This is a genomic window from Rhodococcus sp. 06-418-5, assembly GCF_002258285.1.
In the GTDB taxonomy this organism is placed as follows: Bacteria; Actinomycetota; Actinomycetes; order Mycobacteriales; family Mycobacteriaceae; genus Rhodococcoides.
In genome coordinates this window covers 1-454,316 of sequence record NZ_NOYE01000014.1, presented here as the reverse complement: position 1 = coordinate 454,316, position 454,316 = coordinate 1, and the positions used below count along the sequence as shown (strand labels likewise).

Genomic DNA, 454,316 nt, shown 5'->3' with positions numbered 1-454,316 from the left:
CAAGTGGAGCGTGTTCGAGCGCAACGACTTCACCGGCCGCGGCGAGAACAAGCGCGAGGAACTCGCCGCGTTCCTCGAAGACCTCGAGCGTCAGGCCACGAAGTTCGAGGAGATGCGTGATCGTTCCTTCGCCCGCGAACGTGCGAAGGCCGAAGCACGCGCGTCGTAGTGCCTGCGGCAGTGGTGCGGTTATGTGCCCTCAGCGGCACATAACCGCACCACTGCGGCGAAGCCGCATACTTGGGTGTGAACGAATTCTGGGACCGCATCTCCGCGGTGAGTCCTGATCCACCGGTATGGATCGTCCAAGTTGCTGCTGTGATTGCACTCGTCATCGTCGTGTTGCCGCAAACGTGGCGGATCGCGCGCAACGTGGTGACCATCGCGCACGAGGGCGCGCATCTGTTCGTCGCACTGATCACCGGTCGTCAGCTGATGGGCCTGCGCTTGCATTCGGACACCTCGGGCGTCGCGATCTCCAAGGGCAAGCCGACCGGCCTCGGCGTCATCGCCATGACCTTCGCGGGCTACGTGGGGCCGTCGCTACTCGGTCTCGGTGCCGCGTTCGTGCTCGGGACTCAGCATGCGTCCGCGGTGCTGTGGATCGGTATCGTCTCGATCGCGTTGATGCTGTTGATGATTCGCAACATCTACGGATTGCTCTCCCTGGTCACCGTCGGGGCCGCCCTGTTCGTCGTGTCCTGGTGGGGCACCGGAGAGCAACAGGTCGCCGCGGCGTACTTCATCACGTTCTTCCTGCTGATCGCCGGTCCGCGTCCCGTGCTCGAACTGCAGAAATCGCGCAGCGCAGGACGGGCGCGGGACTCCGACGCCGATCAGCTGGCTCGATTGACCTTCCTACCCGGCATCGTCTGGGTCGGGCTGTTCCTGCTCGTCACCGTCGGCTCATTGGCACTGGGCGCGTGGCGAATTCTGATGCCGGTGCAGTGATGCTCGTCTAGGTTCGAGTCGTGAACCTCACCGAGGTATGGACGGCATACATGGCGACGCTTCGTGAACGCGCGCCGATCACCGCTGCGTCGATTCGGCCGCCAAGGTCTGTGAGTGAGCGCGAGGCCGCTGAACGCGCGACGACGCCGTGGACGGAGGAGTTGCGCGAGTTCTACGGGTTGCACGACGGGCAGCACGAAACCTACGGCGAGGAGTATGTGCCGGCCGGATCCGTATTGCCGGACTTCACTCTGTACTCGCTCGACCGAGCGGTGGATCGGCACAGGTTCAGTCTCGAAAATCCGCATCCGATCGACGATCTGGGTGAGGACTGGCCGGCCGAAGTCCTTGCCCAGGAGGCAGGTGAGACGGCGGAGATGTTCGTCCCGGCGTATGTTCCGTTCGCCGAAGACGGTTCGGGCGGAACACTTTACATCGACACACGCCCGGGTGCCCGGCGAGGTTGTATTCGCAGCTTCTCATACGACTCCGCTGACCAGGGTGCGCCATGGTTCGACTCGTTGGCCGAATTCATTGCAGCGTTGCACCGCAGCGTCGAGACGGGATCGGCGATCTACGACGACGTGACGCCCTCGTTCGTGGACGGCGTGCTCGAATGGGGCGACCCCGCGTTCTCGGAGGGGTCGATGGCCTACGCCACTACTCTTCCCGTCGTTCGAGTACCATTCCCGCTCATCGATTTTCGGCCATCCCAGCTGTCGGACGACGACGATCTGATCGATCTGGACCACGTGCGCCGCACCGTCATCGATGCCGCTCGGAGGCTGCACCCGAGTGCCGTGGTCGAGGACGCCCGAGCGGTCTATCGTCAGGTGCCGCGCCTGCGGGGTGCGAACATGAATTGGTGGGTGTGGATGGATGGAGCGGAAACGGTCTTCACAGCATTCGTCACCGGAGAGGGACACGACGTCATCGTCCTCGAGCTTCCGCCAGGGGGATGCGTGCTCGAGGCCGACGAGTGAACTGAACAGCACGGGCATTTGCTTGCGCGTCCTCCGCACCTGTGTAGGACGGTCAGGGTCCGCAATCGGCACGAAACGGCGGTCGCATGTGCTCGACCATCCGCCTGCTGTATCGACTGCGGTGGACCCGAATCCACAGCTGGGACCCGTCTACGAACTGTCGGTCAGCAGCTTCACAAGTCGGGCGACTCGGGCCGCTCGGGTCTGCTCGCGCGCCGCGTTGTCGATCGGCATCAACAACTGACGTCGCTCGCTCGGCCGCTTCCGCTCCCAGGCCGCTGTGCACTGCGCGTTCCTCATCGCCTCCTCGAGGTCCTTCGGAACCGGCACCAGATCGGGGTCGGCCGGCTCGAACTTGCACGAGACCAGGTCACCGGGGCGAATGCCCAACCGGCGTTGAAGACCTGCACCGATGTAGACGAAGGACCCGGGCATCACATTCGAATCTGCCTTGTTGAGACCGAGATTGAGACTCGTGCCCTCGATCGAACCGTCGATCCGGCGAGTCGGCCACCGTTCCGCCGCCTCGACCAAGCGAGTCGGTACACGAATGATGGTGTACGTGTTCTTACCCCACGTCATCGGCTCGAGCACTCCGTCGAACCGGATGCGGTCACTCACCGATGCCTCGCGCCGTCGACACAACACCGAAGGGAATGTCGCCCACGATCGCAGCATAATCGAGTGCAAAGTCTTCGAGCCGGTGACGGACCTTCAAGACAGTGAGGGAAGGGATACCCATGGCCGTCATGGACGACGCACCGAGAGTGCATGCCGAGACACGTGCGCAGTGGCGGACATGGCTGACCGAACATCACGCGACGGTGCAATCTGCGTGGCTGGTGTCGTGGAAGAAGGCCACCGGAAAGCCGGCGATCAGCTACGACGACGCCGTGTCGGAAGCCCTTGCGGTGGGGTGGGTCGACAGTCGACCCCGCAAGCTCGACGACGAGCGAACCATGTTGTATTTCTCGCCCCGGAAACCCGCGAGCGCGTGGTCCCGTCCGAACAAGATTCGCGTCGAAGCCCTCCGTGAAGCAGGTTTGATGCTCCCGGCGGGGGAGCGCGCCGTCGAGGCTGCCGTGGCCAACGGATCGTGGACCGTACTCGACGAGGTCGAGGATCTGATCGTTCCCGACGACCTTGCGGCTGCATTCTCCGAATGCGTTGATGCGGAGAACAATTGGAACCAATTCCCTCCGTCCGCGCGTCGCGGCATTCTGGAGTGGATCGCCACAGCCAAGCGGCCGGAGACCCGCGCCGCTCGAGTTCACGAGACTGCGTGGCTCGCATCGATCGGCGAACGCGCAGCTCGTTGGCAACCCAAGCGCGATCGACAGTGACGGAGCGCGCCGCCGATGAGTGGGCCGAGTGTCGATCATCGGGTCACGTCTCGCCCCGCTAGAACACCACCCACAGCAGCGACGCGAGTGCGAAGATCGCCAATCCGAGCGTGGTTTCCATGACGGTCCAGGTCTTGAGGGTCGTCTTCTCGTCCATACCGAAGAAGCGGCTGACGAGCCAGAAGCCGGAGTCGTTGACGTGAGAGAGGACGGTTGCTCCGGCGGCCAGTGCGAACACCAACAGTGCGATCTTGAAGTTGCTCAGATCCAGCTCGGCCACCTGCACCGAGATCAGCCCGGCGGTGGTGGTCAGTGCCACGGTCGCCGAACCCTGCGCGACGCGTAGTGCGGTGGCGATCAGGAAGGCCTGCAGCAGAATCGGCAACCCGATGTCGGACAACGAGGCGGTGAGGGATTGCCCGATGCCACTGGCGCGCAGTACTCCACCGAACATGCCGCCGGCACCGGTGATCAGGATGATCGAGCAGATGGGTCCGAGAGCCTGGTCCATGTACTTGGCACCGTCGGCTACGGGGAAGCGTCCCGGCGCGAGGATGAACAGGGCCAGCAGCAAGGTGATGAGCAGTGCTATCGGGGTCTGGCCGATGAGCGTCAGCGCCGCGGCCCAGGTCTCGTCCCCGGTCAGTACGCCTGAAGTGGTCAGTGTGTTGACCACGGTATTGAGCGAGATCAGCACCAGCGGCGTCAGCAGGATGAACAGCACCGCACCGAACTTCGGGGCGGGGTCTCGGAGGCCGGCCATTTCCTTGTCGTGTTCGTCGGTGTCGGCTGCGCCGTCGGAGAAGAGGTCGGCGGGCAGGGTGTGGAACCGCTTACCGAGCTGCGTGCCGACGAGGTAGGAGCCGACGAACCAGGAGACGACGGCGACGGGGACGCCGACCAGCAGTACCGATCCGATGTCGCCGCCGAGAAGTTCGGTGGCTGCGACGGGACCGGGGTGCGGGGGAACGATGGCGTGCATCGCGGCGAAAGCGCCTGCCGTCGGGAGGGCGTACAGCAGCACGGATCCGCCGAACCGTCTGGCGACGGTGAAGATGATCGGCAGGAAGACGACCAGGCCGGCGTCGAAGAAGATGGGGAAGCCGAAGATCAGTGCGGCGACACCCAGGGCGAGAGGGGCGCGCTTGGCCCCGAATCGGTTGATCAGGGTGTCGGCCAATACCTGTGCGCCACCGGTGATTTCGAGCAGTCTGCCGACCATCACACCCAAGGCGACGAGTAGGGCAACAGATCCGAGTGTGGAACTGAAGCCCGAGAGCAGGGCCGACGGCACGTCCGCCAGCGGAATTCCCGCCGCGACAGCGGTGACCGCGCTGACCAGGACGAGTGAGACGAAGGCGTGCAGCTTCACCTTCATGATGAGGAACAGCAAGATTGCTACAGCTGCGGCTGCGATCAGCAGCAAGACAGTCGTTCCGTATGCCGGTTCGATCGGATCCATGGGGGTTACCTCGTTCGTTCGGCTCGAATTTCGACCATATCGGACAGTCTGCAAGCCGCGTGGGGTTACGAGCTCCGGTCGTCGGTCGACTCGGGTGCTGTGGAGTACGGTGCGAGTATGAGTGATGGGGATCACGTAACGGGTGGGGACGGCACCGGAGACTCGACCGGGGAGCCGACGAAGGAGCAGTTGCGCGAGCAAGCGCAGCGGTACGCCGCCGCTGCGCGGATGAAGATGAAGGAGCGACGGGCGAACTCGTCCGGTGGTCTCGGAGCCGTTGTTGCCGAACGTGCAGGCGGCTGGGACCTCGACGATCAGAACACCGTCGCGATGGACCGTCAGCAGCGGCTGTGGAACGGAGTGATGGATCGGTACTTCCGAATGGAGATCGACGGTTGGGAGACCATCCCCGAGTCGCCGGTGCTGGTCGTGGGGGTGCACTCGGGTGCGCCGTTCGTGTGGGACGCGTGGACGGTCGGCGCGCAATGGTGGCGACACTTCGGCGAGAAGCGGATTCTGCACGGCACCGCGCACGATGCACTGATGGCGTTCCCGTTGATCGGCAAAGTCTTTCGATCCATGGGCGTGCTGCCCGCGGCACCGGACTCGATGTCGACGGCGTTGGCCGAGGGCCGGGACGTCATCGTGTGGCCGGGCGGTGAGGTCGATTCGTTGCGGCCCTGGAGCAAGCGAGACGAGGCGACGCTGGGCGGCCGAACCGGCTTCATCAAGCTCGCCATTCGGACGGGTGTACCCATCGTGCCGGTGGCGACCGTGGGTGGGGCCGACGCGATGCCGGTGCTGATCCGCGGTGACAAGCTGGCGAAGGTGCTCAAGCTGGACAAGATCGCACGGTTGAAGGTGTTCCCGATCGCGATCTCTCTTCCGTGGATCATCGCGCCCGCCGCGCTGCCGCAGATTCCGTTGCCCGCGAAGATTCGTACGCGTTTCATGCCGCCGGTGGAACTGGACCACGACCCGGCTCGGTGCGAGGACGAGGCGTACGTCGACGCCAAGTACGACGAGGTACGTGCGAGCATCCAGTCCGGGATGGACGCCCTCGCCAGCAAGCGAAAGTTTCCCGTCTTCAGTTGATTTCTCGTCGGCCCGGCAACACGGACCGAACCTGACCGCGATCGTTTCTAGCCTCTCCGTCGTAGGGATTCACCGCTACGACGAGGGGCGTCACACATGATCGAAACATCGGGACTGACCAAGACTTTCCGGCAAGGCAAGAAGACCGTGGAGGCGGTGCGCGGCATCGATCTGGCGATCGGTGAGGGAGAACTGGTGGCGCTGCTCGGACCCAACGGGGCCGGCAAGTCGACCACGCTGCGCATGCTGACCACCCTGTTGTCACCGACTTCGGGCTCGGCGCGAATCGCCGGATTCGACGTGACGAAGGATCGAGATCGCGTCCGGCGCAGCCTCGGCTACGTGGGACAGGGCAACGGCGCGGGCCACAATCAACGCGTCCGCGACGAGCTCGTCGTGCAGGGCCTGTGCTATGGCATGACACGTCCCCGATCACGCAGTCGCGCAGACGAATTGATCGAGGCGCTCGAGCTCGGCGAGCTCGCTGCCCGTACGGTCTCGACCCTTTCCGGCGGGCAGCGTCGCCGGCTCGACATCGCACTGGGTCTGGTGCATCGACCGCCCCTGTTGTTCCTCGACGAGCCGACCACCGGAATGGATCCGCAGAGCCGAGCGAACCTGTGGGACCACATTCTCCGGCTCAGACGCGAGATGGGTACCACCATCGTGCTCACCACGCACTATCTCGACGAGGCCGATTCCATGGCCGAGCGGGTGATCGTCGTCGACCGTGGCACCGTCATCGCCGATGACACCGCCACGGCGCTCAAGTCCGAACTGGCAGGCGACCTCGTGGTCCTCACCGTGTCCGACGCGTCGGCGCTGGCTGCGTTGATCGGCGGTGTGGCCGGAGTCAGAGACGTGACGGTTGCGGGTTCGCGGTTGAACATCCGAGTCGAGCGCGCCGAGGTGGTTCTGCCGCAGATAGTGCGTCTGAGTCAATCCCACGGTATCGAAGTACTGACCGCCGACATGACGCGGCCGACCCTCGACGACGTGTTCCTCGGTCTCACCGGGCGCAGCCTTCGCGAGAGCGCTGCGGCGGCCACGCCTTCACTCGAAAGCGCCGGCACGGCAGGAGAACTCCGATGAACGTACTCTCCGGAAGCACGTTGGTGATGGGCCGCGAACTGCGGCCGATGGTTCGCGATCCGTTCACCGTCATCTTCAGTCTCGTCCAACCGCTGATTCTCCTGGCATTGTTCGGCCCGCTGCTCACCGATGTTCCCGGTCTCGGGGCCGGAAGTGTGTGGGACTGGTTCGTTCCCGGTGTGCTTGCGATGATCACCATCTTCGGAACGTCCATGACGGGCTCGAATCTGTTGGCCGAATTGCAGCAGGGGTCTCACGAACGAATGTTGGTGACACCGTTGCCGCGATCGGCGCTGCTGGTCGGGCGCGCGTTCAAGGAAATGGTGCCGCTGGCCGCTCAGGCCGTGCTGATCGTTCTGGTGGCATTGCCGCTCGGCCTGTCCGTGAATCCGATCGGTGCCGCCGTCGGAATCGTGCTGCTCGGTGTGTTCGGCGTCGGACTCGGCGCTCTGTCCTATGCATTGGCTTTGGCTGTGCGCGGACAGGATTGGGTGTTCTGGTCCATCCAGCAGACACTGATGTTCCCACTGCTCATACTGTCGGGCACGATGCTGCCGCTGACGGCCGCGCCGGGGTGGATGCAGTTCCTGGTCGACATCAACCCTCTCGGATATCTCGTGGACGCCGAACGTGCTCTGTTCGCCGGCGACTTCGCGAGTTCGACGGTGACGGCAGGTGTCGTCGCGGCCGCGGCCACTGCGGTGGTCGGACTTGCCGTCGGGATCCGGGCTATGGGTTCGAAGCGGGAGTGAGGCTAAGCTCGCGTCATGGATCGGCCTGCGGTAATTCTCGAAAACGATGTGACCGTGTACGACTTCTACCTGCGCCACCAGCAGAATCGTCAGGTCGCGAGGTTGGCCTATGCCACCCTTGCCCGACGCTTCCGCCCGCGGGTGTCGTATCCCGACGGTGCCCGTGAGGAGCTGCGTCGTCTCGTCTACGACAACACGCGTCTGCTCATCGCGGTCAATCATCTGACCGAGAACGATCCGTACACGCTCGCAGCGGCGGCATGGTCGTCGCCGCTGCGTCCGGTCATCGGCCGCACTCGGGTACTGGCCAAGGACGAGCTGTTCCAGGAACCCAAGCAGCGCAAGCGAATCGACATGATGGGTGGAATCCCTGTCTTCCGCGGCAAGAATCACGGAATGCGCGCGGTCAGCGCTGCGGGCAGCCGCATGATGGATGTCAGCGCAGAGCGCATGAAGCGGGGCGACGACCTCGCAGTGTTCCCCGAGGGAACCTGCAACCTCGAGGATCCGAAGACGGTGCAACACGTCGGCAGCGGTATCGGACACATCGCGATGCGGGCGCGCAAGCTCGGGGTCGAGCCGGTGCTGATCTGCATCGGTCTGAGCTACGGCCCCGGTGCGCCGAGAGTGAAGCGGGCGAGCGTCTACATCGACACGCCCATCACCGAACTGCCCGAGAAGCCGATCGACATCACGCGGGTGGTGGCGCAAGGAATGCAGAAGGCGCTCGACGGTGCGGTGGCTGCGTACTGACTGCGCCGGCGGGGTTGGTAGAAACAGATGACAGGTAATTCGATTCGGCGTTCGTCAGGAGATATTCGTGAGCGATCAGATCAAGACGGCCATTGTCACCGGTAGTGCGCGTGGAATCGGCGCCGCGGTGGCGAAGCGGCTGGCCAAGGATGGTTTCGGAGTCGCCGTGGTGGACCTCGACGAGGCCGCGTGCAGCGACACCGTCGGCGCGATCCAGGCTGCCGGTGGGCAGGCAGTGGCCATCGGTGCCAATGTCGCCGACGAAGAATCGGTCCAGACTGCGGTCGATCGCATCGCGAGCGAGTTCGGTGCGCCGACCGTACTGATCAACAACGCAGGCATCACCCGCGACAACCTGCTGTTCAAGATGACGGTGCAGGACTGGGATTCCGTTCTCGGCGTACACCTGCGTGGATCGTTCCTGATGACCCGCGCGGTCCAGAAGCACATGATCGACGCCAAATGGGGTCGCATCGTCAACCTGTCGAGCACGTCCGCCCTCGGCAACCGCGGCCAGGCCAACTACTCCGCCGCCAAGGCCGGAATGCAGGGCTTCACCAAGACCCTCGCCATCGAACTCGGCAAGTTCGGTGTCACCGCCAACGCCATCGCCCCCGGGTTCATCGAGACGGAGATGACGGCGGCCACCGCAGAACGTGTCGGCATGCCGTTCGAGGACTTCAAAGCTGCTGCGGCGTCACAGATTCCGGTCAATCGCGTCGGTCACCCCGACGACATCGCGCACCTGGCATCGTTCTTCGTCAGCGAGGGCGCCGGCTTCATCTCGGGTCAGGTCGTCTACGCCGCCGGTGGGCCGAAGGACTGACCTCTCCAGATGCGTGAATGGACCATTCACGAGCCCAGACGGGTGTGAATGGTCCATTCACGCAGAACGGCTGTCGACTACGGCGTCGGCATGCCACCGTTGACGTTCAACGTCTCGCCGGAGACGTAGCCCGATTCGGCCGAAGACAGGTAGACGTAGGCACCGGCGATCTCGGCGGGCTGCCCGGCGCGTCCCAGCGGTGTTTCCTTGCCGAAGTCCGGCAGTGCCGAGGTCGGCTGCCCGCCGGCGGCCTGCAGTGGTGTCCAGAACGGTCCCGGCGCAACGACATTGACGCGAATTCCCTTGGGTGCCAACTGCTGCGCGAGCGCCTTGCTGATGGTGTTGATGGCCATCTTCGTGGTCGCGTAATCCACCAGACCGGGTGAGGGTGTGTACGCCTGGATCGAACTGGTGTTGACGATGGTGGAGCCGGCGGGCATGTGGGGCACCGCTTCCTGGATGATCCAGAACAGTGCGTAGACGTTGGTTTTGAACGTCTGATCGAATTGCTCGGACGTCAGGTCGGCCAGGTCTTCGACGAACTGCTGCTTACCGGCCACGTTGATCAGCAGGTCGAGCCCACCGAGCTCGTCGACGGTGGTGCGCACGATTCCGCGCGCGGCCTGTTCGTCGGTGATATCTGCCGGTGCCAGGACCGCGGTTCGGCCGGCGTCGCGGATCGACTGCGCAACTTCCTGCGCGTCTTTTTCCTCCGACGGCAGGTAGTTGAGCACCACGTCGGCACCCTCGCGTGCGACGGCAATCGCTGCTGCACGTCCGATTCCGGAATCGGCACCGGTGATCAGGGCCTTGCGGCCGGTCAGTCGGCCGGATCCACGGTACGTTTGCTCACCGTGGTCGGCGAGGGGCCGAAGATCTGTCGCGAGACCGGGCGGATCCTGGTGCTGTTCCGGGAAGCCGTCCTGACTGTACTGCGTGACGGGGTTGGTGAAGGTGTACTGATCGCTCACTGGGGAATCGTCCTTCGAGTGCAACGTACTGCGTGAGGAACCTCTGCTCGATTCCGTGTGCTCGACGGATGCCCCGATGCGGTCGGCCACAAACTGTGACCGACCGGACAGGGTTCGGAGGGTGAGCGTGTCCGGTCTCAGGGCAGGATCGAGTCGACGTAGCCGCCGTCGACGCGCAGTGCGCCACCTGTGGTTGCGGAAGCCTGTTCCGAGCTCAGATACACGATCATGTTGCCAATTTCCTTCGGCTCGATCAGGCGTCCGATGAGCGATTGGGGCCGGTGTTCCTTCATGAATTGCGCCTGTGCCTCGTCCCAGGGCAGTTCGTCACCGACGAGTTCGCCGACGAACTTCTCGACACCCTCGGTGTGGGTGGGTCCGACTATGACGGAATTGACCGTAACGCCGGTTCCTGCAGCAGCTTTCGCGAATCCACGGGTCACCGCGAGCAGGGCGGTCTTGGTCATTCCGTAATGGATCATCTCCTCGGGAATGACGACCGCGGAATCGCTGCAGATGTTCTGAATTCGGCCCCAGCCTGCCTCGGTCATCGCAGGCAGATACGTGCGGATGAGTCGAATGGCCGAGAGCACATTGACCTCGAAATAACGTCGCCATTCGTCGTCGTCGATGTCGAGGGCGGGTTTGGCTCCGAAGATGCCGAGGTTGTTCACCAGAATGTCGACGACGGGGACCTTTTCGACCAGCGTCTCCACTCCGTCGGCCGTCGCCAGATCGGCAGGCACGACGATCACCCGCGCACCGGGCACGTCCTTCAGCAACTGTTCCTCGGCCGAATCGAGCGCCGACGCGCTGCGGCCGTTGAGGACGACGCGTGCACCTGCGCGGGCCAATTCGGTGGCAATGGCCAGACCGATGCCTTGGCTGGAGCCGGAGATCAATGCGGTCCGGCCGTCGAGATCGATGTTCATGGAGCCTCCCAGTGTCGTGGAACGACTCCAGTGTGCGCCTTTCGGAAGACGTGAATGGTCCATTCACCGGCCCTGACGGGGGTGAATGGACCATTCACGCAGACGCGGGGGCCTACTACGAATACGTGTAGAAACCCTTACCGGTCTTGCGACCCAGCATTCCGGCGTCCACCATGCGCTGCAGCAGCGGCGGCGGAGCGTAGTGCGGCTCGCGGAATTCCGCGTAGAGCGACTCGGCGACCGCGAGGGTGACGTCGAGGCCGACGGTGTCCGTCAGGCGCAACGGGCCCATGGGGTGTGCACAACCGTTGACCATGCCCTCGTCGATGTCCTCGGCACTGGCGAAGCCGGACTCGAGCATGCGGATGGCCGAGACCATGTACGGGATGAGCAAGGCGTTGACGATGAATCCGGCGCGATCGCCTGCGCGAATCGTCTTCTTGCCTAACGTGTTGCCCGCGTAATCCGTCACCGCGGACACTGTCTCTTCGCTGGTGAGCAGGCTGACGACGATCTCGACCAACGGCAGTACCGGCACCGGGTTGAAGAAGTGCACTCCGACGACCTTGTCGGGACGCTTGGTCGCGTTGGCCATCTTGATGACCGGGATCGACGAGGTGTTGGTCGCCAGGATTCCCTCGGGCTTGACGATGGAATCGAGCTTGCCGAACAGATCGAGCTTGAGCGATTCGATCTCCGGTGCTGCCTCCACCACGAGGTCGCGGTCGGCGAAGTCGTTTATGTCGAGTGTCAACGTGATTGCGGCCCGGGCCTTCTCGGCTGCGTCGGCTTCGATGCGACCGGATTTGACGGCGCGGGCGAAGGACTTGTCGAGGCGGGCTTCGGCGGCGTCGGCCGTCGCCTGGCTCGTCTCCAGAATCAGTACCGAACTGCCGGAGCGAGCGCACATCTCGGCGATGCCGGCTCCCATGGTGCCGCCGCCGATGACGCCTACGAGGTCGATGTCGCTCATTTGAGCAGCGCCCGCGACATGACGACACGCTGAATCTGGTTGGTGCCCTCGTAGATCTGGGTGATCTTGGCGTCGCGCATCATGCGCTCGACCGGGAAGTCGGTGGTGTAACCGGCACCGCCGAAGAGCTGCACGGCGTCGGTGGTGACCTCCATGGCCACGTCCGAGGCAAAGCACTTCGCTGCCGCGGAGATGAACCCGAGGTTCTTCTCGCCGCGCTCGGCGCGGGCTGCGGAGCTGTAGACCATCAGTCGAGCCGCTTCGACCTTCATCGCCATGTCGGCGAGCATGAACTGCACTGCCTGGAAGCTCGAGATCGAGGTACCGAACTGCTTGCGGTCCTTGGTGTATGCGATGGCTGCGTCGAGGGCGCCCTGTGCCAGGCCGACGGCCTGCGCGCCGATGGTGGGGCGAGTGTGGTCGAGCGTTTCCAGCGCGGTCTTGAAGCCGGTACCTGGCTCGCCGATGATGCGATCGCCGGGAATCTTGCAGTTCTCGAAGTACAGCTCGGCGGTGGGTGAGCCCTTGATGCCGAGCTTCTTCTCCTTGGGTCCGACGACAAATCCCTCGTCGTCTTTGTGCACGATGAACGACGAGATGCCGTTGGCACCCTTGTCGGGATCGGTCACGGCCATCACGGTGTACCACTCGGACTTGCCGCCGTTGGTGATCCAACACTTGGAGCCGTTGAGGATCCAGTCGTCACCGTCGGCCTTGGCGCGGGTGCGCATGCTGGCCGCGTCGGATCCCGCTTCGCGCTCGGACAGGGCGTACGACGCCATCGCGCCGCCGGCCAGGGACGGCAGAACCTGCTTCTTGAGTTCCTCGGAGCCCTTGAGGATCAGCCCCATCGTGCCGAGCTTGTTGACCGCGGGGATCAGTGAGGACGAGCCGCAGACGCGGGCGACCTCTTCGATGACGATGCAGGCGGCGACGGAATCGGCACCCTGGCCGTCGTATTCCTCGGGAACGTGGATGGCGTTGAAGCCCGAGGCGTTCAGCGCTTTGAGTGCTTCCTCGGGGAAGCGGGAGTCCTCGTCGACCTCTTTGGCGTACGGAGCGATCTCCTTCTCCGAGAGGGCCCGAATGGCCGCGCGCAGTTCGTCGTGCTCTTCGGGCGATTGATACAGATCGAAGTCGGGATTTCCGGCCATGTCGGCCACGCTCCTCGGTGTGTCGGGGGTAGCACTGCCCGGAGGGGGCACTCAGTGCCAAGGATTACCCCAGTGTACGACCGAATACGGACCTGATCAAGGCCGGGTCTTCGACATCCGGCACTCAGTGCCATTCGGTCCGGATCGATCAGGCGCTTGTGTGATCGGCCAACGCGTCGACGACTTTGGTGACGGACGTGCCTCGGGGGAACGACGCGACGACGATCTCACCGGAGAACTGCGCGCGTACCTGCGCGAGTGCCGAACGCAGATCCTCGACCGACGTCGGCAGGCCGTCGCGAATCATCCGACGAAGGATGTAGTTGTGCGTTGCGGTCACCGTGGCCGAGAACTGCAGGATTTCCAGGTGCGGGTGATCGGGCAGAACGCGCTGCAGATATTCGACGAAGAGTCTGTCGTAGCGAAACACGGTGACGATTTCTCGGTCACGCAGAGCGGGGATCTTGTGGACCACCTGGTAACGCAGGCGCGACATGTCCCGCCACTCGGAAAACCGCTCGTACACCAACTGCGCTGCATCGCACACGGCCCGCCACGGATCGCCCTCGTTCGATTCGAGAAACGCACCGGCCTGCTCGAGCAGAATTTCGTGGTCGGCGAAGACGACGTCTTCCTTGGCGCGGAACTGGCGAAAGAATGTCCGACGCGAGATTCCGGCGGCACCGGCTATGTCGTCCACCGTCGTCGACTCGTAGCCCTTGACGGAGAACAGGTCGAGGGCCGCGGTGGCCACGGTGAGCCTGAAGTCGGTGGATTCTTCGGGTTCTCCGCTCATGGGAGAGAAGGTAGCCGAGTTTCGGGACGAGCAGGGAGGACGTTCTCTTCCGTGCGTTGGTTGCTAGTGTTCGCAAGTAGCCTGCTGCGCGGCGGCGGGTGCCACGGGAGGACTTCATGGCCACGGAATCGAGCCGGCCGCTGTACAGAATGAAAGCCGACTTCTTCAAGACATTGGCGCATCCTGCGCGCATTCGGGTACTGGAGTTGCTGAGCGAGCGCGAGCATGCCGTCTCCGAGCTGCTTCCGGAAATCGGCATCGAGCCGGCCAATCTGTCTCAGCAGTTGTCCATCCTGCGGCGCGCCGGTCTCATCGAAGGCACTCGGGAAGGCCTGTCGGTGTCCTACACGCTGACGTCGCCCAAGGTGGCCGACCTGTTGCTCGTTGCGCGGGAGATACTCACGGGAGTGGTGGCCAATCAGGCCGAGTTGCTGGAGGGCGAGTCCGGAGCACGCACCTGACCCGACGGTCTCGGATGGTCTGGCTCACGTTGCTGTTCACCTGATTCATTACTTGCTAAACTTAGCAATCAACTGGACCAGGATCGATGAGTTCTCAGAGAGCGTCACATGTCCGAACCGACGAAATCCGACCGTAAGACCGACGCCTCCAGGGCTCTGACGGCCCTCTTGCCCAGATGGAGCGAGTGGAAACCCGCCTTCCGCGCGCCCGGTGCGGATCTGCTGGCGGGTCTGATCGTGGCCCTGGTCGCGCTGCCCCTTGCCCTCGGCTTCGGCGTCAGTACCGGGCTGGGGGCCGCGGCCGGCCTGACCACGGCGATCATCGCGGGAGTCGTCGCCGCGGTGTTCGGCGGATCCCGGTTCCAGGTGTCCGGACCGACCGGTGCCATGACGGTGGTGCTCGTCCCGATCGTCGCCGAGTACGGTCCGACCGGCGTACTCGCCGTCGGGCTGATGGCCGGGGTCATCCTGCTCGTGCTCGCCGCGGCCGGCGTCGGTCGAGCCGTCCGGTACATGCCGGCACCCGTCATCGAAGGGTTCACCGCAGGCATCGCCGTCGTCATTGCGCTGCAACAGGTTCCGTCGGCCCTCGGTATCACCGACGCCGAGGGTGAGAAGGTGTGGCAATCGGCGTTCGACGCGGTGCGCTCGTTCGTCTCGCACGCGAGCGTCCTGACACCCGCCGTGGCCGTCACCGTCGCGATCGTCATGCTCGTCGGAGGCCGACTGGCTCCGAAGATCCCGTTCTCTCTGGTCGCGGTCGCCGGAGCAACGGTCGTCACCCGACTGTTCGACCTCGACATCGCCCGCATCGGCACCATCCCGTCGTCGCTGTCCGCTCCGAACCTGAGCTTCTTCCACCTCGGTGACGTGACGGCGTTGTTGGCTCCGGCGCTGGCCGTCGCAGCGCTGGCGGCCCTGGAATCGCTGCTGTCCGCGACCGCGGCGGACTCGATGGGCGTCGGTGCCCGGCACAACCCGGACCGTGAACTGTTCGGGCAAGGCCTGGCGAACATCGCCGCGCCGTTGTTCGGCGGGATCCCGGCCACCGGTGCCATCGCCCGCACCGCCGTCAACGTCCGATCCGGAGCGCGCACCAGGCTCGCCGCGCTCACTCACGCCGTGATTCTCGCCGCGATCATGTACTCCGCCGCGGGATTGGTGGCCGACATTCCACTCGCGGCTCTGGCCGGGGTGCTCCTGGCGACGACGGTACGCATGGTCGAAACTGCCTCCATCCGAGCAATTTCCCGCGCCGGTCGTGGGGACACCGTGGTGATGGCGTCGACCTTTCTCGTCACGGTCGTCTTCGACCTGGTGACGGCCGTGGCGGTCGGCGTCGGGTTCGCTGCGGTGCTCGCACTGCGCGCGGTCGCGCGATCGGCCACGGTGGAGCAGGTGCCTCTGGATGCACTCGACGCGGTCTCGGAGGAAGAAGGCAATCTGCTTCGCGAACACATCGTCGCCTACCGAATCGACGGCGCGTTGTTCTTCGGAGCCGCGCACAGCTTTCTGCTCGAGCTCGCCGACGTGTCGGACGTGAAAGTGGTGATCCTGCGTATGTCACGAGTGACCACGATCGATGCCACCGGAGCCATCGTGCTCAAGGACACGATCACCGAACTCGAACACCGCCACATCACCGTCCTGATCTCCGCGGCCAAACCCGAACACCTGCGACCGCTGACTGCGCTTGGTGTGTTCACCACCAAGGACGACGAGGCGCGCCGTGTTTTCGAGACCACCCCGCAGGCCATCGCCTATGCACGCACCGTCGTGACCGAGGCAGCCGAACACCGCGGGTAGGGTCCAAGTCACACTTGCGTAGGAAAGGACCGCTCATCGTGGCTCTCGTTGCAGGAATCGACTCCTCCACCCAATCGTGCAAAGTATTCGTTCGTGATGCCGAATCGGGAGAGTTGGTGCGCCAGGGGCGAGCCTCCCATCCCGACGGCACCGAGATCGACCCGCAGCGCTGGAAGGATGCGCTCGACGAGGCGGTGGCGGCAGCAGGCGGACTCGACGATGTGGACGCAGTATCGGTCGGTGCGCAGCAACACGGCATGGTGTGTCTCGACGAGACGGGAACTGTTGTCCGTAACGCTCTGCTGTGGAACGACACTCGGTCGGCGCAGGCCGCAACCGACTTGGTGTCGGAGTTGGGGAAGGAGACCGGCGTCGACGGCGGGCAGGCGTGGGCCGACGCCGTCGGAGTGGTTCCGTTGGCCTCGATCACCGTCGCCAAGCTGCGATGGCTCGCCGACCACGAGCCGGAGAACGCCGATCGCACTGCGGCCGTGTGTCTTCCGCACGATTGGCTCAGCTGGCAGCTCGGCGGCGCATCCGGGCTCGATTCCCTGGCCACGGATCGGGGCGACGCCAGCGGCACCGGGTACTTCTCCGCCGCCTCGAACGAGTATCGAACCGATCTGTTGCAGTTGGGTTTTCGTGGGCGCAACCCGCAGCTTCCGCGGGTCGCGGCACCGAACGAGACCATCGGCCGACTCCGCAGCGGTGCACTGATCGGACCGGGTACCGGAGACAACGCCGCCGCGGCCCTCGCCCTCGATGCCCAGCCCGGTGACGTGGTGGTCTCGGTGGGCACTTCCGGTGTCGTATCGGCCGTGACATCGGTTGCGGCAGCAGATGGTTCGGGTCTGGTCGCGGGATTCGCCGACGCCACCGGCCGGCAGTTGCCGTTGGTGTGCACCCTCAACGCTGCCCGGGTGCTCGATGCGACGGCGCGTCTACTGGGCGTCGACCACGACGAACTGTCTCGGTTGGCGCTGTCGACGACCAGCGATGGCCTGGTGTTGGTGCCGTACCTCGAGGGTGAGCGCACCCCCAACCGTCCCGATGCATCCGGCGCGATTCACGGCCTGCGACTGAACAATTCGACGCCCGGCCACCTGGCGCGCGCGGCAATCGAGGGACTGCTGTGCGGTTTGGCCGACGGTATCGACCACCTGCGTGCGCAGGGTGTGGAGACGAAACGGGTGCTACTCATCGGCGGCGGCGCGAAGTCCGCCGCGTTGCGGGCATTGGCTCCGGCGATTCTCGGAGTTCCGGTGACCGTGCCCGAGCCGGGTGAATACGTCGCCGACGGTGCCGCGCGTCAGGCCGCGTGGACGCTTGCCGGTACCAGTGCGCCGCCGACCTGGGCTCAGGCACCGTCGCAGACCTACGAGGCCGACCCGACCCCGGCGGTGCGGGAGCGCTACGCCGAGTATGCGGCGGAGCCGCAGTGGCGCGGTTGAGTGCCGCAGAGGGCACTTAACCGCACCACTGCCGCAGGCACTCAGGGAATCAGGCGCGCATCTCGGTAACGCTGGATCACCGAGGCGATGGCATCCGGGGTGGATCGGAAGCCCAGGAATCCTGCCTTCTTGGACTTGTTCATGTCGGTCAGGCATTCCATGTCGCGGCCGAGGTCACCGTCGGTGTGCCACCACGACGCCAACCGGGAGACGTCGCTTTCGGCCAGATCGTGCTTGTCGGCGATGCGCTTCCACGCGGCGGCCGCGTCGGACATGCGGGGTTCGAGGGGGCGCGGCTCGGTGTCGAAGCCCTCGGGCTCGACGCCGAAGTGCGCGGCGAACTGCGGCCACAGCCAGCGCCAGCGGAAGACGTCACCGTTGGCGATGTTGAACGCCTCGTTGTGTCCGTTGTCGTCGGTTGCGGCCCACACCATCTGCTCGGCGAGCAGGTCGGCATCGGTGAGGTCGGTCAGCCCGTTCCACTGTGTCTCGGAGCCGGGGAACACGAACTTCTCGCCGAGTTCCTTGCAGATCGACGCGTACACGGACAGCGTCAGCATCATGTTCATCGCGTTGCCGACGGCGAAGCCGGAGATGGTGTGGGCGCGGTGCACACTCCAGCCGAATCCGAACTTCTCGGCACCGGCGAACAGTTCGTCCTCCTGCGCGTAGTAGAAGTTGGGGGTGTCGAGTCGATCCTCGGTCTCGTGGAACGGGGTCTCGGCCATCACGGACTCGCCGTAGGCGTCGAACGGTCCGAGGTAGTGCTTGAGTCCGGTCATCAACGCGACGTGCTTCACCGAGTCGAGGGGGCCGAGCACGTTCAGCACATTGCGCAGAGTTGCCGAGTTGACCTCGATGTTCTCCTGCTCCGAGTCCTTCTTCATCCAGGCGGTGAAGAACACGACCTCGGGGCGGACGTCCTTCAGTGCCTCCTCGAGCGAGGCCGGGTCGAGCAGATCGGCCGCCACGGGGACGACGCCGTCGATGGGGACACTGCCGCTGCGGCTCAGTCCGTAGGTGGTCCAGCCTGCATCGAGTGCGGCGCGGCACAGGGCCTGCCCGGAAATGCCGGTGGCACCGACGATCAGCGCGCGCGTGTTGTTCGTAGTCATCCGTGCTGTCTACCCAATGGAACCGGAGCGACACGTGACACGGCACTCACATCAGGGCGAGTACCTGTTGAACGACGAGCACGAGCGCCCCGACGGCGGAGACAGTGATCGCGACGATCCGCAGGCGTCGGCGATCGAGAACTCGATTGACCACCCGCGACAGCAGAAAGCCGAGAACAGTCGCCGGGGCCAGGAACACGAACAGCGTCGCAGTGTGGACATCCACTGCTCCGGCCACTGCCAGCACCGCCAGCGAGATGAGTGAGCCGACGAGGAAGAAGCAGCTCATGGTGCTGCGCAGTTCGGCTCCGGTGTTGCGTTGCCACACCAGCGCCATCGGCGGCCCGCCGATGGAGGTGGCCGTTCCCAGAATTCCCGACGCGGCCCCGGCCACCATCAGATTTCGTCTGTGCGGCAGGGGGACCCAGCCGAACGACGTCAGTGCGACACCGCCCAGCACCACCAGTGCCAGCAGAATCGCCAGTCCGCGTTCGGGCAGCAGGACGAGCAACAATGCGCCCACCGCCGAACCGGGGAGGCGACCGGCGAGCGCCCACCCGGCACCCGAGAGGTCGAGGGAGGTGCGATCGCGAACCAGCACGAGCACACTGACGACGACGGCGAGCATGATCAGGGTTGCCGGGATGAGGCCGGGGTCGACGATCGCCACGATCGGCGCGGCGAGCATGCCCATGCCGAATCCGATCGACGCCTGCATCGCCGATGCGAAAAAGATCGCCAGCGCGACGACGACGAAGCCGGTGATGCTCAGCTGCGTCGACATCACGTCCCGGCAGCGACGAGGCCGAGATTGCCTGCTGCGAGCGGGTAATGGCATTCGGCGATGTGATCGGCCTCGTCGGCGTCGAGCGCCACCGGGGGTGCCTCACTGGCGCACAACTCGGTCGCCTTCCAGCAGCGCGTGCGGAATCGGCATCCCGACGGCGGGTTCAGCGGCGACGGTACCTCGCCCTTCAGCAGGATCTTCGTCCCGCGCGTCGACGCGTCGAGTGTGGGTGCCGCCGACATCAATGCTGCGGTGTACGGGTGAGCCGGACGGTCGAACACTGCTTCGGTGGCCCCGGATTCGACGATGCGGCCGAGGTACATCACCGCGACGCGGTCGGCGACGTGTCGGACGACCGACAGGTCGTGCGAGATGAACACGTACGAGATGCCGAGTTGCTTCTGCAGGTCGTTGAGCAGGTTGAGCACCTGCGCCTGTACCGAAAGGTCGAGTGCGGAGACCGGCTCGTCGCAGATGAGCACGTCGGGATTCAGTGCCAGAGCGCGCGCGATGCCGAGGCGTTGGCGTTGACCGCCGGAGAATTCCTGCGGGAAGCGGTTCTCGTCGCTCGGCCGAAGACCCACCAGATGCAGCAGCTCGCGTACGCGCGCGGAGCGGTCGCGTCGAGTCCTGTACAGGCTCTTGTGGGTTCGCCATGGCTCGCCGATGATGTCCCCGGCGGTCATTCGCGAGTTGAGTGAACCGTACGGGTCCTGGAAGACCATCTGTACCCGCCGACGCCACGCGAGCAGTTCCTTTCCGCGCAGCGCGAACGGATCCGTGCCGTCGAACGCGACGGTGCCCGAGTCGGGTCGTTCGAGCATCATCAGGGTGCGCGCGAGAGTGGACTTGCCGCAGCCGGATTCGCCGACGAGGCCGAGGGTTTCACCGCGTCGCAGGTCCAGGTCGATGGCGTCGAGGGCGCGGAGCTTGCCGCGGCCGACGTCGAAGGTCTTGTTCAGGCCGCGGACGGTCAACAGTTGCTCAGACATGGCTGGATACCTCGTTCGGGAAGTGGCATGCCGACATCCGGCCGCTGCCGACGGATTCGAGCGGGGGACGAGTACTGATGCAGATCTCGCGGGCCAACGGGCAGCGGGCCTGATAGACGCACCCGTCGGGAATGGAGTGCAGGTCCGGTGGGGTGCCGCCGATCGACTTCAGATCCTCACCGCGGACTGCGTGGACGGGTACCGAGTCCAGTAGGCCCTTGGTGTACGGGTGCCGCGGTGCGCCGAACACCTCGGACACCGGTCCGGTCTCGACGACGTTGCCCGCGTACATGATCGCGACCCGATCGGCCTCCTCGGCCACCAGGGCGAGATCGTGGGTGATGAGTACGACGGCCATGTCGTGTTCGGTGCGTAGTTCCTTGAGCAGCGCCATGATCTGGGCCTGCACCGTCACGTCGAGGGCGGTGGTCGGTTCGTCGGCGAGCAGTACCGACGGACTCAGTGCGACGGCCATCGCGATCAGCAGGCGTTGACGCATGCCGCCGGAGAACTGGTGGGGATAGGAGTCGGCACGGGATTCGGGCTCGGGGATACCCACTCGGGCCATCAGCGCGATGGCCTCCGCTCGTGCCTGCTTGCCGGACATGCCGCGATGGATCCGAAACGGTTCGGCCAGTTGGGTTCCCACGGTGTAGACCGGATTGAGGGCGGTCAGTGCGTCCTGGAAGACGATGGCCAGTTCGGTGGCCGCGACCGTGCGTCGCACCTTGGTCTTGGCCGTCACCAGGTCGATCTCGCCCATCTCGACCGAACCGCCGGTGATGTCTGCGATCGGTTCGAGCAACCCGACGATGGCCTGTGCCGTCATGGACTTGCCGCAGCCGGATTCACCCAGCAGGGCCAGGGTTTCGCCGCGGCGGGCGGTGAAGGTGACGTCGTCCACGGCGCGGATGACGCCGGACGGGGTCCGCAGATCGACGGTCAGTCCGCGCACGTCCAGGGCCACGCTGCCGGTATCGGCGCGTCGAGGTGCGGTTGCCGGTGCGCTCATGAGACGACCTTTCGTACGGGGAGCAGGCGAGATCGCTTGGAGCGGGGCACATTGAGTCGCCAGCGCTGCGCTGGATCGGTGGCGATGCGCGCCCACGCGGCGAGCACGGTGGCCGAGACGGTGGTCAGGACAATGGCCAGACCGGGGAAGAACGAGAGCCACCACGCGGTCTGCAGGTAGGTGCGGCCCTGCGAGACCATCAGGCCCCACGAGACGTCCGGCGGCTGAATGCCGATGCCGAGGAAGCTCAGTGACGACTCGGCGAGAATGACGAAGCAGAAGTCCAGGGTCGCGACGGTGAGCAGGGTCGGTAGCAGGATGGGGGCCACGTGGCGTCTGATCACCGATCCGCTCTTCGCGCCGAATGTTCGTGCGGCATCGACGAACAACCGACTCTGCAGCTCGGCCGACTCCGCGCGGGCCGTGCGCAGGTAGATCGGGATGCGGGTGACCGTCAGGACCAGAACGATGTTGGCGGCGCTGGGGGAGAACACGTAGAGCACGACGACCGCCATCAGCAGGGACGGGAAGCTCAGGATCACGTCGGCAACGCGCATCGCTGCGGTCTCGCGCCAGCCTCGATGGAAGCCGGCCCACATACCGATGAACGAGCCGATGATCGCCGAGAGGATGACGGCCGGAACGGCAACCGAGAGTGTGGTTCTACTGGCCACGATCAACCGGGCGAGCATGCTGCGGCCCAGTGGATCGGTGCCGAGGATGTTCATCCACCCGGTGTCGAGGGTGAACGGTGGCAGGTTGGAGCGGTCGAGGTCCTGATCGGTCGCCGAGTCGCCGACCAGCATCGGACCGAAGACCGCGGTGAGGAAGACCAGCACCAGGATCGCGGCGGCCACGGTGGCGACCCTGTCGCGTAGCAGCAGCTTCCACAGCGGGGCCGACGCCTTGCGGGCTTCCACCGGACTCTGGGGTGGAACATCCTCGGGCTCGGACGTTTTCGGTGCTTCGAAGTCGAGTGACATCAGTTTCTCCTAGACCTTCACCTTGTCGCGAACCCGGGCGTCGAGCAGTGCATAGCAGGCGTCGATGACGATGTTGAGCACGAAGATGGACACCGCCGTCAACAGCACGGCCGCCTGGAGAACTGCGAAGTCGCGCTGCAGGATGGCGTCGATCATCAGTTTTCCGATGCCCGGCCAGCCGAAGATGGCCTCGACGACCACCGCTCCGTTGACGAGACCCACCATCAGGTCGCCTGCGACCGTGAGCGCCGGTGCGGCTGCGTTACGCAGGGCGTGGTGGGTGACGACCCGGAGATCGCCTGCCCCTTTGCTTCTCGCGAGTCGCACGTACGGTGCCGACAGTGCCGAGACCATTGCGCCGCGCACCACCTGGGTGAGGACTCCGAGGGGACGAATGAGCAGAGTCGCGATCGGCAGTATCCAGGAGAGCATTCCGTTGTCGACACCGGAGGTGGGCAGCCAGCCGAACAGGATGGCGAAGACGTAGACGCCCATGATGGCGAACCAGAAATCGGGAATGCTGGCTGCGGTCATCGACAGCAGGCTCGAGATGCGATCGGCCAGCGAGTTGGGCCGGTACGCGGCCCAGCAGCCGATGATCACGGCGCCGAGGATCGCGAGGAACATCGTCGCGAACGCCAGCTGCAGTGTCGCCGGGAATGCGCGCAGTGCCATCGCCGACGCGTCCTCGCCGGTACGGAGCGACTGCCCGAAGTCGAGTTGCACGACGCCCTTGAAGTAGTCCAGCAGCTGCGTCAGCACCGGCTGATCGAAGCCGTTGGTGGCGCGGAACGCCTCGCGCTGGGCCTGAGTTGCCGACTCGGGTAGGTACAGGCTGGTGGGGTCGCCGGTGAGCCGAGCGAGGAAGAACACGCCGAGCAGGACGACGAACAGCGGAACGAGGCTGGTGTAGATCCGTCTGCGGAGAAATCTGAACATGTCAGGGCCTCTCGGTATCGGCGCGAGTCATCGCGGCGAGATGCATTTCGTCGACCGTGGCCGAGTTGGGGGTGTAGTCGACCGAGGACGCCTTGGCGAGCACACCGTTCATGTGCGCGATGTAGGCCATCTGCATGATGTTTTTCGGTTCGTCGGCGAACACCTGCGCGTACGCGTCCTGCCTGTCCTCTCCGGTCAGTGCGCCCGCCGCGGCGATCTCTTTGTCGAATTTCGCTGTGCCGTAGGCGCTCTGGAATCCGTCGCTGGTGAAGTACTGGTCGACGGTGAAGGCCGAGTCGCCGGCCTGGTTACCGTGCTGAATGACCAGCAGGTAGGGCCCGACGTCCGGAAACGGGCGTTCCTGATATTCGGCAGTGCCGGCGGCGTCCATCATTTCGATCTTGACGTTCATGCCGATCTTGGACAGCGAGTTCTGGATCACCTCGACTGTTTCGTTGATCTTGGGGAACTGTCCGGTGCGCCCGATGAGTCGAATCTCGGTGTCCACGGGTACGCCGTCGGCGCGGGCCTCGTCGATCAGCGTGCGGGCCCGGTCCATGTCGTAGGGCCACGGCGTCAAGTCCTCGTTGAATCCCACGACGCCCTCGGAGATGAGTTGTGCTGCAGGCGAGCCGAGTCCGCGGAACAGTGCTTTGACGATGCCGCCGCGGTTGATCGCGTAGTTGATCGCCTGCCGCACCCGCATGTCGTCCAGCGGCGGTTGCGCTGCCTGGATGCGGAGCGCCGTGGTCTCGTTGTTGGGGTAAGCGACTCCCAGGTCACCTGCCCCGTCCTCCGGGCCGACCGATGTTGCGATCTCGGCCTCGCCGTTGGTCACCATCGAGGCGCGGACGCTTCCCTCGCTGCGCCATTGATATTCGGCCCTGGCGTATTCGGGCTTCGGACCCCAGTAGGTCTCGTTGCGAACGAGCGAGAGCTTCTGGCCGTAGTCCCAGCGTTCGATCGCGAACGGTCCCGTTCCGATCGGTTCACGCACGCGCTCGGTGTAGCTGGCTGTGCGCGGGACCATCTCGACGAACGACAGACGTAGCGGCAGGATGGGGTCGGGTTCCGGGGACTGCACAGTCAGTGTCATCGGATCGACTGCGTTCACCACCAGGTTCGCGTCACCGAACACATAACCTTCGACGTTGCAGCCCAGTTCCGAATTGACGGTGCGGTCGATGGAGAACGCGGCGTCCTCGGCTTCGAAGGGACTGCCGTCGCTGAAGGTCACGCCGGGGTGGATCGTGAACGTCCACTCCGTGTCGGAGGTCTGTTCCCACGAGTCGGCGAGCTTGGGCTCGAGATCGCCGGTGCTGGGGTTGCGTTCCATGAGGGGCTCGGTGATGTTCGAGCGGGTGACGACCCCGACCGACGTGAGCGAGACATCGCACGCCTCGAGGGTCGGCGGTTCCTGCGGCAGAACGATGCGCAGGGTGTCGGCGCGAGCGGCTCCACCGTTGTTGGAGTTGGCGACGGTGCAGCCGCTCACGATCAATGAAAGTGACAGTGCGCCAACGGCTGATGCGATGACGCGATGGTTCCGTCCCTGCTGCACGAAGAGTGCAGGGCTCATGGTGGCCTCCAGTGGGAAAAAGGATCCGCGTCTGCATGTCGCAGCCGAATCTGTGACGGTAGACACACGGTAGGAGCGTGCGATCTTCATCGTCAACCGGACGAAAACCGGTTTTCGAGCAGTTTCGTGGGTCACACCGGACGCTTCGATGGGGTTTGGGTCACAGGCATGGGCGACTGACCAGGCCCGATGCAGGTCGGGGTGGTCGAGGCGGCATCGGCAATGGGTCGTTCATGCCGTTTGGGTATCGGTCCATGTTATTTCCGTGTTGGACAGGTATCCGAGAAGCGGCATACCGTACAGGAAACGCGCACGTTCCACCATCTCGCGAGGAGAACAATGGTCACCGTCAGCTCAGAGAAAACCTCTGTGTCGCAGAAGGATTCGCAACAGGGCGGTCGAGTGCTCCGAGTGGGACCACTCAAACCGTCGTTGATGGACACCTTGGTTTCCGAGTACGACGCGCTGGTTCTTCCAGAGGGCGGCGAGCGCGAGGACTTTCTGGCCGCACACGGCAGTTCGATCACCGCGGTCGTCACCTCCGGCCGGACCGGAGTCGATGCTGCGCTGATGGACCGGTTGCCCCAGCTCGGAGCCGTCGTCAACTTCGGTGTCGGCTACGACACCACCGACGTCGACGCCGCAGCCGAACGCGGAATCAGCGTGAGCAACACCCCCGACGTGCTGACCGATTGCGTGGCGGACCTGGCTGTCGGCTTGCTGATCGATACCGTGCGCGGGCTCTCGTCCGCCGAGCGATTCGTGCGTGCCGGCCGCTGGCCCGCCGAGGGCAACACGCCACTGACGCGTCAGGTCACCGGCACGCGCGTCGGAATCATCGGACTCGGCCGCATCGGTTCGGCAATTGCCGATCGGCTCAGAGGGTTTCGCTGCGAGATCTCGTACCACAATCGTAACGAGATCGACGGTTCGCCGTATGTCTACGCTGCCGGCCCGAGAGCGCTCGCAGAGAACGTCGACGTGCTGATCATCGCCGCGTCCGGCGGCTCGGGAACTGCGCATCTGGTCGACCGAGCTGTGCTCGAAGCGCTGGGGCCGCAGGGTTATTTGATCAACGTGGCGCGCGGAAGCGTCGTCGACGAGGAAGCGCTGATCGAGTTGCTTGCAGCGGGGCAGCTCGCCGGTGCCGGCCTGGACGTCTTTGCCCACGAACCGAACGTGCCCGACGCTCTGGTGGCGATGGACAACGTGGTGCTGCTGCCGCACGTGGGTAGCGCAACGGTGGAGACCCGCGCCGCGATGGAAGCGCTCACGCTCGAGAACCTCGATCGCTTCCTGGCCGACGGCACCCTCGTCACTCCGGTGACACGATGACCGTCGTCGTCGGCTACTCGCCGACCACCGAAGGAAAAGGCGCACTGCCCTTCGCGTTTCGTGAGGCACTCATGCGCGAAACGGACTTGCTCATCGTGGCCGAGAACGACAGCGCAGGGGAGGCGGACTTCGCTGCCACCGTCGAATCGGCTCGCGAGGAGGCGTCGGCGCTCGGTGTCACGACGAAGATCCACGACAACGAAGCAGGCCGCTCGCATGCCGACAATCTGATCGACCTCTCGTTCGACGAGCAGGCTCAGCTCGTCGTCATCGGCATCCGGCGTCGATCACCCGTCGGAAAATTGTTCATGGGCAGCATCTCTCAGCGTGTACTGCTCGAGGCACACTGCCCGGTGACGGCCGTCAAGCCGCCGGTGGGGTTGCCGCGCTGAGTGCGCGTCATCGGCGGGTCCTGCCGTGTCGAATCACATCGATCACGCAAACGGGGACCTCACACCGCTTTTATCGACTGCGCGCCCCCGCTATGACCTGATCGGGGGCGCGCAGTCGGTGAAAAGGGCGCTCACTTGCGGTTTCGGGCACGCTCGGCAACTCGATCAGCGGCGCATCACGACCACTCCCGCGTCGGCAGCACATCGGTCATGAAACGGTGCAACGCCGGGTTGTCGTTGTCCGGCCGCCAGGCTGCGTCGAGCTCGACAGGCCGTTCCTTGACGGTCCGAACCGGCCGAAACACAACACCTTTCGGACGCATGGTCGACGCGGACTCCGGCACCAGTGCCAATCCGATGCCCGAGCGGACGAGGACCAGCATGGTGTGGACCTGGGTCACGTACTGCACGTAGCGCGGGGTGACGCCGACGATGGTGAACGTGCTGATCAGCAGTTCGTGGAAGTACCGCGCATCGACGGGTGAGTACATGATGATCGGCTGCTCGTCGAAGTCCTCCACCGTCAGTTCGGCCTTCTCGGCAAGAGGGTGGTCGTGGGGCATGGCGGCGATCAACGACTCGTGCAGCACCGGCCGCGATGCGATACCCGGCCGCTTGAGTGGTGGCCTGGCCAATCCGAGATCCAGATCGCCGACGGCCAAGGATTCCATCTGCACCGACGAGACCATCTCGCGCAGGACAAGTTTCACGTCGGGAAGTTTGTCGCGTGCGGCGTCGAGCAACTGCGGCAGCACCGCGTGCGCCGATGCGCCGGTGAATCCGACGACCACGGTCCCCAAGTCTCCGGTGGGCACACGTCGCACCGTCAGCAATGCGCCCTCGGCGAGGTCGAGGATGCGTCGAGCCTCGGGAAGGAACGCCAGGCCCGCGGCGGTCAGGGTGACCGACCGGCTCGTGCGGTCGATGAGCTGCACTCCCACTTCGCTCTCGAGCTGTTGAATCTGCCTGCTCAGCGGCGGTTGTGTCATGTGCAGCCGCTCGGCAGCCCGGCCGAAGTGCAACTCCTCGGCGACAGCGATGAAGCAGGACAGCCTGTTGAGCGAGAACATCCATTCATTCCTTGCATCGCGCTGGGGAGTTTCGGCGTGTTTCTCGTATGAATCTAGCGCACCTCGTCGAAACCCCGACGATTGACAACCTTCTCTCCGGTAAGAGTAGAGTTGCCGGCGGAGCGGACGCCGAACCTGTCGCAGTCCCTCGCACCCACCGAACGGAGTTGTCGTGTCTCGAGCTGCCCAGGTGCCTGCCACCGCCGTCGAAGACGTCTCGGTGCTGGGTGCGTTGCGCTCACCGAGGCGACTGAAAACCGAGGTTCTCGCTGGGCTGGTGGTGGCGCTGGCCTTGATCCCGGAAGCCATTTCGTTCTCGATCATCGCCGGTGTCGATCCCCGCGTCGGGCTGTTCGCGTCGTTCACGATGGCCGTCACCATCTCCATCGTCGGTGGCCGACCGGCGATGATCTCTGCGGCCACCGGAGCGATCGCCCTGGTTGTCGCCCCGTTGGCCCGTGAATACGGCCTCGACTACCTCATCGCCGCGGTGATTCTCGGCGGCGTCCTGCAGATCGTGTTGAGCGTCCTCGGTGTTGCCAAACTCATGCGGTTCATCCCGCGCAGCGTCATGGTCGGATTCGTCAACGCGCTGGCGATCCTGATCTTCACCTCGCAAGTGCCGTACCTGATCGGGGTGCCGTGGTTGGTGTACCCGATGGTCGCGGCCGGACTGCTCGTCATGTTCTTCCTACCGAAGCTCACCTCCGTCGTGCCTGCACCTCTGATCGCGATCGTGATACTCACCGCCGTCACTCTCGTCTTCGCACTGGCCGTCCCGGACGTGGGCGACGAGGGCGAGCTGCCGTCCTCGCTGCCGTCGTTCCTGATACCGGACGTGCCGTTCACGTTCGACACGCTGTCGATCATCGCGCCGTTCGCACTGGCCATCGCCCTTGTCGGTCTGCTCGAATCGCTGATGACGGCCAAGCTCGTCGACGACATCACCGATTCGCACTCCGACAAGACTCGTGAGGGATGGGGTCAGGGTGTGGCGAATCTGGTCACCGGGTTCACCGGCGGTATGGGCGGCTGCGCGATGATCGGCCAGACCATGATCAACGTCAAGGTCTCCGGTGCTCGAACCCGTATCTCGACGTTCCTCGCCGGCGCCTTCCTGCTGATCCTGGTGGTCGGGCTCGGTGACATCGTCGCGCTCATTCCGATGGCCGCGCTGGTCGCCGTGATGATCATGGTGTCGGTCGGCACCTTCGACTGGCACAGCATTCACCCGAAGACGTTGCGGCGCATGCCCAAGAGCGAAACTCTCGTCATGGTTGTCACGGTCGCTGTCACCGTGGTCACCCACAACCTGGCCTACGGCGTCGTCGTCGGTGTCGTCACCGCGATGGTGCTGTTCGCCAGGAGGGTTGCGCACCTGACCGAGGTGGTCGATGTGGCTCATCCGGACGAGGACACGCGCGTCTACGCGGTGAAGGGCGAGCTGTTCTTCGCGTCGAGCAACGATCTGATCTATCAGTTCGACTACGTCGGAGATCCGAAGAACGTCGTCATCGACATGTCCGAGTCGCACATCTGGGACGCCTCGACCGTGGCGACTCTCGACGCCATCACCACCAAGTACGCGGCGAAGGGCAAGACGGTGGAGATCGTCGGTATGAACGCGCCGTCGGTCGAGCGGCACGATCGTCTCAGTGGAAACCTGGGCGGCGAGCACTGACTAGGGTGGACGCTCGGGCGAGGAGAGGCGGCACATGGCAGACGACGGCACACACATGCAGATCGGACAGGTGGCTCAACGCACCGAGCTGTCCATCCGCACGGTTCGTCATTACGACGACGTCGGCCTGGTCACCCCCTCTGCCCGCTCGGCCGGTGGTTTTCGGCTGTACACCGAGACCGACGTCGAGCGTCTGCTCGTCATCCGCCGGATGAAGCCGCTCGACTTCACCCTGGCCGAGATGAAACAGCTCCTGGAATCCCTCGACATCCTCGGAGACGAGAACGCGGCCGACGATGCGAGGTCGTCGGCCGCGGCCTTCGTTCGTGAATGTCATACCAAGGCCGAGGACAGCTGCCGCACGCTGCGGCGGCAGCTCGCCTACGCCGAGGAGCTGACCGAGGTGCTGTCGACTCGCGGAGCAGCAGTGCGGAGCGAGTAGGTTCGGCTCTAGCGGCCGAAGCTACTGCATCCGGGTCGAACCGGAATTCCCGCGAGGCGGTCGTCCAACCACGCGAACGCAGCGGGAGCTCCGGTGCCGGCCACGATGCTGTGTTCACCCAGGTATTCCTCGAGGCGGACGTCGGCTCCGCGTGAACACCACTTGTCGAACACGGCCTCCGGACCTTCCTTCGGAATCCAGAACTCCTGCTGTCCGTGATATATGAACACCGGTGCCGTCGGAGTTCCGCCGTCTCCCAATCGATTCCGATCGGCAATCGCGAGCGCCAGCGGCGAATTGAACGCATCGGGAGTGATGGACAGTGACTCGATACGGATCGGAGCAACGATTCCGAACGGAGCGATCCCGACGATGCACAGGTCCTTCGACGCCTGTGCGAGCCGCCACCCGTCGTCGTTGTAGAGCGAGAGCATCTCGGGGTACTCGCGCGCAACGCCCATCGCTGCCGCGAGGAACACCGCCGACGCGGCGTTGCCGTTCATGGACTGACGGAGCAGCGCGAAGTCGGTGGGCGTTCCGCCGAACGCTGCGCCGACGATGTTCAGTTCGGGGGCGTAGGCCGGAGCCTCCTGCACGGCCCAGCCCGATGCGATCGCCCCGCCCGAATAGCCCGTGATGCCCAGGGGCGCAGTCGGATCGAGGCCGATCGCGGCGGTCGTGACCGCTCCGCGCAGACCGTCGAGTACGGCATGTGCCGCCATCGGTCCGACGGCGTACGCATGGCGCGGCCCCTGATGGTCGGTGACGACGACGGCGTAGCCCCGCGCCAGAAGCAGCTGCACGGGTGCCAATTCCGGAGCGATGCCGCGTTGCATGGTCCACGATGGCTCGCACGTGGCACCGAGCGAATCGATGGCCATGTTGTAGGCGACAACAGGGCGCGGACCGGGCGAGGTCCAGGGCGCGGTCGGGACGATGACGCTGGTGACGATGGCAGCGGGGCGGTCCTTCGCGTCGGTCGAGGCGACCAGCAGTTGGGTGGTGGTGACCGGGGTGACAAGTGGTCCGACGGTGACGCTGCGGGTCCGTAGAACTGTTCCGGGAGCGGCTGTTTCGTATCCGGGCGGCGGAACGACCCACGGGTCGTCGAGTGGTGTCGCGGCGATCGATTCGGCGGTGCGCGGCGGATTCTGGAAATCGCCGAGTGGATCGGCAGCCGCCGACCATTGCCCGCCCGACACCACCAGTGACACCGCAGCGACCACCGCCGCATACCGACGGCCGAACTTCGCGTACTTCCCCATCGAGACCCCCCCCGGTCGACGTTCCGGATCGTTACCGGAGCTATTCACACGACTCTAGGGGCCGGAACCATCCACAGGGGCCGAACGCACAATTTGCTCGGATCGGGCGGGGACCGGCGACCCGGCACGACAAGCCGGCCTCCGCGTACCGGGCAGCAGCCGTTCCACGCGCGGCTTTCCTGTGGTCACTCACCTCGCCACCGAGAAGACGTGCTCTAGCCGTCGACGACGACGGGAACGATGAGGGGCTGACGGCCCAGGGTCTGCTTCGCCCAGCGCGCCGACTCCTGCACGATGCGCTTTTCGATGTGCTCGCGGGAGGCCACGTTCACGTCGCTCTCGCGGGTGAGGGTCTTGCCGATCGCCTTGGCCAACGAGTCGAAAGCGTTGGGCTCGTGCGCGAATCCGCGTCCGATGAAGTCGACGTCGTCGACCAGCAGGCCGGTATCGGGATCGACGATGGCGATGACGGTCAGGACGCCCTCGTTGGCGAGCAGCCGGCGCTCGGCCAACGAATCCTCGGTCACCCCACCGACGGCACTGCCGTCGACGTAGATCAGTTCGATGGGGACACTTCCGGTGATCTGAGCGACGCCGTCGAACAGGTCGATGACGCTTCCGTTCTCGGCGATCAGCACACGATCACGCGGTACGCCGGTCCTGATCGCGAGATCGGCATTGGCGCGCAGGTGTCGCGCTTCACCGTGGACGGGAAGCACATTGGCGGGTTCGAGGATGTTGTAGCAGTAGACGAGCTCGCCTGCGCTGGCGTGGCCGGAGACGTGCACCTTGGCATTTCCCTTGTGCACCACGCGTGCACCCTTCTCGACGAGACCGTTGATGACGCGGTAGATCGCGTTCTCGTTACCGGGGATCAAGCTGCTGGCCATCAGTACGGTGTCGCCGTCGCCCACCTTGATCTGGTGTTCGCCCGACGCCATCCGCGAGAGCGCGGCGAGGGGCTCGCCCTGCGATCCGGTGCAGATCAGCGTGATCTTGTGCGCCGGAAGCCGGTTGAGCTTCGGCAGATCGACCACGAGCCCGTCGGGTACGTCGAGGTAGCTCAGATCGGTCGCGATCTTCATGTTGCGCACCATCGATCGCCCCACGAACGCAACCTTGCGGCCCTGCGCATGCGCGGCGTCGAGTACCTGCTGAATGCGGTGGACGTGACTGGCGAAGCTCGAGACGATCACGCGTCCCGACGTTTCGCGGAACACCTTCTCGATGGCCGGGACCAGATCGCGTTCGGAGACCATGAACCCGGGAACCTCGGCGTTGGTCGAGTCGACGAGGAGAAGATCGAGCCCTTCCTCGCCGAGGCGCGCGAAGCTACGCAGGTCGGTGATTCGACCGTCGAGCGGGAACTGATCCATCTTGAAGTCGCCGGTGTGCAGCACCAGGCCTGCGTCGGTACGGATGGCGATGGCGAGGCCGTCGGGGATCGAATGGTTGACGGCGACGAACTCGAGCTCGAACGGACCTTCCTGACGCGTCTGCCCCGCTTCGACCTCGATCAGCGTCGTCGAGACCTTGAACTCGTCGAACTTGGCGGCCAGGAAATGCAGCGTCAGCCGCGACGCGATGACGGGAATGTCACCGCGCTCGCGCAGCAGGTAGGGGACGCCGCCGATGTGGTCCTCGTGCCCGTGCGTCAGGACGATCGCCACGACGTCGTCGAGGCGATCGCGGATGCAACTCCAGTCGGGCAGGATGACGTCGACGCCGGGCTGGTGCTCCTCGGGGAACAACACACCACAGTCGACGATGAGCAGTTTTCCGTCGAACTCGAACACGGTCATGTTCCGGCCGATCTCGCCCAGACCGCCGGTTGCGATCACGCGAAGGTGCCCGGCCTGGAGTGCGGAAGAGGCTCGCTTTCTCGGAGCGGCGGGGGATTTCCGGTTACGTGGTGATCGCGACATGCGTCCAACGCTACGGGTGGGTCTCGACCTGCGTCGACCCCGGTCCGCACACCAACGGTTGCGCACGCGCGGAGGCGCAGTCTTCGACCATTTTCGGGCGATCGTGATTCGGACGTGCGGTTGGGGTGGTAGACGTCGAGCATGCGCTCACTGGTGATCACACAGAACATCACTGTCGACGGAGTCATCGAGGCGACCGACGACTGGTTCGCTCGGGCAGGCGGGGACCCCGAGCTCGACGCGGCGCTGGCCGCGCAGAGAGACGAGTCGGATGGATTCTTGGTGGGGCGCTCGACCTTCGAGAGTATGCGCGACTACTGGGGTCCGAAAACCGATGACACAACCGGTGTGACCGATCACCTGAACCGCGTCGCGAAGTACGTCGTGTCCTCGACGCTGACAGACCCCGGGTGGGTGAACTCGACCGTGCTGTCCGGCCGACTGATCGACGAGGTCACGAGGATCAAGAATTCGAGCGGATCGGACATCGTCTGCACGGGGAGTATCACCCTGTGTCGGGAGTTGATCGCGTTGGACCTCGTGGACGAATACCGGTTGTTCCAGTTCCCTTACGTGCGCGGGCACGGCGAACGATTGTTCGACGGAACTCCGTCGCAGTGGTTGCGCCTCCTGGAGTGCAGAGCATTTCCGTCGGGGGCGTCCCTGGTGCGGTACGCGGCCCGGCGTTGACCTCTGGCGGGTCGACTCGATTCAATTGCGGAATCACGCGTCATCACTTTAAAGTGATGACGCGCGTCATCGGATGCCGCGCCCGTGGGAGGGGTCAGTCGATATGCAGATGCACAGTGTGGTCATCATCGGCAGCGGCTTCGGTGGCCAGTGCGCCGCCAAGGCCTTGCTCGATCGCGGGATCGACGACTTCGTCATTCTCGAGAGGCGTCCTTTCCTCGGCGGCACGTGGAAGCAGAACCGCTACCCGGGCGCAGCCGTCGACGTGCAGAGTCCGCTGTACTCGATCGCCTCCGAGCCGTTCGAGTGGTCGCGCATGTTCGCCGAACGCGAGGAACTGGAGCGATACACCGACCACGTGCTCGAATCGAACGGTCTGCCGGCTCGTACGCATGTCGACACCGACGTCAGGAAGATCGAATGGGCGGGAGACCACTGGACCATCATCACCTCGCGGGGTGACTACGCGGCGAAGTTCGTCGTCAACGCGTCGGGACCACTCAGTACACCCGTCGTACCGCCGTTCCCCGGGAGAGAGAAGTTCCAGGGCACCCAGTTCCACACCAACGACTGGCACACCGAGTACGACCACGCCGGCAAGAGAGTGGCGATCGTAGGCAGCGGTGCCAGCGCCGCACAGGTGATCCCCGCGATCCAACCCGACGTGGAGCAGCTGCACGTCTTTCAGCGCACCCCGCATTGGGTGATGCCGCGCCACGATCGTGAATTCACGGCGATCCAGCGAAAGCTGTTGCGCATCGAACCGATTCGAAGGGCGGTTCGCGCCGGCATCTACTGGACGCTCGAGACCCGAATCATCGGGTTCAAGTACTCGCGGCGAATGCTCAAAGCCGTAGCCCAGCGAACTGCTCTGAAACACATCGAGTCTCAGGTTCCGGATACCGAACTTCGGGCCAAGGTCACCCCGGACTTCACCATCGGTTGCAAGCGAGTGCTGCTGTCCAACACGCTCTATCCGGCACTCGGGAAATCGAACGTCACTCTGCACGACAGGAACGACGGTATCGCCGAGATCACCGAAACCGGAATCGTCACCACCACCGGCGAACACGTCGACGTCGATCTCCTGGTGTGGTCCACGGGATACGACGCCACCGACGGCGTCATCTCGTACCCGGTGATCGGACGCGACGGCCGGGCCCTGTCCGAGGTCTGGGATCCGTACCCGCGCGCCTACCTCGGCACCACGATTCCCGGCTTTCCCAATCTCTTCGTCGTCACCGGACCGAACACCGGTATCGGCCACACCTCCGCCATCTTCCTCATCGAGGCGCAGATGGAGTACATCGTGCGGGCGATCGACGCCGTCAGGCGCAGTGGGGCACTGGCGATCGAGGTCACTGCAGATGCAGAACAGGCCTACACCGACAAGATTCACCGCGAGATGGAGGGCACCGTCTGGAAGGACGGCGGCTGCCACAGCTGGTATCAGTCCAAATCCGGGCACGTCGTGGCGATGTTCCCCGGCTTCAGCTTCACCTTCCGCCGGTGGGCCAAGCGATTTCGTCCGCAGGAACACCACATTCACTTCTCGCCCACCGAGGCGACCGCGAAAGACGAGGTGTCGGCATGAAGGATCACTCGGGCCAGGTAGCGCTGATCACGGGAGCGGCAGGCGGCATCGGTTCCGCCGTTGCGTCGGCGCTGCATCGACGCGGTGCGTCGATCGTCCTCGTCGACATGAAATCGACCGACCTCGAGTCCGTGGCGGCGAAACTTGGCAACCAGCGCGTGGCGATCGCCTACGCCGACGTCACCGTGCGGGAGCAGCTCGACGCGGCCGTCGCCACCGCGATCGAGACCTTCGGCACGCTCGACATCGTGATGGCCAACGCCGGAATCTCCAGCGGTGCACAGGCATCGACCATACGGTCCGTCGAAGACGGAGTTTTCGAGCGCGTCATCGGCGTCAACCTGATCGGCGTGTGGAACACGGTGCGTGCCGCCCTCCCACACATCGTCGAGTCAGGCGGCTACGTATTGATCACCTCGTCCACGTACGCGTACCTCAACGGCCTGGCGAATGCACCGTACGCGGCATCGAAGGCAGCGGTCGAACAGCTCGGGCGTGCTCTGCGCGCGGAACTTGCGGGCACGAAAGCGACAGCGGGAGTGCTGTATCCGGGATGGGTCGCGACGCCGATCGCCGAGGTCGCATTCGGCGGCGACGACGTCGCGACAGCCATGATCGACCGCGCCTTCCCCACGCCGCTACTCCGCCCGATCACCCCGGACAAGCTCGCCCGGGTGGCCGTTCGAGGGATCGGACGAAGAGCTGCGCGCATTGCCGTACCCGGTCGCTGGATTCCGATCTCGATACTGCGCGGCATCGTGAACCCGATCATGGACGCCACGATGGAACGGGACGCCGAATTGATCCGGCTCACTGCCGAACTGGATGCCCGACGGTCATGAGCTCGGTGTCCGAAGCGGCCGGTCGGGCCTACGGCGGCGAGAGTGCCGCCGACCGCGACGACCGACGGCGGCGGCAACTGCTGGATGCCGGACTGCGGGTGTTCGGCAGCGTCGGATACCGAGCGGCCACCGTGCGCGGACTGTGCCGCGAGGCCAAGATCGCCGACCGGCACTTCTATCAGTACTTCGACAGGACCGAGGATCTCCTGCTCGCGGTGTACGCGGAATGCATTGCACACCTGACCGACTCGGTGTCCGACACGATGGCGGAGATCGATTCCGACGGCGACCTCAGAGCCGCCGCCGAACAGTTGCTCGATCCCTTCTTTCGGGTCGTCGAGGACCCACACCTGGCCCGGGTGGTGTGGATGGAGGTGCTCGGGGTCAGTCCTCGTGTGGAGCAGACGTATCTGACGGTGATGCAGCAATTCGGGACGCTGTTGCTCGGTTACCTCCGCACGTTCGCGGGCGACGTGGAGTCGGGGCCCGATGTGGATATCGACCTGCTCGCCACCGCCGCGATCGGCGGAATCAGCCACACCGCGATGACCTGGTATCAAAGCGGCTATGCGGCCGAGCGCCGCGTGGTCGTCGCCACCATCGCGACCATGCTCGCCAATATCGTCGCGCCGTTGACCGTGTCTGTTCCTCGGACTACTTGATGCGCAATGCCATTCGCGGACACAGTCGAACAGCGTCCTGCGCCCGCTGTGGGTCGCTGCCCTCCAGAACGACGGTGCTTCCGGCGCGCCGGGCGAGGGGATAGCCCCACTCGTCTCGGGTGAGAGTCTCCGGAAGCAACTCGGTGCACACTCCTCGGCCGTCGCACAGCGTCCAATCTATGTGCAACGCTGTGCTACGTCGGTCTTCGATGGTCATCGGGTCCCTCCTCGGTGAATCTCGCACGTGCCCAACCGATGCAGATGCACGTCCTGAGCGAACACCGACATCGCCGACCGGACCAATCGGGCAGTTCCGTCGGGGTGATGGCACGCGCCCCGGCCGTCGACCAGTCGGGTGTAGCGCTCGATGTCGCCGATCGCGGTAGCGACGTCCTGGCCGGTGGCCAGCCGCGAGAACGCGTCGGCCAATCGCGGCAGCCCGTTGAGGCAGGGGCCGCACTGGCGGGCACTCTCGTTTGCCAGGTAGCGGACGAAGTCGGCGGTCGCGAGCAGTCCACACGTCTCGGTTCCCAGCACGTGCACGACGCCTGCGCCCGGACGGGAGCCGATGTGGGCCAATGATTCCTGGGACATGGTGTGCCCCAGCAGAGAGCCGCGGTCCACCCAGGTTCCGTGAAAGCCGCCGAGCAGCACTGCCCGAACCGAGCGTAGGTCGACGCCTGCACCGTGGGTGAGCATCTCCTCGATCGCGGTGCCGAGGGGTACTTCGGCAACGCCGGGCCTCCGAACGGCACCCGAGTAGGTGACGAGCATGGTGCCCGGCTCGGACGCCGTTCCCCGCGAACGAAACCATTGCGGCCCCAGTCGCTCGATCAGTGCGATGTGCGCGAGGGTCTCGACGTTGAGCACGAGGGTGGGTCGTCCGCGCACCCCGGCCGCCGACGCGCGAGTCTTCTTGTCGCGCGGCAGAGCCGGACCTCCTTCGATCGCAGAGATGACCGCAGATTTCTCGCCGGAGACGAAACCGGGCGCGGACGCAATCACCTGGACGGCAGTTCGATCCCATCCGGTACGACGGCGGTCGTCGACGAGCCGGCGTACGGCGTCGACTCGGTCCGCGGGTGCGTACAGGTAGCAGTCGCTGGATCGGATGGCCGAGGCCGTTGCGGCAATACCGTCGAGAACCAGATGCGCCGATCGGTCGAGCAGCACAGAGTCCTTGCTGCTCAGCGGTTCTCCCTCTGCAGCATTCGCGATCAGGACCGGCTTGCGACCGGAGATCGACCGCATTTTCGCGCCGGTGGGAAATGCCGCGCCGCCGTGCCCGAGGAGACCCGAGCGGACGACGGCCTCCACCAAGGATTGGTCGGCGGGTGGTCGTGCGCCGTAGAGCTGAGTGTGGCGGCGCAGATCGTTCGTGCTGTCCTGTCCGAGCAGTGAATCGGCGAGCCGTGTCGATGCGGTCATGGGCGTACCTTCACTCGCGTGTGGTGGTGTTCTTGGAAGTTGTGGCGCAATCGCCAGGTAACGGCTGCGAGGACCAGCGCCGTGCATGCGAACGCGGTGGCCAGGAACCATCCACTGCCCGAGTCGGTTCCGTTGCCGAGGGCGTGGGACAGGGCGATCGGCCACAGTGCGTACGAAAGCCAATGCACAGCACGGAAAGTGCGATATCCCATTCGTTGTCGGAGCAGTCCGGTCAGTGTGATCGCGATCAGCAGGTCGAACGCGAGGGTGCCCAGGCCGAGCCAGAACGGCTTGTACGCTCCGGCGAAGGGAATCACGGCGTCGACCACATCGAGTTGTGCGTACGGGTCGAAGAACAGGGACACGATGTGAATGCCCACGAACAACGAGCCGAGAAGCGCAGTGCTGCGGTGGACTTCGACGACGCCGAACCGGGGTAACGACAACAGTGGTCGACCGGACCGAGTGAGGATTCCCGACGCCACCGCGAGGGTCAGCAATACCAGGGCGGCGATGCCCGAGCCACGGCCCAGGGCCCACAGTGCTTCACTCATGATCGGTCCTGTTCGTCGTCGGGCCAGTGTCCGGTGGGCACGACGGTGCCGTCGGCGGCGACCGACCGGGTGGGAAGCCCGATCTGCGCGAGCCAGGCCGTTGCGGCGGCTCCTCGGACGATGCAGGCAGTACTGATCGTGTTGGCCGTGAGGCAATCGTTGGCGATCACTGTCACTGTGCGCCAGTGTGGTTCGGCCGGACGTGCCAATTGCGGAGCGAGTATGTGGTGCAGCATCTGGCCGTCGTGCGTCCAGCGTCGTCGAAGCGTGCTCGATGTTGCAATACCGGTGTCGGATCCGATCTCGACGATGGTGGCGGGCTCGGATTCTCCGTCGCACACTCGAATACGCCATCCCGTGTCGGGGTGAGGACCGCTGGTGGCGATGTCGCCGCCCAGGGACACCAGCACGCCGGTCCCGAGCTCGTCGCGTACAGCGCGGGCACAGCGATCCGCCGCCAATGCTTTTGCTGTCGCGCCCAAGTCGAGAGTGAGTCCGGCGGGAATCGTGACGTGATCGTCGGTGAGAGTGACCATCGTCCAGTGGGCCGCGGTGAAGAAGGTTGCGGTGTGTTCCCCTGTCCCGGTTCGCTGGCTCAGTCGGTCGAAGTCTCGGTCGTACCCCAGATTCACCAGTGCCGACCCGACGGTGGGATCGACGTCTCCGTCGGTCAGTCGAGCAGCGGTGATCGCGGCGTCGAGAAACGTGCGCAGAGTCGGGGTGATTGGCGTGGGTCGACCGCCCGCGTGCGCGAGCATCGACAGTTCCGAATCGGGTCTGAATCTGCTGCAGGCCGCTTCTACCGCGGCGAGCTCCGCACGAACGATCTGTTCCGCGCGGGTGATGCTGCCGGGTTCGGTGACCGTCAGCTCGGCAGCGCAGCCCCACACCGACCAGCTCGACGTCGCAGTGGCCGTCCGTACCGCGACGCCGTTCATGATCCGTGAGTCTGGGCGTGAGTGGAACCGGAGCCCGATGTGCTGTTGGGTGCTGGAACGCTGGGCGCAGTGACGCGGGGTGCAGAACCGAACGAGCCCGCGGTCGCCGAGTCGTCGGACCCCTGTGTCTCTGCCGCAGTCGCAGTCGAGTCGGGTTCGTGAGTGTCGAGGTAGGCGAGTGTCGCGGAGCCACCGAAGACCGTGACACCCAGTGCGGCTATCGCTGCGGTTGCGATGCGGGTGCGGCGGTAGCCCTGCTCGGGTGTGTTCATCGCAGTTCCTCGGTGGAGCGGTGGTGCTGTGGAGTCATGAGGATCAGTGTGTGACGGTGGAGCTGAAGGATCGCTGAAAGGATCTGCGTACAGGGCTGCCGATCTGATGTACTCGTGTTTCTTGCCGCCCAAGTGAATCGAGAGGGCGTTGTGCGCGTACTACTGATCGAGGACGAGAAGCGCCTGGCGGAGACCGTCCGCCGAGGTCTCGACGCCGAGGGCTTCGTCGTGGACGTCGAACACGACGGCCTCAGCGGCTTCCACAGCGCGCTGACCGGCGACTTCGACGCGATCGTGCTCGACATCATGTTGCCGGGCAAGCAGGGGTACGACGTCGTTCGAGACCTACGTAAGCAGGGGGTATGGACGCCGATCCTGATGCTCTCGGCGAAGGACGGCGAGTACGACCTGGCCGATGCGTTCGATCTCGGTGCCGACGACTACCTGGTCAAACCGTTCTCGTTCGTCGTCCTGATCGCCCGGCTGCGCGCCCTCGTTCGGCGGGGCGCTCCGGCGCGCCCTGCCGTACTTGCGGTCGGCGACCTCGAGCTCGACCCTTCTCGTCACCGCGTGACCCGTCAAGGCACGGAGTTGTCACTGACCCCGCGGGAGTACAGCGTGCTCGAGTACCTGATGAGGCGAAACGGGGTGGTGGCGAACAAATCCGAGATCGTTCGCTCGGTGTGGGATGCCCATTACGACGGGGACGACAACATCGTCGAGGTCTACATCGGATACCTGCGCAAGAAGGTCGATCTCCCGTTCGAGACCAGACTGATCGAGACGGTGCGTGGTGCCGGATATCGCATAGCCGCGGGCCACTGACATGGCTCGTTTTCACGGTGATCGGCTTCGACCCCGATCATGGACGGTCCGCGTGCGATCGGCGGTGGCGTCGACGGTCGTCGTGGCCGTCTGTTTGATCGCGGCGGGTGGAGCACTCCTCGGAGTTCTCTACTCGTCGCTCGAGAGCTCGGCCCGTTCAGCGGCCGAGGCCCGTCTCACGCTCATCGCCCAGCAGTGGGGATCCGGCGACCGAGACGACGACAGAAGGCCGCACGTGGAGAACTCTCTGCTTGCTACCGACGGGCAGATAGGGCTGGTGCAGGTCGTCGACTCCTCGGGGACGGTGCTGGCCTCGTCTCGAGGCGATACGAGCGCACCGTTGACGACTCAGCAGATTTCGTCGTCGGCGGTGCAGGATCTCGGTCGAGTCGTCGTGCCAGGCAGCGGTGACTTCTGGGTGTCCGCGATGGGGGTGTCCTCGCCGCGGGGTCAGGCAACCGTTCTCGTCGGAGCGGACCGAGAGCCGGTCGAGAACGTCGTGTCCACGGTTGCTCTCCTGCTTGCCGCTGTCGGTCCCTTCGTCGTCGCCCTCGTGGCCTTCGCCACCTATCGGTTGGTGGGAGCGGCGCTGAGTCCCGTGGAGAACATCCGGTCCAGGGTCGCATCGATCTCGGCCGCTCGGTTGACCGAACGCGTTCCGGTTCCCGACACTCGTGACGAGATCGCCCGCCTCGCACTGACGATGAACCACATGCTCGAGCGCCTCGAGGCCGGCCAACGTGCCCAGCGACGTTTCGTCAGCGATGCCTCCCACGAACTGCGGAGCCCGCTGGCGACGATCACTGCGGCATTGGAACTGGCCGAGGCGCGACCGGAACTTCGCGATGCGGCGCTGGTGGACGACTCGTTGCTTCCCGAAGCCCGAAGGATGCGGCAGCTGATCGAGGACCTGTTGGTGTTGGCACGGTCGGACGAGACCGAAACGGCTGCCATCTCCGGCGATGTGGACCTGGAGGATTTGTTGTACGAGGAGGCGAAACGTGTGCAGGCTACATCCGATGTCCGGACGGAATTGTCCATCGTTCCCGTCCGAGTCAGCGGAGACCCGTACGCTTTGGCCCGGATGGTGCGCAATGTCGTCGACAATGCGGTTCGTCACGCAGATGCTCGAATAGTGTTGTCCTGCTCTTTGTCCGACGATGCCGCCGTCATCGCTGTCGACGATGACGGTCCAGGTGTACCGGCGTCGGAACGGAGGCGAGTGTTCGATCGCTTCGTTCGGCTCGACTCGTCGAGAACCCGGGACGAGGGAGGAGCCGGTCTCGGCCTCGCGATCGTCGCCGATGCCGTTGCCGCGCACGGTGGAAGCGTGCACGTGACCGATTCCGCCCTGGGCGGAGCTCGATTCGAGATTCGACTTCCCCGATGACGTGTACCGGCTAGCCCACCGGCACAACCCTTTTCAGGAACGCGAGCTGCTCGTCGACGATGACCGGAAACAGCGGTTGCACATAGGGATCGAAGTGTCCGCCCTTGTGGATGTGCACGGTGGCGTCGGGAATTCTCGCTGCGACCTTCACGGTGACGTACGCCGGTGTGACCACGTCGTCGGACATGATCTGCAACAGCACCGGGCATCGGATGGACGACGCGGTGCGGCCGGGTGAGTACAGCCCGATGCGCAGGAGTATCCGTGCGGCAACGTTTTCCGGGTAGTCGGCCTCGCTCAGGCCTGATTCGAGGAGGAGTCGGTCGCGTCCGGGAACGGCGTCGGGTGAGGTCATGACAGCCAGGTCACCGGGATTGCCGACCGAGTCCACGTATCGGGGTGATCGTCCGCGCAGTGCGCGGATCCGGTCGATCACCGCTGACGGGGCCAGCTGGAGAGTGCGCCGAAGCCCGGTCGCGCGCACGGCCGCGATTCCGTCCACGTGTGGGATCTGGGCGATGACGGCCGCGAAGTTCTCGCCTGCGCCGGCCCGAGTGAGCACGTGTCCGCCTGCGAAGGAAGTACCCCAACCGACGATGCGATCCGAGTCGACGCCCTCGAGTGTTCGTGCGTAGGCGACGGCGTTGCGCCAGTCGACGAGTTGCTTGCCGATGTCGAGCAGCTGTCGCGGCTCCCCGTCGCTGTCACCGAAGTGCCGGTAGTCGAAGACGAGAACGGTGTAACCGGCGCGGGCGAAGACCTCTGCGTAGGCGAAGAGGCGAATGACGCGTGGGGTGCCGAAGCCGTGGGCCATGACGACGGCAGGGGTATCCCCGCTGGATTCGGCGGGTCGGTACACCGCGACGGCGCAACGGACCCCTTCCGAGTCGAACCATTCGTCGGTTCGGGTGTATCCGGTCTGGTTGTCGGCACTCATGTCGGTCGTCCCTTTTTCGGATTCTTGATCGGCATTCAAGAAGCTAGCAGCCTCTTGAATGCCGATCAAGATAGGATCGCGGAATGCCGCGCAACCGTCGACCCGTCGATCGCGCCGAGAAGCGTTCCGAGATCGTGAACGCAGCTCGGTCGCTGTTCGTCGACGACGGTTACGAGCACACCCCGATGGGGCGGATCGCCACCGCTGCCGGAGTGACGACCAATACGATCTATTGGTACTTCGGTGACAAGGACGAGCTACTGGTCGGCGTGCTGGACCAGATCCATGCCGACGCGCTGAGCCGGTTCGTTGCCCTCGCCGACAAGTCGGTGACCGAGCAGGTTCTCTGGGTCGTGGACGAGCTGGAGAAATATCACCGACTGGTCGACACGGTCCACTCGCGCACCTCGGTCTCGGCCTGTATAGACAAGTGGCACAACGACTTCCATGCGCTGTGGGAGCAGTGGATCGCCGTCGAGCTGCGCAACGACGGGGTCGCCGACACCGACATCGAACCGGCGACCCGCATGATCGTCTTCGTCATCGAGGCCATGTTGACACACCCGCAGGACGAGGCATCGAAACGGACGATGATCGATCTGCTGTTCCGCAAGGTCGGTGCTTCGAGCTGACCTAGTCGTGGACGGTCGTGCGATTTCGGCCGAGGTTCTTCGATTCGTACAGCGCCCGATCGGCTCGGCCGAGAGTGGTGCGGGCGGACTCGGTGCCCTGCCTACCCGCCACTCCCACCGAGATCGTCAGATCCGACGGCAGCTCGGCCCGGACGCAGTCGACGGCGGTGCTCAACTCGGCGACCGAGCCCGACGTGCACAGCACCGTGAACTCGTCGCCGCCGGAGCGGCTGAGCAGGTACTGCCGAGGCAGGCACGTGCGGAGAGCGGACGAGACGAGCTCGAGTGCGTGATCGCCTGCCGCGTGCCCGAAGTCGTCGTTGATCACCTTGAACCGATCGATGTCCACGACAGCGATCGCATCGATTCTCGAACTGCCTCTGGTGCCGGGCCGCGCATCCAGTTCACGGCTGAGCCGTCGCTGATTCGAGAGCCCGGTGAGGTGGTCGATCTCGGAGTTCGACGCCACGCTCTGTACCCACGCCGCAGAAATGGCGATCGCGATCAACACGAGCTCGGCGTTGATCACCAGCGCAGGATCGATCTCTCCCACCACGATGCCCAGATACGCGATGTAGAGCGCATTGAGCACGGTCGTCCGACGTGCGACGCGATGAGGAAGCACGATGAAGGCGGGCGTCACCAGCAGCAGTTGCAGAAAGATTCCGGACAGTGCGACGGTGTGCCCGCCCGCTGCGGTGCAGAACAGCGCGATACTGGTCAGTCCCGACAGGTGCATCATCAGATACAGGCGACGGGAGAGCACCGGTGCCGCGGCGATCATGTACACGCCCAGTCCACACCACGACACCGCAAGGGCGAGCAGGATCGGAGCGGCCCGAGGACCTTCTGTCGCGATCGAGGTGACACCGACAAGGCCGCTGACCAGACAGTTGACGCCGGACGTACGAGCCACCGAGGCAGGGGAATACTGCCAGCCACTGTTCACAGGACGAACCTCTCGCACAGATCCCCACGACCTCGGGCGAGTTTAGCGCTGTGCGGGTGCAGGGACTCGCGTTACCAGCGCGGGCAGGTGTTCTGGAAGCTCGGATCGATGCTCTGCATGTATCCGGTGTCGTCGCGATCCCGGATCCCGCAATCGAGGTACTGCTGATGCAGCGCCGCCAGAGCATCCTCGTCGATCTCGACGCCCAGACCCGGGGCCGTGGGAACGGCCACTGCCCCGTCGACGAAGTTCAGGACACCCGGGACGATGACATCCTCGTCCTTCCACGGCCAGTGAGTGTCGCAGGCGTAGGTGAGGTTGGGCGTTGCCGCGGCGAGGTGCACCATCGCGGCCAGGCTGATGCCGAGGTGGCTGTTGGAGTGCATCGACAAACCCATCTCGAAGGTCTCGCAGATTCCGGCGAGCAGCCTCGAACGCTGCAGACCTCCCCAATAGTGGTGGTCGGACAGCACCACCTGAACCGAGTCCTTCTGTACGGCCGGCTTCAGGTGATCGAAGGCGACGACGCACATGTTGGTCGCCAGTGGCATCTTCGCCTCCCGCGCGACTTCTGCCATACCCTCCAGCCCCGGAGTCGGGTCTTCCAGATATTGGACGATGCCGTCGAGTTCGGCCGCGACGCGGATGGACGTGTCGACCGTCCACGCCGCGTTGGGGTCGAGCCGAAGCGGCAGCTCGGGGAACGCTTCCCGGAGCGCCCTGATTCCGGCTATCTCTTCGTCGGGCGGAAAGACACCACCCTTGACCTTGATGGCCTCGAAGCCGTACTCGTCGATCATCTTTCGCGCTTGCCGAACCAGACCGGCAGGGTCGACGGCCTCACCCCACGAATCCGGTCGTCCACCGGGATGCGCTGCCCACTTGTAGAACAGATACGCACTGAACGGAACCGAATCGCGAACCTTCCCGCCGAGCAGATCCGACACCGGCCGACCGAGCACTTTCCCCTGCACGTCCAGGCAGGCGATCTCGAACGGTGAGAAAACTCGGTCGGTGGTGCTGGCAGTGGTGATCATTCCTGCCACGCCGTCTCCGCCGGTGATCGACAGCGTCCCCAGTACGGTGTCGACAGCGTCTCGAACGGCGTTGAGTGCGAACACATCCAGGCCGGTGATGGCCTGCGCGGCCGCGTCGAGTCGGGCGAGATGCGCAGTGTCGGCGTAGGTCTCACCGAGGCCGACGACACCGGCATCGGTGTCGAGCTGAATGATCGCGCGCAGTGCGTAGGGCTGGTGCACGCCGACGGTGTTGAGCAACGGAGGATCGACGAAGGCGATCGGGGTGATCCGAGCGCCGGTGATCAGGACCGGATCCTGCATCAGTGCACCGCGAGCTCGTCGGCCAACACGGCCCGGCCGGCGGCGACGATCGCGGTCAGTTCCTCGAGGTGCGGGGCACTGATGTCCACCAGTGGCGGACGAACCGGGCCTGCCTCGATCCCTTCCATCGTCACGCCCGCCTTGATGAGAGAGACGGCGTAGCCGGGAACCTTGTCGCGCAGGCGAACCAGCGGGTGGAAGAACTCGCGAAGCAGTGCGGCAGTGAGCTCGTCGTTGCCGCTGTCGAGCGAACGATAGAACGCCAGGGCCAGTTCGGGTGCGAACGCGAACGTCGCAGACGAGTACAGCGTGACCCCGATCGCGCGGTATGCCTGCTGCGAGACCTCCGCGGTGGGCAGACCGTTGAAGAACTGGAAAGACTTGCCCGACGGTTCCAGCGCGTCCAGCACCGCGCGGACTATGCGGCCGACCTGGTCGAGATCTCCTGTGCCGTCCTTGAATCCGACGACAGTAGGCAGCTGCGCCACTTCGACTGCCGAGTCCTCGGTGAAGCGGGCATTGCCGCGGTTGTAGACGATCAAGGGCAGATCCGACGCGGCGGCAACGGCCTTGGTGTAGTTGACCAGGCCGGCCTGCGGCATCGTCACCAGGTAGGGCGGGAGCAGCAGGATGCCGTCAGCACCGTTCGACTTCGCGCTCGCCGCGAATGCCTTTGCCTGGGCGACGGATCCGCCTGCACCGGCGTAGACCGGTACGCGACCCGCGACGACGTCGACTGCGGTGCGCACGATCTTGCCGAACTCCTCGGTTTCGAGGGCGTGGAATTCGCCGGTGCCGCAGGCGATGAACACTCCACCGGGTCCGGCGTCGACACCCTTCGCGATATGAGCGGCCAGCAGGTCGTAATCGACTTCACCGGAAGCGGTGAACGGGGTGACGGGGAAGAACAGGACTCCGTCGAGCATGGGGATCTCCTCGAGAATGTGGGTGGGGTGGATCAGTCTTGGGTGAGCCGGCCGTCGATGCGGCGGAAGATCCCGTCGGGATTGCCGTCGGCAATTGCGCTGGGCAGCAGGGAAGTCGGCACGTCCTGGTAGGAAACAGGACGCAGGAAGCGTTCGATGGCGAGCGATCCGACCGATGTCGTGCGGGAGTTGGACGTGGCGGGGAAGGGGCCGCCGTGCACCATCGCGTGGCCGACCTCGACGCCGGTGGGCCATCCGTCGAACAGGATGCGCCCGGCCTTGAGTTCGAGAACCGAGAGGAGCTTGCCTGCCTCGGCATGATCGGACTCGTCGCCGTGCACGGTCGCGGTCAGCTGGCCTTCGAGCAGCGCGGCGACATCCCGGACCTGCTGTGCATCGGTGCAGCGAACGATGAGGCTCGACGCGCCGAAGACCTCGGCCTGCGCGGCCTCGGAGGTGAGGAACGTGTCGGCGTCGGTGTCGAACAGTGCTGCGCGGCAGGCATTCGGCGCGTCCGTTTCGGTACCACGGGCGATCTCGGTGACCGAACCGGACAGTGTGGCGACACCGTCCGCGTAACTCGACGCGATGTTCGGGGTCAACATCGTGGTGGGAGTCGATTCCTGCACCGCTGTGGTGGCCGCGTCGGTGAAGGACTGCAGGCCTGGGCCGTCGACGGCGATCACGAGGCCGGGGTTGGTGCAGAACTGCCCCGAGCCCATCGTGAGCGATGCGACGAAGGCGCGGCCGAGTTCGGCCCCGCGGGAGGCGAGTGCGCCGTCCATGACGAACACCGGGTTGATGGAACTCATCTCCGCGTACACCGGGATGGGCTCGCGACGACCGGCCGCCGCAGCCACGAGGGCCGTTCCACCCGAACGGGATCCGGTGAATCCGACGGCCTTGATGCGCGGATCGGTCACCAGAGCGGTACCGAGTCCGCGGCCGGAGCCGAACAGGAGTGAGAATGTGCCCGAGGGCATTCCGGTGGAGGCAACAGCGTCGGCGATTGCTCGACCGACCAGCTCGGACGTTCCGGGATGGGCATCGTGGGCCTTGACCACCACGGGGCAGCCTGCCGCGAGCGCAGAAGCGGTGTCGCCGCCGGCGACGGAGAAGGCGAGCGGGAAGTTGCTGGCCCCGAACACCGCAACCGGTCCCAACGGAATCTGCCGCTGGCGGATGTCGGCACGGGGAAGCGGAGTGCGCTCGGGCTGAGCGGGATCGATGCGGGCACCGTTCCAACTGCCCTCGCGCAGAACCGAAGCGAACAGGCGCAGTTGTCCGGTGGTGCGGCCGACCTCGCCGGTGATGCGCGCCAGCGGGAGCCCTGACTCGGCGACCGTGCGCTCGATCAGAGTGTCGCCGAGGGCGGCGATGTTGTCAGCGATGGTCTCGAGGAACTGAGCGCGGGTCTCCGAGGACGTGGCGCGGTAGTCGGCGAACGCCTCGGCTGCTGCGGCACAGGCCTTCTCGACGTCGGCGTCGTTGCCGTGACCGTAGGCGGGTTCGAGATCCTCGCCGGTGCTGGGGTCGACTCCGTGAATCTGCGTGCCGGCACCGAAGACCGGGACGCCGGCGATGATCATCCGGCCGGTGAGGTGGGTGGACTGTGTCGTCGACGCTGTCATGGGGTGACTCCTAGGGCTGTGGTGCGGTACGTGCGCTGACACCAGGGCGTGACCTGGCTCATAGATCACCACGCTAGAAGGCTGATCGATACATGTCCAAGTCGAAAAAAGTCGTATTTGATTCAGTCTCGGTATCGATGTTGCTGCCAGGGCCGATGAGCACCGGCTGGAGTTGCCGATACCTCTACTGCATCGGTCGATGCGCAGATGGTCTTGGACATGCATCGATCCTCGGTCCTACTGTTTCATGTGAGCCCAATCACTGGGCCGATCCATGCCTGTGCCGGTCACACTCGCGCACTGGTCGCGGGAAACCGCTCGAGCTACAGAACGGAGCGATCGATGCCGATCACTCTCCCGCCGACACCGGCCGTCGACTCTGCCGTTGCGAAGATATTTCGTCGAGTCGTCCCGTTGTTCATCATCATGCTGATCTGCAATCAGCTGAACCGATCGAATATCGGATACGCCCGTGAGTATCTGGAAGCCGACGTCGGTATCGGTGCTGCGGCATACGGATTCGGAGCAGGCGTCTTCTTCATCGCGTACGCGCTCTTCGAGCTTCCGAGCAACGTGATGATGGAGAAGTTCGGTGCCAAGATCTGGCTGACCCGCATCATGGTCAGTTGGGGCACCATCTCATTCGCCATGGCCTTCGTCAACGGTCCCGAGATGTTCTACATCCTGCGGTTCCTGCTCGGCGCGGCCGAGGCCGGATTCTTCCCGGCCATCATCTTCTACTTCGCCAAGTGGTTGCCCAACAGCCACCGCGGCCGTGCCACAGCACTGTTCGTCGCCGGATCCTCGGTTGCCGCTGCGATCTCCGGCCCACTGTCGGGTCCGCTGCTCTCGCTCGACGGCCTCTTCGGAGCCCGCGGCTGGCAGTACCTGTTCGGCATCGAAGGTCTGCTGTCCGTGGTGGTCGGCATCATCGCCTATTTCCTCATCGACTCGCACGTCAAGGACGCGAAGTGGCTGACCGATGAAGAGAAGCACGATCTGAACGCTGCCATCGCCGTCGAGGAAGCAGAGAAGGCGCGTACCTCCGGGATGGGCGACGGCCGGTCGCGCTGGAAGATGTTGCTCGATCCCAAGCTGCTGCTCTTCGTCTGGATCTACTTCGCGATCCAGCTGTCGATCTACGCCAACACTTTCTGGCTCCCGTCCATCGTCCGGCGCATCGACGGAACCAACGACATCACCGTCGGCCTACTGTCGTCGCTGCCGTGGATCTGCGCCGTGTTCGCCATGTACTACATGTCCAAGATCGGCGACCGCACCGGAAACCGTCGACCACTGTTGATCATCGCGCTGCTCACCGCGGCTGTGGGTACGTTGGCGGCCGCAGTGGCGTCACCGTGGATTGCGCTGATCTTCCTGTGCATCGCAGCCATGGGATTCAAGAGCGCCAGCCCACTGTTCTGGTCGTTCCCGCAGTCGACTCTGCATCCGATGGTGCTCGCGGCCGCTATCGCCGTCATCAACTCGGTAGGCAACCTCGGCGGCTTCGTCGCACCGTTCGGCTTCGGATTGATCCAGGAAGCAACAGGTTCGGTGACCTGGGGTCTCTATGCGCTGGCCGGCGCGTCTGCTCTCGCCGCGCTGTCCGTTCTGCTCATCGAGAAGCCGCGCGGGGTGGTGGCCATGACCGAGGGCCGGGACGCGCCCGTCACCCTGACCAAATAGCATTCGACATCACCGGCCGAGAGGGTCCGATCATGAACTCCAAGAACAGCACCCCCGTCGTCAGCGAGATGCGCGTGGTACCCATCGCGGGTCACGACGACATGCTGCTCAATCTCAGCGGTGCGCATGCACCGTACTTCACTCGCAATCTGGTGGTGCTCACCGACTCGGACGGGCGCACCGGCGTCGGCGAAGTGCCGGGAGGAGAGGCGATTCGGCAGACTCTCGAGGATGCGCGCGTACTCGTCGAGGGCCAGGGGGTCGGCCGATACAACGCGATTCTCGCCGAGATGCGTCGCGCGTTCGGCGACCGCGATTCCGGAGGTCGCGGGGCGCAGACGTTCGATCTGCGGATCGCGATCCATGCGGTGACCGCAGTGGAATCGGCATTGTTGGATCTGCTCGGCCAACACCTCGGCGTCAGTGTCGCAGCACTGTTGGGGGACGGGCAGCAGCGCGAGAAGGTGCAGGCTCTGGGCTACCTGTTCTTCGTCGCCGACCGGAACAAGACCGACCTCGCCTACCGCGGCGCCGCCGACGAGGCCGCCGGAGCCGACGACTGGATGCGCATCAGGCACGAGGAGGCCATGGATCCCGAGTCGATCGTGCGCCTTGCCGAGGCCGCGCAGGCGCGGTACGGATTCCAGGACTTCAAGCTCAAGGGTGGAGCGCTGCCGGCGGCCGAGGAAGCCGCTGCGGTACGTGCCCTTGCCGAACGGTTCCCGGGGGCGCGAATCACGTTGGATCCCAACGGCGGGTGGTTGCTGAAGGATGCGATCGAGACCTGCCGCGGACTGCGCGATGTGCTCGCCTACGCCGAGGATCCCGTGGGACCCGAGGGCGGCTTCTCCGGACGTGAGGTGATGACGGAGTTCAAGCGCGCCACCGGGCTACAGACAGCGACCAACATGATCGCCACCGACTGGCGCGAGATGGGCCACACCATCCGGTCCGGTGCCGTGGACATTCCGTTGGCCGACCCGCACTTCTGGACGATGGCCGGTTCGGTGCGCGTAGCGCAGCTGTGTGACGCCTGGGGCCTGACGTGGGGTTCGCACTCCAACAATCACTTCGACGTCTCACTGGCCATGTTCACCCATGTCGCCGCAGCCGCTCCTGGCACGATCACCGCCATCGACACTCACTGGATCTGGCAGGACGGGCAACGAGTCACCAAGGAGCCGTTCACCATCGAGGACGGCTACCTCACCGTCCCCGACAAGCCCGGCCTCGGAGTGGAACTCGACTTCGAACGGATCGACGCGGCACACGAGCTGTACCAGAAGGAGGGGCTCGGTGCCCGCGACGACGCCATCGGCATGCAGTACCTGATCGAGGGATGGACGTTCGACAGCAAGCGACCGGCTCTGGTGCGATGAAGATCGTCGTCGGCGATCGCAACGTTCTGCCGCATCGTGAGCAGCTCGAGGCCGGGCTACCCGTCGGCACCGAGGTCGTCTGGTGTGTTCCGTTCGACGAGAGTCGCGTCGTCGAGGAGCTTGCCGATGCGGACGTGTACGTCGGCGGCAAGTTCAGTGCGGCCATGGGTGCCGCTGCGCCGAGGCTGCGGATGGTGCACGTTGCCGGTGCGGGAACGGACAATGTCGACCGCTCCGGATTGAGGCGTGATGTGCAGGTGTGCAACACCTTCCACCACGAGCAGTCGATCGCCGAGTACGTCGTGTCGGCGACGGTGATGCTGCGGCGACAGTTCCTGCAGCAGGACCGCGCACTCCGCTCGGGAGTGTTCGCCACCTCGGTCTACGACCCGAGAATCGCGCAACCACTCTCGCTGAGCGGTGCTCGTATCGGATTCGTCGGTTTCGGGCACATCGGTAGGCGGACGTGGCAGTTGTTCCGGACCTACGGGGCGGTGGGGGCAGCGGTCACCGGTAGTGGACACGCACCGGACGAGGGTCTCGAATGGCACTCCACGACAGATGATCTGGGGAAGCTGGCCGACTTCGCCGATGTCCTCGTGGTCTCTGCACCGCTGAACGAGCACACCCGCGGCATGATCGGTGCCGACGAACTGGGAAGGCTCGGCACCGACGGGGTGCTCGTCAATGTCGGTCGCGGTCCCCTGGTGCAGGAACAGTCGCTGTTCGACGCGTTGTCACGCAAACGGATTGCCGCGGCCGCGATCGACGTCTGGTACCGCTACCCGGGTCCCGACGGGTTGGGAGAGCCGAGCTCGTTGCCCTTCCGCGATCTCGACAACGTGCTGATGACACCCCACTCGTCGGGCGTCACGCATCACACGTTCGTCGGCCGGGTCGGAGATATCGCGTCGAACATCGATGCACTGGCGGCATCGATCCGCCGGTAAACGGTGTTGGACGTGTATTGCGGGTCGAAATAGGCTGTGAAGCAAAGTAATCGACGATTTCAGGAGTTGCAGATGACCGTAGACGTCGAAAAGCCCACCAGCGGACTCTCTGCCCCGAATGCAGCGATCACGGCGCTGGCCCCCGGGGCCGCGAGCATCGACCGCATCGCGGAGGTGACGCTGTCCTCGATCGTGCTACCGCTGAAGAATCCGATCAGCGACGCCAAGGTGCTCACCGGTCGGCAGAAGGCGATGACCGAGGTGGTCTTCCTGTTCGCCGAGATTCGTACCGAACAGGGCCATGAGGGAATCGGTTTCGGATACTCCAAGCGCGCCGGCGGACCCGCCCAGTTCGCACATGCCCAGGAGATCGCCCCGGTTCTCATCGGAGAAGATCCGAACGACATCGGCAAGATCTGGACCAAGTTGGTGTGGGCCGGTGCCTCGGTGGGCCGCAGTGGCGTTGCCACGCAGGCGATTGCCGCGATCGACATCGCGCTGTGGGATCTCAAGGCCAAGCGCGCAGGGTTGCCGCTGGCCAAGCTGATCGGGTCGTCACGAGATTCGGTGCAGACGTACAACACCTCGGGCGGGTTCCTGCACACGCCGATCGAGGAGGTCATGGAGAACGCTGCCATGTCGCTGGCGAACGGCATCGGGGGTATCAAACTGAAGGTGGGACAGCCGGATTGGCGTACCGACATCGCCCGCGTCACTGCGGTGCGTGAGTTTCTCGGCGACGATGTTCCGCTGATGGTCGACGCCAACCAGCAGTGGGATCGGCCGACGGCGCAACGTATGGGGCGAATCCTGGAGCAGTTCGACCTCGTCTGGATCGAGGAGCCCCTCGATGCCTACGACGCCGAGGGGCATGCGCAGCTCGCCCGCAGCCTCGACACCTCGATCGCGACGGGCGAGATGCTGGCCAGCGTCGGCGAGCACGTCCGCCTCATCGAGGCCGGTTCGGTGGACATCCTGCAGCCCGACGCACCCCGCATCGGCGGAATCACTCAGTTCCTGAAATTGGCCTCGCTGGCCGAGCACCACAACCTGCAACTGGCACCGCACTTCGCGATGGAGATCCACCTGCACCTCGCGGCGGTGTACCCCCTGCAGACCTGGGTGGAGCACTTCGACTGGCTCGATCCACTGTTCGACGAGCACCTCGAGACCCGGGACGGACGCATGCATCTGTCCGCACGCCCGGGTCTGGGCTTCACGCTCAGCGAGCAGGGTCGTGCGTGGACCGTCGCGAAGGCAGTGGTTCGCTGACGCGTGGAGCGCTGACGCGCAGGTGAGCGGAAATTCGTAGCCTGCTACGAAGTTTCACTCACATGCGCGAAGCGGCTCTAACGAACTCCCTCTGCCCGCAATTCTCGGGCCCACGCAGCGGCGTGTTCGGTGAGCACCCCCGCGATGCGTTCCAGTTCACCGGGGTAGGAGGCGACCTCGGCGGGCATCGAAACGCTCAGCGCATCGGTAGCGGGGATCCGATACGGCACGACGGTCGCGATGCAGACCACACCCACGGTGCCCTGCTCCTGCTCGAGCGACCAACCGCGCCTGCGCACATGCGCGAGTTCGGCGATGAGAGCATCACGATCGACGATGGTGTTCTCGGTGTACCGCTCGAGCTTTTTCGGAAGCAGCTGCGTCACCTCATCGGTCGTAAGCTCGGCGAGCAGTGCCTGCCCGAGGGCGGTGACGTGGCACGGCAGCTTGCGTCCGACGCGGTGCATGCGGCGCACCTCGAGCTTGGAACCGCGGCTGGCGAGGTAGATGACGCAGTCCTCGTCGCGCCTGGCGAAGTGCACGGTGTGCCGCACATCCGAGCGCAGAGTTTCGAGCACAGCTGCGGCTCGCCCGACGACGGAGTCCTTGTCGAGGTAGGACGTGCCGGTGAGCAGGGCGTGGGTGCCGATGCCGTACCGCGAGCCGGACTCGTCGGCCTCGATCCAGCGCAGGTCCTTGAGCGTCCGGAGCAGGGCGTGCAGACTCGACCGTGGGTACCCACAGGCCTCCTGGAGTTCGCCGAGACTCATGCGCGTGGGGGACGCGGCCAGCGTCTCGAGGATGTGGATCGTGCGTTCGGCCGACTTCACCGGCTGACTATCCGGCCCAGCTGTGGCAGTGACATCGTTCACCATGGAGACAGTGTCCCTCATGATGAACGATGTTTCATACGCGGACACCGATATCGTCGACAGCCACTAGTATTCGGCGATCAGATTGTTCGAGATGTACTCGAGGTCGATGTCCTCGCCCAGGCCCGGACGGGTCGGCATCTGCACCATTCCGTTCGCGTCGATCGGGTCGACGATGGACTTGAGGTGTGGGGGCACCCAGTCGTAGTCCACCAGCGGATGCAGCAGGCCCCGCTCGTACCACTGAATGTTCGGGGCACCGCCGACGAGCGCCAGATTGGGTGCGCCGTTGCCGTGGATCTCGCACTCGAGCCCGAAGCCGTCGGCCATGTGCACGGTCTTCAAGGCAGGCGTGATGCCGCCACCGTTCATCGCACCGACGCGCAGGATGTCGCACGCCTCGTCGGCGATCCAATCCGCCCGCGAGCGATGCCGACCGGGAGTGGTCTCCGGGCCGATCACCGGAGTGTCGATCTGATTCGCCAGCCATTTGTACGAGCGCATCGAGAACTCGTCCATGGGTTCTTCGAACCAGTCGAACTTCAGAGCGTCGAGTTCCCGGCCGAGCTCAAGGGCGTCGGTACGTGAGTACCAGTGGTAGCCGTCGAGCATCAACGAAAACCCGGGTCCGACGGCATCTCGCACCGCGGCGCAGGCCTCGATGTCTCGTGTGAGGCTCGGTGCCCCTTCGAGCGGTGGCATCCAGGTGTGCAGCTTGATTCCCTGGTAGCCCTGATTCTTCAGCGCTACAGCGAAGTCCGCGTACTCCTGCGGGCTCGACAGTCCGCCCTCGATGGTGTCTCCACACATGGTGCTCGCGTACGCCTTGACCTCGCTGCGAGCCCCGCCGAGCAGCTTCCACACCGGGGTGTCGAACCGGTTGCCCGCCAGATCCCACAGTGCCTGATCGAGGTAGCTGCAGGTGTGCTCGGGGAGTTCGACGGCTCTGGTGCGCTGCCGGATCGCGAACTTGCGGTCCATCTCCTCGCGGTGCAACGGGTCGGTACCGATCATGACCGGCCGGAAGTGTTGCTCCACTTGGTCTTCGCGCAGGTAGTTGGTCTTGCCCAGGACGTAGCCGCTGACGCCGTCGGAATCGGTGATGCGTAGCAGTGCCTGGGTGGTCGGGACGGACGGTCCCGGGTGTCGATGACCGTAGGAATCGACGGCGGTGCGAGCCTCGGTCTTGAAGACCTGGACGGCAACCTCGGTGATGACGCTGGACATGGCGATGAATCCCCTATTTGCCCTGTCGGGCATCGTATTTGGCCTTGGAGCGGTCTAGCTTCTCGGCGAAGTCGTCGGCGAAGTCCTGAGCGCTGAGCTGCCCGATGAGGACCTTCTGCCACTGGCCCAGCATCTGAACCTGGACGATCTTGCCGAAATCCGGCAGATAGTCCGGTGGGGTGACCAGCACCGTCTCCGGATCGTCGAGGGCGGCCTGCGCAGCTTGCACCGACGGCATCGCCTGGAAGGCGGGAGCGGAGCGAGCGGCGGCGTTGACCGGAATCTGCCCCACGTTCTCGTTCCAGTACGCCTGCGATTCCGCCGAGGTCATGAACTCGAGGAACTTCCAGGCCGCAGCTTGATGCTTGCTGCTCTTGAACACCGTGTAGGACGGGAACGGGTCCGTCATCACCGTACGGACGCCGTTGTCCGCGCGGGGCAGTGCGACGGCACCGACGTTGTCGCCGAGGGCCTTACGGTGATTGCTCAACGATCCGAGGTTGTGCTGCATCATCGCCACCGAGCCACCACCGAAGCTGGCGACCATCTGTGGGAAGCCGTTGTTGACGTCGGCGGTGGGGGTGTCCACGTCGTACAGGGCGGCGAAACGTTCGATGGCCTGCACCATCTCGGGTCGGTTGACGGTGGATTCGCTGCCGTCGAAGAAGTTGTCGATGCCGGTGGTGGCGAACATGTGTTGCAGCAACGGGTAGATCGAACCGGCACCGCCTCGGATGGTGAACCCGTAGCGGCCCTCGGACTTGTCGGTCAGTTCGTCTGCGGCGTCGTAGAACTCGTCCCACGTCTCGGGCGGCTCGATGCCGGCCTCGTCGAACCAATCCGCCCGGTACCACAGAGTGGCGTTGTTGCTGGTGAACGGCAGACCGTACAGGTTCTCACCGCCACCGGACTCCATCGCCGACTCGATGATCTTCGGGTCGTACTCGTCCTTCTGTGGCGAGGATGCCACGAAGTCGTCGAGCGGAATGACAGCATTCTGCGCGACGAGGGGTGCCAGATATGCGGTGGAGACGATCCCCAGATCGGGAGCCGACCCACCGGCGAGAGCCGTCTGATACTTCTGCTGGGCACTGTCCGAGGGCAGCCCGACGTACTGGATGTCGATGCCGGGATTGACTTCCTCGAAGCGTCGAATCAATTCCTCGTACAACGGGGTTCGGTCCGGTCCGGCATTGTTGTCCCAGAAGGTCAGGGTGCCGCTGTTCGGATCTCCGAGTTCACCGTCGGGCAGTGCGGTCTCGGAACTGCAGGAGGCCAGTACGAGCGTCGCGACCGCGCCCACGAGGGTGGTGCGCAGCAGGGTGCGTCGATTCATGTCGATTCTCTTTCCGTACGTCATGATCAGCCCTTGACCGCGCCGGCGCTGAGCCCCTGGACGAGGTACTTCTGGATGACGGCGAAGACAGCGACCACCGGTACCGCGGCGATCAGTCCGCCGGCCGCGAGGACGCCGAAGTCGACGTTGTAGGAACCGATCGTGTAGCTCAATCCGACTGGGAGGGTGAACTTGTCCTGGCTGCTGATGAACATCAGGCCGAACAGGAAGTTGTTCCAACTGCCGATGAACGCGAAGGAACCGACGGCGATCAGGCCGGGGCGCAGCAGCGGCAGCATGATGATGCGGAAGGCCTTCAGGCGTGAGCAACCGTCGACCATCGCGGCTTCCTCGAGTTCCACGGGAATCTGAGAGATAAAGCCGGCCATCAACATTGCCGCCAGCGGCAGTTGGAAGACAGTGTCGGCGACGATGAGGCCGAACAGGTTGTTCACCAGTCCCATCTCGCGGAACACCTGGAACAGCGGGATGAGCAGCATTGCGCCGGGCACGAACTGGCTGCACAGCAGGGCCATCACCAAGGGAATCTTGGCGCGGAACTTGAAGCGTGCCAACGCATAGCCGGTCGCCAGTGCGACGAAGGTGGTCAGCACGAGAGACAGGCCGGCCACGATGAGGCTGTTCTTGAAGAAGAAGCTGAAACCGAGGGTGTTCCAGACGGTGTCGAAATGGTCGAGCGTGATGGGCCAGGGGAGCATCGAATCGGAACCGGCGGGTCGGAATGCGAAGACGATCATCCAGTAGAACGGGACGAGGGTGAAGAGCAGGTAGACGGCCAACGGGAGTCCGACGCTGAACACGCGGGGCTTGGTGCGATGCACGCGCACCTTCTCGGGGTGGTCCTGCGGCGGAGTGGTCACGACGGGACGGTCTGCGGTAGTGGTCATGGGCGTCAGGCCTTATCGCTGTTGAATTTGCTGAGGCGCAAGTAGAGGATCGAGCAGAACAGCAGGATGACGAAGGCCACGGTGGTCAGGGCCGATCCGTATCCGAAGTCCTGCGCGGTGGTGGCGAGCTGAGAGACGTAGAGCGGCAACGTCGTCGTGACGTCGGCCGGGCCGCCTGCGGTGAGGGTGTACAGAAGATCGACGTTGTTGAACTCCCAGACCCCGCGCAGCAGGGTCGACAGGATGATCACGGCCTTCAGGTGCGGCAGTGTCACGAATCGGAAGCGCTGCCAACGGTTCGCACCGTCCACGTTCGCAGCCTCGTACAGGTCCTTGGGTGCACTCTGCAGTTCGGCGAGGATCAGAATGGCGAAGAACGGAACACCGCGCCAGAGCTCGGCGACGCTGGTGGCCCAGAACGCGGTGTCCGGATCTGCGATCGGTGCGGCGGTGCCGTCGCCGATGCCCATGTCGCCGAGTAGTTTGAACAACCCGGTCGACGGGTTGTAGATCAGCAGCCATATTCCGGTGGTGAGCACACCGGAGACGGCCCAGGGGGAGAACACCAGTGCTCGGGCCAGGCCGCGTCCACGGAAGACCTCGTTGACCAGCAGGGCCAGTCCGAGGCCGAGGATCAGCTGGAAGACGACCTGAACGCCGACCCACTTCGCGGTGACGAGCAGGCTGTTCCAGAACAGGTCGTCGGCGAACATCAGCTTGAAGTTCTCGAGGCCGGCGAAGCCGTTGTCCCACGGCGTCGTCGGGTTGTAGAACTGCAGGCTGTAGTAGAAGACGCTGCCGACCGGGTAGAAGATGAACACGGCGAGCAGGATGACGACCGGTGCGATCAGGATGTACGGGGCCGAGATGCGGCGCTTGCGTTTCGGCCGGACGGGAGGGACGGCCGAGCTCTGCGCACGGGTGCCTCCCGACCGGTGTGGTGCGGTGGTGACCATGGGGACGCTCCGAAGCGTTCGGGGCCGGATCGGGGAGCCGGCGAGTGGGTCTTGCGGTTCTTCCGGCTCCGACGAGCCGGGCTGTGGAAAGTCTGTGCTGTTCACATATATGAACTGCCGTCTGCTATGTGAATTTCTGGACCAACTATGACGGCAGTCACAAGCGCTGTCAAGCATGACCGGTCACACGTGCAGGCTCAGCCAGTTCGCTGCGGCGTCCTGCATCGCCGCCGTGAAACGGTGCGGCTCCGAAAACCATTGAGTGAGAAGCATTGTGGAGTTTCCGTAGTCGCGACGCAACGATGCCTCGGCGTCGCGCATGCCTGTCGGGCCGAAATGCGAGTCCTGCTCGGCGAATTGGACCAGCAGCGGAGTCGGGGCGGCCGAGCCTGCGATCTCCGGCCAGTCGCAGACCGCGGGCAGGCCGGCGGTGATCATCAGCCAGCTCGTGTCGTCCGCATGACCGTCGGCGATGTCGGCGTACGTGCTCATGGAAGCGGTGATCACCCCGGCTCGCAGTCGGTCGCTGCTGGCCAGTAGGTGTGCGACACGGGCTCCGCCGCCGGAGAATCCGGCGGTGGCGATGCGATCGGGGTCCACCTCGGCGCAGGCGCTCAGCACGTGCAGTGCCGTCAGGTCTTCGGTCAGTATCCGGCCGGCCAGCGAAGTACCCCGCAGCGCAGCCACTTTCGCGAGACCGTGCTCGTGCTCGCGGGCGGCCGCCTCGTATTGCTGGAGTCCTTCCAGGTGCGCACCGGCCCGGCGAGCCCGCTCGGGAAGCTGCTCCCACGGCACTCGGCGGGAGCCCCATGGGAACACGTCGTGGACCAGTACTGCGAAACCTGCTGCCACCAGGCCCGCTGCGGGCGCGGTGCCGTCGTACCCGTGCTCGCGCAGTGCGGCGATGCCGGGCGCGACCCCGTCGGGGCCGTCGGCCACTTTCTCCTTGCCGTAGAACTTCACGCCGTCGTGGCCGTGCATGAGCAGGATCGCCGGCAGTGGGTGTATTGCATCCTGGGGCGTCAGCAGCCACGCGGAAGTGTCGTTCCAGGTCAGTTCCACTCCGCGGACGCCGTCACGTATCCACCTGCGGCCGCGTGTCACCTGCCGGGGCGGTGGAATTTCGGCGACTCCGAGGGCCTTCCCGATTGCCGCGCGGCGGGCGAATCGTGGACAGCCGGGCTCGAATTGTGTTCCCATGTGTGAACTCAGTTCTCTCTACCGAACAATTCAGCCATCGAAGGATGACCCCTATGACCGTCGACCGCATCGTCGCGCACGCCTACCCCTGGGACGTACTCGGTGACCCACACTTCGTCGAGCGCGCCCGCAGGCTCGGGGTGGGCGAGGTCTCGCTCGCCGCGACGTATCACTCCACCAGGGCGGCAACTCCGCTGCACCCGCAGCACAAGGTGGTCGACGCTCACCATGCCGCGCTGTATCGCCCGGTGCGTTCCGAGGCCTGGGCCGGGCACGCGATCACCGCGCGCACGGCCGACTGGGGCGGGGCCGAGGACGCGTTCGGCGAGGCGGCGGCAATCCTGATCGACGCCGGATTCCTGGTGAACGCCTGGATCGTGCTGACGCACAGCACAATTCTCGGCCACGCCCATCCCGACGCGACCGTCGTCGACTGTTTCGGAGACGCCTATCGCTATGCGCTCGCTCCGGGGCATCCAGACATCGTTCGTTACTGCGCCACGCTCACCGCCGAAGCGATACGCGGCGTCGAGGTACACGGCGTGTCCGTGGAGGCCTGCGGGCAGCTCGGTTTCGCACACGTCGGACCACACGAGAAGACGGACGGCGCGTTCCCTGGCATCGGCGACACGCTGATGTCCATCAGCTGCACGCAGCGCGAGCTCGACGCGTGGGGCGAGCGAGGCGTCGACTCGGCGAAGGTGACGCAGAAGCTGCGCGACGGCGTCGACGCCCTGGCGGCCGGAACCTTGCCTGCAGGTGCGGCGATCACGGACGTGTTGGACGCCGATGAGATCGACGCGGTGGTGGCGGTCCGTCACGCCGACGCCGATCACCTTCGCACGGAAGTGCTTGCCGCCGTGCGTGAACAAGCACCGTCGACACGCGTGACGTTGCACGGTCACCCCGATCCGTGGAAGACGGGCCCCTCGCCTGCGCTGACCGCTGCCGCACCGGCCGATGTCGACGCGGTACTGGTGTCGGCCTGGCCTGCGACGGCCGAGACGGTGTCGGTGGTCGAAGCCACCCGCGCTGCCGTCGGCGACGGGGTGGATGTGGGTGCCTATGTATCGGTGCTGCCGCCGAAGAAGCTCGACGAGGTGGCCGCGCACGTGGCTGCGACGGTCGACGCCGGGGCGAACGAGCTGCACCTCTACCACCTCGGTCTCGTCAATCGACCACAGCTCGATGCTTTGGGGTCGATCGTCGCAACGTATTCGTAAGAATCTGCAACGGGTGCTCCACTCGACCGGCCTGGGCGCGGAATTCCGCAGTCGCGGTGGTCGAGTGGAGCACAACGTGCGTCACCGCATCCGTTGACCGAGCGGGTGATCGCAGAACGCGCCGCCGACCCGCTGCAGGATCGGGTCGGAGAACGTCCACTCGTGCTCGGCCAGGAACTGCTCGGCGAACTGTTCCGCGTCGTCGCGAGGCAGGTATCCGATCTCCGTACCCTCGTTGCCGGACCACCACGCGCGCGAGTTCTTCGAGATGCCCCACACTGTGTGAAAACCCTTGGCGCTGTCCGACAGTGACGCCTCGATCAGGCGGGCTGTGTCGGCAGGCGACATCCAGGTGGCAAGGCCACGGTAGTTCGGCGGCGCGTCGAAGCTCGAGCCGATACGCAGATTGACGACGTCGATGCCGAAGCGATCGTGGTACATCCGGCCCAGGGCTTCGACCGCTGCCTTGCTCCAGCCGTAGAAGCCGTCGGGTCGCGGAGCGGCGTCCCCGGGAAGCGGTTCGCCGCCTGCCTCGTCGTGAGTCCAGAAGCCGACCGCGTGATTGCTCGACGCCACCACCACGCGGGTGACTCCGTGCGTCACCGCGGCCTCGAACACGGCCTGCGTGCCGTCGACGTTGACCGACAGGATGTTTGCCCACGAGTCCTCGGTGCTCAATCCGCCGAGGTGCACAATCGCGTCGACACCGTCCACTGCAGCAGCCACGGCGGCGCGATCGGTGACCGATCCTTGCACGAATTCCTCTGTAGCAGAATCGATGTCGCTGATCTCCGCGATATCGAACAGGCGCAGCATGCGGCCGGGAGCTGCCAGTAGAGGCCGGAGCATCGCACCCATGTTGCCTGCGGCCCCGGTGATGAGCACTCGCGAAACGGTGTCGGTCATTCTTCTCGAACTCCTTCGATGGAAACCTTGTAATGGGCATCACAGTAGTACATACTTCTAAACGAAGTCAGCATTCTGGCATTCATTCATATATGTGAACCTCACTCGGATCGTCCGGCACGTTCCTGCCGGTGAAGGGACCACCATCATGGCCACCGTGGCATTCCAGGGCGTCACCAAACTCTTTCCCGGCGGCGACAAAGCTGCCGTCGACCAACTCGATCTCGACATCCAGGACGGTGAATTCCTTGTCCTCGTCGGCCCGTCCGGCTGCGGAAAGTCGACATCGCTGCGGATGCTGGCCGGTCTCGAAGAAGTCGACAAGGGAGCCATCACCATCGGCGGCAAGGACGTCACCGACCATCAGCCCAAGGATCGCGACATCGCGATGGTCTTTCAGAACTACGCTCTCTACCCGCACATGACAGTCGGCGAGAACATGGGATTCGGCCTGCGTATCGCGGGTGAGGACAAGGCCGAGATCAAGCGTCGCGTCGAGGATGCCGCCAAGATCCTCGACCTCACCAAATTCCTCGACCGCAAGCCCAAGGCACTCTCCGGTGGCCAGCGTCAGCGAGTTGCCATGGGACGCGCCATCGTTCGCAAACCCCAGGTGTTCCTGATGGACGAGCCGCTGTCCAACCTCGACGCCAAACTTCGGGTGCAGACCCGCGCGCAGATCTCCGCGCTGCAGCGTCGACTCGCCACGACGACAGTCTATGTCACCCACGATCAGGTCGAGGCCATGACCATGGGCGATCGCGTGGCCGTCCTCAAAGACGGTGTACTGCAACAGTGTGACTCGCCGAGGCGCATGTACGAACACCCGAACAACGTGTTCGTCGCCGGCTTCATCGGATCGCCTGCAATGAACCTACTCGAGCTGCCCCTCGTCGACGGCGGCGTTCGCTTCGGCGGTGAGGTGGTACCGGTTCCCCGCTCCGCCATCGCTGGAATAGGCGAGAACACAGTGACACTCGGCGTGCGTCCCGAGGACCTGCAGATCACCACCGGGGCGGGCCTCGAAGTGAGCATCGACGTCGTCGAAGAACTCGGAGCCGACGCGTACGTCTACGGCCAGGCAGATATCAACGGCACGCGTCAGGCCATCGTCGTCCGCGCCGACGGCAGGATCCCACCGCAGCGCGGATCGAAAATCACGCTCTCCTACGCCGCCGAGCGCACCCATCTGTTCTCCACGGTGACCGGCGAGCGTTTGGTCGACTAGCGGCCGATCGGCAGTGGAGCGCTGACGCGCACGTGGGCGGAAATTCGTAGCCTGCTACGAAGTTTCACTCACATGGCGCGAAGCGGCTCGTCCCACCGGTACTGTCTCTCGAGTGACAGACGCTCACCAGGCATCGCGTTGGTCCGCGATCTTCCGGCTCACCCCGGTCCGGGTCATGGCCACGGGATTCGCGCTCGCCATTGTGATAGGTGCAGGCGTGCTGGCGCTACCGGTGGCCACTGTGCCCGGCAGCGAGACCGGGTTTCTGCAGGCGTTGTTCACCTCCACCTCCGCCGTCAGCCTGACGGGTCTGATCGTGGTGGACACCCCGGTGTACTGGACGGGTTTCGGTCAGGGCGCGATCCTCGCCCTGATTCAGATCGGCGGGTTCGGGATCATGACGATCGCGTCCCTGGTCGGATTGTTCCTGGCCGACCGAATAGGGCTTCGCGGCAGGCTCAATGCCGCAGCAGAAGTTCGGACATCAGGGCTGGGCGACGTTCGAAGCGTCGTCATCGGGGTGTTCCGTACCAGTCTGATCATCGAGAGTGTCGTCGCGATCGCCCTGGCGGCGCGCTTCTTTCTCGGATACGACGAGCCCTTCGGTCGCGCCCTCTGGCTGGGGACCTTCCATGCGGTCTCCGCGTTCAACAACGCCGGCTTCGCCCTGTTCAGCGACAACATGATCGGGTTCGCCACCGATCCGTGGATCTGTATCCCACTGTTGATTGCGGTGGTGTTGGGCGGCATCGGATTTCCGGTTCTCTTCGAGATCGCCCGTCGAGTTCGGTCTCGCGCCAAGGGGCGTCGGTCGCCTCAGCGTTGGTCGTTGCACACTCGCCTGACGCTGACCGTCACCGGAATTCTGTTGGTTCTCGGCCCGACGGTCGTGCTGCTGTTCGAGTGGTCCAGAACCCTGGGCGAATTCGGGCTCTGGGACAAGATGCTGGTCGCGACTTTCCAGGGCGTCATGCCTCGCACCGCAGGGTTCAACAGTGTCGACTACGCCGACGTCGACAACGCGACCTTGCTCGTCACCGACGTCCTGATGTTCATCGGCGGTGGCAGCGGCGGCACCGCAGGTGGCATCAAGGTCACCACGTTCGCCCTGCTGCTGTTCGTCATCCTGGCCGAGATCCGCGGTGATCGTGAGGTGACGGTGTTCGACCGTCGGATCGACGCGCGAGTGCAGCGGCAGGCATTGACCGTCGCGCTGATCGGGGTCGCGCTGGTCATGCTCCCGGTCGTGGCACTCCTGGCCGGCACGGACTTCGACCTCGACGTCCTGTTGTTCGAGGTCGTGTCGGCGTTCGCGACGGTAGGCCTGTCCACCGGAATCACCGCACAGTTGCCCGGCTGGGGTCAGGTGATTCTGATCGTCCTGATGTACCTGGGTCGCATCGGTTCCATCACTCTGGTCAGCGCCCTTGCCGCCCGCGACCGCGGCCGGCGATACACGCTCCCCACGGAAAGGCCGTTCATTGGCTAGGAAACCGTCCTCCGATGTCGTCGTCGTCCTCGGTCTCGGCCGCTTCGGCAAGTCCCTGGCACTGGAACTGATGGGCCAGGGCGTCGAGGTCCTCGGCGTCGACAGTGACGACGCCGTTGTACAACGCGTGGCAGACCGTTTGACTCACGCTGTGGTGGCCGATACCACCGACGAGGAGTCTCTTCGGCAGTTGTCGGTGCACGAGTACGACCGTGCCGTCGTGGGCATCGGGTCCAATCTCGAAGCCAGCCTGCTCACCGCATCGGCACTGGTGAATCTGTCGCTGCCGACCATCTGGGCCAAAGCGCTCAGCAACGCGCACGCCAAGATTCTCACCCAGATCGGCGTGCACCATGTGGTCAGGCCCGAGCACGACATGGGCAAGCGTGTCGCCCACCTGGTCCGCGGCCGGATGATGGACTACATCGAATTCGACGACGGTTTCGCCATGATCAAAACCTCTCCGCCCGCCTCCATCATCGGAAAGAAATTGGGCGAAAGCGCAATACGCACCAAGCACCGTGTCACCGTCGTCGCGGTCAAGCGTCAGGGCGAGGGATTCACCTACGCCACGGCAGACACGGTCATCGGGGCAGGCGATACCGTCATCGTCTCCGGTCAGGTTCGAGACGCCGAGCGATTCAGTGAGTCGACCTGAGTCTCCACACCCGGTTGTTGCCCTCAGCGACGCCAGCCCAGCTGCCTAGTCTTCGGCGACGGCGAGTCTGGTTCGCGATGGACTCGCCACGCGATACCGTGATCATCAAGGGCGCACAATTTTCGCCGTGTGTGGATCACCTGTTGGCCTCTAAATGCTCCAAACCTTGTCGAGCGCCTCGGCTGCGAGTAGTTTAGCTCGCGCAGCTATCTGAGTATCACTAGGTACTGCGACACCAGACTTATCCCACTTCTTCAACTCGGAGTCGAAGTAGGACAGGCTCTTCCGAAACGCTTCTGCTTTCACTTTAAAGTCAGAGTCTCCTAGGGTGCTATTTAGTGGACCGGTCAACAAAGCCAGATTTCCTATAGAATAGACAGCATTTGTGAAAGAGGTTCCTCCGAGAGATTGCGGCTTGATGTGTTCGATTGACCAGGACCTTAGATTTTGTCCTGCTGGGATCAAATTGTGATGTTTTGCAAAGTCCATCAAAATATACGCTATGAATATCTTTCTTGCGCGGGCCTTTTGTGCCTGATTTAGTGGTAGCGAGGGTGCGTAGAACAGTCCGCGAAACGCTTTCTCGGATCTGTCCCGTGACGGAAGGCTGATTTTTAGCTTGGAACGAAAATCTGCGATTGCGGCCGCTATCTCCGCGCTGGTACTCGCTTGTTCGAGCCGTACGGCGAATCTGTTATAGCGGCCGCGAGTTCCGCCGGTGGATCCGCTATTGGTCAATGCTGTAAATTGAAAGTGAAAATTCTCAACCATTCGTGCGACCGAAATGAGATGCGATTTCTTAAAGTGGGTACTTTCTTCATATTTTCTCGCAATAGCTAGCATCGTGGAATTGGCGACCGTCACTTTGAAGATCGCTAATGCCCGCACACTGTCGACGAAGTCGGGCACGGAAAACGAATCACGCTTTCCGGGGACTTCTGGTTTCGCCGTTACGTTCTCGTCGGCCAATTTCGCATAAAACTGGGAGTCGATCTCCAGCTCTTTCAGATAGTCTAAATGTTTTACCGAACTTTCCTTTACGATACTACTAATCTCTTTAAATAATTCGGGCTCTTTCACCGCATCACGTCGTGAGTTCCACGACTGCCAGATGAAGCGGTCTACGACGTCAGGGTTAGTCTGTCCCTCCTGTACTCTATCGACAAACCGCTCCCATCGTTCGGCGATGGCTTGGCGATTGGGCTCAGTCGTAGCACCGCCCCTGATCAACAAATTCTTGGCAAGGTCGGATAGACGCAAATCCGCTCCGCGAGTATTGAGCGTCTCAAAGATCAGGAATCCATCCTCCTCGGACGCAAGCTCAACTTGTATTACTCTCGCCTTGAGTACATTTGCGCGGATCGACTTCAGCTTCTCGAGTTGGCTGCTTGGTGAAAGCCCGTTCAGATCCTCTAGAATGCGCCCTTCGAAAAAGTTTCTTGCCTTTCCTATCCGATTCGCACTTCCATTCCATACGCCGCCCGATGGAATTGCATCGGGTTTCTGAATATGTTCGTAGAACATTTTTTCAGATCGAACTAGTACTTGATGTTCCTTGCCATCGTCGTCTGTGGCTATAAGGTACCTTTGAGTGGCTGCGGCCTGGTTTTTCGCAGCAGCCGCCTCGTCTTCGCTGCTACCGTTCTGCTGATCTGCAATTCGAGTAAATGCGTCGCGGATTACAGACAAAATTATCGCGCTTGTCGTAAGTCTCTGTTGGCCATCAATTATGGAGTACGTATCATTAAACAGGTCTCGCTTTTGACTGACCCAGGTTACTGTTGATCCGAAGAAGAAGTCGCCTTGAGCGAGGACTACGTCGTCCCAATAGTCCTCCAATTGTTCTGTCGACCAGCTATATGGGCGCTGGAAGTTCGGGACTTCGTATAGGCATTGCTGGAAGCAAGTCTGAATTGTCCGTGTCTGACTCTCGACTGGTATGAGGTCTAGGCCTGTTGTTGTTGTTACGCTCACGCTTTACCCCTAACTATCGAAAGTTCCCTGCATCGGGCTGCTATGCCTTTTCTATGTAGGCTCGCCGTCCGATGGGCCGGATTTGTGCGCCTGTCGTATGGCTGGTTTTCGGGCACGCTCATTCTATATCCACATATGGGTGACGTACGCTAACTTAGTGCTAAATGAGCATCCGGAGCGTCGCTCGCGCGCCCTGCTCCTGCAGAGACGACAGTTGTTTCGTGTACTCGGCGACGAAGCGCTCGTTGTCGATCAGATCCCCGAACACTGCGCGGTTCGCGATGAAGGCCGTGGGGTTCTCGCGCTGACTCTGCGCGATCGGCACCAGTGAATCCTTCAACTGGTCGACGATCTCGATGGGCTCGCCGGACTCGTCGACGGCCTCGGCGTAGCGAGCCCAACTGGCCACCACCGCGGTGGAGCGGGCGATCTCACCGCCGGTCTCGAGGTTCTTGCGGATGACAGGCAAGAGCCACTTGGGAATTCGGTCCGAGGACTCGGCACACAGGCGCGCGACGGTATCGCGGATCTCGGGATTGGAGAACCGCTCGATCAGCGTCCTCTTGTAGTCGGTCAGATCGATGCCGGGGACCGGCTGCAGCGTCGGGGTTGCCTCCTCGTCCATGTAGGCGAGCAGGAACTCCGAGAACAGCGAATCCTGGCACACGTCGTGGACGAGGCGATAGCCACTGAGGTAACCGAAGTACGCGAGCGCCTGATGACTGGCATTGAGCAACCGCAGCTTCATCAGCTCGTAGGGGGTGACGTCCTCGACCACCTGCACGCCCACGTCTTCCAGCGGCGGACGGCCGAGGGTGAAGTTGTCCTCGAGCACCCACTGCGTGAACGGCTCGCCCGCGACGGGCCATTGGTCGTCGATGGCGTACCGCAGCGAAAGCTGTTCGGTCACTTCCGGTGTCGTGACCGGTGTGATGCGATCGACCATCGAATTGGGGAACGCGCCTTCTGCCCGGATCCAGTCGGCCAACGCCGGATCCTTCAGTCGCGCGAACGTCGTGAACGTCGACTGCGCCATATGGCCGTTGCCCTCGATGTTGTCGCAGGACATGATGGTGAAGGGCGTCATGCCGCGTTCCTTGCGTCGAGCCAACGCCTCGGTGACGAGCCCGAATGTCGTTGCGGGTACAGCGCCCTCGGCAAGATCGGCGACGATCGCCGGATTCTCCGCGTCGAACTCGCCCGTCGTTGCGGAGAAGTTGTAGCCACCCTCGGTGATGGTGAGCGAGACGATCTTGGTCGTTTCGGCGGCCATCTTCTCGATCACGGCCTCGGCGTCGTCCGGCGCGAACAGGTACTCGACGATGGAACCGATGACTCGGGTGTCCCACGTGCCGTCGGAATGCTTGAGCGCCAACGTGTACAGGCAGTCCTGAGCGTGCATGACGTCGTTCATTCGCCGGTCGCCGGGCAGTACCCCGACGCCGCAGATTCCCCAGTCCATCGCCTGCCCCTGCTGGAGCAGACGATCGACGTACATCGCCTGGTGCGCTCGATGGAAGCCGCCGACGCCGAAATGCACGATGCCCACCGTCACCTCGGACCGGTCGTACGTCGGGACGGCGACGTCCTCGATGAAGTCGGCGAGGTTCTGCGAGTTCAACTTCATGCGTTGGTCTCCTTCGAAAGTCCTGGAATCACTACGGCTTTGATGCTTCCGGGTTGCCGGTCGGCGTTCAGTGCATCCTCGACGCCGTCGAGTCCGAACCGCGCCGTCACCATCGCGTCGAGATCAACCATGCCCGACGCCACCAGCGCGCGTGCGATCGGCCATGTGTTGGCGTAGCGAAAGACGCCGGTGAGCAGCAGTTCTCGGTTCTGGATCCGCGAGATCGGCAGCGGATAATCCGACCCGCCCATGCCGACGAGGACGACCGTGCCTGCGGGTCGGACGGCGTGGATGCCGTCGACCACGGCTCGGGCCGCACCGGAGGCGTCGACGAAGGCGTCGACCGTCAGTGCGCGCACGTCCTCGGCGGCTGGGTCGAGTACGCGCGTCGCGCCGAATCTCTCGGCGTTGGCGCGGCGGGAAGCGTCGATATCGGTGACGATCACCTCGGTGGCACCGAACGCGCGCGCGACCTGCGCGGTGACGAGCCCGACGGGACCCGCGCCCGCGATGAGCACGCTCGAGCCTGCGGAGATGCGTGCCTTCTGGGCCGATGCGATGCCGACCGACAGTGGCTCGAAGAGGGCTGCGGCCTCGTCGGAGATGTCGTCGGGGACGTCGTGGGCGAAGGTCGACTGGATCAGCACGTACTCCGCGAGCGCACCGTCGATGGGCGGCGTCGCGAAGAACTCCATGGCCGGGCACAGGTTGTAGCGGCCTGCCCGGGACGGTGCGCTGGTGGGATCGGGGCGCTGCGGCTCGATGGACACGCGCTGCCCGACGCGGGTGTCGGAGACCTCGGAGCCCACGGCCACGATGACACCCGCTGCTTCGTGCCCGAGTACGAGCGGACCGTCGACGACGTAGTCGCCGATGTGCCCTTCGCGGTAGTAGTGCGCGTCGGAACCGCACACTCCGACTGCCGTGACCTGCACGAGGACCTCGTCGTGCGCGGGCGTGGGGACGGGCCGTTCTTCGAGTCGTATCTCCTGCACTCCGGTCAGGACGCTGGCCTGCATGGATTGTGGCACGGGTCGCTGGTGGCGAGGGGGTGTTGTGTAGATCACACCTTAATGTTAGCTTAGTGAGCAGATGAACACGAGTTGAGCATCTGCTCACATTTCAGGGAGGCGGACATGGACGGATCGACGTCCGGCACCGGGGGAGCGAAGCCTTCGCGGTCCGGAGAGGATCTACGCCTGGCTCTGCGCGCCGCAACCATGTACCACCTCGAAGGCGCGACTCAGGCCGAGATCGCCGTCAAGCTCGGCGTCTCGCGCCCGACGGCAGGCCGGCTCGTTGCACGGGCTCGCACCCAGGGTCTGGTGACGATCGAGATCAACGTTCCCGACGATCTCCAGGGCACCGTCCACGCCGAACTCGAACGGGAACTCGAGGCGCAGTTCGGATTGACCGAGGTGCTCGTCGTATCGGACGTCATCGACGGCACCGATGCCGGCTACGGGTCCCTGGGTCGAGCGGCGGCGACGTTGCTCTCGCGTCGCCTCAAGGATCAGGACGTTCTCGGCTTCACCTGGGGACCCGAGACGGTGGCGGTTGCGAGCTCGTTGAAGACGCGATCCACCAAATGTGCTGCGGTGGTGCAACTCGACGGTTCCATCACCTCGGCCGACTACCAGACCGGCGTCGAATACACGCTCGGGCGGTGTGCTGCGTACCTGCAGGCGACACCCATCAGGCTCAATGCGCCGCTGTACGCAGATCAGGCGACGGTTGTTGCGTTGGAGCAGGATTCGGTGATCTCACGCGCCCTCAAGGCCGGGACCGATGCCGATGTGATGATGTACGGCATCGGTCCCGTTTCCACGTCCACCACGTTGTTCGAGGGCAGCTTCATCGACCTCGAGGTGCTCGACGAACTGCGTCGACTCGGTGCGGTCGGTGAGATCGGCGGCCGGTTCTACGACGCCGACGGCAACGACACCGGAGGATCGCTTCCCGGCCGAACCGTCTCGGTGGGACTCGACGCCATCAGGGCCTGCGATCGGGCTGTGCTCGTCACCGGCGGACAGCGCAAACACGAAGCGTTGCTCGGTGCTCTGCGGGGTGGCCTGGCCTCGATCCTGGTCACCGATATCGAAAGTGCACGTTGGCTCGTTGCGCAAGCTCCAGCAACGGCGACCTCCAATGGAAAGGTATTTCAGTGAGGGTATTACCGAAAGTGGTTGTCGCGGGCTCGCTCGCGACGACCTTGGTTCTGTCCGGATGTGCCGGTGCCGGCTCGTTCGGTGGTGACGGTGACGGTACGACGATCACCGTTGCGATCGTCTCGAATTCGCAGATGTCCGACGCCATCTCGCTTGCTCCGGAGTTCGAGGCGGAAAACCCTGGCATCAACCTGAAGTTCGTGTCGCTGTCGGAGAACGAGGCCCGTGCCAAGATCACGGCCTCGGTCGCGACCGGTGGCGGCGAGTTCGACGTGGTGATGATCAGCAACTTCGAGACCCCGCAGTGGGCCGAGAACGGTTGGCTGACCAACCTTTCCGAGTACGCGGACGCCACGCCGGGGTACGACGAGGACGACTTCATCCCGACGTTGAAGGAGTCGCTGTCGTACGAGGGCAGCATGTACTCCGTGCCGTTCTACGGTGAGTCGTCGTTCCTGATGTACCGCAAGGATCTCATGGAGGCCGCAGGCATCACGATGCCGGAGGAGCCGACGTGGCAGCAGGTGGCCGATGCCGCCGCGGCACTCGACAGCCCCGGCCTCTCCGGAATCTGCCTGCGCGGCAAGCCCGGTTGGGGTGAGGTGCTCGCGCCGCTCAACACCGTCATCAACGCGTTCGGCGGCCGCTGGTACGACGAGAACTGGAACGCTCAGTTGAACAGTCCCGAGGTACGAGAAGCCGTGCAGTTCTACGTCGACACCGTGCGTGAGCACGGTCAGGCCGGCGCGGCCACCAGTGGCTTCAGCGAGTGCGGAACGCAACTCTCGCAGGGCAACACCGCAATGTGGTACGACGCCACCTCGGCCGTCTCGGTACTCGAGGACCCGTCGTCGAGCAATGTCGTCGGGCAGATCGGTTACGCCAAGGCCCCGTCGGCGGCCAAGGGCGACAACGGTTGGTTGTACTCCTGGGCCCTCGGAATCCCCAAGACCAGCGAGGCTCCCGACGACGCGTGGAAGTTCGTCTCGTGGATGACCAGCAAGGAGTACCTGAACAAGGTCGGTAACGAACTCGGTTGGGAGCGGGTGCCTCCCGGTAGTCGCCTGTCGACCTACGAGATTCCCGAGTACGCGGAGGCATCGGCGGCCTACGGTCAGCTGACCCTCGACTCCATCGACAGTGCCGACCCGAACAACCCCACCGTGGATCCGGTTCCGTACACCGGAGTCCAATTCCTGACCATTCCGGAGTTCCAGGACCTCGGTACCCGGGTCAGTCAACAGATCAGTGCCGCAGTCGCCGGGCAGATCAGTGTCGACGACGCTCTCGATCAAGCGCAGCAATACGCCGAAGTGGTCGGCAGGACCTACCAGGAGGACCAGGGATGACCACCACCGAAGAACGGACGGCTCCGGCCGGACCGGAGAAGTTCGTACCGAGACCGAGGACGATCTCCAAGGCCGAGGGGTGGCGTCGGCGCGGACCGCTGTTGCCCGCCTTGGTGTTCGCCATCATCGTCACCCAGATTCCGTTCCTGTTCACGCTGTACTACTCGACGCAGTCCTGGAACCTCGTTCGTCCCGGTTCGCGTGAGTTCAACGGTCTGAACAACTACATCGACGTCTTCCGCGACAGTCAGTTCCGCGAGGTCGCGATGAACACCGTGATCATGATCGTCGGAACGGTGATCATCTCGGTGGTGCTCGGTCTGGCCCTGGCGTTGCTGCTCGATCGAAAGTTCATCGGGCGCAGCCTCATTCGCACGCTGCTGATCACCCCGTTCCTCGTCACCCCGGTCGCCGGTGCGCTGATCTGGAAGACGACGATGTTCGATCCCGTCTTCGGTCTGATCAATTTCGCGCTGAGCCCGTTCGGGGTCGGCGAGATCGACTGGGTCTCGCGGTTCCCGCTGGCCGCGGTCATGACGAACCTGGTGTGGCAGTGGACGCCGTTCATGATGCTGCTCATCCTCGCCGGGCTGCAGTCCATGCCCAAGGACATCGCCGAGGCCGCACGCGTCGACGGGGCGGGCCCGTTCAAACTCTTCCGCGAGTTGACGTTGCCGCACCTGCGCCGGTTCATCGAACTGGGCACGGTTCTCGGTGCCATCTACCTCGTCAACACCTTCGACGCCGTCTACATGATGACCTCCGGTGGACCGGGAGTCGCGTCGGCCAACCTGCCGTTCTACATCTACCAACGGGCCTTCCTCGGATTCGACATCGGTCAGGCCGCGGCCATGGGTGTCGTCACCGTGGTGGCGACCATCATCCTCAGCACTCTGGCGCTGAGACTGATCTTCAAGAGCTTCAGCGCAAACGAGGAGGCGGCGTGATGAGCACGGCAACCACGAGCAAGAACAAGGCCGTCACACAGACCTCCGACGGCCAGGAGATCCGCAAGAAGAGCAAGTGGGGCCCGGGCACGGTCTGGTCGTTCGTCGCCTGGGTGGCCGGCATCGCCTTCTTCTTCCCGGTGCTCTGGATGGTCATCACCGGCTTCAAGCAGGAGGCCGACGCCTACTCCAACCCGCCGAAGCTGATCTTCACCCCCACCCTCGATCAGTACCGAGGTGTCCTCGAGAGCGGCATCGGCACCACCCTGCTGAACTCGGCGTTCGCGACGATCGTGTCGACGATTCTGGTTCTGCTGCTGGGTGTTCCAGCGGCGTTTGCGCTGTCGCTGCGGCCGGTCAAGAAGACCCAGGACGTGCTGTTCTTCTTCATCTCCACCAAGATGCTGCCCGTCGTGGCCGTCATCGTTCCGCTGTACGTCATCGTCGGTGACATCGGCATGCTCGACAACATCTGGGCCCTGGTGGTCCTCTACACCGCGATGAATCTTCCGATCGCCGTATGGATGATGCGTTCGTTCTTCATGGAGGTGCCGGCCGAACTGCTCGAGGCCGCCAGCATGGACGGTGCGTCGCTGTGGACCTCGGTACGCGAGGTGATCCTGCCGCTCGTCTCTCCCGGTATCGCGGCGACGTCGTTGATCTGCGTGATCTTCTCGTGGAACGAGTTCTTCTTCGCCGTCAACCTCACTGCCGTTCAGGCTCAGACGATTCCGGTGTACCTCGTCGGATTCATCACCGGCCAGGGCCTGTACTGGGCCCAGCTGTCCGCCGCTGCGACGTTCGCAGCACTCCCCGTCGTCCTTGCCGGATGGTTCGCGCAGAACAAGCTCGTGCGCGGTCTGTCCTTCGGCGCCATCAAATAGGAGAAAGTCTCATGGCTGCAATCAAGTACAAGAAGGCATCCTGCGTCTACGAAGGTGCCGATTCGCTCGCCGTCGATTCCCTCGACCTCGAGATCGAGGACGGCGAGTTCGTCGTCCTGGTCGGACCGTCCGGCTCCGGCAAGTCCACCGCCCTGCGCATGCTCGCCGGTCTCGAAGAGATCGACGGTGGCGCAATCGAAATCGGCGGCAAGAACATGGTGGGCGTTCCGTCCAAGGACCGCGACATCGCCATGGTCTTCCAGAACTACGCGCTCTACCCCAACAAGACCGTCGGGGAGAACATGGGCTTCGCGCTCAAGATGCGCGGAGTGAGCCTCGAGAAGCGTCAGGCACGCGTCGCGGAAGCGGCCCGTCTGCTCGATCTCACCGAGTACCTCGACCGCAAGCCCGGCAAGCTCTCGGGCGGCCAGCGTCAGCGAGTTGCCATGGGCCGCGCAATCGTTCGCGAACCGCAGGTGTTCTGCATGGACGAGCCGCTGTCCAACCTCGACGCCAAGCTACGGGTGCAGACGCGTACGCAGATCGCGGCGCTGCAGCGCAGACTCGGCACCACGACGGTCTACGTCACCCACGATCAGGTCGAGGCCATGACGATGGGCGATCGCGTCGCCGTCCTGCGCGGCGGCAAACTGCAGCAGTTCGCCTCTCCCACAGACCTGTACGACAACCCCGTCAACGCGTTCGTCGCAGGATTCATCGGCTCCCCGGCGATGAACCTGATGACGGTACCCATCGGCTCGGGCGGCGTGCAGATCGGCAAGTTCCTGCTCCCGCTCGAGCGCGACGAACTGACCAAGCTCGCGAGCCTGGGAATCGACGAGGTCACCATCGGAATGCGGCCCGAGAATCTCGGCATCGTGCACGGTGGCGGTGAAGGATTCGAAGGAAAGGTCGATCTCATCGAGGAGTTGGGCAGCGAGTCCTACGTCTACGCACACCTCGACGACCCGAAGGTCAAGGGGCTCGACGGGGGACCGGTGTCGTTGGTGGCGCGTTCGGCAGTACGTGCCCCGGCGAGGATCGGCGAGAGCATCGGCCTGACACGCCTCGACGGTGCGATCCACCTCTTCCACCCCGAGACGGGGGAGCGCATCTAACGCGGCTGGTACGCGGTCTTTCGCGCGAGGATCAGTGCCGTCAGAAGCGCGGCACCCCAGAGCAGGAAGATGCCGTCGAAGAACAAGTGCCCGTACTTGACACTTCGATTCTCGTCCGATGCGATCAAGCCGATCACCGCGCCGACGAACGACGCCCCGCCCCAGAGGATCAGCAGCACCGAGCCGGGCCAGGAGATGCCGAGGATCAACGACGGCATCCTGGTCCGGTTCTGTGCTGCCAGGCGCGGCCGGTTCATGTACGCCAGGGCCGGAAGAATCGCCGCGCCGAGTTCGACCAGCGCGAGCACCAGCAGTGCCGTTCGCGCTGTTGCCGGGTCGCTGTCGACCCACTCCGTGGCGAAGGCACCGACGGTATCGAGCATCCACCGTCCACCTGCGGCCCAATAGCCGGAAAATGCTGCGCGGACTGTCCCCAGTGCACCTGCGATCGCGAAGTATCCGATGGCCACGGTGGTCGAGGCCAGCCGAGTTGCCACCCCCGTTCAGGGGTAGCGAGCAATTGTTCATCTCACCTACCGTGACGGTGATGGGCATCACACGCGCAGGAGGAAACATGGCCGAATCGGCATACACGGCATTCAGGAACGCTCGCGATCTACTGCTCGACGCCTACGGCGAGTACGACCGCGCCGTTGACACTTTCGAGTGGCCGTCGTTCGGTGAGACGTTCAACTGGGCGATCGATTGGTTCGACGCGATCGCACGAGGCAACGACGGCACCGCGCTGTGGATAGTCGAGGAGGACGGCAGCGAGGCCAAGTACAGCTTCGACGACATCGCTCGTCGCTCCGACCAGGTTGCTCGGTGGCTCGAACAGCAGGGAATCGGCCGCGGTGACTCGGTGATCCTGATGCTCGGCAATCAGGTGGAGTTGTGGGAAGCGATGCTCGCGGTCATGAAGTTGGGCGCTGTGTTGATGCCGACCACCACGGCCATCGGATCCTCCGACCTGACCGACCGCGTGGTACGCGGCAATGCGCGAGCAGTGATCGTGAACCCCTCGGACACCGGCAAATTCGACGACGTCCCCGGCGACTACCTGCGTATCGCCACCTCCGCCTCCGACGGTTGGGTCGACTATTCCGGGGCCCGTGATGTCGAAGCTCGATCGTTCGAGTCGGTGACCGCTCCCACCGACCGACTGCTGATGTACTTCACCTCCGGCACCACCAGCAAGCCCAAACTCGTCGAGCACACTCAGATCTCCTATCCCGTAGGGCATCTGAGCACCATGTACTTCCTCGGGCTGCGCCCGGGAGATGTGCACCTGAACATCAGCTCCCCGGGGTGGGCCAAGCACGCGTGGAGTTGCTTCTTCGCCCCGTGGATCGCCGAGGCGACCATCTTCATCTACAACTACGGCAAGTTCGACGCGAAAGCACTGCTCGAGCAGATCCGGCGCGCCGAGGTGACGACGTTCTGCGCACCACCGACCGTGTGGCGCATGCTGATTCAGGCCGATCTCGCCGGCGGCGGCGGCTCGCTCCGCGAGGCGATCGGAGCCGGTGAACCGCTCAATCCCGAGGTGATCTCGCGGGTCCAGCAGGAGTGGGGCCTGAGTATCCGCGACGGGTTCGGGCAGACGGAAACCACTGCACTGGTGGCCAACACGCCTGGTGCGGTACTCAAGTCCGGCTCCATGGGTAGGCCGTTGCCGGGCGTCCCGGTGGTGATCGTCGACCCCACCACCGGCGAACTCGCCGACGAGGGCGAGATCTGCCTCGACCTGGCCCAGCACCCGTTCAACCTGATGACCGGCTACCTCGGTGACCCCGAACGCAATGCCGCCGTCATGGCCGACGGTTACTACCACACCGGCGACGTCGCATCACGGGACTCCGAGGGGTACATCACCTACGTCGGCCGCACCGATGACGTGTTCAAGGCCTCGGATTACAAGATCTCCCCGTTCGAGCTCGAAAGCGTACTCATCGAACACCCCGCCGTTGCCGAGGCAGCAGTGGTGCCCGCCCCCGACGAGACGCGACTGGCCGTTCCCAAGGCATACGTGGCATTGGCGTCGGGCTGGGAACCCAACGAGGACACCGCATTCGAGATCTTGAAATACGCACGCGAGCACCTGGCTCCGTTCCTGCGCGTGCGTCGCATCGAATTCTTCGAGCTACCGAAAACGATCTCCGGCAAGATCCGCCGTGTGGAATTGCGCGCTCGTGAGGATGCGGCCGTGGGTCCGCTGGAGACCGAGTGGCGCGACGACCAGTTTCCTGCGCTGAAGAGGTGATGTGACTGTCCACAATTTGCCTGCGGGAGACGGGATCCCGATTCTCGAGGCGAATTGTGGACGCTCAGGTCACCTGCCCCAGAACCGTTCGAGGACGCCGAGCACTTCTGCGGAGGCCGCCATCGTCGTCGCATGATCGAATCCGCGGATGACATGCAATTCGGAGTTCGGTACCAACGCTGCGGCAGCGCGCGTGTCGTCGAGCCGGGTGCCGTCCTGCGAGCCGACGTAGAACAGCGACGGCTGGGTGAAGTGCTGCAGCGTCTCGTCCGGTAGTCCGGGATCGGCGTCATTGGCTCGGATGTACGCGGCCATTGCCTGAGCGTCGTTGGCGGAGAACACCGCTCGCGTACCGGGATCGATCGGGAACATGCGGTGGTTGTTCCACGCCTCGAGGAACCCGTCCATGCCACTGTGCTCCAACACATCCGCGCATCCCGGGAAGAACAGGCGATCGAACGCTCCGGCCTGAGCGCCGTGACTACCGCCGCCCACGGCCAGTGATCGCACTCGTTCGGGCCTCGCCGCGGTCAACGCCAAGCCCGCCCGGGCCCCGAACGAATAGCCGAGATAGTCGACGGTGTCGACACCCACTGCGTCGAGCACCGCAGTCAGATCGCCGACGATGATGCTCATCGCATACGCGTCGGGAGTATGGGGCTTGTCGCTGCGGCCGTGCCCGCGACTGTCGATCAGAATCAACTGCCGACTGCCGCGCAGCGCCTTCACATACCCGAACGTCCGCCAGATCGTGTGCGTCAGAAAACTGCCGTGCACCATCAACAGTGGTGGGCCTGACCCCACCACCGTGTACGCAATCCGTGTCCCATCGTCTGCATTCGAGGCGTACTCCACCCCGCGATTCTTGCCCACTGCGCCTGTGGGTCGCTCCGCAGGCTCCACTCCGGTCCACTCAACGTGACATTGACCCCCGAAAAGGCCACTGAACGTCACATTGACTCCTCACGGGTGGGCGCTTCTCGGGTGGGCGCTTCTTCGGGTGACTCGACGGTCGGGGTGAGGTCGATGGTGCGGGTCGGGCCGATGGCGTCGAGGAACGGTCGGTCGTGGCTTGCGACGATCAGTGCACCTTCGAATGTCTCGAGTGCGTCGATGAGGTGTTGTCGGCTGGTGATGTCGAGGTTGTTGGTGGGCTCGTCGAGCATCAGTAGTTTCGGAGCGGGCTCTGCCAGCAGAATTCGTGCCAGTGCGGCGCGCAGTCGCTCTCCTCCGGAGAGGGTCGCGACGACGGCGTCGGCGTCGGATCCGCGGAACAGGAAGCGCGCGAGTTGGCCTCGGATTCGTTCGGCGGTGGCCTGTGGCGCGACGTCTGCGACGTTGTCGGCGACGGTGCGAGTCTCGTCGAAGATGTCGAGTCGCTGCGGTAGGTACTTCCACGGAACCTCGGCTCCGGTGGCGTCCAGAGCCCGTAGCAGTGTGGTCTTGCCGCTGCCGTTCGGCCCGACCAGAGCGATGCGTTCGGGACCGACGACAGTGAGCTCGTCGTGGGTCAGAACGACCTGTCCGGGATGGACTTTCGTTGCCGGGAGGTCGACGCGTATCTCGCGGTCGTCGCGCACGAGGTCCTCGGCGGCCGAGAGCGACGATCTGGCGTCGTCGACGCGATCGGTGTGGGTACCGCGTAGCTTTCCGGCCGATTCCTGTGCGGCGCGTTTTCGCGCACCCATGATGATCTTGGGTTCGCGCTTCTGCTCTTCCATCTTCTTGCCGTACCGCAGACGGCGGTCGAGTTTGATTCGGGTGTCGATCAATTCGCGTTCCTGCTTGCGGACGTCGTTCTTCGCGTCGCGGACCGTTGCCCGCGCCGCCTCCTGTTCGGCGTCGATCACCGAGCGATAGTGCCGGTAGTTGCCGCCGAACATGCGCAGCCGCGAGACTCCACTGCGCTCTGCCCGCACCTCGGCGATGGAGTCGACGCGTTCGAGCAGTTCGAGGTCGTGAGTGCACACGATCAGCACACCCGAATACCCGTCGACCGCTGTGTACAACCGTTGTCGCGCAACCCGATCGAGGTTGTTGGTCGGTTCGTCCAGCAGTAGTACGTCGGGCTCGGCCAGTAGCTCCGCGGTGAGAGTGAGCAGCGTGGCCTCGCCGCCCGACAGGGTGCCGATTCGGCGATCCAGGTCGTGGAGGGACTCGACGACGCTGCCGAGGCCGAGCTTGTCCAGCAACGCCAGAGCGCGTTCCTCGATGTCCCAGGCCGACCCGACGACTGCGAAGTCTTCCTCGTCGGCGGAACCGGATTCGATGCGATGCAATGCTTCTCGCACCGAATCGATGGCCAGTACCCGATCCACGGGTAGATCGGGGTCCAGTGTGATGTCCTGTCGCAGGTAGCCCAAGACGCCCGGCATCGTGATGGAACCTCGTTGCGGTACCAATTCCCCGGCGAGCAACCTCAGTAAGGTCGACTTCCCCGCGCCGTTGGAACCGACGAGACCTGTTGTGCCGCTGGTAAAGATGGCCGACAAGGCGTCGAACACGGGGTCGCCGTCGGGCCAGGAGAACGTCAGGTTCGAGACAGAAAGGGAGGATGAATGAGGCATGGGCGCTCCAAAGGTGTGCATGCGGACGATCTGCAGGCGTCTAGAACCTTTGGAAGAGCAATGGCCTCTCCGAATCTGTGGGCAACAGGGCAGGACCCACGCTAACCCCGAACCCCGCGAGCGCGCAATCGAATTAGATCGTCGGGCCCTTCTTGCGCAGATCGTCGACCGTCTCCATGGCGCCGCGGAGCTCGTCCAACCACTCCTGGGTGTGTTCTCCGACCAGCTTGACGGCCCACGCGAGGGCGTCCGCGCGGGAGCGAGCGACGCCGGCGTCGACGAGGGTGTCCAGGACGCGACGCTCGGGCTGACGCAGGCGGGTCATGACCGGTACCGCGAGGTGGGTGAACAGGACCACGTCGGATCCGGTCCTCACACCCCAGGCGACCTTGCGTCCGTATCGCTTCTCGGCCTCGGCGGCGATCTGCATGCGGTCGCCGCGGGTCGTTTCTCGGAACCGTGCGATGCGACCCTCGTTGGTGGCCGGTGAAGTGTCCGGCTCTGCAGGCAATGTTCCGACGACGACGATCTCCTCTCGGTCGACCTCGACCGAGGCGGCACCGTCGAACCAGGTGTCCGGGAGTCGGCCACCGAACCAGTCGGCGGCGTCGGTGGCGTCCGGAATGTCTGCGTGCTGCCAGCCGCCGGGGCGGCCGAACGAGCGTCCGTTGGGTTTCATGAGGACTCCTTCGGTTGTGTTGTAAGACTGATTACATAATTACACCTCCTTTCGAGATCGTGCCACCAGTGTTTCGCGTACGCACTGGGGCATGATCGACCCCGTGCGCACTTCGAGAAGACCCACGACTCTGGCCGCGATCGTGTCCGTACTGGCATTGGTGCTCGCCGCCTGCGGTCAGAGTGGGCCCGATCAGCCGCAGACTGTCGCCGAGCAGTTCGCCGCCGCGGTCAACAGTGCGAACATCGACCAAGCGGCTGCGTTGACCACCGATCCGGCCGGCGCGACGGCAGCCCTCACCGAGCTGTACGACGGGCTTTCGGCAGGCGGAACGGTGACGGCAACTCCCGATTTCGAGGCCACCGACGCCAACGCCGATACCGGCACGTTCACGTTGAATGCCGGTTGGCGCTTCTCGACGACCACCGACGGCACCGCCGAACCCGACGGCGAGCCGAAGGAATGGAACTACACGACCTCGGCGACCGCGGCGGAGACCGAGCAGGGCTGGAAGATCACCTGGGACCCAGCGATGTTGGTGCCGGGCCTGACGGCCGACTCGTCGGTGCGCTTCACACCGACCGACGCGCTCGTCGCGCCGCGCATCTTCGACGGCAACGGCGTCGAGCTGATGTCGCAGCAGGTGGTCACCCTGGTCAACGTCGATGCTACGGCCGATCCCGTGGCTGTCGCGAACCTCGTCGGATCCGTCGTCCCGGGTATCACCGCCGAGTACGTCACCTCGACTGTGGCTGCAGCGCAGGGTAATTCGGCCACCATCGTGTTGCTTCGTCAGGCGGACATCGACCCCATCGGTGCTCAGCTCGCGACCGTCCCCGGAGTCACCCTGGCCCCGCAGACGCGGTTGCTCGCCACCGACCGCAACCTCGTGTCGCCGGTCCTCAACGACCTCACGACGCTGTGGGAGCAGGAGCAGGCGGCCAATCGTGGATGGGCTGTACAGGCTGTTGCAGCGGACGGCACCGTCACTCCGCTGGCGGGACGCGATGCCGGAACCGGCGACGATATTGCGACCACCCTGGATTCGGCACTGCAACTCAAAGCAGAGAATGCCCTTGCTTCGCTGCCGCAGCAGGCGGCCATTGTCGCGCTTCGGCCGTCGACGGGGGCGGTTCTGGCAGTGGCGCAGAATGCCGCCGCCGATGCCGAGGGCCCGATCGCGCTGACCGGCCTGTACCCGCCGGGGTCGACGTTCAAGACGGTGACCACCTCGGCTGCACTGCAGTCCGGTGCCGTCACCCCCGATACCGTGCTGCCGTGCCCGGCGACGGAGAACATCGAAGGCAGGCAGATCCCGAACGACGACAACTTCGATCTCGGCGACGTGCCGCTCCACACCGCCTTCGCCAAGTCCTGCAACACGACGATGGGCCGCCTCGGTGTGGCACTCCCGCCGAACGGACTGACCGACGCGGCCGCGCAGTACGGCCTCGGCGTCGACTACGTCACCCCCGGTCTGACGACCGTCACCGGCTCGGTCCCGTCGGCCGACACCCCGGCGCAGCGCGTGGAGTCCGCCATCGGTCAGGGACAGGTGACCGCGTCGCCGTTCGGAATGGCGCTGGTCGCGTCGTCGATCGCGAACAACGGATTGCTGCCGCCGACGGTCGTCGTCGGAGAGCCGGGCGTGGGCAACATGCAGCCGGCAGCGGTGAACCCGCAGGTCACCGAGCAGATCAAGACCATGATGCGCGAGACGATCACCGGCGGCACAGCGACGGCTCTCAATGACATCCCCGGGTTGCTCGGCAAGACCGGCACCGCGGAGTTCGGTGCCAACAACGAAGGCGCCCACGGTTGGTTCGTCGGGATCTCGGGCGATCTCGCGTTCGCGGTGTTCGTGAACGACGCGGGCAGTTCGGGCCCGGCCATCGAGGCTGCGGGTCGTTTTCTGCGGTGAATCGGCTGCGGCCGAGTCTCAATCGTGACCGGCTCGTATGAATCCCGTGCTTGTTACTCGTGTGACTACAGTGAATATTGTGACTCATGAGTTCTATGAGTCGTGCCCGTCGTGGCCCGCGCAAGGTCCGCGGTCGCTACCTCGTCGCCGTTGCAGCATCGGCGACGTTGACGGTCTCGGCAGTGTTCTGGATGGTCGATCGCCCGCCGAGCGAGGCCGAGGTGCTGGTCTCGAAGTTCGTCGACGCCCTGGACAACCGCGATGTCGCGGCCGCTGCCGCGATGACGACCTACCCGAACGCCGCGACGGCCGCGCTGAACCAGATGTTCGACGGCTTGTCGGCCGGTGGCACGTCCACCGGTGACTTCGACCTGACCCAGTACATGGACCTCTCGGACGAGAGTGGATTCTTCACCCTGGCGTCCGCCTGGAACTTCGGTGAGGGCAAGGACTGGAAGTACAGCGCACAGGGCTCGACCAAGAAGCTCAGCGTGGGTTGGCGCATCGCGTGGGATCCGGCCACCCTCGTCCCCGACCTCACCTCGGGCGGATCGGTCCGCTACACCCGGACCGACGCCGCCCCGCCGCTGATCTTCGACGCCGCGAACAACGTGCTGATGAGCGAGCGCACCATCAACGCCATCTCCCTCGACCCGGCGCAGATGAGCGATCCGGCCACGTCCACGGCGCAACTAGCGGATGTCATCGACGTCGTCGCCCCGCTCATCACCTCCGAATCGATGCTGGCCGAACTGATTTCGGCCGGCGGCGCACCGATCACCGCCGTGACCTTGCGTGACGACGACTTCGCCGTCCTCGAAGACGACCTGCGCGCCGTGCCGGGCGTCGTGGTCTCGCCGCAACCCAAACTGATCGTCGACGATCGTCGGATCACCTCTCCCGTGCTGGATTCGCTGCGCGCCGCATGGCAGGAAGGACGCGACGCCACCGCAGGCTGGGCCGTCGACACCTACACCGTCGACGGAACGGGCGAACGCCGCGTCGGATTCCAAGGACCGGGCGGGCCGGACCTGCACGCGACACTCGATCCGCGCATCCAGTTGGCAGCCGAGAATGCGGTCGTCATGGCGGGATCGTCGGCGTCGATCGTCGCCGTGTCCACCTCGACCGGCGCGATTCTCGCTGCGGCACAGAACAGTTACGCCACCGAGCAGGGCGACGTGGTGTTCGGGGGCTCCTACCCGGCAGGAACCGCGTCTGAGCTCGTGCGGGCCGTGCAGTCCGATCGCGGCGACGACAGTGCCGAAGACGCAGCTGCCGGCTTGGGACTCGGTATCAACTACTCGATGCCGGGACTCGACGCCCACACAGGATCTCCCGCCGCCAGCCGCAGTGCGATCGACGGCATCAGGACCGTGTCCACTGCCTCCGGTGACGAGGCGACCGTGACTCCGTTCGGACTCGCGCAGATGGCAGCCGCGATCTCTCGGGGCAGCGCTCCGACTCCGACGATCGTCGCGGGGCAGACCGCAGTCGCCGATCGAGAGTCCAAGGCAATGGGGTCGGATGCGGTAAACCGGTTGCGCGGCATACTCGCCGACTCGTCGAGCAGTAGCGGTCTCGACACGTTCGACGGTGTGCAGGGATTCGCCGGGGACAGTGGCGACGACCGCTTCGTCCTCGCCACCAGTGGTGACGTCGCATTCGCGGTGTACATCGAGGACGCGGACGGTGGAGACCAGGCAGTGCGGATGACGAGCCGGTTGCTGCAGGAGATGGCGAACCCCGTCGAATGAGCCTGAGGTTCAGGCCAGATAGTTAGGCGCGGTAGTTTCATTCGGTGACTGTGCTCGATTTCGGACTTCTGGTGGTGGCCGGGTTCTTCGCCGGGCTCATCGGGTTCGTCACCGGGCTCGCATCGCTCGTGTCCTACCCTGCTCTGCTCGCAGTGGGTTTGCCTGCGGTATCGGCGAACGTGACGAACACTGTTGCGTTGGTCGCGGCCGGTGTCGGAGCGACGGTGAGCTCCTCGGCCGAGCTGGCCAAGGACGGTAAGCAGTTGGTTCGCTACGCGATCTACTCGGCGCTGGGCGGCACCACGGGTGCGATTCTGCTGCTCAACACGCCGGACGGTTCGTTCGAGGTGGTCGTGCCGTTCCTGGTCGCCATGGCAGCCATCGCGCTACTGCTGCAGCCGAGTATCCGAAAGCTGTCCGGAGGCAGGCAGTTTCCGACGCTCTATCCGCTGGCGCTGTTCGCGGTCGCGATCTACGGGGGCTACTTCGGGGCCGGGGCCGGGGTCATCTTCCTCGCGCTGGCATTGATCTGCACGGCGGATACGTTCTGGCGCGCAAGCGTTCTGAAGAGCTTCTTCCTCGGTATCGCGAACCTGATTGCCGCAATCATCTTTTCGTTCTCCGGTCAGGTGAACTGGTGGGCTGCGCTCGCGCTGGCGATCGGTTGCTTCGCCGGCGGTGCCTGCGGGCCACCGACGGTCAAGGTGATCTCGCCGATCATTCTGCGTATTGCGGTCGGGATTCTGGGGCTCGGTCTCGCCGGGTGGCTGGGGTATCAGGCCTTCGGCTGAAGCCGTAGGTGAGCTGACCGTCCACAATTCCGGCCGGGCGGTGCGATCCCGCTTCCGAAGCGAAACAGTGGACAGTCAGGTCAGTTGTGCCTCGGCTTCTCGGGGCACGCTGCAGCAACCGCCGGTCGACGGGGCGTCGGGCTCGTCGAACAGGCCCGCGCCGCCGCAGACTCCGGTGTCGGGAAGCGTCAGCTCCACTTTCCGCGCGCCCTCGTGGTCACCCGCGAGTTCGGCTGCGATGCTGCGGACCTGCTCGTATCCGGTCATCGCCAGGAATGTCGGTGCACGGCCGTAGCTCTTCATGCCCACCAGATACAGGCCCGGCTCGGGCTGGGTGAGTTCCTCGACGCCGTGCGGTGACACCGATCCACACGAATGCAGGTTCGGATCCACCAACTCGGCGACGAACTTCGGTGCCTGCAGGGTGGGGTCGAGGTCGAGACGAACCTCGGACAGCCAGGACAGATCCGGGCGGAACCCGGTCAGAGCGACGACGCGGTCGACGTTCTCGATGCGCGATCCGGTGTCACCGATCAGAGCGAGCCGATCACCCTCCACTGCAACCGTTTCGGTGCGGAAGCCTGAGACCACGGTGAGGAATCCGTCGTCGACCGCCTTCTTGGCGCGCTGACCGAGAGCGCCGCGAGCGGCCAGTTCGTCCGCGTCCCCGCCGCCGAAGACCTCCGCGGTCACGCCTCGACGCACGGCCCAGGTGAGCGTCGTACCGGGCTCTTCCGCGGCGAGTTCGGCGAAGGTGATGATCGCGGTCAGCGCGGAATGGCCGCTGCCGGCGATGACGATGTGCTTGCCTGCGAACGTGGATCGAGTGGCCGGGTCGGTCAGATCGGGGACCCGGTAGTCGATTCTGTCGGCGGAGAACTTCTCGCCGATGGCCGCAAGCCCCTCGCTACCCAGTGGATTCGGTGATCCCCAGGTGCCCGACGCATCGACGACCGCGCGGGCGAGAACGCGTTCCTCGCTGCCGTCGGAATGCCGGATGTGCACCGACAGCGGCTCGGTGTCGCGGCCGGCGTCGACGACGCGGTCGCGGCCGCGGCGGGCTACGCCGACCACCTCGGAGTCGACCCGGACGGCATCGCCGAGAACGGCGGCCAGGGGCGCGAGGTACTGCTCCACCCATTCGCGTCCGGTGGCGTAGGTGTCGCCGTCCGGCGCGGTCCAGCCGGTGGATTCGAGCAGCCGGACGGCCGCGGGGTCGACGACCTCGGACCACGGGGAGAACAGTCGAACGTGATTCCACTCGGACACTGCCGATCCGGCAAACTTTCCGCGTTCGAGAACGACTACCCGGGAACCGGTTTCGGTCAGATGCGCCGCGGCGGCGAGACCGATGGGCCCTGCGCCGACCACCACTACGGGGTACGTGTTCATGACTGATCCACCTTTCTGCTGTTGACGATGGTGTCCACGGCTGCACGCGCTGTGCGGCCGACACCGATGAGCGTTGCCGACGCCGGGCCGGTCCAGTCGCCGTAGCCGAGAAGAATCAGGCTCGGTTCACCTCGAACATGGTTGCTGTCCAACACGATTCCCGACCCGTCGGCGTGCAGGTGCAGTGGCCGCAGGTGATGCAGAGCAGGGCGGAACCCGGTGCACCAGACGATCGCATCCAGCCGCTCTGTGGTGTGCCCGTCGGTGACACCGTCGGAGGTGAGCGCGGTGAACATCGGCCTGGCATGCAGAACTCCACGATCGCGAGCCTCTCGCACCGGCGGGACCATCACGATGTCTCCCTGACCGGCGACCCCGCCGGAATCCGCTGCGCCCTCGGCAAGAGCGCGAGCTCGATCGCTGGCGACATCGAACAACACTCGGCCGTCCACATCGTCGGGGAGAAACCTCGGCTCGCGGTTGGTGAACCACGTGGTGTCGGCGACAGTGGAGATCTCGGCCAGAATCTGCGCAGCCGAGTTCCCTCCACCGACGATGCCCACGCGCTTGCCTGCGAAGGAATCGGGCACGCGGTAGTCAGCGGCATGCAGCTGGGTCCCGCCGAACTCGCGCATGCCCGGGTAGCTCGGCCAGAACGGTCGTGACCACGTCCCGGTGGCATTGACGATCGTTGTGGCGCAGAAGGAGTCACCGTCGGTATCGACTCGATAGTCGTCGGTCGTACGATGCACCGACTTCACCTCGACGGGCCTGCGCACCGGCAACTCGTACTTCTTCTCGTATGCCCGCAGGTAGTCCACGACGTGCGATGCCGGAGGGAACCCGCTCGTCCACCGAGGCATCGGCCAACCGGGGAGTCGCGAGTACTCGGCAGGCGAGAACAGGTGCAGCGACGGCCAGTAGTCCTGCCAGGACCCTCCGGCATGCGTCTGGTCGTCGAGGATGACGAAGTCGAGCCCGGCTCGTCGCAGGTAGTAGCCGGCGGCCAGTCCTGCCTGACCGCCGCCGATCACCACCACGTCGTACTTCATTCGAGTCAAGCGTCGGTGCCGCGCATGCGAGATGCGAGTTCCTCGACGCGAGCGGCAATGTCGTCACGGACAATACGCATGCGTTCGATGCCGTCGATACCGCGCTCGGACGGCTCGTCGGTGTTCCAGTTCTCGAACGTCGGTCCGTCCACTGGTTCCACGTGTGCCTCGCTGCCGAGGGTGACGACATAGTTCATACGGGCGAGCAGATCGGGATCGATCGGCTTGGGCGCTTCGCCCGACAAGTCGACGCCGACTTCGAGGAGAGACTCGGCCGACAGCGCGTTGACGGCGCCACCCGGTTTCGTGCCGGCCGAGTGCACCTCCACCGAATCGCCCGCCGCCTTGCGCATCAGACCGGCGGCCATCTGAGACTTGCCGCCGTTCTTGACGCAGACGAACAGCACGCTCGGTGTCGTCATGACGCTGATTTCTGTTTCGCTGGAACCAGTTCGGCGATCAGGTCTTCGATGCGGCTCCTGATCTCGTCGCGAATCGGCCGGACCGCGTCGAGGCCTTTGCCTGCCGGGTCGGCCAGTGCCCAATCGCGGTAGCTCACTCCGGGGAACACCGGGCACGCGTCACCGCAGCCCATGGTGATGACGACGTCGGATGTCTCGACGGCCTCGGGGGTCAGAATTTTCGGGGACTGGGACGAGATGTCGATGCCGACTTCGGCCATGGCCTCGACCGCTGCGGAGTTGACGGTGTCCGCGGGAGCGCTTCCGGCGGAACGCACTTCGACGGCGTCGCCGGCGAGATGAGTCAGAAATCCGGCGGCCATCTGAGATCGGCCGGCGTTGTGAACACAGACGAACAGAACGCTGGGGGTGGCGGACATCAGAATTCCTTCGGGGACGTGGTCGTGGACACGGCGGGGGAGAAGCGTTTGCGCAGTGCGAGCGAGACGTAGACGAGGCCGACCAGCACTGGTACCTCGATGAGTGGTCCGACGACTCCGGCGAGGGCTTGCCCGGATGTCGCCCCGTAGGTCGCGATGGCGACGGCGATCGCCAGCTCGAAGTTGTTGCCTGCTGCGGTGAACGCGAGGGTGGTCGTGCGTTCGTAGCCCAGACCCATCGCGGCACCGAGGGCATATCCGCCGCCCCACATCACCGCGAAGTACACGAGCAGTGGCAGCGCGATACGCACCACGTCGAACGGCTGTGACGTGATCTGATCACCCTGCAGCGCAAAGAGAACGACGATGGTGAACAGCAGGCCGTAGAGCGCCCACGGGGCGATCCTGGGGATGAACTTCTCCTCGTACCATTCGCGGCCCTTGGCACGTTCGCCGAAGAAGCGAGACGCGAATCCCGCCATCAACGGGATTCCGAGGAAGATGAGGACCGACTTGGCGATCTGCCACGGCGACGCCTCGATGGTCGTCTGGTCCAGGCCCAGCCAGCCGGGCAGAATCGAGAGGTAGAACCATCCGAGGACCGCGAACATGAACACCTGGAACACCGAGTTGATCGCGACCAGAACCGCGGCGGCTTCTCGGTCGCCGCAGGCGAGGTCGTTCCAGATGATGACCATCGCGATGCATCGAGCGAGGCCGACGATGATCAGGCCGGTTCGGTACTCGGGCAGATCGGGGAGGAAAAGCCATGCGAGAGCGAACATCAGGGCCGGACCGAGGACCCAGTTGAGCACCAACGAGCCGATCAGCAGGCGCTTGTCTCCGGTGACGGTATCGAGGCGGTCGTAGCGAACCTTGGCCAGCACCGGGTACATCATGATCAGCAGTCCGATGGCAATCGGAAGTGACACTCCGTCGATGGAGATGGCCGACAGCGTGTCGTTCAGCCCGGGGATCATGCGTCCCAGGAGCAGACCCACGACCATGGCCACGCCGATCCACACGGGCAGGAACCGGTCGAGGGTGGAGAGCTTGCCGACCACGGCAGTATCGGTTTTCGTACTCATGCCATGACCTCCGTGGACTCTGCAGCGTTCAGCACGGCGGAAAGTTGCTGCAGCGCAGCGGGAATCACCGAGTAGTAGACCCAGGTGCCGCGGCGTTCGCAGTCGAGCAGCCCGGCTTCGCGCAACACCTTGAGGTGGTGCGAGATGGTGGGTTGGGAGAGGTCGAATGCGGGGGAGATGTCGCAGACACATGCTTCGCCGCCTGCATGGCTGGCGACGAGGCTGAGCAGGCGAAGCCGCACGGGATCTCCCAGTGCTTTGAACATGCGGGCGAGATCTCCTGCCCAGTCCGCGGTGAGGGGCTCACGGATAAGCGGCGAGCAGCATTCGCCGTCGACGGGACGGTCTTGATTCGACATCCGTCTATATTGACGTCTACCGAATCAGGCGTCAAGTGAACAGTTGCCGAACCCGAAGAAGGCGGTACCCGACACCGAGCGCGACCACGACGGTTCCGACGACGATGGACGGCATCGGCAACGTGGCGATCAGCACCACGCATCCGATGCTGCCGATGACCTGGAGGGCGCGTGGGTAGCGTCGATGCTCGGCATCCTGGGTGAACGCGCTCAGATTGGCCACCAGGTAGTAGAGCAAGACCCCGAACGACGAGAAGCCGATGGCGTCACGCAGATCCACTGTCAGGACCAGCACGCAGACGATCACAGCCAGGGTGATCTCGGCGCGATGCGGCACCGAGTACCGCGGGTGGACTGCGGCCAGATACGACGGCAGGTCGCGGTGGCGGGCCATCGCCAGGGAGGTGCGGCCGATGCCGGCGATCAACGCGAGCAACGCCCCCAGCGCAGCCAGGCCGGCACCGATCCGCATCACCGGCGACGCCCACGAATGTCCCGACGCCACCGCGAGATCGACCAGTGGGGCAGACGACGAGGCCAGGAGTTCGGGGCCGAGAACCGTCAACAACGTCACCGCAACGAGCGTGTAGACCAGCAATGCGATACCGAGCGCGGAGACGATGGCGCATGGGAAGGTCCGTTCGGGTCGGACGACCTCCTCGCCGAGGGTCGCGATGCGCGCATAGCCCGCGAAGGCGAAGAACAGCAGTCCCGCCGACTGCAGAATGCCGTACCACCCGTTCTCGGTGAACGAGCCGAGTCCGTCGACGGCGGGAACGGACGAGCCGGTGAGGCCGAGGACCACTGCGATGACGAGGACGGTGAGGACGGCGGTGACCAAGATCTTCGTCAGCACGGCCGTGCGGGTGATGCCGAAGTAGTTCACCGTGGTGAGCGCTGTGATGGCAAGTATCGCAACGAGTTCGGTGTAACCGGCAGGTGCGACATAGGCTGCGAACACCAAAGCCATGGCCGCCGAACTCGCGGTCTTACCGATCACGAACGTCCACCCGGCCGCAAAGCCCGGCCACTCGCCGAGCCGCTCACGGCCGTGGACGTACGTGCCGCCCGACGTCGGATACTGCGCGGCCAGCTGGGCCGAGGAGGTGGCGTTGCAGAATGCGACGACCGCAGCGACGGCCAAACCGATGAGCAGGCCCGCCCCTGCGACGGCCGATGCGGGAGCGAACGACGCGAACACCCCGGCCCCGACCATCGAACCGACACCGATGACGACGGCGTCGACGAGACCGAGGCGACGGGCCAGCGGCTGTGTCACGCCCGAAGCCGGTTCTCGCTCACGGCGACAACTGTAGGCGCTGCGAATCGACTCAGCGCAGTTCCTGGAACTCCGACAGCAGCGCGAAGGAGGCCTCGCACAATTCGGTCTGCGTCAGCAGGATGCCGATGGTCCCGTCCGGGTCGACGAAGAAGTCGGTGCCCTGCCCGCCGGACCAGCCGTACCGACCGAGATGGTCACCGTCGGTGACGACCGAGACGCCGAATCCCCACCCCGTTCCCGGCCAGAAGCCGGGGTAGAAACTCTCGTCGGTCTTGATCGACGCAGGCACCTGGTCGTGTGTCATCAGCTCCAGGTGCTCGGTCGACACCGACGTCTCGATCGCACGAAGGAAGCGGTGAAAATCGGTCGCCGTCGACACCAGCTCGCCGTGACTGACGTCGACAGGGGGCGGTCCCGCGTAGGGCCCGCCTGCGGCGGGTTCGGTTTCGATCAAGGACCCGTTCTCCAACCGGTAGGCCGCCGTCAGGCGGTGGTATCGGTCGGTCGGTACCCACAGTCCGGTGTCGGGCATCTCGAGTGGCGTGAACAGGTCGTCGCGGAGGTGGTCCTGCAGAGACCGGCCGACGATGCGAGAGACGAGGATGCCGAGGATCGCGAAGCCGTGGTGGTAGCGCCACCCGGTACCGGGCTGGAACGCCAGAGGAAGTTCGGTCATGCGTGCCAACCACTCGTCCGCGCCGAGCGGAGACGGCGCGGGGCCTGCTTCGGTGCCGTTGTCCCTCATGGCCCGGGCCAGCGGGGTGTCTCCCATCTGAATTCCGTACCCACTGGTGTTGGTCAGCAAGTGCCGCAACGTGATCGGTCCCTCTCGAGGAACGGTGTCGTCGAGTGCAGCGTCGGGGCGGGTGAGCACCGGCAGGCCGGCGAGTTCGGGAAGCCAGGGCACGACATCGTCGTCCAGCGTCAGTCGGCCCGCCTCCACGAGGCGCAGGGCGGCCACGCTGGTGACGATCTTGGTCATCGACTGGATCCGGACGATGGCGTCGACTGCCATCGGTGGGCCGCCGACCGCCGATGACCCGACCGCGACGGGTTCTGCATCAGGGCCACCCAGTAACGCTGTTGCCCCCGGCATCAGCCCGTCCTCGATGTGCCGGGTCAACAGCTCTCGCACGGTTCTGCTCACGGAACTCATCGTGTCACTGGAGCGGTCGGGATTCCAACGGTCGCTACTTCCGGTTCTGGTACACGTCCGGGATGCCGTCGTGGTCGTCGTCGCGGGTTTCTTCGATGTGGAAGTCCCGGTAGGCCTTGTTGCGGCTGCGCAGGATGATGGCGGCCAACGATGCTGCGATGATCGAACCGGTCAGGACGCCGACCTTGACGTGGTCGTCGCGCTCGGTTCCTTCGCCGAAGGCAAGGTCGCCGATCAGCAGCGAGACGGTGAATCCGATACCCGCGAGCATCGAGACGCCCAGGACGTCGAGCCATTTCAGTCCGGCATCCAGTGTGGCCCGAGTGAACCGCGAGACGAGGTAGGTGGTGCCGAAGATGCCGACGGCCTTGCCGATGACGAGGCCGGCGATGATGCCGATGGCGATCGGATCGGTGAGAGCGCTTCGCAGGCCGGAGAATCCGCCGACGGTCACACCGGCCGCACAGAATGCGAACAGGGGAACCGCGATGCCCGCGGAGATGGGCCGGATCTTGTGCTCGAAGTGCTCGGCGAGGCCGGGGCCTGCTTCGGGGCCACCGTTGGCCTTGCTGCGCATGACCGGAACAGCGAAGCCGAGCAGCACGCCCGCGACGGTGGCGTGAACGCCGGACTCGTGCATGAGAACCCACGTCACGACAGCCAGTGGGATCAGTATCCACCAGGAGCGAACGCGCATCTGTACGGCCACGGCGAACAGCGCGAGCGGAATCAGCGTCAGGCCGAGCGCGACGAAGTTGATGTCGTCGGTGTAGAAGATTGCGATGACGCTGACGGCCAGCAGGTCGTCGACCACGGCCAGAGTCAGCAGAAAGGTTCGCAATGCAGTCGGCAGGTGGGTGCTGATCACGGCGAGAACGGCGACGGCGAACGCGATGTCGGTTGCCGTCGGGATGGCCCAGCCGAGCAGAGCTCCGTCTCCGGTGCCGAGGTTGATCAGGACGAAAATGACTGCAGGAACTGCCATTCCGCCGACCGCCGCGGCCACCGGTAACGCGGCGCGTGCCGGATCGCGCAGGTCGCCTGCGACGAATTCTCGCTTGAGCTCGAGTCCGACGACGAAGAAGAAGATGGCCAGCAGCCCGTCCGCGGCCCACGTCGAGAGCGTCAGATCGAGATGGAGCGCCGAGGGGCCGACCCGGGTGCTCATCAGCGAGTCGTATGCCGCGGACCAGGGTGAGTTGGCCCAGATCAGTGCGACGAGGGTGGCGACGAGAAGCAGTGCTCCACCGACGGTCTCCTTGCGAAGGATCTGCGCGACGCGGTCGGCCTCGGACCAGGAGCCGCGGGAGAACAGCGGCAATCGTGTGGGTGGAGTCGATGAATCTGTCACGGTGAGAACGCCTTTCGGTAGCTTCGTCGAGCTGCGAACCGACCGAATGTCAGGCAGTGGGTGCGCAGCACAGAGTTGTTGCCGACCAGACTTCCCGGCGCACCGTGGATCATCCTATCGCGCCGAGGCCGTTCTCGACGAACTCTGCAGTCAACGAACGCTCGGCACGAACTTCGCCAGCGCTCGCCAACCCAGCAGCAGAACTGCGGTGGACAGCGTTGCGACGACGATGAACGATCCGGCTGTTCCCTGCCCGGTCACCGCACGCAACACCATGCCCACCGCGACCGTCATCACCCACACGACGATGCCCGTCGGGACGATGAGGAAAGCGTCGAACTTGTTGCGGTACAAGGCGAACGCGATGATCCAGCCGATGGCGGCACCGACGACGAACGGCCAGGCGGTGTGGAACAGGCCGGACAGTGCAGTGGCCTCGGCGTGACTGCGCCGACCGATCGCGGCGAACAGCACGACCATGAGCAGGTCGATGACGGCAGCAACTACTGGGGAACGAAACTTCACGCGCACCACTGTAGACACCGACAGCGAACGGCCCGCACCGACGAATGCGGTGCGGGCCGTTCGGGGGACCAACCGGTGCGGATCGATGTGGGTGTCAGTCGCGTGGACTGCAACGAAGTCGCATTGATCCGGAAGAGGGGGCGAAGCGAGGCGGACTTACGCCTGCAGTCCGGCCTCGATTTCGAGGTTCAGCGTGATCTTGTCGCCGACGACAGCGCCACCGCCTTCGAGGGGCATGTCGATGCTGATGCCGAAGTCCTTGCGGTTGATGACGGTGCTGGCCTCGAAGCCGGCGACCGGTCCGTTGCCCATGCCTGCGTTGACGCCGTTGAACTCGAGCTTGAGATCGATGGAGTTGGTGACACCGTGGAGGGTGAAGTCGCCCGTGACGACGAAGTCTCCGCCGTCGGCCTTGACCGAGGTGGACTTGAACGTCGCGGTGGGGAACTTCTCGACCTCGAAGAAGTCGGCGGTCTTGAGGTGGCCGTCGCGCTGCTCGTTGTCAGTGGTGATGGACGCGACGTCGATTTCGGCGTCGACCGACGGCGTGCCGTCCTCGGCAACGGTGATGGTGCCGCTGAAGTTCTGGAAACGGCCACGGACCTTGCTGACCACCAGGTGGCGGACGGTGAATCCAACGGTGGAGTGCGCCGGGTCGATGACCCAGGTGCCTGCGGTGAGCTCGGGAAGTGCGATCGCGGTGGTCATGGGGACTCCTAGGGGTTGAAGTTTCAATGCTGATAGTACACAAGCGGACCAGGGTCCGTATATATTCCGAGTGAACAGAAGGTGACGGACAACACAGCTCGTGACGCTACGCGGTCTCCGGATCGCCCTTGGCGTCGCGGATGTCCTCGGTACGTCGCAGCTCGGCGGTCTCCTGCTGCTCGAGTGCGATGTCGAACTCGAGATCGGCGTGCTGGTGCTTGCGGAACAGCACGAGAAACACGATCCACCCGACGATGGCGACGAGGATGAAACTCACGCCGCGGTACACCAGGGCCGAGGCGACGGCCTGCGATGCACTGATCGAGGCAGCGCTGGTGAGGAACGCGATGAGGGTGGCGTCGACGACGACGAGGCCACCGGGTGCGAGGGGAACGGATCCGACGGCTTTGCCCGCCGCGAAAGCGATGAGCAAACCGGACAGTCGCGGATCTGCGCCGACGGCGAAGCACGCGAACGCCAGGCAGGCGACGTCGCCGAGTCGATGCACGGCCGACCACGAGAGGGTGAGCGCCCCGTCGCGTTTGCCGAGCTGAACGGACTGGATCTGGCCGATGATCTTGTCGATCCCCTCGGCACCCGCGTCGAGCTCGTGGTTGCGGAACGCGTTGTATCTCCGCAGTCCCCAGCGCGCGACGGTCTTGATCGACTCGGGGTGATCGGAGATGTAGCGAACGGCGGCGACGATGGCGATGACGCCTGCGATCGGGAGCACCACGGTGAACGTGTTGAACGAGCTGCCGACCACCAGTCCGCCCGCAACGCCGAGCACGGCCAGTCCTGCCGCGGCGATGACGCCGGAGATCGCCAACTGCCAGGACGCAACGACCGGGCTCGCTCCCCAGCGGCGTGTCTCGCGATAGGTGAACGCCGTGGAGAACACCTGGCCTGCGGGAAGGGTGAGCGCCATCGCGGTACTGCCGTAGATGACCGCCACGGACTTGCGCTGACGCACCTTCACTCCGCCTGCGTCGAGCAACTGCTTCTGCACCCTGCCGAAAGCGCTCAGCGACACCGCTTGGGCGACTATGCAGGCCGCCAGCCAACCCCAGTGGATCTCGCGGACGGCTGTCCAGGATTCGTGCAGCCGCGGCCACAGGTAGATCGCCTCGCCGACCAGGAGCGCCACCAGGGCGATTCCGGCGATCCACTTGACCCACCGCAGTCGGTTTCGCGGACGCCGCACTGCGGGTCCGCGGGTGGAGCTGGGGTCGGGCACCTTGTCAGACTAACTGTCGCGCGAGGAGGAATCGGGATAGTCCACCGGCCAGGCCAGGTGGGTGGCCCGTCGTCGACCACGCAGTTGCACCTGGTCTCCCAGCTCCCACTGTTCCTGTTCCTCGTCGTCGGCGAAGTACAGGGCCGAGGTCGACGCCAGGACGCGTCCGGGACGCAGTTTGGCGAGCTCGGTGAGTCGCGAGGCCTCGTTGACCGGGTCTCCGATGACCGTGTACTCGAAGCGCTCCGACGCACCGATGTTTCCGGCGACGGCCAGACCCGCGGATACACCGATGCCGATGTCGAGGCCGGTGATCTCGTCGAGCGCGAATCTGAGTTCGCGCGCGGCGGCGAGCGCGGCGGTCGGGGCGTCGGGACGATCGAGTGGGGCACCGAAGATCGCGAGGGCCGCGTCGCCCATGAATTTGTTGACGAAGCCGTGATGACGTCCCACGACGTCGACGACCACTCGGAAGAATTCGTTGAGCAGCACCACGACCTCGCCCGGTGGGCGCTCGGATGCGGTGGCGGTGGAGCCGACCATGTCGACGAACAGCACTGCGACGAATCGTGTCTCGCCGCCGAGTTCGGTTCCGAACTGCAATGCCCGACGCGCCACGTCCTCACCGACGTGTTGGCCGAACAGCTCTCGCAGGACGCGTCGTTCGGCCGATTCCTCCATCATTCGGTTGAAGCCCACCTGTAGGCGTCCGATCTCGGAGCCGTCGAACACGTCGACCTCGACGTCGGTTTCGCCGCGCTGAACGCGCTCGATGGCGCGGTGCAGCTGGCTGATCGGGTCGGAGATCTGGCTCGCGGTGAGCATGGAGAGCACGAATGCCTGCACGATCGCCAGCACGCTGAGCAGGATGATGGCCACCGCGAGCGCGTTGGGAGAGAACACCAGATCGGTGGTGATCTGCGTGGCGCACAGCAGGATGATGCCGATGACGGGCATCAAGGTGCCCAGTCCCCACGTCATGGCCATGCGGGTGCCGACGCCGGGCGTCATGGTGCGGTCGAATCGGCCCTCGCTCAACGCCAGTGCCGCGACCGGTCGCAGGATCCGTTCGCCGAGCATGTACGTGAATCCGAACGTCACGGTGGCGGCCATACCGACGGTGACGATGACGGCGATGGACAGCGACGGCATCTCCGCGATGGTCAGCAGCACGAAGATGATGCCGCCGATGATCCAGAGGATGAGGTGCACGATCGCCTGACGCAACGGCGCGTGCAGCGTCGTCATCTGTTCCTTGCGGGTGGGTGGGCCGCCGCGGAGCTGCCACCTGATCACCGACCGTAGGAGGAAGTACGCATAGATCAGGCTGACGACCAGGGCCACCAATAGGTACGCCCCGAAGATGTACACGTTGCGCACGCGGTCGGCGACGATCGATTGCGATTCGGGGATGGGCAGGCCGTATCGCACGAAGGCGAACACGAGGACCGCACCGAAGACATTGGCGATGAGCATCGAGAGCATATAGAGCGGCCAGCGACTCTTCAGGGTGAGCGAGACCGCTCGGAAAGATGCCAGCACGGGTTAAATTTAGCGGGTGAGCACCGACGAGTTGCGGGCGCAAGGTACGGGGGCGTCCCCGGGCCCCACTTCGGCTGCGGATTCGGTGCATCCACTGGTGCGGGTCGGCGCGGAATGGACGTGGCGACTGCTTGTCCTGTTTGCCGGATTCATCACGTTCTGCCTGGTCGTGGCCAAGCTCAGCACCGTCGTCATTCCGTTGGGCCTGGCGCTCCTGGCGTCGGCGATGCTCGTTCCCGTCGTCGATTGGATGCACCGACGCGGAGTGCCTCGTGCCGTCGCGGTGATCGTCGTGATCATCGCCAGCATCGGTGTCGTCGCCGGGATCATGACCTTCATCGTCGAGCAGTTCATCGAAGGCCTGCCGCAGGTGGGTGACCAGTTCACCCAGTCCATCAACGGCATCGAAGAATGGCTCAGCAACGGTCCCTTGCACATCAGCGAGGATCAGATCAGGCAGGCCACCGACAGCCTCGTCAAGGTCATTCAGGACAATCAGGAAGCCGTTACGAGCGGAGCCCTGACGACCGCAGCGGTGATCGGTGAAATTCTCACCGGCGCACTGCTGACACTGTTCACCCTCATCTTCTTCCTGTACGGCGGCGATCAGATCTGGCAGTTCGTCACCCGACTGGCGCCGACCGCGGCCCGCAGAAGAATCCGCACCGCCGGCATCCAGGGCTTCGGGTCCCTGGTGGGATACGTCAGGGCGACGGTTGCCGTCGCGGCCGCCGATGCCGTCGGCATCGGTGCCGGTCTGGCCATTCTCGGTGTGCCACTGGCTCTTCCATTGGCCTCGTTGGTGTTCATCGGAGCATTCATCCCGATCATCGGTGCGGTGCTGACCGGATTCGTCGCGGTGTTCATCGCATTGGTCACCAAGGGCCTGATCACCGCGGTGATCACCCTCGGCATAGTGGTGGCCGTCATGCAGCTCGAAGGCCATGTGCTGCAACCACTCCTGCTGGGCCGCGCCGTGCGACTGCACCCGTTGGCGGTGGTCCTGTCCATCACCGTCGGCATTCTGCTCGCGGGCATCGTCGGAGGCCTGCTGGCGGTGCCGATCGTCGCCGTCCTCAACACCGCCGTGCGGTCGCTGCTCGCCGACGACCCGGACGAGGTCTACGAGGAACTCGAGGTGCCCGACCCGCTGTATTCCGCCGAGCCGAGCAATCCGGACACTCCGCCCGGAAGCGACGTGCCTGAGCGGCTTGCCAAGGGAGAGTTGACGACCCCGGATACCGAGGCTGCCGATACCGAGACAGCAGGTCCGAAGACCGATGCGGACGGCTGACCGGGTACGGACCACGCTCACCTCGTCCGATCCCGACACCCCGCTCTGGCGGGCCTCGCAGGCTTTCCGGCTGATCACACTGGTCTACGCGATCAGTTATCAGGCCGCGACCGTGGACAATTACACCAACCCGCGGCTGAGCTGGTTCCTCGTCGCTCTGATGGCCGTGTGGTCCGGGGCATCGGCGCTGATGCTCGCACGCGCATCACTGCCACGCTGGCAGGTGGTGCTCGCCGATCAGGTCATCGTCATCGCGCTGATGGCGTCGACGAGGTTGGTGGCCGATTACGAGTGGTACAGCACCCGCCAGACTCTGCCGACCACCCTGTGGGCCACCAACGCCGTCATCTCTGCCGCAATCTTGTTGGGCCCCAAGGGCGGAATTGCATCGGGGGTGGCGATGTCGGTGGTCAGCGCACTCGTCCGCGACCGCTTCGACTCCGATCTCTGGTCCGATGCCACCGCCCCGGTCCTGCTCTCGGCCGGACTGGCACTGGGATTGGCGTCGAACACCGCCAGGCGCGCTCACGAAGAATTGCGCCGCGCAGCACGATCGGCCGCGATCACCGAGGAGCGGGAGCGGCTGGCCCGGCAGGTGCACGACGGAGTGCTGCAGGTATTGGCCCTGGTACGACGGCGTGGTCTCGAAATAGGCGGGCCGGCAGCAGAACTCGCCGAGCTGGCCGGCGAGCAGGAAGTGGCTCTGCGTGTACTGATCTCGGAACAGGCAGCTCCTCGGGACGACCACACCGGCTCGATCGTCGACGTCAGGGCGCTGCTGCGAACTCAGGCGGGCACATCGATCGCGGTGTCGACGCCCGCCGATCCCGTGCTGGTCGAATCCGACGTCGCCGAGGAACTCGCCGCCGTCGTGGCCACCGCACTGTCCAACGTCGAACTTCACGCGGGAGCCGATGCGAAGGCCTACGTGTTGCTCGAGGACGTCGACGGGGAATTGATCGTCAGTATCCGCGACGACGGCCGCGGAATCCCTGCCGGACGGCTCGCCGCCGCCGAGGCCGAGGGTCGGATGGGCGTCTCGAAATCGATCCTCGGCCGCGTCGAATCTCTCGGCGGTACTGCGATACTCGACACCGACGAGGGTGAGGGAACCGAATGGGAGATCCGCATTCCGCGAGCGAAGGGACCGGAATGACAGAGGAAGCGAATGCCGACATCGCGGTGATGGTCGTCGACGACCACCCGATGTGGCGCGACGGTGTCGCCCGGGATCTCGAGGCCGCCGGATTCAGGGTCGTTGCCACCGCGGACGGCGTCGCCGCTGCGGGGCGTCGCGCCCGAGCGACCACACCCGATGTGGTGCTGATGGATATGCATCTGCCCGACGGCAACGGAGCCGATGCCACCGTCGCCGTCCTGGACGCCTCGCCCGAGACCAAGATCCTGGTGCTCTCGGCCTCCGCCGAACGCAGCGACGTGCTCGACGCGATCAAGGCGGGTGCGACCGGTTACCTGGTCAAGAGCGCATCGGCCGAAGAACTGTTCGACGCGGTCCGTGCCACGTCGGCCGGGCAGGCGGTGTTCACACCTGGTCTCGCGGGCCTGGTACTCGGAGAGTTCCGGCGGATGTCGTCCTCGCCCGAGCCTGCATCCGACACTCGCCCGACGCTGACCGACCGCGAGACCGAAGTGCTGCGCCTGGTCGCAAAGGGATTGAGCGCCAAGCAGATTGCGACCCGACTGACGCTCAGCCATCGCACCATCGAGAATCATGTCCAGGCGACCCTGCGAAAACTGCAGCTGGCCAACCGCGTCGAACTGACCCGATACGTCATCGAAAAAGGGCTGTGAGGGTTTGCGTCGGTAGCCGAGGGGCACTCTGCATTCCATGACCGACAACAAAAATGCAGTGGACACCACCGTCGACCCGGCGAAGCACTCGAAGGGGGTCGACGCCGATCTCGATCAGACCGGTGCCGAGCGCGACGAGGCAATCGACGAGTTCGACGGCCACCTGGACGGGTCGGGCGAGGAGTCCTCGCTACCGACGCCCGAGCCGACCGACGTGGCCGACAAGTCCGAGGAGAAGACCGTCACACGGTCCGAGTAGCGCTACGGACTGCACAACCGGCCGAGCGCGAACTTGGCGATCGGCACGTACGGCAGAACCAGTGGCAGTGGGCCGTCGATCGTCAACCACGCCCTGGTCCCGTTGGGTCGTGAGACGACGCCGTGCGTCAGGTCGACCCCGATGGCCTGATTCTGGAACCAGGCCGACCATGCCCACGTCCACGATCGCTCGTCGACCGAATGCACCCGGAAGTCGATCGGCAGCCCGAGCGGCCCCAGCACTCGGCCGGTGGTGTCGGCGTCCAGGCGTTCACCGCGGTACTCGACGCCCATGATCTGTGGAGCCCAGGTCTTCCAGGCCGTCGGTTCCATGTAGCGTTCCCAGACCTCGGGGGCGGGGGCGGTACCGGTCGATTGCAGTGTCACTCGCATCTGCCTCACCTACCCGTTGGTAGCGATCCCCACACAGAATTACGTGAGGGTTCGGCCACTGTCCATCACCGCGCCGTCGGGCGGACTCTCGGCTGGGGAGACTGGTCGGGTGCGCATCGTGCAGGTGGCCAACTTCTACGGACCGAGGTCCGGCGGCTTGCGGACGGCCGTCGACCAGCTCGGATCGGGATACGTGGCCGGCGGCCACGAGGTGACTCTGATCGTGCCGGGCGATCGACGGAGTGAGACGCTGCTCCCGTCGGGAGTGGTGCGCATCGAGGTGCCGGCACCGCGGATTCCGCTCACCGGTGGGTATCGGGTGGCCGACCCGCGCCGAGTGTCCTCGGTGGCGGCCGGATTGCGGCCCGACGTGATCGAGGTATCGGACCGACTGACACTGCGCGGCATGGGTGCCTGGGCCGCGCGCCGAGACGTGCGCAGCGTGATGATCTCTCACGAACGTCTGGACCGGCTGCTCGCGCAGACGATGCCGATGCGCTGTGCTCGCCCCATCGCGGACCTGGCCAATCGGCGTACGGCCGAGCAGTACGACGCCGTCGTGTGCACCACGGAGTTCGCGCAGCAGGAATTCGAGCGCATCGGAGTGCGCAACGTGCACCGAGTGCCGCTCGGCGTGGACCTCGACCTGTTCCATCCGCGGCGTCGGCACGTGGGCAACCGGTCGGCCTGGTTGGGCGACGCCGATCGCCTGCTGGTGCACTGCGGCCGGCTGTCGGTGGAGAAGCACGTCGAAAGAAGTATCGATTCGCTTGCTGCGCTGTGTGATTCGGGAATGCGGGCGCGGCTGATCATCGCCGGCGACGGCCCCCGCCGAGCCGGCCTCGAACGACGTGCCCGCGGCCTACCCGTCGACTTCCTCGGCTTCGTCGACGGCAGAGCGGCCGTCGCAGCCCTGCTGGCCTCCGCGGACATCGCTCTCGCACCGGGACCACACGAGACGTTCGGTCTCGCTGCCTTGGAATCGCTCGCCGCGGGCACCCCCGTCGTCGTCTCCGAGACCTCGGCGCTGGCGCAGATCGTCACCCCACACTGCGGCGGATCCTCCGAGAACACCGCAGATGGATTCGCCGCCGAGATCGAACGAGTACTCGAACTACCCGTCGACGGCCGCCGCACCGCCGCCAGGTTGCGCGCCGAACAGTTCGGATGGCCGGCGTCGGTGTCCGGAATGCTCTCCGTTCTCGGCGGTCGCGCAGCCTGAGATCTTCGCTACCCTGAACCCATGGAGGCGAGGGATCTGAGAGTGTCCGATGCCGAACGCGAACACGTCGGGCAGCTGCTGCAGCGCGCGGTGGGCCAGGGCATGTTGTCGCTCGGTGAGTTCACCGAGCGAATGGACACCGCATTGGCGTCGAAGACCCGCGGTGAACTCAACTCGGTACTCGCCGACCTGCCCGGAATGCAGATCGCCGAGGAACATCGCCCGGCACCGAAGCCCTTTCCCGCGCCCACCCCGCAACCGACGGCGCGCCGCGTCGTTCACGAGCATTGGGGACACGGCAGCGGCGCGTCGGACACACTGCGCGGCACCATGTCCACCATCACCCGCAAGGGACCGTGGAACGTGCCGCCGAGCATGCGCGTCTCCACCCGCATGTCGACGGTGACACTCGACTTCACCCAGGCGGTCATGTCCACGCAGGTGGTCGAGATCCACGTCGACGACTACTGCAGCACCGTGACACTGATCGTGCCCACCGAAGCGACAGTCGATCTCAACCGCGTCGAGACGGTGGCGGGTAGCGCCACCAACAAGGTCCGCACCGGGCCTCCGTACGGGCCGCTGCATCTCGTGGTCTCGGGGAAGGTTCGCTTGGGTTCGGTGACCGCCAAGCATCCGTTCGGTAGCTCGATTCGTCGTATGTTCGGCTAGCGAGGCGCTTCTACTCGAGCAATCCGAGTAGCACTACTCACGCTTTCCGGCCGCCACGGTCGCAGGATCTAACCCATGACTTCTCCCCAGAGCTCCGGGCTGGATCCGCAACTCGTCGCGCGACTGTCCAGCCGCTTCGATTCCTTGGGCGACCACATGCGCCAGGTGGCCGTCGACCTGCAGAACCTGCAGTCCCAGCTCGGTGCCGCAACGGCTTCCGCTCCCACGCGGCAGGCGTCGGCACCGGAAGCTCCTGCCGTTGCGCCGCCGGTGGCGTCACCACCGCTGCCTCCGCAGCCCTACGGTCAGCCGTTCGGCCACATCGTCCGTCAGCCGGTGGGGCAGCAGACGGTTCGGCCCCAGCCCGCCATGACCTACCCCGCACCACCCAGTGGACCGGTCGTCGTGCCTCGCCCGCCGGCTCCGCCGCGCGAACCGTGGTGGCAGCGTGACGGTGTCATCAGTCGTCTGCTGGCTGTCGCAGGCGCAGGCGTCACCCTCGTCGGTGTCGTGATGCTGCTCGTCCTCGCCGCACAGGCCGGGTGGTTCGGCCCTCCGCTGCGGGTCGCCGCGGGCGCAGTGTTCTCACTCGCGCTGATCGGTGCAGGTGTCCGAGTGTTCGGCCGCTCCGGCGGACGCATCGGCGGAATTGCCCTCGCCGCCACCGGCATCGCGGGCCTGTACCTCGATGTACTCGCGACGTCCGTCCTGTACGGCTGGCTCGATCCCGTACTCGGCCTGATCACCGCATTCGGAATTGCCGCAGCCGGAACGGCACTCGCAGTGCAGTGGACGTCGCAGCCGATGGCGGTGCTGATTCTCGCCGGTGTCGCGGTGTGTGGACCGGTGCTGACCGACGGCCTCACCCTGACCCTGATCGCATTCCTCATCGCCACGTACGTCGCCAGCTTTCCGGCTCAGATCGGCCGCAATTGGCCACTCCTGCAGGTCGTTCGGACCGTACCCCTCGTCGGTGCGGTGCTGGCTGCCATCGCGAGTGTCGATCTGTCCGGATCCACCGGCGACGTCTGGCTGCTCCTGGCCGTCGTGTCGGTGGCCGTCTTCGGGATCGGAACCTCACTGGAGTTGCTGCGCCGCAACGTCTCCGATGTGGTCGCCACCGTCATGATCGCTCTCGCGTCTGTGCCGGTGCTGGTCTCTGCCGACGTTTTCGATCGCGCCGCGACCGTCTCTGTCCAACTGGTTCTTGCTGCTGCAGCTGTGGCGATCGTGATTCTGGTGAGGTGGTTGCCGGGGCACGCTCGCATCGCCGTCGCGGTGATCGGAGCGCTGGCGACGCTGCAGGCCGCAGTCGAGTCGACGACCCTCGAGATTCGCCCGGTGGTGCTGTTCGCCGTCGCGTCGGCCCTGATCGCGGTGGCCCACAGCACCCGCTCGACACTCGCATACTCGATCGGCAGCGGATTCGGTGTGATCGGCGCACTGATGTTCGTCTCGGTCAGTCCGCCGCAGGCGCTGCTGGACTCCGATCACGCAGTGGGCAGCGTCGGTATCGCCATGGGCGGAATCCTGCTCGCTGCAACGGCATTCGCCTTCGCGTACGTGCTTGCCGAACTGAAACCGGTCGACGACGGACTGCGGACCCTCGGCATCGTCTCCGGCGTACTCGCGCTGTACGGCCTGACGGCGGCAACGGTGACTCTCGGCATCGGAATCGGTGGCGAATCAACGGGATTCACTGCAGGCCACACCGCGGCGACCATCGAGTGGATGATCGCAGCCTTCGCACTCCTGGCATTCGGGCTGCGCAGTGTCACCCACGCGCATCTGGCACTGCTGGCCGGACTGTCCTTGACCGCGGCGGCCATCGCAAAACTGTTCCTGTTCGACCTCGTCGCCCTGGACGGACTGTTCCGAGTCATCGCCTTCATCGCAGTGGGACTACTGCTGCTGATCGCGGGCACCCGTTACGCGAAGGTGTTCGCGGACCGAGAGAGTGCGGCAGTGTCTTCCTGACCTCCCCACACCGCGTGAATGGACCACTGCATACGTCTGAGGAGTGCAGTGGTCCATTCACGCGTCCGACCCGAGCCCGGCCACACCGCATGAATGGACCATTGCATACGTCTCGGCGGTGCAGTGGTCCATTGACGCGTTGTGGGGGCGGCGGCGCGTCAGTCGTCTTTCGGAGCCGTGTCGCCCAGTCCGAGTCTGCGTTGCATGCGCTTCATGCCCGCCGGTGCCCACCAGCTCGCGTCGCCGAGCAGTTTCATTGTCGCGGGTACCAGGAACATGCGAATGACGGTGGCGTCGATGATGAGGGCCGCGATCATGCCGTACGCGATGTACTTCATCATCACCAGATCGGAGAACGCGAACGCTCCGGTGACGACAATGAGGATCAATGCTGCCGCGGTGATGATGCGTCCGGTGTGCGAAGTGCCGATATGGATGGCTTCGCTTGTGCTGGAACCATTTTCGCGTGCCTCGACCATACGAGAGAGTAGGAACACCTCGTAGTCGGTGGACAGCCCGAACACGATGGCGGCGATCAACAGCAGAATCATCGCCATGATCGGCCCTGGCGTGAAATTCAGCCACGCCGCGCCGTGGCCGTCGATGAAGATCCACGTCAGAATGCCCATCGTGGCACCGAGCCCGAGGGTCGTCATCAGCACCGCCTTGATCGGCAACACCAAGGATCCGAACGTCAGGAACATCAGTACGGTCACGACGATGACGACCAGTACCGCCATCAGGGGTAGACGATCGACCAGCGCATCGATCGAATCCCGTTCGATCGCAGGCGTTCCCGTCACCTCCATCGAGGTGCCCTCGGGAGTGTCGATGCTGCGCAGGAACTCGATGGCGGGCGCTGCGTCGTTGCGATCGATCAGTCCGGCCTTGAAGACGATGATCCCGTCCTTGCTCGCACCGACCGGGGTGAACTGCTCGACCAGGCCCGGTGCGTTGTTCGCCTGGGTGGTGATGCCGGCCAGGTTCGACCCCTGGGCGTTCTGGATGACCAATTCGATCGGCTCGGTGCGCTGGCCGGGGAACAGTTCGTCGAACCGTTCCTGCGCCACCCGCGTCGGATTGTCCGGTGGCAGATACGTCTCGTTGATGCCGCCGAACGCGAGGTTCCCGATCGGAAGCGTCAACGCCAGCAGTCCGAGCACGATGGTGACGACCACCTTGATGGGGTTGCGCATCACCCAGGTGGTGAGCTTGCCCCACATCCCGTTCTCGATTTCCTCCGACGACTTGGTCTTGCGCATGAACGCCAGGCCGAGGGCATCGACGCGTGGGCCGAGAATCGACAGAATGGCCGGCAGGATGGTGATCGCGTTCAGTGCCGCGAGAGCGACCGTCGCGATCGAACCCAGGGCGACCGACCGCAGGAACCCGTGCGGAAACAGCAACAGACCACCGAGGCACGCGACGATGATGGTCGCCGAGAACGCCACCGTCCGACCGGCCGTCATGACCGATCGACGGACGGCATCAGGCGTCGACCGGCCGTCGCCCAGTTCCTCTCGGAAACGCGACACGATGAACAGTCCGTAATCGATCGCCAAGCCGAGTCCGACCAGCGACACCACCGGCGCAACGAAGGTGTTCACGTCGGTGACGTGGGTGAACAGCTTCACGATGCCGTTGGCGCCGACGACGGTCAGCGCGCCGACGATGAGCGGCAGCGCAGCGGCCACGACGCCGCCGAACACGAAGAACAGCAGCACTGCCACCGCCGGGATGGCAAGGATTTCCATTCGGTGGATGTCGTCGGTCATCGTCGACTGCAGGGCGGCCGCCACGGCCTGTTGGCCGGCGACCTGTACGTCGACGCCGTCGATGTAGAACGCGTTCTGGACGGCCTGGAAGTTCTCGGTCAGCTCGGTGTCGTCGGTACCGACGATGGCGATGCTCGCGATGGCGTGCTGCTTGTCGGTGGTTCCTAGCGCCGCCAGCACCGGGGCTTCGGCAGTTCGGAAGTAGCTGGCGTTGATCTTCGCGATGCGGTCCGGGTGATCGGCCACCAGCGAATCGAGACTGCCGACGACCGCAGAGTCGAACGCCGGGTCGTCGATGGTCGACCCCTCCGGCGCGGTGTACAGGACGATTACATCGCCCTCGGTGTTACGGCCGAACGTCGCCTCGGCAAGGTTGTTCGCAGCCGCGGATTGCGACGTCGGATCGTCGAAGCCGCTCTGGCTCAAGTGGTCGGTGAGATCCCAGCCGTACGCGGCCAGGATCGACAGCCCGGCCACCATGACACCGAGAACGGCGTACCGGAGTCGGTGGACGAACTTTCCCCATCGAACGAACACGTGTGTACTCCCCCTGGATGCACGCGACTACCGCCGCCACGTGAGTGAACCTCGGCTCAGGGAGGTTAGCCGATCACACGAGCGTCAACGTGAACGGTTGCGCTCGCGTGCGAGCAATTCGCTGACGCTGAGCACCTGTCCGTTCTCGCCGCCGCGATGACGACCGCTGTCGCCACCCTCGGTGGTCGGTGCGGATCGGCGGCCCGACGGCTTCTCGGACCGTGGCTCGCTCGACGTGGATCCGTTGCTGCCGTTGCGTTCGGAACCGGTGTGCTCGGTGCCGTTGCGATCGGACCCGTTGGTGCCGTTTCGGTCGGTGCCGTTTCGTTCGGACCCGTTGCTGTGGCCGTTGCGATCGGAACCGTTCTGCGGGGAGCTGGTCTCGTCGCGACCGCCGTGGTTCGTAGCGCTGTGGTTCGATCCGTTGTGATCGGACCCGTTGGCGGTCGAACCGTTGCGCGGTGTGCTCGGGGGTGGTGATGCGCTGGGTGCTCGCAGGTCGGCGAGCCAGCTCTCGATGGAACGGGAATCCGGTTCCTCGGCGCGAGGTGCGCGTGCGGCCCGGGTTCGGCTCGGCGGCGCTGCGGGTGGACGCGGTGCGTTCGGTGCGCGGGGCGGCTCCGCCGACGGGGGAGCTGCCACCGGGTTGACCGGCGGTGCGGGCCGGACGACCTCCGCTGCCTGGGTCGGTTCCGGTTCGACGGTCGGTCGCGGCGCAACCGGCCGGCTCGGGGCAGGCCTGGGAGCCGGTCGTTCCTGCGGAGCGGCCTGGGTCCGAGGGGGAGTCGGGGTAGGTCGAGCAGCCGGTGCCGCGGGCGTGGCGGGAGCCGCACGGGTCGGCTCGGGTGGGGTTGCCGGACGCCCTGTCACACTGCGTCGGGATTCTTCCTTCGCCGCGTGGGTCGCTCGGATCGGGCCCCCGCCGTGCGGTGCGACCACGGGAATGGGTTCGGTGAGCGGCTCGCTGCGGCGCGGTGCCGGACGCATCGGCGGCGCGACCGTACTCGACGGTGCACCGCCTGCGAGAGCGAGCTCGGGCACGTCCGCCATGGGGAGCAGCTCGTCCTCGAGGATGGTCTCGCCGAGTCCGAGCTTCTGCTGAATCCGCTTCATCCACTGCGGGGCCCACCAGCAGTCGTCGCCGAGCAGTTTCATCGTGGCGGGCACGAGGAACATGCGGATGAGGGTGGCGTCGATGATGAGGGCCGCGATCATGCCGTATGCGATGTACTTCATCATCACCAGATCGGAGAACGCGAACGCCCCGGTCACGACGATGAGAATCAGGGCCGCTGCGGTGATGATGCGTCCGGTATGCGAGGTTCCGATACGGATGGCTTCGCTTGTGCTCGCGCCCTTTTCGCGCGCTTCGACCATACGAGAGAGCAGGAACACCTCGTAGTCCGTGGACAAGCCGAACACGATCGAGATGATCAGCACCAGGACCGGAGCCATGATCGGCCCGGGAGTGAAGTTCATCAGCCCCGCACCGTTGCCGTCGATGAATATCCACGTCAGGATGCCCATGGTGGCCCCGAGACCGAGGACGGTCATGAGCACCGCCTTGATCGGCAGCACCAACGATCCGAACGTCAGGAACATCAGCAGGGTCACGATGAACACCACGAGCACGGCCATCAGCGGAAGTTTGTCGATGAGCGCACTGATGGAGTCCTGCTCGATGGCAGGGGTGCCGCCGACGAGAACCGACGCTCCGTCCGGCACGTCGATGCTGCGCAGGAAGTCGATGGCGGGCTTGGAGTCGTTGCGATCGACCAGTCCTGCCTTGAAGACGATGATCCCGTCCTTGCTGGCACCGACCGGAGAGAACTGCTCGACCAGGCCGGGAGCGTTGTTCGCTTGGTTGGTGATCGCGGCGAGGTTGGCACCCTGCGCGTTGCTGATCACCAGCTTGATGGGTTCGGTCCGTTGGCCGGGGAAGAGCGAATCGAACTCGCCCTGCGCTTCGCGGGTGACGTTGTCGGGCGGTAGGTAGGTCTCGTTGATGCCGCCGAACTTGATGTTGCCGACCGGCAGCGTCAGGAGCACCAGGCCGAGCACGATCGGGACGGTGACCTTGACGGGGTTGCGCATCACCCAGCGAGTGAGACGGCCCCACATGCCGTTCTCGATCTCCTCGCTGGACTTGGTCTTGCGCATGAACTTCAGGCCGAGGGCGTCGACGCGGGGTCCCAGGATGGCGAGCATCGCGGGCAGGATCGTGATGGCCGTCAGAGCTGCGAGAGCCACGGTTGCGATGGAGCCGTAGGCCACCGACTTGAGGAAGCCCTGCGGGAACAGCAGCAGACCACCGAGGGACGCGACGATCATCGTCGCGGAGAACACCACGGTGCGACCGGCCGTCATGACGGTGCGGCGCACGGCCTGTGGCGTCGAATAGCCGTCGCCCAGTTCTTCTCGGAATCTCGAAACGATGAACAATCCGTAGTCGATGGCCAGCCCGAGGCCGACGAGTGAGACCACGGGTGCGACGAATGAGTTGACCTCGGTGAAGTTGGTGAACGCCTTCACGATGCCGTTGGCACCGACGACTGTCAGGCCACCGATGATCAGCGGGAGGGCAGCCGCGACGACGCCACCGAAGATGAAGAACAGCAGTACGGCCACTGCCGGGATGGCCAGCAATTCCATCCGGTGGATGTCGCCTGCCATCGTCGACTGCAACGCGCCTGCGACGGCCTGCAAGCCGGTCACCTGCACGTTCACACCGTCGATGTAGAAGACGTCCTTGACGGCCTGGAAGTTGTTGGTCAGCTCGGTGTCGTTGGCACCGGCGATCGCAATGCTGGCAATCGCGTGTTGCTTGTCGGTGGTACCGAGGGCGGCGAGGTTCGGGGCAGTTGCCGTGCGGAAGTAGCTGCCGTTGACCTTCTCGATCTCGTTCGGGTGGTCGGCGGCGAGCGAATCGAGGTTGGCGACGATCTTGGATTGGAACTCGGGATCGTCGATCGTCGAGCCCTCGGGTGCGGTGTAGAGGACGATGACGTCACCCTGCTTGTCGCGACCGAACGTCGTGTCCGCCAGACGGGCAGCCTGGGCCGATTCCGACGTCGGATCGTCCCAACCGCTCTGACTGAGATGGCTGTTGAGATCGAGACCGTAGGCAGCGAAGCCCAGCAGTCCGGCCACCATGACACCGATAACGGTGTACCGCAGGCGGTAGACGATGTCTCCCCATCTGGCGAACACTTAAGAAACTCCTTGGCGCCCGACGAGCAGGGCGGACAGCGGTCGGAAGGGCTGCAGCCACGCACCTTCGTCGGGAAGCGAATCGAGACTCACCCGTGGCAGTGGCTCACGGAAGACGCCCGGAATGTCCTCGAGGTCGAGGAACTCCAGGATGTCCGACGTGACAGCCCAGCTTGCGTGCTCCCGGAAGCCCAGCACCTGCACGGGCACTCCGGTTGCTGCGATGGCCTCCAGTGGACCCTTGAACGCCTGACCGTCGGCGGACGCGACCATGACACCGGCGAGGCCGCCGTCACGGTTGCGGAAGTCGATGTGGTCGAGCATGTCTGCGTCGACGTCACTGTCTTCGTCGACCTTGGGCTTGGCGAACACCGCGAAACCCACGTTACGCAATGCTTCGACCCAGGGTCGGACGACATCTGCGCTGCCGGGGGCGATGTTGGTGAACACCGTGGCCTCGGGTTCGAGCGTCGCGGTGCCGGAGGTGGAGAGCTCGGCAGTGCGGCTGAGCAGCCATCGGCCCAGGGCATCGAAGCGCGGACGGTACGCAGCGGTGGGTCGGCCACCGAGAATTGCGCCGAGTCCCATGTCCAGGTTCGGGGCGTCCCACACCAGCAGGACGCGTTTGCTGTGGCGCGATTCACCGAGTGCGCCGAGTTCTGAGGGGTCGACCACGGTGTCGGGCATGTCCGTACTGACGCTCATGCTGTCTTCTTTCCCCAGATCAATTCCGTCACCGAGCTACCGACCAGCTGTGCCTTGCCCTCGAACTTGGTCACCGGTCGCTCGTGTGTCATGGGCGACTCCCAATCGAGAACGGTCAGACCGGGCTCGGCGTTCCCGGCCTCGGCAATCCACTCAGCGTATTCGGCATGATCGGTTGCCACGTGCAGAACGCCGCCGGGCTTCAACCGATCCGCGATCATCGCGAACGTCGGACCCTGCAGCAGGCGACGCTTGTGGTGTCGAACCTTGGGCCACGGGTCGGGGAAGAAGACGCGGACGCCGGTCAACGATTCCGAGGTCAGCATGTTCTCGAGCACGTCCATCGCGTCACCGCGCAGCAACCGAACGTTTTCGATGCCTTCTCGTTCGATCTGCTGCAGTGTCTGGGCCAGGCCGGGCCGGTAGACCTCGACGGCCATCAGGTTGACGTGTGGCTCGGCCGAGGCCATCGCCGTGGTCGCGGTGCCCGTACCCGAGCCGATCTCGAGAATCGCCGGACCGCTGCGGCCGAACCAGGCGTCGATGTCGATCTGCTCGTCGGCGACGTCGCGGCCGATGCGCGGCCACAGGTTGTCCCAGGTGGTCTGCTGCGCTTCGGTCAGCGCTCCGCGCCGAGAGCGGAAACTCGTCACGCGGGGGTACAGCCGTGAGCCCCGTTCCTGGGTCTTCACGGCATTGTCCTCGGTGTCGACAGAGGGGTCCTGGGGCTCGTTCACCGGTCCATTGTCGCGCATCGACGGGGCGTGTGACAGGTGGGTCTCGAGTTGAAGTTGAGACTTACCGTCCCACCGCTGATCAGCGGTGGGACGAGCCCGGCTAATTACAACGATGCAATTCCCGACGGTCGGCTCGTGAGCGCCCACATGTGCCAGAATCGGTGCCGCAGCAGGGGGCTGTGCGTTGCCTCTCGACGTGGGCGGCGGGTCGTCGGTGGGGGAATCGATCATGGATGTCGCCGAGGTCGGTCTTGGCCTGTTGCGTAACCGCGTTGCGTCGAGCGACGCACGCGAGTCCGTCGACACCGCCGTCCACGATCGCCTACGGCCGATGACCGCACGGGTGACCGGCCGCTCCGGCGTCGGGAAATCCGCGGTTCTCGCCGTTCTCGACGCGGCACCGCTCGATGCCGACGGCCTCGATGTCCGATGGCACGAGGGCAGAGCGGACAGCAGCGAGGGCGAGGTGCTCGTCCACGTGATCGCGGGTGCGGTGTCGCCGGTCGACACTGCACTGCTGAGTTCTCGGCCGAGCGATCCTCCGGACGGGACCGTCGTCGTGCTGACCAAGGCGGACACACTCGACGATCCCGCAGCCGCGGCCGCAGCTGCGTCGGAGCAGCTGGGGCGGACCGTTCTGCCTCTGATGGGAACCACCGCGGCGGGATTGCGGGGAGTGGGCCGCGCCGGCGCACCTCTGGACATGTCCGACGTGCGCGCCGTCGCAGCGGCCGATCTGCGTCCGACCGACCTGATGACCGTCGATCGGTTTCGCGCCGCCGACCTCGCGGTGTCGACGTCTCGAAGAGAAGCGCTGATCGAATGCATCGAACTTCGGGGTCTCGCCCTGCTCGTCGACCTGCTGCGGCAACCAACGGCTGTGTCCGACGGTGATGCCGTACGGATACTCGCCGATGCCACCGGTGCCGACGCCGTCGTCGCCGCGGTCTCCACCGCCGTCTCGGCGGCCGCGGCGGCTCGAGACGTCGAGCTGCATCGCAGACTGCACCGGATCTCCGCCCGGAACCGGCGGGCTCGTGCCGCCGTCGAGTCGTACCTGGCCTCGGACGAGGCGGTAGCTGCCGAGATGCGCCACGCGGCTCTACGTCTCGGGGTGCCGATCGAGACCGGTTCGGAGGAGGTCGCGCTGGAACAGGCGGTGCTGTGGAAGCAGCGTGCGGCTGCTGCCGGGGACCCCGACGTGCGTCGCGCGGCACTCGCGCTGTGCCGAGGACACGTACGAATGCTGCGCCGATGACGCCGCTGTCGGAAGACATGAAAAGCGTTCTTCGACGCTGGAATTCGGGTGCACTCGACGAGATCGAACGGGCAAGGGTCAGTCGACCCGCCGGGGTTCATCTCACCGGGACCCCCGGATCGGGCAAGTCCGAACTGCGCCGGGAGCTGTCCCGACTCGGTGGTTCCACCATCGGCTTCACGGACTCGATGGCCGATGCCGCGGTCGTGATGATCGTCGTCGACGCGTCGGCTCCGGTGGGCCGCGTCGAGGTCGAGCAATGGCGAGCAGCCCTCGAATCCACGCCGGTCCTGTTCCTGGTGAACAAGATCGACGTGCATCGAGACTGGCGTGAGGTGGTCTCCGCCGACAGCGATGTCGTGGCCGAGTGTGTCCCACGGGCGGTGGAGTGCACGTTCCACCCGATCTCGGTTCGGTCGGCGCGGACGGGCCGAGACAGCGGTGACGCCGCGATGTCCGCGGAGTCGGGTCTCGGAGCGGTGGCGGACCGGCTCGGCGCGCTGCTGCTGCAGGCCGCAGCTATCGGATCCCAGCGCAAATACGTTGCGGCAGTGCAGGACTGCGCCGCCGGAGCCAAATCGTCGATCGTGGCGAGAGCGCGCGCGGTGACCGGGGGAGGTGACACGGCCGAACTCCGTGCGCGGCGAGCCGAGCTCGTCGGCGAACGGGACAATCTCGGTGGCGACCGACGGGCATTGCTGCACAATCGAATTCAACGGGTGCGGGTGGAGTCCCTCCATGCTGCCGCCGAAGATTTTCGCGCCCTGCTCGCCGAGTTCAAGCGCACGATAGACGGGTCGGGGCGTGCCGAACTCACTCACCTTCCCGTACATGTCGCCGAGTCCGCGCGCGAAGCCCGCAATCGGGCCGACGCGGCGGTCACAGCGCGATTGCGGGCAGTGGAGACCGATCTCGGGCTCACGCCGGCGCAGGCGGAATCGAATGTCGAGGACTCCCCGCTCGACATCGGGGAGCCGTCCCGGCGGCGGGGGATCGAGGATGCGGTCATGATCGTCGTCGGTGCGTCGGCGGGGGTAGGACTCGGGCGGCTGGTGGTGTCGCCGATGGCGCTGGTGCCGGCCTGGGCAGTCGCCAACACCGTGATTGCACTCGTCCTCGGAGGTGCGCTCGCCTGGTGGATCACGCGGTCACGGGCGCTGGTGGCCGATCGGGCCCGCCTGCGCGGCTGGACACAGGAAAGCCTGGCCCGGGTGAGATCGTCGGTGGAGCAGCACGTGCTCTCGCGGATTCTCGATGCCGAGTCGATGCTCGCGTCCGCCGTCGCGACTGCGGATCGCGATGCTGTGGCCCGCATCGACGTCGCACTCGCCGAGGTGGACGCCGAGCTTCGTCGGCTTGCCGACCATCGATCGGCACTGCTGTCTGCCTGCGATCGCGATCTGTCTGCACTCGAGCGGGGGTTGGAGCGATTCCGCGGGCTCGATCGCGGTGTGTTCGTAGCCCGTGAACCCGTCCATTTCTCTGCGGAGCAGGTGGAACCGTTCGACGAGCCGGTGCGTCGGAGTCAGTAGGTGCAGTATCGGTTCGTTGAGCGAGGTGAGGAGCGTCGATGATCGCGGTGGATGGCTTCGCAGCAGGTGGGTTCCTCGCGGAGGAGGCCGAACCTCACGACGTCGGGGATTCGGGTGAGCCCACGGTCTCGACGGACCTGTTCGATCTCGACGGAGACGGTCACTTCGAGACCACCGTACGCCGTACCGACGCCGGGATGACCGTGGCGACCGACGTCGACGGCGATGGTGTGACCGACAAGTTCACATCGTTCGGACGTGACGGGCAGTACCGATCCTGGGAAATTTTTCGAGAAGCGAACGGTATCGGCCGGGGTGAAATGACCGAATCGGGCGAGCTGTAGTCGGTCCGTCCCGAGTGGACGTCGGTGCTGGTAGACGCCTTCTTGCGCGGATCTTTCCCTATCTGAATCGGTCCTGTGACTAATCGGACAACACCCTGTTTCCGGATTTACGTCGCTCGGCGTTAACCTGAGTACCAGGACACCCGGCGCTCGACGCTCGGCTTGCTGTACCCGTTACGATGGTGTACTGCGGCTCGAACGGTCGAGCAGCGCCCCGCCGAGAGGGGAAAACCGAGATCTGCTCGCGCATGTTTGCCCAACAGTGATCGTGCGAGTACTTCCCGGTTCCGGCTCACCCCAGGAGAGTTAGATGACCTCAGCCACCATTCCCGGTTTGAGCGGCACCGACAACGTGCCGACTCGACACAAAGAACTGCTCGCCTGGGTTGCCCAGGTAGCCGAACTGACCGAACCGGAATCCGTGGTGTTCGCTGACGGATCCGACGCCGAATGGGAGCGCCTGACCACCAAGCTGGTCGAGGCAGGCACCTTCACTCGTCTCAACGACGAGAAGAAGCCCAACTCGTTCCTCGGCAACTCCGATCCGTCGGACGTCGCTCGCGTCGAGTCGCGTACGTACATCTGTTCCAAGGAGGAGATCGACGCCGGTCCCACCAACAACTGGATGGACCCCGCCGAGATGCGGACGCTGATGTCCGATCTCTACCGCGGCTGCATGCGCGGACGCACCATGTACGTGGTGCCGTTCTGCATGGGCCCTCTCGACGCGGCCGACCCCAAGCTGGGCGTCGAGCTCACCGACTCGGAGTACGTCGTCGTCTCGATGCGCGTGATGACCCGCATGGGCCAGGCCGCACTCGACAAGATCGGTGACGACGGGTTCTACGTCAAGGCGCTGCACTCGCTCGGCGCTCCGCTCGCCGAGGGCCAGGCGGATGTGCCGTGGCCGTGCAACGACACCAAATACATCACGCATTTCCCCGAGGATCGCGAGATCTGGAGCTACGGATCCGGCTACGGCGGCAACGCCCTGCTCGGCAAGAAGTGCTACTCGCTGCGCATCGCTTCGGCCATGGCCCACGACGAGGGCTGGCTCGCCGAGCACATGCTGATCCTCAAGCTGATCTCCCCTGAGGACAAGGCGTACTACATCGCAGCGGCGTTCCCGTCCGCGTGCGGCAAGACCAACCTGGCGATGATCCAGCCCACCATCCCGGGCTGGCGTGCCGAGACCATCGGTGACGACATCGCGTGGATGCGTTTCGGTGAGGACGGCCGCCTCTACGCCGTCAATCCCGAATACGGCTTCTTCGGTGTGGCACCGGGTACCAACTGGGATTCCAACCCCAACGCGATGAAGACCATCGATCAGGGCAACTCGGTGTTCACCAACGTCGGCATGACCGACGACGGCGACGTGTGGTGGGAGGGCCTCGAAGGCAAGCCCGATCACCTGATCGACTGGAAGGGCAACGACTGGACCCCCGAGTCCGGAACCGATGCCGCGCACCCGAACTCGCGCTACTGCGTGCCGATGGCGCAGTGCCCGTCGATGGCTCCCGAGTGGGACGACCCCAAGGGTGTCCCGATCTCGGCGATCCTGTTCGGTGGACGCCGCAAGACCACCGTTCCGTTGGTGACCGAGGCTCGCGACTGGCAGCACGGCGTGTTCATGGGAGCCACCGTCGGCTCCGAGCAGACCGCTGCCGCCGAGGGCACCGTCGGAACCGTCCGACGCGACCCGATGGCCATGCTGCCGTTCCTCGGCTACAACGTGGGCGACTACTTCCAGCACTGGATCGACCTGGGCAAGAATGCCGACGAGTCCAAGCTGCCGAAGGTGTTCTACGTCAACTGGTTCCGTCGCGGCGAGGACAAGCGCTTCCTGTGGCCCGGATTCGGTGAGAACTCGCGCGTGCTCAAGTGGATCGTCGAGCGCATCGAGCACAAGGCCGCCGGCATCGAGACGCCGATCGGTGTGGTCCCCACCGCCGAGGCACTCGACATCGACGGACTCGACACCACCGTCGAGGACGTGGCCGAGGCACTCGCGGTGAACTCCGACGAGTGGAAGGCCGAAATCCCGCTGATCCAGGAGTGGTTCGACTTCGTCGGCGAGAAACTGCCCACCGGAATTCAGGACGAATTCGACGCCCTCAAGCAGCGCCTGGGCGCGTAGTATTCACGACACAGAACGGGACTCACCGAGGGGTGGGTCCCGTTCTGGCTGTGTGGATATGACGCTCAGGCAGTGAGCGCGGCCGCCCCGGCCAGGGTGCCGAGGCCACCCAACGCAGCAGGCACCACCTGCAGGCCATCGAGGAACTTCAGGCGTGCGTGCAGCGCGATCGACTCCTGAATCGGATTCCACAGCGGCGGGCCGGCTTGGGCGAAGCCACCACCGATCACCACCATGCGAACGTCCACCAGGGCGACGGCCGACGCGATCGCCTGGCCCAGCGCCACCCCGGCGCGCTGCAACGAGGTGATGGCGATCGGCTCCCCGGCGGCGGCATCGGCGGCCAATTCGGTTCCGCTGCTGCCGGTCCAACCCAGCTCACGCGCCCACCGCACCGCCGAAGGCCCACTCGCGACGGTTTCCACGCAGCCGATTCCGCCGCACGCGCAGGGCGTCGTCGAACCGGGAACGACGATGTGGCCGATGTGGCCCGCGTTGCCGCTGGCACCGGCGACGATCTTCCCGCCCAGCACCAACCCACCGCCGATCCCGGTCGACACCACCAGACTCAGCACATCCGGCACACCGACGGCCGCACCGTAGCGGTGCTCGCCGAGTGCCGCTGCGCTGCCGTCCATCGCGAGGCGGATGTCGGACTCGGGGAAGACCACGGCGATGTGATCGCGCAGACCGAAACCGTTCTTCCACTCGTCGATGTTGATCGGTGCGACCGACCCGGTCTCGAGGTTCACCGGACCGGAGCAGGCGACGCCGATGCGGTCGATGTGCTGTCCGGGAGCCATCTTCCGAAGCAACGAAGCGCACGCCTTCCACACCCCGGACTCGGGAGTCGGCACCGTCACCGGATTCTGTGGCCGCCCGTCGTCGCCGACGAGTGCCGCTGTCATCTTGGTGCCGCCGATGTCGAGCGCGAGTGCCGTCATCGGTCCAGATTATGTGTTCGGTGTCAGGACGAGGACGAGGTTGCTGCCCAGGAACTCTCGGAGAACGGGTACTCGCATCATCCACCAGGCCCAGCGGGGATGGTAGCGCGGGAATGCGGCCAGCAGTGTTGCGTTGGGTGTGCTTCGCGCCCAACGTAATCCGTCTGCCGCACTGATGTCGAACAGTGATTCGCCGAATCGATTCTTCGGTTCGTGACCGGTGGTGCGGGCATAGCGGCGGGCTGCGTATTCGCCGCCGAGGTAGTGCCAGGGTCGGGTCTCGTGGCCGCCGAACGGACCGAACCAGATGGTGTACGAGAGCACGGTCAACCCGCCGGGCTTGGTGACTCGCAGCATTTCCTCGGCCATGGTCCACGGCTCGCGGACGTGTTCGGCGACGTTGGACGAGAAGCAGATGTCGACGCTGTCGTCACGAAACGGCAGCGCCATCCCGGAGCCGCGTACCGAGCCGGGTATCTGCAGTCCCGCTGCGTGCATCTCGGACGCGTCGGGCTCGACGGGCAGGTAGCGCGCGCAGCTCGCACCGAAGACCTCGGCGAAGTATCCGGGTCCACCGCCCACGTCCAGTACGGTCGCCGCGGACATGTCGGTGCCGGTCAGGCCCCGATACAGATCGCCGATCAGCTCCACGGAATCGCGAGCGAGCGCGCCGTAGAAGATGTCGGGAGCACTCTGCTCGTGCCCGAAGTCCTTCAGCAGACTCACCGAGCGGCGCAGTGTCGCGCGAGAGGCGAACAGACGTGTCACGGCGGAAGTCACGAAAACGAACCCTAGCGGTTACTGTGGCAGCGGTAATCGACTGCGGTCGAGACGAGCATGCGGAAATTGGGTGAAGCGAGCTGTGCGCGAGGTTCTGTTGCTGTGCTGGCGCGATACCGGGCACCCGCAGGGCGGCGGCAGCGAGCGTTACCTCGAGCAGGTGGGCGCGGGTCTGGCTCGACGCGGCGTCCGCGTCACGCTGAGGACTGCGTCGTACCCCGGAGCTCCCGCCGAGGAAATCGTCGACGGCATCCGCATCAGTCGCGGCGGTGGACGCCTGTCGGTGTATCCCCGCGCACTGGCCGCCATCGCAGCCGGACGGCTCGGTTTCGGCCCGCTCAAGGGCATCGCACCCGACGCGGTGATCGACACCCAGAACGGCATTCCCTTCTTCTCACGGGCGGCGCTCGGCGTTCCGGTGACGTTGCTGGTGCACCACTGCCACCGCGAGCAGTGGCCGGTCGCGGGGCCGATGATGGCCAAGCTCGGCTGGTGGCTCGAATCGACGGTGTCGCCGAGGGTCCACCGCCGCAATCAGTACCTGACGGTGTCGTTGCCGTCCGCGGACGAACTGGTCGCACTGGGCGTCGACCGCGAGCGCATCGCCGTGGTGCGCAACGGAGCCGACGAGATTCCGCAGTCGGTGCCCGAGGGTGACGAGAGCACCCGCACCGCACATCCGTCGCTGACCGTCCTGTCCCGCTTGGTTCCGCACAAGCAGATCGAGGACGCACTCGACGTCGTCGCCGCGCTGCGCGGTCGCATCCCCGACATCCACCTCGACGTCATCGGTGGCGGCTGGTGGGAACAGAACCTCCGCGACTACGTCGGAGAACTGGGCATCGAGCAGTACGTCACCTTTCACGGACACGTCGACGAGGACCGCAAGCACGCCCTGCTCGGTCGCTCCTGGGTGCACGTCATGCCCTCCCGCAAGGAGGGCTGGGGTCTCGCGGTCGTCGAGGCGGCCCAGCACGGCGTGCCGACCGTCGGCTACCGAAGTTCCAAGGGGCTCACCGATTCCATCATCGACGGCGTCACCGGTGTTCTGGTGGGCGGGCTTTCCGATGCCGAGGAGGACCGGGACGTCTCCGGCCTGACCGCTGCCGTGGCGGAGCTGCTGCAGGACACCGAAGCCCGAACTCGCCTGGGCGAGAAGGCCCGAGTGCGCGCGGCCGAATTCTCCTGGGAGCAGTGCGCGCAGGGTGTCTACTCGGTGCTCGACGCGACGACGCGCGGCACGTGGTCGTCAGGTCTGGTGGGTGCGCAGCACTCGGATTCGGCGCAGCAGTCCTACCGCTAGACCCCCGAGAAGCAGCACTGCCCAGGCGAGGTGGGCAACGACGACGGCCGCTGCCGGCCGGCTCTCGGTCGGCACGGGATCGGGTACCCGATAGAGCGTGAGTTGGTCGTCGGAATACACGACGTCCAGTGCATCCAGTGTTTGCTCGGACCTCCCGAGTTCGCCGGGGGTGGTGTTCTCCACCAGTACCCAGCCGACGCCCAGCTCTGCGATCACGTTCGTGGGTTCACCTGCGAGCAGGGCATTCTGGACCTCCGTCGCGCGCTCCCCCTCGCCCCGCACCGTGCCGCCCGCGACGATGAGCTCGCCGGTCTGCAGTACGTCCAGTGGCAGCATACGCGGCGCGGGATCGAGAACGGGAGCGCTCCCGCTGTAGGGAAAGCGGCGGAACATCCCGGCCGGTAGTACCGCGACATCGCCGTCGCTGCCCTGCAATTCGGCTGCGACCGCCTGCCAGGACGCCGGATACGCCACGGGTCGCATCGAATTCCCGACGCCCCAGCCCAGGTCGGGCAATGCGATCAGCAGGGCCGAGATTGCAACGGCGCTGCCGAATCGGGTGCGCTGGACCGCGGTCAGCGCGGTTGGTTGCACCGGATTCGGTCGATGCCGAGGAGTGAAAGCGGCCGCCGCGGCCAACACGTAGATCGGCACGGCCAGCGCCACCCATTTCTGGGAGTCGCGGAGCAGGCCGGCACCGGGCACCGTCTCGCCGAGCGCCCTGGCCGCTGCCAGACCAGGTCCCGTCGCTGCCAGCGCAGGGGCTGCGATGGCAAGCACGGCAACAACACCGAGCCCTACGATCACCGGATTTCTTCGACGCCTGAGCAACGGACGCACACCGAACGCGACAACGGTCAGCAGTAGCGCCGTACCCACGAACGCGAAAAACCCTGTGCGAGAAGCGGGTACAGCATCGGAATTCCAGATCCCACCGAGACCGGCGAGGCTGCCGAGGGTGCCCAGACCCGGCTCGGCCCGCGCTGCGAACGCCGCCCAACCCGCCGGATCCGCCTGCTCGACGCCACCGCCGGACACCGCCGTCGCCACCAGCCACGGCGCCGACGCCACCGCCGCCAGCCCGACGGCGCCGACCACGCGCAGGCCGCGTCGGGCACCCCCGGGGAGGGCGAGGACCACCAGGGCGATGGTTGCGGCGAGCAACGCGCCGGTGGGGGTGAGCCCGGCCGCGGCGAGACAGGCTGCGAGCGCCCACCAGGAACGGCCCTCTCTGACCGCGAGCGCAGCGACCACGGTCCACGGAAGGGCGGCGTATCCGACGAGCAGGCTCCAGTGTCCCTGCAGCAGCCGCTCGGCGACGTACGGATTCCACACGGCCACCGTCGATGCCACGAGCAGCGCGGGTAGCGGGGCTGTCGGCAGAACTGTTCGGGCCATGACCGCGGCACCCCACCCGGTCAGCCACAGGGCCAGCAGCAGAATGGTCTTGACGACCAGGCCACCGTCGAACACCGTCGACAGCGTGGCGATAACGGCGTCCTGCGGTACTGCCCTCGCGGCCGCGTCGGCGATTCCCCAGGCGGAGTCGGTGAAGTAGGAACGGGGAGTGCTGACGGCGTCGCGCAGCAGGAGATAGCCGGGGCGGAGCAGCGGGCCGACAATCACGACCGCGAGCAGCAGACTGTACAGCGGCGGTGTCCACCTCGACCTCGACCACGCCATGATCGGCACCCTATACCGTGGGCTCATGTCTTTCCGTGCCTCGTCCGAGGCAGAGCACACCGCGGGTGCGTCGGTCGCCGGGATGGGGATGGTGACGGCCGGTTCGATGTTCGCGAACGTTGCGGCGTACCTGCTGCAGGTTCTGGCGAGCCGGATGCTCGGCGTCGAGGGTTACGGAGAATTCGCGAGTCTGCTTGCTGCGCAATTGGTTCTCGCGGTTCCGGCGTTGGCGTTGCAATCCGTCGTCGCGCGTGAGGTGGTGCGCGGGCGCAGTTCTCGTGAACTACGCACGGTGGGGTATCGGTGCGCGGCGGTGGTGGGAGTGCTCGCTCTGGCACTGTCACCCGCACTGTCCGCGGCCATGGACGTCTCGATGGCGGCGACCGTGTCGGCGGTCATCGCTGCGCCGGTGCTGGTGCTGTTGGCCGCCGAACAGGGTTTGCTGCAGGGACGGGGGCGTTTCGGAGCCCTGAGCATCGTGTTGGCCGCCGCCGGGTTCGGCAAGGTGGCTCCGGCCGTGCTGGTGTTGGTGCTCGGCGGTGGTCCTGGTTCGGTTCTTCTCGCCACGGCCGCGGGCATCGGCGTTGTGGCCCTCGGTGCGCGATGGACGGCCGGGGTGCCGGTGAACTCGGCGTCGGAAACCAAGGTCACCGTGCTGGCCGTACTGCAGGCGTCGCAGGTGCAGTTGGTGTTGATCGCGATGTCCGCGCTGGATCTGGTGCTGGCGCGCACGCTGCTCAGCTCCAACGAGGCCGGGCTGTACGCCGTCGGAGCCGTCGCGTCCAAGGCGGCGTTCTGGTTGCCGCAGGCCGTCGGGGTGGTGCTGTACCCACGGATGGCGAACCCTCTGCATTCTGCTGCCGCGGTGCGCTCGGCGCTGGCCGTCGTCGCGGGGCTCGGTACGGTTCTGGTGATCGGCGGTGCACTGGCGTCTCCACTGTTGCCGTTGGTGGTGGGCGATACGTATTCCGGTGTGCAGAACTACGTCTGGCTGTTCGTGCTGCAGGGTGCGTGTCTGGCCGTGCTGCAGAGCGCGTTGTTGTGGGCCATCGCAGGTGAGCGCACCCACCTCGCCGTCGTTGCCTGGATCGCCCTGGCCGCAGAGGTGTTGCTGTTGCTGTTCGTGGCGTCGACTCTCGCGCAATTCGTCACCGTCGCTGCAGCCACTGCCGCGGTGACGATGGTGGTGGTGTGCGGACTCGCCCTGTGGGGAAAGGACATCAGTCGGCGACGGGCCTGATCTCGCTGAGGGTCTCGAAGTCGACCCGGACGACGACAACGAGCAACGGTCTGGGGTCGGTGGCGGACTGTCACGGCATCGTGGTGACGTCGAGGTACATGCCGTGGCCAGTTGTCGGATTCGGCACGTACCCGAACTTCTCGAAACTTCGGTCCGAGAATCGCGACTCGATTGCTCGTGCGCCGGCGTTGGCGAGGGTGTGCGTGATCGAGTGCACGAGCTGCGTTGCCACCGATTGCGGAGTGCCCGACACCACTTCGAGTACGTCGATACGCGCGGTGGTGTCGTCGATCCATCGCGCAGCGGCATGTCCAACGGACGGTCGCGCCTCGCGATTGTCGACATACGCCTGCAGCCAGCACGCGAGCGCACCGGATTCCAATGCTTCTCGGGCGGAGCCGATGTCCAAGCCTGCTCCGGCGAGCCAAGAACCCGAGGTGTCGTGTCGCGGTACCGCTGCCACCCGATGTTGTCGACTGCCGGTCATCTCGGTGATCGGCCACGAGATGTGCACGGCACCGTCGGCCCGCCGTGTGCGTCGCCCCCACACCAGCAAGCCTGTTCGCAGATCCTCCTGCCAGTCCGAAAGGCAGATGGCGACAATGGAATCGGGCGAATCCAGCGGAGGGCCGGAGAACTCGTCCTCGGATCGAGGAAGCCGCAACGTCATCGCGAATGTATTCGGATTCTTCGCCCAACGAAAGTAGACGCGAGCCCGGTCCTGCTCGACATGGACGCGGATGGGGCGAAACCTGCTGTCGACTCGTCCACGAACCCGCACCCTCCGAATCAGATTTCGCGCGGTAGCGGCTGCCGGCGTCGGGAGATTTTCTGTGTCGTCACCGGTGATGTCGAGACGCCACCCGCCGTCGGCCTCTGTGTTCGGATCACGGATGTCTGCGGTCTCGAAGAACGGTCCCACGGCCCTGAGGTGCGCTGCCACAGTGGATGATGTCGGGATGATCTTGCGGGCCGAATCGATCGCGTTCCATACCCGCTGGAAAGCGAAATTGTCGGGCGCAAGTGTCGGCTCGCCGTGGGCATCGAGCAACAGCGCATAGACGCGCTGTGCGAACAACATTCGAGTCGCCGTATTCGTCGGTCGTTTCGGAGTGCGCACCAATTCGTACGCATAGTCGGCCCACCGCTGGCCGAGGAGCGCACGCGTCCAGGCCTCGCTTTCCGGATCGGTCACCGAGTCCACCAGATTGGACCCTGCAGCTTTGCGGTCCTGGTACTCGTCGGAGAACCCTTGGACGTGGATGCGTAGAAGGAGCGGATTCGATTCGGCCGGAAACGATCCCAGATCGGCCGCGTCCTGGTAGCTGTGCCGCACGTGTATGCGCAGACCTGGAACGGTGAGCGAGGGCCCTTCCACCGGGTGGTCGTCGATCGGCCGGCGAGGGTGGGGCGAAGTGCGATCGACGGCAAGGTGCCGCAGCACGTCTTGATAGACGGCGATTTCATCTGCGTACACCGAGGCGATGTGGCCGGTCATGGCGATGATATCGGGCGCACCGTTCGATGGTGCGTCGTCGTACTCAGTGGGCCGAGACATTCTTTCTGCGTGTTGTCAGCATGTCGACACCGTAGACCATCGTCGGCCCCCACATAGACGAGTGGCGTGGTTGTGCGCCCTCACAGGCACTCAACCACGCCACTGCGCGTAGCGCACTTACTCCTTGGACAGGTTCGTCCTCGGGATTTCCTCGGTGCGGTCGGTCGTCCAGTCGCGGTTCGTCGCGGTTCCGCCGCCGGGGGTCGGTCGCGGAGTGTTGTCCGCTCGGGCCGGCTGACGGTGTCCACCGTTGCCACCGCGCAGCAGCAGGAACACTCCGGCGATCAGCGAGATGACACCGAGAATCCCGGCGATGATCGGGACGGTGCGGCCGAAGAGCGAGATCCGGTCCTGGCCGTCCTTTGCCTGCTGGATCTGGTATTCGACCGTGTTCTCGTCGAACGTGATCGGAGCATTGAGGACGTCGACCTCGGGCCGGCCTGCTTCACGTGCGTAGTACTGGTGAATCTGCTCTTCGCCCTTGACGACGACGCCGGTCTCGGGTTCGACCCACAGGGTGCGGGTGTTCTCGTACCAGCGAGTCATCGTCACCGGAGCGGCTCCACCCTCGACACCCCAGGTGTCGGCGGGCAGGGTCACCTTGTTGGTCGGCAGGTTGACCACGGTCGACAGGTCGACCGGGCCGACGGTCTGCTGGTACTGGTACACCGGCGTTCCGTTGATCTCGGTTGCCTCGACGAAGTCGATGTCCTTCGATGCGCGGGCGTTGACGTCGAAGTACGGGTAGCTCTTCTGCTCCGCGTTGAACGGGAACTTGTACTGCAGTCCGGTGTGGGCCACCTCGTCGGCCGGCGCGTTGCCTGCCACCTGGATGGTGCCGATCGGGTTCTCGACGGGCATCGACGTCTTGCGGTCGATGGTGACGCGATCGACGCTCGCCGTCAGCAGCCCGGTATCGGCCTGCTTGTCGCTGCGTCGCAGGGTCTGGCCTGCCTGCAGCGTCATGATGTCGGCGTCGGAGGGATCCTCGACGGTGACGAATCGCTGCGAGACGAGAGGAACGTTCTGGTCGACGACTGCGCGACCGGCCGCGAGCGAGCTCGCATTCAGGACGCTGCCCTCACCGGTGGAGACGGTGGTGACTTCGAGGTCCAACGGCGTCTTCTCGAGCGCCGAGATGGTGTACGTGGGAATGAGGATGGCGGCGACCACCAGAAACGCGCCCAAGCCGATGAGTACGAGGGCAAGTATCCGGCTCGGCCCTGAGCGCTCCGCCATGCTGAATCTCCTTAGTTGACCGCTTCATGGAAGACACCGCGGTCGGGAAAGACGTCAGCCCCGACCCGATGCCCGATTTGATACGACACGTCGCAGGTGACAGTAACAGCAGACAGTGGCACCGGTCTCGTCTGCGCCGGTTCGACACGGCACACTTGAGACCACCATGAGCACTCGAGTCCACTCGCCCTCCGTCGTTCCTCTGCGCGCGTTCGTCCCTGCGCTCGAGGGAATGCGCGCGCTGGCCGCGATCGGCATCGTCGTCACCCACGTCGCATTCCAGACCGGTGCTGCGAATTCCCCGCTCATGGGGCGTATCTGGGGCAGGTTCGATCTGACCGTTGCCATCTTCTTCGCGCTGTCGGGGTTTCTGCTGTGGCGCCCCCATGCCGCGCAGGCCCGCGGACTCGCGCCTGCTCAGCCGGCTCTTCGCTACTTCTGGTCGCGGGCAGTGCGCATCCTGCCCGCCTACTGGGTCGTCGTCGTGCTGGTGCTGCTGTTTCTGCCGAATGCGGGTGGCGACTACCGGGTGTGGTTGGCCAATCTGTCTCTGACGCAGGTGTTCGTGCCCCTGACGTTGACCGAGGGCATGACGCAGATGTGGTCGCTGTCGGTGGAGGTGGCCTTCTACCTGCTGCTACCCGTGTTCGCCTGGCTGATGGTTCGACTGCGTGGGGCCTCGGCCAAGTACCGGATCTCGGTGCTGCTCGGTGCATCTGCGGTGACGCTGTCCTGGGCCTTCGTCCCGATCACGACCGCGGACGCCATCCATCACGACAACTGGCTGCCCGGGTACTTTCCGTGGTTCGCCGCCGGAATGGTGTTGGCCGAGGTGTCCGTGGGCCCACAGACATGGGTGCATCGGTGGGCTCGGCGCAGATGGGTGATGCCGTCGATCGCGGTCGCGGCTTTCGTGCTGTCGGCGACTCCTCTGGCGGGCCCACAGGGACTGGTACGTCCCGAGCCGTGGCAGTTCGAGCTGAAGATCGTGTTCGGTGCCGTGCTCGCGTTCGCGATGCTCTCGCCACTGGTGTTGGCCGACACCGGTCGTCGGCACCGAGTGTTCGAGCATCCGGTGATGCTCACGCTCGGACGGTGGTCGTACGGAATCTTCATCTGGCACCTGGCCGTCCTGGCCGTGGTGTTCCCGGTGTTCGGCATCATCCCGTTCTCGGGTGGGATGTGGTTCGTACTGACGGTGACTCTCGCGCTGTCGATTCCGGTGGCCGCGGCCAGCTACGCGCTGGTCGAAGAACCTGCCCGACGACGCTTCGCACCGAAGAAGCCGATCACGGTTTCCGCATCGCACTGATCGCCAACGCGACGATGCCGATCAGCGCGGCCAGCTGCACTCCGTACGATTCGCCCACGTACCCGTCGGTCGATCGCCACGGCCCGAGCGAGAGCAGCGCCGCGCCCAACAACGCGAATCCGCCTGCCGCGCCGACCAACACGCGTGAGGAGAGCGCGCGACCGTAACGGCGGTCCAGGAACACCGCGCCGAAACCGATCACGGCCACCGTGATCGCACCGGCAATTCCGGCCAACACGATCGTCGCCCCGAGCAGTGCCACCAGGGCAGCCGAAACGCTCCGCCACGGCCGCGGCGAGGGCCCGAGATCGGGCATACTGCGCGGCCGACGCAGCGCTGCGAACAGCAGCGGGATCAGCAGGAGCAGCCCACCGAAGATGCCGAGCCGATACCAGCGGTCGGTGGCGAAATCCAGCGAAATCGTGCCCGACGCCCCGGCCGGAACGATCCAGGCCTGCTGCCACCCGTCGACCACCACCGGGGACAGTTCGACGCCACCGGGAGTGGTTGCGCGCCAACCACTGTTGTTGCTCTCCGGGATGACCAGCAAGCGGTCCTCCGTCGTGGACGTCAGCGTCACCTCGCGGTGATCGGGGCTCCAGGCGGTGGTCCTGGCGGACTGCGGGGCCGATTCCGTCGGCCAGTCGGCCGGAATGGGCATGGTGCGCAATCGAATACCGTCGACGAAGAACGATGCTCCCGGCTCGACCACTACGTCCTGGTGTCCCTCGGGCAGCGAGACCGGGTTGACGAAGTTCTCGTTCACCGGAGTGTCGGCGTCGCACACCGAGGCCTTCAGTGGTTCACCGGATCGGAACTGGTCTGCGGTGGCCGTCACCGACGTGCGCACCGTCTGCCCGGCGATGGAGACGATGGGGCCGTCGAAGCAGTCCACCGTGATCTCGCGATCGCCGTCGTACGGTGCGCCGATCGGTTCACCACCGGACAGTGGTGTCACTTCGGCGAAGCCGGGCGGCTGAGACTGGATGAAACCCAGTGAGTTTCGGTCCAACACCCCGTCCCAGTCCACGATCGACAGGACGATCCTGTCCGTCACCTGCGGTGCCAGCTCGAGGGTCGTCGAGCCGTCGGTGTCGATGTCGCGCACCATCGGCCCGTTGCCGAGGTTGACCGCGACCCGAGTGGGATGGGCCGGGAGTGCACCCAGGCTCGGGCTGAGCTCGAGCCCGTCCACCAGTGTGGGAGTGGGCAATTCGATGGTCAGGGTCGGGTTGGTCCCCGCTCGGTCGGTGATCGACTTCTCCGGCGCTGTCCAGGACGTGCGCGGATCGCCGTCGGTCGCCGCGAACGCCGAGCCGTGCAGGTCCGCGACGTCCGACGCCCCGCTTGCCAACGGCCGCCCCGGTTGCGCGAGCAGCGCTTCGAGTTCGGGGGACTGCCGCGTACGCACCGTCAGATCGGGGATCACCGCGGTGCCCATCGGCACGTCGATCGTGCGTGAGAAGCGCCCGAGTTCCTCGGGTGACTTGGACAGTCCACTGCTGCAACGGATTCGATCCTCGGTGTCGAGGCACCCGGAGCGGCCTGGGAATTCCTGGCCCAGTTCCCAGGCGTCGACGCTCGCCCCGGCGGGAGTCTCGGGCAGCACCGCGCGGTGCACGATCGGTACCTGCTTCGGATTGTCCCGGTCGGAGTAGTCGTCCACCGACACCTCGCTGATGCCGAACTGGCTGCCTCGGGTTCCGTCGACCGTCGACTTCGCGGTGATGCGCAGCCACGGCGTCTCGCCGCCCGGCAGTGACACCGTCATCGGCTCACCCGGCTCGTCGACGCGCGCCGCCGTCGAGCCGTTCGGGGTGGTGATCTCCACCCATTTCACCGGGTCGCCGATCGTCCCGGGGCTGGTGCGCAGGTGCAAGAGCCCGCCGCGCACCGGAGTATCGAAGTCGAGTTGAAGCCATTGCCCCACAGCACGTTCGATGCCGTTGCTGATCCAGCTGGTGGCCAGGTCGCCGTCCACAGCGGCGGCGACACCGCTGCCGGGGGCGCTGCCGCCGATCTGGGTGGCGTCCGACGCCGAGCTCGACGCCGTCAGGGTCGCGCCCTCCCATTCGGCGTCGATGGTCTTCGCCCCGTACACCGGGTAGTCGGGAACCTCGTTGAGCGAACGTCGTGGCTCGTCGGCGGCCCGCAGGGCAGAACTGTGATTGTCGACCTGGCCGAAGTCGGTCTCACGGTTCATCGGGGTGTCGGTCACCGTCACCGAGTCCACGGCAATGCCGGCCGCGGCCGCATCCGAAGCCAGCAGAGAGGGGCCTGACGGCACGGGATTGCGAATCCCGTTGTTCCGCAACTCGTTCGAGCGCAGAACGGACTCCGGTCCACCCTGAACCACCGGGACACGATCGAGATCGACGGTGTAGGGGCCGGACGCGGGAATGCCCGCGGAATCACGCACCGAATAGATCTCCACAGCCGGATACGGCGGTCGAAGATCGCCGTCGAGCACAACGCCGTCGACCTGACCGGGGGCCACGTCCTCACCGAATTCGGCCACCTTCTCGAGTCCCGCGGAACCGTCGAGCACCTGGTGTACCGATGCCGGACGCGTGGACCGGGAGTTCTCGGGATCGAGGTCGTTGCGCACGACGACGTAGCTGATGCCCTGGCCCAGAAGGGTATCGGCCAATCCGGCCGACGGCCGACCGTCGGCGAAGAGTCGTTGCACGGAGTCCAGTGCCCGGATGGCACCCGGCGGGGTGAGGGGTACGGCGTCGCGGACGGCCCAGGGGGTGGTGGCCAGAGCCTGCAGCGGTTCGTCTCGGGTCAATCCCCAGGTCTGCAGAGCGAACGGTGCGCCCGGCACGATCAGGGCCCGCTGCGCGTCGGAACCGTCCGGACTCGATCCCGACGCATTCTCGGTGAGCCAGTCCGCCGCGTCGTGCCAGTACTGCGGAACGGCCTCGTACGCACCGCGGGGCGCGAGCTTGCCCGTCCACGCCAGCGAGGTGGACAGCGTCAAGGCGACGAGCACCAACGCGGTCACCGCCATCATCGGGTGCTTCTCGGGATGCGCGACGGCCGTTTTCCACTGCGATCGCGGCGCGGAACCCGGCAGCGGAACCCGGGCCAACAGATGAGCCAGGCCGAGCACCAACGGAATTCGAATGACCGGCTCTAGTTTGTGGATGTTGCGTAGCGGTGCGCCTGCAGAATCGAGGAACACTCGAACGGCGGCAGCGAACGGGCCGTCCAGATCACCGACGAACCCGGCACCGAGGCCGACAAGACCGACGAACAGCATGATCGTCAACCGGCCGCGGGCGGGCATGGACCGCATCGCCAGTCCCGCGATTCCAGCGGCCGCGATCAAGCCCGTTGCGATGACGGCCGCCGGCTGCGTCACCAGAACGGCACCGGCCACTCGCTCGGGAGAGACGAACGGCGTCCAGCTGCCGGTACCGCGCAGCACTTCCGTCAGTGACGTCCACTGCGTGGTGGTGCCGGAGGATTCGATGTAGTCGAGAAACGGCGGAGAGACCCTGCCCAGCAACAGCAGTGGAACGATCCACCACAGCGTCGCAAGCACCAGAAAGCCCGACCACCAGGCACCGAAGACGAACCACCGCTTGTTCGGCCGATGCGTGAGCATCCAGATCACGGCGACCAGAACGGCGGCGGCGGTGGCGACGGCGTTGACCGCGCCCATCAGGGCCACCGCCAGTGCAGACTGCGCGGCCGAGCGCCGAACCGTCTGTTTCGCATCGTCGCCGGCGAGATACCGCACCATCGGGACCAGCACCCACGGTGCCAGCATCATCGGCATCGTCTCGGAGGAGATCGACGCGAGGGTGGTGATCACTCGCGGAGACAGAACGAAGGCCGTCGCGGCGATCAGACGAGAACTACGGCTGCCGACACCGAGAGCTTCGGCGAGCCGCACGATTCCCCAGAACCCGGCGATGAGCAGCAGCGCCCACCAGATGCGTTGAGTGATCCACGGCGGGATCGACAGCAGATCACCACCGGCGAAGAACGCACCGTGGGGGAAGAAGTAGCCATAGGCCTGGTTCTGCACCTGGCCGAGCGGGGCTGCGCTGTTCCATTGATGGGACGCGCGTTCGAGAAATCCGAGAGGGTTCTGTGCCAGGTCGTACTTGGTGTCGGCAACGGTGAAGCCGGGGACCTGCCGAAAGGTGAGGAGGAACGCCAGGATCGAGACGCCGAGAAGCCACTTGCGGCCGAGCGGCTCGGCCGAGATCACCGATTCACGAGAGCGACCAGCGTCAGCGGCTGCCGTACTCAACCTGGTTCAGCAAGGACGAGTCGGCGTTTCCGGAGCGATCGATATCCGGACGAGAGTTGTCGGCTGCAGCTGCGGTGACTCCGAAGACGACGCCCGCACCCAGTACGGCTCCGACGACGGCGGCAATGACACCCGGGACAGCAAACTTCATCTCGGTTCTCCAGTCAGTCGGCTCAGAACGGTAGCGGGCGAGGTGGACCCCCACGCGGGCATCACGGTATCACCTGCGTCACGGAAAACAGCCGTCGGACGCTCTACTTGCCGGGCGGAACGATCAGGACGGGTCGATGGCTGTGCCGAAGAACGTGCTCGGCCACCGAACTCTGGAGCAGCGCACGTAGACCGGTGGTGCCTCGCGTACCGGTGACGATGATGTCGACGTTCATCTCGTCGGCTTTCTCCACGATCGCGGCCCAGATGGCGGTGGTGCATTCGGTGCACTGACCCTCCACTTTCAGGCCTGCGGCCTCGGCCAGCGCGACGCCTTCGCTGTTGGTCACTTTCGCGTCGGTGAGCGCCACGTCCTCGGCCTCGTCGTCGGGCACCCATTCGGGTTGCATCACACCGGAGAGGCCGGACATGCGCGCGGCCTGACGCACCATCGGCTCCCATGCGGTGACGACGATCGCGCGTGAGGTGGTGAGAAACCGTCCGGCATAGTCGATGGCGCGTTTGGCGTTGTCGGATCCGTCGTAGGCAATGAGTATGAGGTCTGCGGTCACGGTCGATCTCCTCCTCATGTCGCGTTCGTCCAGATTACCCTCACCCCTCGTCGGATCGATGTGGGTTTCGGTCGGTCGGAGTGCAACGAAGGCGCATCGATCCGGACCCCGGGTCGGCAGCGACACCGACGATCTGGGCTACCGTCGTATTCCATGCGACTTCGGTTTTCGGTTCGGTCCGCTGCGGTGATGACCGTCGGTGTCGGCTTGTTGGTCTCGTGCTCCACCGAGTCTGCGCCGGTCGCGTCGACGCAGACGGCACCGGCTGCTCCGACGACGACTGCAGTCGACACGACGGTGCCGCAACCGGTACCGCCCGTCGACGGCTGCGTTGCGTTCGTCGACGGATTGTCGGAGCGGCAGCGGCTGGCTCAGTTGCTCACCGTCGGGGTCACCGGAACTGCGGACGCGGTGCAGATCATGTCCACCGAGCAGGTCGGCGGCATCTTCGTCGGCAGTTGGACCGACGAGTCGATGCTCGGCAATCGAGAAGTACCGCAGGTGTTGGCCGCCTCCGCGGTGGCTCCGATGGTCACGATCGACGAGGAAGGTGGACGGGTCTCGCGGGTCGCGGATCTGCTGGGTGCCGCACCGTCGGCGCGGGAACTGGCGCAGACGGTGTCGGTGGACGAGGCGTATTCGATGGCGTTGACGCGCGGCCAGGGGTTGAAGGATCTCGGTGTCACCGTCGACTTCGCTCCGGTGGTCGACGTGAGTGGTCAGCCCGACGATTCCGTCATCGGCGATCGGTCGTTCTCCGACGATCCGCAGGTCGTCATCGACTACGCGGGGGCGTACGCGCGGGGTCTGGAGGACGCGGGTGTGAAGCCCGTCATCAAGCATTTTCCCGGGCACGGTTCGGGTTCGGGCGACTCGCACACCGGCGCGGTGACGACCCCGTCGCTCGACGAGTTGAAAACCAAGGATCTGTTGCCGTTCGCGGCGCTGAACAACACCGGCGTCGGTGTCATGGTCGGGCATCTCGATGTGCCCGGACTGACCGAGCCGGGGGTGCCGGCGAGTATCAGCCCGGCGGCGATGGCGTTGTTGCGCGATGGCGTCGGATACGGTGCCGCGCCGTTCGACGGCCCCATCTTCACCGACGACCTCAGCGGCATGGCGGCGATCACGGCCAGGCTCGGGATCGTCGACGCGGTCGAGGCGGCGTTGGTCGCGGGAGCCGATGTGGCGCTGTGGCTCACCACCGATCAGGTGCCCGCGGTGTTGGACAATCTCGAGGACGCGGTGGCGACGGGACGTCTGCCGGCAGCTCAGGTGGACGAGGCCGCTGCTACGGTTGCTCGGTTCAAGGGGGCGTGCGGGTCCTGATTGTGCGGTACTGGACCTTACTGTGGAGTAAGGTCTAGTAGTTCGTACGTATTGGAGGATCCATGGCTGGTGGCACGAAGAGATTGCCCCGCGCCGTCCGTGAGCAGCAGATGCTCGACGCGGCGGTGGATGTGTTCTCCGACAACGGTTTTCACGAGACATCGATGGATTCGATCGCCAAGAAGGCGGCCATCTCCAAACCGATGCTCTATCTGTACTACGGGTCCAAGGACGAGTTGTTCGCAGCCTGTATCCACCGCGAGGGCGTCAAGTTCGTCGAGGCCCTGACTCCAGCCGCAGATCCGACGCTGACGCCGCGCGAGCAGTTGCGCAAGGCCCTGATCGGTTTCCTCGGATTCGTCGGCGAGAACCGCAAGTCGTGGATGGTGCTCTACCGTCAGGCCATCGGTCAGCAGGCGTTCGCCTCACAGGTGCAGAGCAGCCGAGATCGGTTGATCGAGTTGACGGCCGGCTTGCTCGCGATGAGTACGAGAGATCCGGAGCAGTCGCAGAATTTCGGACTGATGGCCGTCGCGTTGGTCGGGGCGGGCGAGGCTGTGGCCGACAGAGTGGCAGGCGGCGAAATCGAGGTCGACGCTGCAGCCGACCTCCTGGAAAACCTGGCCTGGCGCGGCTTGGCCGGAAAGAAGACCGCCACCACCTGAGCTCCGCGCCCAACTCGAAGTTGTGGACGGAAATCCGGAGAAATCCGTCCACAACTTCGAGTTCGAGGGTGAGGCGGTTACCGCAGGGTTCCCGTCAGATGCGGGTAGCCCTTCTTCGGGTTCTTCAGCGACAGGTCCCAGCCGGTGCCGACGGCTTCGGCGTAGGCGTTCACCGTCGCGGGCAGGATGATCGGCTTGCCGAAGCGGATGCTGTAGTTCACAGCCTCCGGAATTCGGCCCTCGACGGTCTGCAGCACGGCTGCCGCGCTCCACATTCCGTGCGCGATGGTCTTCGGGAACCCGAATGCCTTTGCGCCCAGCGAGGATACGTGAATCGGGTTGCGGTCTCCGGAGATTGCCGCGTACCGGCTGATGATCCGCTGGTCGACGCGCAGTGTGCGGGTCGGGGGCGGCGGAACCTCGTCGGCCGGCGGTGCCTCGCGGGGGCCACCGGACAGTGACGTCTTCTGCAGGCTCAGGAAGCTCGAGGTCTGCTTCCAGACCAGTTCGCGTCCTACCTTGACCTCACTGATCAGGTCGACGAGCAACCCCTTGCGGTGCTCGCGCAGATTCTCCGCGTGCACTCGCACGTCCAGCGGCTCGGACGCGGAGATGCCACGGTACTGCTCGATGACGTTCTCGGCGTGTACCGATCCGATGGCGGCGAACGGAAAGCCCTTGGACACCATCAGTTTCATCACCGTCGGGAAGACGAGGGTGAAGGGGTAGGTCACCGGGAGCTGGTCGCCGAATCGCAGCCCCGTCGCCCGGCAGTACCCGGCGAGGTTGTCGGGGTCCACTCGCAGACCCTTGAGCTCGTACACCGTGCTGGGAACCGAGGACGACCTGGATCCGAAGAACGGCAGTGCGCCCAGCGCTGCCGAGGTGTAGATGTCGGAGGTCTTCGGCTGCGCGGTGAGCGTGACGGTGCTCATGCGCCGAGAAGGCTCTGGCCGCACACGCGCACGACCTGGCCGGTGACGGCGTTGGATGCGGGAGAAGCGAAGTACGAGACCAACTCTGCGACGTCGACGGTCTCGCCGCCCTGCAGCAGCGAGCTCATGCGTCGTCCGGCCTCGCGGGTGGCGAACGGAATCGCAGCCGTCATCGCGGTCTCGATGAACCCGGGAGCGACGGCGTTGATGGTGATGTTCTTCTTCGCCAGCACCGGTGCGGACGCGTGCACCAGGCCGATGACGCCTGCCTTGGACGTGCCGTAGTTGGTCTGGCCGCGGTTGCCCGCGATGCCGGCGATGGAGGAGACGTCGACGACGCGGCCGCCTTCCTTCAGTGCACCTGACTTGACTAGCTCATCCGTGATGCGCTGCGGCGCAGCGAGATTGACGCCGATGACGGAGTTCCAGCGGCTCTCGTCCATGTTGGCGAGTGTCTTGTCGCGGGTGATGCCTGCGTTGTGCACGATGATGTCTGCGCCGCCGTGACGTTCGAGGAGGTGCTTCGAGAGGACCTCTCCGGCGTCGGGCGAGGTGACGTCGAGCGCGAGCGAGGTGCCGCCCACCTTGTTGGCCGTCTGCGAGAGTGCTTCTCCGGCAGCGGGAATGTCGGCTGCGATGACGGTGGCTCCGTCGCGGGCGAGGACCTCGGCAATGGTGGCACCGATACCGCGTGCGGCTCCGGTGACGACGGCTACCTTGCCTGCGAGCGGCTTGTCCCACGAGGCCGGGGCCTGCGAGTCCGCGTCACCCACGGTGATGACCTGGCCGTCGACGAACGCGGACTTGGCCGAGAGCAGGAAGCGGAGGGTGGATTCGAGTCCGGACAAGCCGGTCGACGCCTTGGGGGAGATGTAGACGAGCTGCGCCGTGGCTCCGCGCTTGACCTCTTTGCCGACGCTGCGGGTGAAGCCTTCGAGAGCGCGCTGAGCGACGTGCTCGTCGACGCTCGAGGTCTCCTCGGGCGTCGTACCGATGACGACGACGCGCGCCGACGGTGCCAGGTTGCGGATGACCGGCTGGAAGAACTGGAACAGCTGCTCCAGCTCGGCGACGTTGCCGATGCCGGTTGCGTCGAACACCAGTCCGCCGTGCTTGTCGTCGTGCGGCTGCGACTGCGGGTAGTCCGAGAGCAGCTCACGCAGGGGCTCGACGAGGCGACCGCTACCGCCGATCAGGACCGGTCCGGCCAGCGGCGGCTCGCCCGCCTTGTAGCGGCGCAGCTTCTCGGGCTGCGGCAAGCCGGCCTGCTTGGCGATGAAGGCTCCCGGCGCGGACGCGAGGAACGTTGAGTAGAGATCTGGGGCTCCCTTGGAGGCTGCCACTGTCGTACCTTTCATTCAGCGCTGCTCGCTCGAGGAGCGAGGCGCACGACCGGGTGTCGACAACCAACTTACTCGCCAGTAAGATGAAACTCCACCAGGGCCTTATTCGACGATGTTTGGAGACGTCAGTGACAAGCAAGCAGCTACGACCGGTCGCAATCGTCGGTGGCAACCGCATTCCGTTCGCGCGCTCGGACAAGAAGTACGCGCTGGCGTCCAACCAGGACATGCTCACCGCGACCATCGACGGGCTGGTCTCGCGATTCGGATTGCAGGGCGAGCGCCTGGGCCTCGTCGCCGCCGGTGCCGTGCTCAAGCACTCCCGCGACTTCAACCTCACTCGCGAGGTCGTACTCGGTAGTGCACTGAGCCCGTACACCCCGGCCTTCGACATCCAGCAGGCCTGCGGCACCGGCCTCCAGTCGATCATCGCCGTCGGCGACGCCATCGCGTCGGGCCGTATCGATGCCGGTATCGGTGGTGGTGTCGACACCACGTCCGATGCTCCGATCGGCGTCAACGACGAACTGCGCGAGTTCCTGCTCTCCCTGAACCGGGCCAAGAGCACCACCGACCGCATCAAGCTGCTCGGCAACGTTCGTCCCGGCATGCTCGGCATCGAGATCCCGCGCAACGGTGAGCCGCGTACCGGCCTGTCGATGGGTGACCACGCCGCCATCACGGCCAAGGAGTTCGGCATCCGCCGCGAGGACCAGGACGAACTGGCCGCAGCGAGCCACCACAACATGGCAGCGGCCTACGATCGCGGCTTCTTCGACGATCTGGTGACGCCGTTCCTCGGCCTGACTCGCGACGACAACCTGCGTCCGGGATCGACCGTGGAGAAGCTCGCGACGCTCAAGCCGGTCTTCGGAACCAAGCTGGGCGACGCCACCATGACGGCAGGCAACTCGACGCCGCTGACCGACGGTGCGTCGGCTGCGCTGCTGTCGAGCGACGAGTGGGCTGCCGAGCGCAACCTGCCGGTGCTGGCGCACCTGGTCGATTCCGAGACCGCCGCCGTCGATTACGTCCACGGCAACGGGTCGTTCAAGGACGGTCTGCTGATGGCGCCGACCTACGCGATTCCGCGTCTGCTCGCACGCAACGGCCTGACGTTGCAGGATTTCGACTACTACGAGATCCACGAGGCGTTCGCCTCGGTGGTGCTCGCAACTCTGCAGGCTTTCGAGAGCGACGCGTACTGCAAGGAGCGTCTCGGCCTCGACGGTGCTCTCGGTTCCATCGACCGCAGCAAGCTCAACGTCAACGGATCCTCGCTCGCGGCGGGCCATCCGTTCGCCGCGACCGGTGGACGCATCGTGGCTTCGCTGGCGAAGATGTTGGCCGAGAAGGGCTCGGGCCGTGGCCTGATCTCGATCTGCGCGGCCGGTGGCCAGGGCGTCACCGCCATCATCGAGCGCTGATCACTGCAGCTTCGGCTGCTCTCCGACCGGGGGTCATAGGGTCGGTGGATCCGGTAATCGAGGGGTTTTCGGATCTGCCGACCACAACGTGGGAAAGGGCACGCAGAGTTCGCTCTGCGTGCCCTTTCACGTGTGATCAGCCCGGTATGCCGCTTTCCGGTGGTGTGGACTCCTCGCCGGTGTATTCCTCCACCGCCGAATCCCCGATGTCGGTCTGCAGCACCGGAGTCAGGTACTCGGGCACACCTCCCTGGATCTGGAAGACACTGGCACCGGAGATTCCGAGGTGGCTCGAATCGGAGTATCGGAACGGGGCCAACTGCGGTCCCTCGAAGTCCATTCCGCCTTCCTGGATGGCTGCGACGATGCCCTCACGGGTGGGATTCTCGCCTGCCGCCTGGAGGGCTTGTACGAAGGCGTATGCCTGGCTCAGTCCGTAGATGCGGTAATTGGTCAACGGGTCACCGGTTCCGTTCTCGGCCCAGACCTTCTGCCACAGTTGGGTCCACGGATTCTCCGGAGAGTCGACGCCCGGGATGTATTCCAGCGAGATCATCCCTTCGAGCGATTGCGCGCCGTCGGTGACCGCGCCCTGAGAGAACCGTCCGAGCAGAGAACCGACGAGGTCGACGTCGGATCCGATGGAGCTGTAGAACCACTCGGGGTCGTAGTTGAGTCGCATGGCTGTCAGCTGGCTCAGTGCGGTGTAGGAGGGGACGTTGAAGCCGAGGACCAGATCCGCTCCGGCACCCTGCAGAGCAGCGATCTGTGGTGCGACGTCGGTGTTGCCCGAGGTGTAGCGCACGACCTCGACGATCTGATCGTCGAGATACTGGCGCACTGCGGCCTCGCTGTCCCGGCCGAGGTCGTCGTCCTGGAGGAAGAGTCCGACCTTGGCGTCGGGCCGGTTCTTGGTCACCCAGTCGCCGATGATCTTGCCCTCGACCTGGTAGTCGGGCTGCCACCCGAAGGTGTTCGGGTACTTCTCCGGATCGTTGCCCCACATGATCGCACCGGAGGATACGAACAGGTCGGGCACACCTTCCTCGTTGAGGAAGTCGATGACGGCGCTGTGGGTCGCGGTGCCGAGTCCGCCGACGACGGCGAACACCTCGTCCTGGAGAACCAGTTCGTTGACGACCTGGGTGGTGGTCGTCGGATCGTAGGAGTCGTCCCGAACCACGTACTCGATCTGTCGGCCGTTGATGCCACCTGCGGCATTGACGTAGTCGAAGTAGGCCTGCGCGCCCGTGGGGATTTCGCTGTATCCGGGCGCTGCGACCCCGGTCAACGGAAAGTGGGCACCGATCTTCACCGAGGTGTCGGTGATGCCGACCGTCGACCCTTCCGAGGATTCCGTCGTCTCTTCTCGGCCACCTGCACCGCACGCCGCGGCCAACGACACGACGGCGACGAGCGCGGTCGTTCTGAAAGCCACCGATCCGAACTTTTTCATTTCATTCCTTTTCTGGTTGTACGTAACTTGCGATACGTGCCCACCAAACCCAGTGGGGCGAACAGGATGACGAGGACGGTGAAGATTCCGGTCACCAGTGGTGCGAGTTCTGCCGATTGCAGACTGCTCAGACCCACATCGAGCCCGAAGTTGGTGACCACCGGCGGGATGTAGGTCAGCAGAACCGCCCCGATCAACGCGCCGGAAAGGGTTCCCAGCCCGCCGATGACGACGGCGGAGAGCAGAGTCAGCGAGAGAGTCAGCGTGAATCCGCTCGGTGCCGCGATTCGTGCCGACATCGCCAGGACTGCACCGCCCGCTCCCGCACAGGCCGCACTGACCACGAACGCGAGAATGCGTGCGCGGCCGAGATCGATTCCGGACAACTCGGCGGCCACTTCGTCGTCCCGGACGGCCCGCCAGCGACGGCCGATTCGGCTCGACGAGACGTTCGCCAACAGGAAGAACACGAGCACCAGCAGTATCCAGCTGACATAGGCGACGAATTTGGTTCCGCTGAGCTCGTTTCCGGTGACGAAGAACATCATGTCGTCGATCAGTTCGGGCACCTTCGGTGCCGGTACGACGAGTCCTTGTTCGCCGCCGAGGTAGTCCGAGAAGTACAGGGCGAGGCCCGGTACCGCGACGGCGAGCGCCAGCGTCGCGCCGGCCAGGTACGGCCCGTGCAGTCGTGCGGCCGCCACACCGACCACGACACCCACCACCGCCGAGATCACGGTGGCGGCGAGCAGGACGAGGGGGACCGACCATCCCGAATCGTTGGCCCGCAACATCAATGCTGCGGTGTACGCACCGACCGCCATGAATGCGCCGTGCCCGAGTGACAGCTGGCCGCTCAGCCCGGTCAGCACCGTCAGGCCGCCGGCCGCGATGGCGAGGTAGGCCACCGAGGTGAGTTGGCTCTGACGGAAGGTGCTCAGGGATTCGAGCGCGAGGACGATGACGACCAGCCCGATGACGGCACCGAGCATGTGGCGTCGAACCGGTGTTGCGGTGAGGCGAGTGAGAGTTGCGTTCATGTCACACCCTCCTGGCCGCGGAGCTGGCGAACAACCCGCTCGGTCGCAACAGAAGAACGACGATCAGGATCACCAATGCTGCGCTGGAGACCAGATCCTGACCGAGATAGCCACTGACGAAACTCAGCCCTACGCCCATCAGCAGGCCACCGACGACTGCGCCGGCCGGGCTGTCCAGTCCGCCGAGAACCGCTGCGACGAAACCGAATACGACGATCGAGTCCATGTAGCCCGGGTGCACCAGCGAGCCGCCTGCGATGAGCAGTCCGGCCAGCGAACCGACCACTGCGGCCAGTGCCCAACCGAGAGTGAGCATTCGACTCACGCGCACGCCGAGGAGTTTGGCGACCTCCTGCTCGAAGGCGCTCGCACGCATCTTCAATCCCAGATCGGTGAACCGGAAGAGCAGGATCAGCAATCCCAGGACCACGAGGACGGCGAGGATCTTGAAGATGTCGTACCCGGTCAACGCCACGTTCACGTCGCCGATCCGCTGGCCGGTGAGGCCGAACGGCGCAGGGAACGAACGGAATTGGTTGCCGAAGACGATGGCGGCCACCGCGTGGATGATGATGAACAACCCGAGCGTGAGAATGACCGGGTTGATGTGCGACGAGCTGTCGACGAATCGGATGACGAGTCGCTCCGTCAAGGCTCCCAGGAGCAGGCCGCACAGGAGCGCGACCCCGAATCCGATCCAGTACGAGTAGCCGGCGTCGATGACGACCAGTGCCACGTACGTGGTGATCATGGCCATCGGGGCCTGTGCGAAGTTGACGATGCGGGTCGATCGCCAGATGAGTACGAGGGCGAGCGCGAACGCGGCGTAGATCATGCCTGTGGTCACGCCGTTGATGAGGATGGTGAGCAGTTGTTGCACTGTGGCTGGCGTCCTTTCGGCTTGCTCTAGAACCCGAGGTAGGCGTGTCGGAGGGCGTCGTCCCCGGCCAAGGTGTCGGCGGGGCCTTCCACCGCGACCTTGCCCAGATCGAGTACGACGGCATGTTCGGCGATCGACAGAGCGCTGCGGGCGTTCTGTTCGACGAGTACGACGGTCATCGACTCGGAGTCGACGAGTCCGCGCAACGTCTCGAATATCTGCGCAGCGACCTTCGGTGCGAGTCCGAGTGACGGCTCGTCGAGCAGAAGTACCGACGGTGTCGCCATCAGCGCCCGGCCGATCACGAGCATCTGTCGCTCGCCGCCGGACAGGGTGTGCGCCGAGGATGTTCGACGACCGGTCAGGGGCGGAAACATGTCGTAGATGCGGTCGAGGGTGACGGCGTCGTGACTTCGGTTGCGTCCCATCGCGCCGAGTCGAAGATTCTCGTCGACGGTCAACTCGGCGATCACGCCCCGACCCTCGGGAACGTGCGCAAGACCTTTGCGGGACATCCGATCCGGTGCAACGCCGACGATGTCGACGCCGGCGAGTTCGATCCTCCCCGATACCGGTTTCAGCAACCCCGAGATGGTGCGCAGCAGGGTCGTCTTCCCTGCTCCGTTCGCGCCGAGGACGGCGGTGACGGCTCCCGCCGTGACGGTCATCGACACCGAGTCGAGGGCGGTGACCGGTCCGTATCGAACGGTCAGATCGGTGATCGTCAGGTGCGCCGCGTCAGTCTTCATGTGCCACTTCGTTTCCGAGATAAGCAGCGAGCACGGCCGGATCCTCGCGAATCTCGTCGGGCGTTCCCTGAGCGATCACCTTGCCGAAATCGAGCACGTAGATCCGGTCGCACACACTCATGACCAGATCCATGTGATGCTCGACGAGCATGACCGATGTTGCGGGTCTTTCCGGTTCGGAGCCGGCGGATGCCGCAGGGGTGGGGCCTGCGGAACGACCCGTCGACGTTGCGAGCGCACGGATCTCGTCGCCGAGTTCGCTCATCTCGTCACTGGACAGTCCCGAGGCGGGTTCGTCGAGCAGGAGCAGTGTCGGTTCGCTCACCAGGGCGCGTGCCAGTGCGACGCGTTTACGCACCGCGTACGGCAGGCTCGGTGGCAATCGGTGCGCGTAGTCGTCGATTCGCAGGCGTTCGAGGGTGGCCATTGCGGTCGAGCGGACCGCGGCATCGTCGGATGCACTCGACGGCAGGCCGAGCAGGCCCGCGAGGATTCCGGTGTGCGCTGTTCGATCTGCACCGACCATGACGTTGTCGAGAACCGTCATCCGATCGAACAGTCCGAGTCCCTGCAGTGTTCGGCTCATACCGAGTCGGGGGAGGTCGTGGGGCCGTAGTCGAGTCAGCGTGTCGCCGTGTCGTCCGAGTGTTCCCGATTGCGGTCGGACGAGTCCGCACGCAACGTTGAACAGCGTCGTCTTGCCTGCGCCGTTGGGTCCGATGACGCCGAGGACTTCGCCGGGTCGCACCTCGAGACTGACTCCGGACAGCGCGACGATTCCGCCGAACGACACTTCGATGTCCGTCATGGTGAGGACCGGGTCCAACGTGTCGAGAGAGTTCAAGTGATCCACCTCACAATCTGTTGCGTTCACTATGGTGCGTTTCGCACAACGGGCGATATGGGCGCTGCGCACAGAATGTTTGGGTCCCTGGGCACCAGTAACGGTCAAATCGACCTGCGATGTGGGCTCAGTGCGCAAAACTGTGCAGGTGGGAGCTCCCGATGGTCGACGCGGATCCGCGCGTTCGGCTGCCCGGGGAGCGGTGACGGACGCAGACCAGGAGCAGATTCGCCGTGCGTGGGCAGCCCTGACGTCACGGGCGGATTCGATCGCGGACTCCATCACGCTCGCATTGATCGAGCAGGAACCCGGCTACCTGGCCAGTTCCACTCCGGACATCGCGGGCGAGATTCGTCGCAGCACTCGCGAGCACATCAACCAGGGGCTCCGCACCCTGTCGGGGCTGACCGCCGCGGGTGACAACGCGCGCGAGGTATGGCGCCGTACCGGCAGAGAGCGTGCGCGCCAGGGGATTCCGATGGAGTTGGTGCTCAAGGCGTACACGCTGGGGAGTCGGACGCTGTGGGAGGAGCTGATGCTCGAGCGCGAGCAGTGCCGCACCAGCATCGACGAGCATCTGCTGCTCGTGGCCGGGCAACAGCTGTGGCGCGCGCTCGACAGCCAGTACGAAACACTCGTCGAGGCATACCGGCAGGAAAGCGCCCGGATGCAGCAGCGCGATCTCGCCAACGTGCTGGTGATACTCGACGGCCTTCGATCGGGGCGGGGCGGTGATCCAGCGTTCGTCATGGAAGCGCGTGCCACCCTTGGCCTTTCGGCATCACAGCAAATTGCGTGTGTCGTCGGTCCGCTCGACGATCAAGGGTCGCCGCCGCTCCCGGCACCGGAAGACGCGATGGATCAGATCGGTGCGGTCTCGCATTGGAACACCAGGGACGGCCACCAGTTCGCGCTCGTCGCACTCGGAACGGGATCGTGGCACTCCGTCGTCGACGCACTCGCTGCTCGGGCCGTCGGGCCCGTGGGGGTCGCGCATTCGCCGGAGGGCCTGTCGTCGTTCGCTGCGGCGTATCGCCTCGCGGCATTGACGGCCGAGACCATCACCGAAGACAGTGGCGTGGCGTTGGCGACGGACCGACTGCCCCGCGTGATCATGGCGGCCGACGATCGATCGTCGGAATTGCTGGTCCGCCATGCTCTGGGAAAGCTGTGGACGCACCCGGAGCCGCATCGAGGAACGCTGCTCGACACCCTGGCGCACATGCTCGCGTCGGACGGCTCGCCCACCAACGCCGCCAAGGCGCTCTACTGCCACCGCAACACCGTGATCTACCGGGTCCACCGAATCGAGGAGTTGACCGGGCAGGATCTGACCGATCCGCGAGATCGGCTTCTCCTCACTCTCGCGCTGGTCAGAACCGGACATTGGGCCCGGGCCGTCGGGCAAGGGGACAGCTCGACGACCCCTGGATCATTCAACCGAATGAAATGACGAGACAATTTCGCGGTCGTTGTAACGGCGTGCCGCAGTCGGCCTATATTCCCAGTGGCTCCGTGCTGCTGCCTGACCCCCGACCCGGCAGCAGCACGGGGCCTTTACTCGTCTCTGTGCCGATGGTCTCCGAAGTGAGCGGCACCGTTCGGTTTGCGTAAGCTCGTGCGAGGGGTACGCCGGGCAGAAGGGCGGAACACAACCAACGGTGGTCCTGGAAGGGTCGAACGTGAGCGAGGGCAACAGTAGGTCGGGTGACGCGCCCAACGGTGCCGAACCGAAACCCGACGTACCGCCGTACGACGCTCCCACCGAGGTCTTCGGTGCGATCCGCGACGAGACCGACGGTCCGAAGCATTCCTCCGAGGCGGAGCAGCCTTCCGGCGCGACATCCGATGTCGTCGATCCGGGGTCGGACGGTGCCGAGTCGGCTGGCGCCGAGTCCGTCGATGCTGAGTCCGTCGATGCTGAGTCCGTCGATGCTGGGTCGGTCGATCCAGGGTCGGTCGATGCAGACACAGTGGCCGCAGATCCGGTCGTCGACGAGGCCGAGTCCACCGAAGCCGACGACGTCGTTCCCGGGGACGCCGCGCCCGACCAGATCCCGGCCCCGCAACCGCCGCCCGCAGCCGACGAGTCGCCGACCGTCGCGCAGCCCGTCGTTCCTGCGCAGCCCGAAGTTCCTGCGCAGCCCGTCGTTCCTGCGCAGCCTGTTGCTGCTGCGGAAGCTGGTGTTCCTCCCGCGACCGTTGTTTCTCCCGAATCGGAGTCGCCGGCCGGATCACCTGTGATTCCGCCGGAGGACGGCTCGCCGCAGGCCGGCGACGGGTCCGGATTCGTACCGCCGTGGCGGAAGATCGCGATCGGGACCGGCGCGGTGGTCGCCGTTCTCACGCTGCTGTACGCGGCGGATTGGATCACCTCCAGCGACCGAGTGCCCCGCGGCGTCACCGTCGCCGGGATCGAGGTCGGCGGCAAGAGTCACCCCGACGCCGAAGCCCTGTTGCGCTCGGAGCTGGGCGCGCGCGCCGAGCAGCCTGTGTCGGTCGACGTCGGCGATCGACAGGTCGAGATACTCCCGGCCGCCGCAGGCCTCGGTGTGGACTGGAACGCGACGCTCGACCGAGCCGGATCGCAGCCGATCAATCCGATCACTCGGCTGACGTCGTTGTTCGGCAGCCGCGAGATCGGCGTCGTGTCGACCACGGACGAGCAAGCGCTCACCGCTGCCGTCGACGGACTGCGCGTCGAGACCGACCGAGATCCTGTCGAGGGCGACGTGGTGTTCGACGGCAGCACACCGATTGCCGTCGCGCCGCTGTCCGGCCGGGTGCTCGACGCCGACGGCACGCGTCGAAACCTGCAGGCCGAATGGGCCTCGGGCGCAACGGAAGCGGCCTACGAAACAACACCCGTCACGGTGACTCAGGACGCCGTGGATCGCGCCTTCGCCGACATCGCCGTTCCTGCGGTCGAGGCACCGGTGACCGTAGCGGGCCGGCAGAACGTCGACGCGATCCTTCCGACGGATCGTGTGGGCGAGGTTCTGCGTTTCGACCCGGACGGCCAGGGCGGACTGACTCCGATCTACGACACCGACGTCGCCACAGGCATTCTCGCGCCGCAACTCGTGCGCACCGAGACGCCGCCGACGGACGCGTCGTTCACTTTCTCCGGTGGTGCCCCGACCGTCGTTCCCGGAGAGATGGGCGAGCTGGTCGAGTGGCGCAAGACTCTCGAACAATTGCCCGCGTTGCTGTCCGCCGACGGACCGCGCACCACCGAGGCGATCTACGAACCGGCCCCGCCCGCTCTCACCACCGAGGCCGCTCAGAACCTCGGGGTGCGAGAAGTGATCGCCGAGTACACCACCGGCGGGTTCGAGTACGCGTCGGGCGTCAATATCGGGCTGACGGCGCAGATCGTGAACGGTGCGCTCGTGAAGCCGAAAGAGACGTTCTCGCTCAACGGGTACACCGGTCCGCGAGGAAGCGCGCAGGGCTTCGTGGAGTCGGGGATCATCGACAACGGTCGACCCGATCGCGCAATCGGCGGCGGCATCAGCCAATTCGCGACGACGCTCTACAACGCGTCGTACTTCGCCGGTATGGAAGACACCGATCACACCGAACACAGCTACTACATCAGCCGATACCCCGAAGCGCGCGAAGCGACGGTTTTCGAAGGTGCCATCGACCTGAAGTTCACCAACCCGAACGACACCGGCGTGGTCATCGAATCGTTCGCCGACTCGTCCAGCGTCACCGTCCGACTGTGGGGAACGAAAACGGTCGACGTCGAATCGATCACCGGCTCGCGAACCAATTTCACCTCACCGAACACGGTGACATTGCCTGCAGGCGCAGGCTGCGTCGCCTCCGGCGGGGGCCAGGGATTCACCGCCAGCGACACCAGGGTGATCAGCGACGCCGCGTCGGGCAGGGAAATTTCACGGAACACCAGAACGGTGAAGTACGACCCGATCCCCATCGTGCGGTGCGTTCAGCCCGATCGCCCGGACCCCGCTCCGGCACCCGCAGCGGACCCCGCTCCGGAACCGGACGAAGACGAGTGATGCCGCACCCGCGCGCCGACGGTTCGAATCATGGCGATTCGGACTGTGGCGTCGCCGCCCGATCGGGTGTTTGCTTGCACTAATTGTTCGCTCGACAGAATTGCGCCCACGCGGGGGTGCACCACAAGATCGGAAGGGGAGCTTCGTCCAATGTCGCTCACACGTACCGTCCTCGATCAGCAGACGCTTCGCGAGGCGTACGCGCAGTTCCCGAGCGGCGTCGTCGCAATCGCCGCGAAGATCGACGGTGTCATGGTGGGCTTGGCGGCCAGCAGCTTCGTCTCGGTGTCCATCGACCCGCCGCTCGTCGCGGTGTGCATCCAGAACACGTCGACGACCTGGCCGAAACTCGAATTGGCACCCAACATCGGCGTCAGCGTTCTCGGCGAGGCACACAACGACGCCGTCCGTACCCTGGCCGCCAAGACCGGTGACCGTTTCGCCGGCCTCGATCTCACCGTCACCGACGGGGGCGCAGCCTTCATCGTCGGTGCCACCGCCTGGCTGGACACCACCATCGAACAGCAAATCCCCGCGGGCGACCACGCAATAGTTTTGCTGCGCATACATTCCCTGGACGTGCAAAGCGAAGTGAATCCAATCGTGTTCCACGGCAGCAAGTTTCGCAAACTGCAGCAATAGTCCTTCGTTTCGCTCGGCCCCGGGGGTTCGGCCTCGCTGTTCTCGCCTCTGCAATTCGCAAACGCGCGCGCATTTGCCGAACGCGCGCGAATTGGTGGCCTGATCGGGGGCTATTGTGCGCGCGTCTGACGAATGCGTGCGCGTTTGTTGTGGTCGGCCCCGCTGGTTCGGCCTTGCTGGCCCTGGGTTGCGTACCTGTTCGCCTCGGGATTTCGCAAACGCGCGCGCGTTTACGAGACGAACGGTCGGGCGAACTGGTACCCCCGTACCTGTATTCATCCACAGGTCCGTACTTGTGCACAGGTGGCTACTTTTCTTCTCGAGACGTCGCGCGCGTAGTCGAAACTCGCAGAATGAAGGATCACCGAATGGTGCGACGCTCGGAGGCGCTCGCCGATGGCCACGCCGATCACGAGTTGCGGGCGCTGTACGAACGCGGGGGCTGGGAGCGTCTGGTGAACGGCGTCTACGTTCCGTCGTCCAGGCTTGCCGGCCTTTCGGAGCAGGGACGGCATCGGCTGTTGATCGACGCCGTACTTCCGACAATTGCCGAGGGCAGCGCCCTCAGTCATCGATCTGCAGCACTGCTGTACGAATTACCCTTACCCGCAGGGGGATTCGACAAGGTGCACGTCACTCGACATCGCCGCGGCGGAGGTCGCGCGAACGCAGCGGTGATCGTGCACTGTGCACCGTGGGTGCCGTACGCGATCTTCGACGGAATTTCCGTGACCTCGCTGGCGCGGACGGTTGTCGACCTTGCTCGTACCGAGCCCCTTGTGTCGGCGGTGATTGCCGGTGACGCGGCTCTGAAGCGCTGCGATCCACAGGAGCTCGACGCGGAGTTGCAGCGTGCTCGGGGATGGAAAGGTGTGGCGCAGGCGCGGCGAGCCGTATCTCTCATGGACGGGCGAAGCGAAAACCCTGGCGAATCTCAGAGTCGAATCATGCTGCGCGAGAACGGATTCTCTGTGGAGTCGCAGGTGGAGATCCTGGATCCGGATGGGCGTGCGCTGGCGCGAATCGACTGGCTGGTCAATGGCGTAGTCGTGTGCGAATTCGATGGTAAAGCCAAGTACACCAAGTACCTACGGGAGGATGAGAACCCCGGCGACGTGGTGTTCAGGGAGAAGGTGCGGGAGGACGCCGTGCGCGATCTCGGCTATCCCGTGGTGCGCTGGACCTGGGCAGACCTGGCGAATCCGGCGGAGGTGGTGGCACGCGTTGCTCGAGCCGTGGAGCGGGCTGCTGCCCTGCCGCCACCGCGAGGGAGCGTGCGGAGCACGCCGCCTGGCCGGCAAACGCGCGCGCTTTTGCTGAACGCGCGCGAAATTGCCTGAGGATCCTGCAGAATTCGCGTGCATCTGACGAATGCGCGCGCGTTTGCGGCAGCCGGGACCCGTAACTCTCGCAACCCTGACAAATGCGCGCGCGTTTGCGGCAACCGGGCCCCACTCCACCATCCCCATCACATGGCAATGGCCGCACCCGAGAACAGGTGCGGCCGTTGACGATGTCAGGGAATCAGAATGCTGCTTCGTCGAGTTCCATGATGTCGTTGTCGATGTTGGTGAGGATTGCTCGGGTGGAGGTGAGCTGCGGGAGGATGTTCTTGGCGAAGAACGAGGCCACGGCGACCTTGCCTTCGTAGAACGCCTTGTCCTTGCCCTCTGCACCGTTGTCGAGTGCGGCGATGGCGATTTCGGACTGACGCAGCAGCAGCCAGCCGATGAGCAGGTCACCGAAGCCCATGAGGAAGCGCACCGATGCCAGGCCGACCTTGTACAGCTCGGTGGGCTGGTCCTGTGCGCCCATGAGGTGCTGGGTCATCGAGGTGACGATGGCCTGTACGTCTTCGAGTGCGGTGGCGAGCAGTGCGCGCTCGGCCTTGAGTCGGCCGTTGCCTGCTTCGCTGTCGATGAACGACTTGATCTGTCCGGCAACGTGAGCCAGCGCCACGCCGCGGTCGCGGGCGATCTTGCGGAAGAAGAAGTCCTGCGCCTGGATGGCGGTGGTTCCCTCGTACAGCGAGTCGATCTTGGCGTCACGGATGTACTGCTCGAGCGGGTAGTCCTGGAGGAAGCCGGAGCCGCCCAGGGTCTGCAGGGACTCCGCGAGTACCTGGTAGGCGATTTCGGAGCCGACGCCCTTGACGATGGGCAGCAGGAGGTCGTTGACGCGGTACGCGATGTCGGTGTCTGCGTCCGAGACCTGCTTGGCGGTGATCGGATCCTGGTGTGCGGCGGTGTAGAGGTACACCGCGCGCAGGCCCTCCGAGTACGCCTTCTGCATCATGAGGCTGCGACGCACGTCGGGGTGGTGGGTGATGGTGACGCGAGGGGCGGTCTTGTCGGTCATCTGCGTCAGGTCAGCGCCCTGGACGCGCTCCTTGGCGTACTCGAGTGCGTTGAGGTAGCCGGTGGAGAGAGTGCCGATTGCCTTGGTGCCGACCATCATTCGAGCGTGCTCGATGACGTCGAACATCTGCGCGATGCCCTTGTGGACCTCGCCGACGAGCCAGCCCTTGGCGGGGACGCCATGGCCACCGAAGGTGAGCTCGCAGGTGGCGGAGGCCTTGAGGCCCATCTTGTGCTCGACGCCGGTGACGAATGCGCCGTTGCGCTCGCCCAGTTCGCCCTTCTCGAAGTCGAAGAGGATGGACGGTACGAAGAACAGGCTCAGGCCCTTGGTGCCCGGTCCGGCACCCTCGGGACGTGCGAGCACGAGGTGGAAGATGTTCTCGAACAGGTCGTCGGAGACAGCCGAGGTGATGAAGCGCTTGACGCCTTCGATGTGCCACGAGCCGTCGTCCTGCTTGATGGCCTTGGTGCGGCCTGCGCCGACGTCGGATCCGGCGTCGGGCTCGGTGAGCACCATCGTGGCACCCCAACCGCGCTCGACGATGACCTTGGCCCATTCCTTCTGCTCATCGGTTCCGTTGTGGAACAGGATGTTCGCGAAGCCGGGGCCTGCGGAGTACATGAACGCTGCGGGCTGCGAGCCGAGAAGCATCTCGTTGATGCCCCACAGGAGGTTGCGAGGGGCTGCCATGCCGCCGACTTCTTCGTCGAGGCCGACACGCCACCACTCACCGTCGTAGAGCGCCTTGAACGACTTCTTGAAGGAGTCGGGCAGCTTCAGGCTGTGGGTTTCGGGGTCGAACACGGGCGGGTTGCGGTCGGCGTCCGCGAAGGACTCGGCCAGCGGTCCCTCGGCCAGGCGAACGACCTCGCGCAGCATGTCGCGGGCAACTTCGCCGTCCATGTCGCCGAAGTTGTCGCCTTCGAGGGTCTCGTCGAGTCCGAAGAGCTCGAAGAGGTTGAACTCGAGGTCCCGAAGGTTGCTCTTGTAATGGCCCATTGCTCGTTCGCTCTCCAGTCGGTGGTGCGGTCTCGTAAGTACCGCCCAAGTTAGCTACTCGTCGGTAACATAGGGGATGTTACCCCCGATCCGCTGTGCTGCCAAGGGGAGACCTACTCGCCAGTAGCAGTGCGTCCACGGCTGTGCCCTCGCTCACGTCGCGGTAGCGGTTCTCGGCAGTGACGATGGTCAATCGCGAGTCGATATCCGCCGTCAAATCCTCAGGCGTATAGAGGATTTCGGATTCCTGTGGTCCACCGGTGCCGGTCTCGATGTTGTCGGTGTGGTGCCCGAGAATCATGAGGATTCCGTCAGGTTTCAGCGCCGAAATTGCGGCGGACACGGCCGTGCGACGTGCCTCCGGGGGCAAGTGGAGGTACAACATGAGAACCAGGTCATAGTTCGGTTCGGTTGACAATTGCGTCACATCGGCGTGCACCCAGGTCAGGCGCTCGCGCACCGACCGAGGTGCCGAGGCGGCGACACGGCTGGCCCTGTCCAGTGCCGTCGAGGAGAAGTCGACGGCGTCGACGGTCCAGCCGCGGGTGGCCAACCAGATGGCGTTTCGGCCCTGACCGGACGCGAGATCGAGTGCCCGACCACGCTTCAGCGTCGTCGCGACTTCCACCAGCGTTGCGTTCGGTGCCTCGCCGTACACGAGTTCTCGGCCTTCGTACTTGCGATCCCAGTCTGCGGCGTCCACCCGGGGAAGCCTAGTGGGGGTTTCTACAGCGTCGCGCGCAGCAGCAGCACGTTGTAGTTCTGGTAGACCGTCGCCAGGAAGTACAGGTCGCGGCCGGTCGAGTAGGGGTGGATGTACGGCGCGTAGATGGAGCTGACCTCGCGGGTGTCGACCAGAACCTCCGGCGCGCTCCACGGCCCGACGGGCGACGGCGAGCGTCGCAGCACGATCGAGTTGGCGTTGTCGGTGGTCAGCATCAGGTACTGACCGAGGGTCGCGTTGTACGCGACGGAGAGTTCGCCGACGCCCCCGACGATGGGTGCGGCTGCCGCCGGGTCGCCCTTCTTCCAGTCCTGGCCGGTCCAGTACTCGTACTCGCCGAGCCTGGCGATGTCCTGCTCCTTGACGCGAGCCACGTGACCGAGATTGAAGCGGCCTGGCGGGGTGCCGTACTGGTAGACGTAGCCGCCGTCCTTCAGGTACGCGCTCTGCTGGAAGTTGCGATCGCCGCCGACGCTCGGCCGCTGGGTCTCGGGTAGCGCTGCCCAGTTCTCCCCGTTGTCGTTCGACACTGCCAGGCCGGAGAAGTTGGTTTCCCAGGTTCCTGCGGGTCCCCAGTTCTTCACCGACATCAGGTTCAGGTACTGGCTGTCGCCGACGGCCACTCCTGCCGTCGGGATTCGACTGATCTCGACGAACGGAATCTTGGGGCTGGGGACGACCTCTTTGGTCTGGCCGATCGGGTCGAGTACGACGCTGTCGAAGTTCATGCCGTCGGCGAGGTTTCGGTCGTTGCTCCGCACGATGGCGTTGCTGCGCCACGACCACAGGCTGCCCTGCAGCAGGTTGGGTACGCCGAGTCCGGCGGTATCGCCGAAAGCCGTCAGTACCTCGCCGCGGCCGTTGTCCCACATGATGCCGAGGTCGGTGCCGATCATGTTGACGTTCTGGGTGTTGTTGGGGCTCGACATCCCGGTCACCTGAGCGACGGCTTGTGTGCGGCCGTTCAGTTGCGGCAGCCCGAACGTGCCGTTGAGGCCGGCGATGGGATTGACCGCGTTGGGATTGGCAAGTGCGTTGGGGCCGGTGACCAGCAGCGATGTGGCCACGGAAATGACGGCAATGGTCAACATTCTCGAACCCACGCGACTCACGACGTTCTCCCCATTTCGATTCTCTCCCCGACAACCGGGAAGAACCATATCAGCGGTTTGTTCGAGAGGTAATAAGACGAGGTATCCGCTGTTTCGGGAAATCGGGCGATTGCACCTCGGTGTCGTAATCTGGACAACGTGAGTGATCTGCCCGATTCCCGGCTGGCGAGGGATTTGTCCGTCAGCGCGATGCGGCTGAATCGGAGACTCCGGCTGCGCCATTCCAGCGACAGATTGCCCGTCGCTCACTTGTCGATTCTGACGACGTTGCTCCGTGAGGGACCGATGACGACGGGCGAGTTGGCGGCGAGGGAGCGGATCAAGCCACCGTCGGTGTCCAGGTCCTCGCACGCCTTGGTCGAGTCGGGGCTGATCTGCCGGGAGCCCCATCCGACGGACGGCAGGCAGGTGGTTCTGCGGCTGACCGATGCCGGGACTGCGACTGCCCGTCAGGAGGTCGCAGCTCGGGAGATCGCGCTCGCAGAGCAACTGGACGAGTTGACGCCGCAGCAGCGGGAGACACTGGCCGCGGCGGCCCGTATTCTGACGGAGATTGTCGAACGGGTCGACTGACCGTCAGTTCTCGTGGTGAACTTCGTGATCGAGAGCGTCGACGTCCCATTCGATGGTGGACCCCAATTCTTCGGAGTCACCCCGGCGCGCGACGCGGCCGAGGACGGTCGCGACGACTGTCGCGATCACCATCCATACGGCTACGCCTATCAACAACCCGGTCATGTCACACTTTCTAGCACCTGTGTCTGTGAAATCGCCGTGAAACGGTGGTTCGGATTTGTTGCGATTCGATATTGGTTGTTTACGGTCCGGCAATTCGGGCAGATCGAACGCGCTGTTCCACAACGGATGTGGAGATTTCGTGAAACCGGCCGAGTTCGGGTGGAAACAGACCTCTCGGAACGGATCGAGACCCGATCAATTACCCATTGCCATGACAGCAATACGGAATCTGCTGTTCGGTGCGCACAATTGTGCCACCGGGTCGAGATCGGACTCGAAGTCGACATCGCGCAATTCGGGGAGCATCGTGATCGACGCTCCTGCGGCGGTCAGAGCATCGAGAGTGTCGGTGCCCGTCGAGGGCGCAGACATGGGCACGTCGAGCAGGGACCGTGCCAGGTCGGGGTCACGCAGGCCCAGCGCCCACCAGCCACCGTCCTCGGCCGAGCCCAGGACGTCACTGCTGCCCAGTCGCGCCGCCGCGTCGGAGAGCAGTCGCGCCGTGACCTGGGGGGTGTCCATACCGATCTGCAGTACGGCACCGGAGGTGGCTGCGTCGGCGTGTGCATTCGCCAGTCGTTCGCCCAACCCGTCGCCGCGCTGCGCAATCACCGTGAACGACGCCAGAGCACGGGTGAGTTCGTTCGCGCGGGCCGCGTCGGCGAGGGAGCCGGTGAGGGCCACGACACGGCGGTCGACGTCGGCGGCCGCGACGGCGTCGAGGGTGTCCAGCAGCGAGGCTGCGGCCAGCTCGGCGGCAGCTTCGTCGCCGATCGTGGCGGCGAGGCGTGTCTTGGCCAGCCCGGGAACGGGGGCTTTGGCGACGACGAGAGCGGTGACGGTCACGAGAGCACCTTCCAGAAATCTCGCACGGCGACGATCGTCCCCTTCACCGAGCCGGAGACCTTGGACGTTCCTGCTGTCCGTGGCCGGTAGACCACGTCGTGTTCGACGACGGTCCAGCCGGCTTCGGCCGCCAGTACGAGCAACTGCAGCGGGTAGCCCGAGCGTCGGTCGGTGACGTCGAGGTCGAGCAGTGCCTGACGACGTACTGCGCGGATCGCTCCCAGGTCGTGCACCGGCAGCTTGTACTTGGTGCGAAGTCGAAGTGCCAGAACGGCATTGCCGATCCTGGCGTGCAGAGGCGAGCTTCCCCTGTCCGGTCGGCGCCGACCGACGGCGAGGTCCGCGTGATCCAGGGCCGCCACGAGGGTCGGCAGGTCGAGTGGATCCATCGAACCGTCACCGTCGAGGACGCAGACGATGTCGGTGTCGGCCGCGACGACGCCTGCATGAACTGCTGCACCGTAACCGGGCACCGATTCGGAGACCACCGTTGCTCCGTGGGCAGCGGCGACGGCGGCGGTGGCGTCGGTCGAGTTGTTGTCCACCACGATCGTCAGGTAGCCCGCCGGGACCGAATCGAGCACTGCCGGAAGCGATTCGGCCTCGTTCATGCAGGGGATGACGACTGTGACGGACTTCGGTTCAGACACGGGGCGGTCCCGTGCCTTCGGCGTCGCGCAGCGGTGCGTCGGCGAAGGCGGTGAGACCGTCCCTCGGCATGATCGTCGCGCGGAATCCCAGGGTCTGTTCGGCCAACGCGGAACTGGCGACGATGTGCCGTACGTCGCCCGCCCTGTAGCGTCCGGTGATCTCGGGCGTCGGCCCGCCGCGTGCGTCGGCGAGGATTGTGGCGACCTCACCGATGGTGATCGGTTGTCCCGAGCAGACATTGAGGGCGGTGAAGCCGTCCAGCTCCGCCTCGATCGATGCGATGTTCGCGGCCGCCACGTCGTGCACGTGCACGAAATCGCGGGCCTGCTTGCCGTCCTCGTAGACCGTCGGGGCCCGACCGAGCTCGAGCGAAGACCGGAACATCGCCGCCACACCGGAGTACGGGGTGTTTCGCGGCATGTGCGGTCCGTACACGTTGTGGTACCGCAGTGCGATCACCGAGCCGCCCGTGGCGACCGCCCATGCGGAGGCGTAGTTCTCTTGTGCCAGCTTGCTCGCGGCGTAGGTACTTCTGGGCTCGAGCGTCGAATCCTCCTCGACCAGAAGCCAATCGAGAGGCTCGCCCGATATCGGGTCGCGATTGTCGAACAGTCCCGCGTCGAGGTCGGCTCGGGTGCGTGGCCGAGGAATCACCGTCTCACCGGACGAGTTGAGATACCGCCCTTCGCCGTAGACGACCATCGACGACGCGAGAACCAGGCGCGAACACCCCGCCTCGTACATCGCAGCGAGCAGAACCGCCGTCCCGTAGTCGTTGTGACTGGCGTAGGCCGGGGCATCTGCGGCATCGACGCCCGCTCCGACGACTGCGGCCTGGTGACACACGACGTCCACCCCGCGCAATACGTCGACGAGTGAGTCCTTGTCGCGCACATCGAGATCGATGATCCCGTCGGCTCGCGCTCCTGGGCCGTGAGCCGACTCCAGCATGGCGTCGACGGCTACGATCTCGAGATCGGAATCGCGGGCGGCGTCGAGAATGTGGCCACCGATGAATCCGGCTGCGCCGGTGAGCAGTACCCGCGTCATGGCAGTTCGATCGGCAGCGTGAGGCCGGTGTGCACTCGACACGTGGGGCAGTCACCGGTGGGAGCGTCGCGGACGGCCGAGCGCACCAGTGCTTTGAGCGGCTCGATGTTCTTCTGGAATTCGGCGAACACGTCCACTGCCTTGACGCCCTGGCCGGACTCGATGCCTGCGTCGAGGTCGGTCACCAATGCGATCGGCGCGTAGCAGAGTTCGAGTTCGCGAGCCAGGACCGCCTCGGGGTGGCCGGTCATGTTCACCAGCGTCCAACCCTGGCGGGCGAACCATTGGCTCTCGGCGCGCGTGGAGAACCGAGGACCTTCGACGACGACCATGACGCCGCCGTCGATCGCCGAGTCCTGGACAGCGGACTTCCTCAACGTGGGGCAGTAGGGGTCTGCGAATTCGACGTGTATTCCGCCTTCGTCGAAGTAGGTCTGCGCACGCCCGGAGGTTCGGTCGACGAGTTGATCGGGGATCACGACTGTCCCCGGACCGTATTCGGACACCAGGGATCCGACCGCGCATGGGGCGAACACTCGGCTCACCCCGAGCATCCGCAGCGCCCACATGTTGGCGCGATACGGCAACGTGTGCGGTGAGTACTCGTGATTCCGGCCGTGTCTGGGCAGAAACGCGACTCGCCGACCTTCGACCTCACCCAACGTGATCGGGGCGCTCGGAGCGCCGTAGGGGGTGTCGAGCACGACCTCCTCGGCATCGTCGGCGAAGAACGAATAGAAGCCGCTGCCGCCGATGACGGCGATCTCGGCCCGTCCCTTCGCGTCGTTGTTCATCTGCTCATCCTCCATCACCGTCGGTCGATATGCTGGTCCGAAGTCGTGGTCGCCTCGAGTCCGCAGGGAGAAAAGACTATCCGTTACTGGAGAGAAGCCGTCGCCGGCACGTTGGCCGTCGTGCTCGTCGTGGTCGCGTTCGTCGTTCCGTACCTGGGCAACGAACTCGTCACTCCCATCATCAACAGAACTCCGCAGCAGGTGCGTGATTTCGCCGATGCGGCACCGCTGTTCGGCTTCCGTGAGATTCACGTGGGATGGGGGACTCCCGTCGCCGTTCTGATCGCCGTGGCCACCGTGTTGTGGGGGCCGACGGTGGCACGTCGACTGTCGTGGACGCGACTGCTGTTCCTCGTGTGGGGTGCGTCGGCGGCCTGGACGATGTCGCTGGCGATGGTGGACGGTTGGAAGCGCGGCTTCGTCGACCGGCTGGCGTCGACGGACGAGTACCTGCACGAGGTGCCCGGTGTCACCGACATTCCGGCCACGCTCCGCGGGTTCTCCGAGCGGATCCTGGACTACCAGGCCGATTCGTGGACGACGCATGTGTCGGGTCATCCACCGGGCGCATTGCTCACCTTCGTGTGGCTCGATCGTCTCGGCCTCGGCGGTGGAGCCTGGGCGGCGACGCTGTGCGTGCTGGTCGGTACGAGTGCCGCCGTCGCGCTGGTGCTGACACTGAAGGTACTCGGTGACGAGAACATCGCGCGGCGTGCAGCACCGTTCGTGGCGATCGCCCCGGCGGCGATCTGGATCGCCGTCTCGGCGGATGCGTTCTATGCCGGTGTTGCCGCGTGGGGCGTTGCGTTGCTGGCGATCTCCACGAAGCGGTACCTGTGGCCGGCGTCGATCGGTGCTGGAGTGCTGCTCGGTTTCGGTATCTACCTCAACTACGGGCTGGTGCTGATGGGCCTGCCTGCGGTCGCGGTGTTGATTGCCGGGCGGAGGATTCTGCCGTTGGTGGGCGCGCTGATCGGTGCACTGATCGTCGCGGGGATCTTCACGGCGTACGGATTCTGGTGGTACGACGGCTACTTGCTGGTGCAGGAGCGCTACTACCAGGGCATCGCGAAGGACCGTCCGTTCGAGTACTGGGGTTGGGCGAATTTCGCGGCGCTGTTCTGTGCGCTGGGTGTTGCTGCGCCCGCGGCGTTCCCACGGATTCTCACCCGGCTCGAACCGATCAATCTGTTGGTGATCGGCGGTGTCGCTGCGGTGGTGATGGCGGATCTGAGTCAGTTGAGCAAGGCCGAGACCGAGAGAATCTGGTTGCCCTTCGCAATGTGGATGCTGATCGCGCCCGCTGTGTTGCCGATCAGGACGCATCGCTTCTGGTTGGCGCTGCAGGTGATCGGTGCATTGGCGATCAATCATCTGCTGTTCACGAACTGGTGAGCGGAGCCAGCGTCATCTGAGCGAACCAGCGCCCGTCGATCGGTGCCACGTCGACCACTCGAAGGCCGGCGGCATTGGCGAGATCCGCTGTGGCGTCGGCGCTGACGCTCGACCAGGCGAACCAATCGCCGACCATGGTGTCGGTTTCCCACCGAACGGTGCGGTGACGAATTCCTGTGTCGCTGGGCGCATCCACTTCCGCGATGACGGCTCCGTGGGGTGCGAGCAGGTCGGCCGCCCGGCGGAGCAGACGCACCGGGTCGCCCCCGATGCCGATGTTGCCGTCCGCGAGGAGGACACACGACCAGTTGCCGGTGTCGGGCAGTGGCTCGAACAGGTCGCGAAGAACGGCGTTGCCGCCGCGCCCGATGGTCAGATCGACTGCTGTTCGGGATGTGTCGACACCGAGTGCCGAGACGCCACGTCGCGCAAGTGCTTCGGTGAGTCGACCCGGCCCGCAGCCGAGATCGATGGTGGGGCCGGTACATCGGCTGAGCATGGCGTGATCCGCGCGGCGATCCTCGGCTGACGAGGCGCTGCCGCCCATCCACCGCGCGGTGGGAAGTTGCTCCCTGCTGCCGTCGGAATCGCCTATCCAGCAGGGTAGTCCGGCTGCTGCGCGGTTGAAGAGTGTATCGGCGGTGACGCTCATGCTCGGCTCCGTACGAGAGTCCATCGGATGAAGTAGGCGGCGGCGCTCACGGTGAACAACACCGCGGTCAGCGCGAGCCAACGTCCGAGAAAGGGTTCCTGGGTCAAACCGGTTGCGGCCCGATAGGATTCCGCACCCTGGGAGAGTATCCCGGGGAAGAACATCAGAAACGTCAGTGCTGTCCCGAGAGCGGGAACGCGAACGTAGTTCACCGGTGACACGGCCAGGTGGCGGCTCGGAATGCTGGTGAGGAGCCGATCGGCCAGTGAGTAGAGCGGGAACAGTACTGCGTCGTGCAGCAGTACCGATCCGAAGAACCACACGAGAACGGATTTCCACCACACGTCGCTGTTCCACAGAGTCTGCGGCCCTGCGAGTGTGACGACGTAGCCGACGAGGGCGAACGAGAGCAGCAGACCGACCGCATGCAGCGGGTGCCCGCCGTAGATCTTCGTGAACGCTCTCATCGGTCGGCTCCTGGTCCTGCGATGCAAACACCCGTGCGCGAGAGCCACCGTCGTCGACGGTGACGCCTCGCGCACGGGGTCAGGAAACTGTTATGCAGCGGTGTTGATGGTGATGGTCGCAACGCCCACGAGCAGTCCCGGGGTCACAGCATCGGTGTTGAAGGTGCTGTTGAGCAGTCCGGCAGCGGTCTCCGAGATCTTCACCTGGGTGCCCTGCAGGATTGCAGTGTTGTCGGGTCCGGTAGCGAGCGGCTGCAGGGTGCGGCCGTCGAGATCGAACAGCACTGCGTCTGCGGCTGCTTCTTCGCCGTTGACCAAGACGTCACCGGTGAGGAGCGACGTGCCCGGGTCGATGTCGAAGTTGGTGAGCTCGACGACGGTCTCGCCTGCGGTCAGCGAAAGGCCGCTGCCGTCGTGGTTGATCTCGCCCTGGACGTAGGGATCGACGGTGCCGGGCTCCCAGTACTTGACGTCTCCGCCGGTGATCGGGAAGCGGATGGATCCGTCTGCGAGAGTGGCGGTTCCGACGACACCGGGCGTGAGGCCCAGGGTGGTCAGTGCACCGGTGAAGCCGGGATCGAGCGCAACTGCGGTGTCGACACCGGTGAGGTTGTCGACCTCGGCTGCGGGCTCGGGGGTGCTCTCCACTGCTTCTGCTGCCGAAGAGGTGGCTGCGTCGACGGTGTCGGACGCTTCCTCGCTGGAGCATGCGGCAAGCGGGACGATGGTGAGTGCACCGATTGCGGTGGCGGCCAAAGCTTTACGAACAGTGAACATGTCGGTCAACCTTCCGTGCTCGTCTCTCGAGCGTTGTGGGTCATTCGGCGCTGCTTGCCGAGCGGATGGGTTCCATCTCGATCCCCTGCAAGGGAGCGTGTCCACCTGTTACCCGACAAACCGGACTGCCAAACCGGAAATTTTCCGAAGGTTCACTCGCGGATCAACGAAGGATCAAGTCCGCTGCTCGTTCGCCGATCACCACCGACGGTGCGTGCGTGTGTCCGCGGATGATGCTCGGCATGATCGACGCGTCGGCGACGCGAAGGCGGTCGACGCCCCGTACCCGCAACTCGGCATCGACGACACTGTCGGCGTCGTTGCCCATACGGGCAGTGCCCACGGGGTGATACAGCGTGTGCGCATTCTGCTCGAGAGCCTCGGTGAGCAGGTCCGCCGGGGAGATGTTCGACGCCACCCTCGGGCGTACGACGTCGCCGAGCAGTCCCTTCAGAGCTGGTGTTTCGGAGATCGCGATGCATGCGCGAAGGCCTTCGATCATCGCCCGGCGGTCGAGGCCCTCCGGATCACCCAGGTAGTGCGGTTCGACGATGGGCTTGGCCGTCGGGTCGGACGACCGGAGGGTGATCTCGCCGCGGCTCTCCGGTTTGAGGAGCACCGTTCCGATGACGGCGGCATGGGAGTCCTGCGCGATGAGTCCCTCGTCGAAGAAGGGTGCCGGGCCGAAGATGACTTCGAGATCGGGCAGGGCGAGGTCCTCGCGGCTCTTGACGAAACCGTAGGCCTCGGCGACGTTGGAGGTCAGCATGCCGCGTCGTCGTGCGAGGTAGTTGACCAGCTCCGGGATCTTCTCGGCGTGGAAGAGCGAGTCGGTTTCGGTCTTCCAGCCGATGAGTGCGGCCAGATGGTCGATCAGGTTCTGTCCGACTCCGGGTGAGTGATGCCGGACGGCGATGCCGTGCGACTTCAGCTGTTCCTGGTCGCCGATGCCCGAGAGCATCAGCAGTTGCGGGGTGTTGATCGCTCCGCCGGACAGTACGACTTCTCTGCGTGCACGAACGGTGTGTACTGCGCCGCCCGAGGTGTATTCGACGCCCACCGCGGCACTGCCCTCGAAGAGGACGCGAGTGGCCTGCGCATCGGTGAGGATGGTGAGGTTCTTGCGCTTCTTCGCCGGTCGTAGGTACGCATCGGCGGTGCTCCACCGTGCGCCGCGCTTCTGGTTGACCATCGTGCGGCTGAAGCCCCTGGGTTCGGGCAGGTTTGCCGTCTCCACCGGATAACCGGCCTCCTCGACGGCGTCGAGGAAGGACGACGTCAGGGCACGGGGACTGCGCTGGTGCGAAACGACGAGCGGGCCGTCCGTACCGGAGTCGAGTTCGGTTGTCCCCTCGATGTTCTCGATCTTGCGGAAGTAGCCGACGAGGTTGCGGAACGACCAGGAGTCGTCGGAGACTGCCGCCCAGTCGTCGTAGTCTGCGGCGAATCCGCGCACCCACATCATGGCATTCATGGACGACGAGCCACCGAGCATCTTGCCGCGCGGCCAGTAGATGCTGCGATCGCGCAGTTCCGGTTGCGGTTCGGTGAGGTAGTCCCAATCGACCTCGCTGCGAAAGAGTTTGGAGAATGCAGCGGGAATGTGGGCGAACTTGTTCTTGTCCTCGGGGCCGGCCTCGAGCAGGATCACCTCGTTGCGTGGGTCTGCGCTGAGGCGATTGGCCACCACCGCGCCTGCCGAACCTGCGCCCACCACGATGTAGTCGGCCGTCGTGCGCTGAGAGCTCATGATTGTCCTTCGATCGTCGTCGACGCTGGGTTCTACCCGCGCAGGGCGGAGGCGAAAATTGCCGGCAGCTTGGACCAGGACGGTGCGCCCGCGAATGCGGTGAGCAGCTTGCCGGTCGATGCTGCGGTCTTGTTGGTGACGAACCACGGTGGCTTCGGCGAGATGGAGAGTTCGCCGTTGACCAGCGAGCGCGGCAGTGGCCGGAAAGGCCCGCGCACCACTGTTCGCTCGGCCCCGTCGATCAGTAATGCGTTGTGCACGACGCCGATTCCGCTCTGCACGTCGTCGACGGTGTGGCCGGGGAATGCGCCCCAGGTGGCCGCTGCGGTGAGGAATCCGATGGCCGTCCAGGCGTTGACGGCGATGGTGCCGTACCGGAGGTCGGCGAGCATGGTGTCGAACTTCTCCCCGAGTCCCTTGATGGTGCCGGGGGTGCCGATGATGTTGATGCCGAGTGTTCCGGTGAATTCCTCGTTCGTGGCCTGTACCGCCTTGGCGGCGAATGCTGCTCCGCTGTAAGGCAATTCGATGATACCCATGACCGGTGCGAAGTACTCGGTCTGCAGCAGCGGTGCGTATTCGCCGGGGTTCAGATCGGTGATGAGCACGCGGCCGCCGCGTTCACCGAGGCGTTCGGCGGACGGGTAGGTGGCGGTGGCGTCGGACACTCGCTTGTCGCTGCCGGGGTAGTAGGGCGTTCGTGCCGGAGCGCGGTCGAGGGCGGCGCGCAGGGCGGCGACGAATTGGTCGCGCTGCTTCCATTCCGAGGACAGTACGACGACCTGCGAAGCGACACAGTTGTATCCACTGTTGTGCAGGCGTTGGGTGGCGATGTGTTCGGCCTGGAACTCGATGTCGGCACGGCTCCACTCACCGGGCAGAACGATGGTGGGCGAGACTCCGCCGAGTTCGCTGGAGATCTCCTTGGTGAGGATCGGGTCGTTGGCTGCCTTGCGCGCAGCTCCGTCCGGGCCGGGACCGAAGACGATCGCGTCGTGCGTGATGGCGCTGCCGGTCATGTGGACGTGGTCGACGGACGAGTGCTGGACCAGGTAGGTGCCCACGTCGGCTCCTCCGGTGAGCAGACGCAGTGCGCCGATGTCGACGAGCGGGGCGAGGATCTTCTCGAACACGGGCAGCAGCGGATCCATGATGGGGTTGAGCTTGAGTGCGACGACCCGGTTGAACGCGATCAGTTCGTACAACGCATCCAGCGGCGCGATCGAGGTGATGTTGCCTGCGCCGAGAACCACTCCGATGCCTGCGGTGCGGGTGGGGTCGAGCTGGGCGAGACCCGCGGTCCGCTGTGCGGTCGCACGGTCGATTCCGGGCTTCAGCCACACCTCGGCGCTGAACCCGTTGAGCAGGAGTCGCTCGAAGATGTTGAGGGGCAGCACCGACACCGTCGTGCGCCCACCGGGTGCCGTCCCGAACTTCGCACCGGCCAGTGGGCTGGTGCCTGCTTCGAGCGCCGCGAGTGTGTGCGCCACGGTGCCGAGTCCGTTGAGGAACGAGTACGGACCCGACAGCCATTCCTCTCCGACGAGGCTGGACGAGGCGTCGAGTCCCTTGATCGACGTTGCCGCCGTCACCCACTCCTGCGCGTGAGCTGTGGTCAGCGCATGCACACGTTCGAGGAGCGCTCGGCGTTCGGCCAGGGTGAGGCGTTCCCAGTTCTTCTCTCCCGCGGACAGATCGGCGAGTGCGGAGTCGACTGCCTCGGTGGGTCCCGTCGTCGGTACGGATTGCAGGTGTGGGGTGACGTCGCTGGTCAACTTCTCGGCTCCACTCGTCGTTCGGGTACACGGCTTCACTGTGATTGTGGTCGCACTCGGGCGCGGGACGCTATGGGCCGGGGGCCTCAATCGGATGCGACAGTTTGTGCCACCGCACAATTTCGCTGTGGCGTGGCTTACACGGGTACGGCTAGAGTTCGGTCATGACCGCGACCGAGTTCGATGTGCATCCGTCACCGACCGATCTGGCCGCGACGATGCTCGACGGCGTCGACGATCTCGCGACCGAGCTGGTGCGACGCATCCTGGGGGCCGAGCACGCCTACCTCGAATCGACGCTGCTCACCACCGAGCAGCTCTACGAGGCGTCGCGGAGCAATCTGGCCTCGATGTTGGGCAAGCTGTCCGGTCGTGCTCCCATGCGGCTCGAGTCGGCGCGGGACGCGGGCCGGCTCAAGGCCGAGCAGGGGGTACCGCTGGCTGCCCTGCTGCACGCCTTTCGGCTGGGCGGCAGGTTGGTCTGGGACGAGTTGATGGAACGCTCGGACGGCCGCGCGAGTCATGCGCTGCTGGACATGGCCGCTCAGGTCTGGGCGTTGGTCGACGTGTACTCCGACGAGGCAGCGGAAGCCTATCGAGAGAGCGCCGACATGCGTGCGCGCGAAAGCGCCGAAGCTCGTGGACGTCTCATCCGTGTGCTCTTCGCCGATCACGGCGCGAATCCGACTGCGGCGGCGGACGCGTTGCGAACGTTCCGCATTCCCGACCACGGCTACTTCGCGGTGGTCTCGCAGGAGCCGTTGACCGCAGCGATGGGGATCGACGGATTGATCGCCCGCCTCCGTACCGCGGGTGCCGAATCGGTGTGGGACGCCGAGGTGGACGGTACCGTCGGGCTCATCTGTGCCGCAACGGAATCGGAGATCGACTCCGCTGTGGTCACGCTGAGCGAGCTGTGTCCGGGGCGGGTCGGGGTGAGCTCGGTGTTCCGGTCGCCGTCGGGTATCGGTGACGCCGTCGGCCAGGCCCGGCTGGCGCGGTCGTGCACCTCGGGCGAGGCATCACCGCCCGCACCGGTGCGCTACGACTCCGTGCCGGTGCCGCTGCTGCTGGTCCGCGATCCGAAATCGGGCCGGATCGCCTCCCGTCAGATACTCGGCGATCTGCTGGCGTTGCCGCGAGCCGAACGGCAGAGCCTGCTCGATACTCTCGACGCCTGGTTCTCCTGCGGCGGTTCCACCCGCGATGCCGCCGAATCGCTGCACTACCACCGGAACACGGTGTTGTATCGGCTACGTCGAATCGCCGAGCTCACCGGTCGCGACTTCCGTGATCCGATCCAGGCCGCCGAACTGTACGTCGGGCTCAGGGCGTATCAGCTCCTGACCTGAGGATCAGTGGCTGGCGAGGACGACGTCGAGGATTCCGGCTCCCAGCGGCACCGGTACGCAGGTCGGGGGACGCGCGTTCGCCGGGTCGAGGGCGTTGAGCGCCAGCCGCAGCGCGGTGGGATCGTAGGTGAACGTGAAGTGCGCTACCTCGGTATCGGGGCACACGTCCTGCACCACGATGTTGTGCGCTCCCGGATCTCGAAGCAGCGCATTGGTGTACGGCTGAATCACTTCGTCGACCCGTGTTGCGATGGAGGTGTACTCCACCCCGGGCACGGTGTCGCCGCCGGCGTTGAGCCGATCGAGAAAGTCGGATCCGGCCATCAGTTGGGCGAGACCAGGACCGAATTCGCTTGCCAGGACACCGGTTGCACCCGGCACCGCCTGCACGACGGGCGCTACTCCGTACATGGTGCCGCCGTACGTCGGTGATGCGATTCCCACCCATCGATCGACGACGTCGGCGCCGCCCAGTCTGTTGACGAAGTATCGAGCCACCGCGGCACCCTGGGAGTAGCCGACCACGTCGACTGCGGCGGCACCGGTTGCCTGGAGAATCGACGACGTCATCGCCTTCAGTTGCGCTGCACTGTCTTCGATGACGCCGTACCCGTTGGATCTGCCGTCCGGCGACGTGCCGTAGTTGATGGCGAAGACACAGAAGCCTGCTGCTTTCAGGATCGGCGCGAAGCCTGCCCAGTCGGCGTACGCGGTGGCATCGGTGCCGTGCACGAGGACGACAGGATTCGGGTGGGCTGCGGTGGGTGTGCAGCTCATGTCGTTGGCTCCGGGCGGGGCGGCGTCGCGGTTCGATGCCGAGTAGCGGATGGCATCGGCGTGGTCGGGTTGCTCGGGGGCGGCGGCGATGGGCATCACGGGCCCGGCGTGTGCGGAAGGCGCAAGGAGTGCGGTGGCAGCGGCGATGACGAGGGTGATCAGACTCCGCCGTGGCCCGCGCATGAACAGACGATATTCCCCTGACTGTGGAATGTCCCTATGACGAGACGGCGTCGCTGAGAAAAGTCACAAGAATTGTTCTGCCGTCGAAACCGTGCCGATCGCGCACACCGCACGGGGCTGAGCCGTGGTGGCTGGGCCCCGTGCGGACAGGAAGTGCTGCTCTGCAGGTCAGAGGCGACTCACGCGTAGCCAGTCGACGCTCATCGTCTGCGGGTACGGCGTGCTGTTCGGTGTCTTGCCGACCCAGTTGTTGCCGACGGCGACGTTGAAGAGGATGTAGTGCGGCCACGAGCCCGAGAACGCTTTCCAGTTGCCGCCCTTCGCCTCGTACTGGGCCTGAGTGAGGGAGAACCGAGCGACTCCGTCGACGAACCAGGTGATGCTGTTGGGCAACCAGTCGATTCGGTATGTGTGGAATCCGTTGTTGACCGGATTCATACTTCCGCCGGTCTTCGTATCTTGATTGGAGTTCCACTTGGAGGGGCCGTGTAAATTGAATGACGGCCCGTACAGCCCGGGAATTTCGACGATGTCCACTTCCCCTTGGCTGGGCCATGAATATTCGCCACCGGGTTGGAGACCGAGGGTCCAGAATGCGGGCAGCAGACCTTGGGCGCTCGGCATTTTGATCGATGCTTCGATGCGCACCGGCGGCGTCACCGATTGCTTGCCCATGCTGACCACGCGGGCGCTGGTGAAGTTGTACGGTGCCCGCTTGCGGTCGGGTGCGTTCTCCCGACGCGCGGTGATGTTCAGTGAGCCGTTGAACTGGTTGGCGTTGTTCCAGGAATCTGTATAGTACTGCTGCTCACCGGAACTCGCGCCCCAACGGCCGGTCTGAAATCCCCATTTGGCGGGGTCGGGTCCACCGTATCCGTTGAATTGATCCTCCCACAGAAGGGTTCCGGCTCCGCCTTGGGTTCTCGGAGGTGTGGCCAGTGACGGGGCAGCGGTCGCCGACGAGACGGCCACGGCCATCGTCGTCAGGGTGACCGCGACAATTGTCGAAAGTGATCGCATGAGGGGGATTCCTGTCAGGTCATTTGTCGGTGAAAAGATGTCGACATTTGATTTCTAGCACGGCGAAGAAGGCGGAAGAAGTTTCTTCGGAAATGCAGGAATTCTTGCGAATACAATGAATGAATTCGCACATGCTACCGGTCGGTAGCAAGGGTATCGACCGAAATTGTGCGGTGGTCGGTTTGTTTCAGGAGTGACCGCAGTGACTGTGCAGCGTCTGTGAGTTCAGCGATACGGACGAGACGGGAGCAAATCGGATGGGCAGGAGTGGAGCCTGCAGGAACGACCGGGATGGGCAGGAGTAGAGCCTGCAGGAACGACCGGTATCGGCAGGAGAGGAGCCCGTAGGAGGACGGCCCGAGGTGGGCGGTCGGTGGAGCCGGTGACGGGAATCGAACCCGCCTCTCAACCTTGGGAAGGTCGCGTTCTACCAATGAACTACACCGGCGTGTGGTGCGGATGTCAGGTTATCAGGATGGTCAGATGTCGATGCGCACGCCGTGGAGGAGTTCGAGTGCGTCGTCGGCCGGCACCGGTTTGGAGAACAGGTATCCCTGAGCGCGGGTGCATCCCAGTTCGATCAGGGTTCTTCTGGCGCTCTGTGTTTCGACGCCTTCGGCGATGATGGTCAGCCCGAAGGCGCGGGCGAGTCCGATGATGGACTGAACGATCGCGAGGTCGCCGGTGTTCTCGTTGCCCAGGTCGGTGACGAAGGCGCGGTCGATCTTGAGTGCGTCGACGGGGAGTTCCTTGAGGTGTGACAGGGAGCTGTATCCGGTGCCGAAGTCGTCTATCGCCACTTGCACGCCGAGTTCGTGGAGTTCGCTCAGTGTCACTCGGGTGCGGGAAAGGTCCTGTACCACTGCCACTTCGGTGATCTCGAGGCACAGGTCGGGCCCGGCTATCGAGAATTCCGTGAGTGCTCTGGCGACGGCACCGACGAATCCGTTGGTGACGAGTTGGACGGGGGAGATGTTGACGCGCATCGCGATGTCGAGGTGGGGGATCTCGCGTTGCCAGTCGGCGAGGGTGCGGCAGGCGTGGTCGAGGACCCAGCGACCGAGTTCACCGGCGAGGTTGGTCTCCTCGGCGACCGGAATGAATGCGGACGGGGGGAGCAGCCCGCGGGTGGGGTGTTGCCATCGGACCAAGGCTTCGACTGCGGTGATGCGTCCGGTCACCAGGTCCACCTCGGGTTGGAAGTGCAGGGTGAGCGAATCGCCCGCGATGGCTTCGCGCAGGTGGATCTCGACGTCGTTGCGGAGTTCGGCGTCGGCGTGCATCTCTTCGGTGAACAGTGCGATGTCGTGGCCGCCTGCGCGTTTGGCCACCAGGGCGGCCTGATCTGCCTGCCGCAGAAGCGACTCGGCGGTGTGCTTGCCGGGCTGGCCGAAGGCGATTCCGATGCTCGCGCTTCTGCTGATGCGTTCGACTCCGAGGGTGACGGGGGCGTTCACGGCTTCGGCGATCATCTCGGCGTGGTGTGTTGCGACGCGGGCCGAGCACGGCCCGGCCAGTACCACCAGGAACTCGTCGCCGCCCAGGCGTGCGACGAGACCGGCCGACCTGCCGACGAAGCTCTGCAGTCGATCGGCGATGGTCTCGAGGTAGTGGTCTCCGGCCAGGTGGCCCAGAAAGTCGTTCAGTGCTTTGAGTCGATCGAGATCGATGTGCATCACGGCGACGGGACCGGGCATGGACGGGTCGAGTCGTTCGCGGAGGTGTTGTGCGAGAGCCGTGCGGTTCGGCAGTTTGGTCAGCGGGTCGTGCAGTGCCGAGAATCGAAGTTGCTCCTCGGCGATCACCCGTGCCTGCAGTTGAGAGAGCAGTGCCGCAATTGCTTTGAGCGCGTTGAGTTCTGCCTCGGACCAACTTCGGTCACCGATCTTGATGAAGCCGAGGATGCCGGTGGTGCGTTCGGAATGCAGCAGTGGCACGACGGCCATCGAGGTCGCGGAGAATCCCGACCCCTGCTCGACGCGTCGACGGTAGTCCTCCTGTTCCGGATCCGGCCGAAACACTGCCGGTTCGGTCAGTGTCTCGGCCAGGCGGAATACCGAGTCTGCGTCGTCGAAGTAGACCACAGCCAGTGGATCCGGATCGGGCACGCTCAGTCGCGGTGGCCATTCCGCGGTGAGTCTGGTGGCCCTGGCCTCGAAGTCGTTGTGTCGGAGGAAGCTGAAGTCGATGCCGAGGTAGTCCACGAGTTGCCGCAGCACGGATTCGTAGGCCTCGCGCACCGTCGCCGCATCGACTCCCATGAGTTCGGTCGCGACGCCGGTGACGAGGACCTCGAGCGTCCGTTTGTGCTCCAGGGCCCTACTCCCGCCTCTCGTAGACTCAGTGCAGGACTGTTCCCCCTGGTCTTCGCCGGAACTCTACCCCGATACAGACGCTGAAACAGGAAGTCTGCGACTATGTATGGCTGTTTTCGGGGCGCAACTGAGCCGCAACACCAGTGCAACGGATTCGGTGCTTTCCATTTCAAGCAGTGCGCGGAACCGAAAACTCAACTGCTGCAGTGCTTCTGCGTGGTGCGTCGACAGTTGCCGATACTCCTCCGCGCTTCGGGCGTAGAGGAACGCAGGGGAAACCGGTTGCACCGCCAATCCACGCAAATGCGCAGTTACCCATACGTTCTCTGTTGCACATCCTCCTCTGATGTAATGTTCCGCGGTCGATCCGGGTACGACGACCACGGCAAGTGCCGAACTCGACAGCACTCGATCCCGCATATCGGTCCCCAGTGCCGCGCCGGCGTCCCAGACTTGGACGAGCTCCATGACGTCCGGCCGCTTGACGATCTCCAGCTTGGACAGGTCTGCGTCGTCGATTCCCAGAGTCGATACCTCGATGCCCCGATCGGGATCGGGATCTCCCGGCCAACGCAACTCGGAGAACATGTCTCGATGCAGGTGCGGTGTGAGGTACCGAATGCGATCCGCGGCGGCGAGGACATCCGCGGCCGCGGCAATGGATTCGGGTGTCGTCAGCAGCACTGCCCGTCCACCTTCTGCGGCCGCTGCAGCGGCGATGTCGGCGGCGATGTCCGCGTCCAACGGCGCGCCGGTGCCCAACTCCCGGTTGGTGCACCGCTCGAGAACGCCGTCGAGCTGGCGTCGATCGGTGATGGGTTGTGGGTCGCCCGCGCCCAGCGTGATCTCGACTCCGTTCGCGCCGACGTCGGTGCGGTCGAGCCTGCCCTGCGCGGTGGCCACCACTCGGGCGTTGAAAGCGGCAGCACCGACGGCGACGCAACTGCCGCGGAAGGCGATGTCGAGCGTCGAGGTTCGTGAACGATCGACCTCGATCCGCACGGTGCGTCCGTCGCGGGTGAAGGTCCACGGCTGACTGTTTCCACCGGACGGCGCTCGACGGGCAGCCTCGAGAACGAGCGCGTCGGGATCGACGCAGGCCCGTCGGGCGTCGGCGGCGGTATCGACCGAGGGCTCCTGCACCCGACGCGTCGGGTTCGGGGGCACGAGCGCATCGAGATGGGTGTCGAGGTCGATGCGGATTCGTCCGGACGGTAGGTGCGCTCCGGTGCCGAGGCGTCGAACGGCTGCGGCGATGGTGGCACCGCCGAGTTGAACGTCGCCCCCCAGTTGCGGCCAGGTCTCGATGGTTTCGCTCACTTCCACCATCGAAGCGGCCATGCGCGCCGAGAGCAGCGAGGCGTCGAGCTGATCGAGAACGATCGGGATCTTGTCGCGCGTGCCGAGCCCTCGCAGACTCGCAGAGTCGATCTCGCCGAGCACGCCGTGGAACACCGGGCGTTCGGGCTCGAGGTCGAAGCGTTCGACGTCGAGAAGCCCTCGGTCGGAGGTTTCCATCAGTACCGGGATGCGTCGCGACCGGGCCGCCTCGCGGGCCCGGACTTTGACATCGAGGGAGTCGCATTCCTCGACGAGGAGGTCCAGTCCGTCGAAGAACTCGTCGATGGTGTTCTCGGTGATGCCGTCCTCGGCGATTTCGACGCGTAGGTACGGGTCGATTTCGGCAATGCGTCGGGCAGCGACGACCGCTTTGTTGACGCCGAGATCGAGGATGGATGCGGGAATTCTATTGAGGTTGGAAAGTTCGATCTCGTCGAAATCGGCGAGGCGAAGCGTCCCGCAGATTCCTTCGAGTGCGAGGGTGTGGGCAATGGCGTGTCCGACGCTGAGCCCGATGATTCCTATCGTGAGATCTCCTAAAGAATTCTGTTCCGCGAGAGTTATCTTGTTTCGGTTTCTGTCGAGCCTCAGGTGTCGGAACGAGTTCGGTCCGAGTACCGCGACGACGGTTTTCCGCCATGGAAAGAAGACCCACCTGTCGTTTTCGTCGAGAAGGCTCTGCTCAGGGCCGGGAAGAAGTGAGAGGAGGCCTTTTCTCTGCGTCTTCCTCTCGTCCAGAAATGTGAGGGTCGGATCGCGTCTGAGTTCGTCGAGAGCGGCGCGCTGTGTGGCGTCCGTCTCGTCGAATATCACAGGCTTCCAGTGGTGGCCGGGTAGGTTTCGATCGTTCATGATGCGACTGCTTCCGGGAGTTCGGCGGCTGCGCGGCGGTGCGCGAGCAGGGTGACGGTGTTCTGCCGCATCCGGCGCCAGGTGGCCAGATCGGCGTTGAATGCGAGTGTGGTTCTGTCCCACCAGAACACCTCGGTTCGATAGCGCTCGTCGGGGTAGGGGATCGGCGCGATCTGGGTGGCGATGACCGCTCCGGTGTCGAGCCATGCGGCGCGGACGTGGGATGCCGCGGTGGCCAACGCGTAGCGCGCGCCGAGAAGCGCGGTGCTGTAGGCGGGTGATTCCGCGATCATCGCGGTGACGGCCCGGCCGTGGGGTGCGCCCTGAGCGACCCACGCAGATTTGAGTTCGACGACTCCGTGGCCGATGCGTTCGTCGAGCATGGTGTGCACGCGCCGGAGCCCGTCGGGGTACTCGGCGAATTCGATCAGTGCGTGAGATTGATCGACCGAGGAATACGGTCCTTGCACTCGTACTCCACCGACTATTTGCCCGGTTCGGTCGAGTGCGGCGAAGAACAGTGAGGTGGTGCTGCCGTCGCGAATGGTCGACATTTCGAGTGCGGTGGTCACACCGTGTCGCATATAGCTTTCCTCTGCGCCGTCCAGGAATTGTTCCCACAAGGTCGGATTCTCGGCGGGAGTGGTGGCCAGAACGAGGCATTGTGATCTGTCGTCCCAGTACGAGGGGACGTCGAACGGAATTGTCATTTCACTCTTCCTGATAGGAGTTGCCCGAATGTGAATGGTCGTGCCGCTCGATTGTCCGGCTTTTCCTTTGTGGAGCTACGTATCGTGATCGGGGTTCGGGTGTGTCGCGGGGGACCGCCCAGGACCAGTAGCCTGCAGAGGTGCTGCTCTCCGACCGTGACATCCGTGCCGAAGTGACCTTGGGAAACCTCGCGATCGAACCGTTCGACCCGTCGATGGTTCAGCCGTCGAGTGTCGATGTGCGGCTCGACAAGCTTTTCCGGGTGTTCAACAACACCCGCTATACCCACATCGACCCGTCGCTACAGCAGGACGAATTGACGACGCTGGTCGAACCTGCCGCAGGTGAGCCGTTCGTTCTTCATCCGGGGGAGTTCGTTCTCGGCTCCACGCTGGAATTGACGACGCTGCCGGACTACTTGGCCGGTCGGCTCGAGGGGAAGAGTTCGCTCGGGCGGCTGGGTCTGCTCACGCACTCGACCGCAGGCTTCATCGATCCGGGCTTCAGTGGCCACATCACGCTGGAGTTGTCCAACGTCGCAAACCTGCCGATCACGTTGTGGCCGGGCATGAAGATCGGGCAGCTGTGTCTCTTCCGGCTGTCTTCGCCGTCCGAGAATCCGTACGGCAGCGCCGCGGTGGGGTCGAAGTATCAGGGCCAGCGTGGGCCGACACCGTCGAAGGCCTACCTGAACTTCGTTCGCTCGAGCGTCGAGTAAACGATCCCGAGGTCTGTTTCTCACCGCGAAACGTGGTGAATGTCCGGTTGTAGCGGTACTCTGGTAACTCGACGTGGGTTGGGGCCTACCAGAGTGAGGTTTCTAGTGTCCGCGGTTCCCGATGTGTCCGTACTCGGCGCTTCGTTGGGGTCGAGTGGTCTGCGCAGCGTGATCAGCGACAACGCGCGCTCCGGTGCTGTCCTGGAAGTGCACGAGCCCGTCGCATCCCGGCCGGCACCCAACGGCCTCGCTCCCGATCCGTGGGATGCCGTCATCACGTCGGTTCACAATCTGGCGACCGAGTATGCGTCCGGGGATTTCCATCCGGTGCTCGCACTGCGCGAAAGCGACCCCAAGACGGCCTACGACCAGGACTTCTCCGATGGCGTTGTGCTCGTCTCCGAACTCGGTGCCCAGTTGGGTGCGCTGCGTCAGACGCGGGTGCTCGCCGGTGAGCGCTGCGTCGCTCTGTTCGACGTCGGTGCATCCGGTACCTCGGTATCCGTGGTGGACGTCGACAGCGGTGATGTCCCCGCGTCGCGTCGTACGGACGCCCTCGGTGGTGACGACTGCGATCGGGTGCTGTGCGATCACCTCATCGCGACGTTCGGTGCGGCCGAGGCGCTGACGGTCGAGGCTCGGCGGCGGCTCGTTCACGACGTCCGCGCCGGGAAACACGAACTGACACTGCTTCGCAGCGTGTCGATCATCGGACCGTTCGTCGGCGGACGTGCATCGCTGTGGCGTGGCAATCTCGACGAGCTCATCGGCGACGCCGTGCGCCGAGCCGTCTCGATGGCCGTGGACGTGCTCGACGAGGTCGGTGCACAGGGCATCCACGTCGACGCCATCGTCGCTGTCGGTGGTGGTGCCAACATGCAGATAATTCGGCAGGTCCTGTTCGACGCGGTGTCGATGCCGGTCTACGTGCCCGAGCAGCCGGAACTGCTGGCGGCGCACGGCGCTGCCGGCATCGCTCGGACGGTGGGTCGGCGGCCCACCCCGGCACCGCTCGAGGTGCTCACCGATCGGTTCGCTGCCGTGGATCGGGACTCCGCAGACGTGGAGGTGGGTGCGGTCGCCCCGGTGGTCTCCAAGCGCCCACGGCACAGCGACACCTCCTCCAAGCGGATGACCAGGGTCAACAAGTCTCGGCATCTCGGCGGCGCGCTCGCGGCGATCGTGGCGGTGTGTGCAGCCGGCACCGTGGTCACTGCGGCCGCACGCACCAGCGGCGACGAGCCGTCTCCGTCGGTGAACAGTTCGCAGGACGCCTCACCGACCGCTCGGTCGCAGTCCGTGGTGCCTGCCGCAGACGGATCACCCGCCGACACCACCGGGTCGTCGTTGCCGCCCGCGACCACGACGGCGCAGACCTCGCCTCCGGTCGACCCGTCGGCAACGTCGCCCTCGGCCCCAGCGCCGACCACTTCCGACGCGGCGAGCACAACCGCAGCGCGGCGCACCGTGGCCACGACCAGTGCCCCGTCCGACATCCAGCAGACGACGGCACCCGACACGCTCACCCCCGATCGGTCGACCGTTGTACCGACGGCTGTCCCGCCTGCCACCACGACTCGTCCGACCACGACGAGCCCCGCCACGACGACCCGGGCCACGACGACGACGCGTCCGCCGACCACCACACGGTCCACTCGGACGTTCGATTTTCCGCTGCCGGACTTCGACTTTCCGCGACGCTGACCGGTCTGCAGTTTCGGACTCCATCGGCCCCGGTACTCGAGGCAGGATGACAGGTATGGAGTCGATTCAGACCGAGCGCGAAGACAAGTTCGACGTCGACGCAGATTTCCGATTGCCCACTCTCGCTTCACTGGTGCCCTCCGGCGGCGCGCTGGCGTCGAGCGAGACCGACCTGAGCAGTGAGTACTTCGACACGACCGGCCACGACCTGTTGCGACGCGGAATCACGGTTCGGCGTCGTACCGGTGATTCCGACAACGGCTGGCATGCGAAGGTCCCGGCGGAGAAGGCGCGGACCGAGATTCGGCTCCCTCTCGGCAACGGAGCGCACGGTGCGGTGCCGGACGAGCTGAACGACGTGCTGCGCGGTGCGGTGATGGGCGCGGAGTTGTCTGCGGTCGCGACTCTGACGACGCATCGCAGGATTCACACCGTGTCCGACGCCGACGGGGCTGTGGTCGCGGAAGTGGCCGACGACGAGGTCTCCGTCGTCCTGATCGGCGGCGCGACCGGTCCGCGGTGGCGGGAGGTCGAGGTGGAACTCGGACCCGCAGGCTCGGAGTCGTTTCCGAAGAAGGCGGGCAAGGTGCTGCGGGCTGCCGGTGCCCGGCCGTCGGCGCATCCGTCGAAGCTGGATCGGGCGCTGTCGGTGGTGCGTCAGGTACCCGCCGAACCCGGGGTGGTGCTGTTGGCGGACTATCTCGACGCGCAGGCGCAGGCGATCGTCGCGGGCGATGTGTATCTGCGTCGAGGGCTGGATCCGATTCATTCCACGCGGGTGGCGATTCGGCGATACCGCAGTACCCTTCGTGTGTTCGGTAGCCTGTTCGAGGACGAGCCCGCCGCCCAGCTCGAGGCCGAACTGTCTTGGTATGCAAGCATTCTCGGTGAAGTGCGCGATCGTCAGGTGCAACGTGCCCGTTTCGCCGCAGCGTTGCGCGAACTACCGCCCGAACTGGTGCTCGGGCCGGTCGCGTCGCGCATCGAGAACGACCTGCTCGCCGAGCAGATTCGGTATCGCGAGGCGGCGATGACCGAACTCGACGGAGAGCGCTACCGCGCGCTGCTCACGACGCTGGCGGAGTGGTCGCGCGGGCTACCGATCGACGGCGAGGTCACCGACCGCGTGTTGGTCAAGCTGGCACGCAAGGCAGGAAAGAAGGCGATCGATCGGACGAAGAGTGCCGTGGGCGGTACCGACGACGAGGCGCTGCATCGGGCACGAAAGGCATCGAAACGAGCACGGTATGCGGCCGAGTTGGTTGCACCGGTGGTGGACAAGAAGGTCTCGAAGGCGAACATCAAGCACTTCAAGACGATTCAGGAGGTGCTGGGAGAGCATCAGGACGCGGTGATCGCGGCGGACATTCTGCGTACCCTCGGCGCGCGAGCAGGCACGACGGCGGGGGAGAACGGATTCACCTTCGGCCTGCTCTTCGAGCGCGAGCGCCGGGCCGCCGAGACGGCCCGCGACGAGGCGAGCAGGTTGGAGTTCTGATCGAGCAAAACAATTTGTTTCCCCGATTTCGCGCTCGAAGGGTACTCTGAGTCCGAATCGAAGTCGGGGGGAGTCGACGACCATGGCCATTGCGCTCGGGGTACACGTCGGTGCCGAAGAAGTGTCGGCCGTGCTGGTCGAGGCCGATCTACCCGAGTTGGGAGCCATCTCCACGCGCACCGTGTCCGTTGCGGCGGTTCCCGGCGGCGTGGGTGACGCCGTCACCACGATGCTCGGAATCATGAGGGTGCAAGCGGCCCAGAACGATCTGCGGATCAGCGGTTCCGGAGTGGTGTGCGACAGCATCGCGCTCTGCGGAATCGTCCGTGCAGCGCTCGCCGCCCATGAGGTTCGCGATGTCGTGGTGGTCGATGCCGGAGATCCGCGGTTGAACGCCGAGGTTCCGCTGGGAGTTGCAGCAGCACTGATCGGCACCGTAGACGCCCTCACTGCATGGGCAGGCGGGCCGGTCGACGTCCCTGCGGAGTCGGTCGACGAGGTCTGGAACGGTTCCGGCAGCGATGCGGCCGGTACTCCACGCGGTGCGCGACTGACGATGATCGGTTTGGGCGTCGCGGTTCTCGCCGCGCTGAGCGGAGCCACGGTGTGGGCGCTGTCGGCGGCCGGTCCGACCCAGAATTCCGTGGTCGACAGCGCGGATCGCACCGAGATGCCGTCGCCCGGGGGCAGCGAGGTCGCGTCGTCGTCGGTGGCGGTGGTCGCGGGTTCGGCGGTCCCCCCGCCTGCGCCGTCGGCTGTTCCGTCCATCGAGGCCGGGGTGTTCGAGGCACCGGTGTACGGGCCGGTGCCGGTCGGTACCTGGAGTGAAGCGCTCCCCGCGAGTCCGGTCCCCACGTCGAAGAGCTCGTCGGGGGGTGGGGACTCCCGGGCCGGATCGGGTGGCGGCAGACCCGGCGTGGTCTCCGGCGGCGGCGGCAGCGAAGGTCGTGGCGACTCGGACGGCGATGCGGACGGCGGGGCGTCGGGCGGCGGCAACTCGGGTGGCGGTGGTGATTCGGGTGGAGAAGAAACGACGACCGTCGAGCCGGAACCCGACCCCGATCCTCCGACGACCACGAGCCCGATCGAGACCACCACGGAGGTTCCGGTCACGACCGAACCCACGACCGTCGACGAAGAACCGGCGGCGAGTCCGGTCGAGTGAGATCGATTCGTTGATTCCCTTGTGAGCGTGCATTTTTGATACTTGGACAAGTCCTTCTCGTGACGGGTATGTGAATTCGACTCCGACACCTGAACTTCTGCTCATGCGTGGCTACCATCGAGTCATCGACCAGCAGACGGTGAGTATTCGATGACCGAGAATCCCGCAGCAGAACCGTTGACTCGCACCACTATCGACAGGGCGGTGGGTGTTCTCATCGCGCTGCGCGGCTGTAGTCCGGAGGACGCGTTCGCCGAATTGGCGGCGCACAGCTTCCGATTCGATGTCTCCCTCGTGCAGTCGGCTCGGTCCATCGTCGCGGCCGCGCGCGGAATGGACTCGGCCAACGGCGTCGCCTGTGCGGCGATGACCTCGGCGCAGGAGGAGTGGGGTCCGCTGCTGGCGTACCGTCGAGATCCTTTCGATCACGTCGCCTGAGATCGGTCGGCACGGGTTTCGCTGCTTGTTATATGTCCCAAAACAAACCGAAAGTTCATTCAGATACCGAGATTGCTGTCTAGACGACGGTTCGGCGGTTTACTATCGGCAGGTCGGAGTAGCCAGTCGAGTCGAGGAATCATGAGAACAGTCCTTGGTGTTTCGGTGGGTTCTGCCACTGCCCGAGGGGTCGCAGTCGATGCGATCGACGAGTCGGTGCGGTCGGCCCACATCGTTCATTCGTTCGATCCTGACGATCACCTTCAGGTCGCCATCGACTTGCTGGACTCCATGTCGCGCGATCAGATGGTCGACCGAACGGACATCGTGTTGGCAGTACCCGACGATCCCGGTGCTCGCGCGCGTACGTCCGCCTACTCCACGTACGAGGCCGATCGACTGCTGGTCGCCTCCGAACTCGGAGCTCAGCTGCGGTATCTGCAGGGAACGGGCCAGCTCGAGGGCGCTCGTACGGTCGCGGTCTGTGACATCGGGGCGTCGGGCACCACGGTGTCCGTGGCAGACCCGGCCACCGGTACGGTCTTCAGTTCCGTGCGCACCACGTTGTTCGGAGGCAACAGCTGCGACGAGCAACTCTCCCGCTACCTGCTCTCGACGTACGGAGCGGACGAGTTGGCGTCCGATCGGGCACGGGCAGAATTGACGGTATCGGTCCGAACGGCGCGTGAGCAGCTTTCTCGACTGCGGGTGGCCGAAGTTGCCGGACCCTTCGTCGGTGGTCCGGTCAGGTTGTGGCGCAACACTTTCGATGATGTTCTCGAACGCAGCATTCGGTCGTTGGAGGACTGGGTGGCCAGTGTGATCGTCGACGCGCCCTGTGCCGTTCACGCCCTGGTGATGGTCGGTGGCTGCGCCAACATTCCGACGCTGCGGCGCCTGTTCCGTCGTGATCTGATGCTGCCGGTCGTCGCACCCGCCAATCCGGAGTCTCTCACCGCGCACGGTGCGGCTCTGATGGCCGTCGACGCAGTCGCGTCGCGTCGACACCGCCCGCGGGGTGCCACGATCGCCAACGTCGCGCCGTCGCAACATGCCTCGATGGTGGGCATGGTGGGCTACCACGACTCACCGCGACACCGCTCGGCTTGAACCCGCCGGCCTGGCCAACGAACGCCGTTGTTCGGTAGGTTGCTCGGGTAATGGTGAACAGTGGGGTACGAGACGGTGGGACAACAGTGGCAGAGCAGGTAGCGGAGTCCGGTACGGCAGCAACCGACGGTGAAGCATTCGATCCGGCGGAACATGCTCGGAGCATGGTCGGTTATCACTACCGCACCGAGGACTACTACGAGGTGGGCCGCGAGAAGGTCCGTGAGTACGCCCGCGCCGTCCAGGATTTCCACCCCGCCCATTGGGACGGAGATGCCGCGGCCGCGCTGGGTCACAGTGCCCTCGTCGCGCCTCTGACGTTCATGTCGCTGGTCGGCACCCTTGCGCAGAAGAAGCTTCTCCAGTCCATCGCCGAGGGCTACGACCTGAGCCAGATCCTCCAGACCGATCAGGTGCTGGTGTTCCAGAAGCCGATCCTCGCCGGCGATCAACTGACGTGCGATGTCTCGCTCGACTCGTTCAAGACGGTCATGGGACGCGACATGATGGTCACCAAGAACGTCGTGTCCAACCAGAAGAACGAACTGGTGCAGACCACGTACACCACGCTGCTTGTCGGTCGGTCCGGCGAGATCGATCCGGCCATCGCCGAGTCTGCGAAGAACTTGGTGATGTTCGGCGCGACGACGGACGTCAGCGGTGCCGATTCCGGCGAGAGCGGCACACTGTCCACTCCGCAGGAACACGAACCTCTGGTCGTCGAGGAGTACCGGGGTCGGCCCACACAGAAGTTCGACGAGGTGAACGTCGGAGACGAACTGCCGCCCCGCACGGTGCGCCTGACCCGCGGTGACCTGGTCAACTACGCAGGTGTTGCCGGCGACGCGAACCCGATTCACTGGAGCGAGCAGTTCGCCAAGCTGATCGATCTCGAGAACGTGCTGGCCCACGGGATGCTCACGATGGGCGTAGGCGGCGGGTACATCACCGAGTGGCTCGGCGACCCGGGCGCTGTGAAGGACTACACCGTCCGCTTCACCACCCCCATCCCGGTGGACACCCACAAGGCCGCCGAGATCGTCTTCACCGGCAAGATCAAGTCCAAGGACGAGGCGACGCGTACTGCGGTCATCTCACTGGGTGCCACGTTCGAGGGCAAGCGAATCTTCGGTCACCGCGCCACGGTCACAGTGCAATTGGGCTGAGTGCCTGCGGCAGTGGTGTGGTTGTGTGCCCCGGGCGGCACTCGACCACACCACTCGGATGCTCGGTTGGCGTCCGTGGTCCGCGGATCGGCTCCTCGGTTGTGGATATGTGACTCCGATCGGCGTCGGGTATCCGAATGTGGGGAGCTGATGTGCGGGGCGCGCCGGTTCACGTCCCGACGAAGATGCAGAACGGATGGCCGGCCGGGTCGGCATAGATTCGGATCGGCTCTTCCGGGTCGTCCCGCAGGTCCCGCAATAGTTGCGCACCCAATTCGAGTGCGCGCGTGTGCTCTTCGTCGAGTTGCTCGACGGTGTCGACGCGAAAGTCCAGGTGCAACATCTGAGGGTGCTCGCCGTCCGGCCATGTTGCGGCAGGTAGTGAGTCGATCTGTTGAAACGCGATTCGCCACGAACCGTCCGGCGCGGTGATCGCGAGCCACTCCGGATCGATCGTCTCGGCGTCACCGGGGATGTACTCGAATCCCAGCAGTTGCCGGTAGAACTCGGCGGACTCACGGGCGTCGGTGCAGTCGAGGACCACTTGATGTACCGAAATGTTCATGATCTGCCCTTCTTGACGGCGTGGTGTCGTGCAGCGCGCGCCCGATTCCCGCATGCGCTGCAGCACCATTGCTGATTGGGTCGATCCTGCAGAAACAGTTGACCGCATCGCGAGGCCTCGCACAACGCCAGGCGGTCACGGCCTGAACGTACTCGGCCTCAGCGTCGGTCGGCCCTGTGTTGAACACCCGCGAAAACTGCGCCGATCACGATCGACACTGCCAAGCATTCGATCAGGAACACGAGACTCGATTCTCGGAACAGCGGCGACTCCGACATCTGCGCGGCCATCGAGTCGGGGTGAACCAAGGCAATGGCCGAGACCTGCGGCGGTCCGACGGCGGCGGAGGCCCACAAGGAAGCTCCGAGAAACACCGAAGTCGGCAAGGGCCACCAGAACAGCGACTGCCGAGATCCTCGAATTCGTGCTGCCGCAGCAACCACGCACAGTGTCAGTGCGCCGATGACGAGCGACGACGGAAACAACGGGGGCCCCTGTTCGGTGAACAGTTGCGCGTGACCAATGATCGATACGCTTCCGGTCTCGCCGGATACAGCCGCTGGGTCGAAGGGCGCGAGTGGCGCGGCGAAGTGCCACAGCGATGACAGGGCGGCGGCCAGGGTGAGACCGAAAACCAGTGCGGTCCAGGCCCTGTCGGGTCGGCCTCCGGTGCCGCGCTGTAGATCGTTGCCCACGTGCAGCAGGTTACGCGTCGTGCCCGCTGTGTGTGCGTCTCTCCGAGTCGAACACCGGAAGCTAGGCGATGCGCACTCTCAGTTCGTCCACCGGCACTTCCGCGCCGTTGTTGTCGGTGATCCGGACGTGCACTGGGTTCCCTTGTGCATCAACCACATCGAGGGGTCCGTCATCATCCTGTAGATACTCGTCGCCCCATTGCATCAGCCCGAGTACGACGGGCAGCAGGTCTTCCCCCATTTTCGTCAGGATGTACTCGTAGCGTGTTCGTCCTTTGTCGGGGCGGTAGGGCTGTTTGACGAAGATGCCCGCGTCGACGAGTTCTTTGAGTCGGGCGGCGCTGCTGGCGTCGGTGATGCCGACGCGTCGGCTGAAGTCGTCGAATCGCGTCGTGCCGTAGAAGGCCTCGCGCAGGATCAGCATGGCGGATCGGGTTCCGACCACGGACAAGGCGCGCGCAATGGAGCAGCGGTCGCCGGCCGTCCAGGAGTCGAGGTCGGACAGTGGGCCGTCCATGTGGAGGGGCATGTCACGATACTACTGACTTTACAAAACTATAGCCAGCTCGTACCGTGGTGTCAGCGATCCGATAGGAACGGGTCGATCGGACAAGGAGCCGTCATGAGAGACGCAGTCATCGTCGAGGCAGTCAGAACCCCGGTCGGGCGGGGCAAGGCGAACGGCACTCTGCATCCCGAACATCCAGTGGACCTGATGGCCCACAGTCTTCGGGAAGTTGTGCAGCGCAGTGGAATCGACCCGAACCAGATCGACGACGTCATCGGTGGTGTCGTCACCGCAGTGGGGGATCAGGCGTCGAACATGACTCGACGTGCTGCATTGGCGGCGGGCTATCCCGAATCCGTGCCTGCGACCACGGTGGATCGTCAGTGCGGAAGCAGCCAGCAGGCGATTCACTTCGCCGCTCAGGGCGTCATCTCCGGTGCCTACGATCTTGCGATTGCGGCCGGGTCGGAGTCCATGAGTCGAATCCCGATGGGCTCGAACATGATCGGTACCGAGGACCCGGCAGGTGTCGGTTTCGCCGAGAGGTATCCGGACGGTCTCGTGCCGCAGGGCATCAGTGCCGAACTGATCGCGGCCAGGTGGGGTATCAGCCGGACCGAAATGGACGAATTCGCATTGTCCAGTCACGCGAAGGCCGCGGTGGCAACCGAAGAGGGACGCTTCAAGAGGGAGATCAGCGCCATCCGCGGGCTCGACCGTGACGAGGGGATCCGCACCGGGTCGACGCTGGAGGCCCTGGCAGGGCTGCGTCCGGCGTACTACAGCGACGCCATGGCGCAGCGGTTCCCCGAAATCCAATGGAACATCACCGCGGGCAACGCAAGCCAGATCAACGACGGTAGCGCCGCGGTCATGATCACCACCAGCGAGAAGGCGAAGGAGCTCGGCCTCACGCCGATGGCCAGGCTGCACAGCTTCGCCGTGGTCGGTGACGATCCGCTGATGATGCTGACCGCCGTCATCCCGGCCACGCAGAAGGTGCTCGCCAAGGCGGGGTTGACGATGAGCGACATCGACCTGTTCGAGGTCAACGAGGCATTCGCCTCCGTGGTGCTCGCATGGGCCAAGGAGACCGGCGCCGATCCGAGCAAGGTGAACGTCAACGGCGGCGCCATCGCCATCGGTCACCCCCTCGGCGGCAGCGGTGCGCGCATCATGACAACCATGGTCCACGCCCTCGCCGAACGTGAGCAACGCTTCGGGCTGCAGGTGATGTGCGAGGCGGGCGGCCTGTCGAACGCCACCATCGTCGAACGCCTGTAAGTGCCTGCAGCAGTGGTGTGGTCGAGTGCTCCAGGCGGCACATGGGAGTGGAGCCTGCGGAACGACCCGCAGGCCTTGTCACACCACTGCCGCAGGCACTAGTCCATCGCCGCGTTGTGGAATTCGTTCTCGGCGGCCAACATTCCTGCGAACCACTCGTCCAGCCTTGCATCGTCCACAGCGTTCATGGCGTCGACCTCTCGGGCCAACGCGTCGACCTGCGCCACGAAAGCAGGTCGGGTATGCATTTCTATCCACTCCTGCAGCGCCGGTTCGCGATCGGTCGACGTATGGAGTGCTGCGCGGCACCAGGACAGGTACAGGGTCTCTGCGGCGAACATCGCCACGAGTGCTGCGGCCCTGCCGTCTCGACGGGCAAGTCCCAGTGCGTAGTCGGACAGTACGGACGATCTCTCGATCAACTCGTCGGTATCGCCGTCGTACGGAAACTGCTCACGTAGCCCGGCGAAGTACTCCCGCTGCTCACCGACGAGATTCGACAGTGACACCACATGATCGGTTGCGTCGTCCAAGGACTCGGACTCTGCGACGACGAGTCCCAGGATGCGCACCGCGGTGAGTACGAACGCCTCCTCGATCACCAGGTAACGCCGGAAGTGGTCGTCGCGTAGTGTGCCGTCGATCGATTCGACGATGAAGGGGACGCGCTGCGCTGCAACGAGGTTGCGTTGTTGCCGCGCAATCAGTTCGGCGGAGCGACTCATTCCGCGGACAACCAGGTGATCAGGCCGTCGAACAGATCGGTGTAGCCGAGCCACTGCTCGCAGAACTCCGGCGGTGCCCAGTGCGGTGAGCAGTCCGAGGTGAAGACCGCCGAGCGGCCCGTGCCGTAGGTGCCCGCAGCGACGAGCGGATCTCCGTTGATGGTGGCGGGGACGGCAACTCCGTCCTTGGCGATCACTCGGTTGTAGCCCAGGAGTGCAGGCCACTCGATCCCGCTGGCGCTCACGGTGGGGTGCTTGTCGTCGACGACCACGGGGACCATGCCACCTGGGGTCTCCACGCGATCGTCTTCGGCGAGCATCGTCACCGGCAGAGCGTCTGCGAGTGCTGTCTGCCGGAACGCAGCGCGGGCCTGGAACCCTGAGAACGAAAGGTATCCGCCGATCATCAGCAGCGCACCGCCGTCGTGCACCCAGTTCCGGAGCTCGACCAGGCGGTCCTCGCCTGCCTGAAAACGATCGAAGACGCTGGGTGCGAGCTGAATCGAGTTGGCGCCGATGTCCGAGAGGACGATGACGTCGTAGGCGGACAGAGCCTCGCCGTTACCGGGAAATTGTGTCGGCACCAGATGCGCCGGCATGTGCACCACGTCGTGGCCGCGGGAAGCCAGGGCGTCCTTGAGTGGTCCGACACCTTCCACGTAGGAGTGCACGGTGAATTCGTCGACGCCCTTGACGTGCGTCGAGGTGGTCATCCAGCTTTCACCGGCGATCAGAACTTTCTTACCCATGGTGGTTCTCTATCCTTTTCCGGCGCTCTCGAAGAGCGACCTCGGGTTGTCTCGCATGAGCGAGGACACGTGCTGGGGATCGATTCCGCTGCGCACGAGTCGTGCTGCGAAAGAGACTGGTACGTAGGCCAAACCGTTGCCACCGAATGTGCGGAGCATCGACTTGAGAAACAGGTCGTGACTGAGGAGCAATTGCCGTCGGTATCCGCCGCCGATGAGACCGGCGACCGCGAAGGCGGTGTCGGCGGGCGATGGAGACTGACCCTCACCCGGGAACTCGAAGGGCATGCCGATCATGTCGAATTCCAGATACACCCCGCGATCACCCAGAGCGCATTGGTAGTCGGGATCGCTGCCCGACGGGTCCATGTGGCAGAGCACCACAGCACTCGGGTCGACACCCATCTCCTCGACGACGATGTCGAGCACTTCGTGCCCGCGCCGCTGCCACCCCGGAAGGTGAACGAACAGTGGTACAGCGACTTCTCGTTGCGCGACGCATGCGGCGCGTAACGCCTTCTTCTCGGCGGCGGTGAACGACGGCGAGACTCCGATCTCCCCGATGACCCCGGGGCGAGGCCCGTCGTTCGAGGAGAACTCGGCAACGAGTCCCGACGCGAGTTGGTCGACGCTCAGCGAGGCGACCTCGGCCGGGTGCGTGGCCTCGAGGTACCAGCCCGAGCCCATGACGACCCGGACCCCCGAGTCTCGGGAGTACCGTTCCAGGATCTCGGGTCGACGACCGATGCCCGGTGGTGTCAGATCGACGACGGTCGTCCCGCCGTGGTCGGCAAAGGTTTTCAGGTCCGCCAACACGGCCGCCGCGTCGTCGATCCGGCAATTGTCGGCGCTGTGATACGGATTGTCGTGCAACAGCCAGGCGTCCGAGGCCGAGATCGGTCCGGAAAGAACCTGCGCCACAGCGGGATCGGGCGATTCCGAGTACGCCGCCGAGGCGTCGTTGTGCAGGTGCTCGTGCGGTAACACCAACCCCAGCTCGCTGGAGTCGACCGGACCGGTCACCGTCCGGACGATCACTGTTTGCCCGGTGCGCTCTGCAGGTGCTTGAACAGTGACGCCAACGAGTGCCCACGCATGTTGATCCAGATGGCGACGAGCAGAACGATTCCGGTGATGATGGGCGTGAGGAAGGGGCTCACGCCCAGCAGCGTCAGGCCGTTGGCGATGATGCCGGTGAGGACCGCACCGATCACGGTGCCGACCACGGTTCCTCGTCCACCGAACAGGTTGGTTCCGCCGAGCACCACCGCGGTGATGACGGTCAGCTCGAAACCGTTGGCGGAGTTGGCGGAACCCGATCCCAGTCGTGCGGCGATGAGCAGGCCTGCAATGCCGGCGGCAAGACCGGTGAACACCAGCGTCATCATCAACACGCGACGGGTGTTGACGCCGGAGCGTCGGACGGATTCGACGTTGGACCCGATTCCGGTGACGTAGCGGCCGAAGCGGGTGCGACCCAGCGCAACCGCGCCGATGACGACCACGGCGAGGGCGATCCAGGCGCTCGCCGAGAACCCGAGCCACGACGCAGTGCCGAGCTTGGCGAACGCGGTGCCCGGGGTGATGGGAACCGAGAAGCCCTCGGTGCGGTACAGCGCGATTCCGCGGATGATGGAGAGCGTGGCGAGTGTGACGATGAACGGTGGAATGCCCTGGTAGGCAGCGAGCCAGCCGTTGACCAGTCCCCACGCCGCACCCATCAGTGGAGCCGCGACGAACACGACCGAGGAGTCGACGCCTGCCTGGATGAGCTCGGCGCTCATCGCGGCGACGAAGGCGACCGTCGCTCCGACGGAGAGGTCGATCTGGCCGGTGGTGATCACGAACGTCATCGCGACGGCGATGATCAGGACCGGTGCGATCTGCGTGGCGAGGTTGGAGATGTTGGTGAACGTCAGGAACGACGACGTGGTCACCGAGAAGACGAGGGCCACCGCGACGGTGACGGCCAGCATGGCCAGTGTCGGCTTGTTGGTCTGTTGCCACAATGTCGGTCGCGCAGCGAGTTTCGCGACGCTGGGCTGTGCGTTCTTGTCGAGAGTGATCATGGGCGGCCTTCCGGCGAGGACGGTGAGCGCTGGGGAACCGGAGTGCGAGTGATCAGTCCGACGAGCGATTCGATGTTCAGCTCGCCGATCGGAACGTCGTCGACGCTCTGTCCCTCGTACATGACGGTGATGCGGTCGCAGACTCGGAACAGATCCTGCAGGCGGTGCGTCACGAGGATGACGCCGACGCCCTGGGCCGCAACGTCCGTGATGAGTTTCAGGACCGATTCCACCTCGGCGACGGCCAGTGCGGCCGTTGGCTCGTCGAGGATCAACACGTCGGGCCGGAACGAGACGGCCCTGGCGATGGCGACGGTCTGCCGCTGCCCGCCCGAGAGTTGGCCGATCTCCTGGTACGTCGACTTCACTTTGACGTGCAGGTCCGCGAGGATCTTCGCGGCGCGTTCGTGCATGCCGTGCCGGTCCAGAAACGGTCCCTTGCGGGGTTCACGGCCGAGGAACAGGTTGCTCGCGACATCGAGGGTGTCGCACAGCGCCAGATCCTGATAAACGATGCCGATCTTCTGCTGCTGCGCATCGAGCGGTGTCGAGAAGCGCACCGGTTCCCCGTTGACTCGCATCTCACCACCGTCGTGTTGAACGGCGCCGGCAAGGATTTTCATGAGCGTCGACTTGCCGGCGCCGTTGTCTCCGACGACTCCGAGTACTTCGCCGCGTGAGAGCCGGAGGTCGACTCCCTGCAACGATTTCACCGGGCCGTACGATTTGGTGATTCCCGACAGTTCGATCAACGGTGTTGTCGGATCATGCTGTGCCATAGGGCTACTTCTCCAGGTAGTACATGTAGTCGCCCACGTTGGCGGGGGTGACGATCTGCGTCGGGACCGGGATGTCCGCGGGTGCGGTGCGACCGCAACCGAGATCGATCGCGGCGTTCATTGCCTCGTAGCCGAATTCGAAGGTGTTCTGCTGCACGACGCCCTCGAGCCAGCCCGCCTGGAGGGCGGAGACTGCCTGATCCGACAGGTCCCATCCGACGGCCTTGATCCGGTCTTGTGCACTCTGGCTGTTCACTGCCGCGACCAACCCGATGAGTGCGGGTTCGCCGGTGGCGTAGACGTATTCCATGTCCGGGTTGCCGGTGAGCAGGTTCTCCGCGGCGGTCTGCGCGTTCTCCTGAATGTTGCGACCGTCGACGACCGTGCCGACGGTCATGCCCGCGGCGGAGACCGTGTCGGTGAAGCCCTTCTGACGTTCGAGCTGGATCGTGCTGTTGAGTGCGCCGACGATACCGACGGTGCCGGTGTCGTTCGCCAGCTCGGCGAGTGTGTCACCGATCTGAGCGCCGCCCTCGGCGTTCGCTGTTCCCACCTGGGTCGAGATGCCCGGGTCGTCGACGGTGGCGTCGACGGCCACCACCGGGATACCTGCTGCGGCGGCCTTGGACACGGATGGCTTGATGCCGTCGGTGTCGATGGCGTCGACGATGATGGCGTCCACGCCGGAAGCGATGAGGTTGTCGAATGCGTTGGCCTGGGTGACCGAATCGTCGTTGCCACTGATGATCTGGAGGTCGACACCGGCTTCGTCGGCGACCTTCTGGGCGGCGTTGTTGATCTGGTTGAAGAACAGAGCTTGCAGATTGATGGTCACCAGGCCGACCTTGAGGGTGCCGTTCTTGCCGTCGCAGGTGTCGGCGACGCGGGACGGATCCGGAATGGACGACGCGGAGGCGTCGGTGCCGCCCGCGGTGTCGCTGGGGGCGGCAGAGTCGCATGCGGTGAGACCGAGGGCAAGTGCTGTGCCGAGGACGAGGGGGAGTGCGCGTTTGATCATCGGTTCTCCTGAAGATCGACAGTGGCCAGGGTGGCAGTGAATTCGTTGAGTTCGGTGATGCTGGGGCAGCCGCGTGGTCCGGCCGTGGCGCATGCGAGAGCAGCGGACGCCCCGGCGAGGCGTGCTGCATGAGCCGGGGGTTCGCCTGCGTCGACGAAGGCGATGTAGGTGCCGCAGAAGCAGTCTCCGGCTCCGACGGCGTCGACGACGTCGACCTGTACTGCGGGTTCGGTGATCGTCTCACCCGAGGGTGTCACCAGGGTCCACCCGTGCTCGCCGTCGGTGACGACGAGGTGAGTGTCGTGCTCGGCGGTCATCGTCGACCACCGTTCGGCATCTATGCCGAAGCTGTTCTGCCACAGGCTGCGTCCGACGATGACGTGATCGGCGAGGGCGAACGCATGGAGTGCGGCGTCGAGATCGTCGCAGCCGTCGAGATCGATGGCGAGGCTGACGTTGTCGGGCAGTTCGGCGGGGAGCATCTCTGCTCGGTAGCCGTCGACGAACAGTCGGCCGCCGTCGTCGGAGAGGGCCTCGAGGACGGCGGCCAGCCGTTGTGCGTCGTTGGCGTCGTCCTGGCTGATGATCGATCGATCACCGCCCTCGGCGATGAGAACGACTGCGGTGGAGAGGAAAGCGTCACGCGGGGCCCAGCTGGTGTCTACTCCGTCGTGCTCGAGCCCGGCGAGAAACTCGGTGGACCTGGCGTCGGGGCCCACTGCGCCGGCGAAGGCCACGCGTGCACCCATACGGGCTGCGGAGACCGCGGCGTTGGCGTTCATGCCGCCGTCGATCGTGTCGATCGCCGTTGCCTGCACCCTCTCTCCCAGCACCGGGACATGCGGAACATGCACCGTCACATCGTTGTTGGCGTATCCGAAGAAGACGATCATCGGCTATTTCCCAGCTGCGCGGGCGACGGCGCGAACCTTCTCGCCTGCGACGCGTCCCCACCAGCGGGCGTTCTCCTTCACCGACGACGCGATGATGGCCCCGTCGCATTCCTTCATCAGCTCGCCCACGTTGGCCGCGGTGATGCCGGAGCCGATGATCACAGGAAGCATCGTGTTGTTCTTGATCACCGAGACCTCGTCCACGGAGGCGGCGTCTCCGGTGCGGGAGCCGGTGGCGATGAGGACGTCGGCGTCGAAGAACTCGGCGTCCTCGGTCTGTTCGGCGATCGTGCGGTCTGCGACGATGGCATGCGCGCCGTGCTTGACGTGCACGTCCGCGAAGATCTTGACCGGGTCGGCACCGATGCGGTGGCGGAAGCGGGTGGTCTTGGCGGCCTGGCCTTCGATGAATCCTTCGTTGGCTATGTACGCGTTGGCCCATTGGTTGACGCGGACGAAGCTCGCGCCCGCTGCCCACGCTGCGGCCACGCCGCATTCGCCGGCATTGGACAGGATGCTCACGCCGACGCGGTCGCCGAAGTCGCCGACGACGGCGGCGGTGACGACGCCCATGCTGGCCGCGGTTTCGTATCCGTGTTCACCCGGCTTGAGAAAGGGTATGTCCCAATGGTTCTCGACGATGACTCCGTCGAAACCATTGTCGATGTATGCGTGCGCCTCGGCCAGGGCGAACTCGGAGATCTCCGAGACGGGCCGGCCCTTGTAGTGCGGGCTGCCGGGGAGGGCGGGCAGGTGGATGGCACCGATGAGTGCTGGTGCCGAGGTGAACATCGCGGCCAGGGCCGACGGCTTGGTCGGAAAGACTCCCAGCGACTGCTCTGGGTGCTGGTCCGACAGGGACGTACTCACGTAGGGAACTCCTCGGGTGATCGTCGGGCGAGATGATGTAATCGATTACCTCGCATGTATGCACCGTAAGGGATCGGTACCTATTCATGTCAAGGAATTTCGGAGTCGTTTATGTAAACGATTGCCTCTACTGTGTAAACAGCAACGCAAGCGACCGCGCGGTTCGATAGCCTCGGGTCCACACGTGAGAGTAGGAGTTGGATGCGTAAAGCAACCATTCGCGACGTTGCCGAGCGCGCAGGCGTCTCGACAGCCACGGTGTCTCGAGCGCTCTCGGGTTCACGTCCGGTCTCGGAAGACGTTGCTGCCACCATCCGACGGGCGGCCGAGGATCTGGGATATTCGGGCAACATCATCGCCAGTTCCCTGCGCCGCAACAGAACGGACACCGTCGGCATGGTGGTGCCGAGTATTGCCAATCCCTTCTTCACCTCGCTGGTGGTCAACGTCGAGCATGTGCTGTCACAGCGCGGATTGCAGTTGTTTCTGTGCGACTCCCGATCCGACCCGGACGTCGAAGCGCAGAGGCTGCGCAGCTTGGTCTCGCGTCAGGTCGACGGCATCATCATCAGCCCGTGCCATGGCGAGCGGTCCGCAGAGGCCGTGCGCACCACGGCGCGCGCGATCCCTGTCGTCCAACTCGACCGGTTCGCGCTCGACACCCACACCGACTGGGTCGGGGTCGACGACGATGCCGCACAGGCGCTGGTGATGGACCACCTGGCCGCTCTCGGTGTTCGGAGCGCGGCATTCATCAGTTCCGAACTGACCAATTCGTCGACCGAGCTTCGTCGAGCCGGCTTCTTTCGCCACGCGGAGCGAGTGGGTATCGAGACGCGAGAGGAGTGGACGCTGTTGGGCGACTACTCGATCGACTGGGGCCGTGAGTCGTCTCGGCCCATACTCGAAGCAGCCTCTCGTCCCGACGCGGTGGTGTGTGCCGACGATCTGATCGCGCTCGGTGTGTTGCAGAGTTGCCAGGGTCTCGGACTGTCGGTTCCGACCGATGTCATGGTGACCGGGTTCGACGACATTCCGTTCTCCGCGTTGAGCAATCCGCCGCTGACGACCGTCCGGCAGCCGCAGGAACGGATTGCCGCCGAGGCCACTCGGCTGTTGGATCAGGCGATGAACAGTGACGAGACGGGCACCGCGCACATCGCTCTGCAGCCGGAGTTGGTGGTCCGTCAGTCGACGGTCGGCCAGGCGCGTGTCACTGCGGTGTAGGCGGTGATGGCCGCATCGAGTTCGTCGAGCGTGACGGTTTCGTCGGCGGCATGCATCAGGGCCGGAGTCCCCGGTCCCCACACGACGATCGGCGCACCGGGAGCCGCCGCGGCGATGATGGACGCGTCGGTGAAGTACGTGACCGGTTCTCTCGCAACGGAATGCGGTAGCTCGTCGATCCAGCTGTTGCCACCGGCCGTCCGCACACCGGGCAGGTCGATCCGTGCCTCGATGTGGTCGACCTCGGGTTGATCCCGCCACCACGACAGCAGTGCCGAGCCGTCACCGACGGTCCGGTGATCGACGACGACGTGTGCGGTGTCCGGGACGATGTTGGGGGCCGAACCCCCGTCGATCAACCCGACGTTGAACGTCTCGGCACCGAGGAACGGATCCGTCGACAGCGGGAGCTCGTCGCGTGCCCGTGCCAGGACGTCGACGAGCTTCATGATTGCACTCTCGCCTCGTTGGGGTGTGCTGCCGTGTGCTGCAATGCCTTTGGTGGTGACATCGACCCACAATGCTCCGCGGTGGCCCAGATGCACTTGGTTTCCGGTCGCCTCGGGCACCACCACGGCACCCACCGAACATTCGGCGACGGCGTGACGGGCGGCGAGCGCTCCGAGTGAGCCGATCTCTTCGTCGCTCGTGAGCAACAGTGCTGCAGGAACACCGTTCTCGAAGGCCGCGAGCACGGCGGCCGTGGCGGCCACCAGGCCTGCCTTCATATCGGACGTACCCCGGCCTCGCATCACTCCGCCCTCGACGTCCGCGGCGAACGGATCGAACTGCCAGTTCGAAAGATCGCCCGCGGGAACGGTATCGACGTGGCAGGCGAACATCAGTCGCGTGGTCGTGGGAGGGGCGTCGTTGGTGATCAGCAGCCACGGGTGCGCGCCGTCTCGATCGCCCTCGACCGCAACTCCGGTCGTCCGCGCCCTCAGAAGGGATACGACGGCGTCCATCGAGGAGCGTTGGGGCGCAGGGTCGCCGGACACGGTGCGTTGCGTGACCAGTTCGGTGAGCATGCCGACGGCCGTGGTGCGGTCAAGTGCCATGGGGAGCACTCGATCGCATCACTGCAGCGGCAGCCGCATTGGGTGCCTGTGTCGGAATCCAGTGCGAGACGCCGGGCAACACGGTCAGTGTGTAGGCCGCATCGACGTACCGTTGGGCACTCTCGACGGTGGAGCGTCCGATGAAGGTGTCACCGTCACTCCAGACCATCGACGTCGGCACGGTGATGCGCAGGCGGCCGATGCCCGGGCTCGAGAACGGTAGGCCCCGATACCAGTCGACGGCGAAGGGCAGCGCGCCGTAGTCGACGATCTCCGTCTGCGTGCGTTCGAGATCGGCTTCGGTCATTCCGCTTCTCTCGTACCATCTTTCGGCCCTGCGGCCGGGTTGCGTCATCCACTTCTCGGGCAGCACCGGCAGTTGGAAGAACGCGAAGTACCAGGAATGCAGTACCTGTTTCGAGCTGAGCAGGCCGGTCATGAATGCGCCGGGATGGGGTACCGAGAGCGCCGTCAGAGACGAGACCAGGTCGGGACGACGACCGGCGGTGACCCAGGCTATGTTCGCTCCCCAATCGTGTCCCACCAGGTGAACCGGCGTTCCGATGAGGTCGATCAGGGCCACCACATCGCCCACCAGTGCGCCGACGCGATAGTCTCGTCGCCTCCTGGGCCGGGCGCGTGGGGAGTATCCGCGCTGATCCGGTGCGATCGTGCGCATCCCGTGCTCGTTGAGTATCTCCATCACCGCGGACCACGACGATGCTCGTTCGGGAAATCCGTGCAGCAGCAACACGACCGGGCCGTCGAGCGGTCCCTGGTCGAGGACGTCGAACACGAGACCGGCGTGGGTGTACTCGGTGATTCGTTCGGGTGCAGAGCCGCTCGTCAGCATGTGCTGGGTACCGTCTGTCCTGCGAACCGGGCGGCCAGGAATTGCATTGCCGCTTCGTCGCTGACGTCGTGGCCCTGTTCGGGCTGTTCCTGGGCGACGACCGAATCGCCGAGGGCGCAGGCCTTCTCGACACCGTCGGCAGTCCACTGCGGCAGAACGACGTCGTCTTTCGCGCCGTACGCCACGAACAGCGGTACCTCCGTTCGCACCTGCGGGAGCGTGTAGCGATCGACCACGTCGATCAGCTTCTGCTCGGATTCGGTGGAGTCGGCTGCGAACTCGTCGGGTGCCATCGCCTGGACGGCTCGCTCCTTGCCTGCGGTGTCGCCGCCCGAGCAGGTGAGCAGCAGTTCGTTGTTGGCCTCGGCGACACTGCCGCTGTAGTCCGTCGGATCGATCGAGGGGTCGACCTGCTCAGCGCCGTAGAGCAGGTACGGCAACAGCTCCTTCTGCGGCCTGGTCAGGGTGCCGTCGTTACTGGATCGAATCAACGGCTTCAGATCTGTCGGGGGCGAGAGCGACACCGATCCCACCAGGTCCAGGCCCTGACCGTAGGAAGCGGCGAGTTCGTTTGCAGCCCAGGCGGCTTGGCCACCCTGCGACAGGCCGACGGCAGCCCAGCGCGTGGAGACGTCGGGCAGCGCGGTGTGGGCCGCGCGAGCCGCGTCGATCATGTTGTTTCCGGTGGTTCGCGGCTCCAGATACGGGTGGGTGCCACCGCCGGTGCCCAGGCCCTGGTAATCGGGTAGCACGGTGACGTACCCGAGTGCGGTGAAGTCCTGCACCGCAAATTGGTATCCGAGCAGATCGGGATACAGGGTCGGTCCGCAATCGGCCTGCACACCGGTGGTGCCGTGCCCGTAGACGATGATCGGCCACCCGCCCTCGGGCGGCGTGCCCGCCGGAACGGCAGCCACCCCGGAGACCGCGGTGGGGGAATTGTCGACGCCCGATGTCGATTCGTAGACGAATCGGTAGAGCGTGGCACCGGTCGCGGCGAGGGCGGGGGATCGATCACCGAAGTCCGCGGAATCGAGAACGGTGCCGGGCACTCCTGTGAACTCGTACTGCGGTTCCGGAGCAGACGTCGATTCCGTGGGAGCGGGCTCCGGCGTGGAACTGCATCCGGCGGTCACGGCCACCGCGAGGCAGCAGACGGCAGCAGAGATCGAACGCGAGTAGGAATGCACACCGCGTGTCTACCAGAACCGGGCTGCTGCTGTGTTTGCACTGCCCGTCGATCGGGGATCAACTCGACTGTGAAAATCGGCGTCGTCCTCAGTGCGGTCGTGGCCGTTGTCGTGTCTTTTCTCGGGTCGGGCCTATGGATCGGGACGCCCATCGCCGAAGCGGCGGACGGAGCGCTCAGTGCCACGTCGACTCTGGTGGCACCCGCGGGGCCCGCGTTCTCGATCTGGTCGGTGATCTACGCGGGGTTGATCGTCTATGCCGTCTGGCAGCTGCTGCCCGGGCGCACTGCACGCCACGACGCGCTGCGGGCACCGATCATCGCGTCGATGTTGCTCAATCCGGCCTGGATTCTCGCGGTCCAGTTCGGCCAGGTGTGGTTGAGCGTGCTGGTCATCGTGGCACTGTTGGCGGCGCTCGTGCGCGTGCTCGTACTGATGCAGCAGTTCCGGCCCGAGGGCGTCGCCGACGCAGTGATCACCGACGGCACGATGGGCCTCTACCTCGGTTGGGTGTGTGTCGCGACGATTGCGAACATCTCTGCCTGGTTGGTGAGCCTCGGGTTCACCGGCGGTGCAGGTGCAACCGTCTGGGCGATCGTGGTGCTCGTCGTTGCAGCGGCAGTAGGGCTGCTGCTCGCCCGCTACTCGCGCGGAGCGATCGCTCCGATGCTGTCGATCGGGTGGGGATTGGGATGGCTGGCGCAGGGTCGCCTGTCCGGCGAGCTGACCAACTCCACGGTGGGATACACCGCAATTCTCGCAGCCCTCGTGGTCGTCGGTTCGACTGTGGTGACCAGGGTTCGCGGGCGTCGGTCGGTAACCTAGCCGCGTCCGAGGATCGCCTCGACAGCGTCGTCGACGTTCAGGGCCGGGTCCAGGACCGGTGCGGTACGCAGGCACGCGACGATGATGTGCACCAACCATTCGACCATCTGCTCGACGTCGATTCTGGCGTCCTGTTCGAGCCATCGGGCCGTCGCGCCGTCGATTGCCGCGACGATGCTGTGACCGACGAGTCCGACGCCTGCGTTCTCCGCGTCGAGTCCGAGTTGCGTGGCCGCCGCCTCCAGCACTGCGGTTCGCGCGTTCTCGAACACTTCCCAGGCTTCGGGGTCTGCGCCTCTGCCGCCCAACACCATTCGTAACGCCAGTCCTCGGTGCCGGCTGAGATAGTTCAGGTGGCTGGTCAGCGCAGCCCGAATCTGGATGTCGGGTGTCGAGTCGGGAATGTCCGCGAAGGCCTCCGACATGGCCGCGGCGGTGGCCCGCATCGCCTCGAGGTAGATGCCCCTCTTGTTACCGAAGTAGTGGAACAGGAGGCCGTGGGCAACGTCGGCCGACTCGACGATGTCCGAGACGGCGACCTTGTCGTAGTCGGCCTCGGCGAACAGGCTCGCCGCTGCGTCGACGATTCGCTGCCGGGTCTCGGCCGCTCGGGCGGTGGCCCGGTTGGCTCGGGCAACCGGTTTGGCGGAACGATCTGGCACCGAAAGTCCTATCTGCCTTGGCCTGCCCGTCCGGCTGTCACCGAGGGCTCGGTACGAGCCTAGGACGTCATCAGATGATCGGGGTGATGTGGTCGTGCAGATCGAAACCAAGTAGCGCCTTTCCGTAGGTCTCGATCGACACTCGTGGCAGCATGACGGCATGGCGAGCACCGACATTGGAATCGCGCCAAATGCGCTGCAGAGCATTGACTTCGGCGAAGGCTCCGGCACCGGTGGCGTCGACGAGCATGTTCAGCGCCTCGTTGATGCTCCGTAGTGCAACGGCTGCGTCGCCGCGAACACGCGCACGGGAGAGCAGGTCCGGGTACTCGGCGGCCTCGGCCCACCGCTTGACGTCCTCTGCTGCGCGGTAGGCGTGCAGGTGCGCGGTGTCGACCTTCAGCGCTGCTTCGGCGAGCAGCATCTGGAATGCGACCGAATCGGCCTGACGGTCGAACACGGTGTAGGCGAGGGCCTTCTCTGCGGCCTTCTTTCGTACCAGTTCCACTGCAGCGCGGCCCATTCCGAGCTGTGGACCGACGAGGACCATGACGAGCATAGGTCCGAAGGCCGAACGGGCGAAGGCGGAGTCGGTACGTTCGGCAACGTTGGCACCGCTGAATGCGGGGATCATCGACAGCATCCGGTGTTCGGGGACGAAGACGTCCTCGGCGACGACGGTGTTGCTCCCGGATGCGCGCATGCCTGCCACGTACCAGGTGTCGTCGATGCGGTAGTCCGTGCGCGGGAGCAGCGCCATACCCTGGTCGAGCATGTCGCCGTCGTCGTCGTTGACGATGATTCCGCCGGTGAACCACTGCGAGTGCAGGCTGGCCGAGGCGTAGGGCCATGTTCCGGTCAGTCGGTAGCCGCCCTCGACCTTCCGGGCGGTGCCGCCCGGGGTGACGACGCCGGAAATGATGGCGTCGGGGCCGTCGGCGTAGATCTCGGCCTGAGCCGCGTCACTGTAAAGGCCTGCAGCCCAGTTGTTCACGTTGGACAAGGTGGTCACCCAGGAGGCACCGGCGTCACCTTCGGCGATGATCGCGGACACGTCGAGCATGGTGCGCAGGTCGGTTTCGAGTCCGCCGAACTTCGCCGGTGCTGCGACTCGAAATGCGCCAGCGCGGCGGAGGGCGTCGACGGTGTCCTCGGAGAGGCGTCGTGCCTTCTCGTTCTCGGCGGCTCCGGCCTTCAGGTCGGGCACGAGGGCTCGAAGGTTGGCGATCACATCGGTGGCGGTTGCAATGGGCAGCGCTTCGGTCGTCGTCATGGCTCGTCTTCCGGTTCGGCCCCGTGGCTGTGAGGCGTGTGTCACGAAACTAAACGGTACTTGACTTGAGGTCAATATTGACTTCCGATCAATCCTATGGCGTAGTGGTGAAACACCGACCTCGAGCGAAGGAACCTCCGATGCTGAACATCACCATGACGCAGGAACTGCGTGCCTCGCAGAACGACGTGTGGGCAACTCTGTCCGACGTCAGCACCTTCGAGAAGTGGCATGCCCTGCACGAGGAGTGGGTGGAGACGCCCCCGAGGGACCTCGAAGTCGGGTCGACGATGGTCGAGAAGATCAAGATCGCGAGCATCATCGACACCATCGAGTTCCAGGTCGAAAGTCTGCGTGCACCGGAGGAATTGGTCCTGGTGGGTGCCGGGTCGACCGGATCGAAGATTCGGCTGACGATGAACTGCGCCGCTCGCGGAGGCGGCTCCGCCGTCACCCTCGAGCTGGAGGTGACCAGTCCGTTGTTGTTCGGAGTGGTGGGCAAGGCGCTGCAGGGCACGTTCAGGAAGAAGCTCACCGCCACCCTGAACGGACTCGCGGAGTACCTCGCGTGAAACGCCTATCGCCCCGCACGTGCGAGCGGGGCGATCGAGATGTTCGCTGATCAGTCGAGACGATGTGCTGTGTAACCCTTTCCGAGCAGTCCCGACATCGCCGAGGTGGCGAGCGGCACCGTCGACGATGCGGTCATGGCTGCGTTCGCTGTCGAAGGAGCCCTGTCACCGACCGGTCACATCGAGAGCTGCGCCCACGATGGAATCGGTGTCGATTCGGTGGTGCTTGTACACCTCGTCGAGTGAGCCCACCTGTCCGAAGTTGCTCACGCCCAACGATGTCGACGCAACCCTGTTGACGGTGGCGAGGAACGCGAGGGTGTGTGGATGCCCGTCGAGCACCGTCACCATCGGGGTCGCTCGGTCGGCGGGCAGCAGCTGATCGAGAATCCAGGATTCGCCGACGTGGTGTCCTTGCCGCGCCTGCAGCGCGCGGTAGAGCTCGCCCGGGCTGGTGATGCACAGAACGTCGGCGATGACGCCGATCCGCTCCAAACGCTCTGCGGCGTCCAGGGCTTCGGTCATCAACGCGCCCATGGCTGCGATGGTCACCGTTGCTCCGTCTCGACGCACCAGCGGATAGCCGCCCGCGACGACCTGCCGACGCCTGCGTTCCCGGGCAGCCGGATCGCTGGGGACGTCCGCCTTCGACTGATCGACGGGACGCGTCGACAGACGCAGGTATGCCGAGGAGCCGTCGGGGCGTCCGAGTCGACCGATGCTGGCGAGCAGTGTCCATTCGACGTCGATGGCGAATGCGGGCTCGTAGGTGATGCAGCCGGGCTGCTCCAGTCCGATGGACGGGGTCTTGATCGACTGGTGCGCACCACCTTCCGCGGCCAGGGTGACTCCCGACGGCGTGCCGACCAGAATCGACTGACCACCCGCGTAGATGCCGTACGACCACGGCTCGAGTGCGCGCTCGACGAAGGGGTCGTACATGACACCGATCGGGAACAGCGGCTCTCCCCACCGGCTCCACGTGGCACCGAGCTCGCCCATCAGGCCGACCAGGTTGGTCTCTGCGATACCGAGTTCCATGTGCTGACCGGACGGCCCTTCGCGCCAGTGCATGATCGTCTCGGCGTCGTCGCCGAACCAGTCGTGTCGATCCGACGACGACCAGACGCCGACCTTGTTGACCCACCCACCGAGGTTGGTGGTCGAACTGACGTCGGGACTGACCGTGACGACACGACGAGCCGCGTCGGGGGCTTCTCGGGTGAGGTCGATCAGGGTGCGTCCCAGCGCGGCCTGCGTGGTGGCCGTGCCCTTGGGGGTGCGTCCGATGTCGGTGGGGACGGCAGGTGGCGTCGACGCCGGAATCGGTTCGCGGCGTAGCCGTTCGGCGGTGGCAGTGCACAGCCGGCCGGGTCCGCTGTCGGAATCGAAGCGTCCCCAGGGCTGTTCGGGATCGGTGCCGAGGGTACGTGCGAGTTCTGCGTATTCCTCGACGGTCAACAGCGAGGAGTGGTTCTGCGGATGCCCCTGGGTCGGCAGGCCGAATCCCTTGACCGTGTACGCGACGATCACGGTGGGTCGGGTGTCGTCGATGCGAGAGTAGGCCTCGCGCAACGCATCCAGATCGTGTCCACCCAGGTTGCGAATGGACTCGGTCAGTAGTGTGTCGTCGAGATCGGCGATCAGGTCGGCAATGGCGGTGGCGTCGGGACCCGATCCCGGAAGTCTGGTGCGCACCTCCTCGGCGGTGCAGCGCAGCAGACGTTGGTATTCCGGGTTCGGCATGTCCAGAATGCGCGTGCGCAATGCGTCGCCGCCCGGCTTGGCGAACAGGTCTTCGAGCAACCGGCCGAACTTGACGGTGATGACCTGCCAGCCGGCGGCGTCGAACATCTTCTCGAGGCGACGGGCGGCGATGTTGGGGACCACTCGGTCCAGCGACTGACGATTGAGGTCGACGATCCAGACGATCTCGCCGAGTTCGGCTATGCCCGGGTCGATGATCGCCTCCCAGACCGCGCCTTCGTCGAGTTCCGCATCGCCGACCAACGAGAACTGCCGTCCGCTGAATCCGGGCGTCTTCGGTGTGGATTCCTCCGGGCCGAACCGGTCCTCGACGAAGCGTCGGGACATCGCTCCCCAGATCGGTGCCGTGGCACCGATGCCGACCGATCCGGTGGAGTAGTCGACGGTGTCCGGGTCCTTGGCCCGCGAAGGGTAGGACTGCAGACCGCCGTATGCGCGCAGTGTCGTCAGGTACTTCTGGTCCAGCTCACCCAGCAGGTAGTTGATCGCGTGCAGCACCGGCGAGGCATGAGGCTTGACCGACACGCGGTCGCCTGGCTGCAGCTGCTCGAACCACAGCGAGGTCATGATCGAGACCATCGACGCGCAGGAGGCTTGGTGGCCGCCGACCTTGAGTCCGGTCGGGTTGGGCCGAATTCGATTGGCATGGTGAATCATCGACGTCGACAGCCACAGCACCCGCTGGGCGAGCTCGTGCAGATCGTGGTGATCACCGGTGGGTGAGCGGTGATCGGCGGGACTGATGCTGGTCATGACAGGTGCTCCTGAATCGACGTCGAATGTGCCGGGGGGCACGAAGAAAGTAGAGCGGACGAGGGAGAACCGAGTGCGGTTCTGCAGTCCGGGCGGGCGTTCGGGTTTCGAATCGCCGAGAGGATGCAACTGAGCTGCGATGGGAGACAGTGCACCAGCAGCCTGCGTTGTTGCGCAAGTGCTGAGCCCTGCAGGGTGCATATTGCTCAATATCAGGTGCAGGAGCGTGGGCAAATATGGTCGTTCTGACCTCTTCCGAGACGCCGGTGGGTCTACTTCGATGCGTCGACGACCGCTTCGAAGGCGTCGACCACCAGCGCCACGATCGCATCGAGTTCGAGCCCTGGAGTGTCGAAGTAGGCGTCTGCTGTGCGGTCGAGAAAGCCGGTCCATCCGGAGATCGCGGCCGCCTGGAGTGGGGACAGTGGATCGGGCAGCTCGGCCAGGGCTGCGACCTGACGTGCGCCTTCGGCCCGTGCCTCTCGGACGGCATGTTCGACGACGGAATCGCCCAATTCACCTTCCCGGACCACTCGGACGTAGAGGGCTCGGTGGCGCTCGAGAAATTCGATGTGGCGTCGCACGAAACCTTCCATGCGTGCACGCACGGATGTCTCGTCGGCGGCGGGCTCCTGAAATTCGGCCAGCTTCGACAGCACGTCGGCGAGGGCGGCCGCGACCAGGCCTTGTTTGTCGGTGAAGTAGTAGAACAGCAGTCCGTGTGCGACGCCCGCTCGACGGGAGATCGCGGCCGCGCTGATGTCGGCGCTGTTGCCCTCGGCCAGCAGCTCGATGGCGGCGTCGATCAAGGCCTGCCGACGGTCCAGTCGGGGGCGGGCACGGCGAGACCGCTCGGCACCGGTGGGCGAGTTGTTCGACACCGATCCGACATTAGCCCACCCGGCGCGATCTCTCCTGACGCCTGATCAATTTCTTGACTGTCAGTCAAAGTGGTCGTAGCGTAAGTCACACAGGTGACCCGAGGAAAGGCTCGTTCGATGAGTGCGACGCAGGATGCAGGGAGTCGGAAAGCGCCGAGGGTTGCGCCCGATCTCATCGCCCACTGGGTGGTCAAGTCGGCTCGCACCGAGGAGATGGTGCGCTGGTACGGAGCGGTGTTCGGTGCCGAGATCGTCTACCAGGACGAGGGAATCACGTTCTTGACCTGGGACGACGAGTCGCATCGACTGGCGATCATCGCTGTTCCGAAGCCGGTCAGGTTCCTTTTCCCGTTCTCCAAGTTCAAGCGCAAGGCATACGGGATCGATCACATCGCGTTGACGTTCGTTTCGCTCGAGCGGTTGTTGGAGAACTACGTGCGGCTCAAGCGGTTGGGCATCCTCCCCGTCTGGTCGATCAATCACGGACCGACGATCTCGCTCTACTACGAGGATCCCGACGGGGTGCGCCTCGAGTTTCAGGTCGAGAACTTCGACGCCGAGAACACCGCGGCGTTCTTCTTCACCGAGGAGTTCGCCCAGAACCCGATCGGCGTCAACATCGACCCCGATTACCTGCTCAGCCAGCTGCGCAACGGAGTGCCGCACGAGGAGCTTCGCCGACGCGAGGCCGGAACTCGGCCGGGCCATCCGGTGGTCGCGAACAAGAAGACCATCACGCCGAAAACATTGTGAACGCGCCGATTTCGATCGAACCAGGGGGATAGAGACTCACATGTCAGTCAACGTAGTCCGGACCATCGACGGTTGGTGGCGCCTCGACGGCGACCGTGCAATCCGTATCGAGACGACGGCCGAGACCACCCGCGAACTTCTTGCCGACCGCGACGCCATCACCGGTGCGTCGGGCGCAGGGGCGAGTGTCGACGAGCTGGAGCTCGTATCTCCGGTCACCACACCGTGCCGGGTGGTGGCGCAGCTGCTCAACTATCGGTCGCACGCGATCGATGCGGGTTCCGATCCGAACACGTTGCAGCCGACGTTCTTTCGTAAGTCCTCGGCGTCGGTCAGTGGTCCGTTCGATCCCATCCGACAGCCACCCGAGGTGGCGCTGTTGGACTACGAGATCGAACTGGGGATCGTCGTCGGTGCCGAGATTCCCATCGGTACGACGGTCACCGACGAGAACCTCTCGGATTACGTAGCCGGGGTGATCGTAGCGAACGATGTGTCCGCGCGGGAGATCCAGTTGACGAAAGTTCAGGTGTACGAGAGCAAGTCGTATCCCACGTTCACCCCGTTGGGGCCTCGGTTGGTGCTGTTGGACAACGACGAGCTCCGCCGCATCCCCGAGCTGCACATGACGCTGGCGGTCAACGGCGAGACGCGCCAGGACCAGACGATCGGCAACGACCTGATCACTCCGCCGGCCGAGGCGCTCACCAGGCTGGCCCGCTTCCAGAACATGACTGCCGGCGACGTACTCCTCACCGGAACACCGATCGGCACCGCCATTTCCGCGCCGCCCAAGATCGTGCAGAAGATCGGTGAGTTGATTCCGCCGGCGCTGAAGTGGAAGTTCTTCTTCGCCCGGCAGGCGAAGAATCCCGATTACCTCTCGGTCGACGATGTGATCACTGCCGGTATCAGGACCGCCGACGGAGCCATCGATCTGGGGATGCAGGAGACGGTGGTCCGATGACCGTGCCGATCGCCGTGGTCGGAGCCGGACCGGCCGGTTGTACCGCCGCGTTGCTGTTGGCACGCAGAGGGATTCGCAGTGTCGTGCTCGAGCGCCGCAACGCGCCGCTGTTTCACCCCGCCGCGCACGTGATCAACGCCCGCACTCTCGAGATCTGGAACGAATACAGCTCCGAGTTGGCGCGCTCGATCGCTGCGATGTCGCCGCCGCACGAGACCGTCAATCTCATCAGCTGGTTCGGGAATCTCGCGGACGAGGCCATCGGTTCGATCGACCTGCTCTCGGACCCCGAGCGCAAGGCAATCGTCGAGAGTCAGAGTCCGTTCCTGGTCTCGCACATCGGTCAGCATCTGTTGATGCCGGCACTGTGGGATGCGCTCGACGCCGAACCGCTGATCGAGTTTCGCCGCGGATGCGCTGTCGAGTCCGTCGACACCGACTCGTCCGGTGCACGTGTGCGTGGGCGTTGCGCAAGCGGAGTGGCCGAGATCGAGGCCGAGTACGTGCTGGCATGCGATGGTGCGAACAGCGCGACACGAGACGGTACCGGGGTCGGACTGACCGGACCTGTCCTGGCGAACATGGGCAGTGCCTTCTTCACCTCGAAGACACTCTTCCCCGATGATGCTCGGCCGCTGCTCAGTTGGATCTACACGCCGGACCTGTGCGGAGTGATGATCGCGCATGCCGACCATCGATACATTCTGATGACGGCGTACCTGCACCCCGACCAGGAGATCGCCAAGGACAGTCGAGCCTACTGGTCACGCACGCTGCCGAAGGTGTTGGGAGAACACGACTTCGATCTGGAGTCGACCGGGACCTGGGTGATGACATCGCAGACCGCCGATGCGTTCCGTCGTGGCCGTCTGCTCCTGCTCGGCGATGCGGCGCACCGGTTTCCGCACACCGGTGGTTTCGGGCTGAACTCGGGTGTTCAGGATGCCCACAATCTGGCCTGGAAGCTCGACGCCGTTCTGTCCGGCACCGCGTCCCCGTCTCTGTTGGACACCTACGAGACCGAGCGTCGTCCGGTGGTGGAGAAATTCGCCGAGCAGAGTGTGGCGAACCACTTCCGGATGGACGACATCGGAAAGAGGGTGGGCATCACCAACAAGATGTTGGCGAAAGCGACTCAGGTGGTGGGTCGGCCGCCGCTGAACAAGGTTCCGGGAAAGTTGATCGCGCCACTGGCTGCCGCTGCCACCCGGAAGCAGATGGCGCGATCGCACAAAGTCGATCCCGACGCACCCGGGTCCGCCCAGCTTCGTCGCGAGATCGCCGACGCCATCCCGCTTCAGGTCGAGCATTTCGTGTCGATCGGCTTGCAATTCGGTTACCTCTACGCCAGTCCGTTGATCGCACGGGACCCGTCGGCAAAGCCCGCCGAAGACGTGGTGGATTACCTGCCCACGACCTACCCGGGAGCAAGATTCCCCCACGCGATGGTCTCGGTGGGTGGTGCGCAGGTGGCGGTGCACGAGACACTCGACCCGAACACACTGTCGCTGTTCACTTTCGATGGCGACAGGTGGGCAGGCGTGGTGTCCGAGCTCGAGAAGGTCGGACCCGGCGTCACCTTGATCTCTGCGGAACTACCGGCAGGTGCCGCTCGGGACGAGCTGATCGGACTGTACGAGGTGGGTGAGACCGGAGCGGTGCTCGTGCGGCCCGACGGCCACAGTGCCTGGCGCTCCTCGGCATCGGGTGAGGACGCAAGGCGGGAGCTGAGCGAGTTCGTGAGCCGGCAATGGGGGCACTACTTCGCGGTGTCCGCCGGCGTGTAGCCCTCGCGCGACACGAACCGATGGTGCCCTGCATTCGGCAGGGCACCATCGGTCGTGCTCGACGAAGCGGTCAGCGCTGCTGTGCCGGAATGTCGAGGAAGGCAGTCAGTTCGGCCAGGAACTCGGTCGGTTTCTCGATGTGCGGCCAATGTCCGGTGCCCTCGATCTCGACTGCGGTGGCGGTCGGAACGGCGTCGAGGAACCGCTGGACGTCGGCGGGCGGTGACAGGGGATCGCCCGGTCCGCGGATGATCCGCGTCGGGCAGGTGATGCGGTCCAGCCCTGCACTCGGGTCCGCGGATGCGGTGGACAGCAGCGCCGGGAAGGATCCCGGTGCGCCCAATGCGGACATCACCTGGTCCATGAGCTCGGGATCGAGTCGGTCGGTCCGGTTCACGAACGGCCCGAGTGTGGCTTTGAGGATCTTGGGCGATCGTGCGGCCTTGTGCGCCAACCAATTCGGCATGGGCAGGCTGATGGTGATCAATTCGGCCAACAGGGTTGCGACCGCGCGTGGTTGGTCACGGATGGTGCTGATCGGACGTCGGGTGAGGCCGGTGAGCGTGAGGATCGGTCCACCGGTGACGACGAGGCGCTCGACCAGTTCCGGGTGCTCCGCGGCCAGGCGCGTCGCCACGATCGAACCCATCGAGTGTCCGACGAAAGTAGCGCGTGTGATACCGAGGGTCGAGCACGTGGCGGCGACGGAATCAGCGAGTGCGGCGAAGCTGCTGTGCCCCCGTGAGTACTGCGAGCCACCGAAGCCGGGGAGGTCGATGCCGATGGCTCGATGCGACCGCGCGACCTCGGGAAGGATCTCGACGAACCAGCGCCAACTGGCCGAAATTCCGTGCAGGAAGATCACGACGTCGTCCTGGGTCGGATTGAGGTCGACGAGGTGGATACGCGATCCGTCCACATCTATGTCACGAGTGTGTTTGTCCCACTTCATGTCTTGCCATCGTTGGATCTCGGAATCGGTCACTTCCCTACTTTCTCGTCGAGGGTGTCGTCGGATGCAGTACTCGATCCAGGCTCCGGTGCCTCGCGTCGTGAGCTCGCGGGCCACTTCGTCGCCGCCGGCTGGTCCGAACTCCGATGGATCCAACCCGGAAATGCGTGGGCGCCCGCTAGAGTGCGCGCATGCACAAAGTACCTCGCGCGATCCGGGCCATGGGGATCAATGCGGTTCGTCTCTACAACCGCCTCGAAGTGTCCGTCGCTCAACCGGTTCCCGATGAGCCGGTGTTGTTCGTGTGTAATCACGGGTTCGGCGGCGTGATCGATCTGAACGTGTTCGCGTTCGCGGCAGCGTACGACGATCTGGGCCTGTCCAGGGAAGTGATCGCGTTGACGCACCAGATCGCGTGGACACTGCGTGCAGGAAAGTTGCTCGAGCCCTTCGGCGCGCGGCCGGCCGCTCGAGAGAATGCTCTCGACGCATTCGAAGAGGGGCACAATGTCCTGGTCTTTCCGGGCGGTGACCTCGATGCGCTGAAGTCGTGGCGGCACCGAAACGAAATCGTCTTCGCCGGACGCAGTGGTTACGCGCGTCTCGCAATGGAAGCCGGGGTGCCGATAGTTCCGGTCGTGACCGCGGGCGCGGGTGAGTCACTCCTCGTCCTCAGCAGTGGACGTCGTATCGCCAAGGCGCTCCGATTGGACAAGACGGCATTTCGGGTCAAGACGCTGCCGCTGTCAGTATCCGTTCCCTGGGGCGTGAATGTGGGGGTGGTCGGGTTGCTTCCGTATCTACCTCTACCGACGAAGCTTCAGACGTCGGTTCTGGCGCCGATGCGTCCCGAGCCCGACGAGTCCGCAGAGGATTTCGCGCACCGCGTGCACTCGGCGATGCAGGCAGAACTCGGCGAATTGACGAAGGACCGCAAGCCGGTGATCGGCTGAGCCGTCAGCCGGGTCCTTCCCATCCGCACGCTTCACAGAAGGCATAGATGCGGCTGTTGGTCGGTCCGACCGCCTGCGGATCGATGACGTTCTCTCCCAACGTGATCTGCTCACAGATCGGGCATATGCCGCGATAATCGAGGTTGAAGCTGTAGGTGAGCACTTGGTCTCGATCCTGTACGTCGAATGCCGCTGCCGCACGTGCGCCGGGCCAACAGCATGTGTCCTCGGTAGGAAGGTTTGCCGAGGTTCGAGTCGCCGCTACCGTCCGCTGTGTACGGAGGGTCGGCCATCGACTGCCGCTTCTTCGCGATCGCCTTAGTCGACGTGTTGCTGACAGTAGACCCCGAGCCCCTCGCTCGTCGATAGCAACGAGGTTCCGGTCGACGATGTTCGGCGCAGCGTGGACCGAGTGGGAGGAAAGGCCATAGGGTCGGTGTCACGCCGCTCGTTCAGCGCACACAATGGTTCAGCGAAACCGAACCGACCTGCGCAACGTAGGTCGAGAAGGTCGAGTCTCATGACCGACACACCTATCCACGACGAACTGCAGAACTTCATGAAGATGAGCACGCGAGGTAGTGATCGTAAGGTCGAACGCGGAGCCGCACCGTTGCCTGTCGAGATGCCTGCACACGTCCCCGCGCGACACCACCGGGCCTGACGTCGTGGCCACCGCACGAGAGAAGCAGGACGAGGCCCTTGCCGACTATCGGCGAGCAAAGGATCGGGAGCACGTACTGGCCGATCTACGTGGACAGTCCGACACCGATGTCCCGTTGTCGGTCGACCTCGACGATGCCGAGTTGCGCAGTGCGATCGACGCGGACATATCGGCGCAAGAGGCGCTGAGCGTCGCGCTCAGGGCCGTGGACGACTGACTCTGGTCGGCTATGTGATCGGCTGGCCCGAGGGGTCGATCGCTGCGTGAACTCCGCCGCTGTACGACGTCGGAAGTTCTCGGCTGCAGAGGATTTCGGCTTCGTCTGCAGAGATTCCGAGTGCCCGGAGAACGCGCTGTGTCGTGCCGTCCACGGTTGCCGCTTCGTCGCGCTCGGGTTGGGCGAGCAGCAGTCGGCCCATCGACAGCAGAGAACCGGCCACGATGGCAAGTGCGACATCCGCGTCGTCCACATCGAATCGTCCTTGTGCGGCGGCTGATTCGATATCACGACGCGAACGCGGGGCCAGGCCCCCGGCTGCGGCGAACGCCGCGGCCTCGGAGTTGAGCAGGACACGGCTCAGTTCCGGTTCGAGGCGGAAGAGCCGTCCGGACAATCGAAAGGACTGGGTGAACTTTTCGACCGGGTCGTCCAGGTCGACGGTGAGCGAGTCGAGATAGTCACCTGCCGATTCGAGGGCGGAGTCGATGGCCGCTTGCCACAGCTCTTCCTTGCTCTCGAAGTAGTTGTAGAACGATCCGTTGCTGACGTCGGCTGCCTGTGTGATCTCGAGGACCGGTGCGTTGGTGTTTCCGCTGGCGAGAAGCCCTTGAGCTGCGCGGACCAGCGCGGCTCTGGTGCGTGCCTTGCGGCGCTCGACGCGGTTGCCTTCGGTCACGGTCTGCTCCTGCTCTGCGGTGTGCGTGAGGGCAGCCTATCGCGTTCGAATCATGACGAATTCGTCAAAAAGCTTGACGGTCAGCTGTGTCATGGGTGACGATATCGTCAATATCCTGTGCAGGCAGGGCGAAGTTACTCTTCCGGCGGCGAAGGACCTCATGACAACGAACGCGACGATCCCCCAGTACCGCACCGACATCTACTCCACCGATGCGATCCTCGATCCGTACCCGCACTACGCGAGGCTCCGGGCACTCGGACCGGTGGTGTGGCTGCCGAATCAGCAGGTGTTCGCCATCTCGCGTTATGCCGACTGCAAGAAGGTCCTGCTCGACGACGAGACCTTCATCTCCGGGCACGGGGTCGGACTCAATCCGGTTGCCAACAGGCTCGGACGTGGCACGACGCTCAACAGCGACGGTGACGAGCACGCGACCAAGCGTGGGGTTCTCGCGCACCGCTTGACTCCGAAGGCCGTGCGAAAGATGAAGGCCGCGGTGGAGGAGAAGGCGGAGGGCATCGTCGATGCGGCCCTGAGCAAGAAGTTCGTCGACGGTGTCGACGACCTCGCCACCGCGCTGCCGATGTCCGTCGTGCCCGACCTCGTGGGGTGGCCCGAGGACGGTCGTGAGGAGCTGCTCCGTTGGGCTGGAGCAACATTCGACTCGCTCGGGCCCGTCAATCGTCACTCCGTCACGGCGGTGAAGGCGGCCACCGAGATGCTCGCGTTCTCGAGGAAGGTGGTGCGGCAGCGATCGGTGCTCCCCGGGAGCATGGGCGACGACGTGCTCAAAGCCGCCGACGAGAACAAGATCAGCAAGTCCGCATGCCCGGCACTGATGATCGACTACCTCGGCCCATCGCTCGACACGACGATCGGAGCGATCTCCGGGGCACTCGATCTGTTCGCTCGCTACCCCGAGCAGTGGCAGGCCGTCCGGCAGGACCCGGATCTGATTCCCAACGCCGTCAACGAGGTCGTCCGGTACGAATCACCCATCAGGGCCTTCTCTCGCCGAGCAGTGCGCGACGTCGAGATCGATGGATCGCGAATTCCGCAAGGTGCACGCGTGCTGGTGGTCTACGCGTCGGCGAACCGGGACGAACGCGAGTGGGACAACCCCGACGCATTCGACGTCACCCGTGACGCCGCAAGGCAACTCGGATTCGGATCAGGAGCGCATGGGTGTGCGGGTCAGGGTCTCGCGCGCCTCGAAGCGCAGACCATGCTCCGAGTGCTGGCGCGAAGAGTCGAACGGTTCGTCCCGTCGGGAACGCCGAAACGGGCCGTCAACAACGTCATTCACCGCTACGAAAAGCTGCCGCTGACATTGGTGGCCACAGAAGGGACACAGCAATGAGAATCGACGTCGACTGGGATCGGTGCGAAGGCCACGGCATCTGCGCGGAGCAGGCCCCGGAGGTGTTCGGTCTGGACGACGAGGGCGAGCTTCACTATGCCTTCGACGGCAAGGACATTCCGGACGATCAACAGGCTGCCGCACGATCGGCCGTCGGCGTCTGTCCGGTGGCCGCGCTCCGAGAGAGCAAGTGAGCACCACAGAACGTCGGATCGTCATCGTCGGAGACTCCATCGCGGGCTGCACCGCAGCCCGTGAGGTGCGCGCGCGAGGACATGACGGCGCACTCACCGTGATCGGTGCCGACGCCGACGGCTACTACGCCAGGCCGCCGCTGTCGAAGCACGTGCTCAAAGGCGATGGGGCCGAGGCGGAAACGTGGGATCTGTCCGATCTCGACATCACTGCCGTCGTCGATCGCGCCGTATCGGTCGACACCGATCGACGCACCGTGACCACGGCCGACGGCACCGATGTCGCCTACGACGCGCTCATCGTGGCGACCGGGGCGTCGGCCCGTCGTATCGCCGGCCCGGATCAGATGGGCGAGAACGTCTTACGGACGTTCGCCGACGTCCGGGCGCTGCGTCCGAAGCTGGACGAGGCTCGAACCGCAATCGTCGTCGGCGCGGGCTTCCTCGGTCTGGAGGTTGCCACCGCCTGCGCCGCTCGCGGTGTCGAGGTCACCGTCGTCGATGTCGATCCACCGCTGCAGCGGCTCCTCGGGCCGTTTCTGTCCGAGGCGATCGCCCGGCGCGCGAAGGAATGGTCGATCGAGTTCGTCCTGGCCGACGGGCCGGTGGGCCTGACCGGGGATCCGGTGACCGGCATCGAACTCGGTGACGGCACGCGCACAGCCGATCTCGTGGTCACCTGCGCGGGCGATCTTCCCGAGACGGACTGGTTGGAGGGCACCGGGATCGCAGATGCTCGGGGCGTCGCCATCGACGAGCAGTGTGCCACCACCGCTCCCGGCGTGTTCGCCGCCGGGGACGTCACCTACTTCCGTGACGCGTCGGCCCGAGCTCCGTTCTGGTCCAACGCCGTTGCGCAGGGCAAAGTGGCTGCGGCATCCGCGCTGGGCGTGGAACCGACCTGCGCCCCCACCGACGACTACTTCTGGACCGAGATCCTCGGGCTGCCGATCAAGGTTGTCGGCCCCCTGCCGCTGCAGGGTGACCCGACCGTACTCGAGGGGGCCGTGGACGAGGGGTCGGCCCTCTTGCAGTGGAATCACGACGACGGTCGGGTCACCATCGTGGCCTTCGGTATCAAGAAGCCTGTCGGTCTGCTCCGGCGGCTGGCACGCGACAGCGCTGTCTCGACGAATTGAGGAATGCATTCATGGCCATCGGCTCCACGCTTGTTCGACGCCTGCCCGAAATCGTCGGGCTCGGCCGCGCCGCCATCGGCGTCGCCCACATGATCGCTCCCACCCGCGCCAACGAACTGCTCGCCGGCCCCGACGCCGCAGTGGCGACCACGCGAGCGGCCGCCCGCAACTTCGGGATTCGAGAAATCTACATCGGCGGTGGGCTGTACGCGGCTACCAAGTACGCCCCGAAACTGGTGCGTCCCTTGCTGCGAGCCGGTGTGGCTGTCGATGTCTGGGACACCGGTGCATTCGCGCTGACCGCGTACCTCCCGCAGAGGACACGCGTGGCAGGCTGCGCCATCGCTGGAGGTTTCGTTGTTGCCGGTGTGCTTGCCGACGTGCAGCTCTGACGCCGGAGGGGGTGGCCGGTCAGAACACCAGCGAGCGCTCGGGCAGCCCGGCAACTCCCTCTCGGGCGAACGCTGCCCATGTCCGACGGACCCTGGCGGCCAACGCCGTCGGCGGTGTGTGGCCGGCCAGCATCGGCGCGTCCGACCACGCGTCGCCGAACAGCAGTGGCAATTCCATGCAGTGACATGCCCCCAGTGGCGCACCTTTCGGTGCCCAGTCCACCCGGTAGCTGGCAACCCGGCCGCCCGCGCGGTGCCACATCTTCACCATTCCGTCGACACCGAACAGCATGCTGGTGACGAGACGGACCACCGGCGCGGTGAGTGTCGAGCTCACGACACCGAACCTGTTGAGCCACAGCATGTTCGTCACGATGTCCACGAACGGGGCGGCGTCGTCCCTGGTGTGACCGATCAGGAGTTCGACTCGGGTGGCGCTTCGGCGTAGGGCGTCGTCGGGGTCGCCGGACAGTGGTTCGAGGTGAGCGACCGGCCCGAACGGCATTCCGCCTGCGGCACCGAACCTGCGCACCGCTCGCGTCACGGCATTTTCTGCGTCGAGCACATCCGACGCGGGAGCGGTGGCCGGGTCGGTACGAAAGTGACGTGCGAACGCCGTTCGTGCTGTGTCGTACAGAGCCGAACGTCCCGACCGCAATCCGAGAGGCGCACTCTGCACTATTGCTCTCGAGAACAGCCCTGCGGCCGACTCGCACGCCATGAGCGTGAGGACGGCATCGCCGCCCGCGGACTGGCCGAACAGAGTCACGTTGTGCGGGTCACCGCCGAATCGCGCGATGTTGGTCGACACCCAGTGCAGTGCTGCGATCTGATCTCGAACACCGATGTTGCTTTCTCCCGAGTCTTTCGGAGTCAGATAACCGAACCCACCGAGCCGGAAGGTGACGCTGACGACCACGACACCCTCCCGAGCGAGATGGTCGGCGTCGTACTTCTCGGCCTCCCCGCCGCCGGAGACGTAGCCACCGCCGTGCAGCCACACCATGACCGGAAGTCCCTCCGCCGCAGCGGGAGCGGTCACCGACAACACCAGGCAGTTCTCGCTCTGTTCGAGCCCGTCGATCATGGGACCGGTGACATTGTCTATCCGGGACGGCAGTTGAATGCAGACCGGTCCGCGGCGGGTGGCATCGCGCGTCGTATCCGGGGTGTCGATCGGTTCGGGCCGACGAAATCGCGTGGCGGTGGCATAGGGAATTCCCCGGGCGTGGATCAGCCCGTCGAATTCGACTGCTTCGAGGTCTCCGCTGGTGGTGCCGGTGATCGTGCGCAGTGTTGCCCCGGCCGTCGTCTCGTCGTTCACGTGTGAACCCCCCATTCGATGAACAGGACCGAGCTTATCGTCTTCGGCTCGTCATCGGATGCGGCCGCAACGCCGGGTTGCCGTCATACTCGGACGGTGCGGTCCAAGCAGAAGATTCTCGATGCCACCCTCGGGTTGATCGCCGAGACCGGCTTCGAGGGTGTCACGATCGCTGCGGCGGCGCGCGCTGCGGGCGTCACGCGTCAGACTGTCTATTCGATCTTCACCACCCGCGAGGACATGGTCTCCGAGGCGATGGTGGGACTGATCGTGGACGTGCTGGGCGGTATCACGGAGAAGGCCGATCAGGCGGAAACTCCGACGGAGTTCATCGTCGAGACCGTGGTCGCTGCGCGCAATCTCATTCGGCGCGAACCGGTTCTGAACTCGTTGTTGCGCTCGGGCAACGCGAACCCACTGTTCGACCCGGACATGATGGATCGCGCACAACCGGTGGTACGCCAGTTTCTCGACGGATACATCGAGCGCAATCCGGGCTTCGATTCCGCGCAGTTCCACGGCATCGACGGCGTCATCGTGCGGGTGGGGCTGTCGGTGATTCTGTTCGACGACCCAACCATTCACCACGACGATGGGTTGCGGCGCTACCTCGAACGATGGTTGATTCCGGTTCTGCCCTTTTCTTAGCGTCGAAAACTTGACACCCAAGTCCCCTTCTGTCTAGTTTTGCACGACGCGTACACGTAACTCGGGTTTCGATGTACGTTGCCGCAATCTCTTGGGGGGAACGTGTCGACACTGAATCGCCGGTCATTTCTGGGCGCGACCGCGATGGCCGGGATTGCTGCCGTGGCGTCGGGTACCGGTGCCGCGCAGGCCGCCCCGCGTTCGAGGGTTCAGGTCCCGCTCACCCGTGAGGACCATCGAGTCGTCGTGATCGGATCGGGGTTCGGGGGCGGTGTCGCGGCGCTGCGCTTGGCGGAGGCAGGCATCCCGGTTCTGGTGCTCGAACGCGGAAGGCGTTGGCCCACAGGGCCGAATGCTGATATCTTCCCCAACGCGACCGCGCCGGACAAGCGGATGCTGTGGTACGGCTCCAGCCCGAACCTGTTCGGGAGACCGGTTCCGTTCGATCCGTACGTCGGCCTGCTCGAGGCAGTCTCAGGCGACAACATGACCGCTCTGTGTGCAGCCGGAGTGGGCGGCGGGTCGTTGATCTACCAGGGAATGACGCTGCAGCCCTCGCCGGCCGTCTTCGAGACTCACTTTCCGATCGACCTCGACTGGGCCACGTTGAACGCGGTTCACTACCCCCGCGTCGCGCGGATGCTGCAGCTCGCGCAGGCCCCTGACGAGTTGATCGCAACGCCCAATTATCGAGCGGCACGGGTGTTCGCGGACAGTGCGCGGCGGGCGGGTCTGCCTGTGTCGAAGATTCCGATGCCGATCGACTGGAACTACGCCCTCGACGAAACCCGCGGGGTGATGAAGCCGTCGTACACCAACGGTGCGGGCGCATTCGGAGTGAACAACGGCGGCAAGCATTCCGTCGACGTCACCTACATCGCCGCTGCCGAGGCAACCGGGCTGGCCACCGTGGCAACGCAGCACAACGTCACGCACGTCGAGCGCGCCACCAACGGTCGCTGGACCGTCCATGTCGACCGAATCGATTCCGACGGAACGGTGTTGGAGAACAAGATACTCACCACCGGTGCGCTGATCATGGCCGCAGGCAGTCTGAACACCACCAAGCTGCTGGTCCGCGCCGGGGCCACCGGTGCCATCCCGGATCTACCGGACCAGCTCGGGCAGGGCTGGGGTACCAATGCCGATCGCATCTACGTGTGGTCGAGTATCGAGCAGCAGTTCGGTACGCCGCAGGGCGGTCCGGTGGTGTTCGGCAGCTTGAACTGGGACGATCCGCGCACCGCGCACACGGTCATTCAGGCATCCATTCCGCCGTTGGGTGTGGATGCCCACAGCACGATGATCGTCGGCTACGGAGTCAGTGACGGTCGCGGCCACTTCGCCTACGATTCCACGCGCGATCGAGCCCAGCTGTACTGGCCGGTCAACGGCGACTCCGTCATTCAGGACGGTTCCATCGATCCGACGGTGCGTCGCATCGCAGGTTCGGGCAGCATCCTCACCGATACCAATGCGGTGTTCCCCTCCACCTGGCATCCGTTGGGCGGGGCGAACATGGGCCCGGTGTGCGACCTCGACGGCCGTGTTCACGGTCAACGCGGACTGTACGTTCTCGACGGTGCGTTGATGCCGGGCAACACTGCGGCCTGCAACCCGTCCATGACGATCGCGGCGCTGGCCGAACGAGCGCTGGACAACATCGTCGCCCGCGACCTCGGCACGATTGTCTGACCCCTCAGCAGAAAGAGCCCAATGCATCTGTATCGCAGCATGATCGGTGTTGTCGTCACCGCCGTACTCGCGTCCTCGGTGACCGCACTCGGTGCCTCGGCCGCGCACGCCGATCCCGTCGACGACTTCTACGTCCCGCCTGCCCAGCCGGCCGACAGCCCTGGATCCGTCGATCGAACCCAGCCGATGTCGTTGTTCGCTGCACTGCCGGGTAACGACGGCTCGTATCCGGCCCAGGCGCAGCGGGTGTTGTACACCTCGCGTACGCAGGACGATACGCCGGTGGCCGTGTCGGGCACGTTCGTCGAGACCGAGGTGCCCTGGCGTGGAGCAGGCCCGCGACCGACCATCGTCGTCGCCCCGGGAACCGTCGGGCAGGGCGATCAATGTGCCCCGTCGAGAGCGTTTCCCACCTCCATCAACGCTGTGACACAACCACTGTCGATCTCGTTCAATCAGGAACTGCTGTCGTCGACGCTGTGGGGGTCGATGGGGGCGAACGTGTTCGTCACCGACTACATCGGATTGGGAACGCCCGGCCTGCACACGTACGTGAACAGGGTGGAGGAGGCGCATGCAGTTCTCGACGGTGCCCGGGCTGCAGTCGAATTGGGCGGCGACGCGAATGCACCGATCGGCATCTGGGGTTACTCGCAGGGCGGTGGGGCTGCCGCGGCCGCCGCGGAACTCGCCGGCGAGTACGCGCCGGAGCTGAATCTGAAGGGGACGTGGGCCGGGGCTCCGACGGCCGATCTGCTCGAGGTGTTGAAGACCGTCGACGGAACACTTATCGGTGGTGTGATCGGTTATGCCCTCAACGGATTCGTCGAACGTGACCCGAGTCTGCGCCCGCTCATCGACGAGCGACTCACCGATCAGGGCAAGGCGGTGCTGAACGAGCTGTCGACGGAATGCATCGGCGACACGATTCTCGAGCACCCGTTCCTGCGCACGGAGACGCTGACGAAGGACGGAAAGTCCATGTTGGAGAACCTGCGTGGGATCCCGCAGGCCGGGGCGATCTTCGACGAGCAACGAATCGGCCGCAGTACGCCGAATGCTCCGGTGATGATCACCAGCGGAATAAATGACGACACGGTGCCGTACGGCCAGGCCAGGCAACTGGCGTACGACTGGTGTGCGCTCGGTGCCCGGGTGGAGTTCCGAACCAATTCGTTGCCGCCGATCCTGCAGGGTGCGGTGTTGCCCAACCACTTCGGACCGCAGCTGATCGACGGCTACGGCGGCGAGGCTGCCCAGTTCCTGATGGACCGATTCGCCGATCTTCCTCTGGCAGCATGCAGCGTCGACTGATCGAGGTCGCGGCCGAACTGCTTTCTCCGATGTATTCGACGACCCGTGTCGTCGACTAGAGGTGCCTCGACGCCGCTGCATTCGACACTGTTGCGTGCGAGGCGTCGGGTGGAGGCCGTGATTGCGTGCGGTGGTCCGCAGATCGTCTTTCAGCCGATCGTTCGAGCCGATGACGGTGCGATCGAGGGATACGAGGCTCTTTCTCGTTTTCCGGCCGGCGGCGGTGACACCGAAGCATGGTTTGCCGATGCTGCGCACTGTGGCTTGGGTCCTGCGCTCGACAGGTCGGCGGCGGTCAGAGCACTGGAGGAATCCGTTCGTCTGCCGAGTGGGCCTTTCGTTGCGGTGAATCTCAGCGCTGCAACGCTGTTGGTCGACTCGGCTCTGGTCGACGTACTGCTCGATGTCGGGCGACGTCGGCCATTGGTTGTCGAGATCACCGAGCATGCCGCCCTCGTCGACGAGGACGCGGTGGTGTCCGTCCTGGCCGAGCTTCGACGCGGCGGGGTGGCCGTGGCGGTCGACGATCTGGGATCGGGGTACGCGGGAATGCGGCATCTCGTCCTGCTCGAACCCGAGATCGTCAAACTCGATGCCTTCGTCGTCCACGAGATGAGGGCGAATCGGGCGAAGCTGGCTTTGGCGGAACTGGTGCTCGAGTTCGCGCGCAAGACCAGCGCCCGATGCGTGTTCGAGGGTGTGGAGACCGACGAGGACCTCGCGGCGGCCATGTCGATCGGGGCGGACTTGCTGCAGGGCTACCGACTGGGCCGCCCTGCGCAGCCGTAGTCGTCCGCGTGATCTATCGGGGGTCTGCATCCCGGGTGAGCATCTTCACGTGCGGGATTCCCGCTTCCAGGTACTGCTCTCCCACTCGAACGAATCCGAAGCGCTCGTACCATTTCTCGAGGTGCGCTTGCGCGGAGATTTCGACTACCCCGGGGTAGGCCGTCAGTGCGGCATCGACGAGTTCGCCTGCGTAGCCGCTACCGCGCGCATGAGCTGCGGTCGCGACCCGTCCGATGTGAACCGTGTCGTCGACGAGGACGCGAAGAGTGGCCAACACCTCGCCGTGGTCGTCCTGGATCCAGAACAACTCCGTCGTCGGAAGTAGGTCCGCGCCATCGAGTTCCGCCTCCTCGACGATCTTCTGCTCGTGGACGAACACCGCGACCCGAAGCGCCATGATGCGATAGAGGGTATTCGGGGCCACGCCCGCAAGCGGTGCATGTTGAAGATTCGACACGGAGGTCCATTCGTGGAGGGGTGCGGAGCTGGCGAGCTGATGGATCGGGCGATTCTCCCACGTCGACCGGTATCGACTCGTACCCGATGTCAGCGCGGTGGGACCAACAGGTGAACCCTGTCGACGAGACTCAATGCGGTGGCAGCGTCCGTGCCCTCGAATACTGCTGTGTGAATCCCTCGCATGGTGCCGGTGAGGAGGTGTGCGGTCGCGACGATGTCCGTGTCGCTGCGAATCTGTCGTGCTTCCGCCGCGGCCCTCAGTAGTTGTGCGATCGCATCGACGAAGCTGTCGTGCCAGCGTTCTGCCGAGCCCTCGGATCTCGGTACTCCGAGATTGCGGAACAGCACATGGGTACGCGGGGTGTCGTAGATGCTCGCTGCCGCGATGTGAAGAAACGTCTGCAATTGCTCGAGTGGCGAGTCGGGCCACGTCGCGGCGATCGAGCCCTCGTGAATGCGGCCGATCAGTACGGTGGCGGCGTCGTCGACCGCCGCCTGGAACAGCTCACGTTTGGTGGGGAAGTGGTGGAACGCCGTTCTCGGTGCGAGACCGCATCGGGCAGCAACGCTTTCGATCGTGATGTCCGAGTAGTCGGCGTGACGCAACAGCTCCTGGGTGGCCTCGATCAGTCGGGCCGCTGCGGGCCCGGGCTCGTCGGTGGTCGACGATCCGGCCCAGCGATAGAGCGTGGTGGTGTGGATACCCAGCGAGGTCGCCACGCTCGCTGGGCTTTCGGCACCGCCGAAGGCGCGCGCGACCGCTTCCTGCCGATCGGCGAGTGTGAATCTGGAGACCCTGGCCATGTTCGTGACACTACATTTCGGTGGGGGAGTCGGGAGAACGCCGCGTTCGGAACCGTACTAGTGAAGCATGCGCGCGAGGGCGGGCAACAGAATTCGCGCGGGGACCAGACCCGCCGCGATGGCCTGAACAGTATTTCGTCGGCCCGAGATCACCTGCGGCCGAGACCTTCTGGCGTCGAGTGCGCGCATGGCAGTGTCCACGACTTCGTTCGGTGTTTGGTAGGTACCGGTCGCTGCGGCGGAGTCTCCGATGACATCGAAGAATTCGGTGCGGGTCGGTCCGGGATTGAGTGCGAACACCCTGACTCCGTTCTTGGCAGACTCGTACCACAGGGACTGGCTGAAGCTCAGAACGAATGCTTTGGCGGCCGCATACACCGCGAGCGACGGAACGGGCTGGAACGCAGTCGTGCTGGCCACGTTGACGATGGTCCCGTCCCTGCGGTCGATCATGTCCGGCAGGAACGCCGAACAGATGTCGACGACTGCGCGGATGTCGACGGCGACGAGGCGTTCGAAGTCGTCGGCATCGCCGTCCGCGAACGGTCCCTGTACGGCGAACCCTGCATTGTTGACGACGAGATCGATCCGCTCGGGCACCAGCTCGCGCAGTCGGCGTCCGCTCGACTTTTCCGACAGGTCCCAGGCCACTGTGCGGCAACGGATTCCGTGCTTCTGCTCGAGCTCCTCCGCCAGAGCGGTCAGTCGCTCTTCTCGGCGTGCGACGAGTACGAGATCGGATCCTCGTGCCGCCAGCGCTCGGGCGAATTCGGCACCGATTCCGGAACTCGCGCCGGTGACCAACGACCGGCCGGGACGGTAGTGGGGCCCTCGGCGAATCATCGGTCCGACCGCCCGAGCTCAGCGGCCGAACGCCGTGCGAACTGTTCGTACGATGTGGGAGCACGGCCGAGCAGCGTCGGAAGAACCTTCAGGTCTCCTGCCGGTAGGCCGTAGCCGTCGTAGTGGGTCATCATCGTTCGGTACGCCGTGCGTGCGTCGGCGGGCCAGCTCTTCATGTCACGCGGGTTGGACGCAGCCTTGGCACCACGAACGAGGTGGCCGATGGATTTCAGTTTGGTCGAGACCAACGCATGTCCGATGACCGGGGCGAGCGCAGGCAGCACCGTCAGTGAGTTCGTCAGCGACGACGGCGGGATTCGAAGGGCAGTCACCTTGTGGCCGAGCACATCGGACCAGATCTCTGCCATCTCGTGACGCGTGAGTTCCACGGTGGACAGGTCGTAGACGCGACCCTTGTGCGGCGATGGGTCGATCAGGATGTTCGCGGCGGCTTCGGCCACGTCGGCTACGTCGACAACGCCCATGACGCTGTCCGGTGAAACCGGGTAGGGCATCACTCCGGCCTGCAGAAATTCCCACACTTCCAAGTAGTTCTGCATGTAGTGCGACGGTCTGAGCACCGTGGTGGGAATTCCGCAGTCGCGCAGCATCCCTTCGGCGATGTCCTTCTGGTGATGGTGCGTCAGTTGGTGCAGGTTCGGATGGATCACGGAATGAAAAACTATGTGCTGCAATCCGCTTGCCGGTCCCACTGCGATCAGGTGATCGATGATCGGCTTCTCGTCGATGATCTGCGTCGGTGCAGCGTGGTAGAGGACGTCGGTCCCTGCCAGGGCGGTATGGAGCGTGTCCTGAGATCGGAGATCACCCACGACGACCTCGGTGGCTCCGTCGCCGCGGGTGGTCTCGGCTTGCGTCGTGTTCTTGACCACCGCCCGAACCGGCACGTTCTGCGCAGCGAGCTGTCGAACGAGCAAGCGGCCGACACCACCCGCGGCGCTGGTCACTGTGATCATGGGGCCTCCTCGACGTCGAGCTCGGCGGACATTGAGCAGTATGCATATATTGCATAATGAATGCAGATAACGCAAGGACGGTGCGGAGCAGAACTGAAAAATCCGGTGCAGCCGACCGCGCTGAGCGCGGTCGGCTGCACCGGATTCTGTGTCGAAATCCAGCGTGCGGGTTCTACTCGGTCGTCGTACGTGTCGACTCCCGCGTGCGCTCGGCCGGCCGCGGTTCGATCGATCGCCTGGACCAGGAGCTGGCCAGAAGTGAGCCGGAGACGTTGTGCCACACGGAGAAGATGGCGGCGGGCAGAGCCGCTGCGGGACTGAAATGGACCGACGCGAGTGCTGCGGCCAGGCCGGAGTTCTGCATACCCACCTCGATGCTGATCGCGCGTCGGCTGGCGACATCGAGTCCGCACGCCTTGCCGATGCCGTACCCCACCGCGAGTCCGAGCGAATTGTGCAGAACCACGGCCACGACGATGAGAGCGCCGATCGAGAGCAGTGTGGGTGCACTGGCAGCCACGACGAGAACGACGACGGCGGTGATTCCGGCGACCGAGATCAAGGGCAGAGCATCGAGCATGCGGTCGATAATCTTCGGAAACAGCAGGCGCAGAACAACTCCTAGTACCACCGGTACCAGCACGATCTGCAGGATCGAGACGAACAGTCCACCGGCGTCGACCGGCAGATACTCACCGGCGAGCCACAGCACCAGCAGCGGCGTGAGTATCGGTGCGAGCAAGGTCGACACCGAGGTCATCGCCACCGACAGTGCGGTATCGCCTTTGGCCAGATAGACCATCACGTTGGATGCGGTACCGCCCGGTGCGGAGCCGACCAACACCATGCCTGCGGTCAGTGCCGCCGACAGTCCGAGCGCGTTGGCAATACCGAGCCCGAGGAGCGGCATCGCGATGAACTGCGCGGCGACCCCGAGCAACAGTGCCCACGGTCGCCGGGCGACGACAGCGAAGTCGGAGAGCCGCAACGTCATTCCCATGCCGAGCATGATGATCGACAGCAGCCACGGAACGGCCGGTGTGCCGCCGCTGAACGTGTCGGGAGTGATCAGGGCCAGCGCTCCTGCGGCCACGACGATCAGGGCGAACCACTTGCCGGTGAATTCGCTGACGGTCTTCAGCTTGGGCATGTGGAGACTCCAAAGGTGGTTGGGCACGGCGTCGGGAAGTCTAGCTCTTTCGCTGAGCTCACTGTTCCGGGTTGTGTTCCTCCCGCAGTTTGCGACCCTGCTCCACGGCTTGCGCATCCTTCTCGTCGTTCTTGTCCGACCGTCGGGATCTGCCGCGGTTGGCGCGGGATCGGTAGCGTGTTCGGCCATCGAGGTCGCATACCCGGGCAATTCCGATGAGAACAGAGGCGTTCGGAGGAGGTCGCCGTCAACGCGCTTTTCGACCCTGTGCCAGGTGTAGATTCGCGCCCATGGCATGTCGAATCAGTGAACTCGTACTCGATTGTCGCGATCCCGAGGCCTTGGCCACGTTCTGGTGCGAGGTGTTGGGCTTCGTCGTATTGGACAGGGAGGACGACGGTTCCGTGGAGATCGGTGCGCGCGACGGGTTCGGAGGGTCGCAGCCGACCATCATCCTCAGTCGTAACGAGAATCCCGAAAAGGCGAAGCCTCGCTTGCATATCGACGTCAGCGCAACCGATCGGGATCAGGAACCCGAACTGGAACGACTCCTCACCCTCGGCGCACGACGAGTGGACATCGGTCAGACCGGCCAGGAGTCGTGGCACGTGCTCGCCGATCCCGAAGGTAACGAATTCTGTTTGCTGCGAACGCGACTCAGCCCTGTGTGAAAACTCCTCAGGGAAGGCAGAGGGATCCGATATCGGCCACCACGGTGTTGTCGTGCGGATCTATCCATCGCGCCCCGTTCGAGTCGGCGGACGGCTTCAGTAAGTGCTTGCCGTGGCTCGGCCACTGCACGAATTCGTATCCGGCCAACTCCGTTTGTACTGTCTCGGCCACCCATACGGCGGCGTCGGGGTAGGTCGAATCCATCGACATACCGTCGCCTCGGCCGAAACCTCCGATGCCCTTGGCTCCGGCCCACCCGATTATCACGCAGTATTGGGGGGTGATCTCGAACTCCCATATGAGTGGGCGCAGGTTGACTTCACGCCCGAACCGCAGGCACTCCAGGTCCCGTGCCACGGCCTCGAGCGCGCGTGTCCACGCAACAGGTGGCTCGAACGCTGGATTGCCTTCAGGGCCAATTGTCCCCGCGTACATCGGCAGTCGCCACACCAAGCTGTCGTTCCGCATGTAGTCCCATCCCGGATACACCTTGTTCCTCCCTTACCTGCCGGCCCGTTACATCGACGGATTCATCGACTCCGACAACTCCAGCAGGTGCGCGCGTGCGAGGACGTGAGCTTTTTGTGAATCGCGGGCCGCGATTGCCTCGACGACGTCTGTGTGCGTGTCGTGGTCGGCCTTGTCGCCGAACGATCCGGCCATTCGCAACATGTCGATCATGGCGTCGCGGAGACGTGGTGCCATGGAGTCGAAGAGTCCGAGCAGAATGTCGTTGTGTGACGCGACCACGATGGAGCGGTGAAAAGCCATGTCCGCGTTCACCAGATCGACTGCGTCGCTGCGAGCGGTGTTGCGCGTTTCGAGTGAGCTGCGAATGGTGTCGAGATCGGTGGGGGTGCGTCTGGTTGCGGCGAGGGCGGCGGCCTCACCTTCGATCGCGAGGCGGGCTTCGAGGACTGCGGTGATGTGAACCCGCTGCAGAACTCGGTCCCATTCCGTCCGTGCCTCGTCGAGTGATTCGACGAAGACTCCGGAGCCCTGCCGGGTGACGAGGATTCCGCGCCCCGCCAGTTGTCTGATGGCCTCGCGCATCGTCGATCTACCTACGTCGAACATGGGGGCAAGGGTGGTTTCACCTGGCAGTTTGGTGCCGATCGGCCACTCGCCGGACTGAATTCGTGCAAGCAGAAGTTCGGCGGCCTGATCGGCCAAGGATGTTCGGCGTATCGCGGTCACACCGAAACACTACTCCTCAGCTTGTCTGAGGAGTAGTGATACATTGCTCGCATGCGCACATTCACGGGCCTTCTCCTTATCGGCCACGACGGGGCATAGCCAGGACCGGCAACCCCGTCGTGGAGCCCGATGCCTGCCGGTTCGCCTCACCGTCCGATCAGAACAGGTACCTCCACCATGTCTGCATTTCCCACCCTGTCCACTCCCGCTGGTCCCGTCCCCTCCGGTGCGCCCACCTGGAATCGGCAGCGGCGCTCCCAGATGCCGTCACATCGTTACCGTGACGTCTACTCGAAGGTCGACATTCCGCTCACGGAACGTCAATGGCCCGACCGACGGCTGACCAAGGCACCGCTGTGGGTACCTGTCGATCTCCGCGACGGTAACCAAGCGCTTCCCGAGCCGATGGATCCTGCCCGCAAGAAGCAGTTCTTCGAGTTGATGGTTGCCATGGGCTACAAGGAAATCGAAGTCGGCTATCCGTCGGCCTCGCAAACCGATTTCGATTTCGTGCGACTGCTTGCCCACACCGATCTCGCACCCGACGACGTCACCGTGGTGGTCTTCACCCCGGCTCGACGCGACCTGATCGAGCGAACGGTGGAGTCGATTCGCGGCATCACCAACGACGTCGTGATCCACATGTACACCGCCACTGCTCCGACGTGGCGTGAGGTGGTACTCGGCCGCGAGGCCAACGAGCTTCGCTCACTGATACTTTCGGGTGCGGCCGACGTTCTCGAACTTGCCGGCGACCTGCCCAACGTGCGGTTCGAGTTCTCACCCGAGGTCTTCAATCTCACCGAACCCGACTATGTTCTCGACGTCTGCGATGCAGTCACGACTGCGTGGGACGCTACGCAGCAGCGGCCGGTCATCCTGAATCTGCCTGCCACCGTGGAAGTGGCGACACCGAATGTCTATGCAGACCAGATCGAGTACATGAACAACAACCTTGCGCGTCGAGACAGCGTGATCCTCTCGGTCCATCCGCACAACGACCGCGGCACGGGCATTGCCTGCGCCGAGCTGGCAGTTCTGGCCGGTGCGCAACGAGTGGAGGGTTGTGTGTTCGGCAACGGCGAACGCACCGGAAACGTCGATATCGCCACTCTCGCACTCAATTTGCATGCACAGGGTATCGATCCCATGATCGACTTCTCCGACATCGACCAGATTCGCCGCACCGTCGAATACTGCAACCAACTCGAGATCCATCCTCGGCACCCGTATGTGGGCGATCTGGTGCACACCGCCTTCAGTGGTACGCACCAGGACGCCATCAGGAAGGGTTTCGCCGAGCACCGCACGCGAGCGGTGAGCGAAGGTCGCTCCGAGGACGAGATCGAATGGCGGGTGCCATATCTGCCGATCGACCCCAACGACATCGGTCGCTCGTACGACGCTGTCATTCGAGTGAACTCGCAATCGGGCAAGGGAGGAATCGCCTATCTTCTGGAAACCGGCTACGGCATCGAACTCCCGCGTCGCCTTCAGATCGACCTCGCCCGGCACGTGCAGAACCGCACCGATTCGATCGGTACCGAACTGTCGGCCGAGCAGCTCTGGGACATCTTCAGGGCGGAGTACATCGATATCGACGATGCAGATGTGACGCTGATCGGCTTCGACTCTCACGATGACAACGGTTCCGCCGACACCTGCGTCACGCTGAAGATCGACGGGACGTCCTACAGCACGTCACACAGGGGCGTCGGGCCGGTCGAGGCACTCGTCGACGCGTTGGCCGCGCATGGCCGTCACGTGGAGATTCTCGGTCTGACCCAGACCAGTGTGCGGGCCGGCAACGACAGCGATGCCGTCACGATGCTCGAATATCGCACTGCCGCAGGCTCCGGATGGGCGGCCGGTATCGATCGCTCCGTCCTGTCTGCCACCCTCGACGCGGTTGTTCGAGCTGCCAACGCGGTGACTTAGCTTTCGGGAGTCGAAAGCGATTGGGCGAACATCAGAAGAATGCCGCTCGGCCCGCGGAGGTAGGTGAGCTTGTAGACGCCCTCGTAATCGGCCACGCCTCGCAGGGGTAGGTAACCGTGGCGGGCTGCAATCGCCAGAGCGGCGTCGATGTCGTCGACCGAGAACGCGATGCGGTGCATGCCGATCTCGTTGGGCAGCGTCGGCGTCGTCTCGATGGCGTCGGGGTGGATGTACTCGAACAGCTCGATACGGCCGAGGCCGTCCGGGGTTTGCAGCACTGCGATCTTGGCGTGGTTGCCGTCGAGACCGACGGCGGTGTCCGCCCACTCACCGCTGACCGTGTCGCGGCCGAGGACCGTGAGGCCGAGCTCGGTGAAGAAGTCGATCGTGGCTTCGATGTCGCGGACGGCGATGCCGACGTTTTCGAGCTTGATGCTCATACGCTGAGTCTCGCATAGTGCTTTCTCGGATAGAACAAGACCGAGCGGCCTCCTTCTGGCAGGATCAACAGCTACGCTGGGGTGCGGCGGCCACGACCGAAGGACAACCAACTCATGACGCCACCGTGAACAAGCTCTCGACGGTGGCATTGCTGATCGTGCTCGGTGCAGCCGGGATGTTCAACGGACTGTCCTTGACCTCCGACCCCAGTGGGCGGTCGCTCGGGTTGAACGTCGGAATGCTCCCTTCGTGGCACACCTGGGACTACCGCGTATCCGGGTTGTTCGTGCTGTTCTTTCTCGGCCTCGGGCCGTTGATCTGCGTGGCCGCGGTGCTCGTCGATGCGTCCGAAGCGGCGGTGTATGTCGCGTGTGTGGGGCTGGTGACCATCGGGTGGGTGGTGTGGCAGCTCGTCGTACTCGACATCTACGCTCCCCTCGCCCACATTCCCCTCACGCTGTTGGGGGTCGCGTTGATCGTCCTCGCACTCGGCCAATTCCGTGCCCGTGCCCGCGATCGCAGACGGCAATAGAGTCAGAGACCGACCGCGTCGAGCAGGGCTGCTCCAGGATCGACGACGGCAACGACGGCCGCAATGAACAGCAGCGCCGTCGCGATCGTCATCACTGCACCGAGTGATCCGAGGATGACGAACATCCGACGGTGAGCACCGTCAGACGACCGGTGGCGTCGGTAGGCGATGACGGTTCCGGTACCGACGACCGCGATCACCACTGCGGTAGCGACGATCACCGCCCAGTTGTAGTGCTCGACCTGTGTGAGCAACTCGAGCAGAGGCGGCCTGGTGTCTCCACTCTGCACGCCGTTCTCGATCAGAGACTGCGCCGCTCGCCCGTCCGCCTTGTCAGCGGAGAGCATCGGAAGCAGGGCGACCACGGGTGCGACCGTCGACTGGATGTTGAGCACAGTCAGAAACACCGAAAACAACGACAGCACAGTCGTAGTGGCCGCAGCGACCACGTAACCTGCGCCTGCCGTCAGAGATCGCCGCCACAGAGTCGCCGCGAGCAGACCCAGAACCACGGTCAGCAGCACCGAGATGACGATCTTGATCGCGTGCCACTCGAACCAGTAGTCCACCATCTCCGCCAAGCCGGGCGGATAGGTGCGGACGCCGCTGCCCCAGTACTCGACCAAGCCGCGGCCGAGCAGCTCACTCATGACGGATTGATCCTGGAACTGCGGATAGCGTCCGCGCAGCAACGCGGCTGGGCCGAGCACGAACGCGGCCACCAACGCCGCCCCGCCGCATGCCAATACGACGATCGACCAGCGACTTCGGTTGACGGACTTACTCATCGAACGGATCACGGGTGAGAGTCAATCACCGGGTACTCGAGAGCGCATCCATCTGAAGTACTACATCGCGGACGAGCCGCATCGGTTGCACGGGACGCTCCACTCAAGGCCCCGACGGGAGGGAATCCCCCGATGTCGTCGAGGAGTGGAGCACCAGTTGCTCAGGAGTCGACGTCCGGTCGGCGCCGGACCCTGGCAGCAGTCATCCCAGCCAGGATCACCCCACCAACAGTGAGGAAGTCGGATTCGGTCAAACCTCTGTCTGCGTCGACCACGTACAACACTGCGCCTTCGATGGGGGCGTTGAAGAACAACCACAGGATTGAGGCGACAACCAGCGATATCGCTGCGGGCCACGAGGGCTTGGCGAGACTCCATGCGGCAGAGGCGAACACTGCGTTCATCAGAACGAGGGCATGGAACGGATCGGTAGTCGGCACCGGTACATCATGACCGACATGGAGGTGGTCGGGTCCCACCCTCGCACTCGACACCGCGGCGGAGAGCGAATGTGCTACTGCGCGAGGCGATCACCGGAGCTGCCGGTGGTGACGCCGGTGATCAGGTCGATCAGCCCGAACGGTGATCGTTCCCCGAGACACAGGTCGAGCGTTTCGTGTGCCTGGACGGCCACCGCTTCACTTCGGGTGAACATGGCCTTCTCGAAGACCGACAGAGCTGTGTCGAGGTCGCCGCGGTGATCGGCGATCGCGCGAGCGAGTTCGGCACCGTCGAACATCGCCAGATTCGCGCCGTCGCCGGATGGCGGCATCAGGTGTGCGGCGTCGCCCAGGAGTGTCACTCCCGATGTGTGATCCCAGTGGTGGTCGTTGGGCAGCGTGAAGATCCTGCGGGGAACCAGCGCGGTCTCCCCGTCGGTGATCAACGCAGTCAATTCCGTTGCCCACCCGTCGAACTCGGCTGCGATCGTTGCTCTGGCGGAAGCGGCGTCGGAGAAATCGATCGAGTCGATCCACTCGGGGCTGCGGTTGAGCTGAACGTAGGTGTGCAGGATGCCGCCGACCTCTCGGTGCACGGTGATTCCCTTCCCCGGGCTGAGGGCGAACATTGCGCCACCACCGACTGCCCGGGCGGTGACGGGGTGACGCGCATCGACGTCGTGCAGGTAGGTCTCGATGAAGACCGTGCCCACATATTCGGGCACGGCGGCGGAGAGCAGAGATCGGACTCGTGACCACGCGCCGTCGGCGCCGACGAGCAGATCGCTGACCCTGGTGGTTCCGTTCTCGAACTCGATGTCGTGTTGCCCATTGCCCAGCGGGCGCACGGAGGCGAGCTTGTGGCCCCACTGAACGGTGTCGGCGGGCAGTGAGTCGAGCAGAATGCGTCGCAGGTCGCCGCGCAGCACCTCCGGTCGACCCCCGGTGCCGTCGTCGGATTCGTCGAACAGAGCCTCGCCGTTCGGGCGTAGTACGCGAGTCGCTTCGCCTCCCTCGTGAATGATGGCCCGAAACTGCTCGGTGAGCCCGGCTGCGGCCAGGGCGACTTGCCCGTCCCCCTCGTGGATGTCGAGCTGCCCGCCCTGGGTGCGCACGTCAGGCGTGGCGTCGGCCTCGTACACCGTGGCGGCGATTCCGTGCACGTGCAGAACCCGTGCCAGCACCAGGCCGCCGAGGCCTGCACCGATGATCGAGATGGATGAACCCATGACTGTCTCCGCTCGTTGTTGGAACGCTGTTCCAACCAAGAATGGAACACTGTTCCAAGCCTGTCAAGCGGGGGTGTCGGCTGGCGTTCGGTTCAACCTCGGTCGATGCCGGCCAGGACGATGTCGATTCCGGCCTGGAACTGCTCGCGGTCGTCGTGGCTTGCGAACTGCGACGCGATCCGAGTCAGGAACGGATAGTCGCCGGTGTCCGTCACTGCTGTGCGCGTGGAGTCGAGAAATGCCGCACGGTCCGTCACCGTGGCGGCCAGTTCCCTCCCGGCATCGCGCTGACTCGCAACCCCGATAGCGTGGTACAGAAGGACGGATGCGGCGTCGAACTGCGCATCGTTCGGAACTCCGCGTGCGTCGAGTTCGGTTCCGATGCGGTCGAACAGATGCAGGACGGCCGGCTGCCACGGAGCGGCGGCGAGTTGCGTTGCCACCCATGGACGAGTGGTGATCACGTCGAACACTCTCATCATCAGGCCGCGAACATCATGTTCTGCCGCACCGTTCTCGGACGATGATTCGAAGGCCGATGCCATGACGGTTTCGGCCGCCGCCGCGAGCAGATCGTCTCTGTTGCCGAGGTGGTGGTACAGCGCTCCGGGGCCTGTCGACAAACGTGCGGCCAGAGTGCGGAACGTCAAAGCCTCGGTTCCGCCCTCATCGAGCATCTCGATCGCCACCGTCACGATGCGCTCTTTCGACAGAGCATCCGAACGTCGAGCTGATGTCGGCTTCGTGTTCGTCATGGCCAGATCCTGCCACAACTGGAACGTTGTTCCATGCCGGCATGGGACGACCCGCTACGAACCCCGCACCACGTCGTAGGCCGGCTTGGCGCTGAAGTCGCTGCGCAGCAGTCCGTAGTTCTGTTCGGTGTCGGCGAGGTTGGTTCCCGAGTCACGCAGGGAGTGCACGAACACCGGGCCGACGTAGGGGAGCGACGACGCCTTGGCCAGGCTCGAGCCGATGATGGCGGCCTGCAGATCCTCGGGAACAGCTCCCGCGCCGGTGCCGGTGGGTGCGCCGAGCTCGGTGATCCAGATCTTCTTGCCGCCGTCTCCGTTGGCCGCCATCGTGCCGTAGGCCTGATCCACCTGTGCCCATTGGCCGTTGGGGTCGTTCTCGACGGTGAAGGGGAAGGTGTAGGGGTGCATGGCGACGGCGTCCATGAATCCGGCTGCTCCGGCGGCGTACATCTGCTGCAGGAAGGTCACCGGCGCGACGGTCCAGGCTCCGGCGTTGATGGTGGTCGCCAGTCCGGCGCTCAGCACGGTGGCTCCGGCGTCGGCGTTGTGGATCGCGGGGTAGGCCGCGCGCAGCATGTTCGTGTAGCGGACTGCATCGACGGGTGCGAAGAAGGTGGGGATGTTGGGCTCGTTCCACACCTCGTAGTGGTCGACGCGATCACCGAGGTGCGCAGCGGCTGCGCCGGCGAATGCGCCGAAGGTGTTGGGATCGAGCGGAACTGCGCCGGGAAGTGGTGAGGCGATGCCGCCCTGCGCCCATCCGGGGGTTCCGCCCAGCACGGCCAGTACGGAATAGCCCTGCGCTCTCGCGGCGTTGATCACGCGATCGGTGTTGCCCCAGTCGAAGACTCCCGGGGCCGTCTCGATTGCGGCCCAGTTCACGACCACCCGTACCCACGAGGCACCGATGTCGCGTCCGGCACCGAGTTCGTTGTTCAGCGTGGCGTCGTCGAGCGTCAGAAACGGTGCGCCACCGGTGAAGCCCAGGTCGGCCGGGGCCGCCTGCGCGACGGGCGAGGAGAGTCCGACAGCGATCGCGGCGGCTGCGGCAACGGTGAGCAGGCGTGAGCGGAAGGTCATGGCGGTCATCCTAAGTGCTCGTCAACGGGGCGCTGATCAGTGCTTCGACGGTCGAATGGGGCACACGGTCGTTCCACCGCGCGGTGTTCAGCTCGTAGATTCGCTCCCCCGCTTTGACGGCGGCGGTGCGGTCGAGCAGGTAGCGGCGGCATTCGGCGACGAACTGCTCCTTGTCGTCGAACGTGGGCAGCTCGAAGATCGAATCCAGTGATCCGACGGCGGCCGAGGTACCGACGACGGGAAGTCCCTTGCTGGCTGCGTCGAGGATCTTGACGCGCACGCCGCCGCCGGTGGCGACCGGGGCGATCAGTGCCCGGCAGGTGCCGAGGAATTCCTGCAGATCGTCGACGAAGCCGAGATCGCGAACGCCGGCGGGGTAGACGGGATCCTTGGCACCGGGAGCCTTGGCACCGATGATGCACAGTTCGGCACCCTCGATTCCCGCCGAGATCGCCGGCCAGTACTCGAGCGCGATCTTGAAGGCCTCCTGGTTCGGTGGCCAATCGCGAGTCCCCATGAACACCAAGCGCTTCGCGGTCTGGGACAGGTCGAGTTGCGGCGCGGGTTCGAGGGTGAGGTCGATCCACCGAGCGTCGCGGACTCCGTTGTCTCGGTACATCTGGGCCTCGTCGGCGTCGTAGGTCCCGACGGCATGGGCCGCGCGGGCGACGCGGATTTCGTCCCGCAGGATGCGGGGTGCCTCGATACGGCCGATCAGTCCACGGGTCACCTTCCACACCTGCGATTCGGTGTTGACGGTGTTGATCGCGAACGGTGACCCCATCTTGGCCGAGCGGAGGAACGATTCGGCCATGTAACTGTGTTCGGCCACATACACATCGGAGGTGGATGCGTCGATGGCATCGCGGAAGGCGTCGACGTCGTAGCGTCCGTGTACCACCGAGCGGGTCGGCCGCACCGACTTCAGGAGCAGAGCGACGTCGACGGTCGGCTTGGGGACGCGCACCACGTCGGGGACGACGTCGGTCTCCTTGGACAGGCAGATCGATCGCACCTCGAACGCCTCACGGGCGAGCTGCATCATCAACCGGGACAGTGCGATGTCGCCGCCGTGTTCGGTGACGGGGTCCTTGGACAGCAGGAACGTCGCGCGTCTCATTGCGGCACCTCTTCTTTCACCGAATTGTCTTTCACCGCAGTGCGGTACAGGGCGCGCATGAACCAGACGAGCAGTACGGCGTCGGTGATCACCGAGGCGACGGCTGCGCCGACGGCACCGAACGGGAACAGACACAGGACGAGGACCATCTTCAGCGGTGCCAGGGTTGCGGCCGCCAGCACTCGCGTGCGGTCGCGGTGCTGGAGGTAGAGCACGGTGGTGAACACGTGATTCATCACCCGCATCACCACGAACAGCGACATCACCACCAGGGCGCCCGCGATCTGATCCGACGCGGGCGTGAAGAAGAGCAGGAGGCCGGCCACCAGCAGCAGTGAGCCCGCTGCGGTGCCGAGAGCCGCGGTGTGCTTCAAGGCCGGTCCGGCGCTGACGAGTCCGTCTGCTGCACGCAGCTTTTCGTGGAATGTGTTGCCGAAGGCCTGTCCGATGAAGGCCACCGCCCAGGCGGTCACCGCGGCAACGGAGTAGTAGCCGGCGATGGTGGAATCGGTGAGGAAGCCGAGCAGCAGCACGTCGCCTTGGATGTAGACCGCGTTGGCGAGGTTCTCCGAGAACAGCATCGACATCTCGCGCCACGAGCCGGGAACGCGCGGCGCGGCTACCCGGGCCTGCAGGGCTGCGAGCAGTGCGATCACGAAATACGGTGCGGCGTAGAGCAGGCTGGCGACTGTCAACGTGGGGTCGGGAACGGCGAACAAGTACGCCGTCGCCAGCGCGATGGACGTTGCCTGCCTCGTGGTGTCCAGTCGTTGTGTGAGGTCGGGACGGCCGTCGCGCAGTGCCCTGCTCTTGTATGCGTTGAAGACCAGCTCACCACCGCCGATGACGAGGGCGAACCAGGCGATGTAACTGACCTGAACCAGACACAGCCCAGCGACGACGAGCACGGCACCGACGAGTACGCGGGTAGTGCGCTCGCCCAGGAAATCGCGTTCGGTCACGCGAATCGAGCGCACGGTGAACGGATGATCCAGTGGCGCAGCCAGAATCGCGGCGAGGGCGAAGGCCATCGCGTACTGGCCGTAATCGGAGATCCCCAGCTTGGCGAACAGCGCGACGGTCCACAGTAGGCCGATGCCGCGGCCGCCGTAGGTCCACAGGGCCGCGATCCCGGCCTTGATCAGGTTGCCGTTCATTCGCACCACCGCATCATCGGGACCACCGCATCATTTGGACCACACAGCCACGAAGTTCTGAGCCACCATGTCGGGGGAGTTGGCGCGGCGCAGGGTCTCCACTTCGCGGCGCAGCCTCGTCAGTGCCGCCCGGTCGGTGACGAGGGCTGCGGTGGCGTCGGCGATCTCGTTCGTTCCACCCGCGACGACCAGTGCACCGCCGTCGGTTTCGGACAGTGCGCCTTCCTGAAGACACACCACCGGGGTCTGATAAGCGATGGCGCGACTGACCGAACCGGAGGCAGGGAAGGCGTCACCGTAGATGGATCGTTTGCCGTAGGGCACCACGAGTGCACGGATGGAATCGAAGAAGGCGTCCTCGTCCGGTCCGTTGACCTCACCGAGGATCTCGACGCCGTCGACGGGGTCGAGTAGTTCGGTTCCGCGGCCGGCGATGCGAATGGCGATGTCGTTCGGCATACGATCGCGGAGCTGCTGGAGCTGGTCGAATCCTTTTCCACGGTAGACGAATCCGAACAGGCCGACGGCCAGGGGGCGATCCTCGGCGGGGGTGATGTCGGGGCGTTCGGGAACGAAGTGCATCACGGCCTCGGCCGTCACCTCAGGGTAGCTGCGCTCGAGGGAGTCGGCACCGGAACGGGTGAGCGCGAACAGCGTCCGGCTGCCCACCACGGTGCGCTCGAGGCGACGCCAGGCCGCTCGAAGTGGGTAGTGCAGGCCGTGATTGAGGACCTTCTTGCCCGCGAGGAACTTGGTGCGGGCGGGCCACCAGACGATTCCGGGTGGGTCGTGCACCGTCGCGGTCACCATCGGGTTCCCGGTGAGCCGAGCTGTGGCCCAGAACGGCATCACCGAGCCGCCGCTGAGTTCGCAGTGCACGATGACACGGCCCGGATCGGCGTCGACGAGCTCCTGAATCGCTGTGCGGTGCCGCACGATATCGCGCACCGAGTGGGATCCGGGTCCGTCGTGGCGGTACTCGATCACCTCGGCGAAGTGTGGTCGCACGGCGTCGGCGAAGTCGTCGGCGTAGTCGCCCACGCCGCCGACCCCGGATCGGGGGGCGACGTAGACGAGTCGGCAGTCACGCAGGATCATCAGTAGAACAGCGGCCGATACTTGGGGCGGTAGGCGAGCGCCTTCGGGTCACGCATCGCTCGCACCTTCGCGGGCACTCCGGCAACCACTTCGAGTTCGCCGACATCTCCGCGCACCATCGAGCAACCACCGACGACGGCGCCGCGACCGAGGGTCACCCCGCTGAGAAGGGTACTGCGGCTGGCGATCCAGACGTAGTCATTGATGACGCAGGGTTCGAGGATCGGAGTGAATTCCGGTGAGTTGTGATCGTGGTAGCCGGCGATGATGTGTGTATCGCTGGCGATGACGACGTTGCTGCCGATCGTGATTCCGCCGCGGGCGTCGAGCATGCAGCGGAAACCGATGGAGCAGGCGTCGCCGATGGTCAGGCCCTCGGGGTCGAGGACGGTGGTGCCGCGGAAGATCGAGACGTCCTTGCCGATCGTCGCCCCGAACGCACGTAGGAAGTTCTGCCGAATCCAGTGCGACGGGATGAAGGTGACGATCATGTTGAAGCCGAGGGTGCCGATGCGGTTGCGCAGCTTCCGCTTGAACGTGATGTCCTGCATCTTGTAGTTCGACACGTCGTAGATCTCGGGCTCCGCTTCGCCCACAGGCCGTTCCACCGCTGTCATGCTGCCATCTCCTCGGTCATGTCGAATTGGACCATCGCGTCGACGATCTGGTCGAAATCCTTCGTCGGTGCCCAGCCCAACAGATCACGGGCTTTGGTGGCGTCACCGACCATTCTTGCCGAGTCGGCGGGCCTGAGCATCTCGGAATCGCTGCGCACGTAGTCACGCCAGTTCTCGATACCTACGGCTGCGAAGGCGGCGGCCACGAAGTCGGCGACACTGTGAGCCTGTCCGGTGGCGACCACGAAGTCGTCACCCTTTCCGTAGTCGGCCATGGCGGCGATTGCATCCACGTAGTCCGGGGCCCAGCCCCAATCGCGTTCCGCGGTGAGGTTGCCGAGCTCGAGCGTGTCGAGGGTGCCCCGGGTGATGGCGACGGCGGCCTTGGTGATCTTGCGGGTCACGAAGGTCTCCGGTCGCCTGGGCGACTCGTGGTTGAACAGGATGGCGTTGGTGGCTTCGAGTCCTCGGGCTCGGTAGACCTGAACCATGTTGTGACTGAGTGCCTTCGACACCCCGTAGGGGGAGGTGGGCGCAACGCGCGTTTCCTCGTTCTGCAATGGGACCCCGGAGCCGGCGAAGATCTCGGCACTGGATGCGTTGACCAGCACGATGCGTTTACCCGATGCTTCCTGCTCGGTGTAGCAGGCATCGAGCAGTGCCGCAGCGGAGAGCCCGTTGACCTGAGTGGTCAGGACCGGGTCGTTCCACGATCGCCACACCGAGGAGATCCCGGCGAGGTGAAAAACGTAGTCGGGCTGCACTTCGTGGATCAGCACCTGGGCGACACCCGGCTTGCTGATATCGACGCGGTGCTGCTCGACATGGACGTTCACCGTCCCGTCGTTCCCGCCGGGCTTGGCCACACCGTGGAGGGTCCAACCGCGCTCGAGCAACAGATCGGCGAGGTAGCTGCCGTCCTGGCCGGCCACTCCGGTGATCAGCGCAGTCGGGGTATGTCCGGCACTCACGCGATCTTGACGGTGTCGGGCGATTGTTCGACGAGGTCGTTCTGAACCATCATCGTAACCAATTCGGGGAAGCCGACTTTCGGCTTCCAACCGAGTGCGGCATGGGCCTTGGCCGAGTCGCCGACGAGGAGGTCGACCTCCGCGGGTCGGAAGAAGCGGGGATCGATCTTGACGTAGGGCTCCCAGTCGTCGATGTCGACTGCGGCGAACGCGTGGTCGAGGAGTTCACGAATCGAGTGGGTTTCCCCGGTGGAGATCACGTAGTCGTCGGCGTCGTCCTGTTGCAGCATCAACCACATGGCTTCGACGTAGTCGCCGGCGAAGCCCCAGTCGCGCTTTGCGTCGAGATTGCCGAGCGAGAGCTCGCTCTGCAGTCCCAGTGCGATGCGCGCGACGGCCTGGGACACCTTACGTGTGACGAATTCCGGTCCACGACGCGGTGATTCGTGGTTGAACAGAATTCCGGAGCTGGCGTGCATGCCGTAGGACTCACGGTAGTTGATGGTCATGTAGTGGCCGTAGACCTTGGCGACGCCGTAGGGCGATCGTGGCCAGAGCAGGGTTTCCTCGCGCTGGGGAACCTGCTGGACCTTGCCGAACATCTCCGAGCTCGAGGCCTGGTAGAAGCGAACCTGCTTGCCCGCTACCTGCTCGTAGAGCCGGGTGGATTCGAGCATGTTCAGCACTCCGCCGCCGGTGACGTCGGTGGTGAGACGCGCGTTCTCCCACGAGTACGCCACGAAGGAGACGGCTCCGAGGTTGTAGACCTCGTCGGGGTCGGCTACGGCAAAAGCGCGCATCAGCGCCGAGAGATCCAGAAGGTCGCCGTGCAACACCTCTACCTGAGGCAGCACCTGCTCGATCATCGCTGCCTTCGGATTGTTCTGTCCCCGTAACAGACCGAACACTTTGTAGCCCTTGCTCAGTAGCAGTTCGGCAAGGTACAGGCCGTCCTGCCCGGTGATGCCGGTGATCAGTGCGCGCTTGGTCATCGCGACGCCGTCCTCTCCATATGTCCTGCATGAATGTCTGTCACTGCGGCGTCCAACTCGGCTGCGAAGCGTTCTTCGCTGAACTGCTCCATGTGGTTCTGGATCTTCGACGGCTCCCAGTGCGTGCGTTCCAGGGCGTCGACCGCGTTGGAGATCGAATCCGGCTGGGGCTCATCGAAGTACACACCGGTCACGCCCTCGTCGACGGTGTCGAGGAAGCCGCCCCAGCGCAACACTGCGCTGGGCTTGCCGTGATGACCCGCTTCGATGGGGGTCAATCCGTAATCTTCATAGCTTGCAGCGATCAAACCGTTACAGCCCTGGTAGAGCCAGGTCATCTGTCCCGAGGTCAGGTCACTGAGCATGAGCACGTTGTCGGACTTGAGCTTTCGCAGTCGATCGGCCTCCGGGCCGCGTCCGACGACGATCAGCTTGCGATCGGTGTCGGCGAAGGCCGCCATCACCTTGTCGACGTTCTTGTACGGAAGCAGGCGGGAGATGCACAGGTAGTAGCCGTCTGCGCCCAGCCACGCGGCGGCGTCGGGTATCGATTCGGCAGGCGCTGTCTCGACGGTGAACGGTGCGGGTACGACGGTCGACGAGATGCCGTAGGCGTCGCTGATGCGCTGCTGCACCACCGTGGAGATGGCGAGGTAGCGGTCTGCCGAGAAGGCCGCCCGTCGATCCCACTGGCGAAGCGGGTACGAAAGCGTCTTGAGGGCAACACGTTTGACGGGGCTGCGACTTTCCCCCAGGTACATCTGCGATTCGTACAACCAACGCGCAGGTGAATAGCAGTAGACGAGTTTGCGTCCTGAGGTGTGAAAGCCGTGTGCCCAACCGCTGGTGCTGGTGAGCACCACGTCGGCGTCGATCTCGATCGAGGAGGATGCGAACGGGAGCAACGGAAGCGCGGCACGGTGGTTCTTGCGTAGGAAGCCGATTCGGTTCAGGGACGACGGGCGTACGTCGAGATCGGAGAACTCGGGGAACGTCGTCGACGGCTCGAAGAGCGTGGTGTAGATGGGTGCGTCGGGGAAGGCGCGGGCCATGGCCAGGACGACCTTCTCGGCACCACCGCGCTGGGTGAGGTAGTCGTGCGCAATGGCCACGCGGAGGCGGTCGGTCATGCTGCCGCCGCGTCATGGAGCAGTGAACCCGGCTGCAACACAGAAACATCGGTCTTCATGAGCTACCCATCGTGTCGGTCCGTACTCGAATGGAGCTGGGGCTTCCCGCACGCCGAATAGCGCCCCGTAGTGCGCCGATGCACAACAAGAGCGTCGAATAGCTGGCGTCCCCCGACGAGACGTGCGAACACTGGACATAATCCTGCCACGAAGAGTCATTCGTTCGCTGTATATGAATATCCGTTTCGGGGACAAATAGATAGCGCTAAGTGAGGTGGTTCACAAGGCAAAATAGATTTACAGAGAACGGAAACCGTGCCTTTGCGTAGAGTTAACGTGGCCGCAACGAAGTCACCGAGAAATGGCAGCACGAATCGAAAGAAAAGGTCCGCGCGGTTTGTGAATTATCGATCAGATGTGTGTGAATTCAACGAGTGACGGTGGTGCCGACCCACGGTGCCCACGTGATCGCGCCGTACTGGAACGTCACCCGCACGCCGCCGCCGTACTGCGGCACTTCGTCACTGGTTGCCGGCCCCAGAGTGGGGTCCCAGGCGCTGAAGATGCCGCCACCGATGTTGTGGGTGCCGCCGATGGCGGTGGAGAACACCCTGAGGCCGTAGGGGCTGTCGAAGTCCTGGTAGGTGCCGTTGAACGGCGTGGTGGGCAAGAAGCCCGTGTAGCGCACCGCTTCTGCGACCGCGCGGGGAACTCCGACGAATCCGTTGGGCATCTCGTACACGACGGCATCCTGGCGGTACTGCGCCCAGGTGTCTCGGACGGGGAACACCGGCCCCAGAACGGCACCGAAGTTGTTGGGTGCCGCGGCGAAGCGGTTGTACTCGGCGGTCCGTGGGATGTTGTTCTGCAACAGACTCATCAGTGCCCACAACGCAGGCTTGGCCGACCAATCGGTGCGCAACAGTCCGAAGGTCATCTCCGGGTCGTTGCTGCCGGTCTGCTTGTCACGGAGCTGATAGAGGAAGATCGGGCCGGTGTAGGGCAGCTCGCGCCACTTGGTGACGAAGTCGGTGATCATCGCGCTCTGCTGATCCTCGGACGCCACCGATGTCGGCACGCCGTACTCGGTGGCCCAGATCTTCTTGCTGCCGTCGCCGTTGGCGACCATGGCCGTCCGCATGTCCATGACCTGCCGGGCCGGTGAGTGGTCGACGTACGGTCCTTCGGAGAACTTCAGGGAGTACTGGTACGGGTGGTAGGAGAGGGCGTCGAAATACCCTGCGGCACCGGCAGCGTACATCTGGTTGGTGAAATCGACGGGGTTGATGATTCCCCATGCCTGTTCGGCCGCGCCCAGGACGCCACCGATGACGGTGGAGGCCGAGTCGGCTGCTTTGATCTTGGGATACGCGGCCTTGAGCAGCGCGGTGTAGCCGGCGGGGTCGGGTTCCGGTGCGTAGAACATCGCCCCGTTGGGCTCGTTCCAAATCTCGTAGTCGGCCACCTTTCCCTTGTATCGAGCCGCGACTTGTCCGGCGAAGGTGCCGAATGCCGTAGGCGATGCCGGTCGGGTGTTGATCGGTTGGTTCACGGGCGAGGTCGCCCAGGCCGGGGTGTAGGCGATGATGCCGAGCATGGAGATGTTCGCCGCGCGCAGCTTGTTCACGACCCGGTCGACGGGCGCCCAGTTCTGTTGATTCTGGGTGGGTTCGACGGTCGACCACGGGATGGCGATGCGCATCGACTTCACGCCCATGGCGGTCACGAACTGCACGGTCGTATCGAGTTCGGCGTCGGTGGCCCAGAGCAGTCCGCCGCCGTCGGAGAGTCCGACACCGGGCGGGTTCGGGGCCGCCTCGGCACGTGATTGGGAGCCGACGAGGTGGTCGGGTGAAAGGAGAACGGACGTCGTTCCGAAAGCGAGCCCGACAGCGACGACCACTACGGTTGTCGCTGACATTATTGTGCGAAAGCCACCGCGAAAGTGAACCATCATCATTCTCTCCACCAGGGGGTCCGTACCAATCGACGGGCCGGTGCGGTGAATCATTGCACTACGAACGCAGCTTTGTACAAATCACAAGAATTGGCGCGATTTTTATGAAACTGCTGGTCGAGTACTGTCCGGTGAAAGCAAGCTTTTCGTTTCGGAACTCTCGGAGTTCTCGCCGTCGAGATCGGTTTCGGACGCCTTTTCCCATGCGTGGACGAGAAAGGCGTACATGACCGAAAACGCCATCGTCGTGGCCGGGATGGTGACCACCGGGAAGTCGAGCTGCAGTGCCACGACGGAGAAGCCGATCATTCCGCCGCCGTAGAACCCGTACTCCCACTGCCGAGCGCGGAGCAGTTTGTAGCCCACTATCGCGATGACGACGAGTATCGCGACGAAGGCGATTCCGGCGACGAGACCCCCGCGGTAGATGGTCAGCAGGGGAGTGTTGGCAACGTAGTTGACTTCGAAAGCGACCGTGGGGTCTTTGAATTCTGCACGGCCCCAGCCGAGTCCGAACATCCAGTGGCCTTGCATGTGACCGGGGAATTCCACGAGTGCGTCACCGCGTGCACTCGAGCCCGCGTCTTCGTTGCCGAAGGAGGAGAAGACTCGATTGCGGACGGTGGGTACGGCGATGGCACCGACGAAGGCGGCCGCGAACGCGCCGACGATGGCGAGGCGCTCGCGGGTGCGTAGCTGCTGGAACACCAGCATCAACACCACGCCGAACACCACCGAGAACAGTGCGGCCCGCGAGAGCGTCAACACGATCGACAGGAACAGCAGGGCCGCAAGGGCTGTGCGCAGATAGCCGCGCAAGAGCAGCACGCACAGCATCAGTGCCAGCACGAATCCGATTCCGGCTGCGTTGGGATCGACGTACGTGCCTGCCAATCGGACGGTGGCGGCTCCGGTGCTGCTGTAGACGAAGCGAGTGCTTTCCTCCTCGCTGCCGTAGCCGAATATCGACAGATAGCGGATGAGTTTCCCGGCGGGGTCGACGGCGAAGATCACCAGGGCGAAAGCGGCTGCGGCCGAGGCTGCATAGACATAGATGCGCCCGAACAATGCCAATTCGTCACGCTGCATTCTCAACAGGCAGACGACTACGAGTGTGGAAACGAGCCATTGACCGAATTCGACGTAGTCGACCAGAGCGCCACTCGTCGCGAATATCGACAACGCGGACGCAGCGATGAGCGCAATCATGGGCAGTTCCGGCCATGTGATGCGGCTCACGGCTGTGCGGTGGATCACAGTGGCGAGAACGACCGCGATACCCAACGCGAAAACCAACGGAGCGTGAACGCCGGGTACGTATCCGAACGGCAACGCACCGAGTGAAAATGCAAGAGCGCGAGACAGATACAGCGGATGACGTAGGCCGATGTACGCTCCCGCAGTCAGCACGACGAGGGCGAACGCCCCCAATTTCGCTGGAGTTCCGCCGACGATCATGGCGAATGTAACGAAAACGGGAACGATCACGATGGCTGCCGCACCGGCTCGTTGCGTGATGCTCATAGGCTCTGATGTTGTCACGCTTTCATGCACTCGCAACATCTACGCCGTGCCGAATCGTTCGCTGCGCTTTATTCTTTCCCCTTGACCGATGTCATTCGATAGGAGCACTCGTGGAGATTCGAGAGTACGGGCGAATTCTTCGCGCGGGTTGGTGGATCGTTGCGCTCGCGACGGTCATCGGCATCGCCGGAGGCTGGGCCTACACGTTCTTCACGACGCCGCAGTATCAGGCGTGCGCCCGTCTGTTCGTCACCACGGAGGGCGGCAGCTCGGTCGGTGAGGCGTACCAGAACAACCTGTTCTCACAGGAACGCGTGACGTCCTACGCCGGATTGGCAACCAGCACACAGGTTGCGCAACGCGCGATCGATCAGTTGCAGCTGCAGATGTCCCCGGACGAATTACGTTCGCGCGTCACCGCGACCCCCATCGAGAAGACGGTGCTGCTCGATCTCTGCGCCACCGATCCCGATCCGGCCGTCGCTCAGGTGTTGACCAACGCGGTGGCCGGTCAGCTGACCCAGTTGGTACAGGAGCTGGAAACCTCTCAGCGCGGCGGCAGCCCAGCAGCCGGTGCCACCGTCGTCGATCAGGGTGATGTACCGACCTCGCCGATCGGCATGGGCTTGACCACTGTCCTCGGCCTCGGCGCTGCCATCGGCTTCGTGCTCGGCATCGCACTCGCGTTGCTTCGCGGTCTGCTGGATCGTTCGATTCGGGACAGGCCGCGCGCAGAGGAGATTTCGGGTCGCGTCGTCCTCGGCGGCCTCCCGATCGACGCGACGCGACCCAAGGCCGCCGTGGCATCGATGCAGAAGATGGGTGAGCCACTCCGCGCTCTGCGCACCAACATTCGCTTTCTCGGCGGGGGCACTCCTCCTCGCGTCATCACCGTCACCAGTGCGGCTGCGGGCGAAGGACGCACCAGCACCGCCATCGACCTCTCGGCCGTTCTCGCCGAAGCAGGGCACCGGGTGCTGCTCGTCGGCGGCGATCTTCGCAGCGCAACCCTGGGCACCCGGCTGAGAATCGATCAGAGCAGCGGCCTGTCGACGGTGCTCTCGGGCGAGCACAGCATCGAGGATGCCATCCAGGACGATGTGTTCGGCGGTGTCTCGGTGCTGCCCTCGGGTCCGGTGCCGCCGAATCCGAGCGAGTTGCTCGGGTCGGACCGCGCTCAGGAGCTACTCGAGTCGCTGCGCGGCGAGTACCGCTACGTCATCGTCGATACCCCACCTCTGCTCCAGGTCACCGACGGCGCGATTCTCACCGCATTGTCCGACGGCACACTGGTTCTCGCGCGCACCGGCCGCACGACGCGCGACAAGCTGAGGCGGGCGATCAAGGTGCTCGACGGGGTCGGGGCCACCGTGCTCGGCGTCGTGACCACCTTCGAGCCCGCAGCCCGACGCCTCCTCGGTGGCAGCGCGACGCCTACCGAAAGTGCCGCCGAAACTCCCGCTTCCGCAGAACCGTTCACTGCACAGTCCTCGGCACCTGCCCATTCCACATCGGTCAGGCCGAAGCCGGCGCAGAGCGATACCGCGACCTCCTCGGCGAGCAGAGGATAGTTTCGATGCCAGGTAGGTTCGCGGCACAGGTCGGCGTCGTGCTGACCGCCGCCGCGGTGCTGGTCTCCTGTTCTCAGCAGCCGTCGGTCGTTCTTCCGCCCAACGCGCCAACGGCTCCGGTCACCGCCGAGGCTCCGGCCTCGGAGCCGCCTCCGCCGTCGAATGTCGGTGGTACAGCTCCTGGTTCGCTGATCTCGGCCGAGCCGATCGAGGACATCGCGACCGACATCACCGAGCTCGGTGCCACCGCTACTCGGGTGGTGTATCGGTCGACCTCGGGTGTCACCGGTTCACCGACCGAGGTCTCGGGAACCGTCATCGTTCCGGCCGGTACTGCGCCCGAGGGTGGTTGGCCCATCGTGTCGTTCGGCCACGGCACCACGGGGGTACTCAATGCCTGTGGACCCTCGCTGTACGCGAACCTGCTCGGCAATGCTCCTATCGTGGCGGCTCTGGCCCTGAACGGCTTCGCGGTGGCGATGACCGACTATCAGGGTCTCGGTATGGACGGTGACTACCATCCGTACCTGGACTCGAAGACGTTCGGCTACAACATGATCGATGCGGTACGAGCGGCCAGGAACTTCATGCCCACGCTCAGCACGCGGTGGGCGGCCTACGGCGTCTCGCTCGGCGGGATGGCCGCATGGGCGGCGAGCGATCGCAACGGTGAGTACGGCGGCGGCCTGGAGCTGGTCGGTACGGCCGCGATGGTGCCGGTGTCGGACATGTCGGGGCTGGCCGACGCGGCCGCGAACGAAACGTTGACTCGTGCTCAGTACCCCCTGTTGATGTACGCGCTGCACTCGTTGGCGATCTCGCATCCCGAGATGAACCTGGACGACTACCGGTCCGGTTTCGCGAAGGAGCGTTGGGACGATCTGCTCGAGTGTGTCCCGCCGGGGTCGCTCGATGTCCCGGAACTGCAGACACAGCTCGAGCCCGCCGATCTGAAGCCGGTCAGCGCCGAGGCCACGGACCGGCTACGCGGCTACCTGTCGGATATGGCTCTGCCGCAGCAGGGTTCGACGACACCGCTTCTGGTCATGTACGGCAGCGAGGACGATCTGATCCTCGAACCGTGGACCGAGAGGGCGCTGCAGCGCGCGTGTGACTCCGGCGACCTCGTCGAGTACGAGCTGCATCAGGGCGAGGGGCACGGCAATCTGGACAGCAGCCGATCGCTGCCGTGGGTCAAGGGCATGTTCGCCGGCCAACGCCCGGTCAACACGTGCGAGCTGAACAAATGATCGCGCCGACCGGTGTACCGACCCTCAAGGACTACGGCCGAATTCTGTTGTCCGGCTGGGGATCGATCCTGGCCGCCGCGGTGCTGTCGGCGGGCGTCGCGTGGTTGGCGACCTATCTCGTCGAGCCCTCGTACACCGCGGTGTCGCGAGTGTTCGTCACCACCCCTGGACCACCGTCGCCCAAGAACTCCCTCGACGGCAACCGAGGAGCGTTGGTTCGCGTCGAGTCGTACGTCGAGCTGGCCACCGGGGAGCAGGTGCTGCGACGCGTCATCGCCTCCCAGGACCTGCCCGTCGACCCCGACGTGCTGAAGCAGGACATCACGGTGGTGCCGAGTCCCGGCTCTGCCCTGATCGACATCTCGGTGGTGAACGCCGATGCCGAACAGGCACGTGACATCGCCAATTCCGTTGCAGTGCAGCTCATCAAGTTGGTCGGGGAGATCGATCTGGGGGTCGACGGTCCGGTGTCGGTCCTGACTCTGGTGGATGCGGCGACAACGCCGGGTGCGGCCACGACACCGCAGGTCAAGAGCAACGTGATGCTGGGAGCGGGCATGGGGGTAGTGCTCGGCGGCGTACTGGTACTCGCGCTCGGTATCGCAAGGGATTCGATCGACCATCGCGATCAGGTCGAACATCTGGTCAAGCAGGTCACGGGGGAGAGACGATGACGAACACACGAACGACGCTGCTGCGCAGAGCCGCAACAACAGGTGCGCTGGCGCTGGTACTGGTCGCCGCGGGATGTTCTTCGGACGATCCGGCGGTCGATCCACAGTCCGTCGCCGTCGGGGCCACCCTGTCCGCCGATTACAGCGACGACGGCCCCGGTTCGCTCGAGAGTGCGGAAGAGTTGCTCACCGTGGACCGCCGGGTGAGCGCCATCTCCTCCATCGCCGCTCGAGTGGTGTACACGTCGACGTCCGGGATCGACGGGTCCACCCAACGAGTCTCCGGCACCATCTTCGCCCCGGAAGGCTCTGCACCCGAGGGTGGTTGGCCGATCATCGCCTACGGTCACGGCACCACCGGCGTGTTGAACGATTGCGGGCCGTCGACCGATCCGGAACTGCTCGGAAGCTCACAGATAGTGGCAGCGCTGGTTCGCTCCGGATACGTGGTCGCGGTCTCGGACTACCAGGGTCTCGGTCTGGACGGCACGTATCACCCGTACCTCGATGCGAGGACCGTCGGGAACAACCTGATCGATTCGGTGCGTGCGGCCCGCAAGTTGGTGCCCGGTACGTCGACCCGCTGGGCATCGTTCGGTGGTTCGCAGGGTGGTCAGGCAGCCTGGGCGGCAAACGAACTCGCGCGCAGCTACGGCGCGGGACTCGACATGGTCGGGTCGGTCAGTCTGGTTCCGGCCGCCGACATCACCGGCCTGGCGGCCGCAGCGGCCGACGGCACACTCACCGACGACCAGAAGCCGCTGTTGCAGTGGGTGCTGGTGGGCCTGTCGCAGGCCCATCCCGAGCTGGATCTGGACGATTACCGCCGCGGCATCGTCGCCGAGAAGTGGGACGAGCTCTCGGCATGCGGGGGCGTCCTCGCGGCCGACCGTACGTCGCTGGCCGCGCAGATCGGCGACGACGATCTGCGGCCGGCAACGCCGGAGGCCACTGCGGTTCTCGAGGGATACCTGCGGGAGATGAGTCTGCCGAAGTCTCCTGCTGCTGCACCGATGCTGGTGATCTACGGCGGTGAGGACACGTTGATCTCCCAGGCGTGGACCGACACCGCCATCGGTGCCGGCTGCGCCGCAGGCGACACCATTCAGTATGTGCTCCAACCGAATTCCGGTCACGCAGACATCGACGGTGCTGCTGCGTTCGGCTGGCTCGGCGACCGGTTCGCCGGTACCGAGGCCGTCAACTTCTGCCCAGTACCACCACCAGCGCCGTGACCTGAAGAAGGTACCCATGACTGCTACTCCAGACAGCACCGCAGCCGCAGCGACTGCGCCCGCGCCTTCGGTGGCCGGTGAGTCCAAGCGTCCCGCGCGCATCGTCGGCCTCGACGGCCCGCGTGGCTTCGCGTGCCTGTGCGTGCTCGCGGTCCACGTCGGTGGCCATTACTCACCGCAGACCGTGCTCACGTACAAGTTGGGGTTGCTGGGGCAGGGCCTGATCTTCTTCTTCGCGCTGTCGGGATTCCTGATCTTCCTGCCGATGGTGCGAAAGTTGTTCGCAGGCAAGCCGATGCCGAACAACTTCAGCTACGCGATGCATCGCCTGCTTCGAGTGTTCCCGGCCTATCTGTTCATCTTCCTGTTCGCGAACTTCGTCATGCGAGCGGTGTTCGTGGAGAACGCGGCCGTCGCCGAACGGCATTTCACCGACAACGGTCTGGGCATCCTCACCGATCCGCTCACGCTGCTGGCAAATCTGACACTGATGCACTCGTACATTCCGAGCATGCTGCAAACCGGGATCAACCCGTCGTGGTCGCTCTCGCTGGAGTTCGCGTTCTACCTTGCACTGCCACTGCTGACGGGCATCGCGTTCTATCTCCGCAAGCGCACGTCCATCTCGGCACCGGTGCTGGCGATGATCCCGGTGGTGATCATGTTCGTCATCGGTATCACCGGAAAGCTCTACACCGCCTCGCTCGTCGGGCCGTCGGGCATCACCGACCCGAAGTTGTTGGATTGGGGTCCCAACCAGGTCGCGGTGCTCAGCCGCAGCTTCTGGTCGCTGGCAGACAATTTCACGTACGGGATGCTCGCCGCCGTGGTGTTCGTCGCCATCGACAACGGGATGCTGAAGGGCGCGATCGCCACCAGGATGCGCTGGTGGACCGGACTCGCCATGATCCCCACCGCCGCGATCTCGCTGAAACTCATCGACGACAATTCACGCTGGCAGAGCTCCACCGTGGCATTCGGCTCGGCGCTGCTGATCCTGTTCATCATCGTGCCGCTGGCGCGTGGGGAGAAGTCGCTGCTCGCCGAACGTGCCGACTGGGCACCGCTGAGCTACGTCGGCATGATCTCGCTCAGCGTCTACCTGTGGCACTTCCCCATCCTGATCATGGTGGGGCGCTTCGGGTGGATGGCCGGGGACAGCCCCCTGGGGCTACTGCGGAACTTCGTGCTGGTGGGAGCGATCAGTATTGCGTTCGGGTCACTGACCTATCGATTCATCGAAAAGCCCGGTCTGACGTACGCGCGTCGGTTCAAGGCCTCCAAGTAGCGACGTGACGACGACGCGGCGATGGTTCGCAGCACTGTTGCTGCTACCCCTGCTTTCCGGGTGCGCGGTCGTGGTGCCCGTCGCCGGGCAGGTGCAGGGAGTCCTCGCGGCGGCACTGCGCGGGTCGGACCCCCAACCGATGGTGATCGCGGATCCGGGTACCGGTAGCGGGTCCATCGTCAGCGCCGAGACCATGCCCAATCTGCCGATCCAGGTGCGGCTTTCGGGCGTGAACGCGGCGCGGGTGGTGTACCGCTCGGTGCAACCGGGGGTGGGCGAGCGAGAAGTATCGGGCACGGTGTTCACCCCGTCCGGCGAGGCACCCGAGGGCGGTTGGCCCGTCATCTCCTACGCCCACGGCACCACGGGTATCGAACAGGAATGCGCTCCGTCGCGGTCCGCGTCGCTGCTGGGGGCCTCGGCGCTCGTACAGGGTTACACCACAGCCGGATTCGCGGTGGCCATCACCGACTACGAGGGACTCGGGCATCCCGGCAACCATGCGTACCTGGACAACATCACCGCCGGCTACGACGTCATCGATGCCGTACGGGCACTGCGGACGGTCTTTCCCGATGTGGGTACGCAGTGGGCTGCGTTCGGCGGATCGCAGGGCGGGGGTGCCGCGTGGGCGGCGAACGAACTCGCCGATTCCTACGCTCCCGAGCTGGATCTGGTCGGCGCGGTCGCGCTGGCACCGGGGGCGAACATGGTGGGGCTGGTGGACAAGGCCATCGCGGGAACACTGACCGACGATCAAGGCCCTCTGCTGCAGTGGGTACTGGAGTCGTTGGCGCGACGCGACCCGGCTCTGAACCTCGACGACTACCGCAGTGGCGACGCCGCTCAGGACTGGGCCGCGCTCACCGGCTGCACGCCGGACAAGGCCGGTGCCCGTGAGGACGCGGTGAACAGGCTGGGCGACAAGGACTTCGCCCCGAAATCCGATGCGGCTGCGGATGCCCTCCGGCGCGCACTGGGGGCGATGGCCGTGCCACAGAGACCGGCGTCGGCACCGATGCTGGTGGCCTACGGCGATGCCGATACGTACATCGATGCGGCATGGACCGACGCGGCTCTCGAGCAGGCCTGCGGGTACGGAGACGTCATCACCATCGATCGTCAGGCGGGCCGGGGGCACGGGGATGTGAACGGCGACGCCGTCAATCAGTGGATAGGGGATCGTTTCGCCGGGGTACCGGCGCAGAACGACTGCACGTGAGTAGGGGGAGCGTCATGGGGTTTCGGCAGAACGCGAAGGTGCGAGCGAAAGACGTGGTGAAGAAGCGTCTCGGACGCGGCATTCCGGTGGAACCGATCGACGAGCCGTATCTGGTGGTTGCCGTGCTGGGCCAGTCCAATGCCCACGGTGCCGGCGTCGGATTGGACGGGGCCGGCCTGGATGCGCCGCATCCACGGGTGCATCAGTGGGCCGCGTCGGGCCGGTCGAAGAACACCATCGTGGCGGGCAGCAATCCTCTGTTTCACGAGGTGCCGTCCAAGGCAGTCGGTTTCGGTCCGACGTTCGCCGCGCACCTCGCCGATGCAACGGGTAGGCCGGTGTTGCTGGTTCCGTATGCGCGCGGAGATTCGGGCTTCGCGCGGATCCACGGCATCTCCTGGGATCCGGCCGATACCGGCGCGCGAGTCAATCTGTTCTGGGATGCACTGCAGCGCATCCGAACAGGGCTGGCGACGAAACCCGGCAACGAGCTCGCCGCGGTGCTGTGGCATCAAGGTGAGAGCGATGTGCCGCTGCTGACCGCGCCGGTGTACGCGGAGAAGCTCGACAGCCTGATCGACACGCTCCGCGGCGAGTTCGGCGACGTTCCGTTCGTGGTGGGCCAGATGGTGCCCGACGAGATCGAATCGGGGGAGGCGAACTACGCCGCCATCGATGCGGTGCATGCCGATACTCCCCGGCGCAAGACGAAAGTGGCGTACGTGCCGGGTCCGCGCGGGCTCTACAACAGCGAGACCGAGAAGATCCACTACAACGGCGAGGGGCAACGGGAACTGGGCCACCGAATGTGGGAGGCCTTCGCAGGCATCTCTCCGAACGTACGGCGTTCGACCGACAATGCTTGACACACGAGGTGAATGTGGCACTAATAGGTGGTCGACAAAGGCCGGAATGGGGGCTTCCGGGAGAATTCGGCAACGCGGGGGACGCGTGCGGTTAATGCAGTAGAAACATGTAACGACCTGCGGGTTCTCGCCGATCAACACACCGTTACCAAGTGACACAATAAGCACGAAAAGATAATCTGCACGACGGGGTGGCACGGAGCTGTGCCGATCACGCAAGGGTTCGGCAACGCGTAAGTACCGAGGGGAAGCAAGTGTCAGTCAGCGATCTGGAAGCGCAGAATTCGGTTGTCTCGCGGCGTGATGCACGACGGTTACGCAGAACGACATCGCGTCGTGAATGGGAGACGCACTACACCGAGGGCCTCCGTGTCACCGATACGGTGGTCGTTCTCGGTGCGGTGACGGTTGCGCAGATCATCCGCTTCGGAGAGATCGATTTTCGTGAACCGTGGTCCGTCATCGGCTATCTCGGCATATCCGGAGTGCTCGCGATTCTGTGGCTGACGTTTCTCGCCATCTTCCGCACCCGTTCGCCACGGGTGATCGGCAACGGCTCGGAGGAGTATCGCCGCATCGTGTCGGCCACGTTCCGGCTCTTCGGAACCATCGCGATCCTCTCCCTGCTGTTCCAATTGGACATCGCCCGTCTGTATCTCGCGATCGCACTGCCCGTCGGCCTGATCGGACTTCTGCTCAGTCGGTGGGTGTGGCGAAAAGTGGTGTCACGCAAACGCGCACGTGGCGGATACCAGACCTCGGTGCTCATCGTCGGCAGCCGCAGCTCGGCACTGGCCATGGCCAAGTCGTTCGAGCGTTCGCCCGAGGCCGGCTACAGCGTGGTCGGGATCTGCCTACCCAACTACGAGCCCGGCAACGACACGTCCTTCACCGTCGACGGCGTCGAGATCCCGGTGCTCGGTGACGAGCACAGTGTCGTCGAGGCCATCGAGACCTCCGGCGCAGACACCGTGGCGGTGACTGCCACCGAACACATCGGCCATCGCGGACTGCGAAAGATGGTGTGGGATCTGGAGAAGAAGAAGGTCGACCTCGTGGTCTCGCCCGGCGTGGTGGACGTCGCCGGTCCGCGTCTGGTGATGCGTCCGGTGGCGAACTTCCCGCTCATCCATGTCGAGAAGCCGCAATACAACGGTGCGAAGCGATTCGGCAAGACGGCGTTCGACTTCCTGTTCGCCGCCTCGGTCCTCCTGCTGATCTCACCGGTCCTGATCACTCTCGCCGCAATCATCAAGCTCACCAGCAAGGGCTCGATCTTCTACAAGTCCGAGCGAATGGGCATCGACGGCAAGCCTTTCCAGATGATCAAGTTCCGCAGCATGGTGCAGGACGCCGACAAGCGCGTACAGGAACTTGCCGCGCTCAACGAAGGTGCAGGCGGGGTGTTGTTCAAGATGCGCGACGACCCACGGGTCACCCGGGTGGGCAAGGTGATGCGCAAGTTCAGCCTCGACGAACTGCCGCAGTTCGTCAACGTGCTCAAGCGCGAGATGAGCGTGGTGGGTCCACGGCCGCCGCTGCGCAGCGAAGTGGAAACGTACGACGGCGACGTGCGTCGTCGACTGCTCGTCAAGCCGGGTATCACCGGGCTGTGGCAGGTGAGTGGCCGATCGGATCTGTCGTGGGAGGAGAGCGTTCGCCTCGATCTCTCGTACGTCGAGAACTGGTCCATGACAGGGGATCTGCTCATCATCGCCAAGACCGCGGTCGCAGTTGCCAAGAGCGACGGCGCGTACTAGTTTTCGGACGCTCACCCTGCGGACGGTCGGTTTTGTTCGTACCATGACGCAATGACAACTGTTTCGGAGAACGGACGTGACGTGACCATGGCGCAGAATACGTTTCACGACTTCTTGGCCGATCGCATCGACGTGATCGCCAAGGTTCATCTGAACAGGTCCACCTCGCTGCACGCGGTGATCTCCGACAGCGTCGACGCCTACACCTCGGCGTTCGCGGAGTACCACGGCACCGACGTTCCCTTGGATCTACTCGCTCCCGAGGTCCGCTCCGAATTGAGCGATTTCATCCACCGCTGCGCCGAGGCCGTCGAAGAACCGGAGAACCCGCAGTTTCCCGTTCGTCGCTGAGAAACCTTCGCTTCGCCGGTTGTTCAACTGATCTTGTGACCGCAGTCTCCTGGGTGACGGTCGTGATCGCATGTGTTTACTATTCCCGTATGCGCGCGTGACCTGAAGGCGATGTCCTCCAGGCACTTACTGTGACGGGCCGTCACGGGCTCTTGTCGAGTACGCCATTGTTCAGAACGACCGACGGGGAATGGAACAAATGCGAATCACAGTGTTCGGTACCGGTTACCTCGGTGCCACTCACGCAGCGTGCATGGCCGAGCTCGGCCATGAGGTGCTCGGCGTGGACGTGGACCCGGCCAAACTCGCGAAGCTCGAAGCCGGCGAGGTCCCGTTCTGGGAGCCCGGTCTCGAAGAGGTGTTGCAGCGGAACATCGCGGCCGGCCGCCTCCGCTTCACCGCGTCGTACCAGGAAGCCGCGGATTTCGCGGAGGTTCACTTTCTCGGTGTCGGTACGCCCCAGAAGAAGGGGGAGTTCGCAGCCGACATGAAGTTCGTGGACTCGGTCATCGAGACACTCGCGCCTCTGCTCACCAAGCCGGCCGTGATCTTCGGTAAGTCGACCGTTCCCGTGGGTACGGCAGAGCGGCTCGGCACCATCGCCCGCGAGCTCGCACCGGCCGGCGACGACGTCGAGGTGGCATGGAACCCCGAGTTCCTGCGGGAGGGTTACGCCGTCAAGGACACTCTGCACCCCGACCGCCTGGTGCTCGGCGTGGATCGCGCCCGTCCGGGACGCGCCGAGGAGCTCGCCCGCGAGGTGTACGCGCAGCTGCTCGCCGAGAAGATCCCGTTCCTGGTCACCGACCTGGCCACCGCCGAGTTGGTCAAGGCATCGGCCAACGCGTTTCTGGCCACCAAGATCTCGTTCATCAACGCTATCGCGGAGGTCTGCGAGGCCGCCGGGGCCGACGTCACCGTGCTCGCCGACGCCATCGGCCACGACGAGCGCATCGGCCGTAAGTTCCTCAATGCCGGCATCGGCTTCGGCGGCGGCTGCCTGCCCAAGGACATCCGGGCGTTCATGGCGCGGGCCGGTGAACTGGGTGCTGACCAGGCGCTGACGTTCCTGCGTGAGGTCGACAACATCAACATGCGACGCCGCACACGCATGGTGGAGTTGGCGCGTGAGGCGTGTGGGTCTCTTCTCGGTGCACGGGTCGCTGTGCTGGGTGCCGCCTTCAAGCCTGACTCGGACGACGTTCGTGATTCACCGGCCCTGAACGTGGCCGGGCAGATCCAGCTCCAGGGTGCCGCGGTCAACGTGTACGACCCCAAGGCCATGGAGAACTCCCGTGCACTGTTCCCCACCCTGACCTACAGCAGTTCCGCGCTCGAAGCCTGCGAGGGCGCCGACGTGGTGCTGGTACTGACGGAGTGGAAGGAATTCAAGGCACTCGCTCCGAAGGATCTGGAGGGTGCGGTGCGCAGCAAGACTTTGATCGACGGGCGCAACTGCCTGGACCCGGAACAGTGGCGTGCGGCGGGATGGAACTACCGCGGGTTGGGGCGTCCCTGATCGCAGTGGGCGAGGGCGTTTCTCGAAATTCATTCAAGGGAATGAATTTCGGACCTACGGCGGCATCTCCCGCGGAATCCAATTTTCACGCCGGTTACCGGCTCGTATTGGGTACTTCGCTCGCTTCTACCTGCGTGAGAGGTGCTGTGGACCTTTATCGGCAGTAAGCACACGCTGCGCTATATGATAAATGCCTTAAAAACAACTTCGATACCTGTGACTGGTCACAGTTCACGTTCAATCCGCTTGTCGCAGAGCGGTTTTGGGCGGAAAAATTGCTGGCGCTGTTCGATTGTTCTCGCGGATCGCAGCATTACCTTTGATGTGGTAAACAACGTCAATGCTGTTATTGGTTTGTGATCTGTACCGCTCGCGTGGTGGTACATCGAACGGCATGGGACTATTTCAATTCGATACCAGTCGCACAGCGGATGGGTATCGATCGGATTCATCCGCTCGCCGGTGGCGTGCGTACTAGTGCAGAGGAGGGGAGCACGTGGCAACTGTCGGGGCTGCACACCGCTCTCTCTGGGGATCTCCCCGTCGTTCGGACGTGGCTGCAACGCGCACGCTGACGTCGCGGCACGTGTGGGAGCGTCAGTACATCGCGCGCTTGCGGGTGACGGATGTCGTGGCTGTGGTGCTGTCGGTCGCGCTCGCTCAGTTCGTGCGATTTGGCGATGTCGAGATGACGGGCCTACTCCCCGCCATGACGTACACGGGTGTCTCCGTTGCACTGGCCGGTCTGTGGATCGCGTTTCTCGTGATCTTTCGTACGCGCTCTCCTCGAGTGATCGGTGACGGTGCAGAGGAGTATCGCCGCATCGTCGCGGCCACCTTCCGCCTGTTCGGTGTCATCGCGATCGTGTCACTTCTTTTTCGAATCGACATTGCGCGGCTCTATCTCGCGATCGCTCTGCCTGTGGGGCTACTTGCATTGCTGCTCACGCGCTGGATCTGGCGAAAAGTGGTTTCACGCTCCAGGAGTAAGGGCGGGTACACGACGTCCGTTCTGATCGTGGGTAGTCGTTCTGCAGCATTGTCGATGGCGCAGTCGTTCGAGAAGTCTCCCTCTGCGGGGTACGCGGTGGTGGGAATGTGCATGCCTGGCTACGAGGCTCCGCGGGACGGCGTGGTTCATGTCGAAGGCACCGACATTCCCGTGCTGGGCGACGAGCATGACGTTCTCGACGCGATCGAAGAATGTGGTGCGGACACCGTTGCTGTGACGGCCACCGAGCACCTCGGCCACAAGGGCATCCGAAAGATGATCTGGGATCTGGAGAAGAAGGACGTCGACTTAGTGGTCGCGCCGGGTGTCGTCGATGTGGCCGGCCCCCGACTGGTGATGCGGCCCGTCGCAGGCTTTCCTTTGATCCACGTCGAGAAGCCGCAGTACAACGGCGCGACGCGCTTCAGCAAGACCGCATTCGACCTCACGTTCGCGGCTCTCGTTCTGGTGCTGATCTCACCGATTCTGCTGGCAGTAACCATCGCGGTGAAGGCCACGAGCCGTGGCCCGGTGTTCTACAAGTCCGAGCGCATGGGAATCGACGGCAAGCCGTTCTCGATGATCAAGTTCCGCAGCATGACCGTCGACGCGGACAAGCAGGTTGCGAACCTTCTCGATCAGAACGAGAGTGCCGGCGGGGTCCTGTTCAAGATGCGTGACGATCCGCGGGTAACACCTGTCGGCAAGGTGCTGCGGCGTTTCAGTCTCGACGAACTGCCGCAGTTCATCAACGTGCTCAAGCGCGAGATGAGCGTGGTGGGGCCGAGGCCTCCGCTGCGGCGTGAGGTCGAGACCTACAACGGTGAGGTTCGACGGCGATTGCTGGTCAAGCCGGGAGTCACAGGGCTGTGGCAGGTCAGTGGACGATCGGACCTGTCGTGGGAAGAGACTGTGCGGCTCGATCTGTCGTACGTCGAGAACTGGTCGATGGTGGGGGATCTGTTGATCATCGCCAAGACCTTGAAGGCAGTAGTTGGTAGCAATGGTGCTTACTAGGACCGAAGCGGACCCCGGGCGTTATGCAGGATTAAAGAATTTTGAGCAATCTGGGAGATTAGAGTGTCGAACTTAATCCGGAACAGAAGGGCTCTAGTGCTGGCGGCATCTACGGGTGGGCACCTTGCGCAGCTCGTCAAGTTGGCTCCCAGTCTAGGCGCGTCGGAAGATTCGCTCTGGATTACATTCGATACCGAGCAGAGCCGATCACTGCTGGCGGGTCGAAAAGTGCTATATGTGCCTTACATATCGCCAAGGGACTACCGCAACATCGTTAAGGCATTTTTGGCAATCAGAAAGGTGCTTGCCACAGATAAAGTCCTCTACTCAGAGGCCGTCAGTACAGGATCTGGATTGGCGCTCGCGGCGCTTCCTGCCGCACGTGCAAATGGCATCGCAACTCGGTATATCGAAAGTGTTTCTAGGACCGACGGGCCGTCGATCAGCGGACGTATATTAGCCGCATCGAGATTCACCACATTACAGACCCAGCACAAACGATGGGCCAATACCCGCTGGTCATACGCGGGAACAGTAATGGATTCCTATAGCAGTCAGGCGACCACGACCGTGAACAGACAGCCGCGACTTTTCGTCACACTCGGCACAATCAAGCCGTACAGATTCGACGCGATGATCGACGCGATCTTGGATACCGGACTATGTGGTCCTACGACAGTATGGCAATTGGGATGCACGACGAGGTCTGATTTACCGGGTCAGATTTACCAAGTCCTTTCTGACGAAGAATTTACCAACCACATTGTTCATGCAGATGCCGTGATTACCCATAGTGGAGTCGGCTCAATACTAAAAATACTCGATTTAGGAAAGTGTCCAATAGTGGTTCCACGGCGCAGTTTACGAAATGAACATGTCGATGATCACCAAGAGCAAATAGCCCGATTGGTCGGAGATTCTGGAATTGGGCTTTCGCTGGAGGTCGGCGAGATAAATCCAGAATCGATAATTTCAGCGACCTCAATATCGATCGCTAAGGTAGACGATGTTTCTAAGCTGGGTTAGATACCATGGGCGAAGTGCCGAACTCGCTGAAGTCTTGGGGCTGAAACCGGAATTTGTCAAACCAGACGGCAGAAACCTCGTAGAGCGGTACGTTCGTTCAATCCTGCAGACTCGTAGATGCCTTCGCTCTGACAGTTCCTCTAGTATTTTTGTGATGCTCCCGCCGGCACCAGCGTTATTGACGGTAATGGCCTTCAAACGCAGCAATACTCGCATTGTTGCGGATCTACACACTGGATACTTTCTTGACCCGAAATGGAAGTGGTTCTCAAGAATAGGTCTCTGGATGCTGAGGGGCGAGGCCGTGGTCGTCACAAACTCCGAGCTGGCCAAACTAACCTTGAAATCCGGCGTGCGTACTTTCGTTCTCCACGACATTCTTACGGACAGAAGTATGGTCGAGTCAACGACCGCCGAGGGATTTGTTCTGTGCCCACTGAGCTATGCAAACGACGAACCTGTCGACGAGATCGTTGCGGCTGCGAGGCTCTGTCCTCAAATTCGTTTCGTATTTACGGGCAGGGCACCAGAAGCCATAAAGGCTAAAGCAACACCGAACGTGAGGTTTACCGGATACGTCACGAACGAAGTCTTCCAAAGGTTGCTACTGGAGGCGCAGCTAATCTGCGCACTGACCAAGCGAGATTTCACCATGCAGCGTGCTGGATACGAAGCGCTGATGGCGGGTAAGCCTCAAGTAACCAGCAATTTTCATGTCCTTTCGCAGTTTCTGACCACGGCTGCTGAGTATGTTGACCCTAGAGACCCGCAGTCGATTGCAAGCGGCATTGAAAGTGTGGTTAAAAATAGTAGCTACTATTCTGATGAGGCACAAAAAGTGCTCGTCCAACGAATCGCGGAACAGCGGAAATCGATAGAATCATTGCGAGCGATAACGACGACGTCACCGAAACCTCAGGCCAATGCACGTTGGCACAAAAATCTACACCGAAATCGGAGTCCGCGTTGAAATACATCACCGGGATCAAGAAAAAGATTCGACTGCGGGCAAAGAATATAAACTTCGTTGTCCAGCTACGTAGCTTCGGTCTGCTAGCCGATTCGTACGTTCGCGACGCCGCTCGGTATGCGCGAGCTTCGGGAACGTTAACAAACGCTACAACCGGATCGCTTGAAGCGAACATAGTCATGGACTACCACCGCGTGGAAAAGGGTTTGACACTCCCACATCCACGGCCGTGGTTCGGGCAGTCGACAATCGAGCGCCTAGTGCAGAACTGTGAAATGTACGTTAGTCGGCCGGATCGTGATACCTCTGTCATTTCAGCCGCATTGGGTGCGTTGGACTCGTACGGAGACTACTTCGTGGAGCGATCCGAACCACGCCCTTGGTGGTCAGCTTTAACTGCCACGTTGACCGAGCTACGACGCGTGAACGGGCCCGAGCTCGCGCTTACCGGCGGTACCGAGACCATTGGCAAGCAGTTCGATCCTGCATCTGCGCACCTTCGCAGATCGTTTGCCCAAATTGCGATCGAGCGAAGCAGCGTAAGAAACTTCTCCGAATGCTTAGTTGATGATGTGGAACTGGCAAGGGCAGTTGAAGTTGCGCAAGCGTCACCTAGCGTTTGCAACCGTCAAGCCGCACGTGTACGTGCCGTGCCGAGAGGCACCGCTGCCAATCGCGTTCTGTCACTGCAAAACGGAAACTCCGGATTTGGGCAAACTGCGTCGCACGTCCTGATAATTACGTGCGACTTGAGGGCATTTCTGACGGCAGGCGAGCGAAATCAGGCCTACATTGACGGTGGGCTCTTCGCGATGACCCTGATCTATGCACTTGAAGAACAAGGGATCGCGTCATGTTGCCTGAATTGGAGTACCGTAAGCTCCCAAGACGCCAAGCTGCGTCGTGCCGCCCAAATCCACGATAGCGAGGTCGTGATAATGCTAATCGCGATCGGCTATCCGACTTCCGAAGCCGTGGTTACGAAGTCGCCCAAGTTGCCAACTCATCGAGTGTTGATCGAAGCCGAAATAGCGAACTAATGGGACACTCTCAACTGTCGTCGCGTAGCGGGTACGAGCAGGCCGACAGAGGCTACTCATCTGTTCATCGTTCAATCCTGAGTAACCATTTAGTCGCTCTGGCACTGGCATTGATTCCGGTACTCGCCGGTACCAGCCGAGGGCTTTTAGTTCCGGGTTTGAGAATTTCCGAGGTACTAATAGTCGGTCTTCTTCTTCTAGCCGTTCTGAGGCAGAATAAGCGGCTTTGGCTCGGTGGAGCGCCATTTCTGCCACTCGTCAGCTATGCCGCCCTGACGATGTTGGTGGTTGGATATCATGTAACATCACGAAGTGAACTTGGCCTGCAATCGTTCTTAGACTCTGGGATCGGGCCTGCAGTATTCTTAATGCTCTACATCGTCGGTTCGGCATATGGCGCACGAGTTGAAGTAATAAGGCTGATACTTAAGTACTCGTTCGTCATGGCTGGTTTAATGGGTGTTTTAGGTGTTGCGCAAGCCCTCCAAGTCCCTTTTGCGCTGAACATCGGAGTCAGACTGACTGGAAACGTGTTCATCGCGAATCCACTTGATTGGAAAGTCCCTCGCAGCGTAGGAATATATAACTCCTGGCATGCGTACGCAAGCTACATGAGCATCGTGCTCGTACTGTTAATTGCTTGTTACTCAAAGGGTGTCAGAATATTCCGCAGGCCAATTGTCAACGCGATAGTAGTCGGGTGCGTTGTGGCTGGGCTATTTTCAAGCCTGACTTTTGGAATGATATTCCTTGGATTGGGAATTTCGGCAATATTTCTTTGGACCTCCAATAAGCGCATATGGATCCTAGCGATGGCCGCTGTCGCGTACGTTGTTTTGGTGTTTTCCCCGTTGTCGCAATTGGCAATACGACGGCTCCAGATGCAAGAGTCAACCACGAGCGAATATGGCTTTCTTCCTCAGACCGTTGCGTTTCGGCTAAGTGTTTGGACACGTGACTACTTACCTCTCATTGCCCAGAATCCTTGGTTTGGTTTTGGTCCAATCACTGCGTCTGATAGGACATTTTCATACGTAGAATCGATGTATATCCTGGTTCTTCTGTCAGGAGGACTAGTCGCTCTCGTGGCCTTCCTGGTGTTTATTGCTACCACGATTTTAAGACTGTCGCCGAAAAGATGGCGGACTCAGGCTGAGGTGAGCAGGGCTGCTGCTGCGGGCCTGTTCGCCTTTGTCATCGGCCTCGTACCATTGATGCTCATACACCCCTACCTCAACGACGCTGGCTCCTCTCAAGTAATCTTTCTGCTCCTTGGTGTTTTGTGCGCCCAATCTCGACGGCCTCAGATCGCTCCTACAACCTCTGCTGGTTGAGTCCGCTATGGTCAGTTTAAACGCATTTCAGCGAATAGGCTGGTCTGCAGGATCCCAAGTGGCATCCAGCGGGTCAAATCTTGCATTCTCGGTGATTGTAGCCCGGTCGATAGACACTTCCTTATTGGGCGTCTTTGCTCTACTTCTCGCAATTTTTAGTATCGGAATCGGCATCCAACGAGGGTTCACTGCTGAACCTCTGATCTTCAAGGAGGCTGCCGTATCGAAGCTTCTTTCCGGACCGCGCCAGAACTCAGCTTTGAACGCATCAGCACTTTTGGCAATAATTCTATCGGGACTATTTATACCGCTTGGACTGGCACTCATGGTAGATGCCAAGACCATGCTGATTTTTGCCGCAATGACTCCAGTAGCCCTTCTACAAGATTCCGTTAGGTTTGCGCTTAATGATTTGAGCCGCAGCAAGGTGGCTTTCGTGATAGAGTTAGTATGGATCGGAGTTCAAATACCACTAATGGTCGTCTTTGGCTCAGGAGAGCTGAATAGGCTGATTGCGTTTTGGGGTATTGGGGCGCTCTTTAGTTGTACGTTAGGTCTTGTTGCTCTGAAATTTTCTCCATCGGTGGCGTCCGGGCTAGCTTGGCTTAGGTCATCTCGCAAAATTGGAGTAGTGTATTGTGCGGACTTTGCAGTAAGTAGCGGAATCAATCAATTGTCAGTTCTAATTCTTGTCCTGTTCGCCGGATATGGCGCAGCTGGTGAGCTCAGGGCTGCGCAAATATTACTTACCCCTCTAATGGTTTTCACCTTGGGAGCAAGTTTTGCTCTTGGCCCCGAGTCGGCACGGTTAAAAAAGGCTGGAAATCTTCGAGCGCTAAGTAGGCTACCCTGGATTTACGCGTTGGGAGTCGGGATCTTTGGTCTTGCGTCGGTTGCTGCAATCGCGATTGCGCCCACTTCAGTGTTGGAGTTCTTGATGGGCGAGTCTGCTGAAGCTGGTGCATCGCTTGCTCCACTCGCTGCAGGAGCTATATGCCTGATGGGAATGAGCGTGGGTTCAGGTTTGGTGCTTCGCGCTATCGGAAGAGTCGGGCAGTCTGTCCTGGCTAAAGCAGCAATAGCGCCCTTCACTCTGGTGTCGGTTGGTATTGGCAGTTGGCTGGCCGGCGCAGCTGGCTCCCAGATTGGCCTGAGCGCGGGTAACTCTGTCAGAGTCGCCGCCTCCGCAACCCTCGTTAAAATAAACCTTACCAAAATCGCGAAAGGCGAGTAATTGAGAGGCTTAGGCGTGAAATTTAGCGTGAGAAAAGCTGTACGGAATGCTTTCAGTTCTCAAGTTTTTGCTTTTATTCTTCTTTGGGCTGATCAAATGTGCGTTCGAGTTTCTTTCCTATTTGCGAGTAGGGAAACTGGAAAGTATGGGCTACTGCTGGTCGCGCCGCCGGGAGCTGGCAATATCGGCGACCAGGCGCTGGTAGAATCTGCGTTGGATAATTCTGCGGGCGCTGTTGCGCTTGTAGTTAGAAGTTTGAGTGACTTTTCGATACCAGAAAACCACGTCAATCGAGTGCATGTAGTCGAAATGCGACACCTGATTTACGGACATTCGATCAGCCGGTTCGCTGATGTCATTAAATTTTGCAACTATGCGAAGCGCAGCGACCATACTTGGCTTATCGGTGCAGACGTGATGGATGGTGCCTACAATCCGTATGCATCTGTCTCCCGTTTTTCGTGTGTGATTGTGGCCGCGAAGGTTGGTTCTGAAGCCAGCGTGTTGGGGTTTAGTTGGAATTCGCACGGGACTGCGAGTGCGACGTATTGCGCTCGAATAGCTGCGGAATCGGCAAGGCTGGTCGCTCGCGATTCTGTATCGCACGAAAGGCTTTTGGCAAGCCACGTGACACCAGTATCGAATGGTGCTGATATTGTCTTCAGCCGCCAGGGCATGGCGCAGCAGTCTCCGTATTCCGAATGGGTGATTGGGGAGTGCGCGAAAGGCAAGAGGGTCGCTGTAGTGAATGCCAGTGCTCTTCTCGCTGGTAGATACAATCAACTGTCTGAATATCAAAAGTTTATATCGGAGCTGGATCCGAAAGTGTGGTCGCTTATTTTGGTTCCGCATGTGCGGCGAGCGGGAAATGATGATTTGGCCTGTTTGGCAGATTTGGCCGGTTCTATTCAGGGTTTTGACTGTAAGCTCGTGGAGGAGTTGCTGTCTCCTTCCGAGATATTTGCGATACTTTTAAGTTCGACCTTTGTGCTTACTGGCCGGATGCACTTAGCCGTGCTGGCGATAAACGCGGGAGTGTACCCAGTGACGATGTCTTCGCAGGGTAAAGTCGCTGGTTTGTACGACATGCTTGTTTCGCCGGAACTATGCATTGAACCTGGCGCAGGTTGCTCGGTGGAGATAAAATCTGCGTTTCGTGCCTTGGAATTAAGCGGATTTCAGAAAATACCAGACAGGATCCGCGAGGAGCTAAGTTCGCTTTCGAGCCAAAATTTTGATGCCTTAAGCTCTTAAACAAGGCCGCAAGACTTTCTGGCATCCTGCTTACGACGGCATGCCCACTGACGCTCGCCTGAATTCCCCAACCTGTGTGGTACCGCGAACAACGGTGGGCGAACATGCGAGTAGGTTCAGCAGGCCGGTGTCGCGCTGGCCTAGTTGTGAGTGTCGGACACGTCGACAATCTGGACGTAGTCGGCAATGCGCTGCTTGATCGCTGCGTAACCGGAGTCATTGGGGTGGAAGCTGTCCCCGACGCCGCCACCGAGGTAGATCGGTCTTCCCTCGGGGCCGCGGTTGGTCGTGTCGCTGTAAAGGTCGCGGAGGGTGAGGTACTTGGCGTTCTCGATGCCGCACTCGTCCGCGATGATCGAATCGAGTTCGAGGCCGTCCTTCTGTGATCGCCAGGTTCCAAGGCAGACAATCGCGGCGTCAGGTGCGGTCGTCCGGACGCGTTCGATCAGGGCGTTGTACTGTTCGCGAAAGACAGCAGGCGGAGTCTTCACGTCGCCGTTGTCTGTAGTGCCGAGTTCGATTACGACCAGATTGGACTTTGCGGGGATGTTGGCTACCTGCGCGACCTCGTTCAATGTGGCTCCTGAGACAGCGGTTACGACGGGGTCGATACGCCCATTCTGTGCCCACTCGTTGGTTAATTGCGGCCTATAACCCTGCCAGAAGGTGGTTGCGCCCCAACTGTTGGTGATGGAGTCGCCGAGGAACGTGACGAACATCGGGGCGTTGTTTGCGGGTCGCGGTACTTCGAGCACACCGGGTGCGGCGGTATCGCGAGGGCTGTCGAGTTGCGAGGTGCCATCTAACGGCACGTCTGTAAATCGTGCGCTGTCAAACCAAAGTCCGCCCGCGACGGCAGCGGCGGCAACCACGGCGAGGCCCGCTCCGCTAAATGCCTTCGTCTTGCCGCTGATCTCGCGTCTTCCCGTGTTTAAGGCCATGCAAAGCATCATGCCGTACTGCCTGGTTTGCCCGCACTCCGACAGGTCCCGCTATACGCCCAAAACACGAATTATCGGTGCGCTTTCGTCGACCGTTTCATGGCCTGTCGTAGCTGGAGAGTTCATTCGATTGTATGACATTAATGGCCACTCTCGACGGCCCGTTTGCTTGGCCGACGAGATTGAACATGCGACTTGCTGTGCGATCAGCGCTGCGGCACGTCAATGGTAACCGTGGGCTCCAACGTCACCTTCTGCGGTTTACCGGACTCGATGGTGATCTATGCCGAGCTGGGTGCCGGTCTGGATGGAGAATCTCGTGATGCCGTTCACCTGCATAGACGTGAACCTGGCGCTAGTAGATTGGCCAGCTGGAGGTCGGCACCGCCAGTTCCCGCGCCGCGGCTCGTCCGCCGCAAGAATGGCATCGCAAACCCCGGTCCGGGGTATACGTAGTAGGCGATCGTGTCCACCACGATCGACCAAGGGTTTATTTGCGCCGATTGCACCGCCGGCGAGCATCCCAGATCTCGGTGACAGGAAGTCCATCGGTAGGGCGGGTGGTGAAGGGCTAAGCGCGGGCGCGGCTGTCGCGAAGCTCACCGTCGTGGGGGATCATGGTGGCCAGTCAACGCGTGAGGTGGGCGCGGTCGGCACTCCATTTGTCTGGTGGCAGGTGACCACCGACATCGAGTTCGGTGAGCCCGTGTGCAACGGCCAACAACACCCCGGCAATCGGTCGCGCTCGTGATTCGTCGGAGACCCGGCTCAACAAGTCGACGAAGGCGTCCTGTGCCCGCTCTGCAGCCGAGATCGCAGACCCCGACGCCGGTGACGCCGCTGGCCCAGCGAACATCAATCGATAGATGTGGGTCGAGCGCGACCTAAATCGGACAACGCTGCAAGGGCCGTGAAAATCGTGTCATCGACACCCATTTCACTGGCGGGCACGACTGCCTCGAGCGCGTCGGACAGAAGGATCCACGCGTCGGTGGCGAGCGCCACCGAATCGATCAGTTGACAGCGTTCACTGAATTCGGCCTCCTGAGTGGACAGCGTCAACGCAAACGAAAGGTCCTCTGACGCATAGCTTGGCCATGACAGAAGGTACACGCGGCGTCGGTCTCATCGCTGCCCTGGAACCACTACGCCGAGATCGCGACCTGCACCTGTGGTTATGGTCCGGGGCGCAGGCCCGGTGGGATTCGCCGATCGGTTGCGCGCCATCGACTGGCCCACCACCGCACGCGACGGATCGCCTCTTACCTACGAACTCTCCGACAAGGACACAGCCGCCCCCACCCTCGCCGAAGCACTCGAACGCGGAGACCTGCCGGTCTTGCGCGAGCCTGGAAGCCTCTAAACCGAACGGTCGCGGAGAAGTAGCTTTCCGAACAGTCGAAAGCCTGGATTGGCTGAGAACGGCGGGCGCTTAGCCCGATTGAGTCCGTAAAATACTGTTGCACAGGGTGATTCCCAGTGTGCGGTTCTCCTGCACCGATGACGGTCCACTTGTACGCTGACCCCAGCATGCATGGTGTGCCTGAACGGAGCAGGTATGAAAAAGGCCTTCATCACGGGAATTACCGGTCAGGATGGCTCCTATTTGGCGGAGCTCCTGTTGTCCAAGGGTTACGAAGTACACGGCTTGATCCGCCGCGCGTCGACTTTCAACACCTTGCGCATCGAGCATCTGTACGTGGACCCGCACGTGTCTGCAGCAAAGTTGTTCCTTCACTACGGCGACCTTAGCGATGGCACGCGAATGTTGATGCTCATGGCCGATATTCGGCCCGACGAGGTGTACAACCTCGCTGCGCAGTCACACGTTCGGGTCAGCTTCGACGAGCCCGAACATACCGGCGACACAACAGGAATCGGATCCATACGACTCCTCGAAGCAGTAAGGCTGGCTGGAGTGAAGTGCCGCTTCTATCAAGCATCGAGCTCCGAGATGTTCGGTGCCAGTCCACCGCCGCAGAACGAAGACACGCTGTTCTATCCGCGCTCGCCGTACGGAGCGGCGAAGGTCTACTCCTATTGGGTGACTCGGAACTATCGCGAGGCCTATGGACTCTTCGCAGTCAACGGGATCCTGTTCAACCACGAATCACCCCGTCGTGGTGAAACATTCGTCACTCGCAAGATCACACGGGCGGTTGCGCGAATCAAGGCCGGCGTCGAGAGCCATCTTTACATGGGCAACCTCGATGCCATCCGAGACTGGGGGTACGCACCCGAATACGTGGAAGGGATGTGGCGGATGCTGCAAGCCGATCGGCCTCAGGACTACGTGCTCGCTACCGGCGGTAGCTACACGGTGAAGGACTTCCTGACAGTGGCATTCGAGCATGCGGGTCTCGATTGGCGGCAGTACGTGGAATTCGACGATCGCTATCTCCGACCGACCGAGGTGGACGCGCTGGTCGGAGACGCCAGCAAAGCAGAGGAAGAACTCGGGTGGAAGGCATCGGTGCACGCTCCCGAACTCGCGCGCATCATGGTCGATGCGGATTGTGAGGCACTCGCCCACGAAGGACAGCCCTGGATCGACACACCGGTGATGAAGGACTGGCCATGAGTACACTGGAGTCGACGCAGAGATCCAGAACAATCGATCGTGATGCAACGTTCTACGTCGCGGGCCACAAAGGACTGGTGGGCTCGGCCGTCTGGCGACACCTCGACAGCCACGGCTTCACCAACCTGATCGGAGAGACCTCGACCGATCTGGACCTTCGTGACCGCACTGCGGTGTTCGACTACATCGAGCAGAACAAGCCAACCAACCTCGTACTCGCTGCGGCCAAAGTGGGCGGAATCCTGGCGAACAGCACCTATCCCGTCGACTTCATCTCCTCGAACCTGCAAGTGCAGGTCAACGTACTCGACGCAGCGCTACAGTTCGGTGTCGAACGTGTTCTCTTCCTCGGCTCGTCCTGCATCTACCCCAAGCATGCAGCGCAACCGATCAAGGAGGAATACCTCCTCACCGGTCCTCTCGAGCCGACCAACGATGCCTACGCAATCGCCAAGATCGCAGGAATTCTTCAGATTCAGTCGGTGCGCAAGCAGTACGGACTGCCCTGGATATCCGCAATGCCGACAAACCTGTACGGACCTGGAGACAATTTTTCACCGCAAAGCTCGCACGTTCTACCCGCACTCATACGCCGCTACGACGAAGCGGCAAAGGCGGGGACAGCTGCAGTCACCAACTGGGGCAGCGGTTCTCCCAAGCGAGAGTTTCTTCACGTGGACGACATGGCCTCCGCGTGCCTGCATCTGCTGGACCACTACGACGGTCCGAGTCAGGTCAATGTCGGAACAGGTGAGGATCAGACGATCAAAGAGGTTGCTGAGATGGTCGCCGACGAAGTCGGCTACTCGGGTCGAATCGACTGGGACACATCCAAGCCTGACGGCACGCCTCGGAAACTGCTCGATGTGTCGACGCTGAAGAAGTCCGGTTGGAAACCTGCAATCTCGCTTCGTGAGGGCATAGCGTCGACAGTCCGCTGGTATCGGGAGAACGTCGATCGCATACGGCAGTAGTTATCCACTCGTGCAAGGCAGACTCGCCGACCCGGCTCAGACCCCGTTCGCATCCAGCATTTCCGCAAACGCGGACGACACCTTCGCTCCGTATTCGATTGTCATATGCGCAGAGTCGGACTTCGTCGGGGTGGTGCCGACAAAACTGGGGCAGTAGTTGTCAGGAGTACAGAACAGGCTGCGGGTGTCGACGTAGGTTCCTCCCACACGGTAGGCCAGGTTGCGATCTGCCCGTGATCGCGCCTTCCACGTATCGGTCACTCTGCTCAGACAGTCGGCAGGCGTGCTGGTGCGCGTGTAGCAGTCCACCGGCTTCTTGTCGTTCGGGGGAGCGGAGAGGATCAGGATCTTTCCCGCGTTCGCTGCGAACTGATCGGTGAGCCGCTTCACCCCAGGGATCCAGAGCTCCGCTGCGATGTCGGTGTGCAGATTGGTGATGACCACGACGTCCGGCCTCACCTCGTTCACCGCGTCAATCGCGGCCGCCTTGCGTGCGGGGCACGCCGCGGACGTGTCCGCATCTCGGGTGTTCACGTCCATGTCGACGAACGTGCAACCGAACATCGCCTCCGAGCGGGCCTTCCATACGCCACCGCTGGCCTCGGCGGAGTTCTTGATCGGTTGAACGAAGCTCATCGCCATCGAATCGCCGAGAATCATGATGGTCTTGGGTGCGTCGGCAGCGCCCCACGTGCACTGCTCCGGGCCCGGCCGGTCGACCAACCCGCATTCGGCAATGCCACCCGGAGCTTGAGCCCCACTGATGGCCTCGTCCATCGTGGGTGTCAGCGCCGGCCACTCGACTGCATTCACCGCGGCGTCGATCTCGGTCGCCAAGGCAGATTGCGCAGGGCCGAGGGGCACCGCGATGTCGTCCGGAGCAAGAGCGGCGTCGGCCATAGCTCTTGCCGGTGGGGTTGCAGGCGGGTCGAGTGGTTTGAGTGAGAACGAGGCCACGGCGATGGTCACCAGAGTCAACGCACCGAGTGCCGCGTACCGCACGGACGGCGCCGAGACTTGCGGCCGATCTGATTGCGGCGTTTCCTCCGAGCCTCGGCGCGCACCGCCCTCGGTTCGAGGAAGTTGGACCGCCGAACAGGGTTCTCCACGAAGTGATACGACGCCACCGAGAGTCCGAACGTCATGGCCAGCACGGTCACGTAGTAGTAGGCGTCGACATCCATGATCGATCCGAGGATCACGATGATCGGCCAATGCCACAGATACAGCGAATACGAGATGTCTCCGACGTACACACTCGCCTTGTTCGTCAACGGAGCGAGGTAGGGAGTGGCTCCGCCCGTGCCGGCCGCGATCACCATCGCTGCGCCCAGCACCGGGATCGCGGCGGAAGGAGCGGGGAACGAGCCGGACTCGCTGATGGCGAATGCACCGATACCTATCGCTGCGAGACCCGACCACGCCAAGGGTGCCCGAGCAGCGCGAGGCAGCCGTGCAACCCAACCTGCTCCGATGGCGAGCAGTGCGCCCACCCCCAGCTCCCACACCCGCGCGAACGTGGAGAAGTAGGCCCAGGCCGGGTCCGTCGCGGTGTCGTGCAACGCCCACACGAACGATGCCGCGACGATCACGCCCATCACCGTCGCCGAGAGGATGCGCTTGACGTTGCCGTGCCAGGATCGCCGCGTCACCAGTACTCCGATGGAGAGCATCAGTGCCGGCCACACGAAGTAGAACTGTTCCTCCACCGACAGTGACCAGTAGTGCTGCAGAGGCGAGATGGCCGCGTCCGCGCTGAAGTAGTCGGTCCCTTCCAGTGCGAACCGCCAATTCGATGCCAAGAAGAACGCCCAGACCGCGTCCGTGCCGATCGAGGCTGTACGGGACGACGAATACACCAATTCTCCAGCGACGCAGGTCATCACGAGCACCAGAGTGGCAATGGGCACGATGCGCCTGATCCGTCGGCGGTAGAACCCCGCGAACGAGATCGTCTGCGTCGTGTCGTACTCACGCAGCAGTAGACCGGTGATCAGAAAGCCGGAGACGACGAAGAACACGTCGACACCGATGAAACCACTTTGCGGTCAACCGAAGAGGTGATCGACGACGGCCAGCAGCCCCCCGCTGCGGTCGAACGTGACGACGCGTTTCGTTCGACCGAATGGGTGAAACGAACTGGATGTTCTTTACCTGCTTCGAGTCGAATAGAAAGCCGGAATTCGGGTCATTTACCGATCACGCAGACTGCACGGTTTTCCGGGCTCCTGCTACGTCGATGGCAGAGTTAGTCTGTTGCCATGACGTTGCACCGGAAGATCCTTCTCGGGGAGCTCGGCCAAGTATTCCGGGACGTCGTCCTCAACCGGCTCGTCGCGAGTGGTGCAGTTCCCCGAAAGGTTCGAACCACGTTGCTACGCAGAAGCGGTCACGACATCCACCCCTCCGCGCTGATGAACGCCGGGGTGTTTCTCGGTTCGTGGCGAGGGTTGACGATGGGTGAGCGTGTATTCGTGAACTATCGCTGCTTCTTCGATCTCGGGTCGACCGTGACCATCGGCAGGGACACTCGAATCGGATACGAGTCGATGTTCGTCACGTGTGGGCACGAGATCGGTGGTGAGTCCGATCGCGCAGGTAGACCGGTCGATTCGCCGATCACCATCGGCGCCGGCTGCTGGATCGGCGCACGGGTGACGGTCCTGCCCGGTGTCCGCATCGGCGACGGGTGCGTCATCGCATCGGGCAGTGTGGTTGCGGCGGATTGCGAACCGAACGGTTTTTATGCGGGCGTCCCGGCGATTCGCAAGCGCTGCCTACCAACCGATTTGAGCACCGACGAACTCTGAAACAGGGTGTGTGACGCTTTCCGTACCGGCTTCGTGTAGGCCGACCGGTTTTGTCGGATTTTTTATCGATGGACCTCTGAAAAACAAAGCTTCAATCGGGAATTCGATTGTGAATGCAATTCAGAACTCCGCCTCTGATTCGATTTGTCCTGCATGTGATTAATTCTCACGCTAGGCTGCCGAAATACAGCTCAAATGGCATTTCGGGGGGAATGGGATGGGGTATGTGCCGATGAGTCTGGCCCACTACCGAACTCGTCCCGACCGGTTACATGCGACGGTGTTTCCCGAGGCCGACTTCCTACGGGAACTGCCGGTGCCCAAGCGCGTCGGTCGCGTCGCACCGGTACGGACACCCCGAACCCGGAGAGCAACTCGGCGGGAAGCAACACTTCGCTTTCCCGAACGGGCCTGGTTGTTCGTGCTGGGGGCGACCTCCGCACTGCCACTGATGAATTTCACGGTCACCGGCTTCTCGGTGGTGTGCGTCGCCATCGGGCTGGCGTATTTTCTGCCCGGCACCCGAAGCCGAAACGACACCCCGTTGGTGCTGGCGGCTGTGGGAACAGTCGCCTACGTGGCCTCGGCATGGGTGAACGACACCAGCTACCTCTCGCCCGATGTTTTCGCGTTCGCGTCGTTCGCACTGTATTTCTGTGGAATCACGGTGCTCGCTCGCGACGTCGAGCGCATCGCCACGGTGCTGCTCGGCATCGCGTTCGGTTCGGTCTTCTTCTACGTCGTGATCGGCACGTTCCTCACCGCGACCGGTGGCGTCGTCGACCTCTGGAAATACGGGGTGGCTCCGGCCGCCACCATCACGGTGCTCTACTTCCTGGCCACATCCCGGATCGGCACGTCGGCGGTCGTGATCGCGCTGTTGGCACTGGGAGCGTTGAGCCTCGTGCTCAACTTCCGGTCCCACGCCGTGATCTGCTGCGCGGTGGCACTGCTGCTCGTGCTCTCGAAGTACCGCCGCGGCACTCTGTCTCTCACCACCCGGGTGGTGACATTGGGTGTCTTCGCAGTGGGGTTCACCTGGGCACTGGAGTACGCGGCGCGTGAGGGCCTACTCGGCGGATCGCTGCGCGAGAAGGTGCTCATGCAATCGAACGGTTCGGTGCCGATGTTGCTGGCGGGACGTACCGAACCGCCACTGTCCCTCACCGCGATCGTGCAGCAACCGTTACTGGGGTGGGGCAACTCCGACAACATCTCGCGGGCGGCCTACGTCGACGCTCAGCACGTCGCCATGTCCTTGGGCTTCGAGAGATCGTTCCCCTTCGAGTACGCGTGGAAGCTCAGCGATGGATCGATCTCCCTCCACTCGGTGCTGCTCGGATCGTGGGCCGAAGCAGGGGTATTCGCGGTCCTGCTGCCGATCTGGCTGCTGTGGGCCTGCTATCGACTGATCTTCGTGGCCGACTCTGCCGGGCCGTGGACGCCACTGATGATGTACCTGGGCATGCAGACCATCTGGGACCTGATCTTCTCGCCCTGGTCCTACAACCTCCCCGCCGTGTTCGCCTGCCTCGCATGCTGCTGCGTCGCAGTGCATTCCAACGGTCGCCACAACAACTCCACCCAAGACACACACCTGCTGATGCGTCTGCTGCGAGACAACCGAACACCCCGGAGTCGTAGTCTGCACGAGGAGAAGCGATGAACCCTCACGCGACCGTCAGCGTGGTCATCCCGACGATCGGCAGACCGAGCCTCGCCGGTGCCGTCGACAGCGCCCTGGCCCAATCGATCGATGTGTTCGAGATCGTCGTGGTGGCCGATACGACCGAACACTTGGCCCTCCCCGACGACGACAGAATTCGCGTCGTGCGAACCGGGCCGGGATCCGGCGGAGCCAACGCGCGTCAATGCGGAATCCAACACGCGACGGGCGACATCATCGCCCTGCTCGACGACGACGATCTGTGGCACCCGTACAAGCTCGAACGTCAACTCGCCGAAGTGTCCGGTGCGGACAGTGAACGCTGGGTGGTCACCTGCAAGTGCGCGGTACGAGAGCCGGGACATCGCGAAAAGATATGGCCCAGAACGCTGATCGGTGAGCATCAGTCCGTCGCCGACTACCTGTTCACCCTCCGGCGTTTCACCCTCGGCGACGCGATGCTGCAGAGCAGCACGCTGTGCTTCCCGCGAGAGCTCGCATTCCAGGTTCCGCTCAATTACGCGCCGGAGTCCATCCACGACGAACCGGGCTGGCTGATGGAACTCCAACGCACGGTGCCGGACTTGATCATCAAGCATGTGCCCGAATGCTTCTCGATCTACAACGTCAGCGAGAACTCCGTGTCTCGACAGTCGGCGGACGTGTCCGAGAAGTACATCGAATGGGGTCGTGAGCACCTTCGCGGCGCGACGGCGCGTGTTCGAGGCGACTACTTTTTGTTCAGCGCCGTCACCGCGGCGGCGTCGGCACAATCGCTCGGCGGAATCCGCAAATCGGTGGCCAGCGGCTTCTCCGAAGGCAGGCCCGGACTGCCCGCGATGGTCTACGCCGCGGCGAAGTTCGGCAGAACTGCAATCCGGCAAGTGAGGGCCCATGCCCACTGACGCCACCCTGAGCGTGATCACCATCAGCTACCGCGACCTGGCCGGGCTTACTCGCACGCTGGAGAGCGTCGCCGAACAGACGTACGCGCCGCTCGAGCACATCGTCATCGACGGCGGTTCGGGCCCATCCGTCGAGCAACTGCTCGAGCGTGCGAACCCGTCGTACTGGCAGTCCGAGCCCGACGCCGGACGCTACGACGCCATGAATCAGGGCATCGACCGCGCCACCGGAGATGTGGTGTGGCTGATGCATTCCGGCGACTGCTTCGCAGCCCGGGACTCCGCCGCGATCGGCATGGCGGCGCTGAGTGCGGCGGGAACCGTGAGACACCGATGGGGTTACGGCCGAGTCCGCATCGTCGGCGACCCGCTCCGCGAAGGTCTGGAATGGGGCTACAGCCCCTTCGAGATGCGACCGTTCGCCCTCGGTATTCGGCCGATTCCGCACCAGGCCGCCCTGTTCGGGATGGACCTCGTGCGAGACCTCGGACACTACGACGTCGGCTTCGGCCTCGCAGCCGATCACCTGTACATGCTGGAGGCGGCGCAACGCGAACAACCCGTCGTCATCGACGCCGTCCTGTGCGACTTCGACGCCGGGGGAGCCGGCAGCGTTCGCCCACAACGCGAACACTTCGCCGACATACGACGATCCTTGAACGTCACCGGCTATCACCCGTGGGGACGCCGGGGCCTGACCACCGTGGCATCCCGCATCGTCGAATACACCGCGCGATCCAAACACACTGCGCGCACGGTCCTCTCGCGTCGAACGCACGGGGGTGATCGATGATGGGCGGACGTCACCGCAGACCGAGCGAGATGGACGACGATGACGACGGCGTCCCCGGTACGGGGCTCGACACCGTCGAACGCAGAGCCGTCGTTCTCAGTACCCTGTTCCGCATCATCGGGACGCCCGTCGTGGCCGTCGCCGGGCTCGTCAGCGCCGGACTCGTCATTCGCGCCACCGGACCGTCGGCGTACGGCGTCGTCGCGCTCGTTGCCACCGTGGGGCTTCTGCTGCCTTTCGCCGATCTCGGCATCGGAGCCGTGGTGACGAGTGCGACCGCACGATCACGGGACCCCATCAACGAAGCCTACGCGCTCGCGGTGATCCGCCGCGCGTACCGAATTCTGGCTCGTGTGAGCATTGTCGTGGCCGGGGTGGCCGTCGCGGTGATGATGTTCGACGGCTGGGGCGCACTCATCGGAACCACCACCGGCCCCGAGGACAGGCTCGTCATCACGATCGCCGTGGCCCTGTTCGGTGTGACGATTCCGGCGGGACTGGGACTGCGCATCCTGATCGGAGTGGACCGCGCACAACTGATCGTCGTTGTGATGGTGAGCAATTCGCTGTTCGCGCTACTGGTCACCGTCGGAATGTATGCCGGTGGCGTTCGCGGGATCTGGTACGTCCTGCCGCCACTCATCGGTGCTTTGCTCGGAAACCTCATGGGAACGATTCTGGCGCTGAGAGTTTCGGGTCTCGGGACGTCGGTGTTCCGGAGAGCGGCGCTGCCGATACCGACCAAGGGGCTGCTCGAGGGGTCGCTGTGGTTGTTCGTCGTCAGCGTCGGGATACCTTTCGGCCTCCAAGTCCAGCGAATCGTGCTCTCGCATCTGTCCACTCCCCTCGACCTGAGCCGATACGCGTTGATGGCACAGTTGTACGGTCTGTGCTGGTCGGTGTTCTCCACCGCGGCGCTGGCCTTCTGGCCGATATTCGTCAAACGCCGATCGGCAGCCGAACAGACCGTCAGCCTCTGGTTGATGTCGACGCTGGGCTTCGGTCTGGTCGCGCTGGTCGCGGCGGTCCCGCTGGTGCTCCTGAGTCCGTGGCTTGCGGATGTGCTCTCGGGCAACACCATCGACATCCCGTCGGTACTCGCCGGAGCGTTCGCGGTTCTGCTCGTCGCCCAATGCCTGCATCTGCCGTCGGGGATGCTGCTGACCAAGCCGACCGAGGCGCGGTGGCAGGCGGGGTGCCTCGCCGCCATGGCGGCGGTCACCACCGCCGCGGCGATTGCGGTGGCTCCGACCACCGGGGCCGCGGGGGTCGTACTCGTCACCGCGGGGGCGGTGGTGTTGTGCCAGTTCATCCCGGACATGGCGTGGGTTCCGCGGTTGGTACGGCAGCGCGGTGCCGACCCATCCTCCCCACCTGCGCGCATCGAACTCAGCACCGCAGCGAGGATCCCATGATCGACGTCTCGAAGTTCCTGCCACTGTTGCGCAGCCTCAACAGGATCGACCAGAACGCCTACATGAGCGTGGTGGTGAGACTGCTCGAGCGTTCGGGCGTGGCGATCGAGGGCAGGCCGTTGTGGATCTCGTCCTCGGTGTTCCTCGACAACTCCGGCCCCGGGTCGATCACCTTCGGCGACCGCTGCGTCGTCTCGGATGCCGTCAAGATACTCACCCACGACTTCTCCCTCGACAGAGTGGCGGAGGCGCGCGGAGAACTTCCCCCCGACGAAGAGTTGTACCGCCGTGCCCCGGTATCGATCGGCGCACGAGCATTCGTCGGGTTGGGAACGGTCATCATGCCCGGTGTCGTGGTCGGCGATGACGCGATCATCGGAGCCGGGTCCGTGGTGACGCAGTCGATCGCACCGGGAGATGTGGTGGCAGGCAATCCTGCTCGCCGGATCTGTACGACCGACGAGCTGTGGGACAAGAGGCGGTCGGAATTCGAAGTACGGAAACGGAGACGCTGATGCGGATCACTCTGATCGGACTCAACTACAAACCCGAAGTCACCGGGATCGCGCCCTACACCGCCGATGTCGCGGAGGGCCTGTCGCAGCGTGGGTACGACGTCCACGTCGTCACCGGCTTCCCGCACTACCCGCAATGGGCTCCCGATCCGCGTTACGCAGGCCCGACCATCGAGGAGATGGTGGACGGTGTGCACGTCACCCGGCACCGCCACTACGTTCCGGGCAGCATGACCGTCACCCAACGCGCGCACCTGGAACTGTCCTTCGGTACCAGGGTGGCGCGCAGCCGGATCCCGTCCTCGAACGTGGTGGTGTGCGTATCGCCTGCGCTGGTGTCCACCGGCCTGGTGATGGCTCGCCTCAAAGCGCAACCCTTCCGGCCCGCGCTGGGGGTGTGGGTGCAAGATCTCTACAGTCGCGGAGTCATCGAGACGGGCACGATGCACGGGTCGAGTGCCGGTGCGACAACGAATCTCGAATCCGGCATTCTGCGTGCGGCCGACGGAGTCGCGGTGATCCACCGTCGTTTCGCCGAGCATGCCCACACCGCACTACGGGTACCGGAGAGCAAGCTCACCGTCATCCCGAACTGGACGCACATGCCGCATCAGGCATCGATGAGCCGCGACCACGCGCGTGACCTGCTGGGGTGGTCACGAGAGGCGGTGATCGCACTGCATGCCGGCAACATGGGCCTCAAGCAGGGACTGGAGAACGTGGTCGAGGCAGCGCGAGAGTCGGACCGACGTGGCGGCCCGGTGCAGTTCGTCCTGATGGGCGACGGCAATCAGCGGCAGATACTCGAGGAACTGGGTACCGGCATCTCCAGCCTGAGATTCGTACGATCCCTGCCGGAGAAAGAATTCAGAGCTGCCCTCGACGCAGCGGACGTGCTGCTGGTCAACGAGCGGCCCGAGGTGTCCGAAATGGCTGTCCCCAGCAAGCTCACGGCCTACTTCGGCAGCGGCAGCCCCGTCCTCGCCGCCACTGCAGCGGGCAGTGTCACCGACCAGGAGGTGCGATCGGCAGGTGCAGGCGTGCGGGTGGACCCCGCGAACCCGGCAGCGTTACTGGAGGGAGTGATCGAATTGGCGACGGACCCCGACAGATCGGCGCAGTTGGTCGAGTCCGGTAATCGGTATCTGCGACACCACATGTCTCGGGACGTCGCCCTGGACAGGTTCGAGGAATGGGTACACACGCTGGCGAGCGCTCATCCCACGAAGGCTCGAACCGCGTCGAGTGCAGGTTTGGGGGTGTAGTCCGATCGCACCAGACCGTAGTTGTAGTCGGGCACAGCGCTGCCCGTCATCGAGTCACGGAAGTCGAAGACGAACACCGGACCCGCATACGGTAGCTGTGTCAGCGTGGTGATGCCGTCGACCAGAATGTCGGCCTGCCGTTGCTCGTCGACGCCCGAATTCGTTGTGGGTGCGCCGAACTCGGTGAACCAGATTCGCTTGCCGGCGTCTCCGTGGCTCTCCATGACGGCGCGGACCTTCGCGATCTCGTGGGCCGAGGACCACGGTTCGGTGGGTTCGCTCAACAGCTGCGGGCTGCTGTAGGGATGCATCGCCACGGCATCGAACGTCTCGGCTCCTGCGCACCGGTACAGGGCCTCGACGAATGTCGCGGGCGACAGATCGTTGCTGGAATCGACTGCGGGAGAGGTGGGTCCAGTGATCACCAGTGCGCCGGGCGCGGCGTCGCGAATTGCCGCGGAGCTCGCCGACAGAACATCGCAGTACTGGACGGGATTCGCACTCGGACCGTAGCTGGCTGCGACGTTCGGCTCGTTCCAGATCTCCCAGGCACCGACCTGGTCGCGATAGCGAGACGCTGCGGCAGAAACGAATTGGGCGAACCGTTCGGCAGAGGCAGGCGCGGGATGTGTGACGAGAGCGTAGTCGGCCGGCACCGCCCACGTGGGTGCCCAGGTGACTACTCCGAGCACTGCGAGATTGCGCTCGGCGGCCCACGCCATTTCCCTGTCCACCCGACTCCAATCGAGGATTCCCTCGACGCCTTCGATGTCGGACCACTTGACCAGCAACCTGATTCCCTCGAAGCCGGCATCGGCGACGGAGTCGATATCGCGTCGGGCGTCGGAACCGGGCATCCCGATGCTGGCGACATTGCTGGCGACGTGCACCGAATCCCACTCCGAAACGGGAGGCGGGCTCGTTTCCGGACTTCGTTCGGGCTCAACGCTTGTCGAGCACGACGATGCGAGAAGCAGCGCACATGCCAGCGGAACCCATCTGCGTCGCACGGCCATACGATGCAGTATGACGGGTGGACACCACGGCTGCGCGACCTTAGATTTGCACCCATGCCGCCGTACACCGCGAAGAAATCCTTTTTGATTCGCTTGGCTCGAATCTGGGCGCGGCCGCTGTGGTGGGGTGTGCTCACATCGGGGAACGAAGACCTCGTGCGAGCAGACGTCGCGAGGTGGATCGAATGCATCGGCAACGATGCTCTGGTCCCCTTGGACGAATACTCGCGGTTCGCCTACCTCGCGGGTGCGCTGCACGAATTTCGGAACGTTGTCCACTTCAGACTGCGGCAGAGCCCCCTGCCGGTGCGGATCGCTCTGAAGAAGATCTACCGACCGGACCGGACCATTCTGCTCGAGTCGGATTCCATCGGCCCCGGAATCTTCCTGCACCACGGCAACGGAATCATGGTCTCGGCAACCTCGATCGGCCGAAATTTCTGGGTCAACCAGCACGCGTCCGTCGGCTACTCACCGAAGGGTCGACCCACCATCGGAGACGACGTCATGGTGGCGGCCGGAGCCGTCGTCACCGGTCCGATCGTGCTCGGAGACGGTGTCACGATCGGGGCCAATGCGGTTGTGGTGAAGGATGTTCCGCCGGGCACCGTCATGGCTGCGCCGCTGGCGCAGCCGCTCAGGAAACGCACGTGATCGGCCGATCGCTCGCCGGCTTCACCGGAGCGGGATACGACAAAGGCAGACCGTTCCACATCCAGGTGCTGTGGATGCTCGCGTCGAGCCTGCTGGTCTCGCCGTGGTGGTGTCCCAATTCGATTCGGCTGCAGGTACTCCGGATGTTCGGTGCACGGATCGGCGACGGAGTGTCGATCAGGCACCGCGTCCGCATCCACTGGCCGTGGAAGCTCACCGTCGGCGATCACTCGTGGATCGGTGAGGACGCCTGGATTCTCAACCTGGAACCGGTGACGATCGGAACGAACACCTGTATTTCTCAGGCCGTGCTGCTGTGCACTGGCAGCCACGACCGGCGCTCGGCGACATTCGAGTTCGACAACGCACCCATCGTCGTGGGCGACCGAGCGTGGATTGCGGCGCGGGCGACCGTTCTGCGCGGGGTCAGCATCGGTGACGACGCAACGATCGGAGCAACGGCACTGGTGACCGCCGATGTAGCCGAGGGCGCGACGGTGCTGGCACCCGCCGCCCGCCGTCCGGAGTGAGTGGCGTGATGCGCATCCTGCACGTGGTGACGCTGATATCCGAGGACGGTGCCTACGGCGGGCCCGCACGGGTTGCGCTCAACCAGGCCGACGCGCTCGCCGATCTGGGCCACGAGGTGACCGTCGCCGCGGCAGGCAACGGACCTCCGCCCACCGCAGGTGCCGTCGACATCCGGTTGTTCCGACCGCGAACGGTGATTCCGCACAGTGGATTTGCAGGCCTCGCCGCTCCCGGCATGCTGCGGTGGTTGGCCGAGCGCGCGAGGACGTTCGACGTCGCCCACGTCCACCTGGCCCGTGATCTGGTGACACTCCCCGCTGTCGGTCTGTGTCGACTGCGCGGCGTCCCGTCGGTGGTGCAAACCCACGGAATGATCGATGCGAGCGACAAACTGCTCGCCCGCCCGCTCGATGCTGTGGCCACACGATCGGTCCTGCGCCGATCGGCCGCAGTCTTGTACCTCACCGAGCGAGAACGAGCCGATTTGGTCGAGGTGGCGGGCACGGGGATGAACCTGGTGAATGTGATCAACGGCGTTCCCGCGTTGCCGGAGACGATGCCGAACACCGATCCGGAAGTGTTGTTTCTGGCGCGCCTCCATCCGCGGAAGCGGCCAGATCTTTTCGTGGATATGGCGGACATTCTGGTCCGCGAGAACGATTCGGTGACCTGTGCGATGGTCGGCCCGGACGCGGGAATGGCACACTCCATCGCGCAGCGGACCGGCCCCCGGATTCGATGGGAGGGGCCGTGCGCCCCCGAGAAGACGGCCGAACGTATGCGAGCGGCCACGATCTATGTGCTGCCCTCCGTCGACGAGCCCTACCCGATGTCGGTGCTCGAGGCCATGGCGGTCGGGCTGCCGGTCGTGGTCACCGACAGCTGCGGTCTCGCACCGGACATCACCCGCATCGGCTGCGGAATCGTGGTTCCAGGCGGTGAGCTGCAGCCGCTCGTCGACGCTGTGAGATTGCTTCTGGGCGATGCGAACCTACGCGCCGAGATGGGCAGGCGAGGCCGGGTGGCGGCGCGCACCGAGTTCGGTACCGACACCGTCGCAAAGATGCTCGACGAGCAATATCGAGAGGCGGTGCAGCATGTCTCGCGGTAGAGCGGCGCTGCTGATCCTGATGGTGATCGTCGTCGTGGCCGGCGTCGTGGTGCTCGGCCTGCGGTACGACGCGACGCGCACCGAGCCCGGATCATCCGACGTCTCCGCCGCGCCGTTCGTTCCATCGTCCAACGGGGGACCGACCGCCGTCTTCATCGGAGACTCGTACGTATCCGGCGCGGGTGCGAGCGATCTCGGCCATCGATGGACATCGATCGTCGCGGCCGACAAGCTGTGGACCGAGCTGAACATCGGAATCGGTTCCACCGGATACGCACTCGCGGCACCGGACTGTGGAGCCGAGCGATGCGGCAGCTTCCAGGAGATGGCCGGATACGCCGTGACCTTGAAGCCGCCGATCGTCGTGGTGGCCGGCGGCACCAACGACTTCACCGAGTTCGTTCGCGACCCGACCGAGACCGTCAACGCGATCTACGACACCATGGGCACACTTCGTACCGGGCTCCCCACCGCACGCATCATCGCCGTCGGACCTTCTTCGGCGGGCGAGGTTCCGCCGTTCGTCACCGCCTACGAGGGGGTGGTGCGCGACGCGGTGAACGCAGTCGGCGGAGAGTTCGTGTCACTGACCGACCCGGACGTCATCGACGAGGACATGCTCGATCCCGACGGAGTGCACGTCGACGACCGGGGACACGCTGCCATCGCCGACGCCGTCGAACAGGCCCTGAAGTAGCGGTTCTCACCCCAGTGCCGTCTGCACTCGCCGGCTTATCGCGCTGTGGCCCAGGTTGTCCACGTTCTCACCGTCCGGGAGCACGGTCGCGGGATCGACCACCGGTGGATCGAGCAGTGAAACATATTGCGCACCAAACACTTCTGCCGTATCGCGGACGTCGCGATCCAGGCCGAGAACCGTATCGGTGGCTTCGCCCGTTGTCGACGGACCGACGGCGATGATGCGCGCGTTCGGCAGGGCATTGCGAATCTCGATGTACGTCGTCGCAATGGCGGCCTGTACCGCTGTCGGATCCTCGGCGTAGGCGGCCACGTCGTTCTGGCCACCCGAGACCACAACGATCGACGGATTCGTCGCCACGGCGTCGACCGCCGTCGTCTGATAATTGGGGCACGTATCCAGTCCGCACACCTCCGCGCCTGCCGTGGCGAGATAGCCCGTGCCTGCCACGCCGAAGTTGCGTTCGTCCCAGTTCATCGCCGTCGCCAGCAGGGACGTCCACCGTTCGCTCGACGGTTGTGCTCCGACACCCTGTGTGTACGAATCTCCGACGAACGCGGCGACAAGGCGCGGCGCCGCAGCTTCGGTGGTCGGCGAAGCGCTGGTGGTGGTGACCGGCGGCTGCGGGGTTGCCGGAGTGAAGGCAGCGACAGAATCGGTGTCCGGAACTGCCTCGCGCGTGGAGTTCACGAACAGCGCAACAGCGACGAAGGCAAGCGCAGCGACGACTGCTATCGCACCACTGACCTTCCACCACACATCTCGCGACGCACCGCGCAAACCGGCCATGACGGTAGATTCTGCCCGACGCAACAGTTCGACGGTCCGGTTATTTCTGCGCGACTCGGAGAAAGACCGAAAGCGTCGGTCGAGAGTGGCGAGGATCACCTCGAGTTTCGCGGGCGCCCGATTACTGCTTATCGTCGCACCGCAGAGGGTTCTGGCAGCGCTGCCAGCGGGGGACGGTCGGCACGTCGGGAGTCCGAAATCGGGTTCCGTAGACCCGATGAATCCTCACAACGGGACATTTACTTGATTGTGCTCGTGAATCAAACGAATGAATTGTGGGGAGAGACGCGGCTTCTCATCCGGTGCACGGAAATGAATTACCTATGTAACGATTGAGCCACGCAGTGACACGTTGCGAGTTGTACGAACGAACGAGGAGCGCGAAAGCATGGAGATACAGGATTATCTGAGAATCCTGAAGGCGAGGTGGATCATCATCGCCGTCACCGTGATCGTCGCCATCCTGGGTGCGTTGGGCGCGTCCCTGTTGACGACGCCGCTCTACGAGTCGAGCGCACGGATGTTCGTCTCCACCTCCGGTGGAACTTCGGTGAGTGAGACGTACCAGGGCAACCTGTTCTCGCAGCAGCGAGTGGCGTCCTACTCGGAGTTGGTGACCAGCGAGGCACTCGCGGCCCGAGTGCTCGACGTCCTTCCCCTCGGACTGACGCCATCGCAGTTGGCCGCGAAGGTCAAAGCGTCGTCGACTCCCGACACCGTTCTGTTCGACATCACCGTCACCGACCCGTCGCCTGCGACTGCTCGCGATATCGCCAACGCGATGGCCTCGGAGCTGACGTCACAGGTACGCGACCTGGAGACCCCGGAAGACGGCGGAACCCCGTCGGCGGGCGTCAAGACCTTCCAGCAGGCCGATGCGTCCGCATCACCGGTCAGCCCGAACACCAAGCGCAACCTCGCCCTCGGTGCCGCCGTGGGCCTGTTGCTCGGTATCGCACTTGCCGTATTGCGTGATCGTCTGGACAACACCATCAAGGACCGTCGAGAGATCGAGTCGATCTCCGGCAAGGCGTTGGTGGGCACCATCCCGTTCGACAAGGAGCGCAAGACGCATCCGGCTGTCGACTTCCAGGATCTCGCCCAGTCGTCCAGTGCCGAGGCTTTCCGTGAGCTCCGCACCAACCTTCAATTCCTCGAAGTCGATCATCCTCCTCGCGTCATCGTCGTCACCAGTGCAATTCCGAGCGAGGGCAAGACGACCACTGCGGTGAACCTGGCCGTCGCGCTCGCCGAGGCCGGACACCACGTCGTTCTCGTCGAGGGCGATCTGCGTCGCCCCCGCATCTCGAAGTACCTGGGTCTCATCGGATCCGTCGGCCTCAGCACTGTTCTCGCCGGACAGGCCAAGGTGGACGAGGTGCTGCAACCGACCAGGTACGAGGGTCTGCAGGCTCTGGCGTCCGGCCCGCTGCCGCCCAACCCGTCCGAGCTGTTGGGCTCGGAAGCCTCTCGCGCACTGATGGTCGAGCTGCGCTCCAAGTTCGATTACGTGATCGTCGACGGTGCACCGCTGCTGCCGGTCACCGACTCGGCCGTTCTCACCACCCACAGCGACGGCGCTCTTCTGGTCACCCGCTACGGGCACACCAAGAGCAACGAATTGTCCAGGGCCATCGGCAATCTCGAAACCATCGGGGCGCACGTTCTGGGTGTGGTGCTGTCATTGACGCCTTCGAAGAAGGGCGACATGTACAGCTACTCGTACAACTACTCCGCCGACGCCAGCCTGCCCAGGCAGACGGCACCGCCGGTCCCAGCGCCTCAGGCTCCGGTTGCGGCGCCGGCTCCTCCCACCCCTGCAGCGGCCCCTGGGGTGCCGCAACCTGCCTCGGTGCGGCCCGGATCAACCCAGACCGCATCGGCTGCACCGAGCGCAGCCGCACGTACCGCAGCCCCCGCCGCCGCGCCTTACTCTCGGGCACGTCGCGCCGAGACACCCGGCGACGTGCCCAGAAACGGCGTCGAGAACCCCGGTCTGAGGAAATGAGCACTGGGCGATCGTGTGCGTCACGATCGCCCAGAGCTTGGCTTGGACGCTCCACTTGTGCCGATGCCAGCCGCCGCAAGGTGTTTCGGGCGGATCTCAGAATCCGGCAGCGCTCCCTCCGGGCGCGTTTCTCGGGCAGCAGCTCATTGTTTTCGTTGCGGCTGCGGGTGCCAATACGCTCACAATAAACCACGGGACGGCAGCCAAAACGTCCCTGGTGGGGGCTGCGGCTAAGTCCGCGGCTGGGCTGAGCATGTGCCAACTGTTCTGGGATGGCACCAATTGGACAGAGAAGCGTAAGCGCGTTAGCCGACGATGGTCGCGATCTCGGGGACGAGGAATTGCGACAGCGTCTTAGCGAAGGTCGCTGACAGGTGCCCGCCGGTGTCTCGGTAGGCGATGACGTCACCGATAACAGTTGGGCACCTGTCAGCGGTGCAGTAATAGTCGGTGAGATCGATCAGGCTCGCACCCGGAACGGCCTCGACGGACGCGAAGAGCGGGTCACGGTCCGCGAGCGCTACATCCCTCGATGCTCCGCACTCGCCGGTACTGTCCGATCCGAGCGAGACGCGGGTGACGCACAGCATTGACTCCTCGGTGACCGTGGGGTTGTCCGCGATTGCGATGACTTTCGTCCCTGTCCTAGCCACGGGTGCCCACGCTGCTGAGTAGGCCACAACTGCTGCCTGGTCGGTACTGCCGCCGAACTTGCGGGATGATGTAGTGAGGATTGCGTCGTAGTTCTCCGCGAGAACTACGGCCTGGATATCGTTCATCACGTTTGAGCAGTCACCGGAGGGCGGGAGTTGCCACTGGCAGCCATAGCCGACGTAAGTGGTCAGGCTCCACTTGTTCTGAGAGAGGTACGGCGACAGCGCGGGTAAGAGCATTCCGGCGTGTGAGTCACCGATGATTGCCAGCCGTTTCGCGTCGTCGCGCTGGTATCCGTAGGTGCAGGAACGCAACGGCTTACCTTCGGTGCGGTAGCACTCGTACGCCCCCTGCGTGTCGTCGGCGAACGTGTCGACGCTCGGTTGCAGGGGTTTGTCGGGGTCCCGCAGTTCGCAACCCTCGTTCACCATCGCGGCCGCGCCGAGGCACTTTGCCACGTCGGACGCGACGGGAACGATGGGCTGTTCCACGACGAGCGCCTGGGTCGCCTGCCCTGTCTGGTTGGTGCGATCGACTAGCGCGATTGAGATGATCGATCCGATGCACAGTGCCGCAACCATCACCGCAGCGAACAGCCAGTGACTCGGTTCGATCTTGCTGACGAAGCCCTTGCTCGACGTCGACTCAAGCCACCTCGAATCTCTGATTGGCTTTTCGTAGAACCGGTAGGTGATCTCGGTGAGGCCGAACGCGACAACAAGAGCGAGGACGTAGTAAACCGCGTTCTCGGGCAAGACCGCGGTGAGCAGAATGATGACCGGCCAATGCCACAGATAAAGGGTGTAGCTGGTGTCTCCGACGTACTGAGCGACAGGGTTCGTGAGGAGTGGCACTCCGCGGACTTCGCTGCCATGGAACGCAGCGACGACGAGTGCCGTTGACAGCACCGGCAACGCAGCCCACGGTGCGGGGAACTGGCTCGTTGCGGTGATCAAGAACAGTGACGCCGCAACACCGGCTAAACCCAGGTACGACGTCGCAGGTCGTGCTGCACGCGGGATCTTCGCGAGGAACGGTCCACAGATCGCGAGTAGCGCGCCGATCCCAAGCTCCCAAACTCGGGTGAACGTCGAGAAGTAGGCGCTCGATGGGTCCGCTACCGACTGGTACGCAGCCCACGCGAACGACGCAAGGCAGATGACTGCCATCGCGCCGAAGATTGCGGCCTTGCGGATCCACGGATTGCGTCTCCGGTGATAGCGCCGGGTGACTGCATAAAGAGCGATGAGCAGCAGCGGCCAGACGAAGTAGAACTGTTCCTCAATCGACAGCGACCAATAGTGCTGCAACGGCGAGGGTGGCTGGCCTACTTGGAAGTAGTCGGTCCCGACCTGCTCGAAGTGAATGTTAGCGGCGAACACCGCGGCGTAGAGCCCGTCGACCAGGGTCTGCTTGGCTCGAATGGCGGGGAACAGCGCATAGGCCAGGGCGACGGTGACGACGAGAACGAGCATCGCGGACGGGATGATCCTGCGAGCGCGCTTGACGTAGAAGTCGCCGAACGAAACTGCACCGGTCTTCTCGCGCTCACGTATCAGTCGACCGGTGATGAAGAATCCGCTGAGGACGAAGAACACGTCTACACCTACGAAGCCGCCGCTGGGCCAACCGAATAGGTGGTCTGCGAATACTGCGAGCACCGCGACGGCACGCATCCCCTGAAGGTCGAGCCGTGTGTGCGAGCGCTTCTCTACCCTCTTCGAACGCCCTTCGTCGACTGCAATTGCCATGCGCTGAATCCCATCCCCGGCGAGTCTCGGTGCAGAGCGCACCACGGCGCGAATCGTAACCGAACCAGGGGTTCGTCGCCTGTCCCGCAGAGACCGTTTACCGCCGGGGAGATGGGTGGTTCAACTGTTCGAATGGCGCCGCCCGCGCAGGTGCCTCACATAAGGTTTCGCGCATGACTGCTAGCGAGCGGATCTGTCCCGAGTGCCCCGAGCCCGAGGCCGAGCCAGTAACGAAGGTGGGGCACACCAAGGTCGAGTACGCGAATAAACGCGAGGACGTATTCGAGTGCAAGGAGGGCCACGACACCACTGAGTGAGGCGTCTTGATTGGGTCGGAGGACTTCGTCCGTATGGGCACGTAACGCAAGATGTGGAGCGCGACGAAACCGGTCGATTCCAGAGCCTCGAGGCTGGGAGATGGGGGGCGGTGCATAGTTGCGGGACTGGATGAAGAACGCGCGCATGGCTCCCCGGTGCTCCGCGAACACCGCGAGCGCGGCTTCGGCGAGCATCTGCACAGCTCGGTCGTCGTCGGATTCTTGTTCTGCGGCTGAAAATGCCGCTGCGGCAGCAAGTTCGATGCGAGTCAGCACGTCTTCCTGGGCTGCCATCAGCAGGCCTGTTCGATCTCCGAAACGATGGTAGATGGACCCGTTGGACCCGCCGTAACGCTGGGCGACGGCAGCGATCGTCACCGCCTGTAGGCCACCCTCGTGCAGCAACTCGATGGTCGCTGCCACTATTCGCGCAGTGGATCCTTCGCTGCGGGACTGCACGGGCGTACGCACGGCCCCATGCTAGTCGGCTCCCAGGGTTGCCAAATTTGGAGTGAGAATTCCAGTTTGCGAGATATGGGGTTCGCTACCGAGCACGGAGCTGGACAGGCCGCCCAGATCATCGTCGTCAACGCGCCGAAAACTGTTCGAGCCACTTGAGTTGCTCCCTGGCTCGAAATCCCCTTGGTTTTCATCTGTTCGGCGGATGGCACAAACAGCTGGTCACCAGCGAGGATTGCCGATGATCCGCACTCCGGCGGACATATGCTGCTAGGGGTGACGCCATGTCCGCTTCGAGTCCCCGCAAGCCACGACGGACAAAGGGACGTCATAGGCTTGTAAAACCGGAACCGGCTCCTGTTCAATGGATTCGGGTGGGAGCGCTGACCGTCGGCGTCGGCGCAGCAGTGGTGACGGGTCAGGGCGTTGCCAGTGCTTCGCCCAGCAGCGACGCAGTCGAGTCGATCAGCATCGACGAACAGGACGCAACCGGAGACTCCGGACCGATCAAGGTGGCCGAATCGAACTCGGATCCCGCGCCGACCGACGCACCGACCGTTGTTGGTGAGCCAGAGCCGATAGTTGTCGACGAACCTGTCTCGGATTCCGAAGTCTCACCTGCTATCCCGGTCGCAGACACGGAGCCGCAGGATGTGTCGGCGGTGATCAACGATCCCACGGTGAGCATTGACGACCAGCCCTTGCCTAGGGTTGTCGACGAATCGGCCGACGGAGCCGTGCAAAACTTAGCGCCGAGTACTGACTCGATTACCGCCGTCGAGACCATCCCGCGTCCGCCGGGACGCTCTGCGGATGCGTCGACGACCGTGGTCGGCGGGCCGGATCGAGACGGGTCGACCACCACGGCAAGATCCAGCCCTAAGTCGTCGTCCGCCGGTGCAGTGACCATTGGTGCGACCATTTTGTCGGCAGCGCCCAAGCGGAATACAGTTAATACGGCTGTATCGGCACCGGAAACGACTGCGCCGCAACCGACTGTGGTGTTCGCCAGCCCGGCTGCGCAAGTACAGTCATCCGGCGTGCAGAGCAACGTGCTGACGCTGCTCGGTTTGACCCCGTCGAACGGAACGACTCCCACCACGCCAGTAGGCGCGTCACCTTACTTCGCTTTGGTGTGGGGGTTGACGAGGCGCTTTCAGTCCACCTTTTTCAACGAGTCCCCCTACGCATCACCGACTGTCGCCACACCCACGGGCAACGGGACCGTTACCGGGAACATCGGCGCAGGCGACCCAGACGGTGATCCACTTCTGTACTCCCTCGCGGTTGCACCGTCGAAGGGAACGATTCAGCTCAGCGCAGATGGAAGCTACGTCTACACGGCAAGTCCACTACTGGCAGCGGCGGGAGGCACTGACTCGTTCACGGTGACGGTGACCGAAGCTAACGCCGCGGCGCACATTCACGGACCGCTCGGGTTGCTGAACCGCATACTCAGCACGTGGACCGGTGGACTCATTCCCCTCAATGACGGAAGCACGACGCGTGTGGTTGTACCGGTATCTATTACCGCGGGCGATGGCACACCTGTAGTGGCCACCCCGGCGTTCACTTACACCGTCGATCCGAATACGGCCGTGGTGAACGGACGCGTGAACGTAGTCGACCCCGACGCAGACCCGCTGCGATTCACCGTGGTCTTGCCTGTCGACCCGTCGACGGGTCTTGCATCGCTCAATTCGACCACGGGCCAATTCGTCTTTCATCCCACTGCCCAAGCGCGCCACAATTCCTTTGAGTCGGCAGGAACGGACGGAGCCGAGTTCACGGTTTCGGTGACAGACGGGAAGGGCTTCGCCACCACGGTCGTCGTCTCCGTTCCCATTGTAGCCAAACAAATTGCGCAGGAACCTCCTGTACAACTCGCTGAGCTTGCGCAGCTCGTAGCGTCTGGTCAGATCGACGTAGTCGAGAACTCCAATGGCCAAATTCGCACTATCGACGGCAAGTTCATCGACGGACAAGTCAAGGATGCGGCTGACTCAGCTGCGATACTCAACCGCGTTGCCGGTTTGATCGGTGCCCCGGCGGAGTTCGCGGATACGGCGAATATCACCTCGAAGACCGTGCAACAGGTGCGGCGTGACGGCACCGTTTTCACCGAGACGTACTTCTACGCGAGCCCCGCAGTGAACGGTGTACGGGTGATCGGTTCGCAAATAGTGTTGATAACCAACACGTCCGGTGAGGTGACCGGGCTCTACAGCACCTACGACGATGCTTTGAGTTCAGTCGACATCGTAGCCGCGGAAAGCATGGACGAGGCAGAGGAAGCCATCGCTGCCGTGAAGGCAGCTATCGAGGCGAAAGCTGCCGGCCCTACAACAGGTGCCCCCCGGGATCTCACAGCACTGTCATTCACTGCCGAGAAGGTCATCGTTCCTGATGTGAACCTGGGAGTGCCGACACTTGCCTGGCAGGTGAAGGCGGTGGACACCACGAACCGCGGCTTTGGCGCAGTGTCGACGTATTTCGTCGGAGCCAATGGTGCGAGCAGCGGAACCGTCATCCACGAGGATGTAGAACTCAAGGGTGCCAGCGCCATCCAGCTGGGGAACTGGGGCGGAACGAGCTTCAACTACAACATCAAGACCGAAGGAAACACTCTCGTTTACGAGGGCGTCGACCCGGTCAGCGGGCAGATCGTGCGGGTCTACGAGTCAGTGCAGAAGGTCGACGAGAAAGGGAACCCGGTTACCTTCGAGCCGAATACTGAAAACGACAAGCCTGTAAGGTCGCCGGTCGGTTCGCCTGATCTCCGGGCCCTCACTGCCCTACGGAACGTACAATACGTGGAGGACCATTACCGAAATGCGCTGCGGTTCAACACCATATATCCAAGCCATACTACGCACGTCTACGTTCTCCCGACCTTCGACATGATAGCCGGCTCGGGAACGACTCTTGATGAGAGTTCGATGGCATATGGATACGGTAGTGAATCGGCCCGCGACATAGTCGCTCACGAGTACACGCATATCGTCGTGAGGATGATTGTGGATAACGGCGGGGGTTTCAACTACAACCCCGAGGGTTACGCAATGAGTGAGGCGTATGCCGACCTCATGGGTAATTTGATCGAAAACAAGCCGATGAACGACCGAGGGCGTTTCGATTTCGGCGAGGACATGACTGTCTGCGATTCCGTCTCGGACGACCAGAAGGCCCTGTCCCAGTGTGCGTTCAGAAACAACCTGGTTCCGGGGGCTGTCAAAAGCAAGGGTAACGACTTCCACTTCCACTACGACGATTTTGATGGATCGAAAGGAAATGAGCGCGACGACAAGCCCGGCGGTGGATACCGTGCGTACGACAACAGCACAATCTTCAGCTCCGCGGTATCCGCTGCGATGGCCGACGATCGAACTCAGGGTGTCACCAGCCTGGAATGGGAACGGGTTGTTCTTCATTCGCTGTACAAGCTCAGTGTCACCTCAGGCTTCACAGACGCCCGCTCGGCGATCATCGGGTCCGCGAAAGCCCAGGGCTTCAGCGTGGACGAGATCCAAGCACTGCAGAAGGGTTTCGACGACGTAGGAATCGTCGCGACCAACTACCGCATCGGTGCGTCGGTTTCGACGAGCTTGGATGCGTCCGGGGCTCCCATCGACATTGTGACTTCTGCGGACGGAAAGAAATCCTTCGTCATCGATGGCACGAATGCCTTGTACGTCGTAGATACGACTGCTTCACCGAAGCCCGATGTAGTCAAGGTCGAACTGTCTTCGTCTGCGTCGGACCTTGCAGTAAACGCTGCCGGTACTCGCGCGTACGTCGCTAACGGGTCGGCCGGAACGGTGACCGTCGTCGACTACTCGACCGGCGTGCCGATAGAGACGACGGTCATCGTCGGTGGCCAGGCATCGCGCATTTCCACCAGTGATGATGGTCGGCGCACAATCGTCGTCGACTCATCCAACGGCACAGCGACAGTCCTCGACTTCGATGGCGCCACAACGTCGGTCAGCGCTCCGATCAAAATCGGAACGAGCCCGGTGGCCGTCGCGATCAGCGCGACCGGATCCAAGGCCATCATTGGAAATTACGCATCCAGCACGGTGACCATTATCAACGAAGGCGGGACGCAACCGACGCAGACAGTGGCGGTCAGTGGATCACCTCGGTCGGTCGTCATCAGCGCGAACGGAACGCGCGCAATGGTGTACAACGCCAATGGTTCGGTGGACTTCATCGATTTGATCGCTGAAACACTGGAACCCATCAGGATCAGCGACACGTTCGATTCCTACGGTCAAGTCGGCTTCATGGCGATCAGCGCGGACGGGACCAGAGGCTGGATTACGAATCACTCGACCAGAAATACCGTGGCCTACGTCGATCTCAAGGCAACGCAACCCGTAGTGTCCTACATCGACATCAATGACTACGCGCACTCGATCGCGACGACAGCAGACGGAAAACGAGCCTTCGTGGTCACCCACGGCAAGCTGTACGTCATCGACGTGTCCAAGCATTTGAATGACCCCTCACGCAGCACCCCGTACGCCAGCAACATCGACATCAACAACAACGCAAGCGATTACCAGCAAGTGACTGCCAGCCGGAACGGCTCGTACATTGTCGCGACGAACATCAGTGGAGACGTAGCGGTGTTGTACGGAACGGCATTCTGACGGGACTAAGGGAACGCGGCTTGGCAAGCTGATGTCCGCTGAAGCATTCGAGACCGCAGTGATGCCGCACCCTGAGGCGGGCTACGCCCGATCCTTTCCCGCCCGGTGCGTCGGATCGATGAGGAACAGGCTGCTGCCGTCCAATCCGTCTCGGCGGTGGATGTTTCCACGCAATCCGGCTTCGACCAGTCGCGCCGCGATCTCGTAGATCTCCTCGAGGCGATCGTCGGTGAGATCGGGCCTGATCGCGAGATGGATCTCGTCGCCGATGTGCCGCAGCACCGCCTCGAAGTTCGGGCTCACCGAGCTGTAGAGCTCCTCGCATTGGACAACCAGCGCATCGGACATCACGAAGTCGTCCTCGGCTCCGAGCAACGGGATGACGCCGAAGTCCTCGAGAAGGTTGATCAGCTGTACACCACTACGTCCGGCCGCAGTCGACCGATCCGCCAGCACACCGGATTCCACTTCCTTCGTCGTGAAGATCAGTGTCGCCTCGGCGCTGGGATCGAGCAGACCCAGATCGGCGCGCATCGCCGTCAACAGCAGCGAGTGCATCCGGATGATGTACGCGTGCTCGCTCTGCAGACGTTCGTGCGCAGGAGCGGGGATTCCCGTTTCGGGAGCCAGCGGGGCGAACACCCGACGGTCGATGCCCGTCGACAACTCCAACGCCAACGGATGAACCCGCCTGCGCGCGACCACCAACGCGGCGGAGAGCGCCAGATTCAACCGGTCGTAGGCCTTGTTCAAGGACTGCGTCGCAGCCGCGAGATCGCCGACAGGAGTCGAGACCACCGCTGCCGAAATCTCCTCCGCCACAACCCGATCGACATTCGACAGGGCGAACAGCAACTCTTGGTACCGCGCCGTCACCTGATCGCGGCTCCACGAGTCGCTCTCACCCGACTGGCGCACCTGACGGTCGACGGCAGTGTGCAGTGCCGCCACCTCGCGGGATATGACGTCCTCGTTCGCGCCGACCCGACGCACACTGAGCGCCGCCCACGCCGCACCGAGGGCAGCGATGACGACGACGATCAAAGTCCACACCTGAACTGCCGTGACACCCGACTCCGAGGCAGCTACGACGCTGGTAGTCATCGCTACATCATGCCGGACTGTGTTATTCGTCGTTCCTCTTTCGCGTTCCAGGGTGTCCGAGTCGCTGGTTCGACGGAATCCGCGTCATCCCGGTCGCGTGACTGTCCACTCCGGACCTGCGAGTAGGTCATCGAGCCAATCGAACGCCTGCTGGTGCCACAGCGCCACAGCACCTTCGTGGCAGTGCTCTCCTCCGCCGTCTTTCTCGGCGAACGAAATATAGTGCTTGGTGCAGGTGAGTTCCGAGAACACTCGGAAAGCCTGACCCTTGAAGAACTGATCGTTTTCAGCGTCGAGAACGAGTGTGGGGCAGGCGATCTTGTCTACTATTCCATCGAGGGTGTACGCCTGGCACCGTTCGCGGAACTCGGCCAGGTCAGCGGCACCGAAGGTCCACTTCCCATTTCGGACGACCCAGCGTGACCCGGTGTGCGCCATGAGCTCTGCCTCGGGTGCCTCGGTCATCGTCTCGATCGTCTGGGCAAGGCTGTAGACGCCATCGTGCAGGATGCAGGCGGCGAGCCGCGGCTCGAATGCTGCCGCCCGGGCGGCGAGGTATCCGCCGAGGCTGGTTCCGACAAGGACAAATTTGTTCGTGTGGACGCGCGGAAGGGTCGACGCGTAGTCGATCACAGGGGCAACGACGGATTCCCAGTCCGGCCGAAAGTGCAAGCCCTGATCACGTAAAGCACTGCCCTGGCCTGGCCCGTCGAAGGTGAGCACGTGGTAGCCGCGGGAGATTGCGCCGGCCACCAACGCGAAATAGTCCTCCTCGCGAGTCGAGTCGAAGCCGCCGTGGTAGATCACGAGCGGCCGGGGTTCACCGGTTCCTGGGCAGAAGTAGAGGTAGCCCGGCAATGTGGCGTCTTCGTATGGAATTCGGACGGATCGTGCCTCGTAGTCCAGCAGTGCGACGGCGTCGGCGAATGTCTCCTGTGAACGGCGGGAGAGACGCGTTGACTCCTCGTCGTGGGCGGGGTCCTCGCGCCGGTAGAAATCGGCGGTTCGATAATAGTTGGAGGCGCGAAGAAGGGCTTCGCGGGCGCTCACGCGGCGACCGGCGGCAAGCGAGTTCCGCGCGATGTCTTCGACCCGGGCGGCGGTGCCCGCCCATTCGCGGGACCACGCTTCCTCGTCGTTTTCAGGAATTGTCCGGCAGGTCACGAGGACCTCACCCAGTTCGGCACCGGCGTAGGTCGCGTATCCCGCAGCTCGCAGCGCCTCGAAAGAGAAGGACTCGTCATCGAACACGAACTTCATATTGACCTCCGATAGCAGGACGACACGGTGCGGTTCCCCTCGATAGTTCTCGATGAGGTGCCCCGGAATTGCGACCGTCCGAAGGCCTACTGTCCCGGTTGCGGGTTCAGCCTTCGACCGGGCTGTAGCGATTCTTGATGCGCTTTTCCAATATGCTCAGCGCGGTGACCGGCACCAACGCGATCACCAGAATCAGAGCCACTTCGCCGGTGATATCGCCGAGCCGTCCGAGTGGGATGTTCCTGAGCAACTCGTAACCGAGTCCCGACACCCCGGCGAACATCTCCCCGATCAGCAGGCCGAGGAACGTCAGACCGAATGTCAGCCGTAGTGCGCTGGCAAGAGCAGGCAGAACCGAGGGAAAGACGATCTTGCGCACCACGGCCCAGGTCGGCATGTTCACACTCGCCGCCAATTTCAACGGGAGCCGCGGCACGCCCGCGGTTGCGTTGATGACCATGATGACCATCGGAAGTACCCCGGAGAAGAACGCGAACGCGATCTGGCTGGCGTCGGTCAGCCCGAGGAAAACGAGGAACAACGGAAAGAGGACGATCTTCGGAACGCTGTAGATCGCGTAGAGCACGGGCGACAGAGCATCGGACCAGAATTTGCTCAACCCGACGGCAAACCCGAGCGCAGCGCCGATGACGACAACCCCGACGTACGCGATGGCGAGCCGATACAGAGTGTCCCCGATGCTCTGGCGAAAGCGCTGCCCCTGCAAGTTTGCAGTCAACCGATCCAATGCCGTTGCAGGAGTGGGAAGAACAGCACTCTGGGCGAGCGCGGCAGACACCCACCAGAGAGTGACGAGCAGGATCGCCAGACCCACGGGAAGCGCAATCGACAGGACTCGTCCGAGGCGAATATCGCCCCTCATCGCTCGTGCGCTCGTGTCGGTCATTTTCTTCGCCAATCGATCTTGTTCAGAATCAAGGACACGCTGATGTTGAGAATCAGACCCATCAGGCAGATGAGCAGAATTCCCGCATACATATCGCCTACCTCGAACGTGTAGTACGACCTCGAGATGAAGTAACCCAGTCCCCGGTTGCCGAGCAGGAACTCCGTTGCCAACACACTGATGGTCGTATAGACCAGTCCGAGTCGCAGACCCGCGGCGATGTCCGGAATGGCGGCGGGGACAAGTATTTTCGTGAAGCTCTGCAGACCCGTCAGCTGCCGGGACACTGCGAGTTTCTGCACGGTGGGCGGCACGGACGCGAAACCGTTCATCGTGTTGGTCGTGACCACCACCATGCCGAATGCCACCGACACCCCGACGATAGGTGCGTCCCCGGTGCCGAAGAGAACGACCAGGATCGGGTAGATCGCGAACACGGGTATCGCGTAGTACACGTTGAGGTACGGCTCCAGCGTCATGCGCCAGAGTCGAAACCGCCACATCGGGTAGGCCAAGGCGAACCCGAGTACGGCTGCCAGGACGAACGACTCGAACAGTCGTTGAAGGGTGGGCAGTAGGTTGCCGGTGACGAAAGAACCCGTCATCAACAGTTCGAACATTCTGCGGGCCATGGTGGTGGGTGGAACCAGGTCCAGTGAGCTCACCGGGCTTGCGCGACTGACGAATTCGATCACAAGGGTGAGTACGACGCCCACCCACACCGTCCACATCGTGGACGTCGATCGAAGGACGGTCCTCGGCCTGGGCCGGATGTATCGGGGCACCGAAACCACTGGTGCGGAGCCGGTGACGCCGGCCGGTGCCTGTTCGGTGACGGTCATGGTCCGGTCACCGCCATCGCCTTCTCGGCCTCCTGCTGAATGAGGGACCATATCTTTTCGGCGCAGCGCGTCGCTTCCGGAGAGTTCAGGCTCCGAGATTCCCGATCCCTCGGCAGAGGAATGGTGATCTCCTCCAGAATTCTTCCCGGCCGTGCGCTCATGACGAGTACCCGATCGGACAGCAGTATGGACTCCTGGATGCTGTGGGTGATGAACAGGACACCGCATTCGAGGCGCTCGACCACTCGGAGCAACTCGTAGGCCATCAGCACGCGCGTTTGCTCGTCGAGGGCCCCGAACGGCTCGTCGGCCAGAATGAGGTCCGGGTCCGTGGTGAGGGCCCGCGCCAACGCAACTCGCTGCCGCATACCGCCGGAGAGCTGTGTGGGAAAGTGCCGCGCGAACTCGGACAGTCCAACAGTTGCGAGCCGCTCGAGGGCAATCTGGCGCCGGTCGGCTCTCGACATACCTTGCGCCTCGAGTGGGAAGGACACATTGTCGAGGACGGTGCGCCACGGCAGGGTCGCGGAATCCTGGAACACGATCGATGTTTCGGGCCGCGGACCGGTCAGCGGCTGCCCTTGAATCGAGACGGAACCGTGTGTTGCGGTTTGCAATCCGCCGATTATGTCGAGCATCGTCGACTTACCGCACCCGCTCGGACCGACGATGGAAACGAATTCCCCTCGCGCAATATCCAGTGAGACCGGGCCGAGGACATCTTTGTCACCGAAGGTCTTGGTGATCCCGCTGGCTTTCACCAGCGGAGGGGCGGTAGTCGTGAGTCGGTGTGTCGTAGCGTCGGTCGGTCTCATCATTTGCTCCCACATTCGACAGGCAGCTCGCGAGCTGCGCCGGCCGGTAGATAGTCGAGGTCGAAAATTGTGCACCACGGAATGTCCAGGTCCGGATCGGCTTCTCGTAGGGCCTCTGCGGCACTCTCGAGTGCGTTCTTGTCGAGGCCGACGGACCAGTCGTCCGCTGCTATCGCACCGTCGACGATCCTGCGTGCCTGCTCCTTGTCGACCGCGATGTCGGCCGCGTACAAGCCGGCAGCTTGGTCGGGGTTGGCCGCAATCCAATCGACGGATTCTTGATATCCGGCGAGGACACCCCTGACGACATCCGGATGCTCATCCAGATAACTGTTGTTGACGGTGATGACGCTCTGCTGGAAATCGGGAAGATACATTCTGCTGTCCACCACCTTTCGGAAACGGTCCGATTGCTGTGCGACGACCGAGGAGGGGACGTAGGAAACATCGACAGCACCGGATTCCAACAGGGCGATACCTTCACCGATACCCCCGGAGTGAACCCGTTCGATACTCGCCGGATCGATCCCCGCGCGTTGCGGCAGAAGATAAGTCAACGATTCGGTGACGGATCTGGGCGTGGTGTAGGCCCATTTCTTCGCGTCCGCCGGATCGGCGAACGAGCGATCCGCCATCGAGTAGAAGTCGAGTCCGTAGACACTTCGGGTTGCTCCTCCCACCGCGGTGACCGGCGTGTCCGAATGGCTGGCATCCACGATGGCGGGCAGTGAGACCTCGCCGATCGCCAGATCGCCGCTGACCAGATTGCGCAGCGTCGAGCTTCCGCCTTTGCCGGCAATGATGCGTTCGACGTTCACTCCGTATGAAGCAAAAATTCCCTCCGCGTTGCCGACGAGCCACGGAATCACGTACGGCTCTGTGGCATTGCTGACAGTGATCCGGATCGTCGTGAGTCCATCGGCTTCACGTGGTCCGTCCGCACACGCGCTTGCTGTGAGGGCCAGAGCCGACAGCATCAGAACTGCCCTCTTCGTCGCGGTGTTCATCGAGATCTTCCCTCCTGACATGGGGGCTCGTCTCTCGTCGCTTCTTCCGTCCGACAGACGAGGGGAACAACACGACGGATATGTATGCAATGACGAGCCCGGCGCGCAATCTCGCCTGCTGATCGAGGCGGGTACCGACGCAATATGTATACAACCATCGCGACTAGCGGTGTGTCAACCGTCACTTGTGGGAGAACCGCAGGCCCTCTGACGCTGGGATTGGTCGATGGGATCGCGCTGAGGAAATCCCCCCGAATCTCCATTGTGTGCAATCGGCTCTATTGGAGGCCGTCGTCCACGCGAACGCCGGGTACTGCAGGGGGTGAGCTGGGCTCAATGTTCTACGGGTTCATGTCCGAGTCCGCAATGGATGGGAGATGGGCCGCCGAGCGAAGCATCACCGCTCGGGCACTGCGGATGTGCGAGGTCATCACCGCAGCGGCCCAGATGGCGTCACCCGCGCGAATGGCGTCGACGATTTCGACGTGTCCTGCGAGGCTGCGTTGCAAGGATTCGGCGTCGTATGCATGAAAGTTACGCAGCACGATGGGTGCACGGATTGCGCCGGCGAGTGCCGTCGCAAATGCAGGGCTTGCTGCGATGTCGATGAGGCGATCGTGAAAGGACCGGTTCAACGGTACGAGTGCGTCGAGGTCCTGGCCGGCCCCCGGAGTGCCGATCTTCACCATGGACCGAGCCAAGTCGTCCAATTCCGCGATGTCGGACTCCGTTGCCCGAGCTGCCGCCAATCCGGTCATCTTCGGTTCCAGTGTCGACCGCAATTCGAAGACGCTGTCCAATTCGGCAGTGGAAAAGCTGATGACCCGGGCGCCGCGGTTGGGCGAGAGGTCGATCAGGCCCTCCGCAGCCAACTGCCGCAGGGCCTCCCTGACCGGTGTCCTGCTGACGCCCAATAGTTCTGCAAGCTCCACCTCTCCCAGCCTCGCCCCCGGCGCGAGTTCTCCGCTGAAGACCAGGTCACGTATCGCGGTCAGAGCCCGTGTGGTCGATGTCGATGCCGATGTCCTGGAACGTCCCACGGGTCCGACCTCCGTCTGTCTCAATGTGTACAAAACCAATCATTTCACTTGCAAAGCTCGTCAAATATTCGATCTGAGGGTAACGTTGTATGCAATCCAGCCGAACGTCCCAACATTCTCCTCTACCGAAAGGTCCCCTCGTGAAGGATCTGCCAGCTTTCCACGACACACACCCCGCACGGCGTCTACGCGCAGCACTGGCCGATGTGTCGAGTACAGGACCGATCATCGCACCAGGTGCCTACGACGCCTTGTCGGCACGGCTGATCGAACAGGCTGGCTTCGGGGCCGTGTACCTGACCGGATTCGGTGCAACAGCATCCCTGCTCGGTATGCCGGATATCGGTTTGCTCACCGGTACCGAGATGGCCGATCAGGCTCGACGGCTCGTGACTGCCGTCGGCCTGCCCGTCATTGCCGACGCCGACACCGGATACGGAAACGCCATCAATGTCGCTCGCACGGTTGCGCTGTACGAACAGGCAGGCGTTGCAGGCATCCAACTCGAAGACCAGGTCGCTCCCAAGAAGTGCGGTCACATGAGTGGCAAAGCCATTGTTCCCGTCGAGGAAATGGTCGGCAAAATACACGCCGCCGTCGACGCCCGAAAGCAGGCCGACACGGTTCTGATCGCCCGGACCGACGCGATCGCAGTCGACGGAATCGACGCAGCCATCGAACGTGCTCACCTCTACCGCGCTGCCGGTGCCGATGTGCTGTTCGTCGAAGCACCCACCAGTGAAACCGACATCGAGAAGCTGGCCGGCTCACTAGCGTCGGACATGCCTCTGGTCTTCAACTGGGCCGAGGGCGGCCGGACGCCGGGTATCGGTCTGGATCGAATCCGAGAGCTCGGGTTCGCCCTTGTGCTGTACCCGATAGCGACACTGTTGGCTGCTACATCGGCACTGCAGGCAGTGCTGGCCGACATTCGCGAGCACGGCACACCGTCGGCATCGCTGCCGTCCATGCCCAGTTTCGATGACTTCACCGACACCGTCGGTCTGCCCGAGATCCTCCGACTCGAGAAGCGTTACACGCCAGAGCTTTCCAGCACAGCTGTATAGAACCCCCCATCATCGACGGTAGAAAGAGGACAAGCGTGAGCACGACGCCCGACCTTGCTGAAAATTCCGAGCCGGCAACCGAGCCCGAAGGCCCGACCGGTCTGTTGTCGACTTGGCTGGCGAACACCACACTGGCGGACATCCCGGTACACGTCCTCGAACGCGCAAAACACCTGATGCTCGACGGTGTTGCCTGTGCGTTGGTGGGGGCACAGCTTCCCGTTTCGCGGCTGGGCGTGGAAGCGATCACCCGTCTCGACGATTCCGGCAGCGCGTTCGTCATCGGCTGGGGCGGACTGACCACGAGTCCACCATCCGCGGCATTGTTGAACTCCAGCTTCATTCAAGGTTTCGAGCTCGACGACTTCCACCCGGCCGCGCCCTTGCACAGCAATGCCGTTGTGCTGCCCGCCCTGTTCGCGAGCATTCCCCCCGGAACATCGATCACCGGGGCTCGGCTACTGCTCGGTGCGGTGTTGGGATACGAGGTGGGTCCGAGAGTCGGCCTGGCGCTGCACGGTCAGGAAATGCTGACCAGAGGATGGCATTCGGGTGCTGTCTTCGGTCCGCACGCTGCCGCTGCCGCGGCCGGAACGCTGTACGGCCTGGATGCTGCGGGTTTCGAGGATGCTCTGGGGATGGCCGCAACCCAATCGAGTGGACTGATGTCGGCGCAGTTCGAGTCCATGGTCAAACGCATGCAGCACGGGTTCGCTGCCCGCAACGGACTGACGGCTGCAGCCCTCGCCGCCTCGGGATACGTCGGAATCAAGCGGGTCTACGAACGTGAGTACGGCGGTTTTCTGGCGGTGTTCGGCGAAGGGCACCAACCCGATTCGGCTCGAATCGGCGACAAGCTGGGCGAATTCTGGGAAACCGAACGCATCGCAGTCAAGCCGTACGCCGCAATGGGTGCGCTGCACGGTGCCATCGAAGCTGCCCTGTATCTACGTAGCCATAGTTCCCTCGAGGCCGGGGACATCGCGCACATCGACATCTCGGTGTCGGCGGCCGCCTATCACCATGGCGGTTGGGCGGCGACCCGACCGATCGAAACCATCGGTGCGCAAATGAATTTGGCCTACACCGTCGCGGTGGCGATACTCGACGGCGCCGTTCTGCTCGAACAGTTCACGGACGCAAAGCTGGAATCGGACGACGTGTGGGCGCTGATCGACCGGACCGATATGCGCCACGACAAGGACTTCGACGCGTTGCCCGCCGACGAGTGGCTCACCACCGAACTGAAAATCACGCTGAACGACGGAACCGTTCTCGACAAGCGTGTCACGCACCCGCACGGTACCGGCGATGTCCCGTTGACCAACGACGAGATCGTGCAGAAGTACCGGACATTGACACAGCCGATCCTCGACGACGACCGGCGCTCGGCAATCGAACGAGCCGTGCTCGCTCTGGACACTCTGGACGATTCCAAGGAATTGACCGACCTGCTCATTCCGAACGTAGCTCGCGCGTTGCACTGACAGCCACACACTTCACATCCACGGCACACCGAAGAAGGGTCGACATGTCCGGGCTCGATACGCCTCTTACTCCGCTCCGCTTTCTCGCTCGCGCGTCCGCTGTGCATCCGACCAAGGTTGCTGTCATCGACGGCTCGAGACGATGGACGTACGCCGCACTCGCACGCGATGTGCAACGACTTGCGAAAGCGTTGCGCAAGTCCGGTATTCGACCAGGGGATCGGGTGGCGTATCTGGCCTCGAACAGCGCCGAGATGCTGTGTGCACATTTTGCGGTTCCACTGGCAGGTGGAGTGCTCGTGGCGATCAACACCAGATTGGCGGCCGGTGAGATCGAGTACATCTGCGATCACGCAGAGGCCTCGATCCTCGTTGCTGATGCTCTCCTGTTGCACGGGAATGACTTGTCCTCGACGACCAGTACGGTACGCGAGGTCGTCGAAACTCCGGGATACGAGGGACAGTACGAGCACATCCCAGGGACGATCACCTACGATGCGCTCCTCGATCGCGGTGCCGACCAGGATGACATCGAGTGGCAGGTCGACGACGAAAACGCAGTCATCGCAATCAATTACACCTCCGGCACGACCGGCAGGCCGAAGGGCGTGATGTACACACATCGCGGGGCCTACCTCAATGCTCTCGGAGAACTGCATCACCAACGGTTCGGAGTCGACACGAGGTACCTCTGGACGCTGCCGATGTTTCACTGCAACGGGTGGTGCTCCACCTGGGCTGTCACGGCCGCGTCGGGCACCCACGTCTGTCTGCGGGCCGTGCGCGGTGACGCGATCTGGGAACTCATCGATTCCGAGCGCATCGACCATCTGGCAGGCGCGCCGACCGTACTGTCGCTGCTCGTCGCGGCACGGCAGGCCCACCATCTCGACAGTCCGCTGACGGTGGTGACCGCAGGTGCTCCGCCGAGTCCCACGACCATCGGTGCCGTCCGCGATCTCGGTGCCACCCTGGTGCACGTCTACGGACTGACGGAAACCTACGGACCCTATTCGGTCTGCGAGGACAAGCCCGAGTGGGCCGAACTCCCGGCGGAGGAACAGTCCAGATTGATGGCGCGCCAGGGTGTCGGACTTCTCACCGCAGACGATCTCCGCGTGGTGCGCAAGGGACTCAACGCCGACGGGCGACTCACCGATGTCGTTCCCGACGGTGTGGAGATGGGCGAGATCGTCATGAGCGGAAACAACGTGATGAAGGGCTATTACCGCGACGCCCCGGGAACCGAGTCCGCCTTCGAAGGAGGTTGGTTCCATTCCGGTGACCTGGGAGTGATGCACCCCGACGGGTACGTCCAACTGCTCGATCGGGCCAAGGACGTTGTCATCTCCGGGGGAGAGAACATCTCCAGCATCGAAGTGGAACAAGCGCTCATGAGCCATCCCGCTGTCGCCGATGTCGCAGTGGTGGGCGTACCCGACGAGAAATGGGGTGAGACCCCCAAGGCATTCGTGGTGCTTGCACCCGGGTCACGCAGCAGTGCAACTGAATTGATCTCCCACGTCCGTACGGCGATCGCGTCGTACAAGGCACCCCAGACAATCGAATTCATGGACGAGTTGCCGAAGACGTCCACCGGCAAGACTCGCAAGAACGAACTTCGCGGAGCATCAAGCGATATCGAGGTTCCTCTCCACTAGGGGAATGGCGGCTGCACGCCCACGAGTTCAGGACAGGAGCTGTTCGCTGAGCCTCCAGAGCCGAAGGGCGTCCTCGGGGTCGAGCATTGCCGAGTTGGCGTCGGAGGGGACGTTGTCTGCAGTCAGTGGCCGCACGTCGTCGTCGATGATCGCGACGTCGCTGTCTTTGAGGTACACGCCGCCGATCCCGTCCAGGAGTGGGCTCGTGGCGCCGAAGACCAGATTCGCTGCCCCCTGCTCGATGGTCTTCTTACCGTTGGCAGGGTCGATGATCGTCGCACCGTCCTCGTCGACGAGCCCCTGCGCACGATAGGAGGCGAGACGGTTCGGATCCTGGGGGCCGGGGCCGATGATGACCCCGGGGTGTGCAGCGAAAGCGCGAATGCCGTTGTCGGCGTAGCGGCGGTCGAGTTCGACGGTGAACAGGACGTTGGCGCGTTTGGATTGCCCGTAGGCGGCACCGGGGTTGTAATCCTCGGAGAAGGCGAGGTCGTCCCAGCGGATCTCACCGAACCGAGCTGCTCCCGAGGTGACGTTCACGACCCGCGCCCCGTCCGCCTGCCCGAGGGCCGGCAGAAGTGCCCGGGTGAGCTGAAAATGACCCAGGTGCGAGGTCGAGAAGGAGATCTCGTTGCCACGGGAATCGAGGCGGAGCTCCGGAGTGTTCAGCACGGCCGCATTGTTCACGAGGGCGTGAAGCGGACGGCTCGAGCTGATCCAGCGATCGGCGAAAGCGTCCACCGAGGCGGGGTCGGTGAGATCGAGCGTCTCGACCCGGACTCCGGGAATGTCGGCCACGGCTGCAGCCGCTTTGTCGACGTCGCGCGATGCGACGGTGACGGATGCCCCGGCAGAGGCGAGGGCTCGGGTGACTTCGCGGCCGAGGCGGCTGTGCCCGCCGGTGACGATCATGTTCCGGCCGGTCAGGTCGACGCCGGCGAGGACGTCGGAGGTAGTTGACGCTGCGGTGAATCCGGTGCCGATGGGGTGCTGGTCGTTCATTGTGATGATGCGGCCCTTCTGCTTTCGATGTCGGATGGGGTTGGCTATTTGGAGTCGATGTGCCCGACGGGCTCGGCTGGCGTGGCGTCCATCTCGGACCACGCGGCCCCGTCGATGCCGAGGGCGGTCCGCAGGAAGGCGGTCGTCGTGCGTCGCACGAGATCGACTCTCTCCGGGCTCTCGTCGGTCGTGGCAGTCGAGGAGTAATCCTGGATGCCACCGAGACTGTGCTCACCACCGTGCAAGGTGACGAGATGACGCGCTCCAGGGCTCAGGTGGTACACGTCGGTGAACCAGTCGGGGCCCCGGGTGGAGAGTGCCGACTGATCATGGTCGCCGGCGACGACGATCGACGGGGTATCGAGCCGAGTGAAGTCCGGGCTCATGAACGCGAAGTTCTCCTGCGCGAAGGGGGCGAGATCGCCGCGGGCAATCCCAGTGGTGGACAACAACACCCCTGCCTTCACCCGCTTGTCGGTGCGGTCCTCGCCCGGTTGTCCATCGGCATCGAGCACTCGGGCCCCGAGCAGCATGCCGACGGACTGACCACCCCACGAGTGTCCTGCGGCCGCGAGACGGTCCGTGTCGACCCGTCCGGGCAGACCGGGCACGGCGGCGAAGATGGTCTCCAGCTCGTCGATCACCTGTCCGAGGTCATCGATACGGGTGCGCCAGATGGTCGGATACCGCGGGTCGACGGGAGGCAGGCCGAAGGCCACGGAGTCGAGGAAGGCGGGTTGGACGACGACGAACCCGGCTGCCGTCCAGTAATCCACGAGCGGGTCCGCGGCGGTCATGGACTGGCCGAACCCGTGCGCGAACACGATCACGGGCAGGTCCGTCCCCGTGGTCGGTGCGGTGATCCGCACCTGAATGTCCATACCGCGGGCCGGGGCCGGCAGCGTCACCGGGCGAACGCTGATGACCTGAGAAGTTGTTTCAAGGGGAGACACGAGGAGCCTTTCACTGAGGATGTGATCGAAACGGATCACTGTTCCGAACAATACGGAACAGTGATTCGTTTTACAAGTGGAACGGATCGTCGTTCCGTTTGTGTCCGTCCGTGTGGGATGATCGAGGAATGACGACGTCCGGTGCTCAACCCGATGCGCCCCGGCGCCGTGACGTCGAACGGAACCAGCGGTCACTGCTCGACGCGGCCGCGCACGTGTTCACCTCATCCGGCGTCAACGCCCCTGTTCGAGAAGTCGCCGCGGCCGCCGGGGTGGGCGTGGCCACTCTCTACCGGCACTTTCCGACGAGATCCGATCTCGTCGTGGCGGTCTACCGCCGTCAGATCGACGCATTGGCAGAAGCTGGTCCCGTCCTGCTCGGCACGGAGGAAACCCCGTTTGCCGCGACGTTGAGCTGGGTGCACGGATTCGTCGATTTCCTCGGCACCAAGCATGGCCTTGCGCACGTCTGGGAAGGCGACGCAGCAGGCTTCACCGCGCTCCACGCCCTGTTCGTGGAGCGACTCGTCCCCGTCCTCGCCGAGCTTCTGCAGGCGGCCCGGGAAGCAGGCGAAGTGGTCGCGGACGTCACGCCCTATCAACTGTTCCGGGCAATCGGCGACCTCGTCGCGTTCAGCCCCAACGACCCGGACTACGACGTCCGACGGATGGTCACGCTTCTGGTCACCGGTCTGAAACTGACGCAACCTCTCTACTCGACCGGCGCGGCGGACGTCGTCTGAGAGACGTCGCCCTCGGCATTGATCCCTCGAAGGAGCGTCTCGAGTTCACGCTCGCCTTCGGGCGTAGGCGCGCCCCGCTCCAAGCTGCTGCTCACGAGACGTACCGTGGCTGGCTGGGATCAACGCCGACCACTCGCGCTCCTCGCTCTGGTATCCCGCCGCCATGCCGGAGCACACCACATGAGGCCGTTCAGCGAGATCAAGAGGGGTTCGGCGGGAGTGACACAGCGCGTGCTGACCCAGTCGCTTCGTCGTCTCGAACGCGACGGGATGATCGAGAAGCATGTGTTGCCGACATCGCCCGTTGGCGTCGAGTGCAGAATTTCCGAGTTGGGTGAATCGCTTCGTGCGCCGTTCGGCTATCTCTACGACTGGACGGTGACTCATTCCGCCACGATTCAGGCGAACCAACGTGCCTACGATGCCTCGCATCAGCCTCGCTGATCGGGGCCTTGCACGGCTACCGATCGCGGCTCTGCGGAGCTGGAACGGAGTAGGACGCAAGCAGTGACAACTTGTCCGCGCTGGCACTGCCCGCATCGGGGTGGAACACGGCGAGGACGAGGTTCTCTGTCGTATCGCCGAGTACCAGCTTCTCTCGGTTGAGGGTGAGTGTTCCGACGAGAGGATGGTCCATGGTGATCGGCCAGCTCTGCCGGGGTTGAACGTCGTTTCGTGCCCACACCTGGCGAAACCGATCGCTCTCGAGCGAGAGCTCGCCGACCAACTCGATAACCCGCGCGTCGTTCGTGTCGCCGCCGACCGAGCGTCGGAAGCCTGCGACGAGGCGAGCCGTCGTGTCCTCCCAGTCCGAGTACAGAGCCTGTTCGTCGGCATCGAGAAACACCGATCGAAGTCGGTTCTCGCCGACCGCGAGACGAGGAGAAAGTGCGGTGGCAAGCGGGTTCACCGCGAGCACGTCGAAATATCGGCCCTCGACGAATGCGGGTAATCCCAACGTGGACAGCAGCTTCCGGATTCCTTCGGGAACCGTTTCGCGTTGCGGTCGACGACGACGCCGACGGTCGGGCGAACTCTCGGTGAGACCGAGAAGGTAGGCGGTGCCGACCGGGTCGAGGCCGAACACCCGAGCCAGCGCTTCGAGAATCTCCGGTGACGGATTCCGATCCCGTCCCTGTTCGAGACGAAGGTAGTAGTCGGCACTGATGTCTGCCAGCAACGCCACTTCGGATCGGCGCAACCCCGGAACGCGCCGGTTGCTCCCGCCCGACAAACCCACCTGATCCGGCCGCACACGCGCTCGCTGAGCACGCAGAAAGTCCCCGAGCATATTTTCCCGCGCAGACATGAAACGAAGTGTAGATCGCATCGACGGCACTGCTCGTGTCCCTGCGGGGACCACTGTCGACGGGGTGTACCCATCACGTCGACACGAGGACCACTGTTGGTGACAGATCGAGAAAAGCCGCACGGCGGCGTGCGAGACGAGGAGCGAACGATGAGTGGTTTGGCCGTAGTGACAGGGGCGTCGTCCGGGATCGGCCGCGAGTACGCCCGCCGTTTGGCGTCGACCGGAGTGAACCTGATCGCCGTCGGGCGTCGAAGGGAACGGCTCGAGGAGCTCGCGACGGAATTCCCTGACGTCAGCGTGCAGCCTGTAGTCGCGGACCTCTCGATGCGCGACGGCATCGAAACGGTGATCGATGCGGTTGCAGCTCAGCCGGTTACGATGCTGATCAACAACGCCGGCGTCGCTCACTACAAAGCGTTTATCGACTTGCCGAGAGAGCAAGCGGAGGAGCTGGTCGGTGTGAAAGTATTCGCACCGACGCTGCTGACCAATGCGATTGCACCGCACATGGTCGCGCGAAATGCGGGGCAGATCGTCAACGTCGCCGGCATGATCGCCTTCAGCGGCCCGGCCAGCCTCGAAGAGGTACCGCTGCGGCGCGCTGTGTACGCATCGAGTCTTGCGTACGCCGTTGCGTTCTCGCAGACCCTGCATGCAGAACTGTCTCCCCATGGGATTCATGTGCAGGTGTTGCTTCCGGGTGTGGTTGCCACCGAGTTCCACGAACGTCAAGGCATGGATCTGAGCGCCGCCCCGCGGATGAGCGCTGCCGATGTGGTCACCGCGAGCCTGCGTGGACTGGAGCTCGGCGAGATCGTGACCGCTCCCGGTGTGGAACAGGACAACCTGCTGCACAGCGTGTTCACGGCGGACCTCGTTGCCTTCGGCGCACAGGCGCCGGAGCTGGCGACGCGCTACCGCGAGTAGATGATGTGTCGTCTGTACTGACCGCACGCCCATCGCAACCGAGGAGAATGGATGTCGACTCAGTCGAATGACGAACCACGGCAGCGCCTTACGGCGGCGTCACCACGCGTAGGCTTCATCGGCCTCGGTGATCAAGGCCTGCCGATGGCCACCGCCGTTGCCGAGAGCGGCCTCGATCTGCATGTCTGGGCCAGGCGTCCTGCCTCGCTGGCGGGGCTGTTCGGAGTGCCGCACACCGTGCACCACTCGGTCGCCGAGCTTGCTGCTGTCGTCGATCTCGTTGCGTTCTGCGTCGGCACCGACGACGACGTGATTCAGATCGTCGAACGCGACATCCTGCCGCACTTGCGCCGCGGCGGGATCGTCGTCAACCACGGCACCGGAACTCCGATGAACGCGGTGCGCCTCACGCAGATGTGCGCCCCATTCGGTGTGCAGGCACTCGACGCTCCTGTCAGTGGTGGGCGCCCGGCTGCCGAAAGCCGCACTCTCACAGTTCTCGTCGGCGGATCCGAGGCAGTGGTTGATGTCGCTCGTCCGGTGTTCGAGTCCTATGCGACGCACGTGGTCGGCGTCGGCGAGACCGGTACCGGTCAGATGGCCAAACTCGTCAACAACGCATTGCTGATGCTCAACCAAGCCGCCATAGCCGACGTGCTCGAACTGGCCGCTCTCGCTGGTCTCGACACCTCCCATCTCGTCGACGTCCTTCGCCTGGGATCCGCCGACAGCCGTGCGCTGCAGCTGATGAACACCATGGTCAACCCCGACACCGTAGAGCACCTCACACAGGTGGAGGCGCTGGACATGCACTTGTTCGATCGAGCCATGCGCGATGCAGGCGTGTCTGCCCGGCCGACCACCGAACGCGGATTGTCCGGAGCGCATCGGCTTCCCGCGGTCATCGGACGCCTCAACTCGACTCAGACACAGCCGAATCCGTGTGCGGTGGACTGACCAGAATTCCGCGCGTGACGGCTCGACCTCTGCTACGAAGCCTCCCGCTCCACCGGGCGTTCGCCGCCGATATCTAGCGTAAAGAGCGAAACATGCACGACAAGATCGGCCGGTCTCCGAATCACCGTCGTTCCACTCCGACTCCCAGACAGCCGATCCCGGTGTCGGCGAGGCCAAGGCCCGGTCGGTCAACCGATCGACAAGTTGATCGAGGCTGTCGATCAGAATCTCGGAACGCTCGTCGAGCACACGATCGGGCACCTCTGCCACAACGACGGACTCGTTCGCGCTCACGCGTGACACTGTAGAGCTGGACACGGACGAAAGCGCGGTGCTCGCCTCACGTATGGTGCATTCGACGGTGGCCGGCGTGCATTACTACAGCTGCAGTTTCTATCAGATCGGAACTACATCGGTCTGCCAGCTCGTTGCACGCCACCCGCTGTCCAATTCGTCGACTATCAACTTCCGGAGGAGGTAGGAGTTCATGCGCACACTGGGTCTTATCGGCGGCATGAGTTGGGTCAGCACCGCCGAGTACTATCGGCTGATCAACGAGATCACTGCGAACCGACTGGGCGGGCTGCACTCCGCTAGTGTTGTCCTCGAATCTGTCGACTTTGCCGAGATCGAGCGACTCAAACTGAACGGTTCCTGGGCGGAGGTAGGATCGCGCTTGGCTCACGCGGCAGTACGACTCGAAGCCGCTGGCGCTGACGCAATCGTGTTGTGCACCAACACCATGCACTACGTTGCCTCGATGATCGAGGATGCAACTGACGTGCCTTTCCTTCACATCGCCGACACCGCGGCACAATCGGTAGCCCGCACCGAATTGACGCGAGTGGGACTGTTGGCAACCGCGTTCACGATGGAGGAGCACTTCTATCGCGAACGTTTCGCGGCCCACGGGGTCGAGATACTGACACCGTGTGCCGCAGACCGGGCAGACATCAGCAGAATCATCTACGAGGAACTGTGCCACAACGTCATTCGCCCAGACTCACGTCGGATCTATCTGGACGTCGTGAATCGCCTGACAGACGACGGTTGCGAAGGAATTATCCTGGGGTGCACCGAGATTGAACTCCTCGTCACACAAGCGGACTTCGATATACCGACGTTCCCTACCACCCGGCTCCATGCGGAAGCTGCGGTGGACTTCGCATTGAACTAACTATCGCTCGGAGGAGTGGCCCGATCAGATCACGGTGCAAGTCGTGCAGAGCTCACACTCCCGTAACTACGTCGGGTTACCCCTTGCATTCTGCCGACTGCGTCAGGCGGCGATGCCGACTCACTTCGGGATAGCAGGTTTGCAGAGATCGTCGTTGCCCCCAAGTGGTGTGTCGAGCTGAATTCGATTCTCTGCCAGGGGCAATGGCAGTCTCTCGTGCTGACAGACACTTCGGTTGTCAATAGTTGGCCGCCTGGTCCAGGCGTGAGCCGCGGCTCCTTCGCCGGTCTGCCTCGCTCGTTCCACCCCATACGCCCCATTCTTCGGATCGTCGGAGAGCGTGTTCATAGCAGTCGAATTTTACCGGGCAATCTCGGCAGATCGCTTTTGCAGTGGATTCCCGCCGAAGCCGATCGCCCCGGGTCTCTTGATCGTGAGGGAAGAACAGTTCGGGTCCGTAGAATCTGCACAGGCCGTCTTTCCGCCAACTCCACGCTTCTGCTGGGTCCGTCATCTGGCTACGGTGTTGGGAGGCCGGCACGCTCGATCAGAAGTGGTGCAACATGAACGGCCGAGTATCCGTCAGCAATCGGCGCGCGCTTTCCTCGCGATAGCTGTCTTCCCCTCAACTAGGTAGATGAGACCTAAGCAGTTGGAATCAAAGCCTTGCCTTCAAGCCTGGGGGTTTCGGACGCGAGTGCTCGTGATGAACTGCTTGCAGCATTCGAGCGATGGAAACAAGCACTTCGAAGCGGGCTAGAATCGATGCAGGCCCGAGGCGAACTCGATGGACGAGCTGACTTGGACGAGTTGTCCGACGTACTCCTGACCGCCCTGCACGGTGGATCGCAGCTATCCGTCACGCTGGGCCGAATCGAGCCCATGCGGGCCGCCCTCCGGGGTGCGCTCCACTACGTGGAGTCTTTTGCTGTTGTCGCTCGCACCGAATGACATCTCGATCGATCGACGAGTACACACAATGAGAACTATTACCCGCCTGGCACAGTGGCGTGTACTGCCGGCGTCGGCTGTGCGGCGATGCGACGTGGATCGTTCTCGGGTAGTGAGTCGATGAGGATGCGTAGTGGATGCGACGCCGGTCCGGCGATCAGATATTTCTGCCCGGGTTGCACTCGGCCGGCCTCAGCGAGGACCTCGTCGGGCCACTCGGTACTCGGGGCGACGTCGGTCTCGCGTAGTGCGTCGGCGACGATGCGTCGCGGGTCGTACTGGCGCACGTCCATCGTTTCCCATCGGCTGCGGCGCAGCGGAACGCCCATCTCGTCTTCCGCTGCAATGCGAGTGGTGTCGACGAAATGTCGAACGGAGCGCACGGCCCGTCCGAGCTGTTGGGCGTATCCGGGGAGGCGCGAGGGGCCGAGGACGAACCCGGCGATGATCGCTACCAGAAACAGCTTTTCGAAGGTCAATCCGAACATGATGTGAGCTCCGGTTTCGAGGGTGTGAGGGTGCGTCCGGCGGCTCGCCTGTCGTGTACCTCGGTGATCACAATGGCCGCGCCGAACAGGGTCGCCATCGGTAACGCGACCAGGAACATGGACAGGACGTCGGCAGCGGGAGTGACCAGCGCGCTGAACAACGCAATGCCGACGACACTGAGCCGCCAGCTGCTGCGCAGTTTGTGCGCGGACAGGATGCCGAGGCAGTTGAGCATCACCAGCAATGCCGGTAGGACGAAGGCGATACCGGTCGCCAACACGATCTTCATGACGAAATCCACATAGTACGAGGCGTTGAGTATGGTGCTGTCCTCGTCGGAGGAGAAGCCGGCAAGGACGCTGACCATGCGCGGGAAGATGGTGAAGCCGAACACGCACCCGGCCACGAACAGTGGGGCCGCAGCGGCGGAGAATCCGTACACGTACTTCTTTTCCCGACGCGTCAAACCGGGTGTGAGGTAGGCGAACAGCTCACGTAACCAGACCGGACTCGACACGATGACGCCGGTGAACAGAGCGATTCTCAGTTCGAGATCAAAAGCGCCCGTGACAGTTTCGAAGTTGAGGCTGGCTGCACGCGAGAGGGCGAGTTCCTCCACGGGTGCGCGGAGGATGTCGAGAATCTGATCGGAGAGAGCGAACCCGATCGCTATGCCGACGAGCAGGGACACCGCTGCGCGGATCGCGCGGCGACGTGCCTCGCGCACATGTCCGGCCAGCGGCATGGTCCCCCGCGGAGCGGTAGCCCGCGCGGCAGTGCCCCGTACGGCAGTGCCCCGTACGGCAGTGGCCGTGATCACGACGCGTGTCGGTACGGAACTGTGGCGGACGAAGTGTCGGCAACCGCGTCATCTCGGGGTGTCGCGTTCTTGTCATCGCGCACTTCGTCCTTGAGGATGCGCAGCGATTGGCCGACGCCCTTGGCGAGTGACGGGAGTTTGGTCGAGCCGAACACGAGCAGCAGGATGGCGAGAACGATGAGGGCGTGCCATCCGGTGAGGTTGTGCAACATGGTGATTCCTTCGGTTGTGGGGTAGGTGCGATCAGTTGGTGGGTGCGGTACCGGCGGCGGGTGGACCGCCGGCGGGGGGAGTGCCGTCGCCCATCGGAGGCTGACCGCCACCTCCGCCGCCTGCAGTGGGTTCGGTGGTGGTGTCGATGGCTACCGCCAACGATCCGACGTAGCCGGAAGTGGGGTCGCCGGAGAATGTCCCCATCTCGAGGTCGTAGCCGTCGCCGAAGACGTTGTCGTTGTCGAGGCTGCCGAGCTGGGCCAGGTTCTTCGCGGAGTTCGGATAGGTGTCGAGCTGGTAGATCGCGTCGAGCATGTCCTGAGGGAAGGCGACCTGCGAGGTGGCAATGGCGTTGTCCGCGTTGGTTGCCGACGCCGCGTCGGGATAGACCTCGAAGTGCATGTGGGTCCATCGACCGGAATAGCAGCCGGGGACGATGGTCTCGAACGTGACTGTGCCGTCGGCGTTTGCCGCTTGAATGCCGCGCAGATACGTCTCGTCCTCGACGCCCTCGGAGTACATCGAATACAGGCCGGCGGCATCGCACTGCCACACGTACACGGCCGCACCCTCGAACGGTCGATTGTCGTTCGCCATATCGGTGAGTGTGAAGGTGAACGACAGTGGCGTTCCCTCGACTGCGGTTCCGCCGTCGAGGCTGGAGGTGATGTCGTTACGCACGATCCCTGACTCTTCGAGAACATTGACGCCGTTGGTGCCGTCGGCCGGGTAGGGGCCGTTGGTCTCCTGGGGGATTTCACTCGTTGCGCTCGCGGTAGCCGTCGTGGAAGCTGCTGTGGTGGTGCTGCTTCCAGCGTTCGAGGTGGTAGAGCAGGCGGCCAATGCGAATGCCCCGGCCCCGGCACCGACGATGCTGAGCACGCGGCGGCGAGTGATCAGGGTGGTGATGTCGAATCCGGCACCCTGGTCGACAACCTCCTCGGCGGGGCGATCGAGCAGCCGTCCCTCGTAGATGGGCCCGGCAGAAGTGTTGGTGGGCTCTGGAATTCGGGTCATCGTCGGATCTCCTCTGAGATGGCATCGGTGTTTTCGGTAAAGCCAATACTCTGGGATGTTCCGGTGAGGACGCTGAACCCTCGCTGCAAGGTTCCTGTGAGCCCGGGGCGGTCGGTTTTGCCAGAAGAGATAGCTAAGGCTAACCTACAAATACGATCTCCGAGGTACAGGACTTTCATGACTCATCGCGCAACTTCCCGCTTCGCTGCAGTGCTCACCGCGGTGGTGGCCGCGTCCATCGCGCTCGCCGGCTGCAGTTCGTCCGACACCGCCGAGGCTCCGGCCGATGCGGCGGCGACCGGCTCTTTTCCTCTGACCGTGCAGCACATGTACGGCGAGACCACCCTCGACGCAGTGCCGCAACGAGTGGCTACCTGGGGATTCGGTACCACCGACGCGGTACTCGCCCTCGGCGTCGTGCCGGTGGCCATGCCCTCCGCCGAATACGGTGGCGGTGACGATCTGATCTACCCGTGGATCTCCGATGCGATCGATGCGAGTGGCGGGCCTGCACCGATTCTGCTCGACAATGTCACCAACGCCCTGACGGTCGAGAAGGTGCTCGCCGCCGACCCCGATGTGCTGCTGGCCCCGCACTCCGGCCTGACGCAGGCCGAATACGACGCGGTGACCGACGCTGGAATCCCCGTCATCGCCCCACCCGAAGAGCTGTGGTCGACGCCGTGGCGCGATGTCATCACCACCACCGGAGATGTGCTCGGCGTTCCGGATCGGGCCCGCGATCTGGTGTCCGATCTTGACCGGCAGGTGAGTGACGCAGGTGCGCGGCATCCCGAATTCGACGGCCGATCGATCGCATACGTGTCCGAGGCTGCCGACGTGTACTACCTACTGCTGCCGTCGGACCCCCGAGTGGAGCTGCTCGGGAATCTCGGCTTCGTTTCGCCTGCATCGGTGACCGACCTCGCGACCGATGACGCCACCTACTCGACCACAGTCTCGGCAGAGAACATCTCGAAAATCGACGCCGACGTGGTGTTCACTCAGGTCGACACCGACGACGCCCTGCAGCAATTCGTCGATTCGCCTGTGTCACGGCAGATTCCGGCAGTCTCCGCAGGCGCAGTAGCAGGATTCGTCGGCCAGGAAGCCGGAGCTGCAGTAGGCCCGACTGCGTTGTCGATTCCGTACTTCCTGCCGACTCTGGTCGACGGTCTCGCGGCCGCTGTGAACACCGCCCGCTGACGACGATGGGCAATGGTGGACGGCATTCGGACGAGCCCGGAGGCATCTGCGCGCGAGTAGTCTGACCGCGACGACATCGGTCGACTCCGGGAGTGCACTCATGACCTCACGCTTGCCCGACGTATTCAGCCCGTCTGCCGTGCAGTACGGCGAGACCGTCAGAGTGGACGACCGCACGACCATTCTGCCGGTATCGCGTCGATCGGCTCGGGGAGCAGAGACCGCGGTGGGGGTGTTCACCATCACGGACGGCACGGCGGTGTGGACCCCAGCCGTCGATACCGGCCGCATCCAACTGATCGGGGTGCTCACCGGCCTCGTTGCTGCGACATTGGGATGTGCTGCGGTCCTGAGGCGGCCGCCGTGGCCGACCGTCACCATCGATCGTTGACCCAGGTCACGCCCGACGGAGGACGTCGCGGGTGAGCTCGAGCTGGCCGAGATGCTGGGCCAACTCGCGCACCAGGTGCGTCAACACCCATTCCGGTGTTGCGGTTGCGAGCTCCGGGCGGGTGGTACCCATGACGGTTCGATCGCGAATCCCCTCGCGTACTGCGATATTCACCCACTCGGGCAGACGCGACCGAACCTCGTCGACCCGCGTGATCAGATCGTCGATTCGGCCTGTGGCAGTGAACTCGGCGGCGCGATCCCGCGGGATCTTCAGACCGGCGATCACCGAACCTGCCCAGTACTCGATCACGGCCACGCAGTGGAACACGATGGCGTACGGACTGTTGGCACCCGGCAGGTCCGGCTTCGTGTTGGCCGGCTCGTCTCCCAGGTCCCGCAGGATCTCCGTCATCGACGACAGGCTCGCGCCCGTGATCGCCAGAAAGGCGTCAGCGACACGGCTTTCGGCGTCGTCCTGCTGCGAGGTCACCACGGGCACGGCTCGCAGTCGTCGAGCAAACAGCCGTACGGATCACTTCCCGGTTCGCCGTGCATCACCGGACCGTACACCCGATCGCCTGCCTTTGTGCCTTGGCCCGGCCGACAGACACCGCTACGAACGTGGGATCAGATTCGACGCGTGACCCGAACCACCGCATCGCGCAACGTCTTCGAGTGCACACCCGTGCCACCGACCGTTCTGGAACGTTCGAGTGCGGTGTCGATGCGCCACGAGGAGGCGTCGAACAGGGCGGTGATGTCTGTCGCGGTGACAGTGGCCTCGTGCGGTGGCTGCTCGTCGTCCCCGTGTGAGTGTCGATGCCCGCCGTCGTGCAGATGGCCGACGATGAGCAGCGAACCGCCCGTGCCACCCATTGCGCAATGTGTCGATAGAAGTCCAACTGCGGAATCGACGGATGCGCGTAGTGGGTCGTCACCAGATCCCATCGGTGGGTCGGGTTCCAGGTCGTGAGGTCGGCTTCGATCCAGGTGACGTCGACCCCCGCTGACCGCGCCTGCTTGGCGGCGGCGTCGAGGGCAGTGGCGGAGATGTCGGCACCGGTGACTCGCCAGCCCTGCTCGGCGAGCCAGATCGCTTCTGCTCCGGCACCACAGCCTGCGTCGAGCGCGGTACCGGGCGTCGATCCGGCCGTCTCTTGCACGAGATACGGATTCGCCGCGACGGTGCGGGATGTTCGGTCATCCCAATGGTGCTCCCAGTACTCCTTGTCGAATGCGTGCGTCATGTGCTGAGTCCTCTCCCGGTGGTGTTCCGGGATCAGAGTGACAGCCCGTGGATAGATATGGCAAGTATGTTTGCCGTATCAGCAAGTTGCGCCGAGTCAGAAAGGTGCGTCGGTGATCATTCGATTTCGGCCTGCGCGCTTCGCCTGAAACATCAGTGCGTCAGCTCTGTCGAGTGTGCTGCGAAGACCTTCGTTCGGTCGCTGGAGCGTGTACCCGGCCGAGAACGTCACCCCCGATGACGTGGTGGCGGCGGCAAGAGCCTCGAGTGATCGAAGAGCACCACGACGATCGCAATTGCGCAGAGTGATCACGAATTCCTCTCCGCCCCATCGAGCCAGGAGTCCATCGACGCCGATGCACCCGCGGGCAGCCGACGCGAAGTCGCGGAGCAACGCGTCGCCTGCGGCGTGGCCGAAGTGGTCGTTGAACTGCTTGAAATGGTCCAGATCGAGAACCGCGACGACTGTGTCGACCGAATCGTCGTCGACGAGGGACACCGCGTGATCCGACCAGCCGCGACGGTTGAGTGCCCCGGTCAGTTGATCCGTTCGGGACGCGAGCAGGATGCCGTCCTCGACCTCTTTCCGTTCGGTGATATCGAGAGCGGCACCGAGCGTCCACTCGGCATCGGACGGACCGGTGAAAGGGACCAGAGTCAGCAGAACCCAGCGAATCTCCTCGTTCGGTAGGACGAACCTCACCTCGACCTTCACGGGTTCGTCCGCGGCCGTTCCAGCGGCCATCAGGTCCTCGACGCTGCCGTGGAGCGGGAGGTCGTCCGGGTGAGTATGCACCGTCGCGGATCGACCTATCAGTTCCGAGGAGGACAAGCCGACGAGTTCGCAGTAGGCCGCATTGACGTCGACGAAGAGCCCATCGGCGTCGGAGAGAGCCTGCGCCACGGGGCTGGAGGCGAACATGCGCCGGTACCAGTGATCCTCCACGACGCAACGACCCGCTTTCTCCCCCTCCCGGATGGGGAGTGTAGTTGAGGTCTGCCCCAGCCCTGTGGCGCATTCGGCTGCCTGCAGCTCCGTCCGGCCGACTCGTGCGGGAACTGTCGCCGGTAAGCGGCAGATTGGCACGAATGTACGACTTTCGGGAACCGTGTGCGCCTGCGCGCCGTCCAAGGGGTTGGGGTGGCCGGCCGACGATGGGGTCTCGATGACGACGAACTGGCGAGAAGTGACGAGCATCGAGTGCCAACAGGATTTCGACGACCTGCTCGACGTCTGTATCGACATCGCCGCCGAACGGATCAGCGAGAACTGGGGGCTGCACCCGGTGGCCGTCGTCAACGACCGTTCCGGCGGGCAGCGAGTGCTCGCGCCGCAGCAGCCACTGGGAGACGTGGAGTCGCACGCGGCGATGCACGAGCAACTCGTCCGCGATCTGCGCGCCGTCGCCGATGACCTGCGGTCGTACGCCATCGTCTCCGACGCCACCGGCGAGGAGGCGTCGGGCACCTATCTCGAGGTCCTGCTCGAACACCGCAAATATGCGATGCGGATACTCGTCCCGTACCTGATGCCCGACGCCACGACCTTCGATCTGGGTCCGACGAAAGCTTCGGTGGGGCAACGACTTCTGTGGCCCTGATCGCTCTGCACACGCGCGCGCGTTCGCCGAATGCGCGCGATATCGTGCCCGGATCGGTGGCGAATCCGAACGCGTCCGACAAGTGCGCGCGCGTGTGCGAAACCGGGGGCGTCGGCCTCCTCCAGGGGATTGGCACTCTCACCCGCCGAGTGCCAAAATGGAGGCACATTCTCACTCGAAAGGAGTCCGCAGTGACCGTCACCTCTCCCCACTTCGATACACGTGATTCGGACGACGACATGCCACCGAAGTGGTGGAACCGGCGCATTCGTACCCGCGCGCAGGTGACCGAATATGCCGTCATGTTCGGTGCGATGTCGATCGTCTCGTTCTGGGCCGCGGGCCTGGGCATCGCAGCAGGATTGATTGCCGTCGCCTCTGCTCTGTGGGCCGATCGCAGCCCCGACCTCTCCGGCCCGCGCGCCGATCGCAGTGACACCGCGCTGGCCATCGGAACCGGAATTCTCGGCATCGTCATCGGCGTGGGCTTCGTCGCGATGGTGTTGCCGTACTGGTGATGGAGCGACTTCGTCGCACGTGAGCGGAACTTCGTAGTCCACTACGAATTACCGTTCACGACCGAAGCGCCTTCCTCGAGGCCGGTCGACCGCACTGCGGTCGGCCGGTTTCGTCGTTTCGAAGAACATTTCTCATGTATCTGCGACGGAGCGTTGCACCAATCAGTTTTATGTGTGACGCTGTGTTGCGTACACATTGTTCGGACGCAGGCGGAAGGACCACCATGACTGCAGTCGACGACGCACGAACGCTCTACCGAGACAGGCTGCACGCACTGTCGACGGCATCGGTGCACCAGCACTTCGACGCCTTCCTCGACATCCCCTGGGACGAGCCCGAGTACGCGATCGTTCCCGACGATCCGCGCTGGGTGCTCCCGGACGCGGACCCGCTCGGTCACACCGACTGGTACAAGTCGCTTCCCCTGGACCGGCAGATTCACATCGGGATGTACCGCCAGGCCAGCATGGTCAAGGTCGGCCTGCAGTTCGAGCAGATCCTCATCAGCGGCCTCATGCAGTACGCCCTCACGCTGCCCAACGATTCACCCGAATTCCGGTACTCGACGCACGAGGCCACCGAAGAGTGCCACCACACCCAGATGTTCCAGGAACTGGTGAACCGCATCGGCATCGACGTGCCGGGTGGGCCCGCGTGGTTCCGCAAGATCGTGCCCGTACTGACCCTCTTCGCGAGCCGATCCGCACCGTTCGGATTCTTCGTCGGGGTGCTGGCGGGAGAAGAGCCGATCGACCACATGCAGAAGGGCGTCCTGCGCGCCGGTAGCGTCGGGCACCCCTTGGTCCAGCGCGTGATGCAGATTCACATCGCCGAGGAAGCACGACACATCGGCTTCGCCCATCAGTACCTCGAACACAAGGCCCCGCGGCTCGGACGCTTCGAGAAGGCGTCGATCTCGATCCTCATGCCCGTCATCATGCGACTGCTGTGCGACGTGATCATGAAACCGAGCAAGCAGATGCGACGCGACCTCGCCATCCCCGACGACGTCGTCGACGCCGTGTGGTGGAACAGCGAACCGTCACGAAAGGCATTGCGCGACACGTTCGGTGACGTCCGAATGCTGGCCGGCGAGCTCGGACTGATGAACCGCGTGTCCCGACGCGTCTGGCGCGCCCTCGGTATCGACGGACGCCCCTCGCGTTACCGCAGCGAGCCGTCGTTCGGCTGACTCTCGTCGAGGACGCTTTCGAGGGGCACCTGCGGGATCGCGATCCCGCGGGATGCCCCGAGGCCCTTGACCTGCAGCCAGATGGTGTCGGCCAGGAACGTCGCGAAATGATCGAGACCGGTGCGATGTTCGGTCTGCCCGCTCCAACTGCGCACCGCACCCATGCAGCCGGAGACGAGGCCCGCAACCCACGGCCGCACCAGCGACCAGTCGTCGGTGGTCAGGTCCGCGTGCACCAGCGACAGGAATGCCGCGACGCTCACTTCCAACTGCTCGGCCAGCAGAGCGTTGGTCTCCTCGAGGGGCGTGGGTGACTCGGCACTGACGTCCTGCTCGACGAATCGCGTCCACGCGGGATGCTCGGCCACCCAGCGCACATAGGTGCTCACCATGCGATGCACCGCGTCGCGAGGAGTGCCGGTCAACGCGAACGACGAGACCAACGTGGCCGTCAACTCCGAGCAGATGGCCCGCTGAATGGCCGTGTCCAGGTCGGTTCGATCGCGGAAATGCCGGTACAGCCCGGTGCGGTGCACGCCGGCCTCGGCCGAGATCTGAGCGGTGGTGAGCCGCTCACCGGGTGCGATATCGCGCGCCAGAACCGTCATGGCCGCGTCGATGATGTGGCGTCGACGATCGGAGTTGTGCTGTTCCCAACGCCGCTTACGGCCATCGGACTCCGGGCGCTGGCCACCGTCACTCATGCTGCATGTTCTCACGTCCTTATCGGGTGAGGACGTCAGTTGCTGCGTTTACGAAGTGCGAACAGCACGCCCGCTGCACCGATCGCGACGACGACGACCGCGACGATCCAGATCGGAAATCCGCTGCTGTCCTCGGGCTCTTCTGCAGCAGTCGGTGTCGTTTCGGTAGGGGCGGGGACTGCGGTGGCTGCGGTTGCCGCCGACGTCGAGGACGCCTGGGTCAGTTGGAACGGAATGCTGCCGGTGATCGGATGCCCGTCCGCGGAGACCACTCGGTAGCCGATGGTGTACTCGCCCGCCGCACCGAGCCCGTCGAGATCGACGGTCACCGTGCTGCCGTCGACGAGGGGATCCGATGCCCCCCATTGGGTTCCATCGGCTCCGACGACGGTGACGGTGGCGAAGTTCGACTGCACGGACTGATTGAACGTCAGGGTCACCTCGTCCGGGGCGGCGTCGAGCACGGAGTTCTCGGCAGGGTTGCTGGACTGCAGAGTTGCGTGCGCAGCTGCCGGGGCGATCGACAGTGCCGTCGCGGTGAGAATGGCGGCGGCAATCACGGCCAGGCGTTTCATCGGGTGCTTTCTTGTTGTGGTGCAGGGTTATTCGTGCGGGGGCTCGCCGGTGACCTTGTGGTCGGCGAAGTTGAGACCCTCACGCACGAGCCGGGCGAGGTGACCGTCGGCCAGGCGGTAGATGACGTTGCGGCCGTCGCGTCGGGTCTCGACGAGTCCGGTGAATCGAAGCTTGGCCAGATGCTGGCTGACGGCGGTGCGGGAGGTTCCGGTGGCCGTGGTCAAGGCGCTGACGTCGGCAGGGCCGCGGTCGAGCAGCCAGAGGATGTGCAGTCGCGTGGGGTCCGAGAGCATCCGAAAGGTGTCGCTGGCCGTGGCCAGGCGTGCGGAGTCCGGTTCGACGGCATGGTCGAGACTGATGCGCGGTTCCTTCTTCGGTGGCATCGAACGTCGTCTCCCTACGCGGAGGCGACCACCGACACTCGGGAGCGACTCCACAGGCGTGCTGCGGACAGTGCCGCAAGTGTAGCCAAGCCCGTGAGCACCAGCGCCGCGGTGAACAGTCCGAACCGGGCCCCGACCCATCCCGCAATCGGATAGGTGAGCAGAAATGCCGCGTGCGACAACGAGAACTGCGCCGTGAAGATGGACGTTCGGGTGCTCTCGTCGGATTCACGACGCAGAATCCTCGCCGACGGGGTGTTGATCATCGACGTCCCGACGCCCAGCAGCACCCACGTCGCGGCCAGCGCAACCCAGGCGGTCGACCCTCCGTGCAGGGTCGCCACCAGTGTTGCTGCGGCAGTTCCCATCACGGCCGTCGCAGCCCCGGTGAGCATGAGCGTGTGATCGTTCGTAAATCCGAGGGCTCGTGGGATGCACAATGCGGCGACCATCGAGCCGGCGCCGTAGCAGACGAGAGCGATGGCCAGCTGGCTGCTCGATCCGCCGAACAGATCGCGGACGTAGAGAACGGAGTTGACCACCACGAGAGCAGTCGCCGCAGCGACCACCGTGTTCAACGCGATCAGTCCCTGAAGTTCGGTATTCCTGACGAACGTCGCGATGCCCGAGGTCGATCGTCGGATCTCGGGTGCGAGGTGTCTCGGAAAGTCGGTACCGACCACCATCACCGCGGAGACGACGAACCCCACAGCCGTGCCGACGAACAGCGTGTGGAAGCCGATGACCGTCAACAATGCGGCGGCGATCAATGGGCTGACCAGTGATTCGAGGTCGTAGGACAGTCGCGAGAGCGTCAACGCGCGGGTGTACTGCTGCGCGTCGGGCACCACGGACGGAATGACGGCCTGGAAGGTGGGAGTGAAGGTGGCCGACGCCGCCTGCAGAACGAAGATCAGCACGTAGACCTGCCACACCTGATCGACGAACGGCAATGCCAGTGCGGTGAGCGCCCTGACGGCGTCGGCGCTGACCAGCACGAGCTTGCGGGGGAGCGTGCCGGTCAGTGACGACACGATCGGAGCGACGAACACGTACGCGATCATCTTGATCGCCAGAGCGGTACCGAGCACGGCTCCCGCGGCACTGCCGGCAATGTCGTAGGCGAGCAGCCCCAACGCGACCGTGAGCAGTCCGGTGCCCAGCAACGCGACGACCTGCGCGGTGAAGAGGCGTCGAAAAGCGATGTTGGCGCGAAGCATGGGTTCAACGTACACACATGTGCGCACTTGCGCACTGATGGGATCGATGTTCGTGTTGCAGGCCGATCGCGATATATTTCGGTACCGTTCAACGGTCGGCGTCACAAGTGAGGTGGTTCATGACCGTTACGCGAAACGCATCGAACGAGGTGATGCGCCGTGCCGTCGATCGGTTGCCGTCGATGATCGGATACTGGGACAGCGCGCTCCGGAATGTGTTCGCCAACCGCGTGTATGCGGATTTCTTCGGAATCGAACCTCAGGACTTGGTCGGCAAGCACATCCGAGATTTGCTCGGTGAGACGCTGTACGAATTGAACCTGCCGTACATCACCGGTGTCCTCGCCGGTGAGCAGCAGCAGTTCGACCGGACCCTCATCGACGTCAACGGTGCTGTGCGCGTTACTCAGGCAACCTACGTGCCCGATATCGTCGACGGTGTCGTCGTCGGGTTCACCGCGTTGGTCGTCGACGTCAGCGCGCGCGCCGAGGTCGAGCGTGAGCGCGATCGCGCGATCCGGCTGTTCCAGAACGTGATGGAGAACGCCCCGATCGGCAAAGCGGTGATGACCCGCGACGGACGATGGCTCCAGGTGAACAGGGCCCTGTGCGAACTGCTCGGCTACACCGCAGAAGAATTGCGACAGAAAACCTTTCGCGACATCACCCATCCCGACGACATTCCCCTCGCCGACGAACACCTCAAAGGATTGGCCGAAGGGACGCTGACGAACGTGGCGTCGGAGAAGCGATACATCCGCAAGGACGGTGCCACGATCTGGGTGCAGCGCAACGTGACCGTGGTGCGCGACGACGAGTCCGGCGACGTGATCATCGCGCAGATCCAGGACATCACCGCACGCAAAGCTGCCGAGGCATCACTCGAACGCCAGGTGCTGATCGACGACCTCACCTCACTGGCCAATCGCCGACGCCTGATGTCCGAGTTGCATGCGATGAAGGACTCCGCCGACGGTCGTCCGGTGGGAGTGCTCTTCGTCGACGTCGACGCATTCAAGTCCATCAACGACCGATTCGGACACGCGGTGGGGGATCGAGTACTCCAGGCAATCGGCCGTCGCATCCTGGACAACACCCGCTCCGATGACGTCGCCTGCCGTATCGGCGGAGACGAATTCGTCGTCCTCCTGCGCAGCGCCCGCTCACGCAACGGTGTCGAATGCCTCGCCGACCGAGTTCGCGGACTCCTCGCCGGCCCCTACGACATCGACGGCACCGACATCCCGGTCTCGGTGAGCGTCGGATGGAGCTGGGAGCCGGCCGCCGACCCGGACCAACTGCTACGAATGGCAGACGAGCGAATGTACTTGTCCAAGCGCGCCTGAGATCCGGATCGATCTGGGTTTCAGTCGGTCAGAGTGAAACAGAGGCGCATCGATCCGCCGGACCGGTGCATCTCAAAGACGCGTCGGCCGAGCACCTAGTGGCGGCGTGGGGGCAGGTCCGCGTTTCTTGCGTGAATCGACCCGGTAGGCCAGGTAGAGATACAGGAATCCGGTGATGGCACCGCCCAGGCATCCTGCTGCAGTATCGAGAGCTGTTGAGCCCGAGTTGATCATCAAGTGCATCAGGAGGAAGCCGAGACCGACTGCGGGGACCAGGGCAAGCGCATTGATGTAATCGGCTCGGGTTGCGCCGCACTTCTTGCTGAGTGCGCCGGTCATGACCCACTCGCGAAACGGCTTCTGCATCTCGGCCTCCGACCTGGCGTGGTCCATTTTGCCCGTTTTCTTCACGATACCGGATAGTTCGCGACGCTGACGATGTCTTGGGAGGGTGCTCTGATGATCCTCGCGGCGGCGAAATCGGGTGCAACTGACCGCGCTCAGCGCGGCTGGCTGCACCGGATTCGATCGAGGGTTTCGGCAATTTCGGCGATCACGTGATCCATGCGTTCGGTCAGGTCGGCCCAGGTGTAGCGAAGGATCGTCCAGCTCGGGCTGATGCCGTTCTGCCTGCTCCGATCCCGTTGGAATGCATCGTGGTCGGAGTGGAATGCCCAGCCGTCGATCTCGATGGCCAGCATCTCGGCGAGGAACGCGATGTCGAGTTCGTACTCGCCCCATCGATAGTTGACCACCCAGCCGCTGATCTTGCGGGCCCGGAACTCTCCGATCAAGAGACGCTCTCCCTCCGAGCGGGCACCGTTCGCTGCTACTTTCAGCAGCCGCTTCGCCTCGGGAGCGCCGGTGCGACCCGGGTTTCGCGCATGGGCTCGCTGCAATCGCCCGAGGTCGGTGTGTCGCTGAAGTGCCCGATCCATGATGTGCGCCTTGCCTATCGAGGCTTCGAGAACGGTGAGTTCGAGAGACGTGACCTGAAGCCCGCGGCGCTCGACGATGTCCTTGCTGTGGATATCGCGGCGGCGGAGTCGGCATCCCTCGGCGCGGCTGCGCCCCTTGCGCGGGGTGGTGACTTCGATGATGCTCGGTGCGTCGGTTATCACCCGGTGCCAGAAGGCCGCGGCTTCCCCGCTGAGCACAGCGTTCGGTCCTGCACCCCACACAACGCATCGAATGCGCGCGTCCGCAGTGAATGGGCGATCGACGACGAAGTACACCCCGCGATGAATCGTTCGCCACGCCCCCGCTCGCACCGAGCGGTCCACAGCATCGCCGCTCAGGCCGCACATCGCCGCCTGCGCGCGGGTGATCACGCCGTCGTGCTGTGCCAACCATTCATCGAGCATGTCCACTTGGACGTTCACTGCGCCGGAGCGGTTCCACAGTGCGAATCGGGTGCAATGGACCGCGCTCAGCGCGGCTGGCTGCACCGGATTCAATCGACGTGGAGCTGTGTGTTTGAGTCATCCGCATGGATTGGGTCGCCAAGGAGCTATGTGTGGCGGCGGCCAGTGGTGCGTGCACGGCTGCGGTCCTCATTTGGTCGAGTGCCAACGGTCGATGGTGGGACCTGACCCTCCCGGCTGTGATCGGCGGAGTGTTCGGACTGATGGTCGGCCTGGTCGCGGTCGCAGGTGGGCACTACGCAGTGCGGACTGCGGCGTTCTGGCCGCCGCGGACTCGCAACCGGTGGAGGCACCGTTTCGCGCTGTGTTCGGCAGCGGCCGTGATGCTGGTGGTTGGCGGACTGCTCGCATGGACCGAGGCGGCCTCGGGAAATCCATCTCTGCACCCGGAGTCGTTGATAGTGCTCGGAACACTGACATCGGTGAGCTACGCATTCGCGTATGTTCTCGCGCCCTCCCGTTTCGGTAATCCGGTCAGTCAGAACGTCCAGACGCGCTGAGTTCGGTTTCGAGTGTGGTGCAGCCGATCGCGTTCACTCGCATGCATCGGGCCGGTCACGGTGCCCGTCGGCAATCTCTGGATGATGGGCGACAACCGCAGCGGCTCAGCCGATTCCAGAGCTCACCGCAAAGACGAACTGGGCGGCACGGTGCCCGTTGGAAATGTCATCGGCCAAGCGCGCCTGATCGTTCTGCCGCCCTCGCGATGGGGCACCATCGAGTCGCCGTCGATCCAGGAACACTGATCAGAATCCGAGATCTCGCTTGCGGCGCTCGCGTTCGAGTCGACGTTGCTCTTCTGCGCGCTCTCGGCACTGCCGAAGAAATTCCGCATCGGCATCTGGATTCTGCGCGGCCTGACGACCGGGGCGCGTTTCGTACTCCGGGAACGCAGAATTGATCGCCCGCCGGTTGCCGCCGCCGGGACCTCCCCAGATTCCGCCACCTATCGGACGTCCCGCGAACAACCACGCCAACGAGCCGGCGAGCGGGAGAAACACCACCAACAGCAGCCACACGATCTTCGGGAGGAATCGCACTCCACCGTCGTCGGCCGTGATCACGTCGATCAGACAGAACACCCACAGCAACATCACCAGCAAACCGAGATACGGCATGTGATCCTCCATGTTCAAGACCAATCGGTCTGTTGTATCGAGGATCGTAGCGGGATTGCTGTGAAATCAACAGATGGCACAGAATGGACAGGGCGATTCCAAGGTAGGAACAGTCAGTGACCTTGGGAGTAGATGAACAGTGACGACTGCCGCGAGTTCCTGGTGAGCAGGACGGTCACGGGGTCGGACGTCCCCTGCGGAGAACGCGAGGTGGACAGCATCTCGGCCTCACAGGTCACGCCCAGGGCAGTCCAGGTGCTGGTGGATGCAGCAGAGCACGTGACCGGTTGCAGTGGCGGATAGGAAGGGTTAGCTGCCGATAGTGCAACGTCGTCCTGTTTGCTCGACGCGTCGAATCGCGCCCACCACGCGGGTTGGCCGACGAACTCCGCGTGGGTGAAGGCCTGAACGAACTCGAAGTCACTAGGAACGTCGAAAGCTATGTCTTGCAGTCCCTTCGACACTGCTTCCTTGTCCATGGATTTGCGTTCGCCTGGCTCGAACGACGTGCACGACGCGGTGAGAACGGCGAGGACCACCAGCGTGGGAAGTGTTGTCCACGAATTCTTCATGTCACCGAACCCGTGTGAGAAACATCGGCCACGACGAAGCCATGTTCCAGGCCTGCCCGCGAGATCGGGGCGATCGGTCGGAACCGACACGGCAGGAGTCACGACACCATCGTGCACGATCGCTGCATGACAAGGACAAATTTCGGGTGCAGCCAGCCGCGCTCAGCGCGGTCGCCTGCACCCGATTCGAGCCGGCATGCATGCTGTCAACGGTCACCGCGAATCTCTGGGCACGAACTGGCCGGCGGTGGAAGCGAAGAGTGCGATTCCGAAACCCGCGCATTGTAATCCTGTCATGTTCTGTCCCAACACGATCCATCCGAGTACGGCCGCGGTGAGCGGACTGAGGATGCCGAGCAGAGAGACGTTTGCGGAGGGCAGAGTGCGTGCACCGCGGAACCAGAGCGCGTACGCCATCGCACCGCCAATGACCGCGAGCCACGCGTAGCCGAGTACAGCCTCGGCGTCGATGGCCCATGGTCCGTCGTCGACGATCGGAATCAGCGGAAGGATCACCATGCCGCCGACAAGTAGTTGCCACGCAGTGGAATTGAGTGGATTGGTGTTCGGCGGAACTCCCCAGCGTTTGGTGAGGACGACGCCGGTTGCCATGCTGGCGGTGCCGATCGCTGCGGCGGCGAGGCCTATCGCGTCGAGCCGAACAGTGCTGGACATGGTTGTCAGCGCTACCCCGACTACGGCGACGAGCGCCCATCCGACCTGAACAGGACGGGTGCGCCCCCACCCGAACGCCGTGGACATCGCGATGATGATCAGAGGTTGCGCAGAACCGACGACGGCTGCAGCGCCTCCCGGAAGTCGATAGGCCGCCACGAACAGCATTGGAAAGAACAATCCGATGTTCAGCACCCCGAGGGCAGCAGTTTTCAGTCGCCAACCGTGTCCGGGAATGCCGGGTGCGATGAGCAGGAGCAGCAGCCCTGCCGGAACCGCGCGAAGGACGCTGGCGGTCATGGGCCGATCCGGAGGAAGAAGTTCGGACGTCACCAAATATGTTGTCCCCCAGACAATAGGGGCCAGTGCGGCTGCGGCAGTGATCCCCAGGGTCGAGGATGCGCCGCGCGGTCTCTGAGTGTGGGTCGAATCAGCACCGGCATGTGATGCCCGCATCGCACCTCCTGGTTTCAGGAAACATCTTAACGTTGAACTATCACTGCGTTGAACGGTATGCGTATGCTTGCCGGACGTCAACTGTTCAGCGGTGAGGGGTCTGTAGGTGTCGAACGAGGCACAGGATGCCGTGGATCGGATCCTGCAACAGTGGAAGGTCGAGCGGCCCGACGTCGACGTCAGCCCCATGGCAGTCATCGGGCGCATCGGCAGAGCCGCATCCATTCTGGACAAGCGTATTCAGGCCACTTTGGCCGAGTATGGTTTGCAGCCGGGAGAATTCGATCTGGTCGCTACGCTTCGACGTGCCGGGGCCCCGCATCGCCTCACTGTCGGACAGTTGCTCGACAGTGCCATGGTCACGTCCGGAGCCATTACGAACCGCTTGAATCGGCTCACCGACAAAGGGTTGATCGAACGCGAAATCGACCCAACGAACCGTCGAGTGGTCATCGTGCAATTGACGCCTGCTGGAATTTCGGCAGTGGATGCCGCGCTACCGGCACACGTGGCCAATGAGGAAGTGCTGCTGGCATCGCTTACTCCTGACGAACGAAGCCAACTCGCTGCCTTGCTCAAGCGAATGCTGCTCGACATTCAGCAGTAGCAACCTCGTCGTATCCTTGGCCGCATGGGCGAATCACAGATCGACTTCCGAAGGCCCGCTCTGATCGCCATCGATGTACAGGCGGGATTCGACGATGCCGAGTTCTGGGGTCCGCGAGATAACCCGTCGTGCGAAAGCAACATCGCTGCCCTGCTTCGCTTGTGGCGGTCCAAGTCCTGGCCGGTGGTGTTCGTCCGACACGACTCCGACAACCCCCGATCTCCCTTGTCGCCGAGCGGTTCCGGGCACGCGTTCAAAGACATGATCGAAGGAAGTCCCGACCTACTGGTCAGCAAACGGGTCAATTCGAGCTTCTACGGCACGCCGGATCTCGATGCCTGGCTACGCGCCGAAGGCATCGACCAGGTCGTCATCTGCGGAATCACGACAAACCACTGCTGCGAGACGACGGCTCGCATGGCCGGAAACCTCGGATACGACACGTACTTCGCCATCGACGCCACTCACACCTTCGATCGCCTCGCCCTCGACGGAACCACCGTTCCCGCCGCGACATTGTCGGCGATGACTGCGACCAACCTGCACGGGGAATTCGCGACGGTGGTGACGACGGAAGACCTGCTCTCGGGCTTGTAGCCGAACCGTTTGATACCGTTCGGTATGGCGAATCGGCGGACGACTGCGGGTCTCGCGGGACCCATCGTGTTGCTGTATCTGGGTTACTTCGCGTCGATCCCGATACTCGAGGCTCGTTCGCGGGCTGTTCGAGCCGCGATTGAACTGGGCTGAGATCGGCTGGGGTGGAACGATTGTGTTCGCATTCATGGTCGTTGCAGGACTGATTGCATGCGCCGCGGCGATACGGATTCTTGTCGACTCGCCGCGATTTCCGGGAATCGTGGCGACCTCAGGTTCGTCCATCGGCCGAAAGATCGATGCGGTGGGTATCACGCTGATCGGGTGCGCTGTCGCCGTGATTTCGCTGATGGGCGAGGGTCTGGCACTCGGCTTCTTCGCCCCCATCGTCACTGGATGGTTGTGCGTCAACACAATTCGAAACTACAGATCGCTGTCCCGGTCCGGCCGAACTGCAACGGCACAGTGATCCGTGAACACCGCACTTGCGCTCGCACTGATGGTAGGACTTGGCGCGTTCGCGTACGGCGCTGCAGTTGGCTTTCGAGGTAGGGCGCTCCACGTCGACTACTACGGCCGCGACGTATCGGACAGGGTGAAGACCACACCACAGCTTCGCGAAGAAGCCAACAGGTCGTTCAAGATCTGGTGCGTCGTCGCCGCGATGTTGCTTCTGGCCCCGCTGATTTGGCTCTTCGCTGATTTCCAGCGCGAAAGAACAACGTGGGAGTTACTCGGTCTGGCGGCCTATGTCTTCATCGTCGTCATCGTCGGCAGCTACCCGTTCGCGAAGATGAGTGCTCCGCAGTGGCGTGATTAGGTGCCCTGGTTGGCACTTGACCGCACCACTGCCGAAGGCACTGGGCCGTCGTAGCGGGCGATCGGGCGAATGATCTTGCTGTCGTGCGACTGCTCGACGATGTTGGCGCACCACCCGACCATCCGACTGCATGCGAAGGTGGGCGTGAACATCGACCGCGGAATTCCGCACAGCTCCATCACGACGCCGGCGTAGTACTCGACATTGGCGTAAAGCTTGCGGTCCGGCTTCAGATCGGCGAGCGCAGCGGCGATGACCTTCTCGACCTGAACCGCCTTGTCGATGAGCTCACCGCCCATCTCCTGCGCAGTCTCGCGCAGCATCACCGATCGGGGATCATCGGTTCGGTACACCGGATGCCCGAATCCCATGATGCGCTCGCCCGCAGTGATCTTCGTGCGTGCCCAGGCATCGGCGGAGTCGATGTCGGCAATCTCGTCCAGCCCGTCGAGAGCCCGATCGGGCGCACCCCCGTGCAACGGACCAGCGAAGGCACCGATCGCGGCACACACTGCGGATGCGATGTCGGATCCCGTCGACGCCACGACTCGCGCAGTGAAGGTCGACGCGTTGAACCCGTGATCGATCGTGGCGGTGAGGTATCGGTCGATCGCTCGGGCACGATCGGCGTCGGGCACCTGCCCGGTGATCATGAACAACCAGTTCTGCGCCGTCGTCAGATCTTCGCGTGGCTCGATGGGATTCTGGCCGGTCCGAATCCTGTGCACCGCAGCCAGGATGGTCGGTGTCATCGCACACAGACGCAGCGCGGTCGCACGCTTGTCCGATTCCGACGACTCGTACAGCGGCACAGCGCCGGCCACTCCCGACAACACCGTCCGCAACGCGAAGAGTGGTTGCTCGGGACCCGACAGCGCCACTGTCTTCACGGCCGCTGCGACGTCCTTCGGCAGCACGCGCAGTGGTGCCACCGTGCGCAGGAACTCGGCGCGTTCGGAGTCGCTCGGCAACCGGCCCTCGACCATCAGGAACCACGCGTCCTCGAAGGTCCTGTGTAGCGCGATGTCGATCGCCGAGTACTGGCGGTAGTGATAGAAACCTTGGTCGCCTCGTACATCCCCGATCGATGTGGTAGTGACGACGACATTGTGCAGCCCCCGTGGGGCTTCGAGAACGGCCATGATGGATCTCCTTTTCGCTGCTCAACCACCACAATCCGCGCTAATGTTGATCCTTGTCAATGTTGATTCAATCAATGTGGAAGGCAGACATGACGCACCCCGACGGGCGGAACATGCTCACCACCGCTCAGGCTGCGGCACGGCTGGGTGTCAAGCCGGAGACGGTGTACGCCTACGTCAGCCGTGGCCTGTTGACCAGTACTCGACTGCCCGGAGTCCGGGGGAGTGTGTTCGACGTCGACGAGGTGGAATCTCTTGCCGGACGCGATACCGCTCGGCGCACCGATATCGGTGCCGTGGAACGAATTCGAACGCGGACCACCCTGATCGACGACGGCCATCTCTACTACCGGGGGCGTGACGCGGTCGAACTCAGCTCACGCACTTTCGAGTCGGTCGCACAGTTCGTGTGGACGGGTGAGCTGGTGGACGGAGCGCAGTTCGTCGCCGATCCTGTTGTCGTACAAAGATGCCGAGATGCACTCGGGCTGCTGTCGCCTGATTGCCGGTCCATCGATCGGATCCGTATCGCCGTCGATATCGCCTCCACCTACCGACCGATGCGATTCGACACCGGATCCACATCCGTTGTCCGCGAGGCAGAGCAGCTGCTGGTGACGGTCGCAGCAGCCCTCGGTCGTGGTTCCGCGGACCTGCCGATCGCCGAATCGCTCTGGGAAGCAATCACCTCCGACGAGACCGATCCGAACGGGTTGACGGTGCTGCAGGCCGCACTCGTCCTGATGTCCGACCACGGTCTGGCTGCGTCGACGCTCGGAGTGCGGGTTGCGGCGAGCACCCGGGCCAATCTGTACTCGATAGTCTCGGCGGGACTCGGCTGTATCGACGGCCCCCTGCACGGCTCGGCCGCCGATCCCGTGCACCGGTTCCTGACGACGGCAATCGATGATCCGATAGGCGCTCTCGCAACACAATTGAGGTCCGGGGAGCGGGTGCCCGGCTTCGGGCACGTCATCTACACCGACCGAGACCCTCGCGCCGAGGAAATACTGCGATTGCTTCGGGACCCCGCTCACGGTGCGGACCCCGTGGTGGTCACTGCTGCGGACACGATAATCGAGGAGGTGAGTAGCAGATTCGAAGCCTTTCCGAACTCGGATTTCGCTCTCGCCACGTTCACGCTCGCCTACGGACTCAGGGCGGACACGCCGGAGATGCTGTTCGCACTGGCCCGGATCGTGGGGTGGACGGCACACGCCCTCGAAGAATACGACGAAGAGCCCCTGCGCTTTCGAGTTCCCGGCATCTACACGGGGACTCGGCCGGGAACCTACTGAGGCGTCGGGCAATCCAGTAACGCGAACGCAGCATGCAGTTGGCGACGCGCTGCGGTTACCTCGGCTGTGTTGTCGGCCAGGTGATGCAGGAGGGCGCGCTGAAAGATGCCGTCGAGAAGGATGTAGGCGGAGGCCTGGTCGAGTGCAGGCGTAGTGCCGCGAAGTTCGCAGTATCGAGCCACCACACGCCAGATCATGTCCTCACGACGTTCCTCGATCTCGAGCACGTCGTTGCGGAACGAACCGTCGAACAAGGCTTGATTGCGCAGGTCGTACCAGAGTCGATGAATGCCGGCGTCCGCAGCCAGGGTTGCGAAATACTTCGCCTCGAAGTCCGCGTACAAGCCGGTGGCGTCGGCCGCGTTGGCCACCACCTCGTCGTAACGAGTGACGCAGATGGCCTCGTACTGGCGAACGGCGTGCGTGATGAGGTCGAGTTTGTCGGTGAAGTAGTAGTGCAGAACGCCGTGCGAATACTCGGAATTCTGCGCGATCTCCCGCAGTGACGTGCGGGCATAGCCCAATTCGGCCAGCGTGTGCAGCGTCGCCTCGGCCAGCTCGGTCCGCTTGGACTCGAACTTGTTGCGGGCGCGCCCCTCGATTCGCGCGCGCGGATCAGCGGTCTGGGTCATGGTCCGTGTCCTTTCCGCGCGAGGTCGTCACCTCAGTGTATGCCCGACGGCCGATGGAGAAACTTCGGCGTCGAGCAATTCCTGGGCAGGTGTCAAGAAAAAGCTTGACGTCTGTACAAATTCTATCCTAATGTGATCCACGGCACACGTCAGAAGGGCGGATGTTCCCCACGTCCCCTCCGGTGCCCGAAGTCTCAACCATCTCGGTCCGCCGTGCGGACGGGCCGATCACGAGAGGACCTTTCATGCCCACCGACAAGCGCGTCGTCGTATACGGAGCATCGGGATACACCGGCCGACTGATCTGTGAATATCTGCGCGAGTACAATATCCCGTTCCTGGCCGCCGGACGAGACCAGGGACGAGTCAAAGGCATCATCGACGTGGTTCCCGGAATCGAGACCGTCGAACACGACGTCGTCGAGGTCGACCACACCGCGGAGGCCCTGGCCGAGGCATTTCGAGGTGCCGAGATCGTGCTCAACACGGTCGGACCGTTCTCGCGTTACGGCCACGAAGTTGCGGAGGCGTGCATCGAGATCGGAGCGCACTACACCGACACCACGGGTGAGCAGGACTGGATGATCGACGCCGAGTCGAAGTACGGTGCCGAGTTCGCAGCTCGAAACCTGGTGCTCACACCGGGTTTGGCGCAGATGTACAGCATCGGTGAGATCGCTGCGAACATCTGCCTCGAGACGCCGGGGCTGGACACACTCGACATCGAGGTCTTCTGGAAAGGGCACCCGACGGTCGCGTCGACGAACACGATCCTCACCAACGCCGCGTTCTCCAAGGCCTATTACCTGGAGCAGAACGAGTACGTCGAATGGCCGGACGATGGCGTCATGCAGGTCGTCGTGCCCGGCCAGCACGACCTGGGGCTGGCTCTTCCCTGGGGCGGGACATCCCATCCGGTGTGGTTCAAGAACGATCCGCGCGTAGCGAACGCGCGTGCCCTGGGTGGAGTGATCAACAAGCCGTTGATGCTGGCCGTACCCCAGATCATCTCTGCCGCAATGGCTCAGATGGAGGGGAAGTCGGACGCGGAGAAGTACCAGATCATCGACACGGTGTCGTCGTCGGTGCGCAGCGAGACGCCTCCACGGGAGAATCCGCGGATCAACACCTCACTCGACTCGGTTTATGCGTCGGGACCGCTCGGTCGCGTGCATACCGTGATCCACGGCAACTGCAACTACAAGCAGACCGCTCTGCTCAATGCCTACGCAGCGGCACATCTGCTGCAGGGACCGCCGAAGAAGTTCGGATTCGCCTCCAGCTGCCAGGCATTCGGACATCGAGAACTGCTGGGCGTGCTCCGCGCGTTCGGGCTGGTGCTCGAACCCATCGTCACTGCACACAGCTGAGGACAGGGCCGATGCGGCTGTCCGACTACCTCGACAAAGGTGTGTCACTGGGTCGAGACGCGCCTTGTCTCACCATCGGTGACACCACCCGAAACTACGGCCAGGTGTACGACGACACGGTGGCCATCGCCGCTGCGTTGCAGCACAACGGAATCGAGGCAGGTGACCGGGTTGCTGTGCTCTCCGCCAACGACCCGCTCGCACTGACGTGCGTGTTCGCGATCTCGCGAGCGGGGGCGGTGTGGTGCCCCATCAATCCCCGCAACGAAGCCGACGAGAATCGGCAACTCTTCGAGCTGTTCGGCTGCCGATTCCTGTTCTTCCAGAAAGCGTTCGCCGATCTCGTCGGTCGCATTCGCGATCAGCTGCCTCGACTGGAATGGCTCGTCTGTCTGGACGGTGACGTACCGGGCGCACTCTCGTACGACAGTTGGCTCGTCGAACACGGTTCGGAATCGGTCGAAGAGCGACGACCGGCGGACGGCGTGTGCATGATCGCCGGCACCGGCGGTACGACCGGAAAACCCAAGGGGGTGAGGCTGACCGAGGAGAACATGATGACCTCGACGGCGACGGCACTCATGAGCTATCCGTTCGGGGATCGGCCTCGGTACCTGGCACTCGCGCCACTGACTCACTCCGCGGGCGTGCTGACGTTCCCCATCCTCAGCCTGGGTGGACACGTTGTGGTCATGGCTGCTCCCGATGTCGGAAAGTTTCTGTCCCTCATCGAGAAACACGGGATCACCCACGCGTTTCTGCCGCCGACGGTGATCTACGGCGTGCTCGATCATCCGGATCTCGACGTCACGGATCTGACGTCGCTGCGCTGTCTCTGGTACGGGGCCGCACCGATGTCGCCGACTCGATTGGAAGAGGCGCTGACCCGAATCGGGCCGGTTCTCGGACAGCTCTTCGGGCAGACCGAGGCACCGAACATGATCGCAACGCTCGCTCCGGCGGATCACTTCCGCAGCGACGGATCGATCGCCACCGAACGACTGAGTTCTGCAGGCAAGCCGACCCCTCTGACAACGGTGGCGATCATGAACGACGACGGCGCATTGGTCGATCGTGGTGAGCGCGGAGAGATCGTCGTTCGCGGTCCTCTCGTGATGCAGGGCTATCACGAGAATCCCGACGCCACAGCCGAAGTGGGGGCGTACGGGTGGCACCACACCGGTGACATCGGGTATCTCGACGACGACGGCTACCTGTACGTCGTCGACCGCGCCAAGGACATGATCATCACGGGCGGGTTCAACGTCTACTCGGCCGAGGTGGAACAGGCCCTGTTGTCGCATCCGTCGGTGAAAGAATGCGCCGTCGTCGGACTGCCCGACGACAAGTGGGGCGAACGCGTCACCGCGGCAGTCCTGCTGCGGCCCGGCCGGGATGCGTCCGACCAGGATCTGATCTCCCACGTGAAGGCACGAATCGGAAGTATGAAGGCACCCAAACAGATTCAGATCTGGACCGACCTTCCCCGCTCGAAGGTGGGAAAGATCCTCAAGACCGAAGTACGCAGCACCATGTCTCACTCATCATCGAAGGGAAACACACCATGACCGAGTTCGAGGGCAAGAGAGTATTCGTCACCGGGTCCGGAGCCGGCATCGGAAAAGCCATCTCCCAGATGTTCATCGAGCGCGGCGCTCGTGTTGTGGTCAGCGACATCGACGAAGGCGCAGCAGCAAAGGCAGCCGAGGAGATCGGTGCCGCCGGGATCGCCAACTGCGATGTGTCCGACGAGAGTCAGGTGCAGAGTGCGGTGGCGCAGGCCGTCGAGATTCTCGGCGGTCTCGACATCGTCGTCAACAACGCAGGAATCGAAGTGTCGTCGCCGCTGCTCCAACAGTCGACGGAGAGCTTCGACAAGATCTATTCCGTCAACGTCAGGGGTACGTTCCTGGTGATGAAAGCCGCGATCGGTGCACTGGTGGAGTCGAAGGGCAACATCGTCAACATCGCATCGCTTGCCGGTGTGGGCGGCACCGCGTTGCTCGGATCCTATTGCGCTACAAAGGCGGCAGTCATCCAGCTCACCCGCGTCGCCGCCATCGAAATGCGAGCATCGGGAGTGCGGGTGAATGCGGTGTGCCCCGGATTTGCCGACACCGCGATGGTCGACCGACTGGTCCCGGACTTCGAAGCCGCGACCCAGATCCCGTTCGGTGACCTCGTCAAGGCCAAGCAGGGACGGCTGGGAACACCCGAGGACATCGCGGAAGTGACGTTGTTCCTCGCCTCCGACCGGGCGTCGTGGATCACCGGAAGTCACTACATCCTGGACGGAGGGCTGTCGGCGTCGCTCGTGTAGGCCATAGGGCTCCCCGTCACCCCAGGGCGACGGGGAGCAACCCTCGAGGCGTCTCGGATGCGATGTCGGCGAGAGCATGGTTCAGTGTTGCGTGCTCGAATTCGAAGCCACTGTCCGTCAGTACTTTGGGGTCGACCCAGCGACTCTTCAGGACAAGTTCGGCTTCCGTGCGAATTACTCGTGCCCCGAATTGAAGCAGCCATGCCGGTGTCGGAAGACCGTGACTGCGGCCGAGAGCGATCCTGACCTGCCGCATCAGCTCCTCGTTGGTCACCGGGAACGGAGTTGCAACGTTGACCGGCCCGGAGATACCAGTGTTGTCGTAGAGGTGATCGAGGATGCGTCCGACATCGGCGACGTGCACCCAACTGAACATCTGGCCGCCGTCGCCCATCGTGCCGCCGAGTCCGACTCGAGCCAGGTCGATGATCGGGTTGATCGCACCGCCGCCTGCACCCAGCACTATCGACATACGCAGCGCTACTTTGCGAATGGCCACATCGGCGTCGAACAGCTCACGCTCCCAGGCGCGGGCGACCTCGACGGAGAATCCCGACCCGATGTCGCCGGATCGTTCGTCCATCGGCCTGTCGCGCGAATCGCGATAGATGGTGCCGGTGCTGGCGTTGATCCACAACTCGGGTGGGTTCTGGACCTGAGCCAAGGCACGCCCGAGTTGGGCCGTCGTCTGGATGCGCGAGGACATGATCTCGTCCGCGTTCGCCTTGTTGTAGCGACAGCTCACCGAGCGGCCCGCGAGGTTGACGACCAGATCGGAACCGTCGAGCACGTCGACGAGGCCGCGATGGTCGGACCACGTTGCATCACTGGTTGTTCCGCGCCCGACGGTCCTGACGCGAATGCCGCGATCTTCGTAGGAGTGACGCAGGTACCGGCCGATGTAGCCGGAGGCGCCGCAGACTACGACAGTCGATGGTGAATCAGTCACTGGTCCAACCCTTCTGGAGAGGTCATTCGTTTCAACAGGCCGGCCACATCGGTGACCAACCCCCGCGCCACCGGGAGTCGAGCGAGGCGTACGGCTTTGGCCACCACCGGTACAAGTCCGTCGACCAGGGTGCGGGTGCGTGCCTGGTTGTCCGAGGAGTCGGTGACCCAATGGAGGGTGACACCCATGTAGATCAGCCAGAGCAGTTGCGGAAGAACGTCTTTCAGAGAACCGGGAACCTTCTGTTTCGACGTCTCCAAGGTGGTTCGCATAAGGTCGATGGCCATGGACCTGGCGTCGGACGATTCTTCCGAGAACGGACTGGAACTGGATCGGGTGGGCAACGCCAACTGCAGGAACGATCCACCGAATGCGTGATACGGCTCCATCACATCCAGCCCGGAATGCAATACGGCAGCCAGGTTTTCGGACAGTGATCCGCCGTCGACGAGGACGCGGAGTGCACGCTCGCGATGATCGCGCTGGATCACCATGTACAACTCGTTGACCAGCTCGTCCTTGCCGGCGAAGTAGTAGTACGCATTCCCGAGCGAGACACCCGCTCCGTCGGCGATGCGACGCATCGTCGTGGCCTGAAATCCTTCCTCACGAAACAGTCGAAGTGCTACCTCGACCACCTTGTCGCGAGTCTCGGACGTGCGCGCCATCGATTCACCTCAATTCTGAACGTGTTCAAATTCGACGATAGACCTGTTTTTGAACACGTTCAAGATCGGATGGTGGATGCCGGGGAGGGCTCTGCCCGATTTTCAGCGGTGACAACGGTGCCCGATCCCGGTTCGACGGAAGATCTGGCCCCGATCGAGGAGAATTCCTTCCATGTTGCCGCCGGAAAGGACTTACGCCGAATTTCCCTCGCCCGTCGACGGGATTCGGTGCACCTGGGAGCGGCGATGCCACGCGGGGGACCGGCCGTTGATCGTTCCCGACGGATGTGTGGATCTGATCTGGTTCTCCGATGGACGACTCGAGGTGGCGGGTCCGGATACCGCAGCCCGACAAGCCGTCACCCTCGGTCCGCTGGAGATGGTCGGCGTGCGTCTCGCTCCGTCCGCAGCTCGAAGGGTCAGCGCGATTCCAGTCGGTGAATTGTGTGATCAGCAACCGCATGTCGCAGCGCTCGGAGCTTCCTGGTTGGAGGCTGCCCATGTCCTCACGGGCCAGGATCCGAACGGTGCTATGCCAGCGCGGCGCAAGATGCTCGCCGACCTCACCGTTCGGGCCATGAGGCCCGCGGAGGACGGGCTGGTCCTGGCCGCTGTGCAGGTACTCGAGGCGTCGCCGGGTATCAAAGTCGGTGATCTCGCCGTCGGCTTGGGAGTCGGTGTTCGGCAGCTGCATCGGAGGTTCGTCGACGAGGTCGGCTACGGCCCGAAAACCCTCGCCCGAATCATTCGCGTAGGGCGGCTCGTCGACGTTGCTGCCACCGTTCCCGACCTGGCGTCGCTCTCGTATGCCGCAGGCTTTGCGAGTCAGGCGCACATGTGTGACGAGGTACGTGCACTCACCACGTTGACACCGGTCCGATTTCTGGAAGAACGCCGCGGCCCGTCTTACGTAGGGTCGCTGCTATGAACCGAGAACCCTTTGTGGCAAGTAGGCATGTGGCTCGAGTTATCAGGCGCACACCCGACGAAGTGTACGAATTCGCCGCGAATCCTGCGAACTTGCCCAAATGGGCAGCAGGACTGGCGAACAGCCCGGTGACCATCGACGGTGATCGGCTTCTCGTTGATTCGCCGATGGGACAGGTGGCAGTACGCTTCGTGCCGCACAACGATCTCGGTGTTCTCGATCATGACGTGACACTGCCGTCGGGGACCGTCGTGAACAATCCCGTAAGAGTGCTGAGTCATCCGAACGGCGCGGAGATTCTGTTCACGGTCCGGCAAATCGAACTGAGCGACGAGGAATTCGAGCGTGATCTCGGCATGGTCGCCGACGACCTGAAAAGACTCGAGGAGGTACTGGAAGCTCAGTGACCACGCGCGGTCATCAACAGGGAGATGTACGCGTCCAGTCGATCCTCCACAAGACATGGCGTCAAGTCGGGGCGGCCGAGTGGGTCGATGCAGGACTCGACTCAAACGACTCCGAGGACTGCGCCCGCTACTGCTGCTCCCATGAGGTGGTAGCTCGCGGTGACAGCTCCGAATACAAACGGCTGTGGAGTATGGGGCGTCAGCGCGTTGGTCAATGATGCGGCGGCGGTGGCCAACCCGACACCCAGTCCGACGATTACACCCGATACCACGGCGTCTGAGTCGATGACGTCGAGCACTAGAGCGATCACAATGGTCGTCACCGCCGAGCAGCAGAGTGGAACCACGTAGTAGGACAACGGGAATCGGCCTCCCGTCTGCGACCGGTCATGCCCGATCGAACGATCCCACGCGCGCCCCAACAAGGGGCCGAACCACAGCGCGCCGAGGGCGTAGTACGCAACCGCTGCCACGGCTACTCCCAACCAGTTCACGACACTCGCCTTCGGCCCGGCTGCGTCCTCAGGGCGTGGTCGACATCCGAATGTCCATGCCGCGCCTTTGCACGTTCACCGACCATCATCGGCGGAACCGTTCCGATCAGGACAGGGGATACCGGGGCGGCTCGGCTGACAACGGTCAAAGAATTGTTCGTCATGACGTGATCGTCTCGAGATTCGAGGCTTGGCGTATTGCAGAATTGCGACATGGAAGAAAGGCAGGTCGCGTCCAAGCCCATCGACGTTCACGAACGTTCCGGCGTCATGGCTCCCGCGCATCTTCGTCGCTTCGACGCAACCTGGCACGAACCGGCTGCAGAGGTTCGAGATGTTGTCGACGCGTACTGGAGTGTGCGATGGGAATTGTCTACGGACGAAACCGTCGAACAGCGAGTCCTCGAGTTTCCGGCAGTCACGGTCAGTGTGGAGACCGGTGCAGTGCCTGCGCCGTTCATGATCACCAATGTTCAGCGCAGGGCGTGGTCCAGGACGATAGAAGGTCGAGGCTTCGTGTTCGCCGTGCGGCTGCGTCCAGCTGGACTGGCGGTCGTGTCCGACCTCGATCCGACCAGACTTATTGCGGCGCAACCGATCACTGAAGAAACCGACCAACTTCTCTTCGGCATGCTAGGTAGCATCTCTGGGCAGGATTCGGCTGCCGACCATGCTCTACGGGCAGATTCGGTGATCACTGAGATGCTGGGGAACCGACCGCCGACTGCCGAACATCTTCTCGCGAACGCCGCAGTCGATGCTTTAGCACAGGGTGTCGGCAGAAAACCCGGGCAATCGGTGGCAGGAATGCTCGGGGTCAGTGAACGTGCCGTGCAGAGGGCGATGCGATCGTCACTCGGGATGGGCCCCAAAGCAGTTGCCCGACGAGTTCGACTGCAAGAAGTGTTGCAACGTTTGTCGCTCCCCGCAGCCGACGCTGCCCAGATTGCTGCCGACCTGGGCTACGTCGATCAAGCTCACCTGATCAACGACTTTCGCGGCGTCGCCGGAATTACGCCGGGCGCCTACCTTCGTGAACTCGCGACACTCGTCCGCGCTTGAAGGAGGTTGTGTCAGGAATCTTCTCCATGTCGAACACCTCTGCGTCCGTGGTCCTGGCGTCTACCGCACATCGGAATTGACGTCCACGGTCGTGGAGTACTCGCTGCACTGAGGGCATCGGGTGAGCAGATCGTGTTTGCAGTCGATGACATGCGTCAGAAAGCGCTCGGCACTGTCGAGTTCAGCTCGTTGCCGACGTATTCGAGCCAAATGTTCCGCGATGACCACGGTTCGTTCGGACTCGTCTCGATGAAGTATCAGACGAATATCGGCCAAGCTGATCCCCACGCCCTGGCACGCGCGCAACACTCGCAGTCGGCGTATGTGCTCTTCGCTGTAGTCGCGGTGACCAGACGGTAGGCGTTCGGGTACAACGACTCCGACGTCGTCCCAATGTCTGAGGACGTGGGTCGGAACGTCGAGTTCCTGCGCAACATCTCCGATCTTCACCCGCCGATGCTCTCACGTTGACTTCAGGTCGACCTGAAGTATTACGTTCACCCCCGTGACAATCGACAGATTCGATCTACCAGAGCCCATCTTCGTGTCCGTGGGCGGCGATAGGGTGGCGACCTACGAGCTGGCTCCCGAGGTGGACGTGCCCTCCTCTGATGTTGTGTTCTGCCATGGAACTCCCTGGTCGGCTCAGGTCTGGGCGCAGGCCGCTCGCCACCTCAGTGCTGGGCATCGCGTCTATCTCTGGGACATGCCCGGATACGGCCGGTCCGCACAGGGATCCGATGTTCGGACCGACCTGCCCACCCAGATGCTGCGTTTCGCAATGTTGCTCGACCACTGGAGGTTGGAGAGCCCCTTCGTCGTCGCTCACGATATCGGCGGTGCAGTCGCCCTGGGAGCCCACCTGATGCACGGCCGTGACTACGACAGCTTGTTCTTGTGGGACGTGGTGACCCTGGACCCGTGGGGATCCGAATTCTTCCGGCTCGTCGCGGACAACAGTGACATCTTCGCCGCGTTGCCGGCTCCTTTGCACAGGGCACTTGTCTTCGAATACATTGCGGGAGCAGCACATCAGCGGCTGGACGCAGATATCGTGGCGATGTTGACCGAACCCTGGATATCCGATGAGGGTCAGCCTGCGTTCTACCGACAGATCGCCGAACTGAGCCCCGAACACACGCGAGCCATCGTCGATGCCCTTCCCCGGGTCCGCTGCAACACCTCGATCGGATGGGGTGAACAGGACCCCTGGATTCCCGTCGAACAGGCGTATCGACTGCGACAGTTGTTGCCGAGCCGATCTACTCTGATCACTCTTCCGGGAGTGGGGCATCTGGCACCGTTGGAGTCTCCGTCACTCGTCCAACAGGCCTTGTACGTATGGTTGGGTTGACATCATTCTTCGAGGCGGTGTTGCCGCGCCCCAGGGATACTGGGCTTCATGGTGTTGAGACGAATGGGAACGTCCCTTATCGGAGGCAGAGGGGCCCAGTGGCTTCGCGAGTTGAACGAGCGACATGCATGGAGTCACAACGACTACTTCCACAGCTGGATTCTGGCGAACTTGCCTGACCGACGTGGCCGCGCGCTCGATATGGGCTGCGGGCGGGGTGGACTGGTGCGAGTCTTGGCTTCTCATTTCGAGCACGTCGTCGGGGCCGATGCCGATGCGGAGATGCGACGAATCGCAGAGGCGACTTCTGCCGCGGTGGACAACGTGTCCATCACCGATCGCCAACTCGACTCCTGGGCAGGCGATTCGATCGATCTAGTGACCATGGTCGCCGTCCTGCATCATCTCGATATCGACGATGCCTTGCGTCATGTCGGGCGAATTCTTGCGCCGGGCGGGCGAGTGCTCATCGTCGGGCTTGCGCCACCGCGTAGTGCACGGGATCTGGTGTGGGATTCCGTGTCCATCGTGACCAATCCATTGATCGGATTCATCCACCGCCCATGGCCGAGTCCGGTGACAGCACCACCGCCACCGTTCCCGGTCAAGGATCCGGTGTTGAGCTTCGACGAGATCGGCCACATGGTGGAGAGGCGGCTCCCGGGCGCGATGATGCGACACCGCATAGGATTTCGACACACAATCGAGTGGACGAAGCCTGGTGGGTAGGTGACTCGTCGTCGCCCAGTCAGTCATTTCCGTCACGTGTGAGTCGGAAGCCGCACCGGAAAAGAGTTAAGCCGAACGCGGCACCGACAACGGCACCGACTATGGGTTGTACTTTTGTCCACCAATCAAGGAAGAGGCCGACTCGGACCTGCAAGGTGATATCAGCGGTAGTCGCGTAGGCCCGGCTCATTTGGTCGGGTTCCACGTACAGGGTTCCGGCCCATCCGGACACGGACGCAAGCAGACCCACCGTGAGCCCTAGTGCGGCGAAGGCAAGAACAACTGAGCGCATGGGGGCACAATATCGGTGCTGGGCAGAAACAGGTGTCGCGAACGGCATGGGAAGGACGCGCCGAATGTGGGATCAAAACAGCCGGGGCGTGCTGCAGTTGCCGTCGGGCAGTCTCGTTCGTGGACGCGCCTTGCGCGATTCGATGCCGGGCGGCCCACGGCCGGACTTCGGGGTCTACCTGCAGGGCAAGGATCCGGGCGAGTTCGACTGGGACAGCCGATGGGTTCGTTGGCCCGACTTTTGGCTGCCATCCGACTCGAAGGAGCTCGAGGTTCGACTACGAGAAGTGCTGCGCCGCTGCGAAACCGAGAGGGTCGAGATTGCGTGTACCGGTGGTGTGGGGCGAACGGGCACCGCACTGGCCTGCCTGGTTGCGCTCGACGGTATGCCGGGAAGTGCTGCAATCGACTATGTCCGGAGCAATTATTCGGACCGCGCTATCGAGACGCCGTGGCAGAAGCGCTTTGCGAGGAAATTCGTGAAACCGAGCTCTCTGCTCTGAGCAGAATCTGCGACACATCACGGAACGGAGGCTTAGGCTCCGATCATGGGCGAGGTGATACGAATCGATGAGCGTCGAGCAGCACGCGCAGTGGAACCGTTGTGGCGCGAAGTAGTCGGTCGAAGGCTACGCGAGCGCAGACACGCTCGCGGTGACACTCTGGCCGATACCGCTGCCCGGGCAGGCATTGCGCCGCAGTACTTGTCGGAGCTGGAACGCGGCCGCAAGGATCCGTCGAGCGAGATTCTTGCGGCCGTCGTCGGTGCACTGGGCACGTCCATGGCGGAGATCTCAGGCCTGGCGCATCACGACCTGTCCCGAGGCGACGCGACGTTGATGGCGGCCTGACGACCCTCCAGTACCTGGTCGACGACGCCGTAGTCACGCGCAGCCGGTGCCGTCAACACCAGATCACGGTCGGTGTCGTGGCGAAGCCTCTCGACATCGCGTCCCGTGTGCTTCGCGAGAATTGCTTCCATCTCGGCTCGTACTCGAACCACCTCGTCGGCAGCCAGAATCAGATCGGGGATGGTCCCTCGGCCCTGCGCCGCAGGCTGATGCAGCACCACCCGGCTGTGGGTCAACGCCGAGCGGCGCCCTGGTGCTCCCGCTGCGAGCAGTACCGCCCCTGCCGCCACCGCTTGGCCCACACATGTTGTGGCAACGGGCGATCCGATGAATTGCATCGTGTCGTAGACGGCGAGCATGGCAGCCGTGTCACCGCCCTCGCAGTTGATGTACATCGAGATTTCTTGATCGGGGGAGTCGGCCTCCAAGTGGAGCAGCTGTGCGATCATCGCATTCGCCACACCGGCGTCTATTCCGGTACCGAGATAGACGATGCGCTCACTGAGCAGGTGCGAATAGACGTCGACGACGCGTTCGCCGCGCGCATCTCGCGTGATGACATTGGGAATCGTGTACGTGCTCATCGTGCCAACTCCATTCCGAACGACACCCGTCGCGCAGGCATGACCTGATCGAACGAGTCGACGATTGCGTCGACGAACCCGTACTCGCGGGCAGCCTCGGCGGTGAACCAGCGATCGTGCAGAGAGTCGTCGAAGATCTGCTCGCGTGTCTGCCCGGTGTCGTCGGCGATGAGGCCGAGCACGGTATCTCGGGTATGCCGCAGATCGTTGGCCTGAACCTCGACTTCGACGGCCGACCCACCGATGCCCGCGGACCCCTGATGCATCAGTATTCGAGAATGCGGCAGGGCATACCGCTTACCGCGCGTGCCTGACGACAGTAAGAACTGACCAGCGCTGCAGGCCAATCCGAGTGCCAGCGTCGACACGTCGCAGGGTACGAGGTGCATCACGTCGCGGATGGCGAGCATCGCGGGAACCGACCCTCCCGGTGAGTGAATCCACAGGGCGATGTCGGCGGAGGGATTCTCGGCCGCCAACGTCAGCAGGTGGGTGGTGAGGACGGTGCCGTTGTCGTCGTCGAGGGGGCCGTCGAGCACGAGAACCCGATGGCGGAGAAGTTGATTGCGGAGTTCGGGCGGGAACATTCGAGGTGATTCGCTCATGATTCGAGTCTGCGTCCGAATCCGGTTGCACTCCAGTGCTTCTGCTGTGGGCAGCGACTCTGCTCACAGCTTCGTAGTACGTGGAGGGACAATGGTGAGATGACCGCACTCGAGTTTTCCGAATCCATCGTCGTCGCTGCGCCGGTCGACGACGTGTACGCCGTCGTGTCCGACATCACCCGAACAGGAGAATGGAGCCCGATCTGCCAGGAATGCTGGTGGAACGAGGCCGACGGCGGTGGCGTCGGATCGACCTTCACCGGCCGGAACGTGGTGCCGGGCCGCACGTGGGAGACCGTGTCGACAGTGGCGGCAGCCGAACCCGGCCGCGAGTTCGCGTGGGTGGTGGGCGACAACTTCGTCCGCTGGGGCTACACCCTCGAGCCCGTGGACGGTGGCACACGCCTGACCGAGAACTGGAACTTCCTGCCAGGCGGTACCGCGCACTTTCACCGCAAGTTCGGCGACGACGCGCAGAAGGAAATCGACACTCGTAGCCAGGCGGCACTCGACGGTATCCCTCGGACCCTGGCGGCAATCAAGCGAATCGTGGAAGCCGAAGCCTGACTGGCCATCGACGGATATCCTTCCCGCATGGCAGCAACGGTTCTGCGGATATCCACAGTGCTCGAATCACGGGGCCCTGCGGCAGCGATCGTGCTCAGTGACGAGCAGGTCGCGTCCCTCGGTTCCACCAAGACTCCGCCGGTTCGGTTCACGATCGGTGGGCAAACTGTGCGCGGTCGCATCGGCCGGATGGGTGGCGAGAATCTGCTCGGGCTCAACAAGAGCGTTCGCGCCACACTCGGCGTCGAGGCCGGTGACACCGTCGACGTGATCATCGAGTTGGACGACCAGCCGCAGGTGATCGAGGTACCGCCTGCGTTGGCGACAGCTCTGGACGCGGATCCAGCCGTCCGAGCAGCGTTCGATGCGCTGGCACCGTCGACACGAAAAGAACACGCCCGCTCCGTCGCCGACGCGAAACGCGACGACACCCGCGAGCGGCGCATCACGGCAATCGTCCAATCCCTTCGGCCCTGAGGCCACGTCCTGCCCGCCGGGAGAGCGCCACAGGCGGCGGTGCCAGCCCATCGTGACACCATCAGGGCTTGACGTGACACCACTGTGGTGTCACTCTTGATGCATGGAACTTGGGCAGTACGTCAACGACCTCCAACGTCGGTTGGTCGAGTCGGCAGCAACCGGAGACGAGAACACTCGTGCCGCTGCTGAACGACTCGTCGACGGCATGGATGCGGCAACGCGTCTGGTGATGCTCGACGTGCTGTCGGCCGCGGTAGGAGACATCAACCGCGACCTTGCCCCTGGTTCCGTGGACATCAGGCTCCGTGGACGTGAGATCGAATTCGTCGTGGCGGCAGCTGTCTCGGAACCGGAAGACGACGAACAAACCCCTCCCAGCATCGAACTGGACGACACGAGCACATCCCGCACCACTCTTCGACTGCCGGACGCGCTCAAATCGCGGGTGGACGAGGCCGCGGCGTCGGACGGTATGTCGGTGAACACCTGGTTGGTGCGAGCCGTCGCCACCGCTCTTCAACCCAAACAACGCCGTGCCGCGCAACGAACGGTTCGTACCGGGGACAACTTCGCCGGCTGGGCGCGCTGATCGTCGGCTCCAACAAAGCTTTTCAATAACTCTGCGCCGAGCAGAGTGTCACAACCATGCCCGTAGGAGGCATCGCCATGCCCGAATTCGCTACTCCGACGCCGATCGACCTGGCCATCGATCTGCAGGTCGGGAGCATTGACGTCGTTGCTACAGAACGTGCCGACACCGTCGTGACCGTCACTCCCACCAACCCGTCCAAAGCCGTCGATCGTAAGGGGGCCGAGAACACCAAGGTCGACTTCGACGGCGAGCGCCTCACCGTCATCGGTCCCAAGGCCCGCATCAGCTTCTTCGGACCGACAGAGTCCGTCGAGGTGAAAGTCGAACTACCGCAGGGATCTCGACTCACTGCGGAGGTTGCAGCCGGCGGCCTCCGCACCGTGGGCGATCTCGGTGCCGTACGGATCAAGAGCGCGATGGGACCGGTGGAAGTGGGTTCGGCAGAGGACCTGTGGGTGCGCGCCGGGCACGGTAACGCGACCGTGAGTACGGCACTGGGCAACATCGATATCACCGCCGACCACGGCCAGATTCGACTCGGAACGGTCGTCGGTGATGCAGTGCTCAAGGCGTCGCACGGCTCGATTATGGTGCGGGAGTCGGGCACCGAACTCGACGCCAAGCTCTCCTACGGCGATCTCGATGTCGAGAAGTCGCTCGGCGGAGTGAGCGCGAAGACCGCGTACGGCAGCATCACTCTCCACGAAGTAACCAGTGGCGCAATCCAAGTCGAGAGCGGATACGGGCAGGTCACCGTCGGTGTCCGGCGCGGTGTGCCCGCGTGGCTCGATCTGTCGTCCAAGGACGGTCACGTCCGCAACGAACTCACGCCCGAAGGCGCACCCGACGAGACGGAAGAGAGCGTGACGATTCGCGCTCGAACGCGATACGGCGACATTGCCGTCCGGCACAGCTGAGAAGGACAGGCACCCATGAATACATCTGCGATTCACGTCCGCGGACTGCGAAAGTCTTTTGGCGACAAACGTGTACTCGACGGTGTCGATCTCACCGTCGACGCCGGTACCGTCACCGCTCTGCTCGGGTCCAACGGGGCAGGCAAGACCACGACCGTCCATATCCTGTCCACTCTCGTTGCGCCGGATGGTGGTTCGGCAACAGTCTCAGGCTGCGACGTTGTCGGCAATCCCGACGGCGTTCGTGCAGCAATCGGTCTGACCGGTCAGTTCTCGGCGGTCGACAACCTCTTGACCGGCGAGGAGAACCTGCTGTTGATGGCCAGACTGCGTCATCTCGGCTCGCGATCCACACCGCGGGTGACGGAGTTGCTCGAGCAGTTCGATCTGGTCGAGGCCGGTAGAAAGCCGTTGTCCACGTATTCGGGTGGCATGCGGCGACGGCTCGATCTTGCCATGACCCTCGTCGCCCCACCGCGCGTCATCTTCCTCGACGAGCCGACCACCGGCCTCGACCCACGCAGCCGACGCTCCATGTGGGATATCGTGCGATCCCTCGTTGCCGACGGCACCACCGTGCTGCTCACCACCCAATATCTTCATGAGGCAGATGAACTCGCTGACCGGATCGCAGTTCTGGACGGCGGCCGGATCGTTGCCGACGGTACCCCGGACGAGCTGAAGCGTCGCATACCTGGCGGCCACATCCGATTGCGCTTCGCCGATGTCCTGACGCTCGACGACGCAACCCGCGCATTCGGCGATGCGGTCGTCGACGCCGACGGTCTGGCGCTGTCGGTACCGACCGACGGAAGCGTCCGCACTCTGCAGGCCGTGTTGAGTCGGCTGGAAGCGGCGGGCGTCGCGGCCGACGACCTGAGTATCCATACCCCCGACCTCGATGACGTGTTCATGGCATTGACCGGCCGGGCCGACAGCAAGGTCGAATCATGACAACTGCAACGACATACGTGATGAGTGACTCGATCACCATGCTGCGCCGCAGTCTTCTGCACATTCGGCGATATCCGGGCTTGACGATGTTCGTCATCGGCGCGCCAGTGGTGTTCCTGATGTTGTTCGTCTTCGTATTCGGAGGAACCCTGGGCGCAGGTTTGCCCGGTGTGGACCCAGACGCCGGACGGTCTGCATATCTGCCGTACGTGATGCCGGGCATCCTCGCCATGACGATTGCCGGTACCGCCGGTGGAACGGCGACCACCGTCGCAATGGACATGACCGAAGGCATCACCGCGCGCTTCCGGACGATGGCGATCTCGCGTGCAGCGGTTGTGGCAGGCCACGTTCTCGGCAACACGGTGCAGGCCGTTCTCGGAGTGGTGGTTGTGCTCGCAGTGGGTCTTGCCGTCGGCTTTCGACCGAATGCCAATCCTCTGCAATGGGTCTCGATTCTGGGAATGGTGCTGCTCATCGCCTTCGCGATCAGTTGGCTCGCGGTGGCGATGGGTATGGCGTCGAAGTCGGTGGAAACCGCGAGCAACCTACCGATGCTGTTGCTGCTGTTATCGTTTCTGGGAAGTGGGTTCGTTCCGACCGACACGATGCCATCAGGACTGCGATGGTTCGCCGACTACCAACCGTTCACGTCGTTCGTCGAAACCCTACGCGGACTGTTGGCGGGGGAGCCGATGGGCACGAATCTGCCACTCGCACTGGCTTGGTGCGCGGTCATCACAGTGGCGGGGTACGTCTGGGCGATGGCGATCTACGAGAAGAAGTCGGTGCGCTGAGACCTACTGCACCCTGAGGCCAGTGGTCGTAGCCTTCGCTACCCGGGACGATGGTAGTAGCCGGTCAATTCCGCAGCGGTTGTCCAACCTAGTCTGGTGTAGAGCGCTCGTCCGTCCGACGTAGCACCGAGAACTGCACGCGTTCTGCCGGCTCGAAGTGCACCCTGCTCGAGGTAGTTCATCACGACCGAGCCCAGGCCACGGCGGCGATGTGAATCTTCGGTCACAATCTGATCCGGCACAACGAACACCTGACCCAAGCCGATCTGCCCGCGCGCAGCCAACTCTCCGGCAGTGGTACGAATCTCCGTCGTCAGCAACGTATCCGACGCCTGAACGGTTCGCACGTCATAGCCGTCGGGTGCCGCTACCGCGGCGGCCACAGTGATCTCTCGCAGCATGAACCACGCAGGATCGGTCCTGACCCATCCTGTCGAAAACAGTGATTCCCACGATGGTCCCCCCACATATTTGACGCAGGCATACGGCGGTGGTGAGCTCTCGACAATCGATTCGACCTGCTCGGCGGTCGGTGTGTGCAAGACGTATCGACGAGACTCTCGCGTCATACCGGTGTCGATCGCCCAGCCGCCCTCGATCTCGACCGGTGCCGATGTGACTCGCGAGTGGGCCCAACCGTGGACCCAGCCCTCGACGTAGTCCAGCTGCCTCATCACACCACCGCAGCAGGCGTGCTCGACGCGACGGCCGCCGCCGGGCCGATCCCCGAGGACAGGCCAGCGAGAATGCCCACAGCCGAGGTGATGTCGGGAAGTGACCGCGTGAAGGGAATGCGCTGATGATCGTCGAAGGCGTATCCCGTTCCGAATCGCAGCCCCGGCGCCAGCAGCAATCCGTGCGCATGGGCTTCGGCGACGAGGGAGCTGGATCGAATGCCGTCGGGTAGGGAGCACCACAACGCCAAGCCTCCGTCCGGTACTCGAAAGTGCCAGTCCGGCAGTTGATCACGCATCAATGCGACGGTGTGGTCACGAGCAACTCTCGATGCCTCCGCGCGCACCCGACGAACCTCGTCGTACTTGCCCATCAACTCGACCGCAGCCAGCTGATCGATGACGGACACCGAAAGTTGTCGTCGCGCATAGGTTGCGGCGATTCTCGTCAGCAGACCTGCTTCGGCTCGAACCCAGCCGACTCGCAGCCCTCCCCACACCGTCTTGCTCGTCGACCCGATCGTCACCGTCGCAACATCCGGAGTTGCGGCTCCGAACGGTTCGATGTCGGGCGACCCGTCGAGAGACAGATCAGCTGCGACCTCGTCGACGATCGTCAGCACCGCGTGGCGGTGCATGGTGGCAGACAGTTGTCGGCGCGTTCGGAGGGGCAGCCGCGCGCCGGACGGATTGGAGAAGTCGGGCATGAAATACGCCAGCGTCGGAGCGCTCTGTCGAGTGGCTCGATCTGCCGATGTCACGAATTCGTCGGTGTCGTCCGGGTCGATGGGAACCGGGATGCAGCGCCCGCCCAGTGAATGAACGAGTTCGACGACACCCGGGTACGTCGGGTGCTCCACCAGCACCCGGGCACCGGGCTCGGTGAACGTGGCCAACACCGCGTGGATGGCGTCGGTGGCACCGGAGGTGACGAGAACGTTGTCGGCCGTGGTCGGTACTCCACGCGCTCGGTAGTACGCGGCAATGGCTTCGCGGAGCTCGAACAAACCGGACGGAGCGTAGCCACCCAGGGAGAAACGGTCTCGAATCTTCTCTGCCGCAACGCCGTACGCATCGGACAACAGAGGCGAGGCCGAGGGGGACGCGTTGACGAACTCCAAATTGGCAGTCTCCCGGTCGCCGGCCAGCGATCCCCAGGACGGTAGCGAACCCGTCGGGGAAACATAGGTACCCGAGCCTCGCTGGGCGCTGATCCAGCCGCTCTCCCGAAGATGACGATAGGCCGACGCAACCGTCACCCGACTGACGTCCAAACTGATCGACAGCGCCCGCTCGGCAGGCAGCCGCGTCTGAGCCGATACCTCACCGCTCTCGATGAGCCGACGCAGCTCGTCGGCGATCTCGAGGTAGAGGGGACCACCGGATCTGTTCCGCAACGTCGACGGGCCGATCCGTGCGGCCAATTCCGGGGCCGAGATCGCGGTCGCATCGTACGAGTCCATGCATGCCACTCTTGCACACTGGACTGCATATTTTCGGCCGAAAGCAGTCCATTGTTGGTCCATGATCGCAATTGGAGCTGTATTGGTCCTGTCCATGGTGGGCGCAGGGTGGACTGTGGTCGCACTGCGCGAGGGTGGACGATGCGGTCCCGCCGGACCACCGCGCAGTCGTGTTCGGTCCGACTGAGACCCGTTCAGCGGGCGGTCTGGCTCAGCGAGTCGGTGTGGAGCCTCTGACGATGCAGCGAAACCCGATGTGGGACATCCCCGAGTCGATGGGTTGTGCCTGCCGCGATGCGGGACGGTAACGGCGGCAATAGTTTTCGGCACACAGGTGGGAACCGCCCTTGATGACCCGACGCGAGACGGTGCCGGCGGGATCGTTCGGATCGTGGCTGCCCGCGGCCGACGTGACGCGCGGATCGACCGCAGGTCCGCAGCAGGCATGGGTGGCGGTCTCGCGGTGATCGGTGCGGTAGAAGTCCGACGTCCACTCCCAGACGTTCCCGGTGACGTCGTACAGGCCGTAGCCGTTGGGCGGATAGGAACGCACGGCCGTTGTCCTTCGATCGGCGACCGGTTTGAGGTTCTGCCAGGGAAACTCCCCGATCCAGTAGTTGGCCAGCTGCGTACCCATCGGTGCCAGTTGGTCGCCCCAAGCGTAGGGCGCGCCGTTCAACCCGCCGCGAGCCGCGCGTTCCCACTCGGCTTCGGTGGGTAGTTCCTTGCCCGCCCACTGTGCGTAGGCGTGCACGTCCTCCCAGCTCACATGCGTGACCGGATGCAGTTCGCGCCCGTCGATACCGGACCCGGGGCCCTCCGGATGCGCCCAGTTCGCCCCCGGGATCAGCCGCCACCAGCCCTGCCAATTCGTCAGATCCACCGGGCCCTGCGTCGGGGTGAACACCAGCGAACTCGGCACCAGCCGCGTTGCATCCGCGTCCGGATAGTCCGCCGGATCCATCGGCCGCTCAGCCACCGTCACGTACCCGGTGGCTTTGACGAACCGTCTGAACTGGGTGACGGTCACCGGAGTCTCGTCTGCCCAGAACCCGTCGACACTCACCTCGTGAACGGGTGCTTCCTCGGGATAGTCGACCCAGTCCGACCCCATCCGAAACGGGCCGCCGGGGACCCACTGCATTCGAGGGAAAGGTGGGGCGCTCATGGCGGCGATCGTACACATTGCCGAGGAATCCCATTGTGCTGTGCCGGAATTGAGTCGACTGTGCGCGACCTCTGCCCGTGACCGTTTCTTTGCCGTGCCCGCGTACCCGCACCGGCGCAAACGCGCGCGCATTCGCTGAACGCGCGCGAACTCGTCTCACCGATGGGTGCCAATCCGCTCGCCTATGGCAAGTGCGCGCGCATTTGCCGGGTCCGGACCGCGACGACGAGATCCGGATCGCGCCACCCAAGCCCAGGTCGCGGCCGCAGTACCCGCCAGTAGCGAAACGTGATGCTTGCCACTTCTCGAACCCGCTGTTATCTTGGAAACACATTCCATCAGATGGAATCGTTCATGGAATTCAGAGGAGTGGACAGTGGCATCTCGTTCCAACGAAGTACCCGTCGCGATCTCGGGTGCGGGGCCGGTGGGGATGGCGTTGGCCATCGATCTCGCCCTTCGCGGTATCCCGAGCGTGCTGTTCGAGAAGCGTTCGGAGGAGGAACGGATCGTCGCACGCGCCAACATGACCAACGTTCGCTCCATGGAGCACTTCCGACGCTGGGGCATCGCAGATGCGTTGCGCGACAACGATCCTGTGAGCCCTATGGTCTACCGTGACGTGGCCTTCGTGACCCGCCTGACCGGTCACGAGGTTTTGAGGTTTCCCCGCGCATACGAATGGTCGGAGCGGCTACCCATCGCGTCCGAGGTCGCGGAATGGGCCCCGAACGAGGCGATCGAGAAGACGCTGCGGGACCGCGTGAAGTCCCTTCCTCTCATCGATCTGCGCTTCGAGAACGAAGTGAAGAGATTCGAGCAGAACGACCACGGGGTGACCGTCACCGTTGCCACCCCGGACGGCGAACAGACGCTGCTGGCGCAGTACATGGTGGTCTCCGAGGGCAGTCGCAGCCGACTACGTCGTGACGGCCTCAACGTCCGAATGGAAGGTCATCCCAACCTCGCACGCAGCTTCCTGTGGCACATCAAGGCTCCGGCACTGGCCGAGCTGTGGAAGGCCACTCCGATGGCCTCGATGCTGCTGTTCTACAACGAGGACCGTGCCGGCGACAGTCTGGTGCCGCAGTCGGGCACCGATCACTGGGCCTACTTCTGCTCGCCCGTACCCGAGGACGTCGACGGTGACGACTGGGAAGCCTGCCGCGCCATGCTCTTTCGTGCAATCGGCGAGGAATTCGAGGTCGAGCCACTCGCGGGCGGTACCTTCATCACGCACTCGATCCAGGCGCCTCGATTCGACTTCGGCCGCGTACTGCTGGCCGGCGATTCGGCGCACATGGTCTCGCCGATGGGCGGATTCGGCATGAACATCGGTATCGGTGACGCCGCCGACCTGGGTTGGAAACTCGCCGCGTTGATCGACGGTTGGGGCGGTCCCCTCATGCTCCCGAGCTACAGCATCGAACGCGGTGAAGCGGCGCGCTTCATCCTCGCCGGTTGCGAGAGCAATCAGGCCGTAGGCTCCCGCGAGCTGGTGCGCGACGGTATCGAGGACGACGGCCCCGTCGGTGAAGCGATCCGCGCCCAGGTGGCCGAGGACATCGCGATCCAGAAGGCCCGTCAGTTCAAGCGAATGGGTGGCCAACTCGGCTACCGCTACTCGTCGTCTCCCATCATCTACCGCGACGGAACCGACCAACCTGCACCGTCTTTCGAGGACTACGTACCGTCGTCCTATCCCGGAAATCGTGCACCGCATCATTGGCTCGCGGACGGCTCGTCGCTGTACGACCACCTGGGGAACGGCTTCACGCTCCTTGTCCTCGGCGACGTCGAACACGGCGCTCTCACCGATGCCGCGGCAGAACGCAACGTGCCACTGCAGATCCTCACCGTCGAGGATCCCGACCTCACCGATCTGTGTGAATTGTATTCCGCCGGAGCGACATTGATCCGCTCGGATCACCATGTCGCGTGGCGCGGCGACGCGCTTCCCGACGATCTCGACCATCTGCTCGATGTCGTCACCGGATCGGTCTCGTTCATCTGAACTGCCAGGCCCTTCAATTCCCATCCACCACATCACCGAAAGGCTCACTCTCATGCCCAAAGTCACCCGTCTAGGCCACGTCGGACTGTTCGTCTCCGACCCCGAGATCATGATGGAGTTCTACTCGACATTCCTCGGAATGACCGTCACCGACCGCGACGAACGCCGCGTCTTTCTGAGTTCGCGGCCGTCGGAGGAGCACCACGAGATTCTGCTCGCGAAGAACCTCGAACGCCACACCGATCCGCAGCAGCTCTCGTTCGTCGTCGATTCGTTGGCCGACCTGCGTGCGTTCTATGCCCAGATCGTGGAGCGCAAGTACGACATCGACCACATCAGCAATCACGGCAATGCGCTCGGTTGCTACTTCCGCGACCCCGAGGGAAACCGAGTGGAGGTCTACTGGCACACCGGAATCGAATGGCCGCAGCCGTTCAGTGAGCCCATCGATCTCTCGCTGTCGGAGGAGGAGTTGCGCAGCCGCCTCGACGAGATGGTCGCGGCGTAGGAAACCCGGCCGGGACCGCGGAGGAGAAGAGCGTTGAAAGAAGGAATGATCGCCGAGGTGGTTGCGTTCAGCGGCCACAACGGCGACCGCATCGAGGGCTATTCGGCTCGCCCGACCGCTGCCGAGCCGGTGGGCAGCGTCGTCGTGCTGCACCACGCACCCGGGCTCGACTTCTGGTGCAAAGAGGTGGTCCGACGGTTCGCCGAGTGCGGATACGCGGCCCTCGCGCCGAATCTCTATCACCGCCGCGGTCCCGGTCACTGGGCCGAGGTCGCCGCGGCGGCCCGGGCCGAGGGATTGGGAAAGGCCATGCCCAACGACCAGGTGATGGGCGACATCGCCGGGGCCACCGACTACGTGAAGTCGCAGCCCGGATCCAATGGCAAGGCCGGGGTGATCGGATTCTGCTCCGGCGGACGGCAGGCCTTCCTCGCGGCGTGCGACGTACCGGCATTGGACGCCGCCGTCGACTGCTGGGGTGGAAGCATCGTGCCGCAGACTCCCGATCCGACGAAGCCGAATGCCCCCTCGCGGGGAGTCATTCATCGCGCTCCCGACATGTCGGCTCCGCTGCTGGGGATCTTCGGCAACGACGACACCAATCCGGATCCGACGCAGGTCGACGACATCGAACGTGAGCTGACCAGGCTCGGCAAAGATTTCGAGTTCCATCGTTACGACGGTGCGGGACATGGGTTCTTCGCTACCGACCATCCGCATTACCAGCAGGCACAGGCGGTGGACGGCTGGAAGAAGGTCTTCGCCTTCTTCGATGTGCATCTGCAGTCCGACGCATCCTGATCGACGTTCAGGCGAGGGTCGAAACGCACAGAAACCCCGGAGGAATTGAGGGTTGTGTGATGGCTCTCACATGGCTAGTCTCGATTCCGTACCTCGGAATCGCATTCCACGAAGGCCACGCGAGTAGTCCACGAGACCGCGTGAGCACCCCGCACGCGCTCTCGAAGGAAGAACCCCAATGTCACTCACTCCCTCCCGTCCCACCAGGGCCGGGTCGAAGTCCGCGAAGTTGATGGTCATCGCGGCAACCATGTCGGCCGTACTCGCCGGCTGCGCCGCCGAAGCGGCATCACCGACCGGCACTGCTACCAGCGGCTCGACGGCGGTAGCCACGGACCAGACCAACACCTCGGCTGTCACCGACCTGGTCGACTACACCGGAGGAACCGCAGGCGCAGCCGATCAGAGCCTCGAACCCGTCACCATCGGATGGGTCAATCAGCAGGGCGGTGCCCTCGGATTCCCGGCCGCCACCGACGGTGCCGAGGCCGCCGTGAAGTACGTGAACGAGAACCTCGGCGGTATCGGCGGGCATCCGCTGAAACTCGAGACGTGCTTCGTCGTCGAGAACGAGCAGGACGGCAACAGTTGCGGCCTGCAGCTGGTCAACGATCCGGACGTTCGGACCGTGCTGTTCGGCTCGACCATCACCGGCAATCAGTCGTTCCTGGCGGTCAACAAGGGGCAGAAGCCGATCCTGATGGCCAACTCCATCAGCTCCACCGACGCTCAGAGCGACAACGTCTTCATCTACAACGGCAACCCGTCGTCGATCTTCCGTGGACTGACGACCTACCTGGACACCGTGGTCGGCGCGAAATCGGTGGCGCTGATCTACCCGCAGAACGCTCAAAGTGCAGACGGCGCAAAGGTTCTGCAGACTGCGCTGGATTCGGTCGGAATCGAGGTCAAGGCCGTCGGCTTCGACCCGTCGACCACCAACCTCACCGCCGCAGCAGTGGCCTCGGGCGCATCGGACGCCGACGCCATCGTGCCGCTCGTCTCGACTCCGCCGACCTGTGTTGCCGCGGCCAAGGCTCTCGACACGCTGGCCGTGACGGCCCCCATCATCGGAGCCGGCTCGTTCTGCTTCACCGACCAGGTGGCGCAGGGACTCGGCGGTGACGCACCGAAGTGGCAGCAGATCTCCACCCAGACCAACGTTGCCGACATGAGCCAGCCCGACGTCCAGTCGTACATCGACGCCTCGACGACCGCCGGATTGTCCGAGACGTCCCAGGCCACTCCCGACGCCGCCCTCGCATGGGGCCTGGTCGCCACCGCGACCCGATTCCTCAATGCTGCAGGCGGTTCCGAGGCAACCGCGCCGGCGATCGCCGAACAGGCGAAGTCCTTCACCGGCCCGCTCCTGTTGGGTAGCGCCACCGTCGCCTGCGGCGCGAACACCGCCGAGCCTGGCCTGTGCGGTGCCCAGACACGAGTCTTCGAATACACCGGCAACGGCTCGTACACCGCCCTCACCGACTGGCTCGAACCATCGGGCTCCTGACCCATCGATCTCCGACAGCCCCCACACTCTCGAGAAAGAAGACCATCATGACCGCTGTAGCCAACGACACCGTCGAACATTCCAGCCCCGCGTCGAGTCCGGAAGTGCTCATCGAACGAGCACGATCGTTCCGTGATCATCTGCTCGCAGAACAGGATTCGACGGACGCTCGCGGCACCTACTCGCCCGAGACGCACGAATTGTTCAAGGAGGCCGGCTTCTACCGCACCTTGCTCCCGCAGCGTTTCGGTGGGCTCGAGTACGACGTCACCTCGTTCGTCAGGATGATCATCGAAATCGCCCGCGGCTGCCCGGGTTCGGGCTGGTGCCTGTGCCTTGCCTCCGGTCACGGACTGCAGATCGGCGGACTGTTCGACGAGAAGGCGCAAGCCGAGGCGATCGGACCCGGCGGGGACTTCGCAGCCCCGATGCGCGGCGTGCCGATGGGCACCGCGACGCTGCAGGACGACGGTCGCTGGAGCGTCGACGGAACCTGGGACTACTGCTCGGGATCGCCCTACTCGACCCACGCGATTCTCGCGGTGCGGCTCATCGAGGGTGGCGAGAAGACCGGCCAGGGATTGGCTCTCGTTCCGCGCAACGGCTGGATCCTGCAGGACGATTGGAAAGAGCGCGCGTTCGGTATGCGCGGCAGCGGCTCGAACAGCATCACCGTCACCGGCACCGCGGTGCCGGAGGAGAACGTGGTGCGCGGCAGCCTGTTGCAGTTCCGCGGCGGACTGAAGACCCCCGGCTACGAACTGCACGGCAATCCGATGTACGCAGGCCATCCCATGGGCTACCTGCAACTCGAGATCACCTCGGTACTCGTGGGCTGCGCCTGGGCCGCGCTCGACGAGTACGAGCGCATTCTGCGGACCAAGAAGACCATGGGCCCCAACCCACTTCCGCGCTTCACGTCCCCGGATTTCCAGCGCTACTGGGGCGTCGCGGCCGGCAAGATCCGTGCGGCCGAGGACATCCTGGTGAAGATGAGCCAGCACTACTCCGAGCTGTGCGCGTCGTCGGTACAGGACGGCGGCGAGTTCGAGCCCGAGGACCTGATGAACATCAACGCCAGCACCCACCACGCCGTCAACCTCGCCTGGGAAGCCGTCGAACTGCTGTTCCGTACCTCGGGAACCAGCGAAGGCGGCCGCAACGGTTCACGCATGCAGCGCTACTACCGCGATATGTCCACGGCGCGAACCAATGTGGGCCTGCAGTGGGAGACCTTCGCGCAGATGTTCGCCCAGGAGCACTTCGACCTCTCGCCGGCACCGCTCGCGTGATGGCCGGGCCCACGATTCGACTCGGGCGGGCGTAGCGCATGGATACCGTCTTCCTGTTCGCTCTGCTCGGGTTGGGTACCGGCGCACTGATCGCGATGATCGCGGTCGGCGTCGTACTCAGCTGGCGCGGTAGCGGAACAATCAACATCGCGGCCGGTGCCGTGGTCATGGTCGCCGGCTACCTCTTCTGGTCCCTGCGCACCGGGTTCTTCGCCCCCGCATTGACCACTCCCGCAGCGATCGTCGTGACGCTGCTGGCGATGGCTCTGCTTGCCGTCATGGTCGAGTTCGCCGCCGTCAAACCGCTGAGATCCGCCTCGCCGCTCGCCAAACTCGTCGCGTCCATCGGCGTCCTGCTGCTACTGCAGGCGGTGGTCCAGCTCGTGTTCGGTACTGCTCCGCTCGACAGCCCGGCGGTATTGACCGACTCGGTCGTCAGAGTCGGCGGCGTGACAGTGCCGGTGGCACAGCTGATTCTGGCCGCAGTGGTCGTCCTGATCTCGACGGCACTGGCGGCGCTCTACCGCTTCACCCGCTTCGGTATCGCGACCCGCGCGGCGTCGGAGAGCGAGCGTTCGGCCGTACTGGCCGGGTTGTCGCCGTCGTCGATCTCGCTGGCCAACTCCATACTCGCCTATGTCACGGCCGGCTTCGTCGGCATCCTGGCCGCCTCCATCGTCGGAGTCAGCGCCTCGACGCTGCCGCTGCTGGTGATCCCGGCCTTGGCCGCTGCCTTGTTCGCGGGGTTCAGTTCGATCGGAATAGCCTGCGCAGCAGGGCTTCTCATCGGCATGGCCGAGTCGCTGCTCTCCTACGCCTCGACCATGGCCTGGTTCCCGACGCAGGACGGAATCACCCCACCCGGGTTGCAGCAGCTCGCAGAGTTCCTGCTGATCGTCATCGCACTGTGGTGGAAGGGTTCGACACTGCCGCAGCGCGGCGAATTCGTCGGACGCTCGCTCCCGGCGGTACCCCGTCAAGAGCACCTGCTGCGCCGCGTCGGCCCGGTCTTCGTCGTCGGAGCGATCGCACTGCTCGTCCTCCCCGCGGACCTACGCCAGGCCATCACCACCGGCCTCGTCGCGACCGTCCTGTGCCTGTCGTTCATCGTCATCATGGGATACGTCGGGCAGCTGTCGGTGGTGCAACTCGCGCTCGCCGGGTTCGCCGCGTTCGCAGTGTCGCGGCTGGGCACCGAATTCGGGCTCGGCTTCCCGGCCGCCCCGATCATCGCCGTTCTCGCGGCGACGGCACTGGGCGTGGGGATCGGAGCCGCGGCCCTGAGAGTGCGCGGAGTGACCCTGGTGGTGGTGACCCTCGCCGCGGCCGTGGCCATCGAACAATTCGTGTTCGCCAACTCCGAGTGGGGCGGGGGTCAGACCGGGGCACCCGTGGCCTCGCCCACGCTGTTCGGAATCAACTTCGGACCCGACTCGGGTCTGCGCGGACTGGACGGCGCACTACCGAGCCCGATGTTCGGACTCGTCGCGCTGGTGGTCGCCACCCTCGCGTACATGGGCGTGGTCTACCTGCGCAACAGCGACCTCGGTCGTCAGATGTTGGCCATCCGCTCCAACGAACGTGCCGCAGCCGCAGCCGGAGTCAACGTGAGAACGGTCAAGATCGTCGCCTTCGGCATCACCTCGGCACTGGCCGGAGTGGCGGGAGTCATGTACGCCTACCAGTTCGGCACCGTCTCGGCGAACAGCTACGGGATCTCCGTCGCTCTGACTCTGGTGGCGAGTGTCTACGTACTCGGCGTGACGCTGCCGCAGGGAGCCGTACTGGCGGGCTTCGGAGCGATCGGCTCGGTGATACCGCTGATCCTGCAGAAATACGTTCTCCCCGCAGACCACATCTCCCTGTACGTACAGCTGCTCATCGGCGGAGGTCTGCTGCTCCAACTGCGGTTCTTCCCGGACGGCCTGCTCGTGTCGAGGTCGATCAAGAAGGAACGCAAGATGACCGGCATCGACACCCTCGTGCCGGAACTGCCACGGATGAAGAGCGTACGAACATGACGACCAACGTTCTCGAAGCACACAACATCGAAGTACGGTTCGGCGGCGTGCACGCGTTGCGCGGCGTCGACCTGCAGGTACGCCCCGGCCAGATCGTCGGCCTGATCGGACCCAACGGTGCAGGCAAGACCACCTTCGTCGACGCCATCACCGGATTCGTCCCGGCCGGTGGGTCCATCGAGATCGGTGGCCGCGACGTCAGCGGTCTGCGACCCCATGCACGAGTGCGTGAGGGACTGTGCCGCACCTGGCAGGCCGTCGAACTGTTCGACGACCTGACGGTGGCGGAGAACCTCGCCGTGGCCTCACGCCATCCCACCGTGAAGTCGACGATCGCCGGCATGTTCGGCCTCGGCGTCGACGATATCGCCGGCGCAACAAAGACTCTCGACGACGTCGGAATCGGCCACCTGGCCCGGGCACTGCCCACCGAACTCTCCGAGGGGCAACGCAAACTCGTCGGAATCGCCAGGGCCCTAGCGTCGAAGCCTGCCATTCTGTGCCTCGACGAGCCTGCCGCCGGCCTGGACACGACCGAAAGCTCCTTTCTCGGAAAGCAGTTGCGCAGCCTGGGTGACCACGGAACACCGATGTTGCTGATCGACCACGACATCTCGTTCGTGTTCGGCACCTGCGACTACGTCGTCGTCCTCGAGTTCGGTCAGGTGATAGCGCAGGGACTCCCACATGTCGTGCGATCCGACCCCCGCGTCATCTCGGCCTATCTCGGTCACGACGTCGCCGCGGCCGGAAAGGATCTGACATGAGCGCGGTTCTGAGCGTCGATCACCTCTCGGCCGGCTACCAGCGATCGGTGGTGGTCCGAGACATCGGCATCGAAGTCGGGACGGGCGAGGTCGTGGCTCTGCTCGGGCCCAACGGTGCGGGCAAGACCACCACTCTCAAGGCAGTCTCGGGGCTGGTGCGTTCGTTCGAGGGCGGAGTGAGCCTGCTGGGTGAGAACCTCGCGGCACTGTCACCGACCAACCGGGCGCGCCGCGGCATCGCGCACGTGCCCGAGGATCGAGGACTGTTCTTCGGCCTGACCGTCGCCGAACACTTCAAATTGCGCAGGCGCGGTGAGACTCTCGACGCAGACCTCGCCTTCGACTACTTCCCGGCGTTGACGAAACTGAGCAACCGGCTCGCCGGAGTTCTCTCGGGAGGCGAGCAACAGATGTTGGCCGTGGGCCGAGCACTTGCCCGCAAACCGGCACTACTGCTGCTCGACGAACTCAGCCTCGGGCTCGCGCCGGTCATCGTGCAGGCACTGCTGCCGGTGATCCGCCGGTTCGCCGACGACACCGGCTGCGGCGTTCTGCTCGTCGAGCAGCACGTGGAGCTCGCCCTCGGAATCTCGGACCGGGCCTACCTGATGGCCCACGGCGACATCTCGGCCGGACACGACGCCCAGGTACTGCTGCAGGACAAGGGGCTGGTTCGAGCCAGCTACCTGGGCGGAGACCAATGGGACGCAAGCGAAGCGGACCTGGCGACAACAACCACCACAGAAGGAGAGAAATGAAAATAGGAATCATCGGAGCCGGACGGATGGGTCAGGCATTGGCCGGACTGTTCACCCGGGCCGGACACGACGTCATCCTCAGCAACTCGCGCGGCCCGGAATCGTTGGCGGACATCGTCGACGAGTTCAACGGACACTGCTCCGCGGGAACGGTGCAGGAGGCCGTCGACAGCACCGACCTGGTCTTCCTCGCCACCCCGTGGGGCAAGACCGCCGCGGCCGTCTCGGTCGTCGAGAACTGGGACGGCAAGATCGTCGTCGACACGACGAACAACCGGACCGCCCCCGGACCGCAGGGAGTCATCGACATCGGCGGCCGGATCTCGAGCGAGATGGTCGCCGAGTACGTACCGGGCGCGCGAGTGGTCAAGGCGCTTAACGTCACTCCCATCCACATCATGGCGACCACACTGTCGGCCGGCGCGGACCCTCAGCACGCGGTCTACATGGCAGGCGACGACGACGACGCGAAGAAGCTGGTGACAGATCTTCTCGCGACCATCGGTGGAGTCGCCATCGACACGGGCGATCTGCACACCGGCGGAGCGCTCCAGGGGATGGGCGGGGCACTGCCCGGTGACATGGACATGCTCAGCGTCCCGGCCGCCGAGGCCAAGCTCGCTGCAGCCAAGAGCTAGACCCACCAACACAATTCGAGGAGAACACCATGACCATCGTTCAGTTGAGCAAGACGACCACCCTCACCGCCAAGGCCGACGAGGTCTGGTCTTTCGTCAGCGACTTCGGCGGCTACGCCTCCTGGCAGCCGCACATCGACGCCGTGGAGATGCAGGCCGACGGTAGCCGCAAGGTCGACTTCTCCCGCGGCGACTCGGTCTTCGACCGCATCGCGGCTCAGGACGACGCCGCCCGATCGCTCACCTACGAGTTGGTGCCGGGCCAGCCCGGACCGATGCAGCACCTCGCCGCCACCTTCACCGTGCGTGAAGCAGGCGACGGTTCCGAGGTGGAATACGCCATCGAGGCCGACGTGCCCGAGGAGATGCAGGACGGTGCCCGCGTCGGTATCGGAGCGGACATCGACGGCGCTCTCGACGGCCTGAACAGCAAATTCGGTGGCTGACGACGCCCCCGTCGCACTGGTGACCGGAGGAGCGGGATTCATCGGGTCGGCTGTCGTCGACCAGCTCCGCGCCTCCGGCCACCACGTGGTGGCACTCGACCTACACGGTGATCCGGCGGTCGACCTGTCCGACGAACACGCCGTGCGCGCAGCCGCACGGGCAGTGCTCGCCGAATACGGCCGCGTCGACGTCCTCGTCCACGCCGGGGTCTCGTTCCAGCGTGCGACTCTCGCCGATCTGGATGCCGCGGTGCTGCGCAACGTCATGGCCGTCAACGTCGAAGCGCCGCTGTGGCTGGTCCAGGAGCTCGAACCGGGAATGACCGAGCGGGGATTCGGACGCGTGGTGTTCCTCGTGTCCGACACGTTCTTCAACCCACCGCCGGTGTCGGACATGCTGCCGTACATCACCAGCAAGGGCGCGCTCATCGGCGCGGCACGCTCGCTGGCGCGCTCCCTCGGCGCGTCGGGCATCACCGTGAACTGCGTTGCACCGGGTCTGACGCCACCGCCGGTCGGCGGCATGGAACAGCACGTCAAGGACGACGTGCTGCGCAGGCAGGCACTTCCGCGTCCACTGGTCCCCGACGACGTGGCCAACGTCGTCGCGTTCCTGGTGCGGCCGGAGAGTCAGGCCATCACCGGTCAGACGCTGTGCCCCGACGGTGGGCTGGTGTTGCTGTGACGTCCCATGTGGCGGTGCGGGCCGGTAAACGGATGTCGGCCGAAGAGGCCGTCGCGGACATTCCCCACGGCGCGAGCATCGGCGTCGGGGGATTCGGCACCGCCGGAGTGCCGTGGGCGTTGGTGCGAGCACTGCGTGCCCAGGGTGCCTCCGGCCTGACCGTCGTGGCGAACAACTGTGGGGTCAACGGTGCAGGTCTGGCTCTGCTGCTGCACGATCGCCGCATCGACCGGGTGATCGCGTCGTACATCGGATCGAACGAAGAGTTCGCGCGGCAGTACATGAGCGGCGAGCTCGAGGTCGAGCTGACACCGCAGGGGACGTTGGCCGAGCGGCTGCGGGCCGGCGGGGCCGGCATCGCTGCCTTCTTCACCCCCACCGGTGTCGGCACCCTCGTCTCCGACGGCGGCATGGCGCATCGCTACAACTCGGCCGGGGACGTGGTGAAAGCGTCCGTTCCCAAAGAGATTCGCCGATTCGGACTCGGTGGCCGCGAGCGTGAGTACGTGCTCGAAGAGGGCATCGTGACGGACTACGCATTGGTTCGTGCCTCGGTGGCCGACACTGCGGGCAATGCGATATTCAGGGCCTCGGCGCAGAACTTCAACCCGGATGTGGCGATGGCCGGCCGCATCACCGTCGTCGAGGCCGAGCGCATCGTCGAACCTGGCGAGCTCGATCCCGACTCCGTTCAGCTCTCCGGCGTGTTCGTCCAGCGTGTGGTCGAAGTGCCGGACGAGGTGGTCGCATGACCGGCCTCGGCTGGGACCGGGACGAGATGGCGCGGCGGGCCGCGCAGGAACTACGTCCCGGCCAGAGCGTCAACCTCGGAATCGGTCTCCCCACCCGCCTGGCCAACCATCTGCCGTCCTCGCTCGGAGTGACCGTGCACAGCGAGAACGGAGTTTTGGCCGTTGGCCCCACACCGCTGCCGGATTGTCTGGACACCGACCTGATCAATGCCGGAACCGAACCGATCACGGTGCTCCCCGGTGCATCGTTCGTATCCTCGTCGACGTCGTTCGCCATGATCCGCGGCGGACACATCGACGTGACGGTTCTCGGTGCGATGGAGGTCTCGGCGACCGGCGACCTGGCCAACTGGATGGTGCCCGGTCACATGGTGCGGGGGATGGGCGGGGCCATGGACCTCGTTGCGGGTGCCGGCCGCGTCATCGTCGTCATGGAACACGCGGGCAAGGACGGCACTCCCAAACTGGTGCAGCAGTGCACCTTGCCGCTGACCGGACGCGCGGTGGTGGACCGCGTCGTCACCAATCTCGGCGTTCTGGATGTCACGCCACGAGGCTTCGCGTTGCGTGAAGTGGCTCCGGGGGTGACGATCCACGATGTACGCCGACTGACGGGGGCGTCCGTGATGACGTGATGAGCCCGGCCACAGGGGCGTTGACCGGTGTGGTGACCGGGACGACTAGTAAGCTCACGTCCCATGGAGGCTTTGTGAACGAGCGCGAGAACCGAGACGCCGGCCACGTGCGTGCGGTGTCCCGGGCCACCCGCATCGTCACCGCCCTGGCCGAGCACCCCTACCCGCTGGGCATCGTCGAACTCGCCCAGTTCGTCCACCTGTCGCCGGCCAGCGTGCATCGCATCCTCGGCACCCTCGTCAGTGTCGGTTGGGTGGAACAGAATTCGCGCACCGCGAAGTACCGCCTCGGGATGCACGCCATCGGAATCGGCAGCGTCGGAATGGTCACCAATCCGGTACTGCACGACGCGCGGATGTACCTCTCGCGTCTGGCGGAATGGTCGGGCCACGATGCGGTGCTCAGCACTCTCGTGGGAGTCAAGGCCGTCCAGCTCTCGCGCGTAGCGGGAGCGCATACCGAGTTCATCGAATTCGAGCCCGGGCACCCGCAGCCCGCGTACGCCATGGCCGACGGCAAGCTTCTGCTGTCGTACATGCCGTACGAGCAGCGTCGCAACCTCTACGACAACGAGGGTCTGCGGCGATTCACACCGAACACGATCACCGATCCGGATGCCATGGAAGAGGAGTTCTCGCGCATCCAGGAACAGGGATACGCCGTCGACAACTTCGAACGGTTCGATACCGGTCGCGGGATCGCGGCCCCGGTCCTCGACGCCGATCGACGGCCCATCGCAGCGATGCTGTGCCTGGGCAAGATCGAGCCCGATCGTGATGCGGAGATCATTCAGCAGCTGCTCTCGTTGGCACGGGAGATGTCGGAACGGCTGCGCGCCGCAGGAGATCTGCCTGCGTCCGCTCTCGATATCGCAATGCCCGGGACCGACTCGGGTCACTGATTTTCCCGAAACCTTTCTGACGCAACGGCGTCCGCGGCGCTCCGTCCTCCCCGAGGGTTGACGGCGGTGTCCGACGTCACGTAAAGTCGGTTGAAATACGATTCCATCAGACGGAATCAAAACGCGAATGGACTGTCTCATGGCGACGTCGACCACCGAAACACCCGCCGCAGCGGATGCGGGAATGATCTTCCGAAAAGTATTGGGCCACCTGCCTACCGGCGTTGTCGTCATCGCGTCGGATGGCCCATCCGGTCGGACCGGGATCGCGGTGAACTCGTTCACGGCGGTCTCACTCGACCCGGCACTCGTCTCGATCTGCGTAGCGCGCACCTCGACCACCTGGCCGGCCATCAGAGCGGCAGGCCGGTTCTGCATCAGCATTCTCGCCGACCATCACGAACAGGCGTCACGCCAGTTCTCGGCACGCAACACCGATCGTTTCGCAGGCACGAGCTGGCACGACCAGTCGGCTGGCCCGGCCCTGGACGACGCGGTGGCCTGGCTCAACTGCGAGATGTACGCCGAATACGCGGCAGGCGATCACACGATCGTCGTGGCCCGAGTACACAGTCTCAGCGCGGCCGAGGACGGCAGCGCTCTGGTCTTCTTCCGCGGCCGGTACGGACGTTTCGTCCCCAACCCCCAACCCCCAACGAAAGGTGCAACACCATGAAGCTTCTCTTCTTCGACGATTTCAAACTCGGAGTCCTCCACGGCGGCAACGTGATCGACCTCAGTGGCGAGGTCAAGGACATCCCGGCGGCGCACCCGCAGGACGTCATCCGCGGCGTCATCGAGGGCTGGGCCACCTACCGCGAACGACTCGAAGCCGCCGTGGCCGCGGGTGACGGAATTCCGTTGAGCGCAGTACGTATTCGCCCGCCGATCCCTCGGCCGTCGAACATCGACTGCATGGCGCGTAACTACATGGAGAACGGAACCCTGCCCGAGCGGCCGCCGATCAACGGATTCGCCAAGTCTCCGAATTCGATCATCGGACACGGAGACACCATGGTGTTGCCCGACGTCGCAGCAACGATTTTCGAGGGTGAGGCGGAGTTGGCCATCGTCATCGGCAAGCGCGCGCACAACGTCTCGGCGGCCGATGCATACGACCACATCTTCGGCTACACCAACCTGATCGACGGGTCTGCACGCGGAATCCCGCCGCGGGAGAACGCTTTCTACCAGATGAAGTCGCGGGAGACCTTCTGCCCGATCGGCCCGTACCTGGTGACCGCCGACGAGGTGCCGAACCCGCAGAACTTGCCGGTCACGCTGTGGAACAACGAAGAGATCAAGCAGGAGTTCGACACCGACGACATGGCGTACAGCATCGCCGAGTCCGTCGAATTCGTCTCGCACATGCACGCCCTCGAACCCGGCGACATCATCGCCACCGGAACCAATCACCGTGGCCTGCATGCCTTTCAGGACGGCGACCGCATCGACCTCGAAGTGGGCGACCTCGGCCGGCTCAGCGTCACCATCAGCGACGAGCTGCACCGCACCTGGGGACGTCAGACGCGCCACGAATGGACCGAAGCGGGAAACAAGGGTCGGACTCCGCCTCAGTTGAGCGGACGCTACGCCCCCACCGCCGAATGACCGCCCGATGAAAGTGCTTCGCGTACACGAGACCCTCGGCGATTCCGACACCTACGGAGGAATCGACGCAGGTGATGCCTTCCTGCCGCACCGCGACTCACGCGTCAAGGGTCCCGCAAACGTCGTTCCGGCAAAGGCCTTCTGGCTCACCCGAGCCCGGATGGCCGACGTCCCCACCCCCACCTCGCTCGGGTCGCACGCCGTTGTGGTGCTCTCGGGCGAGGTGCGGGTGGACGTACGCGACCGCAGCCCGGCCGTGCTCTCCGCCGGAGACCTGGTGTTCGCGAACGTCGCCAGTCCCGAGACCCTGACGATGACCTGGGACGGCTTCGCATGGTTGCTCTACCTCGCACTGGACGACTGGCTGCCCGAAGCAGGCGACAACGGAGCCCGACCCGACCCGACCGTCCGGCGGGGCCGGCCGTCACTGACGTGGATCTACGACGACGGCGGAACCTCACGGACCGAGCCGCTGCGCTGGCCGAGCGATCTGGCACCGGTACCGCCGGTCGAGCAGTGGCCGCGCTCGCTCGGAGCATTCGTCACCCGCCGCGATTACGGCGAGGACGGGTACGTTCCCGGCGTCTGGCACAACGGCCCGAGGCCACAGCTGGGCGTCACACTCAACGGCAGGGCCGAGAACGAGACCGGGGACGGAACGGTGACCTCGCCGGTGGCCGGCGACATCGCCTACATCGACGACGTGACCGGAGCAGGCCACGTCACGCGCGGCCTCGGTGATCGGTGGATGCTGTTCGTTACAGTCGATCCGGAACACCTGCGTTTCGTACCGGAGAAGTAAGTCCCTCACCAAGGAGGCCCGACGTGTCGATCGCTGCGTCACCCGTGGAGTTCTCCACCGTCGGGCTTCCCTCCGTCGAGCGAGTACGACGGTGGGAGGGGCACAACTCCGAGGTGCTCATCGGGCTGAGATGCCGCAGCCTCGAAGGGGGGTCCCTCGAGGCCACCGAAACCAACGTCCAGGTCGGATCGGTCGGCCTGGCCCGCGTCGTCGGAACCTCCCATGTCGTCGAGCGAGATGCCGAGCTGATTCGGCGTCGGCCGTCGGACTCGGTGGTCCTGTACTTCAGCCTGGTCGGCGATGCGTTCTTCTACTCGGAGGACGGAGTGCGCACCGTCGGCCCCGGCCAGGTTCTGCTGTGCGACGCCGACAGAGCCTTCATGCGCGGGTTCTCGCACGGCCTCGAGGAACTTGTCGTCAAGATCCCGCGTGGCATCTACTCCGACGTCACCGGAGAGGGCTCTCTCGCGACGCCGAGGGTCTTCGACTTCTCGGCGAACGGCAACGTGCACGCCGCCGCCCTCGCAGCTCGGGTGAGCCGTGCGACTCGCACCGACGGGCCCACCGCACCGGACGAGCGGACGATCCTCGAGCTGGTCTCCGTCCTGACCGGTGGAACGCGCAGCGACGGCGGTGCGGCGCATCGCGCATCTGCCCGCTCCTTCATCGAGCGCCGTCTGATGGACGCGTCGTTGTCTGCCAGCGACGTGTCCGACGCGATCGGAATCAGCGCTCGGCACCTGTCCCGGGTCTTCGCCGCCGACGGCACCAGCGTGCCCAAGTACATCCTCGAGCGGCGCCTCGCCCGTGCACACACGATGCTCACCTCGCCGTCGGGACGCTCGACGTCGATTGCCGAGATCGCCGCCTCCTGCGGATTCTCCTCTGCCGCTTATTTTTCCAGTGCCTTCTCGACACGGTTCGGAGCCAGAGCATCGGAGGTTCGACGCGACGCGATGGTGCTGCGCTCGGTGCACTAGTTTCGCAATTGCGCCACCGTTGTCGATTTCCGCCGACATGACCGGGATCGATGGCCACCCCCGGTGTGATGCAGGACACTGGGTTGCAAGACCCGAGATCAACGTCGGGCGCAACGAAGGGTGTGTTCCATGCCGGTGTTCGACGACGGCCAGAAGGCCACAGAGCTGCCCGATTCCTCGGTGGTCGAGACCGACGTTCTCATCGTCGGCTCGGGACCAGCCGGTGGATCCGCAGCATTGCTGCTGTCCACTCTCGGAATCCCCAACATCATGATCACCAAGTACCGCTGGACGGCCAACACTCCGCGCGCCCACATCACCAACCAGCGAACCATGGAGGTCTTCCGTGACGTCGGTATCGCAGACCAGGTATTGGCCGACGCGACCGAGCACGGGCTCGTCGGCGACACCGTCTTCTGCACCTCGATCGCGGGCGAGGAGATCGGCCGCATCCGCACGTGGGGTACCGGAGCCGACCGAGAAGCGGACTACCAGCTCGCGTCGCCGTGCCTGACCGTCGACATTCCCCAGACGTACCTCGAGCCCATTCTGGTGAGGAACGCGACGATGCGGGGAACCCAGGCCCAGTTCTCCACCGAATACCTTTCGCACGTGCAGGACGCCGACGGGGTCAGTGTCTCGGTCATCGATCGACTCACCGGACACCGCTACACCATCCGTGCCAAGTACCTGATCGGTGCGGACGGAGCGCGGTCCAAGGTGGCCGCGGACATCGACCTTCCGCTCGAAGGCGCAATGGACATCGCCGGGTCGATGAACATCACCTTCAAGGCCGATATCGCCGAGTACGTCGGACACCGACCGTCGGTGCTGTACTGGGTGATTCAGCCCGGATCCAATGTCGGCGGCATCGGTGCCGGTTTGGTTCGCATGGTTCGGCCGTGGAACGAGTGGCTCGTGGTCTGGGGATTCGACATCGCACAGCCGCCACCGGTGGTCGACGAGGCCGCCGCCGTCGAGATCGTTCGGAGCCTGCTGGGCATGCCGGAGCTCGACGTCGAGATCACCGGAACATCGTTGTGGGGCAACAACGAAATGTACGCCACGCACCTGCAGAAGGGGCGGGTGTTCTGCGCGGGCGACGCCATACACCGGCACCCGCCGAGCAACGGGCTCGGCTCGAACACCTCGATCCAGGACTCCTACAATCTCGCGTGGAAGATCGCTGCGGTGATCAAGGGCCAGGCGGGTGACGAGTTGCTCGATACCTACTCCGCCGAGCGCGCCCCGGTGGCCGAGCGAATCGTCAAACGCGCCAACCGATCCGGTCGTGAGTTCGCAGACCTGTTTCATGCCCTCGGAGTCACCGACGCCAAGACCGAGGAAGAGATGGTCGAACGCATCGAAGAGCGTAAGGCCAACACGCCTGCAGGCGCGGCGAAGCGGGCCGCGCTGGTGCAGGCCATGGAGATCAAGAACTACGAATTCAACGCCCACGGAGTGGAACTGGGCCAGTTCTACACGTCCACGGCGATCGTTTCGGACGGGGTACTGCCGGAACCGGAACGAGACTCGGACCTGTACTACCAGGTGTCCACCGTGCCCGGATCGCACCTGCCGCACGCCTGGGTGGGCGACCACATGCACAAGCACGCGATGATGGATCTTGCGCCCTACGATCGCTTCACGCTGATCACCGGAGTGGCCGGATCGGATTGGGAGTCGGCGGCGGACAAGATCGGCCACGAGTTGGGCGTATCCGTCGAGGCCGTCGTCATCGGACCCGGACGCGACGTCACCGACCTGTACTTCGATTGGTCTCGGCTCCGTGAAGTGACCGAGAGCGGTGCGTTGCTGGTCCGCCCGGACAAGCACATCTGTTGGCGTGCACACGAACTCGTGGCAGACCCCGAGGGTGCCCTGCGGCAGGCATTGACGGCGGTCCTGTCGAGATGACCTACGCCTTCGTCTACGAGGCGAACCCGATGCGGGTGCGATTCGGCGCGGGATCGCTGTCGACCGTGGCCGACGAGCTCGACCACCTCGGGCTGCGGCGCGTCCTCGTTCTCTGCTCGCCGAGCCAGAAGGGCACAGCCGAACGCATTGCCTCGACGCTCGGAGACCGATGCGTGGGTGTGCGAGCCGACGCCGTGATGCATGTGCCGTCCGAGGTGGCGAAAAGATCCAGCGCCGAGGCTCTTTCGCTCGGTGCCGACGGCTGCATCACCGTCGGGGGCGGATCCTCGATCGGCCTCGGCAAGGCCATCGCCCTGGTGCACGGATTGCCGATCGTGGCCGTTCCCACCACGTACGCCGGATCGGAGATGACCCCGGTGTGGGGCCTGACGACCGACGGGCACAAGGAAACCGGTCGCGACATCAGGGTGCTGCCACGCAGCGTCGTCTACGACCCCGAGCTGACGACCGGTCTTCCGGTCGACATCTCCGTCACGAGTGGAATCAACGCCGTGGCGCACGCCGTCGAAGCGTTGTATGCACCCGACATCAGCCCCATCGTCGCGCTGATGGCCGAGGACGGGGTGCGCGCACTCGCATCGGCGCTACCGGCGATCGTGGCCGATCACCTCGATCCGCAGGCGCGCAGCGATGCCCTTCACGGTGCCTGGTTGTGCGGTGCCACTCTCGGTGCCACGACGATGTCGTTGCACCACAAACTGTGTCACTCGCTCGGCGGTACCTTGAACCTGCCGCACGCTCCGACCCACACCGTGGTGTTGCCGCACGTGTTGGCCTTCAATCAGTCGGCGGCACCGGGCGCAGTGGCGGCGCTCTCGCGTGCGCTTCCCGGCTCCGGTGACCCGGCCACCCGGTTGTGGGAGCTCTGTCGCGCACTCGGCGCGCCACGGTCCCTGGCCGAACTGGGTATGAAGGAGAAGGACATCGACCGAATCGCCGACGACGTGACGAGCAGATCGTACGGAAACCCGCGGCCCGTCACCCGTGAGGCCGCCACCGCCGTTCTGCACGCAGCGTGGGCGGGCGACCCGCCGACCGACATCGGACAGTGAGAGAGACCATGACCGAGCAGACCATGACCGGACAAGCACAGGACGCCGTCGAAGAACAGTTGGTGGAGAACGTCCTTCGATCGTTCGACGACTGCACCGACCCTCGATTGAAGCAGGTGATGACCTCGCTGGTGCACCACCTGCACGGGTTCATCCGTGATGTGAGACTGACCGAACAGGAGTGGAACAGCGCCATCGGATTCCTGACCGAGGTCGGTCACATCACCGACGACCGCCGTCAGGAGTTCATCCTGCTCTCCGACGTCCTCGGGGCGTCGATGCAGACGATCAACGTGAACAACCCCGCCTACGAGGACGCGACCGAGGCGACAGTGTTCGGCCCGTTCTTCGTCGACGACGCACCGCGTATCGAGAACGGTGGTGATGCATCGGGAGGTGCTGCAGGACAGCCGTGCTGGGTGGAAGGGACCGTGCGCGACACCGCCGGCACGCCGATCCCCGGAGCACGCCTCGAAATCTGGGAAGCGGACGAGGACGGGTTCTACGACGTTCAGTACGACGACGCGCGAGTCGGCGGTCGAGCACATCTTTACACCGACGACGACGGACGCTATCGATTCTGGGCGTTGACTCCGACTCCGTATCCGATTCCCCACGACGGCCCCGTCGGACGAATGCTCGCTGCGACCGGTCGCTCGCCGATGCGCGCCTCGCACCTGCACTTCATGGTGACGGCACCGGGGATGCGCACGTTGGTGACACACATCTTCGTCAGCGGTGACGAACTGTTGGACAGCGACACCGTGTTCGGAGTGAAGGAGTCCTTGATCAAGGATTTCGTCGAGCAGCCGTCGGGAACACCGACTCCGGACGGTCGCGACCTCGGCGACAGGACCTGGGCCAGAGCCGACTTCGACATCGTGCTCGCACCGGCCGACATGTGAGACCGCCGGCCCGGACGATCGGTCATTGGCCGACCGAGCGCCCGGCGGTGATGGAATCGACGTACGGAGTCAGCAGTAGTGCAAAATCATCTGCTGCGGAGGCGATATCGGGTGGCGGCTCGGGGATGTAGCTCAATGCCAGACGCACGATTGCCCGACTGATGACGTCTGCCTGACGCGGGCTCGCGCCCACCCACCCGCGCTGGAACGTCTCGGCCAGACGGTCTCCCGCACGCTCGATGAGGACGGCACTGTCGGTGGTGATCAGCCGGAGCAGATCTTCGGGTGCGTCGCCACCGTGCAGCGATCGCACCAGGGGATCGAGCGCACTCAACTGGAAGAACGACGAGAAGCCTTGGCGCAGAGCAGCCGATGCGTCGTTCTCGTGTTGATACAGCGCCGTTTCGCACATCGCGACGAAGAGGTCGGTCAATCTGATGGCGTACCCCTGCGCGACGCCGCGTCGTGAACCGAACTCGTTATACAGGCTCTGTCTGCTCAGCCCTGCTGCCTTGGCGATGTGGCTCATCGTGACGTTGCGCCAGTTGCGCTCGTTCAACAACTCACGCAACGCATCGAGCGCGGTATCGCGCGCAAGACTGGACGCGGCTTCACGGTATCGACCGGGGGTCGACGTCTGTTCGGCTGCGGGCATGAACACGACTCTATCGAACGACCGCATGTGGTCGATCCAGCCAATCCTCTCCGAGGAGATCCCGATCGATGGGATCACCGCTGGCGATGAAGGATCTGATCTGCCTGATGTCCTTCGGGAACCCCACGCCGATGGCCCCGACGAGCCGGCCGTCACGCAGCGCGCATGCGGTGAAGCGGCGGTCGGCAACAGAGCCGCGAGCCACCACGTACTCGTCGGTCGCACCGGTCCACCCGGCGAACTGAAGGTTGACGCCGTGTTGGGTGGACCAGCCCCACGGGACGTCGAGGCTGCCCGGATCCACGCCGATCATCGAGCGGGCAGCCCGGGTGGCCTGATCCAGTGCGCCGTTCCAGTGCTCACTCCGATACGTCCCGCCGAGGATCGTGTTGGGTACCTCTGCCACGTCGCCCGCGGCATAGATGTTCGGTATCGAGGTCTGCATCCCCGCGTCGACCAGAATCCCCGATCCGATCTCGAGGCCCATGGCTGCTCCGAGTTCGACGTTGGGCACCGAGCCGACGGAGACCAGCACGGTGCCGGCGGACCACGAACGACCGTCCGCTGCGGTCACGAGAAGTGTTCCGTCAGGTTGCTCGGCGAGGTCGGTGACGGCGACGTCGGTGTGGAACGCGATGCCGTTGTCTGCGTGCAGGTCGACGTACATCTGCGAGATCGCGGCCGGAGCGATCCGGTTGAGCGGTGCCGATGCGGCCTCGAGCACCGTCACCTCGGCTCCCAGGGACCGAGCAGCCGCGGCCGCCTCGCATCCGATCAGTCCGCCGCCGATCACCAACAGTGATCGGGTGCGCAGAATGTCGGCGTGCAAGGGCTCGACATCGGCGACTCCTCGGAGGGTGAACACGTGGCCCGGAAGATCGAGTTGCCGGGCCCGAGAGCCGGTTGCCAGGAGCAGCGCGTCGTACGGAACCGGGTCGCCGTCGTCGAGCAGCACAGTCGAATCGGTGAGGCCGACAGCCGTGACACCCGAGCGCACGTCGACACCGTCGATCGCCGAGCCGAGCTGCACTTGCTCGATCGACTTGCTTCCGGTCAGCAACTCCTTGGACACCGTCGGTCGGCGGTACGGCGCAGCCCGTTCACTCCCGACCATCGTGATGGACCCGGTGAAACCCTCGGCGCGTAGGGCTTTGGCCGCGGTGTACCCGGTTGCACCCGAACCGATGATCGCGATCGCGTGCGGAACGGACGCACTCACCCGCGCTCGACCTCGACCATCTCGAAATCGACCTTGGCAGCGCCACAATCGGGGCACGACCAGTCGTCGGGAATGTCGTCCCAGCGAGTGCCGGGTTCGATCCCGTCCTCGGGCCACCCCAGTTCCTCGTCGTACTCGAATCCACACTGAACGCAGCGGTAGAGCTTCATGCCTTACTCCTGAAGTCGATTTTCTCGCGGACACCGCAATCGGGGCAGGGCCAGTCGTCGGGTACGTCGGACCATGCTGTGCCGGCCGGAAAGCCCTCGCGCGGAGCGCCGTTGGTCTCGTCGTAGACGAACTCGCACACCGGGCACTCGAAGGCGGCCATCACTTGGCTCCGTGCGCGGCGAGGATCTTCTCCCGCTTGGACGGCTGGATGTTGACCTTCGTGATGTCGCCGTCGTAGTGGTCGAGAACACGGTGGTCCATCACCTTGCGCCACACGGGCGGGAAGTACGCCAGCGAGATCATGCTCGCGTATCCGCTCGGCAGGTTCGGTGCCCCGTCCATGCTGCGCAGAGTCTGGTAGCGGCGGGTGGGGTTGGCATGGTGATCACTGTGTCGCTGAAGGTGATACAAAAAGATGTTGGTCACGATGTGATCGGAGTTCCAGCTGTGCTCGGGGGTGCATCGCTCGTAGCGGCCGTTCTCCTTCTTCTGCCGCTGCAGGCCGTAGTGCTCGAGGTAGTTGACCGTTTCCAGCAACGAAAAGCCGTAGATCGCCTGAATCACCAGGAACGGCAGCACGATCGGACCGAACACCGCGACGAGCACCGCGTAGAGAACAACGGACATCAGCCACGCGTTCAGTACGTCGTTCCGAATGCTCCACGTGCTCTTGCCCAATCGCTCCATGCGCGTCTTCTCGAGCTCCCAGGACGACTTCAGGCTGCCCCAGACGCTACGAGGGAGGAAGGCCCAGAAGCTCTCACCGAACTTCGAGCTCGCCGGATCCTCGGGAGTGGCGACGCGAACATGGTGGCCGCGGTTGTGTTCGATGTAGAAGTGGCCGTAGAACGTCTGTGCCAGCGTGATTTTCGACAGCCAGCGCTCCAGACTGTCCTTCTTGTGGCCGAGCTCGTGCGCAGTGTTGATACCGACGCCGCCCATCACACCGATGCTGATGGCCAGACCGATCTTCGAGGCCAGTCCCAGTCCACCGTCGATTCCGAGCCAGGACAGGTTGTCGGCCGACCAGAGGTAGCAGGCGAACACCAAGCTCGCCAACTGGAACGGAATGTAGGCGTACGTGCAGTAGCGGTAGTACTTGTCTTCTTCGAGCGCCTTCATCACCTCGTCGGGTGGGTTGTCGCCGTCGGGACCGAAGAACCGGTCGAGGATCGGGAGCAACCCGTAGACGAGCAGCGCGCCGATCCACCACCAGACCGGGGACACGGCGTTCCAGCCGAGCTGGTTGAAGGCCCAGACCAGGCCGGTGGCCACGAACACCGCTGTGGGCGGGATCAACCCCATCAGCCAGAGGTAACGCTTTCGGTCGTGCCATTCGGCAACCGGCGTCTGCGCCTGGTTGTCGACATTCGATGCGGTCATCGTCACTCCTCGTGTAAGGCCGATCACTATGGATTGGACAATACACTGAATTTGTCATTCCGGTAGACAAATTTCGAGATTTGTACAAATGGTCCGGCTCTGTGGCCGCGACCACAGAGCCACCGTTCGGACAGATTCAGCTGCTACCTTCCGATTCGTTGTGGCCGGTAACAAACGGTCGCAGCGCACGCAGGTCCGTCTGTATCCCGTCGGGGGTACTTCACAACAGGAGTAGCTATGGACGCATTCATCGCCAAGATCATCGTCGACGTCATCCTCGGGCTCATCGGCAGCGGAAGCGCCGAGAGCGGCAGCACCGCAGTGAGCGCAATTCTGGGTTCCTGACCTCGAACGGCTGCGCCGGTGCGATATCGGCGCAGCCGACCCGAGCGTCGTGTCGCGGTGGGAGGACGTCGTTTGTAGTCTTAGCCGCGACGAAAGGGCACCCATCCAGCCATGAGCTACGACAACGACTACCCGTACGGCGACCATCGCAGCTCTCGTAGTCGCCGCAGGCGTCGTCGTTCCAAGAAAAGGACCGGCCGACGCATCCTGCTCGGTTTCGGGGTGTTCGTCGTCGTTGCGCTCGGACTCGGTGCCTGGCTCGCCTACACGGCCAATACCGCTTATACGTACCTCGATCAGGCTCGGGGCTACGCTCAGGCAGCGAAAACTGCTCTGCTGGCAGGGGATACGCAGAAGGCCGAGACCTCCGTGGACGACGCGGTGCGCACCTCGACCCAGGCGAAGGACGCCACCGATTCGCTGATCTGGCAGGCGGCTGCCGCGATTCCGTACGTGGGCCAACCGCTGGACGTCGTCTCGCAGATCACCGACGTCGTCAACGGGCTGACCGTGGATGTGCTGACGCCGTCGGTCGAGGTGGGGGCCACGCTCGACCCGAGTCAGCTGCGCGGGCCCGACGGTGCCATCGACATCGCTGCTCTGCGCGCCGCCTCGCCTGCGCTGTCACGGGCCGCGGCCGCAGCGGACGTACTGAACACGCAGTCCCAGGCCATCGCGGAACCGGAGTTCGTCGCTCAGGTCGGCGACGCTCGAACTCAGCTGCAGGATCAGACGCACGAATTGACGACTCTGTTGACCAACACCGACATCGCCGCCAAGGTGCTCCCCGCGATGCTCGGTGCCGACGGTCCACGCAACTACTTCATGGCCTTTCAGACTCTCTCGGAATCTCGTGGAACCGGTGGACTGATAGGCGGATTGGGCATCGTGCGTGCTGTCGACGGCAAAGTCGGGGTCGACTCGCTCGGCAGCAACCGCGAGCTCCGAATTCCGTACGACCCCATCGATCTCGGTCCGGACTTCTTCAACACCTACGAGAGTCGCTTCCAGCCCACGCAGAATTGGCAGAACAGCAACGTCAGCCCGCACTTCCCGTATGCCGGGCAGATCTGGCAGTCGATGTGGGAGCAGGAAACCGGCGAACGTGTCGACGGCGCTCTGGCCACCGACCCTGTTGCCCTCGGCTACATCCTCGATGTCGTCGGCCCCATCACGATGGGTGACGGTGAGGTGATCGACGGATCGAACGTCGTTCGGATCACGCAGTCCGACGCATACTTCCGCTTCGAGGACGACAACACCGCGCGCAAGGCCTATCTCCAGGACCTCGCCGCCCGAGTGGTCGCGAAGATGCAGGGCAATATCGGATCTCCCAGCGCGCTACTCGAGGCACTCGGCAAGGCCACCAGTGAAGGCCACATCGCCGTGTGGAGCGCGGACCCGGCACTGCAAGCGATCCTGGGACCGACCAGGATCGGTCACGAAGTTCCCGACAGCCCCGACCCGTACGCCGCGGTGGTGGTGAACAACGGTGCAGGCGGCAAACTCGACTACTACCTGCAGCGCAAGGTCACCTACTCCGCACAGTCCTGCGACGGCCCGACGCGGACCACCCGCGTGGTCGCCGAGATCACCAACAACGCTGCGCTGCAGGACTACACCACCTACATCGCCGGCAGACAGAACGACTCCACCCGATACGACGGACCCCCGGGAACCAACCGATCGGTGGTCGCGCTGTACGCAACTCAGGGCGCGACCTTGACGAACGCCACCATCAACGGAACTCCTCTGTTTCTGCTGACCGCTGCCGAGCGCGGCCACCCCGTGTTCTACGTGCCGGTCGTCATCGAGCCGGGGCAGACCAAGACCATCGAGTACAACCTCGTCGAACCGACCGTCGCCGGCGAGGCGCAGGCACCGGTTCAGCCGCAATCGGTCCCGGCACCCACCGAAGTGGACTTCCCCGACTGCAACTGATTCCCCGCGTCACCCCTAGGGCAGAATCCCCGGCGTGCGAAGAACTCGACTGTGGATCGCCGGCGCACTCGGGTTGGCGCTCGCCGCCGCGCTCGTGGCGGGACCACTGAGGAAGCCGGCGCTGACGATCCACAACGCGCACTGCTTCGGGTGGAGCGTCAACGACACCGGACCACGGTTGGTGACGCTGGGAGACTCGATGGCCCAGGGCAATTCACGTGTCGACTGGGGAATTCACGGCAACACGTCGTGGTATTCGTACCTCGTGTGCGGAGACGATGCTCCCGCCGCCGATGGTGCCAACTTGGGAATCAACGGCGCGACCACGACGCAGATCCTCGCCCGAACCGACGAAGCGCTGGCCGCGAACCCGGACATCCTCGTCGTCAACGGCGGCACCAACGACCTCGCCCGATCGGTACCGCTGCCCATGATCATCGAGAACCTACGCGCCATCCTGGACCGGGCACACGACATCGACACGGTTGTGATCGCCACGGTGCCGTCGTCGCGGAAGGTCAGCGCAGACGACCTGAACGACGACATTCGCGCACTGGCCGCCGAGCGCGGCATACCCGTCGCAGAATTCGCGCCACTGCTCGACCGACCCGGAGCCACGTTCGACGGCGTTCACCCCACTGCGAGGACGGCTGCCCGGATGGCAGCGGAGGTAGCGGCGGTGGTCGGAGTTCGGGCGACGTAACAGTCGTCGTGCCGGATGTCGGATGAGCTGCTAAATTCGCCCGATATGCACCGAATGTCGGGGAGGTATTCGGTGGAATCGTAGAAAGCTGGCAGTGGATGATCACACGTCGTCAAGACGCGTGCATCGAAATCTCGTCGACGATGGCCGTTGCGGATCTCGCCCGAACGGTCGTCGACACCGCCGAACGTGGCTTCGGTCGATGGGGTATCGAGTATCTGGGACCGGACGGCACCCGCCTCTGGTTCGGAGTGCACCGTCTCGGATTGGGGAGAAAACGCGAAACGGTGATGCGGTTCATCGTCACCGTCGACGCCGATTTCGATGGCGCACAAGCCCGTTCGCAGATCGAGCAGTTCGTCTGCAACCCGGCATCGGGCACATTCGTGCCCATCGGCCCGCGACAACTGCGGGGGTACCCGACCTATCTCGCGTATCTGCGCGCGATACGGACCGCGGTACTCGATGCGGATCCGGGCGCGCACGTGACGATGGTGCCCGAAGTGCGGACCTGACCGTTCGTGAAGCGGCGACCGACGCGGAATCCAGTCGACGATGAACGCCGAGGTGCGTGATCAGAGGCGGCCCTGTTGGATCGCAACGACGACGAGAGCGATCATCGCAATCGTGAGGATTGCTAAGAGCGCCATATGAATTGGATCGGTCGAACCCGGCGGTCGAACCTCGTTCGGACCCCTTTTCTGGAGCATGTCACAGACTGTAGGTCACATTCTCGGATTGTGCACAGGATGAGTGGTACAAAGCGAGGTCCCGTCGCAATTGGTTCGCACATGTGTTCGACAAAGAGTAGAGTCGAGATCGGCGGAGCCGGGAGGGAAGCCCGGCTCCGCCGCCCGAATGTGGACGGTCCGTAGAAGGCCCAGTGAAGTGGACGGTGATCCGATGGACGACGTACTGCGCAAGGTCGAGGAACTGAAGGCGTTGGTCGTCGAGCTCGAGGCCCTGGATCGACAACGCGTCGGGCTGGGGGATCGACTGGTGGATCTGGAGCACTTCTTTCGCCGAGCCGGATGCCCCGAACTGTCTCAGCAGGCCCTCGATGCGTTCGTGGTGACCTACGCAGGTCGCGTGTTCGAATTGGCCGACGGCATGCGCGGATAAGGCCGTGTGAGCAAGTTCCCGACTTCTCGGACCGGGTGGTTTCGTCTGTGGTTGACTTGTTCATCCTCGTCGGGACACTAGGAAAGCTGCTCGATCTGTGAACAGTCTTCGCCAATGGTGGTCGCTTCCGGTCGACTACGGGTGGAACGTTGCGTACGCACGGTCCCAACAAGCACTGCACGTCACCAGAATTCTCATCGGAATCTTCTGCTGGTTCTACGCGGCCGGTGCGGCGATCGCCCTGACCATCCCGGGTCTCGGAGACAGCGGTGCTGCGCGATGGGCACTGTGGTTCACCGTCGCGACGACGCTGCCCCTCGGGTTGGCCTGGCTGATCGGAGGCTGGCCGTCCTGGCCGATGTCGGTCGCCTTCGTGCTCTACGCCGACATCGTGCTCGCCGCAGTTCTTCTGACCGTCGACAAGCCGTCCGAGATGTTGCCGATGGCTGCGCTGTTCACCGTGATGGGCAGTTACGTCGTGGGCTTTCACGGCCCCAAGCTGTTCACCGCTCACCACCTCTTCGCGTTCGTCACCGTCGCCGCGCTCTACACCTCGGCCATGGTGAACGACCCCGAACGTCGATTGCAGACCAATCTCTATCTCGTGATGCTGATCCTGGTGATGTTCTCGGCACCGCTGATCTGCCATTCCTTCCTGATGCTGCTGCGCCGCGACGCCACCGGCGCGTTCTACGACCCGCTCACCGGAATGCAGAACCGACGGGGCTTCGACGCGGCGATCGGCAACCTCGACCTTCGTTCCGGTGCGGATGCGGAACTGGCCGCCGTGGTGATCGACATCGACAACTTCAAAGCAGTGAACGATCGATTCGGTCACGAGCACGGAGACACCGTCATTCGTCTGGCCGCGAGCCGAATCCTCGAACTCTTCCCGACACCGGCAGTGACGGTGCGACTCGGCGGCGAAGAATTCGCGATCGTGTGCCTCGCCGAAGTCGACACGGTGATCGACAGATCCGAGGAATTGCGCAGCCGTTTGAGCGAGTCGACCGACCGTTCCCCGCTCACGGCGTCGATAGGCGTCGCGCATGCGATTGTCGACGCGCGGGGTGTCGCGGAGGACGTCGATGTGTTGATCAGCCGGGCCGATCGAGCCATGTACCGGGCCAAACGGATCGGTGGCAACCGCGTCGCGGTGTACGACGACGGGGAGCCGTCCGTCCATCCGGTCGACGAACGGCACTGAACGACGGCGTCGACCGAGTTCCGCGATGGAACCGGTCGACGCCGCCGATCGAGGTGTGAACCGCTACGCCACCTCTGCCGCAATCGCGGACCGGGTGCCGACATCGAAGACCGGATCGGTCAGATGCACGTCGAGAGTGTTGCCGGGACCGGCGATGATCGCATTCAGCACCGACGTGAACGCGCCACAGTTCTGGAACTGCGGAATCGTGTACGTCCCCTTGACGTGTGCATCGGCCTGATTGTTCTGGATCAGGTCGATGGCATCGAGCGAACCGGACAGGTTGGCGGTGGTCTCGGCGGTGACGCAGTTGCTACCCGCCGGGATCAGGTCGACCGCGGCAGATCCGGCCGACCCGGTGTCGATGCCCAACGGCTTCACCGAATCGATGCGAATCTTGAAGCTCTGCGCGACGTCGAGATCCAACGTCGGTGCCTCGTCCGGTCCGCCGCGGACGATGGTGCCGGACACCGGGGTCGCGTCGACGATCGAGATCGTGAAGTTCGCCAGCGTCGCGGGACCGAGTTTCAGATCGGCCGATGCCTGCGGCAATTCGAGCGACCCGGTCACCGTGCCACCGACCAGATCGACGTCCGTGGCGAGATCGGTGGTGGGAAACACCACCGGTTGGCCGGTCTTGGCGATGACCGTCGTCGTATCTGCCTGAAACGTGATGGGAAGGGTGTCGGCGGCATTGGCCGGGGCGGCGACGAGCGTGCCCAGGGCGATGCTCGATGCCAATGCCGTCATGGTGACGACAGTCTTGTTGCGGATCTTCACGTGTTCTCCTTCTCGGGAACGGTCGATGTGGAACGAGGTAGGACGGGAATCAGGACAGGGTGAAGGCCGGGTCGGGCTGGACCGACAGGCTGTTGACGGTGCAGTTGCCGGACATCGGCTGGTTCGTCGCGGTGAGCGTGTTCGTCATGTTGTCGAAGGACCCGGCCAACGTGGCGGGCCCGCAGTTGTATCCGACCAGCGAGAAGGCCACGTTGGACACCTCCCCGGTGGTGGCGCTGGTGGGAGTGAGGGTCCAGGGCAGGTTCTTCAGCTGGGGCAGGCCACACAGTCGGTTGGAGCCGCTGATCTGGGCATCGGTGATCGTCGCCGACGAGCCGTCTGCGCTGGTGGTGCCGCTCAGGTTGATGGAGCAGCTCACCGGCAGACCGAACGACGCCGGAGTGCTCACGACGATCGTGCCGGGTGCGGTGAACGCGGTACCAGCAGGGGAAATGGTGGCGGCACCGGCGCTGGCGGCACCGACTGTCGCACCGGTGATGGCAAGAGCGGCGACTGCGGTGACGAGTGTGCGAGAGCGGGTCGGCGGGTTGAGCGTCATCGATCGATCCTCCAGTCCAAGACGGATCCGGACCCGGTCGTGGCATCCGGTGGCACCGTTGATTCGGCAGCCGGGAGGGACGTTAGGTTGACGAAACATATGTCGGAAATGGTTTGTTTCAACTCTGTGAGAAGTCACAATCCGGTCGGTATGTTTGTTGTACGCAGTAGTAACTGAATCCGGCTGCTACCCGGAAAGTTCAGCGCAACACCGGCATTCGTCCCATTTTCGCGCGTCGGCCGGGCCTGGCGATCCTCCGACCTTCACCCCGTCTGGCGTTATCTTTCCGTTATGCAAAGTTATCAAAACGAGACAGTCGTGACCGTCTCGGTGACATCTCCATCGTCGAGCATGGTCGGAGCGAAAGAAAACACCTCGACCAGGTTTGGAATTACAGTTCACCCCCGCGTGACGGGGGTCGTTTTTTCGTGTCAAACTGAGATGTGACGTTCGCGCTGGCCGAAGCAGGATCTGCAGTCGACACGGACACGGGAGAGTTGACGGTGCAGCCGTATTTCGCCCCGGTCTGTCGGCTGGACAACGGTGCGCTCGCAGCCATCGAAGTGCAGCTGCGCGGCCCGGAGAACGGTCCCCTCGCATCGGCAGATGCGCTCAAGCGCGCAGCCAGGGCCATGGACGCCAAGCGCGAGCTCGACGCGCTCGCGTGGGGTGTGGCCCGGCTCAACCAATCGGTGCGACTGCCGATGCTCGTGTCCATGGACGTCGACTCGCTCGCTGCCCTGGATGCAGCCACCGAAGAACAGTTGCGCCGCGACATCGTGGTCGTCACCGAGGCTGCTCTCGTCGACAGCCCGGCGCGCACTCTCGCCGCAATCGACAAAGCTCGACGCGAAGGCAAAGTGGTGGCCGTCGACGACGTCGGTCGCCGGCCGCAGTCGATGACCCTGCTCCCTCTCATCGAGCCGGACGTGATCATCCTCGCCGAATCGATGGTCTCCCGCCGCCCGGATCTGTCGACTGCGCGTACCGCTCACGCCGTCTCGGCTCAGGTCGAACGAACCGGAGCCGTGGTCGTGGCGAGCGGGGTCGACAGTGCGCTGCATCGGACCCGCGCACTCGGACTCGGTGCCACCTACGGGGTGGGAGAGCTGTATCCGGCCGCGCAATCGACGGAAGAGCTACCTTCCGACGCGGCCGAGGTCATGCCTTCGTTCCCGACCTGGAGCACACCAACCGTCGCCGCCGAATCGCCGTACGGCATTGCCTCCGCAGGCAAGACGGCAACGCGCAGCACCAAGCGACTGCTGGTGGCGATGAGCACCTCGCTCGAGATGCAGGCCGCGGCTGCTGGGCCGGAGACATTGGTACTCGGCACTTTTCAGCGAGCCGAACACTTCACCCCGACAACCCGCAGCCGCTGGGTGTCGATGACCGAGCAGATCTCCTACGCCGGCGTCTACGGCGTAGGCATGGGATACGTGCAAGAGGGCGGCATCGTGCATGCGCCCCTCGACCCGATGGATCCGCTCGTCGAGGAGTGGAACGTCGTGGTTCTCGGCCCGCACTTCTGCGGTGTGCTGGCAGCAATCGACCTACATCGCGGTGAGGTGGACGCCGACCGTCAGTTCGATTACGTGATGTCCTACGACCGCGCGACCGTAGTTCGTTGTGCCCGAGCAATTCTGGCGCGCTTCTGAGCACTTCTACCGAGCTCCCGACCGGCTATGTTTCGGGTGGCCGCGTCAGGGCATACGGCACACAAGCGATTGTGTAGTCCGGACTACTCCATCGCCTAGGCCTCGCACGTTGAAAACACAGCGTGCGAGGCCATCTTCTTTCTTCACCGGGCTGTGGCCCACCGAATATGGTCGAGTGCCACTTCGCGCAGCTTGCGATTGGAGCGCTGAGACTGCTCGATGAGCATGTCGAACGCAGCCTCCGGGCCGATGCGATGCATGGCCATCAGGATGCCCTTGGCCTGTTCGATGGGTGCGCGCTTGTCGAGAGCCTTCTGCACATCACTCGGCTCGCCGACGTGAGAAGACTCCCCTGCATCCATGCGCACTATTGTCACCCGAGTTGGAACGCCGCAGGTCAGACACTGGATGACGCGCCGAAAACGCGTCGAAGAGAGTTGTCGCCGTGACCTTGTTCGTAGCGTTCCGTTACCGCGCCGTGATCAGGCTGCAGGGTTGGAAAGTGGCCGCCCGATGAGGAATTCGAGCGTCCGGTACGCGTCGGTACGCCGACCGTTGCTCGCGTTGTCGTGATACGCGGCACCGGCGACGACCACTCCCACCGGAATGCGACCCGACTCGATGTCGCGAGCCGTCTGCTCGGCGCACTCACGCAGCACCGGGCAGTCAGCGCACAGACGCCACGCCCGCTCTGCTCGCTTACGTCCGTGGCGGGGAAGTTGCTGCGAGTCGTATGCATCCATGTCGTCGATGCACGCACCCTTGAGGCGCCAGACCTGGTCATCCGTCATCGTCGTGATCCGTTTCGCGTCGTGCCGATCGTTCCACGACCTCTGTTCCCCGTCCTGATCAACTCGAAACACCCAAATGCCTTGCGCCGCCGCAGGCCCGCCGGGGTCAGGCCGGACGACGAGCGGCGACCCGCGATGCGGCGGCCGCCGCCGCGATGGTCATCAGTGCACCGAGCACGATGGCAGGGCCCTCCCCGGGAGCCAGCACGCCGCTCTGCGTGCCGAGTGTCACGGCCGAGACCGGAACTCCCATCTGGGCTGCCGCGAGTATCCCGAGCCCGGCGGGCTGGCCCGTCAGACGCATCGCACCGTGCGCGGCGATGGCTCCCAATCCCAACACGAGCCCCAGCGCGATCATGTTCGGGTGACTGCCGAGGGCGCGCAGATCGAGGGATGCACCGAGCCAGACGAAATACAGTGGCCCCAGAAAACCTTCGGTGATGGCAAACAGTTGTTTCGCAAGTCGTCGCGGTTCTCCGATGGCAGCGACGGCCAGCCCGAAGCCGAAGCCGGCCAGCATCACCGATGCGTGGGTGTGGACCGCGAGGGCCGCGAGGCCGAACAGCAGAATCAGGTTGAGGCGCAGTTCGAGCGCGAGTTTGCGTTGGGCAGAGACATGATGCACGCGACGGCGCAGTCCCGAGGCGTCGAAGTGGCGCAGGACGACAAAGATCACGGCGGCGGCGATCAGGACCGTCGCCGATCCGAGTGCGGCGGGACCGGCCTGCCGTGGATCGATCACGAGAGGCAGCGCGACGATACAGACCGCGTCCGCCAGCGCGATCTGCGGCAGGAGGGCCATCAGACCGGGTGCGGTCATCGTGGTGGACTCGACGATCGGCATGATGACAGCGGCCGAGGACGATGCCATCAACACCGCGTACAGGCCGAGGTGAGGTGGATCGAACGCGGCGGAGACGGCCCAGCCGAGCACGGTTGCCAGCAGCCCGACGGTCACCGCCCGCGCAGTACCGACCCCGAGACCGATGCGCAGTCGCGGGTCGCGAATCGGTATCTGACTGCCGGCCACGAACATGACGAGCGCAAACCCCACCTGTGCCAGGAAGCTCAGCGTCTGCTCGCTGGGGTCGACGATGCCGAAGCCTGTGTGGCCGAGAGCAATTCCGGCGACGAGTTCGCCGACGACGACGGGTATCCGAAGCCCGCGCGGAAGCGCCAGCAGTGGGCCGAGCAATCCCACTGCGGCACACAGGGCGAGCGTCTCGAAGGTCATACGCCCGCTCCGACCTCAAGCAGAGTTCAGAAGGGGTCGTCGACTCGACGGCAGCGCCGACGCCACGAGGTCGCGAGGGTGCAGCGCGCCCTGCTCGTCCATCATCACCTGTATTCGAAGATCGACCACGCGTAATTGTGCAGCCAACGGGCTGCACATGAGCGCACGCTCGTAGTCCGCACTCGCGGAACAGAATTCGGTGCCGGTACCGATCATGTCATCGCCTCCTCGAACGTGGGAGCTTCGTGTCGACGAGTTCAAGGACGACGGTCCTGAGCGTACGACTACACACGCGATGTGCCATCGGCACAAAGGCCTTTTTTTCGAGGACGCTCGGCCCTCCTCGTGGTGACCGGCCGCGTCGCCGGGCTTCGACGGCGCTACCGCGAGCGATGGTCGCGGGCCTGTAGAAAGTGTTGCCAATCTCTGTCCCACTGCCGCATTCGTGAACGTTCGCCGGCTTTGGTGGTGAGATAGACCAGACCGCCGATGACGAGGGCACCGAGGAACCATACGAACACGGCCGTGGCAGCTCCGTTGACGACGGCACCGGCAGCAGTGTCGGGAGCGCGCACCAGATTCCCGTCCGCATCACGCCAGATCGGAGTCGTGTCACCGACTCGCAATGCCGACGGTACGTCGGTTGCCCCGGAGCGCAGCGAGCCGTCCGGCGCGCTCCACTGCACGGTCGCGGTACCGGCCACGGTCGTCACGCCGTCGGTATCGGACCGAGCGGATTTCGTGGCGTCGATGACACGGGCGTCGACTCGAACATATTCTGCGCGTTGCTGTTGCGAGCGCAGCGACAGGTCGCTGTAGGTCACCGAACCGATCGTCGCTGCCACAGGGATGAGCAACAGAAGCACCGCGATCCCGACGGCGACTGCCGCTCGTTCGATCCTGCCCGGCAGCCGCATCAGTGGATTGGAAATCCATGGACTGTGTCGCCACGATCGGTGCGCGAGTTTCGAGAACATGGTCGCCACCTACTCCCACCCGAAGTGCATTCGTCTCCTACGAGTGTCCGGCGTCGAGCAGTGGATCCGTAAGGGCACAAGGTCCCGATGAGGCGGGGGTCGTCGGCTGATCGAGGGCTCAACGCACCACGAGAATCGGACAGCACGATGCGTGCACGAGAGACTGTCCGACCGACCCGGTACGCGGACCCGTCCGTGGTCCGTGGGTGCGGCTGCCGATCACGAGAAGGTGTGCGGTAGCCGATGCGCGTCGTAGCTCGTGCTGCGCCGATGCGTCGAGCAGGTGCAGATGCACGTCTACGGTGGAATGCGCGGACGCAGCAGCATCGACGCGACCTTCCAGCCACTCCAGCCCTCGGATCTGTTGCAGCTCGATGTCGTTCGTGACGGGCCTACTGTGGGGCGATCCGACGTGCAGCGCGGTGAGGGGGACTTCGAGCGCATCGGCGAACCAGAAGGCCGCCTCGATCGCCCGGGTGCAGGAGTCCGAGTGATCCACGCCGACGACAACCGGAGAGGTCGGCGTGAGGTCTGCGTGCTGGGGGCGCCACACCAGGACGGGGCACGTCGATTCTGCAACGATACGAGTTGCGTTGCGGCCGAACAGCACATCGCGGATCGGACCCGATTCACGGCCTCCGATGACAATCAGGTCGGCGGTGTGCGACAGCGCGCCGAGAACGGGGGCGATCGGGTCGTCCGTCAGAATCGAATCGATTGCGATGCGGGGATCGAGACCGACGAGTTCACGGCGAGCCGATCGAAGAAGGCGTCGACCGTGCAGTCGCTCCAACGACCGGGTCGATTCGCGGGGTGTGAGTGCGTGCACGAGCCGAATGCGTGCCCCGGTGACCGAGGCCAGACCCGCTGCCCAGGACAGTGCGTCGTGGGACGTCGGGGTGCCGTCGAGCGCGACGACGATGTCACCCCAGTCTTTCTTCGCCCAGAAGCCGGGAGCGACCGGGGTTCGGGTGGGCTGGGGTCGCGGCTCCGCGCTCACCATGATCGCTCTGCCATGGGCGGCAGGGTGCGGCGAATCTCGGCCGCGACGACTGTGGGGGTCAGATCGGGGAACCTCGCGGCGAGCATCGAGGCAAGCGACGTCGATTCGTCGTTCACCAGCCGAGTGGTCGGTCCTGCGTCGGTGATGGTCATGAAGATCGGCTACCTCGCGGTCCCGGAGACGGAGTGCTCCTGCCTCGAGGGTGCCCGGCGCGGCTCGTGCGGTATAGGGCCTTTCGACCCACGGTTCCGGCCCGACATGGGGCCGGACAATAGCGAGATCAGCTCAGGAAGGCCGCGTCGACGACGACGTACCCGGCCACTGCGAACACCAGGTAGGCGAACAGGCGTTGCAGCCGTGCGGTATCGACCCGCATTCCGAAGTGCGCGGCCAGGAGGGAGCCGACAATTGCGGTGCCTGCGAACGCAAGGGTGATCGACCAGTCGATGGTCGTGCCGCTCAGATGTGAGAACAGACCGGCGACGGAGTTGGCGACGATGATGACCAACGAGGTGCCGACCGCGACCGACATCTCTATCCCGAGCATCAGTACCAGCACCGGAATGATGAGGAAGCCGCCTCCGACGCCGAACAGCCCGGTCATGAATCCGACAGCAAGGCCTGCCGGAATCGAACGTGGAGCGCAGTGTCTCCAGTTGATGCCCGATGCCGATGTCTTGCAGGCTGTTCCTGTATCTCCTCGCTCGGCGAGCATCCGGGCTCCTGCGGCAACCATCACGGCGGCGAAGCCGAGCAGCAGGATCCTCTCGGGAAGCAACCGGCCGAGTGCGCTGCCGGCGAAGGTCGCTGGAATGCCGGTCGCAGCGAACACCGCCGCCAGTCGCCATTCGACGCGGCGTGCTCGCAGCTTCGGTATCACTCCCACCGCCGAGGCGGTGCCGACGACGATCAGCGAGACGGGGATCGCTTCCTCCACGCCGAGGCCAAGGGCGAACACCAACACCGGGACCGCAAGAATGGATCCGCCTCCACCGAGTAGGCCGAGGAGAATTCCGATCACAGCGCCGAATCCGAGCGCCAGCCCCAATGTCATCGTGTGTTCACTCCAATCCTTGGTGCCACGGTATACCCCAGGGGGTACTTGACATACCCTAGGGGGTATTACACACTGTGTCTACCACCTCGCGAAACTCGCCCGGAGACGTCTCAGACGGAGGAATCCATGATCCTCGAGCAGTACTACCTCGAATGTCTTTCCCACGCTTCGTATCTGATCGGAGATCAGAGGACGGGGCGCGCGATCGTCGTCGATCCGCGTCGCGACATCGCGGAGTATCTCGACGACGCCGAGAAGTACGGACTCGTCATCGAAGGGGTCGTCAACACTCACTTCCACGCGGATTTCGTCTCGGGCCACCTCGAACTGGTCGACGCGACCGGTGCCTGGATCGGCTTCGGCGAGGCTGCCGAGACCGACTATCCGATCCGGCGACTGCGAGACGGGGAGCGGTTGTCCCTCGGCGACGTCGAACTCGAGATCCTGTCCACTCCCGGTCACACGTGGGAGTCGATCTCGGTGCTGGTTCGCGAGCATCCCGGGGCCACCCCTACGGCCGTGCTCACCGGTGACTCCCTCTTCATCGGCGATGTCGGACGACCGGACCTGGTGAATCTCGGGGACGGCTCGACCACGGACCTGGCCCGTGCGATGTATTCGACGATCCACGACAAGCTGCTGACGCTGCCCGACGACGTCGTCGTCATGCCCGCTCACGGTGCCGGCTCGTCGTGTGGAAAGAACCTCTCCACCGAGCTCACCTCCACCATCGGTGAGCAGCGCGCGAGCAACCCGTCGGTGCAGCCGATGACCGAAAACGCCTTCGTTGCGCTCGTCACCGACGGCCAACCGGCGGCACCGTCGTACTTCTCCGCCGACGCAGCCATGAACAAGCAGGTGCACCCACTGCTGTCTCCTGGCCGCATCATCCCTGCGCTGACACCCGAGGCCGTGAGGGCCGAGCTGGTTTCCGGCACACGAGTGCTCGACGCACGAAGTGTGGACGATTTCGCTGCCGGTCATCTGCGCGGATCGATCAACGTGGGGTTCGACGGTCGCTTCGCCGAGACCGGCGGCATGGTCGCGGAGGTCGGTGGTCGCATCGTGCTGATCGCCTATCCGGGCGAAGAGCAGGAGGCAGCACTGCGGTTGGCCCGAATCGGATCCGACAACGTGACCGGATACCTCGGAATCGGCAGTGACGGTGCGTTTCCAGCCGAGCTGGCGACATTGGTCGAGACGGCACCGCGCACCACGGTCGAGCAGCTCGATGTGATGCTCGCCGCGGACGAGGTGACGCTCATCGACATTCGCAACCCGGGTGAGCGCGACTTCGGCACGATACCGGGAGCGATCCCGATCCCGATGGCGCAGTTGCGAACTCGCCTCGACCAGGTGCCGACCGGTAAACCTATCGTGATGCACTGCGCCGGAGGATGGCGCTCGAGCGTGGCGGCGTCGCTGCTGCGCGCTCAGGGATTCGAGAACGTCTCGGATCTGCTGGGCGGTTACAACGCCTGGGCCGACGCCCACGTCCCGGCCTGACTTTCGACCGACTCGTACCAGGAGGATTCTCATGTGTTATCCCGTCACCTGCAAGAAATGCCACAAGACCGGCTGGGGCGGTTGCGGCAGACATGTCGACTCCGTCATGCGTACGGTTGCCGCAGCCGACCGCTGCGCCTGCAACGAGGATTCGAGCCCGCCCGTGAAGGAGCGTCGAAGCATGCGGTCGTGGTTCGGACGCTGAGACCTGATTCAGGTGGTCGAGCGGCAAGTACTTTGTGCTCTAGCGCAATTGATCTCTTGCCGCACAGACTGGAACGATGACATCGACAACGCGAGTGGCAACCGAGCGCAACCGGCGATCGCCGTGGCTCGGCGCAGTCTGCGGAGGGGTATCGATCAACGCGTTCGGTGCTGCGATCGGATTGGCCTCGGGTGCAATCGATCCGAGTTCCTACGTCGAGGCGAAAGTGTCTGTGACACTGACAGCACTGTCGCTGGTGTTGGTCGTCGGCGTTCCCATGGGGCTCGCTGCGGCGTCTGCCTTCGCAGGCGGCGGACGGTCGGGTCCGATGGCTCATATCGCCGGCGTGCTCCTGGTTGCCTGGATCATCGTGCACTCGGCGGTGACCGGTGAGACGAGTTGGCTGCTGGGATCGTTCGGAGTACTGGGGTTCGTCATTGCGGTCCACGGATGGCGGATGACGGTGGCGGCGGGCAAATCCGCATACCTCCTGTCGGACGAGACATGAAAATACTTGTCTCCACCGCAGGTCGGCATGGAGCGACCCACAGTCTGGGCCAGGAAATGGGTCGAGTCTTCGAGCACTGTGGTGTCGACGTCGATGTGCGGGCACCGGAATCCGTGGTCCGCGTGGACGGCTACGACGCTCTGGTCATCGGGAGCGCTGTCTACTCGGATCGCTGGGTTCCAGCCGCGAAGGCTCTGGTCGACAGGTTGTCGAGGTCCGAACATCCACCTGTGTGGCTGTTCTCCTGTGGGCCGCTGCACTCGAGCGACAGGCCGGTCAACGTCACTTCCGACGCGGCACACGCAGTATCACTGATGCATGCGACCGCACACCGAACGTTTCCCGGGAAGCTGGTGCCAGAGCGACTTTCGGCGGGGGAGCGTCAGATTTTCGAGAACTCCGGGGCAGTCGCAGGAGACTTCCGCGACCGGGTACTCGTGTGCAATTGGGCCCGAGAGATACTCGCGTGGCTCAATGCAGAGAAGCGTGGTTCGTGACCTGTTTCGCCGGTGATGTCTCTGCACTCGTGCGGTGCGCCGACGGACAGACGTGCGTGTGAATCTCGGCCGCCAGCTGCGCCACCGATTCCGTCAGGACGGTATTGGCCTCGATCATGTCCTGGAGTAGGGCGGTGTTCGAAAGTGTGTGTACGGCAACCTCACTGCTCACCGAGTCCGCGCGTTTCGCCGAGATCAGCAGAATCGCTCCCTGGAGTCCCGCGATCATCGACAGGAACAGGTTGAGCAGGATGAACGGGTACGGGTCGAATCCGTCGCTCTGGTTGTAGGCGGCCCACAGCGCCATGGTGCCCAGAAACAGGAACACGAACGGCCAGGAGCCCATCCCGTTTCGGACGTAGTCCGCCGCTCGCTCACCGGCGGTCAGGGCATCACCGGTCCGGACGCCCGGGTGTCTTCGCCACAGGTTCATCGCTCGCAGGTCTTCGATCGGGAGTGTGCAGCAGAATCCATGCTGCCGAGTGTGGTCCAACTCGTCGATGAGCGTCAGGGGCGAAATCCCCTGCTTCTCGGGCCTTTCTGCTCCCGAGCTGCCGGTTCGGTATACGTCCCCAACCGGCGGTGACTTCCGGCCCTACATGCCGAGTGCCGCAGCGCCGACCATCGACAGTGTGCATTGCTCGATGGTCGAGAACGGCACTGGTTTCGATAGTTGGAGGAAATCCACGATGAAAGCTGCTGTTGTCACCGAGTTCGGCGGACCCCTGGTCGTCAAGGACATCCCTATCCCGACACCCGCACCGGAGCAGGTGCTGGTGAAGATGGAGACGTGCGGAGTCTGTCACACCGATATTCATGCAGCGCAGGGGGATTGGCCGGCCAAGCCGACCCTGCCGTTCGTTCCCGGGCACGAGGGAATCGGCGTGATCGAGGCCGTGGGATCGCAGGTCGACACGAGTCGAATCGGCGAACGCGTGGCGATCGCGTGGCTCGGTTCGGCGTGCGGCGAATGCGATCACTGCGTGTCCGGATGGGAGACGCTGTGCGAGACACAGCAGAACAGTGGCTACTCGATCGACGGGGCCTACGCCGAATACGCTGTGGCCCATGCGAAATACGTCGTCCGCGTTCCCGACGGCATCTCCTCGTTCGACGCCGCTCCGCTGACGTGTGCCGGCGTCACCACCTACAAGGCAGTCAAGGTCGGCGGTGTCACACCGGCTCAGCGCGTGGCCATCTTCGGCGTCGGCGGACTGGGCCACATGGCGGTGCAGTACGCCAAGATCGCGGGCGGATTCGTCACCGCAGTCGACATCGAGGAAGAGAAGCTCGAACTTGCACGTGAACTCGGTGCCGATCACACGGTCGACTCGTCGAAGGTCGACCCCGTCGAGGAGATCAAGGCGCTCGGCGGAGCCGATGTGGCCATCGTGTTGGCCGTCATCCCGAGCGTGTTCGATCAGGCCTTCCGTTCGCTTCGCCGCGGCGGTCGACTGGTGTGTGTCTCGATGCCCGCTCACGGTGTGTTCCCGGTCCCGATCTTCGAGACGGTCGTCGGCGGAATCTCCGTCCTCGGTTCGATCGTCGGTACGCGAAAGGACCTACGTGAAGTATTCGCACTGCACGAGGCCGGGCGGACCACGGTATCGGCCGTATCGCGCAAGTTGGACGAAGTGAACGAGTGCTTCGACGACCTCATGGGTGGCCGCGTCACCGCTCGCCAGGTGTTCGAGTTCTGACGTGGACCTCGTCGGTCGCAGTGGACCGATCCCGGTGCTCCTTCGTCCGAGCGACTCGGCTGTCGGTGAAGCCGTAAGGTCGGGGTGGGCAGGCGCATACCCGAAAGGCATGTGTGCCCACAACGGAGTGAGCAGTGATGAACGCAGGGGAACACGAAGACGACCTCCGGTCGAGCCTGGTCGACCTCAGCAAACTGCCGATGACCGATCTGTCTCTGTCCGACACCCTCTCTCACGTGGCGCAACTTGCAGTTCGGGCCGTTCCCGGCGCGGACGGTGCCGGATTGACGCTCCTGCATCCCGACCGCCCCGACACGATTGTCGCGAGCGCGGAATTCGTCCGTGCCGTCGACGACATCCAGTACGGACTCGGCCAAGGCCCCTCCATCACCGCAGCTGCCGAGGGCATCACCGTTCGATCCGGTTCACTCGAAACCGACCCTCAGTGGCCGGAATTCGGTCCGAAGGTCGGTCGAATGGGAGTGCACAGCGTGTTGTCTCTTCCGCTGATCACCGCAGGCGGTGTGCTCGGCGCGATGAATGTCTACGCGCGCCGGCCCGACGCGTTCGATGCTCGCGCTGCAGAGTTGGGCGACCTGTTCGCGGTACCGGCTGCGGTCTCGGTGCAGAACGCGCGGGCGCTGTCGAGTGCCGCCCGGCTCACCGAGCAGCTCGAGATGGCACTGAGCAATCGCTCCGTGATCGACCAGGCGATCGGGGTGCTGATCAGCCGAAGCGGATGCACCGGAGCCCAGGGGTACGACAAGCTCCGATCGTTGAGCCAGAGCGAGCACAAGAAAGTCGCAGTGGTCGCTGAGGCCATGGTGGGCGAGGCGATGAAGACGGCCCGCTCCCGTTCCCGCACGTAAGGGCGTAGCGTTCGAGCCGCGAGCGCATTCCGAGGCATCGAGTCCGACTTTTCCTCGCGCTCGCATACCCGCCCGGCAGGATGCCGCGGGTATATCGGACGAATCGAATCGGCGATCGGCCCGCACCTGGATTCTCGATGAAACTTCCGCCTCGATTGCTGGACGATCTTGCGACGCTGACCGAATCACTGGACAACTCGTCCGTCGATCTCGCGCGCTTGGCCGGGCAGTTGGCGGCCGACATCGATGTGGCCGTCTCGGATGTCGGCTCGATCACCCTGACGTCGATCGTCGACGGTGAACGGTTCGACGTGGTGATAGGGACCAGAGATCCGGTCCGCGGCGGAACCGATTCCGGGGCTTCCGAGCCGCGATCTCTTGCCGATGTGAGTGAGGTGAACCAGGCAATCGGTGTTCTTGTTGCCAGTGGCCGCACGGTTGCCGAAGCGCGTGCAGAATTACGCAGAGTCGCCGAGCGCTGGAACCGATCGACAGTCGACGAGGCCGGCCGCACCCTGCGTGACGCTCGGGGTTGGTTTCCACCCGCTCGGCCGTAGGTCCCGGAGCCGAGCACCCAGGTGGACGAGGGAGTCCGCGGTCACTCGTCTTCGGCGTTCAATTGAGCCGAGAGGCCTCATCGGCCCGGAGCATAAAAGGTGTGAGATGGGAGGCGATGACCACCGCCCACGACATGACCTCTGCTCGTGGTCTGCTGTCACCATCGGAGGCACCGATCAGTCGCACGACGGCACGCTCGAACAGTGACAACCGCGAGTTCGTCAGCTTGCCACCGAACACGCGATGCTCGATCACCCAGTCGGCCTCGGTCTCTTTCGGCCGAGCTTTCGGCGGAGTGCTGTCGTCCACCGGGCCACTCGAGAAGAGCCACACAGGAATTGCCTCCAGTTCGGCCTGTTCCCTGGTGACCAGCGCGCGTGCGTCTCGGAGCCATCGGCCCATGTACACGCCACTGCCGATTATCGCGGCGTCGTACTCGGCAATGCTGTCCACGTCGCGGGCATCACGAACATCGACTGTCGTCGTGCTGTCGATGCTGGACAGTTCCCGCAGAATCGACGAGCCCAGCCACTGTCCGATTTCTCGGGTGGCGCCGTGGCGGCTTGCTGTTGCGATCATTATGCGCATGTGGATGTCCTGTCGGTTCGGCTTCGGTTGAATTGCAGTGCAAAATGATTCATGTCCGTCAGGTGCTGCAGTCGATCCGGATCGGCGCACGCATGTCGCGGGTCGAACAGTTCTTCCGCAGTTTTCACAGGTACTCCTTCGTCGCAGGCGTTCTGTTGCGCGCGGCACTGGGCACAACGGTGACCGGACACGATGCGCGTGCCATCACCGAGCGGCTGGTCGAGCCGAGCATCATTCCGGCGAATCCTCCGCGACCGTGACTGCCCAGCACCACCAGTTGGGCGCTCTGCGCGTGGTCCAGCAGTGCGTGGACCGGTCGGTCTCTGACCGCCACCTGTCGTAGTGCCACCGTCGGATGCCGACGCGCGCAATCATCGACGGCCCTTGCCAACACGCCGTCGGCTTCGGGTCGATGGTCCGCCCAATCGAGGCCGGGAACCGACATCCCTATCGACAGATCCGAATCGGCCCACGCGTGCAGTGCGGTGAGTGGAGCGCTTCGGACTTCTGCCTCCTCGAACGCCCGCTCCACCGCGGCCATGGCGGCCGAGGTTCCATCGACGCCGACCACGACCGCCTCGAACCCCGTGTAGCCGCTCATCGGCCATGCATGTACGACCGTGACCGGGCAGTGTGCATGCGTACTCAGCGCGACGCTGACCGAACCCAACGACGTGCGTTGTGCCGCACCGAGTCCGCGTGTCCCGATGACAACCATCCGAGACGTCTCGGACATCTCGAGTAGAGCGGCAGCGGCGGGGCGGTCCGACAGAACCACGTCGACGGCGATGGTGGACACGGCCGACCCCGTCGGCCGGGCTATCGACATCGCCTCGTCCAGAATGCGGTTCGTCTCGAACCTCAGATGCGCGGATGTCCGTTCGGGTAGGGCATCGAGGCCCGTGAGAACCGTCGGGACGGCCGAGACGATCGTCAGGTCGAAGCCGTGCAGTTCGGCATCGAGCACGGCCCACCGGACAGCGTCCAGAGACGCGGCCGAACCGTCGACTCCGACGACGGTGTGGGATCTGCCCATCTGATGAGTCCCTTCGAGGTGGTGCCAGAGCTCCATCAGACTCTTCGGCTCGGCATCCGCGCGCCAGGACAACTACACCGAGATCAGGGACTTTCGGCCCCACTTTCGATGACCAAAGGTCGAGCTCTCCCGTGTGCGGGTCCGTAGTGTTGGGAAAGGATGCGACCACCGAGGACGCGGGTGAGGGGTTGGACGTGGTCACAGTGTTCTTGGTCGACGACCACGAGATCGTGCGTCGAGGTCTGATCGATCTCATCGATTCCGATCCCGATCTTTCCGTGATCGGTGAAGCCGGAAGTTGCGCACAGGCACTCGCTCGTATTCCCGCGTTGAGGCCGGACGTCGCCGTTCTCGACGTTCGACTGCCGGACGGCAACGGCATCGAGCTCTGCCGCGAATTGCTCGACCGACTGCCCGATCTCAAGACCATGATGCTGACCTCGTTCACCGAGGACCAGGCCATGCTCGACGCGATCCTCGCCGGCGCGAGCGGCTACGTCGTCAAGGACATCACCGGTATGGAGCTGACTCGCGCGATCAAGGATGTCGGCTCCGGTCGGTCGCTGTTGGACAATCGCGCAGCGGCCGCGCTGATGGACAAGCTGCGGGCGGGCACGGCCGCTCCCGGACCGATCGATCACCTCACCGGGCAGGAACGGACATTGCTCGACCTCCTGGGGGAGGGGCTGACGAATCGGCAGATCGCCGCTCGAATGTTCCTGGCGGAGAAAACCGTCAAGAACTACGTCTCCCGGTTGCTGGCCAAGCTCGGGATGGAGCGCCGCACCCAGGCAGCGGTGTACGCGTCGAGGCTGGCCGAAACGCATCCGCGAACGCAATCCGGGCCGTCGGATGGATGATCACCGCGGACCGGGTCTTCCGCAGCTCCGCCTCGGTGAACTGCTGGCCGAGGTGCAGGACCGAATCGGTCGCATCGCGGATGCACGAGTACAGGCGGACGGTCTGCTCGATGCGATGTTCGTCATCACCTCGGGCCTCGACCTGGAGGTGACGTTGCGGTCGATCGTGGAGTCGGCCGTCAACCTCGTCGGTGCCCGGTACGGTGCACTCGGCGTGCGCGGCGAGGGTCACGAGCTGAAGGCGTTCATCCATCACGGCATGGAAGAGCAGGTGCGCGAGGCGATCGGCCCACTTCCCACCGGACGAGGTGTGCTGGGTCTGCTCATCGACCAACCTCATGTGCTCAGACTCGACGACTTGTCGTCGCATCCGGAGGCAGTGGGCTTCCCTCCCAACCATCCGCCGATGAAATCGTTTCTCGGCGTGCCCATTCGGGTGCGTGACGAGGTGTTCGGAAACCTGTACCTCACCGAGAAGAAGGACGGAGCCCAGTTCACCGAGGACGACGAGGTGGTCACCCGGGCTCTCGCCTCGGCGGCCGGAATCGCGATCGAGAACGCACACCTGTACGAGGAGTCGCGGATCCGGCAATCGTGGATGGAAGCGATGCGGGACATCGGTACCGAACTGTTGGCCGGGAGCGACATCGACGAAGTGCTGCACATGGTGTCGAGGCGGGCATTGCATCTGACCGGGGCCGACAGTGCGTTCATCGCTGTTCCCGCCGACGCGGCTCCGAACTCGGACACGGTCTCCCGGTTGGTCATCTCGGTCGCCGAGGGGCACGACGCAGACGCTCTGGTGGGTTCGCTCATCCCGATCGAGGGATCGAGTTCCGGTGCGGCATATCGCCTTCGGACCGCTACCCGCAAGGAGGAGCTGGACTACCGACCCAACGCGCATGTGGCGAACACCTTCGGCCCGGCCCTGATCTCGCCGCTTCGGGTAGCCGACGGCGTGCGAGGCGTCCTGGTGACGCTGCGCCGAAAGGGCGGACCGGTCTTCAGCGACTCTCAACTCGATCTCATTTCCAGCTTCGCCGACCAGGCCGCACTCGTGATGGAGATGGCCGACACCACGCGGCGCATGCACGAGCTCGACGTTCTCGCGGACCGTGATCGGATCGCCCGAGACCTTCACGATCACGTCATCCAACGGATCTTCGCGGCCGGATTGTCGCTGCAGAGCACGTTGCAGAAGACCGAGCTCGACGACATTCGTCAACGTCTGACTCGCACCATCGACGACCTGCAGGACACCGTGCAGGACATTCGTACGACGATCTTCGACCTGCAGAGCTCGACACACTCGACCACTCGTCTACGGCAGCGCGTCAACGGAGCCGTCCTCGAACTCACCGAAAGCGTTCCCATTCGCGCCGTGGTTCGCATGTTCGGGCCCCTGTCGGTCATCGACAGTACCCTCGCCGACCACGCCGTTGCCGTCATTCGCGAAGCGGTGAGCAACGTCGTCCACCATGCTCGGGCCCAGACCGTCAACGTCACCCTGGCGGTCGGGGACGATCTCCGCATCGAGGTCTCCGACGACGGAATCGGACTGGACGAGAACATCACTCGCAGTGGACTGGCGAACCTCGAGGCGCGGGCAGTCGACTGCGGCGGCACGATGACCTTCGGGTCGTCCGCGGCCGACGCAGGTGGCACCGAGCTGATCTGGTCGGTACCGCTGCCCTGACGGCGGACGACCTAGGTCACTTGTTCCGATGACCTCGGACTGCTGTGCCAGGTGTGCCTGCGCTCGTAGCGTTCTCGTCGTAGACGCGCACCATCGAGAGGCATCTGATGAACACTTCACATTCCACCGGACCGGTCGTGGTCGGAATCGACGGATCGGAGACCGCACTCGATGCGGTTCGGTTCGCCGTGCAGGAGGCACGCGGGCGGGGCACGTCACTTCGCTTGATCCACGTGATCGACAGACATGCGGTGCCCGAAACCGTCTACGGCGCTCCGGATGTCGACGGTGACTATGCCCGCGCGGCATTGAGTAGCGCAGAGGATGCGGCCGCAGCGATCGATCCGGCGGTTCTCGTGGAATCGGTCGTTCTGCAGGGTCGGCCCGAATCGGTGATGTCGACCGAGGCCGGATCTGCGTCTCTGCTGGTACTGGGGACCACCACCGGCAGTGCGGTGGCCGCCTGGGTACTCGGATCGATGGTCGGTGCCGTGGTCGAAGCATCGCCCCACCCCGTCGCGATCGTCCGTCATTTCGACGCCGAACGCCGCGGCCCGGTCGTTGCAGCCCTGGGTGACGCCGACGTCTCGCAAGCCGATGTCGTGGTGGCTCAGGCATTTCACGAGGCATCGATCAGGGCGGCCAGCGTCTTGGCGGTGCACACTCAGGCTGTCTCCTCCATTCTCGCGTCCGCTCTCAGCGGCCCGGGCGACGGGCTACACCCCGAATCGGCAATGGACGTTCGGCTCGAACCCTTCGGCGCGGACTATCCCGACATTCGTGTGGCGTCGGTGTATGCCGAGGCCGACTCGGGATCGGAACTGGTGGCGGTCTCCGAGACAGCCCAGCTGATGGTGGTCGGTCACGAGCGAGACCGAGTGCCCGGACGAACACTGACCGCCGTACTGCGGCAAGCCCATTGCCCCGTCCTCGTCGTCCCGCACGCATGAGTACCTCGAGGCAGTCTCCGATCGTTGTCGGTGTCGACGGTTCCGGCTCGTCGCTCGACGCAGTCGGATGGGCCGCGCATGCGGCCGAGTTGCGTGGGGTACCGGTGAAGCTGGTGTCCGCATACCAAGTCAAGGCTCTGTACACCAGCTTCGTCGCGTTGCCGTCGCACATCGGCTCCGAGGAGCACACGGCCGCAGAGTCGATCCTCGCCTGGGCGTCGCTGGTCGCTCGACGTTCGGTGAACAACCCGGACGCGCTCGTCATCACGAGTGAATCGATTGTGGGACCGACGATTCAGGCCATGCTGGAGCAGTCATCGAGTGCCTCGATGATGGTGGTCGGTTCGCGTGGCAACGGCGAATACTTCGCCGAACTGCTCGGCTCGGTGAGCACCGCGGTGGCCGTTCAAGCGCACTGCCCTGTGGTCATCGTGCCGGGAAGCGTGGAGCTGCACTCGTCGGGAGGCCCTGTTGTCCTCGGAATCGACGGGTCGCCGCACAACCAGAACGCTGTTCGGTTGGCCTTCGACGAAGCCTCACTCCGGGGAGCGGAACTGGTTGCAGTCCACGTGTCGACGGACGAACTGATCTCGGCGCCCGACGCGTCCGCCACCGACAGGTCCGATGCGATCCTTTCGAACGGTCGAACCGTGTTGGCAGAGAGCCTGTCCGGCTGGAGCGATCAGTACCCGGACGTCGTGGTACAGCAGAAGATATTGCGCGGCAACGTGGTCGAGAAGATCCTCGAGGTATCACCGCGGGCGCAGGCCGTCGTCGTCGGTTCGAGCGGCCGCAACGGTTTCAGCGACCGACTTCTCGGATCCACCGTCCGGTCGCTGGCCCACCGCGTCGACTGTCCGCTGATCATCGCCCGCGGGTAGTCACCTCGCGGTCACGACCACCGCCATTGTCGAATCTCGGGAAGATCCTCGAAATGTTCCCGGATGTAGGCATCGTGCCGAACGAGTTGGTCCTGGCAGTGCTGCCGCAGTCGTTCGGCACCGGCCGGCGCAGTGCCCGCTCGGTCGAGTGCTGCGAGCGCGAGGTGATAGCGACTGATCTTGTTGAGCACCACCATGTCGAACGGTGTTGTGGTGGTGCCTTGTTCGATGAATCCGCGAACATGGAACCGCTGGGCGTCGGGTCGGCCGTGCATCAGTTGGTGCACCGCGCGGGGATAGCCGTGGAACGCGAAGACCACATCGACAGAGGCGGTGAACAGATCGACGAACTGCTCGTCGGAGAATCCGTGCGGATGATCGACGACGGGGAGCAATGCCATCAGATCGATGACGTTGACCACGCGGACCCTGAGCTCGGGAGTCCACGTGCGCAACAACTGTGCGGCCGCCAGGGTTTCCTCGGTCGGCACGTCGCCGGCACACGCCAGAACGATCTCGGGATCTTCCTCGGTACCGGTCTCCTCGGTGCCGGCCCAGTCCCAGCGGGACGCACCCGCCGCTGCATGCGCCCGTGCCTCGGGAAGCGTCAGATACTGCGGGTGACTCTGCTTGTCCACCACCAGAACGTTGACGTGACCTCGACTGCGGAAGCAATGATCGGCAACGGCGAGGAGGGTATTGGAATCCGGTGGTAGCCATACGCGCACGACGTCCGGTGCCAGGGGAATTACCGCGTCGATCAGTCCGGGACCCTGATGGCTGAATCCGTTGTGGTCGTTGCGCCAACACGTGCTGGTGAGCAGCACGTTGAGCGACGCGACCGGTGCTCGCCATGCGAGTGTGGCGGCGTGCTGCAGCCACTTGGTGTGCTGAATCAGCATCGACACACTCACCATGGCGAAGGCCTCGTAGCTCGCGAACAGGCCGTGTCGACCCGACAGCAGATACGCCTCGAGCCAGCCCTCGCACAGATGCTCGCTGAGCACCTCCATCACGCGGCCGTCGGGACCGAGATCGTCGTCGAACTCGGTGGTCGGCAGCTGCCAGCACCGGTCGGTGGCCTCGAACACGGCCTGCAGGCGGTTGCTCGCGGTCTCGTCGGGACAGAACAGGCGAAAGTTGCCGCCGCCGTTGGGCTGGGCGTTGTCGAGGTAGATATCGCGCATCATCTCCCCGAGTACGGTGGTCGTCTCGTGCGACGTGCGACCAGGGGACTCGACGGTGAGCGCGTAGTTCTCGAGGTCTCGAATGACCAAGGGCTGCAGCAGCACACCGCCGTTTGCGTACGGGGTGGCACCGAGACGTTCGGTGCCCGACGGTGCGAGCTCCCGAATCGACGCCACCGGGGCACCGTTGTCGTCGAACAACGATCGGGGATCGTAGGACAGCAGCCACTTCTCGAGCAGTTCCAGGTGTGCAGGATTCTCTCGGACACCCGACAACGGCACCTGGTGCGCCCAGTGGGTGCCCTCGATGCGCTTGCCGTCCACCTCGTGCGGACCGGTCCAGCCCTTGGGCGTACGCAGAACGATGGCGGGCCAGGCGATGTCGCCTCGTGGGTTGCCGCCTCGTGCGGCGTGCCGAACTCTCCCGATCGCATCGTGGGCGCGGGTGAGGGCAGATTCGAGGGCCGGGAAAACCTCTCGCGGGTCGGTGCCCTCGACGAAGATCGGTGTCCACCCCTGGCTCCGTAGGAAGCGTTCGACTGCAAGGTCGGCGCTACGACCGAGAACCGTCGGGCCGGAGATCTTTCCATCGTTGAGATGCAGGATCGGCAACACTGCGCCGTCACGGACCGGGTTGAGAAAGGCGGGGATCTTCCACGAACCGGACAGGGGACCGGTTTCGGCCTCACCGTCCCCGACTACACAGGCGACGATCAGATCGGGATTGTCGAACGCTGCGCCGGCGGCGTGGACGAGGGCGTAGCCCAGCTCGCCGCCCTCGTGAATGCTGCCCGGGGTCTGGACGCTCACGTGGCTCGGAATGCCTCCGGGAGTGGAGAATTGACGGCACAGCCGTCGAACTCCGTCGCTGTCGAGCGAGACGTCCGGGTAGATCTCGCTGTACGTGCCTTCGAGGTAGGTGTTCGCCACCATCGCCGGGCCGCCGTGTCCCGGCCCGGTGACGTACAGCCAGTCCGAATGGGTTCGGCGAATCACGCGGTTGAGGAGGGTGTAGATCATCGACAGGCCGGGACTGGTGCCCCAATGCCCGAGCAGCCTCGGCTTGATGTGCTTCGATTCCAGTGGCCGACGCAGCAATACGTTGTCCTGCAGGTAGATCTGAGCCACCGTCAGATAGTTCGCCGCGGCCCAATAACGCAGGTCTGCGTCCAGTTTCTCGGAATCGTATGTGGTGTCGACGGTCGGCGTGGTCATCGGTTCGTGGGAACGACGACTACGGGAACGTCCACCGAATGCAGCACCGCACGTGAGGTGGAACCGAGAAGCATCGACGCGAATCCGCCCCGACCACGGCTCCCCACGACGATCAACTGCGCAGTATCGGACGCACGGACCAGTTCACGAACTGGCCTGTCCCGAACCACCACCCGGTGGATGGTGACGTCCGGATAGTCCTCCGACCATCCGGCCAGGCTCTCCGCCAACGACGTCTTCTCGGCGAGTTCGGAGTCGACCCACGGTCCCTCGTCGTCGCGCGTCAACACGCTGCCTAGTTCGAGGTCGCTCCAGGCGTGCACCGCAACGAGGTCGACCCCCCGCAGCGATGCTTCCTGGAGGGCGAACCCGATGGCCGGTTGGCTGTTGGACGTGCAATCCACACCGACGACGACCGGTCCGTCGCCGACGATGGTCGACTTGATCACTGCCACAGGGCATTTGGCGTGTGATATCACCGCGGTGCTGACCGACCCGATCAGTCCGCCGGTGAACTCGCCGAGACCCCTCGACCCGACGACGATCAGGGCGGGTGCGACGTCGAAATGCGTCAGGTTTCTTGCAGCGGAGCCGTGCTCGAGGCGAGTGTCGAGAATCAGCGAATTTCCGGCCGCTGCCTTGTGCGCTACATCGACCGCTGCGGTCAGCACACGCTTGGCCTCGATATCGGGGTCCGTGAACGCGCCCATCCGAAGGCTGATGGCGTCACCGTAGGTTCCCGGTGCAAACAGCGACGACGTGACCAGCTCGAGCGGGGCGTGGCGTCGAACAGCCTCGCGCGTCGCCCAGCGGACCGCGCCGAGGGATGTGGCGGATCCGTCGACTCCGACGACTATCCGGTTCGATGCAGTCATGACCTTGTCCCGTCCATTGACCTTCGCGTGTGGAACACCTCGAGCATTACCGAGTGGGGCCGATGCGGACAGAGGCGGAAGTCCTTCGGTGTGGGGCGGAAGTCCCTACCAGTTACCCCTAGGGGGTATGTCTTGCTATCGTCGATGTCATGCATTCAGTGATCCGACGCAGTCGCCCGGGCTTCGCCTCGGCGACCGGATTGCTGATCGCGCTGACGATCTTCGGGGTGCTGCTGATGCACTCGGTGACACCGACCATGTCGGTGAGCAGCGAACACGCTGCCATGGCGTCGACGACCCACCACGAGGATCCGGTACAGGTGGCGGACGGCGAACACGACTGCCCGTCGACGCATCAGATGATGCATCCGTGCGCGGGAACCACGGTGGCGTGGGCTGCGTTGTCGGTCCCGGCGACGAGCGTCGATGTCGTCCACGCCCCGATGTCGGACGACGGTATCGGTGGGCGCACCGACTCCATCTCGGAGCGTGCGCCGCCGTGGACCCTCTGGGAGCTGGACAGATCGGTGACCTTACGAGTGTGACATGCAGTCCGGTGGACGCACGACCATCGGCGGATCGGCATACCCAGATCCCTGTATTTCGCACTTGTTCAAGGAGATTCACATGCGTACAACACTCGTCTCTTCGCTGGCCGCTGCCACCGTGAGCGCATTCCTTCTCGCCGGCTGCAGTAGCGACGACTCGTCGATGGACGGCCATTCGATGGGCTCGCCGAACTCGTCGTCGGAATCCTCGGCGTCGTCTGACCAGGCCGACGCGTCGGCAGAATTCAACGATGCGGACGTGATGTTCGCGCAGATGATGTACCCGCATCATGCGCAGGCGGTCGAGATGGCGGCAATGGTCGAGGGCCGCACCGAGAATCCGGACGTAGTGGCCTTGGCGTCGGCGATCGAAGCAGCGCAGCAACCCGAGATGGACCGGATGACCGCCTGGCTCACCGAGTGGGGCCAGCCCATGCCCGACATGAACATGGACATGGGCGGTATGGACCACAGCTCGGGCATGGGCATGATGACTCAGCAGGACATGGACGCATTGAGTGCGGCCACCGGTGGCGAGTTCGACAGTCAGTGGCTGACGATGATGATCGAGCACCACGAAGGTGCGATCGAGATGGCGAACGTGGAGATCGAAGACGGGACATTCCCGCAAGCACAGGAGATGGCTCGCACGATCGTGGCCTCACAGCAGCAGGAAATCGACACCATGCGGACGTTGCTCGGCTGAGCTGCACCGAAGCGAGGGCCGCATCCCCGTATCGGGGGTGCGGCCCTCGAGTAGGCTGAAAAATCGGAGAATCCTTCTCCGCACATCGGTCCGAGGGAGACAGTTCGCAATGGCACGTCGACGGGTTGTGGTCATCGGTGGAGGATTTGGCGGACTCCACGCGGCACGGCGTCTGCGCAACGAAGACGTCGACGTCACCGTGCTCGAGCGCGGTACCTCGCACGTCTTCCAGCCGCTGCTCTACCAATGCGCCACCGGTCTGGTGTCGGAAGGCTCGATCGCCAGTCCGCTGCGACACCTGCTGCGCAAACAGAAGAACGTGTATGTGGCACTGGGTGAAGCGACCTCGGTGACCCCCAGTGTCGACGGCTCAGCGGGTGACGGCGGAGTGGTGACGGCGAGCCGATTCGACGGCTCGACCTTCGAGCTGCCCTACGACTACCTCGTCGTCGCCGTCGGAATGCAGCAGGCGTACCACGGCCACGACGAATACGTGCAGTGGGCACCGGGCATGAAGACCCTCGACGACGCCCTTGCGATCAGGCGAAAGTTGATCTCCGCCTTCGAGATGGCCGAGTCTCTCCCCACCCCCGAGGAGCGCAGGCCGTGGCTCACCTTCGCGGTGGCCGGTGGAGGCCCGACCGGAGTCGAATTGGCCGGCCAGATAAGAGAACTCGCCACCAGAGCGTTGGCAAAGGAGTTCGATTCGATTCACCCGTCGGAAGCGCGAGTTCTGCTGTTCCACGGCGGCGACCGCGTACTCGAATCGTTCCCCGACTCGCTGACGAAGAAAGCGCAACGCACCCTCGATGCCGTCGGCGTGGAAACGCATCTCGGTGTGCACGTCACCGACGTCACGGCCACCGACGTCGAGGTCACGGCCAAGGCCGAACCCAAGACCGTCACACGCTACGACACCCACACCGTGCTGTGGACCGCGGGCGTGGAAGCTGTCCCGTTCGTGAAGCAACTCGCCGACGCCATGGGAGTGGAGCAGGACCGATCGGGACGCATCGCCGTGCAGCCGGATCTCTCGATCCCCGGACACTCCAACGTCTTCGTCGTCGGAGACATCATGTCGCTGAACAAGCTTGCGGGAGTCGCCGAGGTGGCCATGCAGGGCGGCCGAGCCGCGGGCGCGGCAATCGCAGCGGACCTATCCGCCTCTGCGCGAAAGGATTTCAAGTACCGAGACCTCGGCACCGCGGCCTACATCGCCCGCGGACACGCACTGGTGCAGGCCGGGCCGCTGCGCATGTCCGGGTTCCTCGGCTGGGTCTCGTGGGGCGTCATCCACATCGCGTTCCTCGCCGGCAACCGCAATCGCGTCGGGACACTGATCAACTGGGCCGCAACCCTGGCCACCGGCACCCGACGCGAACGAGCCATCACCTACGGCGACCCCGAAACGGCGCGGAAGCCGTACAACTGATCTCCTTGTCACGTCAGTTGCTGCAGGCGTCGACGGAGTCAGCTTGTGCGGTTGTCGTGTCCCCGGCTCCGAGGCAACACCTCTAAGTTCGAGACATGATCGCAGATCGGTACGGGTCCGTTCTGGCAACGGTATGCGGTGGATTCGTTGCCGGATACTCGATTCGGGAATCGCTCGGCTGGGACATGTTCCACATCGAGTCGTCGGGCAAGTGGTACGGGGCATTCGTTTCCGCGCAATGGGCAGGCTTCCTGGCCGTGTCGGTGGCCGTGCTCGTGCTGGCCGTCGCACATTCTCGGCGCTCCTCGGCACCGGCCGCAGTGGCCGCAGCGCTCGGGGCGGTGGTGATCGCACTGCCGTCGTTCGTGCCGATCGCCGCCAATCAAGCGGTGACCACCAACGCCCTCGGTGCGGGCGCTCTGGTGGGTGTATGCGGTGTGATCGCCGGCGGACGCAGAGTTCCGTCTGCCGGTGTCGCAACAGGGCTGCTGGGCTCGATGCTGTTCTACGACGCGATCTCTGCTTTACGAGGACCGCGTGAGGGTCGGTGGATGGATGATCTGGCACCGTTCTACGTCGAGTCGACCGTCCCGCTGCTCGTTCTCCTCGTGACCGCAGGGCTTCTTGTCACGATGGCCAGGCGAGCACTCGTGATCGGATTCGAGGCGTCCGATGCTGCACTCGTCGGCCTACTCGCCTTCGTGTACCTGATCGTCTACACCTACCTCGGCAACACGGCGTCGACGACGAGGCTGTGGATGTTCGCCGTGGTGATCGCCGTCGTATCGACGTACGCCGTCGCGCTGAAGCTCGACGGTCGCGACGGCCGATACCTCATGCTGGGCTTGGCGATCGCGGCGTCCGGGGTGAACTCGCTGGCATGGTCGGACGCGTCGTGGTGGGTATTCGCCGTCGCCGCTGTGCTGTTCGTCGGCGCGATACGGGTGGGTCTGCACCGAGACCTGTCGACCCTCGCGCTCGTGGTCCTCGCCGTGGTCACGGCCACCGGTCTGATCGCGATGGACAACAGTGCGGTCAATGTCGTTGGAACCGTAGCGTATTGCACTCTGTATCCGGTCGCCCTCGGCCTGGCCGTCGGATCGATGCAACCGGTGCGCGCGGTGGCGTCGAGCATCACGCCCCTGATTCCGTTCGCGCTGACGCTGTTCTGGGTGTCTGCTCCGGTGCCGCCGCGAGAATTCTTCTGGACGGACGGCACATCCGACGACCACGAGCGGCCCATCGTCTCGCTGTATTCGCCGCTACCCGTGGGTGTGGTGACTGCGGTGATCGTCGTCGCGGCCTGCATTTTCGCCACCCGCGGCGACCGCCCGGAGCATCACGATCGAGTCTCGGAATCGTCCGGTCCGTGACGCTTCGGACGGTTGCTCGAGGTAACGTCACCTCATCTTCGGCCGATGTAGAGACTCGACCGGTGTAACTCGACGAAAAGGTGAAACAGCGTGCCACGATCTCGACGACACGGCTTCCGGCGAATCGGTTCGGCTACGGCCGTCGCCCTCGCAGTGGCGATTCTTCCGACCGCGCTGATGACGCCCGTCGCGTCCGCAGACGAACTGCCTGCGGCCACGACGCAGTCGAGCAACGGATCGCGAATCGAGTCGGTGAACACCCTCGACAACCGCCAGGTTCAGCTCCAGGTGTTCTCGGCGTCGATGAACCGCACCATTCCCGTGACGGTGCAGCGCCCCGCCGACGAGAGCGTGTCCCGCCCGGTGCTGTACCTGCTCAACGGCGCAGGCGGCGGCGAGGATGCAGCATCGTGGCAGTCGCAGACCGACGCCGAGGCCTTCTTCTCGGACAAGAACGCGTACATCGTGACCCCGCAGAAGGGCAAGTGGTCGTACTACACCGACTGGCTGCAGGACGATCCGAAGCTCGGTAGCAACAAGTGGAGCACCTTCCTCGGCGAAGAACTGCCCCCGCTGATCGACGCCCAGTTCGACACCAACGGCCGCCAGTCGCTCGCAGCGCTGTCGATGACGGGCACCTCGGTTCTCAACATCGCGATCAAGTACCCGGGCAAGTTCTCCGGCGTCGCTGCCTACAGTGGCTGCGCTCAGACCTCCGACCCCATCGGTCAGCAGTTCGTCAAGCTCGTCGTCGAGACCTACGGCGGCGGCAATGTCGAGAACATGTGGGGCCCGCTCGACGGCCCCGTGTGGCGCGAGAACGATCCGCTGCTCAACGCCGAGAAGCTCCGCGGAACGCAGATCTACATGAGCACCGGTAGCGGCCTGCCGGGTGCACCGAACGACACCTTCGCCAACCCGCGCCTGAAGAACGATCCGGCGACGCTCGCCAACCAGGTCATCGTCGGCGGCGGCATCGAAGTTGCCACCAACTTCTGCACCTCGAACCTGGCCAAGCGCCTCGACCAGCTCGGCATCCCGGCCACCGTGGACTTCCGCCCGATCGGAAACCACTCGTGGGGCTACTGGCAGGACGACCTGCACAAGTCCTGGCCCTTCCTGGCGGGATCGCTCGGCATCTGATCCTCGGAACACCGAACAACGGCCACCTGCACCTCGCGTGCAGGTGGCCGTTCTTCGTTGTCAGGGGCGGTGGTTCGGTGCGTGAATCGAACGTATGATCGAACGATGGCACGGCGCGCACAACCTCGACCGGCGTCTGCCGTGCGCCCCTTCAAGCTGCTCCGGCCGCCGCTGAAGGTCTGGATCGACCTCAACATCCTCTACCCGCTACCGCCGCACCACGCCTCGAAGTTCAACCCCGAGGGATTCGATGTGCGACGCGTGGTGCCGGGAGATCTGGTCGAATGGTCCATCACCGTGGACGGGGATTGGCTCGGGCGCGTCACGTACGAGTTGATGTCGCGAGACCGAAGCGAAACCGTCACGCACTGGGTCCCCAGCCGGGCACTGAAGCCGCTGTAGAGACGAGAAAGCCCCGCCTCGATGGAGGCGGGGCTTTTCTGTGCACTTACCTTCAGAAGCTGTGCTTGCGTGCCTTCTTGGCGAGCTTGCGGGTGGTGCGCTTCGACGGAACGAACAGGTGAGCGGCGCTGCGGCGACGGTTGCGTCGACGGATCAGCACGAACGCGACGGCACCGGCTGCGGCTGCGATGGCGGCGATGACCGGAGTGCCGACCTTCGCGGCCTGGGCGACATCGTCGCTGTCGATGTTGCGAACCGTGTTCTTGACGTCGTCGGCGACGGCGGAGGCTTTGTCGGCTGCCTTGTCGGCGACCTGGGAGGCCTTCTCCTTCACATCGTCGACGTCGACGTTCTGGACCTTGTCCTTGACCGTGTCCTTGACATCCTCTGCCACGTCGGCGGCCTTGTCGGCGACGTCGGAGGCTGCGTGCTTGGCTTCCTTGGCGGCATCGGTTGCGGTGTCGGCCACGTTCTCGGCCGCGTCGGACACGGAGTCTGCAGCCTGGTGGGTGTTGGCCTTGGCCTGATCCGTTGCACCCTCGGCGCGGAGGCTGTCGTCACCGGTGGCCTCGCCGACCTTCTCCTTCGCAGTCCCGGCCAGTTCCTCTGCCTTGTGCTGAGCCTTGTCGATGAAGTCGGCCATCGGTGCGTACCTCTTTCGTGTAGGTCGTCTCCGGACATCCGGAGCTGGGGGGGCGTCGCGGACGACGCCGATAAGTATGAGTCGATCCGGCTGCTCCGAAACATACGTCCTACAGGAGTGTGATGGGTCACTATCGACGGTCGGGGCTTCCGGGTTCATCGTTGGCGTAGACGGCTCCGCAGTCGCTTCGGCCAGGTCGACCGCGTCGGCTTGTACGCGCCGGCGAGGGCGCGTCGGTCGAAGTCCATGCCTGCGCCGCGCGAGGTGAACAGAAGGAGAGCGATGACTCCTGCGGCCCCGACCACCACGGGAGTCATCGGGTACTGGTCCCGGTCGAGATGGGGGTGTATCCGGTGAGCTCACGGGTCGTTCCGTGGGCTCCACTCCCAACGGAGGGGGTGAGGTTCATGATGGATTCCTCTCATCGGTATGCGTCGAGGCTGCCATTGACATCGCCACTCGTCAATGGCACATTGTGTGATGTAGGTCGCGATTGCCTGCTCGATCGGTCGAAATCGCGGTGGTGTTCGGCAAACAGTGAGGCGCGGCGTGACGAAAAGCCAAGGTCGGTGGCCCGAGTTCGACGGTTCCGACGACAACGTCGAGGACGTTCTCATCATCGGTGCCGGTATATCGGGCATCGGAGCCGCATATCGCTTGCAGCAGATGGCGCCGGAACTCAGCTACGCAATCCTCGAAGGTCGCGAGCGAGCAGGCGGTACCTGGGATCTGTTCCGATACCCCGGTATTCGCTCCGACAGTGACATCTTCACGTTCTCGTTCCCGCACACGCCGTGGCAGGGCGACACACTGCTCGCTCACGGAGAAGACATCCGCAACTACATCGTCGATACCGCCTACGCCAACGGAATCGACGAGCGCACGCGTTTCTCGACCATGGTCACCACAGCGAACTGGGACTCGTCGACGGACATGTGGACGGTCGACGCCCTGACGAACGGTGTTCCCACGACCTACCGCAGTCGATTCCTGTTCCTGTGCACCGGCTACTTCGACTATTCGGGCGGGTACACCCCCGACCTTCCCGGGCTGGACGAGTTCACCGGTCAGGTGGTGCATCCGCAGCAGTGGCCCGAGGACCTCGATCACTCCGGCAAGAAGGTCGTCGTGATCGGAAGTGGAGCAACCGCAATCACATTGGTGCCCACGCTTGCGGCCGACGCCGCGTCGGTGACGATGCTGCAGCGCTCACCGACCTACATAGCGTCGCTGCCGATGACCGATCCGTTCACCACGATCACCAAACGCCTGCTTCCGGACACGCTCGCGCACAGCGCACTTCGCTGGCGCAACGCCCTGTTGATGGTCGGTTCCTACCAGCTCTGCCGCCGTGCACCGAAGACGGCCCGCAAGGTCTTTCGCGCGATGACGAAAGCCCAACTGCCGCGAGGGTACGACGTCGACAAGCACTTCAAGCCGACGTACGCCCCGTGGGACCAGCGGCTGTGCGTCGTACCCGACGGCGATCTGTTCGGGGCCATCCGCTCCGGTCGAGCGAGCGTGGTGACCGACCGAATCGCCGAGATCACCGCCGACGGCATCCTGCTGGAATCGGGTGACGAAATCCCGGCCGACATCATCGTCACCGCAACGGGATTGAAGCTGCAGGCTTTCGGCGGTATCGAGTTGTCGCTGGACGGTGAGCGGCTCGAAGCGCACGACAAGTTCGTCTACAAGGGCCACATGCTCGAGGACGTACCCAACGTCGCATGGTCCATCGGGTACACGAACGCATCGTGGACGCTCAAGGCGGACATGACAGCGCAGGCTGTGGCGAAACTCCTGGTGTACATGCGATCTCACGGATACACCCATGCGATCCCGGACCGGCAGGGCAAGGCTGTCGACTCTCGTCCGGTCGTCGATCTGGCCGCCGGTTACGTCACGCGGTCTCTGAACGAGCTACCGAAATCGGGGACCGAACGCCCGTGGTCGGTGCGCCAGAACTACATTCTGGACAGAATCGACGCACGGTTCGACGATCTGACGGAATCGATGACCTTCGGCCGTGCGGCGAAGTCGAGCGCGGCTGGGACGGCCTCGTCGGGAACGGCGAACGTGTACCGGATCCAGCCGAGAAAGATCGGTATGCAGTGACGTCGGACATCGATGGACTCACCCTGGCTCACACGATCCGGGGCGAGGGCCCTACCTTGGTGCTCATTCACGGCATCGTGCACCGGCAACACGCGTGGGACAGCGTCGTCGAGACTCTGGCACGGCACCGGCGAGTGGTGACGGTGGATCTGCCCGGCCACGGAGCGTCACCGGAACTACCCACCGAGGAATTCGACCTCGGTCCGTGGATCGTGGCAGAGCTCGAGCGCTTCCTCGAGCACGTGGCCGTGGACGGTGAGAAGCCACACGTGGCCGGAAATTCGCTGGGTGGGTACTTCGCACTCGAGCTCGCGGCCCGTGGCTCGGTCGCCTCGGCCACCGCACTCTCACCGGCGGGCTTCTTCCGCGGCCACTGGGATCAGACACGAGCACTGCTCGTCTTTCGCTTTCTCAGGGCCGCGTCCCGGATCATCGGTCCGATCGCACCGGCCGTCATGAGGAACGTCGTCGGTCGCACGATCGCCAACGGCGTGTTCTACGCCAAGCCGTGGCGAGTTCCGGCGGCGACGGCCACGATCGACGCGCTGAGCATCACCACCAACCGTGCGATCGACGCAGCGGGTAACGCGGTGCCGCGCTTCAGCGTTCCGGTCGACGAGACCGTTCCCGTCACCGTCGCGTGGGGGCGTCGCGACTGGGTTCTGCCGGTGTACCAGGCACCGCTGGTGCGTCGAATCTTTCCGCAGGCCGACGTGACGACGTACCCGGGGCTCGGACACGTGCCGATGTCGGACGATCCGGAGTTGGTAGCGTCGATTCTGCTGAGGGGATCACGAGCGGTATCGCAATCGGCATGAGCGTTGCGGTGAAGGTGGACGGTCGTAGCGACCGGTGGCGCGAGCACAGAATCACCCGGCGACGTGAACTGCTCGATCGCACACTGGCAGCAATTCGCGAGCACGGACACGACGTGGGTATGGATGCCATCGCCTCCGCGAACGGTGTCTCGAAAACCGTTCTGTACAAACATTTCACCGACAAGAAGGGTCTCGCCGACGCCGCGATGGCTCGATACGTCGAGACTGCACTGATGCCTCGGATCCAGGACGCGATGTCCGAGGACCTCGACGAGTACCGGCTCACCCGCGCAGTGATCGGTGCCTACGTCACGACGGTCGCCACCGATCCCGATATCTACATCTACGTCCACGCCAACAATGCAGTCAGCGGCAATCAGGAGATCATCACCGCGGCGGAGGGGCTGATCGCCGACTTGCTGGCCACGGTCATCATCGACAGATTCGGAGAGCGCGAGTTCTCGACGGCCGGCTCGATGCCCATCGCATTCGCCATGATCGGTGCGGTTCGGCTGGCATCGCACTGGTGGATCTTCGATCGAACCATGACGGCCGACGAACTCGTCGACTACCTCACCATGATGGTCTGGGGCGGAATCGCGGGCATAGCGCGCGCTGCGGGATCGGCTGCGACCTTCACGTCGGAGCCTCACTCGCTGACGCTCGAGGGCTGAGCGCCCCACTCCGGCATCAGCGGTCGAACACCGCGCGAACCGTCGTCGAATCGGGCACGGACTGGCACGCCAATCGGACGCCGTGCTGGAGTTCGTACTCGTCGAGAGTCTCGTTCGCGAGCATGGTCACGGTGCCCTCGGTGAGCGTGTAGGCACACCCGCCGCAGGTTCCTTCGCGGCACACGTACGGCGGATCGAGACCGAGTTCGAGCAGGCGGTCGAGCAGCTTCGTGTCCGCATTCCAGGTGAACTCGGTGTCCATTCCGTCGATCTCGACCCGAGCGGTGACGGAGTTCGCATCGGTTCGGTGGGGCAACTCGGTGTCGGCGGTCCGAAACGGATTGGACTCGAAGGAGGAGAACACCTCTCGATGGGTTCTGTGCGCGGTCGTGCCGGTGCGGGTGAGCCATTCCTCGGCGACGTTCATGTACTGCGCAGGCCCGCATAGGAACGCCTCGCATTCGTCGGGAACTCTCGCGTCCATCGACGCCAGTCCGACAGCGGTGGGTAGCCCCGAATCCGAGGTGTACCAATGGTGAATGTCGAGACGATCGGGAAAGCGAGACCGTAGTTCGGTCAGCTGCTCCCCGAAGATCACCGAGTCACGGTTCTGGTTGGCGTAGACGAGGGTGATCCGATTGTCGTGCTCGAACAGGGCGGTCTTGACGATCGACATGATCGGGGTGATCCCGCTGCCTGCGGCCATGAGGACGAAATCCACGTCCCAGCTCTCGGGTCCGAACATACCCGACGGTTTGAGCGCCCTCAGTCGCATCCCGCGAACGGCGTTGTCGTGCAACCAGTGTGACGCCACTCCGCCCTGGATGCGCTTCACTGTCACGGTGGGGAGCGGGTCACGGACGGGGGAGCTCGAGAAGGAGTAGCAGCGGGCCACCGAACCGCCGTCGGTGCACGGAATCTCGAGGGTGAGAAATTGACCCGGCTCGTACCGAAACCGGTCTTCGTGGTCCTCGGGGACCCTGAAACCGAGAGAGATCGCATCGTCGATTTCGTAGGTCACCTCGGCGATCTCCACCTCGAAGATCCTGTCCTCGGGACCGATGGCAGAGGTATCGAGATCCGCCGATGGTGAGCTCTCGAAAATCGTCACGTGTGCTCGCTCTCCTTGCGTACATGGTGTCGGCCGTCACTGTTCCACACTTCACCACCAATTAATAGGCCATTGACAAATGGCGAATAGAGGGTGACAGTGATCACGTGACCTCGACCATCGACGACGATCATCTGCCGCACGGCGTATCGCGATCAGGCTGCAGGCGAACACGTCTCGCTGCCGTGACGACTCGGCTGCTTCTGCGTCCGGTGACGAACCTGCTTCCGAACTCCCGCGGCGGCATCGAGTTCTCTCGACGCCTCGTCGCCACCTCGATGAACCTGTTCGGCCCTGTGCCGAAGGGAACGACGGTGGACCTGGTGGCCGACGGCTCGGTGCGCGGCGAATGGGTGCGAGCGCCCGGCCGAACGCCAGGGCAGCGAGTGATCCTCTACATCCACGGCAGTGCCTACGTCATCTGCTCGGCGCGGACGCATCGTGGCCTGACCGCGAGGCTGTCCATGTCCACCGGCCTGCCGGTGTTCACGGTGGACTATCGGCTCGCCCCGGAACACCCGTTTCCCGCGGCGGCCGACGACCTCGAAGCCGCGTACCGCTGGCTGCTGAGTCAGGGGTACGACGCTGCGAACATCGTCATCGCCGGGGACTCGGCCGGTGGCCACCTGGCCGCAGACCTGCTGATCGAGAACGACCGGACCGGCACGCCGCAACCGGGAGCGATGGTGCTGTTCTCGCCGCTGATCGATCTCGATTTCGAGCTCTCGGCCCGGATGGAGCGCGTACGGAAGGACCCGATGATCTCGGCGAGGGCGGCGCGAGGACTGGTCTCGCTCTACACGGACGGCCACGACGCGAGCCTCCCGCGACTACGGCTCGATCTCGGCCGTGTGCGAGAGCTGCCACCGACGCTGATCCAAGTGGGCGGAGCCGAGATGCTGCGGGGCGATGCGCGGCATCTGCACTCGATGATCGACCAGGCAGGAGGCAGCAGCGAACTCGAAATCTGGCCCGATCAGATGCACGTGTTCCAGGCCCTCCCACGGTTGATACCCGAGGCCGAACATGCGCTCGAGCGCGCAGCCCAGTTCGTCACCAGGGCACTCGACAGTCAAGTCGAACAACATGATTCGAAGGAACAGGTGAGCAGATGAGGACCAAGACCGGGAAACCCTCGTACGGATCGAGAGCGGTGGTGACCGGCGCGGGCAGCGGCATCGGCCGTGCGTTCGCACTGGAACTGGCTCGTCGCGGAGGAGCCGTCATGTGCGCCGACATCTCGCTACCGCGAGCGCAGGAGACCGTCGCGATGGTGAACGCTCTCGGCGGCACCGGATACGCCGTCGAATGCGATGTGTCGATTCGCGAGAACGTCGAGGAGCTGGCGCTGCGGGCCGGCATCGAATTCGACGGGCCCACCACGGTGGTCATCAACAACGCAGGCGTCGGAATCGGCGGAAAGCCGGTCGGCAGCATCGGTTTCGAGGACTGGAACTGGGCTCTGGGAATCAACCTCTGGGGTGTGATCCACGGCTGCGAGGTGTTCACCCCTGGACTGCGTGCCGCCGGTGAGGGCGGGATCATCAACGTCGCGTCCGCGGCAGGCTTTGCCGCTGCGCCGCTGATGGGTCCGTACAACGTCGGCAAGGCCGCAGTGATGAGCCTGTCGGAAACGATGGCGGCGGAGCTGTCGGGTACCGGTGTACGGGTGTCGGTTCTGTGCCCGACGTTCGTCAAGACCAACGTGGCCGTCGACGGCCGGATCACCGCCAGCTCGTCGCGGCTGGCCGAGTTCGCGATGCGCTGGACCGGACGGTCTCCCGACAAGATCGCTGCCCGAACCCTCGACGCCTTCGACCGGGGTCGGCTCTACGTCGTGCCCCAGTTCGACGCCAAGGCAGTCTGGCGATTCAAGAGACTGCTGCCCGCGGTCTACGTGCGTTTTCTCGGGTTGCTCAATCGTGTGATGCCCGCCGAGCAGCAGCAGGCGAAGAACGAATCTTTCACCTCGACGACCACAGGAGCCTGACATGGCAATGGATTTCGAAGACATGTTGACCAAGATCAAGGACCGTCAGTGGGCCTTGGCGGACATCGACTGGGACGGCCCCGGCGCCGAGACCATCGGTCCCGAGCTGCACGCCAAACTCAAGCCCTTCATGTCGGATCTGATGTGGATCGAGAACGTGGGCGCTCGTGGTTTCGCGGCGATGGCGCTCAAGGCTCCGAACGAGACGCTGGCGGAGATCTATCGCTACTTCCACGCCGAGGAGCAGAAGCACGCCAACGCCGAGCTCGCTCTCATGCGTCGTTGGGGCATGCTCGACGGCGACGAGATGCCCGAGCCCAACATCAACGTCAAGCTCGTGATCGACTGGCTCGACAAGCATTCCGACGGATTGTCGCTGGCCGTGCTGGGCACCGTCATACCGATGCTCGAGGTGGCGCTGGACGGCGCGCTGGTGAAATTCATCATGGACGAGATCGAGGATCCGGTCTGTCAGGCTGTCTTCAAGAAGATCAACTCCGACGAATCACGCCACCTGGCAGTCGATTTCGCGGTCATCGAACTGCTCGGACATTCGCGGATGCGCAAGATCTTGGTCGACACCGTCGGGGCTTGGATGAACCCCGCCCTCATCGTCGGCACCCTGCGGTACATCCCGCTGCTGAACAAGATGCGCGACAACATCGTCGAGATGGGCGTCGACGAGGAGCGGCTGTACACCGCGATGAAGCGATTCAAGAGTGTCGGGGAACGCAGCCCGGTGGCCTTGCGGGTACCGATGTATCGCATCGTGCAGTGGCACGGCAGCATCGTGATCAACCGCAAGCACCCGTACCACGTCCTGGCGGACGGGCTGGTGAAGCTCACTCGCCGATACCCGAGCAGGACACTCAATTCCGAGCCGACCTGGGCCAAGGAACTGACCTACGAGCCCGTCGCATGAGCGAGTTCGACGTGCGCGAAGCCGTACTCGACGCGGTGATCGTCGGTGCAGGTTTCGCCGGAATCGGCTCCGCCATCCGACTGCGCAACAGAGGAATCGAGAACTTCGTCATCCTCGAACGCGGCAGCGCCGTCGGCGGAACCTGGCGCGACAACACCTATCCGGGCGCGGCGTGCGACATCCCGTCCCGGTTGTACTCGTACAGTTTTGCGCCCAATCCTAACTGGTCGCACACCTACTCCGGTAGTAGCGAGATTCTCGACTACATCCACACGATGGTCGACGAGTTCGACATAGAGTCGCGTATTCGATTCGGGCACAACGTCGTCGACATCATCTGGAACGAGGCGTCCGGGCACTGGCACCTGAGCATCGACGGGCACGCCGATGTTCGGGCACGCACCGTGGTCATGGCGTCGGGGCCGCTCGCCAACGCCAGCCTGCCGAACATCCGTGGAATCGACACCTACGAGGGGCGCAAGATTCACAGTGCTCGGTGGGATCACGACTACGACTTCGCGGGTAAGAAGATCGCCGTCGTCGGAACCGGAGCGAGCGCCGTGCAGATCGTTCCCGAACTGGTGAAGATCGCCGATACGGTCAAGGTGTTCCAACGCACCCCCGGGTGGACGCTGCCCCGAGTCAATCGGAGAACGCGGAACAGCACACAGCGTCTGTACGCGCGGTTCCCGCAGGCCCAGACCCTGGCCCGGTCGCTGTGGTTCTGGGGGCACGAATCCGTCGCACTCGGTGTCGTGTGGAAGACCCCGTTGACACGCATCGTCGAAACGGTCGGACGAGCCCATCTGCGCCGTCAGGTTCGCGATCCCTGGCTGAGGCGGCAGCTGACACCTCGTTTCCGGGCCGGCTGCAAGCGACTGCTGATGACCAGTGACTACTACCCGGCGCTGCAGAAGCCGAACTGCACGCTGGTGACCTGGCCGATCGCGACGCTCTCGCCCAAGGGAATTCGGACCGTCGAAGGCGTCGAGCACCAATTCGACGCGATCGTGTTCGCCACCGGATTCGACGTCTCGAATACCGGGACTCCCATACCGATCACCGGACGCGACGGTCGGGTGCTGGCCGACGAGTGGAGCGCAGGGGCCAAGGCGTACAAGAGTATTGCGGTATCGGGCTATCCGAACATGTACTTCACGTTCGGTCCCAACTCCGGCCCGGGGCACAGTTCGGCGCTGGTGTACATGGAGGCGCAGATCGATTACCTCGTCGAGGCGATCTCTCTCGTGCTCGAGGGAAATCTGCACAGCGCCGATGTACGCCAGGACGTCCAGGATGCGTACAACGAGGACATGCAGCGCAAACTCGCCAAGACGACCTGGAATTCCGGTTGCAGCAGTTGGTATCTCACCGAGGACGGCTTCAACGCCACCATGTTCCCCGGCTTCGCCACCCAGTACGTCGATCAACTCCGCCACGTCGAGCAGGACGACTTCACCATCGTTCCGCGCCGCGTCGACGTGCCGCTCGAACCGGCACGGGCCGTCGCCCGGTCGTGAATTGCTCCGGAGCACGCCCGTCGCCGTGCTGACGTTCGGACTGCGATCCTCCTTCCGCCGCGTTGTCGACGTATATCCTGTGGGTCGACGCGCGGCGGAGGTAGGGAGCTCGGTGGAGTATCGAATCGACGACTTGGCCCGAGAGGCCAAGACGACCACTCGCAACGTGCGGGCGTATCAGGAACGCGGTCTGCTGCCGCCGCCCACGCTCCGAGGACGAGTCGGCATCTACAACGACGATCACCTGACGCGACTGAAAGTGATCGACTCGCTGCTCCAGCGGGGTTTCACCTCGGCGCACATCGCGGATTTCCTCTCGGGCTGGGAGCAGGGCAAGGACCTGGAAGAGATACTGGGCCTGCAGGAAATCGTGACTCGCAAGTGGTCGTCGGCCGAGACCACGATCATTCCCGTCGAACTGATCGCGCAATTTCTCGGCGAGGACAACGACGACATCGTTGCCCGCCTGATCGAAGCGAAACTGATCAGAATCGACGGGGGCCAATGCGAGATTCTCGACCCCACCCTCCTCGAGGTGTTCGTCGATCTGAGCCAGTACGGCTTCACCCTGGAACAACTGCTCGACCAACACGAACGAACCGCCTCGAAGATGAACGCCATCGCCGAGTCGATGGTGGGCAGCGTGACCGACCACCTGATCGCGCAACACGGTCCCGGCTGGCTCCCCAAATCGGGGGAGGTGGCCGAGACGACCGAGATGTTCGAGAAGATGCGCGCACTGGCGATGAAATCGGCACAGGCAGAACTCGCCCGCGCCCTCGATCGCGTCCAGGAACAGGCACTGAGCGACTACCTGTCGCAGACGTTGGCCAGGCAGAACGACTAGACACAGTTTGAAGACTGCGACAATCGGACATACCTGGCTCCCGACAGCCGAACGGCGGCTGACCGCCTAAGGGGGCACCATGAGGTTCGTAACACTGATCGTTCTCGTCTGGTTGATCATCGGCGCATTCGCGTCGTACCAGCGCGGAGATTTCGAGAGCGCACCGGAGAACTGCGCAGGCGCAGGCACCATCGCGCTGACCGTCGTCGCAGGCCCGCTCAACTACTTCGGTATCAACCCCGAGGTGACCGACTGCAACGTCACGGTTCCGCAGCCGAGTGAGTGATGTGAGTCGCTGACCGCGCGCCCGCGGAGCGCCTTCCCTAACCTGGGGAGGTGTTCCGCGGACGCCTGCTGCTGTTTCTCGCCTTCGCGATCCCTGTTGTCCTGGTGTCCGCGATCGGTGTCGGCGGATACGTCACGTTCACCAAGGCTCGCGTCGATCCGCTGACCACGGCCGACGCGATCGTCGTACTGGGCGGTGAACACGACGGCCGCGAGGCCTACGGAATCTCGCTCGCCGAGCAGGGTCTGGCGAAGACGGTTGTGCTCTCCGATCCCTACGGATCCGGTGACTCGACGATGAAGAAGGCGTGTGCCACGTCGTCACAGAAGTTCGAGGTGCTGTGTATCCCGCCGGTGCCGTCGACCACGCGCGGAGAGGCCATCTTCTCCCAGGAGCTCGCCCACGAACGCGGGTGGAACCACGTCATCGTCGTCACCTGGCGATATCACCTACCGCGCGCCCGCTACATCTTCGATCGATGCTTCGACGGCACCGTCACCATGCGTCCGACGCCACGCTCCTACGACTTCTCCCTCGTCGAATGGGAATTCACCTACCTCTATCAGATCGCCGGATTCGTCAAGGCCGGACTGCAGGGGTCGTGCGAGGACTCGACGAGCGACTGACGGATCCGAGTCAGACGATCTTGTGATAGAGCGTGATCCCGGACTTCCACGCCAGGAACCCGAACATCACCGCGGCGATACCGCCCACCACATTCGCCGCGAAGAACGTTGCAGCGCTGCGATACTGCTGATCCCGAGTGAGCCGAAGCGTGGCCAGCACCACGGTGGCCATCGGAGCCACCGAGGCCAGAAATCCGACGCCAACGAGCGAACGAAACCGGTCCGGTGGATCGAGCGCGAACACCAGTCCCAAGGCCGCGCACGCCACCAGATTCACTGCGGACAACCGTCGCCGAGACCTGATCGCGTGCGAGAACACGAACTGCCCGAGCGCAGCGAGTCCGCCTCCGGCGGCCACCAGGAGCATCGTCGTCATCGAGCGCTGCCCGTCCTCGGCCTCGTGATCGCCGCGCCGAATGCCATCGCGACGAGCGCCACCACCGGTGTGGCCAGCAGATAGACAACCGAATTCCATGCACCACGATGCGTCACGGCGTGGAATGCGTACAGACCGAACGTGGTGAACCCGCACGCCAGCCCGAACACTGTTGCACGGGCAACCGGAGCCGGTCGGCCCCACAGATACCCCAACGCCGCACCGACGACGAGGCATCCGAACACGTTCACTCCGAACGTGCTCACCAGCAGCCACCTCGGCGATGCCCGCCACGTCCAGACCTCGTACCGCAACGCCGCACCGACCGCGCCGCCGACCGTGACCGCGACGTATTCGCCGGCCGAACGACGGCGAGATTCGCGACGGTTCGCGCTGTGCAGTCCCTCGATCACCGAAGCGAGCCTAACGGGAGTCGGGTCACTCGGCCGATCGGGAGAAAGTCCGCCAGGGTGAGGCGAGGTAAAGTCTTCGTGTGACTGCGGACGACATGGGCCTCGGGCCCCAGCACTTCGATGTGATCGTGGAATGGCGTGACCAGGACGTCGTTCTGGCGGTGTCCGGTGAACTGGATCTGGTGACTGCCCCCGATCTGTCCGAGTCGGTCGCTCTCGTGCTCGAGAAATCGCCGACGGCTGTGGTGATCGATCTCAGTGATGTGGGATTTCTCGCCTCCGCGGGCATGTCTCTGCTGGCGTCGACGCATCAGCAGCTCGGCGGCGAGGCCGGGTTTGCAGTGGTCGCGGACGGTCCGGCGACCGGACGGCCTCTCACTCTCGTCGGTTTGGACGAGGTGTTCGGAATCTATGCAACGGTCGACGAAGCATTCGTTGCAATTCATGCGGGTAGATCCTGAACTTTTGGGTAGACGGGATTCATGATGGCGACTCTCTTCGGAGGTGACGACTCACGTACCGACAGCTCGATCTCGACGGCAGGTGCGCGAATGGAAGAACTGCTGTTCACCGGTGAACCTGCCGATGCGGATCGAGCGTCGGAGCTTCGTCGTGAGCTCGGTGACTGGTTGGGCAATGTGGGCGTCGACCCCGATCGTGCGTACGACGTGGTGCTGGCCACGTACGAGGCGATAGCGAACAGCGTCGAGCACGCGTATCGAGACCACACCGATCGCGGGACACTCGACATTCGGGTCACATGTGCCGCGGAGGGTCGGATAGAAGTGCGGGTGACCGATCGCGGGGACTGGGCATCGCACAACTCCGATCCCAACCGCGGGCGTGGTGTGCCGCTGATGCGGGCGCTGGCCGACAGCGCCGCCGTCACCTCGGACCAGGACGGTACGACCGTGCACATGATCTGGAACGCGACCTAGACCCCACCGCCCGATCCGGCACACTGGTGCCATGGTCGACGTGCAGATCGCTACGGCAGAGAAGAAGAAGATCACGGTCCCGAATCTGCGCGTGCTGTGGCAGTTCGTTCGCCCGCACCGCCGGACTCTCTCGCTCGGCCTGACACTCGGTCTGATCGGCACCGGAGCAGCCCTGGCGACGCCGATGGTCGCCAAAGGAGTGCTCGACGGTCTCGGCACCGACTCGTCCCTGATAATGCCGGTGCTGATCCTGGTCGGTCTGCTCGTGGTGGGCTCACTGGTTCTGTATCTGCAGTGGATCGTGCTGGGCGTCCTGGCCGAACGCGTGGTCCTGGACGCCCGTAAATCCATCGTGCGCAAGTATTTCGGTGCCACCGTCGGAAGTCTGGGCACCCGGCCCACCGGAGAACTCGTCACCCGGGTCACCTCCGACACCGTTCTGCTACGCGAGGCCACATCGAATGCGTTGGTGGCCATAGTCAACAGTGTGGTCGGCCTCGTCGGCGCACTGATTCTCATGGCCGTGCTGGATCTGGTGCTGCTCGGCGCGATCGCCGTGGCCATCATTGCGATCGCGGTGCTGTTCGCTCGCCTGATGCCTCCGATCGCCGTCGCACAGCGGCAATCCCAGGAGGCAGTGGGCCGCCTCGGCGGAATTCTCGACGGCACGCTGCGGGCGATTCGGACCGTCAAGTCCAGCAGGGCCGAGGCCCGCGAATCGGAGCGAGTCATCTCCGAGGCGCGAATCTCCGCTCAGCACAGCGTCAGGGCGGTCAAGATCTCCGCGTTGGCATGGACGTTCGCCGGAGGCGGAGTGCAGTTGGCGATCATCGGAATCCTCGGCCTCGGCGGCTATCGCGTCAGTACCGGAGCGCTGGCCGTGTCCAGCCTGATCGCGTTTCTGCTGTACGCATTCCAGGTGATGGGCCCGGTGTCCACACTGGCCACGAACATCACCGCACTGCAGGCCGGTATGGCCGCGGCGGCCCGTATTCGCCAGATCGACGACCTGGTCACCGAGAAAGGGGAGACGGCATCGAACCGGTCGGAGAAGACCCGTGCGCCCGCTCCGGCCCTCGAATTCCGCAGCGTCACAGCACGATACGCACCAGGTAGGGAGCCGGCCGTGCGCGGGATGGACCTCGAGGTGCCCGCGCGTGGACACACCGCGATCGTCGGACCGTCGGGGGCGGGCAAGACCAGCGTCTTCTCGCTGATCCTGCGCTTCCTGACGCCCGAGGCCGGCGAGATCAGGCTCGGCGGAACCCCGTACGACGAGCTGACCATCGACGAGGTACGAGCCCGGTTGTCCTACGTGGAGCAGGAGACGCCGGTTCTTCCCGGCTCGATCCGAGAGAACCTGCTGTTCAGCCATCCCGAGGCCAGCGAGGCCGACATCTGGGCGGCGCTCGAATCGGTGCATCTGGACTCGGCGATCCGTGCGTTGGACCAAGGGCTGGACACCGACCTGATCGGATCGACCGTCTCCGGCGGACAGCGTCAACGAATTGCGTTGGCCAGGGCCATCGTTCGGCGTCCGGAAATTCTTCTGCTCGACGAGGCAACCGCTCAGGTCGACGGCCGCACCGAGGCGGCGATCCACCAGGTGATCCGATCGATCGCGACCGACTCGGCCGTCGTGACCATCGCGCACAGGTTGTCCACCGTGCTCGACGCCGACACGATCCTCGTGATGGAGGACGGAGTTGTCCGCGCCAGGGGCACGCACTCCGAGCTCATGAACACCGACTCGCTCTACCGAGAACTGGTGGCCGCGTTGAGAATCGGTGACAACACGGCGTTGACGAAGCCCGGCTGACCACATTCGGCCGGTGCCTAGGGGCCGGCGTCCGACTCGGGTTCCGTGGTGCTGCTCTCGTCGTCCGAATCCTCCGTCGAGGTGGTGGTCGTCGTGCGGTCCGAGGACGGGGTTCGGCGCGGACTACGCGTCGTGGTCTCGGGCCGATCCGGAGTCGTCGTCGTGGGGCGAGCGGTGGTGGGTACCGCGACCTGCCATGTGGGCGACGGCGGGACGATGACGATCGTCGAGGTCGGTGTCGTCTCGACCGAACTCAGGCTGTCCGACTTCAGAGCCGGCGGACGAACGGTCTCGCTCGAATCGTCGAACGCACCACCGAGAGCGCCGATGGTCAAACCCACTGCGACGGCCACGCCGGCGCTCGCCACTGCTGCCGACGCGATGACCTTGTCGCGCATGCACAGACCCTAACGCCGTGGCCGGACCCGGATGGTCGGCAATGATGCGAGAACGTTACCTCAGCGAGCGGAGTGGTGAGAGGTGGACGGTCACTGGGTCGACAACCGCAGAACCTGAGGCAGCGTCTCCGCGATCAACTCCCCGGCCTGCTCGTACACCGAGTGATCACGCCGATACGGATCGCCGATGTCGAGTGTGTCGACACGGTGCACCGCCCGTGCGTCGGCCAGGGTGGCAACGGTGCTCGCGCCCGACGCGGCAGCGAGACCGGCCGCCTCGAGCAGCGTGAAGGTGCGACGCATCTGTCGCGGTGCAAGGGCGAGAACGGCGTCTCGATGTGCCGCCGTCATCGTCAGAACGAGGTCGGCGTCGGCAGCGATCGCAGGCGTGAGGCGTCGGGCGACGAAACCGTCCGGGTCGCCGCCGAGCTGCGTCAGCACCGTCGCAGCCGTCGGGTCCATGGCATGTCCGGTCAAACCCTGCGTTCCGGCGCTGCTCGCGGTCAGCTCGAACCCGCCCTCGCGCGCGAAAGCAGCCGCAAGTCGCTCGGCTGTGGGCGATCGGCAGATGTTCCCGGTGCAGACGAACAGAACGCGCATGCCCGCAACTGTAGTGCTGTGGTCGGGTGCTGCACTGTGCACTGCGGGACGCGCTACAGTGAGCCATTGGCAGGGGGATCGAGACTCGTTCGTGACATCGAGTCTCGGCGTGTGTTCACGGGGAAGTCGACCGAAGGCGGGTAATGACCGAAGTTCTCGGCGTGTCGGTGGGAGCCAGTGCCGTGCGCATGGCTCGCCCCGACGCGCGCCCTCAGGATTCGGGTCGGCTCGACTTCCACCACGACACCGTCGACGCCTACTGGGACCGCGCGGAGGAATTGGCCGCCGAATCGATCGGCGTCGTGCTCTCGCAGCCGGGCGACGGCGGACCGGTGCAAGCGACGGGCGTCGCGTATCGAGACCAGCAGCAGTTCGGCGAGATCCAGCAGGCGATGGCGAGTCAGCGGCTCTACAACTACCGACTGGTTCCCGAGGCGCGAGCAGCGTTGCAGTACCTCGAGGCGTCGGGCGAACTGGGACACTTCGGCACCATCGCTCTCTACGATCTCGGCAGCTCCGGACTGACGATCAGTGTCATCGACCGCGGCACCGGGCAGGTCCTGCTCGCCGAGCGCACCATCGACATCAGCGGCGACGATTTCGATCGGCTCATCTCGGACAACCAGCTCGCCAAGCAGGGCGTCGACATCGCCGACAACCAGGAACTGAGCGAGTTCACCGCGCGATGCCGAGTGGCCAAGGAGCAGCTCTCGACCAGCGGCGCGGTCTGCCTGCCCGGTGACGGCGGCGTGATCCTGATCTCGCGCGAGTCGTTCGAGTCTCTGGTGACCGTTCCGATCGAGTACTCGGCACGGTTGGTCCGTGACGTGATCAGTCGGTCACCCAAGCACGTCGACGCGCTGTTCCTCATCGGCGGTGGAGCACGCATTCCGCTGGTCGAATCGATTCTCACGGCGTGGATCGGCCTCCCCGTCGTAACCCCGGCGAACCCGGAATCGGTGGCCGCACGCGGCGCGGCGCTGCTCGCGACTCCGGTGGCCGACGCACCGCGCCGACCGGGCCCGCAGCCGGGCGTTCGGCAGTCTCCGTCCGATCCCGCATCGTTGACCGGGGCTCCGGACTGGTTGAGCCCGGAGCCCGGAGCCGACAAGCCCGCCGACTCCAAGCGCAAGGTGCGCGGCGCAGTACTGGTCGCAGGCGGTCTCGTCGCAGTCGCCGCACTCGGGTTGTCCCTGGGGTACGGCGGCAGCTCCACGGAGCCGACGAGTGCACCGACCGAGACGACCGCACCCGCCACTGCGGAGCCCACGACGCCGAGGACCACCGTGCCGCCCACCACCGCAGCACCCACCACCACCGTGCCGCCGACCACCGAGGCAGCTCAGGCTCCGGCCCGGACGTACTCCGAGCCGGAATACGTGCCGCCCGCCGCGCCTGCTCCTGCGCCGGCCCCGGCTCCGCTGATCCCCGGCCTGCCGCAGATCCAGTTGCCGCAGATCCAGCTCCCGCCCGCACCGGTGATCGAGTTGCCCCGCTTCTAGCCGGTGCCGGCGGCCGCCCAGTTCAGGGCAGCTGCAACTCCGCGAGAACGGCCAGGTGATCGCTGTCCGGGATCGCCAACGGCTCGACCGACCGGGCGCGGACGTTCTCACTCGTCACCACATGGTCCAGGCGCGCGAGCGGACGCTCCGACGGGAACGTGCGGAACAGGCCGGCACCCGCCCCGTCGGCCGCGTCGGAGAACGGAGACGATGCCAACGTGCGGAACTGCCGGTGGTCGTTGGTGGCGTTGAAATCGCCGGCGACCATCACAGTGCCCTGGTAGGTGTCCATGATCGACCGCATCCGGGCCAGGTCGGCATCCCACTCGGTGGTGTGGCGCGGTGTGGCAGGAGACATAGCGTGGAAGGACACGACGGTCAGCTCCTGCCCGTCGACGGTGGTTCTCGCCTGCACCGGTACGAATCCGAAGTTGTCGAGGCGGGTGCCGTCGGTCAGCGGGGTGCGGCTCCACAGTCCGGTGCCATCGGCGACCGGGAGCGCAGCGGTGAAGGAGAACGGCAGAAGGTCGTCGATGCCTGCGGCCTGTAGATCGGTGACCTCTTCCGGGGTCAGTTCCTGGACAGCGAGAATGTCGACATCGTTGCTGCGCACCGCGTCGACGATGGACGCGGCGTCGGCGTCACCGTGCGCCACGTTGATCGTCAGGACCGACAGTTCCGGTCCGGTGTTGTCCGGGCCGTCCGCGAGGAACATCGGCACCTGAACCCCGACCACCGCGATGGTCACCAGTACTGCGACGGCCGATCCGATACGCGAGCGCGCCGCGGCGAACAACAGCACGGCGACGATCGAGGCGATACCGAGATAGGGAGCGCCGACGACGAAGGCAACGAAAGTGATCTCCGTCACACCTATCTGGCGAACGAGGAACATTCCGACTACGGCTGCGAGCAGAGCCCAGCCGATGACCAGCGCGGCGCTGGTTGCAAAACGGCGCATCGCGCGTGTGCCTCCTCATGCGAACCCGAGTTGGGCGTGGATGTGTCAGGTGTTGTCTACACTCGGCATGTGCCCAGCTCAGAGCCGTTGTGTAAGTGCCATCACGAACAAGCTGCGCACCAGCATTACCGGCGCGGAACCGACTGCTCGCTCTGTGATTGCCCCCGGTATCGGGGGCAGGAATCACTGCTGTCGAGGTGGTGGCCGCGCAGGTAGTTCGTCCGGGCAAAAACAATCCTACCGTCCGATCGAGTGCGAAGAACAAACCGATTCGTTAGGATTAGGGGCCTGGATACAGGCAATACGGACAAATGCGGCTCGGGGACCGTCCGACATTCGATCCGGTAGGAGAGGCTTCATGTCGAACGATGCAGTGCTGGACAGGCTCGGGACCAGCCTTCGAGTCCTGGAACTCGACCCCATCAGTTACCGACCGCACCCGATACACAATCACGACCGCATCTGGACCGAAACCAACTGTTACGTCGACCTCTGGATCGAAGTTCTGCATTCGTTCGGTGCCGATCCGACCCCCGCTCTCGCTTTCGTGCTGAGCGCCGGATGCGACGGGCGACAGTGGGACTTCGTGAAGATCGCGCCCGAGGACCTACGCACCCTGTACGGCATCGGTGTCGCCGAGATGAACGTGTGGCGCCCGGTGCTCGAGCACGTCGTCGAAGGCCTGGAAGACGGCATCCACGTCACCGTGGAGGTCGACGGCTTCTGGCTGCCCGACACCGCGGGGACCAGCTACCGCAATCAGCACACCAAGACCACCATCGTGCCCAACCTCGTCGATCGCGACGCCAAGGTGATGGGGTACTTCCACAATCGGGGCTACTTCGAGCTCACCGGGGCCGATTTCGACGGCATTTTCAATCTCGCTCCGGAACCGCACGCCGAGGTGCTGCTGCCGTACGTCGAGCAGATCAAAGTGGACGCCGCGGTTCTCGACGCCGGTTTCGATGGCCGTGACCTCGATGTCGCTCGCGCACACCTGGCGCGCCGCGCTCCGGGTAACCCGGTCGATGCGCTGGCCCGCCGAATCATCGCCGACATCCCGCTCGTGCAGACCGCCGGCCCCGACGCCTTCCATCTGTGGTCGTTCGGCCTGCTCCGGCAGTTCGGCGCAACGGCAGAACTCGCCGCGAACTATGTGCACTACCTCGAAGGCCGAGGCGTAGCGGGCACCGCCGTTGCCGCTCCGCACTTTCTCGCCGCCGCCTCCGGTGCCAAGGCCGTTCAGTTCCGGATGGCACGCGCAGCACGTGGCCGGGACGTGGTGCTCGACGAGCCGCTGATCGAGATGAGCAAGAACTGGATGGCGGCCATGGACATCGTTGCGGGTGCATTGGGCACGTGATCGATCTGCTCGACGGCGTTCGGTGGCGTCTGGCCCGAACCGACGCCGGTTCCGTTCTCGACCCCCGCGACCTACGAGACGATCTCGACTGGATCGACGCGGTGGTGCCGGGCACGGTTGCCACCGCGCTCGGGAGCTCACCGGCAGTGAATCCGGACGATCACGACTGGTGGTTCGTCGCCGATGTCCCCACCGGTGACCATCGCCGGGTGCGAACGAGTTTCGGTGGCATCGCAACCCGTGCCCAGATCTGGATCGACGGCGTCCATCGCCGAACCGTGACGTCGATGTTCGTTCCCGAGACTCTCGATCTGACGGACTGCGGTGACACCGTCGCCATCGCCGTCCACATCGAATCGCTGAGTGCGCATCTGAAGTCTCGACGCGCACGCGGTCGCTGGCGATCGTCGATGATCGCCGCGCAGGGGCTGAGGCACGAGCGGACGACGATGCTCGGACGCGCACCCGTGTACGGGCCCCTTCCGGTACCGGTCGGACCGTGGCGCCCGGTGTCGATGTCGGTGATTCCCGACGTTCGTCGTGTCGACCTGTCGACGGCGGTATCGGGTACGGACGGCATCGTCACACTGCGCGCCGAGCTCGATGCGCCAGCGGCGGCTCGAATCATGATCGACGACACCGTGTCCGGAGTTCACACGGTCGAACTCGGAACCGTCGAGCATATCGACCGGTCGGTGACGCTACCCGACGTCGAACTCTGGTGGCCCCACACTCACGGCCGACCGCGGACCTATCGCGTCGCGCTCGAGGTGGACGGCGTCGTGCATCCCATGGGTGTCGTCGGGTTTCGTACGGTCGACCTGGACCGCACGGCCGGCGGCGCAATCCTGACGGTCAACGGTGAGAACGTCTTCTGTCGCGGAGGAACGTGGACCCCGCTTGACCCGGTGCGGTTGTGGTCGCCGGAGCCCGAACTGCGGGCGGCACTCGAGCAGCTCCGGTCGGCGGGCCTGAACATGGTGCGCGTCGTCGGCACCCTGGTGTACGAGCAGCCCGAATTCTGGTCCCTGTGTGCGGAACTGGGCATCATGGTGTGGCAGGACGTCATGTTCGGCACCATCGACCCGCCCACCGACGACGCCTACACCGCAGCGGTAACCCGCGAGCTCGACGCGTTCGCCGACACCGTCTCGGCCAACCCTGCCCTGATGGTCGTCAGTGGCGGAAGCGAGACCCAGCAGCAACCCACGATGGTGGGACTCGCGGCCGATGATCAGCGAATGACGATGCTGGACAGCGTCGTTCCCGATTTTCTCGCCGATCGCCTACCCGGAGTCGCGTACGTGACATCGAGCCCGTCCAGCGTGAGCGGAGAACTGCACACACACGTGGGCGACGGCATCGCGCACTACTTCGGCGTGGGCGGATACCTCCGGCCACTGTCCGATATCCGCACTGCCGGCGTGCGTTTCGCGGCAGAATGCCTGGCCTTCGCAGTCCCCCCGGAGCGGGCGCAGGTGGAGAAATTCTTCGGGTCCGCGGCCGTCGCCGGTCACCACCCGGACTGGAAGGCCGCCGTCCCCCGTGACCGCGGCTCGTCCTGGGATTTCGAGGACGTGCGAGATCACTACGTACGCACGATCTTCGGCGTCGACCCGCACCTGATCCGGCGGGACGACGCAGAGCTGTACCTCGATTACGGCAGAGCGGCGATCGTCGAAGCCTTCACCGAAGCGTTCGGCCATTGGCGTCGAGCATCCTCGGGGTGCGCCGGAGCCCTCGTGCTGACGCTACGAGACACCGTCCCCGGCGCAGGCTGGGGCATCGTCGACACCGCCGGTGTGCCCAAGGCTCCCTTCTACGCATTGGCGCGGGCAAGCGCCCCGGTGGCATTGCTGTTGTCCGACAACGGACTCGACGGCTATTCGGTGGAACTGGTCAACGACGGGCCGGCACGCTCGGGCAGTATCCGAGTGATGTTGCACGCCTGCCGCGGCAGCCACGAGTACGAACGTGCGGTGCACGCCCCGGCGAACGGATCCGTCGCACTGACGGTGGATTCGATCGTCGGTACCTTCACCGACGCCAACCATGCCTACCGCTTCGGCAGTCGAACCTACTCCGCCGTCACGGTCGTGTTCTCGGACGACAATGGTGTGGAGGTGGCGCGAACCACCGCGCTCGTCGGCGCGCAGAGTCGGCAGAACACGGTGGGATTGGTCGCCAGTGTCGTCGAAACGATCTCGGGGAACTGGGAACTGACCGTCCGAGCCGACTGGCCGGCGCAGTACGTCTGCGTCGACATCGACGGCTTCGAGGTGTCGGACTCGTGGTTCCACCTGGCACCGAACGAACCTCGTACCCTGACTCTCGTCGGTCGTGGCGCGAGTGCACCGCGCGGACATGTGCGCGCGCTCAACTCGGTGGAGCGGGCCTCGGTGGCACCGAGGTCGTGAGCAGAAATTCGTAGTGGGCTACGAAGTTCTGTGCACGTGCTGCTAGCGGCTCGTGCTGAGTCTGCCTCGGGCATAGCCGATTCCGGCTGCACCGACGCTTGCCACCACGGCCATCGCACCCCATGCGCGTGCCGGGTTGCCGCGCGCAGCGGCGCTGGTCTCCCGGCCGACCGCACGAGGCAGAATCTTGGCGGTGTACGCCCGCTCCGAGGACAGTGCGTCCTCGGCCCCGATCAACCGGGCGATGGCGGCCTTGGACACGCCCTCGGCGTAGCTGCGCGTGATGAGGTAACGCGGACGAGTGCGGTCGGCACTGACCGTGTGATCGACGACGATCGAAGGATCGAACACGATCTGGGCGTCCGGATGCGTCTGGCGCAGACGGATGCACAACTCCGTCTCCTCGCAGCCGAGGGGGACACGTCCGATCCGGCCGATGCCGGAGACGAATCCGCCGAGTGCGACGACGGGCTCACGGCGGAACGACATGTTCGCGCCCATGAGATTGCGGACCTGAGCGGTTTCCGTGGGCTGCCCGCGGTAGGTGCACCCGACGACCCAATCGAGTTCGCCGGGTTCACCCACTACCTCGGCCGGTAAGAAGGCCGGACGCTTGTCCGGCCATACCGGGTATGCAGAGCCCCCAACGGCGTACACGGCATCGTCCGAGTAATGGGACAGAATGGCTCCGAGCCACTCTGTGGTGCGCGGTGAGGCATCGTCGTCCAGAAAGACGACGATCTCACCGGTCGCGATATCGAGCGAGGTGTTGCGCGCTCCGGAGAGGCCGCGAGGGTGGTTGTTCTCCACCACGTTCACGCTCCGGTGCAGCGGCGAGAACTCGTCGCGTGCGCGTTCGGCCAGTTGCGCATTGTGATCGATGACGACGATCAATTCGTCGGCAGGCACGTCCTGGTCGAGGACGGCCGTCACGGCGGCCCGGAGTTCGGACCATCGAGCCAACGTGTACGCGCAGATGACTACCGAGGAAGTCGGCAGACTCACGCCGTCTTCTCGCGGAGTTCGAGAACCTCGTTGTACGACTCCAGAGCCTCGAACTCGAGGTCCATGTCGGTACGGGCGTCGATCGACTCGCGCAACGGGCGCACGATGGACCTGCGCTTGATCCTGCGGGCACGCATGCGTTCGGTCATCAGGGTGCGCAACACCCGGAAGCCGTCCGAGAACGTGCGCAGATTGCTCTGGCCGTAGATGCGGGCCAGTTCGACGCTCGGCACTTCCTCGATGCGCACGGACGCCTCGGCGAAGCGGCAGTTGATGATGGTCTCGATCTCGAAACCGTCGCCCCAGAGCATCATGCCCTCGGCACCCGGCTGATCGACGACGGGCAGGTCGAGGACCGGCACCAGATCGCGCCAGAAAGCGTTGTAGCCGTAGCAGAGATCCGAGAAGCGAGTTCCGAAGAGCGTGTTGGCCACCAGGTGCAGGCCACCGTTGCCCGCGCGGCGCAGCGGCGTGATGTCGTGGCTCCCGCCACCCTCGCAGAACCGGCTGCCCTTGGCGAAGTCGGCACCGGCGATCAGGGCGTCGACGAAGCGCGGGATCTCGGCGGCATCGGCGGAACCGTCGGCGTCGAACATGACGATGATGTCGCCGGTAGCGGCCTCGAAGCCGCATGCGAGCGCGTTGCCCTTGCCCTTGCGGGTCTGCTTGATGATGCGAATGTCACCGCGAATCTCGCGTGCCGCGTCGATGGTGCCGTCGACGGATCCACCGTCGACCAGCACGAGCTCGTAGTCGTGAGAGAGCAGGGGGAGGACGTGACGAAGGTTCGCGGCCTCGTTGAGCGTCGGGATGACGACACTGACGCGGGGATTCTGACGATTCAACATATCCATTCCACATGGGTCGAGTGCGATGGGCAGATGTCTCCGAGCTCCGTGAATCGACCCCCGCCGCATCCACAGACAGTGCCTTGACGTTCGTTCTGAAGCGTAAGAACTGTTTCCTTTGACTGAAAGCAAGCTTAAAAGAAGCTGCTGGTTTGTCAAGCTGCAAACAAACCAACTGGAAGATTGTTTGGAGATTCACGTCATAGTTTGTGAACCGAATCAACGAGATCGGTACTGATAGACGATCGTGTCGGCGTCCTGATACCGCACCGACCACGCCGAATTGGTGGCGAGCCACTGCCGGAAACGGGCGACCGCATCGTCGGCGACGAAACCGTAGTACTGCATCGCCTCGAGCGACTGACGAGTCAGCACCATGTAGGTAGGTGTGTCGCTGATCGACGCGTTGTAGTCGATCTGGCCGAGCTTCTCGGGCGTCGGGAAGCCCTCCATGTACTCGGGGCCGAGCGCGTAGAGCGGGACGTCCCAGTATTCGTTGGCCGCGGTCAGTCGTCCGTAGTCCGACGTCGACCGGGCCGGGTAGCCCGAGGAGTACAGCATCGTGATCGCGGTTCCGTTCGGCGACTGCGCGGCCACCGCTCTTGCGTCGTCGATCTGTTCGCGATTCTCGAGGACGATCGGCCACAGGCCGAAGTAGCTCTGCAAGCCCAGTACAGCGGACCCGATGGCCCCGGCAGTGGCGACCGCAACCGAGGTCCTGGCCGTCAGCCTGCGGGCCCGGGACGGGCGATCCTGGGACGGCGTCCGATCGAACAGCGCCAGGAACAGGGGAACGATCAGGAGCACGCAACCGGGAATCGCATAGAGGTACACCCGGAAGATCGCCTCACCGCCGTAGCTCTGGCCGGCGAGGAGCATGATCGAGCCGAACGCCATCACCATCGGAGCCCAGAACGTCTTCTTGGTGCGCCAGGCGTAGACGGCCGAGGCGAACGCCAGCACGAACACCCCACCGGAGAGTGCGCGGCAGACCAGAGACGTGATCTGTTTGCCGAGCACACCCTCCGCCTCGACGTTGCTCGCGGCGTTCTGCACGGGATCGAACCCCTGGAAGAGTCCGTACGGTGCCACGATCGGCAGTCGCGGATACAGGTATCCCAGCAGGATGATGCCGAGCGGAATCATCAACCACCACGGCTTGGCTCGTCGCGTCACCAGCAGCACGCCGGTGACGGCCATCAGCCAGTACGGGGTCAGCTGGTGTGTGGGGACCAGTGCCGCGAACGGAACGATGGACACGTACGCCGCAGACCTGGTGAGTGTCGAGGACATCAACAGCGCCAGGAAGCCCACAGCGAGCAGTAGCGCCCACGCCTGCGGTGAGTAGTAGTCCTGGCCAACCCAGTTGATGACCTCGGCGAGCATCGCCGCCGTGATCGCTGCGCGCTTGTCGAACTTCATGACCCGTGCGAGGCCGTAGACGGCCGCCGCGAGCACCACGTGGATCATCGGCGCGAACACGTGCGCCAGGGACAGCGTGTCGTATCCGGTGACGTGCTGGAACCAGGCCGAGACGAGGAAGAAGCTGGGCCACTCGCTGTAGATGTCGACGCCGCTCGGTGCCAGTCGGTTCAGATCCAGAACGAACTCCGTGACGGCGACGTGCTTATACGTCCAGTCGTAGATCGGAGCGGACGTGACGAGCGTGACGGTGAATCGCTGCACCACGATGGCCAGGCCGATGGCGACCACCATGGTGCGAAGTTGATGACGCCGCAACGCGATCAGGAACGCCGCCATGACCAGGACCATGCACAGCACCAGTCCGGGGCCGGTTCCGGCGGTCAACAGCCCGAACTGCGAGTACGTCGCGCGCTCGAGACCCGGCAACAGCGGCAGCCACAGGAAGAACGCCAACGCCAGAATCAGGCCGGCGACGTTGCGTCGCAACGTCTCGCGATCGGTCAGCACGAACCGCACGTGGGCGAGGGCGGACGCTCGCGACGACGGAGCGACGACCTCACGTGCCCGCGAGATCCACACCGGCAGGTCGGGACGGCCGTGCTTGCGGTACCAAAGCAGCGACGACCCGATCAGGGCCAGACACAGCCACAACGTCCACATCCGGGGCGACCAGCGGTAGCCCCACATCGCCGCCGACACCATCAGGGTCACCACCGAGATGCTCAGAATCGGCAGGGCAGCAGGAACCGCGGTGCGAGGAATACGGACCCAGGACAGGATCGCGGCCCCGGGTCCGAAGAACAGCAGGACCGTCAGAAGCACGACGCGAACCAGTGTCGGCAGCGCGATCATGGAGGTCAGACCGGACAGCGCAGCGAGAACGCTGATGTCGGCGTAGCGCAGTCGGCTACCTGCGCGCCGCCGTGTTCCTGCAGCGGAGTCGGTGGTGCCGACGGGCCAGTCGACGGTCCAATCGGACGGAACGAACAGCTTGTGCCGCAGATCCGCGATGGACCGGTATCCGGAATCAGTCGAGGACTGGGTCACGGTTCACCCCCGCCAGAGGAGTGCGTTCGCGACCTTCGCGCCTGCTGCGCCGGATGGCCGCGGGGCCTTTGGCGATGGACAGCAGTTCCATCCGGCCGATGCCGTCGGGAAGGTCGGCAGCGAGATCGTCGGGAGGGGAGGCGACCTTGCTCATCCTGGCGGACAACCGAATCGCGCTGCCGAGTCGGCGGACGGCCACCGTGGCGGCCAACATTGCCGATCTGCGGTCGGTGGCGACCGTGTACAGCCACGCGCCGAGTCCGAGCCCGTATCCGCGGGCCTGTACCGCCAACGCCTCCGAATCGGCGCGATGACGGTGCCACACGATGGCGGCGGGCTCGTAGACCAGCTTGTCGCCGGCCATCAGCACTCGGAAGAACATGTCGAGGTCCTCACCGCCGTTGGTCGGAGATCCCACTCCCAACGCCTCGTCGAATCCTCCCAGGTCGAACATCCGTCCGCGGTCGACGGCGAAATTGGCTCCGGTCCCGTACATCCCGACCTGGAACGGAAACAGCGGCACGTCGGCCGGCGGATTCTTCAGGTCGTAGACCCGAGGAGTCACCGAACTCGCCCACCCGACGCGGCGATCGAAGTACGCCTGCGCCTGAGTTCGGATCTCGCCACTGGGCACGATGCCGGACACGCACGTCACCCGATCGGCCCGCCCGAAACCGCGCGCGATGCTCCGCAACCACCTCGCATCCACGGCGACGTCGTCGTCGGTGAAGGCGACGATGTCGTGTCGGGCCGCCCGCAACCCCGTGTTCCTTGCCCTCGACAGTCCCGCCGTCGGCTCGGACACGACGCGAACGCGGGGGTCGCCCAGCCCGCGAACGTACTGCTGCGTGGCATCGGTCGGGGACGCGTTGTCGACGACGACCACCTCGAAGTCGGGGTAGTCCAGAGCGGACACCGACGCCAGCGCGCCCTTCAAGTGCTCGACTCGGTCGCGGGTGCAGATCACCACGGTGATCGGCGGCAGCGTCCCATCGGGGTCGGGCAGCGCGTCGGGCATCGGAACTTGCGCGAGCGACATCGCAGCCCGTCGCACGTCGTGTGCCGCGATCGCGCCGTCGACGACATCGAGTTCGACGAAGCCGAGCGGGTCGAGTCCGCGTCGGATCAGCAGTCGGGCACGGCGGTAACCGTCGGAATCGTCGAGGGTGAGAAACTCCGGAAGATCCTGCTCCAGGTCGATGTCACCGATCCACACGGCACCGTCCCATTCGGGAGCCTGGTGTCTGGGGAGCGCGGGAGGTAACACGGGGATGGTCCTTTCGGGGTGACACGTACGGGCAAGTGCAGCTCGGTCTCAGTCGGTGCGATACCGCACCCAGTCGACCGACATCGTCGCCGGGAACGGCGTCGAGTTGTCGGTGGGACCTGGCCAGTCGCCGGCGACCGCGACGTTGAACAGCAGGAAGAACGGCTTGTCGAAGACCCAGTAGTCGTCGCCGCCGATCAGGTCGTCCGGAGTGACGGTGGCCAAGGTGGTGCCGTCGATACCGGTGGTCACGCGACCCGGCGACCGCTCGACCCAGTAGGTGTGGAAGTTCTCGGACAGCGGCTCCGGCGGAATGCCGCCCGCGTCAACTTTCTGGCTCGTCAACGAATCGGGTTGGGGGGCATGGATTCCGGTGTGGTACTGGTCGGCCTGGTTCAGCGTCTCCATGATGTCGATCTCGCCGGACAGCGGCCAGCCGACGGAGTCCAGGTCGGTACCGAGCATCCAGAAAGCCGGATGCAGTCCGGCTCCGGCCGGCATCTTGATCCGAGCCTCGACGCGGCCGTAGGTGAACTCGAACTTGTCCTTGGTGGTCACGCGGGCCGAGGTGTACCCGTCACCGTTGCGCATCGCGTTGACGACCATGTGGCCGTCACCGTCGAGAGACGAGTTCTCGGTCGAATCGGTGTAATTCTGCTTTTCGTTGTTGCCCCAACCGGTCTGTCCCACGTCGTGACTCCAGCGGTCGTCCGACACGGCGTCGCCCGCCGTCCCCGAGAAGTCGTCGTAGACGGTGAATCCGGGCTTGGCGGCGGCAGTGTTGGACGCCGACGTCGTGGAACTCGCGTCGATGGTGCCTTCAGCGGTGGAGTCGGGATCGATGTCGGCTCCGTCCGAGCGGTGAGAAAGCCCGTACACCGTGCCTGCCACGACCAGACCGAGCACGATCAGGAACGCCAGAACGGACGGCCACCGCCGTCGGGGAGGCTCGACGATGAGTCCGGTTCCGGGAAGCCGCGAAACCTCGACGGTCCCCGCGCCGGACTCTCGGCTGGATGCGGCGTGACGACTCACGTGGTCTCGTCGCCGGTCTTCGGTACCCGCGTCGCCTTGAACTGCGACACCGACAGTACGACTATGCCCACGAGGAGCGCATAGGTGGCGATACGTTCCATGGAGCCGATACCGAGTCCGAACTCGTGACCGCTCATGTAGGCGAAGTAGCCGGCCAGCCCGACGGCTCCGAGCGCGGTGACCACGACGCGGATGGGGCGTCGCAGGCTTCCGTGCCCGCCCGCGATGACGAGGCCGAAGTTTCCGAACACGAAGAACACGGTGGCCCCGAACGAGTGGATCGGGTAGTTCACGCCCTGGTTGACGACGCCTGCGGTGATGGCACCGGCACCTGCGACGACGAAGAACGAGGCGGCTCGGCCGTCGATTCGGCGGACGATGTACCAGGATCCGCCCACGGCGGCGATCGCCACGCCGAACAGCACCATCGACGCGTTGAGCAGAACGTAGAGCTCGCTGCACGGCCAGTTGCCGGTGGGCCCGCAGAACGGGATGCCGAGCTCACTGATGTAGTTGTTCCGGTAGCTGTAGAGCCCGCGCCACGTGGCCGAGACGATGTACTCGACGAGGACGAATTGCACCACCGACAGGCCGGCCCACCGAGCGACATGGGCGACGAAACTCGAGCGCGCGGGCGCGACGGTGTTCGACGTCGGCCGGTTCGCATCGGGTTTCGTGGGGCGTTTCGCTTCGGTGGTCATGCGGTCTTCTCCTGAGGGGCGAGCAATGCGAGGGGGTCTGCCGCTACGAGATCGAGTGCGGCCTGCACGGTGTGGCTGTCGAAAACATTGTCGTGGAACGACGCCGAGACGAAGACGACCGAACCGATGGTCTCCATCGTGATCATCACCGACTCCGGTCGACCCGGATCGGCGATCACGAAGAAGGCGCGGTCGGCGGGCTCGGCCAACCAGGAGACCGGCTCCAGCTGCCTGACTCTACCGACATCGGAGTACATGAGCTTGACCTTGGGCCGGACCGGTACGCGGTCGTCGAACACACCGGACACGGCCCGGTGCTCTCGCTTGTACTTGATGGTGCTGATCGTCGCCGACGCGATGGGACGGCCCTTGGCGATGGCACCGGCCAGTGCGTCGTTCACGTCCCCGGCCGAGGTGGGATCGATGTCGGTGAAGCCGATCCCGGCCGCGAAGTTGCCGAGCACCACGGACGACGGCGGAAGGTATCGCCTGCAGTCGAACAGGAAGGCAGCAGAACGATCGAGGGGGAACGACGTGCGGGCGAACGCCGAGGCCACCGCAGCGCACATCACCGCGCTGACGCTCGCGCCGGGCAGATGGGATTCCCGCCACCGCCGGATCGCGTCGGTGGTACCGAGCCGGGTCACCGCGGTGGCCACCGCGGCCGAGGGTGCCCACGGCCGAAATGCCGTCGGCGACGGGGTGTCGGGTGCGGCGGCCGAGGTGGTGGACTCGTGGTTCGAGCCGGGGCGTACGCGGTCGTAGATCGTGTCGACGACTTTCCTGGGATTGCGAACGACCCAGCGCAGCAGGGCCTTTCGAAGAGGATGGCCGTCGACGGCACGGTCGGCCCACGCCGGAAGCGGTGCATCCGGACGCGCGTCGGCCAGGTACGCGAACAGGTCGACCGGCAACAGAGCGTCGCCGAGACCGTGATTGAGATCGAGGAACAGGTAGCGACCGGCCAGACGCATCCGAAGAGGAATTCCGGGCGTGGACGCGTGCGAGAACTCGGTGAGTTCCTTGGCCAGTTGCTCGTGACCCACGGCCGGTCCATCGGCGATGTGCTCGAGCACCCGCTCCGGTTCGTAGACCCAGCCCGCCGAGGACTGATCGGCGCGCAGGCCCAGCCGTGTGGCAGGACCGATCGAGGCCAGTGCGAGTACGCGGCTCTGCACCCGGGCGAGATCGCCGAAGTCCGCCGGTCCCAGGACGGTCACGATGCGCGAATCGGACCGCAGCATGTCCAACGAGCTGGCGCGATAGGTCTGAGTCATGGTGCCGTCCTGTGTTGAGCATGGACCGGAATACGGCGCGGTGACGGATCGTCGAGCGGCGGTGGACCGTCCTGGCGCTCACGTGGATGCGGTGCACGGTGCCGAGGTCCACCGTCTCGGGGTTGTCGGTGACGCGATCGAGGCGATCCGGCGTCGTGATCGTCGATCGGCCCGCGAGGTCCGGGGGAGTCCGACGGACCCGGGTTCTCACCGGACTCGCCGTTGCTGCCTGCGGACAGTTCACGAATCCAGCGAACGAGCGGCACGATCAGGACGACGGCACCGAACGCCTCGGCGGCGAGGTACGCCCAGCCGACGGCAGCGATGCCCATCGACGACGACAGTGCCACCGAGCCGCCGATGATGATCGAGGTGGCCACCACCTGCACGATCACGGCCAGTCGCATGCGTCGACGTACGCGGGCCAGACCGTCGTACAGCGAACCGACGACCGACAGTGGGATGGTCAGCGCGGCCAGCTGCACGATGATGGTGCCCTGATCGCGGTAGCCCTGGCCGATCAATCCAAGGCCGAACGGCGCGATGAACGCGAGAAAGATCGACCCGCCCAGTGCGACGATGCACACGAGCGTCATGAACCGCTTGGTCAGGCGGTGGAACTGCGCGGGGTGTGCCGCCACCTCGGCCACGTACGGTCCGATCAGAACGCTGATCAGGATGTAGAGGGCGCTGACGATCGACCAGGTGAGGGAGAAGTACGCGTTCTCCTCGGCGCCGAGGGTGGCAACGACGATCATCGGCACGAGCAGCGGAGCGAGCGAGCCGAGAGCGGTGATGCCGTATGCCGAGCCGAAGTAGGCCCACATCTCGCGCCTTGGCGGAAGGTCCGGCTTGCCGGCGTACCGCTGTTCGGTCCGGACGTTCTTCATGATCGCGCGCAGGACGAAGATCGACGCCACGACGGCGGGGACCGCCCAGGCGGAAATGATCGAGGTACTGCGCTCGGTCGCGAAGAGGGCCAACAGCAGCACGAACTTGGCGACGGCGTGGAAGACGTTCTTGGCGGCCGCCCAACGTGCGACGCCCAGGCCGGATGAGGTCTGATCCTGCAGCGCGAACACTGCGAGCACCGCGACGAAGAACGGGAACGACACGATCTCGGCAGTACTGGTGAACATCTCGTCCACCGGCGCAACCAGCAGGAAGCCGCCGCCGAGCACGAACGCGAATGCCGTGACAGTGAGGTAGCCACGCACGATGAACGACTTGGCCAACCGACCCGAGATCGGCAGGAATCGCTCGTACATCGAACCGAGGCTCAGATTGGACAGCGTCGAGAGCATCACCGCCGAGGTGATGACGGCCGACGCGCTGCCCACTTCGGCAACGGGATACAGCCGACCGGCTGCGGCCCAGAACAGCAGGCCGAGAGCGCCGGTGATGGCCGTCGAGAGCATCAGGGCCATCGAATTGAGCGCGAGATTGCGATCGGAGGCCTTCGAGCCCGGTCCGCTGTCGGGTTGCGGTCGTTCGACGACGTCGGCGATCGGGGAAACGTCGACCGAGTGCACGGCATCGTGCCGAGGTACGGTCGGCACCGGCATCGTCGGGCTGTTCATCAGACCCAGGTCGAACCGAGCCGGTTCGACCGGATACCACCGAAGTTGTTCGAGCTGTTCGTGCTTGGGCGGCAGGATCCTGGGAGCGCGGTGCTTCACAATCGAACCTTCCCCACCGGCACGGGCGGCGACGGGGCGGCGATCTCGACGTCGAAGGCAGCAGAGGCGGCCGTCACCAGTTCGGCTCGTACGTTCTCGCGCAGATCGCGACCGTAGAGCGAGTGATCACCGGAGTCGAAGGAGGTGACAGTGGGTACCGACGATCGACGCTGAAGTCGGCGCATTCCCTCCGGGCCCCGATTGGTCTCGAACCAGGTGGTGTCGCTGGGGGAGAGCAGAACCCGCGTCTGCACCTGACGGTCGCTGAGAATACGCAACGAGATCTCGGGAACCTGGATCAATCCGCGCCGTCCGAGCCAGATCCACAGCGCGTACGGAATCCGCGGCTGCAGTGCATTCTTGGTCCGCACACCCCAGTGGTGGAGACGGTCGAGTGCGCGCGCCTTCAGTCCCGTTTCCTCGATGTGCATCGAGGAACGCTTGACGAATTCGAGACGACGAGTGGTCCAGTCCAGGGTGTTGAGCAGTACTGCGGCCCGAACCCCCAGTTCCCTGGCGGCGAAGCTGGAATACCATGAGCCCGAGCACATTCCGGCGACCATGACGTTGTCCGGAGTGGTCCCCGACTGCCGGACAGCGGTGAGCGCGTCCTCGTTGCCCTCGTCGCTGTAGAGCCGGGTCAACTCCCCATCGGACACGATTCCGCTCTCGCCGGTGCCGCGTCGATCGAAACGCACCGTGGAGACTCCGAAGCGGGGCAGCAGCCGCGCCAGCTCCACCCACATGCGGACCGGGCCGACGCGGTGCTCGTTGGCAGTGGGGTACAGCACCACGGTCGGTCCGCCTGCGCGGCATCGATCCGAGGTGGACCGAATCGCGAAAAGCTGCTGTGCGCCCAGGTATTCGATGTTCTCGTGGATTCCGTCGACCACGGACGTCGAGCGATGCTGCAGCTCGATCCCTCGTGCGCGCTCGACCGGAAATCTCGATGCCGTCCACGTCGCGAGGTAGGCGATGTCGGCCGTCGGGATGATGACCTCGAAATCGCTCGGCTCGAGAAAGTCGTCGTGAGCGGTCAACGTGTGTTCCTGAGCCGCGAGAGTCTCGACCAGCTTGCGTACCGGCTTCGTATCGCCTCGCTCGGCGCGGGTGGCGACGAGCACCGGCGCGTCGGTGCTCGTCTTCGCGGCGTCCAGTGCGGAGAAGTCCGCTGCCGAATCGGGATGCAGCACAGCGCCGATGATCGACACCCTGGGATCGGTGTCGGAGTCGGTGGTGACGCTCACCGAATACAGCGCGCGCTGCTCATGCAGATACGACCGCCCTTTGACGACGGGATCCCACAGCGTCAACGCGGTCAGTGGCCCGCACTCCGCGGCGACCGAACACGCCAACAAGGCACCGACGCGCAGACCGACGAGGCCGACCTCGCTCACCCCGCAACCTCGAACGTAGTCGACGGCCTCGACGATGCTCCGCCGCCAGTGCTCGACCGCGCCTGGCTGATCCTGATCACCCCACGAATCGCCGGTGCCGCGGTAGTCGAACCGCAGCACCAGAAGGCCCTGCTCACAGAGCTTCTGTGCAAGCAGGGTCATACCGCGATACGAATCGACCTGCTCCTTGCCGAGCGGCGGGCACAGGACGACGCCGCCGCGTGCCCGACCGCCGGACGGCACGTGGACGGCACCGAACAGCGGCGAATCGGACGGGCCGAACCACGTCGGGTACTTGCCGCCCGCCGTACGTGGAGAGGACTCGGCGGGAACTGAGCCGATGCGCCGAGGAGCGGTGCGGGAGCTGTTCACAGATTTGGTCCTTCGTGTACGTACACGGGTGAAGCGGGAACGATCAGTTGCGCAGTGCGGCAGGCCAGCCCGATCGATCGAGTCCGTGGGTGCGGAGCATCGCCAGTGCGATGCGTTCCATGCCGAAACCGACGCACGCGCTGTGGGCGGGTTCACCGTCGACGGTCTCGATGCCGAAGGTGTGCCCGAAGTGATCACGGTGGCAGTTGCACGAGACGACCGCGGTGCCCTCGTCGAGATCTCCGTAGAGCTTGACGACCAGTTCGGTCTTGAGGTTCTCGTTGCGCTGGTTCGCCGCGAGCATGCGTCCGGCGCGACCGAAGAAGGGATCGTTGGCGATGACCGCCTCGGCTTCCAGTCCCAGATCCGCCAGCACCTGGAGACCGCGCGGTACCCAGCGTTCGCGGTGTGCCACTGCTTCGTCGGGGGTGCCGACTCGGACGAATTCGTGCATCCGAAATGCCTGCATCCGAGCCGGATCCACGGCGGGCTCGTGCCGGAAGCAGTAGCCGTAGATGTCCATCAGCGTGCCCTCGTCGGGCAGCGTGCCGGTGAGCATCGAGTACGACGGGTGGCACGCAGCCGAGACCAGCATGGTGCCCGCGGACTGGAGGAAGTGATCCCAGTCCTTGCCGTCGGACCGCTCGGCCAACAATTCCGCGTGGGCCTTGTTGTCGCCCTCGAACGTGTTGATCGCACCGGTGAGGTTGGGGAACGACGCGATGTAGTCGGTGCGCTCGAACGCTTCTCGTGGAAAGACCGGAGCGAATCGAAACCTGGTGGCCTGACGGCCGTGTTCGGCGACCCCGGCCGCGGTGACTCTGGCATCGACGAACTCGATGATGTCCTCGAATTCGCCACTGCGCCCGTACAACCCGGGAATCGAACTGGGTACCAACAAGCCGGCGTCGATGAGCTCGGCGCGGAAAGCTGCTCGGGCGGAGTCGAGTTCGCTGATCTCTGTCTCCGGTGCGGAATGCGTGGTAGTCATCACTTGCCCTTGTAGACGAGGGAGAGCTGAGCGTTGTGACCCAGAATGCGTTCGTTGCTGACCATGATCGCGGACCCGTGTGCATCACGAAGATGACGGCCAATGCTCATCTCGCCGCCCTGTCGGTAGCCGGAGATGCCACAGATCTGCAGAGCCTTGCCGACGATGTCGATGACGAGCGAGGACGCGGTGACCTTGACGTTGTTGATCTTGAGCGCGAAACCGATGGCTCCGAGCTCCGCGGGGCTGTCGGCGATCGCCTCGAACTTGGCTGCGGCACCGAACACCGTGTCCACCAACTGCTCGTGCACCACCATCAGCTCCGCGAGACGCAGCGCGCTCGGCGGCGGCGTTCCCGGAGTTTTGCGCGCGGCCTTCTGCACCGACTTGCGGGCCTTGGTGACCGCGGCATCGGCGATACCGAGCCACGCGGATCCCCAGAGCACGTGCGCCACCGGGAGCATGGTCTGAGCGGAGATGTCGCCGTAGTTGTCGCCGAGGATGTTCGACGTCGTCGTGCGTGCCTCCAGCATGAAGCCGGGACTGCAGGTGCCACGGAAGCCGAGGGTGTCCCAGGTGCCGGTCTTGACCAGCGTCACGTCGGGCTTCTCGCACACCACGAGCACCTGATCGCTCGGCGGGCTGTCCACGCTGCGCCGCGCCGTCGCCAACACGATCTGTGCGTACTCGCCGTAGGAGATGACCGGTGCGTTCTTGCTGAGCGTGATCTGCTCGCCGTCGTACTCCACCGCACAGCTGCTCGAGCGAACGTCGCCGCCGATGTTGATCTCGGTGGTGGCAGACGCCACCAGTATGCGATCGGTCACGATGCGACGCTGCAGGTCTGCCATCGCGTCGGACTTGCCGTGGCGGACGATGCTGAGCACCTGCGACTGGTGCATCACGAAGATCATCGCCGTAGATGCGCACTCGGCACCGAGAGCACGCGAGATCCGCGCTATGTCGGTCAGCGTTGCCCCGCCTCCGCCGAACTCCCGCGGAATTCCGACCCCGAGCAGGCCGGCGTCGCGCAGCGCATCCACCGATTCGGTGGGGAAACGGGCATCGCGGTCGACCTCGTCGGCATAGGTCCGCAGTACGGCCAGCACGTCGGTGATCGACTGGTCGATCGAGCTCTCGTAGACGGTGGTCATGGCCTCAGTCCGTCAGCTGGGCGATGGCCGCGGCGATCGCGTTGATGCTGCCGAACGTCGACTTCTGCAGCATCGTGTCGGGGAATTCGACGTCGAATTCGTCCTCGAGTGCGATCATCACGTTGACGCTGGCATGCGAGGTGAGGCCGCTGTCGTAGAGATCGGCAGCCTCGTCGATGCCCTCCACGGGGACCGGCAGTTTTCCGAATTTCTCCAGAACGGTTCGCACTCGAACCACGTCGTGAGCATTGAGCGTCTGCATCGAAACCTCCACCGATCGCGTTAACCACGAGACCGGACGGCCTCGTCGTCGACTCAGGGTCGGCTGGCTGTGCGCCTTTTCGACCCAAAGTCTCCCCAGACCCCTCCAAACAATATCGTAGATTGTTTAGTAGCGTTACCGGGATGCCCGCATCGGGTTCGAGGACCGCCGTACACTTCGAGTGGAGCGGGGGCTCGTACGGACGCCCGATCGGGCGTCGAAACACAATCTGCGAAGGACTGTCTGGTCTATGGGTGGCGTCTGCGGGGTGTCAGTGGGTACCGGTGCCGTGCGCATCGCGTACATCGCCGACGGCCGCCGCGTCGAGGACTCCATCGACGCAGAGGGCGCACACGACCTGCTGCCGGGCAAGCTCGTCGACCTCGGACCGTTCGAGGACATCGTGCTCGCCGGGTGGGACACCGCAGCCGTGACGGCTCTGCTGGAGACCCTCGGTGACGGCACCGTGCCGAAAGCCCGCATGGTCGAGGAGTCCCGCGCTCTTCTCGCCTACGCCCGCACCGTTCCGGAACTGGCCGACAAGGACTATGTCTTGGTCGTCGACCTGGGCAAGAAGGGACTCTCGGCCACCGCACTCGACGTCGCAGGCGAGTACGTGGAGTGGACCGCACGCACCGTCGACATCAGCGGTGACCGCTTCGACGAAGTGGTCCGAGGCATCGTGATGGCGAAGGGAATTCTGCCGGCTCCGGTCGGACCCGAGGGCGACCAGGAGTACCAGGCCTTCTTCCGAGAACTGAAGGAACTGGTGAGCTCGTCGGTGGGCGTCAGGGCCCCCAACCGCGGGCCGATGTTGCTCAGCCGAAAGGAGTTCGAGCGAGAGATCACTCCGCTGGTCTCCGACGCCTTGGACTGGGCCTCCAAGCAGGCACCCGACGCAGTACTGCTGATCGGCGGCGGTGCAGCCATTCCCGCAGTGCGCACCATCATCGAAGACAAGTGGAACGTCCCGGTCCACGTGCCCGACGCCCCCGCGATGGCCGTCGCCAAAGGCGCGGCACTCGACGAACGACCCGCCCGAGCCTCGCTCGACGCCGATGTGGGAACAATCACTGTCCCGGACGACGCGTCGGAACTGCTCGATGCACCCGAGGCGCTCGCCGCTCCCGACACCCTCGATGCACCGGACACCTTCGTCCTCGACCCCGTCGAGGAGTGGATGGTCGACGGCCTGACCGTCGACCAACTCGCGACCGAGGACCTGACGATCCCGTCGACCACCTTCGAGACCGACCTTCTCGAACCGGCACCCCTCCAGCCCGAGGTGTCGGAACCGGCTGTACCCGAGCCCGGCGTCGTTGCCGAGCCGGTACGCCGCGGCCGCCGCACCTGGTCGATTCGTGACGCGTCCGTATTCGCCGCTGTGAGTGTGCTGATCGTCGCGATTGTGGGACTGGTGTTCACCCGAGGAAACACGCCGCCACCCACCCCGCTGATCGACCAGCAGATTCCCTTCGATTCCACGTTCGCCGCGGCCCTTTCCGCCGCCGCGGGTCCCGCCGACGAGGCCGCGCCGGGCCCCGTCGAATTGCCTGTCCTCGGGCCCGCTCGACTGTCCGACGCGGACCTGTACGAGCGTGCCTTCAGCTACGACGGCGAGATGTACCAACCGGTCGTCGATCCGGAGCTGCCGGAATAGACCGGGGGTCTCGTTCGCGCGGGCCGCTCGGGGAACGCGACCGGTTCCGTCACGCGCGGGTGCGCAGCCCACTGGGGCGCGCGCCCCGCCGATTCGGCCGAAGCGGTAGCCTGGCGCTCTGGACGGGGTGTACCGCGTCCGAGAAACATTGTCGATCGAAGTGAGGCCTGACGCGTGACTGTGCTGCTTGGGGTGTCCATGGGGACCCGAGCCGTGCGCACGGCGCAGCCCCGAGCCGAGCAGTTCGGGGCACCGGTCGCCGATCCTTCCGGCCTGGTCAGCGACATCGACCGGCCGCTGTTCTTCCGCAACGAACTCATCGACAGCGTCGGCGGGGACCTTCCGCATCTGGCCGCCGAATCGATCGGTGCGGCAGCCGAAACCGAGCCCGAACTCGCCACCGGCGTGGCCTACCGCGACCCCCGTCAGGCCGACGCCCTGCACGCTGCCCTCAGCGGTGCGCACCTGCACAACTATCACCTGGTCCACGAGGTGGAAGCTGTCGTCGAGTACCTGGCGGCGACCGGTGAAGCCCGCAACTGCAGTTCCGTGGCCCTGTTCGACCTCGGAAGTTCCGGACTGACCGTCAGCGTCGTGGACCTGGTTCAGCGCACCGTCGTCGCCTCGCAGCGATCCGGTGAGTACAGCGGAGATCTTATCGACGCCTACGTCCGCAACAATCAGCTCCAACGCCTCGGCAAGCAGTCGACCGACCCGGACATGGCGCTGTTCGAGAAGCGCTGCCGAATCGCCAAGGAACGCCTGTCCACCCAGGACGCGGTGTGCCTGCCCGATGCGAGCGGGATGATCCTGCTCTCCCGTGAGAACTTCGAGCTGCTCATCACCGACCTGCTCGACGAGGCCATCGAGTTCGCTCGCGAGGTGTTGATCGGGGCCAACGTTCCCATCGACGCCGTCGTGCTGATCGGCGGCGGCGCACGCATGCCGATCGTGCAGCAACGCGTCGGACCGCTGCTCGAACTGCCGTCGATCGTGCCGACCGAGCCCGAGACCGTCGCGGCACGTGGGGCCGCACTGACGGCACGGCCGCATTCGCGCACGCGAACCGGAACCCGACGATCGCCGGACGCTCGTCGGCCGGTGGAGTCCGCCGCACCGATCGCACCCACGTCGCAGGTACGCGCGGAACCTGCTCCGGTGCCACCTCCGCTGCCCGCTCCGGTCCGGCCGGTCCCGGCTCGCGCCGACTCGCAGCACGCCGCGCCGCCCGCACCAGCGCCAGGGCCCACTGCAGCGCGTCCCGTCCCCGCCCGTCCCTGGATCGCGGCGGCACCGATCGGCGAGGGCTCGAAGTCTCAGGACACGGTGTCCGATGTCCCGGTGTCCGATGTCCCGGTGTCCGACGTCCCGGCCGAGCCGATCGAAACGGTGGAGGGTTTCGCGTCCTCGAGATTCACCGACTCGTCGGAGTCCGGTGCAGTCGAAACGGTTTCGGACACGACACCGGTAGTGGAAGATGTTCTCGACGACCACGTGCAGGGGGCGCGGGTCGACGGGGAGGTCGTTGCGTTGAGTACGAACACAGGGGATTCGTCTGCCGAGGTCTCTGTTGCCCAGTCCGAGGCAACCGACGACGGCAAGCCGGTTCCGTTCCAGCTGAAGAACGTCTACTGGCTCGACGCCGATTACGACGACGACGATGGCGAGGACGATCGCACCCGGGCTCGGCGCAGGCTTCGCACCGGAGGTGTTCTCGCACTGGGTCTTGCGTCGGTGGTGGGCGTCTCCGCGTTCATGCTCACTCAACAGAACACACCGCAGGTGGTCGACACCTCGGTCAGTCGCACCCAGGCCGAGGTGCCGGCGGTCACCACGACGGTGCCCACGTCCGTGGTGCCGGCTCCGGTGTTGCCGCCGCCCGCACCGGAGACCACCGTCGCACCGACCACGGTGCCGCCGGAGACCGAGGTCTACCAGGAGCCGTGGACGCCGGAGCCGACGACGACGGCGACCACGGCCGAGCCCGCACCGCCGCCGCCCGTCGAGTCCGTTCCTCCGACGACGACGCAGCAGCCGCCGCCGCTGATCCCGGGTTTCCCGGACTTCACGTTGCCGGTGTTCCCGCCGGTCGCTCCTCCCGCTCCCTGATCGAACTCACTTGTTCGCGTGCTTGTTTCGCGGTCGGATGTGCTCGAAGATCAGGATGGTCTCGGTGGCGGCCACGGCCGGGTCGGCACTGAGATTCTCGACGACGAAGTCGCGCAGAGTGGCGGTGTCGACGGTCGCCACATGCACCAGGAAGTCGTCCGCACCGGCAATGAAGTAGATGTTCAGCGTCTCCTTCCGCGAGGCGATCTTCGATCCGAATTCGCTGATGCGGCGTCGAGCATCTGCTTGCAGCCGCACCGAGATCATGGCCTGGATGCCCTGGCCGAGAGCCTCGGGGTCGATGTCGGCGTGAAAGCCGCGGATGACACCGCATTCGACGAGGGCGCGCACCCGTGCCAGTGCGGTGGACGGAGCGATGCCGGCCGCCGCGGCGAGTGCGTTGTTGGGTGTGCGGGCGTCGCGGCGGAGCTCGTCGAGCAGGATGTGGTCGATTCGGTCCAGGGGGACCGGCCGAACATCGTTCGGCTGCGCACCCTCTTCAACCCCCTCGAATGAACTATTGCGTGCCATTTCTCGACTGTACAGAATTATATTCACTTCCGTTGCGTCGATTTCGTAGATAATTCATAGTTGGCCTACACGGATGGAGCCTCGGCTTCACGTCACCCACCACCGAGGAGGCCGCCATGAAGATCGGAATTCCACGCGAGATCAAGAACCACGAATACCGGGTGGCCATCACCCCGGCGGGCGTGCACGAACTGGTCTCGCGAGGACACGAAGTGATCGTCGAAACCGAGGCAGGGGCCGGATCGTCGTTCACCGACACCGACTACAAGGCCGCCGGTGCGCAGATCCTCACCGATGTCGACGAGGTCTGGGAGACGGCCGACCTGCTGCTCAAGGTCAAAGAGCCCATCGCCGAAGAATATTCACGCTTGCGCAAGGGGCAGGTGCTGTTCACCTACCTGCATCTCGCCGCATCCAAGGAATGCACCGACGCGCTCCTGGAGTCGGGTACCACAGCCATCGCCTACGAAACCGTCACTGCGGCAGACGGTTCCCTGCCGTTGCTCGCACCGATGAGTGAGGTTGCCGGACGCCTCGCGCCCCAGGCCGGTGCCTACCACCTGATGTCGAGCGAAGGCGGACGTGGAGTTCTCATGGGCGGAGTTCCCGGAGTGCGGCCCGCCAACGTCGTCGTCATCGGAGCCGGCGTTTCCGGAAAGAACGCCACTGCAATCGCTTTCGGCATGCACGCCGATGTCACCGTGCTCGATCTCGATGTGAAGGCGCTGCGCGCCATCGACGATCAGTACCGCGGGGCCGTCAAGACGCTGGTGTCGAACGCCTACGAACTCGAACAGGCCGTTCTGGCAGCAGATCTCGTCATCGGTGCCGTACTGGTGCCCGGCGCGAAAGCACCGAAGCTCGTGTCCAACAGCCTGGTTCAGCGCATGAAGCCGGGTTCGGTTCTGGTCGACATCGCCATCGATCAGGGCGGCTGCTTCGAGGACTCGCACGCAACCACCCACGCGGACCCCACGTACAAGGTGCACGAGTCGGTGTTCTACTGCGTCGCCAACATGCCCGGTGCCGTGCCGCGCACCTCCACCTACGCGCTCACCAACGCCACCCTGCCGTACGTCGTCGCCCTCGCCGACAAGGGTTGGGAAGCTGCATGCGAGGCGGACCCGGGGCTGAAGGCGGGACTGAGCACGCACAACGGCGCCCTGCTCTCGGAAACCGTCGCGGCCGCTTTCGCCTGAGGAGCGGCTGCGCCGCACGTGCACGGAAATTCGTAGCCCACTACGTGTGCTGTCTTGATACATGTGGGACACGGGTGTCTCGATACATGTGAGACACGATTCTAAGCGGCGGGGCGGGGGAGTTGTCCTTGGTAGAGCTTGTCGATGTCCAGGTGCAGGTGGCCGAGGACTTCTCCACTGGCCTTGTAGGCGGTGATGTGGTTTCCGTCGCGTAGGACGGTCACGCGGGTGTAGGCGT

At 64.3% G+C, this 454,316-nt stretch carries 450 protein-coding genes, 1 tRNA gene and 4 pseudogenes; 227 read left to right on the top strand and 228 right to left on the bottom strand.

What is annotated here, in order from left to right:
* The 3 genes and pseudogenes from CH274_RS29670 to CH274_RS12060 form a co-directional block, all read left to right on the top strand.
* Positions 1-169: pseudogene (locus CH274_RS29670) on the top strand (acyl-ACP desaturase); the annotation flags it as partial.
* Positions 170-246: 77 nt separating this feature from the next.
* Positions 247-951: a M50 family metallopeptidase gene (locus CH274_RS12065; RefSeq protein WP_032396733.1), complete on the top strand. Its 705-nt coding sequence runs from the start codon at positions 247-249 to the stop codon at positions 949-951.
* A gap of 20 nt (positions 952-971) precedes the next feature.
* On the top strand, positions 972-1,934 hold the full coding sequence (locus CH274_RS12060) for an SMI1/KNR4 family protein (RefSeq protein ID WP_094657540.1): 963 nt from the start codon (positions 972-974) through the stop codon (positions 1,932-1,934).
* Positions 1,935-2,084: 150 nt separating this feature from the next.
* Here CH274_RS12060 and CH274_RS12055 read toward each other — a convergent pair whose 3' ends face one another.
* Positions 2,085-2,555: a YdeI/OmpD-associated family protein gene (locus CH274_RS12055; RefSeq protein WP_179275713.1), complete on the bottom strand. Its 471-nt coding sequence runs from the start codon at positions 2,553-2,555 to the stop codon at positions 2,085-2,087.
* A gap of 119 nt (positions 2,556-2,674) precedes the next feature.
* On the opposite strand from CH274_RS12055, the gene CH274_RS12050 reads away from it, so the two are divergent.
* Positions 2,675-3,277: a YdeI/OmpD-associated family protein gene (locus tag CH274_RS12050; protein ID WP_094657538.1), complete on the top strand. Its 603-nt coding sequence runs from the start codon at positions 2,675-2,677 to the stop codon at positions 3,275-3,277.
* Between the two features lie 58 nt (positions 3,278-3,335).
* Here CH274_RS12050 and CH274_RS12045 read toward each other — a convergent pair whose 3' ends face one another.
* Entirely contained in the window at positions 3,336-4,739 is a 1,404-nt protein-coding gene (locus tag CH274_RS12045; protein ID WP_032396729.1) for a GntP family permease, read from the bottom strand.
* Between the two features lie 228 nt (positions 4,740-4,967).
* Between CH274_RS12045 and CH274_RS12040 the strand changes: the two genes are divergently transcribed.
* The 5 genes from CH274_RS12040 to CH274_RS12020 all read left to right on the top strand — a co-directional run bounded on the left by CH274_RS12040 (position 4,968) and on the right by CH274_RS12020 (position 9,257).
* On the top strand, positions 4,968-5,834 hold the full coding sequence (locus CH274_RS12040) for a lysophospholipid acyltransferase family protein (protein ID WP_256993561.1): 867 nt from the start codon (positions 4,968-4,970) through the stop codon (positions 5,832-5,834).
* A gap of 96 nt (positions 5,835-5,930) precedes the next feature.
* Positions 5,931-6,926 (top strand): ATP-binding cassette domain-containing protein, encoded by a 996-nt coding sequence (locus tag CH274_RS12035; RefSeq protein WP_094657537.1) that lies wholly within the window; start codon positions 5,931-5,933, stop codon positions 6,924-6,926.
* Positions 6,923-7,678: an ABC transporter permease gene (locus CH274_RS12030; protein WP_094657536.1), complete on the top strand. Its 756-nt coding sequence runs from the start codon at positions 6,923-6,925 to the stop codon at positions 7,676-7,678. The genes CH274_RS12035 and CH274_RS12030 overlap by 4 nt, the downstream gene beginning before the upstream one ends.
* Positions 7,679-7,693: 15 nt before the next feature.
* On the top strand, positions 7,694-8,431 hold the full coding sequence (locus tag CH274_RS12025; RefSeq protein ID WP_094657535.1) for a lysophospholipid acyltransferase family protein: 738 nt from the start codon (positions 7,694-7,696) through the stop codon (positions 8,429-8,431).
* Positions 8,432-8,498: 67 nt separating this feature from the next.
* Entirely contained in the window at positions 8,499-9,257 is a 759-nt protein-coding gene (locus tag CH274_RS12020) for an SDR family oxidoreductase (protein ID WP_032396725.1), read from the top strand.
* Positions 9,258-9,334: 77 nt separating this feature from the next.
* Here CH274_RS12020 and CH274_RS12015 read toward each other — a convergent pair whose 3' ends face one another.
* The 5 genes from CH274_RS12015 to CH274_RS11995 all read right to left on the bottom strand — a co-directional run bounded on the left by CH274_RS12015 (position 9,335) and on the right by CH274_RS11995 (position 14,083).
* Positions 9,335-10,228 (bottom strand): glucose 1-dehydrogenase, encoded by an 894-nt coding sequence (locus CH274_RS12015; protein ID WP_094646413.1) that lies wholly within the window; start codon positions 10,226-10,228, stop codon positions 9,335-9,337.
* 137 nt (positions 10,229-10,365) lie between these two features.
* Positions 10,366-11,160 carry an SDR family NAD(P)-dependent oxidoreductase gene (locus tag CH274_RS12010; RefSeq protein WP_045197389.1) on the bottom strand — a complete coding sequence of 265 codons (795 nt, stop codon included), beginning with the start codon at positions 11,158-11,160 and terminating at the stop codon, positions 10,366-10,368.
* Between the two features lie 115 nt (positions 11,161-11,275).
* Positions 11,276-12,124: a 3-hydroxybutyryl-CoA dehydrogenase gene (locus CH274_RS12005; RefSeq protein WP_306436605.1), complete on the bottom strand. Its 849-nt coding sequence runs from the start codon at positions 12,122-12,124 to the stop codon at positions 11,276-11,278.
* A 5-nt stretch (positions 12,125-12,129) separates the two neighbouring features.
* Positions 12,130-13,287 (bottom strand): acyl-CoA dehydrogenase, encoded by a 1,158-nt coding sequence (locus CH274_RS12000; RefSeq protein WP_032396722.1) that lies wholly within the window; start codon positions 13,285-13,287, stop codon positions 12,130-12,132.
* Between the two features lie 148 nt (positions 13,288-13,435).
* Positions 13,436-14,083 (bottom strand): TetR family transcriptional regulator, encoded by a 648-nt coding sequence (locus CH274_RS11995; RefSeq protein WP_032396721.1) that lies wholly within the window; start codon positions 14,081-14,083, stop codon positions 13,436-13,438.
* Between the two features lie 116 nt (positions 14,084-14,199).
* Here CH274_RS11995 and CH274_RS11990 point away from each other — a divergent pair, with 116 nt between their 5' ends.
* The 3 genes from CH274_RS11990 to xylB all read left to right on the top strand — a co-directional run bounded on the left by CH274_RS11990 (position 14,200) and on the right by xylB (position 17,801).
* A complete protein-coding gene (locus CH274_RS11990; protein WP_032397267.1) occupies positions 14,200-14,544 on the top strand; it encodes an ArsR/SmtB family transcription factor in 345 nt (114 codons plus the stop codon).
* Between the two features lie 108 nt (positions 14,545-14,652).
* Positions 14,653-16,350, top strand: a complete 1,698-nt coding sequence (locus CH274_RS11985; protein ID WP_032396720.1) for a SulP family inorganic anion transporter — start codon at positions 14,653-14,655, stop codon at positions 16,348-16,350.
* A gap of 38 nt (positions 16,351-16,388) precedes the next feature.
* Positions 16,389-17,801, top strand: a complete 1,413-nt coding sequence (xylB, locus tag CH274_RS11980; RefSeq protein WP_094657534.1) for a xylulokinase — start codon at positions 16,389-16,391, stop codon at positions 17,799-17,801.
* A gap of 41 nt (positions 17,802-17,842) precedes the next feature.
* Here xylB and CH274_RS11975 read toward each other — a convergent pair whose 3' ends face one another.
* Genes CH274_RS11975 through CH274_RS11945 form a run of 7 tightly spaced genes read right to left on the bottom strand, consistent with a single transcriptional unit; the run spans position 17,843 to position 25,208 of the window.
* A complete protein-coding gene (locus CH274_RS11975) occupies positions 17,843-18,916 on the bottom strand; it encodes an SDR family oxidoreductase (protein ID WP_094657533.1) in 1,074 nt (357 codons plus the stop codon).
* Positions 18,917-18,962: 46 nt separating this feature from the next.
* A complete protein-coding gene (locus tag CH274_RS11970; RefSeq protein ID WP_094630598.1) occupies positions 18,963-19,700 on the bottom strand; it encodes a sulfite exporter TauE/SafE family protein in 738 nt (245 codons plus the stop codon).
* On the bottom strand, positions 19,700-20,695 hold the full coding sequence (locus CH274_RS11965; RefSeq protein ID WP_094657532.1) for an ABC transporter ATP-binding protein: 996 nt from the start codon (positions 20,693-20,695) through the stop codon (positions 19,700-19,702). Before CH274_RS11965 ends, CH274_RS11970 begins: the two co-directional genes overlap by 1 nt.
* A complete protein-coding gene (locus tag CH274_RS11960; protein WP_032396716.1) occupies positions 20,688-21,707 on the bottom strand; it encodes an ABC transporter ATP-binding protein in 1,020 nt (339 codons plus the stop codon). Before CH274_RS11960 ends, CH274_RS11965 begins: the two co-directional genes overlap by 8 nt.
* Positions 21,704-22,690 carry an ABC transporter permease gene (locus CH274_RS11955; protein ID WP_032396715.1) on the bottom strand — a complete coding sequence of 329 codons (987 nt, stop codon included), beginning with the start codon at positions 22,688-22,690 and terminating at the stop codon, positions 21,704-21,706. Before CH274_RS11955 ends, CH274_RS11960 begins: the two co-directional genes overlap by 4 nt.
* 9 nt (positions 22,691-22,699) lie before the next feature.
* On the bottom strand, positions 22,700-23,629 hold the full coding sequence (locus tag CH274_RS11950; protein ID WP_032396714.1) for an ABC transporter permease: 930 nt from the start codon (positions 23,627-23,629) through the stop codon (positions 22,700-22,702).
* 1 nt (position 23,630) lies between these two features.
* Complete coding sequence (locus CH274_RS11945; protein WP_094657589.1) at positions 23,631-25,208, bottom strand: ABC transporter substrate-binding protein; 1,578 nt, start codon at positions 25,206-25,208, stop codon at positions 23,631-23,633.
* Between the two features lie 339 nt (positions 25,209-25,547).
* Here CH274_RS11945 and CH274_RS11940 point away from each other — a divergent pair, with 339 nt between their 5' ends.
* Positions 25,548-26,543 carry a 2-hydroxyacid dehydrogenase gene (locus CH274_RS11940; protein WP_179275711.1) on the top strand — a complete coding sequence of 332 codons (996 nt, stop codon included), beginning with the start codon at positions 25,548-25,550 and terminating at the stop codon, positions 26,541-26,543.
* The gene (locus CH274_RS11935; RefSeq protein WP_032396713.1) at positions 26,540-26,935 is read left to right on the top strand and encodes a universal stress protein; all 396 of its coding nucleotides are present in this window, start codon (positions 26,540-26,542) and stop codon (positions 26,933-26,935) included. The genes CH274_RS11940 and CH274_RS11935 overlap by 4 nt, the downstream gene beginning before the upstream one ends.
* 176 nt (positions 26,936-27,111) lie before the next feature.
* Here CH274_RS11935 and CH274_RS11930 read toward each other — a convergent pair whose 3' ends face one another.
* Positions 27,112-28,005 (bottom strand): LysR substrate-binding domain-containing protein, encoded by an 894-nt coding sequence (locus tag CH274_RS11930; RefSeq protein ID WP_032396712.1) that lies wholly within the window; start codon positions 28,003-28,005, stop codon positions 27,112-27,114.
* A 172-nt stretch (positions 28,006-28,177) separates the two neighbouring features.
* Here CH274_RS11930 and CH274_RS11925 point away from each other — a divergent pair, with 172 nt between their 5' ends.
* Entirely contained in the window at positions 28,178-29,686 is a 1,509-nt protein-coding gene (locus CH274_RS11925; RefSeq protein WP_094657531.1) for a SulP family inorganic anion transporter, read from the top strand.
* Between the two features lie 34 nt (positions 29,687-29,720).
* Positions 29,721-30,128 carry a MerR family transcriptional regulator gene (locus CH274_RS11920; protein ID WP_032396710.1) on the top strand — a complete coding sequence of 136 codons (408 nt, stop codon included), beginning with the start codon at positions 29,721-29,723 and terminating at the stop codon, positions 30,126-30,128.
* An 8-nt stretch (positions 30,129-30,136) separates the two neighbouring features.
* On the opposite strand, the gene CH274_RS11915 is transcribed toward CH274_RS11920, so the two are convergent.
* Together CH274_RS11915 and CH274_RS11910 are read right to left on the bottom strand one after the other, a co-directional pair.
* On the bottom strand, positions 30,137-31,393 hold the full coding sequence (locus CH274_RS11915) for a lipase family protein (protein WP_045197369.1): 1,257 nt from the start codon (positions 31,391-31,393) through the stop codon (positions 30,137-30,139).
* 215 nt (positions 31,394-31,608) lie between these two features.
* On the bottom strand, positions 31,609-33,318 hold the full coding sequence (locus CH274_RS11910) for a ribonuclease J (RefSeq protein WP_256993559.1): 1,710 nt from the start codon (positions 33,316-33,318) through the stop codon (positions 31,609-31,611).
* Positions 33,319-33,459: 141 nt separating this feature from the next.
* Here CH274_RS11910 and CH274_RS11905 point away from each other — a divergent pair, with 141 nt between their 5' ends.
* The 4 genes from CH274_RS11905 to CH274_RS11890 all read left to right on the top strand — a co-directional run bounded on the left by CH274_RS11905 (position 33,460) and on the right by CH274_RS11890 (position 37,106).
* Positions 33,460-34,008, top strand: coding sequence for a dihydrofolate reductase family protein (locus CH274_RS11905; protein ID WP_032396707.1), 549 nt, complete (start codon positions 33,460-33,462; stop codon positions 34,006-34,008).
* A 103-nt stretch (positions 34,009-34,111) separates the two neighbouring features.
* Positions 34,112-35,602 carry a flavin-containing monooxygenase gene (locus tag CH274_RS11900; RefSeq protein ID WP_094657529.1) on the top strand — a complete coding sequence of 497 codons (1,491 nt, stop codon included), beginning with the start codon at positions 34,112-34,114 and terminating at the stop codon, positions 35,600-35,602.
* Positions 35,599-36,444 carry an SDR family NAD(P)-dependent oxidoreductase gene (locus CH274_RS11895; RefSeq protein ID WP_032396705.1) on the top strand — a complete coding sequence of 282 codons (846 nt, stop codon included), beginning with the start codon at positions 35,599-35,601 and terminating at the stop codon, positions 36,442-36,444. The genes CH274_RS11900 and CH274_RS11895 overlap by 4 nt, the downstream gene beginning before the upstream one ends.
* Positions 36,441-37,106: a TetR/AcrR family transcriptional regulator gene (locus CH274_RS11890; RefSeq protein WP_094657528.1), complete on the top strand. Its 666-nt coding sequence runs from the start codon at positions 36,441-36,443 to the stop codon at positions 37,104-37,106. The genes CH274_RS11895 and CH274_RS11890 overlap by 4 nt, the downstream gene beginning before the upstream one ends.
* Here CH274_RS11890 and CH274_RS11885 read toward each other — a convergent pair.
* The 5 genes from CH274_RS11885 to CH274_RS11865 are packed head-to-tail and all read right to left on the bottom strand — an operon-like array spanning position 37,099 to position 40,298.
* Positions 37,099-37,323: a ferredoxin gene (locus tag CH274_RS11885; RefSeq protein WP_094657527.1), complete on the bottom strand. Its 225-nt coding sequence runs from the start codon at positions 37,321-37,323 to the stop codon at positions 37,099-37,101. The two genes, CH274_RS11890 and CH274_RS11885, sit on opposite strands and share 8 nt — an antisense overlap.
* Positions 37,320-38,534 carry an NADH-ubiquinone oxidoreductase-F iron-sulfur binding region domain-containing protein gene (locus CH274_RS11880; RefSeq protein WP_094657526.1) on the bottom strand — a complete coding sequence of 405 codons (1,215 nt, stop codon included), beginning with the start codon at positions 38,532-38,534 and terminating at the stop codon, positions 37,320-37,322. The genes CH274_RS11885 and CH274_RS11880 overlap by 4 nt, the downstream gene beginning before the upstream one ends.
* Entirely contained in the window at positions 38,531-39,088 is a 558-nt protein-coding gene (locus CH274_RS11875; protein WP_094657525.1) for a ferric reductase-like transmembrane domain-containing protein, read from the bottom strand. Before CH274_RS11875 ends, CH274_RS11880 begins: the two co-directional genes overlap by 4 nt.
* Positions 39,085-40,026: an FAD:protein FMN transferase gene (locus tag CH274_RS11870; RefSeq protein ID WP_094657524.1), complete on the bottom strand. Its 942-nt coding sequence runs from the start codon at positions 40,024-40,026 to the stop codon at positions 39,085-39,087. Before CH274_RS11870 ends, CH274_RS11875 begins: the two co-directional genes overlap by 4 nt.
* Positions 40,023-40,298, bottom strand: coding sequence for a hypothetical protein (locus CH274_RS11865; RefSeq protein ID WP_094657523.1), 276 nt, complete (start codon positions 40,296-40,298; stop codon positions 40,023-40,025). Before CH274_RS11865 ends, CH274_RS11870 begins: the two co-directional genes overlap by 4 nt.
* 150 nt (positions 40,299-40,448) lie before the next feature.
* Between CH274_RS11865 and CH274_RS11860 the strand changes: the two genes are divergently transcribed.
* Entirely contained in the window at positions 40,449-41,123 is a 675-nt protein-coding gene (locus CH274_RS11860; RefSeq protein ID WP_094657522.1) for a winged helix-turn-helix domain-containing protein, read from the top strand.
* 1 nt (position 41,124) lies between these two features.
* The gene (locus CH274_RS11855; protein WP_094657521.1) at positions 41,125-42,513 is read left to right on the top strand and encodes a sensor histidine kinase; all 1,389 of its coding nucleotides are present in this window, start codon (positions 41,125-41,127) and stop codon (positions 42,511-42,513) included.
* A gap of 10 nt (positions 42,514-42,523) precedes the next feature.
* On the opposite strand, the gene CH274_RS11850 is transcribed toward CH274_RS11855, so the two are convergent.
* Positions 42,524-43,450, bottom strand: coding sequence for an alpha/beta hydrolase (locus CH274_RS11850; RefSeq protein ID WP_094657520.1), 927 nt, complete (start codon positions 43,448-43,450; stop codon positions 42,524-42,526).
* Positions 43,451-43,533: 83 nt separating this feature from the next.
* On the opposite strand from CH274_RS11850, the gene CH274_RS11845 reads away from it, so the two are divergent.
* On the top strand, positions 43,534-44,082 hold the full coding sequence (locus tag CH274_RS11845; protein WP_094630589.1) for a TetR/AcrR family transcriptional regulator: 549 nt from the start codon (positions 43,534-43,536) through the stop codon (positions 44,080-44,082).
* Between the two features lies 1 nt (position 44,083).
* On the opposite strand, the gene CH274_RS11840 is transcribed toward CH274_RS11845, so the two are convergent.
* The 4 genes from CH274_RS11840 to CH274_RS11825 all read right to left on the bottom strand — a co-directional run bounded on the left by CH274_RS11840 (position 44,084) and on the right by CH274_RS11825 (position 48,928).
* Positions 44,084-44,998, bottom strand: a complete 915-nt coding sequence (locus CH274_RS11840) for a GGDEF domain-containing protein (protein WP_141214659.1) — start codon at positions 44,996-44,998, stop codon at positions 44,084-44,086.
* A gap of 104 nt (positions 44,999-45,102) precedes the next feature.
* Complete coding sequence (locus tag CH274_RS11835) at positions 45,103-46,371, bottom strand: glucarate dehydratase family protein (protein ID WP_094630587.1); 1,269 nt, start codon at positions 46,369-46,371, stop codon at positions 45,103-45,105.
* Entirely contained in the window at positions 46,371-47,297 is a 927-nt protein-coding gene (locus tag CH274_RS11830) for a 5-dehydro-4-deoxyglucarate dehydratase (protein ID WP_032396701.1), read from the bottom strand. Before CH274_RS11830 ends, CH274_RS11835 begins: the two co-directional genes overlap by 1 nt.
* Positions 47,298-47,329: 32 nt before the next feature.
* On the bottom strand, positions 47,330-48,928 hold the full coding sequence (locus CH274_RS11825) for an aldehyde dehydrogenase (NADP(+)) (protein ID WP_094630586.1): 1,599 nt from the start codon (positions 48,926-48,928) through the stop codon (positions 47,330-47,332).
* A 342-nt stretch (positions 48,929-49,270) separates the two neighbouring features.
* Between CH274_RS11825 and CH274_RS11820 the strand changes: the two genes are divergently transcribed.
* From CH274_RS11820 to CH274_RS11805, 4 genes are all read left to right on the top strand, one after another.
* Positions 49,271-50,614 carry an MFS transporter gene (locus CH274_RS11820; protein WP_094657587.1) on the top strand — a complete coding sequence of 448 codons (1,344 nt, stop codon included), beginning with the start codon at positions 49,271-49,273 and terminating at the stop codon, positions 50,612-50,614.
* Between the two features lie 32 nt (positions 50,615-50,646).
* The gene (locus tag CH274_RS11815; protein ID WP_094657519.1) at positions 50,647-51,993 is read left to right on the top strand and encodes an enolase C-terminal domain-like protein; all 1,347 of its coding nucleotides are present in this window, start codon (positions 50,647-50,649) and stop codon (positions 51,991-51,993) included.
* On the top strand, positions 51,990-52,943 hold the full coding sequence (locus CH274_RS11810; RefSeq protein WP_094657518.1) for a 2-hydroxyacid dehydrogenase: 954 nt from the start codon (positions 51,990-51,992) through the stop codon (positions 52,941-52,943). The genes CH274_RS11815 and CH274_RS11810 overlap by 4 nt, the downstream gene beginning before the upstream one ends.
* Before the next feature lie 72 nt (positions 52,944-53,015).
* A complete protein-coding gene (locus CH274_RS11805; RefSeq protein WP_094657517.1) occupies positions 53,016-54,215 on the top strand; it encodes an L-talarate/galactarate dehydratase in 1,200 nt (399 codons plus the stop codon).
* A 77-nt stretch (positions 54,216-54,292) separates the two neighbouring features.
* Here CH274_RS11805 and CH274_RS11800 read toward each other — a convergent pair whose 3' ends face one another.
* The 6 genes from CH274_RS11800 to CH274_RS11775 form a co-directional block, all read right to left on the bottom strand.
* Positions 54,293-55,045, bottom strand: a complete 753-nt coding sequence (locus tag CH274_RS11800; RefSeq protein ID WP_254924208.1) for an IclR family transcriptional regulator — start codon at positions 55,043-55,045, stop codon at positions 54,293-54,295.
* A gap of 108 nt (positions 55,046-55,153) precedes the next feature.
* Positions 55,154-56,314, bottom strand: a complete 1,161-nt coding sequence (locus CH274_RS11795) for an enolase C-terminal domain-like protein (RefSeq protein ID WP_094630581.1) — start codon at positions 56,312-56,314, stop codon at positions 55,154-55,156.
* Between the two features lie 13 nt (positions 56,315-56,327).
* Positions 56,328-57,650: an ABC transporter substrate-binding protein gene (locus CH274_RS11790; protein ID WP_254924207.1), complete on the bottom strand. Its 1,323-nt coding sequence runs from the start codon at positions 57,648-57,650 to the stop codon at positions 56,328-56,330.
* Positions 57,651-57,676: 26 nt separating this feature from the next.
* A complete protein-coding gene (locus CH274_RS11785; protein ID WP_094630579.1) occupies positions 57,677-58,558 on the bottom strand; it encodes a carbohydrate ABC transporter permease in 882 nt (293 codons plus the stop codon).
* A gap of 5 nt (positions 58,559-58,563) precedes the next feature.
* The gene (locus CH274_RS11780) at positions 58,564-59,514 is read right to left on the bottom strand and encodes a carbohydrate ABC transporter permease (RefSeq protein WP_094657516.1); all 951 of its coding nucleotides are present in this window, start codon (positions 59,512-59,514) and stop codon (positions 58,564-58,566) included.
* Positions 59,515-59,697: 183 nt separating this feature from the next.
* Complete coding sequence (locus CH274_RS11775; RefSeq protein WP_094657515.1) at positions 59,698-60,714, bottom strand: hypothetical protein; 1,017 nt, start codon at positions 60,712-60,714, stop codon at positions 59,698-59,700.
* Between the two features lie 53 nt (positions 60,715-60,767).
* On the opposite strand from CH274_RS11775, the gene CH274_RS11770 reads away from it, so the two are divergent.
* Positions 60,768-61,937, top strand: a complete 1,170-nt coding sequence (locus CH274_RS11770) for a hypothetical protein (RefSeq protein ID WP_254924206.1) — start codon at positions 60,768-60,770, stop codon at positions 61,935-61,937.
* 81 nt (positions 61,938-62,018) lie between these two features.
* On the opposite strand, the gene CH274_RS11765 is transcribed toward CH274_RS11770, so the two are convergent.
* On the bottom strand, positions 62,019-62,843 hold the full coding sequence (locus tag CH274_RS11765) for an NAD-dependent epimerase/dehydratase family protein (RefSeq protein ID WP_094630575.1): 825 nt from the start codon (positions 62,841-62,843) through the stop codon (positions 62,019-62,021).
* A gap of 148 nt (positions 62,844-62,991) precedes the next feature.
* Here CH274_RS11765 and CH274_RS11760 point away from each other — a divergent pair, with 148 nt between their 5' ends.
* The 3 genes from CH274_RS11760 (at position 62,992) to CH274_RS11750 (ending at position 66,218) form a co-directional block, all read left to right on the top strand.
* A complete protein-coding gene (locus tag CH274_RS11760; RefSeq protein ID WP_094630681.1) occupies positions 62,992-64,071 on the top strand; it encodes an ABC transporter ATP-binding protein in 1,080 nt (359 codons plus the stop codon).
* Between the two features lie 175 nt (positions 64,072-64,246).
* The gene (locus CH274_RS11755; RefSeq protein ID WP_094615448.1) at positions 64,247-65,560 is read left to right on the top strand and encodes a TrkH family potassium uptake protein; all 1,314 of its coding nucleotides are present in this window, start codon (positions 64,247-64,249) and stop codon (positions 65,558-65,560) included.
* Complete coding sequence (locus CH274_RS11750; RefSeq protein WP_094615403.1) at positions 65,553-66,218, top strand: potassium channel family protein; 666 nt, start codon at positions 65,553-65,555, stop codon at positions 66,216-66,218. Before CH274_RS11755 ends, CH274_RS11750 begins: the two co-directional genes overlap by 8 nt.
* 150 nt (positions 66,219-66,368) lie before the next feature.
* Here CH274_RS11750 and CH274_RS11745 read toward each other — a convergent pair whose 3' ends face one another.
* The 3 genes from CH274_RS11745 to CH274_RS11735 all read right to left on the bottom strand — a co-directional run bounded on the left by CH274_RS11745 (position 66,369) and on the right by CH274_RS11735 (position 70,838).
* A complete protein-coding gene (locus tag CH274_RS11745) occupies positions 66,369-68,192 on the bottom strand; it encodes a DUF262 domain-containing protein (RefSeq protein WP_094657514.1) in 1,824 nt (607 codons plus the stop codon).
* Positions 68,193-68,352: 160 nt separating this feature from the next.
* Positions 68,353-69,819 carry a mannitol dehydrogenase family protein gene (locus tag CH274_RS11740; RefSeq protein WP_094657513.1) on the bottom strand — a complete coding sequence of 489 codons (1,467 nt, stop codon included), beginning with the start codon at positions 69,817-69,819 and terminating at the stop codon, positions 68,353-68,355.
* The gene (locus tag CH274_RS11735) at positions 69,816-70,838 is read right to left on the bottom strand and encodes an NAD(P)-dependent alcohol dehydrogenase (protein ID WP_045197342.1); all 1,023 of its coding nucleotides are present in this window, start codon (positions 70,836-70,838) and stop codon (positions 69,816-69,818) included. Before CH274_RS11735 ends, CH274_RS11740 begins: the two co-directional genes overlap by 4 nt.
* Before the next feature lie 117 nt (positions 70,839-70,955).
* On the opposite strand from CH274_RS11735, the gene CH274_RS11730 reads away from it, so the two are divergent.
* From CH274_RS11730 to CH274_RS11710, 5 genes are read left to right on the top strand one after another with little or no spacing between them, the layout of a single operon-like run.
* Positions 70,956-71,987, top strand: coding sequence for a sugar-binding transcriptional regulator (locus CH274_RS11730; protein ID WP_094657512.1), 1,032 nt, complete (start codon positions 70,956-70,958; stop codon positions 71,985-71,987).
* Entirely contained in the window at positions 71,984-73,336 is a 1,353-nt protein-coding gene (locus CH274_RS11725; protein WP_441344292.1) for an ABC transporter substrate-binding protein, read from the top strand. The genes CH274_RS11730 and CH274_RS11725 overlap by 4 nt, the downstream gene beginning before the upstream one ends.
* Positions 73,333-74,283 carry a carbohydrate ABC transporter permease gene (locus CH274_RS11720; protein WP_045197339.1) on the top strand — a complete coding sequence of 317 codons (951 nt, stop codon included), beginning with the start codon at positions 73,333-73,335 and terminating at the stop codon, positions 74,281-74,283. The genes CH274_RS11725 and CH274_RS11720 overlap by 4 nt, the downstream gene beginning before the upstream one ends.
* Complete coding sequence (locus tag CH274_RS11715; protein WP_094630571.1) at positions 74,283-75,167, top strand: carbohydrate ABC transporter permease; 885 nt, start codon at positions 74,283-74,285, stop codon at positions 75,165-75,167. Before CH274_RS11720 ends, CH274_RS11715 begins: the two co-directional genes overlap by 1 nt.
* A gap of 11 nt (positions 75,168-75,178) precedes the next feature.
* Entirely contained in the window at positions 75,179-76,285 is a 1,107-nt protein-coding gene (locus tag CH274_RS11710; protein ID WP_032396682.1) for an ABC transporter ATP-binding protein, read from the top strand.
* Here CH274_RS11710 and CH274_RS11705 read toward each other — a convergent pair.
* Positions 76,282-76,782, bottom strand: a complete 501-nt coding sequence (locus CH274_RS11705) for a DUF3995 domain-containing protein (protein ID WP_218829208.1) — start codon at positions 76,780-76,782, stop codon at positions 76,282-76,284. The genes CH274_RS11710 and CH274_RS11705 overlap by 4 nt on opposite strands.
* 50 nt (positions 76,783-76,832) lie before the next feature.
* Between CH274_RS11705 and CH274_RS11700 the strand changes: the two genes are divergently transcribed.
* Complete coding sequence (locus CH274_RS11700) at positions 76,833-78,548, top strand: AMP-binding protein (protein WP_371828379.1); 1,716 nt, start codon at positions 76,833-76,835, stop codon at positions 78,546-78,548.
* Between the two features lie 69 nt (positions 78,549-78,617).
* Here the strand turns inward: CH274_RS11700 and CH274_RS11695 are convergent, their stop codons facing one another.
* From CH274_RS11695 to CH274_RS11685, 3 genes are all read right to left on the bottom strand, one after another.
* On the bottom strand, positions 78,618-79,403 hold the full coding sequence (locus CH274_RS11695) for an alpha/beta fold hydrolase (RefSeq protein ID WP_094646409.1): 786 nt from the start codon (positions 79,401-79,403) through the stop codon (positions 78,618-78,620).
* A gap of 95 nt (positions 79,404-79,498) precedes the next feature.
* Positions 79,499-81,115 (bottom strand): ABC-F family ATP-binding cassette domain-containing protein, encoded by a 1,617-nt coding sequence (locus CH274_RS11690; RefSeq protein WP_094657511.1) that lies wholly within the window; start codon positions 81,113-81,115, stop codon positions 79,499-79,501.
* Between the two features lie 133 nt (positions 81,116-81,248).
* A complete protein-coding gene (locus CH274_RS11685) occupies positions 81,249-81,794 on the bottom strand; it encodes a hypothetical protein (RefSeq protein WP_094646074.1) in 546 nt (181 codons plus the stop codon).
* Between the two features lie 91 nt (positions 81,795-81,885).
* Here CH274_RS11685 and CH274_RS11680 point away from each other — a divergent pair, with 91 nt between their 5' ends.
* From CH274_RS11680 to CH274_RS11670, 3 genes are all read left to right on the top strand, one after another.
* Positions 81,886-83,715, top strand: coding sequence for a penicillin-binding transpeptidase domain-containing protein (locus tag CH274_RS11680; RefSeq protein ID WP_094657510.1), 1,830 nt, complete (start codon positions 81,886-81,888; stop codon positions 83,713-83,715).
* Between the two features lie 95 nt (positions 83,716-83,810).
* Complete coding sequence (locus CH274_RS11675) at positions 83,811-85,472, top strand: NTF2-like N-terminal transpeptidase domain-containing protein (protein WP_179275715.1); 1,662 nt, start codon at positions 83,811-83,813, stop codon at positions 85,470-85,472.
* Between the two features lie 44 nt (positions 85,473-85,516).
* A complete protein-coding gene (locus tag CH274_RS11670) occupies positions 85,517-86,263 on the top strand; it encodes a sulfite exporter TauE/SafE family protein (RefSeq protein WP_032396677.1) in 747 nt (248 codons plus the stop codon).
* A gap of 75 nt (positions 86,264-86,338) precedes the next feature.
* Here CH274_RS11670 and CH274_RS11665 read toward each other — a convergent pair whose 3' ends face one another.
* The 13 genes from CH274_RS11665 to CH274_RS11605 all read right to left on the bottom strand — a co-directional run bounded on the left by CH274_RS11665 (position 86,339) and on the right by CH274_RS11605 (position 98,739).
* Positions 86,339-87,655 (bottom strand): FAD-dependent oxidoreductase, encoded by a 1,317-nt coding sequence (locus tag CH274_RS11665; RefSeq protein WP_094657509.1) that lies wholly within the window; start codon positions 87,653-87,655, stop codon positions 86,339-86,341.
* The gene (locus CH274_RS11660) at positions 87,652-88,707 is read right to left on the bottom strand and encodes an ArsO family NAD(P)H-dependent flavin-containing monooxygenase (RefSeq protein WP_094657508.1); all 1,056 of its coding nucleotides are present in this window, start codon (positions 88,705-88,707) and stop codon (positions 87,652-87,654) included. Before CH274_RS11660 ends, CH274_RS11665 begins: the two co-directional genes overlap by 4 nt.
* A gap of 5 nt (positions 88,708-88,712) precedes the next feature.
* The gene (locus CH274_RS11655) at positions 88,713-89,129 is read right to left on the bottom strand and encodes an arsenate-mycothiol transferase ArsC (RefSeq protein WP_094657507.1); all 417 of its coding nucleotides are present in this window, start codon (positions 89,127-89,129) and stop codon (positions 88,713-88,715) included.
* Entirely contained in the window at positions 89,126-89,548 is a 423-nt protein-coding gene (locus CH274_RS11650; protein WP_094657506.1) for an arsenate reductase ArsC, read from the bottom strand. The genes CH274_RS11655 and CH274_RS11650 overlap by 4 nt, the downstream gene beginning before the upstream one ends.
* Positions 89,548-90,636, bottom strand: a complete 1,089-nt coding sequence (arsB, locus tag CH274_RS11645) for an ACR3 family arsenite efflux transporter (RefSeq protein WP_094657505.1) — start codon at positions 90,634-90,636, stop codon at positions 89,548-89,550. Before arsB ends, CH274_RS11650 begins: the two co-directional genes overlap by 1 nt.
* The gene (locus CH274_RS11640) at positions 90,633-90,995 is read right to left on the bottom strand and encodes an ArsR/SmtB family transcription factor (RefSeq protein WP_094630562.1); all 363 of its coding nucleotides are present in this window, start codon (positions 90,993-90,995) and stop codon (positions 90,633-90,635) included. The genes arsB and CH274_RS11640 overlap by 4 nt, the downstream gene beginning before the upstream one ends.
* Before the next feature lie 31 nt (positions 90,996-91,026).
* Positions 91,027-92,211 carry an APC family permease gene (locus tag CH274_RS11635; RefSeq protein ID WP_094657584.1) on the bottom strand — a complete coding sequence of 395 codons (1,185 nt, stop codon included), beginning with the start codon at positions 92,209-92,211 and terminating at the stop codon, positions 91,027-91,029.
* Positions 92,212-92,326: 115 nt separating this feature from the next.
* A complete protein-coding gene (locus tag CH274_RS11630) occupies positions 92,327-93,424 on the bottom strand; it encodes a serine hydrolase domain-containing protein (RefSeq protein WP_218829207.1) in 1,098 nt (365 codons plus the stop codon).
* A gap of 43 nt (positions 93,425-93,467) precedes the next feature.
* A complete protein-coding gene (nhaA, locus tag CH274_RS11625; RefSeq protein WP_045197296.1) occupies positions 93,468-94,784 on the bottom strand; it encodes a Na+/H+ antiporter NhaA in 1,317 nt (438 codons plus the stop codon).
* Positions 94,785-94,934: 150 nt separating this feature from the next.
* On the bottom strand, positions 94,935-95,318 hold the full coding sequence (locus tag CH274_RS11620) for a DUF3054 domain-containing protein (RefSeq protein WP_176459091.1): 384 nt from the start codon (positions 95,316-95,318) through the stop codon (positions 94,935-94,937).
* Positions 95,319-95,465: 147 nt separating this feature from the next.
* Complete coding sequence (locus CH274_RS11615; RefSeq protein WP_045197294.1) at positions 95,466-96,017, bottom strand: YceI family protein; 552 nt, start codon at positions 96,015-96,017, stop codon at positions 95,466-95,468.
* 106 nt (positions 96,018-96,123) lie between these two features.
* A complete protein-coding gene (locus CH274_RS11610) occupies positions 96,124-97,254 on the bottom strand; it encodes a lysylphosphatidylglycerol synthase transmembrane domain-containing protein (RefSeq protein ID WP_094646065.1) in 1,131 nt (376 codons plus the stop codon).
* Between the two features lie 9 nt (positions 97,255-97,263).
* Entirely contained in the window at positions 97,264-98,739 is a 1,476-nt protein-coding gene (locus CH274_RS11605; protein ID WP_045200526.1) for an adenylate/guanylate cyclase domain-containing protein, read from the bottom strand.
* A 142-nt stretch (positions 98,740-98,881) separates the two neighbouring features.
* Here CH274_RS11605 and CH274_RS11600 point away from each other — a divergent pair, with 142 nt between their 5' ends.
* Genes CH274_RS11600 through CH274_RS11585 form a run of 4 tightly spaced genes read left to right on the top strand, consistent with a single transcriptional unit; the run spans position 98,882 to position 102,161 of the window.
* Positions 98,882-100,090, top strand: a complete 1,209-nt coding sequence (locus CH274_RS11600; protein WP_052683830.1) for an AI-2E family transporter — start codon at positions 98,882-98,884, stop codon at positions 100,088-100,090.
* Complete coding sequence (gene macS, locus CH274_RS11595) at positions 100,077-101,246, top strand: MacS family sensor histidine kinase (RefSeq protein WP_094657503.1); 1,170 nt, start codon at positions 100,077-100,079, stop codon at positions 101,244-101,246. Before CH274_RS11600 ends, macS begins: the two co-directional genes overlap by 14 nt.
* Positions 101,243-101,902 (top strand): response regulator, encoded by a 660-nt coding sequence (locus tag CH274_RS11590; RefSeq protein ID WP_094657583.1) that lies wholly within the window; start codon positions 101,243-101,245, stop codon positions 101,900-101,902. The genes macS and CH274_RS11590 overlap by 4 nt, the downstream gene beginning before the upstream one ends.
* A gap of 37 nt (positions 101,903-101,939) precedes the next feature.
* On the top strand, positions 101,940-102,161 hold the full coding sequence (locus CH274_RS11585; RefSeq protein WP_094657502.1) for an autophagy-related protein 2: 222 nt from the start codon (positions 101,940-101,942) through the stop codon (positions 102,159-102,161).
* Positions 102,162-102,163: 2 nt separating this feature from the next.
* Here CH274_RS11585 and CH274_RS11580 read toward each other — a convergent pair whose 3' ends face one another.
* The gene (locus tag CH274_RS11580; protein WP_094657501.1) at positions 102,164-102,553 is read right to left on the bottom strand and encodes a MarR family transcriptional regulator; all 390 of its coding nucleotides are present in this window, start codon (positions 102,551-102,553) and stop codon (positions 102,164-102,166) included.
* Positions 102,554-102,662: 109 nt separating this feature from the next.
* Between CH274_RS11580 and CH274_RS11575 the strand changes: the two genes are divergently transcribed.
* The 3 genes from CH274_RS11575 to CH274_RS11565 all read left to right on the top strand — a co-directional run bounded on the left by CH274_RS11575 (position 102,663) and on the right by CH274_RS11565 (position 106,424).
* Positions 102,663-103,775, top strand: a complete 1,113-nt coding sequence (locus CH274_RS11575; RefSeq protein WP_094646062.1) for a glycosyltransferase — start codon at positions 102,663-102,665, stop codon at positions 103,773-103,775.
* A 21-nt stretch (positions 103,776-103,796) separates the two neighbouring features.
* The gene (locus CH274_RS11570; protein ID WP_032396661.1) at positions 103,797-104,447 is read left to right on the top strand and encodes a DUF1707 SHOCT-like domain-containing protein; all 651 of its coding nucleotides are present in this window, start codon (positions 103,797-103,799) and stop codon (positions 104,445-104,447) included.
* A 75-nt stretch (positions 104,448-104,522) separates the two neighbouring features.
* Positions 104,523-106,424 carry a DUF2339 domain-containing protein gene (locus CH274_RS11565; protein ID WP_179275710.1) on the top strand — a complete coding sequence of 634 codons (1,902 nt, stop codon included), beginning with the start codon at positions 104,523-104,525 and terminating at the stop codon, positions 106,422-106,424.
* 158 nt (positions 106,425-106,582) lie between these two features.
* On the opposite strand, the gene CH274_RS11560 is transcribed toward CH274_RS11565, so the two are convergent.
* The 4 genes from CH274_RS11560 to trmB form a co-directional block, all read right to left on the bottom strand.
* On the bottom strand, positions 106,583-108,736 hold the full coding sequence (locus tag CH274_RS11560) for an MMPL family transporter (protein ID WP_094657500.1): 2,154 nt from the start codon (positions 108,734-108,736) through the stop codon (positions 106,583-106,585).
* Positions 108,737-108,820: 84 nt separating this feature from the next.
* A complete protein-coding gene (locus CH274_RS11555; RefSeq protein WP_094657499.1) occupies positions 108,821-111,946 on the bottom strand; it encodes an MMPL family transporter in 3,126 nt (1,041 codons plus the stop codon).
* Positions 111,947-112,633, bottom strand: a complete 687-nt coding sequence (locus tag CH274_RS11550) for an NYN domain-containing protein (protein WP_230596976.1) — start codon at positions 112,631-112,633, stop codon at positions 111,947-111,949.
* A gap of 14 nt (positions 112,634-112,647) precedes the next feature.
* Entirely contained in the window at positions 112,648-113,406 is a 759-nt protein-coding gene (trmB, locus tag CH274_RS11545) for a tRNA (guanosine(46)-N7)-methyltransferase TrmB (protein ID WP_094630552.1), read from the bottom strand.
* Between the two features lie 166 nt (positions 113,407-113,572).
* Here trmB and CH274_RS11540 point away from each other — a divergent pair, with 166 nt between their 5' ends.
* The 4 genes from CH274_RS11540 to CH274_RS11525 all read left to right on the top strand — a co-directional run bounded on the left by CH274_RS11540 (position 113,573) and on the right by CH274_RS11525 (position 118,662).
* Entirely contained in the window at positions 113,573-114,646 is a 1,074-nt protein-coding gene (locus tag CH274_RS11540; protein WP_143546550.1) for a hypothetical protein, read from the top strand.
* Entirely contained in the window at positions 114,643-116,178 is a 1,536-nt protein-coding gene (locus tag CH274_RS11535) for a hypothetical protein (protein WP_094657497.1), read from the top strand. Before CH274_RS11540 ends, CH274_RS11535 begins: the two co-directional genes overlap by 4 nt.
* 38 nt (positions 116,179-116,216) lie before the next feature.
* Positions 116,217-116,522 (top strand): DUF6802 family protein, encoded by a 306-nt coding sequence (locus CH274_RS11530; protein WP_045197272.1) that lies wholly within the window; start codon positions 116,217-116,219, stop codon positions 116,520-116,522.
* A 310-nt stretch (positions 116,523-116,832) separates the two neighbouring features.
* Positions 116,833-118,662 (top strand): phosphoenolpyruvate carboxykinase (GTP), encoded by a 1,830-nt coding sequence (locus tag CH274_RS11525; RefSeq protein WP_032396654.1) that lies wholly within the window; start codon positions 116,833-116,835, stop codon positions 118,660-118,662.
* A gap of 65 nt (positions 118,663-118,727) precedes the next feature.
* Here the strand turns inward: CH274_RS11525 and CH274_RS11520 are convergent, their stop codons facing one another.
* Entirely contained in the window at positions 118,728-119,606 is an 879-nt protein-coding gene (locus CH274_RS11520; RefSeq protein ID WP_094657496.1) for an ROK family protein, read from the bottom strand.
* Between the two features lie 9 nt (positions 119,607-119,615).
* The gene (locus tag CH274_RS11515) at positions 119,616-120,386 is read right to left on the bottom strand and encodes a class I SAM-dependent methyltransferase (RefSeq protein ID WP_230596926.1); all 771 of its coding nucleotides are present in this window, start codon (positions 120,384-120,386) and stop codon (positions 119,616-119,618) included.
* An 82-nt stretch (positions 120,387-120,468) separates the two neighbouring features.
* Here CH274_RS11515 and CH274_RS11510 point away from each other — a divergent pair, with 82 nt between their 5' ends.
* Positions 120,469-121,689, top strand: a complete 1,221-nt coding sequence (locus tag CH274_RS11510; protein ID WP_094657581.1) for a glycosyltransferase family 4 protein — start codon at positions 120,469-120,471, stop codon at positions 121,687-121,689.
* On the opposite strand, the gene CH274_RS11505 is transcribed toward CH274_RS11510, so the two are convergent.
* Positions 121,636-123,372, bottom strand: a complete 1,737-nt coding sequence (locus CH274_RS11505) for a hypothetical protein (protein WP_373453923.1) — start codon at positions 123,370-123,372, stop codon at positions 121,636-121,638. The two genes, CH274_RS11510 and CH274_RS11505, sit on opposite strands and share 54 nt — an antisense overlap.
* Positions 123,373-123,397: 25 nt before the next feature.
* On the opposite strand from CH274_RS11505, the gene CH274_RS11500 reads away from it, so the two are divergent.
* Positions 123,398-124,612 carry a polysaccharide biosynthesis protein gene (locus CH274_RS11500; protein ID WP_179275709.1) on the top strand — a complete coding sequence of 405 codons (1,215 nt, stop codon included), beginning with the start codon at positions 123,398-123,400 and terminating at the stop codon, positions 124,610-124,612.
* A gap of 70 nt (positions 124,613-124,682) precedes the next feature.
* Here the strand turns inward: CH274_RS11500 and CH274_RS11495 are convergent, their stop codons facing one another.
* Together CH274_RS11495 and CH274_RS11490 are read right to left on the bottom strand one after the other, a co-directional pair.
* The gene (locus tag CH274_RS11495) at positions 124,683-126,170 is read right to left on the bottom strand and encodes a hypothetical protein (protein WP_094657494.1); all 1,488 of its coding nucleotides are present in this window, start codon (positions 126,168-126,170) and stop codon (positions 124,683-124,685) included.
* A gap of 117 nt (positions 126,171-126,287) precedes the next feature.
* A complete protein-coding gene (locus tag CH274_RS11490; RefSeq protein WP_032396649.1) occupies positions 126,288-127,409 on the bottom strand; it encodes a DUF3068 domain-containing protein in 1,122 nt (373 codons plus the stop codon).
* 166 nt (positions 127,410-127,575) lie between these two features.
* Between CH274_RS11490 and CH274_RS11485 the strand changes: the two genes are divergently transcribed.
* Positions 127,576-128,721, top strand: a complete 1,146-nt coding sequence (locus tag CH274_RS11485) for an acyltransferase family protein (RefSeq protein ID WP_179275708.1) — start codon at positions 127,576-127,578, stop codon at positions 128,719-128,721.
* Here CH274_RS11485 and CH274_RS11480 read toward each other — a convergent pair.
* The 3 genes from CH274_RS11480 to CH274_RS11470 all read right to left on the bottom strand — a co-directional run bounded on the left by CH274_RS11480 (position 128,699) and on the right by CH274_RS11470 (position 133,728).
* The gene (locus tag CH274_RS11480; RefSeq protein ID WP_094657493.1) at positions 128,699-132,946 is read right to left on the bottom strand and encodes an alpha-(1->3)-arabinofuranosyltransferase domain-containing protein; all 4,248 of its coding nucleotides are present in this window, start codon (positions 132,944-132,946) and stop codon (positions 128,699-128,701) included. The genes CH274_RS11485 and CH274_RS11480 overlap by 23 nt on opposite strands.
* Positions 132,947-132,968: 22 nt before the next feature.
* On the bottom strand, positions 132,969-133,139 hold the full coding sequence (locus CH274_RS11475) for a DUF2613 domain-containing protein (RefSeq protein WP_082073827.1): 171 nt from the start codon (positions 133,137-133,139) through the stop codon (positions 132,969-132,971).
* 103 nt (positions 133,140-133,242) lie between these two features.
* Entirely contained in the window at positions 133,243-133,728 is a 486-nt protein-coding gene (locus tag CH274_RS11470) for a universal stress protein (protein WP_373453549.1), read from the bottom strand.
* 135 nt (positions 133,729-133,863) lie between these two features.
* On the opposite strand from CH274_RS11470, the gene CH274_RS11465 reads away from it, so the two are divergent.
* Both CH274_RS11465 and CH274_RS11460 read left to right on the top strand, forming a co-directional pair.
* Positions 133,864-135,039, top strand: a complete 1,176-nt coding sequence (locus CH274_RS11465) for a glycoside hydrolase family 3 N-terminal domain-containing protein (protein WP_094657492.1) — start codon at positions 133,864-133,866, stop codon at positions 135,037-135,039.
* A 62-nt stretch (positions 135,040-135,101) separates the two neighbouring features.
* The gene (locus tag CH274_RS11460; protein WP_032396646.1) at positions 135,102-135,704 is read left to right on the top strand and encodes a TetR/AcrR family transcriptional regulator; all 603 of its coding nucleotides are present in this window, start codon (positions 135,102-135,104) and stop codon (positions 135,702-135,704) included.
* A gap of 77 nt (positions 135,705-135,781) precedes the next feature.
* On the opposite strand, the gene CH274_RS11455 is transcribed toward CH274_RS11460, so the two are convergent.
* Together CH274_RS11455 and CH274_RS11450 are read right to left on the bottom strand one after the other, a co-directional pair.
* The gene (locus CH274_RS11455) at positions 135,782-136,639 is read right to left on the bottom strand and encodes a MaoC/PaaZ C-terminal domain-containing protein (RefSeq protein ID WP_032396645.1); all 858 of its coding nucleotides are present in this window, start codon (positions 136,637-136,639) and stop codon (positions 135,782-135,784) included.
* The gene (locus CH274_RS11450; RefSeq protein WP_094646403.1) at positions 136,636-137,982 is read right to left on the bottom strand and encodes a 3-oxoacyl-ACP reductase; all 1,347 of its coding nucleotides are present in this window, start codon (positions 137,980-137,982) and stop codon (positions 136,636-136,638) included. The genes CH274_RS11455 and CH274_RS11450 overlap by 4 nt, the downstream gene beginning before the upstream one ends.
* An 83-nt stretch (positions 137,983-138,065) precedes the next feature.
* Between CH274_RS11450 and CH274_RS11445 the strand changes: the two genes are divergently transcribed.
* Complete coding sequence (locus tag CH274_RS11445; RefSeq protein ID WP_045197258.1) at positions 138,066-139,409, top strand: acetyl-CoA C-acetyltransferase; 1,344 nt, start codon at positions 138,066-138,068, stop codon at positions 139,407-139,409.
* Between the two features lie 136 nt (positions 139,410-139,545).
* On the opposite strand, the gene CH274_RS11440 is transcribed toward CH274_RS11445, so the two are convergent.
* From CH274_RS11440 to CH274_RS11420, 5 genes are read right to left on the bottom strand one after another with little or no spacing between them, the layout of a single operon-like run.
* Positions 139,546-140,847, bottom strand: a complete 1,302-nt coding sequence (locus tag CH274_RS11440; protein WP_235386923.1) for an ABC transporter substrate-binding protein — start codon at positions 140,845-140,847, stop codon at positions 139,546-139,548.
* A 14-nt stretch (positions 140,848-140,861) separates the two neighbouring features.
* Entirely contained in the window at positions 140,862-141,905 is a 1,044-nt protein-coding gene (locus CH274_RS11435) for a branched-chain amino acid ABC transporter permease (protein ID WP_094657491.1), read from the bottom strand.
* Between the two features lies 1 nt (position 141,906).
* The gene (locus tag CH274_RS11430) at positions 141,907-142,785 is read right to left on the bottom strand and encodes a branched-chain amino acid ABC transporter permease (protein WP_032396640.1); all 879 of its coding nucleotides are present in this window, start codon (positions 142,783-142,785) and stop codon (positions 141,907-141,909) included.
* Positions 142,786-142,811: 26 nt separating this feature from the next.
* Positions 142,812-143,534 carry an ABC transporter ATP-binding protein gene (locus CH274_RS11425; RefSeq protein ID WP_032396639.1) on the bottom strand — a complete coding sequence of 241 codons (723 nt, stop codon included), beginning with the start codon at positions 143,532-143,534 and terminating at the stop codon, positions 142,812-142,814.
* A complete protein-coding gene (locus CH274_RS11420; protein WP_256993557.1) occupies positions 143,524-144,378 on the bottom strand; it encodes an ABC transporter ATP-binding protein in 855 nt (284 codons plus the stop codon). Before CH274_RS11420 ends, CH274_RS11425 begins: the two co-directional genes overlap by 11 nt.
* A gap of 148 nt (positions 144,379-144,526) precedes the next feature.
* Here CH274_RS11420 and CH274_RS11415 point away from each other — a divergent pair, with 148 nt between their 5' ends.
* From CH274_RS11415 to CH274_RS11400, 4 genes are all read left to right on the top strand, one after another.
* A complete protein-coding gene (locus CH274_RS11415; protein WP_303396049.1) occupies positions 144,527-145,831 on the top strand; it encodes a PucR family transcriptional regulator in 1,305 nt (434 codons plus the stop codon).
* Between the two features lie 229 nt (positions 145,832-146,060).
* Positions 146,061-148,406: a VanW family protein gene (locus tag CH274_RS11410; protein WP_094657490.1), complete on the top strand. Its 2,346-nt coding sequence runs from the start codon at positions 146,061-146,063 to the stop codon at positions 148,404-148,406.
* 150 nt (positions 148,407-148,556) lie between these two features.
* Positions 148,557-149,048: a flavin reductase family protein gene (locus tag CH274_RS11405; RefSeq protein WP_045197252.1), complete on the top strand. Its 492-nt coding sequence runs from the start codon at positions 148,557-148,559 to the stop codon at positions 149,046-149,048.
* Positions 149,049-149,401: 353 nt separating this feature from the next.
* Positions 149,402-150,388, top strand: a complete 987-nt coding sequence (locus CH274_RS11400; RefSeq protein WP_094657489.1) for a hypothetical protein — start codon at positions 149,402-149,404, stop codon at positions 150,386-150,388.
* Between the two features lie 184 nt (positions 150,389-150,572).
* On the opposite strand, the gene CH274_RS11395 is transcribed toward CH274_RS11400, so the two are convergent.
* From CH274_RS11395 to CH274_RS11385, 3 genes are all read right to left on the bottom strand, one after another.
* Positions 150,573-152,408, bottom strand: coding sequence for an acyl-CoA dehydrogenase (locus tag CH274_RS11395; RefSeq protein WP_032396636.1), 1,836 nt, complete (start codon positions 152,406-152,408; stop codon positions 150,573-150,575).
* A 79-nt stretch (positions 152,409-152,487) separates the two neighbouring features.
* Positions 152,488-153,111, bottom strand: a complete 624-nt coding sequence (locus CH274_RS11390; protein ID WP_032396635.1) for a class I SAM-dependent methyltransferase — start codon at positions 153,109-153,111, stop codon at positions 152,488-152,490.
* A 23-nt stretch (positions 153,112-153,134) separates the two neighbouring features.
* Positions 153,135-154,223 (bottom strand): DUF4185 domain-containing protein, encoded by a 1,089-nt coding sequence (locus CH274_RS11385; protein WP_094657577.1) that lies wholly within the window; start codon positions 154,221-154,223, stop codon positions 153,135-153,137.
* A 159-nt stretch (positions 154,224-154,382) separates the two neighbouring features.
* Here CH274_RS11385 and CH274_RS11380 point away from each other — a divergent pair, with 159 nt between their 5' ends.
* Positions 154,383-154,817, top strand: coding sequence for a MarR family winged helix-turn-helix transcriptional regulator (locus CH274_RS11380; RefSeq protein ID WP_094646043.1), 435 nt, complete (start codon positions 154,383-154,385; stop codon positions 154,815-154,817).
* A gap of 3 nt (positions 154,818-154,820) precedes the next feature.
* On the opposite strand, the gene CH274_RS29165 is transcribed toward CH274_RS11380, so the two are convergent.
* The 5 genes from CH274_RS29165 to CH274_RS11355 form a co-directional block, all read right to left on the bottom strand.
* On the bottom strand, positions 154,821-154,982 hold the full coding sequence (locus tag CH274_RS29165) for a hypothetical protein (protein ID WP_176459095.1): 162 nt from the start codon (positions 154,980-154,982) through the stop codon (positions 154,821-154,823).
* Between the two features lie 195 nt (positions 154,983-155,177).
* The gene (locus CH274_RS11370; protein WP_094657488.1) at positions 155,178-155,828 is read right to left on the bottom strand and encodes a TIGR04282 family arsenosugar biosynthesis glycosyltransferase; all 651 of its coding nucleotides are present in this window, start codon (positions 155,826-155,828) and stop codon (positions 155,178-155,180) included.
* A complete protein-coding gene (locus CH274_RS11365; RefSeq protein ID WP_032396632.1) occupies positions 155,825-156,478 on the bottom strand; it encodes a glycosyltransferase in 654 nt (217 codons plus the stop codon). Before CH274_RS11365 ends, CH274_RS11370 begins: the two co-directional genes overlap by 4 nt.
* Entirely contained in the window at positions 156,471-157,529 is a 1,059-nt protein-coding gene (locus CH274_RS11360; protein ID WP_045197241.1) for an NAD-dependent epimerase/dehydratase family protein, read from the bottom strand. The genes CH274_RS11365 and CH274_RS11360 overlap by 8 nt, the downstream gene beginning before the upstream one ends.
* Positions 157,526-158,323 (bottom strand): S-methyl-5'-thioadenosine phosphorylase, encoded by a 798-nt coding sequence (locus CH274_RS11355; protein WP_032397237.1) that lies wholly within the window; start codon positions 158,321-158,323, stop codon positions 157,526-157,528. The genes CH274_RS11360 and CH274_RS11355 overlap by 4 nt, the downstream gene beginning before the upstream one ends.
* 45 nt (positions 158,324-158,368) lie before the next feature.
* Here CH274_RS11355 and CH274_RS11350 point away from each other — a divergent pair, with 45 nt between their 5' ends.
* Positions 158,369-159,718, top strand: a complete 1,350-nt coding sequence (locus CH274_RS11350; RefSeq protein WP_094657487.1) for a hypothetical protein — start codon at positions 158,369-158,371, stop codon at positions 159,716-159,718.
* Here CH274_RS11350 and CH274_RS11345 read toward each other — a convergent pair.
* The 5 genes from CH274_RS11345 to CH274_RS11325 all read right to left on the bottom strand — a co-directional run bounded on the left by CH274_RS11345 (position 159,705) and on the right by CH274_RS11325 (position 165,115).
* Positions 159,705-160,370: a methyltransferase domain-containing protein gene (locus CH274_RS11345; protein ID WP_094630529.1), complete on the bottom strand. Its 666-nt coding sequence runs from the start codon at positions 160,368-160,370 to the stop codon at positions 159,705-159,707. The genes CH274_RS11350 and CH274_RS11345 overlap by 14 nt on opposite strands.
* Positions 160,367-160,837 carry a hypothetical protein gene (locus CH274_RS11340; RefSeq protein WP_032396629.1) on the bottom strand — a complete coding sequence of 157 codons (471 nt, stop codon included), beginning with the start codon at positions 160,835-160,837 and terminating at the stop codon, positions 160,367-160,369. The genes CH274_RS11345 and CH274_RS11340 overlap by 4 nt, the downstream gene beginning before the upstream one ends.
* Before the next feature lie 90 nt (positions 160,838-160,927).
* Complete coding sequence (locus CH274_RS11335; RefSeq protein ID WP_045197236.1) at positions 160,928-161,614, bottom strand: hypothetical protein; 687 nt, start codon at positions 161,612-161,614, stop codon at positions 160,928-160,930.
* 163 nt (positions 161,615-161,777) lie between these two features.
* Positions 161,778-163,364: a GMC family oxidoreductase gene (locus CH274_RS11330; RefSeq protein WP_032396627.1), complete on the bottom strand. Its 1,587-nt coding sequence runs from the start codon at positions 163,362-163,364 to the stop codon at positions 161,778-161,780.
* Between the two features lie 32 nt (positions 163,365-163,396).
* On the bottom strand, positions 163,397-165,115 hold the full coding sequence (locus tag CH274_RS11325) for an aldehyde dehydrogenase family protein (protein ID WP_094657576.1): 1,719 nt from the start codon (positions 165,113-165,115) through the stop codon (positions 163,397-163,399).
* A 188-nt stretch (positions 165,116-165,303) separates the two neighbouring features.
* Between CH274_RS11325 and CH274_RS11320 the strand changes: the two genes are divergently transcribed.
* Positions 165,304-166,491, top strand: coding sequence for a PucR family transcriptional regulator (locus tag CH274_RS11320; RefSeq protein WP_032396626.1), 1,188 nt, complete (start codon positions 165,304-165,306; stop codon positions 166,489-166,491).
* 3 nt (positions 166,492-166,494) lie between these two features.
* On the opposite strand, the gene CH274_RS11315 is transcribed toward CH274_RS11320, so the two are convergent.
* From CH274_RS11315 to CH274_RS11290, 6 genes are all read right to left on the bottom strand, one after another.
* The gene (locus tag CH274_RS11315; protein WP_094646038.1) at positions 166,495-167,451 is read right to left on the bottom strand and encodes an esterase/lipase family protein; all 957 of its coding nucleotides are present in this window, start codon (positions 167,449-167,451) and stop codon (positions 166,495-166,497) included.
* 168 nt (positions 167,452-167,619) lie between these two features.
* Positions 167,620-168,471 (bottom strand): glycoside hydrolase family 16 protein, encoded by an 852-nt coding sequence (locus CH274_RS11310; protein WP_032396624.1) that lies wholly within the window; start codon positions 168,469-168,471, stop codon positions 167,620-167,622.
* A gap of 374 nt (positions 168,472-168,845) precedes the next feature.
* Positions 168,846-168,919: transfer RNA gene (locus CH274_RS11305), tRNA-Gly, on the bottom strand.
* A 31-nt stretch (positions 168,920-168,950) separates the two neighbouring features.
* Positions 168,951-170,732, bottom strand: a complete 1,782-nt coding sequence (locus tag CH274_RS11300; protein ID WP_094657486.1) for a putative bifunctional diguanylate cyclase/phosphodiesterase — start codon at positions 170,730-170,732, stop codon at positions 168,951-168,953.
* Between the two features lie 117 nt (positions 170,733-170,849).
* Positions 170,850-172,979, bottom strand: a complete 2,130-nt coding sequence (locus tag CH274_RS11295) for an Rv1355c family protein (RefSeq protein ID WP_094657485.1) — start codon at positions 172,977-172,979, stop codon at positions 170,850-170,852.
* Positions 172,976-173,689, bottom strand: coding sequence for a hypothetical protein (locus CH274_RS11290; protein ID WP_052049869.1), 714 nt, complete (start codon positions 173,687-173,689; stop codon positions 172,976-172,978). Before CH274_RS11290 ends, CH274_RS11295 begins: the two co-directional genes overlap by 4 nt.
* Positions 173,690-173,829: 140 nt before the next feature.
* On the opposite strand from CH274_RS11290, the gene dcd reads away from it, so the two are divergent.
* The 7 genes from dcd to CH274_RS11255 all read left to right on the top strand — a co-directional run bounded on the left by dcd (position 173,830) and on the right by CH274_RS11255 (position 181,489).
* The gene (gene dcd, locus CH274_RS11285; RefSeq protein WP_032396620.1) at positions 173,830-174,408 is read left to right on the top strand and encodes a dCTP deaminase; all 579 of its coding nucleotides are present in this window, start codon (positions 173,830-173,832) and stop codon (positions 174,406-174,408) included.
* 93 nt (positions 174,409-174,501) lie between these two features.
* The gene (locus tag CH274_RS11280) at positions 174,502-176,112 is read left to right on the top strand and encodes an Hsp70 family protein (protein ID WP_179275707.1); all 1,611 of its coding nucleotides are present in this window, start codon (positions 174,502-174,504) and stop codon (positions 176,110-176,112) included.
* A 55-nt stretch (positions 176,113-176,167) separates the two neighbouring features.
* Positions 176,168-177,610, top strand: coding sequence for a CYTH and CHAD domain-containing protein (locus tag CH274_RS11275; RefSeq protein ID WP_094657483.1), 1,443 nt, complete (start codon positions 176,168-176,170; stop codon positions 177,608-177,610).
* Positions 177,611-177,692: 82 nt separating this feature from the next.
* The gene (locus CH274_RS11270) at positions 177,693-178,775 is read left to right on the top strand and encodes a hypothetical protein (RefSeq protein WP_094657482.1); all 1,083 of its coding nucleotides are present in this window, start codon (positions 177,693-177,695) and stop codon (positions 178,773-178,775) included.
* A gap of 150 nt (positions 178,776-178,925) precedes the next feature.
* Entirely contained in the window at positions 178,926-179,213 is a 288-nt protein-coding gene (locus CH274_RS11265) for an ANTAR domain-containing protein (protein WP_032396616.1), read from the top strand.
* Between the two features lie 141 nt (positions 179,214-179,354).
* A complete protein-coding gene (locus CH274_RS11260; RefSeq protein ID WP_032396615.1) occupies positions 179,355-180,323 on the top strand; it encodes an Hsp70 family protein in 969 nt (322 codons plus the stop codon).
* Positions 180,324-180,373: 50 nt separating this feature from the next.
* Positions 180,374-181,489 carry a fused (3R)-hydroxyacyl-ACP dehydratase subunits HadA/HadB gene (locus CH274_RS11255; RefSeq protein WP_032396614.1) on the top strand — a complete coding sequence of 372 codons (1,116 nt, stop codon included), beginning with the start codon at positions 180,374-180,376 and terminating at the stop codon, positions 181,487-181,489.
* 169 nt (positions 181,490-181,658) lie between these two features.
* On the opposite strand, the gene CH274_RS11250 is transcribed toward CH274_RS11255, so the two are convergent.
* From CH274_RS11250 to CH274_RS11235, 4 genes are all read right to left on the bottom strand, one after another.
* Positions 181,659-182,054: a VOC family protein gene (locus tag CH274_RS11250; protein ID WP_094657481.1), complete on the bottom strand. Its 396-nt coding sequence runs from the start codon at positions 182,052-182,054 to the stop codon at positions 181,659-181,661.
* Entirely contained in the window at positions 182,051-182,179 is a 129-nt protein-coding gene (locus CH274_RS29985; RefSeq protein ID WP_218829206.1) for a CGNR zinc finger domain-containing protein, read from the bottom strand. Before CH274_RS29985 ends, CH274_RS11250 begins: the two co-directional genes overlap by 4 nt.
* A gap of 33 nt (positions 182,180-182,212) precedes the next feature.
* A complete protein-coding gene (locus CH274_RS11240; protein WP_094657479.1) occupies positions 182,213-182,749 on the bottom strand; it encodes a hypothetical protein in 537 nt (178 codons plus the stop codon).
* Between the two features lie 61 nt (positions 182,750-182,810).
* Entirely contained in the window at positions 182,811-183,278 is a 468-nt protein-coding gene (locus CH274_RS11235) for a winged helix-turn-helix transcriptional regulator (protein ID WP_094657478.1), read from the bottom strand.
* A 93-nt stretch (positions 183,279-183,371) separates the two neighbouring features.
* Between CH274_RS11235 and CH274_RS11230 the strand changes: the two genes are divergently transcribed.
* Positions 183,372-184,541, top strand: coding sequence for a thiolase family protein (locus tag CH274_RS11230; RefSeq protein ID WP_094657477.1), 1,170 nt, complete (start codon positions 183,372-183,374; stop codon positions 184,539-184,541).
* A 98-nt stretch (positions 184,542-184,639) separates the two neighbouring features.
* On the opposite strand, the gene CH274_RS11225 is transcribed toward CH274_RS11230, so the two are convergent.
* Genes CH274_RS11225 through CH274_RS11190 form a run of 8 tightly spaced genes read right to left on the bottom strand, consistent with a single transcriptional unit; the run spans position 184,640 to position 191,644 of the window.
* Positions 184,640-185,266 (bottom strand): TenA family protein, encoded by a 627-nt coding sequence (locus CH274_RS11225; protein WP_094657476.1) that lies wholly within the window; start codon positions 185,264-185,266, stop codon positions 184,640-184,642.
* Positions 185,263-186,015: a glutamine amidotransferase gene (locus CH274_RS11220; RefSeq protein ID WP_094657475.1), complete on the bottom strand. Its 753-nt coding sequence runs from the start codon at positions 186,013-186,015 to the stop codon at positions 185,263-185,265. The genes CH274_RS11225 and CH274_RS11220 overlap by 4 nt, the downstream gene beginning before the upstream one ends.
* 9 nt (positions 186,016-186,024) lie before the next feature.
* A complete protein-coding gene (locus CH274_RS11215; RefSeq protein WP_256980374.1) occupies positions 186,025-187,038 on the bottom strand; it encodes a phosphotriesterase family protein in 1,014 nt (337 codons plus the stop codon).
* 11 nt (positions 187,039-187,049) lie between these two features.
* Positions 187,050-188,084, bottom strand: coding sequence for an ABC transporter permease (locus CH274_RS11210; protein ID WP_045197205.1), 1,035 nt, complete (start codon positions 188,082-188,084; stop codon positions 187,050-187,052).
* On the bottom strand, positions 188,081-188,863 hold the full coding sequence (locus CH274_RS11205) for an ATP-binding cassette domain-containing protein (RefSeq protein WP_045197204.1): 783 nt from the start codon (positions 188,861-188,863) through the stop codon (positions 188,081-188,083). The genes CH274_RS11210 and CH274_RS11205 overlap by 4 nt, the downstream gene beginning before the upstream one ends.
* A 4-nt stretch (positions 188,864-188,867) precedes the next feature.
* Positions 188,868-189,881 carry a substrate-binding domain-containing protein gene (locus tag CH274_RS11200; RefSeq protein WP_094630511.1) on the bottom strand — a complete coding sequence of 338 codons (1,014 nt, stop codon included), beginning with the start codon at positions 189,879-189,881 and terminating at the stop codon, positions 188,868-188,870.
* Positions 189,878-190,774 carry a carbohydrate kinase family protein gene (locus tag CH274_RS11195; protein ID WP_094657473.1) on the bottom strand — a complete coding sequence of 299 codons (897 nt, stop codon included), beginning with the start codon at positions 190,772-190,774 and terminating at the stop codon, positions 189,878-189,880. Before CH274_RS11195 ends, CH274_RS11200 begins: the two co-directional genes overlap by 4 nt.
* A 3-nt stretch (positions 190,775-190,777) precedes the next feature.
* A complete protein-coding gene (locus CH274_RS11190) occupies positions 190,778-191,644 on the bottom strand; it encodes a BtpA/SgcQ family protein (protein WP_230596918.1) in 867 nt (288 codons plus the stop codon).
* Positions 191,645-191,845: 201 nt separating this feature from the next.
* Between CH274_RS11190 and CH274_RS11185 the strand changes: the two genes are divergently transcribed.
* The gene (locus tag CH274_RS11185; RefSeq protein ID WP_094657472.1) at positions 191,846-192,871 is read left to right on the top strand and encodes a LacI family DNA-binding transcriptional regulator; all 1,026 of its coding nucleotides are present in this window, start codon (positions 191,846-191,848) and stop codon (positions 192,869-192,871) included.
* Here CH274_RS11185 and CH274_RS11180 read toward each other — a convergent pair.
* The 3 genes from CH274_RS11180 to CH274_RS11170 are packed head-to-tail and all read right to left on the bottom strand — an operon-like array spanning position 192,832 to position 195,972.
* Entirely contained in the window at positions 192,832-193,929 is a 1,098-nt protein-coding gene (locus tag CH274_RS11180) for a M20 family metallopeptidase (RefSeq protein ID WP_094657471.1), read from the bottom strand. The two genes, CH274_RS11185 and CH274_RS11180, sit on opposite strands and share 40 nt — an antisense overlap.
* Complete coding sequence (locus tag CH274_RS11175; protein ID WP_094657470.1) at positions 193,919-194,782, bottom strand: alpha/beta fold hydrolase; 864 nt, start codon at positions 194,780-194,782, stop codon at positions 193,919-193,921. The genes CH274_RS11180 and CH274_RS11175 overlap by 11 nt, the downstream gene beginning before the upstream one ends.
* Entirely contained in the window at positions 194,776-195,972 is a 1,197-nt protein-coding gene (locus CH274_RS11170; RefSeq protein ID WP_094657469.1) for an alpha/beta hydrolase family protein, read from the bottom strand. Before CH274_RS11170 ends, CH274_RS11175 begins: the two co-directional genes overlap by 7 nt.
* Positions 195,973-196,041: 69 nt before the next feature.
* On the opposite strand from CH274_RS11170, the gene CH274_RS11165 reads away from it, so the two are divergent.
* On the top strand, positions 196,042-196,797 hold the full coding sequence (locus CH274_RS11165; protein ID WP_094657468.1) for a TspO/MBR family protein: 756 nt from the start codon (positions 196,042-196,044) through the stop codon (positions 196,795-196,797).
* Here CH274_RS11165 and CH274_RS11160 read toward each other — a convergent pair.
* Positions 196,794-197,459 (bottom strand): TetR/AcrR family transcriptional regulator, encoded by a 666-nt coding sequence (locus CH274_RS11160; protein ID WP_052049861.1) that lies wholly within the window; start codon positions 197,457-197,459, stop codon positions 196,794-196,796. The genes CH274_RS11165 and CH274_RS11160 overlap by 4 nt on opposite strands.
* Positions 197,460-197,529: 70 nt before the next feature.
* The gene (locus CH274_RS11155) at positions 197,530-198,732 is read right to left on the bottom strand and encodes an oxidoreductase (RefSeq protein WP_094630503.1); all 1,203 of its coding nucleotides are present in this window, start codon (positions 198,730-198,732) and stop codon (positions 197,530-197,532) included.
* Positions 198,733-198,872: 140 nt separating this feature from the next.
* Between CH274_RS11155 and CH274_RS11150 the strand changes: the two genes are divergently transcribed.
* Entirely contained in the window at positions 198,873-199,304 is a 432-nt protein-coding gene (locus CH274_RS11150) for a type II toxin-antitoxin system Rv0910 family toxin (protein ID WP_094657466.1), read from the top strand.
* A gap of 165 nt (positions 199,305-199,469) precedes the next feature.
* Here the strand turns inward: CH274_RS11150 and CH274_RS11145 are convergent, their stop codons facing one another.
* The gene (locus tag CH274_RS11145) at positions 199,470-201,824 is read right to left on the bottom strand and encodes a transketolase-like TK C-terminal-containing protein (protein ID WP_094657465.1); all 2,355 of its coding nucleotides are present in this window, start codon (positions 201,822-201,824) and stop codon (positions 199,470-199,472) included.
* A 272-nt stretch (positions 201,825-202,096) separates the two neighbouring features.
* Positions 202,097-202,705, bottom strand: coding sequence for a TetR/AcrR family transcriptional regulator (locus CH274_RS11140; RefSeq protein WP_032396596.1), 609 nt, complete (start codon positions 202,703-202,705; stop codon positions 202,097-202,099).
* 117 nt (positions 202,706-202,822) lie between these two features.
* Here CH274_RS11140 and CH274_RS11135 point away from each other — a divergent pair, with 117 nt between their 5' ends.
* The 3 genes from CH274_RS11135 to CH274_RS11125 are packed head-to-tail and all read left to right on the top strand — an operon-like array spanning position 202,823 to position 206,212.
* The gene (locus CH274_RS11135; protein ID WP_032397229.1) at positions 202,823-203,458 is read left to right on the top strand and encodes a VOC family protein; all 636 of its coding nucleotides are present in this window, start codon (positions 202,823-202,825) and stop codon (positions 203,456-203,458) included.
* A 40-nt stretch (positions 203,459-203,498) separates the two neighbouring features.
* Positions 203,499-204,425, top strand: coding sequence for a fumarylacetoacetate hydrolase family protein (locus CH274_RS11130; RefSeq protein WP_094657464.1), 927 nt, complete (start codon positions 203,499-203,501; stop codon positions 204,423-204,425).
* The gene (locus tag CH274_RS11125; protein ID WP_094657463.1) at positions 204,422-206,212 is read left to right on the top strand and encodes an FAD-dependent monooxygenase; all 1,791 of its coding nucleotides are present in this window, start codon (positions 204,422-204,424) and stop codon (positions 206,210-206,212) included. Before CH274_RS11130 ends, CH274_RS11125 begins: the two co-directional genes overlap by 4 nt.
* Before the next feature lie 70 nt (positions 206,213-206,282).
* Here the strand turns inward: CH274_RS11125 and CH274_RS11120 are convergent, their stop codons facing one another.
* Positions 206,283-207,197, bottom strand: coding sequence for an alpha/beta fold hydrolase (locus CH274_RS11120; RefSeq protein ID WP_094657462.1), 915 nt, complete (start codon positions 207,195-207,197; stop codon positions 206,283-206,285).
* A gap of 158 nt (positions 207,198-207,355) precedes the next feature.
* Between CH274_RS11120 and CH274_RS11115 the strand changes: the two genes are divergently transcribed.
* A complete protein-coding gene (locus CH274_RS11115; protein WP_094657461.1) occupies positions 207,356-208,117 on the top strand; it encodes a lysophospholipid acyltransferase family protein in 762 nt (253 codons plus the stop codon).
* A gap of 4 nt (positions 208,118-208,121) precedes the next feature.
* Here CH274_RS11115 and CH274_RS29160 read toward each other — a convergent pair whose 3' ends face one another.
* On the bottom strand, positions 208,122-208,280 hold the full coding sequence (locus tag CH274_RS29160) for a hypothetical protein (RefSeq protein WP_179275706.1): 159 nt from the start codon (positions 208,278-208,280) through the stop codon (positions 208,122-208,124).
* Positions 208,281-208,637: 357 nt separating this feature from the next.
* On the opposite strand from CH274_RS29160, the gene CH274_RS29155 reads away from it, so the two are divergent.
* Both CH274_RS29155 and CH274_RS11105 read left to right on the top strand, forming a co-directional pair.
* Entirely contained in the window at positions 208,638-208,781 is a 144-nt protein-coding gene (locus CH274_RS29155) for a hypothetical protein (RefSeq protein WP_179275705.1), read from the top strand.
* Positions 208,782-208,785: 4 nt separating this feature from the next.
* A complete protein-coding gene (locus tag CH274_RS11105) occupies positions 208,786-208,998 on the top strand; it encodes a hypothetical protein (protein ID WP_032405338.1) in 213 nt (70 codons plus the stop codon).
* 10 nt (positions 208,999-209,008) lie between these two features.
* Here the strand turns inward: CH274_RS11105 and CH274_RS11100 are convergent, their stop codons facing one another.
* The gene (locus CH274_RS11100; RefSeq protein WP_094630495.1) at positions 209,009-209,677 is read right to left on the bottom strand and encodes a TetR/AcrR family transcriptional regulator; all 669 of its coding nucleotides are present in this window, start codon (positions 209,675-209,677) and stop codon (positions 209,009-209,011) included.
* 160 nt (positions 209,678-209,837) lie between these two features.
* Here CH274_RS11100 and CH274_RS11095 point away from each other — a divergent pair, with 160 nt between their 5' ends.
* The 4 genes from CH274_RS11095 to CH274_RS11080 are packed head-to-tail and all read left to right on the top strand — an operon-like array spanning position 209,838 to position 212,765.
* The gene (locus CH274_RS11095) at positions 209,838-211,040 is read left to right on the top strand and encodes a cytochrome P450 (protein ID WP_094657575.1); all 1,203 of its coding nucleotides are present in this window, start codon (positions 209,838-209,840) and stop codon (positions 211,038-211,040) included.
* A complete protein-coding gene (locus tag CH274_RS11090; protein ID WP_032396590.1) occupies positions 211,037-211,234 on the top strand; it encodes a ferredoxin in 198 nt (65 codons plus the stop codon). Before CH274_RS11095 ends, CH274_RS11090 begins: the two co-directional genes overlap by 4 nt.
* Positions 211,231-212,373 carry an NAD(P)/FAD-dependent oxidoreductase gene (locus CH274_RS11085; protein ID WP_094657459.1) on the top strand — a complete coding sequence of 381 codons (1,143 nt, stop codon included), beginning with the start codon at positions 211,231-211,233 and terminating at the stop codon, positions 212,371-212,373. The genes CH274_RS11090 and CH274_RS11085 overlap by 4 nt, the downstream gene beginning before the upstream one ends.
* An 11-nt stretch (positions 212,374-212,384) precedes the next feature.
* Entirely contained in the window at positions 212,385-212,765 is a 381-nt protein-coding gene (locus CH274_RS11080) for a hypothetical protein (RefSeq protein WP_094657458.1), read from the top strand.
* Positions 212,766-212,784: 19 nt separating this feature from the next.
* Here CH274_RS11080 and CH274_RS11075 read toward each other — a convergent pair whose 3' ends face one another.
* Positions 212,785-214,089: a carboxylesterase family protein gene (locus tag CH274_RS11075; protein WP_256993555.1), complete on the bottom strand. Its 1,305-nt coding sequence runs from the start codon at positions 214,087-214,089 to the stop codon at positions 212,785-212,787.
* Between the two features lie 96 nt (positions 214,090-214,185).
* Between CH274_RS11075 and CH274_RS11070 the strand changes: the two genes are divergently transcribed.
* The 4 genes from CH274_RS11070 (at position 214,186) to CH274_RS11055 (ending at position 218,535) form a co-directional block, all read left to right on the top strand.
* On the top strand, positions 214,186-214,737 hold the full coding sequence (locus CH274_RS11070; protein ID WP_256993554.1) for a TetR/AcrR family transcriptional regulator: 552 nt from the start codon (positions 214,186-214,188) through the stop codon (positions 214,735-214,737).
* Between the two features lie 102 nt (positions 214,738-214,839).
* Positions 214,840-216,432 (top strand): GMC oxidoreductase, encoded by a 1,593-nt coding sequence (locus tag CH274_RS11065; RefSeq protein WP_094657455.1) that lies wholly within the window; start codon positions 214,840-214,842, stop codon positions 216,430-216,432.
* 21 nt (positions 216,433-216,453) lie between these two features.
* Positions 216,454-217,746, top strand: coding sequence for a lipase family protein (locus CH274_RS11060; protein ID WP_256993553.1), 1,293 nt, complete (start codon positions 216,454-216,456; stop codon positions 217,744-217,746).
* A gap of 45 nt (positions 217,747-217,791) precedes the next feature.
* Positions 217,792-218,535: an EAL domain-containing protein gene (locus CH274_RS11055; RefSeq protein WP_176459100.1), complete on the top strand. Its 744-nt coding sequence runs from the start codon at positions 217,792-217,794 to the stop codon at positions 218,533-218,535.
* Between the two features lie 13 nt (positions 218,536-218,548).
* Here CH274_RS11055 and CH274_RS11050 read toward each other — a convergent pair whose 3' ends face one another.
* The 5 genes from CH274_RS11050 to CH274_RS11030 all read right to left on the bottom strand — a co-directional run bounded on the left by CH274_RS11050 (position 218,549) and on the right by CH274_RS11030 (position 222,768).
* A complete protein-coding gene (locus tag CH274_RS11050; protein ID WP_094657454.1) occupies positions 218,549-218,992 on the bottom strand; it encodes a GNAT family N-acetyltransferase in 444 nt (147 codons plus the stop codon).
* A gap of 89 nt (positions 218,993-219,081) precedes the next feature.
* Positions 219,082-219,798 (bottom strand): TetR family transcriptional regulator, encoded by a 717-nt coding sequence (locus CH274_RS11045; protein WP_094630484.1) that lies wholly within the window; start codon positions 219,796-219,798, stop codon positions 219,082-219,084.
* Positions 219,799-219,855: 57 nt separating this feature from the next.
* Positions 219,856-220,641 (bottom strand): SDR family NAD(P)-dependent oxidoreductase, encoded by a 786-nt coding sequence (locus tag CH274_RS11040; RefSeq protein WP_094657453.1) that lies wholly within the window; start codon positions 220,639-220,641, stop codon positions 219,856-219,858.
* Positions 220,638-221,618, bottom strand: a complete 981-nt coding sequence (locus CH274_RS11035) for an SDR family oxidoreductase (protein ID WP_094657452.1) — start codon at positions 221,616-221,618, stop codon at positions 220,638-220,640. The genes CH274_RS11040 and CH274_RS11035 overlap by 4 nt, the downstream gene beginning before the upstream one ends.
* 172 nt (positions 221,619-221,790) lie before the next feature.
* Complete coding sequence (locus CH274_RS11030) at positions 221,791-222,768, bottom strand: bile acid:sodium symporter family protein (protein ID WP_094657451.1); 978 nt, start codon at positions 222,766-222,768, stop codon at positions 221,791-221,793.
* Positions 222,769-223,058: 290 nt separating this feature from the next.
* Between CH274_RS11030 and CH274_RS11025 the strand changes: the two genes are divergently transcribed.
* Positions 223,059-223,439 carry a VOC family protein gene (locus tag CH274_RS11025; protein WP_094657450.1) on the top strand — a complete coding sequence of 127 codons (381 nt, stop codon included), beginning with the start codon at positions 223,059-223,061 and terminating at the stop codon, positions 223,437-223,439.
* A 7-nt stretch (positions 223,440-223,446) separates the two neighbouring features.
* On the opposite strand, the gene CH274_RS11020 is transcribed toward CH274_RS11025, so the two are convergent.
* Together CH274_RS11020 and CH274_RS11015 are read right to left on the bottom strand one after the other, a co-directional pair.
* On the bottom strand, positions 223,447-223,908 hold the full coding sequence (locus CH274_RS11020) for a hypothetical protein (protein ID WP_256993552.1): 462 nt from the start codon (positions 223,906-223,908) through the stop codon (positions 223,447-223,449).
* A gap of 48 nt (positions 223,909-223,956) precedes the next feature.
* Positions 223,957-224,637: a FadR/GntR family transcriptional regulator gene (locus tag CH274_RS11015; protein ID WP_094657449.1), complete on the bottom strand. Its 681-nt coding sequence runs from the start codon at positions 224,635-224,637 to the stop codon at positions 223,957-223,959.
* Positions 224,638-224,814: 177 nt separating this feature from the next.
* On the opposite strand from CH274_RS11015, the gene CH274_RS11010 reads away from it, so the two are divergent.
* Positions 224,815-226,575 (top strand): 2-isopropylmalate synthase, encoded by a 1,761-nt coding sequence (locus CH274_RS11010; RefSeq protein ID WP_094657448.1) that lies wholly within the window; start codon positions 224,815-224,817, stop codon positions 226,573-226,575.
* On the opposite strand, the gene CH274_RS11005 is transcribed toward CH274_RS11010, so the two are convergent.
* On the bottom strand, positions 226,572-227,015 hold the full coding sequence (locus CH274_RS11005; protein ID WP_094646002.1) for a VOC family protein: 444 nt from the start codon (positions 227,013-227,015) through the stop codon (positions 226,572-226,574). The genes CH274_RS11010 and CH274_RS11005 overlap by 4 nt on opposite strands.
* A 125-nt stretch (positions 227,016-227,140) precedes the next feature.
* Here CH274_RS11005 and CH274_RS11000 point away from each other — a divergent pair, with 125 nt between their 5' ends.
* The gene (locus tag CH274_RS11000; RefSeq protein ID WP_094657447.1) at positions 227,141-227,548 is read left to right on the top strand and encodes a hypothetical protein; all 408 of its coding nucleotides are present in this window, start codon (positions 227,141-227,143) and stop codon (positions 227,546-227,548) included.
* A gap of 2 nt (positions 227,549-227,550) precedes the next feature.
* Here the strand turns inward: CH274_RS11000 and CH274_RS10995 are convergent, their stop codons facing one another.
* The 14 genes from CH274_RS10995 to CH274_RS10930 form a co-directional block, all read right to left on the bottom strand.
* A complete protein-coding gene (locus CH274_RS10995; protein WP_143546549.1) occupies positions 227,551-228,336 on the bottom strand; it encodes a hypothetical protein in 786 nt (261 codons plus the stop codon).
* Between the two features lie 161 nt (positions 228,337-228,497).
* A complete protein-coding gene (locus CH274_RS10990) occupies positions 228,498-228,776 on the bottom strand; it encodes a hypothetical protein (RefSeq protein ID WP_094657445.1) in 279 nt (92 codons plus the stop codon).
* A 74-nt stretch (positions 228,777-228,850) separates the two neighbouring features.
* Positions 228,851-230,005: an FAD-dependent oxidoreductase gene (locus tag CH274_RS10985; RefSeq protein ID WP_094657444.1), complete on the bottom strand. Its 1,155-nt coding sequence runs from the start codon at positions 230,003-230,005 to the stop codon at positions 228,851-228,853.
* A 92-nt stretch (positions 230,006-230,097) separates the two neighbouring features.
* Positions 230,098-230,760, bottom strand: coding sequence for a TetR/AcrR family transcriptional regulator (locus CH274_RS10980; protein WP_094657572.1), 663 nt, complete (start codon positions 230,758-230,760; stop codon positions 230,098-230,100).
* Between the two features lie 54 nt (positions 230,761-230,814).
* Positions 230,815-231,849 carry a hypothetical protein gene (locus CH274_RS10975; protein ID WP_256993551.1) on the bottom strand — a complete coding sequence of 345 codons (1,035 nt, stop codon included), beginning with the start codon at positions 231,847-231,849 and terminating at the stop codon, positions 230,815-230,817.
* Position 231,850: 1 nt separating this feature from the next.
* Positions 231,851-232,960 carry a glycosyltransferase gene (locus CH274_RS10970; RefSeq protein ID WP_094645998.1) on the bottom strand — a complete coding sequence of 370 codons (1,110 nt, stop codon included), beginning with the start codon at positions 232,958-232,960 and terminating at the stop codon, positions 231,851-231,853.
* Positions 232,957-234,117, bottom strand: a complete 1,161-nt coding sequence (locus tag CH274_RS10965; protein ID WP_094657443.1) for a lipopolysaccharide biosynthesis protein — start codon at positions 234,115-234,117, stop codon at positions 232,957-232,959. Before CH274_RS10965 ends, CH274_RS10970 begins: the two co-directional genes overlap by 4 nt.
* Positions 234,118-234,147: 30 nt before the next feature.
* Positions 234,148-235,215 (bottom strand): glycosyltransferase, encoded by a 1,068-nt coding sequence (locus tag CH274_RS10960; protein ID WP_256993550.1) that lies wholly within the window; start codon positions 235,213-235,215, stop codon positions 234,148-234,150.
* The gene (locus CH274_RS10955) at positions 235,215-235,832 is read right to left on the bottom strand and encodes an acyltransferase (RefSeq protein ID WP_032396559.1); all 618 of its coding nucleotides are present in this window, start codon (positions 235,830-235,832) and stop codon (positions 235,215-235,217) included. The genes CH274_RS10960 and CH274_RS10955 overlap by 1 nt, the downstream gene beginning before the upstream one ends.
* On the bottom strand, positions 235,829-236,803 hold the full coding sequence (locus tag CH274_RS10950) for a GDP-mannose 4,6-dehydratase (RefSeq protein WP_256980365.1): 975 nt from the start codon (positions 236,801-236,803) through the stop codon (positions 235,829-235,831). The genes CH274_RS10955 and CH274_RS10950 overlap by 4 nt, the downstream gene beginning before the upstream one ends.
* Entirely contained in the window at positions 236,800-237,795 is a 996-nt protein-coding gene (locus tag CH274_RS10945) for a GDP-mannose 4,6-dehydratase (protein WP_032396558.1), read from the bottom strand. Before CH274_RS10945 ends, CH274_RS10950 begins: the two co-directional genes overlap by 4 nt.
* On the bottom strand, positions 237,792-238,925 hold the full coding sequence (locus tag CH274_RS10940) for a glycosyltransferase (protein ID WP_094657442.1): 1,134 nt from the start codon (positions 238,923-238,925) through the stop codon (positions 237,792-237,794). Before CH274_RS10940 ends, CH274_RS10945 begins: the two co-directional genes overlap by 4 nt.
* 427 nt (positions 238,926-239,352) lie before the next feature.
* Positions 239,353-240,846: a glycoside hydrolase family 5 protein gene (locus tag CH274_RS10935; RefSeq protein WP_256993549.1), complete on the bottom strand. Its 1,494-nt coding sequence runs from the start codon at positions 240,844-240,846 to the stop codon at positions 239,353-239,355.
* Between the two features lie 138 nt (positions 240,847-240,984).
* On the bottom strand, positions 240,985-242,406 hold the full coding sequence (locus CH274_RS10930; RefSeq protein WP_256993548.1) for an O-antigen ligase family protein: 1,422 nt from the start codon (positions 242,404-242,406) through the stop codon (positions 240,985-240,987).
* Between the two features lie 110 nt (positions 242,407-242,516).
* Here CH274_RS10930 and CH274_RS10925 point away from each other — a divergent pair, with 110 nt between their 5' ends.
* The 17 genes from CH274_RS10925 (at position 242,517) to CH274_RS10855 (ending at position 263,008) form a co-directional block, all read left to right on the top strand.
* Positions 242,517-243,977 (top strand): polysaccharide biosynthesis tyrosine autokinase, encoded by a 1,461-nt coding sequence (locus CH274_RS10925; RefSeq protein WP_094657441.1) that lies wholly within the window; start codon positions 242,517-242,519, stop codon positions 243,975-243,977.
* 5 nt (positions 243,978-243,982) lie between these two features.
* Positions 243,983-245,227 carry an alpha/beta hydrolase family protein gene (locus tag CH274_RS10920; protein WP_094657440.1) on the top strand — a complete coding sequence of 415 codons (1,245 nt, stop codon included), beginning with the start codon at positions 243,983-243,985 and terminating at the stop codon, positions 245,225-245,227.
* Positions 245,224-245,901, top strand: coding sequence for a YveK family protein (locus CH274_RS10915; RefSeq protein WP_094657439.1), 678 nt, complete (start codon positions 245,224-245,226; stop codon positions 245,899-245,901). Before CH274_RS10920 ends, CH274_RS10915 begins: the two co-directional genes overlap by 4 nt.
* The gene (locus CH274_RS10910) at positions 245,898-247,136 is read left to right on the top strand and encodes a lipase family protein (RefSeq protein ID WP_094657438.1); all 1,239 of its coding nucleotides are present in this window, start codon (positions 245,898-245,900) and stop codon (positions 247,134-247,136) included. Before CH274_RS10915 ends, CH274_RS10910 begins: the two co-directional genes overlap by 4 nt.
* A gap of 16 nt (positions 247,137-247,152) precedes the next feature.
* Positions 247,153-248,424 (top strand): acyltransferase family protein, encoded by a 1,272-nt coding sequence (locus CH274_RS10905; RefSeq protein ID WP_094657567.1) that lies wholly within the window; start codon positions 247,153-247,155, stop codon positions 248,422-248,424.
* A 4-nt stretch (positions 248,425-248,428) separates the two neighbouring features.
* Entirely contained in the window at positions 248,429-249,646 is a 1,218-nt protein-coding gene (locus tag CH274_RS10900) for a lipase family protein (RefSeq protein ID WP_256993547.1), read from the top strand.
* Positions 249,643-250,512: a sialate O-acetylesterase gene (locus CH274_RS10895; protein WP_256993546.1), complete on the top strand. Its 870-nt coding sequence runs from the start codon at positions 249,643-249,645 to the stop codon at positions 250,510-250,512. The genes CH274_RS10900 and CH274_RS10895 overlap by 4 nt, the downstream gene beginning before the upstream one ends.
* 269 nt (positions 250,513-250,781) lie before the next feature.
* A complete protein-coding gene (locus CH274_RS10890) occupies positions 250,782-252,272 on the top strand; it encodes a sugar transferase (RefSeq protein ID WP_094657565.1) in 1,491 nt (496 codons plus the stop codon).
* 51 nt (positions 252,273-252,323) lie between these two features.
* Entirely contained in the window at positions 252,324-252,623 is a 300-nt protein-coding gene (locus CH274_RS10885; protein WP_094645992.1) for a hypothetical protein, read from the top strand.
* Positions 252,624-252,822: 199 nt separating this feature from the next.
* A complete protein-coding gene (locus tag CH274_RS10880) occupies positions 252,823-254,142 on the top strand; it encodes a UDP-glucose dehydrogenase family protein (protein ID WP_094657436.1) in 1,320 nt (439 codons plus the stop codon).
* A gap of 553 nt (positions 254,143-254,695) precedes the next feature.
* On the top strand, positions 254,696-256,150 hold the full coding sequence (locus CH274_RS10875) for a sugar transferase (RefSeq protein ID WP_256993545.1): 1,455 nt from the start codon (positions 254,696-254,698) through the stop codon (positions 256,148-256,150).
* Between the two features lie 633 nt (positions 256,151-256,783).
* A complete protein-coding gene (locus CH274_RS29665) occupies positions 256,784-257,176 on the top strand; it encodes a glycosyltransferase (protein ID WP_256993544.1) in 393 nt (130 codons plus the stop codon).
* A gap of 154 nt (positions 257,177-257,330) precedes the next feature.
* Positions 257,331-258,146, top strand: coding sequence for a glycosyltransferase (locus CH274_RS10865; RefSeq protein WP_179275703.1), 816 nt, complete (start codon positions 257,331-257,333; stop codon positions 258,144-258,146).
* 422 nt (positions 258,147-258,568) lie between these two features.
* Complete coding sequence (locus CH274_RS10860; protein WP_218829205.1) at positions 258,569-259,186, top strand: nitroreductase family protein; 618 nt, start codon at positions 258,569-258,571, stop codon at positions 259,184-259,186.
* Between the two features lie 158 nt (positions 259,187-259,344).
* Positions 259,345-260,520 (top strand): O-antigen ligase family protein, encoded by a 1,176-nt coding sequence (locus CH274_RS28880; RefSeq protein WP_143546548.1) that lies wholly within the window; start codon positions 259,345-259,347, stop codon positions 260,518-260,520.
* Between the two features lie 58 nt (positions 260,521-260,578).
* Positions 260,579-261,754: a hypothetical protein gene (locus tag CH274_RS28875; protein ID WP_143546547.1), complete on the top strand. Its 1,176-nt coding sequence runs from the start codon at positions 260,579-260,581 to the stop codon at positions 261,752-261,754.
* A gap of 15 nt (positions 261,755-261,769) precedes the next feature.
* Positions 261,770-263,008 carry a polysaccharide pyruvyl transferase family protein gene (locus CH274_RS10855; protein ID WP_143546546.1) on the top strand — a complete coding sequence of 413 codons (1,239 nt, stop codon included), beginning with the start codon at positions 261,770-261,772 and terminating at the stop codon, positions 263,006-263,008.
* A 140-nt stretch (positions 263,009-263,148) separates the two neighbouring features.
* Here the strand turns inward: CH274_RS10855 and CH274_RS10850 are convergent, their stop codons facing one another.
* The 3 genes from CH274_RS10850 to CH274_RS10840 all read right to left on the bottom strand — a co-directional run bounded on the left by CH274_RS10850 (position 263,149) and on the right by CH274_RS10840 (position 265,011).
* Positions 263,149-263,961: an SGNH/GDSL hydrolase family protein gene (locus tag CH274_RS10850; RefSeq protein ID WP_094657432.1), complete on the bottom strand. Its 813-nt coding sequence runs from the start codon at positions 263,959-263,961 to the stop codon at positions 263,149-263,151.
* 616 nt (positions 263,962-264,577) lie between these two features.
* Positions 264,578-264,805 (bottom strand): hypothetical protein, encoded by a 228-nt coding sequence (locus CH274_RS10845; protein ID WP_094657431.1) that lies wholly within the window; start codon positions 264,803-264,805, stop codon positions 264,578-264,580.
* Complete coding sequence (locus CH274_RS10840) at positions 264,805-265,011, bottom strand: hypothetical protein (RefSeq protein ID WP_094657430.1); 207 nt, start codon at positions 265,009-265,011, stop codon at positions 264,805-264,807. Before CH274_RS10840 ends, CH274_RS10845 begins: the two co-directional genes overlap by 1 nt.
* Before the next feature lie 136 nt (positions 265,012-265,147).
* On the opposite strand from CH274_RS10840, the gene CH274_RS10835 reads away from it, so the two are divergent.
* The 3 genes from CH274_RS10835 (at position 265,148) to CH274_RS10825 (ending at position 267,504) form a co-directional block, all read left to right on the top strand.
* Entirely contained in the window at positions 265,148-265,312 is a 165-nt protein-coding gene (locus CH274_RS10835) for a hypothetical protein (protein WP_373453922.1), read from the top strand.
* Positions 265,313-265,507: 195 nt separating this feature from the next.
* Complete coding sequence (gene gmd / locus CH274_RS10830; protein WP_094630609.1) at positions 265,508-266,530, top strand: GDP-mannose 4,6-dehydratase; 1,023 nt, start codon at positions 265,508-265,510, stop codon at positions 266,528-266,530.
* Complete coding sequence (locus tag CH274_RS10825; RefSeq protein WP_032396202.1) at positions 266,527-267,504, top strand: GDP-L-fucose synthase family protein; 978 nt, start codon at positions 266,527-266,529, stop codon at positions 267,502-267,504. The genes gmd and CH274_RS10825 overlap by 4 nt, the downstream gene beginning before the upstream one ends.
* A gap of 36 nt (positions 267,505-267,540) precedes the next feature.
* On the opposite strand, the gene CH274_RS10820 is transcribed toward CH274_RS10825, so the two are convergent.
* A complete protein-coding gene (locus CH274_RS10820; RefSeq protein WP_094657429.1) occupies positions 267,541-268,506 on the bottom strand; it encodes an SGNH hydrolase domain-containing protein in 966 nt (321 codons plus the stop codon).
* On the bottom strand, positions 268,479-269,525 hold the full coding sequence (locus tag CH274_RS10815; RefSeq protein WP_179275701.1) for an acyltransferase family protein: 1,047 nt from the start codon (positions 269,523-269,525) through the stop codon (positions 268,479-268,481). Before CH274_RS10815 ends, CH274_RS10820 begins: the two co-directional genes overlap by 28 nt.
* 240 nt (positions 269,526-269,765) lie before the next feature.
* Here CH274_RS10815 and CH274_RS10810 point away from each other — a divergent pair, with 240 nt between their 5' ends.
* The 7 genes from CH274_RS10810 to CH274_RS10780 all read left to right on the top strand — a co-directional run bounded on the left by CH274_RS10810 (position 269,766) and on the right by CH274_RS10780 (position 276,873).
* The gene (locus tag CH274_RS10810) at positions 269,766-270,314 is read left to right on the top strand and encodes an acyltransferase (RefSeq protein WP_094657427.1); all 549 of its coding nucleotides are present in this window, start codon (positions 269,766-269,768) and stop codon (positions 270,312-270,314) included.
* Positions 270,315-270,546: 232 nt separating this feature from the next.
* The gene (locus CH274_RS10805; protein ID WP_256993543.1) at positions 270,547-271,980 is read left to right on the top strand and encodes a hypothetical protein; all 1,434 of its coding nucleotides are present in this window, start codon (positions 270,547-270,549) and stop codon (positions 271,978-271,980) included.
* Positions 271,977-272,885 (top strand): glycosyltransferase family 2 protein, encoded by a 909-nt coding sequence (locus tag CH274_RS10800; RefSeq protein ID WP_094657426.1) that lies wholly within the window; start codon positions 271,977-271,979, stop codon positions 272,883-272,885. Before CH274_RS10805 ends, CH274_RS10800 begins: the two co-directional genes overlap by 4 nt.
* Complete coding sequence (locus CH274_RS10795; RefSeq protein ID WP_094657425.1) at positions 272,875-273,678, top strand: glycosyltransferase; 804 nt, start codon at positions 272,875-272,877, stop codon at positions 273,676-273,678. The genes CH274_RS10800 and CH274_RS10795 overlap by 11 nt, the downstream gene beginning before the upstream one ends.
* Before the next feature lie 29 nt (positions 273,679-273,707).
* Positions 273,708-275,093 (top strand): lipopolysaccharide biosynthesis protein, encoded by a 1,386-nt coding sequence (locus tag CH274_RS10790; protein ID WP_256993542.1) that lies wholly within the window; start codon positions 273,708-273,710, stop codon positions 275,091-275,093.
* Positions 275,090-275,608 (top strand): acyltransferase, encoded by a 519-nt coding sequence (locus CH274_RS10785; RefSeq protein WP_032396197.1) that lies wholly within the window; start codon positions 275,090-275,092, stop codon positions 275,606-275,608. The genes CH274_RS10790 and CH274_RS10785 overlap by 4 nt, the downstream gene beginning before the upstream one ends.
* On the top strand, positions 275,608-276,873 hold the full coding sequence (locus CH274_RS10780; RefSeq protein ID WP_094657423.1) for a glycosyltransferase family 4 protein: 1,266 nt from the start codon (positions 275,608-275,610) through the stop codon (positions 276,871-276,873). Before CH274_RS10785 ends, CH274_RS10780 begins: the two co-directional genes overlap by 1 nt.
* On the opposite strand, the gene CH274_RS10775 is transcribed toward CH274_RS10780, so the two are convergent.
* The gene (locus CH274_RS10775) at positions 276,825-277,763 is read right to left on the bottom strand and encodes a cellulase family glycosylhydrolase (RefSeq protein WP_094657422.1); all 939 of its coding nucleotides are present in this window, start codon (positions 277,761-277,763) and stop codon (positions 276,825-276,827) included. The two genes, CH274_RS10780 and CH274_RS10775, sit on opposite strands and share 49 nt — an antisense overlap.
* Positions 277,764-277,943: 180 nt before the next feature.
* On the opposite strand from CH274_RS10775, the gene CH274_RS29485 reads away from it, so the two are divergent.
* The 4 genes from CH274_RS29485 to CH274_RS10760 are packed head-to-tail and all read left to right on the top strand — an operon-like array spanning position 277,944 to position 280,882.
* Positions 277,944-278,543, top strand: a complete 600-nt coding sequence (locus CH274_RS29485; protein ID WP_218829204.1) for a serine acetyltransferase — start codon at positions 277,944-277,946, stop codon at positions 278,541-278,543.
* The gene (locus CH274_RS29480) at positions 278,543-279,073 is read left to right on the top strand and encodes a DapH/DapD/GlmU-related protein (RefSeq protein ID WP_256993560.1); all 531 of its coding nucleotides are present in this window, start codon (positions 278,543-278,545) and stop codon (positions 279,071-279,073) included. Before CH274_RS29485 ends, CH274_RS29480 begins: the two co-directional genes overlap by 1 nt.
* Before the next feature lie 8 nt (positions 279,074-279,081).
* Positions 279,082-280,185 (top strand): glycosyltransferase, encoded by a 1,104-nt coding sequence (locus CH274_RS10765; protein WP_094657421.1) that lies wholly within the window; start codon positions 279,082-279,084, stop codon positions 280,183-280,185.
* Positions 280,172-280,882, top strand: a complete 711-nt coding sequence (locus CH274_RS10760) for an SGNH/GDSL hydrolase family protein (protein WP_094657420.1) — start codon at positions 280,172-280,174, stop codon at positions 280,880-280,882. Before CH274_RS10765 ends, CH274_RS10760 begins: the two co-directional genes overlap by 14 nt.
* Positions 280,883-280,888: 6 nt before the next feature.
* Here the strand turns inward: CH274_RS10760 and CH274_RS10755 are convergent, their stop codons facing one another.
* Entirely contained in the window at positions 280,889-281,674 is a 786-nt protein-coding gene (locus CH274_RS10755; RefSeq protein ID WP_094657419.1) for an SGNH/GDSL hydrolase family protein, read from the bottom strand.
* A 388-nt stretch (positions 281,675-282,062) separates the two neighbouring features.
* On the opposite strand from CH274_RS10755, the gene CH274_RS10750 reads away from it, so the two are divergent.
* Together CH274_RS10750 and CH274_RS30065 are read left to right on the top strand one after the other, a co-directional pair.
* Positions 282,063-283,682, top strand: a complete 1,620-nt coding sequence (locus CH274_RS10750) for a polysaccharide biosynthesis tyrosine autokinase (RefSeq protein WP_094657418.1) — start codon at positions 282,063-282,065, stop codon at positions 283,680-283,682.
* A gap of 13 nt (positions 283,683-283,695) precedes the next feature.
* Positions 283,696-284,040 (top strand): hypothetical protein, encoded by a 345-nt coding sequence (locus CH274_RS30065; protein WP_441346935.1) that lies wholly within the window; start codon positions 283,696-283,698, stop codon positions 284,038-284,040.
* Here CH274_RS30065 and CH274_RS10745 read toward each other — a convergent pair.
* Positions 283,988-286,087 (bottom strand): acyltransferase family protein, encoded by a 2,100-nt coding sequence (locus CH274_RS10745; protein ID WP_094657417.1) that lies wholly within the window; start codon positions 286,085-286,087, stop codon positions 283,988-283,990. The two genes, CH274_RS30065 and CH274_RS10745, sit on opposite strands and share 53 nt — an antisense overlap.
* 155 nt (positions 286,088-286,242) lie before the next feature.
* Positions 286,243-286,875 carry a TetR/AcrR family transcriptional regulator gene (locus tag CH274_RS10740; RefSeq protein ID WP_094657416.1) on the bottom strand — a complete coding sequence of 211 codons (633 nt, stop codon included), beginning with the start codon at positions 286,873-286,875 and terminating at the stop codon, positions 286,243-286,245.
* A gap of 362 nt (positions 286,876-287,237) precedes the next feature.
* Here CH274_RS10740 and CH274_RS10735 point away from each other — a divergent pair, with 362 nt between their 5' ends.
* Positions 287,238-291,518 (top strand): Ig-like domain-containing protein, encoded by a 4,281-nt coding sequence (locus CH274_RS10735; RefSeq protein WP_179275700.1) that lies wholly within the window; start codon positions 287,238-287,240, stop codon positions 291,516-291,518.
* 81 nt (positions 291,519-291,599) lie between these two features.
* Here the strand turns inward: CH274_RS10735 and CH274_RS10730 are convergent, their stop codons facing one another.
* The 7 genes from CH274_RS10730 to CH274_RS10700 form a co-directional block, all read right to left on the bottom strand.
* Entirely contained in the window at positions 291,600-292,622 is a 1,023-nt protein-coding gene (locus CH274_RS10730; RefSeq protein WP_094657414.1) for a hypothetical protein, read from the bottom strand.
* A gap of 84 nt (positions 292,623-292,706) precedes the next feature.
* Positions 292,707-293,882 carry an alpha/beta hydrolase family protein gene (locus tag CH274_RS10725; protein ID WP_094657413.1) on the bottom strand — a complete coding sequence of 392 codons (1,176 nt, stop codon included), beginning with the start codon at positions 293,880-293,882 and terminating at the stop codon, positions 292,707-292,709.
* Positions 293,883-293,988: 106 nt separating this feature from the next.
* A complete protein-coding gene (locus tag CH274_RS10720; RefSeq protein ID WP_256993541.1) occupies positions 293,989-294,789 on the bottom strand; it encodes an ABC transporter permease in 801 nt (266 codons plus the stop codon).
* Complete coding sequence (locus tag CH274_RS10715; protein WP_179275699.1) at positions 294,786-295,631, bottom strand: ABC transporter permease; 846 nt, start codon at positions 295,629-295,631, stop codon at positions 294,786-294,788. The genes CH274_RS10720 and CH274_RS10715 overlap by 4 nt, the downstream gene beginning before the upstream one ends.
* Positions 295,628-296,449, bottom strand: coding sequence for an ABC transporter ATP-binding protein (locus CH274_RS10710; RefSeq protein WP_256993540.1), 822 nt, complete (start codon positions 296,447-296,449; stop codon positions 295,628-295,630). Before CH274_RS10710 ends, CH274_RS10715 begins: the two co-directional genes overlap by 4 nt.
* Positions 296,446-297,453: an ABC transporter substrate-binding protein gene (locus CH274_RS10705; protein WP_094657559.1), complete on the bottom strand. Its 1,008-nt coding sequence runs from the start codon at positions 297,451-297,453 to the stop codon at positions 296,446-296,448. Before CH274_RS10705 ends, CH274_RS10710 begins: the two co-directional genes overlap by 4 nt.
* Before the next feature lie 341 nt (positions 297,454-297,794).
* Positions 297,795-298,493: a GntR family transcriptional regulator gene (locus CH274_RS10700; protein ID WP_094657558.1), complete on the bottom strand. Its 699-nt coding sequence runs from the start codon at positions 298,491-298,493 to the stop codon at positions 297,795-297,797.
* 140 nt (positions 298,494-298,633) lie between these two features.
* Here CH274_RS10700 and CH274_RS10695 point away from each other — a divergent pair, with 140 nt between their 5' ends.
* Genes CH274_RS10695 through CH274_RS10685 form a run of 3 tightly spaced genes read left to right on the top strand, consistent with a single transcriptional unit; the run spans position 298,634 to position 302,708 of the window.
* Positions 298,634-299,560 carry an isocitrate lyase/PEP mutase family protein gene (locus tag CH274_RS10695; RefSeq protein WP_256993539.1) on the top strand — a complete coding sequence of 309 codons (927 nt, stop codon included), beginning with the start codon at positions 298,634-298,636 and terminating at the stop codon, positions 299,558-299,560.
* Between the two features lie 35 nt (positions 299,561-299,595).
* Positions 299,596-301,047 (top strand): MmgE/PrpD family protein, encoded by a 1,452-nt coding sequence (locus CH274_RS10690; RefSeq protein ID WP_094657409.1) that lies wholly within the window; start codon positions 299,596-299,598, stop codon positions 301,045-301,047.
* Positions 301,048-301,091: 44 nt separating this feature from the next.
* Positions 301,092-302,708: an AMP-binding protein gene (locus CH274_RS10685; RefSeq protein ID WP_094657408.1), complete on the top strand. Its 1,617-nt coding sequence runs from the start codon at positions 301,092-301,094 to the stop codon at positions 302,706-302,708.
* Positions 302,709-302,735: 27 nt separating this feature from the next.
* Here the strand turns inward: CH274_RS10685 and CH274_RS10680 are convergent, their stop codons facing one another.
* Positions 302,736-303,710 (bottom strand): SDR family NAD(P)-dependent oxidoreductase, encoded by a 975-nt coding sequence (locus CH274_RS10680; RefSeq protein ID WP_094657407.1) that lies wholly within the window; start codon positions 303,708-303,710, stop codon positions 302,736-302,738.
* A 44-nt stretch (positions 303,711-303,754) separates the two neighbouring features.
* Positions 303,755-304,618: an alpha/beta hydrolase family protein gene (locus CH274_RS10675; RefSeq protein ID WP_256993538.1), complete on the bottom strand. Its 864-nt coding sequence runs from the start codon at positions 304,616-304,618 to the stop codon at positions 303,755-303,757.
* A 173-nt stretch (positions 304,619-304,791) separates the two neighbouring features.
* On the opposite strand from CH274_RS10675, the gene CH274_RS10670 reads away from it, so the two are divergent.
* Positions 304,792-305,406, top strand: coding sequence for a TetR/AcrR family transcriptional regulator (locus CH274_RS10670; RefSeq protein ID WP_094657405.1), 615 nt, complete (start codon positions 304,792-304,794; stop codon positions 305,404-305,406).
* Here the strand turns inward: CH274_RS10670 and CH274_RS29660 are convergent.
* Positions 305,376-305,501, bottom strand: a complete 126-nt coding sequence (locus CH274_RS29660; protein WP_256993537.1) for a hypothetical protein — start codon at positions 305,499-305,501, stop codon at positions 305,376-305,378. The genes CH274_RS10670 and CH274_RS29660 overlap by 31 nt on opposite strands.
* Positions 305,502-305,586: 85 nt before the next feature.
* Here CH274_RS29660 and CH274_RS10665 point away from each other — a divergent pair, with 85 nt between their 5' ends.
* Positions 305,587-305,850 (top strand): winged helix-turn-helix transcriptional regulator, encoded by a 264-nt coding sequence (locus CH274_RS10665; RefSeq protein WP_094657404.1) that lies wholly within the window; start codon positions 305,587-305,589, stop codon positions 305,848-305,850.
* Between the two features lie 16 nt (positions 305,851-305,866).
* On the opposite strand, the gene CH274_RS10660 is transcribed toward CH274_RS10665, so the two are convergent.
* Positions 305,867-306,715, bottom strand: coding sequence for a helix-turn-helix domain-containing protein (locus tag CH274_RS10660; protein WP_094657403.1), 849 nt, complete (start codon positions 306,713-306,715; stop codon positions 305,867-305,869).
* Positions 306,716-306,865: 150 nt separating this feature from the next.
* Here CH274_RS10660 and CH274_RS10655 point away from each other — a divergent pair, with 150 nt between their 5' ends.
* From CH274_RS10655 to CH274_RS10645, 4 genes and pseudogenes are all read left to right on the top strand, one after another.
* Positions 306,866-307,645, top strand: a complete 780-nt coding sequence (locus CH274_RS10655) for an SDR family NAD(P)-dependent oxidoreductase (protein WP_094657557.1) — start codon at positions 306,866-306,868, stop codon at positions 307,643-307,645.
* Positions 307,646-307,693: 48 nt separating this feature from the next.
* Positions 307,694-308,203, top strand: a pseudogene (locus tag CH274_RS29980) (NAD(P)-dependent oxidoreductase); the annotation flags it as partial.
* A gap of 39 nt (positions 308,204-308,242) precedes the next feature.
* Positions 308,243-308,602 carry an NAD-binding protein gene (locus CH274_RS29975; RefSeq protein WP_373453925.1) on the top strand — a complete coding sequence of 120 codons (360 nt, stop codon included), beginning with the start codon at positions 308,243-308,245 and terminating at the stop codon, positions 308,600-308,602.
* A gap of 487 nt (positions 308,603-309,089) precedes the next feature.
* A complete protein-coding gene (locus CH274_RS10645) occupies positions 309,090-309,779 on the top strand; it encodes an aspartate/glutamate racemase family protein (RefSeq protein WP_094657401.1) in 690 nt (229 codons plus the stop codon).
* A gap of 238 nt (positions 309,780-310,017) precedes the next feature.
* Here the strand turns inward: CH274_RS10645 and CH274_RS10640 are convergent, their stop codons facing one another.
* Complete coding sequence (locus tag CH274_RS10640; RefSeq protein WP_094657400.1) at positions 310,018-310,293, bottom strand: WhiB family transcriptional regulator; 276 nt, start codon at positions 310,291-310,293, stop codon at positions 310,018-310,020.
* Between the two features lie 152 nt (positions 310,294-310,445).
* Here CH274_RS10640 and CH274_RS29970 point away from each other — a divergent pair, with 152 nt between their 5' ends.
* Positions 310,446-310,730, top strand: coding sequence for a TetR family transcriptional regulator C-terminal domain-containing protein (locus tag CH274_RS29970; RefSeq protein WP_373453921.1), 285 nt, complete (start codon positions 310,446-310,448; stop codon positions 310,728-310,730).
* Between the two features lie 38 nt (positions 310,731-310,768).
* Here the strand turns inward: CH274_RS29970 and CH274_RS10630 are convergent, their stop codons facing one another.
* The 4 genes from CH274_RS10630 to CH274_RS10615 are packed head-to-tail and all read right to left on the bottom strand — an operon-like array spanning position 310,769 to position 313,269.
* A complete protein-coding gene (locus CH274_RS10630) occupies positions 310,769-311,218 on the bottom strand; it encodes a preprotein translocase (RefSeq protein ID WP_094657398.1) in 450 nt (149 codons plus the stop codon).
* Entirely contained in the window at positions 311,206-312,039 is an 834-nt protein-coding gene (gene tatC, locus CH274_RS10625; protein WP_256993536.1) for a twin-arginine translocase subunit TatC, read from the bottom strand. Before tatC ends, CH274_RS10630 begins: the two co-directional genes overlap by 13 nt.
* Positions 312,036-312,251, bottom strand: coding sequence for a twin-arginine translocase TatA/TatE family subunit (locus tag CH274_RS10620; protein WP_094657396.1), 216 nt, complete (start codon positions 312,249-312,251; stop codon positions 312,036-312,038). Before CH274_RS10620 ends, tatC begins: the two co-directional genes overlap by 4 nt.
* A 31-nt stretch (positions 312,252-312,282) precedes the next feature.
* Entirely contained in the window at positions 312,283-313,269 is a 987-nt protein-coding gene (locus CH274_RS10615) for an intradiol ring-cleavage dioxygenase (protein ID WP_094657395.1), read from the bottom strand.
* A gap of 177 nt (positions 313,270-313,446) precedes the next feature.
* Here CH274_RS10615 and CH274_RS10610 point away from each other — a divergent pair, with 177 nt between their 5' ends.
* Together CH274_RS10610 and CH274_RS10605 are read left to right on the top strand one after the other, a co-directional pair.
* Positions 313,447-314,475, top strand: coding sequence for an ABC transporter substrate-binding protein (locus CH274_RS10610; RefSeq protein ID WP_094657394.1), 1,029 nt, complete (start codon positions 313,447-313,449; stop codon positions 314,473-314,475).
* A gap of 100 nt (positions 314,476-314,575) precedes the next feature.
* Positions 314,576-314,866 carry a hypothetical protein gene (locus tag CH274_RS10605; protein WP_052049756.1) on the top strand — a complete coding sequence of 97 codons (291 nt, stop codon included), beginning with the start codon at positions 314,576-314,578 and terminating at the stop codon, positions 314,864-314,866.
* Between the two features lie 6 nt (positions 314,867-314,872).
* Here the strand turns inward: CH274_RS10605 and CH274_RS10600 are convergent, their stop codons facing one another.
* The 4 genes and pseudogenes from CH274_RS10600 to CH274_RS10590 all read right to left on the bottom strand — a co-directional run bounded on the left by CH274_RS10600 (position 314,873) and on the right by CH274_RS10590 (position 317,312).
* Positions 314,873-315,367: a DinB family protein gene (locus CH274_RS10600; RefSeq protein WP_256993535.1), complete on the bottom strand. Its 495-nt coding sequence runs from the start codon at positions 315,365-315,367 to the stop codon at positions 314,873-314,875.
* 128 nt (positions 315,368-315,495) lie between these two features.
* Positions 315,496-315,744, bottom strand: coding sequence for a hypothetical protein (locus CH274_RS29655; RefSeq protein ID WP_256993562.1), 249 nt, complete (start codon positions 315,742-315,744; stop codon positions 315,496-315,498).
* A 56-nt stretch (positions 315,745-315,800) separates the two neighbouring features.
* Positions 315,801-316,115: pseudogene (locus tag CH274_RS29650) on the bottom strand (class I SAM-dependent methyltransferase); the annotation flags it as partial.
* A 96-nt stretch (positions 316,116-316,211) separates the two neighbouring features.
* Positions 316,212-317,312, bottom strand: a complete 1,101-nt coding sequence (locus CH274_RS10590) for a GGDEF domain-containing protein (RefSeq protein ID WP_256993534.1) — start codon at positions 317,310-317,312, stop codon at positions 316,212-316,214.
* On the opposite strand from CH274_RS10590, the gene CH274_RS10585 reads away from it, so the two are divergent.
* The 3 genes from CH274_RS10585 (at position 317,281) to CH274_RS10575 (ending at position 319,426) form a co-directional block, all read left to right on the top strand.
* Positions 317,281-317,715 carry a hypothetical protein gene (locus CH274_RS10585; protein ID WP_094657555.1) on the top strand — a complete coding sequence of 145 codons (435 nt, stop codon included), beginning with the start codon at positions 317,281-317,283 and terminating at the stop codon, positions 317,713-317,715. The genes CH274_RS10590 and CH274_RS10585 overlap by 32 nt on opposite strands.
* Before the next feature lie 191 nt (positions 317,716-317,906).
* Entirely contained in the window at positions 317,907-318,233 is a 327-nt protein-coding gene (locus CH274_RS28870) for a hypothetical protein (protein WP_045200446.1), read from the top strand.
* Between the two features lie 224 nt (positions 318,234-318,457).
* Complete coding sequence (locus CH274_RS10575) at positions 318,458-319,426, top strand: AurF N-oxygenase family protein (protein WP_094657391.1); 969 nt, start codon at positions 318,458-318,460, stop codon at positions 319,424-319,426.
* Here the strand turns inward: CH274_RS10575 and CH274_RS10570 are convergent.
* Genes CH274_RS10570 through CH274_RS10555 form a run of 4 tightly spaced genes read right to left on the bottom strand, consistent with a single transcriptional unit; the run spans position 319,399 to position 322,309 of the window.
* A complete protein-coding gene (locus tag CH274_RS10570; protein ID WP_094645938.1) occupies positions 319,399-320,130 on the bottom strand; it encodes a TetR/AcrR family transcriptional regulator in 732 nt (243 codons plus the stop codon). The genes CH274_RS10575 and CH274_RS10570 overlap by 28 nt on opposite strands.
* A gap of 35 nt (positions 320,131-320,165) precedes the next feature.
* The gene (locus CH274_RS10565; RefSeq protein WP_094657390.1) at positions 320,166-320,705 is read right to left on the bottom strand and encodes a copper resistance CopC family protein; all 540 of its coding nucleotides are present in this window, start codon (positions 320,703-320,705) and stop codon (positions 320,166-320,168) included.
* 27 nt (positions 320,706-320,732) lie between these two features.
* Complete coding sequence (locus CH274_RS10560; protein WP_032396178.1) at positions 320,733-321,089, bottom strand: ArsR/SmtB family transcription factor; 357 nt, start codon at positions 321,087-321,089, stop codon at positions 320,733-320,735.
* A 14-nt stretch (positions 321,090-321,103) separates the two neighbouring features.
* On the bottom strand, positions 321,104-322,309 hold the full coding sequence (locus CH274_RS10555) for an MFS transporter (RefSeq protein ID WP_094657554.1): 1,206 nt from the start codon (positions 322,307-322,309) through the stop codon (positions 321,104-321,106).
* Between the two features lie 119 nt (positions 322,310-322,428).
* On the opposite strand from CH274_RS10555, the gene CH274_RS10550 reads away from it, so the two are divergent.
* Positions 322,429-323,655 carry a GGDEF domain-containing protein gene (locus CH274_RS10550; RefSeq protein ID WP_143546545.1) on the top strand — a complete coding sequence of 409 codons (1,227 nt, stop codon included), beginning with the start codon at positions 322,429-322,431 and terminating at the stop codon, positions 323,653-323,655.
* Between the two features lie 72 nt (positions 323,656-323,727).
* Here the strand turns inward: CH274_RS10550 and CH274_RS10545 are convergent, their stop codons facing one another.
* Both CH274_RS10545 and CH274_RS10540 read right to left on the bottom strand, forming a co-directional pair.
* Positions 323,728-324,066 (bottom strand): hypothetical protein, encoded by a 339-nt coding sequence (locus CH274_RS10545; RefSeq protein ID WP_143545436.1) that lies wholly within the window; start codon positions 324,064-324,066, stop codon positions 323,728-323,730.
* An 89-nt stretch (positions 324,067-324,155) separates the two neighbouring features.
* Positions 324,156-325,037, bottom strand: coding sequence for a type IV toxin-antitoxin system AbiEi family antitoxin domain-containing protein (locus tag CH274_RS10540; RefSeq protein ID WP_306436603.1), 882 nt, complete (start codon positions 325,035-325,037; stop codon positions 324,156-324,158).
* Between the two features lie 134 nt (positions 325,038-325,171).
* On the opposite strand from CH274_RS10540, the gene CH274_RS10535 reads away from it, so the two are divergent.
* Both CH274_RS10535 and CH274_RS10530 read left to right on the top strand, forming a co-directional pair.
* Entirely contained in the window at positions 325,172-325,579 is a 408-nt protein-coding gene (locus CH274_RS10535) for a hypothetical protein (protein WP_143544439.1), read from the top strand.
* 30 nt (positions 325,580-325,609) lie between these two features.
* Positions 325,610-325,825, top strand: a pseudogene (locus CH274_RS10530) (S26 family signal peptidase); the annotation flags it as partial.
* On the opposite strand, the gene CH274_RS10525 reads toward CH274_RS10530, so the two are convergent.
* From CH274_RS10525 to CH274_RS10515, 3 genes are all read right to left on the bottom strand, one after another.
* The gene (locus tag CH274_RS10525) at positions 325,826-326,197 is read right to left on the bottom strand and encodes a PLD nuclease N-terminal domain-containing protein (RefSeq protein ID WP_037194160.1); all 372 of its coding nucleotides are present in this window, start codon (positions 326,195-326,197) and stop codon (positions 325,826-325,828) included.
* Positions 326,198-326,310: 113 nt separating this feature from the next.
* Complete coding sequence (locus tag CH274_RS10520) at positions 326,311-326,769, bottom strand: hypothetical protein (RefSeq protein ID WP_094657387.1); 459 nt, start codon at positions 326,767-326,769, stop codon at positions 326,311-326,313.
* A gap of 213 nt (positions 326,770-326,982) precedes the next feature.
* On the bottom strand, positions 326,983-327,900 hold the full coding sequence (locus CH274_RS10515; RefSeq protein WP_094657386.1) for an EamA family transporter: 918 nt from the start codon (positions 327,898-327,900) through the stop codon (positions 326,983-326,985).
* Between the two features lie 187 nt (positions 327,901-328,087).
* Here CH274_RS10515 and CH274_RS10510 point away from each other — a divergent pair, with 187 nt between their 5' ends.
* The 4 genes from CH274_RS10510 (at position 328,088) to CH274_RS10495 (ending at position 329,924) form a co-directional block, all read left to right on the top strand.
* A complete protein-coding gene (locus tag CH274_RS10510; protein ID WP_256993533.1) occupies positions 328,088-328,507 on the top strand; it encodes a MarR family winged helix-turn-helix transcriptional regulator in 420 nt (139 codons plus the stop codon).
* Positions 328,508-328,531: 24 nt separating this feature from the next.
* A complete protein-coding gene (locus CH274_RS10505) occupies positions 328,532-329,104 on the top strand; it encodes a cysteine hydrolase family protein (protein ID WP_094657385.1) in 573 nt (190 codons plus the stop codon).
* A 262-nt stretch (positions 329,105-329,366) separates the two neighbouring features.
* A complete protein-coding gene (locus CH274_RS10500; protein ID WP_143546544.1) occupies positions 329,367-329,573 on the top strand; it encodes a hypothetical protein in 207 nt (68 codons plus the stop codon).
* 3 nt (positions 329,574-329,576) lie between these two features.
* Positions 329,577-329,924 (top strand): hypothetical protein, encoded by a 348-nt coding sequence (locus tag CH274_RS10495; RefSeq protein ID WP_094657383.1) that lies wholly within the window; start codon positions 329,577-329,579, stop codon positions 329,922-329,924.
* Here CH274_RS10495 and CH274_RS10490 read toward each other — a convergent pair.
* Entirely contained in the window at positions 329,921-331,066 is a 1,146-nt protein-coding gene (locus tag CH274_RS10490) for a citrate/2-methylcitrate synthase (RefSeq protein ID WP_094657382.1), read from the bottom strand. The genes CH274_RS10495 and CH274_RS10490 overlap by 4 nt on opposite strands.
* Before the next feature lie 89 nt (positions 331,067-331,155).
* Here CH274_RS10490 and CH274_RS10485 point away from each other — a divergent pair, with 89 nt between their 5' ends.
* Complete coding sequence (locus CH274_RS10485) at positions 331,156-332,364, top strand: citrate synthase (protein ID WP_256993532.1); 1,209 nt, start codon at positions 331,156-331,158, stop codon at positions 332,362-332,364.
* Here the strand turns inward: CH274_RS10485 and CH274_RS10480 are convergent.
* A complete protein-coding gene (locus CH274_RS10480) occupies positions 332,358-332,996 on the bottom strand; it encodes a TetR/AcrR family transcriptional regulator (RefSeq protein ID WP_094657380.1) in 639 nt (212 codons plus the stop codon). The two genes, CH274_RS10485 and CH274_RS10480, sit on opposite strands and share 7 nt — an antisense overlap.
* Before the next feature lie 245 nt (positions 332,997-333,241).
* Between CH274_RS10480 and CH274_RS10475 the strand changes: the two genes are divergently transcribed.
* Genes CH274_RS10475 through CH274_RS10465 form a run of 3 tightly spaced genes read left to right on the top strand, consistent with a single transcriptional unit; the run spans position 333,242 to position 336,686 of the window.
* Positions 333,242-334,366 carry a DUF5938 domain-containing protein gene (locus tag CH274_RS10475; protein WP_094657379.1) on the top strand — a complete coding sequence of 375 codons (1,125 nt, stop codon included), beginning with the start codon at positions 333,242-333,244 and terminating at the stop codon, positions 334,364-334,366.
* 11 nt (positions 334,367-334,377) lie between these two features.
* Positions 334,378-335,934: an acyl-CoA synthetase gene (locus tag CH274_RS10470; RefSeq protein ID WP_094657378.1), complete on the top strand. Its 1,557-nt coding sequence runs from the start codon at positions 334,378-334,380 to the stop codon at positions 335,932-335,934.
* On the top strand, positions 335,931-336,686 hold the full coding sequence (locus CH274_RS10465) for an SDR family NAD(P)-dependent oxidoreductase (RefSeq protein WP_094657377.1): 756 nt from the start codon (positions 335,931-335,933) through the stop codon (positions 336,684-336,686). Before CH274_RS10470 ends, CH274_RS10465 begins: the two co-directional genes overlap by 4 nt.
* A gap of 16 nt (positions 336,687-336,702) precedes the next feature.
* Here the strand turns inward: CH274_RS10465 and CH274_RS10460 are convergent, their stop codons facing one another.
* Positions 336,703-337,635: a TIGR01777 family oxidoreductase gene (locus tag CH274_RS10460; RefSeq protein WP_094657376.1), complete on the bottom strand. Its 933-nt coding sequence runs from the start codon at positions 337,633-337,635 to the stop codon at positions 336,703-336,705.
* A complete protein-coding gene (locus CH274_RS10455; protein WP_094657375.1) occupies positions 337,632-338,303 on the bottom strand; it encodes a TetR/AcrR family transcriptional regulator in 672 nt (223 codons plus the stop codon). Before CH274_RS10455 ends, CH274_RS10460 begins: the two co-directional genes overlap by 4 nt.
* A gap of 172 nt (positions 338,304-338,475) precedes the next feature.
* On the opposite strand from CH274_RS10455, the gene CH274_RS10450 reads away from it, so the two are divergent.
* Positions 338,476-339,231, top strand: coding sequence for a helix-turn-helix domain-containing protein (locus CH274_RS10450; RefSeq protein ID WP_094657374.1), 756 nt, complete (start codon positions 338,476-338,478; stop codon positions 339,229-339,231).
* A 92-nt stretch (positions 339,232-339,323) separates the two neighbouring features.
* Positions 339,324-339,638 (top strand): SRPBCC family protein, encoded by a 315-nt coding sequence (locus CH274_RS10445; protein WP_306436602.1) that lies wholly within the window; start codon positions 339,324-339,326, stop codon positions 339,636-339,638.
* A gap of 101 nt (positions 339,639-339,739) precedes the next feature.
* Here CH274_RS10445 and CH274_RS10440 read toward each other — a convergent pair whose 3' ends face one another.
* A complete protein-coding gene (locus tag CH274_RS10440) occupies positions 339,740-340,132 on the bottom strand; it encodes a DUF1761 domain-containing protein (protein ID WP_094630203.1) in 393 nt (130 codons plus the stop codon).
* Positions 340,133-340,345: 213 nt separating this feature from the next.
* On the opposite strand from CH274_RS10440, the gene CH274_RS10435 reads away from it, so the two are divergent.
* Positions 340,346-341,194 (top strand): helix-turn-helix domain-containing protein, encoded by an 849-nt coding sequence (locus CH274_RS10435; RefSeq protein WP_094630204.1) that lies wholly within the window; start codon positions 340,346-340,348, stop codon positions 341,192-341,194.
* 60 nt (positions 341,195-341,254) lie between these two features.
* Here CH274_RS10435 and CH274_RS10430 read toward each other — a convergent pair whose 3' ends face one another.
* Complete coding sequence (locus CH274_RS10430; RefSeq protein ID WP_094630205.1) at positions 341,255-341,644, bottom strand: MerR family transcriptional regulator; 390 nt, start codon at positions 341,642-341,644, stop codon at positions 341,255-341,257.
* 55 nt (positions 341,645-341,699) lie between these two features.
* On the opposite strand from CH274_RS10430, the gene CH274_RS10425 reads away from it, so the two are divergent.
* The 4 genes from CH274_RS10425 (at position 341,700) to CH274_RS10405 (ending at position 344,419) form a co-directional block, all read left to right on the top strand.
* On the top strand, positions 341,700-342,548 hold the full coding sequence (locus tag CH274_RS10425) for an alpha/beta fold hydrolase (protein ID WP_256993530.1): 849 nt from the start codon (positions 341,700-341,702) through the stop codon (positions 342,546-342,548).
* Between the two features lie 48 nt (positions 342,549-342,596).
* On the top strand, positions 342,597-343,277 hold the full coding sequence (locus CH274_RS10420) for a class I SAM-dependent methyltransferase (RefSeq protein WP_094657373.1): 681 nt from the start codon (positions 342,597-342,599) through the stop codon (positions 343,275-343,277).
* A 356-nt stretch (positions 343,278-343,633) separates the two neighbouring features.
* Entirely contained in the window at positions 343,634-344,071 is a 438-nt protein-coding gene (locus CH274_RS10410; protein WP_094657551.1) for a protein-tyrosine phosphatase family protein, read from the top strand.
* 45 nt (positions 344,072-344,116) lie between these two features.
* Positions 344,117-344,419 carry a helix-turn-helix domain-containing protein gene (locus tag CH274_RS10405; protein WP_032396143.1) on the top strand — a complete coding sequence of 101 codons (303 nt, stop codon included), beginning with the start codon at positions 344,117-344,119 and terminating at the stop codon, positions 344,417-344,419.
* Here CH274_RS10405 and CH274_RS10400 read toward each other — a convergent pair.
* Together CH274_RS10400 and CH274_RS10395 are read right to left on the bottom strand one after the other, a co-directional pair.
* Entirely contained in the window at positions 344,377-345,003 is a 627-nt protein-coding gene (locus CH274_RS10400) for a ClpP family protease (protein WP_094657371.1), read from the bottom strand. The genes CH274_RS10405 and CH274_RS10400 overlap by 43 nt on opposite strands.
* A complete protein-coding gene (locus CH274_RS10395) occupies positions 345,000-345,608 on the bottom strand; it encodes a ClpP family protease (RefSeq protein ID WP_032376146.1) in 609 nt (202 codons plus the stop codon). Before CH274_RS10395 ends, CH274_RS10400 begins: the two co-directional genes overlap by 4 nt.
* Positions 345,609-345,707: 99 nt before the next feature.
* Between CH274_RS10395 and CH274_RS10390 the strand changes: the two genes are divergently transcribed.
* The 6 genes from CH274_RS10390 to CH274_RS10365 all read left to right on the top strand — a co-directional run bounded on the left by CH274_RS10390 (position 345,708) and on the right by CH274_RS10365 (position 349,915).
* Positions 345,708-346,175 (top strand): SRPBCC family protein, encoded by a 468-nt coding sequence (locus CH274_RS10390; RefSeq protein ID WP_094657370.1) that lies wholly within the window; start codon positions 345,708-345,710, stop codon positions 346,173-346,175.
* A 27-nt stretch (positions 346,176-346,202) separates the two neighbouring features.
* Positions 346,203-346,652, top strand: a complete 450-nt coding sequence (locus tag CH274_RS10385) for a YdeI/OmpD-associated family protein (protein WP_094657369.1) — start codon at positions 346,203-346,205, stop codon at positions 346,650-346,652.
* A gap of 103 nt (positions 346,653-346,755) precedes the next feature.
* Complete coding sequence (locus CH274_RS10380) at positions 346,756-347,244, top strand: histidine kinase (RefSeq protein WP_094657368.1); 489 nt, start codon at positions 346,756-346,758, stop codon at positions 347,242-347,244.
* A 77-nt stretch (positions 347,245-347,321) separates the two neighbouring features.
* The gene (locus CH274_RS10375; protein ID WP_094657550.1) at positions 347,322-348,164 is read left to right on the top strand and encodes a DUF4097 family beta strand repeat-containing protein; all 843 of its coding nucleotides are present in this window, start codon (positions 347,322-347,324) and stop codon (positions 348,162-348,164) included.
* A gap of 15 nt (positions 348,165-348,179) precedes the next feature.
* Positions 348,180-349,118 carry an ATP-binding cassette domain-containing protein gene (locus tag CH274_RS10370; RefSeq protein WP_094657367.1) on the top strand — a complete coding sequence of 313 codons (939 nt, stop codon included), beginning with the start codon at positions 348,180-348,182 and terminating at the stop codon, positions 349,116-349,118.
* Complete coding sequence (locus CH274_RS10365; protein ID WP_094657366.1) at positions 349,115-349,915, top strand: ABC transporter permease; 801 nt, start codon at positions 349,115-349,117, stop codon at positions 349,913-349,915. Before CH274_RS10370 ends, CH274_RS10365 begins: the two co-directional genes overlap by 4 nt.
* A 38-nt stretch (positions 349,916-349,953) precedes the next feature.
* Here CH274_RS10365 and CH274_RS10360 read toward each other — a convergent pair whose 3' ends face one another.
* The 3 genes from CH274_RS10360 to CH274_RS10350 all read right to left on the bottom strand — a co-directional run bounded on the left by CH274_RS10360 (position 349,954) and on the right by CH274_RS10350 (position 353,220).
* Positions 349,954-350,589, bottom strand: coding sequence for a GNAT family N-acetyltransferase (locus CH274_RS10360; protein ID WP_094657365.1), 636 nt, complete (start codon positions 350,587-350,589; stop codon positions 349,954-349,956).
* Positions 350,589-352,052 carry a MocR-like transcription factor YczR gene (gene yczR, locus CH274_RS10355; protein ID WP_094657364.1) on the bottom strand — a complete coding sequence of 488 codons (1,464 nt, stop codon included), beginning with the start codon at positions 352,050-352,052 and terminating at the stop codon, positions 350,589-350,591. The genes CH274_RS10360 and yczR overlap by 1 nt, the downstream gene beginning before the upstream one ends.
* Positions 352,053-352,263: 211 nt before the next feature.
* Positions 352,264-353,220 carry a formylglycine-generating enzyme family protein gene (locus CH274_RS10350; RefSeq protein WP_256993528.1) on the bottom strand — a complete coding sequence of 319 codons (957 nt, stop codon included), beginning with the start codon at positions 353,218-353,220 and terminating at the stop codon, positions 352,264-352,266.
* A 376-nt stretch (positions 353,221-353,596) separates the two neighbouring features.
* Between CH274_RS10350 and CH274_RS10345 the strand changes: the two genes are divergently transcribed.
* From CH274_RS10345 to CH274_RS10245, 21 genes are all read left to right on the top strand, one after another.
* Positions 353,597-355,234, top strand: coding sequence for an FAD-dependent monooxygenase (locus CH274_RS10345; RefSeq protein WP_094657362.1), 1,638 nt, complete (start codon positions 353,597-353,599; stop codon positions 355,232-355,234).
* Positions 355,235-355,286: 52 nt separating this feature from the next.
* On the top strand, positions 355,287-355,742 hold the full coding sequence (locus tag CH274_RS10340) for a VOC family protein (protein ID WP_037193869.1): 456 nt from the start codon (positions 355,287-355,289) through the stop codon (positions 355,740-355,742).
* A 33-nt stretch (positions 355,743-355,775) separates the two neighbouring features.
* Complete coding sequence (locus tag CH274_RS10335; protein WP_256993527.1) at positions 355,776-356,543, top strand: dienelactone hydrolase family protein; 768 nt, start codon at positions 355,776-355,778, stop codon at positions 356,541-356,543.
* Between the two features lie 178 nt (positions 356,544-356,721).
* Entirely contained in the window at positions 356,722-358,053 is a 1,332-nt protein-coding gene (locus CH274_RS10330) for an ABC transporter substrate-binding protein (protein ID WP_094657360.1), read from the top strand.
* 47 nt (positions 358,054-358,100) lie between these two features.
* Positions 358,101-359,345, top strand: coding sequence for an acyl-CoA dehydrogenase family protein (locus CH274_RS10325; protein ID WP_094657359.1), 1,245 nt, complete (start codon positions 358,101-358,103; stop codon positions 359,343-359,345).
* Positions 359,346-359,383: 38 nt separating this feature from the next.
* Positions 359,384-361,366: a branched-chain amino acid ABC transporter permease gene (locus tag CH274_RS10320; RefSeq protein ID WP_094657358.1), complete on the top strand. Its 1,983-nt coding sequence runs from the start codon at positions 359,384-359,386 to the stop codon at positions 361,364-361,366.
* Entirely contained in the window at positions 361,363-362,133 is a 771-nt protein-coding gene (locus CH274_RS10315; RefSeq protein WP_094645905.1) for an ABC transporter ATP-binding protein, read from the top strand. Before CH274_RS10320 ends, CH274_RS10315 begins: the two co-directional genes overlap by 4 nt.
* A complete protein-coding gene (locus CH274_RS10310; RefSeq protein ID WP_094645904.1) occupies positions 362,130-362,891 on the top strand; it encodes an ABC transporter ATP-binding protein in 762 nt (253 codons plus the stop codon). Before CH274_RS10315 ends, CH274_RS10310 begins: the two co-directional genes overlap by 4 nt.
* The gene (locus CH274_RS10305) at positions 362,888-363,529 is read left to right on the top strand and encodes an NADPH-dependent F420 reductase (RefSeq protein WP_179275697.1); all 642 of its coding nucleotides are present in this window, start codon (positions 362,888-362,890) and stop codon (positions 363,527-363,529) included. Before CH274_RS10310 ends, CH274_RS10305 begins: the two co-directional genes overlap by 4 nt.
* A gap of 29 nt (positions 363,530-363,558) precedes the next feature.
* Positions 363,559-363,975 carry an SRPBCC family protein gene (locus tag CH274_RS10300; protein ID WP_094630222.1) on the top strand — a complete coding sequence of 139 codons (417 nt, stop codon included), beginning with the start codon at positions 363,559-363,561 and terminating at the stop codon, positions 363,973-363,975.
* Complete coding sequence (locus CH274_RS10295) at positions 363,968-364,660, top strand: SDR family NAD(P)-dependent oxidoreductase (RefSeq protein WP_094657356.1); 693 nt, start codon at positions 363,968-363,970, stop codon at positions 364,658-364,660. Before CH274_RS10300 ends, CH274_RS10295 begins: the two co-directional genes overlap by 8 nt.
* 32 nt (positions 364,661-364,692) lie before the next feature.
* On the top strand, positions 364,693-365,412 hold the full coding sequence (locus tag CH274_RS10290) for a CoA transferase subunit A (protein WP_170944612.1): 720 nt from the start codon (positions 364,693-364,695) through the stop codon (positions 365,410-365,412).
* Positions 365,409-366,047: a 3-oxoacid CoA-transferase subunit B gene (locus CH274_RS10285; RefSeq protein ID WP_094630225.1), complete on the top strand. Its 639-nt coding sequence runs from the start codon at positions 365,409-365,411 to the stop codon at positions 366,045-366,047. Before CH274_RS10290 ends, CH274_RS10285 begins: the two co-directional genes overlap by 4 nt.
* Before the next feature lie 74 nt (positions 366,048-366,121).
* A complete protein-coding gene (locus CH274_RS10280; RefSeq protein ID WP_179275696.1) occupies positions 366,122-366,949 on the top strand; it encodes an IclR family transcriptional regulator in 828 nt (275 codons plus the stop codon).
* 139 nt (positions 366,950-367,088) lie between these two features.
* On the top strand, positions 367,089-367,625 hold the full coding sequence (locus tag CH274_RS10275) for a flavin reductase family protein (protein WP_179275695.1): 537 nt from the start codon (positions 367,089-367,091) through the stop codon (positions 367,623-367,625).
* Positions 367,622-368,560 (top strand): fumarylacetoacetate hydrolase family protein, encoded by a 939-nt coding sequence (locus CH274_RS10270; RefSeq protein ID WP_094657353.1) that lies wholly within the window; start codon positions 367,622-367,624, stop codon positions 368,558-368,560. The genes CH274_RS10275 and CH274_RS10270 overlap by 4 nt, the downstream gene beginning before the upstream one ends.
* A gap of 7 nt (positions 368,561-368,567) precedes the next feature.
* Complete coding sequence (locus CH274_RS10265; RefSeq protein WP_094657352.1) at positions 368,568-369,362, top strand: hypothetical protein; 795 nt, start codon at positions 368,568-368,570, stop codon at positions 369,360-369,362.
* Between the two features lie 23 nt (positions 369,363-369,385).
* Positions 369,386-370,342 (top strand): helix-turn-helix transcriptional regulator, encoded by a 957-nt coding sequence (locus CH274_RS10260; protein WP_179275694.1) that lies wholly within the window; start codon positions 369,386-369,388, stop codon positions 370,340-370,342.
* A gap of 129 nt (positions 370,343-370,471) precedes the next feature.
* Positions 370,472-372,259: an FAD-dependent oxidoreductase gene (locus tag CH274_RS10255; protein WP_094657350.1), complete on the top strand. Its 1,788-nt coding sequence runs from the start codon at positions 370,472-370,474 to the stop codon at positions 372,257-372,259.
* Positions 372,256-373,332, top strand: coding sequence for a maleylacetate reductase (locus CH274_RS10250; protein ID WP_094657349.1), 1,077 nt, complete (start codon positions 372,256-372,258; stop codon positions 373,330-373,332). Before CH274_RS10255 ends, CH274_RS10250 begins: the two co-directional genes overlap by 4 nt.
* 8 nt (positions 373,333-373,340) lie before the next feature.
* Positions 373,341-374,237 carry a dioxygenase family protein gene (locus CH274_RS10245; RefSeq protein WP_032396134.1) on the top strand — a complete coding sequence of 299 codons (897 nt, stop codon included), beginning with the start codon at positions 373,341-373,343 and terminating at the stop codon, positions 374,235-374,237.
* A gap of 22 nt (positions 374,238-374,259) precedes the next feature.
* Here the strand turns inward: CH274_RS10245 and CH274_RS10240 are convergent, their stop codons facing one another.
* Genes CH274_RS10240 through CH274_RS10220 form a run of 5 tightly spaced genes read right to left on the bottom strand, consistent with a single transcriptional unit; the run spans position 374,260 to position 377,665 of the window.
* Positions 374,260-374,892: a TetR family transcriptional regulator gene (locus CH274_RS10240; protein WP_094657548.1), complete on the bottom strand. Its 633-nt coding sequence runs from the start codon at positions 374,890-374,892 to the stop codon at positions 374,260-374,262.
* A gap of 10 nt (positions 374,893-374,902) precedes the next feature.
* Positions 374,903-376,111 (bottom strand): NAD(P)/FAD-dependent oxidoreductase, encoded by a 1,209-nt coding sequence (locus CH274_RS10235; protein ID WP_094657348.1) that lies wholly within the window; start codon positions 376,109-376,111, stop codon positions 374,903-374,905.
* Positions 376,108-376,281, bottom strand: coding sequence for a rubredoxin (locus CH274_RS10230; protein ID WP_032396132.1), 174 nt, complete (start codon positions 376,279-376,281; stop codon positions 376,108-376,110). The genes CH274_RS10235 and CH274_RS10230 overlap by 4 nt, the downstream gene beginning before the upstream one ends.
* Positions 376,278-376,442, bottom strand: a complete 165-nt coding sequence (locus CH274_RS10225) for a rubredoxin (protein WP_032396131.1) — start codon at positions 376,440-376,442, stop codon at positions 376,278-376,280. Before CH274_RS10225 ends, CH274_RS10230 begins: the two co-directional genes overlap by 4 nt.
* A complete protein-coding gene (locus tag CH274_RS10220) occupies positions 376,442-377,665 on the bottom strand; it encodes an alkane 1-monooxygenase (protein ID WP_045200419.1) in 1,224 nt (407 codons plus the stop codon). The genes CH274_RS10225 and CH274_RS10220 overlap by 1 nt, the downstream gene beginning before the upstream one ends.
* Before the next feature lie 456 nt (positions 377,666-378,121).
* Between CH274_RS10220 and CH274_RS10215 the strand changes: the two genes are divergently transcribed.
* From CH274_RS10215 to CH274_RS10195, 5 genes are all read left to right on the top strand, one after another.
* Complete coding sequence (locus CH274_RS10215; RefSeq protein ID WP_256993526.1) at positions 378,122-379,951, top strand: DUF4012 domain-containing protein; 1,830 nt, start codon at positions 378,122-378,124, stop codon at positions 379,949-379,951.
* Between the two features lie 34 nt (positions 379,952-379,985).
* The gene (locus CH274_RS10210; RefSeq protein ID WP_179275693.1) at positions 379,986-380,654 is read left to right on the top strand and encodes an SGNH/GDSL hydrolase family protein; all 669 of its coding nucleotides are present in this window, start codon (positions 379,986-379,988) and stop codon (positions 380,652-380,654) included.
* A gap of 98 nt (positions 380,655-380,752) precedes the next feature.
* Positions 380,753-381,169: a hypothetical protein gene (locus CH274_RS10205; RefSeq protein WP_032396129.1), complete on the top strand. Its 417-nt coding sequence runs from the start codon at positions 380,753-380,755 to the stop codon at positions 381,167-381,169.
* A 388-nt stretch (positions 381,170-381,557) separates the two neighbouring features.
* On the top strand, positions 381,558-381,776 hold the full coding sequence (locus tag CH274_RS10200) for a hypothetical protein (RefSeq protein WP_032396392.1): 219 nt from the start codon (positions 381,558-381,560) through the stop codon (positions 381,774-381,776).
* Positions 381,777-381,873: 97 nt separating this feature from the next.
* Positions 381,874-382,983, top strand: coding sequence for a GGDEF domain-containing protein (locus CH274_RS10195; protein ID WP_094657346.1), 1,110 nt, complete (start codon positions 381,874-381,876; stop codon positions 382,981-382,983).
* Between the two features lie 63 nt (positions 382,984-383,046).
* Here the strand turns inward: CH274_RS10195 and CH274_RS10190 are convergent, their stop codons facing one another.
* Both CH274_RS10190 and praA read right to left on the bottom strand, forming a co-directional pair.
* Entirely contained in the window at positions 383,047-383,763 is a 717-nt protein-coding gene (locus CH274_RS10190; RefSeq protein WP_032396128.1) for a hypothetical protein, read from the bottom strand.
* A 49-nt stretch (positions 383,764-383,812) separates the two neighbouring features.
* On the bottom strand, positions 383,813-384,322 hold the full coding sequence (gene praA, locus CH274_RS10185; protein ID WP_032396127.1) for an alkane oxidation protein activator PraA: 510 nt from the start codon (positions 384,320-384,322) through the stop codon (positions 383,813-383,815).
* Positions 384,323-384,765: 443 nt separating this feature from the next.
* Here praA and CH274_RS10180 point away from each other — a divergent pair, with 443 nt between their 5' ends.
* Complete coding sequence (locus CH274_RS10180; RefSeq protein ID WP_094657345.1) at positions 384,766-385,980, top strand: EAL domain-containing protein; 1,215 nt, start codon at positions 384,766-384,768, stop codon at positions 385,978-385,980.
* A 143-nt stretch (positions 385,981-386,123) separates the two neighbouring features.
* Here CH274_RS10180 and CH274_RS10175 read toward each other — a convergent pair whose 3' ends face one another.
* The 8 genes from CH274_RS10175 to CH274_RS10145 form a co-directional block, all read right to left on the bottom strand.
* Positions 386,124-386,342, bottom strand: a complete 219-nt coding sequence (locus CH274_RS10175; RefSeq protein ID WP_045196967.1) for an ANTAR domain-containing protein — start codon at positions 386,340-386,342, stop codon at positions 386,124-386,126.
* Between the two features lie 120 nt (positions 386,343-386,462).
* Entirely contained in the window at positions 386,463-386,771 is a 309-nt protein-coding gene (locus CH274_RS10170) for a WhiB family transcriptional regulator (protein ID WP_094630240.1), read from the bottom strand.
* Between the two features lie 106 nt (positions 386,772-386,877).
* Positions 386,878-388,005: a cation:proton antiporter gene (locus CH274_RS10165; protein ID WP_094657344.1), complete on the bottom strand. Its 1,128-nt coding sequence runs from the start codon at positions 388,003-388,005 to the stop codon at positions 386,878-386,880.
* Positions 388,006-388,020: 15 nt separating this feature from the next.
* Complete coding sequence (locus CH274_RS10160; protein WP_094630242.1) at positions 388,021-388,221, bottom strand: hypothetical protein; 201 nt, start codon at positions 388,219-388,221, stop codon at positions 388,021-388,023.
* Between the two features lie 164 nt (positions 388,222-388,385).
* Positions 388,386-388,982, bottom strand: coding sequence for an Rv1733c family protein (locus tag CH274_RS10155; RefSeq protein WP_094684282.1), 597 nt, complete (start codon positions 388,980-388,982; stop codon positions 388,386-388,388).
* Between the two features lie 118 nt (positions 388,983-389,100).
* Entirely contained in the window at positions 389,101-389,985 is an 885-nt protein-coding gene (locus CH274_RS10150) for a universal stress protein (RefSeq protein ID WP_094657342.1), read from the bottom strand.
* Positions 389,979-390,137: a hypothetical protein gene (locus CH274_RS29150; protein WP_176459108.1), complete on the bottom strand. Its 159-nt coding sequence runs from the start codon at positions 390,135-390,137 to the stop codon at positions 389,979-389,981. The genes CH274_RS10150 and CH274_RS29150 overlap by 7 nt, the downstream gene beginning before the upstream one ends.
* 128 nt (positions 390,138-390,265) lie before the next feature.
* Positions 390,266-391,039 carry a sulfite exporter TauE/SafE family protein gene (locus CH274_RS10145; protein WP_094630245.1) on the bottom strand — a complete coding sequence of 258 codons (774 nt, stop codon included), beginning with the start codon at positions 391,037-391,039 and terminating at the stop codon, positions 390,266-390,268.
* A 129-nt stretch (positions 391,040-391,168) separates the two neighbouring features.
* On the opposite strand from CH274_RS10145, the gene CH274_RS10140 reads away from it, so the two are divergent.
* The 3 genes from CH274_RS10140 to CH274_RS10130 all read left to right on the top strand — a co-directional run bounded on the left by CH274_RS10140 (position 391,169) and on the right by CH274_RS10130 (position 393,758).
* Positions 391,169-392,548 carry a rhodanese-like domain-containing protein gene (locus tag CH274_RS10140; RefSeq protein WP_094657341.1) on the top strand — a complete coding sequence of 460 codons (1,380 nt, stop codon included), beginning with the start codon at positions 391,169-391,171 and terminating at the stop codon, positions 392,546-392,548.
* A 281-nt stretch (positions 392,549-392,829) separates the two neighbouring features.
* The gene (locus CH274_RS10135; protein WP_141214667.1) at positions 392,830-393,261 is read left to right on the top strand and encodes a hypothetical protein; all 432 of its coding nucleotides are present in this window, start codon (positions 392,830-392,832) and stop codon (positions 393,259-393,261) included.
* Positions 393,258-393,758 carry a flavodoxin domain-containing protein gene (locus CH274_RS10130; RefSeq protein WP_179275692.1) on the top strand — a complete coding sequence of 167 codons (501 nt, stop codon included), beginning with the start codon at positions 393,258-393,260 and terminating at the stop codon, positions 393,756-393,758. The genes CH274_RS10135 and CH274_RS10130 overlap by 4 nt, the downstream gene beginning before the upstream one ends.
* Here CH274_RS10130 and CH274_RS10125 read toward each other — a convergent pair.
* Positions 393,733-394,191 carry a DUF1003 domain-containing protein gene (locus tag CH274_RS10125; protein ID WP_094630249.1) on the bottom strand — a complete coding sequence of 153 codons (459 nt, stop codon included), beginning with the start codon at positions 394,189-394,191 and terminating at the stop codon, positions 393,733-393,735. The genes CH274_RS10130 and CH274_RS10125 overlap by 26 nt on opposite strands.
* A gap of 256 nt (positions 394,192-394,447) precedes the next feature.
* On the opposite strand from CH274_RS10125, the gene adhP reads away from it, so the two are divergent.
* The 3 genes from adhP (at position 394,448) to CH274_RS10110 (ending at position 396,884) form a co-directional block, all read left to right on the top strand.
* Complete coding sequence (gene adhP / locus CH274_RS10120) at positions 394,448-395,458, top strand: alcohol dehydrogenase AdhP (protein WP_037193942.1); 1,011 nt, start codon at positions 394,448-394,450, stop codon at positions 395,456-395,458.
* 137 nt (positions 395,459-395,595) lie between these two features.
* Entirely contained in the window at positions 395,596-396,327 is a 732-nt protein-coding gene (locus tag CH274_RS10115) for a GAF and ANTAR domain-containing protein (protein ID WP_094630250.1), read from the top strand.
* Positions 396,328-396,464: 137 nt separating this feature from the next.
* Positions 396,465-396,884: a hypothetical protein gene (locus tag CH274_RS10110; protein WP_094633409.1), complete on the top strand. Its 420-nt coding sequence runs from the start codon at positions 396,465-396,467 to the stop codon at positions 396,882-396,884.
* A gap of 58 nt (positions 396,885-396,942) precedes the next feature.
* Here CH274_RS10110 and CH274_RS10105 read toward each other — a convergent pair whose 3' ends face one another.
* Both CH274_RS10105 and CH274_RS10100 read right to left on the bottom strand, forming a co-directional pair.
* A complete protein-coding gene (locus CH274_RS10105; RefSeq protein ID WP_094657339.1) occupies positions 396,943-397,473 on the bottom strand; it encodes a flavodoxin domain-containing protein in 531 nt (176 codons plus the stop codon).
* A 124-nt stretch (positions 397,474-397,597) separates the two neighbouring features.
* Positions 397,598-398,509 (bottom strand): universal stress protein, encoded by a 912-nt coding sequence (locus CH274_RS10100; RefSeq protein ID WP_179275691.1) that lies wholly within the window; start codon positions 398,507-398,509, stop codon positions 397,598-397,600.
* A 194-nt stretch (positions 398,510-398,703) separates the two neighbouring features.
* Here CH274_RS10100 and CH274_RS10095 point away from each other — a divergent pair, with 194 nt between their 5' ends.
* The 4 genes from CH274_RS10095 to CH274_RS10080 all read left to right on the top strand — a co-directional run bounded on the left by CH274_RS10095 (position 398,704) and on the right by CH274_RS10080 (position 402,896).
* The gene (locus CH274_RS10095) at positions 398,704-399,369 is read left to right on the top strand and encodes a response regulator (protein WP_037193950.1); all 666 of its coding nucleotides are present in this window, start codon (positions 398,704-398,706) and stop codon (positions 399,367-399,369) included.
* On the top strand, positions 399,362-401,065 hold the full coding sequence (locus CH274_RS10090; RefSeq protein WP_037193952.1) for a sensor histidine kinase: 1,704 nt from the start codon (positions 399,362-399,364) through the stop codon (positions 401,063-401,065). The genes CH274_RS10095 and CH274_RS10090 overlap by 8 nt, the downstream gene beginning before the upstream one ends.
* A 107-nt stretch (positions 401,066-401,172) precedes the next feature.
* Complete coding sequence (locus CH274_RS10085) at positions 401,173-402,015, top strand: universal stress protein (RefSeq protein ID WP_094657337.1); 843 nt, start codon at positions 401,173-401,175, stop codon at positions 402,013-402,015.
* Positions 402,012-402,896 carry a universal stress protein gene (locus CH274_RS10080; protein ID WP_094645882.1) on the top strand — a complete coding sequence of 295 codons (885 nt, stop codon included), beginning with the start codon at positions 402,012-402,014 and terminating at the stop codon, positions 402,894-402,896. Before CH274_RS10085 ends, CH274_RS10080 begins: the two co-directional genes overlap by 4 nt.
* Before the next feature lie 11 nt (positions 402,897-402,907).
* Here CH274_RS10080 and CH274_RS10075 read toward each other — a convergent pair whose 3' ends face one another.
* Complete coding sequence (locus tag CH274_RS10075) at positions 402,908-405,298, bottom strand: phosphoketolase family protein (RefSeq protein ID WP_094657336.1); 2,391 nt, start codon at positions 405,296-405,298, stop codon at positions 402,908-402,910.
* Positions 405,295-406,173 carry a universal stress protein gene (locus CH274_RS10070; RefSeq protein WP_094657335.1) on the bottom strand — a complete coding sequence of 293 codons (879 nt, stop codon included), beginning with the start codon at positions 406,171-406,173 and terminating at the stop codon, positions 405,295-405,297. Before CH274_RS10070 ends, CH274_RS10075 begins: the two co-directional genes overlap by 4 nt.
* A 149-nt stretch (positions 406,174-406,322) precedes the next feature.
* Between CH274_RS10070 and CH274_RS10065 the strand changes: the two genes are divergently transcribed.
* From CH274_RS10065 to CH274_RS10040, 6 genes are all read left to right on the top strand, one after another.
* Entirely contained in the window at positions 406,323-406,718 is a 396-nt protein-coding gene (locus CH274_RS10065) for a DUF6153 family protein (protein ID WP_094630259.1), read from the top strand.
* An 82-nt stretch (positions 406,719-406,800) separates the two neighbouring features.
* Positions 406,801-407,427 (top strand): DUF305 domain-containing protein, encoded by a 627-nt coding sequence (locus CH274_RS10060; RefSeq protein ID WP_094657546.1) that lies wholly within the window; start codon positions 406,801-406,803, stop codon positions 407,425-407,427.
* A gap of 109 nt (positions 407,428-407,536) precedes the next feature.
* Positions 407,537-408,859 carry an NAD(P)/FAD-dependent oxidoreductase gene (locus CH274_RS10055; protein WP_094657334.1) on the top strand — a complete coding sequence of 441 codons (1,323 nt, stop codon included), beginning with the start codon at positions 407,537-407,539 and terminating at the stop codon, positions 408,857-408,859.
* Positions 408,860-408,954: 95 nt separating this feature from the next.
* Complete coding sequence (locus CH274_RS10050; protein WP_094657333.1) at positions 408,955-410,232, top strand: hypothetical protein; 1,278 nt, start codon at positions 408,955-408,957, stop codon at positions 410,230-410,232.
* A 177-nt stretch (positions 410,233-410,409) separates the two neighbouring features.
* Complete coding sequence (locus CH274_RS10045) at positions 410,410-411,375, top strand: alpha/beta hydrolase (protein ID WP_373453924.1); 966 nt, start codon at positions 410,410-410,412, stop codon at positions 411,373-411,375.
* Positions 411,376-411,480: 105 nt separating this feature from the next.
* Positions 411,481-411,777 (top strand): hypothetical protein, encoded by a 297-nt coding sequence (locus CH274_RS10040; RefSeq protein ID WP_032376174.1) that lies wholly within the window; start codon positions 411,481-411,483, stop codon positions 411,775-411,777.
* Between the two features lie 52 nt (positions 411,778-411,829).
* Here the strand turns inward: CH274_RS10040 and CH274_RS29915 are convergent, their stop codons facing one another.
* Both CH274_RS29915 and CH274_RS29145 read right to left on the bottom strand, forming a co-directional pair.
* A complete protein-coding gene (locus CH274_RS29915) occupies positions 411,830-412,420 on the bottom strand; it encodes a CsbD family protein (protein ID WP_082073804.1) in 591 nt (196 codons plus the stop codon).
* A 155-nt stretch (positions 412,421-412,575) separates the two neighbouring features.
* Positions 412,576-412,737, bottom strand: a complete 162-nt coding sequence (locus CH274_RS29145; RefSeq protein ID WP_155290809.1) for a hypothetical protein — start codon at positions 412,735-412,737, stop codon at positions 412,576-412,578.
* A gap of 232 nt (positions 412,738-412,969) precedes the next feature.
* Here CH274_RS29145 and CH274_RS10030 point away from each other — a divergent pair, with 232 nt between their 5' ends.
* The 3 genes from CH274_RS10030 to CH274_RS10020 are packed head-to-tail and all read left to right on the top strand — an operon-like array spanning position 412,970 to position 416,030.
* The gene (locus CH274_RS10030; protein ID WP_179275690.1) at positions 412,970-414,538 is read left to right on the top strand and encodes a flavin-containing monooxygenase; all 1,569 of its coding nucleotides are present in this window, start codon (positions 412,970-412,972) and stop codon (positions 414,536-414,538) included.
* Positions 414,535-415,356 (top strand): alpha/beta fold hydrolase, encoded by an 822-nt coding sequence (locus CH274_RS10025; protein ID WP_094657331.1) that lies wholly within the window; start codon positions 414,535-414,537, stop codon positions 415,354-415,356. The genes CH274_RS10030 and CH274_RS10025 overlap by 4 nt, the downstream gene beginning before the upstream one ends.
* Positions 415,353-416,030: a TetR/AcrR family transcriptional regulator gene (locus CH274_RS10020; RefSeq protein WP_045196924.1), complete on the top strand. Its 678-nt coding sequence runs from the start codon at positions 415,353-415,355 to the stop codon at positions 416,028-416,030. Before CH274_RS10025 ends, CH274_RS10020 begins: the two co-directional genes overlap by 4 nt.
* A 16-nt stretch (positions 416,031-416,046) precedes the next feature.
* On the opposite strand, the gene CH274_RS10015 is transcribed toward CH274_RS10020, so the two are convergent.
* Positions 416,047-417,141, bottom strand: coding sequence for a 2Fe-2S iron-sulfur cluster-binding protein (locus CH274_RS10015; protein ID WP_373453920.1), 1,095 nt, complete (start codon positions 417,139-417,141; stop codon positions 416,047-416,049).
* 107 nt (positions 417,142-417,248) lie between these two features.
* Between CH274_RS10015 and CH274_RS10010 the strand changes: the two genes are divergently transcribed.
* From CH274_RS10010 to CH274_RS09980, 7 genes are all read left to right on the top strand, one after another.
* Positions 417,249-418,256 (top strand): alpha/beta hydrolase, encoded by a 1,008-nt coding sequence (locus CH274_RS10010; protein ID WP_306436601.1) that lies wholly within the window; start codon positions 417,249-417,251, stop codon positions 418,254-418,256.
* On the top strand, positions 418,253-419,131 hold the full coding sequence (locus tag CH274_RS10005) for an SDR family NAD(P)-dependent oxidoreductase (protein ID WP_094657330.1): 879 nt from the start codon (positions 418,253-418,255) through the stop codon (positions 419,129-419,131). Before CH274_RS10010 ends, CH274_RS10005 begins: the two co-directional genes overlap by 4 nt.
* 1 nt (position 419,132) lies before the next feature.
* Positions 419,133-420,053, top strand: coding sequence for a hypothetical protein (locus tag CH274_RS10000; RefSeq protein WP_032396109.1), 921 nt, complete (start codon positions 419,133-419,135; stop codon positions 420,051-420,053).
* Positions 420,050-421,573, top strand: coding sequence for a flavin-containing monooxygenase (locus tag CH274_RS09995; RefSeq protein WP_094645875.1), 1,524 nt, complete (start codon positions 420,050-420,052; stop codon positions 421,571-421,573). The genes CH274_RS10000 and CH274_RS09995 overlap by 4 nt, the downstream gene beginning before the upstream one ends.
* Before the next feature lie 112 nt (positions 421,574-421,685).
* Positions 421,686-422,420, top strand: coding sequence for a MerR family transcriptional regulator (locus CH274_RS09990; protein WP_094657542.1), 735 nt, complete (start codon positions 421,686-421,688; stop codon positions 422,418-422,420).
* A gap of 79 nt (positions 422,421-422,499) precedes the next feature.
* Entirely contained in the window at positions 422,500-422,706 is a 207-nt protein-coding gene (locus CH274_RS09985; protein WP_032396107.1) for a hypothetical protein, read from the top strand.
* A 50-nt stretch (positions 422,707-422,756) separates the two neighbouring features.
* Entirely contained in the window at positions 422,757-423,332 is a 576-nt protein-coding gene (locus tag CH274_RS09980; RefSeq protein ID WP_094657329.1) for a YdcF family protein, read from the top strand.
* 10 nt (positions 423,333-423,342) lie between these two features.
* Here CH274_RS09980 and CH274_RS09975 read toward each other — a convergent pair whose 3' ends face one another.
* Positions 423,343-423,708, bottom strand: a complete 366-nt coding sequence (locus CH274_RS09975) for a CrcB family protein (protein ID WP_179275689.1) — start codon at positions 423,706-423,708, stop codon at positions 423,343-423,345.
* Positions 423,705-424,121: a fluoride efflux transporter FluC gene (locus CH274_RS09970; protein WP_094645872.1), complete on the bottom strand. Its 417-nt coding sequence runs from the start codon at positions 424,119-424,121 to the stop codon at positions 423,705-423,707. Before CH274_RS09970 ends, CH274_RS09975 begins: the two co-directional genes overlap by 4 nt.
* Before the next feature lie 80 nt (positions 424,122-424,201).
* On the opposite strand from CH274_RS09970, the gene CH274_RS09965 reads away from it, so the two are divergent.
* The 3 genes from CH274_RS09965 to CH274_RS09955 are packed head-to-tail and all read left to right on the top strand — an operon-like array spanning position 424,202 to position 426,878.
* Positions 424,202-424,582 (top strand): STAS domain-containing protein, encoded by a 381-nt coding sequence (locus tag CH274_RS09965; RefSeq protein ID WP_371828371.1) that lies wholly within the window; start codon positions 424,202-424,204, stop codon positions 424,580-424,582.
* 21 nt (positions 424,583-424,603) lie between these two features.
* Positions 424,604-425,059, top strand: coding sequence for an ATP-binding protein (locus CH274_RS09960; RefSeq protein ID WP_052049716.1), 456 nt, complete (start codon positions 424,604-424,606; stop codon positions 425,057-425,059).
* A gap of 31 nt (positions 425,060-425,090) precedes the next feature.
* Entirely contained in the window at positions 425,091-426,878 is a 1,788-nt protein-coding gene (locus CH274_RS09955; protein WP_094657327.1) for an ABC transporter ATP-binding protein, read from the top strand.
* A 17-nt stretch (positions 426,879-426,895) separates the two neighbouring features.
* Here the strand turns inward: CH274_RS09955 and CH274_RS09950 are convergent, their stop codons facing one another.
* Positions 426,896-427,276 (bottom strand): hypothetical protein, encoded by a 381-nt coding sequence (locus tag CH274_RS09950; protein ID WP_032396102.1) that lies wholly within the window; start codon positions 427,274-427,276, stop codon positions 426,896-426,898.
* 90 nt (positions 427,277-427,366) lie between these two features.
* The gene (locus CH274_RS09945; RefSeq protein ID WP_094657326.1) at positions 427,367-427,876 is read right to left on the bottom strand and encodes an arsenate reductase/protein-tyrosine-phosphatase family protein; all 510 of its coding nucleotides are present in this window, start codon (positions 427,874-427,876) and stop codon (positions 427,367-427,369) included.
* Positions 427,877-428,019: 143 nt separating this feature from the next.
* On the opposite strand from CH274_RS09945, the gene CH274_RS09940 reads away from it, so the two are divergent.
* Complete coding sequence (locus CH274_RS09940; RefSeq protein ID WP_045196908.1) at positions 428,020-429,378, top strand: Hsp70 family protein; 1,359 nt, start codon at positions 428,020-428,022, stop codon at positions 429,376-429,378.
* 22 nt (positions 429,379-429,400) lie between these two features.
* Here CH274_RS09940 and CH274_RS09935 read toward each other — a convergent pair whose 3' ends face one another.
* Positions 429,401-430,339, bottom strand: coding sequence for an endonuclease/exonuclease/phosphatase family protein (locus CH274_RS09935; protein WP_094657325.1), 939 nt, complete (start codon positions 430,337-430,339; stop codon positions 429,401-429,403).
* Positions 430,340-430,697: 358 nt separating this feature from the next.
* Here CH274_RS09935 and CH274_RS09930 point away from each other — a divergent pair, with 358 nt between their 5' ends.
* On the top strand, positions 430,698-431,702 hold the full coding sequence (locus CH274_RS09930; RefSeq protein WP_094657324.1) for a DUF1839 family protein: 1,005 nt from the start codon (positions 430,698-430,700) through the stop codon (positions 431,700-431,702).
* Entirely contained in the window at positions 431,699-434,119 is a 2,421-nt protein-coding gene (locus tag CH274_RS09925; RefSeq protein WP_094657323.1) for a glycoside hydrolase family 2 protein, read from the top strand. The genes CH274_RS09930 and CH274_RS09925 overlap by 4 nt, the downstream gene beginning before the upstream one ends.
* Before the next feature lie 42 nt (positions 434,120-434,161).
* Here CH274_RS09925 and CH274_RS09920 read toward each other — a convergent pair whose 3' ends face one another.
* The 12 genes from CH274_RS09920 to CH274_RS09865 all read right to left on the bottom strand — a co-directional run bounded on the left by CH274_RS09920 (position 434,162) and on the right by CH274_RS09865 (position 448,579).
* A complete protein-coding gene (locus CH274_RS09920; protein ID WP_032396099.1) occupies positions 434,162-435,124 on the bottom strand; it encodes a glycosyltransferase family 2 protein in 963 nt (320 codons plus the stop codon).
* The gene (locus CH274_RS09915) at positions 435,121-435,978 is read right to left on the bottom strand and encodes a glycosyltransferase family 2 protein (protein ID WP_082073801.1); all 858 of its coding nucleotides are present in this window, start codon (positions 435,976-435,978) and stop codon (positions 435,121-435,123) included. The genes CH274_RS09920 and CH274_RS09915 overlap by 4 nt, the downstream gene beginning before the upstream one ends.
* 213 nt (positions 435,979-436,191) lie before the next feature.
* Positions 436,192-438,444 (bottom strand): hypothetical protein, encoded by a 2,253-nt coding sequence (locus CH274_RS09910; RefSeq protein WP_052049711.1) that lies wholly within the window; start codon positions 438,442-438,444, stop codon positions 436,192-436,194.
* Complete coding sequence (locus tag CH274_RS09905) at positions 438,425-439,711, bottom strand: glycosyltransferase family 2 protein (protein ID WP_256993524.1); 1,287 nt, start codon at positions 439,709-439,711, stop codon at positions 438,425-438,427. The genes CH274_RS09910 and CH274_RS09905 overlap by 20 nt, the downstream gene beginning before the upstream one ends.
* A 48-nt stretch (positions 439,712-439,759) precedes the next feature.
* On the bottom strand, positions 439,760-440,746 hold the full coding sequence (locus tag CH274_RS09900) for a glycoside hydrolase family 16 protein (protein WP_256993523.1): 987 nt from the start codon (positions 440,744-440,746) through the stop codon (positions 439,760-439,762).
* Positions 440,743-441,447 (bottom strand): DUF998 domain-containing protein, encoded by a 705-nt coding sequence (locus tag CH274_RS09895; RefSeq protein ID WP_052683804.1) that lies wholly within the window; start codon positions 441,445-441,447, stop codon positions 440,743-440,745. Before CH274_RS09895 ends, CH274_RS09900 begins: the two co-directional genes overlap by 4 nt.
* A complete protein-coding gene (locus CH274_RS09890; RefSeq protein ID WP_094657321.1) occupies positions 441,444-442,724 on the bottom strand; it encodes a hypothetical protein in 1,281 nt (426 codons plus the stop codon). Before CH274_RS09890 ends, CH274_RS09895 begins: the two co-directional genes overlap by 4 nt.
* The gene (locus tag CH274_RS09885) at positions 442,721-444,403 is read right to left on the bottom strand and encodes a lipopolysaccharide biosynthesis protein (RefSeq protein WP_179275688.1); all 1,683 of its coding nucleotides are present in this window, start codon (positions 444,401-444,403) and stop codon (positions 442,721-442,723) included. Before CH274_RS09885 ends, CH274_RS09890 begins: the two co-directional genes overlap by 4 nt.
* Positions 444,400-446,172: a hypothetical protein gene (locus tag CH274_RS09880; RefSeq protein WP_256981038.1), complete on the bottom strand. Its 1,773-nt coding sequence runs from the start codon at positions 446,170-446,172 to the stop codon at positions 444,400-444,402. The genes CH274_RS09885 and CH274_RS09880 overlap by 4 nt, the downstream gene beginning before the upstream one ends.
* A gap of 43 nt (positions 446,173-446,215) precedes the next feature.
* Positions 446,216-447,163, bottom strand: coding sequence for an amino acid--[acyl-carrier-protein] ligase (locus tag CH274_RS09875; protein ID WP_094645865.1), 948 nt, complete (start codon positions 447,161-447,163; stop codon positions 446,216-446,218).
* A complete protein-coding gene (locus tag CH274_RS09870; RefSeq protein WP_032396093.1) occupies positions 447,163-448,317 on the bottom strand; it encodes an acyl-CoA dehydrogenase family protein in 1,155 nt (384 codons plus the stop codon). Before CH274_RS09870 ends, CH274_RS09875 begins: the two co-directional genes overlap by 1 nt.
* A 4-nt stretch (positions 448,318-448,321) precedes the next feature.
* Positions 448,322-448,579, bottom strand: a complete 258-nt coding sequence (locus CH274_RS09865) for an acyl carrier protein (protein WP_032396368.1) — start codon at positions 448,577-448,579, stop codon at positions 448,322-448,324.
* A 268-nt stretch (positions 448,580-448,847) separates the two neighbouring features.
* On the opposite strand from CH274_RS09865, the gene CH274_RS09860 reads away from it, so the two are divergent.
* Complete coding sequence (locus tag CH274_RS09860) at positions 448,848-450,239, top strand: rod shape-determining protein (protein WP_179275687.1); 1,392 nt, start codon at positions 448,848-448,850, stop codon at positions 450,237-450,239.
* Positions 450,240-450,413: 174 nt separating this feature from the next.
* On the top strand, positions 450,414-452,348 hold the full coding sequence (locus tag CH274_RS09855; protein ID WP_094657319.1) for an Hsp70 family protein: 1,935 nt from the start codon (positions 450,414-450,416) through the stop codon (positions 452,346-452,348).
* Between the two features lie 6 nt (positions 452,349-452,354).
* Here the strand turns inward: CH274_RS09855 and CH274_RS09850 are convergent, their stop codons facing one another.
* Positions 452,355-452,879 carry an Lrp/AsnC family transcriptional regulator gene (locus CH274_RS09850; protein WP_179275686.1) on the bottom strand — a complete coding sequence of 175 codons (525 nt, stop codon included), beginning with the start codon at positions 452,877-452,879 and terminating at the stop codon, positions 452,355-452,357.
* A gap of 116 nt (positions 452,880-452,995) precedes the next feature.
* Between CH274_RS09850 and ald the strand changes: the two genes are divergently transcribed.
* A complete protein-coding gene (ald, locus tag CH274_RS09845) occupies positions 452,996-454,078 on the top strand; it encodes an alanine dehydrogenase (RefSeq protein WP_032396089.1) in 1,083 nt (360 codons plus the stop codon).
* Positions 454,079-454,316 lie beyond the last annotated feature (238 nt).

What these genes read in the sequence shown, in the direction of transcription:
- CH274_RS10550 (WP_143546545.1), top strand. Translation starts at nt 322,429, where the DNA reads ATGACCGTTACGCGAAACGCATCGAACGAGGTGATGCGCCGTGCCGTC.
- CH274_RS10680 (WP_094657407.1), bottom strand. Translation starts at nt 303,710, where the DNA reads ATGAACGACCAGCACCCCATCGGCACCGGATTCACCGCAGCGTCAACT.
- CH274_RS10485 (WP_256993532.1), top strand. Translation starts at nt 331,156, where the DNA reads ATGACGCACCCCGACGGGCGGAACATGCTCACCACCGCTCAGGCTGCG.
- CH274_RS11115 (WP_094657461.1), top strand. Translation starts at nt 207,356, where the DNA reads ATGCACAAAGTACCTCGCGCGATCCGGGCCATGGGGATCAATGCGGTT.
- CH274_RS10085 (WP_094657337.1), top strand. Translation starts at nt 401,173, where the DNA reads ATGAACACTTCACATTCCACCGGACCGGTCGTGGTCGGAATCGACGGA.
- CH274_RS10330 (WP_094657360.1), top strand. Translation starts at nt 356,722, where the DNA reads ATGTCACTCACTCCCTCCCGTCCCACCAGGGCCGGGTCGAAGTCCGCG.
- CH274_RS11210 (WP_045197205.1), bottom strand. Translation starts at nt 188,084, where the DNA reads ATGATCACTCTCGACAAGAACGCACAGCCCAGCGTCGCGAAACTCGCT.
- CH274_RS10045 (WP_373453924.1), top strand. Translation starts at nt 410,410, where the DNA reads ATGACGCCCGTCGCGTCCGCAGACGAACTGCCTGCGGCCACGACGCAG.
- CH274_RS10705 (WP_094657559.1), bottom strand. Translation starts at nt 297,453, where the DNA reads ATGAACACCGCGACGAAGAGGGCAGTTCTGATGCTGTCGGCTCTGGCC.
- CH274_RS10715 (WP_179275699.1), bottom strand. Translation starts at nt 295,631, where the DNA reads ATGACCGTCACCGAACAGGCACCGGCCGGCGTCACCGGCTCCGCACCA.
- CH274_RS10845 (WP_094657431.1), bottom strand. Translation starts at nt 264,805, where the DNA reads ATGTTCGCTGGGCCAGCGGCGTCACCGGCGTCGGGGTCTGCGATCTCG.
- CH274_RS11685 (WP_094646074.1), bottom strand. Translation starts at nt 81,794, where the DNA reads ATGAAACCCAACGGACGCTCGTTCGGCCGCCCCGGCGGCTGGCAGCAC.
- CH274_RS11465 (WP_094657492.1), top strand. Translation starts at nt 133,864, where the DNA reads ATGCGACTTCGGTTTTCGGTTCGGTCCGCTGCGGTGATGACCGTCGGT.
- CH274_RS11025 (WP_094657450.1), top strand. Translation starts at nt 223,059, where the DNA reads ATGGCATGTCGAATCAGTGAACTCGTACTCGATTGTCGCGATCCCGAG.
- CH274_RS10395 (WP_032376146.1), bottom strand. Translation starts at nt 345,608, where the DNA reads ATGAGCGAATCACCTCGAATGTTCCCGCCCGAACTCCGCAATCAACTT.
- CH274_RS10970 (WP_094645998.1), bottom strand. Translation starts at nt 232,960, where the DNA reads ATGAGACGCGCGACGTTCCTGCTGTCCAAGGACCCCGTCACCGAACAC.
- CH274_RS10230 (WP_032396132.1), bottom strand. Translation starts at nt 376,281, where the DNA reads ATGAAGCTCTACCGCTGCGTTCAGTGTGGATTCGAGTACGACGAGGAA.
- CH274_RS11955 (WP_032396715.1), bottom strand. Translation starts at nt 22,690, where the DNA reads ATGTCACTCGACTTCGAAGCACCGAAAACGTCCGAGCCCGAGGATGTT.
- CH274_RS11360 (WP_045197241.1), bottom strand. Translation starts at nt 157,529, where the DNA reads ATGACGCGGGTACTGCTCACCGGCGCAGCCGGATTCATCGGTGGCCAC.
- CH274_RS10475 (WP_094657379.1), top strand. Translation starts at nt 333,242, where the DNA reads ATGCCCACCGACAAGCGCGTCGTCGTATACGGAGCATCGGGATACACC.
- CH274_RS10670 (WP_094657405.1), top strand. Translation starts at nt 304,792, where the DNA reads ATGACGACGTCCGGTGCTCAACCCGATGCGCCCCGGCGCCGTGACGTC.
- CH274_RS09960 (WP_052049716.1), top strand. Translation starts at nt 424,604, where the DNA reads ATGATGGCGACTCTCTTCGGAGGTGACGACTCACGTACCGACAGCTCG.
- CH274_RS11855 (WP_094657521.1), top strand. Translation starts at nt 41,125, where the DNA reads ATGGCTCGTTTTCACGGTGATCGGCTTCGACCCCGATCATGGACGGTC.
- CH274_RS10055 (WP_094657334.1), top strand. Translation starts at nt 407,537, where the DNA reads ATGGCACGTCGACGGGTTGTGGTCATCGGTGGAGGATTTGGCGGACTC.
- CH274_RS09940 (WP_045196908.1), top strand. Translation starts at nt 428,020, where the DNA reads ATGACCGAAGTTCTCGGCGTGTCGGTGGGAGCCAGTGCCGTGCGCATG.
- CH274_RS10575 (WP_094657391.1), top strand. Translation starts at nt 318,458, where the DNA reads ATGACTGCAGTCGACGACGCACGAACGCTCTACCGAGACAGGCTGCAC.
- CH274_RS11290 (WP_052049869.1), bottom strand. Translation starts at nt 173,689, where the DNA reads ATGACAATTCCGTTCGACGTCCCCTCGTACTGGGACGACAGATCACAA.
- CH274_RS11785 (WP_094630579.1), bottom strand. Translation starts at nt 58,558, where the DNA reads ATGACCACTACCGCAGACCGTCCCGTCGTGACCACTCCGCCGCAGGAC.
- CH274_RS10570 (WP_094645938.1), bottom strand. Translation starts at nt 320,130, where the DNA reads ATGAGTGACGGTGGCCAGCGCCCGGAGTCCGATGGCCGTAAGCGGCGT.
- CH274_RS10265 (WP_094657352.1), top strand. Translation starts at nt 368,568, where the DNA reads ATGAAAGTGCTTCGCGTACACGAGACCCTCGGCGATTCCGACACCTAC.
- CH274_RS10155 (WP_094684282.1), bottom strand. Translation starts at nt 388,982, where the DNA reads ATGTTCTCGAAACTCGCGCACCGATCGTGGCGACACAGTCCATGGATT.
- CH274_RS11445 (WP_045197258.1), top strand. Translation starts at nt 138,066, where the DNA reads ATGAAACTCCACCAGGGCCTTATTCGACGATGTTTGGAGACGTCAGTG.
- CH274_RS11470 (WP_373453549.1), bottom strand. Translation starts at nt 133,728, where the DNA reads ATGAGGAGGAGATCGACCGTGACCGCAGACCTCATACTCATTGCCTAC.
- CH274_RS11825 (WP_094630586.1), bottom strand. Translation starts at nt 48,928, where the DNA reads ATGACAGCGTCGACGACACAGTCCACCCACCTCACCGGCCGGATGATC.
- CH274_RS11040 (WP_094657453.1), bottom strand. Translation starts at nt 220,641, where the DNA reads ATGATTCGCCGAGGGCCCCACTACCGTCCCGGCCGGTCGTTGGTCACC.
- CH274_RS10165 (WP_094657344.1), bottom strand. Translation starts at nt 388,005, where the DNA reads ATGACCTTCGAGACGCTCGCCCTGTGTGCCGCAGTGGGATTGCTCGGC.
- CH274_RS10790 (WP_256993542.1), top strand. Translation starts at nt 273,708, where the DNA reads ATGGACGACGATGACGACGGCGTCCCCGGTACGGGGCTCGACACCGTC.
- CH274_RS11260 (WP_032396615.1), top strand. Translation starts at nt 179,355, where the DNA reads ATGAGAACAGTCCTTGGTGTTTCGGTGGGTTCTGCCACTGCCCGAGGG.
- CH274_RS10965 (WP_094657443.1), bottom strand. Translation starts at nt 234,117, where the DNA reads ATGAACGGCAACCTGATCAAGGCCGGGATCGCGGCCCTGTGGACCTAC.
- CH274_RS10685 (WP_094657408.1), top strand. Translation starts at nt 301,092, where the DNA reads ATGTCCGGGCTCGATACGCCTCTTACTCCGCTCCGCTTTCTCGCTCGC.
- CH274_RS10305 (WP_179275697.1), top strand. Translation starts at nt 362,888, where the DNA reads ATGAAAATAGGAATCATCGGAGCCGGACGGATGGGTCAGGCATTGGCC.
- CH274_RS11180 (WP_094657471.1), bottom strand. Translation starts at nt 193,929, where the DNA reads ATGGCACTTGACCGCACCACGGCCGTCGGCATGCTCACCGAACTGGTC.
- CH274_RS11865 (WP_094657523.1), bottom strand. Translation starts at nt 40,298, where the DNA reads ATGAACACACCCGAGCAGGGCTACCGCCGCACCCGCATCGCAACCGCA.
- CH274_RS11605 (WP_045200526.1), bottom strand. Translation starts at nt 98,739, where the DNA reads ATGCTCTCGATGCTCATCGCCAATGTCTTCGGTGCGGTCCTCGTGTTC.
- CH274_RS11550 (WP_230596976.1), bottom strand. Translation starts at nt 112,633, where the DNA reads ATGCCCGACACCGTGGTCGACCCCTCAGAACTCGGCGCACTCGGTGAA.
- CH274_RS10605 (WP_052049756.1), top strand. Translation starts at nt 314,576, where the DNA reads ATGACCTCACGCTTGCCCGACGTATTCAGCCCGTCTGCCGTGCAGTAC.
- CH274_RS10985 (WP_094657444.1), bottom strand. Translation starts at nt 230,005, where the DNA reads ATGGGTTCATCCATCTCGATCATCGGTGCAGGCCTCGGCGGCCTGGTG.
- CH274_RS11755 (WP_094615448.1), top strand. Translation starts at nt 64,247, where the DNA reads ATGGCCACGGGATTCGCGCTCGCCATTGTGATAGGTGCAGGCGTGCTG.
- CH274_RS11530 (WP_045197272.1), top strand. Translation starts at nt 116,217, where the DNA reads ATGATCGCGGTGGATGGCTTCGCAGCAGGTGGGTTCCTCGCGGAGGAG.
- CH274_RS11640 (WP_094630562.1), bottom strand. Translation starts at nt 90,995, where the DNA reads ATGTCGAATCAAGACCGTCCCGTCGACGGCGAATGCTGCTCGCCGCTT.
- CH274_RS10560 (WP_032396178.1), bottom strand. Translation starts at nt 321,089, where the DNA reads ATGCCACCGAAGAAGGAACCGCGCATCAGTCTCGACCATGCCGTCGAA.
- CH274_RS09985 (WP_032396107.1), top strand. Translation starts at nt 422,500, where the DNA reads ATGAGGTTCGTAACACTGATCGTTCTCGTCTGGTTGATCATCGGCGCA.
- CH274_RS11320 (WP_032396626.1), top strand. Translation starts at nt 165,304, where the DNA reads ATGACCGCGACCGAGTTCGATGTGCATCCGTCACCGACCGATCTGGCC.
- CH274_RS10400 (WP_094657371.1), bottom strand. Translation starts at nt 345,003, where the DNA reads ATGAGCACGTACACGATTCCCAATGTCATCACGCGAGATGCGCGCGGC.
- ald (WP_032396089.1), top strand. Translation starts at nt 452,996, where the DNA reads ATGAAGATCGGAATTCCACGCGAGATCAAGAACCACGAATACCGGGTG.
- CH274_RS11835 (WP_094630587.1), bottom strand. Translation starts at nt 46,371, where the DNA reads ATGCAGGATCCGGTCCTGATCACCGGCGCTCGGATCACCCCGATCGCC.
- CH274_RS11010 (WP_094657448.1), top strand. Translation starts at nt 224,815, where the DNA reads ATGTCTGCATTTCCCACCCTGTCCACTCCCGCTGGTCCCGTCCCCTCC.
- CH274_RS11845 (WP_094630589.1), top strand. Translation starts at nt 43,534, where the DNA reads ATGCCGCGCAACCGTCGACCCGTCGATCGCGCCGAGAAGCGTTCCGAG.
- CH274_RS11485 (WP_179275708.1), top strand. Translation starts at nt 127,576, where the DNA reads ATGAGCACTCGAGTCCACTCGCCCTCCGTCGTTCCTCTGCGCGCGTTC.
- CH274_RS11880 (WP_094657526.1), bottom strand. Translation starts at nt 38,534, where the DNA reads ATGACCGCATCGACACGGCTCGCCGATTCACTGCTCGGACAGGACAGC.
- CH274_RS11945 (WP_094657589.1), bottom strand. Translation starts at nt 25,208, where the DNA reads ATGAGCCCTGCACTCTTCGTGCAGCAGGGACGGAACCATCGCGTCATC.
- CH274_RS10760 (WP_094657420.1), top strand. Translation starts at nt 280,172, where the DNA reads ATGTCTCGCGGTAGAGCGGCGCTGCTGATCCTGATGGTGATCGTCGTC.
- CH274_RS10780 (WP_094657423.1), top strand. Translation starts at nt 275,608, where the DNA reads ATGCGGATCACTCTGATCGGACTCAACTACAAACCCGAAGTCACCGGG.
- CH274_RS10610 (WP_094657394.1), top strand. Translation starts at nt 313,447, where the DNA reads ATGACTCATCGCGCAACTTCCCGCTTCGCTGCAGTGCTCACCGCGGTG.
- adhP (WP_037193942.1), top strand. Translation starts at nt 394,448, where the DNA reads ATGAAAGCTGCTGTTGTCACCGAGTTCGGCGGACCCCTGGTCGTCAAG.
- CH274_RS11915 (WP_045197369.1), bottom strand. Translation starts at nt 31,393, where the DNA reads ATGGGGAAGTACGCGAAGTTCGGCCGTCGGTATGCGGCGGTGGTCGCT.
- CH274_RS11270 (WP_094657482.1), top strand. Translation starts at nt 177,693, where the DNA reads ATGGCCATTGCGCTCGGGGTACACGTCGGTGCCGAAGAAGTGTCGGCC.
- CH274_RS11125 (WP_094657463.1), top strand. Translation starts at nt 204,422, where the DNA reads ATGACCGTGCCGATCGCCGTGGTCGGAGCCGGACCGGCCGGTTGTACC.
- CH274_RS10175 (WP_045196967.1), bottom strand. Translation starts at nt 386,342, where the DNA reads ATGGATGCAGGGGAGTCTTCTCACGTCGGCGAGCCGAGTGATGTGCAG.
- yczR (WP_094657364.1), bottom strand. Translation starts at nt 352,052, where the DNA reads ATGGACTCGTACGATGCGACCGCGATCTCGGCCCCGGAATTGGCCGCA.
- CH274_RS11655 (WP_094657507.1), bottom strand. Translation starts at nt 89,129, where the DNA reads ATGACGACACCGAGCGTGCTGTTCGTCTGCGTCAAGAACGGCGGCAAG.
- CH274_RS11455 (WP_032396645.1), bottom strand. Translation starts at nt 136,639, where the DNA reads ATGAGCACCGTCACGCTCACCGCGCAGCCGAAGACCTCCGACATCTAC.
- CH274_RS11920 (WP_032396710.1), top strand. Translation starts at nt 29,721, where the DNA reads ATGGCAGACGACGGCACACACATGCAGATCGGACAGGTGGCTCAACGC.
- CH274_RS11130 (WP_094657464.1), top strand. Translation starts at nt 203,499, where the DNA reads ATGTCAGTCAACGTAGTCCGGACCATCGACGGTTGGTGGCGCCTCGAC.
- CH274_RS10385 (WP_094657369.1), top strand. Translation starts at nt 346,203, where the DNA reads ATGGCAGCAACGGTTCTGCGGATATCCACAGTGCTCGAATCACGGGGC.
- CH274_RS09935 (WP_094657325.1), bottom strand. Translation starts at nt 430,339, where the DNA reads ATGCGCCGTTTTGCAACCAGCGCCGCGCTGGTCATCGGCTGGGCTCTG.
- CH274_RS11335 (WP_045197236.1), bottom strand. Translation starts at nt 161,614, where the DNA reads ATGTTCACTGTTCGTAAAGCTTTGGCCGCCACCGCAATCGGTGCACTC.
- CH274_RS10945 (WP_032396558.1), bottom strand. Translation starts at nt 237,795, where the DNA reads ATGACCAAGCGCGCACTGATCACCGGCATCACCGGGCAGGACGGCCTG.
- CH274_RS11895 (WP_032396705.1), top strand. Translation starts at nt 35,599, where the DNA reads ATGAAGGATCACTCGGGCCAGGTAGCGCTGATCACGGGAGCGGCAGGC.
- CH274_RS11235 (WP_094657478.1), bottom strand. Translation starts at nt 183,278, where the DNA reads ATGCCCCTCCACATGGACGGCCCACTGTCCGACCTCGACTCCTGGACG.
- CH274_RS10960 (WP_256993550.1), bottom strand. Translation starts at nt 235,215, where the DNA reads ATGATCCTGCGTGACTGCCGACTCGTCTACGTCGCCCCCCGATCCGGG.
- CH274_RS11930 (WP_032396712.1), bottom strand. Translation starts at nt 28,005, where the DNA reads ATGTTCTCGCTCAACAGGCTGTCCTGCTTCATCGCTGTCGCCGAGGAG.
- CH274_RS09945 (WP_094657326.1), bottom strand. Translation starts at nt 427,876, where the DNA reads ATGCGCGTTCTGTTCGTCTGCACCGGGAACATCTGCCGATCGCCCACA.
- CH274_RS10515 (WP_094657386.1), bottom strand. Translation starts at nt 327,900, where the DNA reads ATGCGGGCATCACATGCCGGTGCTGATTCGACCCACACTCAGAGACCG.
- CH274_RS10590 (WP_256993534.1), bottom strand. Translation starts at nt 317,312, where the DNA reads ATGCTCGTCACTTCTCGCCAGTTCGTCGTCATCGAGACCCCATCGTCG.
- CH274_RS10975 (WP_256993551.1), bottom strand. Translation starts at nt 231,849, where the DNA reads ATGACCGCCATGACCTTCCGCTCACGCCTGCTCACCGTTGCCGCAGCC.
- CH274_RS10090 (WP_037193952.1), top strand. Translation starts at nt 399,362, where the DNA reads ATGGATGATCACCGCGGACCGGGTCTTCCGCAGCTCCGCCTCGGTGAA.
- CH274_RS11500 (WP_179275709.1), top strand. Translation starts at nt 123,398, where the DNA reads ATGTCTTTCCGTGCCTCGTCCGAGGCAGAGCACACCGCGGGTGCGTCG.
- CH274_RS11345 (WP_094630529.1), bottom strand. Translation starts at nt 160,370, where the DNA reads ATGAGCGTCACCGCCGATACACTCTTCAACCGCGCAGCAGCCGGACTA.
- CH274_RS10420 (WP_094657373.1), top strand. Translation starts at nt 342,597, where the DNA reads ATGGTGTTGAGACGAATGGGAACGTCCCTTATCGGAGGCAGAGGGGCC.
- CH274_RS10360 (WP_094657365.1), bottom strand. Translation starts at nt 350,589, where the DNA reads ATGAGGCAGCTGGACTACGTCGAGGGCTGGGTCCACGGTTGGGCCCAC.
- CH274_RS11665 (WP_094657509.1), bottom strand. Translation starts at nt 87,655, where the DNA reads ATGAACACGTACCCCGTAGTGGTGGTCGGCGCAGGGCCCATCGGTCTC.
- CH274_RS10040 (WP_032376174.1), top strand. Translation starts at nt 411,481, where the DNA reads ATGGCACGGCGCGCACAACCTCGACCGGCGTCTGCCGTGCGCCCCTTC.
- CH274_RS11505 (WP_373453923.1), bottom strand. Translation starts at nt 123,372, where the DNA reads ATGGCGTGGTCGAGGTCGAGGTGGACACCGCCGCTGTACAGTCTGCTG.
- CH274_RS10105 (WP_094657339.1), bottom strand. Translation starts at nt 397,473, where the DNA reads ATGCGCATAATGATCGCAACAGCAAGCCGCCACGGCGCCACCCGAGAA.
- CH274_RS10375 (WP_094657550.1), top strand. Translation starts at nt 347,322, where the DNA reads ATGCCCGAATTCGCTACTCCGACGCCGATCGACCTGGCCATCGATCTG.
- CH274_RS10940 (WP_094657442.1), bottom strand. Translation starts at nt 238,925, where the DNA reads ATGACCGACCGCCTCCGCGTGGCCATTGCGCACGACTACCTCACCCAG.
- CH274_RS10980 (WP_094657572.1), bottom strand. Translation starts at nt 230,760, where the DNA reads ATGACGAACACGAAGCCGACATCAGCTCGACGTTCGGATGCTCTGTCG.
- CH274_RS11690 (WP_094657511.1), bottom strand. Translation starts at nt 81,115, where the DNA reads ATGCCTCATTCATCCTCCCTTTCTGTCTCGAACCTGACGTTCTCCTGG.
- CH274_RS10710 (WP_256993540.1), bottom strand. Translation starts at nt 296,449, where the DNA reads ATGATGAGACCGACCGACGCTACGACACACCGACTCACGACTACCGCC.
- CH274_RS09850 (WP_179275686.1), bottom strand. Translation starts at nt 452,879, where the DNA reads ATGGCACGCAATAGTTCATTCGAGGGGGTTGAAGAGGGTGCGCAGCCG.
- CH274_RS10285 (WP_094630225.1), top strand. Translation starts at nt 365,409, where the DNA reads ATGACCGGCCTCGGCTGGGACCGGGACGAGATGGCGCGGCGGGCCGCG.
- CH274_RS29155 (WP_179275705.1), top strand. Translation starts at nt 208,638, where the DNA reads ATGACCGACACACCTATCCACGACGAACTGCAGAACTTCATGAAGATG.
- CH274_RS12035 (WP_094657537.1), top strand. Translation starts at nt 5,931, where the DNA reads ATGATCGAAACATCGGGACTGACCAAGACTTTCCGGCAAGGCAAGAAG.
- CH274_RS11910 (WP_256993559.1), bottom strand. Translation starts at nt 33,318, where the DNA reads ATGTCGCGATCACCACGTAACCGGAAATCCCCCGCCGCTCCGAGAAAG.
- CH274_RS09865 (WP_032396368.1), bottom strand. Translation starts at nt 448,579, where the DNA reads ATGCAGACGCTCAATGCTCACGACGTGGTTCGAGTGCGAACCGTTCTG.
- CH274_RS10565 (WP_094657390.1), bottom strand. Translation starts at nt 320,705, where the DNA reads ATGAAACGCCTGGCCGTGATTGCCGCCGCCATTCTCACCGCGACGGCA.
- CH274_RS10955 (WP_032396559.1), bottom strand. Translation starts at nt 235,832, where the DNA reads ATGACAGCGGTGGAACGGCCTGTGGGCGAAGCGGAGCCCGAGATCTAC.
- CH274_RS10405 (WP_032396143.1), top strand. Translation starts at nt 344,117, where the DNA reads ATGGGCGAGGTGATACGAATCGATGAGCGTCGAGCAGCACGCGCAGTG.
- CH274_RS10225 (WP_032396131.1), bottom strand. Translation starts at nt 376,442, where the DNA reads ATGGCCGCCTTCGAGTGCCCGGTGTGCGAGTTCGTCTACGACGAGACC.
- CH274_RS11385 (WP_094657577.1), bottom strand. Translation starts at nt 154,223, where the DNA reads ATGTTGACCATTGCCGTCATTTCCGTGGCCACATCGCTGCTGGTCACC.
- CH274_RS10065 (WP_094630259.1), top strand. Translation starts at nt 406,323, where the DNA reads ATGCATTCAGTGATCCGACGCAGTCGCCCGGGCTTCGCCTCGGCGACC.
- CH274_RS29165 (WP_176459095.1), bottom strand. Translation starts at nt 154,982, where the DNA reads ATGACCGGGTTGTTGATAGGCGTAGCCGTATGGATGGTGATCGCGACA.
- CH274_RS10160 (WP_094630242.1), bottom strand. Translation starts at nt 388,221, where the DNA reads ATGATCGGTACCGGCACCGAATTCTGTTCCGCGAGTGCGGACTACGAG.
- CH274_RS11035 (WP_094657452.1), bottom strand. Translation starts at nt 221,618, where the DNA reads ATGATCACAGTGACCAGCGCCGCGGGTGGTGTCGGCCGCTTGCTCGTT.
- CH274_RS10170 (WP_094630240.1), bottom strand. Translation starts at nt 386,771, where the DNA reads ATGACGGATGACCAGGTCTGGCGCCTCAAGGGTGCGTGCATCGACGAC.
- gmd (WP_094630609.1), top strand. Translation starts at nt 265,508, where the DNA reads ATGAAAAAGGCCTTCATCACGGGAATTACCGGTCAGGATGGCTCCTAT.
- CH274_RS11660 (WP_094657508.1), bottom strand. Translation starts at nt 88,707, where the DNA reads ATGAAGTACGACGTGGTGGTGATCGGCGGCGGTCAGGCAGGACTGGCC.
- CH274_RS10850 (WP_094657432.1), bottom strand. Translation starts at nt 263,961, where the DNA reads ATGATGCTTTGCATGGCCTTAAACACGGGAAGACGCGAGATCAGCGGC.
- CH274_RS10920 (WP_094657440.1), top strand. Translation starts at nt 243,983, where the DNA reads ATGCCAGGTAGGTTCGCGGCACAGGTCGGCGTCGTGCTGACCGCCGCC.
- CH274_RS11300 (WP_094657486.1), bottom strand. Translation starts at nt 170,732, where the DNA reads ATGGGAGTCGATGCGGCGACGGTGCGCGAGGCCTACGAATCCGTGCTG.
- CH274_RS09950 (WP_032396102.1), bottom strand. Translation starts at nt 427,276, where the DNA reads ATGCGCGACAAGGTCATCGCGTCGGCAGCAGTGGCGAGCGCCGGCGTG.
- CH274_RS10915 (WP_094657439.1), top strand. Translation starts at nt 245,224, where the DNA reads ATGATCGCGCCGACCGGTGTACCGACCCTCAAGGACTACGGCCGAATT.
- CH274_RS10005 (WP_094657330.1), top strand. Translation starts at nt 418,253, where the DNA reads ATGAGGACCAAGACCGGGAAACCCTCGTACGGATCGAGAGCGGTGGTG.
- CH274_RS11195 (WP_094657473.1), bottom strand. Translation starts at nt 190,774, where the DNA reads ATGATCGTCTTCTTCGGATACGCCAACAACGATGTGACGGTGCATGTT.
- CH274_RS10270 (WP_094657353.1), top strand. Translation starts at nt 367,622, where the DNA reads ATGAAGCTTCTCTTCTTCGACGATTTCAAACTCGGAGTCCTCCACGGC.
- CH274_RS11720 (WP_045197339.1), top strand. Translation starts at nt 73,333, where the DNA reads ATGACCACCACCGAAGAACGGACGGCTCCGGCCGGACCGGAGAAGTTC.
- CH274_RS10050 (WP_094657333.1), top strand. Translation starts at nt 408,955, where the DNA reads ATGATCGCAGATCGGTACGGGTCCGTTCTGGCAACGGTATGCGGTGGA.
- CH274_RS11340 (WP_032396629.1), bottom strand. Translation starts at nt 160,837, where the DNA reads ATGAGAGCGTTCACGAAGATCTACGGCGGGCACCCGCTGCATGCGGTC.
- CH274_RS10765 (WP_094657421.1), top strand. Translation starts at nt 279,082, where the DNA reads ATGCGCATCCTGCACGTGGTGACGCTGATATCCGAGGACGGTGCCTAC.
- CH274_RS10075 (WP_094657336.1), bottom strand. Translation starts at nt 405,298, where the DNA reads ATGACCACGCCGACCGTCGACACCACATACGATTCCGAGAAACTGGAC.
- CH274_RS11900 (WP_094657529.1), top strand. Translation starts at nt 34,112, where the DNA reads ATGCAGATGCACAGTGTGGTCATCATCGGCAGCGGCTTCGGTGGCCAG.
- CH274_RS11535 (WP_094657497.1), top strand. Translation starts at nt 114,643, where the DNA reads ATGACGCCGCTGTCGGAAGACATGAAAAGCGTTCTTCGACGCTGGAAT.
- CH274_RS12045 (WP_032396729.1), bottom strand. Translation starts at nt 4,739, where the DNA reads ATGGATCCGATCGAACCGGCATACGGAACGACTGTCTTGCTGCTGATC.
- CH274_RS10310 (WP_094645904.1), top strand. Translation starts at nt 362,130, where the DNA reads ATGAGCGCGGTTCTGAGCGTCGATCACCTCTCGGCCGGCTACCAGCGA.
- CH274_RS09995 (WP_094645875.1), top strand. Translation starts at nt 420,050, where the DNA reads ATGAGCGAGTTCGACGTGCGCGAAGCCGTACTCGACGCGGTGATCGTC.
- CH274_RS11030 (WP_094657451.1), bottom strand. Translation starts at nt 222,768, where the DNA reads ATGCCCAAGCTGAAGACCGTCAGCGAATTCACCGGCAAGTGGTTCGCC.
- CH274_RS10200 (WP_032396392.1), top strand. Translation starts at nt 381,558, where the DNA reads ATGGACGACGTACTGCGCAAGGTCGAGGAACTGAAGGCGTTGGTCGTC.
- CH274_RS10130 (WP_179275692.1), top strand. Translation starts at nt 393,258, where the DNA reads ATGAAAATACTTGTCTCCACCGCAGGTCGGCATGGAGCGACCCACAGT.
- CH274_RS10240 (WP_094657548.1), bottom strand. Translation starts at nt 374,892, where the DNA reads ATGCCCGCAGCCGAACAGACGTCGACCCCCGGTCGATACCGTGAAGCC.
- CH274_RS10490 (WP_094657382.1), bottom strand. Translation starts at nt 331,066, where the DNA reads ATGGCCGTTCTCGAAGCCCCACGGGGGCTGCACAATGTCGTCGTCACT.
- CH274_RS10465 (WP_094657377.1), top strand. Translation starts at nt 335,931, where the DNA reads ATGACCGAGTTCGAGGGCAAGAGAGTATTCGTCACCGGGTCCGGAGCC.
- CH274_RS12040 (WP_256993561.1), top strand. Translation starts at nt 4,968, where the DNA reads ATGAAGATGAAGGAGCGACGGGCGAACTCGTCCGGTGGTCTCGGAGCC.
- CH274_RS11135 (WP_032397229.1), top strand. Translation starts at nt 202,823, where the DNA reads ATGAGTGCGACGCAGGATGCAGGGAGTCGGAAAGCGCCGAGGGTTGCG.
- CH274_RS11020 (WP_256993552.1), bottom strand. Translation starts at nt 223,908, where the DNA reads ATGCGGAACGACAGCTTGGTGTGGCGACTGCCGATGTACGCGGGGACA.
- CH274_RS10865 (WP_179275703.1), top strand. Translation starts at nt 257,331, where the DNA reads ATGCTCCCGCCGGCACCAGCGTTATTGACGGTAATGGCCTTCAAACGC.
- CH274_RS10060 (WP_094657546.1), top strand. Translation starts at nt 406,801, where the DNA reads ATGCGTACAACACTCGTCTCTTCGCTGGCCGCTGCCACCGTGAGCGCA.
- CH274_RS11185 (WP_094657472.1), top strand. Translation starts at nt 191,846, where the DNA reads ATGCGTAAAGCAACCATTCGCGACGTTGCCGAGCGCGCAGGCGTCTCG.
- CH274_RS10380 (WP_094657368.1), top strand. Translation starts at nt 346,756, where the DNA reads ATGGAACTTGGGCAGTACGTCAACGACCTCCAACGTCGGTTGGTCGAG.
- CH274_RS10250 (WP_094657349.1), top strand. Translation starts at nt 372,256, where the DNA reads ATGACCTACGCCTTCGTCTACGAGGCGAACCCGATGCGGGTGCGATTC.
- CH274_RS10275 (WP_179275695.1), top strand. Translation starts at nt 367,089, where the DNA reads ATGGCGACGTCGACCACCGAAACACCCGCCGCAGCGGATGCGGGAATG.
- CH274_RS11355 (WP_032397237.1), bottom strand. Translation starts at nt 158,323, where the DNA reads ATGAACAACGACGCGAAGGGACGGGCCGAGATCGCCGTCATCGGCGGC.
- CH274_RS10620 (WP_094657396.1), bottom strand. Translation starts at nt 312,251, where the DNA reads ATGTTGCACAACCTCACCGGATGGCACGCCCTCATCGTTCTCGCCATC.
- CH274_RS11820 (WP_094657587.1), top strand. Translation starts at nt 49,271, where the DNA reads ATGCCGATCACTCTCCCGCCGACACCGGCCGTCGACTCTGCCGTTGCG.
- CH274_RS11570 (WP_032396661.1), top strand. Translation starts at nt 103,797, where the DNA reads ATGGAGGCGAGGGATCTGAGAGTGTCCGATGCCGAACGCGAACACGTC.
- CH274_RS09930 (WP_094657324.1), top strand. Translation starts at nt 430,698, where the DNA reads ATGTCGAACGATGCAGTGCTGGACAGGCTCGGGACCAGCCTTCGAGTC.
- CH274_RS10655 (WP_094657557.1), top strand. Translation starts at nt 306,866, where the DNA reads ATGAGTGGTTTGGCCGTAGTGACAGGGGCGTCGTCCGGGATCGGCCGC.
- CH274_RS10480 (WP_094657380.1), bottom strand. Translation starts at nt 332,996, where the DNA reads ATGACCCAGACCGCTGATCCGCGCGCGCGAATCGAGGGGCGCGCCCGC.
- CH274_RS09890 (WP_094657321.1), bottom strand. Translation starts at nt 442,724, where the DNA reads ATGACTCAGACCTATCGCGCCAGCTCGTTGGACATGCTGCGGTCCGAT.
- CH274_RS11615 (WP_045197294.1), bottom strand. Translation starts at nt 96,017, where the DNA reads ATGACCACCGCGATCGCACTTCCCGAGCTCACCGCAGGCACCTGGGTC.
- CH274_RS10725 (WP_094657413.1), bottom strand. Translation starts at nt 293,882, where the DNA reads ATGAAGTTCGTGTTCGATGACGAGTCCTTCTCTTTCGAGGCGCTGCGA.
- CH274_RS10810 (WP_094657427.1), top strand. Translation starts at nt 269,766, where the DNA reads ATGACGTTGCACCGGAAGATCCTTCTCGGGGAGCTCGGCCAAGTATTC.
- CH274_RS11520 (WP_094657496.1), bottom strand. Translation starts at nt 119,606, where the DNA reads ATGACGGCACTCGCGCTCGACATCGGCGGCACCAAGATGACAGCGGCA.
- CH274_RS10720 (WP_256993541.1), bottom strand. Translation starts at nt 294,789, where the DNA reads ATGACCGACACGAGCGCACGAGCGATGAGGGGCGATATTCGCCTCGGA.
- CH274_RS11650 (WP_094657506.1), bottom strand. Translation starts at nt 89,548, where the DNA reads ATGTCCGCCACCCCCAGCGTTCTGTTCGTCTGTGTTCACAACGCCGGC.
- CH274_RS10585 (WP_094657555.1), top strand. Translation starts at nt 317,281, where the DNA reads ATGACGACGAACTGGCGAGAAGTGACGAGCATCGAGTGCCAACAGGAT.
- CH274_RS11585 (WP_094657502.1), top strand. Translation starts at nt 101,940, where the DNA reads ATGACCGACAACAAAAATGCAGTGGACACCACCGTCGACCCGGCGAAG.
- CH274_RS11330 (WP_032396627.1), bottom strand. Translation starts at nt 163,364, where the DNA reads ATGAGCTCTCAGCGCACGACGGCCGACTACATCGTGGTGGGCGCAGGT.
- CH274_RS11760 (WP_094630681.1), top strand. Translation starts at nt 62,992, where the DNA reads ATGGCCACCGTGGCATTCCAGGGCGTCACCAAACTCTTTCCCGGCGGC.
- CH274_RS10885 (WP_094645992.1), top strand. Translation starts at nt 252,324, where the DNA reads ATGACAACTGTTTCGGAGAACGGACGTGACGTGACCATGGCGCAGAAT.
- CH274_RS10220 (WP_045200419.1), bottom strand. Translation starts at nt 377,665, where the DNA reads ATGACCGCATCGAATGTCGACAACCAGGCGCAGACGCCGGTTGCCGAA.
- CH274_RS10930 (WP_256993548.1), bottom strand. Translation starts at nt 242,406, where the DNA reads ATGAGCATCACGCAACGAGCCGGTGCGGCAGCCATCGTGATCGTTCCC.
- CH274_RS10470 (WP_094657378.1), top strand. Translation starts at nt 334,378, where the DNA reads ATGCGGCTGTCCGACTACCTCGACAAAGGTGTGTCACTGGGTCGAGAC.
- CH274_RS11890 (WP_094657528.1), top strand. Translation starts at nt 36,441, where the DNA reads ATGAGCTCGGTGTCCGAAGCGGCCGGTCGGGCCTACGGCGGCGAGAGT.
- CH274_RS11095 (WP_094657575.1), top strand. Translation starts at nt 209,838, where the DNA reads ATGACAACGAACGCGACGATCCCCCAGTACCGCACCGACATCTACTCC.
- CH274_RS11870 (WP_094657524.1), bottom strand. Translation starts at nt 40,026, where the DNA reads ATGAACGGCGTCGCGGTACGGACGGCCACTGCGACGTCGAGCTGGTCG.
- macS (WP_094657503.1), top strand. Translation starts at nt 100,077, where the DNA reads ATGCGGACGGCTGACCGGGTACGGACCACGCTCACCTCGTCCGATCCC.
- CH274_RS12010 (WP_045197389.1), bottom strand. Translation starts at nt 11,160, where the DNA reads ATGAACATCGATCTCGACGGCCGGACCGCATTGATCTCCGGCTCCAGC.
- CH274_RS11580 (WP_094657501.1), bottom strand. Translation starts at nt 102,553, where the DNA reads ATGCGAGTGACACTGCAATCGACCGGTACCGCCCCCGCCCCCGAGGTC.
- CH274_RS11590 (WP_094657583.1), top strand. Translation starts at nt 101,243, where the DNA reads ATGACAGAGGAAGCGAATGCCGACATCGCGGTGATGGTCGTCGACGAC.
- CH274_RS10750 (WP_094657418.1), top strand. Translation starts at nt 282,063, where the DNA reads ATGGAGATACAGGATTATCTGAGAATCCTGAAGGCGAGGTGGATCATC.
- CH274_RS10455 (WP_094657375.1), bottom strand. Translation starts at nt 338,303, where the DNA reads ATGGCGCGCACGTCCGAGACTCGCGACAAGGTGGTCGAGGTAGCACTT.
- CH274_RS10910 (WP_094657438.1), top strand. Translation starts at nt 245,898, where the DNA reads ATGACGAACACACGAACGACGCTGCTGCGCAGAGCCGCAACAACAGGT.
- CH274_RS10505 (WP_094657385.1), top strand. Translation starts at nt 328,532, where the DNA reads ATGGGCGAATCACAGATCGACTTCCGAAGGCCCGCTCTGATCGCCATC.
- CH274_RS11830 (WP_032396701.1), bottom strand. Translation starts at nt 47,297, where the DNA reads ATGCTCGACGGAGTCCTGTTCTTCCCCGTCACCCCGTTCACCGCTTCC.
- CH274_RS11045 (WP_094630484.1), bottom strand. Translation starts at nt 219,798, where the DNA reads ATGGCCAGGGTCTCCAGATTCACACTCGCCGATCGGCAGGAAGCGGTC.
- CH274_RS10150 (WP_094657342.1), bottom strand. Translation starts at nt 389,985, where the DNA reads ATGGTGAGCGCGGAGCCGCGACCCCAGCCCACCCGAACCCCGGTCGCT.
- CH274_RS11985 (WP_032396720.1), top strand. Translation starts at nt 14,653, where the DNA reads ATGTCCGAACCGACGAAATCCGACCGTAAGACCGACGCCTCCAGGGCT.
- CH274_RS11960 (WP_032396716.1), bottom strand. Translation starts at nt 21,707, where the DNA reads ATGAGCGCACCGGCAACCGCACCTCGACGCGCCGATACCGGCAGCGTG.
- CH274_RS11475 (WP_082073827.1), bottom strand. Translation starts at nt 133,139, where the DNA reads ATGAAGTTTGCTGTCCCGGGTGTCATTGCCGCCGTCGTCGGAGCCGTA.
- CH274_RS11315 (WP_094646038.1), bottom strand. Translation starts at nt 167,451, where the DNA reads ATGCGCGGGCCACGGCGGAGTCTGATCACCCTCGTCATCGCCGCTGCC.
- CH274_RS10825 (WP_032396202.1), top strand. Translation starts at nt 266,527, where the DNA reads ATGAGTACACTGGAGTCGACGCAGAGATCCAGAACAATCGATCGTGAT.
- CH274_RS11970 (WP_094630598.1), bottom strand. Translation starts at nt 19,700, where the DNA reads ATGTCGACGCAGCTGAGCATCACCGGCTTCGTCGTCGTCGCGCTGGCG.
- CH274_RS10325 (WP_094657359.1), top strand. Translation starts at nt 358,101, where the DNA reads ATGACCGCTGTAGCCAACGACACCGTCGAACATTCCAGCCCCGCGTCG.
- CH274_RS11815 (WP_094657519.1), top strand. Translation starts at nt 50,647, where the DNA reads ATGAACTCCAAGAACAGCACCCCCGTCGTCAGCGAGATGCGCGTGGTA.
- CH274_RS09915 (WP_082073801.1), bottom strand. Translation starts at nt 435,978, where the DNA reads ATGGATATGTTGAATCGTCAGAATCCCCGCGTCAGTGTCGTCATCCCG.
- CH274_RS29915 (WP_082073804.1), bottom strand. Translation starts at nt 412,420, where the DNA reads ATGGCCGACTTCATCGACAAGGCTCAGCACAAGGCAGAGGAACTGGCC.
- CH274_RS29150 (WP_176459108.1), bottom strand. Translation starts at nt 390,137, where the DNA reads ATGACCATCACCGACGCAGGACCGACCACTCGGCTGGTGAACGACGAA.
- CH274_RS09955 (WP_094657327.1), top strand. Translation starts at nt 425,091, where the DNA reads ATGGTCGACGTGCAGATCGCTACGGCAGAGAAGAAGAAGATCACGGTC.
- CH274_RS10935 (WP_256993549.1), bottom strand. Translation starts at nt 240,846, where the DNA reads ATGTCAGCGACAACCGTAGTGGTCGTCGCTGTCGGGCTCGCTTTCGGA.
- CH274_RS10510 (WP_256993533.1), top strand. Translation starts at nt 328,088, where the DNA reads ATGGCAGTCATCGGGCGCATCGGCAGAGCCGCATCCATTCTGGACAAG.
- CH274_RS11775 (WP_094657515.1), bottom strand. Translation starts at nt 60,714, where the DNA reads ATGGGAACACAATTCGAGCCCGGCTGTCCACGATTCGCCCGCCGCGCG.
- CH274_RS11805 (WP_094657517.1), top strand. Translation starts at nt 53,016, where the DNA reads ATGACCGTAGACGTCGAAAAGCCCACCAGCGGACTCTCTGCCCCGAAT.
- CH274_RS29485 (WP_218829204.1), top strand. Translation starts at nt 277,944, where the DNA reads ATGCCGCCGTACACCGCGAAGAAATCCTTTTTGATTCGCTTGGCTCGA.
- CH274_RS11525 (WP_032396654.1), top strand. Translation starts at nt 116,833, where the DNA reads ATGACCTCAGCCACCATTCCCGGTTTGAGCGGCACCGACAACGTGCCG.
- CH274_RS11080 (WP_094657458.1), top strand. Translation starts at nt 212,385, where the DNA reads ATGGCCATCGGCTCCACGCTTGTTCGACGCCTGCCCGAAATCGTCGGG.
- CH274_RS10205 (WP_032396129.1), top strand. Translation starts at nt 380,753, where the DNA reads ATGATCACACGTCGTCAAGACGCGTGCATCGAAATCTCGTCGACGATG.
- CH274_RS11275 (WP_094657483.1), top strand. Translation starts at nt 176,168, where the DNA reads ATGGAGTCGATTCAGACCGAGCGCGAAGACAAGTTCGACGTCGACGCA.
- CH274_RS10555 (WP_094657554.1), bottom strand. Translation starts at nt 322,309, where the DNA reads ATGCTTCGCGCCAACATCGCTTTTCGACGCCTCTTCACCGCGCAGGTC.
- CH274_RS10340 (WP_037193869.1), top strand. Translation starts at nt 355,287, where the DNA reads ATGCCCAAAGTCACCCGTCTAGGCCACGTCGGACTGTTCGTCTCCGAC.
- CH274_RS11940 (WP_179275711.1), top strand. Translation starts at nt 25,548, where the DNA reads ATGGTCACCGTCAGCTCAGAGAAAACCTCTGTGTCGCAGAAGGATTCG.
- CH274_RS29145 (WP_155290809.1), bottom strand. Translation starts at nt 412,737, where the DNA reads ATGACTCCCGTGGTGGTCGGGGCCGCAGGAGTCATCGCTCTCCTTCTG.
- CH274_RS10755 (WP_094657419.1), bottom strand. Translation starts at nt 281,674, where the DNA reads ATGGCCGGTTTGCGCGGTGCGTCGCGAGATGTGTGGTGGAAGGTCAGT.
- CH274_RS29975 (WP_373453925.1), top strand. Translation starts at nt 308,243, where the DNA reads ATGGCCAAACTCGTCAACAACGCATTGCTGATGCTCAACCAAGCCGCC.
- CH274_RS10215 (WP_256993526.1), top strand. Translation starts at nt 378,122, where the DNA reads ATGAGCTACGACAACGACTACCCGTACGGCGACCATCGCAGCTCTCGT.
- CH274_RS11150 (WP_094657466.1), top strand. Translation starts at nt 198,873, where the DNA reads ATGCTGAACATCACCATGACGCAGGAACTGCGTGCCTCGCAGAACGAC.
- CH274_RS11255 (WP_032396614.1), top strand. Translation starts at nt 180,374, where the DNA reads ATGGTGAACAGTGGGGTACGAGACGGTGGGACAACAGTGGCAGAGCAG.
- CH274_RS10255 (WP_094657350.1), top strand. Translation starts at nt 370,472, where the DNA reads ATGCCGGTGTTCGACGACGGCCAGAAGGCCACAGAGCTGCCCGATTCC.
- CH274_RS11765 (WP_094630575.1), bottom strand. Translation starts at nt 62,843, where the DNA reads ATGACCGACACCGTTTCGCGAGTGCTCATCACCGGGGCCGCAGGCAAC.
- CH274_RS10995 (WP_143546549.1), bottom strand. Translation starts at nt 228,336, where the DNA reads ATGAGTAAGTCCGTCAACCGAAGTCGCTGGTCGATCGTCGTATTGGCA.
- CH274_RS10000 (WP_032396109.1), top strand. Translation starts at nt 419,133, where the DNA reads ATGGCAATGGATTTCGAAGACATGTTGACCAAGATCAAGGACCGTCAG.
- CH274_RS09870 (WP_032396093.1), bottom strand. Translation starts at nt 448,317, where the DNA reads ATGACCACCGTCTACGAGAGCTCGATCGACCAGTCGATCACCGACGTG.
- trmB (WP_094630552.1), bottom strand. Translation starts at nt 113,406, where the DNA reads ATGCGCGACAATGGACCGGTGAACGAGCCCCAGGACCCCTCTGTCGAC.
- CH274_RS10660 (WP_094657403.1), bottom strand. Translation starts at nt 306,715, where the DNA reads ATGTCTGCGCGGGAAAATATGCTCGGGGACTTTCTGCGTGCTCAGCGA.
- CH274_RS11200 (WP_094630511.1), bottom strand. Translation starts at nt 189,881, where the DNA reads ATGATCAAACGCGCACTCCCCCTCGTCCTCGGCACAGCACTTGCCCTC.
- CH274_RS10905 (WP_094657567.1), top strand. Translation starts at nt 247,153, where the DNA reads ATGACTGCTACTCCAGACAGCACCGCAGCCGCAGCGACTGCGCCCGCG.
- CH274_RS11460 (WP_032396646.1), top strand. Translation starts at nt 135,102, where the DNA reads ATGGCTGGTGGCACGAAGAGATTGCCCCGCGCCGTCCGTGAGCAGCAG.
- CH274_RS11715 (WP_094630571.1), top strand. Translation starts at nt 74,283, where the DNA reads ATGAGCACGGCAACCACGAGCAAGAACAAGGCCGTCACACAGACCTCC.
- CH274_RS11225 (WP_094657476.1), bottom strand. Translation starts at nt 185,266, where the DNA reads ATGAGTCGCTCCGCCGAACTGATTGCGCGGCAACAACGCAACCTCGTT.
- CH274_RS10450 (WP_094657374.1), top strand. Translation starts at nt 338,476, where the DNA reads ATGTTGCCGCCGGAAAGGACTTACGCCGAATTTCCCTCGCCCGTCGAC.
- CH274_RS10110 (WP_094633409.1), top strand. Translation starts at nt 396,465, where the DNA reads ATGAAACTTCCGCCTCGATTGCTGGACGATCTTGCGACGCTGACCGAA.
- CH274_RS11740 (WP_094657513.1), bottom strand. Translation starts at nt 69,819, where the DNA reads ATGAAGTTGAACTCGCAGAACCTCGCCGACTTCATCGAGGACGTCGCC.
- CH274_RS11495 (WP_094657494.1), bottom strand. Translation starts at nt 126,170, where the DNA reads ATGTCTCGGCCCACTGAGTACGACGACGCACCATCGAACGGTGCGCCC.
- CH274_RS10410 (WP_094657551.1), top strand. Translation starts at nt 343,634, where the DNA reads ATGTGGGATCAAAACAGCCGGGGCGTGCTGCAGTTGCCGTCGGGCAGT.
- CH274_RS10645 (WP_094657401.1), top strand. Translation starts at nt 309,090, where the DNA reads ATGCGCACACTGGGTCTTATCGGCGGCATGAGTTGGGTCAGCACCGCC.
- CH274_RS11060 (WP_256993553.1), top strand. Translation starts at nt 216,454, where the DNA reads ATGCATCTGTATCGCAGCATGATCGGTGTTGTCGTCACCGCCGTACTC.
- CH274_RS11295 (WP_094657485.1), bottom strand. Translation starts at nt 172,979, where the DNA reads ATGAACGATCGAAACCTACCCGGCCACCACTGGAAGCCTGTGATATTC.
- CH274_RS29665 (WP_256993544.1), top strand. Translation starts at nt 256,784, where the DNA reads ATGATCGACGCGATCTTGGATACCGGACTATGTGGTCCTACGACAGTA.
- CH274_RS11770 (WP_254924206.1), top strand. Translation starts at nt 60,768, where the DNA reads ATGACCGTCGACCGCATCGTCGCGCACGCCTACCCCTGGGACGTACTC.
- CH274_RS29655 (WP_256993562.1), bottom strand. Translation starts at nt 315,744, where the DNA reads ATGGGTGGCACGGGCGGTTCGCTGCTCATCGTCGGCCATCTGCACGAC.
- CH274_RS10020 (WP_045196924.1), top strand. Translation starts at nt 415,353, where the DNA reads ATGAGCGTTGCGGTGAAGGTGGACGGTCGTAGCGACCGGTGGCGCGAG.
- CH274_RS11145 (WP_094657465.1), bottom strand. Translation starts at nt 201,824, where the DNA reads ATGACCAGCATCAGTCCCGCCGATCACCGCTCACCCACCGGTGATCAC.
- CH274_RS10805 (WP_256993543.1), top strand. Translation starts at nt 270,547, where the DNA reads ATGAGTCTGGCCCACTACCGAACTCGTCCCGACCGGTTACATGCGACG.
- CH274_RS10730 (WP_094657414.1), bottom strand. Translation starts at nt 292,622, where the DNA reads ATGACTACCAGCGTCGTAGCTGCCTCGGAGTCGGGTGTCACGGCAGTT.
- CH274_RS11425 (WP_032396639.1), bottom strand. Translation starts at nt 143,534, where the DNA reads ATGAAGACTGACGCGGCGCACCTGACGATCACCGATCTGACCGTTCGA.
- CH274_RS11680 (WP_094657510.1), top strand. Translation starts at nt 81,886, where the DNA reads ATGATCGACCCCGTGCGCACTTCGAGAAGACCCACGACTCTGGCCGCG.
- CH274_RS11965 (WP_094657532.1), bottom strand. Translation starts at nt 20,695, where the DNA reads ATGTCTGAGCAACTGTTGACCGTCCGCGGCCTGAACAAGACCTTCGAC.
- CH274_RS11935 (WP_032396713.1), top strand. Translation starts at nt 26,540, where the DNA reads ATGACCGTCGTCGTCGGCTACTCGCCGACCACCGAAGGAAAAGGCGCA.
- CH274_RS10795 (WP_094657425.1), top strand. Translation starts at nt 272,875, where the DNA reads ATGCCCACTGACGCCACCCTGAGCGTGATCACCATCAGCTACCGCGAC.
- CH274_RS11790 (WP_254924207.1), bottom strand. Translation starts at nt 57,650, where the DNA reads ATGAATCGACGCACCCTGCTGCGCACCACCCTCGTGGGCGCGGTCGCG.
- CH274_RS10880 (WP_094657436.1), top strand. Translation starts at nt 252,823, where the DNA reads ATGCGAATCACAGTGTTCGGTACCGGTTACCTCGGTGCCACTCACGCA.
- CH274_RS09895 (WP_052683804.1), bottom strand. Translation starts at nt 441,447, where the DNA reads ATGACCACCGAAGCGAAACGCCCCACGAAACCCGATGCGAACCGGCCG.
- CH274_RS12030 (WP_094657536.1), top strand. Translation starts at nt 6,923, where the DNA reads ATGAACGTACTCTCCGGAAGCACGTTGGTGATGGGCCGCGAACTGCGG.
- CH274_RS11850 (WP_094657520.1), bottom strand. Translation starts at nt 43,450, where the DNA reads ATGAGTGCCGACAACCAGACCGGATACACCCGAACCGACGAATGGTTC.
- CH274_RS11395 (WP_032396636.1), bottom strand. Translation starts at nt 152,408, where the DNA reads ATGGGCCATTACAAGAGCAACCTTCGGGACCTCGAGTTCAACCTCTTC.
- CH274_RS11885 (WP_094657527.1), bottom strand. Translation starts at nt 37,323, where the DNA reads ATGACCATCGAAGACCGACGTAGCACAGCGTTGCACATAGATTGGACG.
- CH274_RS11905 (WP_032396707.1), top strand. Translation starts at nt 33,460, where the DNA reads ATGCGCTCACTGGTGATCACACAGAACATCACTGTCGACGGAGTCATC.
- CH274_RS11635 (WP_094657584.1), bottom strand. Translation starts at nt 92,211, where the DNA reads ATGGTCGGGGCCGGGGTGTTCGCGTCGTTCGCTCCCGCATCGGCCGTC.
- CH274_RS10520 (WP_094657387.1), bottom strand. Translation starts at nt 326,769, where the DNA reads ATGAAGAATTCGTGGACAACACTTCCCACGCTGGTGGTCCTCGCCGTT.
- CH274_RS11730 (WP_094657512.1), top strand. Translation starts at nt 70,956, where the DNA reads ATGGACGGATCGACGTCCGGCACCGGGGGAGCGAAGCCTTCGCGGTCC.
- CH274_RS10640 (WP_094657400.1), bottom strand. Translation starts at nt 310,293, where the DNA reads ATGACGGACCCAGCAGAAGCGTGGAGTTGGCGGAAAGACGGCCTGTGC.
- CH274_RS11400 (WP_094657489.1), top strand. Translation starts at nt 149,402, where the DNA reads ATGAAGGATCACCGAATGGTGCGACGCTCGGAGGCGCTCGCCGATGGC.
- CH274_RS11490 (WP_032396649.1), bottom strand. Translation starts at nt 127,409, where the DNA reads ATGGCGGAGCGCTCAGGGCCGAGCCGGATACTTGCCCTCGTACTCATC.
- praA (WP_032396127.1), bottom strand. Translation starts at nt 384,322, where the DNA reads ATGACGCTCAACCCGCCGACCCGCTCTCGCACACTCGTCACCGCAGTC.
- CH274_RS10630 (WP_094657398.1), bottom strand. Translation starts at nt 311,218, where the DNA reads ATGTTCGGATTGACCTTCGAAAAGCTGTTTCTGGTAGCGATCATCGCC.
- CH274_RS12050 (WP_094657538.1), top strand. Translation starts at nt 2,675, where the DNA reads ATGGCCGTCATGGACGACGCACCGAGAGTGCATGCCGAGACACGTGCG.
- CH274_RS10525 (WP_037194160.1), bottom strand. Translation starts at nt 326,197, where the DNA reads ATGCCGTATCTCGGTTTGCTGGTGATGTTGCTGTGGGTGTTCTGTCTG.
- CH274_RS10435 (WP_094630204.1), top strand. Translation starts at nt 340,346, where the DNA reads ATGGAAGAAAGGCAGGTCGCGTCCAAGCCCATCGACGTTCACGAACGT.
- CH274_RS11990 (WP_032397267.1), top strand. Translation starts at nt 14,200, where the DNA reads ATGGCCACGGAATCGAGCCGGCCGCTGTACAGAATGAAAGCCGACTTC.
- CH274_RS10315 (WP_094645905.1), top strand. Translation starts at nt 361,363, where the DNA reads ATGACGACCAACGTTCTCGAAGCACACAACATCGAAGTACGGTTCGGC.
- CH274_RS11205 (WP_045197204.1), bottom strand. Translation starts at nt 188,863, where the DNA reads ATGGCACAGCATGATCCGACAACACCGTTGATCGAACTGTCGGGAATC.
- CH274_RS11875 (WP_094657525.1), bottom strand. Translation starts at nt 39,088, where the DNA reads ATGAGTGAAGCACTGTGGGCCCTGGGCCGTGGCTCGGGCATCGCCGCC.
- CH274_RS11265 (WP_032396616.1), top strand. Translation starts at nt 178,926, where the DNA reads ATGACCGAGAATCCCGCAGCAGAACCGTTGACTCGCACCACTATCGAC.
- CH274_RS11795 (WP_094630581.1), bottom strand. Translation starts at nt 56,314, where the DNA reads ATGTCCAGCGTCATCACCGAGGTTGCCGTCCAGGTCTTCAAGACCGAG.
- CH274_RS10140 (WP_094657341.1), top strand. Translation starts at nt 391,169, where the DNA reads ATGATCCTCGAGCAGTACTACCTCGAATGTCTTTCCCACGCTTCGTAT.
- CH274_RS10665 (WP_094657404.1), top strand. Translation starts at nt 305,587, where the DNA reads ATGAGGCCGTTCAGCGAGATCAAGAGGGGTTCGGCGGGAGTGACACAG.
- CH274_RS10115 (WP_094630250.1), top strand. Translation starts at nt 395,596, where the DNA reads ATGAACGCAGGGGAACACGAAGACGACCTCCGGTCGAGCCTGGTCGAC.
- CH274_RS11175 (WP_094657470.1), bottom strand. Translation starts at nt 194,782, where the DNA reads ATGCTGACGAGCGGCTCTGCACCCGAACGAATCACCGAGTACACCCAC.
- CH274_RS10080 (WP_094645882.1), top strand. Translation starts at nt 402,012, where the DNA reads ATGAGTACCTCGAGGCAGTCTCCGATCGTTGTCGGTGTCGACGGTTCC.
- CH274_RS10320 (WP_094657358.1), top strand. Translation starts at nt 359,384, where the DNA reads ATGGATACCGTCTTCCTGTTCGCTCTGCTCGGGTTGGGTACCGGCGCA.
- CH274_RS10390 (WP_094657370.1), top strand. Translation starts at nt 345,708, where the DNA reads ATGACCGCACTCGAGTTTTCCGAATCCATCGTCGTCGCTGCGCCGGTC.
- CH274_RS11735 (WP_045197342.1), bottom strand. Translation starts at nt 70,838, where the DNA reads ATGCAGGCCAGCGTCCTGACCGGAGTGCAGGAGATACGACTCGAAGAA.
- CH274_RS10365 (WP_094657366.1), top strand. Translation starts at nt 349,115, where the DNA reads ATGACAACTGCAACGACATACGTGATGAGTGACTCGATCACCATGCTG.
- CH274_RS12025 (WP_094657535.1), top strand. Translation starts at nt 7,694, where the DNA reads ATGGATCGGCCTGCGGTAATTCTCGAAAACGATGTGACCGTGTACGAC.
- CH274_RS11155 (WP_094630503.1), bottom strand. Translation starts at nt 198,732, where the DNA reads ATGACGACGACCGAAGCGCTGCCCATTGCAACCGCCACCGATGTGATC.
- CH274_RS10070 (WP_094657335.1), bottom strand. Translation starts at nt 406,173, where the DNA reads ATGACTGCATCGAACCGGATAGTCGTCGGAGTCGACGGATCCGCCACA.
- CH274_RS11220 (WP_094657475.1), bottom strand. Translation starts at nt 186,015, where the DNA reads ATGGGTAAGAAAGTTCTGATCGCCGGTGAAAGCTGGATGACCACCTCG.
- CH274_RS11435 (WP_094657491.1), bottom strand. Translation starts at nt 141,905, where the DNA reads ATGAACGCAACTCTCACTCGCCTCACCGCAACACCGGTTCGACGCCAC.
- arsB (WP_094657505.1), bottom strand. Translation starts at nt 90,636, where the DNA reads ATGAGTACGAAAACCGATACTGCCGTGGTCGGCAAGCTCTCCACCCTC.
- CH274_RS11975 (WP_094657533.1), bottom strand. Translation starts at nt 18,916, where the DNA reads ATGACTACGAACAACACGCGCGCGCTGATCGTCGGTGCCACCGGCATT.
- CH274_RS11090 (WP_032396590.1), top strand. Translation starts at nt 211,037, where the DNA reads ATGAGAATCGACGTCGACTGGGATCGGTGCGAAGGCCACGGCATCTGC.
- CH274_RS11405 (WP_045197252.1), top strand. Translation starts at nt 148,557, where the DNA reads ATGTCGCTCACACGTACCGTCCTCGATCAGCAGACGCTTCGCGAGGCG.
- CH274_RS11810 (WP_094657518.1), top strand. Translation starts at nt 51,990, where the DNA reads ATGAAGATCGTCGTCGGCGATCGCAACGTTCTGCCGCATCGTGAGCAG.
- CH274_RS10125 (WP_094630249.1), bottom strand. Translation starts at nt 394,191, where the DNA reads ATGAACCTGTGGCGAAGACACCCGGGCGTCCGGACCGGTGATGCCCTG.
- CH274_RS11230 (WP_094657477.1), top strand. Translation starts at nt 183,372, where the DNA reads ATGAGAGACGCAGTCATCGTCGAGGCAGTCAGAACCCCGGTCGGGCGG.
- CH274_RS09875 (WP_094645865.1), bottom strand. Translation starts at nt 447,163, where the DNA reads ATGACTACCACGCATTCCGCACCGGAGACAGAGATCAGCGAACTCGAC.
- CH274_RS10135 (WP_141214667.1), top strand. Translation starts at nt 392,830, where the DNA reads ATGACATCGACAACGCGAGTGGCAACCGAGCGCAACCGGCGATCGCCG.
- CH274_RS10615 (WP_094657395.1), bottom strand. Translation starts at nt 313,269, where the DNA reads ATGACCCGAATTCCAGAGCCCACCAACACTTCTGCCGGGCCCATCTAC.
- CH274_RS10100 (WP_179275691.1), bottom strand. Translation starts at nt 398,509, where the DNA reads ATGGGCAGATCCCACACCGTCGTCGGAGTCGACGGTTCGGCCGCGTCT.
- CH274_RS10350 (WP_256993528.1), bottom strand. Translation starts at nt 353,220, where the DNA reads ATGAGCGCCCCACCTTTCCCTCGAATGCAGTGGGTCCCCGGCGGCCCG.
- CH274_RS10145 (WP_094630245.1), bottom strand. Translation starts at nt 391,039, where the DNA reads ATGACATTGGGGCTGGCGCTCGGATTCGGCGCTGTGATCGGAATTCTC.
- CH274_RS10245 (WP_032396134.1), top strand. Translation starts at nt 373,341, where the DNA reads ATGACCGAGCAGACCATGACCGGACAAGCACAGGACGCCGTCGAAGAA.
- CH274_RS10785 (WP_032396197.1), top strand. Translation starts at nt 275,090, where the DNA reads ATGATCGACGTCTCGAAGTTCCTGCCACTGTTGCGCAGCCTCAACAGG.
- CH274_RS11995 (WP_032396721.1), bottom strand. Translation starts at nt 14,083, where the DNA reads ATGAGCGGAGAACCCGAAGAATCCACCGACTTCAGGCTCACCGTGGCC.
- CH274_RS10290 (WP_170944612.1), top strand. Translation starts at nt 364,693, where the DNA reads ATGTCGGCCGAAGAGGCCGTCGCGGACATTCCCCACGGCGCGAGCATC.
- CH274_RS11950 (WP_032396714.1), bottom strand. Translation starts at nt 23,629, where the DNA reads ATGTTCAGATTTCTCCGCAGACGGATCTACACCAGCCTCGTTCCGCTG.
- CH274_RS11710 (WP_032396682.1), top strand. Translation starts at nt 75,179, where the DNA reads ATGGCTGCAATCAAGTACAAGAAGGCATCCTGCGTCTACGAAGGTGCC.
- CH274_RS10370 (WP_094657367.1), top strand. Translation starts at nt 348,180, where the DNA reads ATGAATACATCTGCGATTCACGTCCGCGGACTGCGAAAGTCTTTTGGC.
- CH274_RS11700 (WP_371828379.1), top strand. Translation starts at nt 76,833, where the DNA reads ATGGGCATCACACGCGCAGGAGGAAACATGGCCGAATCGGCATACACG.
- CH274_RS11005 (WP_094646002.1), bottom strand. Translation starts at nt 227,015, where the DNA reads ATGAGCATCAAGCTCGAAAACGTCGGCATCGCCGTCCGCGACATCGAA.
- CH274_RS11565 (WP_179275710.1), top strand. Translation starts at nt 104,523, where the DNA reads ATGACTTCTCCCCAGAGCTCCGGGCTGGATCCGCAACTCGTCGCGCGA.
- CH274_RS11310 (WP_032396624.1), bottom strand. Translation starts at nt 168,471, where the DNA reads ATGCGATCACTTTCGACAATTGTCGCGGTCACCCTGACGACGATGGCC.
- CH274_RS12000 (WP_032396722.1), bottom strand. Translation starts at nt 13,287, where the DNA reads ATGGCCGGAAATCCCGACTTCGATCTGTATCAATCGCCCGAAGAGCAC.
- CH274_RS10300 (WP_094630222.1), top strand. Translation starts at nt 363,559, where the DNA reads ATGACCATCGTTCAGTTGAGCAAGACGACCACCCTCACCGCCAAGGCC.
- CH274_RS10800 (WP_094657426.1), top strand. Translation starts at nt 271,977, where the DNA reads ATGAACCCTCACGCGACCGTCAGCGTGGTCATCCCGACGATCGGCAGA.
- CH274_RS11250 (WP_094657481.1), bottom strand. Translation starts at nt 182,054, where the DNA reads ATGAACATTTCGGTACATCAAGTGGTCCTCGACTGCACCGACGCCCGT.
- CH274_RS11780 (WP_094657516.1), bottom strand. Translation starts at nt 59,514, where the DNA reads ATGGTCACCACCGCACCACACCGGTCGGGAGGCACCCGTGCGCAGAGC.
- CH274_RS09975 (WP_179275689.1), bottom strand. Translation starts at nt 423,708, where the DNA reads ATGACGACGATGCTCCTGGTGGCCGCCGGAGGCGGACTCGCTGCGCTC.
- CH274_RS11675 (WP_179275715.1), top strand. Translation starts at nt 83,811, where the DNA reads ATGAGTCGTGCCCGTCGTGGCCCGCGCAAGGTCCGCGGTCGCTACCTC.
- CH274_RS10745 (WP_094657417.1), bottom strand. Translation starts at nt 286,087, where the DNA reads ATGGCAATTGCAGTCGACGAAGGGCGTTCGAAGAGGGTAGAGAAGCGC.